This is a genomic window from Psychrobacter pacificensis, assembly GCF_018336615.1.
Classification (GTDB): domain Bacteria; phylum Pseudomonadota; class Gammaproteobacteria; order Pseudomonadales; family Moraxellaceae; genus Psychrobacter; species Psychrobacter pacificensis.
In genome coordinates this window covers 2,191,514-2,652,886 of the sequence record NZ_CP048752.1, presented here as the reverse complement: position 1 = coordinate 2,652,886, position 461,373 = coordinate 2,191,514, and the positions used below count along the sequence as shown (strand labels likewise).

Below are 461,373 nucleotides of genomic sequence, written 5' to 3'. Positions count from 1 at the left end.
AAAGCCCCAAAGCTATTAGTAGCTTTGGGGCTTTTATATTTCTGCTTCTATATATTAGCTTTCGCTATCGGTATCATCAGACGCAAGCTTCTCAGCTTGGGTCGGTTTTTTATGATCCGTTTTGGGCTTGCGACTGCGTGCCTTTGGCACCTTCGGCGTCGTCAGGTTAAACATGCCGGTCTGTGGCAGCAATTGCTCAGCCACATTCTCGATCATGTTTTTATAGCTGGCGATGGTGGTCTTAGATTTAGCTGCTTGACTGTCATCTTTGCTCGTTTCTTTAGCAGATTCTTCTACTTTAGATTCGGTTGTTTGCTCAGCCTCTTCTGCATCAGACTTTTCTACATCTGCCTGTGTTGCATCAGCTTCCGTCGTATTGACTCCTTGTGCTTCACTGGCTTGAGCTTCTACACGGTTAGCAGCTGATTGCGCTTGCTCGACTTCTAGCAATTTCTCACTATCAGCGCTGACATGGTCAGCCTGAGCTTGATTGGCCAGTGCTGTCGCTTCAACGTTATGTGCATCCACTTCGCTATTGTTTTGCTTAGTATTTACTAGCGATGCTTCATTGCTCGAAGTCTGCTTTGTAGGAACACTCAACACAGCTGGCTCTTGGTAGTCAGGATGCTGACCGCGTGGATCATTGCTGGCACGCTTGCCAATGGCACGTGGTTCAACGGCGGTTTTGCCTTGAGCTACTGCAAATTGACTGACTGCTTGAGTCATCGCTGCGAAGCGTGCCAAGTAATCGGCTGCTAATGGCTGGTAGCCATAGTTGCTAAAGTCAAAGCGCTGACTGGCCATATTGTTGCTATGGTTGTCATCGACAGCATTCTCAACGTTGGTGCTATTATCTGCAGATTGCGCTTGCTCGTTATACAAGGCAATTGTCTCGATAAAGCAGCTGATAACGCCATTTTCTGCTAAGCGAGTTTGCGCGTCTGGCAGCGTCGCACGAATAAACTCACCAACGGTGCCACGTATCGCTGCTGCACTTACAGTAGTAGCTTCGACCTGAGGTGTTGCTTTTGCTTGCTGAGCACGTACCACACGTGGGTCGTTGCTAGCTTGACCAAACTTCTCAGCAGTCACGTAACGTTCACCAAACAGTGATTCGTGTGTTAACTCAAGTGCTGAGTTACTCATGCCTTTATCATTGGCACCACTGTCATTAGCTGGAACTTTTTTAGCTTCTTCAGCTTCGCTGACAGTATCAGTGGTACCAGTATCAGTGCTCTCAGCTTTCTGATGCTCGGGTTTGGCTTTGGCCTGCTCTGCATCAGCAGTTTTTGTACTAACTGACTGACTGTCTACGTCGCCAGCAGAGGCTAGTTGGTCGCTAGAAGAGGTTGGTTGCGCTTGTTCTGACTGATTTTTATTATCAGTGCTCTGCTTACGATCAGGTGCATTGTTTTGCACCTTAGCGTTAGTAGTCGCCTCTTGGTTGTTTTGAGTCTGATTCTCAGACGTCTCTACCGTACCCTTTTTATTGTCACCTTTTTGGTCAGTATTTTTCTCACTGTTACTAGGCTTGTTGGCAGCTTGCTGAGTAGCGTGATCTTTTGTGCTCTCGTTCTTTGCCGTGCCGTTTGTTGAGCGTTGTTTATCGCTAGATTGAGGCTTAGCAGGCGTGGACTTGCTATCATCTAAAGATAAGTGTACAACTTCTGACGCCTTTAGCTTGGTCGGTGCTTCATTGACTTGTAGCACGACTTCATTAGGGTCCTGACTACGACGTATGTCAGATTGGTTTTTACCATTGGCATCGTCGCTATTTTTATCATTTTGCTGCTTGTTTTGCTTAACATCGTCAGCCGTTAGCGTCTCACCACGCTCTAGCTTTCCGCGTGAGCCACGTTGGCTATGCGATTTACGCTTAGCGCGGACTTGTTCATCGGCTTTTTGGCCAGTTACGTTGTCTGTGTCATGACGATCGTTTGCTTTTTGGTTATTGTCTTGACGATTGCTGTTGTCTTGACGGTTATTACGATTGCGATCGTTAGTACGTCTGTTTTCCTGTTGACGCTTGTCTTGCTGTTGTTGGCCTTGCGTGTCAGACGATTTCTCATCAGCGCCGCTATTGGTATGGTTAGTCGTCTCGTCAGTCGCTTCTTTTCTTTGACGCGGCTTTGAGTTTCTTGACTTACGCGGCTTACGTCTTCTTTTGTCTTCGTTATTGCTGTCATCAGTATCGCTGTCGTTAGTACGGCGTGTCTGTTGACGATTAGCGTTGCTATCTGATGGTTGGTTGTCGTTTTTCTGATGATTGTTTTGTTGAGTTGGCTGCTCACTATTTGAAGCGGCACTATTCAATGCATTGCTATCAACTTGGCCAAATGAGCCTAAGCTTTGTGCGCCAGTATTTACCAAGGCCTCGATCGCTTCAGCGGCATCGCGACTACTGACACTAGGTGTGGTGGTGGCTTGCGGTGCTTGCGAAAACAGATTTGATAACCAAGCGACTGCTTTTGGTTGAGCAGTGGCTTCCACATTTTGAGCTTGCGCTGCGACTGGCGCTACAACGTTTTTAGGTTGACTGGCTTGTGGTGCGCGCGCTGGCGCAGCGTCATTAGCATTTTTATGATTACGGCGATCATTGCTATGATTGACGGTATCGTTCTGCGTAGCTGTGCTCTGCTTGTTGTTATCATTTGACGGTTTACGAGGCTGGCGAGTGGGCTGCTGCTCAGGGCGCTCTTTTTCAGCCGTTTGCCAGTCGACATTGTAGCCAAGGTCACTGTGCTCTTGTTGCTGGGTATCAGTGATACGCTCGTAACTCGATGGAGCAAAGCCATCGCGGTTAAAGTGCAGCTTAAAGTTTGGTGACTCTAAATGGGCGTGCGGCAAAATCGTGATACGCGTGCCACTGTCTTGCTCAAGATAAACCAAGCTGTCACGCTTTTCATTTAGCAAAAATGCTGCGATGTCGGTTGGAACTTCCGCCTGTACTTCACCTTGGCGTTCTTTGAGCGCAATTTGTTCAATTTGACGCATAATAGAGAGCGACAATGAACGCAGGTCACGAATCATACCGTTACCATGGCAACGTGGGCAGATATAACCAGTTGATTCTTCTAATGATGGACGTAGACGCTGACGGCTCATTTCCATCAGACCAAATTTAGAGATATCACCAAACTGGACGCGAGCACGATCGTATTTGGTCGCATCAATTAGACGCTTTTCTACTTCCTTTTGATGCTTATTGTCATTCATGTCAATAAAGTCAATAACGATCAAACCACCCATATCACGCAAACGCAGCTGACGGGCAATCTCGTCGGCCGCTTCTAGGTTGGTATGATAAGCAGTCTCAGCAACGTCTGAACCTTTAGTCGACTTAGCTGAGTTGATGTCGATAGAGACCAAGGCTTCTGTTTGGTCGATGACGATTGAGCCACCTGATGGTAGGCGCACCTCACGCTGATAGGCCGTTTCGATTTGTTTTTCGATATTAAAGCGCGAAAACATTGGTTCATAATCGGTATATTTGCGTAGCTTTTCGGCTTGTTTTGGCATCACTGCATCAATAAAGCCTGCTGCTTCAATATAAGCGTTTTCGTTATCAATCCAAATCTCAGCGATATCATCACGCAAATAGTCGCGGACAGCACGGGTAACGACACCTGCTTCTTGATGGACGAGGCGTGGTGAAGGGTACTTTTGGTTTTGTTCTTGGATGGCCTGCCAGATATTAAGCAAATGGTTAAGGTCATGTTGCAAGTCTTCTTGCGTCTTGCCGATACCCGCGGTACGAATGATAACGCTCATGCCTTTTGGCAAATCAAGATTGCTCAGCATACGTTTCATGTCTTCGCGCAGCTTGCCTGAGATTTGACGTGAGATACCGCCGCCACGAGGGTTGTTTGGCATAAGTACCAGATAGCGACCAGCCAAAGAGACATACGTCGATAGGGCAGCGCCTTTGTTACCGCGCTCTTCTTTTTCGACTTGGACGATTAGCTCGTCGCCTTCTTTAATCAGTTTTTTGATGTTTTCATCACGTGGGTTACCGCTTAGGTATTCGGCAGAGATTTCACGAATCGGCAAAAAACCTTGGCGCTGAGAGCCGTATTCGACAAATACCGCTTCGAGCGATGGCTCAACACGGGTTACATGGCCTTTATAAATGTTAGATTTTTTTTGCTCGCGGGTACGATTTTCTAGGTCGAAATCGTATAGATGATTGCCTGTACATAAGGCGACACGAATCTCTTCGTTTTGAGTTGCGTTGATCAAAATGCGTTTCATATTTATATCCTATGAGTACGCATAACAACGATGAGACAGTCTTTAAAAGATAGTGGCAAGTATGGCTAATATGACATTAGCATTTGTAGATATCAGTGAACGGTCGAACGTAAATCGTGGGTTTCGTAAAGCACGTGGGCTTTTTCAATGGCTCTTTTACCTGAACTTATGAGCGGTGCTCACATTAATATAAATAAAATAGGGCGTAAGGCTATGATACTTATATTCTATTATCAATAAACTTGGTACATATATGAATATGTCAGCGAATAAAAACTCTCTTAATGTCAGTACGTTCTATTGGTAGTGATGTTGGCGCACGTTGTAAGCGTGGGCGACGGTCAGTTACGGGTCTAAAAAATACTGATATTAAAAAGGCATATTGCGGTAGCCATTCATCCTTCAAAGTCTAACAATAATATCGCGGTCGTGATTGCTACTATATATCGTAGCGTCATCAGTCAGCGGTTATCTATTCAGGCAAAGCGATTGGTTACTCTTTATTTATCGTTCTTTATATATCGTCAATAATATCTTGGGTGTCTCAAGGTTAGGTATCACAGCTTTGGTTATCAGCGGGGCGTACTTGGCAAACAGAGTAATGGACCAGCTTGTCAGCATGGTATCGTATTTACCTCTTTATCGTCATCTGTTTGACCACCAATACTCAGGCAGCTATCGAACTATTTTTCGATCCTAACGCTAACCGACCCATACTTGCTCAACTATGCTGTCATAAAGGACCATCAGATAAGTAATCATTAAATAATAAATAGTTATCAAAAAAAGTCGTTGTCATGCAGTTAGTGAGTCAATGTGGTGTTGTCATCCGTTAATAAATAGACTGATCGTCAAAGTTATTAACGCGATGGTATTTAGTGTCACTATTTGTTTTATGGTACCGAGTAAAATTCGATACAGTGTTTTAATTTATAGGGCTGTGTTTGGTAACGAATACCTTTAAATGCTAATGCCTCTAAACGACTGGCCCTACAATTAGATGAAACGTTTCATAGCAGCAGGGTAAATAGCATTGACCTCTTTACTAGCAATCAGTAAATACTGGAAAGTAATAAAACGGTGACCAGCTATCTGAAACAACAATGATTATTGCTGTCGCCTCTGCTTAATTGTCGCTCAACATGCTAAACTATAACAAATCTTTGTGTAAATACCTAACTAAAAATGACAAACTCAAAAATGACTGACGACGCTCCTACCCATGAAGCCCCTGCTATTTTCAATAGTAAAACCCGCCCACAAAGCGCTGACGATGAGATTAGCAACTTCGGCAAGGTAAACTACCTTGAAGTGACGCGACATCAACATGACCAGCGTTTGGATAACTTTTTGCTCAATCGTTTGAAGGGTTTGCCAAAATCGCACATCTATAAAATGATTCGCTCAGATGAAGTGCGCGTCAACAATAAACGCTGTAAGGCACATGATAGATTGCAGCGTGAAGACGTCGTGCGTATCGCACCTGTGGAGCTAGCAACGCGCGAAAAACCCATCATCAGTGCTGAGTTTGCTAAAAGCTTGCTCGCCCGCGTGGTCTATGAAGATGAAGGCTTGATCGTACTAAACAAGCCTTTTGGTATTGCAGTGCATGGCGGTAGTGGTTTGGACTTTGGGGTCATCGAAGCCATGCGTGAAGTGACGGGTAAAAAGTATCTAGAGCTGATTCACCGCATCGACAAAGATACCTCAGGGCTGTTGATGATCTCCAAAAAACGCTCAACACTCAAAGTATTGCAGCAGCACTTAGTAGATAAAACCATTCAAAAGCACTATCTATGCCTTGCCAAAGGACAGCCTGCGCTGAATGAGCAACGTATCAATGCACCATTATTGCGTTATACACTTGCTAGCGGCGAACGCCGTGTCAAGGTAGATAGCCAAGACCCGCAAGCGAAAGAAAGCCAAACAGACATCATCGTCCATGATCGCTTTATGATTAATAGTCAGCCAGTAAGCCTCATCGAAGCCAAGCCACTAACTGGCCGCACGCATCAAATCCGTGTGCATTTGGCTCATATTGGTCATGCTATCTTGGGTGATGATAAGTATAACGTGCATGATAAATCAGGCGTTCATCGTCTGTGCTTGCATGCGTGGCGCTTAGATATTCCGGGTTATGACGCTATTACCGCACCATTGCCAGACGACATGGCGGATTGGCTACCAGAGACAGCCAAGTTGCCTGAATAAGTCTAAATATAATCATTTTGGTCTAAAAATGTAGACCTTTATAGAAACATGAAAACGTCACGATACCTTATTTAATCAATAAGCCGCCGTGACGTTTTCGTATCTGCTACTTACTATTGCTATTCGTTAAGGTGAATCCATGACTGAAACATCGACACCTCACACTAAAACACCCAATCAATATACTCAGTCAGTAGATAAGCATGATTTGTCTGACAAAACGCTGATCATTTTTGATTGGGACGGTACGCTGATGGATTCTATCGGCTTAATTGTGGATTCTATGCATGTGGCTGGAGAGGCACATGGATTTAAGACGACTGATAAAGCGGTGAAAGACATCATTGGTCTGAGTTTAATGAATGGTATCGAGATTTTATATCCTTATGCAGATGAGTCGCAGACGCTCGCCATTCAGCAGACTTATGCAGAGTACTATATTGCTAATAGCCACTGCACGCCACTCTTTGAGCCGATAGAGGATATGTTGCAGACTCTGCAGAAGCAGGGCAAAAAGCTTGCTGTTGCAACTGGTAAAAAAAGAAAAGGGCTAGATCGTGTATTGGATGCCTCTGACAGTCGCGATTATTTTGTCATGACACGCTGTGCTGATGAGTCAGGCTCAAAGCCTGATCCGCAGATGTTAATCGATATTTTGGCGTATACACAAAAAGAGGTTTCTGATGCCGTGTTTATCGGAGACAGTATCTATGATATTCAAATGGCAACCAAGCTTGGCATGACCAGTATCGCGGTCAACTATGGCACAGCAACAAGTGCAGAGCTTGCCGCTCAGCAGCCGACATATCAGGTTGATACGCCGCAAGCATTGGCTAAGCTATTGTGTGCTTAAATAAAAGCCTTTTTAACTTACATAAAAAAAGGGTTTATCGTTAATATCGACAAACCCCTTTTTTGATGCCTGGCAAAGACAATATTTATTCAGCATCTTTTGGTGCGTCTGTCACTGAGTTAGCTGCCAGTTGTTCACTAGCATCATTAGCAGTATCATTTTGTGTCAGATTACTCTCAATGATTTTGTCATTATCCAGTTGATAATCGTACCATCTACCCATGACACCAGCCAGCTCATCCAGACCTTCTTTTCTCAAGGCTGAAAACAACTGGATAGTACAGTTTAAGCCGAGTTTTTTGAGTCTTTTACGGGTATTGAGTAGGGCGTTTTTAGAGGCACCATACTTAAGCTTATCCGCTTTAGTCAGCAAGATGTGTACGGGTAGGTCACCATCTTTTGCCCAATGCAGCATCTGCTCGTCAAAAAACTTGAGTGGGTGACGAATGTCCGTCATCAGCACTAGGCCAGCAAGACTTGAGCGCGATACTAAATACTCTTCTAGCTCGACCTGCCATTCTTTTTTCATCTCAAGTGGTACAGCGGCATAACCGTAACCTGGCAAATCAACCAGTCGTCTATCAGTGTTACCGATACTAAAAAAGTTAATCATCTGCGTACGTCCTGGCGTTTTGGACGAGCGTGCAAGCTGGCGCTGATTGGTCAAAGCGTTGATAGCTGAGGATTTACCAGCGTTCGAGCGTCCTGCAAAGGCAACTTCTAATCCCATATCAGGTGGGCAAAGCTTAAAGGTGGGCGCTGATGTCATAAATTCAGTCTGCTGAATTTTCTGACGAGCTTTGGTGTTGAACAGCGCATGTTCGGCAGCAACATCGGTAAACGGGGTATTCATAAATGGCTCATTAATCTTAAAAAATTAGATACGGGTATAAAATTCTGGTTAGCTGGTGGTTGGCTTAAGCCATGACTTCAATTTAGCAAATATGCAAAAAGTGGTAAGAGGCTCTGCTTCATCAGCGCTCATACCTTGTAAAGTTAGCGATTTGATATTATCCGCTATTCTATACTATTACCTGTCTTACTTATTGAAATAACTGCGATTAGCATCATATAAATAGTAGGATAACATTAAAGTTAATTGTTGATTAGAATAAGTTTTTAGTATTAACAAAGCTGAATATAATTTATCTATGTTTGCATGACATATATTGTTACAATGTTTAATAAAAGACATTTAGGACGTATTGAACATTCGACCATGGCACTGACAGCGACTATTTTTTAGGCGATTCGATGTTAAAAATAATAAGTTTAGTCACTCTAAGCGCTTATTTTTAACGATGAAGCGGCAAAAAAGAGTCCTGTCCCCTGCTTTTTATCGTTGGGGCTGATGCTAAAATTGCCCCATACTGCGTTACAAATCTTGCTAAGGCATCTGCATTATCGTCGCTTTGTGCCTTGTCTGGAACCATTTTAGCGATCAGCAGTGCCTATCTGCGAATGTTCAACACGCCCTAATAGAACGATTGATGTGACACGTGAAATCTCACGAGGAGGTGCTCTATGTTTTCAATCAATAGACTTCTTAGTAAGGGCTATCATGCTCTAACAGTTGGCAGTGCTGCCTTATTGCTAAGTGGCATCATGATCAGTAGCGCAGGTGCGGCTGATATTGCTACTACTTATGATAACTCATGTGCAGCCTGTCATGATAGTGGCGCACTAAATGCTATCAAAAAAGGCGATAGTGCCAAATGGCAGAAACTTATTGAGCAAAAGGGCATGCCGACACTCATTAAATCTGTCAAAAGTGGCATGATTCAAATGCCAGCAGGCGGTCTTTGTAACACCTGTAGCGATGATGACTACCGCAAGCTTATCGAGTATATGAGCAAATAGTCCATTTAGACATGAAGCTTGAAGCGATAAAATAGAGCGCTGGGTTTACAACCTGAATGCGCTTTTTATTTTTGCCCTATACTTTAGGCTATGCTCATCAGAAAACTGATGAATACTACGATTAAGTAGGCAAATGATACAAAGTCTTGCTATAATAATCGAAAATAAACCCTGATGTTAGTAAGTACTTTCAGACTGCTTGTGTCCAAGACCTCAAAATATATGCCACGCCTATGATTAAAGAGGCGACTATATTAGGTATCTTATCCGTGCAATCACTCTAAATAATGCTTACGCCGAGCTAGTAGGATTTGTATCAATGAAAAAGTTAATCGCTGCTGCCAGCTTATGCGTTGCAAGTTTCAGCGTACAAGCTGCTATTATTGTTCCTGAGTATGACGTCGATGCAGGTCAGAAAATTGCAGAAACCGTTTGTGCTGCTTGTCATGGTCTTAATGGGGTCAGTATTGTTCCTGCGCAGCCAAACCTTGGCGGCCAAAATGTAAAATATCTTTATAAACAGTTAGTTAACTTTAAAGCAGGCTATCGCAAAAACGGTATCATGCAGTCACAGGTTGCTAACTTGTCTCAGCAAGATCTAGCCAACGTGGCAGGTTACTACTCTAGCCAAGCGCCTTGGGGTGTTGGATACGGCAACCCTGCAACGAACCAAGAAGCCACCAAACTATTCTTGGGTGGCGATAAATCACGCGGTGTGATTGGTTGTGCTGGTTGTCATGGTCCGGATGGTGCAGGTAACCCTTGGGCAGCGTTTCCAAAATTAGGCGGACAGCATGCCCAATACATTGCCACTCAGCTAAAACTATTCCGTGCCGCTGGACGTGCTGATGATATCGATAGCGATGATCAAAAACGTGTCAATGATGCTGCGAAAGAAGGTGAGATGGGTATGATGCAAACCGTTGCATCGAAATTATCAGATCGTGACATTCGTATCTTGTCAGACTATGTGAGTGCTATTCACTAATTAAACGGCACTGATGATCACTATCTGATACGCACGTTGTAGATAGAATTATTGAGCACCTTGCACATATTGATCATGTCTGAACTACTAAACCCCGATTTCGGGGTTTTTTTATAACTGTTTGTCCCTTATATTGAAAAGACAGTGTACAGCTGAATTGCTTTACAGAGGTAACTCATTGCTCTGTATAATTATAAATTACCGTTATTCACTTTATACCATACTCAAAAATGCGATTAGCTGTATCGAACTCGTTTTGCTTGCTACTGTCGTTTTTGTGAATGGTATTAGATCGTTTGGATTGAGATTATGATGATCCGTTATGCTTCTTATTTTATCGCGGTATTGTTACCGTTGTTATTATTTCGCTGGTTTGCCCCTGCTTCAATCGGTGAGATCGATTTTTGGTTATTATGGCTGCTAGCAATGGTGTTGGTCGCGTTGCCAGTTGTTTATGCTGAGATAGCTTTGGCTTATCGTAGTGTCGAGGGACCTTTGGCCGGTATGCAAAAGCTCACTCGCGAATCAGATGCAAGCCCAATATGGCGAAGCTTTGGTTGGCTGGCTGCATTGGTTTCTATTGTGATTGCAGCATTGATCATATCAGGTGCCAGTACAGGGATATTAACCGCTTTGACTGAGCTTAATAGTACCCCTGATGTACCAAGTTTTGCGGTTGCCGCAGGGTTGATGGTTATTACTGTGCTATTAAGTCTGCTTGGCGTTGCGCCTTTGCCTATTGGCCTCGGATTGATGGTCGTTGGATTAATATTGGGCATCGCAAATGGTGTGCCTAATATTAGTTTTGCTATGACCGATATCAGCTTGGTTGAATGGGCGCGGGCAGTGGCGCTAGCATTGGTCAGTGTTGGTGCGGGTACAGGGTTGTACTGGTTCGGGCAAAACTTGGTCAGTAGGCAGACGGTCACTGCCGTGGAAGCAAGCAGCCAACAAGCACAAAGTAGGGCTGCTCGTGATTATCGTGCCACTAAATTGGTATTACCAATTTGGATTTTGCAGGTATTGGTAGGGGTTGTCGCGTTATTTATTAGTGGTATGTCGTTACCACCGATTGGACAACTACTCTATTGGGCTGGCGTACTATTCGTCGTTAGCTATTTGCTGCATTACAGTACTCAGCAGTTAGCGCATAAGTTTGGGCTGTTAGTTAGCTTGATAATAACTTTTGTTTTAGCATTGCTACTAGTGGTTGCGATTCCGACGACTTGGCTGGTAGGCATTCTAGTTATAGTGAGTAGCATAGCGGTACTACTATTATCGGTATTTGCAGGATGGCAGATGAAGATCAGTCATTTACGCAAATCATTGAACTTTAGCAGCGAAGCATTCTATAACTTATGGCGAGTCGCGATACGTCTTGTCGTACCGCTGGCATTGCTATTGGCGTTAATAGGTTGGGTAATACAGTGGTTGAGCTAACAGGTGATGTCAGTAAGCATAGTAATAGTAATGCACTGCAATCGGAGTTAATGACAGTCTATCTGGCGTATGCGGAAGATGAGCAGCGCCAGCATTATCTGGTGTTAAAGGTTAGCCAAGGTACGAGTCTGTATGAGGCACTAGGCAAAGCTGGCTGGCTTGAAAGGTTTGCAGCGCTGGCAAAATGGTGTGAGCAAGCAGTAAACGTTACAACGCCAACCGCTAAACGTTGGCATGTGGGCATCTATGCACAAAAACAGCCGCTGAATTATCTATTGCAGCCTTTTGACCGTATCGAGGTATATCGCAGTTTAAGCGCTGATCCAATGTCTCAGCGCAAAAATAAATCTCGCGGTTAAGTTATTATTAATTTTAACTGTTAGTCATTCGAGCTGATAAATCGTACGGATTACGATGCTGGCAAGCTCTCGATACCTTCGATGCGAGTGACCAAACCATTATCATCAAAGTAAACGACTAAGTGTTGGCTTGCATTTTTGACATCAGCAATGCCTTTACGGCGGCCTTCGGTGCCTGCTTGGTAATCGTAAATGTAATCCCAGCGCTTAGGTTCAAGGGTATCTCTAATCGCAGGACTGCCAAGGATATAAAGTACTTGGTTCTGATTCATCCCTACTTTTAGTTTTTGTGCTTGGGTTTGAGTAATCGCTGTGCCTTGAGGCAAATCAATCTTATAAACGCTCAATAGTGAGCAGCCAGACATAGCGACAGTAGCGCTCAGCATACTGGTGATAACAATGTTACGTAGTACGCTGGCATGGCTTAACGGACGAAAATTTAATGTCTTTATCATGGTAAGATGACTCATAAGAAATGAATTAGGCGCGGCCAAAGTTAGATGGTGCGAGTCTGACCGACAATCTTGGACAAATGATACGTCATTTACTTGCAATTGCCTACCACTTACGACATTATTTACCAAACACCACCTGAATGGTTTTATTATTTATATTTTAAATTCATAGGCTTGCACTGCGGTTATTCAGGGAATTATAAAGCAGTCCGTCACCTCATCAGCACTGTTTTGAGGGTGTTAAAACCACTTATATTTAATAAAGAATAATCAGCAACGATTATTTATCTCATATTTTTTAGTTTTTCATTTGCTAAGACTGTCACAGTCAGAAGGGATATTATGGCTTCTTTTACCAATCAAGATTTACGTAGAGCAGGATTGAAAGTTACGTTGCCTCGTATTAAGATTTTAGAGCTGCTAGAAAGCGCCGAGTTACACCACATGAGTGCAGAAGAAATATACAAGGCGCTCATCGAACAAGGTGAAGATGTTGGTCTTGCCACGGTCTATCGTGTACTCACCCAATTTGAGCAGGCGGGCATTGTAGAGCGTCATAACTTTGAAAATAACTTGTCAGTGTTTGAAATTACCCAAGAAGAGCATCACGATCACTTGGTTTGCGATGTTTGTGGCAAAATCATTGAATTCCATAATGAGATGATCGAGGAAGAGCAGCTGAAAGTCGCAGAAAAGCACGGCTTTAAACTATCGGGTCACTCGTTAGTCTTATATGGTATCTGTGCTGACCAAGCTTGCAGAGACAGTGCCAAGTAAAGACCTTGGTTATCAATCAAAGCTTTATTTTTATAAATGACTCTAAGATCTCTTATATTAAAAAGCCCTCATTATTGATAATGAGGGCTTTTTTGAGTTTAATTTTTCAGTATGTACTGACATCACTCTCAATGGCTTAACTGATGTCTAACGATAAACTATCGGCACCTTCATCCAAATTCGCTTTACCATTTCTACTACTAAGCTTGATTTTTAGGCGTAAATCGTTAGGAGAGTCAGCATGTAAAATGGCTTCTTTGTAAGTGATTTCTCCTTGTTCATACAAGTCAAAAAGCGCTTGATCAAAGGTTTGCATACCGCTGTCTCGAGAGCGTGTCATGACGTCTTTGATTTCATGCACCTCACCTTTACGGATATAGTCGCTAATTAACTGTGAGTTTAATAAAATCTCAATAGCAGCACGGCGTCCTTTGCCATCAGGGGTTGGAATGAGCTGCTGAGCGATAATGGCCTGCAAGTTCAGTGACAAATCCATAAATAGCTGATTATGACGACTGGTTTCAAAGAAATGAATAATACGGTCAATCGCTTGGTTGGCATTATTGGCATGCAAGGTTGCAAATACCAGATGCCCTGTCTCAGCGTACTGGATAGCGTAGCTCATGACCTCACGGTTACGAATCTCACCAATCAAGATGACATCTGGTGCTTGGCGCAGCGTATTTTTTAGTCCTGCTTCAAATGAATGAGTGTCGATACCGACTTCACGCTGAGTGATGATACAACCACGATGTTTATGGACAAACTCGATAGGGTCTTCTATGGTAATGATATGCCCATGAGAGTTTTGGTTACGATGTCCAATCATAGCCGCGAGCGTAGAGGATTTACCTGTGCCGGTCGCGCCGACCAGCAAGATAATGCCGCGCTTTTTCATGGCCAGTTCTTTGAGCGCTGGCGGCAAGCGTAGTTCCTCAACAGTTGGGATCTTATTCTCAATTTTCCGTAAAATCATTCCTGCCATATCGCGCTGTATGAATGCACTGACCCGAAAACGTGCTTGCTGTGCTTCATCAGATATAGCAAATTGACACTCGTTCGTCTCTTTAAATTCTTTTTGCTGGCTAGGGGTCATCACTCCTTTGACTAACATCATGGTCTGATCAGCGGTCAAAGGGGTTTTACCGACAGGTAAAATTTTTCCATTTACTTTCATGGAAGGCGCTACATCAGCAGTAATAAAAAGGTCAGAGCCATTTTTATTAATCATCAACTGCAATAATTTATCAATGTCCATATCGTACCTGCATTCGATGTAAGTCGATTAAAAGTTATTTAGAGTAGTGTATTAAAGGTCATTCATAGAGACCAATAACAATCTAGCACCATTCACGCTTTTTTGTGATTTGGCTGAGACTATAAAAATGCCTCAGGTTGCTTGGCATAAGGGCGAGCCACATCTTTACTGATGGTGCCTTTGCCAACCAAGTTTTTTAGCGTTTGATCGAGTGTAATCATGCCTTCGCCTGCACCCGTTTGGATGGCAGAATACATCTGAGCAATTTTGTTTTCACGTATTAAGTTACGGATAGCGGGTGTGCCTAGCATGATTTCATGAGCTGCCACACGTCCACCAGCTTGACGACGCAATAGGGTTTGTGAAATAACGGCTTGTAGTGACTCCGATAGCATGGCACGAATCATATCTTTTTCGGCGGCAGGGAATACGTCGATGACACGGTCAATCGTCTTAGCGGCTGAGCTAGTATGCAGAGTGCCGAATACTAAATGTCCTGTTTCGGCCGCAGTCAGTGCCAAACGAATGGTCTCAAGGTCACGTAACTCACCAACCAAGATGACATCTGGATCTTCTCGCAATGCTGAACGTAATGCAGGCTCAAAACCTAAGGTATCGCGGTGCACTTCACGCTGGTTAATCAGGCTTTTTTTCGATTCATGGACAAATTCAATCGGATCTTCAATTGTTAAAATATGCTCTTTACGACTTTCGTTAATATAATTAATCATGGCCGCTAGCGTCGTCGATTTACCCGAACCAGTTGGGCCGGTAACTAGCACCACGCCACGTTTGAAGTCTGAGACACGTTTGAACACGTCGCCCATCCCTAAGTCTTCCATGGTCAATACTTTAGAAGGGATGGTACGAAATACCGCGCCTGCGCCGCGATTTTGATTGAATGCATTGACTCGAAAACGTGCCAAGTTTGGAATCTCAAAAGAAAAATCTGTCTCAAAAAATTCTTCAAAATCAGCGCGCTGCTTGTCGTTCATAATGTCATAAATGAGCTGATGAACCACTTGGTGCGTCATCGCAGGCATATTGATGCGTGTCATCTCACCATCGGTACGAATCATCGCAGGCATGCCAGCTGAAATATGTAAATCCGATGCTTTATGTTTGACCGTAAAACGTAGCAAGTCTTCGATACTTAAGGTGTTTTTTTCAGCCATAATCCGATATTCCTATCAATTAGTCAGGGTAAGACAAAAGAGCATAAAGGCACGTGGTAAACTATCCATCAATCGCTTTGTTTAAGCGTAAAATATTGAAGAGTGAACCAGCATGCCGTCTTTACCACCGCTATCATATTCAGTAGCATATGTTAAAGCATGTAACAATATCATAACAAGACTGTGAGTATTTAACCATCTACTCCTTTAAGAAAATATGAAATTAGTCATTTTTCAGCTAATTTTATATATGGGCGATAAATAATTTTTTATTAAAAATATTTAAATTAAGCAATCTCAGCCATAAACTTTTTATAAAACATATTAAAAATTAAGTAAATTTTGAGAGCCTTATATATGACTGATATGAAAGAGACAAATCAAAGTGTTGATAATCAGACGCTTGTCGCTAATTGGCAGCAAGTCAAAGAGCAAATGACCCAAGCCTATGAACAGGCATCTGAGCGAGATAGTAGATCTGCCAATACTACCATTTTGCTAGCCGTGTCAAAAACCAAGCCTGCCAATATGATTGCTACTTTGGCGAATGAGGGACAGCAGCACTTTGGCGAAAACTATCTACAAGAAGCCATTGAAAAAATAAATACGCTAAAATCGAATCCTGCATGCGCGGATATCGTCTGGCATTATATCGGCAGTATTCAGCGTAATAAAACACGCGATATTGCCGAGCATTTTGATTGGGTGCAAACCCTTGAGCGCGATATCATTGCCAAACGTTTAAACGATCAACGCCCAGATGAGCTCCCAGCATTGAACGTATTAATTCAGGTAAATATTGATAACGAAGACAGCAAGTCAGGTTGCCTACCAGCAGAACTGCCAGCATTGATCATAGCGATTAAAGGCTATGAGCGCTTGCAACTGCGCGGGTTGATGATTATCCCTGCCAAAGCAGATACAAACGCTTTTGCACGGACCAAGGCATTGTTTGACGATATAAAAGCCAGCCATCCAGAGTTGAATGCTTGGGATACACTTAGTATGGGGATGAGTGGTGATATGGCAGAGGCGATAGACAACGGCTCTACCATGGTACGTGTTGGTACGGCTATCTTTGGTGCGCGAGACTAAATCATGTCCCTAATGCAAACGTTTATCACCATTCTGAAAATACGAACACGCCCTAGAATCCTGCGTACTAGGCCAATCGAATGAGTCACTAATTGACCGATCAAGTCGTCTCTTCTAATCTGGTCACTAGCATTTGCGTGATTTTTAGATTGTCTGTTGCAATGATTTCAAACCGATAATTGGCATACTCGATCGTATCAGTCTTCTTAGGAATTTTGCGCAGCATATACATCATAAAGCCACTGATGGTCTCATAGTTCTCACTGCGCGGTAAATCGACGATATCTAATGCACGAATGACATCTTCAATAGGGGTCATACCATCGATCAACCATGAGTTGTCTGTGCGCTGAACAATAGGCTGCTCCTCAAGCGTCACAAGCTCGCCCATCACAATGCTCATCACGTCTTTGAGTGTGATAACACCAACCACAAGCCCATATTCATTCACGATGACAGCGAAGTCTGCGCCAGTCGATTTGAACATCTCTAATACTTCAAACAAAGACAACGTATCAGGTACAAAGAGCGCAGGCTTTAGCAGAGATTTGTTTGTCAGGCTAACCTCTTGCTGATTTAAAACCAAGGCCAGAAAGCTACGAGACTCTACATAACCCACGATATGTTCTAGGTCGTCATCATGGCAGACCAAAAACTTATTGTGTGGCTGCTCAATCATGATATTTACGACTTCTTCGGTACTGGTTTTGGTATCAAAATAAACGATATTTTCGCGTGGGTTCATCACTGAGGTGACGGTACGCTCCTGCATATCAAAGATATTTTCTATCAGATGATGCTCTTGTTTTTTTAGCACGCCTGCTTCAGCGCCTGCATCCATGACGGCATAGATATCTTCTGGGGTCATATCGTCTTGGCGGATGGTTGAGATACCAAAGGATTTAAAAAGGATATTTGCAGCGCCATCGAACACCCAGATAATGGGTTTTAATATAAAAATCAAGAGAATCATTGGACGTACCAGTCGCACCGCTATCGCCTCAGCACTCGACATTGCCAAGCGTCTGGGCATGAGATCGGCAAGTAGTGAAAACAAGCTGGTGATGAGTACAAACGATATCACTGAAGCCACCGCTTCACTATTAAACATCTGCTCCAGATAAGGACTAATGGCTGACTCGCCTACAGCACCCGCCGAGATAGCAACCGCATTCAGTACTATCTGTACGACCGTGATAAAGCTCCCAGGATGATCCTGCATATTGAGGACGTCAAGTGCGCGAACATCGCCTTCTTTTGCCATGATTTGCAGTTTGATTTTGCGCCCTGCGGCAATCGCGATTTCAGCCGCAGAGACAAAGGTACTCAAGGCAAGTAGAAGGAGAAGAAAAACACTGGCAGTTAGCAAGCTCATGACATACTCGAAAAGAAGTAAAGCGGAATTGGGTCAAAAATAATCAGTAGTTAAAGGGAGAAAATCAGAAGGTGGACGGTAAATTTGTTCATGTATAAAAACCAAAAAAGCTGGGCAAGCACCCAGCTAATAGGAAAAATTCGACGTTTTGTCAAACGATCTGACTTGCACCTTTCAACTCATAAATTCGTAAATCATATAGGGCGTGTTGAACATTCGCAAATAGGCACTGCTGATCGCTAAAATGGTTCCAGACAAGGCACAAAGCGACGATAATGCAGATGCCTTAGCGAGATTTGTAACGCAGTATGGGGCAATTTTAGCATCAGCCCCAACGATAAAAGCAGGGGACAGGACTCTTTTTTGCCGCTTCATCGTTAAAAATAAGCGCTTAGAATGACTAAACTTATTATTTTTAACATCGAATCGCCTAAAAAATAGTCGCTGTCAGTGCCATGGTCGAATGTTCAACACGCCCTAAGCTGAAAGGCAAGTGCGATTTAGCCTTTAATTGACCACTTATTGACCAACGGATAGCGGCGTTCACGTCCAAAAGCTTTGTGGCTGATCTTTGTACCGATGGGCGATTGCAAGCGTTTATACTCGCTATTGTCTACCATTTTGATGACTTTTGCGACCATCTCAGCATCAAAGCCTTTATCGATAATTTCCTGATAGCCCATGTCTTCATCGATATAAGACATCAAGATACCGTCCAATACATCATAATCAGGCAAGCTGTCTTGATCTTTTTGATCTGGACGTAGCTCAGCAGATGGCGGACGAGTAATAACGCGCTCAGGGATGACAGGCGTGTCTTCTAGGCGATTGCGGTAGCTTGCTAACTTATACACTTGTGATTTATACACATCTTTTAGTACGTCAAAGCCGCCAGCCATATCGCCATACAATGTTGAGTAACCAACCGCTAATTCTGATTTGTTACCTGTCGTGATGACCAAATGACCAAACTTATTGGAGAGTGCCATCAACACAACGCCGCGTGCACGGGCTTGGATGTTCTCTTCGGTTGTATCCGCTGGTGACTTGTTAAATAGAGGCGCTAGTGTATGACGAATACCTTCGACGGCATCGAAAATAGGACACACGGTATAAGAGACATTTAAGCGACGTGCCTGAGCCTGTGCATCTTCTAGACTGATTTGAGAGGTATATTCATACGGCATCATGACGGCATAGACCTTGTCAGCGCCCAACGCATCGACCGCGATACAGAGCGTCAGTGCTGAATCAATACCACCTGATAGTCCAACAATAATGCCAGAGAATCCTGAGTGATTGACATAGTCGCGTAGACCGACGACCAATGCCTGATACATCTCTGACTCACGGCTTAGGGTCAACGGCGCTTTGGCTTGATTGTTAAATTTAGCCGTTTTGACATCTAAAGTGGCCAATAATAACTGATTCATGAAGCGCGGTGCTTCATGAGCCACGCTGCCATCGGCTTGCACAGCCATAGAGCCGCCATCAAATACAAGATCGTCTTGACCGCCAACTGCATTGACATAGACGATAGGCAAGTTGTTTTCACGGCTGCGCTTGGCAAGCATGGCTTTGCGGTTGTTTTGTTTTTCAATCTCAAAAGGTGAGGCGTTTAAGCTAACAATGAGGTCAGCACCTTGTTTTTTGAGTTCAGCAATCGGGTTTTTGTCCCATAAATCTTCACAAATGAGCAGGCCAATCGTAATGCCTTTATAGTCAAATAAGACTTGATTGCGACCTTTATCAAAATAACGGCGCTCATCAAATACACCATAGTTTGGCAACATCTGCTTGTGATAGAAGCCCTTTTGATGACCATTATGTAAGATAGCAGCGGAGTTAAAAGTACCGTGATGATCGACATGCGGATAGCCGACAATCATGACGATATCGTCGATATCACTCAAGGTAGATAAGGCGCTTTTGACACGGCCTGATAGGCTTGGGCGTAGCAATAAATCTTGCGGAGGATAGCCTAGTAGTGCCAGCTCTGGAAATACGATAACGTCAGCACCTTGTTCGCGTGCTTGTAATGCAAGCGTGCGCATTTTTTCAACGTTGGTTGCGATATCGCCTACCAAAAAATGTGACTGCGCTAAAGCAAAAGTGACCGTATCTTGTGGTTTGTTGGTCTTGCTGGCTTCATGTGAGGGGTTAAGATTGGGATTATCAGTGTCTTTTGACATTGTTATTGTTCCTATCGATATATTATTAAAATTTGGTGAGTCTGTATTGATTTAAAATAAAATCAAAGTAAGTCCGAAATTCATTCAAAACTGCGTGCTCGCTTATCAAGCTCGAATGTTGAGTTGATATGACAAGCCTAAATCCTACATAATCGCTTAGACAATGCTTAAAAGCATAATTGCTTATGCCTCCTATCCCAAATGATCGTGCCATCCTAAAATGAGATCTTATGATAGTCTAGAAGAAGACGATACAAGAGGGTCTGGAATCTGCTTTGATAGATGCGATGTTTATGCAACGACAAAAATAAAAGCGTACAAATGCACTTAACTATATTGAAAAGCTTAAAATAATTGCTTTAGTATAACATCAATTGTCGTGACAAATAGAACGCACCAGTGAATTCCCTGATAAGATTGCAGTTTAATAGCTGAATATAAAAGCAGCTGCGATGGCACTGTTTTTCACAGTAAATCCATGCATTATGCGCTAGTCATTCCGGTCATCATCTAGTAAGCTTGCATAGACAAAGTTGTAAGTAAAGATTACAACATAGCGTTATATAATTATCATAATCTATTGCATAATGGAGCGTAATAGCTGCGTTTTTCGCGATGTTATTTATCAGAGTGATAGTTTGTAAATACGCAGTATTGCCATGTGATTTAATGGGTTTGACACCGTTTTTTCTTTATATACTTATAATCTACCATCCTCGCTAATGGATACAGTTTATGGACAGCGTCTATAAGCTGATGTTTATCACACATTTATAAACTTGCCAGCAAAGTTATCGTTTGCTGTCCGCTCTTGGTTTATACGCTATGATTGAAAATTGGACAAAAGAATTTATTATCCAGCGCTTGCTTGCGATTACTTTGCTGGTTGCGCTGTTCGTATTATGCTTTAAAGTGGTGCAGTTTTTTATTGTACCGGCATTGTGGGCGGCAATTTTGGCGTATGTGACGTTCCCTATTTATGAGTTTTTTCACGAAAAAGTTAAACTGAGTCCAGATTTTAGCGCTGCCATTATGACCGTGAGCATCTCCTTGATAATAGGTGTGCCATTGGTTATTGGTGTGTTTATTTTGCAGCAAGAAGCGTTGAGCTTAATCAGTAATTTGGTCTATCGTATTAAAGTGGGCTATTTGGATGTGCCTGACTCATTTAAAGACTTGCCGATTATCGGTCAGCAAATCAAAGACGTACTGTGGCGAATCAATAAAAACCCAGAAGGCACGCTAGAAGCCTTCCGTCTTTGGGTTCAGTCGCACTTGTATTATGGCAAGGTCGCATTTGACGTGGTGTTCAGTGGTCTGGCCAAGCTGGGTATGGCGCTGATGACACTATTCTTTTTTTATCGTGATGGCACCAGTCTGGTTCGTCAGATTCGCCAAGCGCTGCGTAACATCATTGGCAATCGCATCGATGGTTATATTGACTCTGTAGGTACAACCACGCGTGCGGTGGTATACGGCATCGGGCTGACGGCATTGGCTCAGGCGCTATTGGCTGGTATCGGCTATTACTTCGCTGGTGCGCCAAGCCCTATCTTATTGACCATTGTCACGTTTATTATTGCGTTGATTCCTTTTGGTACGCCATTTGTTTGGGGCGGTGTGTCTGTCTGGCTCTTGAGCCAAGGACATACTGCAGAAGGGATTGGTCTGGCACTATGGGGCGTGTTTGTTATTAGCTGGGTGGATAATCTCATTCGACCTATTGTTATTAGCGGCGCAACCAAAATCCCATTTATTATTATTTTTATCGGTGTGTTGGGCGGTCTAACCGCATTTGGGTTTGTTGGATTGTTCATCGGCCCTGTGGTACTGGCTATCGGTCTTGCCGTATGGCGCGAGTGGATATCGCAGCATAAGAATGAGATATTTGCGCCGCAAGACGTCACGCTCTCTGACTCAAATGCCATAGCGCCAGTACATAATCCAGCACAAGACACAGTCAGTGGAAATGAGTCTACATAGAAAACCCTTATCGATAGAGAAAATTGCCAATGACAAACAATGATATTGCAGATGCTATGGACAATAAAATAAACCAGATGGCCAAAGGTATCACGATCGTTGCTGATAGCAATATCGCTAGCCTGAATGATTTTTTTAATGACGGTACATTAGGTCAGTTGTCTGGGCAAACAGTCAAAATTATACCGGTCGCTGGTCGTGATATTGACGCAAAGCTGCTGTCTGAAGTACAGCCAGATATTTTGTTAATACGCTCGGTCACGCAAGTCAATGAGGCGCTGTTGGCTGAAAATCACAGTGTGCAATTTGTTGGCTCAGCGACTATCGGTACAGATCATGTCGACCAAGACTATTTAGCGATGCGCGATATTACTTTTGCCAATGCCGCTGGTTGTAGCAAGCACTCGGTGGCTCAGTATGTACTGACGGCTATCTTGACTCTGCGTCCAAACTACTGGCAGCAGCCTGTGACACTTGGTATTATCGGCCTTGGCAATATTGGCAGTACGCTTGCTCAATATGCCAATGACTTGGGCTGGCAGGTGCTTGGATACGATCCATTATTACCAAGCTCTACTATTAATAATGCCAGCCTTGAGCAGGTGCTTTCTCAAAGTAACGCGGTGAGTTTGCATGTGCCTTTGACAAGTGAGAAAGTTGACAGTGATGCTAAAGGCAGTGACTATCCAACGCGTCATTTCATCAATGCAGAGACATTGGCCATGATGCCTGCTGATACCATATTGATTAATAGCGCGCGCGGCCCTGTGGTCAATGAAAATGATCTCAAGAACGATATTGCTCATACTGGGCGGCAAGTGGTTTTGGATGTGTTTGAGCATGAGCCAACGGTTGCTGATAGCCTACTAGCTAAGCTCACAATCGCCACACCGCATATCGCTGGCTATACATTAGAGGGCAAGCTACGTGGTACACAAATCATCTATGATGCCTTATGTGAGAAGCTAGCGATCATACCTGCCCAGTCGATGTCTAACCTGCTACCACTTAACTTGTTTTTGTGGTCTGAGTTAAAAGCACACCCAGACAGATTGTCAAAATTTTATGACATTATGCAAGATGATGCCTTGTTGCGAAGCAAAATATCTGATGAAAATCTTGACAAACAAGTGAATGGCGCAGATTTTGACGGTCTGAGGCGTGATTACCACTTGCGCCGTGAGTGGCAATCCTAATCTAGCAATTTAAAAATACTAGGGCGTGTTGAACATTCGCAAATAGGCACTGCTGATCGCTAAAATTGTTCCAGAGAAGGCACAAAGCGACGATAATGCAGATGCCTTAGCGAGATTTGTAACGCAGTATGGGGCAATTTTAGCATCAGCCCCAACGATAAAAGCAGGGGACAGGACTCTTTTTTGCCGCTTCATCGTTAAAAATAAGCGCTTAGAGTGACTAAACTTATTATTTTTAACATCGAATCGCCTAAAAAATAGTCGCTGTCAGTGCCATGGTCGAATGTTCAACACGCCCTATTCTTAAAAACATAAATAATCTACGTCATTGAGGCATTATTATTTATGAATCACGGTAGACAGTCATGAGCCAATCAAGCAGTACCTCTAGTCATCAACCTAACTACGTCCCAACCATGACATTAGCAATGGCACAGCAGCGTGCCAAGTTTATCGGTGATATTCGCCAGTTTTTTACCAGTCGTCAGGTACTTGAAGTGCAGACACCGCTTTTATCGCAAGCAGGGAACACCGACACTTTTTTGCAATCAGTGGCAGCACACGTAACCTATCAAGATCGTCCTCGTACCTATTATTTGCATACGTCTCCCGAGTTTGCGATGAAGCGTTTATTGGCTAGCTGGCAAGTGCCTATTTATCAAATTTGTCCTGTGTTTCGGGATAATGAGATAGGCGTGCGTCATAATATCGAATTTACGATGCTAGAGTGGTATCAGCCCAATTACAGCCTCGATGATATGGCAGGTGAGCTTAATGAGTTGCTTACGGCGCTTTATGGTCATCCAATGGTGATGAGCCATTATCGCTATGTCGATGCTTTTATGGATTTTGTTGGTATACATCCACTGACAGCGAGCCTATCTGCGCTCCAAGCGGTAGCAGAAGATAGAGGGTTGATAGGATTTGATTTTAATGATGCTGATGATAGCGAAGCAAATCGTCGCCAGAGCTGGTTAGACTTACTATTTAGTCATGCAGTAGAGCCAAATTTGGGACATGATTTGCCGACACTGATCATAGAATATCCACCTGCGACAGCTGCATTGGCAAAGACAGCGCTAGATAAAGAAGGCAATAAAATAGCGAAACGCTTTGAGCTTTATATCAATGGCATTGAGATTGCCAACGCTTATGATGAGCTGGCAGATGGTCCAGCATTGCGAGCACGTTTTGAGCAAGACAATCAATTACGTCATCGTCATGGGTTGCCGAAAATGCCCATTGATGAGCACTTAATTGCTGCATCTGATGATTTGATTCCTTGTAGTGGTATTGCGGTCGGTGTTGATCGATTGCTCATGGTGATAACGGGCGCAAAAACTTTAGAGGAAGTGATTGCTTTTCCGAGCGGTCAAGCATAACCAACAGATAGTTTTTATTCATAGCAGCAAGAAAAAAGGTCGTTACCGATTTACCAATTGAGTATTGGCGAATCGATAACGACCTTTTTTATAATCTGATTCAGTAATTTGACTTACGTAGTTGTAGGTGTAGTTATAGCTTGGCAGTCAGATCTATCTAAATAGTGTCGGTTTATACTGTAGCAATGGCTTCATTGATGTCGATATCACCATTGTGCAAGTTGAATACTTTTCCAATAGTATTATCGGCGGTTAGGACAGATGCCAGCGTCTTTGCGACATCTTCAATAGCATTTTCACCAGAGCTGGTATCATTGATAGTGATTTTGCCTGTACCGTCACGTTCTTTCAGTGCACCCGGCTGTACGATTGTATAGTCGAGTGAGCTATTATTCACGAGCCAATGATCAGCGTAATGCTTAGAGATATAGTAGTCTTTTAGATCTGCAATGTTAGGGTTGTTATCCCATTTCTCAGTCTCTAGCGAAAAGACAGAGCTAAGCATAATATAGCGTTTGATACCTTTGTCTTGCGCGGCTTGCATGGTCTTTACTGCACCATGTAAGTCGACTTCTAGTACATTTTTACCACCAGATCCTGCGACAAAATAGACAGCATCAATATCTTGATCCAGTTGTTTCTCGATAGACTCTTTGCTGGCGGTAATATCCAAATCTAGCTGAGTATAGTTGTCATTGTCAAACAGCTTTTTTTCTTGGCGAGTCGTACCAATGACTTGGTGTTCGTCAGCTAATAATTGCTTAACCAATTCACCACCGACACGACCACTGGCACCAATGACTAAAATCTTCATCATCATTCCTATTTTTATTTGAGTTCTGTTATTTAAGTGATTCAGTGAATGTGTTTATCTCAAAAATTGACTGTATCTTAACAAAGATAGGCAACACGCTTCGTTATAAAGCGTGCGGATTGGATAGGAGTTGGTTATAGAGTGTATACGGTTTGCAAGGAGGCATATGTCACTTAGAAGACATCATCTAATAAGTGGTAAGCAGGTCAGTGTCGGATGGGATGATAAAGCGTACTAACGAACTAAGCGATTAAGACCGTCGGCAAAAGCTTTTTTATCGCGGTCGCCGTAGGGTTTTTGACCACTCATCTCTTGCAGCTCTAGGACACCAGTACCGCGCATGGTGTCCATGAAGTCACGCATATTAAGCTTTTGCTTGATGTTATTTTTGTCATAGACCACGCCGCGTGTCGTCAGTACTAGACCGCCTTTGTCCAAAATATCATTGGCTAAAGGAATATCACTGGTGATCGCCAAGTCGCCTGCCTGTATTTGCTCGACGATATAATCATCAGCCTTGTCAAACCCTGATGGCACAACCGTCATGACGAGCAGAGGAGATTTGCGTAGTTTGATTGGTTGGTTGGCGACGAATATCGCCATCGTTTTGGTACGTTCAGCCGTTTTGATAATCAAATCTTTGGCGATTAATGGTACGGAGTCGGCATCCACCCAAATTTGCATTATTTTTTGGCCTTTTCTGTCTTTGGCGACAATTCTGCCAGACTGTCTGCTTCACCACTGTTATCTTCTAAGACGTCGTTTTTAGCTTTGGCATCTGCGGTATTAGAGTGAGTATCGATATTTCCATACTCTTTGTCCAAACCTACTTTATTTGGCAATACGGCAACCAGCTTTGCCATAGCGGATTCTAAGTCAGTCACGTCATTGGGCATCAAGGTAATATGAGCAATCTTGCGATCATCACGCTCAGCTTTATGATAGCTATGATAGTGAGCGCCATCGATATTTAGCACGGCACTGATATCAGGATATTGGCCGAGTACGTTGACCATAATCGCTGGATGGACGTTGTCCGTATCACCGAGTGGTAAGTTGACCACAGCACGGATATGGTTTTCAAACTGGCTAGTAACCGCGCCTTCGATGCTCCAGTGGCCAGAGTTGTGTACACGCGGGGCAATCTCATTGGCCAGTATCGTGGTATGACCGCGAGCATCTTTGGTGACAAACAATTCAAGTGCCATGACGCCCACATAGTCTAGATGGTTCATGATCTTTGTGATGGCGTCTGTTGCCTGCTGGAGCAGGTGGCTGGTACCGACCGCAGGAGCTTGAGTTTTTGCCAAAATACCGTGATGATGATGGTTTTCAACCAAATCATAACAGCGTACCTGACCATTTTGCGCTCTTGCGGCAATGATAGACACTTCACGATTAAAGTTAATGAAACCTTCAGCAATCAGTGGCGCAGGCGTTGGCGTGAGTAACCCTTTGCCACTAACGGCGTCTTTTAGCGCAAGCCAAGCTGCTTTAATGTCACTCTCTTGTTTGATAACAAACTGACCTTTGCCATCGTAGCCACCGCGGCTGGTTTTCAAAACGATAGGCAGGCCTAACGCTTCACAAGCTTGTTTTAACTCAGCTTCAGAATGAACAGCCATAAATGGTACGGTGGCAATATCGAGCGTATTGAACATCTGCTTTTCTTTTAGACGGTCTTGGGCGATATCAAGCGCAATCAGTGGTGGGAACATACCTTGCTTGCTGCCAGATTTTGACACGCTCGTTAATTGCTCGACCGTAGACGTTGGTGTGTTCTCGAACTCTAGGGTAAAGACATCAGCGGCTGCGATAAAGTCTGCTAATTGATCGCTATGAAACACGCGACCGTATAGGCTGGCAGGGCATTCTGGATTGTCTTCTAAAAACACGCATTGGTAACCGAGTGGCATCGCGGCTTCGGCAAGCATCATACCAAGCTGACCACCGCCTAAAATACCGATGGTACGAATGGTTTGGGTAACAGGATAAGCGTTTGCTGTAGTCATGAAAGGCTCTTTGAATAAAAGTGAATGAGGTCTGTGTTGTATTAAAATTTAAAACGCAATGGGTGAAAATAGGAAAAGGTGCACTATAGGCACCTTATATCTAGTATGACTTACTTAAAAATAAAAAGTGGTAGCTCTTGTTTTTAGGCGATCAATACAAAATACCATGCTAAAAAAGCTAGTCACTCTATATTTATTTAAGAATTAATAATACCGGGTGTTGGGCTAGCGAGAATGGTCTCGGTTTGCGTCTGACGCATCTCATCCAGCTTAGTAGCAATCGTTTCATCATGCAAGGCCAAGACTTGAATCGCAAGTAGGGCCGCGTTATAAGCGCCAGCGGTACCAATCGCCAATGTCCCAACAGCAACGCCTTTGGGCATTTGCACGATAGACAACAGACTGTCCCAACCACTTAGCATAGAGGATTTTACAGGGACGCCAAATACAGGTAGTGGTGTTTGGCTCGCACACATACCAGGCAGATGAGCAGCACCGCCTGCACCCGCGATAATCACTTGTAGACCATTGTCTTTTGCACTTTTGGCGTAATCAAATAGCCTGTCAGGTGTACGGTGAGCAGAAACCACTTCACACTCAAAGGCAACATCAAAGTCTGCTAGCAATTGTGCCGCGGCACTCATGGTCGCCCAATCAGATTGCGAACCCATAATAATGCCGACTTTTGGTTGACCAGCAGGGGAGGTGATGGGACCGTTCTGATTAGCCGCAGTATTGGTGGTGCTCATGATTGGATATCCTCAAAAAGACCATCATACAAAAATTTTGCTACACTCGTAAAGCCAAGTTTGACTTTTAATAATGATATGGTGTTAATAGCATTTATATCACGGGTTTATCTCTATTCTTTTCTTTTGTCGTGATAATGCTGCACAAAGCGAGAAGCTGTCAGTGGTAATGGCTGTTCGGTATCCAGCTGATAGCAAGTCAAGTAGCCACTATCTACCGCTGCCGAATAATCAGTACAGGCGACTTGTGGACTGAGTGGCTCAGGTGTACCAGTGAGCCAATAGTGACCGACAAATACAGGTTTATGTGTTTGAATCGCAAAGTCAATATTTTCAGCCAGTGCATCAGGCGGTATTTGTGCCAATGCGGAGGACGGTGCACGAGCGACCTCACGAAGCGTGCGCTGATTCAACGCATCAAGCCACCAACGCACCCGTACTCGTCTGCGTTCAGTGCCTTCTTTATCTACCATCACAATACCATCAGGCAAGCCCGTCTCGACCCCTTTTAGTACACGCTCTAAGGCATCAAAAGCGATAGTATCTTTTTTAGCGGTTGCGATTAGACCTTCAGAGGTTAGGCAGTTATTATCCGTCAGCAGGGGCTCTAGAACCGCCATGCTATCTACATCCCAGCAAGCATGGACGAAACAGGCATAATCTGTCTCAATCCACAGAGGTATCTCGTACAAGCGCTGCAACCAGTATTCGTGCTGCTCTGAGCCGAAAGGTATCTCTGCCAAGAATGCTTCATGTTGGCGTTGATGTACCGCATTATGTGAGCGCAGATACTGGCTAGAATCCTCAGGATCGAGCGTAGCATAAGCCAAGGCATTATATTCATGATTGCCCATCACCGCATCGGCCACGTCCGCGTCTAACATCGCAAAGACAATCTCTAATGTGGCCAGTTGCTGCGACCCACGGTCAATCAAATCGCCAATGAATAATGCCCTGTGACCTGCCGGTGGCACAAAATGCTGACCGTTATGCTCGTATCCTAATTGGTTTAACAAACCAACGAGCTTGTCTGCATAACCATGAATATCACCGATAATATCTATAATCATAATGAAATATTAAATCTCAAACGTAAAAGTAAGCAACTTGCTTAATTGTCCTGATTCAAAGAATTTCTATTTGAGAAAATAGTTTAAAAACCAGGCGACAATAAAGCATTTATAAAATGGGGTAGTACTTTAGGCTCTAAAATAATCGTAGCAATGACGCCAAATGCGCCGCCCCACATATGTGCCATATGATTGATTTTTGAGCCACCGCGTTTGTCCGCGTAAATACTATAAAATACATAAGCGACGGCAAACAGTATCGCAGGAATAGGAACAATGGCAAATAAGTAAATTCGCTCCCACGGTGCTAGCAAAATAAAGGCAAATAAGACTGCCGATACACCGCCTGATGCCCCAAGACTTAAGTAACTGGCATTGTCTTTATTTTTAAGGTAGCTTGGAATCATGGCAACAACAATAGCCAACACATAAAAAACCACAAAACCATAGCCGAACAAAAATGAACGATATAGCCCTTCAATAGCTCGGCCAAAAAAGTATAACGTAAACATGTTGAATAGCAGATGCATACTGTCGGCATGAATAAAGCCATGTGTGACAAAACGATCCCATTGTCCGTTATTTACAGCGGGTGGATAAAAGATAAGACGGTTGAGTAATTTCTTGTTTTGCCATGCTAATAAGCTGACAATAACAGTAATGATGATAATAAGGGTCGTATGGTTTAACAAAGGAAAATCCTTAGGCCGCGCCTGATAGGTGACAATGCAATAAATGGCAATGCGATAAATGACAATGTTCAAAGCCTAAGCGTTAGGGCTGAGTAAAAACAAATATGACCATTAATTAATATATTCATACTAAGTTAATATATTGATACTAAGTTCAAGTTGCTCGTAACGTAATTAGTTAATACTAACAGCAGTTATGCTGATACAAATATCTATTATGTGACAAAACGATGCATTTTTATGCTTTTATAGTGAGTAATGTAGCAGTGTATCATGTGAGATAAGTGAAACCGCTATATAGACGTCGATGCCGCTAAAGAACGCTTGACAGTTTCAGGGCAAGTAGCCGTATATACAACGAACAATAAGTGCTTAATTTTTGCGGATTCAAAAAGTCGAGAGAGGCAGTGATCCATGAGTATTATCGATCAATTAGAACAGACCGTCACCCCCGCTATATTGGGCGAGCATAATCGCAGTGATAGCGTGGCTTATATCAGCTTGCTTGAGCAGTTTTATGCCATTTTAGCCACGCGCTTAGCGGTGCCACAGGTCTACTCGCAACTACTTCGTAACGATCAGGTGATGGCTAATGACAGTATTGCCGAGCGGCCTTTATTTGAGCAGCTATGGCAAGACCAAGTGCTACAAAAAACGATTATCCAAGAGCTGTCAGCCGCGCATCATATTGATGAGTCGATCACTGCTCAATTGCTAATTAATGCAGCATCCTTAGCCTATCGTGAGCTAAAGGTTTTGGCCAATGGACAGTTTTTGCCAGCATTCTTGCAAGGAGAGCAGTCGACGCTGCGCCCATATTTACCTATATGGTCAGCGTCCGTTATCACTGCTACTCAAGGCGCTGGACACGAATCAATGTCAAACTTTGTCGCAGATGTCGCAGATAATGGTATCGCGCCATCAAGTGATAGCGTACCGAATAAACTTAGTGAGCCTGATCTAAGTACTGACGCAGTCGCTGCAACGACAGCTACTACAGCCGCTTATGTGGAAAACGCTAATATAAGCGCTACTGACGCATTAAATAACGATGAGCATTTTGATGACAGTAATGACGCTATCCATGCCAGTCCAGCAGCTCATCACTTGGCAGAAAATAGCAACGTTAAGCGAGAGCGCGTGCGCACTCGTAATCAGCGAAACGACCTACTGATGCGAGTATTTTTATTGATAGTAGCACTGGCTGCGATGGCACTGGCTGCTTGGGCATTACTAATAAAACCCAAAAGCGACCTACCAGTAGAACCGGTTGCTGTCGCGCCTGTGGTTACTCCAGCACCGCCACCAGCACCAACGATGACTCCCATCGATTTCATCGTTGGCGTAGATGATAGTGGCAACCTCTATACTTGTAGCGCGACGGTCGGTGATGCAGCGCTACAAAGCTCTTTACAACAGGCACTCAATACGAGCTTTGGCGAGCAGGCGAGTATATGTGAATTTACCATACAGAATGGAATAGCAACTACTATCGCAAACATGCCTGCGGAGATATTGCCCAATGTCCTGACCATGCTCAGATCGACACCGTTCGCCCGTCTACACTTACAAAACGATCGTCTGACAGTAGAGGCGCCGGATGACATGCTACTACAACAATTGGTCACAAACGTACGTAGTTTAGCACCAACCATGGCAGTCGATAGTACTGCGCCATTGCCACTGCCTAACAACAGTAATGGTGATACGACATATGGTATGGCTGGCACTAATGGCGTAAACAATCAACTCGGCGATGGAATAGGCGCTAATAACCAATACAGTAATGACGGCATGAGCAATGGTACTGGAGAATATCAAGCCGCTGATGATGACACAGGTGATCGCGTGATACCTGCGCCACTACCTAACAATAATGATGGATTTAATAATAATTCCAACAACGTACCTGCCAATGTTCCAAGTAATATTCCTAGCAGCGTCCCTTCTGGTAATAGACCGAGCAGACCGTTAGGCCCTATTTCTGAGTCAGAAGTAGATGACATGGCGAGCAGTGTCATCGTTGCTGAACCAGCACAAGTCAGGTAGTGAATCGTATAAAGTACATTCAAATCGACTCAGTTCGAATGTACTTTCAGAACTTTTAGAAATAGTTCAAAAGTTAAGCAAGGGAGCGGTATGAATTTGTCATACCGCTTTTTTGATTTTAACTGTTGCTTAGCGTACGTATTTAAGCTCTGAGCATCAAAAATGGTGCTACTTCACCAAAAACGCAGATTCGCGGAGCTGAGTATCAAATTCTCTTAATTTGTACTCAAGTGCCTGTCGGGTTATGAGTGTATAGTTACGCGCACCAATTAAAACATTACTTAACGTATCATTTGCACAACAACGTCTCGACTGTGAAAACACCTTTAACAATTCTATAATATCTAAAATCAATCATAGTGGCCTGATAAATCTGACTTGACAGAGTAAACAGCCGCCACGTTATTAGATGATTTTATGCTTTAGAGAATCGAACAATATAAATAAAAATTAAGGGGAGAGTTGTATTATGGATATTATCAGTCATTTGACACGCACAGTCAGTCCAGCCGTATTAGCAGACGATCATAGTCCTGCTAAGCAAAATCTACTTGAGCAATTTTATGCAATTTTTGCTGCTCGCCTCGCGAATAATGATACCTATAGCCGTTTTGCTAATGAGAATATCGCTCGTGATGATAGTGCTTTTTATGATCGTGTATGGACAGAAGGGGCCCACCGTGACCAAATCTCTCGTGAGCTCGCTAATGCACATGGTGTCGATGAGACAGCTTCTCGTGGTCTGATTGCTATGGCAGCGCCGCTTGCTTTTCACGAAATCAAAAGCTTGGCTGGTACTACCCCTGTACCGCAATTTCTCAATGACAATCTCAACAGTTATCAGCATCATATCCCTGCATGGGCGGGGACTGTCTTACCTGCGAGTGCCATTGCAGCCACTCCTGCTGCGGCGCCTATACCCGATACGGTCAGTACCGCGCCACTACAGAAAGAAAAAGAGCCACAAGGCAGCTTTATGAAAGCCCTATTACCGATTATCGGTTTGATTATTTTGGGTGCATTGGCTTGGGCTTTATTAAGAGGCTGTCAGGAGAACCCTGAGCCTGTTGCTACGCCGATGGCTACCGCGCAGCAAGACGAGCAAGTTAATGAGCAAGCAGTAGTAGCAACTGACATCGAGCCTGCCTCACTCCGTATCGCCACTGGCGAAAATGGTGAGCTATACGCTTGCCGCATGAGCGTAGGCAACGAGACGCTACAGACCAATGTAATGAATGCACTAACTGGCGCATTCGGCGATGAAGCCAATAAGTGCCGCGCTGATGTCGATGATAATTTTGCCATAGATATGCCAGCCGCTGCACAGCTTACTACGATATTGCCGATCGTCAAAAATGTACCGAATGCTAGCATGGTGATTAAAGGAGATACCATCACGGTCAATGCACCTGATGATGCGGTATTGGCCCAATTGGTAAGTGATCTACAAGCCGCTGCGCCTGCGATGACAGTCGAAGCTGAAGGTCCATTAGATCTGCAAGGTGAGATTGATGATAGTGTGGCGGCAGCAGATGCTGCAATGACCAATCTTGGAGAAAATCCAGACCCACGTGATGTGGCGCGTGCTCTGAGCCTTCAAGTTATCAACTTCCAAGTGGATGAAGCTGTCATCCCTGATGTCAATAAAGCCATTTTAGATCGTGCTGCAAAAATCATCAATGAAGTGCCTGATATGAACCTGATGATTATCGGTCATACAGATAGCCAAGCGTCTGATTCTTACAACATGGAATTGTCTCAAGAGCGTGCAAACGCGGTCAAAGAGTATCTAGTAGGTCAAGGTGTTGACGCGAGCAAACTTAGTACAAAAGGCATGGGCGAGTCAGACCCTATCGCAGATAACTCAACCGAGCAAGGTCGTTTCCGCAATCGCCGAATTGAGTTTGTGGTTAATGATGAGATGGTCGATTTAAATGATGGCATGATCATCAATAGCGACTCGCCTGATCCAGATTTGAATCCGCTAGACAGCAATAATGATGATCTGCTACCTGATGGTGATGATGCGACGCAAGGTACTGCGGTAGATCCAACGAATTAAGCAAAAATCATATAATTTGGTAGTAGTTAAGTCTAAAAAACCGCAGCTTAATGTGAACCGACCCCCGTAAGTTGTGTCCAACTTATGGGGGTCGGTTCATAACGATGCGGTTTTTTATTTGCCAAATTTTTCAACGGTTTCGTATGAATACAAGGCTACTTATAATCAGTAGGGTCTTTTGATTCATTGGCAGGTTTATCAGCTTGTGTATCAGACTCAACGTTAAAAAAGCTCTGAGTAACATTGTTCTTTGCTTGTTGCCAATAATCAAACTGCTGGCAAGTAGACTCAAGATCACCTTGCCACTTTGGTATATTGCCGCACATGGTTTTGATACGCTTCTGGTTAGGATAGGGTAGTTCTTGGGCCGCTGCCGCCGCTTCATGCGCGGCAACACGATCGTTACACACCAGTGCAATATCGCAGCCAGCTTCAATGGCAGCCTTTACGCGCGCGCTGACATCGCCAGCGGCCTTTGCCCCTGCCATTGATAAATCATCAGAAAAAAGCACACCATCGAACGCTAGCTGATCACGAATGATATCTTTTAGCCAAATTTTAGAAAATCCTGCGGGTTTGTTATCTACTTGCGAAAAAATCACATGCGCTGGCATCAAAGCATCAAGCAGTGACAGCGTTTGCGCAAAAGGTTGCATGTCACTATTGATGATCTCGTCCAAGCTACGTGTATCGATGGCCTCTGATACATGAGAGTCAGGAGCGATAGCGCCATGACCAGGGAAATGCTTGCCAGTGGTGGCCATGCCAGTCGCTTTCATACCGCGCATAAACTGCGTGGCTAGGGCAACGATTGCTTGTGGCTCCTGATGAAAGCTACGGTCACCGATAACTTGGCTGATACCATCTCTATCCAGCACGGGCGCAAAGCTCAAATCAATACCTACTGCCATCACTTCGGCTGCCATCAGATAGCCACAGTCGTATGCGCAGCTGAGCGCACGGCTTGGATCGTGATTGAATAACTCACCAAGCCTACCCATAGCAGGTAGCGGTGTGAACCCTTCACGCAGTCTTGCGACTCGTCCGCCTTCTTGATCGACACCGATTAATATATCGGGGTTGTGGTACCGGATATCGTCACATAATGCGCGTACTTGGGCCGCATCAGCGACGTTGCGTCCAAACAATATGACCCCGCCAATCTGTGCTTGTTTGATCAAGCTGACGTCTTCTGCGGTCAGTGCGGTATTATCGATATCAATCATTAAAACGCCGTACATTGCGTCATCCTTATTTTTTTGTGTATTGTTATATTATGGGGTTGACCGATCATCGATGTCCAATCGCTTAGCAGTCATTACTCATGGACTTTATTATGACAGTTATTATCAATTGAGCCTAATGTGGCAGATTATTGGCATCAAATCAATTTGTGGGTAGTCGGCGACTTAATGCTAATAGCCTTAAGTCGCTATGTGTGATAAAAGTGAGAGAAAGTTTGGTATGTGCAGGCGTTGCGTGTAAGATTGCTTATACAGTTTGAGACAGTTCAGTATTTATGCACATGATAATATTGATTTTTGACTATATATCAGGATTCGATAATAAGCGTCAGAATTTGTATTCAGAATCTATATATTATTTAGAATCTATATATAAAGGCGGCGGAATAATAAAGCCATAGCGTTGTAAGCTCATGGTAATAAGTAAGCCAAGGCAAAGTAAGACAGACATTGAGCAAAAACAGACGACAGTCATGGGCAATGATACATTCAGCAGTTTTTAATTTTTATAACACAAATAATATCACTAACTTCAAATAACTAGGTACATATGATGAAAAAACAACCAGCACAGTGGTTACTCAGTGCAGCGTCAGTGGGCATCGCCGGTATTATCCTGACACAAAGCTACGGTACTGCCGTAGCAGAAACCAATACGGAAAGTTTTGTTCAGACACCTGAGCAAAAGGTCACTACTCGCCAAGTTGCCGCTTTGCTGGATCGCAGTCATTACCTTAATCAGCCATTAGATAGTAAAACCGGTAGCGAAATCTTATCAATGTATATTGATAGTCTCGATCCAAACCATACGTTGTTTTTGCAATCTGATGTCGATGAGCTGAAGAAAAAGCACGCTGATGATTTTGGCACGCGCCTCAAGCAAGGCGACTTATCCGCAGGGGTAGAAGTCTTTGATCGTTATCGTAAACGCTCAAACGAATACTTTGCCATGGCAACCAAGATGCTCAAGAAAGATATTGATTTGACCGGTGATGACACCATCATTCTTGATCGTGAAAAGCTCGGACATTTCAAAACCAAAAAAGAGCAGCGTGACTATTGGGAACGTCAGCTAAAGTTTCAGCTGATGAGTATTACGCTGGGACAAGAAGACGAAAAAGCCAAAGAAAAAGTGTTTTTAAGCAATCCAGATATCACTCGTGGACAGGACTTGGTACGCAACGATGAACGTACGCCAAATGAGATTTTGCAAAATCGTTTGTCGCGTCAGCAAGAGCAGTTTAAGCGTCTCAAAGATGACGAAATCATGGAGACGATTCTAAACACCGCCATGCTGACCTATGATCCGCACAGTAACTACTATGCGCCGATTCAAGCAACTGAACTACAGATTCAGTCGAGTTTGCAGTTAGAAGGCATCGGTGTTTCTATCCGTCCTGATCGTAAAAACCCAGATTACACCCGTATCGTGACCTTAGTCGATGGTGGCCCAGCGGCCAAATCTGGCCAAATTAAGCCCAATGACTTGATTATCGGCATCGCAAAAGATGGCGAGACCATGACGGACGTGGTTGGCTGGTCGACTCGTGAGATTGTCGGCTTGATTCGCGGTAAGCGCGGTACATCGGTCACGCTCAAACTACGTCAACCTAATACGCCAGATGCCAGTGCCCGTACGGTCACCGTTGTGCGTGATGTTATCCAGCAAGAAGAATCAGGCGTGACGCAGCGTGTGGTCGAGGTGCAGCGTCCTAATATCGACAAAACACCAAAACGCATTGGTGTTCTTGAGATACCGAGCTTTTATCTGAACTATCGTGCCCGCCGTAATGGTGAGGACTACCGTAGTGTCAGTATCGATACCGAAAAAGCGTTAAAAGAATTGAACAAAGAAAATATCGATGGGCTCGTGGTGGATTTGCGCAACAACCCTGGTGGCTCGTTAGATGAAGTTGCCAAAATGCTAGGATTCTTTATTAAAAGCGGTCCATTGGTACAGATTCGTGATAACCGCGGCAATGTCCAAGTGTACCGCGATAATGATGGCGGCGAGCAGCTCTATGACGGCAAAATGGTCGTCCTAACCAACCTAGCATCGGCCTCAGCCAGTGAAATTTTTGCCGCTGCTATTCAGGATTATGGTCGTGGATTGGTGGTTGGTAGCACAACGACAGGTAAAGGCTCTGCGCAGATTCAACTGGATAGCTTGGCGTTAGGCTCTGCAACTTTAACTCAGCGTAAGTTCTACCGTATCACAGGTGGTAGTACGCAGAACAAAGGCGTGGTACCTGATGTTGAATTGGTCAATATCTATGATGATGCGACCTTTGGCGAACGCGCCCAGAAAAAAGCCTTGCCTTGGGATACCATCAGAACGGCGCCTTATAAGCCTGAAGGGAAGTTTACCAATGACACTTTAGCGACGCTCAATCAGCAGTCTAAAATTCGCCAAGAGAAAAATCCGCAGTTTGTGTATCTATCAACGCTGAATGATATTCGTAATATGGATGATGAGAAAAAACCAGTTCGTTTAGATATTAACAGCCGCCGAGCCAAAATGCAGCTGATTGAAAAGCGTTCGCTAGAAGCCGAAAACAGACGTCTGATCGCTACTGGTGAACGCCCCTATTCTAATTGGAATACGTATCAGGCCGCGATGGATGCAAAGTTTGAAGAGCGTAGCCGTATGAAAGCTGCTGAGCGTCCAGAGCTGCCAGAAGATGAAGCCTTTATTAATGAAGCGGCCTACCTAATGCTAAGTGCTGAACCCAAGACCTTACTCAGTCCTGAAGAGAAACTATAAGGGGTTATACGATAGCTAGTATTACCATGTAAGCATATGCTTACATGGATTGACGTTTAGACCACTTACTAGTGATAGGACAATCTGCGATTATAACTGTACGGCACGATTCATTGATACTAGGGATTGGTATCTTAAGGTCGCATCAGGGATAAGTGGTTTGCTGATTAGGGATGATAAGGCTGGATGCCTGTCAGTTATGAGATACCCCGGGATTAGGTATCACATAACGCTAACATGGATGGTTGGTAATAAAAGCCGCATGACGCTTGTCGTTATGCGGCTTTGTTATGTCTGGATCTAAGAATTATTTCTGGCGCTAGCTTACGCTTCTTTGATAGATTTGTGAGAATGGCTATTGAGCTTAAGGATGCTCACAGAAGCGCAATGAATGCTTCATTGTTAGAACGCTCTTTTTATCTACATCTAATCAATCAGCACTTATGACAGACATAAAAAAAGGCCAGTAGACAGTGCTACTGGCCTTTTTGATGAGAAGATAAGCTCAAATATAACCTATTCTCTAACCGTCTCACGATACTCTAGGAGAGATTAGTGCTCAACGCCACCTGCGCCATGTATATGGCCGTGGTTTAGTTCGTCTTCAGTTGCTGCACGTACTTCTTGAATTTCAACATCAAACGTCAAACGCTTCCCAGCCAATGGATGGTTGGCATCAACAGTTACTTCTTGGTCGTTTACGTCAGTGACTGTCACTAGCATCACTTGGCCACCAGCTTCTGACTGGAACTGCATACCAGGCTGGATATCATCAACGCCTTGGAAGTTTTCGCGTGGTACGCGCTGTACTGCTTGCTCTTGATACTCGCCATAGCCATCAGCAGGCTCAACCACTGCGTTGACTTTTTCGCCAGCAGATTTGCCTTCTAATTGTGATTCTAGGCCTGGGATGATGTTGCTGTGACCGTGTAGATAAGCAAGTGGCTGACCTTCTGGAGACTGGTCAAGGATATTGCCTTCGTCGTCTTTTAATGTGTAATTGAATTTGACGGCAGTGTCTTTTGCGATAGTAGTCATAAAATATCCTAAGTATATCTATGTAAAAAATTAAATACGGTTGCAATAAACCTAAAAAAGCCAATCAGCAAGCCAAATAGCCACAGTATTAGTCAATTATCATCAGTTTATTAAAGTAACTTTAGCAGTTAGCATCTTTAATTGAGATGGCGTATATAAGTTTCAAGGTAAAAAACATAAAAAATGCCAATTAATGCCACAATTTATCATAATAACTGCTATTTTCTATAGTTAATCGATAACTACTGGCCACTCAGGGTTTGGGAGTTGCGTTTTTTGGGAAGGACTCCTAACATAACAATAAAATAAGGATGAGAGATACTATGACTGCATTTGCCGATAATACTAATAACCAGCTAACGAGCGACGTTTCAATCAGCCATGATGATATCAATAATACGGCTGATATCAGCTACCAATTCGATTTTGCCCGTTTTTCTGAGCATTTGGTGGATGTGTCACTGTCCTTTACGGCAACAGTTAATACTCCTCAGCTCTGGCTACCAGCATGGATACCAGGCAGTTATCTGATGCGCGAGTTTGCTCGCAACATCACCGCTGTGCATTATCGAGTAACAGACAGCCAAATAAAAGAAGGTGACGAGTTTTCTGAAACTTATCGTGCACAAAAGGTAGATAAACATACGTGGCAACTCCCAACTATCACAGCAGGCCAAAGGGTAGTCGTCGAATACGAAGTCTACTGCTACGACCTATCGGTACGTACTGCCTATGTCGATCAGCAGCGTCTGTATGGTAATTTTACCTCACTTGCACTCGCGGTCGATGGGCAAGAGCAGATTCCAGTACAAGTCAGCTTGATTGTTCCGGAGTCGTTTTTGGTAGATAAAGAAGAAAGTCATGTAATCTTGGCATGTGGTTTGGCATCTACGCATCTGCGTGTTGATGGTCAGAGCGAAGATAAAAGGCACTGTTATCAATTACGGGCAGATAATTATCATGAGCTGATTGATTACCCTTTTGAGATTGCAGCACAGAATAAATTTGATTTTATTATTCATGACAGTCAGCATCAGACGCTTCATCACAGTTTTTATCTCTCAGGCAAGCATAGTGCCAATATGGGCAGGCTACAGCAAGACGTCACTCAGATTTGTCAGACTTATCTAGACTGGCTGGGGGATGCACCCTTTCATGATTACACCTTTATGACGTTTGCCAGTGGTCAGGATTACGGCGGACTTGAGCATATCAATTCTACTAGTCTGATTACCCCGCGCCGTGACTTACCAAATGCTGATGAGCCAAAAATACCGAGCACGGATTATCAGCGGTTTTTGGGCTTGTGCAGTCATGAGTACTTTCACTCGTGGTGGGTCAAAACCGTGCGCCCTGATGTCATGGTTGATGTTGATCTACGCCGTGAAGCGTTCACGCCGATGCTTTGGGTATTTGAAGGATTTACGTCTTATATCGATGATTTTATGCTGCAAGCATCTGGCGTGATCGATAAGTCAGACTATCTCAGGTTACTAGCGGAACAAATCAATCGCTACTATCAAACGCCTGGACGCGATAACCAAAGTGTCGCAGAGTCAAGCTTTGATGCGTGGATTAAGCTGTACCGTAGCGATGAAAATACGGGCAATGCTGGTATCAGTTACTACAATAAAGGCGCATTGGTGGCCTTGTGTCTGGATTTGATATTGCTAAAAAATACCAATAATCGCTATCGTCTATTCGATGTGGTCAAAGCGTTCTATACCCAAGCAAAGCAAAATGACAGCAAGCGTATCGGCATCAATAGCGCGGATATGGGCGACGTGATTGGGCAGTTTATGCCGATAGCGGAATGGGAGGATTTTGAACGCCGTTACGTCAACGGCGTAGAGGAACTGCCAATTGAGGCGCTGCTGCTCGCAAACGGTATCAAAATGCAGGTCAATACCAAAGAGACTGCGGATAAGCATGTCCCATGGGGTATGCGCTGCAATGAGACACCCGCTGGACTCAAAATCAATCGGGTGAACCGCGGTAGTGTGGCTGCCAAAGCAGGTATCTCAGCCCATGACATCATTATCGCGATTGATGGCATCAAGGCGGATAGTAAGCAGCTAGCATCGCTGAGTAATGCAGAGCATCCCGTTGAGTGTCATCTGTTTCGCCGCGATGAGCTGATGTGTGTGCAAGTGCAACCTGAGGCACTGCCACAAGCTAACGGGAATGACAGTGATATGCCTGAAAAAGAATTTCCTCATAAGGTCAGTCTGCGCTTAGTAAAAGGTGCTCCAGCGTTAGCAGAGCATAGCGATCCTAAGCAAGCAGAATCCGCTTGGGAGCCATGGCTGGATGTGATGAAGCGTCAGTCAGCATAGTGACATCGAGAGATATAAGTAAGCAAAGCAAAACCCCCTAATAAGCAAATATGGTTATTAGGGGGTTCAAGTAATAGCTGAAAGGTTTTTTGGTATGCTGAATGGCTAGCTACTCTTCCTTGGTTTTATTATCAGGGTCCTCACTGGCAGGCTTCTCGTTTGCAGTAGTGTCGCCGTTAGGCTCGTCAACCTCAGCATTATCGTTTTCAACATCGCTCGTCGCTTTAAGCGCGGCAATCCAGTTTTGCATGAGCTCAATCTCTACTTGCTGAGTATCGATGATATGCTGTGCCAATTGACGCATTTCTTCATCAGTACCGTATTCGAGCTCGATTTTTGCCATATCTACGGCGCCAATATGGTGTGGTAGCATGCCACGTGCAAATGCCATATCCGGCATAGGATCAGCAATACCCAATGTCATCTCACCATGCATGCTTTCCATACCCTTAGCGTAGGCCTGTTGCATAGCAGCGGTATTGGGCTTAGGTTTGGCTGTGTCAGGATGGCTGGCAAGCCATTTGTTTAGGATATCAATCTCAGCTTGCTGCGCCGTGATGATATCTTGAGCAAGCTGGCGCATGGCATCATCTGTACCGTACTTTAGCTGAATTTTTGCCATATCTATCGCGCCGCGATGATGCCCAAGCATGCCTTTGGCAAACGCGGTATCAGGATCGTTATAACCCATACCGATCATCATCTCATCATGCATACTGGTCATGGACTTTGTGTAGTCTTTGAGCATATCCGTCATCTGAGTGTCATCTGTGACGTTTTCGCTATCTACCGATGTATCGTGGCTTATATTCTCATGCTCAGCATGAGTCATGTCAGTCATTGGCGGGGTGGCTTCTTCTACAGGCGCTGATTGACTATCTGCTGCTGGCTGACACGCACCTAATAGCAGTGCAGTAGAAATGCTGGTGGCCAACAGAACAAAACGATGAGAAGCAATCATGATATATCCCTACTATAAGAAGACCAAATGATAAATAAATGAGGTCTATTTTACATAAATAATGACGTGCTGAATCTTAACAGATAAACCTTACCCATTCGAGACGCTATGTTTAACAAGAAGTAATATATTTACTTTAAATGAAAATATATGCCGGTATAGTCGAACCACTATTAAAGTGTTACAGCGTTAGACTCGTTTAGCCTACTACTGTAGTACTTGCACTCGTCTGCCTCGTACCACTTTTAATATTGATTGACTATAGCTAAGCGTTTAGACGTGACAAATTAATAGCTGATACCCAATTGCTGATAGTGCTCACTAGTTAAGTGAATGCGCACAAACTCGCCAACTGCTATGTCACCTAATTCAAACCCTGCCACCGACCAACGTATTAAACGTAGGCAGGGCAGACCAACATGCGCGGTCATTCGTCTGACTTGACGGTTTTTACCTTCATAAATTGTCAGCATCAACCATGAGTCCGGTACGCTTTTACGCTCACGTATCGGCGGATGACGTTGCCAGAGCGCCATCGGTAGCTCATCTTCACTGACGTGTTTAACCTCAGCAGGCAGAGTTTTGCCATCTTTGAGCGTCACGCCACGTTTGAGCTGATTGAGTTGCTCAGCAGTAGGAATGCCCTCAACCTGTACCAAATAAGTCTTACCTTGCTTACGTCCAGCATTGGCTTTTGGCGGATGGGTAATTGCTTTATTGACTCGGCCATCATCGGTCAGAATAAGTAATCCTTCGGACGTTGCATCAAGCCTACCAGCAACTCGCAAAGACTTATCAGTAAAGTACTGCGATAGGGTGGCGTGGTCATTGTTGCTATCGTCTCTGAACTGACTTTGCACCCCATAAGGCTTATTGAACAAGATGAGACTAGAAGTCGGCATAAAGTGATATTTCCTGAAGGTAAATGAGTGATTAGCAGTCTTGGCTTATGTTTGATCAAGCAAAGTCAGTACTAAAAAATAAGAACAGAGGTATTGTGTTTGATATACGCTGTGCGATGTATTTTGCTACAAAAGTAGGACAGCAACCACGCAAATTTACTGCTACTCTAAATCCATATTTTTATAGGGGTATTTATATTTTTGATAGTAATAAACCTATCACCTACAAGATAAAATGATTGTCCAGCTCTTTGTTCTATTACTATCAACAAAATAATCTATTATAACCCTTCAAAGATTATAAAGTTATAGATGCTGCATTTTATTAATAATTTATAAATTGTATATGTGATATTTCTTATTAATTTAGCCAATAACACTGAATTTAATAATAAGCAGTTTCTATGCACAGTTTTAGTTTGTATTTACATCAATGCATATATGTTTAATTTGAAGCTATTTTTTAGTATCGTTCAATCCAATGTCGCAAGTATCTCATACATCAGACTTTGTTTAGCTAATAAGCGTCTAGAGCGCGACCATTATAATAGAAAAGCTAGCATAACAACGTGTTCAGTTCGCTTGCGATGTATAACTTACCACTAAGGAGTTTTATCCATGTCATATGATAAGGTCATCGTACCAAGAGACGGCGAAAAAGTAACCGTGAATGCTGATTTGTCGCTAAATGTGCCCAATCATCCGATTATTCCGTTCATTGAAGGTGACGGTATTGGGGTGGATATCACACCTGTCATGATAAAGGTGGTCAATGCGGCGGTCGATAAAGCCTACCACAGTAAAAAATCAATTATCTGGATGGAAGCTTACTTGGGCGAAAAAGCGGCCAAAATATATGACGGTGAATATTTACCCAGTGAGACATTAGAGATTTTAAAAGACTACGTCATCAGTATCAAGGGACCGTTGACCACGCCGGTGGGTGGTGGCTTTAGTTCGTTGAATGTGGCTGTACGTCAAAATCTTGATCTGTATGTCTGTCAGCGACCAGTACGCTGGTTTAAAGGCGTGCCAAGCCCAGTACAGCATCCTGAGCTGACCAATATGGTGATCTTTCGTGAAAATACAGAAGATATCTATACAGGTATCGAGTGGAAGGCAGGCAGTGATGATGCCAAAAAAGTCATCAATTTCTTAAGAGAAGAGATGGGTGTGACCAGCATTCGCTTCCCTGAAGACTGCGGCATCGGTATCAAGCCTGTCTCAAAAGAAGGCTCGCAGCGCCTAGTTCGTAAAGCCATTCAGCATGCTATCGATAATGACTTGCCAAACGTGACCCTCGTGCATAAAGGCAATATTATGAAATTTACGGAAGGCGCGTTTAAAGATTGGGGGTATGAGCTGGCAGCAGAGCGTTTTGATGCTGAGCCATTAGATGGTGGTCCATGGATGACGATGAAAAATCCCAAAACGGGTAATGACATCATCATCAAAGATGTGATCGCTGATGCATTCTTGCAGCAGATTCTGATGCGTCCGGCAGATTACTCCGTAGTAGCAACACTCAACCTGAACGGTGACTATATCTCTGACGCGCTAGCGGCGGAAGTAGGCGGTATCGGTATTGCCCCAGGGGCCAACAAAGGCGGCGCAATCGCTGTTTATGAAGCGACGCACGGTACTGCGCCTAAGTATGCTGGTCAGAATAAAGTAAATCCAGGCTCATTGATATTGTCTGCGGAAATGATGCTGCGTGATATGGGTTGGTGTGAGGCGGCGGATCTCATCATCAGTGGTATCCAAGGCGCGATCGCCAATAAGACGGTTACTTATGACTTTGAGCGTTTGATGCCAGATGCTATCTTGCTCAGTACTTCTGAGTTTGGCAAAGCCATTATCAAGCACATGGATGCGTAATCGCATTAATGCCTAGAGCGTTAAACTCTATTATATTTATTCAAGGCCACTTACTGATGTAGGTGGTTTTTTTATGTGTTTGAAATGGATAGACATAGGCAAGTTGTTTATTATCATTTTGAGATAGGCACAAAAAAACACCTCAACGTTCTAAGACGGCTAAGGTGTTTTGTTTGCTAATACTTAAACTTACCTAATCGATCTGTGTATAAAAACCAGAGCGATTAGGATTAATGTTTCAAGATCAATTGCTTATTACTTATAGCGATGCCAAGACTTCGTTAAACAAAGCGCTTGGACGCATGGCTTTTTTCGCAAGCTCCTCATCAGCATAGTAGTAGCCTTTGATATCGACTGGCTTACCTTGAACGTCGTTAAGTTCTTTGACAATCGCGTCTTCGTTTTCTGCCAGCTTTTGCGCCAATGGCGTGAACTGTGCTTTTAACTCGCTATCTTGATCCTGCGCCGCCAGCTCTTCAGCCCAATATAGCGCTAGATAGAAGTGACTACCACGGTTATCAAGCTCACCAGTTTTACGTGATGGTGATTTGTCATTCAGCAGCAGTTTTTCGGTCGCGGTATCGAGCGTATCGGCTAATACTTGAGCTTTAGCATTGTTGTCGTTGCTTGCCAAATGCTCCAAAGAGACGTTCAAGGCCAAGAACTCACCAAGTGAATCCCAACGTAGATGGTTTTCTTCGGTGAGCTGCTCGACATGCTTTGGTGCAGAACCGCCAGCACCTGTCTCGAACAAGCCGCCGCCTTTCATGAGTGGCACAACCGATAGCATCTTAGCACTGGTACCAAGCTCTAGGATTGGGAATAAGTCAGTTAAGTAATCACGTAAGATGTTACCAGTCGCAGAGATCGTATCGAGGCCACGAGCGACACGCTCTAGGGTATAACGCATGGCGCGAACCTGAGACATGATTTCGATGTGTAAACCGTCAGTATCATGATCTTTTAGATACATTTTAACTTTTTTGATGAGCTCGTTCTCATGTGGACGGTATGGGTCGAGCCAGAAGATAACAGGCGTATTTGATTCACGGGCACGGCGTACAGCAAGCTTGACCCAATCTTGGATCGGGGCATCTTTGGTCTGACACATGCGCCAGATATCGCCTTTTTCAACGCGTTTTTCGAGCAAGACTTCATCGGTCTCAACGTCGACGATACGCGCAATACCAGCATCGCTAGATTCAAAGGTCTTGTCATGAGAGCCGTATTCTTCTGCTTTTTGTGCCATTAGGCCGACGTTTGGTACGGTACCCATGGTCGTTGGGTCAAAATTGCCATGCCATTTGCAGAAGTTAATCATTTCTTGATAAATACGAGCAAAGGTAGACTCTGGCATGACGGCTTTACAGTCATACATTTTGCCATCAGCGCCCCACATTTTACCGCCTGAACGAATCATCGCTGGCATAGAGGCATCCACGATCACATCACTTGGTGAATGGAAGTTGGTGATACCTTTGGCCGAATCAACCATGGCCAGACGTGGACGATGCTCCTGACAAGCATGTAGGTCGCGCTCAATTTCTTCACGCGTTGAGGTTGGCAAAGTAGCAATCTTATCGTATAAATCTGCCATACCGTTGTTGACGTTGATGCCAAGCTCATCAAAGAGTTCGCCGTGTTTTTCAAACGCATCTTTATAGTAAATGCGGACCGCATGACCAAACACGATGGGGTGTGAGACTTTCATCATGGTGGCTTTGACGTGTAGTGAGAACAAGATACCCGCTTCGCGGCAATCTTCCATTTCACGCTCATAGAATTCAAGCAAGGCTTTTTTGCTCATGACCATCAAATCGATAACTTCTTTGTCTAGTAGGTCGATTTTAGGTTTCAATACTTTTTTGGTGCCGTCGTCTAGCAATAGCTCCATGCGAACCGTGCGCGCCTTATCTAGGGTCATAGATTGCTCGCCATCATAGAAGTCGCCGCCATGCATGTGCGATACATGTGTGCTTGACCATTGTTTCCATTCACCCATTGAATGTGGATGCTTGCGTGCATAGTTTTTGACGGCTTTTGGTGCGCGGCGGTCTGAGTTACCTTCACGTAGTACAGGGTTTACGGCACTGCCTAAGCTCTTACCATAGCGCTTACGTAGCTCTTTTTCTTCATCCGTTTGTGGATCATCTGGAAAGTCAGGGATGGCATAGCCTTTACCTTGCAGCTCTTTGATGGCTGCTTTGAGCTGCTGTACAGAGGCACTGATATTTGGCAGTTTGATGATGTTGGTGTTGGGGTCTTGAGTCAGGCGACCAAGCTCAGCTAGGTTGTCAGGAACACGTTGATCTTCGGTCAAGTATTCAGGGAATTCAGCCAATATACGTGCCGCAACAGAGATGTCACTAGTTTCAACTTCGACCCCTGCGGTCTTAGTGAACGCTTCTACAATAGGTAAAAAAGATAGTGTCGCAAGCGCTGGGGCTTCGTCAGTTTTTGTATAAATAATTTTTGACATTTTATTTGAATCTTCCTTTAGTTGTCGTTAATAATAAAGCTCGAATATAATGTTGAATATGGGTCAATGATACTATGCAATGCTCAATGATATCGTTCGAACAAGTACGTCGTATGCAGCTGCTTAGCAATATTAAGTTAGAGATATTCAAGTTTGATAAAACATTTTCTTTTACTGATGTTCACTACAAGGGCGTTCTCAGATGGCACGTTGACTGCCCCGTAAACTGCCAGACAGCAAGTCGCTGACGGTATATTATAATAAACCCACTATAAATTCGAGAGGATGTCAATCACATACCATGAACTAAGTATACTGTTTTCGCTCATATCTTAGGGTTTCAAATTATACTAAGCTGGTAGTAACCTTATTCTAACAGTCATTTGTTGCGATATCATCTTTTCAATAATATGGACGGTGTTTTATTGACCTTTATATTATTCTTGAGAGGACATAAGGATAATCCTAAAAACCACCAATGTCACGATTGGTGGTTTTTTATTGCGTCTCAAAAAAACTTTGCAAATTGTGACAGCAAAACCGCAAAAATTTGCTAGGCTAGGTCATCAATAGATTGGTTATCGATAAATATATAGCGATTATAAGAGTGACGGTGAGTATGAGTTTAGAGTATGCGCTGATGAATGATACCAGCTGGCAGAGCCAGACCGATTGGCAAACGCCAGACACGCCTTTTATGTCATTTGCTTTTTGGCAGGCGCTTGCTGAGACAGGCGCGATTGGCGAGCGGGCAGGGTGGCTACCGATATTTATTTTGGTGCATCGTGTCAATGATGATACTAAGGATGCTGCTCTGCAACCAGTTGCGGTAATGCCAGTCTTTATAAAAGGCCATCAACGCGGTGAGTTCGTGTTCGATCATTCATGGGCAGAGGCGTATGCGCGCTATGGTCTCGACTATTATCCAAGATTGGTCACTAGTGTGCCGTATACGCCGATTACGGGTCAGCGGCTTTGGCTGGCAAAAGGGGAGAGGCTAAATGAAGAGATAATCAAAACAGCCATCGCAGGTGTCGATGATATCGCTCAGCAAGTCGGCGCCTCAAGCTGGCATGGGCTATTTGTGACTCCTAATCTAGCCTCTATTGCGACCACGTCTATGCCGACCGAAATTGATATAGAGCGTGCGCTAGCAGCACAAGAGCGCGGCGTAGAGTCCGCGCCGATTGCGATGCCGATATTCGAGCGTCAAGGCTGTCAGTTCTTATGGCAAAACAAAGACCTGCTCAATGACAGTCAGCCCTTTGCAGACTTTGATGCGTTTTTGATGACGCTAAAAGCTAAAAAGCGCAAAACTATCCGTGCGGAGCGTCGTAAAGTGGCTGAGCAAGGTATCATCTGCCAGCGAAAAATCGGCGATGCTATCAGCGATTCAGACTGGAAGGCTTTTTATCACTGTTACGTGATGACTTATGCGGTACGCGGACAGCAGCCTTATCTGACGATAGACTTTTTTATGGCATTGGCAGCGAGTATGTCTGAACATATTATGCTCGCGCAAGCACTCGATGCCAGTGGTGAGATTATTGCCAGTAGTTTGTTCTTGTATGACACACCTGATAGTAATAGCGACAACGACGACAGTGTTGATGGCGATGTTAATAATGATGTTGATAATAGTGCGACTTTGTACGGTCGATACTGGGGCGCGCTTGGTGAGTATGACAGCTTGCATTTTGAGCTGTGCTATTACCAAGGCATTGAGTTTGCCATCGAGCAAGGGCTAGCGTCCTTTGATCCGGGTACGCAAGGGGAGCATAAGCTGGTTCGTGGATTTATCCCAACGACCACGCACTCGCTTCACCGTATTTATGATCCGCGTTTTGTCCCTGCGATTGGCGATTTTTGTGCCAGAGATCGGATGCATATGGCACAATATCGCAAGCAAGCCCATGAGGCACTACCATTTAACGCGGACAATATGCCAGCCTTTGATACGCTTCATTGATATACACCACTAATATCCACTATTAATAATAGCCTGCAGGCCTTTACTTTACACATTTCATGATTAGCCGTTAACTATGCCCACAAACTCTATTGCTAGTATTGCTACCTCTCTGCCTCCTATTGAACTCGTATCGTGGCTCAATGCCGAAGGTTCGCTCACAGCCATGCTAGAAGAGAAGGCAGGGCAGCCGTTACGAGTGGAGCGCACCTTTGAAGGCTATCGGCTATTGACGCTGCAACAAAAGCGACAATTGGGTCTGCAAGGCTCAGCGCTGAATCGTCCACTGCTGGCGTGGATACGTGAAGTACTGCTATACGGCAATGACGAGCAGCCATGGGTCGGTGCGCAAAGCATCTTTCCGCTATCAAGCCTAAAAGGTAACGCGCGACGCTTGCAGCAGCTAAAAGGTACGCCCATCGGTTATGTGTTATTTAAACGTCGGCGCACAGTGCCAAACCAGCGATTTGTGCGACAGACGAGCGAGGGCTGGCAACGGCAAACGCGCTATGACTGGTATGGTCGCTTACTACTTATCAGCGAAACCTTTTTGCCGGCATTTTTGTCCAGTGATACTTAAAAACGTTTTATTCTTATATACACAAAGAAAAAACTAGGGTCAAAAATTTGCATTGAGTAAAACCTTTAGGGCGTGTTGAACATTCGCAAATAGGCACTGCTGATCGCTAAAATGGTTCCAGACAAGGCACAAAGCGACGATAATGCAGATGCCTTAGCGAGATTTGTAACGCAGTATGGGGCAATTTTAGCATCAGCCCCAACGATAAAAAGCAGGGGACAGGACTCTTTTTTGCCGCTTCATCGTTAAAAATAAGCACTTAGAATGACTAAACTTATTATTTTTAACATCGAATCGCCTAAAAAATAGTCGCTGTCAGTGCCATGGTCGAATGTTCAACACGCCCTATTTAATTGGCTATTTATCTGTGTTATATCGCCATTTAATTTGCTCATCTTCAGGCAGGCTTTTTTGCGCTCATCGCACAATTTTTCATGTTACACTTACGCTTTCGCAATGCTATCGATGCCGCTGTATATCGATTTTATTGACGGATCGGTCAAGTTAATGCAGGCCAACTGCCTGTGTTTATTCTTATGTTAATTTTTACTGATAGTCGCCATTTACAATCATGGTCGTACCATAAAACAGCTGGCAAAAGAGCAGCGTGCACAAGTACCTAGCATACTTTGAGCAACGTCGATGCAGTGTTCGTTTGATTGTGGGCAAGCTATCAGCTTCTTTTCAATGATACTTTTTCAATGACAGTCACTACTTAGGACATTATTATGTTTAAAGACATTTCTATCAAAGAGTTTGATCCGACCCTTGCTGAAGCGATGGCCGCAGAAAGCGTTCGTCAAGAAAATCACATCGAGTTGATTGCCTCTGAAAACTACTGCTCACAAGCAGTGATGGAAGCACAAGGCACTGATTTGACCAATAAATACGCTGAAGGCTATCCTGGTAAGCGTTATTATGGTGGCTGTGAGCATGTCGATGTCATTGAACAATTGGCCATTGACCGTGCAAAAGAGCTGTTCGGTGCTGAATACGTCAACGTCCAGCCACATTCAGGCAGCCAAGCAAACGCTGCCGTATTTTTAGCATTGCTAGAAGCCAATGACACGGTACTTGGCATGAGTCTAGACGCTGGTGGTCACTTAACGCATGGCGCGCACATCAACTTCTCAGGCCTGAACTACAACGCCGTACAGTATGGATTGGTCGATGGCACTGGCCTTATTGACTATGATCAAGTAGAAGCATTAGCGCGTGAGCACAAGCCAAAGATGATCATCGCAGGCTTCTCAGCGTATTCACAAGTCGTTGATTGGCAGCGTTTCCGTGACATCGCTGACGAGGTAGGCGCGTATCTATTGGTAGACATGGCACACGTTGCTGGTCTTGTTGCGGGCGGCGTCTATCCAAGCCCAATACCTTTTGCTGATGTGGCCACTACCACCACACACAAAACCCTACGTGGCCCGCGTTCAGGTATGATCTTGTCGCGTGATGAGAAACTTGCTAAAAAGCTAAACTCTGCCGTATTCCCAGGCAACCAAGGTGGCCCGCTCATGCACGTCATCGCGGCAAAAGCGGTTTGCTTTAAAGAAGCGCTGGAAGACAACTTCAAAACCTATCAGCAGCAAGTTGTGAAAAACGCACAAGCCATGGCAAAAGTCATTCAAGAGCGTGGCTATGAGATCATCTCTGGTGGTACTGAAAACCATCTCATGCTGATTAGCCTAGTGAAGCAAGAAATGACCGGTAAAGAAGCCGACAAATGGCTTGGTGATGCACATATCACGGTCAACAAAAACGCCGTACCAAATGATCCAAAATCACCATTTGTCACCTCTGGTATCCGTATCGGTACCCCAGCCATTACTACTCGCGGCTTCAACGAAGCGCAAGCGGGTGATTTGGCAGGCTGGATCTGTGACGTGCTAGACAGCCGCGGTGATGAAGCGGTTGCAGCTGAAGTACGCGGTAAAGTAGAAGCCATCTGCAAAGAGCTACCAGTGTACGAAAAAAACCAGTAAGTATTAACTGACTCTATTTGAGAGTTGTATAACAAAAAACCGCTTAGCGTTTGCTAGGCGGTTTTATTTTTAATCACAGTTAAGGAAGATACGATGTCTATTTCAACAACTATGTCATTTTGCTTTTGTAGTGTTCGCGAGGAAAATTTAACCAGCATACTTGTTGGTGATATGACACTGGATGAGCTAAGAGAAAATCGCGACAACCAATACTTAGATGTGAGACAAGCGTCTCTTGAACATTATACGGAAGAACTGGTTGAGTTATTGGGAGAGGGGCATTATGCCTTGTGCGATTTGTTGTTTTTGGCAAACAATAGCACCCCGCTGCATGAGCAGCATGACGGTTTATTATACAATGTGGCCGTCGTACCTGAGATCGTCAAAGCGTTTGCCGCGACAGACTTAAAAAAATTGGTACACGATATCGGCTACCACGAAGCAGAGAGTCAAGAAGGTTTGAATACATTTCGTGAGAATTTAAATCACGTTCACGAGTTATTTAAGTTTGCAGAAGAGAACAAGCTCAATGTGATTGGGTTTACGCTTTAGTGAGTCGATCATGTTGCTGCATGATGCCGCACCTAGACATATTTGAACCGAATGTCAGATAAATAAAAACCGCCCAACATTATTGCTGGGCGGTTTTATTCATTCAAATAATTGTGCGATAAGAGCATGCTCATGCAATAAGGGGCAAATTTAAACCCTACGAATATTTATAATCTCAGCCACCGAGTTGATTGAGTCCTAATGCCAGCACCAAACCAATAGCAGTGCTGATACCCGCCCAATGGTTGCCATCTTTAAATGCAGAAGGAAAAACTTCTGTCGCTAATGAAGCAATCACCGCCCCTGCGGCAAAACAGTCAATTGCACTAATTACTGCATCATCGACATCTTTGAGAAGCATTTTGCCAATAATAGCTGCTAATGATAATAAAATAGCTGCACCAATCCATAGCATGAGTATTTTTTTGTGACTGCTACCACCATCGCGCATTTGTTTGGCACCGCCTGCGGCTTCTGGGAGGTTTGATAATAAAATAGACCCTGCTAGTGCCGCGACTTGTAAAGCGTTACCACCAATCAGCGCGACGCCAAGCGCTAAGTTTTCTGGGATACCATCAAGCGTAATAGCAGCAAGCAAACCTGCCCCGCCTTTGTTTTGCATTTTTTCATCAATCAGATAGTCAATAGCCGTAAAGACCACTGCGCCTAACACGGTAAAGGCGACAGTCGTCCACAAACCACTCTCGCCAATCGCAGGTTGAATCATCTCAAGTACCACTGAGCTCATGAGCGCACCACCTGCCAGCGCAAGCAGATTGCCTTGTATCCAGTCAGGCATATAGCCGTATAGACCCCATAATGCACCAATAATGAGTGCGCCTGAAACCACAAGAATAATGGCAAATACCAACATAAAATGCCTCGATACTTTTAATAAGTTTTAATAATTCTGAGTAATGTCTATTGATACGATGAATGGCGGTGGGATCACATTGTATTTGATAATAATGCTATCACACGATGTGACTCATGCAATCTCTTCAAGATTAATCACGGCTTAAATACGTTCAGACGTAGTATTACATAAGTAGTATTACATAAACGGCAACTTGGTGAATATTTGCAATATCGTGGCATTGACGATATCGACAAAGAACGCACCAACCATTGGCACGATTAAGAAGGCTTTCGGCGAGGGGAGATAGCGATCCGTGACGGCTTGCATACTGGCAATCGCTGTCGGGGTAGCTCCCATACCAAAACCGCAATGCCCTGCTGAGAGTACTGCCGCGTCATAGTCTTTGTCCATGACTTTAAAGGTAATGAGGTAGACGTAGATAATCATGATGATGGTCTGTACGATCAATATGACCAATACAGGCCCTGCCAAATCCGTCAACTGCCACAGCTTCAATGACAGTAACGCCATTGCCAAAAACAGACTCAAAGACGCATTACCAAATACATCAATCGAGCGATCAAACATCTCAAAATTGAAGACCATCGTTAACACATTGCGTATGATGACGCCGCCTGCCAGTGCCCAGACAAACGTCGGTAGCTCAAACCATGCGTCCTCAGCCACGAGCGTCATCCCATCGGCAAAAGCCAATGCCCCTGCAAATAGCGCTAATGTCTCGATAGTAGAGGGTGCTGTGATAAAGCGCATGCTATCGGGTCTCTCAAAGATGTCTTTATTGCTTCCTGCAGTCTCCTCGTCATTTTTCCACCGCTAAGTGTCATTCTCAAAGGGCACAATAATCCACAGTTGCGGCTTACCAAAGTCACTATAAGCATCTTCTATAATGCTTTTAAAAATAGTGAAATCTTCGGTGTTTATCTTTTTTATTACCGTCAAATCAAGCACTAAGTGCTGCACATCGCTGTCTGTCAGACAGTCCCATGCACTGTCCCAATTGTGTGAAAAATAGCTGGGGAAGTGGCAGGCACGCGCCAGACTCGTCAATAGCGTGGTTTTGTCCAGTGTGTCACACGCAGGTATGGTAACAGCCTGAGTAGGAATGACGGCAGATAGCGCTGTACCGTTTTGGTTAATGGGGTCTTGACTGACATAGTGGATGGCTTGGCTCGTATCTTTCTGATTCATGGCTTTTTGACTAATATCCTTTGGTTTCATATTAGGGTACCTCAAGCTTTTGAAAACTGTCATAATGATCGACGGTTAAGTAATAAACAGTGGGCGGGCGACCACCTGTGACGATACGCCTTGCACCGCGATGGGAGACGCCAGGGGTGGGTACGGTGTATTCACGGTAATAGCCTTGCGATTGTGCTGGCAGTCTGCCTTCACGGTTATAAAACGTCGTGCCGTCCTTATTGGGATAAGGGTATGGCCCGCCTTGTTGAATCAGCGCAATCGTCTTATCGACTTGTGCATCGCCTGTGATGCTAGTGGTCGCTGTGTCAGTTGTGGCGACTTGACTGGTATTGTCAGACGTATACTGAGATAACGTCGAGCCTAAATCGCCAAAGAAGTAGACAGCGACAGCGATAATGGCAATGAGGCTAAATAGGGTACTGCCTAGGCTTCTCTTGTTGCGAGAGCTATTTTGACGAGTGTTTTGATGGTTGCGATTTGAGGGCCGGCTGTGATTATCTCGTTTGCTATTATTGGGCATCTGCCTTGGTGTATTTGGTGCAGTATCTGGTTCAATGCTGAGTACGGCTGACGTCACTTTGGTGGCACGCAATTGGTTTTTATCATTACGACTACTCGTGAAATAGACACGTCGACCAACCGCTATCGGCTCCGCCAAACTTACTTTGCTAATATGAAAAAACACGTCTTCATCTTGATCATCGACATCGATAAAGCCATAGCCTTTTTCGTGATTCCAATGTTTAATCTTGCCGCTTTGCATGGTGGCACCGCTCCTTATTGTTTAGATGTCCGTAATATAGATAGCTATGATTATCATAAAAAAACGCCAGCACAATGGCCGACGTTCTCAAACGCTCGATTCAATCATGAATACAGATTTAGTTATGCACGTACTTCACCATGACCATAGACGATCCATTTTTGCGAGGTCAGTCCTTCAAGACCCACTGGGCCACGCGCATGGATTTTGTCCGTTGAAATACCAATCTCAGCACCAAGACCATATTCAAAGCCATCAGCAAAACGGCTAGAAGCGTTAATCATCACGCTTGCTGAGTCCACTTCACGAATGAAGCGTTGCGACTTGGTATAGTTGTCCGTGATGATGACATCGGTATGATGGCTGCCATGTGTATTGATATGTTCAATCGCCTCATCGATACCGTCGACGACTTTTACCGCAAGAATAGGGGCAAGATATTCTGTATCCCAGTCCTCAGAGGTAGCAGCAGACAAGTGACCGTTTAAGGTGATCACATCGGCCAAGATACTCTCAGCACTTTCGTCAACACGCAGTTGCATGGCATCATCGGCCTCGATAATGGCAGTGGCAATCTTTGGTAATAAATCTTTGGCGATAGAGGCATCAATCAGCAGCGTCTCCATCGTGTTGCACGTACCATAACGATGGGTTTTGGCATTGACACTGACTTTGATGGCAATCTCAGGATCCGCATCGCTATCGATAAAGGTATGGCAGTTACCATCTAGATGCTTGATCACAGGGACGCGGGCGTCGTTGCTAATACGCTCAATCAGACCTTTGCCGCCACGCGGTACGATGACGTCCACATATTCAGTCATGGTGATCAGCTCACCAACGGCAGCTCGATCGGTCGTTTGCAATACTTGAACGCTGTGCTCAGAGAGATCCGTCTGACTGAGACCTTTTATGATGCATTTGGCAATCGCTTGATTGGATTCAAACGCTTCAGAGCCACCGCGTAAGATGATGGCGTTGCCTGATTTTAGTGCCAGTGAAGCAGCTTCTAAGGTTACGTTAGGACGCGATTCATAAATCATGCCAACGACGCCCAGTGGCACACGCATTTTGCCCAAATGAATCCCTGATGGCTGATAAGTCATATCCGTCACTTCGCCGATTGGATCAGGCAGGCTCGCCACGTCTTTTAGGCCTTGGAGCATAGCGTTGAATCGTGCTTCGTTTAATTCCAAGCGATCGAGCAGAGCGCTATCAAGCTCGTTTTTGTGACCGTTGTCCATATCGATTTTATTGGCTGCCAAAATATCTGGCTTGGCATTGACTAGCTCATCATGAATGGCCATGAGTGCTGAGTTTTTGTCGCCTGTGTTGGCTGCCGCGAGCGCACGAGAAGCGGCTCTGGCTTGCTTGCCAACAGACTGCATGTAGGTGGTAATATCCGTCGTATTTGCTTGACTCATCAATTATTCTCCTTATGTGATATCAGTTTTATATAAATAAAAGCGCCTAAAAAGGCGAAAATTTAGCAAAAAATCAGTTTTGAATGCCTATTTAGCGGTCCATAGGTCATTATGCTATTTAACATAGAGGAGATTGCGGCGATAGTAAAGATGATTTTGTGAACAGAACCCGCTTTACAAAGCATCAAAGTGACTTTACAAAGGGTTGCTTCAAATATTTTGTGAGCTGTGTTTACGTGCCTTTAACAGAACTGCGCTGTAAATACTAAGGTAGCTGCGATGTATCATCAGTATAGTAGGCACTAAGAAAACGGCACTATCAATAAATGACGCTGAATCATATGACAAGTAATGGAGAATAACGATGACGATTAAAAACACGACATACAAAAACTGGATGACGGTTGGCTTGGTTGCAGGGGTGCTTGCGCTCAGTGCTTGTAGCAAAGACGAGACACCAATGGAGACGCAAGCGGATACAAGCGTTGACGCTCAAACCAGCGTTGAAGAGAATGCAACCGCAACTGCGAGTAGCTCTGATGACATCGCCGTTGCTAGCGCCGATGACGGTATGGCTGTCAGTACAGGGGATGATGTGGCTGTGGCAACCGCAGATGATGCAGAAGTACTGGATGGCACCGAAGATTCAGAGCATGTATCGACGTACTAAGTTTTATGGCGCGCCAAACGCTATGATAGTGTGTTGGTCAATATAGCATTATCAGATAAAACAACGCCTGGCACGCGAAAGTGATAAAATAAAGCCCAGAGCGATAAATATGGTCTGGGCTTTTTTGTGCCAGTCAGTTATCCAGTACTGATTAACTGACTGGTTAAACACAAGATTTGCCTTTTTACTGTGTAATAAGAGACAATATGGCATTTTTCTCTTGGCCTGCTCAGGCGTAGCATTAGCATAATAATGCTATAGATACTTATACTATATATACGGCTCTTATTTATTTTTATTCGTGTTTTCACTCATATTTATTGGAAGTCTGCTGAACCATGCTTGATACTGCAAAAAAACCAACTCGGCCTATCGCCCTAGACTTACAAGACATCCATAAAAGTTATGGCTCATTAGAGGTGCTCAAGGGAGTGTCTTTGACGGCCTATGATGGTGATGTCATCTCTATTTTGGGCTCATCTGGCTCAGGTAAATCAACCTTGCTGCGCTGCATTAACTTGCTTGAAAATCCCAATCAAGGTCGTATCCTGATCGGCAATGAAGAGCTGATGCTAAAACCTGCTAGATCAGGTGAGCTGCAAGCGGCGGATGTTAAGCAGTTAGAGAGCTTGCGTGCTCGCGTTGGGTTCGTCTTCCAAAACTTTAATTTGTGGCCACATAAGACGATTTTGCAAAATATTATTGAGGGTCCAACGCAGGTTCTCAAGATCAAAAAAGCCCAAGCGATCAGTGATGCCGAAAAACTGCTCGACAAAGTCGGTTTGCTCGATAAAAAAGACGCTTATCCAGCGAACTTATCTGGTGGTCAGCGTCAGCGGGTTGCCATTGCGCGCGCGCTTGCCATGCAGCCGCAAGTGCTATTATTTGATGAGCCAACCTCGGCGCTAGACCCTGAGTTGGTCAATGAAGTACTTGCTGTCATGCGAGAGCTGGCAGAAGAGGGTCGCACTATGCTGATCGTCACTCATGAGATGCGCTTTGCCCGTGAAGTATCAAGCAAAGTGGTCTTCTTGCACCAAGGGGTGGTTGAAGAGATCGGCACACCTGAGCAAATCTTTGACAATCCTACCTCCGAGCGCGTCAAAGATTTTATGGCCTCGCATCGTCCGCACTAATCCTGTCCAAGCTATAAATCAGATGGTGGTAGCGCCCTACCGACTTTACCGCCATCGAATCCTATCAAATATAAAAATCACTATACCGTAACTATTGTTTATCCTTTATTGCCCAATAGTCACGGTGAGTATGCAAAACGTTTGTTTTTGATTTTTTACTCAGGTATTATCAAAAGGTTTATAGTCGGCCAATTTTAACGGCTGTCCATTATTCTGCTATCTATATTGCTTGTCTGTCAGGGACGTCAGAGAACAAAGTATCAGAACCCCATATCCATACCCATCAGAATTTAAGGAACATATGATGTCGAACGCTCGTCTATTGTGGTCATCGATGACCATCTCTGCTGCGCTCATGCTAAGCGCTTGTAGCCAACCTGCCGATGAAACTACCGAAGCCAGTGCCGATGCACCTGCCGCAGAAACGACTGGCAAAACCATCCGCATTGCAACCGAAGGCGCTTATCCTCCGTTTAACTATACCAATGCTGATGGCAGCTTGAGCGGTTTTGATGTCGATGTTGCCAATGCTTTGTGTGAGCAGATGCAAGCCAACTGTGAAATCGTAGCGCAGGATTGGGACGGTATTATCCCAGGTCTATTGGCACAAAAATATGATGCCGTTATCGCCGGTATGTCAATCACGGCTGAGCGCCAAGAAAAAGTCGATTTCAGCGAGCCGTATTTTGCCAATACGATGGTATGGCTCAGCAACACTGATGGCAGCTTTGATCCAATGGCGATCCAAAACGTCACGCTTGGCGGTCAGCGTTCTACCACGCCAGGCGCTTATCTACAAGATAACTACGAAGGCAAAGATGGCAATACCGTTCAGCTATATGACAACTACGACAATGCCTACTTGGATCTAAAGTCTGGTCGTAGCGATGCAGTATTGGCCGAAAAAGTCTCTGCCAAATCATGGCTCGCTGACAATAAAGAAGGTTTCGGTATCGTTGGTGATGAGATTGATAACGATGACAATATTGCTATTGCCGTGCGTAAAGGTGATGGACTCAAAGCGGAGTTTGATAAAGCATTGAGCGAAATCCGTAGCAACGGTGAGCTTGCCCGTCTTGAGCAGCAACACTTTGGTCAATAATGACTCACTAAAGATTGCTGCGAATACGCGCGCGCCACTGACAAGTACTGAGTAAGTGGCGCTCAATAAGGCATCAAGCAGCACGTAATAAGTGACGATATGGCTGGTAACTATATTAAGGAATAATAGGTATGACACTTTCAATAACATCACTAATGACCTCATCAATGAGCAAAAAAGCATTGTGGATTGCGCCATTCAGCGCCGCGATGCTAATGCTAGCAGGTTGTAACAACAGCTCAGCACCAGCAGAAAGCGCTGAAGCTGATACCGCGACTGAAGCACCTATGAACATCAAAATCGCGACAGAATCAAGCTACAAGCCTTTTAGCTACACAGATGCTGATGGCAAACTGATCGGCTACGAGATTGAGTTGGTTGACGCATTATGTGCACAAATGAAAGCAGAATGTGAAGTCATCTCTCAAGATTGGGATGGTTTGATTCCAGGGCTTAACGCACAGAAATTTGATGCCGCCATCGCTGGTATGTCAATCACCCCTGAACGTAAAGAAGTGGTCGACTTCAGTGACCCTTACTTCCATAGTGGTATCATCCTCATTGGTAAAAAAGGCGACGATATCAGCATCGATTCGCTCAAAGGTCAACCAATCGCTTCACAGCGCTCTACCGTGGCCTCACAGTATCTACAGGACGAGCACGCGGATGCTGATATCAAGCTATATGATACTCAAGACAATGCCTATTTAGATCTAACCTCAGGTCGTGTGCGCGGTATGATGTCTGATAAAGTCACTGGTATTGACTGGCTAAAAACAGACGCCGGCAAAGACTATGAAGTAAAAGGTGATGAGATCAGCAGCGACGATGATGCAATGGGTATTGCATTCCGTAAAGGCGATCCATTGGTTGCTAAATTTAATGCGGCATTGGCTGAGCTAAAAGACAACGGCACTTATGATCAAATCACTGGCAGTTACTTTGGTACCAGCTCGACCGCTGCGGCACAAAAAGCAGTCGTGACAGATGGCGTCGATGAAGTCATAGTCGTTGAAGAAGACGCACCAGCTGAAGCGGCAACGAACTAAGACGACGTCTTCTGCATAGACCGTTATTTTGAAAAGTGTTGTTTACCCAAGAAAACCCAAGGATGATCATGAGCAATCACTGTGTTCCAGTCCGTGCTACGACTGGCAAATCTATTATTAGCGCTATGACGAGCAGTCGTCTATCTGTGCCATTGCTCGCACTGGCGACTATTTTTACCATCGCTGGCTGTAGCAATAGCCAAGAGAATGCGGCCGATACCAGTTCTGATACGACCGAAATAAAGGCAACTAAGGATGACGTACTTCGTATTGGTACGGAAGGGGCGTATGCACCTTTTAACTATACCAATGCGGATGGGACACTGGGTGGTTTTGACGTTGAGATAGCCAATGCCATCTGTGCCGATATGCAGGTGACTTGTGAGATTATGGCGCAAGACTGGGACGGTATTATTCCTGGTCTAAAAGCCGGTAAGTATGATGCGATTGTCGCGGCGATGTCCGTTACGCCAGAGCGTGCAGAGCAGGTTAGCTTCACTGATCCATACTTTAGCAATACCCTGGTTTTTTTGGCCAAAAAAGACAGCAGTTTTGACCCTAGTAACCAAAGCGACATCGACGCTCACTCGATTGCCGCACAGCGCTCGACCATCTCATCACAGTGGCTTGAAGACACATATCCAAACGCTGACATGAAGCTTTATGATACGTTGAGCAATGCGTTTTTGGATCTAGGATCAAACCGCGTCGATGCGATGATCTCTGATAAGTTGCCTGCGATAGAGTGGCTGAGCTCTCCTGCTGGTAGTAAATATGCACTAAAAGGTGACGAGATTGATATCAATGATAACTTTGCGATAGCAGTACGCCCAGGCGATCCGCTACAAGCAAAGATCAATCAATCTTTAGCCAATATAAAGGCCAATGGTACGTATGACAAAATCAATCAACAGTATTTTGCTATACCAGAATCTGCGATGCAGACCTCAGATGCAGACACGCCTGAGCAGCCAGTCGCAGAGACCGCCGGTCAGTAATTTTACCAGCTGCACGCTACGGCTTTCATAAGAAAGGTTTATAGCCAATAACAGTTGATTGTTTCTTAATAAAAGGATATTACCATGATGGTGATGTCCTTTTTTATTATTCCATAAACGTATCGTATGGTCGTGGCATAGTCATCGTTATTCACTATTCGCTTTACTCAAATTTAGTCAGTTCGTTTCAAGCGTATTTGCCCAAGTATCTGTTTAAGTACGGTTTAGGCACAGCTTTTACGCGTCAGGATTAACATCACGGCGAGCGAATATGATAAAATCAGCGCTCATTTCTACTGTGTCAATTATCGCAGCGCCAACCGTATTGCTCTGACGTCATTTTTTTTGACGACGACCATCTGTATTAAGGTGGTATAAAATACGGTGATGGACTGCGTTCAGCTATTGATGCTGATTCTTTTAACTCATATTTTGCAAATTGCTAATATAAAGAGACTGAGTGGATAATCGTGTTTGACTTACAAGGATTTGGCGCGCTTTTATTAAGCGGCGCTACCGTCACCATACAGCTTGCCGTGACCAGTTTAATCATTGGTCTGGCCTTAGGCTTGCTCGGCGCAACCGCAAAGATGTCCAATATCTGGTTGTTGCGTAAGCTTGCGACTGTCTATACTGCGACGATGCGTGGTATTCCTGAGTTGCTATTGGTGCTCTTTATTTATTATGGCGGCTCAATCTTATTGATGAGCATCCTCAAAAAGTTCGGCTACAACGACTATGTCGAGATTAGCGCTTTTTGGGGCGGTGTTATGGCGCTGTCGATCGCGTTTGGGGCGTATGCGACTGAGATTTTTCGCATGTCGATTCAAGAGATTCCGATAGGGCAACGAGAAGCGTCGCAAGCGATTGGTATGCGTCCTTTTCAGACCTTTTATCGCATTACGTTGCCGCAAGTATGGCAGATTGCATTACCAGGTTTGGGCAATTTATTTTTGGTACTGCTCAAAGACACGGCGCTGGTGTCTGTGGTGGGTCTCAAAGACATCATGTATCAGTCGTCGCGTGCTGCGCAGTCAACACAGCAGCCGTTTACCTTTTATATGGCAGCCGCGATTATTTATTTGGGTCTGACCATGTTGATTACTGGCTTTATGATGTGGCTTGAGTGGCGCGCCAATCCAGCGGCACGCTATGCCAAAAAGATAAGCCGTCAATCCACTCACAGTCAATCGACCATAGGATAGAGGAGAGATACTATGGATTGGAATTGGCAGGTCATTTTTGATCATATACCTGATTTACTGGGCGGTGCGGTACTGACTATACAGCTGGTCGTGATCTCAGGTATTGTCGGATTGTTTTTTGGTTTGATTCTAGCGCTGCTGCGCTTGTCGAAGAGCTGGTTAGTACAGATATTGCCATTTCTTTATATTTTCTTTTTCCGCGGTACGCCGCTGCTGGTGCAGATATTCCTGATTTACTATGGTCTTGGTCAGTTCGGGGCGGTGCGTGAGTCGTTTTTATGGGAGCCGGTGCTCAGTCAAGCATACTGGTGTGCCATCATCGCCTTTACCCTAAATACCAGTGCATATCTGGCAGAGATTATACGCGGTGCGATTCAGACGATACCTGTCGGTGAGCTTGAGGCGGCCGATGCGCTTGGTATGTCAAAATGGCAGAAGCTGACACGTGTAACGTTGCCGCGTGCGTTTGGTATTGTGATCCCAGCCTACAGTAATGAAGTTATCTTTATGCTAAAGGGCAGTGCGCTCGCATCGACCATCGCGTTGATGGATATTACGGGGGTGGCTCGTACGATCAGTGCGCGTACCTATACGCTGATGGAGCTGTTCTTTGCCGCGGGTATCGTTTATCTTGTGCTGTCATGGGTTATCTTGTTTAGCTTTAGACTGTTTGAAAAACGTATGAACCGACACGCCAGCTATGTGCCACCAGATGTGATGACCAACACGATTCCATAGAGAGTCACTAGTCATGAATGGTCGCCAAGATGACAATAAAGGTGACAGTAGACAATATAGTAGGGATTGCTGAAAAATATTTATCATTTATAGGGAGAGTCTAGTATGAGCCAATCGCCACATATGTCATTAGCAAATGCCATCACCGCTGGGGTCAGTGAAGAACAAAGCATTGAGCAACACAATGAGCGTCTGCGTAGCTCTATTGGCAAAGTCGTCTGCGTGGGGCGTAACTATGCGGCGCATGCAGAAGAGCTTGGCAATGAGGTGCCATCATCACCCATATTGTTTATGAAGCCCGCCTCTTCTGTGGTATCTACTCGCCATGATGTGATCCGTCCCAATCCAGAGATATTTGGCGGGACGCATTACGAGGCTGAGCTATGTATTCAGCTGTCAGCTGACTTGTCGATGGCAACGATTGAGGAGGCACAGCAAGCGATTGGCGGGGTGACGTTGGGGCTGGATTTGACCTTGCGCGATTTGCAAAGCACCCTTAAAGAAAAAGGTCATCCATGGGAGCGTGCCAAGTGTTTTGATGGGGCATGCGTGCTTGCTGACTGGATCGACCCGCAAGCGTTTGGCAATCTTCAGAATGTCCATTATCAGCTCACCATCAATGATAAGCTGGCGCAAGACGGTGATAGTGCTTTGATGCTGTTCCCTGTCTATGAGCTGCTGGTCAATATCAGCCATGCTTTTAGCTTACAGGCAGGTGATGTGATTATGACTGGCACACCAAGCGGCGTGGGTGTACTACAAGCAGGCGATAAGCTCAAACTAACATTGGGTGCTCATGAATGGGTAACACAAGTGCAGTAAGCTTGCTAAATGAACCAGTACTAGTGGTCATAAATATCAAAAAGCCCTGAGCCATTGCTTGGGGCTTTTATTTTTTAGACTTTATATATTTTTTCAAAATTTTTTAATACTTATATCTCTCAATAATTGTTTGTACAGTTATTGTCATCAGTTTGTCATCTATCGTTCAGCGTGCTGTCATAAAGAGTCAGTAGACTTAAGCGGAATTCGTATTTTTGTGGCTGTAATGTGAAGCCGCGACCCACTCTCCGCCAATCTAGCCCAATAGCAAGGTGACTGATAATGACATTATTGAATAAAGAACTAGAGCTCGCTCACGAAATCGTTGAAGATTCAAACCCTACTAATAATACTGATTTTCAGACGGTTATTAATCGCCGTCTGAATCGCCGTAGTATTCTAAAAGGTGGTACAGGGTTGACGGCAGCAGCGTTTTTTGGCGCGCTACCTTTGGTTGGTTGTAGTGATGACGATGACAATATCAGTAGTCCTATTGTCGAAGATGGCAATGATGCTGCTATTCCTGCGCAGGGTGATTTGAAGCGTCCTGAAACCTTAAAGTTTAAGGCCGTAGCGCACTCAACTGCTGAAAAGATGACGGTGGCAGAAGGTTACAAGGCAGAGATGATACTGCCGCTTGGCACACCGCTGATGCCTGGCCTTGACGACTGGAAAGACAATCGTGAGCAGTCGGCAGAATCATTTGAATGGCGCATGGGCGATAACCATGATGGCATGTGGTTCTTTGGCAAAAACAGCAATGCGTACGATGCCAAAGCCTCAGAGAATGGCCTACTGGTTATGAATCACGAATACGTCAATAGTGAGGAGCTAAGTCCGTTTGGCTATTATGTCATCGAAGATAAAGATGCTGCGCCTTTATTCCAACGCCGCCGCCTTGCCAGCGATGTGCGCCGTGAAGTCAACTGCCATGGTGTGGCCGTGGTTGAGATGAAGCGCCGCGCAAATGGCATGGGCTATGAGATGGTGCCAAACTCCAAATACAATCGACGTATCACTAGTAGTACGACTGCGCAGTTGGCAGGCCCTGTGGCAGGTTCTGATTTGGTCAAAACCAAGTTTGACCCAACAGGTTTTCAGACGCGCGGCATTAATAATAACTGCGGTGCAGGTTTGTCACCTTGGGGCACTTACCTGACCACAGAAGAGAACTTCTTGGGTGTGTTTGCGCGCGGACAAGATGCCAGTCAGTTAAGCGCCAGTGATAACTATGGTCGCGAGCGTTACGGTGCACCAGAAAACTCTCCAGGCTCTAGATATCTATGGCACACGCCTGGCGCCAAAGACGCCATCATCACAGACGAGTTTTCACGTTGGGATATGACCGCTGTTGGTGCTAGTGCTGCTGATGATTATCGTAATGGTTTCAATACCTTTGGCTATATCACTGAGATTGATCCGTTTGACCAAAACTCTACACCGCAAAAACGTACCGCCATGGGCCGATTTGCCCATGAAAACTGTGCCTATGCACCTGTTGAACAAGGCAAGCCTGTTGTGTTTTATATGGGTGATGATGCGCGTGGTGAGTATATTTATAAGTTCGTCTCAAAAGCGATGTGGTCAAACAATGATATCGGTGGTGGCCTAAAAGCGGGTGATAAGTATCTCAACGAAGGCACACTATATGTTGCTATCTTTAATGAAGATGGCAGCGGCGAGTGGAAAGCACTTGTGCAAGGTCAAAATGGACTAGATGCCTTCAATAGTGCGTTACCATTTAATAGCCAAGATGAAGTGCTGGTCTATGCTCGCGCTGCTGGCGATGCCGCTGGCGCCACCAAGATGGATCGACCAGAATGGGTATCGGTCAGTCCTATGACGGGCGATGTCTATGTGACATTGACCAACAATAAATATCGCGGTGTGCGTGAGGACCAACCTTTATCAGCTGCTAACCCGCGTAGCTATCAAGTCAATGGCAAACCAAGTGGTAATGACAACGGTCATATCATTCGCTGGGCAGAGACGGGCGGCGATCATGCCGCAACCAGTTTTGAATGGGATATCTATCTGTTTGGTGCACCAAGTAACTTGTCCGCAGAGAATTTATCGCAGTTAAGTGCTAGCAATGATCTGTCTTCTCCTGATGGTTTGTATTTTGATCCACGTGGTGTGTTATGGATTCAAACGGACGATGGTGCGTATACCGACACTACCAGCTGTATGCTGCTTGCGGCATTACCGGGCAAAGTCAGCGATGGTACTACCATCACGACGTCAGCAGGACAGCAAACACGCATTGGCATGCCGGCTAGTAACGACAATATCAAACGCTTCTTTGTCGGCCCTGAAGGCTGCGAAGTCACCGGTATTACCATGACACCAGATTTCAAAACACTGTTTATCAATATTCAGCATCCAGGTAATACATGGGGTGCGGTCGCTGGCGGTAGTACTCCGCGCTCAGCAACAGTCATGATTACCAAAGAAGACGGCGATGTCATATTGGCGGAATCATTTGAGTCGGCAGCCAGCCCGGCATAGCTCGGTAAGCGCTAGATGACAAAATAGTAGAAATGGCAGAAAGGCGTATTTACTAAATAAAAATCCCAAGTTTCGGCTTGGGATTTTTTTCTTTTGATGCATATATTAGTTAATGCTTTAACAATAATAAAGATACCGTTTATCAGCCATACGTCTCTTTTGGTTACAAACGAACGCTAAAACTAAATCATTCGCTTCTATTTGCGACTGTTAAAGGATAGTATAGAAAAACTCCCTTTTCGCTAAACGTGCCAATACTATGAGCAGTCAAAATTTGTTTTATAACAACCGTGTTAGTGACAGTAGCGCTCAGAATGATAGCAGTTATACGCGTAATCGCCATGAGCTTGATGCGCATTTTTTCTCAGCTGATAGCGTGCCACGGCATGGTGATTTGTATGAGCAGATAGATCAACTCGAAGCCATCGATATGGATGAGCTGGTCAAATTATTGGCAGACACAGACGACAATGAGGAAACGATCAAAACCCCTGTCTCTTTGGCGGATTTTTTTGAAGGGTTGGCGCAGCTTGCGACCATGGGAGTGGTTGAGATGACTGAAATCGTCGAGTCCATTCATCGTGAAGTGATTCTACGTCCGTTAGGTCGATTCAACGACAAGCACCTAAATAAATGGCAGCGCGGTTTCACGGGGCGCACCTATGGCACGATACGTCATATCATGCTCATGGTCGGTAACAATCTGGCCTCGGTACTACGAATATACAAAAACTTCATCGTGCAAAAAACAGATCAGCCACTACCTGACTCACTAAAAAAGCTGGTCAATGTCATCAATGGTGTCATGGGTGATCATCTGGTCAACAATCAAAATGCCCTCGCAATTCCGATGATGTTATACACTAAAGATGGTAAGCCCCAAAGTGAGCGACTAGCAGGGCGTATTGTCATTTTGTGCCATGGCTTGTGCATGAGTCACTTAAGCTGGCAGTCGCAAGAAGGCAATGATCTGGGCGAGGCGATTCATATCAGCCAGCCCGATACCACCGTTCTGTACTTAGATTACAATACAGGTCGACGTATCTCACGCAGTGGTCGTAAATTCTCTCAATTACTACAGGACGTGGTCGATAATAACCCAAATATTACTCAGATAGATTTGGTGGGTCATAGCATGGGCGGCTTGGTGGCGCGCAGTGCGCTGTTTTATGGTGAGCAAGAGCGCCTAGATTGGATAAAGCGCGTGGGCAATCTCATCACCTTAGGTTCACCGCATCATGGGGCAGTGCTTGAGCGTATCGGTAATTATGTGCAAGACATCATCGCCAAGTTGCCATTTGCAGGCTCGCTTGCAAAGCTCGGTGACATGAGGAGTGCGGGTATCATTGATCTGCGTCATGGCAGTATTCGTGACGCTGACTGGAAAGCCTTAGAGGGACGCAGCGTATTACCACAAGACTTTCGTCATCCTGCGCGCCTGCCAAGTGGTATTAAAACTTACTTTGTCGCCAGTGCATTGATTGAGACACATTACGAATCTAAGATGACGGATTTGCTAGGAGACAGCTTGGTATCGGTCGCATCCGCGTTAGGTGAAGATGATGCTGAGCATGCGTTGTTTGTACCAGATGGTCATAAAGCGGTGTTTTATGGCGTCAATCATCTTAACTTAATCTATAGCAGGCGAGTGCGTGAGCAGGTCGTTGAATGGCTGCTCGATAATGGTCTAAGCGACTATGCTGGACGTCCGCGCATACATTCTTACCCTAGAAGTTTGGCTGTGGCGATGTAAGCTGATGTTATTTAGCATTAAATGTATTAGTAGTTTTAAAGGTAAGTATGGTTGATTTTCTTATTAAGCTTTAAGGAGTCACTTTTTATTTGCTCTAAAACCTCATTTAACTGGTCTATATTCTTTAGAAGCAAGTTACCTTGAATATTTTGCAGCCTTGTCTTTTCTTTATATGAATTTTTCTCACTTTCTGCAAGAAGATTTTTGATTTGCCCATTATTGTTGGTAGCTTGCAATAAAAAGGCTTCTCCCATAATATTGAGAGTTTTGTCTAAATTTTCTTTATTAGACTTCTTGCATAAGTCATCGTCAGCCCTTGTAACTCCGTCAATGGAAGTCAATGAACTGGTACTTTTGCAAGAGATCTATTATATAAATCAAATTCTGTTCTGTAATGTACAAGCCAAATTAGAAATTTTTCGGAAAGGTCTGGGCTTATGACCGTAATATTTTTTTAAATGCTTTTATCTATAGCCAAATATGTTGTTGATAACTCAGTATAAAGCCCTGACATTAAAAACCAATGACCTATCTTACTTTCTGTAGTCATTTCATTCCAGTTAGGAAATTTTGAGTGAGTTAGCTTTTCAAATGTAATAGTTAAGCTTAATAGTTCATCATAAACTGCTATTTTTCGATCAAATAACTTTTGATATGTTTGCTGTGATATTTGATGAAAATGCTCATTTTTAGTGAGTAGTTTTTCATGATCTTGTTCAAGTCGTTTTAAACGCTCATCAATAGCTGCTTGCTCTTTTCGTCCAATTCTTTCAAGGTAAATTTTACCGAGGTAGATTATAAGCCCACCTAAAACAGCATTGCCACCCAAGTTGATAATCAATTCTTGCCAAAAATTACTCATAGCAAATACCCATACTTTAAAGACTTAGTATAGAACAAAAACCCCTCAAGCATCACACTTGAGGGGTTTTTGACACAGATGCTTAGTGATAAAAAACTTACTCAGCAAATACCGCTGCCACATCATCTTTGTTGAATTTATAGACTTCACCGCAGAATCCGCAGTCCATCTCAAACGTACCGCCTTGCTCTTCGACGATATCTAACGCTTCTGCTTCGCCGATTTGCTCGATGGCCATCTCACATTTCTCGCGTGAGCACGTGCAACCAAACGTTAGGGGAACAGGCTCAGGGGCGACAACGTTTTCTTCGTGATACAAGCGATACAGAATCTCATTGGCATCCAATGTCGTCAGCTCTTCTGCCTTGACTGTGCGCGTCAACACGCTCAGACGTGTCCATAGATCATCGTCGATACCTGCATCTTGGTTTTGCTCAACCTCAAAGTTTTCTTCTGCAGTACGCGGTAACATCTGTACCAAGATACCACCCGCTTGCAAGCCATCAGATGCTAGGTTAATGAGCGTTGGAATCTGTGCTGATTGCTTTTGATAATGCGCCAAGCAATCTGCCAGATTGTCATGGCTACGCTCAACGATACCTTGGTACGCTTCGCCACCTTCAGGGTGAATATTAATGAACAATACCCCTTGTCCCATAGCACCCAGCTCAGCAAAGGCATCTTTGGCATGGATCATATTGTCCCAAGCCTGCAATTGCTCATCCGTCTCGCCTTTCCAGCTGGCAAGCGCACGGATGATACCGTCTTGATCGCATTCTGCCATCGCCCAATTCAGCAAGCTATCGCTGTCTGATGACTGCAATTGGATAGAGAGACGACCGTTAATTTTGACGGTACTGATAAGTAAACTCGCTGCCGTCAGCATCTCGCCCAATAAGCGTTTGATGGCTTCAGGGTAGGGCTTTTGCGCAATTGTACTGGCGTAACTGCGTGATAGGCGTACCACATCGCCGCGCACGGGCGAGTCTTCAATAAAAAAACGTTGGCGTATGTCGTTGTCGCTATGAGTGCCAGCAGTTTGGCTGTCCGTGTTAGGGACTTGAGTATCTTGTGTCATAAGTCATTTGTAGTATTAAGAAGTTGTTAGCTTTATGGGGACTATGGCCAATTTATCAATCGTAGCAACCACAATATTATGATCACAATGTTTTCTTGATTATATGTACCAATGAGGGACAAATCTAGGTATGGATGAGTCAGCTATCTGTCTATTTCTATAGTGATGCAGTAATCAGGAACCAGCGGCTTTTAGGTAAAAAATAAATATATTCCAAAATATCACATCCTTCAAAAAAAACTTACCATCTAACACAAATTTGTTGTACAGTAACATTGAGTTGCATTGTGACAAACAACAGCAACAACCGTAAGGATGCGGGGCAATGAGATCGGTCAATCAGACTCGTGTCTTCAAAGCACTCATTCAATCTTGTGATAAAAGCTTGTGATAAAAGGATGTATTCCATGACCCACTTATTTTCTAAACCGTTGACTTTGGCGGCCTTTATGGCATTGGGCTTAGCTGGCTGTAACAACAGTAGCCAGACCACAGCCGAAGCGCCAGCTGCAGATGATGCCACCACGACAGAAGCTGCTGCCACGGATACCAACGGCACGCTACAAAAAATCAAAGACTCTGGCACCATCGTCGTCGGTCACCGTGACTCCTCTATTCCATTTTCTTATATTGCTGATGATCCTAATCAGCCTATCGGCTATGCCCACGATTTAGAAATGAAAGTCGTTGAAGCCGTTAAGCAAAAGCTAAACATGCCAGATCTCAACGTCCGTTATAACTTAATCACCTCACAAACGCGTATCCCATTGGTACAAAACGGCACGGTGGATTTTGAGTGTGGCTCAACCACCAACAACGAAGAGCGCCAAAAACAGGTTGCCTTCTCTAATGGTTTCTTTGAGATTGGTACGCGTCTGTTGACCAACAAAGACTCTGGTATTCAGAATTTTGAAGACCTAAAAGGTAAAACCCTTGTCACCACGGCAGGTACGACCTCAGAGCGTTATATCCGTCAGTACAATGATGACAACAAAATGGATATGAACATCATCTCAGCAAAAGACCACGGCGAAGCCTTTTTGATGTTAGAAAACGGTCGTGCTGATGCCTTTATGATGGATGATGTGTTGCTCGCAGGCGAAAAAGCCAAAGCAAAAAATCCTGATGAATGGGTTATCGTTGGTGAGCCACAATCGTTTGAGATTTATGGCTGTATGATGCGTAAAGACGATCCTGAATTCAAAGCTGTGGTCAATGAAGCGTTAAATAATGTCTTTAGCTCAGGCGAAATCAATAGCATTTATGACAAATGGTTCTTGAACCCAGTCCCACCGAAAAACGTCAATCTAAACTTTGAGATGTCTGACAACTTAAAAGCGTTGATTGCCAATCCGCATGACGGTGCTCAGCCAAAAGCGGCGACCGCTCAATAAGCTCTTTGTCCCTCAATATGGCTTGTCTATAGGTCAGATATTATGTTTCTGACCTATAGGCTTATGAATCGCTGCTCGGAGAGACAACCATGAATTATAGCTGGAACTGGGGTGTGCTCTTTGAGCAAACTGGTATCGGTAACGAGCTTTATATCCATTGGATGATTACAGGTCTTGGCTGGCTGCTATTGATCGGCAGTATCGCATGGGCCATCGCCATGGTCGTCGGTACCATCTTAGGCATCATGCGCACGCTGCCGAGCAAGACGGCGCGAGCGATTGGTACGGCTTATGTGACATTCTTTCGTAATATTCCACTGCTGGTACAATTGTTCTTTTGGTTTTACATCGCACCCGGCTGGCTGACGCCAGCAATACAGGAGTGGTGGTATAAGGACTTGTCGCCGAATACCTCAGCAATGCTATCGGCAAGTATCGGTCTTGGCTTATTTACCGCTGCTCGTATCGTTGAGCAAGTTCGTACAGGGATTGAATCCCTACCTGATGGACAGACCAATGCCGCATATGCACTGGGTTTTAGTATTCCGCAAGTCTACAAAGAAGTGCTGCTACCACAAGCCTTTCGTATTATCTTGCCGCCGCTTAGCTCGGAGCTGACCAACTGCTTCAAAAACGCCTCTGTCGCCTCGCTCGTTGGGGTAATGGAACTGATCAGTCAAACCAAAACCATCAGTGAATACACGCAGAACAGTATTGAGATTTATACCTACGCGACGATTATTTACCTCGTTTTCAATTTATCATTGATTGCTCTGATGGGGCTTATCGAGCGTAAATTGCGTGTGCCTGGGCTTATTGCGGGAGGTCAGAAATGAGTATGATGACCGAATTGGCGACAGCCTATCCTGGTTTGATGGGCGGTATGATCACCACCTTAAAAGTGCTGTTCTTGGCAATTATTGGTGGTATCAGCCTAGGCACGATACTAGCGTTGATGCGCTTGTCTGGTATCAAAGCGCTTGAAGTACCTTCGAGGCTATACGTCAACTATTTCCGCTCAGTGCCGCTGCTATTGGTACTACTGTGGTTTTATTTTGCTGTACCGATGATTTATTTTTGGATAGCAGGTAAGTATCTACAAATCAATGCCGCTTTTGCCTCTTGTGTGGTGGCCTTCATGATGTTTGAGGCCGCTTACTTCTCAGAGGTGGTGCGTGCAGGTATTCAATCGATCGGTAGCGGACAGGTCAATGCTGCCAAAGCGCTTGGCATGACTTACGGGCAGACCATGCGTCTGGTTATCTTGCCGCAAGCCTTTCGCAAAATGCTGCCGCTGATTTTGCAGCAGTGTATTATCTTATTCCAAGATACGACACTGGTATTCGCCATTGGTTTGACGGATTTTTTCCGCGCCGCCTACGTCCGCGGTGAGCTCATGGGCTTACTCACCCCTTATATCTTAGGGGCGGGTGCTATCTACTTTGTGATTAGCTTAAGTGCGTCTATGGGCGTGCAGCAGCTACAAAAACGCTTGCGGTTTTAATAGATGTCTCGCTTAGGATTTTGAGCGTTAAAATTGTGGTTTGGTATTTTGATTTAATTTTTAAACGACGGTTATCGATAATAATGTGGTTAGGAGCCAGTGATGAGCAATGCTGATACATACATAAATTCCTTTGGTGGACTGGTGACTAACAATGGCCATGCGACGGATGAAATGGTCATTCAAATGTCCAATGTCAGCAAATGGTACGGCGACTTTCAAGTACTAACTGATTGTACTGCCCACGTGCATAAAGGGGACGTGGTCGTCGTTTGTGGCCCTTCAGGTAGTGGTAAATCGACGCTGATTAAGACCGTTAATGGACTTGAGCCTTTTCAAAAAGGTGAGATCATGGTCAACGGCATCTCTGTCGGTGATTCAAAGACAAATCTGCCTAAACTACGTAGCCGTGTCGGCATGGTGTTTCAGCATTTTGAATTGTTTCCGCATTTGACCATTATTGATAATTTAACGGTTGCCCAAATCAAAGTATTGGGGCGTAAAGAAAGTGAGGCGAAGCAAAAGGCCATGGCGTATCTAGACCGCGTTGGTCTGACGGTACAAGCGGCAAAATACCCAGCCGAGCTCTCTGGCGGTCAGCAGCAGCGTGTGGCGATTGCACGCGCGCTTGCCATGGATCCTGTGGCGATGCTCTTTGATGAGCCAACCTCAGCGCTCGATCCTGAGATGATTCAAGAGGTGCTTGACGTCATGGTCGAGCTGGCGCGTGAGGGCATGACCATGATGTGCGTGACCCATGAGATGGGTTTTGCCAGTCAGGTTGCCAACCGTATTATCTTTATGGATGAAGGGCATATCGTTGAGAACTGTAGTAAAGACGAATTCTTTGAAGGGGCGAAAAGTGATCGTGCGCAGATGTTCTTATCGAAGATTTTGAATCATTAATCACCTTGGCTGTATTGATGCTAGTGCTTCAAACATAAATGAAATCATCAATAAAGAGCGTCTATTAATAGGCGCTTTTTTATGGGCGTTAATCTAGCAATTTGGTTTATAGTCAATCAATATTAAAAGTGGTACAAGGCAGACGAGTGCAAGTACTACAGTAGTAGGCTAAACGGGTCTAACGCTGTAACGCTTTAATAGTGGTTCGACTATAGATGAATATGTGATTGGTTATACGGTTAGATAGGTGAGTGCATGTCTGTTTACTGATACAATGGCGCTCATACTTGTTGATAATTAGAATAATTCATAAACCATATTGGAGTTTTTATGAGCGTAGACAATCTATCCGTAGCATCGGCAACCTCATCAAAAAATGGGGTTGTCATCATTGGCGCAGGCTTGGCAGGCTGGCATGTGATTGATGCGATTCGTGCAAAAGATGCAGATATTCCGATTACCTTGATCACCTCCGATAGTGGCGATCGTTATCACAAGCCGATGCTGACCATGGCGATCAGCCAAAACAAGCGCGCATCAGACCTAGTACGAGCAACAGGTAGCGACGCAGCAAAAACCGCAGGCGTGACGTTGCTGGCTGACACACAGGTCACAGATATTGATACGGCAACCCAGCAGTTACAGCTTATCTCTGCTAATAGACCAGATCCCGCCCACACCGATTATGCGACGATCAATTATGGTAAGTTGGTGCTAGCGATGGGTGCGCATCCTATTTTCCCCAAAAGCTTGCCAGAAGATTTGGTCTGGCATGTCAATCATATCGAGCAGTTCGGTCAGCTACAAGAAAAGCTGGCAACCGGTAGCCAGCACGTCGCCATCGTTGGCGCTGGTATGGTCGGGACAGAAATCGCGGAAGACTTGCTAAAAGCAGGTCATCAAGTGACCTTGATTGATTTGAACGATGCGCCATTATCACAAATGCTACCAGCCAAAGCGACGGCACGTATTGCCAAAGCAATTGAGTCACAAGGTATTCAGTTTTTGGGCGGCTCTCAAGTCTCTGCTGTTACCCGCGTGAGTGGCAATGACGACAGCAGCGATAGCGAAAAGCTAAGAGTAGACTACGCACCGCTCGCCTCAGCCGAAGGCAGTACCGATGCAGAGCAACCTGAGCCATTGATCGTAGACCATGTGATTGCCAGTACAGGTCTGATCGTCGATGGGCAGCTGCCAGCAGCGGCGGGCGTTACGTTTGACCGTCGTACGGGTATTGTGGTTGATGAATCGACATTGCGCACCGACACCGCACACATCTATGCCATTGGTGATTGTATGTCTATCAATGGGGTTGCCTGTCGTTATGTGGCGCCATTACGCGCACAGGCTGCGACCATCGCTGATGATATCTTAGGGCACGAGCACAGCGGTTATGATCATAAACCACCGATGATTCGTCTAAAGAACAAAGCGATTTCGGTGATGGTAACGGGTGTGCCAAACGCGGCTGGTAATTGGCAAGTGAAGACGGAAAGCGATGATGAACTCATCATGGACTTGCTAGATGACACTGATGCAGTGAGCGCGACCGTGACAATCAAAGCGCCTGCCACTCCCAAAGCCTCCTGATAGACTTGTTTAAAAAGCAAGTTTAAAAGATCACGTTACTGGTTGAGCCAGCCCATTCCTTATGATGGGGCTGGCTTTTTTATGTCAAAAACCTGCCATGATTTTATGTTACTTTTTACTAAGCATGAATATCGAATATCCAATTAAATGATACATACCGTATTGATATTGTTGACATGCTTTCATTTATAGCGTTATAGTAGTTGAATGCTATATCAAACCGAATCAAGGAAGAAGGTTTGCTCGCCAGCGATTAATCAGCACTATCTATAAATACTATAAAAAGTAAAACGAAAGGACTCGTTATGACTCAAAACTCTAATTTCGATGAGACTCACGTTGATTTTGACGCTATTTTGGATAATATCCCTAGTATCAATATGGGCGCACGCTCAGCAAATGCGCCGCTCACCCAAAGCTATGATAAAGGTCCTGATGTACCGCTGATTGAAGCGACCATCGGTGACTTTTTTGATGCTATTGTGTCCAAATATCCTGAGCGCGAAGCGCTGGTCGTCTGTCATCAAAATATTCGCTGGACATATCGTGAGCTACAGCAGCAGGTCAATCAGCTATCCAGTAGCATGATTGAGATGGGGCTTGAGATTGGTGATCGCATCGGGATTTGGTCACACAACAATGCTGAATGGTTGCTGATGCAACTCGCCACCGCAAAAGTCGGCGTTATTCTTGTCAATATCAATCCTGCCTACCGTACCTTTGAGCTGCAATATGCCCTGAACAAACTCGGCTGCTCAGCACTGGTGCTTATGCGCCATTTTAAAACCAGTGACTATGCCAGCTTGATTCGTGAGCTCTGTCCTGAGATTTACCATAAAGATTATACCCAGCTTGATTTGGTTGAGATTCCAACGATTGAACGTATCATTTGGATTGATGAGCCAGACTCTGATGAGGTCTTTGGTTTTATGCAAAAGTTCTCTGCATGGATGGCGGAAGGCGACGCCAACGATCCACGCGTGGCCGAGCGTCAAGCCCAGCTCAAAAATACTGATGCCATCAACGTGCAGTTCACCAGTGGCACGACAGGCACACCAAAAGGCGCAACCTTAAGCCATCGCAATATTCTTAATAACGGCTACTTCATTGGTGAGGCCATGAATCTCACGGAAGCCGACAGACTGTGCATTCCAGTACCGTTGTATCATTGCTTTGGCATGGTGCTTGGTAACCTCGCGATTCTCACGCACGGTGGTTGTATTGTCTATCCAAACGATGGCTTTGAGCCGTTGACGGTATTAAAAGCGGTTGAAGAAGAGAAATGTACGGGTCTACATGGCGTACCGACGATGTTTATCGCGGAGCTTGATCATCCTGAGTTTGAAAACTTTGATTTATCCACTTTGCGTACAGGTATCATGGCAGGCTCTAGTTGTCCGATTGAGGTCATGCGCCGCGTCATCGACAAGATGCACATGAGTGAAGTCACCATTGCCTATGGTATGACAGAGACCAGTCCAGTCTCTTGCCAGACCAATGAGTACACCCCTCTTGAGAAGCAAGTCTCGACCGTAGGATTGGTACAGCCTGCACTTGAGGTAAAAGTGATCGACACCGAGACGGGCGAGATTGTGCCTATCGGAGAGACTGGCGAGCTACTCACGCGTGGTTATTCCGTGATGAAGGGCTATTGGGGTAGCCGTTTTAAAACGCGAGAAGCCATTCAAGATGGTTGGATGCACACGGGTGATTTGGCAACGATGGATGAAGACGGCTATGTGAAAATCGTCGGCCGGAGTAAAGACATGGTGATTCGCGGTGGTGAAAACATCTATCCGGTTGAGATCGAAAACTACCTTTATCGTCATCCCAAGATTCGCGATGTGCAAATCGTTGGCATACCCGACGAGCGTTATGGTGAAGTGCTCGCAGCATGGATTATTCCTAAAGAGCCGGGCTGCTTGACGGAAGAGGAAGTCCGTGAATTCTGCAGCGAGCACATCGCTCATTATAAAGTGCCTGCTTACTATCGCTTTGTCACTGAGTATCCAATGACCATCACGGGCAAGATTCAAAAGTATAAAATTATTGAGCAAATGAAAGAAGAGTTGGGTTTGTCGTAAGCTTATTTATCAGCTCTAAAACACTAAAGATGAACTATGTGGGTCATACTTAAAAAATAGCAGTTGGATCATTCATATAAAAGCTACTCGCATTTACGTATCTATGTATCAAAGAAAAGGGACATCATGAGCGCTATCATAACCAGTAAACTGAGTCCAAACTCAAGCGACTTTCAGCAAAACAGTGCGGCGATGCAAGCGATCGTCGATGATTTGTATGTACACTTGCGTAAAGTCGCCCAAGGTGGCTCAGAGCGCGCCCGTGCCAAGCATCTAGCACGTGGCAAGCTACTACCACGCGAGCGAGTCGAGCGTTTGCTTGATGTGGGTACGCCGTTTTTGGAAGTGGCACCGATGGCAGCGCATGACATGTATGGCGAAGAGATTCCAGCGGCTGGCGTGATTGCCGGTATTGGTCGTATTAATGGTATTGAGTGTATGATTGTCTGTAATGATGCCACGGTAAAAGGTGGCACCTACTACCCAATGACAGTCAAAAAGCATTTGCGCGCGCAAGAGATTGCGCAAGAAAATCATTTGCCGTGTGTTTATTTGGTTGATTCAGGTGGTGCTAATTTACCCAACCAAGATGATGTGTTCCCTGATAAAGAGCATTTTGGCCGTATCTTTTTTAACCAAGCCAACCTCAGTGCGGCAGGTATTCCGCAAATCGCGGTGGTCATGGGTAGCTGTACGGCTGGTGGTGCTTATGTGCCTGCCATGAGCGATGAATCTATTATTGTCAAAGAGCAAGGCACTATCTTTTTGGGTGGGCCTCCACTGGTCAAAGCAGCAACTGGCGAAGAGGTGAGTGCAGAGGATTTGGGCGGCGGTGATGTCCATACGCGGCTCTCAGGCGTGGTCGATCACTTAGCGCAAAACGACACGCATGCGTTATCCATCGCCCGTAATATCGTCAGTCATTTGAATCGCCCTGCCAAACACATTCCTAATCAAATTACGCCCAAGCCGCCACGTTATGACGCCAAAGAGCTGTACGGTGTCATTCCAACGGACAAGCGCAAGCCATTTGATATCAAAGAAATCATCGCCCGTATCGTTGATGACAGTGCATTTGATGAGTTCAAAGCACGTTTTGGCACGACATTAGTGTGTGGATTTGCGCATATCGAAGGGATGCCTGTGGGTATCATTGCTAATAACGGCATTCTATTCAGTGAGTCGGCGCAAAAAGGCACGCATTTCATCGAGCTGTGCTGTAAGCGCAAAATTCCATTGGTATTTTTGCAGAATATCACAGGCTTTATGGTTGGGCGTAAATACGAAAACGAAGGCATTGCCCGCCACGGTGCCAAGATGGTGATGGCAGTTGCCAATGCCAAAGTACCGAAATTCACCGTTATCGTTGGTGGCTCGTTTGGCGCGGGTAACTACGGTATGTGTGGCCGTGCTTACAGTCCGCGCTTTTTGTGGATGTGGCCAAATGCCCGTATCTCTGTCATGGGCGGTGAGCAAGCAGCGTCAGTACTGGCAACGGTCAAGCGTGATAACTTTGATCGCAAGGGTGAGGCGTGGAGTGAGGAAGATGAAGCGGCATTTAAAGCGCCAATTCGTGAAATGTATGAAGCGCAAGGTCATCCGTATTATGCCACCGCGCGCCTGTGGGACGATGGCGTGATTGATCCTGCTGATACCCGTCATATATTGGCATTGGGGCTGAGCGCTGCCTATAACGCACCGATTGAAGAGACGACGTTTGGTGTCTTTAGAATGTAAGCGCCAAGGTCTGCTCGTGATGAGAGAGTGGTGCGACAATCTTTTTAAATACGATTCTACCGCGACATCGGGTTTTGACATCTTACTTTCTTATATGAGCATTATGATGGATGACCCAAACGTTGGGCTAAGTATTTACATAGACATATAAATAGGAACATAGAGAAAGTTATGAAAGAAGCAAAATCAAAAAATAGTAATAATTATAAAAGTCTATTAGTCGATATAAAACAACACGTCGCTACCGTGACGTTGAATCGTCCCAAGATACGCAATGCCTTTAATGACGAGATGATCGCCGAGTTGACAGAGGCTTTTACCACCCTTGGTGTGGATGACGAGGTGCGTGTCATTGTACTCGCGGCAGCTGGCAAAGCGTTCTGTGCAGGCGCTGATCTTAATTGGATGCGCGCCATGGCAGATTATAGCTATGAAGAGAATCTAGCGGATGCGGATAAATTGGCGCAAATGCTCAAGACGATTTATGAATGTTCCAAGCCGACGATTGCGGCAATCCAAGGCGATGTCTATGCAGGCGGTATGGGTCTCGTTGCCGTCTGTGATGTGGCCATCGCCGTGAAAATTGCCAACTTTTGCCTGAGCGAAGTGCGTTTGGGCTTGGCACCTGCGACCATCAGTCCTTATGTCATCCGAGCGATGGGCGCTAGAGCTGCGCAGCGTTACTTCTTAAGTGCTGAGGTGTTTGATGCCAAAAAAGCACGTCAGCTTGGCTTTATTCACGAGCGCGTGAGCGAAGAATGGTTAGATGATGAGGTCACGACACTTTGTGCCAAAATGGTTAAAAACAGCCCCGATGCGGTCAAAACCTGCAAACAGCTATTACACGATGTTGCTGGCGCGCCCATCACTGATGAGCTGATTGCTGATACGGTAAAAGGTATCGCGGATATTCGCGCATCAACACAAGGAAAGGAGGGCGTGCAAGCATTTTTGCAAAAGCGTAAGCCTGACTGGCTGACAGCAGACTAACGATAAACGAATAGATAAACGGACAAATAGACAAGACGTCAAATAATAACGACAAGATACAGGGATAGTTATGTTTTCTAAAATTCTAATTGCCAACCGTGGTGAAATTGCTTGCCGAGTGGCCGCAACTGCCAAGCGTCTTGGCGTCAGTACCGTCGCTGTTTATTCTGATGCTGATCGCGAAGCCAAGCACGTGCCGGTTTGTGATGAAGCGATCTATCTAGGCGGTTCGGCACCGAAAGACAGCTATCTCAAAGGTGATGCCATTATTGCCATCGCCAAGCAAACAGGTGCTGAGGCCATCCACCCAGGCTATGGGTTTTTGAGTGAAAACGCCGATTTTGCACAGGCCTGCCAAGATGCTGGTTTGGTGTTTATCGGACCCTCTGCTGAGGCGATTCGCGCCATGGGCGGCAAATCTGAGTCCAAGCGCTTGATGGAGGCCGCTGGCGTGCCGCTGATACCCGGCTATCATGGTGACAATCAAGACGCCCAGTTTTTGCAGCAGCAAGCAGATGATATTGGTTATCCTGTCTTAATCAAAGCGAGTGCAGGCGGTGGCGGCAAAGGCATGCGTATCGTTGAGCAAAGCAGCGATTTTGTCGATCTATTAGACTCGTGCCGCCGTGAAGCAATTACCAGTTTTGGCAATGATCAAGTGTTGATCGAAAAATATGCGCTCAAACCACGCCATATCGAAATCCAAGTATTTGGCGATACGCATGGCAATTATGTGCATCTGTTTGAGCGTGATTGCTCCGTGCAGCGTCGCCATCAAAAAGTATTAGAAGAAGCGCCAGCACCGGGTGTCGATAGGGCCATGCGTGAAGCGATGGGTACGGCTGCAATTGAGGCGGCGCGTGCGGTTAATTATGTCGGCGCTGGCACGGTTGAGTTTATTGTGGAGCAGCGCGAAGGCACGATGAATTTTTATTTCATGGAGATGAACACGCGCTTGCAAGTTGAGCATCCAGTCAGCGAAGCCATTACTGGTGTGGATTTGGTCGAGTGGCAACTGTTGGTCGCTGCAGGTCAGCCATTGCCAAAATCGCAAGACGATTTGACGATCAATGGTCATGCGATCGAAGCGCGTATCTGTGCTGAAAACCCTGACAATAATTTTTTACCAGCGACAGGAACGTTGTTTACCTATCAGAAGCCTGAGCACAGCACCTTTGTCATTGATAAAAACGGCGCTGATGTGCGTATCGATGATGGCGTACGCGAGGGTGATGTCATCAGTCCCTTCTACGATTCTATGATTGCCAAGCTTATCGTCCATGCGCCCACACGCGAGCAAGCGTTGGCGAGACTAGATCGTGCATTGGCGCAGACGCGTATCGTCGGTTTACCAAATAATGTGGCATTTTTGCGTTATATCTTAAATACCGATTCATTTAGCACAGCCAATCTTGATACGGCATTGATAGAGCGCGAGCAGGACAAGCTGTTTGATCAGCATCCGCTTGGATTATCAACGCTTGTGGTGACGGCTATTACGCAGCAGCTTGCGAGCGAAGCCGTATTACAAAAGATCGACAACGACCCCTTTAGCAAGCCGACAGGGTTCCGTGCTTATAGCGATTACACTCGCTCATTTAGCCTCATTTATAATGAGCAGTCATATATTGCTTGTATCAGCAATTGGCACAATGCGAGTTGCTTTGATAATAAAAAAGGTAGCGAGAATCTCAGTAGCTTTGCGCTTGTCATTGGCAAAGAAATCGCGAATACGCAGGATGATAGCAATATCAATGTCGCCGCTCAGACTGAAACGGTTTATGAAGGGCAAGTCAGTTATGATAGCAGTGATGCGCACAATCATACCTTATGGTTAGAGGGTGCACGTATCAGTGCGCAGAGCTGGGTTAATAATGAGACAGTTTATGTGTTCACAGATAGCGGACGCGATGAGATTACCTTAATTGATGTGATGGCGCATGTGGGTGAAGACACAGCAGCAGTCGGCAGCTTAAAATCACCGATGCCAGGGCAAGTCGTTGCATTCAAAGTAGCTATTGGCGATACTGTGAAAAAAGGCGAACCACTTGCGGTCATTGAGGCCATGAAGATCGAACATACCATTACCGCACCAACTGATGGTGTGGTAGCAGAACTATTATTTGCAGCAGGTGATTTGGTCGCTGATGGTGATGAGCTACTGCGTATCGATAGTGAAAGCGAATAGAAAAGGACAATAAGCATGAGCCACTCGTATCCAAGCCATGTCACCATCGTCGATGTCAGTCCGCGTGATGGATTGCAAAACGAATCCATGACGGTACCGACCGCGGTTAAACAAGCCTTAATCAATGATTTAATTGACGCAGGGATTAAAAAACTGGAGGCGACCAGTTTTGTCTCGCCAAAGTGGGTGCCACAAATGGGCGATAACAGCGCATTGCTGGATGCGCTTGCGCCAACGCGGCAGAAGGACGTTTGTTACTCAGTACTCGTGCCCAATATGCGCGGCTTTGACAATGCGATTGCCTACCGTCCTGATGAAATTGTTATTTTTGGCTCAGCCAGCGAAACCTTTAGCCAAAAAAATATCAACTGCAGTATCGATGAGAGTATTGAGCGTTTCGCGCCCGTTGCCGCTGCGGCAAAAGCGCAAGGTATCAAAGTACGCGGCGTTATCTCTTGTACCGTTGGTTGTCCTTATGAAGGCGAGATTGACCCTAGCCAAGTCGCTTATGTCACCAAGCGGTTGATTGAGATTGGTTCAGAGCAGATTGGCATTGCTGATACCATTGGTGTGGGTACACCCCTCAAAGTGCAGCGCGCCCTACAAGCAGCCCTTGAGTATGCTGATATTGCCATGTTATCAGGTCATTTTCATGATACTTACGGTCAAGCCCTCAGCAATATCCTAGCGGCATTACAAATGGGTGTCGGCGAATTTGATACCTCAGTCGCAGGCCTCGGTGGCTGTCCGTATGCCAAAGGCGCAACGGGCAATGTCGCGACCGAAGATGTGGTATATATGCTGCATGGCATGGGTATTAGCACGGGTATCGATTTGGAAAAATTGGTCGTGGCAGGCGAGCGTATTAGTGGGTTTTTAAAGCGTCCAAATGGCTCAAATGTGGCACGGGCTTTGATTAATAAACGTCAGTCTTAAAAAATTATCGTAAAAATGAAATATAGTCGAACCACTATTAAAGTGTTACAGCGTTAGACTCGTTTAGCCTACTACTGTAGTACTTGCACTCGTCTGCCTTGTACCACTTTTAATATTGATTGACTATACTAAAAAACAAGGAATGGTTATGAGTTTACCTGGATTGAACTTTCAGCTTGGCGAAGATATTGACGCGCTACGTGATGTCGTACAGCAGTTTGCGGCAAACGAAATCGCCCCACGTGCAAGCGAGATCGATAGCAGTGATGAGTTCCCTATGGATCTGTGGCAAAAGATGGGCGATCTGGGTCTACATGGCATTACCGTCCCTGAAGCGTACGGCGGCTCGGACATGGGCTACGTCGCTCATATGGTCGCCATGGAAGAAATCAGCCGAGCGTCAGCATCGGTAGCGCTTAGCTATGGTGCCCACTCCAATCTCTGTATCAATCAAATCAAACGCAATGGCTCTGAGGCGCAAAAACAAAAATATTTGCCAAAACTCATCAGCGGCGAGTTCATCGGTGCATTAGCAATGAGTGAGACCGGTGCTGGTTCAGATGTCGTCAGCATGAAGCTCAAAGCCGAAAAAAAAGACGGCAATTACATCTTGAACGGTAGCAAAATGTGGATCACCAATGGCCCTGATGCGGATGTGATGGTGGTCTATGCCAAGACCAATCCTGAGATGGGTGCCAAAGGTATGACTGCCTTTATCGTAGAAAAAGGTATGGAAGGGTTTGGTACCGCGCAAAAGCTCGACAAGCTTGGCATGCGTGGTAGCCATACGGGTGAGATGACTTTTAACAATGTGACAGTACCAAGCGACAATATCTTGGGCGGTCTTAATGAAGGCGTTAAGGTACTCATGAGTGGCCTAGATTATGAGCGTGCCGTATTAGCCGCAGGTCCTATTGGCATCATGCAAGCAGTGATGGACAATGTCGTCCCTTATATCCATGAGCGCAAGCAGTTTGGTCAAGCAATTGGTGAGTTTCAATTAATCCAAGGCAAAGTGGCTGATATGTATACTATTTTGCAGGCAGGTCGTAGCTTCTTATACACCGTTGGTAAAAACCTCGATATGCTAGATGCGCACGGCGCAGGACACAGCCGAGAAGTGCGAAAAGACTGTGCTAGTGTGATTTTATGGTGCGCCGAAAAAGCCACATGGATGGCAGGTGAGGGCATTCAGATATTTGGCGGTAATGGGTATACCAACGAGTATCCACTCGGTCGCTACTGGCGCGATGCTAAGCTGTATGAGATTGGCGCAGGTACTAGCGAGATTCGTCGTATGCTGGTCGGTCGTGAGCTGTTTAATGAGACCAAATAAAAAAGGGTTAGGGCAGTATAGTCAGTCAATATTAAAAGTGGTACAAGGCAGACGAGTGCAAGTACTACAGTAGTAGGCTAAACGAGTCTAACGCTGTAACGCTTTAATAGTGGTTCGACTATAGCTAGCAAAGCTTCGACCTTATAAAAGAGAAAAGTATCTAATAAAAAAGCAGCACGCTTTAAACGTGCTGCTTTTTTTGTCAGTGTGACAGTATGATGTTGGCTTATCTATGACGGATTATGACTTATTACGATAATCAAAATACCGTGCCAGACCATTTAATAATAAATCATCGCGCAAGCGTACGGGGCGATTGACATGCTGCGAGATAGTGGCCGCATCGCCGCCTGTCATGATGACTTCAAAGTTTGGGTGACGACGGCTAATCTCATTAACCGCACCAACGATAGAGAGCAAGATACCGCGGTGCACCGCGTCTTGGGTGGTCATGCCTTGGCTAACACTATCAAATGTACCGTTAGAGATAGTGATTTGTTTGGTTCCAGAAAACAGAGACTCGCGTTGTAGGTAAATACTGGGGAAGATATAACCACCCAAATGCTCAGCGTGATCAATCAAGTCAATCGTCACCGCCGTACCGCAGCCGATCACGCATTGGCGTTTTTTCTTATCGACGGCTCCTAGCATCTGTAGCCAGCGATCACAGCCGAGCTGCTGGTCATTATAAGCACTTTTCATAAGCGCATGCGCGGCATCAACATGGACAAACTCAAATGGAATGTTCAAACGACTGAGCGTCTCTGATACTTGGGCATTGAGCGCATCGCCCAGTACGGATGAGATACCAATAAAGTCGGGTGCATAACGCTCAAAGCGGTCAGTCAGACCCATGAGTAATTCAGCGGGTGCTTGCAGATGCTGCTTGGCATCATGTGAGACTATCTGCCCGATATCGTCGGTCAGCCAGTATTTTAGGCGGGTATTGCCAAGATCAAGCCAGAGCATAAAAATCCCTTTATATAGCGCTCGTTAATGATGGTGCTCGTCAGTTTGTTAGTTAAGCCTAATAAATAACGTCAATACGTCCAGTAAAAAGCGTAGAAATCTTACCGTTATCTTGCTGTAATTGCAAACACCCATGAGTGTCGACACCGCAAGCGACTCCCGTCATGACTTTGTTCTCATTGTTATAGTCTTGGGTAACACGTAAACGCAGACCGGCTAGCGCATCCATCGCTGCAAACTGCTGCAAAAATCCATCTAAATAATAGGTATGCCCCGTTGGTTTTTCGATGGTCAAATGCTCAAATCGAGTCATCGCTGCCATCAGTGCTTTGCTCATCTGCTGATACAATGTTTGTAAGTCTGGCAGGCGAGTGGCTTGTGTTGCTGGCTGCAGCACTGCATAGATATCTTGTAAGCTGATCGCTTGATAACTCATCCCCTCAGACGTTTGCGCGGTGAGTGTTGGCGCAGCTTTTACATTCAACCCAATGCCTAGCACCACACCAACCAGCTTACCTGATTTGGTCACAGGTTCTATCAAGATGCCAGCGAGCTTTTGAAAGGGCAATGTGCGCTGAAGTGAGATGGCGCTGTCTAAAGCTGAACCATCGGGTGCAGAGTGCGCCAATTCAGAATGATGACTGGCTTGACTCTGATAAAACCCCAAATCATTTGCCCATTTCACACCAATTGGCGTCAGACCTTGCGCTTGTAGCTGTTCATTCAAGGTTTGGATAACAGGCATTTTTGCCAGCTCAAGGCCAATAATTAAAGACAATAAACCACTAACTGGCATATGCACCGGATGGTACAACGACAGGTAGACATTGCCGCGCGGCGACTGCCACGAGCGCCCATGTTGTCCACGTCCCGCGCTCTGCGTCTCTGCGGTCAAGACGTGTACGGTAGCAGCATCTAGCGTGCCATCTTGCAGCGCTGCGATCAGCTCGCTATTGGTCGAGGTGCTACTGGCAACGTGGCGGTGGTTAAGCTCGGATAAAGCGGGAGAAAAATTGGTGAGTGGTGACATAAGTTTAATCGATGTGGTTAAAGGAAACTTTGATATACTAAGCGGTTACCAAAGACAGAATAAAGGTCACGTTGAGATTTGGCAAATACAGTTAAGTGCGCTAAGAAACCAGTAAGTAGGCAATAAAATTAGGGCGTGTTGAACATTCGCAAATAGGCACTGCTGATCGCTAAAATTGTTCCAGACAAGGCACAAAGCGACGATAATGCAGATGCCTTAGCGAGATTTGTAACGCAGTATGGGGCAATTTTAGCATCAGCCCCAACGATAAAAAGCAGGGGACAGGACTCTTTTTTGCCGCTTCATCGTTAAAAATAAGCGCTTAGAGTGACTAAACTTATTATTTTTAACATCGACTCGCCTAAAAAATAGTCGCTGTCAGTGCCATGGTCGAATGTTCAACACGCCCTAGGCCAGTATTATAAAAGGTTTGTTCTATGATGTTATATGTGTGGTTTGTGATTGCAGGGGCGTTTGCAGGTGTCAGTGCAGGCTTGTTTGGCGTGGGCGGCGGCATGATTATCGTCCCCGCCCTGGTCTGGATTTTTACCGCGTATGACTTTTCGCCAGAGGTGGTGACACACCTAGCTATTGGTACGTCTCTTGCGACCATTGTTGTGACCTCGATCAGCTCACTGACGGCTCATAATAAACGCGGTGGTGTCTGCTGGGAAGTATGGCGCAAGATGGCGCTCGGCTTGGTTATGGGGAGTCTGGTCGGCGCTGGTATCGCAGATATGATTGATGGTCAGGCGCTACAAGCCATCATCGGTGTTGGCGCGCTATTGGTTGCGCTAAAAATGCTGTTCTTTTCTAACAAAGAGCAAGTGGGCAAACCGCTGCCACCTGCTGGGGTACAGTTTGGCGCTGGTACGGGCATTGGCATGGCGTCGTCTATCTTCGGTATTGGCGGTGGTAGTTTGACCGTACCGTTTTTGAACTGGGCGGGGCTGCCGATGAAGCAATCGGTCGGGACGTCAGCGGCGTGCGGTCTGCCTATTGCTCTGGCTGGCGCGGCTGGATTTGCCTGGTTTGGTCAAGATGTGGTCAATCTGCCTGAGGGCACCATCGGATTTGTCCATGTCATAGGGTTTTTGTGTATTTCGGTGGCGAGCTTTGCGATGGCAAAAGTGGGTGCCAAACTCGCTCATGTATTGCCTGCCTTGATGCTCAAGCGCGCGTTTGGAGTCCTACTGATATTTGCAGGAGGGCAGTTGTTATTAAGTGGACTGGGCGTGATTTAGTTTTGGTGTAGTGAATTAGTTACTAATAATAAATTGAGGGTTCAATATGGCTATTACCGAATTATTCCATAAAAGACAGAAAAGAATTCGAGGCGAATATCCTGACGTTTACCAGTACGAAGAATTGCCTAACAAATTAAAAGTACAAATTGTTCATATTTGGAACGAAACAATAGGTCAAGATCAATCTGGTATTAATTGGAGTCAATTAACCCTAAATCGTGAATACTTAAAAAATTGCTACAAAATATTATGCAAGGAAACTGGTGTTTTTAAGTTGAATGAAGATGATAGCAACGTAGAAGGGCTGATTATTTATTTTGAAAGTATTTATAAATATTTTTTGGAGGAAGAGTGTGCGGAAAAGGCATTAAGTGTAGTAGAACTGATGATGAAAACAATATCAAAATTCTCTAAAGAAAATAGACGTGAAGTCAACATAAATTTAGATGACACTATAAATGAATTAAATCATAGATTTCTTGAAAACGGTGTAGGTTATCAATATGAAAACGGTCAAATCGTTAGAGTGGACTCTGAGTTTATTCATGCTGAAGCGGTCAAACCCGCTTTACAGTTATTAAGTAACCCTACATACAGAGGTGCTCAAGAAGAGTTTTTAAACGCCCACGAACATTATCGTCATGGTCGTTACGATGCCGCTCTAACAGATTGTCTTAAAGCATTTGAAAGTACCATGAAAATCATACTAGATAAACATGATTGGGAATATGGCAAAAAAGATACTTCAAAGAGGCTTATTGATTGTTGTCTAGCTAATGAACTGATACCAAAATTTTGGACTGATCATTTTAATTCATTAGGTAATATGCTTATCTCAAGCATAGGTACACCTCGAAATAAACTTAGTGGTCATGGCAAAGGTAATGATGAGATAGAAGTTCCTGAACACCTTATTCAGTATGTGCTACACATGACAGCGTCTACGATTGTATTTTTAATCAAAGCAGAAGAAAGGTTAAATAGAATAAACCTAGTATGTAAACCATGAGACATTATTAGTATGAAAGCAGCAGAAAAATATCGCCGTGTCTTTGGCTCGGTGAGGCACTTGAAAGATCAGCTATCATGGACGACTGGTCTTACCAATATGGTAGAGTTTTTGGCGTGGGAGCCCAAGCAAATTCTTGGTATCACCAAAAAGCAATATGTACGCCAAATCATTGAGTGGGCTACCCAGCCTGAGCTAGCAGGCAAAAGTGTAGAAGAGATTGAACACGCCATTATCAAAAAGCTCAACGCAAAAATGCATGACACGGAGCAATTAGAAACCTATTCATCCCAAAGGGTCGGTATCTGTCATCCGAGAGAGGCCACCCGCCGTGTCATGTTTTTTTCTGAAGAGTATCTCAACAAAGAGTTCGATATCTTTTTAAGTTTATGTAGTGATGTCTACTTAGACTCATTTTATCAGCAATTCATCACCTTTGAGCCAAATGGGTCGTGGTCAACCCATGGCAACAGTGGATTGTTTGAGGCCAGCACAGAGCTAAAAGCAATGTATATGGACAATTTGGCCTACAACCATCAGGCGAATATGCTGGTAGCCAATGAATTGAAATTTAATGGTCGAAAAAACCCAGATCAGCTGCTCAAGTACTGCGTGATGTATGAGCATTTACTTGATAAAGGCTTTATTGATAAAGGGGCTAAGTTTTTGTTGTTGTTCATCGGCGGCAGTGAGCTAGAGCACAACAAGCAGCGCTTAGCCGACCGAGAGCTGGCGCTGTGTCACAAAAGACCCAAAAAATATCAGCATCTATTAAGACCAGAGCTGTTAGACATCGTCGATCATCTGCAAGTGGCCAGTATCACGTGGTCAGCATTGATTGCGTTCAATCAACGCTACTTAGGAGAAAACGAGGTCAGCCAAGTGGAGCAAAAACTATTACGAGGGTTTCATCAAAGCCTGAAGTCAAAATCGTTTATGCACTTAGACGTTTAACCCTAAAAACTTACAACAATTTCAGGTAGAATAGCCGCCTGTTTTCGCCATATCAACTGACTATTCATGCGCTTAAAATCCCTAAAGCTGGCAGGCTTCAAATCTTTTGCCAACCCAACGACCTTTACTTTTCGTCATGGTATCACCGCCATCGTCGGGCCAAACGGCTGCGGCAAATCCAATGTGATTGATGCCATACGCTGGGTGCTGGGTGAGACCTCTGCCAAGCAGCTGCGCGGCGGGGCGATGAGCGATGTCATCTTTGCTGGTACGCAAGACAAAGCGGCCAAGAGTGTGGCGAGTGTCGAGCTGACCTTTGAGCATACCCAAGATGAGCAGACAGGTATTCGCCATGAGCTTAACTTGTACCAAGAGCTGTCCGTTCGCCGTCAGGTCAATAAAGACGGCCGCTCAGATTACTTTATCAATGGTACGCGCTGTCGCCGCCGCGATGTGGTCGACGTGTTCTTGGGAACAGGGTTGGGCGCGCGCAGTTATGCGGTGATTGAACAAGGTATGATTGGGCGGATTGTTGAGTCAAGTCCTGTGCAACTGCGTGAGTTTATCGAAGAAGCGGCTGGGGTGTCGCGCTATCAGGCGCGCCGCGAAGAGACACAAAAAAAGCTTGAAAAGACAAGAGACAATCTGGCGCGTCTGCACGATATGCAAAGCGAGCTGCTCCGCCAACAAAAGACACTGTCCAAACAGGCAGCGAGCGCGCAGCGTCACGAAGAGATCTCACTAAGCTTGGCTGATATTGAGCAGCAGCTTGCCATTCAGCAGCTCTACCAAGCCAAGCAGCAGCATCAGCAGCGAAAAATCATACATGAGCGCAGTACGGCTGAAGTATCGACATTGCAAGCGGATTATGACACGCTAAAGGCACAGCAAGACAAGCTCACCGCCCGTATTAACCAAGAGCAATGGCTCAAAGATGATGCCCAAAGCGCGCATTACGAGCAGCAGCTGGGCTACCAAAACGCTGAGCATCAATTGAGTGATGCCACTGCACAGCTGGCAGCCATTGAGCAGCAACTGTCTCACTTGGCGCAGCAGCGTGAGCAATCACTCGCTGATATTGAGCGGCTTAACGCTGAACAAGCTGAGCAGCAGCAAGCACTAGAGACGTTACGCCCACAGCTCGCTGAGCTGAGCGACAAGCGTGATAACCACAAGCGTCATGAGCAGCCATTGCAGCGCGCGTGGCATGATGCGCAAAACCAGCTGTCGCGTCTACAAGACAAGGCACGCACGCTTGAGCAGCAGCAGGCGATTAATACCCAAGCACAAAAGCGTCACCAGCAAAGCGATGATAAGTGGCAACGCCGCGCGCAAAATTGGCAAAACCTCTGGCAGCAATTACAGCAGTCTATAGCCCCATCTGCCAGTGCTGTTAGTGCCAGTGCTGATGCAAGTCAGGCAGCAGACGAGCAAGACTTGCATCAGGTGCTAGAAGAGCAAGTCGCTAAGCTGAGCAAACAGCTACAGCAGATTGAGCGTCAGCAAGAAGGGGTGGATGAACGTCTGTCTGAGATACAGCCGCAAGCGCATCATTTGCAGCAGCGACTGAACACGCAGCAACGCGAGCTGAGCGATGATGAAAAACGTCATGCGTTACTGGCAGGTGAATACGACACTTTGCATCAGATATTGCATCCAAAACCTATATCAAACTCTCAAAACAAAGCAGCTGCAACAAATAACACCGATAGTGGCGCTGTAAATACGCAGCAATTAGCTATTACGACGCTGCGTGAACAGATTGAACTGAGTGCGACAGGGCAAGCGCACGCACAGCTACTCGATAGTGTTTTAGCGTTATGGCTAGACAGCCATGTATTAATTGCAAGCCGTGCTGACCATGTGAATGATGCGGATCAAAAAGCCAATAGTTTGAGTTTGTGGCAAGCACTTGAAGATGACATTACTGATTTACTGACTTATCAAACCATACAAAACACCTCAGCCAGTACAAAAGAAAAAACACTAGCAACGGGTCATAGCCTATGGTTGCCTGCGAAGCAAAATAAAACCAGAGACAGTGCCTTTATCAGCGACTTACCAGAGAGCTTAACTGATAAAGTGTTGCCATTATCACAGCTGATTGCGCAGCCTGCGCTTGCGCTATGGCAGCAGTGTTATCTATACACAGCGCAGTTTGAGTCTGCTAGTGAGCATGATATTAACGTGTTTGCCGATGTCTTAAAGTCATTACCGTCATCAGCGCTTCTGCTGACTGCTGATGGTTGGATCATTAGTTGTCAAGGCACGCTTAATTTGAGTAAGCTCGCTGGCGCGCAAGACGATCAAAGCGAGGGCAGCAGTCAGTTTCTCACCCAGCGTTTGGCGCAGCGCACGCGTTTGCAAACGCTAGAGGACCTGCTCGGTGAGCTAGAGTTGAGCATCGACAATCAGCAAAAATCTATCGCAAAAAATCAGCGCGATTATGATGCGTTGATAGTCAGTTTGGAAGAAACGCGTGCCCAAGCTGAGCAATTAACCCGTGATAAGCATAAATACCAGCAGCAACTGACGACCGAGCGCGCCAACGCCGAGCGCTTGCAAGCAGACAGCCAACGCCTAAATGCTGACAAAGCGGCGCTCGAGCAGGAAAAGCAAGAGCTTGCGCATGAGGCGCAGACACTTCTTAATGAGCAGCAGGATATCGAACGCGAGATCGCCACACTCACGCCGCAAATAGCAGAGGCACGAGCGACCAATCAGCAATTACAATCTGAGCGCAGCGAGCTACACCGCGCACGTCAAGCCGATGATGAGGCTTGGCAGGCACTGCAGCTACGTATTCAGAAGTACGAGATGCGCTTAGAGCATTGTGTGAGCAGTCTGGCGCGTGCAACCGAGCAATATGACAAGTCATTAGAGAATGAGCAGAGTCTACAGGCGCGCCATGATAAGCAGCAGAGCACATTACCAACGCTGCAAGCGGCACTGCAGCGCGCACAGACAATGCGTGATGAGCAGCAAGCGTTATTGAGTGAGCGTGATAGCGCGCTCACAGCGCTAAAGCAAGCATATGCTGAGCAGCAGACGGCATTTGATACGTTGCAAAATACCTTGCAGACGCAGCAAAGCGAACTTGCACAGCATGCAACTGAGTTAGCATTAAGTGCCGCGCGCTTGGAGGATGCAAGTAGACATACCCAAAGCGCTCTAGATGCTTATACTCAAGTGAGTGAGAAGTACAAAACGCAAGCAGAACAGCCTCAACAAACCATGAGTGTCTCAAACTTACTGGCAGACTTTATCGCTCATGATCGCCGTGTGCGCCCAGACAAAATCGCTGAGCTTGCGTCCGAACGCGCCAAGCTTGCGCAGCAATTAAGTAAGATTGGCGCTGTCAATCTTGCTGCTGTCGCGGAGTTGGCCGAGGTCAATGAGCGCTTGGAGCCACTTGCGCAGCAGACCACCGATATCGCCGCCAGTATGCAGACATTGACTGAAGCGATTGCTTCGATCGATGAGACGACCAAGACGCTATTTATGCAGACGCTCGATGCGGTCAATAATGAGCTGGCCAATTTGTTTGCTAAAGTCTTTGGCGGCGGGCAAGCCAGTCTGACACTGAACACAGACGAGATGCCAGCCAATACGCCAAAGTCGGAGCAATGGCGGACAGGGCTTACCTTGATGGCGCAGCCAAAGGGCAAGCGCAATAGCCGCCTAGCCGTACTCTCTGGCGGTGAAAAAACGCTGACCGCATTGAGCCTAATTTTTGCGATATTTAAGCAGCATCTGGCGCCGTTTTGTGTGCTTGATGAAGTTGATGCGCCACTCGATGATGCCAATGTTGCGCGTTTTACTAGCCTCATTCATGAGTTGGCAGATGACTTGCAGTTTATCTTTATCAGTCATAATAAACTGACGATGCAGATTGCCGATGAGCTAAAAGGCATCACCATGCCAAGCGCAGGTATTTCTACCCTAGTCAGTGTGTCGCTTGATGAAGCCGCGCGTTATGTAGAGAGCTAAGACCAAAAAAGCCAAAATTAAAAGCGCTATGAGAATCAAAGCGATGCAAATATAATCAATCCATCGGCATAAATACAAATAAGCTTGACCTCAGTCCAGCATACTGGTTATAAAGTACACAATGTGGTGACGACATGGGTCAGCCATGCTAGAATATTGCCATTTATGCTCGTTTGTGTATTCCCTTTTGTTATATATACTAGGATGTATTTATCATGACCGCTATTCAGTTTGTATTGATTGCCATTGCTGCGTTTATCGTGCTCGCAGGGCTGTTTATGGTCATTCGCAGTTTTAAGCGCCGTAATGGTGCTGAAGCTGCTGCGGTCAATTATGATAAAAACGGTATTCCCATCATACCGCGTCATGAGCGCAATATCGTTGATCAGCCAGACTTTGATGATACGGTTGCTGGCGAGACGAGCATTGGCCCTGACCGCACTTATCTGAATGCGGTCGTTGAAGAAGAGCCATTGACGCAGACTCATACTAACGTCGATCCCCAGCTGACTGCTGAGCGTGACACTATGGCGGATGAAGATCATGACGTCGTCGACAATGAGGACTATGCGCGCTGGCAAGAAGAGCAACGTCGCGCTGATAACGCTGAGTTTTTAGAGGCGGCTGAGCAGATGCATATCGAGCAAGAGCCTGATGCATTCTCTAGCCTCATGTCGGCAACAGATAGTTTGATGCCATCGATTGACACGGCAGAAGAGCCAAGCTTCGACAACAACAGCCCGATACTGGATCAGCATTTATCAGAATCAGGCGATGACGCGCAAAATGGCCCTTTGATCAATGCCAAAGACAACATCAACATCACTATCTTGCCGCACCAATATCGCGATCGTCCAACCGCGATTATCCGTGGTCATGATCTGCTAGCATTGATTGATAAATATGGTCTGCGCTATGGCGCGATGAATATGTTCCATCGCTATGAGCAAAAAGACGGCACGGGTATGCTGTGGTTTAGTATGATGGGTATCACCGACGATGGTATCGCGCCCTTTGATCCGCATAGTGTCGCGACCAACACGTATAACGGCATCGTTATGTTTTTATCATTGCCACATCCTCAAGCCGTGCGCAGCTTTGATAGCATGATGAGCATTGCTTATATGATGGCAAGCGATCTTGACGCGATTATGCTCGATGAAGAGAACCAACCAATCACGCCTGAATACAAGCAGCAGCTACGTAATCAAGTTCGTGACTATGAAGGCTAAAAGCTTAAAGGCGAATAGCTCGAAGGCTAAGTAAATCAACTGCTAAAAACAATTATAGAGTGTTAAAAAGGCAAATAGCGATTCACGTTATTTGCCTTTTTTAATGGGCTATAGTTTCTTAAAAGATCTAGAGCCGGTTCAAGATAATTTAGATACGAGGAAGGTGAGTGAAAGTACTACACATAGTAGACTGAGCGAGCCTGACACAGTAGCTGATTTATATAGGATTGGCTATATCCGAGTATCCTGCAAACTTGTTATCATATCGGCATCTTGAATGACAAAAAAGACCCCGACTATGACTGACGCCACCTCACCAAATAATTCTAAAAACCTATCTGCTCAAGTACAAAGTGCAACATCTAATATAGCCAGTTCGGCCAATGACGGCACAAATAATAATGCAGAAATTGTCTCGCAAATGCGCATGCTTATCGAGTCGATAAAAACGCACAACTACGCCTACTATGTGCTTGATAATCCAATCTTAGAAGACAGCGAATACGATCAATTGCGCCGCTCGCTGCTTGAGATTGAAGAAGCCTATCCAGATTTGGTTCAGCCAGATAGCCCAATCAATCAAGTCGGCGATATGCCGCTATCGGCCTTTACCCAAGTCACGCATGACATCCCGATGCTATCGCTGGGCAATGTCTTTGAATATGATGATTTGCGTGACTTTATGCGCCGTGTCAATGATCGTCTTAGCGACTCGCAGCAAAACCCTGAATACGAGATGGAGCTAAAGCTTGATGGATTGGCCGTTTCATTAAAATATGAGCATGGCAAATTTGTCCAAGCGGTCACGCGCGGTGATGGGCAGACGGGTGAGGACATTACCCAAAATGCCAAAACCATTCGCAATTTACCACTATGGATCGCCGATGCGGCTGATATCGAGTTGTTAGAAGTGCGCGGTGAAGTGCTGATGCCAAAGGCGGGGTTTGAGCGTCTGAATCGACTTAGCGAGGCGAGCGAAGGTAAAACCTTTGCCAATCCACGTAATGCCGCTGCTGGTAGCTTACGTCAGCTTGATCCCGTCATAGCCGCCAGTCGTCCACTCGCATTTTATGGCTATTCGGTCAATCAAGGACTGCCTGAAAGTATCGATACCCAGTCAGGGGCGCTGGCATGGCTTACCAAGCTTGGCTTCACCGTCAGCGCTGTAGAAGTGGTCGCCAATCCACGCGCCGCGCAGACTTATTATGAGTCAGTGATAGAAAGTCGTGCCGATTTGCCATTTGAGATTGATGGTATGGTGATTAAGGTGAATAGTCTTGCCTTGCAGCAGCAGCTCGGCTTCTTATCCCGTGAACCGCGCTGGGCGACGGCCTATAAATTCCCTGCCGAGACTGTGATGACGCGTCTCAACGATATCGAATGGCAAGTTGGCCGTACGGGTCAAATCACCCCAGTCGGTAAGCTCGAACCCGTCAAAGTCGGCGGTGTCACCGTCAGCAATGTCACCTTGCATAACTTTGGTGAGATCCAGCGCCTTGACGTGCGAGCAGGCGATATGGTCAGCGTCCACCGCGCAGGCGATGTGATACCCAAAGTCACCCGCGTTTGGGCAGACCAGCGCCCAGCGGATTCTGAACCTGTGACCCTACCTTCGACTTGTCCTGTCTGTGATTCGCCTGTCATCCTACCAGAAGATGAGGCATTGGCACGCTGCACAGGCGGACTGTATTGCCCAGCGCAGCAGACTGAGGCGCTGATTCACTTTGTTTCACGTCGTGCTATGGATATCGATGGGCTTGGTGAGCGCTGGCTGATTAGCTTTTTTGAGCACGGACTCATCAAGACCGTCGCCGATATCTATCAGCTGCACAAGCACACCAATGATTTGATTAACTTTGAAAAGCTGGGCGAAAAGTCGGTCAATAACATCCTTGCCGCCATTGAAGCGAGCAAACACACCACCCTTGCGCGCTTTATCTACGCGCTCGGCATTCGCGGCGTGGGCGAGAGCACCGCGCAAAACCTCGCGCAGCAGTTTGGCGAGCTTGCCCCCTTGATGCAGGCGGATATCGACGCGCTACTACAGACCCCCGACGTGGGCGCGATTACCGCCGAGCTGGTGCATGAGTTTTTCCGCGCCCCGCACAACATTGAGGTGATTGACGCGCTACAGGCAGCGGGTGTGCATTGGGACGCGGTCGAGGCGGTCTCGGCAGATGGCTTGCCGCTCGATGGGCAGACGTGGGTTATCACCGGAGCGCTTGCGAGCATGGCGCGTGATGAAGCCAAAGCCAAACTGCAAGCGCTCGGTGCAAAAGTATCAGGCAGCATCTCCGCAAAAACCACTGCGCTACTGGCAGGGGAAAAAGCAGGTTCGAAGCTGACGAAGGCAGAGAAGTTAGGCGTTAAAGTAGTGGGTGAAGATGAGTTTTTGGCGATGGTTGGAGGTTAAAAATAAAATCCAGTTTACTATTTTTAGATTATTAATTAATATGTTTATAAGATTTTTACTATGAAAAGCTTAATTTATTTTTAATTTATTCTAAATAAGGGTTTGAAATGAGTGACAGAAGCGCTATTCATACAATCAAAGGCTATTTTTATCAGTTTGATTACACTATTTTTCAAATCCTTAGTCAGGAAAACCCAAGCAATATACTAACTGTAGAAGAAATAGAAGATCTTGATATTGAGGAAGGAGGTGAGATAACTGCTATACAATGCAAATATTATGAGAATACTGAATATAACCACTCAGTTATCTCTAAACCTATTAGACTAATGTTTGATGATTTTATTAATAGAAAAAGGAATAATAGTAGGAAAATTAAGTATAAACTATACGGTCACTATAAATCTGGACAGGATAAACTGATACAAACAATTGATTTAGATCTTCTTAAGTCTGCATTTCTTACTTATAGGAAAGGTGAAGTTGAGCATAAACATTACGAGAAACTGCAAGCTACAGATAATGAGTTAGAGGAATTTATTTCTATTTTAGATATTGATGTCTATGCTACGGAGTATAGTAGTTAATTAGAAATAATATTTGAAAATATGGAGAGGATATTTAATTGCGAAAGATTTGAGGCTGAGAATTACTACTATAACAATGCTTTAAATGAAATAAAGAATTTATCTATACAGTCTAATGTTAATGATAGAAAGGTTTCAAAATCAGATTTTTTAAGAAATATCAATAAGAAGGAAATTATATTCAATAAATGGTTTGTTGAGATAAAAGGAAAAAATCAGCATCTAAAAAATTTAAAAAAGAATATATTTTCTGCTTTAAATGTTGAAAGCTTTAATAGGTTTTTCCTATTAGAGGTGGATATTAATAGTTATGACAGAGCGGATTTGATAGAGCTAATATTATTAATTTCCAAAAAATATAGTAAGTTAACTAAAAGAACGCCTGACAGGTTTTGTCCATTTATTTTTATAAAAAATATAGAAGAAAAAGAAATTATTGAAATAAAAAAATATTTAACAAGTGCTGGAAGAAAATTTATTGATGGGTATTACTTTCAAGGTGCAGATTTCTCACCAAGATTTATGTTACAGGCTATCAGCTATGAAAATCCAATAGAAATAAAATTTTTGAATAATATTGAAGACTTGAAAACGATATTAAAATTTAGTGATAAAATGGTATGTATTTATCAGTTTTATATAGATGAACCGTTTTTCTATAGTTAAGTCTAAATAAAAACGATACAGGATAATAAATTCATTTGATTAAACGCTATTTTTCTTGCTTGCTGTGACTACGTCTCCAGAGGCTGCGCAAAATAGCGTTTAATCTTATTGTATCGATTTTATAGTGAACCGACTATATTATGAAAATGATAATATGAAACATATTAGGATTGAACTAAAAGAGATTAAAGACATTAAGGAAGTAATCTGATGGATACAGTATGTATTGATATCAATGGAAGATTAAATGCTGAAGTTATTGCAGTATCTCCAGATAAGGTAAAAATTTCTGTAGATGATTTGAAAGAATTTAGTTTAGCTGATGAATCTCTTAAAGTTGGTTCTTATTTAAGAATATCCGATAATGAAAATGTGATGCTTATTGGTATAATCGAGAATTTCTCAATTGAAGTAAATGATGATGGTAAACGTAGTTATTTACTAGAAGCCCATCCGCTAGGTATCATCAAAGATGATTGCTTTATTCGGGGTGGAGATTCAATTGCTATTCCACCAAAAAAGGTTGAACCTGCTACTGTTGAAGATATTAAGAAAATATATGAAAGCTCTATTGTGAAGGAAAATGAGTTTTGTTTCTCTAAATTGTCTTCTAACGAAAGTATAAATGTGCCTGTGGATGGTAATAAATTTTTCAATAAACATATAGCTATCGTGGGATCAACAGGATCAGGAAAGTCTCATACAGTATCTACAATACTTCAAAAAGCTATTTCCCAAAAAGATGGAGATTTTGAGTTAAATAATTCTCAAGTGATTATTTTTGATATTCACTCTGAATATAGATCTGCATTTCCTGATGCAAATATCTTAGATATAGGAAGTCTGGTTCTACCTTACTGGATGCTTAATAGTGATGAGTTAGAAGATCTTTTCTTAGATACAGAAATTAATGATCATAATCAACGTAATGTTTTTAAACAGGCAGTTGTGAATAATAGAAAATTTCACTGTGATGATCCTTTAAAAAAGGATAAGATTCACTATGATTTCCCATCTTTTTTTAACTTAGATGAAGTGCTTAGTTATATTAGAAATAGGAATAATGAAAAAAGAGATAAAGATCATAGAATAATTTGGAGAACGTCTGATCAAGAAGAATTTGATTTTTCGGAATCTACAGAGTATAAGCTTTTTAGTGATGACATAGAGTGTATTACTACTACTGCTAGCGGTACTCTTAATGGTACGTTAATAAATTTTTTGAATAGGCTCAGTAGTAAGGTAAACGACAAAAGACTAGACTTTCTTTTAGGTCAAAAATCAAAAGAAATAAGCTTTGAGGATACTTTGAAGCAATTGATGGGTTGTTCTGGAGACAGTATTTCAAACGTAACTATTATTGATTTAAGCGGTGTCCCTTTTGAGGTGCTTAGTGTTACAGTATCTCTAATTTCTAGAATTATATTTGAGTATGGATATATTTATAAACGTCTGAGGTGTGATCGAAATCCTGATGAAACTATCAATAATGATATTCCAATTTTATTGGTTTATGAAGAAGCACATAAATATGTACCAAAAAGCGAGTTAATAAAATTCCGTGCATCGAAGCATTCAATTGAAAGGATTGCTAAAGAAGGTAGGAAATATGGTATTTCTTTGCTTCTAGCTAGCCAAAGACCTTCCGAGATATCTGAAACTATTTTCTCGCAATGTAATAACTTCATTGCAATGCGACTAACTAATCCTAATGATCAAAGCTATGTTAAAAAATTATTACCCGATACATTAGGTAGTTTAATAAATATGATGCCTGCTTTTAAAGCGGGCGAAGGATTATTGATAGGGGATTCAGTTGTACTTCCTTCAATTATTCAGATTAATAAATGTATAACCCCTCCTTCATCGAATGATATTCCATACTGGAAGCTATGGAAGGAAGAGTGGAGGGATTTAGATTTTGAAGCTATAAAGCAGGAATGGTATAAGTAAGTTATATTTCTAATAAAAGGCTCAAGCAGAATAGCAGCATGGGTTAACATCTATGCTGCTATTCTATGGAAATTACTATCCACACTATTCAACCATCTCAGCATGCGCCTTAGCATCCCCTTTTTTGCCATCAGGTTTGATTACGATAGGTAATATCAACCCTTTGGCAAAGTCGTCTGATAACACATAGTCATAGCGACTGGCAGCGACATTGGGTGTGGTATGAATGACCAGTGTCATCTCGTTACCATCGGTCAGCTCATGTGAGACATAGGTTTCGCTCAGCTGATCCAAGGCTTTGGATAGCGCTTCGTTACTTGCCATACTGATAGTGAGGTTGTGCTGCGCTGTCGCCGCGTCCACATCGAAGTACTCTGCATAGTCACGGACGTTTTGACTGTCGATTGCAAATGGATACTTATAGTTGGTGGGATCGGCAGGCTTTGTCCCGCTATCGACTAGCGACCAGTCTATCTGATCGGCTGCGGGTGTTGACGAGTCTGATGCGGTCGCCGCTGTTTTAGAGGCTTGGTTAGGGGTTTCGGTGTTATTATCGCAGCCTGTTAGCGTCCACATACTAGCAGCTGCCATTACCATCATCGTTATCAGACGCGTCGCCATCGGGTTATCCTTTTTATTATTGATCATCATTAATTGGTGCTAAAGGCTATTTTGACAGGTTTCGGTGTGCTTCTCTAGCAAAACAAACCAGCACTGATGATATTCATAATCATCAGAGAGAAGATGTGTATAAAGAACACGCATAAAAAACAGCCACTCTAGGGCGACTGTTTTACTTTTGATAGAGTGCTGCTTATCTTTGATTGATTAGAGTTGGCAGTTTACTTTATATTCTTGACCGCTTGCCCATTTCATTGCAAAGATTCCTTTGTCACCTTTCATGTGCCACGCATAGACCGCTTTTGGATTTGAGTCGTTGACATAGCTTGCGACGTCGCCTTTTACATCACCGTTTAAGACGAGCTTTTGCTCTGTCCATTTTACTTTAGGTAAGGTGGCATTGAGCATGACTTGTTTTTTGTTAATAGACTGTTTTGCCATGATGGTGCTGCCATCGGTACAGGTATATGGGGCTGCTGCCATGCGGTCATAAGCGGCAGTGACTTTTTCTGGCGCAGGGGTATCAGTCGTCTCTGGCGTGGTAGAGGCAGTCGTGGCACAAGCGCTCAGTAAGGCAAGCGCAGGTAGGGCAGTTGCAATTTTAGTGATGGTATTCATCATTTTCTCCAAAGTATTACTGGTGTCATTTACTTGTTCTTAATAATGCGTTTAGCATATGAGGCTTATAGTAGCGAAAACGAAGTATTGCCGTGTTAGAAATTGTTCATTACCTATTAGCTTCGTTACCCAATCAATGACAAATGTAACTTACCATCGCCAGCCTATTGAAAGATAAACGATAATCATTTGAATTTTTATTCATTAATAAGTCAGATAAAAAAGCACCTATCAACTGAGCGCTGGTAGGGGCTTTTTATGGATTTAACACGACCGACGTTTAGATCATATTTTAATGCTATTTCTTATCAAGCTATTTGGTTTTGCGCGGTGGCAGACCTGTATGCTGAGTTTGGAAATTGCCTTTACTGACTTTTTTCTTACTGTTTTTCCCGACCGTATTTTTGCTTGTGCCAGCACGGTTTGCAGCGTTGTTGTTTGACGAGTTGTTGCTACGCTTCACTGAGTCATTGCCTAGGCGACTGTTCTTTTTGCGTGCCGATTGGTAGCTGTCTTGCCCCGCGTCACGCCCTTCTAAGCTTGCGTTAAATGGCGGGATAAGACAAGCGCGGCTCTTGCCAATCAAGTCACTGCGCCCCATGGCTTTTAGCGCGTCACGTAGTAGCGCCCAGTTTTTTGGGTCGTGATAGCGCAAGAATGCCTTGTGCAATTTACGCTGTTTGCCCGATTTGACGATGGTCACATCGCCTTGCTCGCGGTTGATTTTGTGCAGCGGGTCTTTGTGCGTGTGATACATGGTCGTGGCGGTCGCCATCGGGCTTGGATAAAATGCCTGTACTTGGTCCGCGCGAAAGCCATTGCGTTTGAGCCACAGCGCAAGGTTCATCATATCTTCATCGGTGGTGCCAGGGTGCGCGGCGATAAAGTAAGGGATGAGGTACTGCTCTTTGCCCGCCTCGGCACTAAAGCGCTCGAACATGGCTTTGAACTCATCATACGTGCCCATGCCAGGCTTCATCATTTTTGACAATACGTTGTCTTCTGAGTGTTCAGGGGCGATTTTTAGATAGCCACCGACGTGGTGCGTGACCAGCTCTTTGACGTATTCAGGATCTTTAACCGCCAAATCATAACGCAGACCAGACGCGATAAGGATTTTTTTCACGCCTTTGATATCACGGGCTTTGCGATACAGTTTGGTCAAATTACTGTGATCGGTCAGCAGGTTTTCGCAGACATCAGGATAGACGCAAGACGGTTTACGGCAGTTTTTCTCAATCGTCTCGTCTTTACAGCTCAGACGATACATATTGGCCGTTGGCCCACCAAGATCAGAGATCACGCCAGTGTAGTTGGGTGCAGTATCACGAATCGCTTCGACTTCACGCAAGATTGAGTCTTCTGAACGGTTTTGGATGATACGGCCTTCGTGCTCGGTGATCGAGCAGAAGGTACAACCACCAAAACAGCCGCGCATGATATTGACCGAAAACTTGATCATGTCATAAGCAGGGATACGCGCATCGCCATAGCTTGGGTGCGGCAGACGGGCATAGGGCAGGTCAAACACATAATCCATCTCTTCTGTCGAGAGTGGAATCGGTGGTGGGTTCAGCCAGACATCGATAGAAGTATGCGAGTTACCTGCACCGCTACTATGACGCTGCACCAGCGCGCGAGCGTTACCCGGATTGGTCTCTAAATGTAAGATACGGTTGGCATGCGCATAAAGCACAGGGTCAGATTTGACATGCTCATAGTCAGGCAGACGAATCACCGTTTGCTCACGTGGGGGCATTTTGATTTTATGCTTGCGGGCGGTTTTTGGCTTATTAAACGCACTGTCAAAGCCGCGCATCTGTACCACTTGGGTATCAGTGTCCACTTGGTCGGCATTAATGATTTTGTCAGTGACGGGCTCAGCGACAAAACCTTGATACTGTGACGACATTGATGACGGCATGGCTTGCCCGACAGGCGAGTCCGATGGTTTGTTCTGCTCAATTGAGCAGCTATCAACGTCTTCGGTCATGACATACGGGTTGATGATCGGATCGACACGGCCAACGGTATCGACATCGTTACTAGCGACCTCAGTCATATCCGCTTGCCAATGACGACGCGTTGGGGTCAATAAATACGCTGTACCGCGTAGCTTACTCATTTGCTCAAAGCTATAGCCTTTTGACAGACCATGTACGACATCGACGATGGCGCGCTCAGCATTACCATAGAGTAAGACATCCGCACGCGCATCGAGCAAAATACTACGGCGCACTTTGTCTGACCAATAGTCATAATGCGCGATACGGCGTAAGCTGCCCTCAATACCGCCCAAGATAATAGGCACATCAGGATAGGCTTCACGGCAGCGCTGGCTATAGACGATAGCCGCGCGGTCAGGGCGCTTATTAGCCACGTTGCCAGGAGAGTAGGCATCATCACTACGGATTTTACGATCGGCGGTATAGCGGTTGATCATACTATCCATATTGCCAGCGGTCACGCCGTACGCATAGACAGGTTTGCCAAGCTCCATAAAGGCGTCTTTGCTCTTCCAATCAGGCTGCGCGATGATACCGACGCGAAAGCCTTGTGACTCAAGCAAGCGACCGATAATCGCCATACCAAAGCTTGGGTGATCGACATAGGCATCGCCTGAGACGATGATAACATCGCAAGCATCCCAGCCCAGATCGTCCATTTCTTTGCGGCTCATCGGCAGATAAGGCGCAGGCTCGTAGCAGCTCGCCCAGTGTTTGTCATAATCATAAAGTGGCTTGGTGCCTTGTTTAAAGGCAGTGCGGGCAATGGTATTGGCAGACATGGGCGGACCTGTTAATTAGAAAATGGCACTAAAAATACAACCTTTATTCATCATTGATAATAAAGGCTGATTTAAAAGCGCTCATTTTAACATGAATCACCTTCACTATGCGACCTATTCTATGAGTGGTGATTGCCGATAAGTTATTGATAGCGCGAGATAAACTGCTTATGCAAAGTAAGCGACTAGCCCAACCAAACAATGGTAAAAATGGTTTCAGCAGAACCGTCACATTGTCGCAAGCATGGTTGTTAAAGTGCAGTTATCAAAGTATGGGTTCGGTCAGCACTAATCATTTGTTTTCTCATGTTTGTTAGCCGTTCTGATTTTCATCCATAGCTTTTGGCATAGCTTTTGCTCCAACCCCGTTAGGGCTTATTTGTGTGCATTCATGAGTGAAAATGGTGCACCGATAAAAATTGAACGGATAGATAAGTGTTTGGAGATAAAATGAGAACATCATCTGTTGGGCTGAATGCGATAAAAGAGCTACTAAGAACATTACTGCACAAGATACTTATGCTGGGGACGCTATTGTTTGGCACGATCGCCAGTGCACAAGCGGCCGCGGCTGACACATTGACGGTGGCGCAGCTACTCGAATATCAAAACATCGCTTGGATTGTTTGGGGCGGGGTTTTGGTGTTCTTTATGCAGGCAGGTTTTGCGCTACTAGAGAGCGGCTCCGTGCGTGCCAAGAACGCCGTCAATGTGATGATGAAAAACTACACCGACATGTGTATCGGTGGTCTGGCGTTTTATTTGGTGGGTTTTGGGTTGATGATGGGTACTAATAATTCGGGGTTTGTCGGTACCGATCATTTTATGCCAGTCAATCTGTCCAATATGGACTGGGCACTGATGTTCTTTCAGATGATGTTTGCGGCGACAGCGGTGACCATCGCGAGTGGTGCCATGGCAGAGCGTGTCTCGTTTATCGGCTATGCAGTCGCCGCCTGTTTGATCTGTCTATTTATCTATCCTGTGTTTGCCAGCTGGGTCTGGGGTGGGTATTTCGGCGGGTCAGGCTGGCTAGCTGAGCTTGGTTTTATCGATTTTGCTGGGTCGACCGTGGTGCATTCTATCGGGGGCTGGTTGGCACTGGCAGGCATCTTAATCATTGGGCCAAGACTGGGGCGCTTTGCCCCTGATGGTACGCCAAGACTCATCGCAGGTCACAACATGACGCTATTGGCGCTTGGCGGGTTTATCTTATGGTTTGGTTGGTTCGGCTTCAATGCTGGATCGACATTATCTATCACTGGAAATATTGGCTTGATTGCCGTCAATACTTTTATCGCTGCGGTCAGTGCGGTGGTGAGCTACATGCTGATTGCTCGGACAATGAGCAAAGCCATTTTGCTCAGTGATAGTGTCAATGCCAGTTTGATTGGTCTGGTGTCTATCACGGCAGGCTGTGCCACAACAACGCCTGTTTTCGCCGTTGTCATCGGTGCCATCGCCTCTGTGGTCTATATTTTATCCACGCAAGCATTATTGAAGCTCAAAATAGACGATGTGGTATCAGCGGTGGCAGTGCATGGATTCGGCGGTGCATGGGGCACACTCGCGGCTGGATTGTTTTATACAGAGGATTTATTCAACCTATCACGAATTGGCGTACAAGCGCTAGGCGTGGGAGTAGCACTGGCATGGGGGCTAGGGCTTGGTCTTGTGATGTATAAGCTGATTGATATGAGCTTTGGGTTAAAGGCCAGCCGCTTACATGAGCAGCGTGGCCTTGATTATACCGAGCATGCCGAGCTCGGCTATCCTGAATTCCAAAAGCAGATGTTCGATGCGAAAAGCCTAACAGAGCGGCATTTATAGGAGAGAGCTGATGAATATTGATACTCAATCCGTCGACCAAACCGTGTCTGCGATGGCAGAGGTGCTGTCAGAGTATTTACATCCTGAAGAGGTGCGCCTGCTCAAGAGGCAGTGGCAACAGTACTCAACTGTCTCTGTCAAAATGATGCAGCAGTGTGTGTTGGATGCGACAAGGCGCTATCCTGAACTACAAGATCACAAATCTAAAATTCGTAAAGGCTTTTGGGCTACGTTGCAAGTGGATAGTCAGCAGACAGTGGAGTCTGACAGTCACAATGGCCATAACGAGACAATCAATGCACCCGTACCTATCTCTGAGTCCGTTCTCGCATTTTATACCGTGATTGAAGCGCTGCGCAGTCAGCTAACGGCAGCAGATAGTCGCAGCTTTTTTCATAGTATGCACCAAACTGTTTCGCAAGAACGCACCTTCAAAGGGCACCACATCAATATCAATCAATTTTTGGAAGGTAATCGTCCACCTGTACCGGACAATGAGCACCTGTTAAACAATCTGATGCAGCTTGCCTACGTGTGCTTGTGCGATATTACTGGTCCTGTAGAGGCAGATGAGATACTGTTTCAAGCGGCACAAACGGCCAAGCAAAGTTATCCAAAAGCCATTGTTGAAAAATTATTTTAACCTATCAAGTGAGCACGTTACGAGCAAGTACGGATATCGCCTCGTAACGTACCTTATGGTTTCAGGTGAGTCAGTGCGCTGTCTGATAGCTTTTAATTATCTAATAATTGAAGCGGGAAAGTCACCACATCAAATGCAAGGGCAAAGGGCAGCAGCACCAGTTTTTGTGCGCTATTTGGTCCATGACGGTTTGTGTTTTTTTGCTGCGTTTGAGTATAAAAGCTTACCGTATAAGGCTTGGTTAGAGCGCGATAATTTGACTGAATCAAGCTTAAATTACTCACTTGCGGATATATGGCACCTTTCACGGGGACATTAAAACAAAAACGCTGGGCACCAATACGTTGATCACTGGCTGAGGTACACTCTCGGGCATTATTTTGTAAAAAGAACTGATAATCTGAGCGTCCAAACTCGTCTTTTAGTTTGGCATAAGACAGCTTCATCTCCCCTTGGAAGTGTCCATCGTTATTGGGGACATAAAAATTCATGTCATTGTCAACGTGAATGTTTTTTTGTGTCAGATTGCTGAGCAAACTGGTCATCTCAGTCCCACCTTGGGTGAGTACGTAGCTGTTTTTTTCACCAACGATAACCATCGTTGCATTTGGCGTTTTTGGTAATGCTTGCGCCGGACGGCCAAAAGCGATCACTTGATCTTCTGACAATGTCTGCTTGGTCGTGATGATATGGTCATTACTTTCTAGCAATGAGCTGGTCGCACAGCCTGACATTGCAAGCATTGAAGCCAACATGGTTCCTGTTACCAAAGCTTTTGGGCGTATTTGGTTTAGAGTGCTGTACCTGCTGTTTATTTTATGAGGGTAGTCTGATTGAGAGGTCATGCTCAGGCTTCCTTGTCTACTACGGTGAATAAAAATTGCTAATATTATCCAACTTATGTTAATTTTCTACAAGTTTTGAATGCAGTTTAAACACCAATTATTAATAAAAAAGCTGATACCAACTCAACTAATACAGGTAGATGTATTTAGTCTAAGGTAATCTTGGTTCCACTCTTGGTAAAGTTCATCACAAACTGACTCTTAAAATTGCGTACATTGTTTTCGTAAGTCAGCAAGCTACGGGTGAACTGGTGGTAGTCGCTCATGTTTTTGGCATTGACCATCAGCATAAAATCAAAATCGCCAGATACTTCATAACAGCTCATCACCTGTGTTTGCGAATCCATCAAACGCTCAAACCGGCGCTGCATTGATGTGTTGGAGCGCTCCATTTCTATCATCACCACTGCGGTCAGACCGTAACCCACTTTATTAGGATTAACGATGGCGACTTGCTTGGTAATCACGCCGCTATCTATCAATGCTTGAATGCGACGCTGAGCAGTGGCAACAGACACATGCACTCGTTCTGCGACAGTTTTAAGCGGTAATGTCGCATCGTCTTGCAATAAATTCAAAATAGCTTTATCAGTGCTGTCTAGGATATGGCTCATGATAATGTACCCTCATTAATTATGATTATTAGGTTTTCGATTATAAATATTATCACTAATAATTTAAATTTAAGAAAATAGTTATTTATATGACATCATTTTGATAAATTTATCCATAAATACATTTTTATAGAGATAATATATCAAAGCACTCTAGTAAAATAGACCGTACCAATCAGAGCTGCTTTAAAAAAAGAGCGAGTAATTGTTTTTTTATCATCTACTAATAACTACGGTGCTTATCATGTCTATCTCAATGCTCTCCAATGTATTCGCTAATGCGCTAGCAACCACTACTTCACGTTTGCCATTGCCTGCGATTTGGACGACTGGTAACACGCAGCAGCGCACGCTGATGTTGGGAGTGTCATTTGCCATCTTATCCAATATTTTGTTTGGTGTGCTCTATGCGTATAGCAGCTTTCTGACGCCTTTGTCAGGCACACAAGTGTTTATCTGGCGTATGCTGTCAATGTGGGCGGTGTTGGTTGGCTACTTATTGATAAGTGGACGGCTAGGCATGCACATCGATAAATTGCGTGCTTTGCGCTCAGTCAAACAGTGGGCATGGTTACTACTACCTACGCCGATATTTTTGAGTCAGCTTTGGCTATTTATGTGGGCACCGGTCAATGGGCAAGGTGTACAAACCGCGATGGGCTATTTTTTGTTTCCACTCATGATGGTGGTGTTCGGTTGCCTGCTGTTCGGCGAAAAGCTCAGTCGTCTACAGTGGCTTGCGGTCGCATTTGCGGCGGTAGGGGTATGTAGTGAAATCATTCGTACGCAGAGTGTTTCTTGGGCGACATTGTGGGTGTGTGGTACTTATCCGATATATTATATCGTGCGTAGACTCCAAGGCATTGACGCCATCACTGGTATGCTGGTCGATCTGACCTTGTTTGCCCCATTTGCGCTTGGTTACTTGTACTTTTTTGCACCTAGCAATTTGGCAATGGTAGCAGGGTCTGGATTTTTGATCATGATGTTAGTTGGTCTTGGCGTTTTGAGCATCCTAGCAATGAAAACCAATATTGATGCCAGCCAAATGCTACCCGTCAATGTCTATGGCATGATGAGTTATATAGAACCTGCATTGCTATTTATATTGGCGGTGACGGTGCTCGGCAATCCGTTTGAATCAGCAATGATTTATAGCTATGGGTTGATCTGGTTGGGTATTGCTTGTTTGATTGCTCATGGGATAAAGCAGCTTCGCGCTCGTAAAAGTGTGCCATCATCAATCAAGGGGCAGGTCGCGTAAGCGGCTAGTATGGTAGTTAATGAGTATTGTCAGTCACGAGTGTTAACAGTTGATAAGTATAGTAGATTCAATTTAAAAATGTTATGGCGCTACTGGTATAAATTTTCCTTGCGTGCTGTATACACAGAGTCTGTGAAAAATTCATCCCAGTAGCGCTTTGGAACTTATGATATTTTTGTTTTGAACTGACTATATAAGCATTAATAAGGTACAAAAAAGGACGGCTCAATATTTACTGAGCCGTCCTTTTTTATAATGATTGTTCGACAATACTTGAATGAATATTAACCCAAGTGCTGCTTGAAACCACGCTGCTTATCACGTTCCCAGTCACGATCTTTTAACGTCTTACGTTTGTCATGCTGCTTTTTACCTAGTGCGAGGCCGATTTGGCATTTCACTAGCGAGTTTTTCCAGTAGCAAGACAGCGGTACGCAAGCGTAGCCTTTTTGATTGATTGCTCCAGACAGTTTTTCGATTTCACGACGATTGAGCAGCAGTTTACGGGTACGAATACTGTCTGGACTAACGTGCGTAGAGCTCGATAGTAATGGCTGAATGTGCGCACCAAATAAGAAAGCTTCGTTATTGCGAAATATGACGTACGCTTCAGTGATGGTCATTTTTCCTGCACGAATGGCTTTGACTTCCCAGCCTTGCAATGCCAGTCCCGCTTCAAAGGTTTCTTCGATAAAATATTCATGACGCGCCTTTTTATTGGCGCAAATCTGATTATCAGGTTTTTTTGATTTTTTTGACATAATTTCTCCATAAGGATTGCCTAAAAACACAGGCGCCTTATTTGACCAGTCCTACTAATTCCTCATCTTAACCCATTCAATGGTATTGAATTTTATTTGGATTATAAGTCAGATGAGTCGAACCGCCTATTGTATCAAAGCCTCTGGTGAAAAGGTAAATCGGCTGTTAGGACAAATGTAGCAGATAAGTATTAAGTTTGAGCAAAATTTGCTAGCATATGGCCTAATATTACCGATTATATTAGCCATGCTATGAGCCATTCTATTTCTCCTAATTCCTCAAAGCTACACACCAAAATTCTATATCCTGGTACGTTTGATCCCATTACCAATGGTCATGTGGATTTGGTGACACGCGCAACCAAGCTCTTTGATGAGGTTGTGATCGCGGTTGCCTCGGGGCATCATAAAAAACCTCTATTTAATTTTGAAGAGCGCGTTGCTTTAGTCGAGACCGTATTTGCCGATTTGCCGCAAGTCTCGGTGATTGGCTTTGAAGGGTTGCTCGTTGATTTTATGCGCGAAAAACACGCCACCGCCGTGCTGCGCGGGCTGCGAGCGATGTCCGATTTTGAGTACGAGTTTCAACTGGCCAATATGAACCGCGAGCTGGATGAAAACTTTGAAGCCGTATTTTTGACCCCCTCTCAGAACTATTCATTTATCTCATCTACGATGATTCGTGAAATTGCCAAACTCGGTGGCGATGTCAGTAAATTTGTCCCACCTTGTGTGTTGCAAGCTTTTGACAAAAAATTAAATAGTAACTAAAAGATGCTGCATCAAAAATACTCTGCTAGCACTTGCTAAAACAGTCAAGCGCAGCCAGATAGGGCTAATATGAGCAAAAATATAAGGAGCAGTTTATGGCGCTATTAATCACTGATGAGTGCATTAACTGTGATGTGTGTGAGCCTGCTTGCCCCAATGAGGCCATCTCAGAAGGCGATGATATTTATGTCATTGATCCAGATCTATGCACAGAATGTGTCGGACATTTTGACGAGCCACAATGCGTGGTGATTTGTCCCGTCGACTGTATCCCTCATGACCCCAATCATGTCGAGACAGAAAATGATTTATTAGCCAAATACAAGCGTATTACAGGTCAATAAAATCTTGATAAGCGATTGATGACGTTTGGGTTTACAACGTTTTAGGGACAATACGATGACCAAAAAAACCACGATCACCACAGCCATCCAAGCAACGAATGAGTTTGATCAACGGCACTTATGGCATCCATATGCCAGCCTACCACCCATCTATTCCAATATCGTTATCGATCGCGCTGAAGGGATTTATATCATTACTGAAGACGGCACGCGCTTAATTGATGGTATGTCGTCATGGTGGGCGAGCGTCCATGGCTACAATCATCCTAAGCTAAATGACGCACTGACTCAGCAGCTGGGGAAAATGGCGCATGTGATGTTTGGTGGCTTGACCCACCAGCCAGCGATAGACTTGGGCAAAAAGCTACTCGATATTGTGCCTTCTAGCCTTGACGCTATTTTTTATGCGGACAGTGGCAGTATCGCCGTAGAAGTGGCACTAAAAATGGCGCTGCAATATCAAGTGGCTGCCAAGCGCCCAAACAAGCAGCAGTTTGCGTCAACCCATTCAGGGTATTACGGAGATACTTGGCATGCCATGAGTGTCTGTGATCCTATCAATGGAATGCACAGTCTGTATGGCAAGCAATTACCGATGCAACATTTCGTTCCTGCGCCGCCACTTGGGTTTGATCGCGTATTGACAGTAGATGATCGTGAAACATTAGCTCAGTTTTTTGCAGAGTATGGCGCGCAGCTGGCAGGATTTATTATCGAGCCGATTATTCAGGGCGCAGGTGGTATGCGTTTTTATAGTCCTGAATATCTACAATTGCTGCGTCAACTGTGCGATAAGCATAATGTACTATTGATTGCCGATGAGATTGCTACTGGGTTTGGGCGTAGTGGCAAACTATTTGCGTGTGAACATGCTGGCATCAGCCCTGATATCATGACCATTGGCAAGGCGCTGACCGGCGGCTACATGACTTTTGCCGCAACACTATGTACCCGCAAAATTGCCGATACCATTCATAATAGTGACTGTCCAGCGCTGATGCATGGCCCGACTTTTATGGGTAATCCGCTCGCCTGTGCGGTCGCCTGTGCATCGATTGATTTGATCTTGTCTTATGATATCGAAACGCGTACTGCCAGTATGCAACGTACGATGGAGCAAGCCCTGACGCCAGCTGCGCAGCTGGCAGGTGTTGCCGAGGTACGTTGTTTGGGGGCAGTGGCAGTGATTGAGTTAGAAGACGCTGTTGATATGCCCATTTTTCAATCTTTATTGATTGATCATGGCATCTGGGTCAGACCCTTTGGGAAGCTGGTATACATCATGCCACCTTATGTGGTTACAAATGACGAGCTGACCACCTTATGCCAAGCGCTGCTAAAAGTAGTACGTAAATATTTAGAACATCGAGGTTAACCATGAGCGTGCTATTTGTATCCGGCATTGATACCGATATCGGCAAAACCTATGCCACGGGTCTACTTGCCAAAGCGTTGATGCAGCAGGGTGTGAACGTTATCACGCAAAAATTGGTGCAAACAGGCATCAGTAAACAAGCAGATGGCGAGCTAGGCATTGCGGATGATATTTTAAGTCACCGTCAATTGATGCAGATGCCATTACAGCCATGCGATCTGGACTTTACCACCTGTCCTTATCGCTATGAGAAGCCTGCGTCACCGCATCTGTCCGCAGCATTGGCCAATCAGCCTCTTAACATCAATGTGATTACTGATGCCACCAAAGCATTGCAAGCTGATTACGATGTGGTATTGCTTGAAGGGGCAGGCGGGCTACTGGTACCGATAAATGAGCAACTATTAACCTTGGATTATATTGCCAAGCAAGGCTATCCTATCGTCTTGGTCACCTCTGGCCGACTGGGTAGCATCAATCATACGTTACTAAGCTTAGAAGCCATAAAATCGCGCGGCTTAATGATCCATAGTGTGATTTACAATCATATCCATGATGATGCTGAGCAAACGGATGCTGAGATTGCAAATAGTACCATTGATTTTTTGCAGGCGTATTTGGCGCGCTATTATCCCAAAGCGCACTGGCTGGTCTTAGCCAAACAAGCAAATGAACATTCAGATGATGCTGACATAGCCTTGCCAACAGCGTTTATCTAAGTGTTTAAAATGCTTTTAAGGTCATTAAAGTCATTCTAAAAATAAGCTGAAAAGACATTCCCATACAGGCGTTAGTTTTGCTATACTAGCGCGCTTGGTAGACTAGGCGATCGCCGCTGTACACTGGCAACAGATGAGCAGGGGAGGAAAGTCCGGGCTACATAGGGCAGCGTGCCAGCTAACGGCTGGGCAGAGTAATCTGACGACCAGTGCAGCAGAGAGTAGACCGCCTTTGACTTAGTTGATTGTCGCAAGACACCAATGTCATCGGTAAGGGTGAAAGGGTGCGGTAAGAGCGCACCGCGTGAATGGCAACATCTCACGGCATGGTAAACTCCACGCGTAGCAAGACCAAATAGGCATCGGCATGGCGCGGCCCGCGTTCGATGCGGGTAGGTTGCTTGAGCGTATCAGCGATGATACGCCTAGAGGAATGATCGTCCACGACAGAACCCGGCTTATCGGTTTACCAAACCTTTTTTATCATTTGTTGTAGTAAGTAAGTGCAGTTAATTTGAATGACATTCATTTTTTTGCAAAAAATGCCCATTAGGGGTTGACGGCGGTCAGCAGCTTGGGCATAATGTGCAGCCTAAAACGGCGATGTAGCTCAGCTGGTTAGAGCGCACGACTCATAATCGTGAGGTCGAGAGTTCAAGTCTCTCCATCGCCACCATATATAGCAGTATTAAAAAGCCAATCTCTCTGGGATTGGCTTTTTTTTGCCTGAAATAATCTTTCATTTACAAGGTTTGTATGTGCTATTGCTTAGTCAAATACTCCTTGTTAGATGTCTGTCAGTCTCGCTTACTTGATAAATACTTTCTCTGCTACTAAAATCGCCTTACTTTGCAGTAGAAAACTGCTAGAATACTCTTTGGTATGTGCGTACAAAAGCGCAGCAGAGTTACCGTACTAAGTACTGGGCTTTAGGCGAGGTTATCCATTCTAAGGATTACGATCGACACAACAGCTGACCTGTAGCATACGTTTTAACGAAGCATACCTATCTTATCAAGTGTACTTGACCATATTTATCTCTTATCTTTATTCTATCACCTTTAATTTAGTAGGCGCTTTGTGACTGCATTAGCCAATATTCGTAACTTTTCAATCATTGCCCACATTGATCATGGTAAGTCGACCCTTGCCGATCGTTTTATTCAGATGTGCGGTGCCTTGCAAGATCGCGAGATGCAGGCGCAGGTGCTCGACTCGATGGATATTGAGCGTGAGCGCGGTATCACTATTAAAGCGCAGTCGGTCACGCTATATTATGACCATCCTAATGGTGAGCGCTATCAGCTTAACTTTATTGATACGCCAGGTCACGTTGATTTCTCGTATGAGGTGTCACGCTCATTGGCCGCTTGCGAAGGCGCGCTATTGGTGGTCGATGCCGCGCAAGGCGTAGAAGCACAGTCGGTTGCCAACTGTTATACCGCAGTCGATCAGGGCCTAGAAGTCATGGCTGTCCTTAACAAGATTGATCTACCGCAAGTGGAGCCTGAGCGCGTCATTCAAGAGATTGAAGATATTATCGGAATAGAAGCCATTGATGCCCCTCGTGTTTCAGCGAAATCTGGTCTGGGTGTCGATAAATTGTTGGAAGCGTTGGTTGAATTCATTCCAGCACCGACTGGCGACCGTGAAGCACCCTTACAAGCACTTATCATTGATTCATGGTTTGACAGTTATCTGGGTGTGGTCTCACTGGTTCGCGTACGTGAAGGGACGGTAAAAAAAGGCGATAAGATCTATATCAAATCAACGGGCGATGCTCATCCAGTAAGCTCTATCGGTGTATTCACGCCCAAACCTGTCGATACGGGTATCTTAGAAGCGGGTGAAGTAGGCTTTGTTATCGCTGGTATCAAAGATATTGCAGGCGCGCCAGTTGGCGATACGATTACACATGCCAGTACGCCTGATGTTGAACGTATCCCAGGTTTTAAACAGATCACGCCACAAGTATATGCAGGAATGTTCCCAGTCGATTCGAGTGATTTTGAAAAATTCCGTGAAGCGCTGCAGAAATTGCAAATCAACGATGCGTCATTATTTTTTGAGCCTGATACTTCAGACGCGTTAGGCTTTGGCTTTCGTTGTGGCTTCTTAGGCATGCTACACATGGAGATTATCCAAGAGCGCTTAGAGCGTGAGTATGACTTGGATTTGATCACCACTGCGCCTTCAGTTATCTATGAGATTGAAAAGAAAGGCGGCGAAGTCATCTATGTTGATAATCCATCAAGACTGCCTGAGCCCAACAATATCGAAGAGTTCCGTGAGCCAATTGCCCGCTGTCAGATTTTAGTACCGCAAGATTACTTGGGTAACGTCATGACACTGTGTATTGAGCGCCGCGGTGTACAGGTCGATATGCGCTTCATGGGTAAGCAGGTTCAGGTTATCTTTGATATTCCGATGGGTGAGGTGGTCATGGATTTCTTTGACCGTCTAAAATCAGTCTCGCGTGGTTTTGCATCACTGGACTATAATTTTGATCGTTATCAAGTGGACAAATTGGTCAAAGTCGACGTGCTAATCAACGGTGAAAAGGTGGATGCCTTGGCAATGATTGTACACCAAGACCAAGCGCGTTTCCGTGGTAATCAATTGGTGAGCAAGATGAAAGAGCTGATACCACGTCAAATGTTCGACGTGGCGATTCAAGCCGCAATTGGTAGTCAGATCATTGGTCGTAGTACGGTAAAAGCCATGCGTAAAGATGTCTTGGCCAAATGCTATGGCGGTGACGTATCGCGTAAGAAAAAGCTGTTGGCTAAGCAAAAAGCAGGTAAAAAACGTATGAAACAAGTGGGTAGTGTGGAGATTCCACAAGAAGCCTTCTTGGCTGTCTTGCAAGTTGATAGTTAATAGACAGTGCTATCTCAGATAGTTTTTGTACATAGCAGTAGTTGAATGTCGTCAGTTTTTTGATCAAAGCAACTAGACAAACAGCACGTTAATAGGCAATTTGGTATGGATTTTGATTTCAATTTAATTTTAGTGCCGTTGACCATAGGCTTAGGAATTGTCTGGTTGCTAGATAAGCTGGCACTCAAGCAGCGCAAAACTCGCGGTCGAGGTCAAGAGAGCCTGTTAGTGCGATGGGCCTATGATTTTTTTCCTGTGTTGGCCGTCGTATTGATCGTACGCTCGTTTTTGATTGAGCCTTTTAATATTCCATCATCCTCTATGGTGCCAACGTTATATACAGGTGATTTTATTGCGGTCAACAAGTATGCGTATGGCGTTCGTCTACCGCTAACGTATAATAAAGTTTTGGATACTGGCGAGCCTGAGCATGGCGATGTAGTGGTATTCCGTTATCCTGAAAACCCAAGCATCTACTATATCAAGCGCTTGATTGGGTTGCCTGGCGATACCGTCAGCTACAATCAAGGCACAATCTCTATTAATGATGTACCAGTGGAGACGACGCCTGTCGATTTTTCGGCCAATGCAGAATTGACGTCACAGCTTTATTTGCCAGGACAAGTTGGTCCAGGTCAGGTGCTCACAGAAGAGAGTGCTGCTGCGATGGGTCAGGAAGAAGAGGGCGCCGCACAATATTTCCAAGAGACACAGGGTAAAAACACACACCTTGTTCGCTACTTAAATGGTATGAACAGCTCACAGTATGCTCCCTTCCTACAACAACAATCACCAGAAGTTGTGAGTTCAGAAGGTACAGAGTGGCGCATTAAAGTGCCAGAGGGTCAGTATTTTGTCATGGGTGACAACCGTGATCGCAGTGCAGATGGTCGCTTTTGGGGATTTGTTCCTGATGAAAATTTAGCGGGTAAAGCGGTCTATATTTGGATGCATAAACCGCCAGGATTAAACTTACCAACTTTCGAGCGTAATGGTACCATTGATTAATACCATGAGTACTCTATTGATTGAGTTATCGATAATAGTTTTATGCTAATATCGTTACTATTCAATAAATAGCGTTTTACTATCTAAGTCATAGGTATAGAACGCTATTAAAAATAGTCATCTATCTGTAGAGGGATATCATAATGCAGCAGTTATCTGGTCTTGCCACGCAGCGCGGTGCTAGTGTGACAAACATCGTTCTCATTATTATGATGTTGGGGATCGCGGTTAAACTCCTAGTGGCCATTGTGCCTGCTCAAATTGGTGACTATCAGTTGACTAAGCTCTTGAGTGCAGAGCTTAAAGTAGCCAATGACAATAACGAGACAGCCAAGCAATTCGTTGAGCGTGTTAATAAACAGCTATCCATCAATGCTGACTATGACACCAAGGCAGAAGATGTATTCACTTTTACCAATAAAAAAACGGGCCAATTGGCCATTCATAAAGAATATGCAGTAACCAATACGTTCTTTAGCAATGTCGATATTGTGAATCGTTTCGAAGGAGACATCGATATGGCTACAGCAGAATAAATAATTATAAGATAGGACAGCGCTTTAGTGTCCTCAACAAAATCCAATATAGACTCTTATTAAACTGAATCTGTAAAACAGAAGGGATAATCACAAGCCACGCATGAAACCAACTTCGCAACATTCCCAAGCGGTTCTTACTCCTAAAAAAAATAGCACGTCTGTCGACACGCTTGTTGTTAGCTCAGAATTTACTCAGCGCTTAGCAGTCTTAACGCGCAAGTTAGGCTATGTATTTAATGATTTGAGCCTGCCAAAGCTTGCATTGACGCACCGCTCATTTGACAGCAAAAAAAATTATGAGCGTCTAGAGTTTTTAGGTGATGCGCTTTTGGGCATGATTGTGGGTGAGGCTTTATACCATCGTTATCCTAATCAAAACGAAGGGCGTCTAACCCGTATGCGTGCAACTTTGGTCCGCCAAGAATCATTGGTTATTATCGCGCAAAATCTAGAGCTATCTAACCATCTGATATTAGGCGTTGGTGAGCGTAAGGGTGGCGGCCGTAATCGTGCTTCTATATTGGCGGATGCGGTAGAGTCTTTGATTGGAGCCATCTATTTAGACAGTCAAGATATGGAAATTACTCGTCATTGCGTACTCTCTTGGTATGGAGACTTGATTGACAACGTCAATGACCAAAAAGCACTAAAAGATGCGAAGAGCCGTTTGCAAGAGTGGTTACAGTCTAAGCAATTTGATTTGCCAAGCTACGAGCTTATGGAAACACGTGGCAACGCTCCCCATCAAATTTTCGTAGTACGCTGTCACGTGAATATTCAGAACTGCCCTGATATTACTGAATCTGGTGAAAGTCGCCGCATCGCTGAGCAAAAAGCAGCAGAACTTATGATCAATCAGCTGCACAAACTTCCAGGATCCGCTAAAAAACGCTCTTAGCGAATATTTGCAGGTGATTACAGGCATATTTCTGAGTCAACAATGCCGCTTTTGCGTGATAAGACCTGAAGCGGCATAGACCTAATTTACCTTATATACTACTTATTTCAAATATTACCAGCTGATATCCAATAGTAACTACACCGACAAACTATTAAGTCATATTTGGCTGGATATAAACCCTATAGGATCAACTTATGAGCAATCACCCTGATGTGCCATCGAATAATGAAGATAGTACTCAAAATATGATTGAAAATACAGATGTCGATACGAATGCAGATAGCGTGGAAGATATCACACTAGAAAACGATCTGGCGATTGAAGCGTTTTTTGCACCAAGTGGTAGTGCCCAGTTGGCTGATGATTTTAGATCAGGCTATGTGGCCATCGTTGGACGCCCAAACGTCGGTAAGTCAACGTTGATGAACCACTTATTGGGTCAAAAGCTGTCTATTACCTCACGTAAGCCGCAAACAACTCGTCATCGTATTCATGGCATTTTGTCCAATCACGAGATGCAGGCGGTGTTTGTCGATACGCCAGGTATCCATCGCAATGAAGTACGTGCGATTAATGAGCGTATGAATAAAGCGGCAGTATCTGCTCTAGTAGATGTTGATCTGGTATTGTTCGTTGTTGACTCAGATCAATGGCGTGATGATGATCTATTGACGCTGCAAAAGCTTGGTGAGACCGATTTAACGATCGTACTGGTCATTAATAAATCAGATACTTTAAAAGATAAAGGCAGCGTATTGCCGCTTATTGAAACCTTTAATGAAAGTTTTGACTTTGCTGATATCGTGCCAGTATCGGCGCTCAAGAACCAAAACTTAGATCGTTTGCAAGAAGTGATTGCCTCACATTTACCAGTTGCTGCACCTATTTATGATACAGAGCAAATCACTGATCGTTCAGAGCGATTTTTAGCGAGCGAAATCATTCGTGAAAAAATCATACGTAGTGCTGGTGATGAAGTGCCATACGACTTGACTGTACAGATCGACGCGTTTAAAGATGAGCCTGCACACACTGATCCAAAGACAGGGCGTCCACGTAAAGCCTGTACTTTTATTGATGCAACTATCTATGTTGAGCGTAGTGGTCAAAAAGCCATTGTCATTGGTGATAAAGGCCAGCGCATCAAGCAAGTCGGTATGGATGCTCGTAAAGACATGGAGCAACTGTTTGACAAAAAGATTATGCTAACGCTATGGGTCAAAGTCAAACGCGGTTGGTCTGATGATGAGCGTGCGCTGACCAGTTTGGGGTATTAGTGGTATTCAAAGAGTAGTATGATAAGGAGCATGTCCATCTACTCAATGCTGAGGTAATAAACAATGCGTAACGAAGCGTTAGTCGGCTATCTATTACATCAGCGTCCTTATCAAGAAAAGCGTGCGTTGTATTATCTTTTTTCTCAGCAGCATGGTGTGATACATGGTGTTGGGAAAAAAGGTGCACCGTTATTTATGCCTTTACAGCTATTTGCCACTGGCAAACGCGACCTAAAGACATTCACTCAAATCCAGATTACTTCGCAAACCACTCTCCAAACAAGTAACGAGCAAAAAGAAGGTACCTCTGCCACACTATCTACTGTACCTTATAGTAATATCAATGGACAGCACCAATATGCGGCGTTGTACCTTAATGAGATACTGTGGCGATTGTTACCGACCGAAGATCCAATGCCGGTATTGTGGCAACATTATCAGGACAGTTTACAGCAGCTGAAGCAACCTTTAGATAACACTGAGCTTCGTTTATGTTTGCGCCAATTTGAGCAGCACCTATTCAATGAGTTAGGTTTCATCTTAACGCTAACGCATGATAACATCGAACATACTATCGAACCTAATTGTGTATATCGCTTTTTACCTGATGTGGGGTTACTGCCAATCATGCAGAATGCTATAGAGTCCGAGCATTTAGAGAGTAGTACCGGACAGACTATATTTAAGGGTATCGATATTATCGAGATGGCCTACCTAGGTATCACTAAAGCAACGCTGAATAATTGGTCAAAGCTACATCGGCATCTGATAGATCATCTACTTGATTATCAACCATTACAAAGTCGGCTGCTATGGCAACAGCAACAACGTTATCAATAAAGAGATTATCATTTTTAAATCTATTGAGTTTAGGCCATGGCTTGACTTGTGGGAATATCGATACTGTTGCCTAGGTCGATGGTGTTGATGAGTTAAATATAGAACACGCTATGATTTAGGATTATAGCAAGCTGTTGTTATGGTAAAAAATGCGATGTATTAAAATGCTTAAAGGTAATGTACTTGCTACTTTGTCCGCATTCAATTACCCATCACAATCGGTAGGGTGGTCTTGATTAAGCTTCTGACTGACTCGACCGTTTTGATTGAAAGAAATTTGGTACATTGCATCATTATAGGTAGATGTGGGGCAGTACTTGATATGGCCAAAATGCCCCCGAGGTTTGCCACTATCACCCCAAAATTTGATGTAATGGCGACCCGCTCCGACTCTGAGTTTCAGTGTACTATATTTTAAATTAAAATATTGATTGAGTACTAGAGTATCAGCATTTGTATCGAAGTTTTTGTTACCGTTTTTGTCTACGAATAATATAAGCATGTTGTCACTATTGCGGTCGCATTGTATACCGTCATTCGATAAACAAACCAATACATCTTGTCTAGTGATATAGCTTTCAGCTTTTGCCAAAGCGAGAGCGTTCTCTAATTGGGTTTTGACGCGTTTGGCTTCCATACGCGTTAATTGCGTCAATATGCTTGGCGTTGCAATCGCTACTATGATAGCAAGCACCGTTACAGTAACAATCAGCTCAACAAGAGTGAAGCCATTCCTACCTTTAGCGCTTAAAGCTTGCAAATGCATTGCAGAGCGTTTATTACATATAGTTAACTGGTGTAGTGGAGCGTACAACTGATTTATTCGAAATATTAGCCTATCATGACTAAGCATTCCCTTCATCAAAGTAGATAAAGGTAAAACCACTATCAGTAATCTGCGATAATTTGATGATGTTTTATAAAGCGATTTCATAGGTTGCTACATCCTATGGCTTCAGACTTTCCAAATAAAATAATCGCGCTTATCTGCAACATCTAGCTAATCCATTATGTAGAAAAAATACTTGATAAAGACTAGTATTTTGTTTTGTTGGCAGTATACAAAATTATTACTTTTCTATAAGTTATCTATAAGTTACTTCGGATATAAAATAATGTCGACTGTTGTAATATAAACAGAATATATGTCTATTGTCAAAAAATGTTTCAATTAGTGAATAATATGCATTAGGAATAGAGAAAAATTATCAATTGTAATAAAATATGTTCAAACGATAGGTGCTAGTTGATTTAGCATCTATCGTGAACTGACATACAAAAGATAAAAAGCGTAAGGTGTGTTAGTTCTAAGTAACTTAGAATGGCTATTGTGTTTTAGTTACAACATTATCGTGTAATAATGTGTAGCTCGTTAACGAAAAAAGTTGTAAACTGAATGGATAATCGCTAAGCTACTTCTTAATTGGTTTTGCTTTGTACCTAAAATGCGTAAAAGATGTCTAATTTAGAGCGTCTTGAAAATCGGTTTTGCTTAATGCATCACTAAAATTATCCTTTGGAGGAAGTCCATGAAACTGAATAAAATTGCTTTAGCACTGTTCGCTGTAACAGCTGCACCTCTAGCAGCTAATGCTGGTGTTACTATTAGCCCACTATTATTAGGTTATCACTACAGTGAAGGCGCTGATGATGATCAAGCTGAATTACTAGGCGACTATAGTGGTAGTGGTGATAGCTACTATAAAGAAGACGGTCTATATACTGGTGCCGCTTTAGGTATCGAACTTACTCCTTCTACTCAGTTCCAAGTAGAGTATGGTGTATCAGATACTGATGCTATCCGCCAAGACGGTTCTGATAACTTCGATGCAGAGCAGGAAATGATCTCTGGTAACTTCTTAGTTGGTACCGAAGAGTTCACTGGTTATACTGATAGCGCTCTTAAGCCATATGTGTTAGTTGGTGCTGGCCAATCTAAACTTGAGATTAAAGACTCTTCAGGTGACAAAGTTTCAGGCACTAAAGATACTATCGGTAACCTAGGTCTAGGTGCTATGTATCGTATCAACGATGCACTAAGCCTACGTGGTGAAGCTCGTGCGATTCATAACTTTGATAACAACTGGTGGGAAGGCATGGCCTTGGCCGGTCTAGAAGTTGTACTTGGTGGCCATCTAGCACCTACAGTAGCAGTACCACCAATGGAAGAGCCAATGGTTGACAACACTCCAGTAGTTGTTGTTGAAGCTGACCTTGATTCTGACGGTGATGGCGTACCTGATAGCATGGATGCATGCCCAGGCACTCCAATGAATGTGGTGGTTGATGAGCGCGGTTGCCCAGTACCAGTAGATATTACTGATGAGCTAAAAATGGAACTACGTGTATTCTTTGATAACGATAAATCAGCTATCAAAAACCAATACAAGCCAGAAATCGCTAAAGTAGCAGAAAAAATGCGTGAGTATCCAAACTCTACAGCTCGTGTAGAAGGTCATGCATCTAAAACTGGTCCTTCAGCACGTTATAACCAACGTCTATCTGAAGCTCGTGCCGTTGCTGTTAAATCTATGCTAACTAACGAATTCGGTATTGCTCCAAACCGTCTATCAACTGTTGGTTATGGTTATGACCAACCAATCGCATCAAACGATACTGAAGAAGGTCGTGCTATGAACCGTCGTGTTTATGCCATCATCACTGGTGACAAAACTATGACTGTTGAACAAACTAAAGATATGGTTGTTCAGTAAGTATTAGATAAATAATCGTATAGTTAGATATATGGTTACAAAAAAAGCCACCCAATCGGGTGGCTTTTTTTATTTATGTATTGATAAAAGTAAGTTATTTCATAAATTTATGAATCAATAATGTTATACTAGCCACCCAAACATTCTGTAAATTGACAGAATGTACATTAGCATAGCTATCTGTACGATGAATTTATCGGCATAGATATTTGATTATATTGAGATTTTCTGAGTGATAGCATTTATTGTGTATCATCTAAAATTCAATATTTATCTTATTGATGATAAAAGTTTATCCAGCGGCGCTTATTGCTACTGCATTTTTTTAAGACGACACGAGCATTTTATATGGCGAACGATATCAAACACCTGCGTAACATTGCAATTATTGCCCACGTTGACCACGGTAAAACAACTTTGGTTGATAAATTATTACATCAATCTGGTACTTTTGGCGATCGTGCAAATATTGCTGAACGTGCAATGGATTCAGGTGATATTGAGCAAGAACGTGGTATTACTATTTTGGCTAAAAATACAGCCATTCGTTGGACAGATCAGACTTCAGGAACTGAATACCGTATTAATATCGTTGATACCCCAGGTCACGCCGATTTCGGTGGTGAAGTTGAGCGTGTGATGTCAATGGTTGATTGCGTACTTTTGGTTGTTGATGCTGTCGATGGTCCGATGCCTCAGACTCGTTTTGTAACGCAAAAAGCATTTGAACAAGGTCTAAAGCCGATTGTTGTTATCAATAAAATTGACCGTCCTGGCTCACGCCCTGATTGGGTAATGGATCAAATTTTTGATTTGTTCGATAATCTAGGTGCAACTGATGAGCAGCTTGATTTTCCAGTGGTTTATGCATCAGCGTTAAATGGTATTGCAGGTTTGGAAGCAGATGATTTAGCTGATGACATGACGCCACTATTTAAAACTATTGTTGATGTTGTACAGGCGCCGCAAGTTGATGCAGACGCACCATTCCGTATGCAGATCTCAAGCCTTGATTACAACAGCTTCGTCGGTGTGATTGGTATTGGTCGTATCCAGCGTGGTAAGGTTAAAACCAATACACCAGTTACTGTCATTGATAAGCATGGTAAGACACGTAACGGCCGTATCTTAAAAATCATGGGCTACCATGGCCTTGATCGTATTGATGTTGAAGATGCACAGGCTGGTGATATCGTTTGTATCACAGGTATCGATGCGCTTAATATCTCAGATACGATTTGTGATCCAAATCATGTCGAAGCACTACCAGCATTGACTGTGGATGAGCCAACCGTTTCGATGAACTTCCAAGTGAATAACTCACCATTTGCAGGCCGTGATGGTAAGTTTGTGACTTCGCGTAATATCCGTGAGCGTCTAGAGCGTGAACTGATTCATAACGTTGCTCTGCGCGTGGAAGATACTGAATCTCCAGATAAATTTAAAGTCTCTGGTCGTGGTGAACTGCATTTGTCAGTATTGATCGAAAATATGCGCCGCGAAGGGTTTGAGATGGGTGTATCTGGCCCAGAAGTTATTGTCAAAGAAGTCGATGGCAAACTACAAGAACCGTATGAAAACGTTGTCTTCGATATCGAAGAAGAGCATCAGGGTGCTATCATGGAGCAGGTTGGTCTACGCAAAGGCGAGATGACCAATATGGAGCTTGATGGTAAAGGTCGTATGCGTATTGAAGCCACAGTACCAGCTCGTGGTTTGATCGGTTTCCGTTCTGAGTTTTTAACATTGACTTCAGGCAGTGGTATCATGACGTCAAGCTTCTCGCATTATGGTCCACAAAAGATCGGTGATGTGGGTGGTCGTTCGAACGGCGTATTGGTTTCTATGGCAAACGGTACTTGCCTAGGATTTGCACTGTTTAACCTACAAAAACGTGGTAAGTTATTTGCAGAGCCACAGCTTGAAGTTTATGAAGGTATGATCGTCGGTCTAAACTCGCGTAACGATGATATGACAGTGAACCCAACAACCGGTAAGCAGTTAACCAACGTACGTGCTAGTGGTACAGATGAAGCGTTGACGTTGACGCCAGCAGTTAAGTTTACGCTTGAGCAAGCGCTTGAATTCATTCAAGACGATGAGCTGGTTGAAGTAACACCAAAAGCAATACGTATCCGTAAACGCTATCTGACTGAAAGTGAGCGTAAGCGTCACAGCCGTAGTAAGAAAAATGCATAATATCGACAGTATAAACTACTCAATCTTTTAGAGCGTTGATTTTTAACACCAAAATTTAATGTCTTTTAGACATCGGAGTAGTTAAAGAATTAGCAGTATAGGGTGAGCTATAGTGGTTCACTTTACACTGCTTTTTTTGTTGTAATTTTGAAGAAATAAATACAAAATGAACATTAGTTTTGATGTGTTCAATGATTAACGTTAGAGTGAAGTATGATACTGATTATATAAAATATCTATACGCCTATAGATAATTCTTGAGGAGAATACAATGAGTATGGTTTCAGAATTTAAAGAATTTGCTCTAAAAGGCAATGTGATGGACTTAGCAGTTGGTGTTATCATTGGTGGGGCTTTTGCTACCATCACTAAATCATTGGTAGATGATATCATTATGCCAATTGTCGCTTTCATTGTAGGGGGCGAGATTAACTTTAAAAATATGCTTTTGGTATTGGGTGATGTGCCTAATGGGGTTGCTATGACCTATGATGCACTCAAAGAAGCTGGCGTTCCTGTATTAGCATATGGTAGCTTCATCACTGTACTCATTAATTTTCTAATTTTAGCTTTTATTATTTTTATGATGGTTAGAGTAGTAAATAAAATGCGTCGTACGGAAGCTGTAGAGGAAGCTATAGTAGAGCCATCAGAAGAAGTACAGTTACTGCGTGAAATCAGTGCTAAATTGAGTAATACTCATATTGTAAAATAATAACGTACGGTTTAGTGGTAATAAAAAAGGCTAACTTTACGTTAGCCTTTTTTATTGTCTATTCACAAAGTCATATTTTGTGATTTATGCTAAAAACGATCAAACACAGTAGTTTATGGCGTGACAACCACGTAATCGTTAGTATTAATCAAAATCTCTGATGGTTGGTCAACGACAATACGCACAGTATTATTGTCAATAACTTGTGATTTATAATAGTTATCTTCAGCAACTGTACAGCCTAAACATCTTCCCATAGCATCCCAAGGCTCAACAAATAATTTTTGCTGCGCTTGATCGGCATTTCCACCGATAAGAGAGAAGGGTAGGCTCACGATATAGGCGGCGGTACCAGCCACAGCATTGACCAGTTGTAATGGTTTACCAACAATCGTATCTACTACCATCGTCTCATAAGAAGGGCCAAAGTCAGTTTCGTCTATTTCTATGGCTGCAAAAGTAGGTTGCATACTAGCAGCCATTAACGCTAAGGAAGTAAAGACAGGAAACAACTTTTGCTTAACTGCGCGTTTGTTTGTGGCTTTAACCGTCATAACGATATCCTAAAATTTACAATTAGTATGATTAATGGCTGCTGCTGTCTCCATATAGGAATATCGCGGCAACGACAGGTAGGGTAAGTATTACAGAAGAATAAATAGTGCGCACTATTTTTGTAAGCGCTAGCACTATTAAAGCAAGATGTACGCCAATAAGCAACAAGAATACATGGGATATTCTTATGTGAGTAAAAAAATATATCAAACTAGATTGTATTTATTTTGAAAATAGTAGCAGATTTGTCTTTAGTTAAGGTAAGAAATCATATGACCACTAATTAAGCTTAAGCTAACGGCTGACAATTTGGACAATAAACGCTGGCTCTACCATTGAGCTTAACATTTTCTAGAATGGTATCGCATTTTAGGCAATGCTCTCCTTGCCGACCATAAACATTTAAGGTCTGCTGAAAATAACCCGTTTGACCACTCGCGACTGTAAAATCTCGTAGCGTTGAGCCACCAAGTTCAATGGCTTTTTTTAGAATGTCTTTAATATGATCAACCAAAACAACAAGTTGGTCAAATGAAAGTTGGTTCGCTGGGGTAGCGGGATGTATGCCTGATAGGTAGAGGCTTTCCGTCGCATAGATATTACCGACACCTACCACGACTTTTTGTTCCATAATGACAGATTTGATAGCTCGTGCGATGGACTGTGTTCGTTTGGTCGATGGTTTTTTGTTAGAGCCTGTATTGTTATGATCTTTATCGGATAAGTTATTACGTTGAATAACGTTATAAAGATATTCTGCGGTAAAATCTTCTGAGAGTGGCTCAGGGCCCAAGTGGTCCAGTAATTTGCTGCCGTAATCTTCATACCATAATACTGAGCCAAATCGTCTTGGATCGTAATAATGTAGCTGAGACTTTGCATTTTCAGAATCCCTAAATACTACTATTAGATGATCATGTTTACGTTTGTCAGTGCCATAACTGTGCTGCTGTAAACTACCTGACATGCCTAAATGAATCAAAAGCTTAAGTGGTGCTACCATGGCATCATTATCATTAAGCACTGTGGGCAAAAATTTAAGAACAAGATATTTTGCTCGGCGTTCAACGCTATCTAACGTGTAGTCAGCCAGACTACTTAAGTCATCTGGCATCGCCCAACGTAGCTTGGGTTCAAAGACCTTTATATCAATCACCTGTTGTCCTAATAATGGTGCAAGGCTAGTCTTGGTGGTTTCTACTTCTGGCAATTCGGGCATGATGTTTTATGACAACTCTATTTTTGAGTGAATAATTGGTAGCTTAGCATTTCAACTAAGCCACAGCGCGACGAGCATGTAAGACACCGTGCTGTTGCTCTAGTTTCGCCAGTAACTTAGATAGATGCGCTAGCCCTGAAACCTCGATATGAAATTTCAAAAAGGCGATATTGTCATCGTTACTAAGCGTTTCAACTTTGCGGATATTGACGTTCTCTTTATCAATAATCTGTGTCAAATCACGCAACAGGCCGCGTCTGTCATACGCCTCTACGTGGATATCGACAGGCTGGTAGCGACCAGATTGTACTTGCCAAGCTGCCTCTATTTTGCGCTCAGGATCACGCTCGACCAAACGCAAATACTCAGGGCAACCGCGGTTATGAACGCTGACACCTCGCGATAAGGTAATGTATCCGGCAATTGGCTCACCATGTACAGGATGGCAGCAGCCTGCTAAATTGATTTCAATATTATCCAGACCGTCGATACGGATTTTGTAGGCATCGAGCTTGCTCGCATCTCTAGTATCGACGTGCGGTGCAAAGTTCTCTGGTGGTATCTCGGGTTCTAGATGCAGCTGCCGAGAAATATGGCTGGTTAGCTGGTTGAGACCGATATCACCTGTGACGAGCCCCACGATAATATCATCGGTCGTATTGACGTGGAAATGCTGGATATAGTCATTTAAGTCAATGCTATTGGGATGCACGGATAGGCGCTCAAGCTCTTTGCTAAGCATCTGACGACCTATTTCAATATTCTTATCACGGTCTTGTTTGTTGAACCATTGACGCAGTTTTGAGCGTGCGCGATTGGTATGAATATAGCCCAGTGAGGCGACTAGCCAATCACGATTGGGCTCACGCGATGCCTTAGTGATGATCTCAACTTGTTCCCCTGTTTTTAGCTGATAAGTCAATGGCACATAGCGCTGATTAACTCGGGCTGCCTGTGCACGGTTACCAACTTGGGTATGCACATAATAGGCAAAATCGAGAACGGTTGCACCTTTTGGTAGCTCGGTGATGTCGCCGTCACGGCTGAAAATATAGATACGCTCGAGCTCATCAAAATCAACGAGTTGTTCTTCTTCGTCAAGCTCCATGTCATCTAGCTCTTCGCCTGTCATGACAGCTGAGCGCGGCTGGTTACGGGTCTCGTTGTTAATAGACAGTAGCTGACGTAGCGAGCTGATTCTTTGATTTAAGTAATTGTCTTTTTTATTCTTCAGGCCTTCTTTGTAATTGACATGTGCGCACATGCCAAGCTCCGCCTCAAAATGCATCTCCTGAGTACGAATCTGCACTTCAAGCGATTTGTTTTCGGCAATGACGGCAGTATGTAGTGAGCGGTAGCCGTTTGACTTTGGGTTGGTAATATAATCGTCAAATTGCTCAGGAATATAACGCCACAAACCATGTACCAAGCCTAAGACGTGATAACAGTCTGAAGGATTATTGACCAATACTCGTAATGCACGAATATCATACAGCTGATCGAACGATAAGCCTTTAAGCTTCATTTTGCGGTAAATAGAATAGATATGCTTGACACGTCCGGATACTTCGCCCTCAATACCAGCATTCGCTAATGCCTCATTGAGCTTGTCTTCTACACGCTGAATATAAGACTCGCGTTCGCTTCGCTTTTCGGACAGTAGCTTGGCAATCTCTTTGTACCTATCGGGCGCAAGGTAGCGAAACGCCAGATCCTCAAGCTCCCATTTAAGCTGCGCGATACCTAGGCGATGCGCTAATGGGGCGTAAATAGTCATGACCTCACGCGCGACACGAGTTTGACGCTCTGGCCTAGAAAACGTCAACTCACGCATGGCAAAGGTACGCTCTGCCAACTTAATGAGTACCACACGCACGTCGTTGGTGACAGAAATGAGCATGCTATAAATATTTGATAGCTGGTCACGCTGATTATTGACGAAATGATCTTCTAAGCGTTTATTGCTCTCAATAATCTCTGAGAGTTTCCCCATTGCTAAAGTGTCTTTAACAAGGGCTAGGATATCCGCACCAAAATTTTTCTCAACTTCAGCAAGACTAATGATAGATTTGCGGGCACTGCGATATAGCATGGCAGCAACAAGCGCATCTTCATCTTGATAGAGATAGGTCAATATGTCTGTCATGCCAATACCAGTGACGTAAGCACCTGAGCGCTCAGATTCGCTAGTATTCATGTGACTACGGATAAACTCACAAGCAGCACTCAGATGAGGTACAGACTCTTGACCGATACGCTTCGCCACATTGTCGAGCCAAGTGGGTACATCAATATTGGCTTGATCTAAATCAATGGATTCGAGCTCTTCATCTGAGAGCGTATAGGTGTTGTCCAGATACTCGTTTTCAAGCGCGGGGTCGAGGCCATCATAAGTATGTGCGGCTGATCGATCAAACGTAGTATGTAGCTTGTGAGTTGACAGCTGGTATTTGATATCGAGAGGAATCTGGGCGTAGCTGTTGGCAGATTGGTGAGAGCGTTGGCTCGCTACCAATCGCGCCGCCAGTGTGGCACTGTCGGCCTGCGTGGTTTGTCCATCCACCAACGGTAACCCCTCACGAATTTTTACCATAGCCGACTCCTCTTAGCTATTTTGAATTGATTATAACCTCATCTACTATGCACACACTCTGAATGAACGATTCATAAAGTGCCAGCTATAAACCAATACAACTGCTAAAAATCTGATTTTTAACAGCCATAAAATGCGCGTAAAATATATAAAGCTACGAGTACAAGTGCTGCTTATACGGCGATATACAGTATAAGAAGATTGTTTACTATTATCTCACTTTGAAAGGACAAATCAAGCGAGGCTCTGTAATGACTTTGGTTAATTATGTGAAATAGCCGTGAGTTATAGGCAAAATATTATCCAAGCTTGGATTCAGTGTTGCGGTCATAATACGGCTACTTAAGAGGCTATTACGAATCATAAGATACGTATAAAAATCAGCTGTCTACTTTTTCAAAACGAGCGATAGACTCGACGTGTCCAGTATGGCAGAACATATCCATGACACCCGCATGCGTCAAGCGATACCCTTGCTCTAGTAATGCTTTGGTATCGCGGGCGAGGGTTGCTGGATTACAAGAAACGTATACGATACGCTCAGCATTGAATTTTGGCAAATACTGCATAATCTCCCAAGCACCAGAGCGCGGGGGGTCGATGAGTAAGGCGTCAAAACCCTGATTGGCCCAAGGTTTGTCAGTGCAATCTTTTGTCAAATCTTGACTATAAAATTCAGTATTGCTGATACCGTTACGACGAGCATTGTCAGCCGCACGCTTGGTCATGGCCTCACTACCTTCGACACCCACCACAGAACCTGTTTCACCAACGAGACGTGCTAGCGGCAGGCTAAAATTACCCAAACCACTAAACAGATCCAGTACTCGCTCACCTGCTTTTAAATCTAATAAGTCGCAAGCCAGCTTAGTCATTTGGCGATTGACAGATAAATTGACTTGGGTAAAGTCAGTAGGAATAAATTCAAAGGTCAAATCATATTCTGGCAGTTGATAATACAAGCGACCAAACTGCTCGCTTAAATCATCTGCCTCTGTCAAAGCGATACGTTCAATACTATCAGCGCCTTTTGACTGTAGATATAGCTGCCAATTGCGCGCTGCAAAGAATGCTTTTAATTTGTCTATATCAGCCTCTGACAGCGGCTCTAAGTGACGCACGATTAGTGCAACAGGTTGATTGCCGTCAGGCAATTCTGGCAATTGCTCACCCATCGCAAGCTCAAGCTGAGCAATCTTGTCACGGCTCTCTAACGTGCTGATGAGCGTCTTTAAGTTCTCAATTTCAAAACCGATGCGTGGGTCTAAGATATGGCATTCATTGAGCTCTGCCAAAAAGTTACTTGAGCGCTCACGAAAGCCGACCAGCGCGGTTTCTTTTTTGACGACATAGCGCACGCCTAGACGAGCCTTGGTGCGATAGCCAAGACGATCACCTACGACAGGTGCCAGCCAGTTATCAGGTTCTACATTGGCTTGATGCATGAGCATCTCAGCAAGTACGGACTGCTTAAAATTTATTTGCCCATCTGGCTGCCAGTGTTGTAAGTTGCAGCCACCGCAAACACCAAAATGTGGGCAAGGCGGTACAGCACGCTCAGGATTTGGTTTAGCAGTAATACTGATTGCATCGCCTTCTTCAAAGCTGGCACGGCTATTGGTGATTTTTACCAGTGCGCTTTCACCCGGTAGAGCAAAGCTTACAAATATTTTTTTGCCATGCTTATCTTCAGCATGGCCATCATCAACCCCAAAACCATTGCCATAGATGGCTACGCCGCGACCATCATGTGACAAACCATCAATGTTAAATGGAATCGGCTCTGCATCTTTTAGACGACGGCGCGTTTTTGATGATGGCTTAGATTTTTTCTTGCTGGGTGGAATGGCAATCTTTTGGCTATCATTCGTTTGAGTAACACCGTTCTGCGGAGCAGAATTGGCTATTGAGGTTTTGGAGTCGGTGGGTTGCATAAACCTGCCTTAATAATAAATAACTATAAGAGGAGAATAACAAACTGCTAATAATACGGTTTCTATAATTTGGGTGCCGATGACCAGTCAGCAATAAACTCTTGATGTCTTGGGCTACCATCGGTTTGGGTATATTGTGCTAGATAGTCATAGCTCTGCTGTTGCCAAGCATCAAAGTCTGGTGAGGACAGCTTTCCTGTCAGACGTAGCCAACGAAGATAGATGAGCCAAGTGTTCATCACATCAGACTCACAATAGATGGAGAGTGTCTGCCAATCACCACTACTGACGAGCGCGCCCACCATGCTACCATCAACGTCAGTTTTGCCTGGTAATCCATATAAACTGGCGACCACATCCATGGCCTCGCGGCGACTGGCACCGTACTGACTAAATCTGTCCATCAAATCAAGATGACGCGTATGGAAACGATTGACATAATTGTCAAAGCGCATATTTTTGATACGTTCACCTTCTTCAAACAGCCATGGCGCTGATAAATCATACTGCATAGCGCGATATATCAGTACAGGTATGTCAAAACCTGAACCATTCCAACTGATGAGCTGTGGCAAGGTCTCAAGATCACTGAATGCCCGAAAAAACTTGGCAAGAATGTCTTTTTCGCTAAACTTATCCGCGGTCAATGAAAATAGCGATAACTTGCCATCTTTGATATATAAAGCGGAAATACAGACAATGCGCTGCAATGGCAAGCGCATAAAATCGTGTCCTGCCTCTTGCATGCGGATGGCTGTCAGTGCGCTTAAGGTGTCTTCATCATTCAGTGCAGCCAACTGCGGATAAATACGCCGTGCGCCATCGATATCGGCGACCGTCTCGATATCGAAAACTAGTATAGGGTCGGACGGTAGAGCTTGTGACATAAAGAATCCTGCATTTTTATAAGCTTACTATGCTGCGTTATCTGCATCATTATCGATATGACTGTCATCAACATTGTATAAACCTGTCGATAAATAACGGTCTCCACGATCACAGACGATAAAGGCAATGACGGCATTAGGGTTTGCTTTTGCCACTTGGGTCGCTGCCCATGCAGCTGCGCCCGAAGATACCCCAGCAAAAATACCTTCAGTTTTTGCCAGTTTGCGCATGTAGACTTCAGCGATACGCTGATCGACATCCATGATCTCATCGACCAAGTCTGCGTCAAAAATACCCGGCATATATGCCGCAGGCCAACGGCGAATACCAGCGATAGACGCGTCTTCATCAGGCTGCAAACCGATAATTTTGATGTCAGGATTTTGCTCTTTCAAATAACGTGAGACACCAGTGATGGTGCCAGTGGTACCCATTGAGCTAATAAAGTGGGTGATCTTACCGTCAGTTTGTGCCCACAACTCAGGCCCTGTGGTGAGATAATGCGCTTGGCTATTGTCAGGATTATTAAACTGATCCAGTACGATGCCTTTACCATCGGCTTGCATCTGCAATGCCAAATCACGTGCCGCTTCCATGCCTTCATCGACTTCAATCAACGTCGCGCCGTAAGCAATCATGGCATCTTTACGCTCTTGAGTAGAGTTGGTTGGCATCAGTAATGTCATTGGATAGCCGCGCATCGCCGCGACCATGGCTAATGCAATGCCAGTATTGCCGCTGGTGGCTTCAATCAATGTATCGCCGGGTTTGATATCACCGCGCTGCTCTGCTTGATAAATCATATTAAAAGCAGGGCGATCCTTTACAGAGCCTGCGGGATTATTGCCTTCTAATTTGGCTAATAATGTGGCGCCATTTTCGATATGCTCTTGTTCAGGTAGGCGCTGCAATTGAACCAGTGGCGTTTGACCAACACAATCGGCAAGCTTGGTGACTTGAGTGATAAAGTTAGCGTTTGACATGGCCGTTGCGGACATAAGAAATCCTTATTTATTTTCTAAAATATTTTTTGGGCGATAGGCTGTGATCGAATCACTATTTTTTATTGTCTGATCATCATTTGAGACAAGCGTTTTGTGTATTGGCTTATAGTGACAGATAAACCAAAACTTAACGGCAGTAGCGTACGCTCTCATTCATCATGAGGGTAAACCATCTATTGTGGCAAATAAAAAGTTGCGCCATTATATCATTTTGTTGCTAGCTGCGCTTATTGCATAAAAGAATAATACTTGATGAAAGCGCCTTTTACTGGCAATTTTTTTAGGGACAAAAGCAGGTTTTATGGTGCCGCAACCATGCCGTTTAGTAACGTATGTATATTTGTTAGGTTTGCTTAAAGCCATATTGGTCAAAGTTTGTGTTTCATTCACCTTGAATGGGTAAACGTGATTTATAGAATCCTGTTAAGATAATCTTGAGCCATAAAAGGCGTATCATTAAAAAACAAGCTAGCAAGCTTAAGCATTTTTTATGGTAGCGTAGAGACCGTAACAAAATTCACAGACAGCATTTTCGTAGAGAGTAGAGCGAGCATGGCATATAAAAAACGTTTCAATACCAGCAGTGCCTATGGGCAGCTGATCCTATTGGTGTTTTTACCCATCTGCGTGTTGGCGGCGGTAGGGGGTATTTTGGTATTTCACGAAACCATGCGTGCGAGCGATTCAGAGCAAGAGGCACTGGCTGAGGCGGTATTGATTCGTTATACACCAGTCATTGCAGAGCTGATTCCTGATTTGTTGGAGCAAGAACGTCAGCAAGCAAAAAGCAGCACAGATAAGGCATCACAGAGTGCGATGACAACGCTCGAAAGCATACAGGATAAACTCGGGCGTATGCAGTCTGAGCAGCATGTACAGCGTATTGCTGTTATCAATGAAGGCAATCAAGTATTGGCGACCGTAGGCTATGGTCTGAACGAGAAATGGCCGCTAATCAGTGACTCAGCAAAGTTTTTATCGCAAAAACCAACGCCTGTAGGCACGGCATATGGCAGCGTGTTGGGTGAGTTTGAGGGGCAGACGTTGTGGCTACTGGTCGATATGGACAACGAGCCACTTTATATCGCCCGTTATCGTATTGCGATGGCGCTGGTGATTACCGGTCTGTTTACCATTCTGATTTTATTACTCAGCTTAAATATTTACTCAAAGCGTTGGATTGCACCTATCTATGAGCTGCGTTTGCAATTACAACGTACCCATGTTGATAACTTATATCAGCCTGTACCAGTAGAGTCAGATGGTGAGCTTAATTTATTACAGCAAGATTTGGTCAAGACATTTCGTCGCCTCCATAGAAGTTTTCAGGAGCTCAAGGATCATGCCGAGCAAACCGAAGACGATCTGCGTTTGGCATTTGATGAGATGGAAATGCAAAACATCTCTATTCGAAATGCGCGTGATGCTGCCATCTCAACCAGCCAAGCCAAATCCGCATTTTTGGCCAACATCAGCCACGAGCTGCGCACGCCGTTGAACAGTATCGATGGCTTTATTAACTTATTAGCGCGTCACGGTGAGCTCAATCCTGAACAGGATTTATACGTACAGACTATCCGCAAATCCTCAGCTCACCTACTTGCCTTGGTCAATGATGTTTTGGATTTCTCTAAGATTGAGGCGGGCAAGTTGGTGCTTGATCGTCATGAGTTTGATTTGTATGACACCATTTATGATGTGGTTGATATGCTCTCTCCTGTCTCTGCGGAGAAAGGTCTACGTATGGCTGTCTTGTTCTATAACGACGTGCCCATGCGTATCAATGGCGATGCGCTGCGCCTCAAGCAGGTATTGACCAATATCGTGGGGAATGCCATCAAATTCACAGACAGTGGCGATGTGGTCGTACGGGTCAGCTTGGACGATCATCGTGATAACTATCTGATGATCAGTGTGCAAGACAGTGGTAAAGGCATTTCGCTTGCTGACCAAAAAATGCTGTTCCAAAGCTTTAGCCAAGGTGATCCGTCAATCACGCGCCAATATGGTGGTACGGGGTTGGGTCTGGTTATCTCCAAACAATTAACGCGTCTCATGGGCGGCGATATCGGCTTTCATGACAACGCTCAAGAGAACATCGCCAATCAAGGCGCGACGTTTTGGTTCCGTATGCCAGCCCATGTCGATGTGCTAGAGGCACCAACTGGTCAGACCATTGAGCTGCCAGTATTGGCACCGCTTGCAAGCGAGACTGATGAGTTCAACGTCTTGGTTTGGATCAGTCATACGGCCTCAATACAAGTGTTGAAGGCCAGCTTGCAGTACTTACCGATTAAGCTCACTCAAGCCAATTCATTGCCAGGGGTGCTTGAGTCGCTCAAAGAGCATGGCAACTTTTGGGATTGGGTCATCGTTGATGATGATACGCAAGACGATATGATGGCGTTACTCAAGCAAATCCGTCTCCATTATCAAGGCAAACTTGCTGTGTTTGGCTATCAAGTGGCGGCTGACCAAGCGCTGCTTAACCGCTATCAAGCCAATATCTTGTATGAGCCATTGGACAAAAGACAGCTATACGCAATGCTTGATACACAAAATCGCAGTATGCCAAAGAGCTTACAAGAGCCGCGCTGGAAAGGGATTACCGTGCTGGCAGTTGATGATCATCTACCAAATCTATTGGTGCTTGATGCGCTATTGAGCGAGCTTGGCATACAAGTCATTACAGCGAGTAGCGGCTTTGATGCCATAGAAATTATCAGTAAACAGCAAACCAAAAATGTCAAATCTGCTAAAAACGATAAGCAAAGTCTGTCGAATAAAACGCAACTCTCAAAAGCCGAGACACGTGATGAGGTCAATAAAAAATCCAGCACCTCCCTGTATGCTGAAGAGAGTGCAAATGACGATAAAACAGCTACTCAAGATAAAAATCATATCGATTTGATATTTATGGATATCCAAATGCCGCGCATGTCAGGTCATGAAGCAGCGAAGCAAATTCGGAGCATTGAAGCGGCTGATAGCCGTATTCCTATTATTGCTCTCACCGCACATGGCCTAGCGGATGAGCGCGACAAGCTGATCGCCAGCGGTATCAATGACTACGTTGGCAAACCAATTAGCCAACCTCAGTTATTGCAAGTACTCCAAAAGTGGCTAGGCCGAAAAAGCATCACACCGCAAATAACGGCATTGGCTGATACTGATTTGCAAGCTTCTAATTTGCAAAGCATCGATTTACAAAATACCGACTCCGAAAATATACACCTCACAGAACAATCGACGCCGCTCTCGGATCAAAAGACCGCCATTTATCCGATGGTCAAAGACAACGAACGCGTTCGTAATAGGACTGAAATCACAGAACCGCCAAAAGTCACTCGACCATTATCACTAAAAAAAATCCGTGATGACTACTTGCGTGACAGTCAGCCACGTGACGATTATAGACGAGAGACCACCCGTGAGAACCAGCCTCGCTATGAGAGCCTACGTTTACACAAGCAAGGGCAAGAATCATTATTGTATCCACCAAAAGAACCGACAGATAATTCTGCTGAAGACATAACAGCGAATATGGATAAAAGGCTATATGAGCAAACGGATCACAACCTCCATCAAAAAAACCTCAGTACAATGGATACGTCTGATATTTTAGACTGGCAAGATGCGCTTACTCGCTCAGCAAACAAACCTGATTTGGCAGCCAAGCTCATCATTATGATGCTCGATACGATTAACGAGGAAAAGCAAGCACTGACTCAAGCATGGGAAGCTCGTGATCGTAACTTGTTGGCACAAATTGCCCATCGCATATTGGGCGGCAGTCGTTATACAGGAGTGCCGCAGCTACGTCAGGCCAGCCAAGACTTGGAGGATAAGTGCTTATTGAATGTACAGCATACAACACCGGTACAATTTGCGATGATTGAGCCATATTATGAGGCACTACTTACCGCACTGAATAATTTACAAAACGTGGATTTATCGGCTTACCCTCAGCTCAACTATCATCGTTTGAGCGAAAATGACATGACGTGGAAAATGATTTAGAGCAGGTAATCGGACCGTTATTATGCGATGTAATAAGTGAATTGCATACGATACCGATCACTAGCAGCCAGATAATGTGCGAATATTAAAAGGCAGACGCTTGATACAGTATCGTAGCAGTCAGTTATTGCTAAGGTAGGATATGGATAAGCCTGCTAACATTATCGCTATCAGTCTATCTTTTACCCATTCATAAATAAGGATCGTTATGAGCGCCATTGCAACTTACCAATACGAAACGCTACAAGTGAGTGTCACTGATAATATACTCACTGTGACGCTAAATCGTCCGCACAAAAAAAACGCCATGAGCTTTCAAGTCATCGATGAGCTGATTATGGTGGCAGAGCGTATTAGCAAAGACAAAACGATACGCGCGGTTATTTTAAATGGTGCAGAAGGCACATTCTGTGCAGGTATTGATTTAGGGGATTTAAACCATCCAAAAAACCAAGTCTTTGCTATTTGGGAGCTGATTAAGCCTTGGCAAAGCTCATTCCAACGTGTCTGCTTGGTGTGGCGTGATCTACCAGTACCTGTCATCGCGGTACTAGAAGGCTACTGTATTGGCGCTGGGCTACAGCTAGCATTGGCATGTGATGTGCGTATTAGTCATCCGGATTGCCAGCTGTCTATTATGGAAGCCAAATGGGGTTTGGTACCGGACATGGGATTGACGCAATCGGCATTTGGGGTGGTACGAGAAGACGTTCTCAAAGAGCTGGCCATGACGGCGCGCATCATCAATGCCAATGATGGCAAAGAATTAGGATTAATCAGTCATTGTAGTGAGACGCCGCTTGAGCAAGCACGACAGCTGGCGGCTGAGTTTGCTGAGCGCTCTCCTGACGCTGTGCTAGCGAGCAAACGCGTAATTAATGCGATGTATGAGCAGCCTGCGACTACCTTATATAAAGAAAAAATCTGGCAGATTAAGATGATGCTTGGACGCAATCGCAAACTTGCTCTGAGAAAAGCAAAGCAAGCTAGCACGGTGTTTAGCAAACGTCAGTTCCGCTAACGTTCTTTAATTTTGGTAGATATTGTCTTAAGGATTTTATCTGAGACAATTTCGGCCTCAGTACTTAGATTAAAAGTACGACAGACATATTTTGATAAATTACGTTGATTGTTTTTAGTTGTTAAGGCTTGTTTCATTAGTCCCTTATGGCTATTGAAATCCGAGTGGACAGCACGATATAACACTGTCCGCTTGCACAGATTTAGATAAAGATGCACTATTGTCGTTAAAAATATCTATTTCATGTATCTTACAAGCGCTTAAGTAATCATCACTATATAAATGGTCTAACTATGTCTGCCCCAAAGTCCTCTCTACCAAATAAACCTATCGCCTCTGAACGAGTACGTTCTGCTGATCTGCCTGTTGCATGGATTATGATGCTAGGATTAATGGTTGCGGTAGGACCGTTATCCATTGATATGTATCTGCCTGCGCTACCATCAATGGCAGATGATTTTGGCGTATCTACGGCATTTATGGCCAACTCTGTGCCAGCGTATTTTTTGGGTTTGGTATTCGGGCAGTTATTTTATGGCCCTTTTAGTGATCGTGTTGGCCGTGTTAAGCCTTTATATATAGGTATGACACTATATGTGATTGCGTCCATTCTTTGTGCGACCACTGACAATGAATATGTATTATTTGTAGGGCGAACGATGCAGGCATTGGGCGCTTGTGTAGGGGCAGTGGTGACTCGCGCTGCTATTAGAGATCGCCTAACCGCCAAGCAGACCGCAAAAGCTTTTTCTATCATGATATTGGTGATGGGTCTGGCACCGATACTCGCGCCGTCGCTGGGCGCACTATTTTTACAGTTTTTTGATTGGCATTCCATTTTCTGGTTTTTGGCCGCTTTTGGTGCCCTAAATTTATTGCTTACTAAGTTTTTCTTTTTTGAGACATTGACCGAAGAAAATCGTAATGTGCGTCCTGCAAAAGAGGTGCTTAGCCAGTATTGGGACTTATTAAAAGATCCCAGCTTTAACTACCCTGCGATCGGTGGCGGGCTGTTGATGGGTGCGATGTTTGTCTATATCAGCTCAGCTTCTGAATTAATCATGGACACTTATAGCGTCTCGGCCACGCACTTTGGCTGGTTGTTTGGGATGAATGCGGCGGGCTTTGTGGGTTTGACTCAATTGAACCAATGGTTGACCAATCGCTTTCGTATCTTGAGCATATTACGCTTTGGGACGATGATGCAGGTGCTCTCTGCAGGCACGTTGTTTGTTGTCGGTATATTTTTGGGGACCGATGCTTGGTTGCCACTGGTGCTGGCGTGTATTTTCTTTTGTATTGCAGGCTTGGGATTGACCCAGCCAAACGCCTCAGCGATTGCGCTGGCTTTTCAAAAGCAGCGTGCGGGTATGGCAAGCGCGCTGCAAGGCTCGCTGATGTTTTCAGTGGGTATTTTTGGTGGTTTATTATTAAACTTATTCCCTCTCAATCCAGTGTTAAAAATCGGTATTGCACTTTTTGTACTGATGAGCTTGGGTGCGTTTTTAATCTGGCAGATAGACCGTAACCTAAATCTTGACGATGCAGAGTAAGTATAAGGTTTCATCGTAAATTAAGTACTCATAAAAAGCACCCATACGTTTAGAGCGTATGGGTGCTTTTTTATGTCTGCTATTAATTTGTATATAAGATTTTCTTTTTGATAAAGCTTTTTCTACAAGTTCTATAAATATTAATAAAATATATATTGTATAGATATATATGAATTATTATGTATATATAACTAATTGTATATAACTGTCAAACATTATTATTGCAATTGTAAAGTTAGGTAAGTATTATCTAACGTAACTTTCTGTAAGTAAATATTATAGGAATATTGCTTAACCTCTCTAGATTGTCATTCATTAAATTGCATAACCACATTAATTCTCAAGGATAGATTATGAAGCAGCTATACCGAATATTACCAGTCGTTTTAAGCGTAGGTATCTTTGGATGCAGCAACTCTAGTACACCAGAAAGTACTGCTGCTGAGAACACGCCTGCAGAAGGGCAGGAGGAGTTTGTCAGTAGCCTTCCAGATTCAGCGCCAGTTTTAAAAGTAGCAACCACAGGGACCATGCCTCCTTTCTCATTTCAAGATGATTACGGCAACATGCAGGGTATCGACATTGATTCTATTCGCGCGCTTGGCGAAGAAGAAGGGTTCAAAGTTGAGTTTTATAAAGAAACCTGGCAAAACATGTTCGATACAGTAGAGTCGGGTAGTCGCGATTTGGCGATTTCAGGCATCTCTTATAAAGATGAGCGTGATGCTAAGTACGGGTTGTCTCAGCCTTACTTCTTTAACCCTGCCGCCATCATGTATGCAAAACCAGAATTAAATATTAACAGCCTAGATGATTTGCAAGGCAAAAACATCTCTGCAATGGAAGGCTCTAAGCAGGTCGATCAAGCACAGCAAATGGGTAAGTACAACAACTTCTCGACCAGAACGACTGCCTTTTTATTGTATGAAGATTTAATGCAAGGCAAAGTAGATGCGATTTTGCATGATCTACCTATCTTGCAATATACGGCAAAAAACCATCCTGAGCAAAAAGTAACCATCGTTCCTTATGAAGGGCAAGATAATCCATCAGCACAGCAGGTTATTTTGATGGCAAAAGGTAATACTGAGCTCATTAACAAAATCAATGACGGTATTACCAAGCTAAAAGCGAAAGGTAAGTTTAAAGAGATTGAAGCTCGCTGGCTTGGTGAGACTACAAGTCCAACGGCTAGTGCTTCTGCCACCACTGAACAAGCAAACTAAGGGACGTTTGATATGGCTACAATAAATAATGGAGATAACAAACGTTATCGCGGCTTGATTATTTCGATTGCACTGTTTTTGTCTTTGATCGGAGCTTTGCTTGTATTTACTTTCTATACCTCAAGCTTGCTTGAAAGAAACACGGTATTGATTGATCAGACCAACCAAGTAGCAAACAGCGCACAGTCAGTAATTAAAGATCTGTTCGATTTGGATAGCAGTTACGGTGAAGATACCAGCTCGCCGCACATTCAGCGTGTATTGGAGCGTTTGGAACAGAATACAGCACTGATTAACAATACGTTGACGGCTATCGGAGAAGGCGGCACGATTACCGACGATGCTGACGGCAAAACGTACAAATTACCGAGCGTTAGCGGTAGTGCGCAAGAAAATGTACAAGCGGCAAACGAGCAATGGCAGCTACTTGAGCCTAGAATTGAAACTTACTTAAAAGATGCTGATAACGTACTGGTCGATTCATCAGATGATTTGACTCAGGCGGTAGAGCAGGCAAAAACCTCAAGTTTGCTAATGAACGAATCATTAGATGATTTGACCAACGAAGTGTTTGATGATGCAGAACGCCAAGCCAATACCATTCGTCTAATTCAGGCACTTGGGGTTGTTGCGATTTTTGCTTACTTCTTGATCTTCGTATTCTTCTTTGTACGCCGCTTACGTGAGACCGATGCTGAGGCATTTGCGGCTCGTCGTGAAACGCAAGAGATTATGGAAACGGTAAATACGGGCCTATTCCTACTGGACAAAGACTTAAATATTGGTCAGCAGCACTCGCGCGCCCTAAACAGTATCGTTGGTTCTGATAGGCTAGCAGGAGAAAACTTTACCAATGTCTTGCGTGGTCGTATTTCTGACAAAGATCTTAAGACCACTCAGCAGTTCATTGAGCAGCTTTATAATCCTCGAGTTAAAGAAAAATTGGTAGATTCTCTAAATCCTTTGCACAAAGTGATGCTACATAATAGCTCTGATGATAAAGGACTTAACAATCGCTTCTTAGACTTTAAATTCTCACGTGTTTATGAAGATAAAGACATTGCGCGTATTTTGGTTAACGTCAACGATGTGTCAGATGCCGTTTACTTAGAACAGCGTTTAGAAAAAGAACGCTCGCAAAACGATATGCAGATTGAGATGTTAACCACTATCTTGAATGTAAATCCAAAGATCATTAATGAGTTCATTAGCAACACCCAAGCGCATATCGAGCGTATGAACAACATCTTGAAAAACCCTGGTAGCTCACAATACGAGCTTGAAGGCAAACTAAATGCGATCTATCGTGAAATGCACAGCTTGAAAGGTGAGGCATCGGCACTAAAACTGCATAGCTTTACTAAAATTGCGTCAGAAGCAGAAGACAAATTGCATGCCTTGCAAAATCAAGGCCAGCTATCGGGTAATGATTTCTTACAGTTGGCAGTACACTTAGACGACTTACTAAGTCTATCAAATACCATTGCGACCTTGGGTGAACGTATTAACCGCTCAGCGCCGCCTAAAGCGGCAACAGCCAATACGCAAGCCCCGTTAAGCGATTCTGCTTTAAAAGACGGCGTGGCAAAAACAGCTGCGGTAAATAGTCAGCCAGCGAGTAGCATCAGCACTGATGGCGGTTTAGATATTGATCTAGACGATGAAAGCAATGATGATCGACTGTCTTTTTACAATGAGTTTGCAAAAGAGATCGCTGCCAGACAAGGCAAGCATGTACAGCTAAAAAGCACGACACTGGCGCAAACTCACATACCAGAGCATCTTGCCAAGCCAATTAAAGAAATCAGTATTCAGTTGCTACGTAACGCGGTTGTGCACGGTATCGAAACCCCAGGTGTTCGTCATTCGGCTGGTAAGCCTGAAGTCGGTACGATTGACTTAGAAGTACAAGATAACGGTTCAGACTTCATACTAGTAGTGCAAGATGATGGCCAAGGTATCGACTATGACAGCATCCGTAATAAGCTAAGCAAAGAAGGTCGCTTTAGTGAGGAAGAAGCAAGCCAGCTCAGTCAAGGCGATTTACTCAAGCAGTTATTTTCTTCTGGGTTCTCTACCAAAGAAAACGCAGATGAAGATGGTGGACGCGGCGTTGGACTGGATATCATCAAAGCGCAAGTAAAAGACTACAATGGTAAGCTGAACGTAAATAGTGAGCTGGGTCAAATGACACGGTTTGTCATTACGTTACCTAAAGCTTAATTAAAAACAGTAACGATATTGTCAGGGACGACAAGCATTTCATTAAAGGTAATAGACAAGTTATGCATAAATTAATGATTGTTGATGATTCAAATATTATCAGAAACCGTATTCAGCGCGCATACGATTCAGGAAAGTTTATGCTGGTTGCAACAGCGACTAGCGGCGTTCAAGCCATTGAAAAATTTAACATCCATCGTCCTAACGTGATCACCATGGACTTGACCATGCCACAAATGGATGGTCTTGAATGTATCGAAAAAATCATTGCGATTGATCCTGATGTGCGTATTTTGGTCGTGTCAGCGTTGTCTGATAAGGCCACTGGCATCGAAGCTTTATCACTAGGTGCCAGCGGTTTCTTGTGCAAGCCTTTCTCAGAAGAGGAGCTCGTGGAGTCTTTGTATGAGCTGATGCAAGACTAATACCATTCATCGATTAAAGCAGATGTCATTATGAAAGAACAAAAGCTACAGATTTTTTTGAGTATTATTAGTAACTATTTTAATCAGTTTGGTGGCGAAGAGCTAATTGCTGACACCCCTTACTTATTAGAAAACAAACAGCCAAAAGTCCACGATTATACAGGTGTTATTGGTATATCAGGTGGACAAAAAGGCGTGGTGTATTTTTCGGCAACTCGTCAATTACTGTCTTCAATATTGGATAGCATGGGTGAAGCTGATAAGAGTGAGGAAAACTACATCGATTTGGCTGGTGAAGTTGCCAACACGATTTCGGGTAATGCGCGTAAAGAGTTCGGCTCTGAGTTTCACATCTCTGTGCCGTTTGTGTTCAAAGGCGCACCGCAAAGTATTGTGTTGCCGAACGATGAACGTTCTTTTATCATTCCCATCACTTGGCGCTCACAAGTTGGCGAGATTGTGGTTTGTTTGCAGGACTAATGCTGCTGCCACGTAATACAGATGGATATTAATATATTATGTTTAAAGTAGAAAAGTTGGGTGTGTTTCTAAGCTCGATCAATGCTTTTTTTGCACAGATCGACGGCTCAGAAGTATCTATCGATACCCCTTATTTGAACAACAATAAAACGGCGATTGGTTTTGATTATAGTGGTGTCATTAAGATATCAGGGCCTCTTGAAGGCTGTGTCTATGTCAGTGCACCAAGCGTAATGTTGCGAGAAGTGATAAATGTGATGGGTGAGCCTGACTCTTCGATCACGATGATGAAAGACTTGTTGGGTGAAATGGCCAATACTATCTCTGGTAATGCCCGTACAGAATTTGGTTCTGAATTCATTATCTCTACGCCGCAGATTGTTGAAAGCGCACCAAGTGTGTCTTACTTACCTAGAGATCGCCAAAGCTATATCACGCCATTCACATGGCGCGGTTACAAGGCTGTGATTGGTATCTGTATTGCATAATCTAATATGAAACCATTCATATAAAGTCTAAAGCCAGAAATAAAAAAGCGATACGAATGTGTCGCTTTTTTTATTGCACTACCGATCTACTGTATCTGTAACGCATTGAGGCACTATGAATAAACTGCTGGAGACTTTAAGGTATTATGTGATAAAATACAGCGCAGCTATTTTTATAGTTTAGATATAATTAGTTTAAACGCACAATGGCTTATTTTTGAAACCAACCAATGACACACACATCATGGCAAAAAATTGCTGGGTGTTTGGCGACTTGATTAATTTGCGAACCATTAGGGCTTTAGTAATAAAGACTAGTCAGTAGCAGATGCGTGTCGCCAAATAGGCTGTTTTTGTGATGTGGAGGCATAACCCAACCAATAGGATATATTATCATGGCTACAAAGAATCCAACCAAAATCGAAATGCGCGACTTACTACAAGCTGGCGCTCACTTTGGTCACCAAACACGTTTTTGGAACCCAAAAATGGGTCCATACATCTTTGGCGCACGTAACAAAATCCATATCATCAACTTAGAGCACACCGTAAAAGCGTTCAACGAAGCGTTGACTTACGTAAACGGCCTAGCTGCTAAGAAAAACAAAGTATTGTTTGTTGGTACTAAACGTGCTGCAAGCGGTATCGTACGTGAGCAGGCAGCTCGTGCTGGTATGCCATACGTTGACCATCGCTGGTTAGGTGGTATGTTGACTAACTGGAAAACACTACGCCAGTCAATCAACCGTCTAAAAGAGCTAGAAAAGCAATCAGAAGACGGTACTTTTGCGAAGTTAACCAAGCGTGAAGCGCTAGAGCGTACCCGCGATATGGAAAAACTTGAGCGTTCACTAGGCGGTATCAAAGACATGGGCGGCCTACCTGATGCTATCTTTGTTGTAGACGTAGATCACGAAGCCATCGCTATTAAAGAAGCCAAAAACCTAGGTATCCCAGTTATCGGTATCGTTGATACCAACTCTAGCCCAGACAACGTTGACTACATCATCCCAGCTAACGATGATGCTATCCGTGCTGTGACTTTGTACGTAACTTCTATGGCTGATGCTATCATCGCTGGTAAAGAATACGCACAAACTCAAGCTGGCGGTAAAGCTGAGCAAGCACCTGCTACTGAAGAAGCACCAGCTGCAGAAGAAGCTGCAACTCCAGCAGAGTAAATAGCTGAGTTAAAAAGTTTAACTTTGTAAGGATATCTTGATAGTGTGGCTATCAGCATCCATATAATGTTATGAACAGCGTATAAGCTCATAATAGGCATGATGTAGTTTTACTCGTCATGCCTTGTTATTGAATAGAGCATTATTAATGAGGCCGTTATACATAACCGAGTAGCTAATGGGCGAGTATTATCGTTCGTACTGGCTATAGCGCTATGTTTTTAAGATGTTATCTTTTTGACATCATTGATGGCTATATTAGTGATGACTCAAAATGAGCGGTCTTGCTAGATTTAAAGCAACATTAAGATATCGAATAGACATTAATTCCTCTTATACATAACTATACTAAGGTGACTCTTATGACAGAAGTAAAAGTATCTGCCAAAATGGTAAAAGAACTGCGTGACCGTACTGGTCTTGGCATGATGGAATGTAAAAAAGCGTTAGAAGAATCAAACGGTGATGTTGAAGTTGCCATTGATAACCTACGTAAATCTGGTCAAGCAAAAGCAGCTAAAAAAGCGGGTAACATCGCAGCGGACGGCGCTATCATCATCGCTCAAGGCGAAAACAAAGCATTCTTGTTAGAAGTTAACTGCCAAACTGACTTCGTTGCAAAAGACGACAGCTTCACTGCTTTTGCAGAAAAAGTGGCTAACGTTGCACTAGAAAACAACGTCACTGATGTTGCTGCCATCTCTGAATTGCCTTATGGTGATGGTCAGACGGTTGAAGAAGCACGTGTATCTTTGGTACAAAAAATCGGTGAGAACATTCAGGTTCGCCGTGTTGAAGTACTTGAAGGCGCTAACATCGCTGCATACCGTCATGGTCTACGTATTGGTGTAGTGGTTTCTTATGAAGGTGGCGACGCTGACACTGGCAAAAATCTTGCCATGCACATTGCAGCGTTCAACCCTGTTGCTGTCGATGATGAAGACGTTGCTGCTGATGTATTGGCACGCGAAAAAGACATCATCGAAGCCAAAGCAAAAGAGTCTGGCAAGCCTGACAACATCGTTGAAAAAATGATCGAAGGTGGCCTGCGTAAGTACCTAGACGAAGTAACTTTGCTACGTCAGCCATACGTTATGGACAATGACAAAAAAGTTGGTGATGTCCTAAAAGCTGAAGGCGTAAAAGTACTTGGTTTCAAACGTCTAGAAGTTGGTGAAGGCATTGAGAAGAAGCAAGAAGACTTCGCTGCTGAAGTTGCTGCAACTCAGGCTGCTAACAAGTAAGCACCAAGTAAGAATTAAGTCATATTGGAAAATACTGTGAGTGCTGATTCAGCGCTCACAGTTTATCTTTATAACTGATGACCTATTAAGATATAAAGCGTCCAAGCACAAAAAAGCCCGTTAAGAAATTAACGGGCTTTTTTGTGTCTGGCTTTTTAGGTCGCCGGTCTATTTCATTTCTAGCTTAGCTCTGGCTTAGCGTAAAGCATCATAAGCTGAGTTAGCATAGCTGGCACTATTCACATTATTGCTAGTGCCGTAACTGACGTTGCGTAACCCACTGTTAATGGTGCTACTGACTTGATTGCTGGCACTCATACTGGCGCCAGATAGCCCAGCATCATTCTTATACAAGCTATGATAACGGCTCATGACTCTTTGCACATAGTTACGGGTTTCTTTAAAAGGAGGAATACCGCCGTATTTATCGACATTACCTTCACCTGCATTGTAGCCAGCTACTGCATGTTCGACATTGTTATTGAAACGGCGCATGAGCCAAGCGATATATTTGGCTGAGCCTTCAATATTGTCTGCAGGGTTCCAAGGGTTACTTACATTAAAGCGACGAGCCGTCGCTGGCATTAACTGCATGAGGCCTTGCGCACCGACAGGTGAGCGAGCATTGGGATTGAAAGCAGATTCGGTATGCATCATTGCTTTCATAAGGGCAGGATCTACGCCATGACGTTCAGCAGAGGCGCGAATGTAGCTGTCGTAAGCATTACGGCTACCACTCTTGCTAGCGGCACTGCTACCATAGCCATTGCTACTATTAATGCCGTCATACATTTTAGAGTCTTTATAATAAGTGACTTTAACTTTCTTAGTGAATTTATCAAAATTGCCACTAGGATTGACGTTGGTCAGTAGTACTTGTCCAGCTTTGTCTTTATAGATATACATATTGCCAGCGTTGGCAGCAGTAGAAAAAGTCGAGAGGGCAATCGCACTTAATAAAATAGGAGACAAACAGCGAGTAATCAAAGTAGCAGTATTTATCATAGTGTTATCACTTTTTATCGAATAATAGCAAATTGTTTTGCCTATAGACGCGTCATTTTACGCGCTTAAGCGTTCATCGGGGTTGCAGGATTTTATAGCTCGTCATCGATATAGCCACCTAGCAAATACCACGTTTAACAAGAACCACTTGCAATAGATACAAAAAATAATAGTTGCTTACTATAACATATAATAACTTTTTACCGCATTAGATTGACAAAATAAGTTGTAAAATCAAATTTTTATCGTTAAACAAACTTAAATAAATCAAAGTGCTATATTTTTGAAGATTGTTAAATATCTATTTATATTGGATTACAGGCAAGCACTTTTTTGATGCGTACCTTATTTTAATTCTCTAAAATGCAAAGGTGATGACAATAGTTGGATGAGCCAAATGTCATGTCTATTAGTCTCGTTACTGAGTAAGCAATAACAATAAAAATAATGATTGAAATGATGAAACAGTGCTCAGTCATCTGTTAAAGCGGTAAGCAAAGTCAGTCTAGATGCCTAACGCACTGATAAATACAGGCACCCAAATAGCAGTCACTAAACCGTTGACTGCCAGTCCAAATGCCGCATATCGTCCTGCCGTATGGCTGATTTGCCACGCTTCTACTGTACCAAATGCGTGAGCCGCCAGTCCAAGTGCAAGACCTTTAGCTCGATCATCATTGATACCGCGAAACAAAAAACGGGCGACAGCGCCGCCAATGAGACCTGAGACGATGATGATCAGGTTCGCCAGTGCTAATGGCGCATTGATTAAATCGGCAACACTCAGGCCAATGGGAGTAGTCACAGAACGGGTAGCAAAAGCAAGTATGCTGTCGTGACTCAATGAAAATAGATAAGCCAATGACATGGGCAGTAGGGCACCAATGACACTAGCAATAACAACGATCAAAGAGAGCTTTTTGACAGGCAGTCCTTTAAAGTTCATTGCGGCTAGTGGTACCGCCAAAAGTACTGTGACATATCCTAATAGATGATCGAATATAGGCTTTGCCGCGCTGTAGTAGTTGTCATAATCCCATTGCAATAAAAATAAGAAGACCAGTACCAAAACGAGCGCGGTAATTACCATCGGTAACCATGATAATTTACGCGCTAACATACGTGCAATGACGTGTGCCGCCAAGGTTAGAAGTACGGCTGCTAAGGTCGCCATAAATACGCTGTCAAAAGTCATAATATCTCTCCGCAGCTTACGGCTGTTCCTTTTGCTGATTAGTCGTGCCGCTGTCGGCATTGGCATCTTGACTCAACCAGCGATTGGCCAGTAGCGCGAGTCCCCACATCGGTATGAGCGTGCTTACTATCATTGTGACCATCACACCCAACAGCTCATCTCCTAGCGCGAATAGCAGTAAGCCTGCACCCGCTGAGACGGGCAGAAATGCAAAACCACTATCGACGAGGAGGGTGTTACTGGCTTGAGTGAGCCAGTTAGGCAACCCTTTGAGCAATCGCCATATCATCAAGATAACAAACATCGCCACCAAGCCGACAATATTGGCGGCTTTTGCGATACCTGCCAACTGACAAAGAACCACAGCCGTCTCTCGGACAACGATAACCATGGTCAACGTTAAAATTAACGAAATCCATAGCGGGAGATGGGAGGAGTGAGCAGGCTTCATAAGCAGTGTGGCCAAGTCAGATATAGGTGATGAGTTTATAAAAACGAGCGGGCGATGGTATTAATGATATAACGTGAAAAATAATATTATTAACGCTGATAATAGACAGTAGTGACATTTCAACTTTTGAGTGGCGAGTATTACCTATCAATATTTGTTGAATGTATAACCGTTGATTATATAGAGAATAAGCTTACTAATAAAGCTTGTAGACACATTCAAAAAAATAGACGATATCGATTGATACCGTCTATGCTATTTTAACCTACTGTATAAAAGATTGCTGTCTAACAGTATGAATCAAAGGTTTACTTATCTATTGACGTCAACAATCGTTTTTCAGCAGCGACTATTTTTCAGAATCAGCGGTTTGTGAATTGAGCGCATTAAATTCGTCAAATGCTCTTTCTTCTTCTGCTATCATCGTCGGCTCTTCAACTTCATGTTCGTCGGGCTGCTCAAATTCCTCAAGTACTGGCATCAGCAATGTTGCTTGTGCAAGCGGTAATACATCGGTGGGCTTGAGATTGGCTTGTCCGAGTAGTTGTCTTAGTCTATCGCTTGGCAAGCGAATCGTCAAGCACTCATGGCCGCTATCATCATAGCTTTCTTTTTCAATAACACCAAGCTCGTACAAGGTATTTTTTAACTGTCCTGCATGATAGGGTAGCGTCAAATCAAAAGTGGTCAATGTGCCAGTTAGTAGCTGCTGCACGGCTAATGACAACTCTTCTATGCCTAAGTTCTCTCTAGAAGACACATAGACACGATTAGGTTGACCTTCGCTAGCATAACCAATACGTGCAGGCTCGTCAGTCAAATCAATCTTATTATAAACATTGAGTACCGGCACATCGTTATCAATTTCAGCCAGTACCTCTTTGACCGCCTGAATTTGCTCATGCATATCTTCACTAGAAGAATCGATGACGTGTAATAATAAGTCCGCCTCTAGCGTCTCTTCTAGCGTTGCATGAAAGGATTCAACCAATTCATGCGGCAGATGACGAACGAAACCGACGGTATCAACCAATACCACACGACCAACGCCTTGCCAGTCTAAGCGGCGTAGCGTTGGATCTAGAGTTGCAAACAGTTTATCAGCCGCATATATATTTTCATCGACTAAGCGATTAAATAAAGTGGATTTGCCCGCATTGGTATAACCAACCAGTGAGATAGTCGGTACGTCTGATTTTTGGCGGCGTGCCCGGCCCTGAGCACGAGTCTGTCTGACCTTCTCAATTCTACTTTTGAGCTGCATGACGCGCACTTGTAGCAAGCGACGATCGGTCTCAAGCTGGGTTTCGCCGGGGCCACGTAAGCCAATACCCCCTTTTTGACGTTCCAAATGCGTCCAACCACGGACCAAACGTGTCGATAAATGGTTTAGCTGAGCCAGCTCTACTTGTAGCTTACCTTCGTAAGTACGAGCCCGCTGAGCGAAAATGTCTAAAATCAAACCAGTACGATCCAGTACACGGCATTTCACCAGCGCTTCGATGTTACGCTCTTGTGAAGGCGACAAGCTGTGGTTAAACAGTACAATATCCGCATCATGCTCGCGCACCAGTTCTGCAATTTCCTCCGCTTTACCGCTACCAACGAAATACTTGGCGTCAGGGCGTGCACGTGAGCCTGTGACCAGTGCCAAACGATCGGCACCTGCTGAATCCGCCAACAATTCAAACTCATTGAGATCATCAGGATCTTGAATTTGGCGAATATCTAAATGTACTAAAATGGCGCGCTCGCCACCTTCATGTCTTTCAAAATAATCCAAAGAGTATCACCTATTTAATAAAGTAAATATATCGCTATTATCAGTTCAGTATACTTTGATATAGCGTTCATATGATTGTCTATATGTGGTCTTATCACTTGATGTTAAAGGGTATGAGCACAATTAACGATGGTTTTATGTTACAGCGATGACTGGGATTAATTTTTTATAAATCTGCTTTATTGCCCGTTTGTATAAAAGTGAGCAGCCACTGAATGGATACCCTATCACTGAGCGTATGAACTTTGTTATACTGGGCTCGTTTTTTTGACTATTAAACACCCGTTATTTAATCATGAGGGCGAAGATGAGCCGAGCTAAATCAAGCTTTTCACTCAGACGACAGTTGGGGCGCGGTAAGCAAATTGCTGGCATGACCACCACCATCGCTGGTGGTATGCGTGCCGCTCAACGCATTGGGGCATTCAAGCAGCCACCGCGCGAAAAACTACCACGCTATATTCAAACGTTTTGTCGCAAGATGGCAGGCTCATTTGGGGTCAAGGTCGTTGAGGTGGAGCCTGTAGAGCAACATCACGGCTTGTGGGTGTCAAACCATGTGTCATGGATGGATATTCCTGTCGTTGGTACCGTGAGTCCAGCGTTTTTTTTATCCAAAGCTGAGATTGGTGAGTGGCCTGTGTTTGGCAAGCTCGCGCATGCGGCAGGCACACTTTTCATCGAGCGCGGCTCCGGTGATGCAGGCTCCGTATCCTCACAAATAGCTGATTTCTTAGCCAAAGGTTTTTCGGTGATTTTCTTCCCTGAGGCGACCACCACTAGTGGCAAAAAAATCAAGCGTATTCATGGGACATTGCTCCAGTCAGCGATAGATGCTGACGTGCCTATCAGACCCATTGTTATCGCTTATGTCGATAAAGATGGCACGCTTAGCGACGCGCTGCCATACTATGGCAAGATGACAATGAAGGACAGCATGAAAAAAGTGCTCGATAGCAAAGATGTCACTGCGTATGTATTGCCACTGGCGCCGCTAGATCCAAAAGGCTGTACCAAAAGTGAGCTGACTAATTTGTTGCAAGCACGTATGCAAGAAGGGTTGGCAGAACTGCATTCACGAGTACTTCGTGTACCCGTTGAAGATTGATTATTTATAGCTAAGCCAGTTTAGTTAATAAAAAGGCGCAAATCGCGAGTTATATGACTGCGATTTGCGCCTTTTTTGTGTCTATAATAAATGCAGGTGTAGCAATTTATAGACCGCTGATCTAGATCGAATTAAGGGGATGGATTGGGATGTTGTGTGTGTACCGCTTCAATCGCTTCCAATACATCTGCTGTTAGCTCCACATTGACACTATCAATGTTTGACTTGAGCTGTTCGGTTGTCGTCGCGCCAATGATATTGCTGGTGACAAAGTGACGTGAATTGACAAAAGCCAATGACATTTGCGCCATGTCCAGTCCAGCATCAGCGGCGATCTTTGCATATTGCTCGGTCGCTGATACCGCTTGCTCATTGGTATAACGGGCAAAGCGATCATACATCGTCAAGCGTGCGCCATCTGGACGCTTGCCATCGAGATATTTACCAGACAATACGCCAAAACCAAGTGGCGAGTAAGCAAGTAGCCCCACGTTTTCGCGATGGGCAATCTCAGCCATACCAACTTCGTATAAACGGTTTAATAGGCTATATGGGTTTTGCACCGTGATAGGCGCGATCAAGCCATTTTTGTCCGCTTCCCATAGATAGCGCATGAGTCCCCACGCCGTATCGTTTGATAAACCATAAGCACGAATGCGACCTTTTTTGATCTCATCATTTAAGGCCTGAATGGTCTCTAGAAAGGGTGTTAAGTCATCTACTGCCTGTGCTGCCATGTCCTCTGTATAGCCGCGCTGACCAAAAAAGTTTGTGTTACGCTCAGGCCAATGCAGCTGATAAATATCGATATAATCGCTTTGCAAGCGCTCAAGGTTGCTATCGATCGCGCTACTGATATGCTCAGCATTGAAGCGTGTTTGACCATCACGCAAAAAATCCATCGGTGATATTTTGCTGGCAAGGATGACTTTGTCACGCTGTTTGGTTTTATCAAACCAAGTACCCATGAATCGTTCGGTATCACCTTGTCTGTCTTTATCTGGTGGTGATGGATACATCTCTGCTGTATCCCAAAAGTTGACGCCCTCAGAGAGTGCCATATCCATCTGGGCGTGTGCCTCAGCCTCGGTGTTTTGCTGTCCCCAAGTCATCGTACCTAGACAGATCTTAGATACTTTTTCATCGAATTGCGGTAACGTTGTATATTGCATTCGATTGTCCTTTCTCGTTTTTTTATTGTGGATTGTGCGTTTGGACAACTACATAAGTTGTATACCAGTGACGCCAGGTGGTGTGACCTTAAAGATTTTTACTTTAAATAATACGTCTTGCCCAGCCAGCGGATGATTGAAGTCGACTTCGACTTGGTCATCATCAATGGCACTGATCGTACCGGGCAAGGTGTTTTTGCCTTTGTCTTCGAATTCAACCATCATACCGACTTCTGGATTGTCAGCGACGAGCGCAAATTGAGTACGGCTAAAATGTTGGATGTTTTCAGGATTCCACTCACCAAATGCTTGCTCTGGCTCAAGGTGAGCTGTGCGCGTGTCGCCTGCGCGTAGATTCATAAGTACCTGCTCAAACCCTGGCAACAAGCTTTCATCGCCGATAGTCAAAGATACGGGCGCATCACGACTAAACGTTGAGTCAATGACCGTGCCGTTTTCTAGTGATACTTCAAAGTGTAGGCTAACAAGGCTACCAAAGGTGATGCGCGTGTCTTCATTTGGATTAATAAATTGAGATTGAGTCATAATAAAAAACCATCGGTTGCTGGAATAAAAGAATAAAGAATCTGAATGCCGTATTATAGTGTAAGAAATGATAAGCCATCTGCGATTAGATGTAAGCGTCAATAATGTAACGCATATGGTGTACTATAACTGGCAATTCTAAAAGATATGAGGTGTCGGTGGTGAATAAACAACAAGGCACTGTCAAAAAATGGCAGGACGATAAAGGGTTTGGCTTTATTGAAACTCAAAACGGTGACTCTGTCTTTTTTCATGTGAGTGAATTTAAAGCACGCCGTCGTCCTGAGGTTGGCGAACAAGTGGTATTCACCATGGGACGAGACAATCAAGGGCGCTTGCGGGCAACAGAAGTACAAGAGCTGTACTTTGTACAACAAAAAATGGCACAAAAAAATCAGCAAATCCGTCAGCGCAACCAAAAAAGTAGCCATCAGGCAGAGTTTGAAGCAGGACAAAAGAAACGCTCGTTTCTTGGACTGGCTTTTTATGGTGTCTTAATTTTATTAGCAGCAACCGATAAATTAAGCTGGCTGGTGGTCGGCTGGTATGCTGCACTAGGGTTAGTCACTTATATAATGTATGCCAAAGACAAAGCTGCTGCCCAAAGTAGCGACTGGCGTACACCTGAGTTTACATTACACGTGCTGAGCGCGCTTGGCGGTTGGGTAGGGGCGTTATTGGCTCAGACGTATCTGCGGCACAAATCACAAAAGCCTGAGTTTCGAGTGACTTATTATTTGACCGTTGTTGTGAACATGGCAGGTTTGTTGTTTTTATTGGCAGGTGGTGGGTTAGAGACTGTGACTGATGTATTATCAGAGTTGCTATAAATGAGAACTAAGACATACATATGGATAATGTGATTATGAATACGTCAGGCTTCGTTGGTGGCACATTGGTGCATACCAATAGAGGATTAGTACCGATCAAAGATATTAAAGTCGGGGATATGGTTTTATCTAGAGATCAACACAACGCGGAAGGTGAGCTAGTCTATAAGCCAGTACTTCATACTATAGTCACAAAAGATATGCCTGTGTTTTTTGCTACCTTTACACCTGAGTCTGTAGACGACTTACCATTCGAACAACTAACTGATCATAACCTTTATGTGGATTTGTTATGTACCGCAAACCATCCGTTTTGGGAGAGAGATATAGGATGGAAAACTGCTGCAGAGTTGAGTAGAGGTAACATTACTGTTTTAAAAAATAACGAATCTGCATTCTTTGAAGGAGGTAGTGAAGAAGGGGGAATTGAAGTTGTATTCAAAACTGATAAAAATGCGGTTGGTTTTATTCCTAATTTTTATGATCAATCAAACAACGGACGATTTGTTGACTTAGAAACAGGGCGTACTTTATATTTTGGAAGTTATGCCCCAGTATTTGAAAAGCTTTTCGTGGAAGATTCGGGGTGGAAACAACGACTATTAGAGCAAACCCCAGTAGAGTTAAGAGACAATGCCGAGTTTTATAACTTCCGTACAGGCTTTTGGCAAGATGATGCAGGTATCGACTGGGCAGAGGGGGAAGGGCCAGTTACCACTACGGTATATAACATTGAGGTAGCAGATACTGATACTTACTTTGTCGGTGAGCAGGGGTTGTGGGTGAATGGTGATAATCCTGACAAGACATAATTTTGGCGAATGAATAATATGAATAAAGATTTTTCAGGTTTCACTGCCGGCACCTTAGTACATACAGAAACAGGACTAGTACCAATAGAACAACTAAAAATTGGCGATAAAGTACTTTCAAAAGCAGCTAATGGTTTAGGTGAACTGATATATAAAGCAGTAACGAATACTATGGTTACTGAAAGTGTATTGGTGAAGCTATTAGAATTATCGATTGCAATTGATTCTTCATTACCCATGAAAGAACAAATTGAACTTCAGAGGTTAGTCGATGATCAACCTTCAACTCGATTATTGATAACAGAGAATCATCCATTATGGGTATATGACAAGCAATGGATAAATGCTAAAGAGGTAAAATCTCAAGATATTTTAATTAACAAAGACTTGATTAAATATTCGGCTGAGTCTGGCAATAATTCCTATGACACTACATCATTAAGACAAATTTATAGAACGGATAGATCGAATATTGGTTTCGTACCAAAATTCGATGAAGACATTCCTGCTCAATATGGCAGTCTAATTGATTTAACAACAGGCGAGGAGCTTCAGAATAGTGTCACTTATCAAGCAGTGACAGACAAGTTATATGAGCATGATGAGGAGTGGAAACAACGTCTATTAGAACAAACGCCAGAAGCTGATCGAGAAGGTGCAGAGTTCTTTGGTTTTCGTCAAGGTGAATGGAAAGATCCTGATACTATAGATTGGGTAGAGGGCGAAGGTCCTCTTACTATGACGGTATATAACATTGAGGTAGCAGATACTCATACTTACTTTGTCGGTGAGCAGGGGTTGTGGGTGAATGGCAATAATCCTGACAAGACATAATTTTAGCGAATGAATAATAGACCTCTTGCAAAAGTCATAGGTTAAGCTCGGAATTAATGATACCAGCAAACAGCTTCATTCTAAGATCATAGCGCTGACGACGGTTGCGATATTTATGAGCCACGATTTTAAACAACTTGATTAAGCCTATTTTGTGCTCAACCACAATACGGAACTTTGCCAGATAGTGATTGGCCTGTTTGCATATCTCCAATAACTGACCACCACGAGGTTTCTTAAATGGTGTGAAAGTTTGGTTATGTAGCTTTGCTAACCCTTGATAACCACTGTCTGCTAGATAGTTAGTATTCTCAGGTAACCAATCAGGACAAGTATCTTTATACAGCTTAAAATCGTGGATTGACCCTTTACAGGTTTGCACATCAAGTATCAAGCCGGTTTGCCAATGGACGATAACCTGCGCTTTTAAGGTGTGTTGTTTTTTCTTGCCGCTGTAGTAGTCGCTTTGGTTTTTTTTGGACGCTCAATTGGGGTTTCGGTGGCATCGACGATGACGACTGACCAATTGATGTCCTCATCGACACGACTAGGCAGCTTTTTAGGCAATTCAAACTTGCCAGAGTCAATCAGTGTGTCTTCTACTTTACGAATGATACGGCTAGCAGAAGACTCATGAATACCAAAGTCCATACTGATATGATAAAGCGTGCGGTATTCACGCCAATAAGTCAGGGCTAGTAGTATCTGCTCCTTAAGACTGAGCACACTTGGTCTGCCTGATTTGGTCTTAGATGCTTCATGCTCTTGCATGGCATCAAGCATGTCATAAAAGGTGGCTTTATGAATACCAGTATAGCGTTTAAAACCAGCGTCACTTTGTTTGAGTAGCTTATCTATGTTTGGCATATCTATTATGTAAGTAGCGTTCAATAATATACGTTGTGTTTTACAACTACTTTTGCAAGAGGTCTAATATGGATAAAGATTTTTCAGGTTTCACTGCTGGCACTTTAGTACATACAGAAACAGGACTAGTACCAATAGAGCAACTAGAAATTGGAGATAAAGTGTTGTCTAAGGCAGCTGATGGTTTGGGTGATCTGGTTTACAAGAGGATAACTCGGACGACAACTAATGATGCATCAATTTTCATGATGTATTTTAATACTTATGTAAATCCACAATTGAATTTGGCAGATAGAGTTAATCTAAGACGTAAGTTAAAGAAACAACAGATATTGCCTGAACCTCTATTAATGACAGCAGATCATCCCTTTTGGACACAAAACAGAGGTTGGGTGAGAGCAGATAAATTGAACGCTCAAGATATCTTAGTGACTAAGGATAATACTTATTTTACAACTGATAGTGGAGGTGGGTATGACTATAGATATGAAGGCATAATACCTATGTATCATGCAAATAAAAAAGGATATGCTTATCAGGTAAGCTTTGGTGATGAAACAGGCGAACTCAAAGGATCATACGTTAATTTATTAACAGGAAGGTATGAACTTTATACGGATCCAGCACCAACATGGATAAATAAATTGTGGCAAGCTGACTCAGAATGGGAGCAACGCCTATTAGAACAAACACCTAAAGATAAAAGTGAACATGCTGAGTTCTTTGGTTTTCGTCAAGGTGAATGGAAAGATCCTGATACTATAGATTGGGCAGAAGGCGAAGGTCCTCTTACTATGACGGTGTATAACATCGAGGTCGAAGACACGCACACTTACTTTGTCGGTGAGGTTGGTATTTGGGTGCATGAATAGAGATTGTGCAGATAGGTCAAATTAACATATATATTCAATCGTCAAAAACAGACAAAAAAAGGTGGGTTACGACTGAGTAACCCACCTTTTTAATTTATCAATTAAATTAATATCTTTAGCTATAGACGGTTATGACCGTAGCATTTCACGCTTCCGTTCCAAAAACAGCATATCGATGACAATCAGTACAACCCCGAGAGAAATCCCAATATCTGCAATATTAAAAATCGGATAATGCCAAACATCAGCATAGTGCACATGGATAAAGTCAATCACATGACCATGTAGTAAGCGGTCGATCAAATTACCAAGCGCACCGCCTAGTACCATGGCAAGTCCAAGCGAGAGTAGCGTGGCTTTGCGAGGTGCTTTGAGTAAATAGATGATCAGAAACAGTGACATGAGTAATGCCAGTCCTGAAAAAAACCACTTCTGCCAACCGCCAGCATCTGCCAAAAAGCTAAATGCTGCGCCGTAATTATAAGCAAGTGTCCAGTTGAGAAATGGCTCAATCACGGGCACTGGATCATGAAAGGTCAGCTTGGTTTCTGCCAGCCACTTGGTCCACTGATCTATGACAATGATAATCAGCGCCAGTGCATACCACATAAAAGCACGAGTACCATTGGCCACCAGTTTTGGTGTCTTCTTTGTTGACTTGCTCAGGCGGCCTCTAGGCGTGGTTGAGCTACCTGTGGTCGCATGAGCAGGCTTGGGCGAATGATCAACCTCAACCTGCGAGTCATGCGGGCTTTCAGATGAATCCGTTGGGTTAGGCATAATGACGTACCTCGCCGTCACCACTGACGTTGGTCACGCAGCGCGCGCATAGTTCAGGGTGTGCGCTATCTGTGCCGATATCATCACGGATGTGCCAGCAGCGTACGCATTTAGTACCAGTGGCAGCGCTAACTTGTACCACTAAGTCGATAACTTCATCTGTACTCTCTGCGGTCGTATCGTCTGTCTGCTTGGACTCAGTAGGTGCTTCGCTCATTGGCTTTAGTTCTGCGTTGCTAGTGATGAGTACAAAACGAAGCTCTTCATCAAGCTTGGCTAGACTTTCATACATGGCACCGTCAGCGTATAGGCTCACATCGGCAGATAAGTTGGCATTGATGATTTTTTCACCACGTGCGGTTTCGATATGCTTGTTTACCATGTCTTTGGCGAACATAATACGCTGCCAGTCATCATTGCTGATAGCACTTAGCTCAAACGCTGGGAACTCGTACCACTCTTGGGTAAACACGTAGCCGCCTTTATCAGCCTCACGTTGGTTCAGTACTTCCCATGCCTCTTGCGCCGTGAATGATAAGATCGGTGTGATCCAGCGAATCAGCGCATGAGCAATATGGTAGATTGCCGTCTGGGCAGAGCGGCGCGGCTGACCGTCTTTTTGGGTGGTGTACTGACGGTCTTTGATGATGTCTAAATAAAAACTGCCCAAGTCTTGCGAGCAAAACGCGGTCACGTGCTGGGTGACTTGGTGAAAGTCCATCGCATCATAGGCACTGATGATTTGCGCTTGTACGGTTTGCGCGCGCTCAATGATGAATTTATCAAGACTGACCAGCTCGTCCATCGGTACACTGTCGGTTGCAGGATTTAAGTCATCAGTATTGGCCAGTAAGAAGCGCAAGGTGTTACGAATACGGCGATACATATCGATCGCGCCTTTAAACACCGTCTTACCTGCGCTCATCTCATAACGATAATCGCTAGACGCAATCCACAGACGCAACATGTCCGCGCCCGTTTTGTTGATCTCTTCTTGCGGCGTGATGATATTACCCAATGACTTACTCATCTTACGACCGTTTTCATCGACCACAAAACCATGGGTCAGTACTTGCTTAAACGGTGGGCGCTCATACATGGCCTCTGACGTCAGTAATGACGTTTGGAACCAGCCGCGATGTTGATCAGAACCTTCTAAATACATGTCAGCAGGATTGGTCAGCTCATCGCGTTGCTCAAGTACGGCGAAATGCGTCGTGCCTGAGTCAAACCACACGTCCAATGTGTCCGTTGCTTTGTCATAATCAGCCGCTTCGCTACCTAAGAAGTCCTCGCAGCTGGCGTCAAACCACGCTTCAACACCGCCCTCAGCGATTTTTTGCGCCGCAGTTTCCATCAGCTCAAGCGTATTTGGATGTAGCTCGCCTGTTTCTTTGTGCGTAAAGAACGTAATCGGCACGCCCCACGTACGCTGACGTGAGATACACCAGTCAGGGCGACCATTCATCATCGCTTCGATTCGGTTCTGCCCCCATGCAGGTGTCCAGTTGACCGATGGAATATCAGCAAGGGCGCGAGCACGTAGACCTTGGGTTTCCATATTGATAAACCACTGCGGGGTTGCACGGAAAATAATCGGTGACTTGTGACGCCAGCAATGTGGATAGCTGTGTTCAATTTTGGTATGGCTGATTAGATGGCCATTGTCATGTAGGGCAGCGATGATTTTTGGATTGGCTTTATATATGTGCTCGCCTGCAAATACTGCCGCGCTATCTAAATAAACGCCCGTACCACCTACTGGGTTTTCCACTGGTAAATTGTATTTTAGACCAACGATATAATCGTCGAGACCATGACCGGGTGCAGTATGTACCAAACCAGTACCACTATCGGTGGTCACATGATCGCCTAGGATAATCGGCACTTGGCGGTCTTCAATCAATGGATGCTGAGCGCTCAATCCTTCAAGCTCACTGCCTGATACAGTCGCGAGGACGCCTTTATTCTCAAGTTTGAGTTCACTTAGCGCAGTTTCAACAAGATCAGCTGCTAGTAGCAGGTTGCCTTTTTTGGTCGCAACCACGCTATAGTTATGCTCAGGATGGACTGAGATGGCTTGGTTAGCAGGCAGTGTCCACGGCGTAGTCGTCCAGATAACCGCAGCGATATTACTCGTGACTTCAGCTAATGCAGTCACTTTGTCCGTACCAAGCACATCAAAGCTGACATAGATCGCGTCAGAGACTTTGTCTTGATACTCTACTTCAGCTTCTGCGAGAGCTGAGCTACAGTCCAAGCACCAGTTAACTGGCTTCATACCACGAGTCACATGACCATTGTCATAGATTTTGGCAAGCGCGCGTACGATGTTGGCTTCCTGCGCAAAGTTCATAGTCAGATAAGGATTGTCCCAATCACCGAATACGCCTAGACGCTTGAAATCTGCCTTTTGTAGTTCAATCTGAGTGTTGGCGTATTCGCGGCATAGACCACGGAATTCGGTAGCAGACACTTTTTGACCGACTTTGCCGACTTTGGCTTCGACTTTTTGTTCGATTGGCAGACCATGACAATCCCAACCAGGGACATAAGGCGCATCAAATCCTGATAAGGTTTTTGATTTGACAATAATGTCTTTTAGTACTTTATTGACCGCGTGACCCAAGTGAATCTGACCGTTGGCGTATGGAGGGCCATCGTGCAAAATATACTTAGTCGCACCAGCACGCGCCTGACGAATTTTACCGTACACGTCATCTGCTTCCCAAGCAGCTAACCAATCTGGCTCGCGCTTGGCAAGGTTTGCGCGCATCGCAAATGGCGTATCCGCAAGGTTCAGCGTGTCTTTGTAATCTTGGCTTGGTGTGTCAGTGCTTTTATCAGTCATAGAAGGTATCTTTTTAAAAGGTAGGTTTGTGTGTCGGTTAAAACCGGCTACAAGGCTCGATGTTCAACGTATTTCAATATAGTGCTGAGGTTAATGCTGTGTCGATAATACTTAATTACTAATAATAGTAGGTATATTGCTCATCATAGTCGGTTTATCAACCGTCATGTCAATAAATACCCATTGTTGCTCATTAGTCCACAAATAGTTACGTCAATAATAAATGGTAACGAGACGATTGCAACATAAAATATGCTAGTAAAAATAATTCAAAAAAATATTTAGATCGGCAGCTATTATATGACAAAAAGAGTAGGGTAAAAAGAGCTGAGCAATTGCATCCTCATTTTGATCAATATCAACTGTTTATCTACGTTGCATGTCGTTGATGAAAGTATAACGATGACCTCTTCGCAAGATAATTTATTAAAAAATAAAGTCAGGTTCAGCCGCTAAAAAACCGATGCTAACCATAAGCGCAGTTTTAACGACCATAGTGGCTGAATACCTGTTAGCCCTTGTGTCATCTTGCCATTCTCTAATACCACATAGGATGGTGTGACTTGTCCTTGCCAATCCGCAAAGATATCACCTTCTTGGTCATTTATCGCGGTGAAGTCAAACTGATGCTGATCGAGGTAGCTGCGTAGCTCTTGATTTGAGCCTGACTGCACAGCGATAGTGATGACAGCATGATCGTTTGTCGCTGCTAGCCTATTTATCGTTGGCGATGTGACGCTACAGACCGAGCACCATGTCCCCCAAAAATATATCAGTGTTGGCTGCTGGCGACTCAGCTCGGCCAAATCCACCGGTTGCCCTTGATAGTCCATTAATTGCAATTGCGAATCGGCTGGCATGACAGGCTGTCGCCACCAGTTGACCACACTATAAATCACCAAAAATATCACCCCATAGAGCAGTGCTGTCTTAAGCACAGACAGGATGCGCTGTTTGGGTGTTTTTTTCGGTTTTTCGAGGGTTTTGTCGATGCCAATATCAGTCGTCATAGGGGCTGCTTTTATACTTTTATGTGTTGATAGATAAAAATAAACGGCTGATGATGCAGCCGTTTATTGGATTAAAAAGTCAGTGGGGAGTTATAGCAGATACGTTATTATGGCTTTTGCGCACGATTCTGCAATGGATCACCAGTAAGCACACTGCCTGAGTTTTCGCGGCGTTCTTCGTCACTTAATTTGCTTGCAGAAACTTTAGATTTACGTTTCCATTTTAAACTAAATAAGTCATCACGGCGGTCGATCAGGTTGTGCACTGAGCCTTCGTGACGCACGTGGGTAAGCTTATCTAAGTTGACATCAGAGAAGAAAATCATCTCGGTATTGGGCGTGGTCTCTGCCATGATGGCATCATGTGGGAATGCAAAATCTGACGGTGAGAAGATAGACGACTGTGCGTACTGAATATCCAAGCTTTCGACTTGTGGCAAGTTACCTACCGAGCCGCAGATCATGACATAGCATTCGTTTTCAATGGCACGTGCTTGAGCACAATGGCGTACACGCAAATAGCCGTTTTTGGTATCTGTCCAGAAAGGCACGAACAAAATATCCATATCATCAAGTGCTAACAGGCGTGCAAGTTCAGGGAACTCAACGTCATAGCAGACCAAAATACCAATACGCCCCGCATCGGTGTCAAAGACCTGTACTTTATCGCCACCTTCAATGACCCACGCGCTACGCTCATGCGGGGTGATATGAATTTTGCGTTGCTCTTCAACCGTACCATCACGGCGACACAGATAGCTGACATTGTACAAGGTATCGTCTTCGTCTAATAAAGGCATAGAGCCTGTAATGACATTGACGTTGTAACTGACGGCCAAATGCGAGATTTCATTTTTAAACCATTCGGTGTAATCGGCCAAAAAGCGAATGGCGATGTTTTGGTCAGTAGACTCGCACAAGCCCATCAGCGGCGCGTTAAAGAACTCAGGTAGACAAGCAAAGTCAGAGTTATAATCGGCCATCACATCGACAAAGAACTCAACTTGTTGTAGTAGCTCTTCAGGTGACTCGACCTCACGCATCTGCCACTGAATACCACCGATACGCACCTCAGATTTGCGCGTGTTGGGCTTATAGTCTTTTGGCTCATAATAGATATTTGACCACTCAAGCAAGGTGGCAAAGCCTTTAGATTGTTTGTCATCTGGTAGGTAAGCGGTCAAGATACGCTTGACGATAAACCCGTTTGACAACTGAAAAGACAATGCAGGGTCGTGAATTTCGCGGCTCTCAACAGCGTCAATATATTCGCCTGGGCTTAAGTCTTGGTGGTTATGGTAGTTAGGAATGCGGCCACCCGCCAAAATCGCGCGGAAGTTGAGCTGACGGCACAGCTCTTTTCGAGCATCATAAAGGCGACGACCGAGACGATAGCCACGATATTCAGGGTCGATCAATGCGTCTAGACCATAGATGGCATCGCCTTCAGGATTGTCTCTAATGATTTCTTTTTGCCCGATCAAATCATCATAGGTATGCGGGTTAGAAAATTTGGCATAATCAACACGCATGGACAGTACAATACCAATTAATTGATCATGGTCAAACAGCGCAATCTGCCCTTCAGGAAAGGCGTCTATGAGCGTATGAATGGTGTTTTTTGACCACGCGCCGCCTAGGTTGACGTAGACACGATCCATCAAGGCTTTTAACTGGGGGTAGTCTTTTTTCTTGATCTCAGCGATCGTGAGATGAAAGTCATCTGTTTTTTCGATTTTACTCATGATATTCCTATATTAAATCTCTACTAAATTTGAGTATGCGTAATGCAATGATCCTAAGCACTCGATTTTGTCAATTTTTATGAAAAAAAACCAATAAGAATATTCCAGTAGTCAGATATAGCCTTTACAATAATTATTACCCTATTTACAATGGGTTATAGCAATATTTTATGCCATGTTACTCAGTGTATTTGAGGTTTATTATGACTGATATAGAGGAATAAACCTTAGTAATCATTGCCTGCCGTATCACTTGGTTTTTTATTGGATTGTTAATAACGAAATACAGGGTTGTCCAATGCCTTTACAACGGCGACTGTTTTGCTATTTATTATCTAAATATAAAATCTAAGTAATATCTATCAGTATCATTCATTTTGCTTGCTATGATAGCAAGCTATATAAGTAATAATAGTCTCACGTAGTAATTATTTGCTACGTTTTTGTGAGTCTGCAGCTTTATCTACTTCAGGCATAGTATCGTCTTGCTTGTTTCATTTGGCCGGCGTTATCGGCTTTTAGGATTATTTTATTATGCCCTTAACTCGTAGTAATAGAATCAAGCAATGGGATGCAATACAAGAATCAGTACTGGTTCAATTGGTCTATGTCAGTACGCTAACGCTCAGTTCACGCCTAAATACCTCTATATTTGAGGATATAGAGGCCCATGCTCGCGATTATAATGAGCAGCATGGTATTACTGGTACATTATGTTATGGCAATGGTCAGTTTTTGCAGTGCATCGAAGGCGAAAAAAGACATGTCTTTGCGCTACAAGAACGTATCTTTGCTGATAGTCGTCACAAAAATATCGAAGTGCTTTTACTACAAGAGATTAATCATCGCAGCTTCTCAGACTGGCGCATGCGTCTGCTGTTTTTGGAGCGCTGGCTATGGTCGCCTGCCACCAAAGAGCAAGCTGCGCAGCTTTCACCATTTCTACCATTTGCGCCGCACGGTTGGTCACCTGATCGTACTGAGCAATTTTTGCAAATTATCAAAAATTTCGATACCCAGCCACATATCAAGGCAGCGGGCATTACTTACAATGCGCTAGGCAATATGTTCCGCCATATGGCGGCACCGCATCAAGCCTTTTTGATTGTCCAAGGGTTTCTTAGTATCTTGCTGGTAGTGGGGTTGATGTTGCTATACTGGTAAACCATGTACCTTTACAAACGATGATCTGATGAATAAAAAAAGACGCTAGCCTATGGGTTAGCGTCTTTTTTTTTGAGATAAATCGTTGGCCTACCAATCACATATCAAAAATCTTACCACGATTCATAATATTATTAGGGTCAAAAACTTTCTTGACCTCTCGCAAATAATCAATCTCCGTCTCGCTGCGGCTGTATTGCAGATACGGCTTCTTCGTCATACCCACCCCATGCTCAGCAGAGACCGACCCGCCATATTTTTGTACCGTCTCAAACACGTATTTATTGACAATTTGACACTCGGCAAAGAAATCATCCTTACTCATGTTCTCAGGCTTTAAGATATTCAAATGCAAATTACCATCACCGATATGACCAAACCAGCACACCTCAAAGTCAGGATAATTGCTACTGACAATCGCATCAATCTCAGCGATAAACTCCGGTACATAGCTGATGAGTACCGACACGTCGTTCTTATAAGGGGTAAAGGCTGAGATCGTCTCTGAGATGTACTCGCGCAGCTTCCACAGCTCAGCCGCCTGACTAAGACTTTGGCTCATCACCCCATCAACCACCCAGCCCTCTTCCATGCACTGCTCAAAGATGGCCATGGCTTTTTCCATGATTGGCTCATAGGGGGCTTCAAACTCTAATAAGGTATAAAACTTGGTACGTGATTCAAACGGCTCTTGTACTTGACCATGTGCCATGAGCTTATCAACCGCTACATCATCAAAGAATTCAAAGGCAGTCAAATCAATCTGGGCTTGAAAGGCAGAGAGCACATTCATGACGTCACTAAAGCTGTCCATACCCAGAACCATGACATTGAGGTCTTGTGGCTGACGCTCAAGTTTGATTTGCGCGTGAGTGACAAGACCAAGGGTTCCCTCAGCACCGATAAACAGTTGACGCAAGTCGTAACCCGTGGCGTTTTTGACCATACCGCGGTTGAGGTGCAAGATATCCCCTTTACCCGTAACGACCGTTAGTCCCATGATCCATTGACGGGTCATGCCATAGCGGATGACTTTGATGCCGCCCGCATTGGTACCGATGTTACCACCCATTTGACTAGAGCCTGCTGAGGCAAAGTCGACAGGATAGTAGAGATCTTTTGATTCGGCGAACTGTTGTAGCTGTTCGGTGACAACGCCTGCTTCAATCTCGACCATGCGGTCCGCTGGATAGAACTGTCCAATCTGGTTCATTTTATCCATGCTGACGACGATCTCGCCATTGGCAGCAACCGCGCCTGCTGAGAGTCCGGTACGACCACCACTAGGGGTAAGGACGACGTTATGCTCATTAGCCAGTAGGATGATGGCTTGGACTTGTTCGGTGGTCTTTGGGAAGACGATGGCGGCGGCGGCGGGGGCGAAGTGTTTGGTCCAGTCTTTGCCCCAGTGCTCTAAGCTCTCAGCGTCGGTCTTTATTTGGCTGAGGTCAAATTGATGAGTGTCAGTCAGCGTGCTTAGGATCGTTTGCACAGCGTTGGTATGGGCTTGGGAGGTGGACTGTTCGGTAGTTAGCGTCATGGTCAAATCTCAATATTAGCGTAAGCACGATGTTGGGACTGTTTATTATATAGCGAAATGACTATAAATTCAGTGAGGAGTCGGCTCGTGATGGCAATAAGTGGGTGATAGTTTCTAAATAAAAAATGAGACAAATAATAAAAAGTGGTTTGTTTGATTTCAAACCGAATGATTCACTATAGCATAAAAATTTTTCAGGCTTGATAATCAATAATTCATCTAATCTGCTAACATCGGCGTCAAATTTTGTGTAAGATATCTGGACTGTTTTCGTTTCATCCATCACAGATTATCCGACAGATAATCTTATAAAACAAATATAGGACAGTTCTCATATGGCGTTATCACTACAAAAAGACAAAATCCGGTTTTTATTGCTTGAAGGTCTACATGACAATGCCCTAAAAGTATTGGAGGGTGCTGGTTATCACAACATCGAGAATATCAGTCACGCGTTAGACAAAGAAGAGCTGATCGAAAAGATCAAAGATGCTCACTTTATCGGTATTCGTTCGCGTACTCAATTGACGCGCGATGTACTTGAGCATGCAAACAAACTTATCGGCATTGGGTGCTTTTGTATTGGTACCAACCAAGTCGATCTAGATGCCGCTCGTGACTTAGGTATTCCTGTCTTTAACGCGCCATTCTCGAACACCCGTTCGGTAGCTGAGCTGGTATTGGCTGAAGCGATTATGCTGTATCGCGGTATCCCTGAAAAGAACGCAACCGTACATCGCGGCGGCTGGGGTAAGTCTGCGACTAACTCACATGAAGTGCGCGGCAAGACTATCGGTATCGTCGGTTATGGTTCTATCGGCTCGCAGTTGTCTGTGCTCGCAGAAAGCTTTGGTATGAAAGTCATCTATCATGATGCTGTGACCAAATTGCCACTAGGTAATGCGGTACAAGTTGGTAGCCTAGAAGAGTTACTATCAATGGCTGATATCGTGACATTGCATGTGCCTGATGTGCCAAGCACGCGCTATATGATGAAAGCTGAGCAGTTCGCTCAGATGAAAGAAGGCAGCTACTTTATCAATGCGGCTCGCGGTACGTGTGTTGAGATTGATGATCTGGCGGATGCGCTTGAGTCTGGTAAAATTTTGGGCGCGGCTATCGATGTGTTCCCAAAAGAGCCAAAATCAGCTGACGAAGAGTTTGAATCACCACTACGTAAGTTTGATAATGTGATTTTGACGCCGCATATCGGTGGGTCAACACAAGAAGCGCAAGCTAATATCGGCCTTGAAGTCGCTGATAAGTTTGTTAGATACTCTGACCAAGGTGATACGGCGACGGCGGTGAACTTCCCAGAAGTTTCTATTCCGTTCAAAGAAAACTCGCATCGTCTGCTACACATTCATAGAAACGTGCCAGGCGTACTGTCTCAGATCAACCGTCTGTTTGCTGAAGCAGGTATCAACATCCTAGCACAGAGCCTGATGACAGAAGGCGATGTCGGTTATCTAGTCATGGACGTTGACTACAACGATTCGACTGCTGCACTCGATCAATTAAAAGATGTAGAAGAGACTATCCGCGTACGTATCTTATTCTAATATAGTCAATCTGCTTTTAAATTGGATTAACTATATCAGTGCTAATAGTTTTGATACGCATTGAAGATTTATCACAAAAAAAGAGAGGCTCTATTGATTAGAGCCTCTCTTTTTTACTTCTGTTTTATTGTACTAATGCTAGGTTTAATTGGCTTTAGCGTTGTTTACCGCTTCTGCTTGCAGACGCGCTTCAATCTTGGCCGCTTTGCGTTTTTCTATGACATCCATCACGTCACTACCGATATGGGCTTCACCGCGTTTTTTGGCCAGTTGCATTTGGTGCTCGCGCTCACGGAAACGCGCTTTTTGCTCATCTGTGGCTTTGTCAATACAATGCGGGCATGACTCGCCTTTGATATAGGCTGGGCTCTGCATGTCATCGCTAGTGATGGGCATACGGCAGGCAAAACACTGCTCATAATTACCTTTTTTTAAGTTGTGATTGACCGATACACGGTTGTCAAAGACAAAGCAATCACCTTGCCACATAGAGTCACTGGCTGGGATTTCTTCTAGGTATTTTAGGATACCACCTTCTAAATGGTAGACCTCTTCAAACCCTTGCTCTCGCAAATAGGCAGTTGACTTCTCGCAGCGGATACCACCTGTACAAAACATGGCCACTTTTTTATGCTTGGCTGGATCGAGCTCTTTTGATACGTATTCTGGAAACTCGCGGAAGGTTTCAGTGTTTGGATTGACGGCATTTTGGAACGTACCGATTTGCACTTCATAATCGTTACGTGTATCGATGAGAGTCACTTCAGGATCTGAGATCAGTGCATTCCATTCGCTAGGCTTTACATAGCGACCGACCGATTGTAGTGGGTCGATGTTTTCTACGCCCATGGTGACGATTTCTTTTTTGAGCTTTACCTTAGTGCGATAAAACGGCTGCGCATCGGTATAAGACTCTTTGAAAGTAAACGTACCAATCGCTTCGATATTGCGCAGATAGTCAAGGATGGTATCGATACCCTGACGCGTACCAGAAATCGTACCGTTAATGCCTTCGCTTGCCAGCAATAAAGTGCCTTTGACATCGTTATCTAGCATGGTATTCAAAATCGGCTCGCGATACTGCTCAAAGTCAGTAAAGCGTGTGAATTTATAAAGTGCGGCAACAACGATATTGTTAGTGAGGCTATCGTAGGCGGGGGCTGATTGATTGTCAGTTACCACGGTTTCTTTGATATTACTATCTTGAGTGGTGCTCATGTGTTTCTCCTGCTGGCTAGGTCGCAAACCTAGTGCGTTGGGTTTAAAGTATCTTTTCAATTTAAAGCATTAACAAAATTGTGGGATTGATGAATGCGCGCGTAGTGTAGCAAATTTTAGTAGCGGTTTAAAACTTAAAAATACAAAAGTATCAGTGTTATATATTTAAGCAAAGGCTATGTTGCGAGTTTCCTCTGGTTTAATCACGGTTTTGGAAAATTTGCTGGTACTGTTATCAATATAACTATCATCAAAATTAAGCTTTTGTATATCAGGTGTTTCAATAAACTCCAACCATTTATTTTTCATCCAATTCTCGACAGTATCTTTACCGAGAATTGCTATCAGGTTCGACAGTTGGGCGTGTGGTTGTGAGTAGTAATAAACGATGACTCTTAATGAATATTTTTGGTCTTGATTAAATGAAAAGATTTCATGAATATAATCGCTATCGGAAGAGTCTAAAGAGTGTCCCCAAATATAAATTTCAATAGGATGGTACTTTGTAAGACTTGGACTTTTCAACTTATTCTCTATCGCTACGATAGGAGATTTTGGTCTAAGAAATTGATAATCAGTATTGTTTACGAGTTTTTGATAATATTTGACAAAGCCGTAAGCTTTATTATCTATAAGTACTTGGTTTTGAAGTTCTGAAATACCTAAAACGATTTTATTGTTATTAGCCTTCCCATGTATAAAGCTGATATTAGAGTGATTGTATAAGCGATCGATAGTAGATGAATAGTTAAAGCTATAAATAGCATCCAAATCTTTTTCAAAGACTTCGGGCTTCTTTAAAGAATTTTTTATTTCTAGTCTATCAATAAAGGCAATATATTGAGAGAATATCTTAATAAAACACATTAAATCTTCCTCTAAGTGCTTTAACAAGCAAGAAGAACATATATTTACAGGTTGTCCTGAATAGTACTTTACAAAAGATTTATTAAAAATCATATGATTTCCATATTGTGTAAACCCTCTCTGCGCCACAGAAAAACTTTTAAGAAACTCATCGATGAAAGGGTATTTTCTAATAGTGTTTTTGTCGAATATTTTTTCATGCAGAGCTAAGGTATTGTGGCCCCTTGGTATATACAGATATTCTGCGTCATTTTCTAACTCACCTATAATATGACAGATAGCATCTAATGCTATTTCCATCTCATTTTCAAAGTCTATCCATGTATCGATACCACTATCAATATAGCTTTTAAAATATTGAAACCAACCATTTTTCTTCAAGTTATATTGAAGATCTTTAACTTCTTCTAGCAGTAAGGTAGCTTCTTCAGTTTTATAAAGCTTAGCAGTATTATCAAAAAAGTAATTTTCACTATTTATCAAATCCGTATACAAAGACTCAAAGGTCATTGATACACCTTTATTATAATTTTCCACATTACGCATTGCATGCATGAAGTGGTCATACTTTGTGGGAAGAAAATGAGCTAAATCAAACCCATTACCTAACATTAGAATTTTTCTTGTTCCACTCACAATATTGCCCTTATTATTGATATGGTTTCAAAATCATTGTTCTGATAATACCAAGTTTTAATATACTAAATTGTCTTTTATCGAAATATTAACTATTTTCTCTAGACAAAAAAAAGCCCAGTAAAATACTGAGCTTTATTATATTCACTGCGTAAAAAAATATTAGAGTTTACTTACTCTGGAACCAGCGATCCGCTTGGTTGCGTGCATTGGCGATGTCTGAGCTTGATAAGTTCAATGCCAACTGTCCAATCTTGCCGCGCGCTTTGTTACGGACTTTTTCGTCGAGCATGCCATCACGGGCAGCCAAGTCATACCATTTATAGGCATCTACCAGATTTTTTTGTTTTTCATCTAACAATGCAAGTGTATAGCTGGCACGGTTGTCGCCACGCATCGCGGCTTTCTCTAGCCAAAGACGCGCTTGCTGCAAGTTAGGTTGTACGCCTTCACCGCGTAAATACATGATAGCAAGGTTTAACTGAGCAGGAGCAACGCCTTGCTGAGCGGCTTTGGTGTACCACTGGATAGCTTGCTGGGTGTTTTGAGCAATACCTTCGCCTTTTTGCAAGCGCTTGGCTAGATAAAACTGAGCATGATCGTTACCTTGGGCAGCACGACTAGACAGCTCGCTCACAGGCATCAGCTCAAAGCGTGAAGTATCAAGCGGTACGTTTGATATTAACTCAGCATTGGCCAAACCAGCACAAGAAAATAAGGCAGTAAACAATGCGGCTTTTAATAATTTCATAGCAGCTCCAAAATTAGGCAGTTAATACGCAAGAAAATTGTACCGCTAAACATCGTCTCGCTAAAGACAGTTAGACGGCGATAACAATTAGGTGACATCTTGCGAGATGAATTACCTAATCATCAGCAATAGAGTTTTTAATTTTGTATCATCGATTTAACCCAACTAATTAGACAAACGGTCGTAATAGTGGGATAACTGACAACATTTTGCTAGCTTAACACCCAAACTTACGAAACTCAAATACTAATTACAAGATTTAATAGCTGCTTGTACCTGATTGTCCTCAGTAAAATCATAGAGTTACTATAAGACAATCATTAGTTAACAATTTGCTAAGATAAAAGGTTCAGCAATAACGGTCATTTTATCCTTTTGAGCAAAAATTAAATATCTGACATTACTTCGTTTTTTTCTTTGTCACTCGATAGATAGCGACATCTGCGAGTAGATTGGGTGCCTGTCTAATTAATGCCGTCATCAGTGGGGAATGACCTTTATCAGAGTCGCTTACCGCAAAGCGATTAACGATATGAATATCATGCTGCGCACACAGTTGCTCAAAGTCTTTAAACGTACATAGATGAATATTGGGGGTGTTGTACCATTCATAAGGCAGTGCCTCAGACACCGGCATCATCCCTTTAAGCCCTAAATGAAGACGGTTTTGCCAATGGGCAAAGTTAGGGAATGTGATGATCGCCTCTCGGGCGACGCGTAGCATATCGAGCAGCAGCACATCAGGCGCTTTTACCGCTTGTAGCGCGCGTGCCATGACCACGGTATCAAAGCTGTTATCGGCAAAGCGTGCCAAGCCATCGTTTAGGTCTTGCTCAACAATCGATAAGCCGTTGCCAATGGCTTCGTTGATTTTGTCTTTATCAATTTCAAGCCCGTATCCAGTGACGCCTAACTTCTGCTGTAAGTGCGCGAGCAGCTCGCCATTACCGCAGCCCAAATCAAGTACATGTGCTTGCGGTGCGATCCAGCGCTCTGCCAGTTGGTGATCCATTCTCATGAGCGCTCTCCTGTGGCTGGGCGGCTAGGGGTAATAAATGGCGCTGTCAAAAATCCTCTAACAGCACCCATGTAGCGAGGAATATCAAATAAAAAAGAGTCATGGCCATGCGGCGCATCAATATTAATATAGCTAACAGGTTTGCCAGTAGCCATCAGCGCATCGACAATTTCTTGCGAGCGTTCTGGGGCAAAGCGCCAATCGGTGGTGAATGACACAATCAAGTACTGGCATTGCGTATGGGCGAATGCCGCTTTGAGCGCAGAAAGCTCTTGCTGTCGATCAGACTCAATGTCTTCAATCGTCGCTACCGCATCTTCTAACTCGTTCTGCGCATTGGCTTTGCTAGACTCGACTGACGCCGCGATAGAATTTTCTAATGGGACGGCCGACTCTGTATTGTCTTTTGCTACCGTTGATGAGTAGTCACGTGTCGGGTCGAAATAATCTAATGCCTTGGTCATAAGTAGATAGGTATTGGCATCAAAGTTTTCACTAAAGCGCTCACCTTGATAGCGCAGATAGCTCTCAACCTGAAACTCGACATCGTAGCCATACATGAACTTGCCCGATTTTAAATCACGACCAAACTTGGCTTTCATCGCGTCATCAGTCAAATAAGTGATATGACCAACCATCCGTGCCAATATCAGGCCGCGACGAGGGTAGGTACCAGCTTGTATGTAGCGTCCATCCTTAAAATCAGGATCGGACAATATCGATTGGCGTGCGACTTCGTTAAAAGCAATATTTTGCGCAGATAGCTTCGGTGTACTCGCAATCACCACACAGCGTTTTAGCCTGTCTGGATAATCGACAGACCATTGCAGCGCTTGCATACCGCCCATCGAGCCGCCAACGATAGCATGCCATACGTCAATGCCCAGACGATCTGAGAGCATGGCTTGGGTTTTTACCCAGTCTTTAATCGTGATGAGCGGAAAGTCAGGGCCATAGACTTGTGGCTCATTGCTGTTATTTGCAGTGCTATCGCTTGAATCGATACTGTCATCCGAACTAATGCTATGGGGATTAATAGTTGTAGGCCCTGTTGAGCCAAAACAGCTACCGATATTGTTGACGCACACCACATAAAAGCGATTGGTATCGATGGCTTTGTTCGGACCAATCATATTGTCCCACCAGCCCGCTTTTTTGTCATCAACGCTATGAAACCCTGCCGCGTGATGGTTGCCCGATAACGCGTGACAAATCAAAATCGCATTTGATTTATCGCTATTGAGCGTACCGTAAGTCTCTACCATCAAGTCAAACGAGGGCAGAGTACGGTTACATTCCAAGGTCAACGGCTCGGCAAAATGGAATTTTTGTGGCGTAACCACACCCACAGATCCAGCAGCAGTATTGGCTGAGCTGTTTACGTGAGTTTGAGAATTAGGGGACTGGTCACTGGTATTATCAGAGCGTGCGTTCAAAGCTACCTCGCAAGACAACAATCATCAATAAAATAAAAGTAAAATGGCAAAATTTTAATGGGCTACTTTACTTACACCATTTTTATAAACTGGGCTTGCCTATTGTAGGGTGATGCGCGTAGGAGTACAACCGCCGAGCAGGTCTTTTAAACGCCGTTTTATCGCGTTAAATAATAAAGGGTAAATGATAGAAGGCTGGCGACTGCGTAGCAAATTGTACAAGTGCGCTTTTGCCATGCGTGATTCATGGATAAAATGCTACACTAATGCGGTGTTTGCACAAAGGTGTATGAGCAATCTGGTACCTTTATGATGACACGACTTCTAATAACTTACTGCTGATAAATAGTGCTGCTATGAAACCTGAATTGCCTCCACGTATTGCTGTCCTGTTAGTCAACCTTGGTACGCCAGATGAGCCGACGGCACCTGCCGTAAGACGTTATCTCAAACAGTTTTTGTCAGATCCGCGAGTGATCGAGATTCCCAAGTTTTTGTGGGCCATCATCTTAAATCTGTTTGTCCTACCAAGCCGTCCTAAGCGTGTCGCAAAGGCTTACGCGAGCATTTGGGAAGGGGATTCACCGATTCGTAAGATATTAAAAAGCCAAGTGGAGCTATTAGAGCCGCGTCTGGCCAATAGCGTAGCGCCATTTCGCGTCTCTGTGCATCCTGCGATGAGCTATGGTAATCCTGGATTGCCTGATGTGATGGATGCACTGCGCGCAGAAGGCGTGGATCACTTTGTCATTCTGCCTTTGTTCCCGCAATACTCAGCCTCTTCAGGCGGTGCGGTATATGATGCGCTGACGAAGTGGACACTTAAGCAGCGTAACTTGCCAAACTATACCATTGTCAAAGACTACTTTGCCCATCCGCTATACATTCAGGCGCTAGCCAATTCTATCCGCCGTTTCCAAGAGAAACATGGCAAGCCTGAGAAGTTAATGTTTAGCTTTCACGGTATTCCGCAGCCTTATGCAGATAAAGGCGACCCGTATCCTAAGCGTTGCAAATGTACCGCTGCACAAGTGGCACATGCACTTGGTTTAAAAGACGATGAATGGATTATTAGTTTTCAGTCACGCTTTGGTAAGCAAGAGTGGGTAAAGCCGTATACTGATGTGGTATTAGAAGATTGGGGCAAATCTGGTGTGCGCTCAGTACAAGTGATTAGCCCTGCATTCTCAGCGGATTGTCTTGAGACGCTAGAGGAGTTGGCCATTGAAAACCGCGATAATTTTTTGGAGGCAGGTGGGCAAGAGTATCACTATATTCCTGCGCTAAACCTCGATGAGACACACATTGAATTGCTCGAATCGTTGAGCTTGCCTCTTGTAAAAGGCTGGGCTGGCACACTTGATGGATGGGTTTAATCGGCTGAAAATATCTATTACTGTTAGTTAAATGATAAGTCATAAAAAAGCACGCTTAACGATATTAAACGTGCTTTTTCGCTCTAAAGGGCTATATTAGCCGCGGTGCTAATTTCTAAAAATCATCGTCATTGCTGCGTTCTGCGGCATCTCTATCAGCAATATCCATTGTATCTGGATAATCATTATCATCAAGATTGTCTTGAACCAAAATCTCATCGACACGTGATTCATCAAGGTTTTGACGATGCATAGGTGTTAATCCTTGCGTAGCAGCACTACCGACTTCTGAATTATCAAACCCTGCACTATTATCAATCACATCATCATTGTCGATAGTGTGCAGCATCGGATTGTCTAAATCGACCAACTGATTGTTTTGGTTATTGGTGCTGTCATTATTGTCGCGGCGATTGCCATCGATATGATCCATCTCTTCTGGTAGTGGATTCTTTGTGTTTTCCATCAGTCATTCCTTGTTGTAATTATTAGCAGTAAAGTCATTGTAAGGGCTTATAAAAGCGCTGCTTATAGCGACATTGATAATCTGTCCATAAGTTTGTACGGTTATTGGGATTTTCACTAGTAGTAAGGTGTGACAGGATGTTCAAAAAATGTAAGGCGATTGCCAAAATGCAAAACGGCTACTCATATTGAGCAGCCGTGAGTTTTTATAAAATTGCTTAAAAGATCTTTGTTGCTATGTCATTAGGGCGTGTTGAACATTCGACCATGGCACTGACAGCGACTATTTTTTAGGCGATTCGATGTTAAAAATAATAAGTTTAGTCACTCTAAGCGCTTATTTTTAACGATGAAGCGGTAAAAAAGAGTCCTATCCCCTGCTTTTTATCGTTAGGGCTGATGCTAAAATTGCCCCATACTGCGTTACAAATCTCGCTAAGGCATCTGCATTATCGTCGCTTTGTGCCTTGTCTGGAACCATTTTAGCGATCAGCAGTGCCTATTTGCGAATGTTCAACACGCCCTAATAGTATCGTTACTATGATTTTAATTATCAGCGTGTTTGAGCTCATAGTTTAATTTCTGCACAAGACATGATTCATAATCAGCCAGCTTAAATCGCCATAAATACGTCAAGGCAATACCATAGATGACAGTCTCAGCCAACTCTTCGACAACTTCACCAAATGTAGGCGGGAACATAATGGCGTTCTCGCCCATATATTGAATGATTGCCAGCGCGGTAACGATGAGGTAGAGCGAGACCGGCACATTCTTTAATACTGCCCATAGGTAGTGCCTCGAATAAGCTAATAGGCCAAGCGCGACGAGATAGATAACGGTCAGCACACTGTCTTCCCACCAATCATAAGAGTGATTTAAAAACGAGAAATCGCTCGGAACCAACAAATCTGGTAGATAGTTTAGCTCGCGACGAATGACGGTAAAAAATACAAGTGCGGCTGCCAACCAAAAGGCCTGAATGTGTTTGATATGACTTTTTATCATGTACTGTGTGCAACGCAGTAAACAGACAAATAGCAAGATCATACCAGGAATTTCAATAATGCCATCTGAACTCAAAATAACTGGCTCCTGCGTATCAAAAAAATGTGTCAAAAACAAAAAAGTGAGCCCGTAGGCTCACTCTAAACCAAAAAACATCTAACGAAATATGCATAATCTACTATGACGCTATTATAACCCAATATGGTAATAATAACGTCATAGAATATAACCAAGTAGTCATAAGTGGTTGTTTATATAGATGATACAGTGGGTTTCAAAACCCATCATAACCCATAATATCTTTAAGCTCGCTAGCGTTCTAAGTTGACCAAATCAATGATTAATGCGCCTCATCCCAGTTTTGACCGCTATCAGTCTCAACCAGTAACGGTACAGCAAAGTCGACATGCCAGCCTTTATCTACGGCCGTAGTCGTCAAGACATCTTGCATGGCATCGGTAATCAATTGGCTAACCGCGTCTACCTTATCGGCATCCACTTCAAACACCAGTTCATCATGGACTTGCAGCAGCATTTTGGCTTGATCTTTTGGCAATACCTTATCAACGGCAATCATGGCAAGCTTAATCAAATCAGCGGCAGATCCCTGTAGCGGCGCGTTGATTGCGGCACGCTCAGCGCCTTGCTTGACCATACGATTGCCATGATTGATATCAGGGGTATAGAGTTTACGGCCTAATATCGTCTCGACATAGCCTTGCTCGTACGCGCTAGCACGGGTGTTGATCATATAGTTTTTGACACCCGGATAGCGCTCAAAGTACATATCGATATAGTCTTGCGCTTCACCGCGGCTCATCTGTAATTGCTTGGCAAGTCCAAAGGCACTCATCCCGTATAGCAGACCAAAGTTAATGGCTTTGGCATTACGACGTTCAGTTGAGGTAACGTCCGTAACGTCCTTGCCAAGCACTTCAGCAGCAGTCGCAGCATGAATATCTAACCCTTCGTTAAAAGCGTGCGTCAAGTTCTTATCACCTGAGAAATGCGCCATGAGACGAAGTTCGATTTGTGAATAATCCGCGGCCAAGATCACGCGACCTTCTGGGGCGATAAAGGCTTGGCGAATCAGGCGGCCCGTCGCAGTACGAATGGGAATATTTTGTAAGTTAGGATCAGTTGATGACAGACGGCCAGTACTGGTCAGTGCTTGATGGTAACTGGTATGCACGCGGTCGGTCTCAGCATCTGCAACATTATCGAGTGCATCGGTATAGGTGCTTTTTAGCTTAGACAGCCCGCGATACTCTAAGGTGATATCGACTAATGGGTGATCGATTTTTGATAGAACCGCTTCACCAGTCGAGTATTGACCAGATTTGGTTTTTTTGCCACCCGGCACGCCAAGCTTGTCAAACAGCATCTCACCAAGCTGCTTCGGTGATCCTAAGTTAAACTCTTCGCCAGCCACTTCATAAGCACGTTTTTCTAGCGCGATGATTTCTTCATCAAAGCGTTTTGATAGCTCGTTTAAGAAAGAGCGTTTGATGAGAATGCCGTTTGCTTCCATTTGGCAAAGTATCTCTGCCGTTGGAATCTCTAGCTCGTGTAGCAATTTGGCATTATTGGCATCGTTAGCCAACTCAACGCTGAACACGTCAAATAACTGATAAGTAATATCAGCGTCTTCACAAGCATAGTCACTCGCAATATCGATAGCCACTTGGTCAAAGGTGACTTGCTTCGCGCCTTTGCCTGCGACTTCCTCAAAGCCAATCGTCTGCGTTTGCAGATAATGGCGTGCTAAATCGTCCATACCGTGTCGAGTCGCTGCCGCATTGATAACGTAGCTTGCCAGCATGGTATCCATCGCCCAGTTATTTGGCTGCTCATGTATCGCACCGACTAGGTCGATATCATAGTGAGCAAGGATATGCGCATCGTACTTTAGATGCTGTCCGATTTTACCGATATTTGGATTCTCTAACACAGGCTTTAAGCGCGCCAGTACGGTATCGCGGTCGAGTTGTCTCGCTGTTAGCTCATCACCTTCTAAGCGGTGGGTGAGCGGGATATAATAGGCCTCGTGAGCTTGTACAGCAAAAGACAGCCCGACGATTTGCGCGTCACGCCAATGAACGCTGGTAGTTTCGGTATCGATAACAAAGTGCTGAGCTGCTTCTAATAATTCGACCAAGCTATCAAACGCAGGCTCGTCGAGCACAGTATGCCACGCTTTATCTTGATGGTTACTGCCCGTCATATTATCAATATGGGTCGATTGCAGCGATTTGGCAACTTGCGCTTGTGACTCAGCGTCTGCTTGGCTATCAGCGACACTTTGCGCGCCATTCGCAGGATGGTTTGGATGATCAAGAGATGCCAGCTCATTTCTAAATTCAAGCTCGGTATATAGGGCGCGAAGCTCCTCTATATGCGCACAAGGATCGGTGTTGATTTTGAGATCATTCCAATCTTGGCCGATTTCCAAATTGGTGACGATGGTAGCAAGCTTTCTGTTAAAAGGAATATCATCGGCGTGTTCGATCAAACCTTTTGCGCCGCGGCCTTTGATAAAGCCAATGTGCTTGAGCATGTTGTCGATGTCACCATACTCAACCAACAAGTCTTTGGCGGTCTTTTTACCGATACCTGGCACGCCTTTGATCCCATCAGAGCTGTCGCCCATGAGCGTTAAGAAATCAATCATTTGGTTTGGGTTAATACCAAACTTATCGATTACCGCTGGTGTATCCGTGACTTTACCAGTAAAGCTGTCTTCTAAGATGACGCAATCATTAACCAACTGCATCATGTCTTTATCACCCGTTGAGATGACCACATGGTGACCTTGCTCGACGGCTCGATGGGCAAGTGTACCGATGATATCATCGGCCTCTGCACCCTCAATACGTAATAGCGGAATACCCAAGGCGCTGACCAAACGATGAATATAAGGAATTTGCTCTACCAGCTCTATGTCGATAGGCGGACGAGCGGCCTTATAGTCAGGCGACATATGATGGCGAAAAGTCGGTGACTTGGTATCGAAGCAGACGGCCATATGAGTAGGGTGATAACGACGCATGAGTTTGAGCAGCGCATTCAAGGTACCGCGTATCGCATTGGTGATTAGACCCTGCGAGTTTTGCATGGTCTTTGGGAGGGCATGATAGGTGCGAAACAGATAATACGAGCCGTCGACTAAGATAAAGGGCGGCTGATCTTTGTCTACATGACTGGTATCCATCAGTGCCACATTTGGCATATCGTCAAAATTCGGTAAGGCTTTAGGATCGAGTGCTTGATGGGAGTTGTGGTCGTTATCGGCGGTATTGTCAGCTATATTATCAGTCATAAAAGTCACTTATCAGCTATTAGATAAAAATATGCTCTTATTATAACGATAAAAACAGTGCGTGCCGAACTGCTTAACCGTTACGAGATGTTCTGGCGGTTTTATTTTTTCACCAAAATTTCAAACAAAAAAAGAACCCAGACCAGCTGAGTTCTTCTATAATTAACGTATTTTTAATTAACTACTTTCTTAATTAATTGTTGATAATGAGTCTCATAATACGTTACTTTACTTCTGAGGTGACTTCAACATCGATGTTGCCGCGTGTGGCTTTAGAATATGGGCACACTTGGTGCGCTTTCTCGACTAACTGTTGAAACTCGTCAGCTGACAATTCTGTATTTTCACCAATGACATGAATTTTAGCAGCCAGTTTATAGTCATGGCCTTCGCCTTGAAGCAAATCTACTTCAATTGAAGTGGTTGAATCAAACTTTGCTTTTTCCATTTGCTTAACAGCTGCAAGGGCGCCATCAAAGCAGGCACTGTATCCCATGGCAAATAGTTGTTCTGGGTTATTGCCCTCTTTTCCAGAGCCTGGTGGTACCATGTTTATAGTCAGGTCATTGTCACTTAAGCTTGCTGAACCTGCACGGCCGCCAGTAACAGTCGCTTTGGTTGAATATAAAGTTTTCATAACACATCCTTTGTTTTGGTTTTTAGATTTTCGTGGTAAAGCCAAATAACCAACCTAGGATAACAAATCATTAAAACAGCTCAGTAAGTCGGTAGTAAATCTTTACGACAAGTTTGTAAATATGACTTTCGGAGCTATCTACAGTAGCAATACCTGCTGGTGATAAAAAATCTAAATCATAAGGACATTGTTCGATGAATAGAGTGGTTGCGATATCTGGTGTTTTCTTCTGGACAATGCTTGCGCTCATAGGCTGTGAAGAAGATAACGGCACTTATGGCAATAATAGTAATCGTATTACGGTAACAAGCTTTGCTAATAGCTATGACAGTAAGGCCAACGATACTGCTATTGCACGCATCGATGAGACCTATCGCACAGGCGCACGCGAGATCAAAACCACCAATCTCATTAACAGTTATAGCAACCAGAGTCTCAATGATTTAGACAGAACCATATTGGCAGATAATTTCGAAGGTCGACTCGAAAACAAAGACATCGAAGTCAATGGTCGCACGGTCAAGCGTCCTATTTATGAAAAAAACAGTAATAACAAACTGGACTATCAAACCACCTATCAAACACTGAACTTGTCTGGATTGAGTGCCAATAGTTATAGCGCGGGCACGAGTATTGAAGAGCGCCGCGGTATTCTCACCGATTTGAGTAATTATGCCAATATTCCATCTAATATTGCTTTCCCTGAAGGCTCCGTTTGTTACATTCCAGTCGTGACAAGCGAGCGCTCATTTTTGGCTTTCAATGACAAAAATAAGACAGGCTATTCGTCATTGGAGAAATGGATCGAAGCTGCTAAACAACGCTTTAGTGACGACAGAGATCATAGAACCTCTCAGTTTGGTGTTGGTATAGCAAATAAGCAAAAAGCGGCGCAAGTGATGTTCTTTGAATACAAAAATCAACCTGCCTATGAATATAGTGGTGTTGAATATGGGAAGGATATTTATGAGGCAAATTATGTTGCCAAAGGTAGCACCGATCCAAATATAGATAGCCGCTTTGGCGTGGTAGATTGTACGCTTGTCAATGAGGTCGCAGGAGACTTCTTAGCGGAGCAAATCAAGCGCTATTATTAAAATCAAGCAAGCCCTACGCTGACGGTTAAAAATTTTGTTAACACGCTTTGTCTGACTGATAGAGCGTGTTTTTTGTGCGTGAACTCTGCACTATAACGCGAAATCGGCTACAATACGCTCATTATTGATTTTATTTATTTAGATTGACTTCTAAATGACACAACTGTTGAAGCTGAAAACTATGAGCGTAGATCCAAAAAAACTCAACAAAGAAGTGGCCAAGCGCCGCACCTTTGCCATTATCTCGCATCCCGATGCTGGTAAAACCACCATGACTGAAAAGCTGTTGTTATGGGGACAAGCGATTCAGGTCGTAGGCGAAGTCAAAGGCCGTAAGACCGATCGTCATGCCACCTCAGATTGGATGAGTATGGAGCAAGAGCGCGGTATCTCAATCACCACCTCTGTCATGCAGTTCCCGTACAAAGACCACATGGTCAACCTACTAGACACCCCAGGTCACGCCGACTTTAGTGAAGATACCTATCGTACGTTGACTGCCGTGGATAGCGCACTGATGATGGTCGATGGCGCAAAAGGTGTCGAAGAACGAACCATCAAGCTGATGGAAGTTTGTCGCATGCGCGATACGCCAATCATCTCTTTCGTCAACAAGCTCGATCGCCAGATTCGTGAGCCGCTTGAGCTACTGAGTGAAATCGAAGCGGTACTAAAGATTAAATGCGTGCCCGTCACGTGGCCGATTGGTATGGGACAGGATTTTGTTGGAGTGTATCACCTTGCAGAAGACAAAACCTACTTATACGAGAAAGGCAATGGCGGTAAGATGACCGTCTCTGAGACACGCGAAGGCTATGATTATCCTGATATACGCGAGCGTCTAGGTCAGCTGATGTTTGATGCTTTTGAGGAGTCACTCGAGCTGGTACAGATGGCGTTAGAAGAGTTCGATGTAGAGGCGTTTTTGGCAGGTGAGATGACGCCAGTTTTATTTGGCACGGCATTGGGTAACTTTGGTGTCAACATGGTACTCGATACCTTGGTCAAATACGCGCCGCCACCAAAAGCCCATCCAACGACTGAGCGTAAAGTATCAGCAACCGAGACCGATTTCACAGGTTTTGTTTTTAAGATCCAGGCAAATATGGATCCACGTCACCGTGACCGCATCGCCTTCTTGCGCGTGTGCTCTGGCAAGTACGAGAAGGGCATGAAAATGAAGCACGTGCGTCTGGGTAAAGACGTTCGTATTGCCGATGCCTTGACCTTTTTGGCAGGCGACCGTGAGGCGCTAGAAGAAGCCTATCCGGGCGATATCATTGGTTTACACAACCACGGAACGATCTCTATCGGCGATAGCTTCACTGAAGGCGAGGAGCTGAGCTTTACCGGTATTCCTCATTTTGCTCCTGAATTGTTCCGCCGCGTGGTACTAAAAGATCCGCTTAAATCAAAAGCCCTGCAAAAAGGACTACAGCAATTAAGTGAAGAGGGTGCCACGCAGGTATTTATGCCGCAAATCAATAATGATTTGGTCTTGGGCGCGGTTGGGGTGCTACAGTTTGAAGTGGTCGCGCATCGTCTCAAAGAAGAATACAAAGTGCAATGTACCTTTGAGCCAGTATCGATTGCCACTGTACGCTGGATTCACTGCGATGATGACGTGGCTTTGGCAAAGTTCAAGAAAAAAGCCCATGACCAGTTATCAATCGATGGTGGTGGTTATCTGACTTATCTTGCGCCATCACGGGTCAACTTACAATTGATGCAAGATCGTTATCCAGAGATCACCTTTAGCAGCACGCGTGAGCATTAAGATTATTTGTATCAAATATACCTGCATCGCTTATTGTTCAATGATTAAGACACGCTAGCCGTGTCTTTTTTATTGTCCGTTATTTATGCGGCAAATGAGTCAAGAGAGGTTTTGAGTGATTATAGTTAAGTCTAAATAAAAACGATACAGGATAATAAATTCATTTGATTAAACGCTATTTTTCTTGCTTGCTGTGACTACGTCTCCAGAGGCTGCGCAAAATAGCGTTTAATCTTATTGTATCGATTTTATAGTGAACCGACTATAGCAACACTTCAAAAACACAAACAGTGTTCCTACAATACAGCGTCATTGTTACGGTAGAATGTATTACAACATTTTATATTTATAAAAGAGGATGCATGAAAGCTATGGTTCAATCTCATCTTAATAGGTTCACGCTGACGCATATTTCTTTAGGCAGAGTAGGGCGTACACGGCGAATTGGTCTCTTAGCAAGCGGTTTACTGATGGGTGCCGCTAGTCTGTCCGCAAATGCAGGTAGCCTTATCAGCTCAGCAGAGTATCTCGATTATCAGTTACCAGAAAAAATTCAAAAGATGTGTACTGAGCGTGATAATTGCCCAGAAATTGAGATTAAATACCTTAAGACAAATCATGGTTGGATAGATAAGACAGTCAATGCACGTATTGATAATTTGGTGGTGAATAGCAAGCCAACTGAGTCAGCACCTATTAAGACGAAAAGCAGCCAGGAAGACGTAACTGCTGCGATTAATGACTTTGCGACATCGCAGTTTCAAGATATGCCTGAAGAGGTTTCGTGGGCTTATAGCTTGATGGTGACGCCTGATTACTTGGGTCACGTCAATAACTTTGAGCTGTTCGAAATCAACTCCTACGTCTTTACTGGCGGTGCTCACGGTATGCCTTATAGTGAGTACTTGACGTTTGATCTGACCACCAAAAAACAAGTCACTCTTGATGACATGCTGATCAAAGGCAAAAAGCCTCGTTTTGAAGCACTCGCGCATGATGCGTATAAAGCATGGGTGAAGACCGTCGCTGATGATGTCAGTAGCTATGAGAAAAGCTGGCCGTTTATGTTGAGCGACAATGTGACCTTGACAGAAACAGGGATTAACATTCGTTATCAGCACTATTCTATCGGTCCATACGCCTACGGTATGCCGGTATTGAGCATTCCGTATAGCCAGCTTGATAAGGTCATCAAGCCTCACTTTATACCAAAATAGAGCAAGCACATGACCACTAATTATGCTCTCTATCATAGAGTGGTCAGTGAATAAAAATTGACAGTAATTTGCTTAAAATCGTTTGAAAATTAATAGAAAAAATAAGGAGTAACAAGATGACGGATAATATAGATAGTGTGAGCACGGCAGCACAAGCCAGCACATGGCAATTAAATGCATTAACAGAGGCGCTGGGCGATCTGACACTGACAGTCGAGGATAGCTTGTCTGTTGGTCGCGGCGGTGACAATGATGTGGTACTCGGCAGCAAGCAAGTATCTCGCAATCATGCCATTCTAAGCATACTTGATGGTCAGTTATACGTAAAAGACTTAGACTCTTCTAACGGTACCTTTATCAATGATCAACGTATCGCGGGCAACGAATCAAACCTTCTACAGGCTGAGGATACGCTTGGTTTTGCAAGCTTTAGTTTTCAGGTGCAAGCGCCTGTCGCTGCTACAGCAGATGGGACACTAGAGCCAGTCATAACGGACGATACAGTAAGTAGTGTCAGTGATGAGACTGCCCCAGCAGAAACTACTGAGAATTTGCATGATGAATATATCATCGAAGAGCATATCGTCAGCGAACCAATCGTAAAGCAAACGAATATTGAAGAGATTTTACCCGCTGCAGAGGATGCACAGAGTCCATCTGTCGATACTACTTCAGACACCGCAGTAGATTCAGCAAGTGCGCCTGTAGTTGACAGAGCGGAAGTGGCTGAACCAGCGCCTCAAGAGCCAGTAGTTAAAGAGACAGGTATTGAGGATGTCTTGTCGGCTGCACAAAGTGCTACGCCTGCATCGATTGAAACAGCACCAGAAGAGTCAGAGCCTGTATCTGAAACGCCTGTATCTGAGACGTCTGTATCTGAGACGCCTGAGTCAACTGTAACGGAGTCAGAAGCTGTGACGACTGCAGAGCCGTTGACCCCAACAGTATCTACTTATGATGAACCAACAGTATCGCAGCCAACAGTAAGTGAAGAACCTGTAGTAAATGAAAAACCAGTAGTAAGTGAAGAGCACGACAAAACGACAAAGACTGAATTACAAGAAGAAGCCGATCCTGAGGTTTTAAAAGCCAAGCAAGCAGCGACCTCGCAATTTTCGGGTACGGCAAATTTAGGGCAGGCTCATGATCTTGGCACCCAAGGCAACAACGCGATGGATCAAGAAATCAGTAATCCAGCTCATACAGGACAAGTAGAGAAAAAATCTAGTGGTGGTTGGTTTATATGGGTATTTGCTGCCATTTTGATTATTGGCTTGGCATTATGGCTATTTAACATGGGCGTTATGTAGTGACATCGATCCGTAGGTTGAATACAAGCGTTTATCCATAGCTATCCTGATTGATAAGCAGTCCGTTACCTCAGTTAGTTTATGAAGGTTGAGGCCTTAACTTAACTGCTGTATGAATCGTCATTCAGACAAACTGCTTTTTATAGCGCTAACATTCAAATACGGTGTTGGCGCTATATTTTATGGTTCAGTCCACTGTTTTATTTTTTGCCATTCTGCTGCTAAGAGAGCGTTACTATGATGACTTTCCAAGAATATCAAGCGTTTAAAGATCGGGGTTTTAGTCATGCACCCTTAGTCAAAAAACGTTTGATGGATGCACAGACGCCAGTGTCTGTGTTTTCCAAAGTACGTGATTTAAACGGCTCTGCATATTTGTTTGAGTCTGTGGTAGGCGGTGAGCGCTGGGCAAGATACTCGATGATCGGCTTGGGTAGTGATCTTATTTTACAGTACGCTGATGGCAATATGACTACCAAGCGGAACGATCATATCGATACAGCAGCAGTAGAGAATCCTTTTGATTATATCCGTCAGCTGATGGCGCAGTATCAGATGCCGACTGCTGAAGATGTGCCCACCATGCCAAGTTTTAGCGGCGGCCTAGTCGGTTACTTTGGTTACGACATGGTACGTATCATTGAGCCTAGTGTGGGCCTATCTGACGCACCCAATCCGATGTCGATGCCAGATATGTGACTGATGCTTTCCATGAGTGTCATTGTTTTTGATAATTTAGAAAATACCTTATCGATCATCGTCTATGCTGACTGTCAAACCAAGGAGGGCTACAGCTTAGCTATCCGTGAGTTGGAAAAAATCGAAGAGAAGTTGGCAGAACCGTCCAATTTGTCCGCGCCAGTGATGCCCACACCAAAATTTATCTCGCAAACCGGTATGGAAAAGTACTGCAGCGACGTTAAGAAAATAAAAGACTATATCGCAGCAGGCGACGTCATGCAGGTGGTTCCAGCACAGCGGTTGACGGCAAATTACACAGGCGACTCTCTAGCCGTCTATCGTGCATTACGCTATCTAAATCCATCGCCGTATCTGTTTTTGGTGCATGGCTATACGCTTGATGATCACAAACGCTTTGATATCATTGGCGCCTCTCCTGAAATCCTGTCCCGTATCGAAAACGGTAAAGTCACCGTACGGCCACTAGCAGGGACGCGCAAGCGTGGTCAGAATGAAGCGGAGGATCTGGCACTTGAACAAGAGCTGCTCAATGATGAAAAAGAGACTGCCGAACACTTAATGCTTATTGATTTGGGTCGCAATGATATCGGCCGTGTTTGTGAATATGGCAGTGTCAAAGTTACAGACAAGATGTTTATTGAGCGCTACTCACAAGTCATGCACATCGCGTCCAATGTGGAGGGTATGATAAGGTCTGATAAAGACACGCTAGATGTATTTTGTGCCACGTTTCCAGCGGGTACACTATCAGGCGCGCCCAAGATTCGCGCGATGCAAATCATTGATGAGATAGAGCCAGTACGTCGGACAGTATTTGGTGGTTCAGTGGGCTATCTAGGTTGGAATGGCAATATGGATACCGCCATTGCTATTCGTACAGCAGTGATGCGCCGCGGTGAAATCCATATCCAAGCAGGCGCAGGTGTTGTTGCTGATTCTGTGCCAGAAGCGGAGTGGGATGAAACCAATAAAAAAGCATTGGCATTGATCAAAGCGGTAAAAATGGCCTGTAATGGACTACGCATTCGCTAGTTATATAGCCAGCTGTGCAGCGCATATAATCACAATAGATCAGAAGAGCAATTATGTTGTTATTTTTCTATCAAAAAAATAACAACGTAATCAGTAGCTTGAATATTATTATTAAAATAATAAAAAAAAAGATAAAAAAGGGCTTGCGCATCTCAAAATATTTGATAGAATAGCCACCACTTTAGAGAGAACAAGCCGACTTAGCTCAGTTGGTAGAGCAACTGACTTGTAATCAGTAGGTCGCCAGTTCGATCCCGGCAGTCGGCACCATCTCTTTTAAAGTAGCTTTTTATGAATTTGTCTTAAATGAGAGTCATTTTTGTTCAAAGCACCCTTAGGTGGGATTGGGGAGCGGTCAAACCCAACAGACTGTAAATCTGTCGCGAAAGCTTCGAAGGTTCGAATCCTTCTCCCACCACCATATTTTTTTAAAAGTTTGTTATAGCGCCAAGCATGCTCTATATAGTTTCTAACTCTCAACTAGAGTTATTAAGATTAGAGTAAATGCGGGTGTGGTATAATGGTAACACCTTAGCCTTCCAAGCTAATGACGCGGGTTCGATTCCCGCCACCCGCTCCATATATACACCATCGCAAAGCCTATTAATTATTCATCACGACATCAGTTATTACTACTGTATCGTGATATTTTTTTTAGTGCAGCTCAAAGGTTTACACTATACGCTCATATAGCTCAGCGGTAGAGCACTCCCTTGGTAAGGGAGAGGTCTCGAGTTCAATTCTCGATATGAGCTCCATTTATTATGTAAATCCTCTATGCTTGTTTTGCTATTTATATATAGCTTTGCGTCGATATCGAAAATATAAAATATTGAAACATATAAAATTAGTACGACAGGTAACGATTTAAAGGTGACACTGAGGTGTTGCCTTTTAGTGCTGTCAGCATATTAATAAATATTGCTTTTGATGATTCGATATCAACAGAATTAAAACTGGTAAACGAGTATGCAAACGTTTATACATTACTTTTTGCATTTTGGTTTCCCTCTCGTTATCGCAGTTGTATTTTTTAAGAAAGAGTGGAAAAAAGCATATCTGATATTGCTTGCGACTATGTTAGTTGATTTGGATCACTTAGTAGCAGACCCGATCTTTCAGGCTAATAGATGTAGCATTAATTTTCATCCGCTACATACGTATTATGCGATGCTGGTATATGTTGCTTTGCTCTTTTTTCGTAAGCCTTTTAACATCATTGGGATTGGATTGCTTTTTCATATGTTAACGGATTTTACGGATTGTTTGATGATGTCATCTAGCTGATATAATAGCTTTGCACATCGAGCCGTTAAACGGTTATAAGCAGTAGCATATTTAAGACCTCTTTAGATAATAGAAAAATAGGTTTCGAGCAAGAGATGTATGACTATTGAGGATAAGCCGGCGTATAATAACGGATACAAAAATTAGTTCGAAGTGCTGTTTGATAAGAAGCAGTGGTTCGTGCGGTTGATAGCTAGGTTTATGATGAGTTAGTTTTATTATGAGCCATTAAACAGCTTTTTATTGATCATTCACCAAAAAAAGAGGAAATACCCATGGCAAAGGCCAAGTTTGAACGTAGCAAGCCACACGTCAACGTCGGTACCATCGGACACGTTGACCATGGTAAAACCACCCTTACCGCTGCAATCGCAACCGTAGCTGCAATCACCTCTGGTGGCGAAGCAAAAGACTACGCGTCTATTGACTCAGCACCAGAAGAAAAAGCACGTGGTATCACCATCAACACCTCACACGTAGAATATGACACAGACACACGTCACTACGCACACGTAGACTGCCCAGGTCACGCCGATTATGTTAAAAACATGATCACAGGTGCCGCTCAGATGGACGGCGCAATTTTAGTTGTATCAGCAACTGACGGCCCAATGCCACAGACTCGTGAGCACATCTTGCTATCACGTCAGGTTGGCGTACCATACATCATCGTATTCATGAACAAATGTGACATGGTAGATGACGAAGAACTACTAGAACTAGTAGAAATGGAAGTTCGTGAACTATTGAACGACTATGACTTCCCAGGTGATGACACCCCAATCATCCACGGTTCTGCTACTGAAGCCCTAAAAGGCTCACAAGAAAAATACGGCCAACCAGCCGTTGTAGAACTACTAAACGTACTAGACACCTACATCCCAGAGCCAGAGCGTGACGTTGACAAAGCATTCCTAATGCCAATCGAAGACGTATTCTCAATCTCAGGTCGTGGTACCGTAGTAACTGGCCGTGTTGAATCTGGTATCGTAAAAGTTGGTGACGAAATCGAAATCGTTGGTATCCGTGACACTCAAAAAACCACCTGTACTGGTGTAGAGATGTTCCGTAAAATGCTTGACGAAGGTCGTGCTGGCGAAAACTGTGGCGTACTACTACGTGGTACTAAGCGTGAAGACGTACAACGTGGCCAAGTACTAGCGAAGCCAGGTTCAATCACGCCTCACACCAAATTTGACGCCGAAGTATACGTACTGTCAAAAGAAGAGGGTGGACGTCACACACCATTCCTAAACGGCTATCGTCCACAGTTCTACTTCCGTACCACTGACGTAACTGGCGCAATCCAATTACAAGACGGTACTGAAATGGTCATGCCTGGTGATAACGTTGAGATGGGCGTAGAGCTTATCCACCCAATCGCTATGGACAAAGGTCTACGCTTCGCAATTCGTGAAGGTGGCCGTACTGTAGGCGCTGGTGTTGTTGCTAACGTATTGAACTAAGACTTAAGTCTCAGTAATGAGATTATGAATTAGTCATAAAAAAGCCATCCTATCTAGGGTGGCTTTTTTTATGGGGTGTGAATGAGGAGAAGGGGTTAAATACTAGGGTTTTTCTCTCATTTGAAAAAATAAATCCCAAAGCTATAAATTACAAGGGCTGCTTCATATATAGTAGATTAAAGATTTGCTTATAGATAGCTATAACCCTTATTATATAATGGCAGGATTTTAAAAATAAAAACACAATAACTTAAATCGGAGTAAATAATGATTACCCATGTACCTGATGTGACTTTTAAAACTCGTGTTCGTGATGAATCTATCGGCGGAGACAACCCATTTAAATGGTATGACTTAACCACAGATGAGTTATTTGCCAATAAAAAAGTGGTGGCTTTCTCTCTACCAGGTGCCTTTACGCCAACGTGTTCGATCAGCCATCTACCTCGTTATGAAGCGCTTTACGATGAATTTAAAGCATTAGGCGTAGACGAAATCGTTTGCATTTCTGTCAATGATGCCTTTGTCATGTACCAATGGGGCCTGAAGCAAAACCGTGAAAACGTTTTCTTGCTTCCTGACGGCAATGGTGAGTTCACTCGTAAAATGGGCATGCTGGTTGATAAGAGCAATTTTGGCTTTGGTATGCGTTCATGGCGATATTCGATGTATGTCGATAATAAAGAAATCAAAAAAGTGTTTAAAGAAGCGGGTTTTGATGACAACTGTCCAACAGATCCATTTGAAGTATCAGATGCAGATACCATGTTAGAATATCTGAAAAGTAATGCTTAATCACAATTCTTAAGTGTGTTGACGTTTGACTGGTATCATCAGGCGTCGATAAATACTTGAATGCTGAAGCTCAAATACTGTTGAACTGCTTAATCCTTAAGTATAAGGGCTAAGCAGTTTTTTTATGTTTTCTACAAAAATTTTGGCAATATTAAAAGAAATACCTAAGATAGTGTTAAATATGAGGCGCGAAAGCGGGTATTTATGACATAAATAATGTCATTTCTGAGTAATTATAAAAATGACGATGAGATAGCGTTTATTGCATAAGAAAAATAAAGGGAGAAGCGGTGTTTATTATAAAGAAATTAGCAATCGATACATCAGAGCGGCAACAAGCGCTTCAAGCCGTTGCAAATATCGAAGCGCTCGTACAGCCGCACGACGCATGGACTGAGCAGACGTTGGCTGAGATGCTCGTGCAAGATAGTATGCATATGCTCATAGTTTATAAACAAGAAGATAAAGCCGATAATAATAAAGTCATTGGCTACTGCCTCTATCAAGTGATTTTTGAGCAAGCAGAGATTTTGCGTATTGGCACGCATCCTGATTATCAACGACAAGGCATTGCTTCACAAACTATTGATAAGTTGCATGAAGTATTGCAGAGTAATCAGGTGGAAAATTTGTTGTTAGAAGTACGAGCAGACAATCATGCTGCGATAGCGTTATATGAAAAGCAAGCATTTGCAGTCATTCATAGACGCAAAGGCTATTATAAGTCACCGAATCAGTCCGCAGTTGATGCGTTAATCATGCAACATGTCTATGGTGAGTGAAGAGAGTAAATTCTCATTAGGAGTTATAAGCGTGGTTTCTTTAAAGATAAATTATTTATCTCAACCAACGTTATCGTGTTTAACTTGATGGTATTTTCTTTTTACAGATATTAGTGTCTAATTGATAATTGCTGTCTGCTTTCATCCGTGCAAGAACATCTATACGCTCGCTCAATAACTCTACCATCACGCTTATATTGGCTTGCTGTTTCCTGACTTGTTCTAGCTTTTGCTGAGTCAGCATGAGCTGCAAATCAATATCCAATTGGCCATCATAGTAATCGTTTAAGCTGTTTTTGATTTCAGTAAGGGTGAAACCAATGGCTTGCGCGCTTTTGATTAGCTCAATACGCTCGACGCACTCGGGATGAAACTCAGTATATAAACGTGAGCCTGCTTGACGCTTACGCGACCTTAATAGGCCCAACTGTTCATAGTGACGCACGGTGTCTTTGGTTGTATTGGCTTTTGCTGCCAGCTCTCCGATTAGCAGAAATGAGGTATCAAGCGCCATAAAACTCTCTTAACTCTTTAGCTTTTGTAGATTTCATGATTGATGCTGCCAAGGATTTGCTGTATCGAGAAGGGATACGGCCAATGGTTTATGAAAATTATTGTGCCAATTGATGGAGCGACTGCTTATTAAGCGGTCTAATTGAGCAAGAAAGTCAGGACGCGGTAGAGTAGTGGCACCCAAGCTCATGAGATGATCATTAGGTAACTGGCAGTCGACAAGTGCAACATGACTTTGCTCACATAAGCGCATCAACCCCCAAAACGCGAGTTTTGACGCATTAGAGGCACGATGAAACATGGATTCACCAAAATAGATGCCGTTGATCTTTAGCCCATATAATCCACCAATGAGCTGACCTGTCTCGTCCCACACCTCAATGCTATGGGCAAATCCTTGCGCATGCAGTTTGGTATAAGCCTCAATCATCTCTTCATGAATCCAAGTGTGTTCGCGTTCGGGCAGGTCATTATTAAGACCATCGCTACGCGGCAGACTACAGGCATGTATGACGTCATCAAAAGCTTGATTGAGTGTTAGTTGCCAACGCGTGCGACTTGCTTGCTTGCGCAGTGACTTACTCGGTTGATAATCAGATGGGACGATCACACAACGCGGCTCAGGACACCACCAAGCGATAGGCTCATCTTCATTGAACCATGGAAACAGTCCTTGTGCATAAGCAGATATTAATGTATCGGGTGCAAGATCGCCACCCATCGCGACAATACCAATGCCCTCAGGATCGATAGAAATAGGATCAGGAAAGTCATAACGCCCAAGACTTTGTAAAGTCTCAGGCGTGATGTATTGATCATGATCGCCGTGCTGCGCAAAGTTATTCATTTAGTCTTCTTGATCAGCAGTCAGCGTTGACGCATAGGTATGGTCTTTCGCCGTTGTCTCACCGATAGCATCCAAATATTTCTCAGCATCCAGCGCTGCCATACAGCCAGTACCAGCAGAGGTAATGGCTTGACGATAGACATGATCAGCCACGTCACCTGCGGCAAACACCCCTTCGATACTGGTCTGCGTGGCATTACCATTCAAGCCACTATTGACGACCAGATAGCCATCTTTCATATCCAATTGACCTTTGAATAGGTCGGTATTAGGCTTATGACCGATGGCGACAAACATACCCATTGCATCCAGTTGTTTGGTGCTGCCATCAATCATTGATTCGATAACGACACCATTGACGCCCATGTCATCACCGACAACTTCTTTGACTTGATGGTTCCACTCAATTTTGACATTACCGTTTTTGGCTTTTTCAAACAGCTTGTCTTGTAGGATTTTTTCAGAGCGCAGGCTATCACGGCGATGCACTAAAGTGACTTCAGAAGCAATGTTAGAGAGGTATAAGGCTTCTTCAACGGCTGTATTACCACCGCCAATCACAGCAACTTTTTGATCTTTATAAAAGAAACCGTCACAAGTGGCACAAGCGGATACGCCAAGCCCTTTAAATTTGGTTTCTGATTCTAGACCTAGGTACTGAGCAGAGGCACCTGTTGAGATAATCAGGGCATCACAAGTATAGGTGCCGTTGTTACCTGACAGCTCAAAAGGTCGTACATTCAAGTTAACATCATTGATATGATCATAAACCAATTCTGTACCGAAACGCTCAGCATGTGCCTTCATACGCTCCATTAATGCAGGACCGGTCAAATCATGCGCATCGCCTGGCCAGTTATCGACTTCGGTGGTGGTGGTTAATTGGCCACCCACTTCAATACCCGTTACCATAACAGGTTTAAGGTTGGCGCGTGCCGCATAGACCGCAGCCGAATAACCGGCAGGACCTGAGCCTAAAATGATGAGCTTTTCGTGACGTGAAGCAGTAGTGTCAGTTGCCATAAGTGGTTCCTTTCTAAATATACGAACTAAATATACGAATGAAAAATATGAGTTATAAATCTAATAAAAAACGTCAAGCGTTGCTACTAATATGGTTTTTCTAATTGCTATGTGATAATAACATAAGGGTAGATAGCAAAAAGTGCAAGTTTGCTAAAACAAACACAGCTATCATTAGAATCAAAGCATGATAACCTTGAAATACTCGTGCTAGAAACAGCTGGTATTTTATAGCGTTTGTGCCACAGTATTGGCAGTATTCTGTTAGTAACTTTTGGATTATTCGCAGATTTTTTGCGCAAATCGTACATTGATTTACTTTCTTGCACGCTTTCTTTATAAGAGTGTCGCCACTGTACCTATGTATTTGTTATTATAAGAAGTTATGCCAAGTGTGATAGAGCTTAAGCGATGACTGCTATGCTCAGGCCTTTTGAGAGTTGAATCTCAACCAAACACTTTGCTAGGTACCTTTATATGTCAGCACTTTATGTCAGCATGATTAGACTTAGTCATGCACTGGCGACCATTTAGTATTAACAACAAGGCAGATTTTACGTGATATCAGCACCGCTTATTGAGTATTTAAAAAAGGGAATATTTACCCTCCTTGGGCTAATACTGGCTGTTTATTTGTTTGTTATTTTAATGACTTACACAGGCAATGATCCTAGCTGGTCGCATATCAGTAGTGATATGACGACTATTAACAATATGGGTGGCCAGACGGGCGCTTGGTTGTCCGACTTGCTCTATAGCTTTTTTGGCTATGGTGCATGGTGGTTTTTAGCGTTTGTGGTTTATGAGTCTATCCTTATTTGGTGGGACAATAAGCCGACGTTTTGGCTCATGCGACTGGTCGCTTATGTGTTTTTGCTGTTGAGCGCCAGTGCATTATTTGCACAACTGGTTGCCTTAATTCAGCAAGTAGCCAATCCTGCATCAACGGGACTTGAAGGCGTGGCTGGTGGTATCATCGGTCTTGAGTTGCAGCAACGTTTGGCACAGTTGCTATCGCAGTGGGGCAGTGTGGTTTTCTTGGCGGTGTTCGTTGTGATTACCGCGACCTTTGCCTTTAACATCCATTGGCTCTCTATATATCAGAAGATTACAGCACTATCTTGGCTTGGCTCAGGGTTAAAAAATAAAGAAGATGCTGCCGAGTTGGATGAGCAAAGTGAGGTGTCGCAAGACCGTGACAGTATCAAAGAGGGAAATCCCAATCAAACAGCCGAGTATGAGCAGCTGCCACTTGAGTTGCAATCAGCTGACGATGCGAATAGTGTTCACGCAGTAGATAATAGTGGCAGATTCAGCAATGTATTATCAGATTTTTTGTCGACGTCCGGATTGGCTGATAGTGTGAAAGCATCTATGGCGACAGCAAAAGCAGCAGCAACGTCTAGCGATGAGAAAAGTGAGTCACCATACGCGGTCGCAGCGACCGCTAATGCTACGGTTGGCAGTACAGTCAGTGATACCAACACATCAACGATACCAAACCCTATCGCAGCGCCTGTTCGCAAAGTCGAGCCAAGCTTTGCATGGAATGATGCAAATACGGTTGATAATTTGCTCGCGCGTGAACAGATGGCTTATAGCACTAACAGCATAGATAATTCTACTGTGCCTAACTATGCACAGAGTGAAGTCGTCACTGACGTGTCACTAGAAGAAGCAGTACAAACCTCTGTGGCAGCACCGATGGTAGAAACCGAAACTCAATCAGATTTATCTAATCAAGAGCTAGCTACTCAATCCTCAATGGATGAATCAACGAATGCTCAAGCTGTCAATCAGGCTATTACTGAGCCGGAAGACTCTCACCCAGATGATATAACGGAGAATGTCGATAAGTTGGCAGAAGCATGGTTGGCGGAGCATGGCAATATATCAGAACCTGTTGCAAAATCGTCGGTTGCTACTGCTGAGGAAACTAATGTCACTAATCAAATTCCGCAAGAAGAGCTATCAAGGCCTACGTCAGACGCCACTAATAGCATTCTAAGTGACGACTCTTATGGGCTCTCTGCTGCACAGTCCGAACTATTACAACGTAATGAGTCATCGCCTGTACCTGAGGTCACAGTGGCTCAGCCATCAGTAGAGGTGGCCGCATCAGTATCAGAAATTTCGGATATGACACCGACCAATACGCCGCCTGCCAATCCAAAAGCGGCGCCAACTGTGGAAGCGGTCAGTTCGGCCTCAAATACGCAGCCTGTAGCCCCAGCTAAACCTTCTGTCAGCTTTGCGGTACCAGAAGGTGATAGTAGCAACCATATCACTGACATGATGCCGGAGGAGGATAGTACTGACGATAGTGCACCCGTTATGCCGCATATCAGTGACGATGCGGCGTTCAGTCAAAAATCACGCTCGATGCAGACGGCTGCCTATCGCAGTAGCCTAACCCCTATTCCAGAAGTGTCTATATTGGACAAGCCTGATCCTGACCGTAAGCCTAGCTATACCGTTGCTGAGCTTGAACAATTATCTGAGCTGCTTGAGATCAAACTACAAGAGTTCAATGTAAAAGCCTCTGTAGTTAATGCCATACCAGGGCCTGTGGTGACTCGTTTTGAAGTGGAGCTGGCGGCTGGTGTCAAAGCCAGCAAAGTTACTGGTATTTCACGTGACTTGGCGCGCTCACTATCGATGGCCTCTTTGCGTGTGGTCGAGGTCATCCCTGGTAAGCCGTATATTGGTATCGAAGTGCCCAATAAAAAACGTGAAATGGTGCGCTTAATCGAGCTACTTAGTACCGAGATGTTCAAAGACCCTAAAGCACAAATCAGCATGGCGATGGGTAAAGACATTGGCGGTAACCCCATTATTACTGATCTGGCGCGTGCCCCGCATATGCTGGTCGCTGGTACCACAGGCTCTGGTAAATCGGTATTGGTCAACTCAATGCTATTATCGATGTTACTCAAGTACACACCCAATCAATTGCGACTCATCTTGATTGATCCAAAGCAGCTGGAGCTTGCCAACTATAATGACATTCCGCATCTGCTTACCCCAGTTGTTACTGACATGACCGAGGCCGCTAGCAGCTTGTCATGGTGTGTGGCCGAAATGGAGCGTCGCTATCAGCTAATGAGCTTACTCAAGGTTCGTAAGCTCAACGAGTTTAATAAAAAAGTCATCGCGGCAGAGAAATCAGGCAATCCAATGCTCGATCCGTTATGGCGACCAAATGATAGCGTGAGTATTAGCCAAGCGCCAAAGCTCAAAACGCTGCCCATGATTGTCATCGTCGCGGATGAGTTTGCCGATATGATTATGCAGGTGGGCAAGCAAGCCGAAGAGTTAATCACGCGCTTGGCACAAAAATCACGTGCGGCTGGTATTCACTTAATGCTAGCTACTCAGCGCCCATCAGTCGATGTCATTACGGGTTTGATTAAAGCCAATATCCCAGTACGGGCAGCACTACGTGTCAACTCAAAAGTCGATTCGCGTACGATTCTGGATAGTGGCGGTGCTGAGGACATGCTCGGTAACGGTGATATGTTGTTCTTGGGGCCAGGTCAGATTGAACCAGATCGTGTGCACGGTGCTTATGTCAGTGATGAAGAGGTCAACCGTGTCTGTGACGCATGGCGTGAGCGCGGTGCGCCCGATTATATTGACAACATGGCAGGAAATTTTGAGCTATCTAGTCCGGGCGGTGGTAGCACGGCTAATGCCTCTGGTGAAGATGATGATCTATATAATGACGCCGTCGCCTTTATTATGGAAACGCGTAAGGTCTCAGCTTCTAGTATCCAGCGTAAGTTCAGTATCGGATATAACCGTGCAGCGCGCATTGTCGACTCAATGGAAGACGCTGGACTGGTCAGCTCGATGGGCAAAAGTGGTAAGCGCGAACTGTTAATGTAGTGCTTAGTATTGAATGAATAATGAAAAAACGAGTCATGAAAATGGCTCGTTTTTTTTGTGAAAGAGATTCAAGATTAATTCACTCATAAGCGAATAAGCTACCAAAACTTTCAAATGACCAGTGAGTTTGTTTATCAACCATAAGTCGTGGTTTTTTATAATAAACTGACAGTTACTGATGAAATAGATATTTAAAAATTCTTACTACAATTACTCTCCAAGGAAGGTTGGTTATGTTTAAAGAATATACCCAGTACGATGCACTCGCCTTAGCGGCACTGGTTAACTCAGGTGAGGTCAGTGCAAAGGAGCTATTAGACGCCGCCGTTTATCAGGCCAATAAACTCAATCCCAAGCTAAATGCCATTATTCACCGCTTCGATGAGCGCGCTTACAACGCGGCGCAGGCAGGACTGCCTTCTGGCGTATTTACTGGCGTGCCGTATTTGCTAAAAGATTTATCATTTAGCTTCGCAGATGAACCCATTACAATGGGCAGCCGCAGCGTCAATATCCTCTCAGAAAAAGACAGCGAAATCGTCAAACGCATGAAAGCGACAGGCGTCAATACCTTTGGCAAAACCAATACGCCAGAGTTTGGCTTGATTATCACCACTGAGCCAAAAGCCCATGGCGCCACTCACAACCCGTTTAAAAAAGGCTATAGCTCTGGTGGCTCGTCAGGTGGTAGTGCCGCGGCAGTGGCGAGCGGTATCGTACCGATGGCAGGCGGCGGTGATGGTGGCGGTTCGATACGGTTTCCATCTGCCTGGTGCGGTGCGTTTGGCTTAAAACCAAGCCGTGGCCGCAATCCACTTGGCCCTAATCTTGGTGAAGGTTGGGATGGGGCAGTGGCCGATCATGTGATTACGCGCTCGGTACGTGATAGTGCCGCGATGCTCGATGCCACCAGTGGTGCAGAGATTGGCGCGCCTTATGTCATTGCGCCGCCAGACGGCACGTTTTTGCAGGCGGCGATGCGCGCGCCAAGGCCATTGAAAATCGCTTTGCAGCAGCAGCCATTGATTGCCAATACCGTAGTGGACAAAGAAGTATTTGCTGTACTGGAGCAAACCGCTAAGCAGCTAGAATCGATGGGGCATCAAGTGATACCCGCTGAGCCAAATATCAATATCGAGCAGTTTTGGCATGACTTTATCGTCGTGGTCTGCGCGCATACCGCCTTTACGATTGATAATATCGAGCGTGAGTTTGGGCCCGCCCATATCAAAAACCTAGAGCCGCAAACCTACAATATGGCGCTACTCGGACGTTCGCTATCAGCAGTGGATTTAGTTCATGCCAAGCATGGCTGGCATCACAGTCAGTATCAAACGGGGCTGTTATTAGAAACCTACGATATGATTTTGTCCCCGACGGTACCGACGCCTGCGGTCAAACACGGCGTGCTACCACCCAGCCGCATGGATGAGATGATGATGCGTAGCGCTGGGGTGCTCAATAAAGGGTTTGACATGGGTAAATATGCCTTTAAGTCAGGCATGATCGAAAAGCTAAGCGCGCCTGTGCTAGGAAAAATGGGCTTCACATTGTTGGGCAATGTCACAGGATTGCCAGCAATGTCAGTGCCAGTCGGCATGAGTAAAAAAGGCTTACCAATTGGCATGCAGCTGATTGGGCGTATGAATGATGAGGCGACGCTATTTAGTCTGGCAGGTGAGATGGAGCGTGCGGGTTTATTTACCAAACCTGCCTTTGAGAAGTAGGTTTGGTTTGTGTGCTTTAATTAGATAAGTAGGAAATAGTAAATAGAAGCTAATCAAAGCGGTAAATATCCATACCCAAACTATGATGGGCCATGCTCTGATGAACAACCGAGACGCGCTGACCGGCACCTAACGCAAAAAACAATGGCAGCAAATGCTCGTCACTTGGATGAATGTCTTTGTACTCTGGATATTGCTGCCAGTCGAGGGCAGTGGGTATGTCTATCTTGAGCTGCTGGAGCAACCACTGTTTAAAGGATTTGGCAGCTTGGTCAATGCTATCGGCATCCCAGCGCAGTGCTTGTAAGTTGTGTGTGATATTACCTGAGCCAATAACAAGAATTTTCTCATCACGCAGATGCGCGAGCTGCGCGCCCAATTGATAGCAAGCAACGCTATCGTAATGCTGCGGCAGTGACACTTGAACGATAGGCACATCTGCCTCTGGGTACAGGTGTCTGAGCGGTGCCCAAACGCCATGATCACAGGCACGTACAGGATTGACGCTACATGTGATACCGCGTGCGGTGAGCTGCTGAGCAAGTGTCTCAGCCAGCGCTGGTTGACCTGATGCAGGATACTGAAGATCGTAAAGCTCAGGCGCAAAACCCGAAAAATCATGCCACGTTTTTGGCTGCGGGTTACTGCTAATCTCGAGCTTTGCTGATTGCCAATGCGCCGACATAATGACGATGGCACGTGGATTAGGTAAGTTTTGCCCGATACGTGCCAATGCACTGGTCGTGGCAGATTGCTCAATCGCAAGCGTGGGTGCCCCGTGCGAGATAAACAACGCAGGTAGTTTGGATGCATTAGGCATTATAGCAGACGCACTTTCCCATGCCGCAGCAGAGGTAATAGGTGTCTGTACAGTGTCGTGATGATGATCACGCTGATGCGTAGTTTGAGAGGCTTTGGATGTCGCGCGTTTTGGATATGTCATGTTCCATTTATTAGGGCATGCGCCAGTTTTTCAATCTATTTTGGGATTGACGTTTTAAATCAAAAAAAAGCTTGGGGTTTGGTTAATTACCGCGATGATAAGGGTGGTTATTGTTGATACTCATCGCGCGGTATAGCTGCTCCATTAGTACCACGCGTACCAGCGGATGCGGCAATGTCAGTGCTGATAATGATAACTTTGCGTCGGCTTTTGCTAACACTGCTGGTGATACGCCATCTGCACCGCCGATGACCAACGCAATATCATCACCTTGCTGCATGCCATCAGCGAGTTTATCAGCCAATCCTTCCGTTGAAATCATCTTACCTTTGACGTCTAGTACCCATAATTGCTCACGGCTCGCGGCGTTGTGAGCGGCCAATATCGCTTGACCTTCTTGCTCACGGTACTGTGCTAGATTGGCATCTGATGGGTTTTTTGCCCGTTTTGCAGCGGCAATCTCTATAATCTCTGTGCTCAGCATGGGCTGAATACGCTTAAAATACTCATCAAAACCTGTTTGCACCCAGCTAGGCATCTTATTGCCAACGGTCAAAATTCTTACCTTCATAGTAGGTACCATTTTTTAAATTGAAAAATTTTTACATTCGAGCACTGAATCTGAGTATTGATAGCCATCAGTGCTCAAGTATCTAATCACTACATCAAAGGGGTAATGGTCTCTGACACGCTGTGATCTACATCCTGCTCATCATCACTCGTATCGGCTTGGCGTTGTTTTGGAATCACGCTGAGTTTGGCATCAGACTCGAAGACAATAGCTTCGATATCATCAAAATTATTGACCCCTTCAGCGCGCATCGCACATTCGATTTCTTGACGAGTCAGGCGCTCGGCACGCATCGCTTCTGGCAAAAACTGCCCTTGATAAAAAACAATACGTGGATCAGACAGAATAACACTGCTAAATTGTGGTGAGATAGAGGCGTATTTGGTTATCAAAAACTGTAAGAGATAGAGTACCAATATCGACGAAGCCCCTTCGATGAAAGGGATGTTTTTGAGCAAAATGGTACTAGCACCCAATGAGCCAATCATGACGGTCACGATCCAGTCAAAGTTATTGAGCTGTGACGTCGAGCGTTTACCAGAGGCTTTGGTCACCAACACAATCAACACGTAGACCATAACAGTCGTTAAAACAATGCGACCGAGCTTATCTATGTTGTCAAAAAAAACCGTTTCCATGATGTTTGCTCCTATTATAAAGTAAAACAAATAACCGCTAAAATTTGACTGCTCAAAGTTAGCCTAACGGATTTTACCTATGAGTAGGAGAAAACTTTGTATTACCTTGTAGGTGGTCGGTTATGCTCGTTGTAGATAGTTGGCTGTGTTCATACTGTTTTGGGAGCAGGGTTCAAGAAATGGTTGATGGCCCATAGGCTGATACGCGTACTGACCAAGGTGAATACCAGCATCAGCACCAATGAAGAAAGCAAGGGCAAAGGCCGCGCCATAGCCATCTCGAGTAATACCTCACGGCTAACCCCATCAAACAACCAAAACCATATGGCTAAAAAATAAAGGACCGTCAATAACCAAACCACCGCTACACCGCCAAACATGAGCCGGTTGATTTCATGTTTAGCCAAAGCGCGCTGCTGATGCTTGATGAATTTGCTGACCGCAATATAAGCACCGACGATGATAGAGACGACCATGACCAGTTGCGAATTAAGCGCAATCTTGGTCTGAATCATCATAAATATGGCGCTGGCAAGGATGTAACCAATGGCGAAAAACCCAATATATTGCGCCAGTTTAAGCTGACTTGACGCAAGCGTGCGAGGCTTACTGAGATTGGTTGTCTGACGTGACATAAGCTTGCCTTTATAAAGGTAAAAATAAAAGTTTTAAAAATGTATTCATAAACATAGCAGTCATAATTGCTGTGCAAATAATCATGCCACTTGCGTCAAAATATCTGCTGCTGCTTTACTACTGCTTACTAAGCATCGCTTTAGCAAAACCATTAGCGCTGAGCGGTCCAGTCAAGTACTGCATCTAATACAGGTCTTGCCGTATAAGGGTTGAGCGCTTGATCTGTATTAATCATACCCACAACGACATAGTCTTGACCTGATAATCCTTTGACATAGCCTGCCATTGAGGTGACGTTATTTAATGTGCCCGTTTTTATCCACGCTCGGCCAATCGCTGCTGAGTCAGGTAGTCGCTCACTATGAGCGGCAATGGTGCCACTGACTCCAGCGATACCTAACGAGTCTACATACGCATCAAAGTTTGGATGATTATAAGCGTAAGTCAACAGCTCGCTCAGATTGGCAGCGGTGATGGTGCAGTCGCGGCAGAGTCCCGAGCCATTGGTCAAATAAGGTGGCGGTGTGCTTAGGTTGGTTTGCCACCATTGGCTGATGTGTGTTAGCGCTGCAGGATAGTCAGTATGTATCGGCTGATACTGGTACAAGCTGGCGGCCTTTTGCGTGCTGTTTTTAGCAGGCATATTGGCGCGCTCAGTTGTGTCATAAGCGCCGATGGATAAGGCAACTTGCTCTGTCATGACATTGTTTGAAAAATGATTGATGTCATAAATTTGCTGCGTTAAGTCCAATGAAGGATAGCTGACCATAGGCAAAGGCGACATGGTAATAGCCGTGAGACCATGTACTAATTTTGAAGTATTTTTGGCATCGTAAGGGGTTTCTTGTGAGATCACTTGTCCGCTCAGTGTATTGCCAAGCGCTTGCCATTCAGCAGCAATGACGTGTGCGGCAAACGTTTTGGCATCAGGATACGCCACATAAAACACATGCTCACCGCAGCTTTTTGGCAGGCTGGCATTGAGTGCTAGCCGCTCCGCTTGCCACTGCGGCGATAGGCTGTAGCTTACCTGTCCGCAAGCCGCGTCGCGTGTGCGGATCTTATTAGGGAGTTGATAGTTAGCCAGTCGCGGCTTATAAGTCAAGCTTGCGTGGTCGTTGTCCAAAGGGTAGGTTTTGATACCGACGGTGCTAAAGTTCACCAAAAACCCATCTGGACTGGCGTTGTAAGGACGCAGTGGCGCATTGTCAAAGGCGGCAGGATCTTTGCTCACCGACTCAAAAATGCTGCTATCAACGATGATATCGCCATTGATATGGCGAATACCCGCCGCTTGCACTTGATAAAGGAGCTGCTTTAATCGCTCATGAGTCATCTTAGGGTCGCCGCTGCCTTGAATGATCAAGTCGCCCATCAAGGTATCACCGACTTGTATACCCGTATGATAAACCCGCGTGTGCCATACAAAACCTGCTCCCAATGTGTCAAGCGCGATAAAAGTGGGTACCAACTTCATGGTGCTGGCAGGCGTACGCGGTACATCAGGCTGATGATTCAATAGTGGTGAAAAGGAGATTTTTACCGAGGCATTATCCGTGCTCACTGCGCTATTGTCATCATTAGTAAGGGAGGGGTTCTCATCAGGTACAACCGTCGGTATGCTCTCTACACTCTGATACGTATAAGGATCATCAGTATACGTATGTATTTTTCGCTCATGCTGTTCAATCGTACGCTGTTCAATAGTGATTAGCGCGCTTTGTGAGTCAGTATGAGTGGTGATGTTGGTCGCTAGATTATCTGTCTTTGTCACGTTTTGGCTGCTATTGTTTTCATTAGCAGTCACAGCGTTATAGTTAGAGAGTCGCGTCGATTGGCGATCCGTATCACGGCTATCAATCACTTGCACAGACGCGGGCAGTCGACTGGCATTTTTGTCACCCACAGGCGTTACGATAAGACTGATATCAGATGCTGTCAGATTGGCACGTGACAATGCTGCTTCAATGGGGGCTGGTAGAGCCGCCTGTGCATAAGCAGGCGCTATGATCATCGCAGCGAATAGCGTGAGGGTAGGCAGACGTTTATTAGATAAGTGAGAGGGTAATACACGGCTACAGATTGCGGCAGTTTTGGCAGTAATGGGCGACTGATGGTCGCGCTTTGAACGGTATCGCATGAGCATCTTTCATCAGGTGGCAAAAACTGCTTATGGTAACATGAGTTGCTGTTTTCGCATATGCTCTCAGAAGCTCAATTTTATCGTCAATAATAAAGGCTAGCGTACATGCAAAAATGCCATCGCCGTCATTATTGCATCGTTATAAGCATCATGGACACCAAGCTCAGGAATACCATAATGCGCCAGAATATTAGTCAAATGCTGCGTTTGATTGGGAATACCTTGCGTACGGTCGCCCATACGTCGACTGTATAATTGACGCACATCGATGACTTTGTTGGGCAGGGTCGTGCCCATGTAGCGTTTGACCAAAGGATTCAAAAACGCCATGTCTAGCTGCGGGCAGAACCCGACGATGGGTCGGTTATCAATAAAAGGTAACAAGAGAGCCAGCATCTCGTCATAACTCATGCCATGCTCGACATCAGCAGTACGCAGACCATGAATGACAATTGTATCCCGATCTGGCATTACAGGCGGTCTGCAAACTAAGTGCATGCCATTACCCGTATCGATCGTATTGCCATTGATTTGTATCGCTGCCACGGATAGTAAATGGTGCTTTTTGGGGTTCAGGCCAGTCATTTCACAGTCAATCGCTACCCACTGCTCAGCCGACGGTATGGTGAACATTGATGCCAGCTCCGGACGCTGTAACTGCGTCTTTTGCCAAGCGCAAGATAACTGCTGTAACCAGCTCATGTTGATCATCCATTTATTTATTCTATTGCTATATTTATGCTATTTCTAACTGATAGTGTTGACGCAGCTGATTTTTAAAACTTTTTACCACGGCCAGACATTCTTTAAGCAGGTCGCGTTCTAGTGCGGTTAGTGTCGTTGGATCGACTTGCCTTGCCTGCTTGTCCTCGGTTGACAGTGCTACGGATAGCCGCTGCGCCATAAAAAACTCAAGCGCCTCCAATAATGTATCGGCGCGCTCTTGGGTCAGGGCATGAGACTGCACCAATGCCTTTAGGCGATCTTTACTGCTAGGCACATCGAGCACATCATTTTCTAATGCCAACGTACGAATACCATGAACCAATGGAAAGATCCCTGCTTTTTTTAGATCGATATCTGCTGATATAGATTTACCCCCTATCAAAGGTACAAACTTTTGCCACCACTGATTGACATCGCCAAACTGCAATGCTGCACGGGCAAATTGCCGGATAAACATTGGATCAGCGTGTCTGTGAGCCATTCTTAAATGCTGACGTACCTGTGTCAGTAGGGTTTCATCACCGCAGACGTATTCGCCATCCATTATGGCAGACAAGTAAATGTCATGCATGGGGTCAGTGTTCCTAAACCATGAGGCGATCTGCGCGGTAAACTGCCTGAGCGGTTGTCGCCACATGGAATTGGTCATCATGATATTGCCATCGCACAGTGGATAGCCAAGCGTTGCCAAGTGATTATTAAAGGTATCGGCAAACTGTGCCAAATCCGGATGCGTATAGCCATCACGAATGATCAGGGCGTTATCTTGATCGGTACGCATGATTTGCTCGCCGCGACCTTCTGAACCCATGACGATGAGACAAGTATTGCTTATCACTTCATCAGGCACGATCAGCTGCCAGAGCTTGGTAAATACTTGCGCATTCAACGTCTGCACCATGCGGCTGATATTACCGATTTTGACACCGTTTTGATGCTGCGCACGAATATAGCGACCGATAAGCTCGACTGCAGTATCTAGGCTTGGTAGATCGGTTGCTTGCTCGATTTGAATACTAATAAGCTGTGAGTGATGACCAATGTGGGCGAGCATATCGCTTTGTCCAAGCACGCCGACGACATCACCACTGCTATCAATGACCGGCAGCCTGTGAATGCGATAGCGAGTCATAGTGAGCAACGCATCGCCAATCTCGTCAGTGGCCTTGATCGTACGTAGGTTAAAATTGGTATAGCGCTGGCAAAGCGTAATAGCGGGATCTTGTCTGTCACTCACAGCACGGCAAATATCCGTATCGGTGAGAATGCCTAACAGCAGTTTTGGCTGCTCAGTGTCTCGTATATTTTCTACATAGTTCAGCGGTCGTACCAGTACGTGTTTTAGCCCAGCCTCGGTCATGATACGCGCAGCTTCGTACAAGCTATTATTGGCATCGACAATATGTACTGGCAATAAATGGACGTCGATGACAGGTTGCAGCATGATTTGCTGCACTTCTTGTTGATGGGTATAGCCAGCAGGGTTTAGGGCTTTGTTGCTACGGCGCTGTCGCAATGCCTTTAGTCTTTCGGGTAGCTTGTCTGATAGCATTTGGCGTACCAGATGATTTTGCGCGCTGATTTTATCGACAGTCGCACCATCGACTTGTAGCAGCAATGTCTCTTCACTGGCCCGAAACTGGTACGGCTGTATAGGCGTGTTTTTACTTTCTGGCACACCATTTTTTATGAGTGACTCAGGTAAGCGGCGACTATCAAACCAGTCATTATTGTTTGGCTCATCAGAATGGTTGCTGCCCAAATAAGAGGCGACAAATTCACCACCCAGTGATTGCTCAATTTGTCCTTTGATGACCACATATAGATACTGCAAGTCTGCTGCGGGTAGGATCTCATCTCTAGCAAGATAGCGGATCTTCGTGTTTTTTCTGATGCTTTGACGTTCAGCTAGACTCAGTACGTCAAAGGGCGGCTGGGTAAAGTCAAGATGGGGCATGGCATCATCCTTGATGGTATATTTTGCAGTAGAGACTTTACTATAGCACTATTCATGCAAAAAGCCTCTAATAACCCTATTTATATTGTGGTTATTAGAGGCTGCTTTATTAGCTTAAGATAAAAGCTTTTTGAGTGGCTGTTTATGCCGCCAGCAACTTTCGAATACGACTGATTGCTTCGCGGCTCTCCTCGACACTCGCGACCAAAGCAACACGGACATAGCCTTTTCCAGGATTATTCTCATTAACCTCGCGTGACAAGTAGCGTCCTGCCAATGCATGGATATTGGCCTGCTCGTATAATGCTTTGACAAATACTTCATCATCGCCATCGAACGGTTCAGGTACTTTTATCCAAAAATAAAATCCAGCTTCTGGCATGCGCAAATCTAGCAACTCGCCAAGCTCTGACATCCATAGCGCGAACTTTTTTTGATAAAGGGCGCGATTGTGTGCGACATGCTTTTCATCTTGCCACGCAGCGATAGAGGCAAGCTGATGCGGTATCGGCATCGCACAGCCTTGGTAAGTACGATATTGCAAATAAGACTGCAAAATCTTGGCATCGCCCGCCACAAACCCAGAGCGTAAACCAGGTAGGTTCGAGCGTTTGGATAACGAATGGAATACGATACAGTTTTTGAAATTACGGCGACCCAGATTCGCGCAAGCTTGCAGTAAGCCGATAGGGGCCGTATCAAAGTACAGCTCGCTATAGCACTCGTCGCTGGCAATGACAAAACCGTATTGGTCTGATAAACGAATGAGATATTCCCAATCCTCCATAGTCATAACCGAACCCGTTGGGTTATTCGGACTACAGACAAATACAAGCTGCGTCTGTGCCCAAACGTCTTTTGGCACCGCGCGATAATCCCCCTTAAAGTCATTGTCTAACGTACAGGGAACAAAATGGGGCGTCGCTTGTGCCAATATTGCTGCACCTTCATATATTTGATAGAACGGATTGGGCATAACAACCAAAGGCGAGGCATTAGAGGCTGAAGAGGACGTGCTTTCGTTATCAGCGGTATCATGATTTATGACGGCTTGTACAAAGCTAAAAATGGCCTCGCGAGTACCCATCACTGGCAAAACTTGGGTGTTGGCATCGACATGGCTAAGAAAAAAACGCTTCTCTAACCAGTGCGCAATCGTCTGACGTAACTCAAACATACCATTGGTGGTCGGATAACGACTTATTTTGTCCAAGTTTTCGCGTAGTACGTCCAGTACAAATGCTGGTGGCTCATGTTTTGGCTCACCAATACCCAGTTTGATTTCGCTGTAACCGTCGGCAGGTATGCTGTCAGCGAGTAAGGTTGCCATCTTGGCAAAGGGATAAGGATGTAGATGCTTTAAGTTGTGATTCATAAGTGTGATAACTATAATAGACAATTAATAATAAAGTTATAAAGAAAATTTACATTAGAGCAGTGTAATACCTCTTTTGCCTTTTTCTTCTCATAACGTGAATGCGAATTTATTGTGCTTGAACGGCTGACCTTATCATAGCCCATTCAGTCGTACTTACAAAGCGCATTGAACGCTCCGCGTCTGATAACTTATAACAATATAAAAGATGACTGTCAGTGCCAGAGACAGATCATTTTAAGGACAGTTTGATATGCCTAGTGCACTAAATCATAATAACTTCATCGCTAAAAATATCAATAATGACATTCCTGATGCAGGTGTGCACCCTATTAACGTATATGCGCTGCTAAAAGAACGTGAAGCGTGCTGGTGGCAGGCGAGGCGGCAATTGATTGAGCATCAAGAGAAGAAAATCTTTTGGTATGGCGAAAATAGTTTAATCATGTGGTTATTATGGCAGTTGGTTGGTTACGTGGTTGTCGCCATGGCGCTGATGCTGCTAAATAATATGTTGAATCTATCGTTATCTTTGTGGCAATACATTGCTTTATTTATCTTACAGACTATATTTTTTGTTGGTATTCTTGCAGCGAAAGGCCGTCTGGCGAATAAGTTGCAGGATGAGATAGACAATGATGAACTGATGCGTGAAGAGACGTTCAATGAAATGATTATTTTGGCAGAGGATAGTCTGTATCCTGACGTGCATGCCAAGTCGCCTATTTCTTTGAGGCAGCTGGGTGACTATCTTAATGGCGAGTTTCATTTATCAAGCTTGCATTGCTTATTACAAAAAGAAATCAAGGCTGGACGATTAATCATGGAGCAGCAGCTACTTGAAGTAGGTGTTTTGCCACCAGAGCTTGCTGATGTAGAGCTGATAGAACATGCTGACAATATAATATACAAGAGCACGCTGTAAAGCGCGCCCTTGTCACCAAAGATGTTGTCATTCAATTAATAGCTATAAACCACGTTGTTTTCTCTTTTGGTCGCTAGGCTGGCGAGCAGTGCTGATTTTAACGCATCAAGTCGTTCAGCAGATAAGGGCTTATCATTTTGGTCACTGATATAAAACATATCTTCTGCGCGCTCACCTAAGGTCGTAATACGAGCCGCATGAACCTCAATTTGCTCCTGCAAAAATATCTGTCCAACCCGAGCCAAGAGTCCTGGCTGATCCAGTGTCTCTAAGCTCATGATATGCTGGTCAGATGCCTCATTAAACTCAAAGTTAATCACCGTAGCCACTTCAAAATGCCTGAGCTGACGTGGCATACGTTTGTTGGTGAGCTTTAGTACTGTTGGATCTTTAAAGGCATTAATCAGGCGCTGTTTAAGCTCTTGCTGACTGTCTTCATCGACCAACAGCGTACCACTAGGATCTAGCAGCACATAAGAATCCAAGGCAAAGTCGCGGGTAGCCGTAATAATACGCGCATCTAATACATCAAGATTCATTTGATCGAACACCGCCATCGTAACGGCAAACAGATTCATCTGATCTTGGGTATAGACAAAAACCTGTACGGCATCCAGTGCCAGCTCGCGATGCTCACGCAAAACCACCAGTGGCGGACTATCCGCATTAGAAGCAAGCCCAATCGGTGGATGGTTTAAGATGGCTTCGGTGTGCCACAAGATGTCTTCTGCAATCTCTCGCAAAAAGTACTCATCGCCCAAATCGTCCCATAGTCGCAATACTTCATCGCGATTCATGTGCTGATTATTGACATTGTCTAGCATCGCGAGCGCCTGCGCACGTGTGGCACTGATCATATCTTGGCGATTGGTCGGCGCATCAATATCGGCGCGCAAAATGCGCCGTGTCTGCGAGTAGAGTTGTTTCATCAGCGTTGCCCGCCAGCTGTTCCAAAGCTGCGGGTTGGTTGCATTCATATCAGCAACGGTGAGTACGTACAAGTGATTCAAATGCGTCACATTACCGATAAGGTCTGCAAAGACAGTCACCACCTCAGGGTCTGAGATGTCTTTTTTCTGTGCGGTAATCGACATTAATAGATGGTAGCGAGTCAGCCAGCCAACCAAATTGGCGTCGGCTAAGCTCATGCCATGTGACAGACAAAACTCAATGGACTCTGTCTGACCAAGCTCACTATGGTCGCCGCCACGACCTTTGGCGATATCATGGAACATCGCGGCCAGTACCAAAATCTCTTTGCGCTCGATGCGCTGAAAAATAGTGCTGACCAGTGGAAACTCTTCAGAAAACATAGGATCGGTAAAGCGGTGCAAAATTCGAATCAAAAATAAAGTATGCGCGTCCACCGTATAGCGATGGAACAAATCATATTGCATCAGACCCGTGACTTGCGCAAAAGCAGGAATATAGTTGCCCAATACCCCATAGCGATTCATAGTGCGCAGACGATGGAACAGATAGTTTTGCTCTTTTAGATTAGATAAAAATAACGCTTTGTGAACAGGGTTGTCTCTATAGGTCTGGTCAATGCCGCGCGCCGCAATTTTGAGTGCACGCAAGGTATGGGTGCGAACTTTGTCGATACCATGCTGACCCATCAATAAAAACATCTCTAAAATAGACTCAGGATGCTGAGCAAAAACCCGATGGTGCGCTATAGCAATATGATCGCCGACACGGTTGAATCTTGCATTGATCGGCTGCTTTTTGGGGCGCTCATCATCAGGCAGGCTGGGCTCTATGATGGTCTCATAATAGTGGTTGGTCAGCATCTCAGACAGCGTTGATATTTGCATGGCACAGCGATAGTAATCACGCATAAAGCGTTCAACGGCCGCATTGGGCTGGTCATCTGGCTGGGTCTCGTAACCCATTAATTGAGCAATCTCACGCTGATAATCAAACAACAGCTTGTTTTCGTTACGTCCGGTCAGCACATGCAGATAATGCCGTATCTGCCATAGATAGCCTTCTGCAAAGCTTAACTCATCAAACTCTTTTTCGGTCAAAAAGTTTTGTTGTACCAAGTCATAGAGCTTGCCCACGCGAAAATAGCGTTTGGTCACCCAGCCGATGATATGAATGTCACGCAAACCACCTGGGGCCGTTTTGATATTGGGTTCAAGATTATACTCGGTGGCATTATGTTGTAGATAACGGGCCTTGGACTCTTCCATTTTTACATCAAAAAAGGCACGAGGAGACCACTGCTTGTTAACGATTTGGATGGGCATATCTCGCAGTGCTTCGTTGCCGATTAACAATCGAGCTTCGAGCTGGGCACTGGCTATCGTATGGTCAAGTGCAGCTTCTAACGCATCGTTGACGCTCCGCACAGATAGCGCAGGCTCCAGCCCGATATCCCACAGCAATGCGACCAATTTATCAATCTTACCACTGGCATCAGCGCCGATTTCGTCAGGAGATAACAGCAGGATATCAATATCTGAATAAAGCGACAGCTCACCGCGTCCATAACCACCTGTTGCAAACAATGCCAAATCCGTCTTATCTAGCTCAAACCATTTGAATAGCGCAATGAGTAAGCTATCAATCGCGCAGGCACGTGCTTCGACCAATTGACGAATATTGGTACCACGCTCAAGGGCACGGCTGATATCCTCATTGATTTGTGCCAACCATTCAGGAATGCCAAGTAGCGCTTTATCAGTTGTATTTTGCTCTGACAACAGCGAGTTATCTGTCGCCGTATCATTTGATAGTAGCGGTAGGGGCGTTAGATCAATAGAAGCGACATCACAAGTAAACATGAGTGTTATCCAATTAAGAGTTTGAAAATAGAGCGTTTGAGCTGCTGATAGCTGATAAAAGTCACCAATAGAATGTACTATAGTCAATCCTAAATAAAACAAATACATTATATATCAAGGTGGAACTGGTCTAAATTTTCCTTGCGTGCTGTGCCTACGCTGCTCGATGCTGCGAAAAATTTATCCCAGTCCCACTGTATCGTTTTTATACTGAATTCACTATAATAAATGTATCAATATAAATTGTTAACTCATCAGAGTATAAAGACAAAAAGCCAGTAAGCACAATACTCAATCTGTCCTAACTCGATACACGCTAACCATCGGCCAAAAAAAAGACCGCCTAGGCGATCTTTTATGGTCTTACTGTGTCAAAAAGCTCAAATCTTCTTCAGGGCGCGTGGTAAACACTTCACAGCCATTGTCGGTTACGACCATCGTATGCTCCCACTGAGCGGACAGTTTGCGGTCTTTGGTAATCGCTGTCCACTCATCTGGCAAAATCTTAGTCTGCCACGTGCCTTGGTTAATCATCGGCTCAATGGTAAAGGTCATGCCCGTTTTTAGCTCAAAGCCTGTGCCTTTTTTGCCGTAGTGCATGACTTGTGGCTCATGGTGGAATTCATCACTGATGCCATGACCACAAAACTCACGGACGATACTAAAGCGCTCAGGCTCGACCACTGCTTGAATCGCTGCACCAATATCACCAAGACGCGCGCCGTTTTTTACCACACTCATGCCAGCATATAGCGCGTCTTGTGCGACTTTGCAGATACGCTGCGCCATGATAGAGCCGTTACCGACGATCCACATTTTTGAGGTGTCGCCGTAGTAGCCGTCTTTGATCACGGTCACATCAATATTGATGATATCACCATCTTTGAGTAGCTTGCTTTCGGTTGGGATGCCGTGACAGACCACGTGGTTGACTGAGGTACAAATAGATTTAGGAAAGCCATTGTAGTTCAGCGGAGCAGGGATGGCTTTTTGCACGTTGACGATATAGTCATGAGCGATTTGGTTGAGGGCTTCGGTACTGACGCCAACTTTGACATGTTCGTCGAGCATGACAAGGACGTCGCTGGCAAGTTTGCCGGCCACACGCATTTTTTCTATGGCCTCTGGGGACTGGATAAGAGATTTTTTAGTCATCATCATCTGTCTTATAATTATGAGTTTAATGTGGATAGATTATACCATAAATGGATGAATGGCAGTTTTATGATAAGTGATATTAAATCTATCATTATTATTGACAATAGTTGCTTTACAGCCGCATTTAAGCCATTATGACCCTCCAGTCACGATAATATATTCATATTTTGAAAATTTAGTTGAATCTTGCAGAATATATAAGTAATGTAATTTTGCATGCTAAAGGGATTAGCTGCCATCTTTGCCGATACTATGAGGTAAAGATAATCACAATTAATGATAACAAGGATGTTGTTATGACGCTTTCCTCATCTATTCGCGCCGCGCTCACGCCAAGAGCATTTTTACCAATACTGGGTTCTATCAGTACTGGTGTACTGTTAATGACAATGCAAACCACCTCAGCGCAAGCGGCAGGCCAATACTATAATTGTGCCAACGCCAATGGCTGTACGCTAGTCGACAGCAAATACTTTACCTCTAATTATACCAAAACTCAGTATCCAGTGGTCATGGCGCATGGACTTTTCGGCTTTACCAAATTATTTGGCGTCATTGATTATTTCAACGGGATTCCTAGTGAGCTGATGAAAGGTGGATCAGAGGTGTACACCACCAAAACATCAGCGGTGAATAATAGTGAAGTCCGCGGCGAGCAGCTATTACAGCAAGTCAAAACCATCACTGCCATTTCAGGCGATCCAAAAGTCAATTTGTTTGGGCACAGTCAAGGCGGTATAGACATCCGCTATGTCGCTGGCGTTGCGCCAAAATACGTCGCCTCGGTCACCGCCGTATCAAGCCCAGAGCAAGGCTCAAAAACAGCCGATTTTGTCAAAAACGTCCTTGAACCAAACAATGACACAGGTGAGCCATCAAACGTTACGACACAGCTGGTATCAGGGGTGTTTAATTTGATTGGCGGCTTTACAGATGTGGGATCAGGCATCAGTTTTAAAGAGATACAAGCGCAAGATGGCTGGCAAGCACTCATGGCGCTATCAACCGATGGTGCGGCCAAATTCAATGCCAAATTCCCCGCAGCAATGCCAACAAGTTACTGTGGTCAGCCAACCAGTACCTCTGCAAACGGTATCAAATATTATTCATTTAGTGGCGTTGGGCAAGTCACAAGCGTCCTTGACCCTAGTGATTATCTGCTTGCAGTAACAGGCGTACCGTTTTTATCTGATGCCAATGATGGTCTGGTCTCTGTCTGCTCAAGCCGACTTGGGTATGTGATTCGTGACAACTACATCATGAACCATCTAGATTCAGCCGATCAGGTATTAGGTTTGACCGCATGGGGCGAGTCTGAGCCAAAATCTATCTATCGTACTCAGGTCAATCGCCTAAAAAACGCCAACCTTTAAGCTGACTTGTAAAAAGAACTCGTATCTATGTCGAATAATCGCCGTCCAGCCTATTTACCAATCGCTATCATCGCTGTGGTCATCATAGTCATCGCGGCGGCGGTGATTGTGTGGTTTAAACCAGATAATAAACCGATGGCGACTCAGCAGTCGCTATCTGCTTCACCCACTGATAGGTCTGAGAGTACACTGTCCACGGCGCAAAGCAATACTCAAGCTGAGGCACCATTTGCTCAAAGCGATGCTTTCTTTGTCACTGGGTTAGAGCGTTTGCCAGCCTCATTAAAGGGCACGCAAGTGGACGGCGAAATCATCATCGATGAAAACAAGCAGTTAGTCGTCACTGAAGGTCTGCGGCGTTTATTCGATTATTTTTTATCAGCAATAGGAGAGGAGGACGAAGCCGTTATTTTTGCGCGTGTCGAGAGTTATATTCGCCACCATACCCCAGAGCCAGCTGCCAGCCAAGCGGTCGCTATCTTTGGCAAATATGTGGCGTATCTCAAAGCGCTTCCTGAGATAGAAAAGCGTTATGGCAATCTGCAACTGCAAGCGACCAAAAATGGTGAGCTAGATTTGAATGCCATTGCTCAGCAAAAGCAGGATGTGGCGAGTTTACGTCAGCAGTATTTTGACAAAACCACCATCGAAGCCTTCTTTGGTGCTAGCAATAGTTATGATGACTATAGTATGGAGATGGTCAGAATCAATCAAAATGAGCAAATGAGTGAGGCACAAAAACAGGCTGCCAGACAAGATTATGTGAGCCGTCTACCAGATGGTGCGATCAAAACCAATATCATGCAGCAAGCCAATCTTAATGAGCTTATGGCTCGTACTGAACAGATGAAAGCGGCAGGTGCCAGCCCTGAAGCACTATACAATATGCGTCGAGAGCTAGTGGGCGCACCAGCGGCAGAGAGACTGGCACAAGTCGATCAAGAAGATGCTAATTTTGATCAGCGCTTCACTCAGTATCAAACGCAAAAACAGCGCTTACTAAATCAAAGTGCCAATCCAGCAGAGGCGCAAATTCAGATAGACCAACTTGAGCAGCAGTTGTTTGATGATACTGAGCGCAAGCGTTTATCCGGTTATGCAGCGTTGCAGGAAACCAAAATTCAGTAAGCATACTTCCTTAACATTAATTAACTTACAGCAATATAAGAGATGGGTATGCTAAAAGTTTGAATAAGCTATGATCATTGGGAGAAGTACGGCCTGATATTTATAGCTTTAGTAAAATGACAGTAATCTTTCAATTGAACCAACAGTCTATTAAAACGATTCTAGGAGCTTATATGAAAAACTTAACCAAAGCATTGATGACTGGTATTGTCATGGTAACGGTACTCGTCGGTTGCCAGTCGATGTCAAGTATGACAGCGCCTGCGACTGAAGAGCCAAACATTACTGGTACAGATGTGATCTAAAGCAGTTGCTAATACGTGTACTGAGACCTATATGTATTACTTAAGGTTTCGATAAACGATATCAGTCATCAGATGCGATAGTCGCACGATAAACACACTTCACTATTTAGTGGAGTGTTTTCATATCAGCTGTCATCTGCCAAGAGAAGGTTTAAATAAAACCTCATCAAGAAAAGTGACATTATCACTGGTAAATAGCGTCAATAGTAAATATCAGTAGTCAGTAGTCAGTAGTCAGTAGTCAGTAGTCAGTAGTCAGTAGTCAGTAGTCAGTAGTCAGTAGTCAGTAGTCAGTAGTATGTATGAGGCAAAAAATATCCGCTAAATACTTACTCAATTGATAATGACAGTCACTGGTGAGTCAAACAAAATATCGCTACTGTCTGAAACAGTGAATAAGACAATTACCATAATAAATCAAAATTCTGAATGCGCTTGTTGGGTCTTGTGTCAAGTGTGACCTTATGCTCGGCAAGGTTTTTGGATTCAATAAAAAAGGAATGTATATGAAAAATATGACTAAAGTGATGATGGTAGCTACCTTTTCAGTTAGTGCTCTTGCCGCTGGTTGCCAGACGACGGCTACCTTGCCTGCGCCAGTCAGTCAGCCCGTCACTGTAGAGGCATTACAAGCGCACAATTGGCAGTTGATTGATGCCAAACGTAGCAACGGTGAACAGGTGTCTCAGCTGTTCTTTGATCCAGCCAAGCCTTTAACGTTAAGCTTCATGAACGACAATGGTAGAAACTACGTGGCATTTATGAACACGTGCAACAATATGAGCGCGGGCTACAGTGTCGTCAATGGTGATGTGCAGATCAAAAACGGCATCAGCACAATGATGGCCTGTCCTGAGCCGCAAGCCAGTTTTGATAAAGCTGCATTAGCAACCGTACAAGGCAAATACAGCCTCAGTAAAAATGCCAAAAATGTCCCTGTCTTAACCATCAAAAATGATAACCAAGTGGCTTACTTTAAAGCTGTCTCTAAATAACTTGGTGATTGAGTAAAGCGATATAGACATTCTGGTTAGATTTGATAAGGTCTCACTAATATGTGGGGCTTTTTTTCGTCCAAAGCTTGTCGAATTTTGCGCTACACTAGCGTAAAGCTGCTGTTACACCTTAGCGATTTTATTGGATACTATTTTATGTTTAAAACTATTATGTCAAAACCAACCACGAATAACATCACGACAAAAGGGGCGACGACAATCGCTATATTGGCGGCTCTCACTGGCTGTCAGACGCTGCCTAGTGCTGAAATGAAAAAGCCGACCAGCACAGTGAATAGCAATCCACTGACCGCTGCTATGCCTGCTATTGATCGTCAAGGACACATTGCTTATGTGGAAGAGCAAGGGTCAGGGAGCGCAAAAGTATCGACACTCTATAGCATCCGTCCTGATGGCAGTGATCGTCAGCTCATCGATCAGATCACAGGCTATATCTATGCGCCAGCGTGGTCGGCTGATGGTCAACTGCTTGCTTATAGCAAACAAGCCCCGCGCGAGCATCCTAAAATATATATTTATGACCGTAGCAGCAAAACGCGCAATCTGGTCGTCAATGCTGAAGGCAGTAATATGTCAGCGTCATTTTCACCTGATGGTCAATATCTGCTCTATAGCTCTACGGTCGGCGGCAATGCTGATATTTATAAGATGCGCCTAAGTGATGGGAAAACTGAGCAATTAACGACACTACCGAGCACTGAGGTGCAGCCTAGCTATGCCGCTGACGGTAAAAGCTTCGTTTATACCAGTGACAAAGTCCGTGCTGGTCGTCCCCGTATTTATCGCTATCACTTCGCGACTGGTAAAGCCGTACCTGTACCGACAAATGGCTATGTCGCCAGTCCTCAGCTCAGTGTAGATGGTCAGCGCATGGCTTATCTAAATGGTCGTAAGGCGGCTGTCATGACGCTGACGACTGGGCACGTGCTCAATCTGGCAGAGACTGGTCTCGATGAGCCGGCTCGTCTATCTCCTTCTGGCAAGTATGCAGTCTATCCAACGCGTTTTTCAAAAGTCAGCGGGCAAGTAGGCGGTCAAAGTTTAGGACGTCAAAAAGGTGGCGATTTGGTGATTCATTCGCTCTTAGGGCACACAAGTTACGCCATTAATAGCCAAAATGGTGGCGTCGTACGCTCACCGATATGGGGTCCTTAATAGCCACAGCTATATATTATGTAATGAAATGTATATATAATCACCTATAAAGAAACATAAGTCGATTCTAAAAATAGAAATATAACGGCATCAAGTCGAGCAATCGTCATTCATGTCATACCAAACTATGTAACTGAGTGATTAAAAACCAAAAATGGTCCAGAGCACATCGCGCGTTTACGAGAAGCAGAGCGTAAGGCTCAGTTAGAAACTCAGATGAAGGTGCAGCTCGCCTCACAAAAAATCCTCGCCGATAGTGTGATCAATAACGCTAAAGTCGTCAGCGATAGCATCGATAATGGCTTTGAGAAAAGCGTGAGCCAATTGCTACAAATATATAAGCATGATCATAAAGCAGAAGGGGAGTACCTCAAGCAAAACCAAGACGTGCAAAAAGCCCTGATGGTGCAGCTGGTCGATGCCGTGGAGCAATTGGCACATAATATGGCGGATAACTTGTCTCGTAGCTTAGCCGAAAGCCTGATTAAAAATGATGACAGTAAAGCCGTAGAGAACGATGCGTCTGATATCCATGAGCAGACCACACTGATGGCCAATGCCCTCAAGCAGGCGCTAGCACCGCTAACGATGCGTATGGATGAGAAGCTGGCGATTGACAGCAGCACCGATCAATCTGGTAAGCTGATCGTCAACAGCCTCAATCGCCTAAATAAAATATTTGACGATTATGAGTAATCGGTAAGGGTCATCATGGCACATAAAAAAGTAAACCTACCGCAAAAAACTTGCCCCGTCTGCCAGCGCCCGTTTACGTGGCGTAAGAAGTGGGAGAAAGACTGGGAGCAAGTCATTTATTGTTCTGAGCGGTGTCGGCGGAGGAAGGGTAAGTAGTAATAATCTTGAATCATAATGAGCTTAATTCTGATAACATGATATCATTTAAGGTTACATGTTTTTAAGTGAGCGCTTGATGAAAAAAATGAATTTTATTGACCTATTCGCAGGTGCTGGCGGGTTGTCAGAAGGTTTTGTAAAAGCAGGGTTTGAGCCAATTGCTCATGTTGAAATGGATGCTCATGCCTGCAAAACACTTGAAACTAGAAATTACTATTACTCCTTGAAAAAAGCTAATAAATTACAGGTATATTACGACTATCTACTAGGCAATATTTCGCACAAAGATTTATCAGAAAGTGTATTGAATAGACTTGATAATGTCATTAATGCTTCAATTGGTGACGACAATACAAGCATCTTCAATCGTATTGATGAATTAACTAAAGGTAGAGAAGTCGATTTAATCATTGGTGGCCCGCCTTGCCAAGCTTATTCTGTAGTCGGTAGGCATCGTATTAATAAGCTAGAAGCAGACGATCCAAGAAACTTACTATATCGACAGTACGCTCGTTTCCTCAAGAAGTACAATCCTAAAGTATTTGTTTTCGAAAATGTTTTAGGAATATTAAGCGCAGAAGAAGGTAGGTATTTTAATAATATTAAAGTATATTTTAGGACATTAGGTTACGAGCTAGAGTCCAGAGTATTAAATACATCTGACTATGGTGTACTTCAGAACCGTAAGCGTGTAATTATTATTGGTTGGAAGAAGGGTAGTGATTTTTCTTATCCTGAACTTATAGCAGAATCAAACCCATATACTGTAGCCGATATCTTAGAAGATTTAGCGTATCTCAAGCCGGGCGATCAAAATAATATTACTAACTACGCTAGTGATACTAACGAATACCTTGAAAAATCAGCCATTCGTAATGGTGCGGATTTCGTTACTCAGCATGTGGCAAGAACACATAATGATAGAGATTTAGAAATTTATAAAATAGCTATTGATAAGTGGTTAAATAACAGAGAAAGGCTTAAGTATGGTGATTTACCAGAACGGTTAAAAACACACAAAAACCAAAATTCATTTGTCGATCGTTTCAAAGTAGTTGATATAAATAGTTATAGTCATACTGTACTTGCGCATATCGCCAAAGATGGTCATTACTATATATATCCTAGTACAGAGCAAGTCCGATCACTCTCAGTAAGGGAAGCAGCTCGTATTCAGTCTTTTCCTGATGATTATTATTTTGAAGGTGGTAGAAGTGCTGCTTTTAAACAGATCGGCAATGCTGTGCCACCCTTAATGGCTCTAAAAATAGCTGAAGAAATAAAGGGAAGTTTATGACAAAAGCGAAGTTAAAAGCTAGAAGCCATATTTTATCACTATTAGGTGATGAGTTAATTGGTAGTGATGCCTTAGCAGTTTTTGAACTGGTTAAAAACTCATACGATGCTGATGCTACAAATGTTGATATTATTTTTGAAGGTATTGGCACTGATAATCAGAGGTTGACTATAAGAGATAATGGTCATGGTATGACCAGTGAAGTAATTGATAAGGTTTGGTTGACGCTAGGGACTGACTTCAAAAGAGGGTCAAATCGCAAGGTAAGTAAAAAAGGTAGGGTATCCCTTGGCAATAAAGGCGTTGGACGTCTTGCAGTGCATAAAATAGCTTCAAACATAGACTTGAAAACTAAAGTACTAAATTCAAACCTAGTTCATCATCTTTCTTTTAACTGGCAAAATTTAATAGATAGTGAAGAGTACATACAAAATATTGAAGTTGAACTGAATTCTTATGAATACAATCAAAAAGAGTTTCCAGATGGGCAAGGTACAGAGATAATTCTGACAGACTTTAAAGATAAGAAATGGAATAAAACTAAAATTCGTGATTTTTACCGTAAGGTTAGTTCCATTAAGTCCCCTTTTGAAATTACTGAAAATAACGAGGATGAGTTTAATGTTTCAATTGATTTAGGTGATAAAAATGACTGGATAGCAGATATTCATGGACCTAAAGAAATACTAAAAAAAGCAGTTTATAAGTTTAACTTTGTCTTAGAGAAGTCCAGCGATAAAGAGATAGATATAGCAAAGTTTTCATGGAAATATATTTTTAATGAACAAGATGTTGCTGGTTCAAAATTTAGTAGTAGAACTGTTCTTAAGAATGAAGATACATTAGATGTCAAAGATTTACTAAACGAATACTATGATGACTCTGAAAAAGATAGTAAAAGAAAACTAACAAACGCTGATCTCGATGGTATTGGTAAAATTCAGGGTGAATTCTATGTATATAATTTAAATAGAAATATTGTCAGTTTGTTTTTTCAAAATGAAAAAACAGCTATTAAACAATTCATTAAGGACAATTATGGCGTAAGAATATATAGAGATGGAGTGAGAGTTTTTAACTATGGCGAAGTAGGTGACGATTGGCTAGGTTTGGACTATCAAAAGATTCAAAGAGCTGGTGACCACTTTTCTCGAAAGGTTACTATCGGTGCAATAAATTTACCACTTGAGGACACTAACGAGACTTTAATAGAGAAAACAAATAGAGAAGGTTTTACAGAAAATAAATACTTCGACATACTTAAGATAGCTATATTAGAAGTTTTTAGAAAGTTTGAAATAGAGGCAAGTAGCGATAAAGATCTGATACAGGAATATGTAGATGGATTCAAACCTGTTAAAAAAGCTGGACTGTCAGAAACTATTGACGAACTTAAAGATAAGTTAAAGGATAAAGGTATAGAAAAAGAGTTTGAACCCCTTGTCGGAAGAATCGAGCAAGACTATATTGTTATGAGAGATGTTATGGTTCAATCGGGAATGTCTGGCTTAAATCTAAGTATTGTATTTCATGAAGTAGACAGAGAGTTACGTGATATTGAGAAAAGATTAGAATATACAGACTCTAAATCGGAAATTAACGATGTTAGGATAAAGGTAAAAAGTCTAGTAAGTGTAATTGATACCTTCACACCTCTTTTGAAATCAACAAAAGAAAAAGAGTTCAAGGTTTCCGATTCAATCAAAAGAGCTTATCAAATCTATGAACGTCGATTTAGATCACACAATGTCTTATTCTCATCCCCTATTCTTACGGAGGAAGTGAGTGATTTCCAAATTAGGGGTAAAAGCAATCTAATATTGTCAGCTATAAATAATATTATTGATAATTCTATCTATTTTTTAGGTTATAACGATAAGAATACTCAAAAAGCAATTCATATTACAACTGATGTTGATAATTTTAATGGTAATGCTTTGATAATAACTGATAATGGTCCAGGTTTTACTTTAGATAGTGACATTGTAATACAGCCATTTATAACTTCTAAAGATAATAGTATGGGAATTGGTTTATATCTATCAAATATTGTACTTGAGTCAATGGGTGGACAGTTACTAATATTGGATAGTTCTGACTATGATATTCCAAAAACCTACAATGGTGCTTGTATTGCATTGGTTTTCCCAAAGAAATAGGATTGTACAATGAAAATAGAATTCTTTAAAGAGATTTTAATTGTTGATGATGAGCAGGGTGAAATAGATGATTTAGCTCATATTTTTAAGAATGATATGAATTGTGAGGTTAAAACCTACTTGTATGAACAAGATGAGATGAATCATACGAAACACAAAAATATTAGAATTGTCTTTTTTGATTTAAATATTACTGCAACAGCTATTGATATAAATACTATAGAGGATATAAACTACAAAACTAACTCTTCTTTAAGGAAAGTATTCAATGATTTAGTTCAAGCTATTATCGATGTAATACATATTCAGAATACTCCGTATGCCTTGATTTTTTGGACAAAGCATATTGAGGTTGTGAATGAGTTCAAGAAGTATATCCTTGAAAGAGAAATTGCTCTTCCTAACCCAGTTCATATTTCAGGTCTTGATAAAGTAAAATTTAAAAACGAATCTGATAAAAAATCTATGGTTGAAAGTGTAATAAAAGATACTATATTTTATAAATTAATGACATTCGAAAAAATATTACAAAATGAAGTCAAGAATTTTATGTTTAATATTTTAGATATTGCTAATGAAGATAGCATGAGTGTTTGGGATGAAGATAGTTATCATGTTAATCTACAGCTTTTCTTGCGTACTATAGCTAGTACCCATGCTGGTTTTAATCGTGCAAAAGCTAATCCATCAAAAAGCTTAACTGAAGCATTGGTTCCTATAATTATTGATAAATTTATTAAAAGTGCTAGTAGAGAGAATATTTGGGATGAATTGCTAGATTTTAGCAATATAAATAAAAAGGACTGTCATTTTACTGAAAATAACAATTTACCTAAATTGAATAGTTTATTTCATATAGATAAACACCCAAAGTCATTCGATACAAGAGGAGCTGTTTTTAGGATAGAGAATCCTAAAGTTTTTTTTAAGGAAAAATTTAACTACAAGAACCAAAAAAGAATTATTGCAGAAACTATAGTTGACTTTCCTAGGGCTTCTCGTGAAGAGATTCAATTTATACTAATAGAAGTAAGTTCTGCTTGTGACTACTCACAAAACAAGGAGCGGTTTAATAAATATATAGTCGGTCTCAAGCTTCCAAAAAAATGCTACGATTTATACATGGATAGTTTGCAAGTAAATCGTAATGTTTTGAAGCAATCTGTATTAGATTTAAAATCAAGCTTCTTCGATGAAGTAAATAATGAATATTTCAATATTTTCTTAAATAAAAATTTTGTATTAACACTTAATCATAATGAATTAGATGAGAATAATATAAAGCATTTGTTTAATTTTAAGAAAGAAATGATGGATTATATTGGAAATGCTTATGCAAATCATATTTCAAGGATAGGGACTTCTTTGTTTTAAAAAAACTCACCTAAAAATAGGTGAGTTTAGTAATCCTACAAATTCGGATTTAACCACTTCTCAGCCGTCTTTATATCCCAGTCTTTCCGCTTGGCATAATCCTCCAACTGATCTCGGCCGATTTTACCGACGTTGAAATACTCACTCTCAGGATGCGAATAATAAAAGCCACTGACCGAAGATGCTGGCCACATTGCATAGCTTTCAGTTAGCGTTGTACCGATAGCGCTGGTCGTACCAAGCCAATCAAACAATTTGCCTTTCTCCGTATGCTCAGGGCAAGCCGGATAGCCAGGCGCAGGGCGGATGCCAACGTATTTTTCTTTAATCAGCTCATCATTGGTGAGGGTCTCATCAGCCTGATAGCCCCAATACTCTTTACGAATGCGCTCGTGCAAGTGCTCGGCAAAGGCTTCGGCTAAGCGGTCAGATAGTGCTTGTACCATAATGGCGTTATAATCGTCGCCTGCCGCTTTGTACTGCTCAGCGAGGTCTTCTGTGCCGACGATGGAGACGGTAAAGCCGCCTAGATAATCAGTGTGCGTGTCCGACGGTGAGATAAAGTCGGCCAAGCTAAAGTTTGGCTTGCCGCTGGCTTTATCCGATTGTTGGCGCAGATGCTCAAAGGTATGCGTAGGTTGGCCACCATCTGTAGGCGATTTGTCATAAACGCTAATCGTATCTGCGCCAGTGCGTTTGGCTGGAGCAATTTTAAACACCCCTTTAGCGATGATTAACTTTTCATCAATCATTTTGTGTAGCAGCTCTTGGGCGTTTTTAAACAGATCACGCGCCGCTTCGCCAACCACCTCATCTTGCAAGATTTTTGGATACTTACCTGCCAGACCCCAAGAGATAAAGAACGGCGTCCAGTCGATATAAGGGAGCAGCTTATCGATAGGGTAGTCGTCCAATATCACCTGACCGAGCTGATTCGGTACAGGCGGTGTATAGTTGTCCCAATCGTATTGAAAACCACCCTCAACTGATTCAGCATAAGTCAGCTTCGCCGCTTTGGGTTGACGCTTCGCGAGACGCTCGCGCACTTTGATATACTCTTCGCGGGTCTCATCGATGAGGCCTTGACGGTGCTCTTTCGACAGCAGCTTAGTCACCACGCCGACCGAGCGCGAGGCGTCCGCCACATAAATGACTGCATCATTACTATATTGCGGCTCGACTTTGACCGCGGTATGCGCTTTAGAGGTCGTTGCACCGCCGATCATCAGTGGCAGGGTCATGCCGCGCTCTTGCATTTGCTTGGCGACATAGACCATCTCATCGAGGCTCGGGGTAATCAGTCCTGATAGGCCGATGATATCGACTTTCTCTTTGATAGCGGTATCGAGAATCGTCTCACACGGTACCATCACGCCCAGATCAAGGATGTCGTAGCCGTTACAGCCAAGTACCACGCCGACGATGTTTTTGCCGATATCATGCACATCGCCTTTGACGGTTGCCATCAGAACTTTACCTTTGACTTCGCCTTCGATTTTTTCCGCTTCGATATACGGGTTGAGCCACGCGACCGATTGTTTCATGACGCGCGCCGACTTGACCACTTGCGGCAAAAACATTTTACCCGAGCCAAATAAATCACCGACGATATTCATACCGTCCATGAGTGGCCCTTCGATAACTTCTAGCGGTTTGGGGTATTTCTCCCACGCTTCTTTTGTATCTTCTTCGATAAAGGTGGTGATACCTTTGACCAGTGCATGGGCAATGCGCTCTTCTACCGTGCCCTCGCGCCAGCTCATATCGACGGTGCTGTCTTTTTTCTTGCCGCCATCCTGGTAGTTTTCAGCAACCGTCATCAGACGCTCAGTCGCATCCTGACCAGTTTCGCCTTGATTGCGGTTGAGCATGACGTCCTCAATCGCCTCGCGCGCCTCGACAGGGATGTCGTCATAGACTTCAAGCATCGACGGGTTGACGATACCCATGGTCAGGCCATTTTTGATCGCGTGAAATAGGAACACAGAGTTGATCGCTTCACGAATCGGATTACCACGGAAACTAAACGAAACGTTGGACACGCCGCCTGATACCATCGCATTGGGCAGGTTGTCTGTGATCCAGCGCGTGGCATTGATAAAGTCCGCGCCGTAGTTGTTGTGCTCGATGATACCCGTGGCGACCGCAAAGATATTGGGGTCAAAAATAATGTCCTCGCTAGGGAAGCCTACTTCGTTGACCAATACATCGTAGCTGCGTTTAGATATCTCGATTTTGCGCTCGTAGGTATCGGCTTGACCGTCTTCATCGAATGCCATGACGATAATGGCAGCGCCGTAGCGCATGCATAATTTGGCGCGCTCAACGAACTCAGCATGACCTTCTTTTAGCGAGATGGAGTTGACGACAGATTTACCTTGCGTACGTTTGAGGCCTTCTTCGATGATGTCCCATTTGGACGAGTCAATCATGAGGGGCACACGGCTGATATCTGGCTCGCCTGAGACGAGGTTGACGAAGTGAATCATGGCTTGCTTCGAGTCGAGCATGCCTTCGTCCATATTGATATCGACGATCTGCGCACCGCCCTCGACTTGATCACGCGCGACATCGAGCGCCTCGGTATAGGCTTCGGTCTTAATTAGGCGCAAAAACTTCTTGGAGCCTGTGACGTTGGTACGCTCACCGACGTTGACGAACAAGCTATCAGGCGTGATATTAAATGGCTCAAGCCCTGAGAGTCGGCAGGCAGGCGCAATCTCTGGGATGGCTCGCGGCGGGTAGTTCGCCACCATATCTGCAATGTGGCGGATATGCTCAGGCGTTGTCCCACAGCAGCCACCAACGATATTTAGGATTCCTGCTTTGGCAAAACCTTCGAGTAGGGCGGCGGTCTCTTCAGCGGTTTCGTCATATTCACCAAACTCATTGGGCAGCCCCGCGTTTGGATGCGCAGAGACATAGGTATCAGCAATGTTCGATAGCGTTTGAATGTGCGGACGCAGCGCATCCGCGCCAAGCGCACAGTTAAAGCCAACGGACAATGGCTTGGCATGGCGGATCGAGTTATAAAACGCCTCGGCCGTTTGACCCGATAGCGTGCGACCTGACGCGTCGGTAATCGTACCCGAAATCATAATTGGCAGCTCAAAGCCAATATCGTCAAATACACCCGTGATCGCAAATATCGCCGCTTTAGCATTTAGCGTATCAAAGATTGTCTCAATCAAAATAAGATCGACGCCGCCTTCTATCAAGCACAAGGTTGCTTCACGGTAGTTTAGGACCAACTCATCAAAGGTAATATTACGAAAGGCAGGATCATTGACATCAGGTGATATCGAGCACGTGCGTGAGGTTGGCCCCACCACACCGGCGACAAAGCGCGGTTTCTCAGGCGTCTTGGCGGTAAATTCATCGGCCGCCTCGCGCGCAATCTTGGCTGCTGTCTTATTGAGCTCAGGCACCAAGTACTGCATGTCATAGTCAGCCATCGATAGCCGCGTACCGTTAAAGCTATTGGTCTCAATAATATCAGCGCCAGCGGCTAGGTGGTCATGATGGATATCGGTAATCATCTGCGGCTGCGTGAGCACGAGCAGATCGTTATTGCCGCGCACATCTTGGTCGATATCGGCAAAACGCTCACCACGATAATCTGACTCTTCTAGTTTATAGGTCTGAATCTGCGTACCCATTGCACCGTCCAACATCAAGATGCGTGAAGCCATCTGCTCAGTGATACGGGCGCGCGCGGTGAGCTGCTGTTCCTTATAAGGAAAGACAGCAGGTGGCGTCAAAATAAAGTCATCAGCGGATGATGCATCAGAAGTAGTATCAGATTGAGAAGAGGTCGGTGAGGTCATCGTTTGAGTCATAGGTGCGCTGCTTATATCGTCAATATTATAAAAGGAAGGAATAACAAACCAATAGAGTACAAAGTCTTATAAAGGAAAACATCAAATTTGAATTATTTTAGCATGAAAAATATAGCACACATGGATACTGTTCATTCTACTTTTACCATAGACAAGCAGATACCTATTCATTGAACTGCTGAGCATAGCATTAAATTCTGTTTCGTAAAGAATATGTGCACAAATGAATATCATTTCGTTTATGGATTACATAAAGCTTTGCTTATGCAAATGAAAGCCAACGCTTGTGCTTAAAAGTCCAACAGAGTTTACACCGGTACTACAAAAAGTTGCGTAAAGGCAGGTTGATAAAGGTTTTATACATGTTAATTTTATTTAATGACAATCATTCATTTGTTAAGTTTTTCTTATAAATAACTTATGGGCAAAAATTTATTATTGTTCTGTTGGTCTATCTAGATTTTGCTTATCAAGAAATAAGCGTTTGAATAGCACGAGCAACTGATATCAGAAGACAATATAACCTATAAGACAATAAGCGAATACATACTCAATCATTAAGGATAATGTTATGAAACTGACTAAAATTGCGACTATCGGCACGCTAGCTATCTCTATCGCTGGCTTAAGTGCTTGTAACAATATGATGCCAGCAAAAAGCGCAGATATGAAGCCGCCAATGCATAGCCAACAAATGGCAAAAATGAACGTGGTACAAGTTGCTCAAAGTAATTCTGATTTTTCAGTCTTAGTAGAAGCGGTACAAGCAGCAGGTCTAACGGGTATGCTGTCTGATCCTAACGCTCACTACACCATATTTGCCCCAACCAATGAGGCGTTTATGCAGGCAATGAAAGAGACTGGCATGACTAAAGCGCAACTGTTTGCTGATAAAGCAATGCTAAGAAAAGTACTAGGTTATCATGTCATCAGTGGCGACATGGCCATGTATGCCAAAGATGTCAAACCTGGTAATGTCATGACCGCAAGCAAAGACACGCTAATGGTGACGAATCAAGGTAAGTTGATGGACGAAAACGGTCGCACTGCCAATATCGTAAAAACAGATATCTCAGCGACCAATGGCGTTGTCCATGTCATCGATAGAGTGCTATTACCTAAATAAGCTTCATTAAAAAATAATTATTTTTTGTATTATGAAGATTTAGTGAGCAGCCATTATTTGATGAATTTTTCATTAGATAACGGCTGTTTTAGTATTTAATTGGCATGATTTAGATATAAATAACGCCTATTTTAATGAGTGAGCATGACCAATAAGCGCGATCCTTCATATATCGCAATAACCGATATACAAGTGAACAATGGTATATACGTGATTGATACAGTGCTACTACTTAAGTAAGTATCAATTAAAAATTAAACATTTAGAATTGAAACTATTGATATAGCGAATAATTACTTACAGCAAATTGTCTATAGCTAAAAAATGTCAATTATTGATATACGTATTAGCGTCAGCTATTCATGTAGTAAAGACAGTTATTCGCTAGACAAACCAGACATCCAATTATTAAAAAGGAATGACCCATGTTAAAGAAGAATTTATTATCGATCGCAGTAGTAACAGCAGCGATGTCATTAGCAGCATGTAACGATACTGAAACAGTCGCAGATCCAGCTGAGCCTGAAGTTACCACTGAAGAAGTGGTGGTTGAGCCAGTAGCAGAGACCGAAGCCGAGCCAATGGTTGAAGCCGAGCCAATGGCAGATGACATGAATATGGAAGCGACACAAACCATCGCAGAAATCGCTGCAAACAATGACAATCTCACTATTCTGACAGCGGCACTACAATCAGCGGGTCTTGACACCATGTTGATGGAAGACACCAAATACACTGTATTTGCACCAACTGATGATGCATTTGCCCCTGTATTAGAAAAATTAGGCGTGACCAAAGACGAGCTATTGGCTAATAAAGACTTATTAAAAACCGTATTGCCTTATCATGTTGTTCCAATGGAAGTGAAAGCAGCTGATATCCCTTATGGTACCGATATCGAAACGGCGAACGGCAAAACCATCTCAATCAACGAAGACAATGTTATTACTGATGCGGCTGGTAACACAGCCAACATCACAGGTACTGATATCATGGCAAGCAACGGCGTGATTCATACAATCGACACAGTATTGATGCCTGAGTAAGATTAATATTTAGTTAAGTTACTCTGAGACTTAAGAAGAGTAAAAGAGCCTAGCTATAATGCTGGGCTTTTTTGTGTCTATAAGATGGTGGCACGTAACAGCGGTATCTTAAAAATCTGTGTTATTTATTTGCAATAAAAAAGCCCGAGACCATTGCCTCGGGCTTTTAGGAAGACTGAATAAGATTGAGCAGTAGCTACGTTAGCGCATATTATCTCTATTACTTACGTAGTGGGTCTACATTCGTTCTTTTTTGGTCTGCTAGATGACGCTCTTCCCAATAAGGTGCGTTTTTGATACCGAATTTTGCAGGATCAAAACTGTAACGTGCCACACCAGCTTTACGTTGTGCTTCGTAGTCTTTAAGCATGGTAAGCGTTGGACGAGCCACGATAAAGATAACAAGGATACCAACAATGTTGAGCCAAGCCATAAGACCAACACCGATATCGCCGATGGCCCAGATATAACCAGCTGAGTTAAGACCCCCATAAGCAACCATCGCCATGATCAATACTTTAACGAGGAATAGACCAGTTTTGTTTGCGTTACGACCAAGGAAGCGTGTCAAGTAAGCGACGTTTACTTCAGCGATGTAGTAATACGCTAGGATAGTTGTAAAGGCAAAGAAGAATACAGCAATTGCGATAAACGCGTTACCAAATGTACCGTATACCGATTCCATTGCCATCTGCGTAAACGCAGGCGCATTGATTTCAGTCGTAGCGGCAACGTTCTGAACGATGAACTGACCATCTGGTAGTGTACCTTGAATGTTGTACATGCCAGTAGATAAGATCATGAATGCAGTCGCAGAACAAACCAACAATGTATCAACATATACTGAGAATGCCTGAACAAGACCTTGCTGTGATGGATGCTCAACTTCAGCAGCTGCGGCAGCGTGAGGACCTGTACCCTGACCGGCTTCGTTAGAGTAAATACCACGCTTAACACCCCAACCGATTGCTGCACCAAAACCTGCTTGTGCAGTGAATGCATCGCCAATGATCATGCCAAATACATCTGGAATCAAGCTGAAGTTGCTGAGCATGATGATTAAGGCGAGGACGATGTAACCAAGTGCCATAAATGGAACGGCAAACTCAGTAAAGGTTGCAATACGCTTAATACCACCGAAAATGATGACACCTAATACGACTAAGATAATGGCCAAGCCAACCAAGCGCATAGAGCCAACTTCTAGGCCTGCAACGTTCATGATCGTACCTTCGCCCATTAACTGTGCGAATGCACTGATAACACCGTTGGCCTGTACGCCAGGTAAGAACATACCGCATGATAAAATAGAAGCGATGGCGAAGAGGATGCCGTACCATTTTTGACCAAGCGCACGCTCAAAGTAATAAGCAGGGCCACCGCGATATTCGCCAGTTACCACATCTTTTTCTTTGTAAATCTGTGCAAGGGTAGACTCGACATAGGCAGTAGACGCGCCTAAGAACGCCACGATCCACATCCAAAATACAGCACCTGGACCACCGAAGCCGATAGCAGCAGCTACCCCAGCGATGTTACCCATACCCACACGTCCTGCGAGGGAAACGGCTAGTGCCTGAAATGACGAAATACCATCAGTACTGGACTTACCAGTGAATAGTAGTTTGATCATTTCACCGAATAGACGTACTTGTACGAAGCGCGTCATGATGGAATAGAACAGACCAGCGCCCAAGCACAGATAGATCAGTGCTGGGCTCCAGATAATTCCGTTTACCAAGTTAACTAAACCTTCCATATGTATATTCCTAGTACTGTCTCAAGGTGGCTCTGTATGCTAGGAGTAAATTAACTGGTTAACTTACTTATTTAAGTTAAGCAGTTAAATTAGCTGCATCGACTCATATCTATATTAGTTAAGTCTCATACGTGCTTAGCCACCAAGAATGGACTGTAGTTGTCTGTATTTATCCGCTTGGCTTCATCAGTGACATAGACTATTTTTATAGCGCTTGTCATTGATAGCATTAATATCAGCTGTGTGTTTGATTGTTCTACAGCCTCAACTACTGCGGTGTCCTATCATCACGTTATGAATGAGATGAGTTATAAGTCCGCGGATAAAACAGGCGGTTATATAATTAAATACTCTTCATGATAAGGGTATTTAATTTGCTATGAGCCGTCCCGATTGACTACACTGTTGGTAGGGCGAATTGATGGTATTAGTGGAGTATTCGTAAGTTGAATAATGTCTTCTTTACACATCGATCAACTCGCTAATACGTATCAAGCTATAAGTCCACTACCAAATGTATTCAAACCATACGGCTACGTAACTGCAATTTGCCATATTTTTGTCCTAATTACTAGAAATTTCTTTGTGTATGGACGGATAAGTTTTATTTTTGGACCATCGATTTATGCATCATTAGCCTTAATAAAGAAGCGAATTTATGAACTGGCAATTCATTTAATAAACTTTCGTCTATCTAAAAAGTAATAGCACTACATAAAGGTATAACCAAAAAAATGACACCCAGTTGTTGCGGTTGTGTTTTGGTAACGGTCAATTGTAAAAGCATCATGATAGCGTCATTATGAGCAGTATATCTTGTAGCTTATAAGACTGAGCAATATGCATGAGTGGTTTTTCATGTTGTGTCTGTAGATATAAAAGCTACAAGCACGTGCCTTTATATAAAATATAGAACGCATATGACCGTTAGATGATTTTGAAGGCATAAGCGCAAAAAAATTATTAAAAAACGTGTTACCAGATATTTGTTATTTATCATTATTAGGAGAAACAACGATGACGCGTAAATCTATTATGAAGCCGATGTTGCTAGCAGCACTATTGACGACCTCTACTGTCGGTTTGAGTGGTTGCGGTTATAACAATCTGCAGGCGCAAGACGAGCAAGTAACGGCTTCGTGGTCAGAAGTGGTCAACCAATATCAGCGCCGCAGCGATTTGGTACCAAACTTGGTCAAAGTCGTACAGCAGTATGCTGAACAAGAGCAAGAGGTGTTCACCCAAGTGGCACAAGCGCGCTCGCGTGCGGGCGGCATCACGGTGACGCCTGAAGTGCTCAATGACCCAGAAGCAATGGAGCGTTATGCTGCTGCGCAAGAGCAAATGACAGGCGCATTATCACGCCTGATGGCAGTGTCTGAGCGTTACCCTGAGCTAAAATCAGATGCGCTGTTCCAAGATCTGCAAGCGCAGCTAGAAGGGACTGAGAATCGCATCACGGTTGCTCGTAACCGCTATATCCAAGAAGTGCAAGGCTACAACACCACCGTGCGCCAGTTCCCAACCAATATCACCGCAAAAGTATTTGGCATGGATACCAAACCAAACTTTACCGTTGCTAATGAAGATGCCATCTCGACAGCGCCAAGTGTTGATTTTGGCGATTCTGCAAAAGCAGAGTAGGAAGTATTAGAAATATACAAAAATAGAGCGGTGTATGCCGCTCTATTTATTTAGCTGATGACTATTAGTTAATGTCTATTAATTTATAAAGATGTCATTTGAGGTGGTAGAGATTAGATGAATAATTCAAAAGCAATCTTATCAGCATTACTGTTTACACTGAGCGTCAGCGGTGCATCAGTGCTGCATGCTGCGCCTGGTGACGATGTTGGCACGGCTGTAGCGACAGATAGCCCCTCAAATCTGCAAAATCGTAGTGTTGAAGACTTGGTAGCCATTGCCAAAGCTGGTGAATCCAATGAAGCGATCAATGATGCGGTATTAAATAATGATGCCATCAATGGCGCGGTGCTTGGCAACGATGCCATTAACCAAAGCGCAGCAAATGATGAGGCAACCGCTAGTGCGCAAGCGCCAGCTCAGCCACCAGTAACCTCAAGTGCCCAGAGCGTTGATGCTGACAAACTCATACTCAACGAGCCAGTCGTTGATCAAGCCAATATCTTAAATCCGCAAGAAAAACAGCGTCTAGAGGCGCAGCTAAGAAATATTTATCAGCAGGGTTTGGCACAAGCAGCAGTGGTCATCGTACCAACAACCAATGGTTTGCCTATATTTGACTATGCTTTACAGGTTGCAGAAAAATGGCAATTGGGCGACAAAGATATTGACGATGGTCTGCTCATCGTCGTAGCAGTCAATGACCGTGACATGTATATCCTCACAGGCTATGGGTTAGAGGGTGTATTGCCAGATGCTGCGGTCAATCGTATTATCCGTGAGGACATCACACCATTATTTAAGCAAAACAACTATGGTGCTGGAATACTGGCTGGCGTGGATGCACTTAAGACACGCCTAACGGCTGATCCTGAGGTATTGGCACGTGCTGATGCCCAAGCTGCTGAGCGTAGTGCCGTGCAAGGCTCAGATGAGCTACCATCACCTATTTTCTTATTTATTATGGCGATGATATTTGGTAGCTTTATTACCAATATTTTGGGCCGAGTATTTGGTTCTATTATCACGGCAGGCGGCTTTTTCGCCGGTTCATTAGCGCTTGGCGGCGGCTTTTTTATGACATTGATCATGGCGATATTTATATGGATGTTCTTGATTTCCCGTGGCGGCGGTGGTGGCAAAGGCGGCGGCGGTAAAGGTGGGCGTAGAGGCGGCGGCATGATTTTCTTACCCGGTATGGGTGGGGGTAGTGGTGGCGGCTTTGGCGGTGGTGGTTTCGGTGGCGGCGGCTTTGGTGGTGGTGGCGGCGGTTTCGGCGGCGGCGGTGCTGGTGGCTCGTGGTAAGTGTCTATTTATTAAAAGCTCAGCTTAGTTATTAGAAGCTCAGATTAGTAAAGACTCAAATTAATAAAAGCCAAAAATAGAGTCCCAGTACATAGACCCAAATAACCATCAAAAATGACGTAATTGAGGAAAAATATAATGGCAGAAAACCATGCTTCAACTTCTAGCTTTGCTCGATGGTGGCGTCAGGTCTTGTTTGTCCCTTTGCTGCATAGCAAGTGGCTGACAGCAGAAGCCAAAGCACGCCTGACAGATGAGGTGACACGCGCTGAGCGTGGGCATCGCGGTGAGGTGTTTTTGATTGTAGAGAATCATTTACCGATTCAAGACGCTTATCATATGGATTGCCGCGAGCGAGCAATTGATCTGTTTAGTGAATATCGAGTTTGGGATACCGAAGAAAACACAGGCGTTCTCATCTATGTCAATATCTGCGAGCATCAGTTAGAGATTGTGGCGGATCGCGGTATCAGCACTCATGTAAGCCCAACTGTCTGGAGTGCTATGTGCGAAAAAGCCGTATCAGGTATCAGCAACAAGAAGACAGAAGAGAGCTTGGCCCAATTGTTGGATGAAGTGGGACAAGTGCTGCGCCAGTACTATCAGCTTGAGCACAATCCAGCAGGCAATGAGCTGTCTGATACCGTGGTATTTTTAAAATAGTAATACGGCATCTTGAAGCGCATTATTGATAGAGTCGAAGGTGACTGTTCTCGTCTCTAGGGTTTTGATGCTAAAATATCGCACGCAAAATGTTCGTACCGTTTAAAGACGGTACAAATATATAAATTGTCTACAGCTCGTCTCGATGACACCATTATTGGAATACTATGATTGATTTAATACAGAAACTACCAAAAGCGGAACTTCATTTACATATCGAAGGGTCATTAGAGCCTGAGCTGATGTTTAGACTGGCAAGAAAGAACAACGTAGACATTCCTTATAAAGATATAGAAGATGTACGCCGTGCTTATAATTTCACCAATTTGCAGAGCTTTTTAGACATTTATTATGCAGGGGCAAATGTCTTACTTACCCGCGACGATTTTTATGATTTGACGTGGGAATATATTCTTAAGTGTGTTGAAGACAATGTCATCCACACAGAAATATTCTTTGACCCGCAGACGCATACCGAACGCGGCGTGGCTTTTGAAGCGATCATCACAGGTATCAAAGAAGCATTAGCAGATGCCAAAGCAAAATATGGCATCACCTCTTGTATCATCATGTGTTTTTTACGCCATTTATCGCAAGAAGCAGCGTTTGAAACATTAGAGCAAGCAATGGCATTTAAAGATGACATCATCGGTGTCGGTCTGGACTCATCAGAGCTTGGTAACCCACCATCGAAGTTCAAAGAAGTCTTTCAAAAAGCCAAAGAAGCAGGCTTTAAACTGGTCGCTCATGCAGGCGAAGAAGCGGACTTTTCATATATCTACGAAGCGCTAGACTTATTGAATATCAACCGCATCGATCATGGTGTGCAGTCTATAAAAAGCCCAGAGCTGATGCAGAGACTCAAAGACGAGCAAATGCCACTAACCGTTTGCCCGAACTCAAATATCGAACTGCGAGTTTTTGATAATTACAAAGAGCATAATATCAAAGAGCTTTTGGATTATGGGCTTAATATCAGCGTCAATTCAGATGATCCTGCCTATTTCAAGGGCTATGTGAACCAAAATTTTATCAACTTATATGAGAATCTACCGATAACAGAAGAGGATATTATTACGTTAGTAAAAAACTCATTTAGATCGGCATTTATCAGCGACGAGCTAAAAGAAGATTACTTGGCGAAAGTGGACGCGGTATTGCAATAAGCTTTAGCGAGCTTATTTTTAGTAGTAAAGGCTTAACGGTTGATAGCAATCGTTAAGCCTTTTTTACGATGTGAAAGATAGATTTCTCAATGAAACAGTCGAATTACAATCTACTCTATCTGTTATAACATCAAGGCTATAAATCAGTGATCTCTTGTACGAGTAGCGGCAAGACTACGCCAGCTTTCTCTGCTAATGTGATATCAACAATTGTATCGGGTGTTGGGTCAGGGTTTATCTCGATAACTTGCGCACCATTTTGCTTGGCTAGCTGTGAGAGTCCGGCCGCAGGATAGACCAAGCTTGAGGTACCGATACTGATAAACACATCACAGTTAGCCGCAGCCTCTTCGGCAGTCTGCCATGCTTGTACAGGTAGTGCTTCGCCAAACCACACAATATCTGGTCTGATGTAACCGTCGCAATGCGGGCAAGTAATCAGCTTATCATCAAAACGTATCGTATCTTGCTTAATATAGGCGGCTCTTGATTGTTCTGGATAAGGTATCTCACACTGACCACAGCGATCACGCCACAGTTGACCGTGCAAATGAGTCACTGCGCTTCCAGCTTGCTTATGTAGGTCATCGACATTTTGCGTGATGAGTGTCACTGTTTGATCGGAGGTTTGCGCATGATACTGCCACTGAGCCAATGCATGATGGGCTGGGTTTGGTGCTTTATCAGCCACCAACTGCCTGCGCCACTGATACCACGACCATACAAGCTTTGGATCGCGAGCGAATGCTTCAGGAGTGGCCAAATCCTCGACGCCGTAGTTTTCCCACAAGCCCGTTTGCTTATCTCGGAACGTCGGAATACCACTTTCGGCTGAAATGCCTGCCCCTGTCAAAATGCAAATGCGCTCTTTCGATGCCAACAATGTTGCCGCAAGTTTTACTTCTGCTATTACCGCTGGTGATAATTCTGCTAACATGAGCCAACCTTTGTTAGTAATGGATATTTTTACTTATGATAGACGGAATTTGGTGGCTTGTCATATTAATCGCCATCATCGTAATTTTATGGTTGGTGGCAAAATCGCGCGGGGCAAAAGCAGGCGAAAAGCACGGTAGTGCCAAGTCAAAAAATACAGTACCGAATGATGCCCTGCAAAAAACATCCGCATTATTAAAGCAGTATTTTCCTGATTATCGAGTCACTCGTAAGGCAAATCACTTGCTCATCAGCCAACAAGGCAAAAAAATCGCGATGATTACCATTGATAAAAAAATTGCTGAAGGTAAGCGTCGTTTGGGTGAGGTGCCAGTGATTAATTATCATCGTGTGCCCAGCCGTGTTCAATTGACTGCAAATTTACAAGATGCGGAGTAGGCGGTGCTTGTATCAGTGGATAAAGAGCAAGTGGGTATTTTAAGAGAAAGTTTTTTTAGAGCTGGTCATTTAACAAGCTGGCCGTTTAAAAGAAGCGGCTCAATTAAATAGTCACGTGACGAATAACAAGTCAGAGGCTGCGAGTAAATTTAACAACACTTGATAGAGGCTACTAGGTCATGATAAACAATATCAAAAGACTTGAAGTTTTAATATTAAAGGGCTTTAGAGGTTTTAGGTAATGCTGAGGAAGGGTGAAATACGATGATTGGTGCGCTCGGCGGGAATCGAACCCACGACCCTCGGCTTCGGAAACCGATACTCTATCCAACTGAGCTACGAGCGCATATGATAACGATATGTCTGACTGTCACGCTTAGATGCGCATGATAACCAGCATAAGATACCTAGAAATAAAGACCGCTTAGTCTAACAAATAAAACGCATAAAGCCAATAAATGACAGTCGTGATTGAGGTTTTTTAAGAAAAAACAGCCAAGTCATTAAACAAGCATGGCAATTTACCTGCCTTTTCCCTTATAATGTTGGGGAGAATTCATATTTATAATCACCGATTGCAAGTGCGCTGGCACGCGGGATGGCTGTCTGCTATTGAGGACTTAGAGGTCGTCAAAGGAGGACAGACAGAATGTCCGAGCTGTGCTAGTCCTTGTATACGTAATAAGAGAACGTGACGAATGAGAAAAGTAGTTATGTTATCGGCAGCTGCCATTCTAGGAATCGCTAGTATCGCGGTGAGCCAAGCTGAAGATATTGTCGACACGCCTGTAACTGTGACTGACGTCGCAGAAGGCCAAGAAGTCGTAGAAGAGGCGCCTCAAACGCTAGGTGGTGAGCCCCAAGCTGCTGCAGACACAACAGATGGCGCTGCACCTGCTGATGGTGCCGCTCCAGCAGAAGGTGAAGAGACCGCCGCTGCAGCGCCTGCCGCTGACGAAGAGCCGATTCCGCAAGATACGCCGCAAGTACAAAAGCTGATTGCTTTGTATCCTAATCTGATTGCCCGTATTCAACCTGTTGCAACTGTATGTTTTGAAGACGATGAAGTGTGTGATGTAACAGCACGCTCATCTGGCCCATCTGCTGGCGACGGTCCTCGTGATGGTAAAGCAGTATACAATGCGGTATGCCATACTTGTCACGCCTCTGGTTTGTTAGGTTCACCTATCTTTGGTGATGCTGGCGCTTGGGGACCACGTATCGCGAAGGGTAAAGATACGCTATATACCCATGCTATCAATGGTTTCAATGCGATGCCTGCCAAAGGCGGCGCGGACATTCCTGATGAAGAAGTCCAAAACGCTGTAGACTATATGGTTGCAGAAGCCAGCTAATTTTTGCTAGCGGCTTTGCTGGCTCTTACAACAGTTATCGATAAAGCGCCTATTTCAGTAATGAGATAGGCGCTTTTTTATAATAAGTATTATTAATACGGTACTTCAAATATAAAGCAGTTGAAATTTGCGATTAGCAGCCTCATTTTATGAGATTGCACCGTGTCTTCTAGATAGTAGAGCGTGTTGAACATTTTTATATGGCCTCGGTCAGTATGATAATGACAGTCGAATGTTCAACACGGCCTATTATTCTAAAATCGTGTTTTATACAAATTGATAAAAAATAAGAGGTCTTCATGTCTGATGTACCAGCACTTTCTATCCAAGGCTTATCCAAAACCTATGACAATGGGTTTTCGGCGTTAAAAGGGGTTGATTTAACCGTACCACAAGGTGGGTTCTTTGCACTGCTTGGCCCAAACGGAGCAGGCAAGTCCACCATGATTGGCATTATCAGTTCACTATTTAAGCCAACAACGGGTAGTGTCCATATTTTTGGGACAGATTTATTAGAGAACCCTTCGATTGCCAAACAGTACCTTGGCGTAGTACCGCAAGAATTTAATTTCAACATGTTTGAGAAAGTCGAAGATATCTTGATTACGCAAGCAGGTTACTTTGGTATTCCAGCAAAAGAAGCCAGACCTCGCGCAAAAAGTCTGCTGACAGCACTGGGGCTATGGGACAAGCGTGATAGCAAATCGCGTGATTTATCTGGCGGTATGAAACGCCGTCTGATGATCGCGCGCGCCTTGATTCATAAACCAAAATTACTGATTCTCGATGAGCCAACAGCGGGTGTCGATATTGAGCTGCGCCGCTCGATGTGGGAGTTTATGCAGCAGATCAATATCGAAGAAAACACCACGATTATATTGACCACCCATTATCTCGAAGAAGCCGAGCAGTTGTGTAAACGTATTGCGATCTTGGATCACGGTGAGATTCGTATCAATACAGAAATGAAAGATTTATTGGCGCAGTTATCTGTAGAGACGTTTGTCTTTGATCTAGAGACGCCGCTCAATGAGCAATTGGCTCTGACCGGAGTGACAGACATCTCCCAGCCAGATAAGCAGACGCTAGAAGTCACCCTGACAGAAGGCGAGTCATTAAATGGTGTCTTTAATCAGTTGTCTGATAAAGGCATTAAAGTCGGCAGTATGCGAAATAAAGCCAACCGTCTAGAAGAGTTGTTTATGCGCTTGGTTGACAAAAATATTGAAAGTGCAAACAGCATGAAGGAGGCGGGATTATGAGTCAGGAACTAATCGATCATAATAAAACGATGTCACTGAGTAAAAAGTGGATTGCGTTTCGTACTATTTGGTTCAAAGAAGTGCGCCGTATTCTGCGTATTTGGCCGCAGACGCTATTACCGCCAGTGATTACGATGAGCTTGTACTTTGTCATTTTTGGTAAGATGATTGGCTCGCGCGTAGGTGAGATGGGTGGCGTGCCCTACATGCAGTTTATCGTACCAGGTTTGATCATGATGTCGATCATTACCAACAGTTACTCGAACGTGGTTTCGAGTTTCTTTAGTGCCAAGTTTACATCTAGTATTGAAGAGCTTTTGGTCTCGCCTGTGTCCAAACATGCAATTTTGATGGGTTATATCAGCGGTGGTATCTTCCGTGGACTGGCCATCGGTGTCATTGTTTCGATTGTCGCGCTATTCTTTACTGACCTTGGTATTGAGCATTTATTTGTCACTGTATTTACGGTACTTGGCACGTCTACCTTGTTTTCATTAGGCGGTTTTATCAATGCGGTGTTTGCGCGATCATTTGATGATATCTCAATCATTCCAAGCTTTGTATTGACGCCGCTGACCTATCTTGGCGGCGTGTTCTATTCGATGGAAAATTTATCACCATTTTGGCAAAACATCTCATTGCTTAACCCTATCGTCTATATGGTCAACTCTTTCCGTTACGGTATCTTGGGCTACTCTGATGTCAACGTTTGGTATTCGATGGCAGCGATTTTTGTATTTTGCGTGATATTTTATATCATCGCTTATCGTCTGCTTGATAACGGCTCACGCGTGCGCTTGTGATGGTCAGCGTGTGAAGCGATAGCGATGCCCAAAGCGCTGTCGGTTGAGCAGTTAGGGTTTAACGATTAAATAGTAGGAAAGTAAATGAGTATTCATGGCATTTTAGGTGAGCAAACCACCGATTATCCGACTGAGTATAGCCCAGAGACGCTATATCCTATTGCACGTAGTATGGGACGTGATGTGATTGGCTGGCACGCTGACAAACTAACGGTCGGCGTAGATTGGTGGCAGGCATTCGAGATCTCTTGGTTAAATCTACAAGGTATTTCGCAAGTGGCGATGGTGCGGTTTAGTATTCCTGCCAGCTCGCCCTTTATCGTCGAGTCAAAATCGCTCAAGCTATATTTGAACAGTATCAATTTTACTGAGTTCGCCAGTTGGAATGACGTTCAAGCGTTGATCGCTAAAGACCTGTCAGCCTGTTTGCAAGCGGAAGTACAGGTGGAGTTATTTACGCTGAATGATGCAGCAAGCCTGCTAATAGCCCAGCCAACAGGTATTTGTATTGATGACGCATTGGCAGGTAGCACGGGAAAAATCGCGTTAACTGAGCATCCTGATGCATCACTGTTGAGTAATGATGAAACAGAAGCGAGCAGTGAACGTGTGGCAAATAACAGCAATCAGCCTTATGTTTTTTATTCTAATCTGCTGCGTAGTAACTGTCCTGTGACCAATCAGCCAGATTGGGGCACACTAGCTGTGTCGATAACGACTGACAAGACTTTTAACAACGCAAATATGCTACGTTATATATTAAGTTTCCGTCAGCATAACGGCTTTCATGAGCAGTGTGTTGAGCAGATTTTTGCGGATTTGAGTCAGTATTATCAGCCAAGTGAGTTGATGGTACGCGCATGGTATACACGCCGCGGCGGTATCGATATCAATCCTTGCCGTGTCAGTGATATGGCACTATTGCCTGCGCCGAGTCGTTTGATTCGCCAGTAGTGATCATTCAATCATGATATGACAGACATAAAAAAAGCGCCTACTTATGAGGCGCTTTTTGTGTATTAACCAGTTTACTCGCAGCCCAATTTTGCCAGTAGCTCGTCACGGCTAAGCAACTCTTTTTCACCGTCACGACGATTGACATATTCGTATTTGTCTTCAGCGATGTTACGATCAGACACGACGATACGGTGTGGAATACCAATCAATTCTAAATCAGCAAACTTCACTCCTGGGCGTTCGTTACGATCGTCCAGTAGGATGTTGACACCTTTGGCCTTTAGCATCTCATAAAGCTCAGTGGCAGTCTGCATGACCGTCTCTTCTTTTGACTTCATCGGTACGATAGCCACTTCAAAAGGCGCAAGTGAGTCTTTTACATCAGGCGTTTGTGGCCATATGATACCGTTATCATCGTGATTTTGCTCGATGGCAGCAGCGATGATGCGGCTGACGCCGATACCATAGCAGCCCATCATCAAGGTTACAGGCTTGCCAGCTTCGCCTGAGACGCTGCAGCCAAGTGCTTGTGAGTACTTATCACCCAACTGGAAGATATGACCAACTTCGATACCGCGTTTAATTTGTAGGGTTCCCTGACCATCAGGTGAGGCGTCGCCTTCGAGTACGTTGCGGATATCAACGATGCGTGTTATGTGCGCGTCACGATCCCAATTGACTCCGGTTGCGTGTTTGTTGACTTCGTTGGCACCAGCGACAAAGTCAGAGAGAATAGCCGCTGCGCGATCGACGAACACAGGAATATCTAGATCGACACCGATATAGCCTTTGAGCAGTCCTGCGGCTTTTAGCTCCTCTTCACTCGCCATAGTCAGCGGCGTGTTTACTTCTTCGATTTTTTCCGCTTTGATGTCGTTGAGCGTATGATCGCCGCGCAGTACCAGCGCAACCAACTGCTCTTCGCCTTCTGGCGTATGACCTTTGACAATCAAGGTTTTCACGGTGGTGGCAAGTGGAATGTCTAAATGCTCAGCAACTGCTTCGCAGGTTGGCATATTAACGGTATCAACGTTGGTCAGTTCTTGGGTCGCAGGCTGACGCTCGCCTGTGCTAATGGCTTCAGCAAGCTCAATATTGGCCGCATAGTCAGAGATGGTGGAGAAGGCAATGTCATCTTCGCCGCTGTCTGCCAAAACATGAAACTCATGTGAGGCAAAGCCGCCGATAGAGCCTGAATCCGCTTGTACCGCGCGAAAGTCAAAACCCAAACGGCTAAAGATACGAGTATAGGCGTCGTACATATCTTGATAAGTCTCAGCAAGTGAGGCTTGATCGATATGGAACGAGTAAGCATCTTTCATGGTAAATTCGCGTGCGCGCATCACACCAAAGCGTGGACGAATCTCGTCACGGAATTTGCTTTGAATCTGAAAGAAAGTAATCGGTAGTTGCTTATAACTACGTAGCTCGCCTTTTGCCAGATTGGTGATGACTTCTTCATGCGTTGGGCCCAGCACAAAGTCACGATCATGACGGTCTTTGAAACGCAGTAGCTCAGGGCCGTAGTCTTCAAAGCGTCCGCTGGTCTGCCATAGCTCAGCAGGCTGCGTCATCGGCATCAGCAACTCTTGTGCGCCGATGTTTTGCATCTCTTCACGAACGATGCGCTCAACCTTTTGCAAAATACGCAGACCCATGGGCAACCAAATATACAATCCAGAAGCGATCTTGCGGATAAGACCAGCACGCACCATCAATTGGCTTGAGGCGATGTCGGCATCACTTGGGGTTTCTTTTAGTGTGGCAAATAAAAATTGACTGGCTTTCATAAATAAAGCGTAACCTTATCTTTGATAAAAAAATAAGAAATAGTAGGATGTTGAGCGTATGGCTAATCGTTTCATTGCCGCCGCAAGCTTACCTTTATCACTTAGCAATATTCTAGGGTATTTCCTAGTTACTCACATGCTGGTATAAAAAAGCACATCAGTAAGAACCCCTCTTATAAGAGTAAACAAGAGAGGCAAATTTGATTTAAGGTATGAATATGCCGAAATGCAATATATTCAGGGCAAGAGCCTGATAATGCTAAAAGACTGACATTTTATACATACAATCTGACTATGTTAGGTAAAGTTCGCCTAAGACGCAATGACTTTTTATCTTTTCAGACCGAACGTTATACAAAGGCTGAGATGAGACTCGAATAATTGAGTTATAGTCAATCCTAAATAAAACAGATACATTATATATCAAGGTGGAACTGGTCTAAATTTTCCTTGCGTGCTGTGCCTACGCTGCTCGATGCTGCGAAAAATTTATCCCAGTCCCACTGTGTCGTTTTTATACTGAATTCACTATATTTATAAGATTTTAAGATGAACACAATTTACGTATTATGTAGAAGATTGGTAGCCACTACTTGAATTAACTGCACAATAGTCGCATTTACAGGTTAAGTATTTGTTTTAATTATATAAAACCGTTGGTCATCTGAAAAACGATGCACTCTTATAACGATGCACCTTTATAAAGGTAACTTCTATGAGTAGTCCTGATATGAACAATACCAATGGCACCCACAAGCCAGCGAAGCAGCCTATTGCCATGATGTCTTGGGTAATATTACTCATTGGCTTAGCAGCCATCGTTTTTGCTATTTATAGCGCGCAAAAAATCACAGAAGAAGAACCGATAGAAACCATCACTCGAGAAGGCGTGGTCACGCAAATCCAGCAATTAAACAGACTCCATACCGTCGCGTTTAGTGTTGATACGGTGATTACGAGTGAGCGTCCAGGGAGTTGGATGAAGTTGTGGCAAGATGAACAAAAAGCGCTGTTCATTGCTCATGGCCGCGTCGAAGCAGGGGTTGATCTGAGTGCTTTGACGCCTGAGATGGTGCAGGTCATTCAGCCTACTCAGACTATAACTGATGCAGAGGATGAGCAAGCAGCGAATAATGCACCTGCCTCAGCCATGCCACAAATCAATATTACCTTACCACCTACAGAGATATTTTCAGTATATTTAGATGATATCGAGATTTATGACTGGCAGACAGGCGCTTTTGGCATGATGCAAGTTGATCCTAAGATATTGGCGCAAGCACAAACCATGGCAAAAAAAGAAGTGCTAGAGCGTGCCTGCCGAGGAGATGTCATGAATATGGCGCTGCAAAATGCTCAAACGCAATTGCAGCAGCTGTTTGCTTTAACGGGTGCTGTCGTGACGGTCAACACGCAGGGTGCAGGCGCATGTCAGTTGCCAGCAGTCACTAATAGCTAGTTTACTCTTTTTTAAATTCAGCAATGGCGAGCTTACGTGCTGATTTATGTTCGACCATCGGCACAGGGTAGTCGATATCAGCAAACTTGCCGCCCTTCGCCAGTGCTTTACGCATTTTATCCTCACTATGCAAAGTGCTCGCGGGGATGTCTTTTAGTTCTGGTAGCCACGTTTTGATAAATATCGCTTTTTTATCATGAGTGCTGCCTTGGCTAAAGGGGTTCATAATACGGAAGTAGGGTGCTGAGTCAGTACCTGTTGATGCGCTCCATTGCCAGCCGCCATTATTGGAGGCAAAATCCCCATCGATGAGCTGCTGCATAAAGTAGCGCTCACCCAAGCGCCAATCAATCAACAAGTCTTTGGTCAAAAACATTGCTGTGACCATGCGCAGTCGATTGTGCATAAATCCAGTAGCGTTTAGACAGCGCATCGCCGCATCAACGAGTGGTACGCCTGTTTTGCCCGTGCACCATGCTTGAAAATCCTCTTCATCGTATGACCAACTCACTTTGGTGTCAGTGTCCTCTTTATACGCTTTATGGCGAATCAGGTTTGGCTTATCGATCAGCACATGACGATAAAAATCTCGCCAAGCAAGCTCGCTTATCCAGCGGTCGATATCTTCATTATCGCCATCATTACCGTGTAGCTTTTCTTGTACTTTGCTGGCTTGTAAATAACAGAGCCGAGGGCTGATAGTGCCTATAGTGAGATAAGCGGATAGCTGACTGGTGGCATGCAGGTGCGGCACATCGCGGCTGACATCATAGTCATTGATATCATCAGCGACAAACTCATCTAAGCGCTGGCAAGCAGCAGACTCCCCTGCAGGATAGGCGTCCCTTGCGGCAGTGAGTTGGGCTTTTATATCGATATGCTGTAACGAGTCCTCTTTTTGCAGCGTCTTTTGATAATCACCAAGCATTTCTTCACTGAGGGCTTTGATATCGTCAGCTGTATAGGCACTATTTTTCGATGATTTTAGCTCGATTTTATCATCGCAGTCGACTGCTGGTGCGTCATGCATTTGAATGGTGCTAACGTCTAGCGTATGTCGCCATTTCTTATAAAACGGCGTGAAGACTTTATACATACTATCGCCGTCATTTGTCGTAATACTCAGCGGTGGCAAGATACATTGGTCATGCCAGCGGACAAACTCGATGTCGTCTTTTGCAAGCTGCTCACTCAATGCCTCATCACGATCAATCTCATTGCCTTCGTATTCATGGTTAGCCATGACGCAGCTGATGTCGTTGTCCTTGCATAAGCTCGTCAGAGACTCTATACAGTCAGAAAAGCTTGGACAGAGCTGTACTGTTAAAGTGATATTCAGTTGTGATTTCAAATCCTTTGCTAGTATAGGTAACGTACGGGCAATATGGTCGACTTGCACCAGAGAGGTGTCATGCTGTTGCCACTGCTCAGGTGTCAAAAAGAATATGGCGGATACCGATGCATTGTCTTCATTAGCCCGCTCGCACAGTGCTGCCAATGCAGTATTATCATGAATGCGCAAATCTCGACGAAACCACATCAAGTAATGCAACGGACTGTCGCTATCGCTACTGTCATTGTTTTTATTATTGCTACCATTGTTGTTAGTAGTCTTTGACATCAAAGTATCCCTATATGAATCAATCGCAATCATAAACAAAACTCGGCATAAAAGTATGCTAGGATAAGTTTTTGGATGCAATGGCTTTGCCGTTTGCGTAACAAATTCTCATCATATCTCACGATTTATCTTTAGTCTGACGCTATCTGATGCCGCTATAATCGATGTCAGATTTATGTATATAAAATCCAAGGTCACAAAATGCACGTTAAGTTTTGCGGATTTACTCAGCTTAGTGACATACAGACTGCGGCACAGTTAGGTGCAGACGCAGTCGGTTTGGTGTTTTATCCGCCAAGTCCGCGTGCGGTCACGATAGAGCAAGCACAGACATTGAGTGCTGCCGTGCCTGCTTTTGTGAGCGTGGTGGCGTTAGTGGTCAATATGCCTAAAGAAGAGCTAGTCAAATTAGCAAACGATGTACCTTTTGATATCCTTCAGTTTCACGGTGATGAAACGCCCGAACAATGCGAGCAGCTGGCAAGCCGTGTCAATAAACGCTGGATCAAAGCATTGCGTATCAATGTAGAGCAAGACACGCCCGATAGCGTTCGTGCTCAGGTTGCACAGTTTGCTGATGCAGGTGCCAGTAGTATTTTGCTGGATGCGTATCATCAAGCGGCATATGGCGGGACAGGGCAGCGCTTTGACTGGAGTCTCATTCCCCATGACAGCGCGTTACCCATTGTACTGGCTGGTGGTCTTGATGCGCAAAATGTCGCAGAGACATCAAATCTGCCCATCTACGGCGTTGATGTCAGTGGTGGTATCGAGGTTGATAAAGGCAAAAAAGATGCTGCTAAGATGCGTGCCTTTATGAAAGCGGTCAAGCGCGACCGATGGCAAAACGCTACGGTCACTGACGCCATTTAAGTTTGTTATCGTAGGTTATTTTCTATATATAATAGGCTTATTTGGTCGTTATTCCGATTTATCCGTTCCAATCTTATTTCATTTTTCTCTTTATATTTATTCTAAAAAATACCACTTATTACAGTAGGAATTACCATGAGTCATGTCGCGAACAAAGATTTATCTACTACAGCACAATCTATAAACACCTTTACCAATCCTGAAAACGTGCAAGATTTTAACCAATACCCTGATGCACGCGGCCATTTCGGTGTACATGGTGGACGCTTTGTCTCTGAGACGCTGATGGCCGCATTAGAAGAGCTTGAGACGCTTTATACCAAAGTCAAAGCAGATCCAGCGTTTTGGGAAGAGTATCATAACGATTTGGTCAATTATGTCGGTCGTCCAACGCCGCTGTATCACGCCAAACGCTTGAGTGATGAGATCGGCGGCGCGCAAATTTACTTTAAGCGTGAAGACCTGAACCATACTGGCGCGCACAAAGTAAACAACACCATTGGACAAGCATTGCTTGCCAAGATGTGTGGCAAAAAACGTATCATCGCCGAAACTGGCGCAGGACAGCATGGTGTCGCGACCGCAACGATTGCTGCGCGCTTGGGCCTAGAATGTATCGTCTATATGGGTGCTGACGATGTTGAACGTCAAAAAATGAACGTCTATCGTATGCGTTTGCTTGGTGCGACAGTGGTGCCAGTAACGTCTGGCTCACGCACGCTAAAAGACGCGATGAACGAGGCGATGCGTGATTGGGTGACCAATGTTGATAGCACGTATTATATTATTGGTACCGTTGCAGGGCCGCATCCTTATCCGCTATTGGTTCGTGATTTCCAAGCGATTATTGGAAAAGAAGCGCGCATTCAGCATTTAGAAAAAACAGGCAAAATGCCAGATGCGTTGGTTGCTTGTGTCGGTGGTGGCTCAAACGCGATTGGCTTGTTCTTTGATTTCCTCAATGATACCGACGTTAAGATGTATGGCGTCGAAGCCACGGGTGATGGTATCGAGTCAGGTCGTCATTCTGCACCATTGGCGGCTGGTCGTATCGGCGTGCTGCATGGTAACCGTACTTACCTCATGGCAGATGATGATGGTCAGATTCAAGAGACGCATTCTATCTCAGCCGGTCTTGATTACCCAGGTGTTGGTCCGGAGCATAGCTTCTTAAAAGACATGAAACGCGTTGAGTATGTCGGCTGTACTGACAAAGAGGCGCTAGAAGGTTTCCATGAAGCCACGCGCAAAGAAGGTATCATCCCTGCGCTTGAGACTTCTCATGCTATCGCTTATGCCTTAAAACTGGCGAAAACCATGACGCCTGATCAGACAATCATCGTTAATATGTCAGGTCGCGGTGACAAAGATTTGCATTCAGTAATGAAGGCAGAAGGGATTGAGATGTAGTAACAAGTCATTTGATGAATGATCAATTTATAAGTTGCTAAACTCTCCTTCATAAAGAAAATTGCCTAATGCCCTTTACCTAATATAGCTTGTTAGATAAAGGGTTAAGTAAGCCAGTTTATAATAATTAAGAGACCACTATGACCCGAATTGAAAGCACTTTTGAAACTTTAAAATCACAAAACAAAAAAGCCCTGATTCCTTATGTGATGGCAGGCGATCCTAATCCTGCAACGACCGTTGGTCTATTGCACGACTTAGTCAAGCACGGCGCAGATATGATTGAAGTGGGCTTACCGTTCTCTGATCCAATGGCAGATGGCCCAACCGTATCGCTAGCGGGTGAGCGTGCATTAGCTGCAGGTACCAGTACGCGTGATGCGCTCAAGATGGTGGCAGAGTTTCGCCAAACCGACACGCAAACGCCAATCATCTTGATGGGCTATCTTAATCCTGTAGAGATTATCGGCTATGACAATTTTGTCACGCTATGCGAGCAGTCAGGCGTTGATGGTTTATTGATGGTAGATTTGCCACCAGCCGAGGCGGGTAGCTTTACGCAGCATTTGACCGACCATTCAATGAATGAGATTTTTTTGCTGTCGCCGACCACTTTGCCTGAGCGCCGTGAGCAAGTATTGACCCATTGCGGTGGTTATATTTACTATGTATCGCTAAAAGGTGTGACGGGCTCAGCCACGCTAGATACTGACGATGTAGCAACTCAAGTGCAAGCAATCAAAGCAGAAACAGACTTGCCAGTATGCGTCGGCTTTGGTATCCGTGATGGCGCTTCTGCAAAAGCAATTGGTACTCATGCGGATGGTGTTATCGTGGGTAGTGCATTGGTACAGAATTTTGCAGATATTGATGCCAATGACACCGCGGCTGTGGCCAAGGCTCAGCAAAACATTATGGCAAAAATGGATGAGCTGCGTGCGGCATTAGACAGTCTGAGTGCTTAATATTCATTATCCTAGTATCGCTTTTATTAATCTAACAGCGGCAAGATGTTTTAAGTATCTCATTGAGGCAATTTGATAAAGGTAATAGCTGGTTTGAAGGGGTTATTTTGAGTAGTTGTCCTTGAATCGCGAAGTTAAATAATGGGAATCAATGACTCAAAAACGTTACTGAAAGATGACGTTAAATGACTTTGCTAAATTTAGTTTACGAGTGTAAACTAACATGACTATTATATGGCGTCTGATAGCCGTGATTTGTCAGTGACTAGTTTCAAAAAGCATCTGCCAAAAAGCATTTGCCAAAAAGTCTCAACAAGCACATCATCTATCAACAAGCACCTAACCAAATGATCGACACGTAAGATTGATACATTAGCGTGTCGCATAATTGCTCATGTTATGACTGGGTTTGACGCTTTGTTTAGACAACCATTAAACTCTCAATGACAAGCGAATGAGCCAACTTGTCAATAAGCCTTTTATGATGGCAAATAATATGACTGATACAGCAACAAAACTCGATAATAATACTGCTAAAGCCGAGCCAAACAGCAACGCGGATAGGCAGTCATGGTTTAACCGTCCTATACCAGGTATCAAGCAGCAATTAACTGCGCAATTGACCGCGGTAGAGACTGAACCGTCGACCAAATGTAGCAATTGTCATTCTGTGATTACCAACACCGCACTGATTTTTAACTGCTATGTGTGTCCGCACTGTGATCATCATTTACCGATGAGTGCTCGTGAGCGCTTAAATTGGTTGCTTGATCAAATAGACGGTGAGACAGGGCAAGAATTCACTGCCAAAGATCCGCTGAGCTTTGTGGATAGCAAGCCATATCCTGCGCGTATGAGCGAAGCACAAGAAAAAACGGGCGAGAGTGAAGCGCTGGTTGCCATGTACGGCAAGCTGCGTAACCTTGATATTGTCGCTTGTGCCTTTGATTTCCGTTTTATGGGCGGCTCGATGGGTTCAGTGGTTGGCGATCGTTTTGTACAAGCCGCTGAAAGAGCGCTTGAGCAAAAAGTACCGTTAGTGTGCTTTGCTGCTTCTGGCGGTGCGCGTATGCAAGAAGGTCTGTTATCATTGATGCAAATGGCACGCACGGCGGCAGCGATTGAACGTCTAAAAATCGCTGGTATTCCGTATATTGTGGTATTGACCAATCCTGTCTACGGCGGTGTGACTGCGTCATTGGCGATGCTGGGTGATATCCATCTGGCAGAACCAAAAGCGATGATTGGCTTCGCGGGTAAGCGTGTAATCGAGCAGACCGTGCGTGAGACGTTAGAAGAGCCGTTCCAGCGTGCAGAGTTCTTATTAGAGCATGGCGTCGTAGATGAAGTGGTGCATCGTCATCAACTGATTGATACGATCTATCGTTTGCTCGCAAAACTGTGCCACGTACCTAATGTAGATGCTTAATAAGATGTATGGCTCAGTATCATGAGTCAATTATTGAGTGCATAAACGCCTAGCCGCGTGCTAACATCTATTGCATATGCAAGACCCTCTAATAGCATTTATCGTCATTGCACGGTAAATGCTATTTTTGGTTTTAGCCAACACATATATTTCTATTTCTTATTAAATTTACTATAGGTTTTATCCATGTCTGATCTTGTAGCGTCCAACTCTAGTAGCCCTAACGACAACGTTGGTTTGGTCAGCTTGACCGAATGGCTAAATTATATGCAGCAAATACATGTGTCTGCGATAGATATGGGACTATCGCGTGTATTGCCTGTTGCCGAAGCGCTAGGAGTAGTAAAGTCAGCTAAAGATGACGCTTATGTCTTCACTGTGGCAGGCACCAATGGTAAAGGCTCTACGACCGCTGTTATCGCCGAAATGTGTAAAGCCGCAGGTTATAAGACGGCACTATATCAATCGCCGCACTTGAGCGTATTTAATGAGCGCGTGCGTATCAATGGCAAAATGGTCAGCGATGAGACGCTGATTGATGCTTTTAGCAAAGTCGAAGCAGCACGTTTAGAGTGCGATTTGACCTTGTCATTCTTTGAGATGACAACGCTGGCAGCATTACTCATATTTGCTGAGGCAGACTGTGATGTATGGGTGTTAGAAGTTGGATTAGGCGGACGGTTAGATGTGGTCAATATTATTGATCCTGATATGGCAGTGATTACTAATATTGGTATCGATCATGTCGACTGGCTCGGTGACAATGTTGAGGACATCGGTCGCGAGAAAGCAGGTATATTGCGACAAGGTATCTCTTTAGTTTATGGTGCTATTGAAATGCCATCTAGCGTGCAGCACGCTATCGATAATAAGCAAGCGACTTGTTATCAAATTGGGCAAGATTTTAGCTACCGCGATATTGACTCAATGATTTGGCAATACAGTAATGCGGCAGTTACCTTGCAACTACCACGCCCTGCGCTATCCTTGACCAATACTGCTAATGCACTATCGGCGGTACTTGCAAGCCCGTTGAAAGTCGATGTAAGTGCCATCGAGCAGGCATTGCAAACTGTCAAACTGGCAGGGCGCTTTGATTATCGTGAAAGCCATCATCGCCATTGGTTGTTTGATGTGGCGCACAACGAGCAAGGTGTGGAATTTTTATTAGCGCAGTTATTGCCATTTTGGCATCAGCATTTGAGTAAACACGGCAGCCAAGCTGATAGAGACCTTCCAAAAATCAAAATGTTGTTCTCTATGTTGGGTGATAAAGATATCGACAAAGTAGTACAGCGTCTGACTCAAGCAGGCTTGCCGATTAGTGATTGGTTCATTGCTGAGATTGATTATCCTCGTGCCGCGAGTAACGAGCAGCTACAAGGCGTCTTAACTCAATATGTGGATAGCGCCAACATATATCAATTCGATGGTTTGCATGCAGCGACGTATGCGGTAATAGCTGATAGTCAGCCACAAGATCTAATCGTCGTATGTGGTTCGTTTCATACGATTGGCGAAGCGCTTGCTGCACTCGCCGTATGATCATTTAAGTTAAAGTGGCGCCTGTTTAGTGTTAATCTTAGTACTTGCCTGATAGCAGACAGCACGAAAAATATGCTTTATAATCAAAATGATTTGCAAGACTGGCATAAATGGGTCGGCATAGATTTTGAACACTGATGGCAGTAACTGGCGGTACGAGGTATTTATTAGCGCAATTATCTATATTGCTGTAAGACAGTCCCTGCGCCGCTCAATCAACCTTATCACCAACTAAGAGACGTAAACGGATGAACTTTTCGAGACAAGCCTTATTGGGCATTGGGATGATTCTAGGCGGTAGCGTGATGTTATACGCCATGGTGCAGCAGATTGGCGAGAGCAACCAGCCACAGCCAACATCAGCGATGATAGAGAAACCAACGACCGAGCAAGAATCTCCGCAACCGCTAACGACTGACATTGAGACAGAAAAACGTATCCTTGCGCAAAAGCAAAAAGAACGTGCTGCTCGTGTTGCCGAGCAGGAGAGACGCGCACAGGAGTTTTTGACAGAACAAGAAGTGGCTGAAGCAGAAGCGTTGGCCAAAGCCCGTGCTGAAAGCCAGCAGTATGTCAAAAATATCGCGGCGACAAATGAACAGAGTGAGAGTTCAGAAGACGTAAAAGACACAGAAAAAAGTGTCAAAAGTAAGGAAGTGCAAGATGCTGAAAAATTGGTCAAGGCAGCCGATGATGCAGTGAATGAAGCCAAAGCAAAAAAGCAGGCGGAAGATGAGCAGCAACAAGCCAAAGCAAAACAAGAAAAAGCCGCTGCTGAAAAACTAGCAGAAAGTAAAAAAGAAGCAGAAGCGAAAAGACAAGCGGACGCTCAAGCTGCGGCCGAAAAAAAGAGAGAGGCAGCTGAAGCGGCTAAAAATGAACCACCAAAATCGCCCTCTGAGTATCAAGTCAAAAAAGGCGATGGGTTGATTAAGCTTGCAAGACAATACAACATGCCTGTCGAAGTCTTGGCTCAAGCAAATAACATTTCACCATCGACTTCATTACAGTTAGGTCAAAACATTACCATACCTTCGCGCAGTCAAGTGCAACGTCTGGAGCGAGAAGCGGCCGCCGCCAAAAAAGCGGCTGAGGCTAAGCGAGACGCTCAGCAAAAGCTTCGTGAGGCTCGTCAAAAAGTCAAAGAAACCGATGCGAAAGGCAGCTTTGGGGTGCAAGTAGCGCTCGCAGATAATCAGGCCAAAGCGGATCAACTAGCGAAAAAATTCAAAGAGGCTGGATATCAAGTGAAGACCAGTCCGACCAGTCGCGGTGTACGCGTCATTGTTGGTCCTGAACGTGGAAAGGTTGCCGCATTGGCACTAAAAGATAAGATCAATAGTGATTCTAACGTCAATACGACCGGTGCTTGGGTGCTTTATTGGCGTTAAATAAGACATCAGTGGGGTATCCCTTATCACGACCTACACGCTGATATATGGCTTAGCTGTCATCTTATCGATTTAGACCATGATTATTTTTAAACACGACAACCACTGTCGTGTTTTTTGTTTTATCGTTTGCCGATTGGCGCAAGCTTGGTTACGATGAGCACATTTTTATTACTCATTTTTGTATAACCTGTCAGCCTATAAAGGTTGCCCTGTGGTGATCAGCCGATCATTGACTCTTCAGAGTCTTGAACGCTAGCCGGTCACTGTTATATTGTATAAGGTAAAACCATGTCATTTGGCGCTATATTTTTAATCTTGGCCGTTGGGTTTTTAGGACTGATTACGTTACCAAAGCTATTGGCGAAACGTCCAGTCGCAGAGCCTGAGTCAAAGCCTGTGCGCGGTGATGAGCTGGCTATCTGGCCATTTGCCCCAATGCCAATCATGACCGACACTGAAGTGATATTTTTTAATAAATTAAAAAATGCGCTGCCAGAGTATCATATCTTTGTGCAAGTTCAGCTGTCACGAATCATTGAAGCCAATAGTGACGAGACATCCGAGCGCAGCTTTTGGTTTAATCGTATCTGTCGCCAGAGCGTTGATTATGTAATCGTGGATGTTGACGCTCAGACCACGCTAGTTGCCATCGAGCTTGATGACTGGACACATAGCAGCAAAGCGCGGCAAAAGGCTGATGATAAAAAAGACAAAGCCCTAGCTAGTGCAGGCATCGCCATCGTTCGTTTTCACGCTGAGCGTATGCCTAGTGCCGATATGCTGAGATACGAGCTAATGCAGGTGATTGAGAGTTATTAAATGGTTCACTAAGCTTCTTTGGTTGTTAAAATGAGACAGTTATTCAAACTATCTAGCTTAGACTATTCTTTTATTTGGCTTAACTGCCTTGGATAAATGACAATCAGTCGCTCACCTTCGAAGTACAATCCTGTTCTGAGGTTTGGCGTGTCAGGGTAGGTAAGGGGCGGCTGACACCGACCATAGCGGTCATAAAAGTCGCGCTTAGTGAACCATTCAATATAATGCGCGGCTCGCAATGAAGTGGTGTCAATCGTCGCAAGAGCGGCTTTATCTCTCTTATCACACCATTCATGTATCGGAAAGCTGGGTGTTAGCCAATGAGGCCAATCATAATCACCAAGGTTGGTTGTGTTAATCGGTAAAAAGAATCGCCCTTTGATTACACCATAGCGTTTGTCTATTTTGACCTGCCCGTGATCTTCCGTATCTACCCAGACGGCTCGAAACTGCTTGGTTTGCATGTGCGTCATCTTACGCTGTAGATTATCATTGGAGTTAATCCCTACCCAGTTCACAGGCTCAAAAGGTGCTGATCCCATAAAAAATTTAATGGCTAGTTCCCAATGCTCCACCAGCCTCTCTTCATGATTATACAAAATCAAATCAAGCTCACCGACAGTCTGCTTACCATTGTACAGCTGTACATTATTAGCTAGTGTCTCGTACGGATGCAGATTACGCGCAAACCCATCCTCTAACCAAAACGATAGTAGTCCCTCAAAGTGAAACCCCAATCGATTGGGACTAGGGCGTTTGAGTAAATAGCGAGTCAGCTCTTGATAGGTGGCAGTGGTGTCTAGCTCTGTTAATCGTTGCTCATACGCTTCAAACTGTGTCTGCCAAAATTGTGCACTATGCACAGCAACGGTATGTGTGCTCTGATGCGGTGCAAAGTCTAGCCACGTGGTCAAGACATTGGGACATGCCAGTACATAAGCCAAATCGCGCACGTAAGGCCGGCGGAAACGCTCCCAAGGTACATCATCTATGAGGCGATTATGTGTGGGTTTATTGATAGGCTCGGACATAGGATAAACCATCATTGTGGTGAGGCATTTACCCTAACGGCTCGCTCTATAAAAGTCTATAGGATACGAGTATCGGCGATGGCAGTGCTAAGCTTTTTGGCTTCAAAACATGATATTAATGTGATGGATATGAATACTGATATCAGTAAAATTTAGCACAAAAAAAAGCCAACCATTGAAAACAATGATTGGCTTTTTTCTTTACTGTTATGTTTGGTCGGAACGGCAGGAAGTAAAGTAAAGGCTGTATGCCTTTTAATATATAGGTTTTATTATTTTTAATATCAACGATACCAACAATAATACCAACAATCGTTTTTAATAATGCCCTTTTTTGGCTGTTTGCTGCTTCACTCAATATTATTTTGTAATTATTTTTACTGTTTACCGTTTCAACATTTCTCAACATGATAGGGCGGTGTCATTGTTCAGGACTTTGCAAGCGGTGACCGCAGCCATCTGCATATTTTTACGACCGCGAAATTAAAAGTTTAGGGGGTTGCTTTTTGTTTGCATGGGGTTGAATTAATCACTGCACGCGCTCGGTAATGGCACTTAAATGCGTGCGTTTTTAATGCGTTTTATTGCATCTGTACTATTTAGCCCGTTGGGAATTATTCCAATTTTTTGCTTCCTAAAAAATATTTGCTTCCACTCTTAGCCGTTTGCTGTCCTGACTTGGCGATGAATAGGAATAATAGAAAATTCGCTGTTTTGCTTCCTATTTTCCTTGCTTCCTCGCTTTTTGCTTCCATTTTGGGGCATCTGCTCATTAGGTTTTGAATATCAGGTTTTATTAGGTTTTGTGCAGCCCATAAAAAAGGCAAACGCATAACGTTCACCTCTCAGAATAACAATCATTAAACATTAAGCCTCTAAAAAAGGTTCGGCTTTAGGAGTCAGAGTGACTTGCAAGCCCATACCATCAATAATTTTTAGCATGGTGTCAAAGCGGGGCTTTTCGGACTGTAGGGTTTTATAAAGACTTTCACGTCTTATGCCTGTCTTTTCTGCCAGCTCATTCATGCCCTTTGCGCGTGCAACATCGTTTAATGCTTGGATAAAGTCACTAGGTGTGCCATCGCTCAATGCTTCATTCAAGTAAGCATTAATAAGGGTTTCATCTGTTAGGTACTCTGCTACGTCAAAACGGCTGATCTTAATATCGGTCATTGGGGGTGCTCCTTTTCTTGTTCCTTAACCTGCTGCCATAGGGTGCAAGCCTTATCAATGTCGCTTGCTTGGCTGTCTTTACTGCCTCCTATCAATAATAGATAGAGGGTATCGCCTTGCTTGGCATAATAGACACGGTAACCATTGCCTTTGAATATTCGCATCTCATAGATACCGTTTGTATTGGCTAATGGCTTATGGTCACCAAAATTGCCGCCTTGCGCTCGCTTGATACGTGCCAGTATGCCTACTTTGCCTAACGGGTCTTTGAGCTTGTGCAACCAGCGTCTAAATTGTTCGGTTTGGTTAATATCAATCATAGGGGTAAATTATAAGAATACTTATAATTAATTGTAAACTTTTGGATAATAGATAACAAGTTACGATTGTATGTGGCATATATAGAAGTGTAGGCAAAACAAAAAGGCAGACGTTTAACGCCTACCTTTTATTGTTTTGTCTTAATGTGATTGTGCGGACTTAACCCACCACGTTGATGTCATCAATCTGCTGCATCAGCTCATTGGTTAGGCTAAGCGCTGCGATGATATTCATATAGTGCTTGATATCGCTATGATCTAGCGTTCGACCTTGACGATCTTTAAGCCACTTTTGCGCGGGCTGATATCCACCGATATAGAACTCCCATGCGATTAGCGGTACATTGGTAAAATACTGAGTATCGTTAAGCCAAACTTTACCAATGCTGCTATCTACTTCGTCAGGCTCAAAGCCAACGCTGGTCTTAGTCATTTTACGAGTAACGGCATTATCACCTCCTACGGGATAACCTATACCAAGCGCTTTAGTTTGTGCGGCAAGCTTTGGTGATTCTAATAAGTGAATTCGACGTAACTCGCCACCGAGTGCCACCAACTGCCAAAAGATATCGACATCGCTAGGATAGGGCACGCGTGGGAAGTCGATTTTTAAGAACTCTTTATAAGTCTCACGATATGTCGGGCTGTGCAATACGGCATAGATATAATCGAGAATATCTATGGGGGCAAACGTGCCAGCAATTTCTTCTTTTTCATTGGTAAAGGTTAAGCCAATACCCTTGGCGATATCGGCCACAATTTCAGGATCGAGATTTGGTGTTCGTACTGGCGTTTCTTGATACTTAGAATCTGAATTTAGCAACTTCGACTGAGTTAAAGAATCTTGGTTGTAGAGGTATAAAGGCATAAAATAACCACTACCAAACCTTCCAGCAGTTCCTGTTAAATTAAAATCTCCTATCAAATTAGAAATGAAAATGTATCTCCAATTCGATACACACTGCCTAGATACAACTATAGTCAATTCCACCTAAAAGTGTTATAAATTAATTATCAAATCCAATTGTTATTATAAAGACCATGACTTACTCACTAGATTTTCGCAAACAGGTACTAAAAAGCTTAGACGAGGGTATGACCTTTGCCGAGGCGGCTGAGTCTTATAATCTGAGCCCAACCACCATACAGAACTGGAAGCGGCGTGTTCATAGTAAAACAACCAGGCAAACCAAGCCCTATAAAATACCAGATGATGTGCTACTTAATGATGTCAAAGAGTATCCCGATGATTACCAGTATGAGCGAGCTCGTCGTCTAAACTGTAGTAAAACAGGCATTCATCATGCCCTAAAGCGCCTAGGCATCAGTCAAAAAAAAGACTTTAGAACATCCAAAAGCCTGTCCAATCAAAAGAGCGGCGTATCAGAATAAGCTTGAGCACTTTAAGCAGCAAGGCTACCCCATTGTATATATGGACGAAAGCGGCTTTGAGGCTGAAACCATTCGCTCTCATGGTTATGCACCGATTGGTAAACCCTGTATCGATAGCTACAACTGGCAAGGTAAAAAGCGAACCAACGTTATCGGTGCTCTCTATGAAAAGATGCTGTTTGCACTAGATTACTTTAAGCACAACATTAACAGCAGCATATTCTACAACTGGTGCAAACAAACCCTAATCCCAAGTCTTAAAACCAAATGCGTGATTGTGATGGATAACGCTCGATTTCATAAGAAGAAGCGCATTCAAAAGCTACTGAATAGGCATGGTCATCGTATTCTATGGCTGCCACCGTACAGCCCTGATTTGAACCCTATTGAAAAGAAATGGGCACAAGTAAAGTTTCTACGCCAAGGCTGGTTGGAAAACGACTTATCCAAGTTGTTTTATGATGTTTGTCCTAACCATAACAATTTTATTTTGAACTGACTATAGTGCATAGTTTTCTTTAAGAAATAAGTGCTGCATTACTTCATTGACGGGACGTGCATATAAACCTCCTGAATTTCCAGTATATAAAGAATACCTTATATCAAAAGGCTTGTATGAAACTGGAATAATAGGAAGATGCTTATTTTTTGCCGCATCTTGCTTTGCCCATATATACTTCCAAGATTGAGCATCTTTCATTCTATTGTATTTTACACGCCATTCTTTCTCGTCTAGTGTAAGTATGTCTTCAATTTTATTTTTTTGTTCTATCTCATCAAACGAAATATTCAAGTTGTTATTAGCTGAAACAAAACCTATGGAGTTTATTTTAACTAACTCATCTACTTTAAATCCAGTTGAATAATTCTCTACTCCCATATTATTTCTTGGCTTAAAAAAGAAATAAGGCCTATCACTAAGTAACTCATCGAAACTTATTTTACCAATATGTTTTTTACTCAAAAAATTGTATTTAGCATCTCTCTTACCAAATAAATCATAGTGAAAGACCTTACCTAGCTCCCCTTGCTTTTTCTTTCCGGTTTTTATAAAAAAGTTGATAGACACACCTTGCATAATATCAAATACATTTTCATCTTTACTACCATCAGGTGCTGCTTCTTTTTTCTTAGTATTACCATGCAAATCAATGGTGAAAATTTTGTCATAAGTATTGAGCAGGTGCCAACGCATACCGCGGAAGGTTGGATTATCCAAAAATCCATGTGGATTAATAAAAGCTAAAATACCCTCACCGTTCTTTTCAATAAAATGTTGTCCATAGCGTATAAATTTTACGTAATCATCGTTTAACCAATGTTTACGTTCATTAAAATGCTCTCCATCTACATATTTATAATCCTCTATTAAATCAGATATCCACTTCCCATTGTTTTGAGATACACCACTATACGGCGGATTCCCAATCACTACCATCACGGGTGCATCACGCTTAATGGCGTTAGCCTCATTTGCCTCAGCAGACAGCCAGCCAGCAAATAGCGTTCCTGTATCGGGGTTATGTTCTTCTAGTGAGTTGGTCAGATAGACCTGCATACGTTTAGGCTTAATAGGCTCATAGCCTGTATCAGCAAGTAGCATATCAAGCTTTAAATGCGCCATTGCATAGCTTGCCATCAATAGCTCAAAACCATGTAAGCGTGGTAATAGGTCTTGCTCAACGTAGCTGCTCCAAATGCCGCCCATGTTTTCAAACTGACTGTGAAAGATATGCTGAATAATGGCTGCAAGGAATGTCCCTGTACCAGTCGCTGGATCAAGAATTTGCACCTTATGTACCAACTCTTTAACCATCTTATAGCCTGTCTTAGTACGACTATCAGGGGTTTGTGTCTGTTTTTCTATTTCTATCTTACTGGTATCTGCTATACCGTCTGCCAAATCAAACTCAGACTTCAAAATATCATCTACAGCGCGGACAATAAACTTAACCACTGGCTCAGGGGTGTACCATACACCGCGCTGCTTACGAAGTTTAGGGTTGTACTCTGCAAGGAAAGTCTCGTAGAAGTGAATGATAGGGTCTTGTGTTTGAGTAGTCTTACCGAAGTTTTTGAGGATAGCTGCTACATCGGTGGCGCGAAATACATCAGCAAGGTTATCTACCGTAGTCTTGATACGTGGGTCAATATCAATACCAGCCACATGAGAGAACAGCTTTCTTAAAAATGGATTGGTTTTAGGGATAAGCTCAGCTGCCTCTTGACGACTAAAAGTATCTAGGGTGTCATCATGCAAACGTGCGGCAAACATACCATAGGCGAGTGTTTGCGCGTAAATATCAGCAAAGTCTGCTGGGGTTAAGTCATGTATAAGTACGCCCTTAAAAGTCTCAAACTGGGCACGTAGGTCTGAATTATCGTCTGAATTTTCATCGCTGATTAGTGCCTGATAAAGCGTATGTTCAAGTAATCGCGCTTTACCCGCCATCAAGACTGCAAGACGTTGAGCAGATTTAATCGTTTGTCCGACATACACACAGAAATCACGCAGTAACTCCGCTAAACGATTGAACTCGCTATCATGTGGCTGTACTACGCCTTCAACTAACTCACCAACGCATATTTCATGGATAAGTTCACCACCAACATAAAACTCAAAGCGTAGATAGTCCGTAATAATCAGGTTGTCTAAGGCGGCTTTATATCTATCAAACTGTTCTTTATAAAGTTTAGAGCTTAAATCCTTGCCTACGTCTTTAGCTTCGATAAAGCCAATCGGAATCTCTTTTTTACTGATTAAAAAATCAGGGTTACCGCAGTCCGTTACTTGGCTTGGTTCATTGGTCACTATTACATCAGGTACTAAAGCATTAATTAAAAATTCTAGGTGTATGCGGAAAGTATGTTCTGAACTGTGACCTAACTTAATTCTTGAGGCTACTTTATTGACGTAATCGCTAACGTATTGATGATTGCTATCTGACATAGATATCCCTAAGTGGTATTGATGAATAAATGGGCTGGATTATAAAATTTAAAATAAGATATGAAAGTTGTGAGGGTTCGCCTTTAGGGTGAGGGTGCTATATCAATATAACGTCACTGTTTGGCATCTTAGCGATAATGCTTACCTCGCCACCTAACGCTCTAACATAGTTTTGCAAAGTCGATAGCTGAATGTCTTTACCGCTTTCTACCTTTGATATGCTGGCTTGTGACACACCCATAATGACGGCAAGCTCAGTCTGCTTTAGCTGTTTGCTTTTGCGTATTTTGGCAAGCTCAATAGACTGGCTTAATATTTTAGATTTATTATTGATCGCTTGTTGTCTATCGGCTGGCAAGTCTGCTACATAATCATTTAGTGCGCTAAAATGCGTCATATAGTGAATTCAGTATAAAAAAGATACAGTGGGACTGGGATAAATTTTTCGCAGCCTCTGTCTGCGTAGGCACAGCACGCAAGGAAGATTTAGACCAGTTCCACTTTGATATATAATGTATCTGTTTTATTTAGGATTGACTATAGATTAAACCTCGGTTTTTATATTCCCTCATAATACAACAATACAGTTATATTTTGTCGGGTTTTGAGCTATTGGCTTTAGCCTACTACTATAAAAATGAAAGTATCAGCCATAAAAAAAGGCAGACGCTAACGCCTACCTTATATTATTTTTGCCTGCATCTACTTTTTTGCTTGGGACACTTGGGACAACGGGACAGCGCCCGTACTTACTGGCTTTCAGCTGTCCCAGCCCTTTTTTAGCCTTTGGGACACTTGGGACAGATTAACAGATTGCGCTATTTTGTCCCAGCTGTCCCAATGGTGTTTTAACGCTTGGGACAGGCTCTAGCCCTTGCAGTGTATGGGTTGTCCCAGTTGTCCCAGCTGTCCCAGTGCTTTTTGTAGTTTCACAACTTAATATCTCACCTTTGACCGCATAAACACGCTGGCGGTTCTTTTTGAATGGTAAAGGCACTTTGCACGTTTTACGGTCACTCTCAGTCACATTTAAAAATCCTGCTTCATCTAATACTTGTAGGACTTTGCTTTTGTTAAATGGTGAACAGACTTCATCAAAGGTACTGGTAGAGAAATAATATTCCCCTGTGTCGTAATTGTGATAGCCAGCGCGGTTATTGGTTTTAGGTTCAAAGTCTTGGTACGTGTGAATGTGGCAAGGCTGAAAACGGCTTGATCCGTGCTGTTCAATAAATGCCTTAATATGCTCTATGATTTGGCGCTGCTCATGCTCACCATCACGCCCGTAGTTATCAAGCCAATTATCTAAGCAAATCATAACGGCTGTCGTTGCTTGTCCTACTTGCCAGCCCGTTATACCTGCCTGTGTTGCCAGTTCTCCAGCTGCGCTCACGATAGCGAACCGTTTAGCAACTCTATGCGCCTGTGCTGTCAGGTCGCTGTACTGACTCATGAAGTCATCTACAAGCTGCTTAGCGGTGGCGGTGGTCGCTGCCTTGTCACTGGTGATATGTTCTAGCCATGCAATGCCAGCTGATCCATAGTAAGCGTGTGATAGCTCTTTAATCCTATCGGCTTGTGCTTCGCTTGTTTCTGCCAGTACCAAACTATCAAAGGTTTTTAACCCTTTGCCAGCATCAGCATCAATATGCGCTACTCGAACCTCGATACCTACATTGGTTTTTTGTCCTGCTTGCGCCATGAAGTTTTGTAGCGACTCCTCACCATTAGACAAAAAGATAATGCGCCATGTTTTGGCTATACGATTGTGTCCCGTGGTGGTACTACGTCCTTTACCTTGACCATTAGCCAGCATATAAACGGTTTTGCCTACTATTTTGGGATCACATTCGCTGATCTCATCAAGTGGTAAAAAACTGTCGTTGTGCTCGCTTGCTGTGCCTTCTAGAGCGTTATCAGTGCTGCGCCATGTCTTAACGTACCTGTCAGGATTGCCCCATACACTAGCAGCCACCTTGAGCGATAATGACTTACCCATGCTTGATGATCCTAAAAGGTGAAAACCGCCCCCGTCATACTCTAATAGCTCCAGTAATTGACCTGCGAACGCGCAAGCAATAGAGAACACAAAACGGCTTTGCTCTGCTAGTGGCTTGCATAAGTTATCGCGCCACTGTGCTAGCTCTCCTTGCTGGGTTAGGGTGCTGTTGATACTGTTTGCAGACTGATAGACAATAAGCTGCTTACCATCGCTGCCTATGGCTCTGTCAGGTAATATATATTGCTTATCGTGCCAGCCTAACTTATCCACGCATAACGCCCGTTTGTGAATAGGGTATTTTTGAATATAGGTGTCTAAGTAGCTGCGCTGTTTGGGGTTGGTGGTAATGTTTAGTCCTTGACTGGCAAGCTCCTTGCGGTATTCCCTTGCATCACCTTGCAGTAGCGATAACGGCATTGACCACGTATGCAATACGCTGTCATCATCGCGCCATTGCAGTAACCGCCCCCATGTAGTGCTGCCTGTGTCCCGTGTCTTAGCGATAACTTCTATAGGTGAACAAACAAACGCCTTAGACTTAAAGGTAATGTTTGCTGGGTCATCATCGTTATACTTTACGAAAAACAATCCATCGTGATATAGCTCAAAACGCCCATCACTATAGATCATCGGTTCATTCAGCTGGGGATCATCGCGCCATTCAGGATAATAGGCAGTATCTTGTAAGTTGATTAGCTGGGTGTCATCAGCTGCTAGTATCGCTTTGTAGCTGTCATGCTGCAGCATAGTGACGATATGAGCCACAGTAACCAATGCTTGAGCCTTTACACCTGCTAATAGGTTTATTAAGCCCTTGTCATCAAGCGTCATAGGTACGGTAACAAGTGAACCGCTGCTCCAGTGCTGCACCATCTTTTTAAGGCATTGCTTTGTTTTGTGAGGGCTGACAATGATTGTTTTATCACTGCTCATCAGGTAGCTGTAAACATCAATACCGCTATCAAGGTCATTAAAAGCTATGACCTCATGGGCTTTGTTTGGCTCACCAATGACGATAGCGCCATAACCTGTAGGATCAATGACAATGGGCTTTGCTTTGCTGTTTGGTGTGTAGAATACCGCGCCTACAATATCGCCTTGTTTATCGGTCAATGCTAAGCCTATAGTGTTGGCTGTTGGTTCGGTTTTGCCAATTTGTTCACCATAATATATAGTAGTATTACCTGTAACGAATAGCAGCCGTTCAGGTTCTAGCATGTCATTAAGTTTGATTAAAAACGGATCGTTTGCCAGCTGTTCCTCTGTAGCTGGCTTGCAATCTTGTAAGAGAGTATGAGCGCCCATGTTGTCCGCATGGGCTTTTTCTTGGCTGTTTGTTGGTGTGGTGGTCATCTGTTCCCCCTTGCCTGCGTGTGGTTCGGCTTGCGCTCGGCTCTATATTTCTTGTAGTAGCTTTTGCGCTTGGCGTGCTTACGGCTCTGCTTTGGTGGGTAGGTTTTCATTCTGCACCTACCTTGCTATGGCCATTCATCACTAGGGATTCGTTGAGGGTGTCTAATTGCGTGTGCAGTATCTCTGCCCATGTGCAAGTAGCATCATGTGCTAAACGCGCTAATGCTTCGGCTGTATGAGCCTGTATCTTGTCATAGTGAATAAGTGCCAGTAACTGACCAACATCATGTAGAGCGCCAGCTGCACCGCTAATATCACAAGCAAGGTTTGATAAATCATGTGACGATATGATAATGACATCGGTATCGTTAGGACTAGTTAAGTCGATAACTTTACGCTGGTTAATTTGGGCAATAGACAAGCCGTCATCTAAGCCCTCAGGGGCTTGATTAGCTAGTGTTGTAGTGTTTGAAGTCGTGCTGATTGATTTACCCATGATGGATAACTCCTTGTAGTTTTTGAGTGTATGCCACGCTATACGGTAAAAGTATAGGGTGACGGGTCTTACTCTCGGTTCTACAAGAAACCGCCCCGCATATTCGCCTTACGGCTGTTTTATTTTGCAGCGTCAACCCGTCATAGTCGGTCGGTGAGGTGTTCACCTTAGATATGATGGTTTGCCCCCTTGTGGCGCATGTGTGCGCTTGTGAGGCTGTGCTAGATTGTATAGTAACAGCTTGAGAGGCTGCGCTATTATCAGGCACAAAAAAAGCCAAAATGTCACGGCTGGCTTGTCCGCTTGTAGATTTTGAGAGGCCTATATAGTAACCGCTGCTATCATCGGTTGCAATCTGTTTTGGTTGTACTTGCTGGCAAGCTACCAGTGAGAGTAGCAAGCCAATACCTGCCACCCATGCCATAAAGATAGTAAATCTTAGCAGTAAGCCACGTTTACCCGTCTGTTTGCGATTGTGCGCCCCGTGTTGGGCTTTTAGATTGGGTTTGGTATGGTTATCACTCATGATCTGTTACCTCCAGCTCAGGCAGTAAGATAAGCCCGTCCATCTGTTCGCTTAAAATGGTTGCCAGCTCACTATTAGCGAGTAGGGCAGACCTTACAGCGACTATTACGCCCTTACTGGTATCATCATCGGTACTGATCGCACTAAGCGCCATTGCTAGGCTCTCAGCATCGTTTGATAGGTCTTGTATGCGGTCATTAATGACAGACAGATAATAGCTATCTACTGCCACTAGGCGCGGTTCTAATATGTCGTTTGATTGGCTCACTTAGTTCACCTCACTGTTAGATAGTTCGCTTTCAAGCAAAGTCTGCTCATCAAGCCAATAGACAGAAAAACGCTTGTCATTGTGCGTAACTATTTCGCTTTGAATGGTTAGCCCTGCGGTTCTTAGGTCATGTATGCGCTGTGCTAGGCATGTGATTTGATAAAGGCGGTATGCGTCCCATGTGGTGATAGTTGCCCCTGTCATCAGGTGCTCTCTAACAGTGTCAATCTGTGTCTTAGGTGCTGGCTGGTCGGTCACTGGGGCGTTACTGGTGGCTGTGGTCATCATGGCTCTATATCTCGCTAGTGGTTGAGGTGTGAGAGTTAAGCCATTCGTGAACGTCTGCATAGCTCCATGCTGTCATAGTTGGTGATAGCTTTCTGCCAGCTGGGAAACGTCCATCTTTTGACCATTCAAACAAGGTGGTTTTGCTAAAAGGTAGGAACGGCAAAATGTCCTTAGCTCTGCCCATGCCAGTAGTAGGCAGTTGCATAGCTGGACTGTTTGCGCTGGTTGGTTCGGTGTCGTGAGGGGTGTTGTCAGTAAAAGGAATTACTGGGGTGTCTTGGGTTGGGTGTGTCATTGTGTATAGCTCCATGTAGTGTATTGAGCCGTAACGGACGCTACGGCTTACATGGTCTATGTTAGGGGGTAAGCATAGGTGTCAGAAAAGGGTGTCACCTCAATAAAATGGTGTCGGTAAGTGGTGTCACCTCCAAACGATAAAGGTTTGAAGCCAATTTTAAATTAGGGTGACACGTTGAGGTGTCATCTTATCAGTATGGGATAATAGGCAAGCAAATTGCTATTTAAAAAAACCACTCCAGTTATAGTTTTTCTGCTCTCTAGGTGTGGTAATAGCTGTAATTCTGTCTATAAACCTTTGGTCTTTAGGCAAATCTTTAAAATGCTTCAAGACTAGAGGAACTTTTGATGAATGAGATAGGTTTTGGTTTAAATCGTTATCTTCTAAATAAATATAGTTCCAGACATAGTGAGCAACTATTAGTTCAGGTGCTATATTCGCTTGACTAGAATCAATGAATGCTAGTTTATTATTTCTAAAGCTCAACTCTTTCTGCATCTTATAGAAGTCAAAACCTAAGTCAACATTTATATTATCAAGAGTCTTTATGCGACTTATAAAAACTTCAGCCAAATCCTTCAATCTCAAAAACATTTCCAAAGCTCTATTGTCCGCTAAGAATTTATAAAATTCATTCTGCCATTCTTCTGCTTCCTTATAGCTTGTAAATTTAATGTCGTAATCAATTTTATGCGACCATATCTTAAATGGTAAATGGCTTATATATGCGGCGAGTACATAAGGTATCTTTCCATGATTTTCTATATGCTTATAGGGGTATGGCGCATACTTTGGAGTAATATTAAAAGTGCCAAACTCAGCTATGAACTCAAATAAATATTGAGGTTCTTCGATAATATTAATAATAATATCAATTAAGTATGAAGAATGACCGTCTATATCTTCTTCTTCATCTGCAAGAAATAAATAATCATCGTAAGTGAAAGGTTTTGAGAGCCTACTTTTTGATCGTTCACTTTTAGAATTAATCAACGTTTCAATAAACTTTTTTAATATATAGTGAGCATCAAGATTAGTAATATTGCTTTCAGCTAAAATTGTTCTAATATTTAGATGGTCTCTAAACACAAAGTCATAGTATGTAAACTCAGTTTGATCGTCTGCGCTACGCCATATTGTAGCTATATCGGGATAGTCATTAACTGAAAGCTGAAGACTTTCATCAATATATAAAAAATGCTCGTAAACGCTGATAGCCGTGCTTGTGTCCATATTTCACACCCCTACACCCTTAAATTAAAGTAGGTGCAAGGCAGTGACAGCATAAGGGTGTGTAAATAGCTGTCGTTCGGGTAATTAGTCCTAGCCTTGCATAGTCGTTATGCCATGCCTTCGGTTTTGATGGCATTGGCAAGTGTATTAGTGACCCATTGGTTAAGGCTCATACCGTGGCTGGTGGCAATAGTTGTTACTTGCTCGTGTAGCTCACTTGGCACACGGGTTACAAACTTACCTGAAAAGGATTTGTAAGGCTCAATGCCTTGTTCTTGGCAAACGTCCAAAAAGGTTTGCAATGACTGCTTACCCTCATTTTCTAAATCGGCAATGCTGTCACCATAAAAGTCTGCCCCACCATTTAGCCCTACAAATTCTCCACGGAATAACCCTAGTTCAGGGTCATATTGAATAAGTGCTTTATGGTCATTAATCATCATAATGTTTTGCATGATTATTCCTCATTATTAGTTACGGGGGCGGTGTCTTTGGCTTCATCAATAGGGCTATACCCTAAACTATCTAGCCATTTACGAACGCTAGCGACTGCGCCCTTATCTGTTGTCGGTTGGGGGTGTGGTCGGTGATAAACTTGTACCTCACCATCTAACACTACAGCTATTCTTGATCCTGCCCGTTCGTTGACCTCTGCACCTAATGCTATAAATAAGGCTTCAATGTCTGCCCACTTTATATTTGCTGATATAGGCTTAGTAAAGATGATATTAAGTGTTTTTAGGTGCTTGCGCTGCATGTTATGTCCTTAGCTCTACGGTCATTATAGTATCATATAGTGATACTAACAACGGTTATTTAGCCTAGCTTTTGTTTCTGTCCTTTAAAGTCTGCACGGATCACATTATCTAGTTTGCCAGCATAGGCATCATCAATGAAGTTTGCCCACTGGTTCATCATGTCTATTCTGTACGGTAGGTGCTGTGCTCCGTTGTATGCCTTGCTGATCTTGTTTTCTTTTTCATGTGCTAGCTGTAGCTCTATTGCTTCGTGCATGTATTCCTGTTCATGTAGGGTAGTGCTGGCAAGTCCACGGAAGCCGTGCCCCGTCATACGTCCTTTATAACCCATGCGCCATAGGGCAGTGATAAAAGCGTTTGTACTGTATGGCTTACGGGTTGATGGATTAAAGAAAACGTACTGATCCGAAAAACCTAGCGCCTTGATCTGCTCCAGTATCGTCATGACTTGCGGTGCTAGTGGTACTAGGTGTGGTCTATCCATTTTCATCTTGTCGGCTGGTATGCGCCATATTTTGGCTTGGTAGTCTATTTCTGACCACTCCATAAGACGCAATTCTTGAGTACGTACAAACGTATAGCACATAAACCACAAGCCTAGCTTCACCAGTAGGTCACCCTCGTAGGCGTTAATATCTTGTAGTAGCTTTGGTAATTGCTGGCTGGTCACACGGCTGTGGTGCTTCACCTTATGCGGTTTTAATGCTTCGGTTAGGTCGGTGGCTGGGTTGAGGTTGGTTAAGCCCTCACGTATGGCTTGTTTGAATATCTGCCCTGTTTGACGCATTGCACGCCTTGCCATGTCACTAGCGCCCCTCGCTTCGATAGCTTTACCGATAGCCAAAACATCAGGCGCGGTTATGTCCTCTATGTTCATGTGACCAATGACGGGCTTAATATCGCGCTGGTACTGTGAGTAATCACGGCTATAGGTGGTAGGGGCTATGTGTGCTTTGCGGTCATCATGCCAACGCTGGGCTATGGTATCGAACGCCCTTGATCCGTCATTGTCGGCTTGTGTCTTTTTCTTATCGTCTTTTGGGTTGATACCATCAGCTATGAGTCTTTTGATCTCAATATTGCGCTTGCGTGCATCTTGTAGGCTCATGACTGGGTAAGTACCAATAGTGAGGGTTTGTTGCTTACCTTGCCAGCGGTACGCGCTGATCCATGACTTCACACCCGTATAACGAACCCATAATTGCAGCCCGTTACCGTCACTGTGTTTATCAGGTCGTTTTGTATCAATCGAGGTGGGGCTAGGTGATAGCTTGTTGATACTGGTATGGGTTAGGGGCATGGGTTTATCCTTTGTTGGTATTGTCCATGTTGGTACTGCTCAATACCAACAATAATACCAACATTCTATATGGAACGCCATACACCTATAAGACAGTGAAAACCCAAAAAACGCCCAAAATAAAGGGCATACGGTCTATGACGGTATGCCCTAATATTGTGTTTGGTCGGAACGGCAGGATTTGAACCTGCGACCACTACACCCCCAGTGTAGTGCGCTACCAGACTGCGCTACGCCCCGAATGACTGACTATTTTACGCAAAATTATGTATATTGCAAGGGCTATTTATATTAGTCAAAATCTACAATACCTTTCTGCCTAGCATAATCAGTCTAATTGCTACGCTGCTCGTGTTAACCTAACAATTCTTTTAGAATTTGGTTCACTTGCTGCGGGTTAGCACTACCACGACTGGCTTTCATGACTTGACCGACCAAACCGTTAAAGGCTTTTTCTTTACCGCCGCGATATTCTTCGACCATCGCTTCATTTTTTGCAATGACGTCTTCGACCATGGCTTTGATAGCGCCCGTGTCAGTTTCCTGCTTGAGACCTTTTTCTTTGATGATCTTATCTGCTGCGTCATCATCATTGCCACCTTCGCGCTCATATAGCGCACTAAAGACTTTCTTAGCCAGTTTGCCAGATAGCGTGTCATCTTTGATACGTTTTAGCATACCAGCCAACTGTTTGGCGCTGATAGGGGAGTGGGTGATGTCTTTGTCATCTTTGTTCAGTGCGCCGAGCAAGTCGCCCATGACCCAGTTGCCAGCCATTTTGGCATCTGCTTGCCCAACTTCTGCGACCACAGCTTCAAAATAATCAGCAATTTGACGACTACCAGTCAAGATACGAGCGTCATATTCTGACAGACCCAGCGCTTCTTCAAAGCGTGCACGGCGAGCGACGGGTAGCTCTGGCATGGCTGCTTTGATCGCGTCAACGGTATGCTGCTCAATTCGGACAGGTAGCAAGTCAGGATCAGGGAAGTAGCGATAGTCGTTGGCGTCTTCTTTGGTACGCATGGTGCGTGTTTCATCGCGCTCTGGATCATATAGCATCGTTGCTTGTACGACTTTGCCGCCATCTTCTAGGATGTCGATTTGACGTTCGATTTCACGATTGATAGCACGCTCGATAAAGCGGAACGAGTTTAGGTTTTTAAGCTCAGTACGGGTACCAAGCTCAGCGCCTGGCTTGCGCACAGAGACGTTACAGTCACAGCGGAATGAGCCTTCGGCCATTACTGCGTCTGAGATACCTAGCCAAGTGACTAGCTGATGGATGGCTTTGATGTAGGCAAGCGCTTCATTGGCAGAGCGCATGTCTGGCTCAGAGACGATTTCGATCAGCGGCGTACCCGCACGGTTCAAATCCACACCCGTCATACCATCGACTGCGTCATGGACAGATTTACCCGCATCTTCTTCTAGATGTGCGCGGGTAATACCCATACGTTTTGGATATTCGTTTTTCTCGCCTTCGTTGACCACGACATCGATATAGCCTTCACCCACGATAGGATTGGCCATCTGAGTGATTTGATAGCCTTTAGGCAAGTCAGGGTAAAAGTAGTTTTTACGATCAAATGTATTAAACAGACCCAGCTCAGCATTGACACCGATACCGAATTTTAGCGCGCGATCGACCACGCCAGCATTTAATACTGGCAATACACCAGGTAAGCCTAAGTCAACGATACTTGCTTGGCTGTTTGGCTCATGACCGAAGTCAGTTGGCGCACTTGAGAATATTTTACTTTCTGTATTCAACTGGCAGTGAATCTCGATACCGATGACCACTTCATAGCCATCGACAAGTAGCTCTTTACGCACGGCGTGCTCGCGGACGGCACTGTTATCAGTAGTAGCTGTACTCATTATACCGTCTCCTTTGCGATGGTAGAGTGTTGTAGATGATGGTCGGTATGCTGCTGGAACAAATGCGCAGTCGTAAGCAATTGACTCTCTTGCCAGTGTTTACCGATTAATTGCAAGCCAATAGGTAGGCCTTCTGTCGTCAAACCTACTGGCTGACTGAGCGCAGGTAGACCCGCTAGGTTGACCGCGATGGTATAGACATCACCTAAGTACATGGTCGCAGGGTCGAGGTCTTCTGCCAGCTTATAAGCTGCGGTCGGCGCGGTGGGACTGGCGATGACGTCACAATTGGCAAAAGCATCATCAAAGTCTTTGACAATTAAGCGGCGGATTTTTTGTGCTTTAGTATAGTAAGCATCGAAGTAGCCAGCAGATAGCGCATAAGTCCCCGTCAAAATACGGCGCTGTACTTCAGGGCCAAAGCCTTCAGAACGTGAGCGCGTGTATAGATCGATCAGATCCGTTGGGTTTTCACAGCGATAGCCAAAACGTACGCCATCGAAGCGTGATAGGTTCGAAGACGCTTCGGCAGGTGCTAGCATATAATAGGTGGCGAGCGTGATTTCAGGGTCAGTGATGTTTACTTCTACAATCGTTGCGCCCAGCTCTTCGTATTTCTTTAAAGCGGCACGTGCTGCTTGCTCGACTTCGCTATCAAGCCCTGTACTGAAATATTCTTTTGCCACACCAATACGCAAACCGTCAAATGGCTTATCACCAGCCGCAGCCTCTGCATCATTGATGTCTTGTACGTAGTTAGGCATATCGTATTTGATAGAAGTGGCATCGCGCGGATCGTGCCCAATCATTGGCTGTAGCAAATAAGCACAATCTTTAGCGCTGCGTCCCATGCTACCAGCTTGATCCAAGCTTGAGGCATAGGCAATCATACCAAAGCGTGACACACGGCCATAAGTCGGTTTGATACCGGTTAGGCCACAGAATGAAGCTGGCTGACGAATAGAGCCACCCGTGTCACTACCGGTAGCAACAGGGACAAAACCTGCGGCAACGGCAGCGGCACTACCACCTGATGAGCCACCAGGGACGCGCTCTAGGTTCCAAGGATTCTGTACGGTGCCGTAGTATGAGCTACTGTTGTCTGAGCCCATTGCAAACTCATCCATATTGAGCTTACCTAAGCTAATCATGCCAGCTTTGTCGATGTTAGAGACGATGGTTGCATCATATGGTGAGACAAAGTTATGCAGCATCTTAGAGCCACAAGTCGTTAATACCCCTTGGGTACAAAAGATGTCTTTGTGCGCCATCGGTACGCCAAGTAGTGGACGCTGATCGCCTTGTGCACGCATCTCGTCAGCGGCTTTTGCTTGTGCACGTGCTGTCTCAGAAGTATGCGTGATAAAACTATTGATCTTGCTGTCTAGCGCATCGATACGCTTGATGTAATGCTCGGTTAATTCTGCGCTGCTAAATTGTTTGTCTTGCAAGCCAGTAATTAGCTGCTCGGTACTTAATAAATGAAGTTCAGACATAAGGTGTCGTCCGTCAAAATGTGAATAGCATAAAATAAAATAGGATAATGGCAAATGCGTGGTTGTATTATTCAGCCACTATTATTCAATCACCTGAGGTACAAGGTATAAGCCCTCTTCAACGGCAGGCGCGACTGACTGATTGCGCTCGCGATTGATATCGTGTTTGGCTACGTCAGCACGTAACTCTTGGCAAGCCTCATGGATATTGGCTAGTGGTTTGATGTCTGTTGTATCAACGTTAGATAAGGTCTGCATCAATTTTAATACTTTACTGATATCGGCGGCATAGCTATCGGCCGTGCTTTCATCGACACCCAAGCGTGCAAGGTTGGCAACTTCTAGGATTTCTTCACGGCTGACAGTGTTGTCAGACGTTGCTGATTGCTGAGACATAGTTTCTCCAGTTAAGGACAGTTTTTGTTAGAGTAGGGATAAGGCAAATATATAAGCGCTCAAATGTAATTGGCTATAAAGTTGGCTTATTATAAAGCATCTGACCCAAGTTTACAGAGTATGAGGCTTGATTGATGCACAATATCAATCAACATCCGTATCAATCAAGGCAGAGTGCCGGCATAGCAATACGCAAATACTTGCAAAACTGACCGCATAATTCATGATTGATTTTCAATTGCTTCCCAATTAGGCTCTAAAATACGTTACAGTATGTACCTACTACTAAGCAAAACAATTATCTGCCTGTAGAGCCTTGTTAGTTATCACATTAAAAGCAGTTTCATTGAGTTGAATGATAGTCACTACTATTTCAAACTTTGTAACAACTTTTAGCGTCTTAGACAAAAATCCTTGCTTACTGATGCAAATACCTATGTTTTTTTTGAGCTAAATCGGTATAATTTAGCTCAGTTTTTCATTTCATCATTATTGCTTAGGTTTGACTGGTTGCGATGATTCACTTTCGCTCCCGTTAATGTCTAACGACGACCTGCTCAACACTGACGAGTAACACCTCAGTCAATCTCATTCGCCTCATTCGTAAGACGCTGGATATATTAGTCATGAACCTGTTTGGATTTTTATCAAATAATATCGCTATCGACCTCGGTACTGCGAACACCCTTATTTTTATTCCTAATAAAGGCGTCGTACTTGACGAGCCTACGGTGGTCGCATTACGAAGCAATCGTACTCAAAACCCGACCGTCGCTGCTGTGGGTATCGATGCCAAGCAAATGCTGGGTCGTACGCCTGCCAATATCACAGCGATTCGCCCGCTAAAAGACGGTGTGATTGCTGATTTTGAAGTGACGCAAAAAATGCTAAAACACTTCATCACTAAGGTAAAAGCCAAGCGTTTTATGGCACAGCCTAACGTGGTGGTTTGTGTACCATGTAAGTCTACCTTGGTTGAGCGTAAGGCGATTCGTGAGGCAGTATCATCAGCAGGCGCGAGCAAAGTATTATTGCTAGAAGAGCCAATGGCTGCGGCTATCGGTGCTGGCATGCCTGTTCATGAAGCCAGTGGTTCTATGGTCGTCGATATCGGTGGTGGCACCACTGAGATTGCTGTTATCGCGCTATCTGGTTGCGTCTATGCTGAATCTATCCGTATCGGTGGCGATATGTTTGATGAGGCGATTATTACACATGTGCGCCGTACGCATGGTTGTGTGATCGGTGAGACGACCGCTGAGCGCATCAAAAAAGAAGTTGGCTCTGCATTGAATGAAAATAGCCAGCTAGAAGTAGAGGTTCGTGGTCGTAGCATGGCAGAAGGCGTGCCGAAAACCTTTATCGTCAATTCAGAAGAAGTACAAAAAGCATTGACTGACCCACTAAGCGGTATTGTCAGTGCAGTCAAAGTCGCTCTTGAGCAGACACCGCCAGAGTTGTCATCAGACATCGCAGAGCGCGGTATCGTATTGACGGGTGGTGGCGCATTGCTACGCGATTTAGATAAGCTTATCTCACAAGAGACAGGCTTGCCAGTGACAGTAGCAGAAGACCCATTAACCTGCGTTAGCCGTGGTGGTGGTATCGCCCTTGATTTCATCAATAACAAAAGCTTGAATATGATTTTTGTCTAAATAGCTTTTGCTCATGAGCATGGTTTCCCTGTTAGGATATCTATAATGCCTCATGGCTTATGCATCAATCATTGATTTAGCCGATGCGATGACAAGTATATAAATTAAAGGTAGCCGACTGCGCTGCCTTTAATTGCATTAATCCATGCTAGAACCCAATATCACCGATAAACATTTATGCTCTAAATAAGTGCTATTGCTCATTTTAGAATTCTTAAATCAGACGACTTATGACTACAAGTATCTTTGCGCGCCAAGCCCTATCACTTCGTAAGACTGCCATTGTATTGATAGCAGCCTTAATACTGATGTGGTTTGATAGCAAAAACTCGGAATGGTTCAATCCAGTACGCAGTACCAGTCATGCTGCCATGCAGCCTATTTATGAGATGTCTTTATTACCGAGCTATGCCAAGCATTGGGCGAGTGGTAGTTTGCAGTCAAAAGAAGCGCTGCGCCGCGAAAACATGCAGCTAAAATCGCAACTCATTCATGCACATGCCAAACTGCAGCAGCAAGATTATATCTTGGCACAAAATGCGCGCTTGCAAGGGATTTTATCCACCACGAAGCCTGAGCAGTTTGATCTCAACTTAGCTCAAGTCATTGGTACAGATACCAACTTACTCAGACAGATTGTTGTGCTCAATAAAGGCAAGCAAGATGGTGTACAAGTGGGACAAACGGTTATCGATGAAGATGGTATTTTAGGACAGATCATTAACGTCTATCCTAATACGAGCCGTTTGTTATTGATTACAGATGACCAGCAGTCAGTGGCTGTCACTGTCAAACGTACTGGTCAGCGGGCTATTGTGACAGGCCAAGGTATCCCATCTGCACTGAGCCTAAACTATGTTTTTAAGACTTCAGACGTGCGCGTGGGTGATGAGTTGGTATCATCTGGTTTGGGTGGGCGAATTCCAGCGGGCTATCGTGTTGGCCGTATTGCTCACATCAAAGATGGGCAAGCGGATAACTTTAGAATCATTGAGGTCACGCCTTCTGCAAACTTTATTGACAACGCTTATGTCTTGATATTACAAGACAAGATGCTCACTAAGAGTCAGAGCAGTAGTCAATGAATTCTGATGTCATAACGTTTTAACCAATAATGCCAGCTGCCTTTTTTATCAAAATTTTGCCTATCGTACTATCTCATTATTACCCAATGCATCCTATAACAGCGGTCGCTACACAATCGAAGGTAAATACTCATGTCGTATCCTGATTCTGAGAATTCAACGGCACTGTTGATTGTGGTCATTGTTCTAAGCTTTATCATTGCTTCATCGCTCAATGTCTATCCGTTAAGCCCAAGTATGGCAACATTACGGCCCATGATTATGATTATGGTGCTGATATATTGGCTACTGTTCCAGCCGCGCTATGTGGGTATCTTTACCGCATTTACTATTGGGCTTATTGCAGATTTGCTGATGGACACCCATCTAGGACAGCAAGCCTTTGCCGCTGTCGTGGTGGCACTAGTGATCAAAATTACTAGTATCTATGTTAGACAACTAAATACCATCAGCGCATGGTTGATAGCCAGTTTAGGATTAATTGTTTTTCAGCTAAATTTATGGATGCTGCAGATGTTTATCCAAAATACCTTTATCGCAAAATCTGCTTTGTCGCTTATGATGAGTATCATCAGCTGGCCACTTGTCTTACTGGCTCTACGCAAGTTTGCGCGTTAATGATGTTTATTAACTTATATACAAAATATCTAAAAAATACATACCTCATAAATCTGTAAATGAAGAGAAGAGCGATGGATATCATTTTAGCATCTGGTTCGCCGCGCCGTCGAGAGCTACTAGCAAAAGCACAGTTAGATTTTAGAGTATTGAGTGTAGATATTGACGAAACGCCGCAAGATGATGAATTACCCAAAGACTATATTGAGCGTATGGTCGCTACCAAAGCCATGGCTGCCATAGAGCAACTAAACGGCACATTAGAAATCGATGAGAACGGTACCAACGAATTAATTATCATTTTGACCTCTGATACCATCGGAGTGTTACCAGATGGCAAGACAGTACTGGTCAAACCGACCGATCGTGAGCATGCTTATAGCATGTGGCAGCAGATGTCAGATAATATCCATGAAGTATGGACTGCCGTACAAGCCACCAAAATACAGCGGCTACCTAAAGGAACAGAACACAATGCATCAAAGCGCACTCAGGCATTTCAAATTATCGACCAGCAGCAAATTACTGAGCGTACAGCAGTAACCTTTATACCATTGACTACAGAGATGATGAGCAATTATTGGGACAGTGGAGAGCCTGCTGATAAAGCGGGTGGCTATGGTATTCAAGGTTTGGGTGCTGCTTGGGTCAGCCGTATCAACGGCAGTTACACCAATGTCGTTGGATTGCCACTGGCGCAAACGCTGGCCTTAATCAAAGACATGACAGAAGGCAGTGAGGATATCGTTGACCCGTTATAATTATATATGCACATAATGACACGGTAGGGCAATGGGCAAGAGCAAGGCGCATTTGTTACACTGTCAATCTAATAGACGATGACCGTCTGATAAGAAAGCTGAGAGATAAGAGAAAAAACTATGTCCGAAGAGCTGCTGATTAATATTAGTCCAATGGAATCCCGTGTTGCGGTTTTAGATAATGGCATCTTGGGTGAGATTTATATTGAGCGACATCACAAACTGGGTTTGGTCGGCAATATTTATCTGGGCACAGTCGTACGTGTCCTTCCAGGCATGCAGGCAGCCTTCGTTGATATCGGTCAATCGCGGACAGCGTTTTTACATGTTAATGATATGCAGCGTGAGCCTCGCCCAGTTGCAGAAGACAAAAGCAAAGCCGCTACAAATATCAAAAAAGATAATAGTGACAATAGCGCCATCTTAGAAACATCCACGGATAGCTTAGCAGTCACGCCACCTGTTGTCAGTGCTCAAAGTACGGAGGTCGTGCCTGTTTCTAAGACCTTGATTCAGCATCGATTACACGAAAGCCAGCGTATCTTGGTACAAGTCACCAAAGATCAATTAGGCAGTAAGGGTGCTCGCTTAACGACCAATATATCGTTGCCATCTCGCTATCTGGTTTATCTACCATCAAGCGATCATATCGGTATATCACAGCGTATTGATGGTGAAGAAGAGCGCACGCGTCTAAAAACTGAGCTTAGTAGCTTAATGCAAACGGTCAATCTAAAAGGTGGACTCATCGCTCGTACTGCCGCCGAGCGTGTTCCTGTAAACAAGCTAGAAGAGGATATTTATTACCTGTTGCAGCTGTGGCGTACCATCTGTGCTCGTCGCCAAGAGATCAATCATCACCAAAGCTCAGAGCTGATTTATCAAGAACTATCGCTACCACTGCGCTCTATTCGTGACTTGGTACATGCTGATACCGAAAAAGTCATCATCGATAATACGCAAGTTTATGAACAAGTCAGATACTTTGCCAAAGAGTTTGTACCGTTCATTTACGATAAAATCGTGCATTATACGGCAGAGCAGTCACTGTTTGACGTGCATCGGGTTGAAGATGATTTACGTGACGCATTGAAACGTCGTGTTGACTTGAAATCTGGTGGCTATCTGATTATTGACCAAACAGAAGCAATGACGACGATTGATGTTAATACAGGCTCTTTTGTAGGCGGTCGCTCATTAGAAGACACCGTTTATAAGACTAATCTAGAAGCCACACATGCCATCGCACGTCAGCTGCGCCTGCGTAATCTAGGCGGCATTATTATTCTAGATTTTATCGATATGCTAGAGCAGCAGCATAAGGATGATGTACTAGAGAGCTTACAGGCGCAGCTAACCCAAGACTATGCCAAAACCAAAATTACGCAGGTTAGTGAACTTGGCTTAGTGGAGATGACACGCAAGCGCACGCGTGAATCATTGGGTCAGCAGCTTTGTGAGCCGTGCTCAACTTGCCAAGGTCGTGGGTTCGTTAAAACCGCAGAGACCGTTTGTTTTGAGATTTTCCGTGAGATCATGCGCTGCGCCCGTACTTATAATTCTCCTAAGAAATTCACAGTAGTGGCTCATGCGGCAGTCATTGATTTATTGCTGACATCAGAGTCAGATACTGTAGCCGATCTAGAGTACCTACTGGGTCGAGTGATTACATTTGACGTAGAAAATCTATATACCCAAGAGCAGTATGATATTGTTTTGGACTGAGATTACTGAGCCTACTGCCAGAGACTTGTTACAAGTATCTTGACCAACAAAACAGTTTTCTGAAAATTGAGGTCTTTAATTACGCTAGATATTGCCCTTGCAATACCTAAAATACTCTGTATAATACACACCACTGAATTATATATGCGCAGCTGACTAAAAAAGCTGACGCTATGACAGCTGGAGCATCGTTTCTAGCACTATTTCATTATGCCTTTGCTGACATCCATTATAGGAGAGTTGGCGGGGCTTTAAACTATTTTGCTTTTGGCACGCTATAAGTTCGGATAAAGAACTCATTCTGGTTAAGAACAGAAGGCCGCTTTAAGTGAATATTTAACCAAACTGCTTTTGATCATAGTCTTGCAAACCAAGAATGACGAAAGCACATATTAGGAGCTTGCTGGCATGGCTAACCAGAGAATCCGTATCCGTCTTAAGTCTTTTGATCATCGTCTGATTGATCAATCTGCACAAGAGATTGTTGATACTGCAAAGCGCACCGGTGCGCAAGTTTGTGGTCCTGTACCGTTGCCGACTCGCATTGAGCGCTTCAACGTTCTAACCTCACCACACGTTAACAAAGACGCTCGTGACCAGTACGAAATCCGTACTCACAAGCGTATGGTTGATATCGTTCAGCCTACTGACAAAACTGTGGATGCGCTAATGAAATTAGATTTAGCGGCGGGTGTTGACGTCCAAATTGCTTTGGGTTAATGCACATTATACACCCAACCCATTAATATAAGATATAAAGAGGTCTAAAATGGCGATCGGTTTAGTCGGTAAAAAATGCGGCATGACCCGTGTCTTCACTGAAACAGGCGCATCTATTCCTGTAACAGTGGTTGAGGTCGATGCAAACCGCATTACTCAAGTAAAAAATACTGATGTAGATGGTTACCAAGCCATCCAAGTCACCACAGGTACCCGTCGTGACAGCCGCGTAACTGCTGCACAAAAAGGTCACTTCGCGAAAGCTGGCGTTAAAGCTGGTCGTGGTGTTTGGGAATTTCGTGTCAACGATAGCGATCTTGAAGGTCGTGAGGTTGGCGGTGAGATTCTAGCTGACTTGTTTGAACAAGGTCAGATGGTTGATGTGACAGGACAAAGCAAAGGTAAAGGCTTCCAAGGTCCAATCAAACGTCACAACTTTAGTATGCAAGATGCTACTCATGGTAACTCAGTGTCTCATCGTGCACATGGTTCAACTGGTCAAAACCAGTCACCAGGTAGAGTATTCAAAGGCAAAAAGATGGCGGGCCAGATGGGTAACAAGCGTGTTACTGTTCAAGGCCTAGAAGTGATTTCGGTTGATGCCGAAAAAGGGTTACTTGTCATCAAGGGTGCTATCCCAGGTGCCACCGGTGGCGATGTTATCGTACGTCCGTCAGTCAAAGCCTAAGCAAGGGGATTAACGTGGATTTAAAAACAGTTACAGGTGCAGCGGTTGAGCTTTCTGATACGGCTTTTGGTCGTGAATTCAATGAAGCATTAGTGCACCAAGTCGTCACCGCTTATCTAGCTGGTGCTCGCCAAGGTACACGCGCTCAAAAAACCCGTGCCGAAGTTTCTGGCGGTGGTATCAAGCCATGGCGCCAAAAAGGTACTGGTCGCGCTCGTGCGGGCTCTATTCGTAGCCCAATCTGGCGTTCAGGTGGTCGTGCATTCGCTGCAAAACCACAAGATTGGTCACAGAAAGTAAACCGCAAAATGTATCGCGGTGCGATGCAGTGCATCCTAGCAGAATTGATTCGTCAAGAGCGTCTGATTTTGGTAGAAGAGTTGAGCGTTTCTGGGCCGAAAACTAAAGAACTGATTGCAAAGCTAAATGAGCTTGATGCACCACGTGCATTGATCGTCACCAAAGAGGTTGACGAAAACTTATACTTAGCTGCTCGCAACATTCCGCACGTCAATGTACTTGGTACAAACGAAGTGGATCCAGTGAGCTTGATCGCATTTGATAAAGTGATCATGTCAGTTGAAGCTGCGAAACAATTTGAGGAAGCACTAGCATGAACAACGCAAGACTTTATCAGGTCTTAAGAGGGCCTGTATTCTCAGAAAAATCTCAAATGCTTGGCGACTCACTTGGTGTGCAGGTATTTAAAGTTGACTCTAACGCTACTAAGCTTGAAGTCAAAAAAGCAGTTGAGTTGATGTTTGAAGGTGTTGAAGTTACTAAAGTAAACACTTTGAATGTTAAAGGTAAGACAAAGCGTTTTGGTAAAAGTATCGGCCGTCGTAACGACTATAAAAAAGCCTATGTTACCTTAAAAGCTGGTCAAGATGTACAAATGGCTGATGCTGGTGAAGAAGTCGCAAACACGACTGCTTCTACTAGTGAAACAGCGAATAACGAATAAGGATTACACTCATGCCTATCGTAAGAGCAAAGCCAACATCACCAGGCCGTCGTTTTGTTGAAAAAGTGGTGCATCCACACCTTTATAAAGGTCGTCCTTATGCAGCGCTTCTAGAATCAAAAAGTAAGTCAGGTGGTCGTAACAATAATGGTCGTATTACTACTCGTCACATTGGCGGTGGTCATAAGCAACATTATCGCATTATCGACTTCAAACGTACTAAAGACAATATCCCAGCTGTGGTAGAGCGTATTGAATACGATCCTAACCGTACTGCACATATTGCACTACTTAAGTATGCTGATGGCGAACGTCGTTACATCATCGCTGCTAAAAAACAAGCAGTTGGCGATACAGTAATGTCAGGCGAAACATCTCCAATACGTCCAGGTAACTGCCTACCGCTAAAAAACATCCCATTGGGTACTGTGATTCATAATATCGAACTTAAAATCGGTAAAGGTGCACAGATGGCTCGTTCTGCGGGTGCTAGCGTTCAGTTATTAGGCCGTGACGGTATCTACGCTATTTTACGTCTACGTTCAGGCGAAACTCGCCGTGTACACGTAAACTGCCGTGCTGTTATTGGCGAAGTTTCTAACACTGAAAACAACTTGAAATCACTTGGTAAAGCTGGTGCTTCACGTTGGCGTGGTGTTCGTCCTTCAGTTCGTGGTGTCGCGATGAACCCGGTTGATCACCCACATGGTGGTGGTGAAGGTCGTAACAAAGGTCGCCATCCAACTAGCCCTTGGGGTCAGAAGTCTAAAGGACTTAAAACGCGTCATAATAAGCGTACTGACAACATGATCATCCGCCGCCGCGCCAAGAAGAAATAAAGGAAGAATTTCATGCCTCGTTCATTGAAAAAAGGTCCATTCATAGACGCGCACTTATTTGCTAAAGTTGAGAATGCATTAGACACCAACTCACGCAAGCCAATTAAAACTTGGTCGCGCCGCTCGATGATCCTACCGCAAATGGTTGGCCTGACTTTATCTGTCCACAACGGCCGTACTCACGTACCGGTTATCGTAAGTGAGCAGATGGTTGGTCATAAACTAGGTGAATTTGCCCCGACTCGTACGTATCGTGGTCATGGCATTGACAAAAAAGCTAAGAGATAAGGTGCTTACCATGGAAGTAACTGCAAAATTACGCGGTGCCGCCATATCGGCACAAAAAGTTAGACTCGTTGCTGATGAAGTTCGTGGCAAATCTATTGAGCGTGCTTTGGATATCCTAACGTATAGCAATAAAAAAGGCGCTATCTTTGTTAAGAAATGTCTTAACTCAGCCATCGCCAATGCCGAACATAATCACGGCCTAGATATTGACGACCTAAAAGTCGCTACTATCTATGTTGATGAAGGCATTACGCTAAAACGTATCCTACCACGTGCCAAAGGTCGCGCTGATCGTATCAGCAAGCGTACTTGTCACATCACTATAAAGGTAGGAGAATAAGTTATGGGTCAAAAAGTACATCCAATCGGAATTCGTCTTGGTGTTGTAAAAAAGCATAACGCAAACTGGTATGCTGATCCTAAACAATACTCAGAATACCTAATCAACGATATTCAAGTTCGTGAATATCTACGTAAAAAGCTAGATAACGCAATGATCAGCAACATCATGATCGAGCGTCCTACTGGCGCTGCTAAGATCACCATCGCCACTGCGCGCCCTGGTATCGTTATCGGTAAGAAAGGCGAAGATATCGAAAGACTTCAAAAAGAATTGACCAAAATTATGGGCGTACCTGCTCAGGTCAACATTGAAGAAATCACGTCACCTGATCTTGATGCACGTTTGGTAGCAGAGGGTATCGCAAGCCAGCTTGAGCGTCGTGTTATGTTCCGCCGTGCGATGAAACGCGCTGTACAGAACAGCATGCGTTCTGGTGCTAAAGGTATTAAAGTTGAGCTGTCTGGTCGTCTTGGCGGTGCTGAGATTGCTCGTAGCGAATGGTATCGTGAAGGCCGTGTGCCCTTGCATACACTTCGTGCTGATATTGACTATGCGTCAATTCGTGCAGAGACAACTTACGGCACCATCGGTGTTAAAGTTTGGATTTTCCGCGGAGAGATCCTTGACGGTATGAACAGTGTTTATAATCCCGTCAAAGAAGAGCAGACTCGTGCGCCAAAACGCCGTGGTCGCGGAAACGGAAACCGTCGAAACTCAGACAGAGGTTAAACTATGTTACAGCCAAAACGTACCAAGTTTCGTAAAATGCATAAAGGTCGTAACACTGGGCTAGCTCATCGTGGAAGCACCGTTGCATTCGGACAAATTGGTCTAAAATCATTGACGCGTGGTCGTATGACAGCCCGTCAAATCGAAGCAGCACGTCGTACCATCACTCGTAAAATCAAGCGTGGCGGTAAGATTTGGATTCGTGTATTCCCAGACAAGCCTATTACCAACAAACCATTAGAAGTACGTATGGGTAAAGGTAAAGGTCCAGTTGAGTACTGGGTATGCGAAATCAAGCCTGGTAAAGTGCTATATGAAATTGAAGGGGTATCTGAAGAGCTTGCTCGCGATGCATTAACGCTTGCTGCAGCAAAACTGCCCTTTAAAACTACCATTGTTAAGCGGACGATAATGTAATGAAGATCAGTGAATTACGTGATAAATCATTAGAAGAACTGACCCAGTTACTTGATGAAAAGCAGCTTGATGCTTTCCGTATTCGTATGGCTAAAGCAACTGGTCAGTTGGGTAATACCCATGAAGTCAGAGCAAATCGTCGTACGATTGCTCAGCTTCAGACTTTGATTAACGAGAAACAACGAGGCGACTCATGAGCGATAACAATCAAACAGCTACCAATGCTAGCGTATTGACAGGACGAGTTGTCAGCGACAAGATGGACAAGTCCATCACAGTTTTGATTGAGCGTCTGGTTCGTCATCCTTTGTATGGCAAACAGCTTCGTCGTTCTACTAAAATCAAAGCACATGATGAGAACAATGTTTGTCAACAAGGCGACCTTGTCCGTATCAAAGAAACGCGTCCAATCTCAAAAACTAAGTCTTGGACTTTAGTTGATGTGGTTGAAAAAGTAGAAAAAATCTAAGTAAATTGCATTAAAAGCCAGAAGCTGTTAAAATAGTCGCCTTTTTAAGGATGCTGATTGCGCCCGTCGCATATCACTCACATTAAGAGTAAGCTGCGGTTATTTATATTAAAATGCCGCCTTGCTCATTCTGTGCTAGCGGCAGCAACTGGTTTTTATTGCTCATACGTGTGGAGTAACGCTATGATTCAGGTTGAGTCAATGCTGGAAGTTGCAGACAATAGCGGTGCAAGGCGAGTTCAGTGCATTAAAGTACTGGGTGGTTCTCATCGTCGTTATGCATCAGTTGGCGACATTATTAAAGTAACGGTTAAAGAAGCCATTCCTCGTGGTCGTGTCAAAAAAGGCGACGTGATGAATGCAGTAGTTGTACGCACCAAAAAAGGCGTTCGTCGTCCAGATGGTTCTGTGTTACGTTTTGATGACAATGCTGCGGTATTGTTGAACCAAAACAAAGCGCCGATTGCAACTCGTATTTTTGGACCGGTAACTCGTGAACTACGTGGTGATCAGTTTATGAAGATTGTATCACTAGCACCAGAAGTATTGTGAGGTAATCCATGTCAAAATTACGTAAAGGCGATACAGTTATCGTGATTGCTGGGAAAGACAAAGGCAAGCAAGGTACTGTACAAGCTGTAAAAAACGATCGTATTAAAGTTGAAGGCGTTAATATTGTTACTAAACATCAGAAGCCAAATCAGGCGACTGGCGTTGAAGGTGGCATTCTTAAGCAAGAAGCTTTTATGCATATCTCAAATGTCGCAATCTTAAATGCGCAAACCCAAAAAGCAGACCGTATTACTTATCAGTTTGGCGAAGATGGCAAGAAACAACGCGTCTATCGTTCAAACGGTGAAGTAGTGGCGACTGCGTAAGACACTAAGGGTGTAATGGTAATGGCAAGATTAAAATCTTTATATAACGATAAATTAAAGCAGCAAATCAAAGAAGATCTTGGTTTGGACAATGTGATGCAAGTGCCTAAAATCACTAAAATCACACTTAACATGGGTGTAGGCGGCGCGTCTCAAGACAAGAAATTGCTTGAAGGTGCTGTAGCTGACATGACCGCGATTGCTGGTCAAAAACCTGTTGTCACCAAAGCGCGTAAATCAGTTGCTGGCTTTAAGATTCGTGAAGAATGGCCAATTGGCTGTAAAGTAACGCTACGCGGTGAGCAAATGTACGAATTTTTAGATCGTCTCGTTGCCATTGCAATTCCTCGTATTCGTGATTTCCGCGGTTTTTCACCTAAAGCCTTTGACGGACGTGGTAACTACTCATTGGGTATCAAAGAACAGATCGTATTCCCAGAAGTAGATTTTGACAAGATTGACCGTATCCGTGGTATGGATGTGACAATCACCACGTCAGCTCAATCTGATGAAGAAGGTCGTGCGTTGCTTAAAGCATTCGGCTTCCCATTTAAATAAGGTAAAGACGTTATGGCAAAGAAGAGCATGATTAACCGCGAATTAAAGCGCGAAAAAATGGTTGCTAAATATGCTGAAAAGCGTATCAAGCTAAAAGAAACTATCAGTGATATCAACGCATCAGACGAAGAGCGTATGGACGCGATGTTAGAGCTACAAGCTCTTCCACGCAACTCATCACCAGTACGTCTGCGTAATCGTTGTGCTATCACCGGTCGTCCTCACGGTTACTTCCGCAAGTTTGGCTTATCACGCAATATGCTGCGTGAGCGTGTCATGCAAGGCGATGTGCCTGGTGTTCGTAAAGCAAGCTGGTAAGGAGTAACTATATGAGTATGCAAGATACCGTTGGGGATATGCTAACCCGTATCCGTAACGCACAAATGGCTAACAAAGTATCGGTAGCAATGCCGAGCTCTAAATTACGTAAATCAATTGCTGATTTGCTAGTTAGCGAAGGTTATGTGGCGAGCGCTGTTGTTACTGAAGAAGAAAACAACAAAGCAACCCTTACTATTGAATTGAAATACTTCGAAGGCCGTGCGGTTATCGAAACTATTCAACGTTATAGCCGCCCTGGTCTACGCCAGTTCCGCGGTAAAGACGAAATCCCTACTGTTAAGCAAGGTATGGGTGTTGCTATCGTATCTACAAGCCAAGGTATCATGAGCGATCGTGCTGCACGCGCTGCTGGTATCGGTGGTGAAATCGTTGCATTTGTAGCGTAAGCTATACGACGATGAAGTCTATTTGATGGTGGTTAGGCTTCTATCGATTGAGTAATGTTTAATTATTTCAAATTGATAGGTGTCTAACACAGTCAACTATGCTAAACTAACACGCTTTTTAGCCTGTTAGTTTTTTCGCTAATAAAAGCAAGTTAAATTTTTTAAGGAATATTCCTATGTCTCGTGTGGCTAAAGCCCCAGTAACGCTGCCAAATGGCGTAAGCGTTACTTTGAACGATCGGCAGGTCGAAGTTAAAGGCAAGAACGGTACTATGTCTTTACACCTGCATGAATTGGTCGAGCTGAAACAGGAAGATGATGCTATCATTTTCTCACCTGCAGTCGATTCAAAAGAAGCTATGATGCACACTGGCACCATGCGCGCTCTTGTTAACAACTATGTTACTGGCGTAAATGAAGGCTTTGAAAAGCGTCTTCAATTGATTGGTGTTGGTTATCGCGCACAAGTTGCTGGTAACAAAGTAACCTTGAACGTTGGCTACTCTCATCCAGTAGAGTACACGCTACCTGAAGGTGTATCGGCTGAAACCCCAACGCAGACTGAAATTGTTTTGAAATCAAACAATAAACAGCAGCTTGGTCAAGCAGCGGCTAATATCCGTGGTTTCCGTCCACCTGAGCCTTATAAAGGTAAAGGTATTCGTTATAGTGACGAGCATGTGATTCGCAAAGAAGCTAAGAAAAAATAAGGTGAGTTGAAATGTTTGATAAAAAAGCAGCTCGTCTGCGTCGAGCTAAGAAAACACGTGCACATATCCGTCATCTAGGCGTTCATCGCTTAACGGTTAACCGCACGTCAAAACATATTTATGCCCAGATTATCTCTCCAAATGGTGGTGAAGTGATTGCTCAGGCATCTACCTTAGACAGCAGCTTGCGTTCAGGCGCGACTGGTAACGCTGATTCAGCAACGTCTGTAGGTCAAATGATCGCAGAACGTGCAAAAGCAGCTGGCATTACTAAAGTTGCCTTTGACCGTAGTGGTTTCAAATATCATGGTCGAGTTAAAGCTTTAGCAGAAGCTGCTCGCGAAAACGGATTGGAGTTTTAATCATGGCTAGAAATGATAAAAATGATAAAAATGAACAGACTGACGGTCTAGTAGAACGCTTAGTTACCGTTGATCGCGTTGCAAAAGTTGTTAAAGGTGGTCGTATTTTCTCTTTCACTGCGTTGACTGTAGTGGGTGACGGTAATGGTCGTGTTGGTTTTGGTCGTGGTAAAGCGCGTGAAGTGCCTGCTGCTATCCAAAAAGCACTAGAAGCTGCCAAACGTAATATGATTACTGTTGAGCTAAATGATGCAACTTTGTATCATCCGATCAAAGCAAGTCATGGTGCTAGTAAAGTCTACATGCAACCTGCATCTGAAGGTACTGGCGTAATCGCTGGTGGTGCAATGCGTGCTGTATTAGAAGTTGCTGGTGTCAAAGATGTTTTGACTAAATGTTATGGTTCTACCAATACTGCTAACGTTGTTCGTGCAACGTTTAACGGTTTACGTGATATGTCAACTCCAGAGAAGATGGCAGCTAAACGTGGTAAATCTGTAGACGAAATCTTGGGTTAACTTAGACTAGGTGAGTTACGATGAAAAAAATGAAAGTCACTCAATTTAAATCGGGTGCCCATCGCCTAAAGAGCCACAAAGCGAGCTTGAAAGGATTGGGTTTACGCCGTATTGGTCATAGTGTGGTCGTTGAAGATACTCCTTCAACCCGTGGTATGGTTAATCGCGTTAACTACATGGTAAAAGTGGAGGAAGCGTAATGGGTCTTAGATTAAATGAATTATCACCAGGTGTTGGCGCAAAGAAAACTGCCCAACGTCGTGGTCGTGGTATCGGTTCAGGTCTTGGTAAGACTGGTGGTCGTGGTGTAAAAGGTCAGAAATCTCGTTCAGGTTCTAGCGTTCGCTCAGGATTTGAAGGTGGTCAAATGCCTTTATATCGTCGTCTACCAAAATTTGGTTTTACCAGTAAACTGGCTATGAAGACTGCTGAAGTACGTCTTTCTGAACTGAATAAAATTGAAGGCGATGTAGTTAGTCTTGAAACACTTAAAGCTGCTAACCTTATCCGTCACGATATGAAACGTGCTCGTGTAATGCTATCAGGTGAAGTCACTAAAGCTTATACTTTTAAAGGTATCAAAGTGACTAAAGGCGCCAAGCAAGCAATCGAAGCTGCTGGTGGTAGCATCGAGGAGTAGTAACGTGTCAAAACAATCAATGTCATCGACTGGTATACCGCTCAATCCATTTGCCTTTATACGTAAGTATGATGAATTATGGACGCGTTTATTATTCTTAATCGGCGCATTGATTGTTTATCGTTTAGGGTCACATATTCCAGTACCGGGTATCAATCCGGTTAACTTGGCTGATCTGTTTTCGCGCAACGAAAATACCATTTTGAGCATGTTTAACATGTTCTCAGGTGGTGCACTAGAACGTATGTCCATCATGGCACTTGGCATCATGCCATATATTTCAGCATCTATTATCGTTCAGATGATGTCGGCGGTATTGCCATCGCTTGAAGCCCTCAAAAAAGAAGGCGAAGCGGGACGACGTAAGCTAAACAAGTACACCCGTCAAGGGACACTTGGATTAGCACTAGTACAGTCATTAGGAATGTGTGCTGGCCTTATCAGTCAGAATCTTACCTTATCTACTGGTTTGACTTTTTATATTCCAGCGGTTACCTCATTGGTAGCTGGCGCTATGTTCCTAATGTGGCTTGGTGAGCAAATTACAGAACGCGGCGTGGGTAATGGTATCTCAATGCTCATCTTTGCGAGTATTGTGGCTGGTACGCCAGGTATGATTTCGCAGTCTATCGAACAGGTCAATCAAGGGCAGATGAACTTGATTGTACTTTTTATCTTTGTATTGCTAGGCATCGCGGTGACTGCCGGTATCGTTTATATTGAACGAGCGCAGCGCCGTGTCCCAGTAAACTATGCGCAGAAGCAACAACAAGGTCGCAAAATTTATGCTCAGCAGCAGTCGCATTTGCCGCTTAAGCTAAATATGGCAGGGGTTATTCCCGCTATTTTTGCCAGCTCGTTATTGTTGTTTCCAGCAAGTTTAGGACAATGGGTTGGTCAATCGGCTGATCCTACTTTTACACAAAAGATATTACAAAATATGGCATTGGTGTTGTCTCCAGGGCAGCCGCTGTATTTGGTTCTGTTTGGCGCAATGATTATTTTCTTCTGTTACTTTTACACGGCATTGGTATTTAGTCCGCGTGAAGTTGCTGAAAACCTTAAACGTAGTGGTGCGTATATCCCAGGTATTCGCCCCGGACAACAAACTCAGCGTTACCTTGATCATGTATTAAACCGACTGACCTTTATTGGCGCGATGTATATGACGGTTATTTGTTTAATGCCAATGGTCGTGCAGTCATCGTTTGGTGTGCCGTTTCAACTTGGTGGTACGTCATTACTGATTATGGTGGTTGTGGTAATGGACTTCATTTCGCAAATCCAAGCGCATTTGATGACCCATCAATATCATGATCAGACGTTAATTCAATCGCCCACTCAACCTTAAATGAGCGGTACGATATCTCAAAGGAGTATGCTATGAAAGTTCAAGCATCAGTTAAGAAGATTTGTGGTAGCTGTAAAGTTGTGCGCCGTAAAGGCCGTGTACATGTTATTTGTACCGCAGAACCTCGCCACAAGCAACGTCAAGGTTAATATTTGATAGCATAAGTTTTTTAACTTTTGTTACTAATTAAATTAATACTTGAAAAATAACGGCGGATGGGATATCATCCGCCACTTGCCGTGTTTATGCAGAATGTCTTATAATGTTTTCGATCAATAGGCTTTTAACTAAGTCAAAAGAACGACTATCGTTATAAAGAATCTAGTATTAACAGCAACAAATCTGAAGAATAATGCCTTATTGATAAATAACGCTTATTTTTCTTTAATGGAGAGAAATCAATGGCTCGTATTGCCGGCGTAAACATTCCGGATAATAAGCATGCTGTTATTTCACTAACTTATATCTTTGGTATCGGTCGTACCACTGCTCAGAAAATCTTAGAAGCAGTTGGCATTGCCCCTACTACTAAAGTTAGCCAGTTAGATGATACACAGTTAGATGCTATCCGTGCACAAGTTGCAAATTACATGACTGAAGGTGATCTTCGTCGTGAAGTGTCGATGAATATCAAGCGCTTGGTTGATCTTGGTTGTTACCGTGGCATCCGCCATCGCCGTAACCTGCCAGTTAGAGGTCAGAACACCAAGAACAACGCTCGTACTCGTAAGGGTCCGACACGCCCTCTCAAAAGATAATTAACTTAGGAAGCTAAAAGATGGCTAAAGACACTCGTAGTCGCAAAAAAGTGACTCGTCGTTCAGTATCGGAGGGCGTTGCCCATATCCATGCGTCTTTTAATAACACCATTGTTACGATTACCGATCGTCAAGGTAATGCACTGGCTTGGGCCACTTCAGGTGGACAAGGCTTCCGTGGTTCACGTAAATCTACACCATTTGCAGCTCAGGTTGCAGCTGAAGTCGCTGGTAAAGCGGCTCAAGAATACGGTGTTAAGAATATCGACGTTTTGGTCAAAGGACCAGGACCGGGTCGTGAGTCTGCGGTAAGAGCACTTGGTGCATTGGGTTATAAAGTTAACAGCATCTCTGATGTGACCCCAATCCCACACAATGGTTGCCGTGCGCCGAAAAAGCGCCGCGTCTAATATTAAAGACGAAGCTTTTTATCATAAGAGCTTATAGGAGACATAACAATGGCCCGTTATATTGGACCAAAACTCAAATTATCACGTCGTGAAGGTACAGACTTAGGCCTTAAGTCTGGTGTTAAACCATATGACGTAAAAACGAAAAAAGCGGCTCGTCCACCTGGTCAACATGGTGTTAGCCGTAATAAGAGCTCAGAATACTCTCTACAGTTACGCGAAAAACAAAAAGTTAAGCGTATCTACGGTGTATTAGAGCGCCAGTTTGCCAACTACTATAAAGAAGCTGCTCGTAAGCGTGGCGCTACTGGTGAAAACCTGCTAGCAATGCTTGAGAGTCGCCTTGATAACGTCGTTTATCGCATGGGCTTTGGCTCAACTCGTGCTGAAGCACGTCAGCTCGTTAGCCATCGCACTGTGATGGTAAAAAAAGCTGGCCGCGATGAGTTTGTTCGTGTGAACATTCCATCAATTCAGTTGCAAGATGGTGATGTCGTCGCTATCCGTGAGAAGTCTCGCGAACAACTACGTATTAAAAACGCTATTGAACTAGCGACACAACGTGGTATTCCAGAATGGCTAGATGTTGACCACAGCAAGCTACAGGGCACGTTTAAACAAGCGCCTGATCGCATTGATCTACCTGCTGAAATCAACGAAAGCTTGATCGTTGAGCTATACTCTAAGTAAGTAACGTACTGCTCGATGTTATAACAATAGCATTGAGCAATTGACGTTAATTAAACCAGTTTAATAAATCGAGGTGACATCATGATGCTAAGTGCAACTGAGTTTCTAACGCCGAACGCCATTAACGTGGATACGGTTAATGAAACGATTGCGAAAGTCACGCTCGAACCGTTAGAACGCGGCTTTGGGCATACCTTAGGTAATGCCTTACGTCGCATCTTGTTATCTTCATTACCTGGTGCTGCAGTCATTGAAGCTGAGATTGATGGTGTTGACCATGAATACTCAACGCTTGAAGGACTACAAGAAGACGTGCTTGACTTGCTTTTGAACTTAAAAGGCTTGGCAATCACCCTTCATGACCAAAATGAAGTATTCTTGACCTTGGATAAACAAGGTCCAGGCACTATTACTGCTGCAGACATCACGTTGCCGCATAATGTCGACATTATCAATCCAGAATTGGTATTGGGTACATTAAGCGACCGTGGTCATCTTAAGATGCGTTTGCGTGTGGTAATGGGTCGTGGATATGAGCCAGCAAACCAGCGCCGTGAAGATGGCGACACTAAAGCGATTGGACGCTTAAAGCTTGATGCAAGTTTTAGTCCAGTACTGCGTGTTGCTTATCAGGTTGAGAACGCACGTGTAGAACAACGTACTGATCTTGATCGTCTTATCATCGAGCTTGAAACTAATGGCACTATAGATCCAGAAGAAGCAATTCGTAAAGCAGCCACTATTTTACAACAACAGATTTCTATCTTTGTTGACCTAGAAGCTGAAGAAGCGCCTGAGCCTGTGAAAGAAAAAGAAGAGGTTGATCCGGTGCTATTACGCCCTGTGGACGATCTTGAACTAACGGTTCGCTCAGCCAACTGCTTGAAAGCTGAAAACATTTACTATATCGGTGATTTGGTACAGCGTTCAGAGACTGAACTACTAAAAACCCCAAATCTTGGTAAGAAATCATTGACCGAAATCAAAGACGTATTAGCGTCTAAAGATTTAGAGCTCGGTATGCGCCTAGACAATTGGCCACCAGCTGACCTTCGTGTCGATGATCGCTTTTCTTATCGTAGCCGTTAAACTTTAAGGATTTTTGACTATGCGCCATCGTAAGAGTGGAGTCAAGCTGGGTCGTACCGGCAGTCATCGTAAGGCAATGTTTCAGAACATGACCAACTCATTATTTGAGCATGAACTGATCAAAACAACTTTACCAAAAGCAAAAGAATTGCGCCGTGTTGCTGAGCCATTAATCACTTTGGCTAAAGAAGACAGCGTTGCTAATCGCCGTTTGGCATTTAGCCGCATGCGTAGCAAAACTATGGTAGGCAAACTATTTGGCACGTTAGGTCCTCGTTACCAAACTCGTCCAGGTGGTTATTTGCGTATCGTAAAATGCGGTTACCGTGATGGTGACAATGCGCCAATGGCTTATGTAGAATTGGTTGATCGTGACTAATTTTATACGCTCATTGTATAATAAAAAAAGCTCCAATAATTTGGAGCTTTTTTTATGCCTTTTATTCTTAAAATTTTTTTATGGTACGAGTGAGCTGACGTCAGCAGCACCTTGTCTGATGATTTCGGACTGATTAGTGGTCATATCGACGATAGTAGTCAGTTTGGTGGTTTTGATACCAGCATTAATGAGACCATCTATTTGATTACCGAGTAACTCTTCAATCTCAAATGGATCATCCAATATCTCATCTCGATGCGGCAATATGAGTGAACTGGTCAATATAGGTTCATCCATCGCTGCTAGCAATGCTTGCGCAATAGGATTGCTTGGCACGCGAATACCAATGGTTTTTTTCTTAGGATGCGCCAACTTCTTAGGTACATCTTTGGTGGCGTTTAAGATAAAGGTAATCGGTGCCGGTGTATGGGCTTTTAGCTGTTTAAATTGCACATTGTCTACCGTGGCATAGTTGGCAATTTCACTTAAATCGCGACATAACAAGGTAAATTGATGCTTATCATCAAGCTCACGGATATGTTTTAATTTTTCTAGCGCGTCTTTAGCGCCTAAGCGGCAGCCAAACGCATAACTGGTATCGGTAGGATAGATAACTAATTGATCATTACGTAATAAATCCGCTGCTTGTTCGATAAGCCGCGGTTGTGGGTTGTCCGGATGAATGTAAAATACTTGCATGATTTTTCCTTATTTTTTAATTATTGGTTTTTAATTGAGACAATTTTTTCATTAATTAGATGTAGTTCAATCATTAGACATATTAAAAAAGTTATTTTAAAAATTAAGAAAATCTGTATTTTTAACATACTACTTTAGTTATCAGTATAGCTTAAAGCAAATATAAGTTTAGTGGCAAGGCGTTACCAACCGTAGAAAATCGTTAATAAGTAGGAACACTTAGTAATTTGAATTAAGCGTTGATTTCAGATGAAGGAGTACAAACGCTAATTAAAGCAGTCAGTAAAGTCTTAGCGTCACGCGGCAGAGTATAAGGTTTGGCTATATAGCTTTCTACTTGCTGATAGACATCATTAGCAAAGGTACTACTGCTAGTGTCGAAGTCGGCAAACAAGTTATCTTGTGAGACTTGGAAGTTTCGACCACACGCTAAGGTGAATAAACATTCTAATGCCTGTGGTTTGATCTCTACGCGCTCAAATGCTTGCTGCTGAGCTTCTGTCCTACCGTCTGGAGCATACCAGTAGCCAAAGTCAGGTAATTGTCTACGAGCGTCACCAGCCAGGCACCAATGACTCAGCTCGTGCAGGGCACTGGCAAAAAATCCATGAGCGAATTCAATTCTGGCAGGCTCATTGTCTTGAGCAGGGAAATACTCTGGCTCACCCTCACTACGAACCAATATCACTTGCTGGTTAGTAAATAAAGTATTAAATAGCTGTATGAGCCAATCAGTGGCTAATCGTTCGCTATCAATTATCAACCCTGCTGAGTAAGTATTGTCAGGCTGAGTAGTAGATAACTTTTGCCACTGACTTCTCCATTCTCTTAAATACTCATCTTCATCGAGGCACAGTCTATTGCTAAGAGCATTTTCAGTATGACGATCTAGTTGAGTAAGATATTGCAGCAACGAACTTGCTGTAGCAGGAGAAAGTAAATCAGAAAAATTAATTTTATTATCAGGTAGATTCATAGAGAAGACATTGACTTAATAAATATTAAAGACAAAAAATTTTAGGTAAAAAAGTAAGTAGTAAAAAAGCTTGAACATATTTGCTATCAAAAAATCTTAACATACTAGCGCTAGCAGAATATGGCACTTTCCGTTAGTATGGCAGGCAATATTATACACCGTTTTTATGAATGAGGCCGCGCATGTCAAGCACTCCAGAAACTAAACCGTCAGCACCTTACGCTGACAATAAAAAAGCGCCTGTATCTACTAGCATGCTTGAGCACATTTCTTTGGACAAATGGGCAGACACGGGTTTTGAGTGGTCAGGAGAAGTCGATCCAAACTCTTTTGAACGTCTTGCCACGACGTTGAGCGCCGAGCATGATCAGTCAAACACTCAGTTAAACGCTGAACTCTATCGCCGTAATAATGTTTTGCATTTGGCATTTACATTAAAAGGCGATATCTGGCTAACATGCCAACGCTGTTTACAACCAATTGCGATAGACTTATCTGATGATTATAATATTGCATTACTAGAGAATGATAGCCAAGTACGCTTGATTGATGAAGAGCAAGACTACTTGTTACTTGATGAAATCGTCACTGAGCAGTCTCCGGAGCGTCTACTACCATTTAAAAAACTGGTAGAAGATGAGATATTGCTCAAAACACCAATGGCGCCAAAGCATGATGATTGTGAGATGTCAGTTGAGCAGTTTGGCGAGATACCAGAAGAAGAAGAGAGTGAAAATCCATTCGCTGCTTTAGCCTCCTTAAAAGGTAAGCTATAAGAGCCAAATTTATTTATTCAAGTATTTGAGAAGCCTTTTATCTGCTTTGTACAGAAGAGTGCAAGGCAGGGCTTTATTAATCTAATAAACATGCGTATAATGTCCGGTTTATTGCATTCGAGCAACCTGTTGCGTGCTGATAGAAGCTGACTAGGCAAATTTTTCATAAATTTCAGACATAGTTAGCGCTTTATGTAAGTAACAATCTATTTAACTAATGATGCTTCAGACTTAGGTTGTTGTGATTATATAGCCTCTGTCAGTATCGACTAAAGCTGAATTTCAAGCTTATCCCTTTTAAGTATAGGAGCTATATCATGGCTGTTCAAAAAAGTCGTAAAAGCCGTTCTCGTCGTGACATGCGCCGTTCACATCACCGTATGGAAATTGCTGAACTAAGCGTAGATGCTACCACTGGTGAAAAACATCGTCGTCATCACATGACTAAAGATGGTTTCTACCGTGGTCGTCAGCTATTCAAAGTTAGTCAAGATGCCTAAGACATTGGCCCTATGATAGCTAGGTAAAATAGTGACGGTACTGGTGACTGTTGTTGTATTTACCTGGCTATCATTAGTCAATAAGCTTTGAGCTAAAAAAAGCCAAGTTATTTCGCTATCATATATTATGTGGCTGGATAACTTGGCTTTTTGTTATTTATGACTAAACTCATTGCTTAGATGACTTTTTATTTTTAGCAAATAGAAACGCGTACTCAATCGTTAGTGCTTTTGATTGGTACTGTATTTTCCTATCGTTGTTTGGTCTGCATCCGCTATGATAATAGTGTGTGTCAGTGTATAGTTTACTGACAATCCGTTTTCTTAGATAAATAATTGAACTAGCGGCTTTGTATCACATCTAATAATATAATACACCCCATTGTTTTAGGGATATTTCTAATCAGATAAGGGATATTGGTTATGGCTTCTGTACCCGATATGGTAAAAAAGCAACCCGCTCGTATCGCGGTCATTTTTCCTGGACAAGGATCTCAAGCAGTCGCGATGACGAGTGAGCTTGCTGAAATCTACCCAGAGATACGCGATACATTTACCGAAGCGAGTGAGGCGCTTGGTGAGGATTTGTGGGCAATCTGTCAGGATGAAGAAAAACTCAATCAAACCGAGTATACTCAGCCAGCGCTACTGACAGCTAGCATTGCCATTTGGCGTGTCTTACAACAAAAAATAGAAGAGACGCCTTGCTATTTAGCTGGTCACTCTCTGGGCGAGTACAGCGCCCTGTGTGCTGCCAATGTGATATCGCTTGGTGATGCCGTCACCCTAGTGCATAAACGCGGTCAGTTGATGCAAGAGGCCGTTGTAGGTGTCGATACTGCTATGGCTGCCGTGTTAGGACTAGAAGACAACCGAGTCGAAAATCTGTGTGAGCAAGCAACAGAGCATGTCGAGGGTGCCATTGTTGGCGCTGCTAACTTCAACAGCCCAGGACAGGTAGTGATCTCGGGTAACGCTGCTGGCGTTAACGCTGTAATCGACAAAGTCAAAAATACGGGCAAAAAATCTGTGCCCTTAAAAGTGAGTGTGCCATCTCATTGTGCATTAATGGAGCCTGCAAGTAATGCCTTAGCTGAGATATTAGCAGGTATTCAATTTGATCAAGCGACCATTCCTGTGATTCAAAATCGCTATGCGCGTGTTGAAACCAGTGCAGTAGGTATCAAACAAGCATTGACTGAACAGCTGAGTGAGCCAGTACTGTGGTCAAAAACCATGCAGGAACTGGCCGATAAGCAAATTAATCTATTAATCGAATGTGGCAGTGGCAACGTATTAAGCAATTTGGCTAAGCGTCAAGCGCAGCCAATCGCAAGCTATCCTACAGACAAGCCTGCCCGTCTAGAAAAACTATTAGAGGTGTTATCATGAGCCGTACGATTACATTAGTAACTGGCGCTAGTCGCGGTATCGGAAAGGCAGTCGCCAAACGCTTTGCTAAAGAAGGACATTTTGTTATTGGCACCGCGACCACTGAAAAAGGTGCTGAACTTATTGATGACTATCTTCATGATAGTGGTGGTATCGGTCGCGTCTTAGACGTACGTGATACTACTCAAATTGATAAATTGTTTGAAGAGATCGAAAGCGTCTATGGAGCGGTACAAGTATTGGTTAACAATGCAGGTATCACGCAAGACGGTCTGCTAATGCGTATGAAAGACGATGACTGGTCAAATGTCATCGATACGAATTTGACCTCAGTTTACCGCATGAGCAAACGCGCAGTACGCGGTATGATGAAAGCGCGCCGTGGTCGTATTATTAATATCACCTCTGTTGTTGCTCAAATGGGTAATGCAGGTCAATCTAACTATGCCGCGACTAAAGCTGGTGTAGAAGGTTTCAGTCGTACGCTTGCACGTGAAATCGGTTCACGCCAAGTGACTATCAATTGCGTGGCACCAGGTTTAATCGAGACTGATATGACAGATGAGCTCGACGAGCGCCTATTGAATTCTATGCTAGATGCCGTTCCTATCAGCCGTCTTGGTCAACCAGAAGACATCGCAGCAGCAGTACATTTCTTAGCCAGTGATGAAGCCAGCTATATCACCGGCGCGGTCATTCCGGTCAATGGTGGCATGTATATGTAGTCAATACACGGACGTTACATAGTTATAATAAAAAACTGTGTGAACGAGTGTAAACTATAATAAAGGATGCTATAATTACGAATACTTTTGAGTCAAAGCCCTGTATGATAACAGGGCTTTATTAGACAGACTGTGTAACAAGTCATAGAGTACTCAGACAGCGATGCTGATCTGGCAAATACATTTTATATATCATGCTATAGAGCTTAAATAAGGCACAATAGCAGTTTATTAAAAATAATAGATGATAATGGAGTAATCTATATGAGTAATGATATCGAGCTAAGAGTAAAATCAGCAGTTGCTGAGCAACTAGGTATGAACGTTGAAGACATCAATAATGATGCTTCATTCATGGAAGACCTAGGTGCGGACTCGTTGGACCTAGTTGAATTGGTGATGTCTTTTGAAAGTGATTTTGGTATCACTATTCCTGACGAAGACTCTGCAGAATTGACTACTGTTCAAAAAGCAATTGATTACGTACAAGCCCAGCTGTAATTTGCCATTTGTTTAGCAAATTTTATAATGCCGCTTATCTTAATAGATAGGCGGTTTTTTTATGAGGGTGATTTAATTGATCAGTTGCATTAACATAAGCTACGTCAATTAACATTACTCAACATACTCTTACTATTCACGTTTGGTTCGTTTGTCTATACTCATCATGGTAAACAGTACAAAGCACGGTGATGTTCAATAACACACCACCGAAAATAAATATGAATAATAAATAACAATATTTCAAGGAGCAGTTATATGGGTATGTTCAGTTTTGCAAAAGATATCGGTGATAAAATCTTTAATCGTGATGACGAGAAACACGATGCCAAATCAGAGACCAAGGCAGATGCCAATACACCGGTAAAAAGCAGCGAGCCTTCAGCTCAATCAGTTGCTAACATTCTGTTGCGTCGTATTCAGCAACAGAACCTAAATATCAGTAATTTAAAAATCAAATATAACGGCTCTACAGATACAGCAGAAATCAGCGGTAACGCGAAAACTCAAGCTGATCGTGAAAAAGCGATTATTGCTATTGGTAACGTACAAAATGTTGCTAAGGTCATTGATAATATCGATATCGAAGAAGATGCACCTGAGTCAACGATGTATACGGTAAAATCTGGCGATAGCTTATCTAAGATTGCGAAAGATGTTTACGGTGAGTCTGGCGATTATATGAAAATATTTGAAGCCAATAAGCCAATGTTATCTGATCCAGATAAAATCTATCCAGGTCAAGTGTTACGCATTCCTAAGCCATAACAAATTGATGATATAAGCAATAAATAATCTGTACAAAAAATCGATGATAAAAAAGCCTCTTTTATAAGAGGCTTTTTTTATGAACATCTATCAAAGCAAATAATGACTTGCTCCGTTATGATATACATCAACTCGTTGGCTTACTACTAGCGTCTAGTTTTCTGCCCTGTTCAGCTATTGCCCATTCAATGTGTTCATCAAGCATGGCGTTATGTAGCGTCAACTTAGACTTCAACTGCTCAATGACGTGTGGACTAGCATTAGCGTTACCCAAACCAATCGCGATATTACGTAAGAAATTGATATAGCCTGTGCGTCTGAGCGGGCTTCCTTGTGTGTTGTTCAAAAAATCCGCTTCTTGCCATTGCCATAATTCAAGCAAACTGCTGTTATCGAGACCATGCCTTGGTGCGAAGTCCTCAACGGCAGTCAGATTGGCATAACGATTCCATGGACAGATCAGCTGACAGTCATCGCAGCCAAACACCCGATTGCCAATCGCGCGTCGATACTTGGTATCAATAATACCATCGTGTTCAATCGTCAAATAAGAGATACAGGCAGAGGCATTGAGCTCATAAGGCGCTACAATCGCTTGGGTAGGGCATACATCAATGCAAGCGCTACAACTGCCACAATGCTCTTTAACAGGCTGGTCATCGGGCAGCTCTAAGCTTAAAAACAGCTCACCTAGCACAAAAAATGAGCCAGCTTGTTTGTTGATTAATAACGTATGCTTACCTGTCCAGCCCAGACCAACAGCATCGGCAATAGGCCGCTCAAAGATAGGCGCAGAATCACTAAAGGGTCTAAAAACAAACTCTTTATCTGAACCAATATCGAGATGTTGCCATTCAGGAAGCATGGCCTCGATATTCAGAGCCAATTGCTTTAAACGGCTACGCATTGTCTTATGATAATCACGACCTCTTGCATAACGCGCAATGATGCCTTGGTTGGGATGGTCGTTGTCTGTGACAGCACGCGGTGTTGGTGCCTGAGTGAGATAATCCATTCGCACACTGATAATGGTTTTTGCACCCTCTACCAACTGCTCAGGATGAGCGCGCAGATGATGGTTGTTGTGCATGAACTGCAATTGACCCTCATAGCCTTTATCCAGCCACTTCTGTAGCTGTTCGATTTGCTTAGTAAACAGTGGATGATGGACAGATAAAAACCCACAGTCAGCAAACCCTAATGTTTGCGCTTGCACTTTGATCCATTGTTTAACATCTGCTGTTGTTGCAAAGACTGTTGAGTTACTAACGGCAATCTTGTTTTTATCGGTAGGCATAGAGATAGGTGCTTATTGGCGATCTATTTTTAGAATGGTATTTTCTCACAATCAGTGGCAGTGTGAGCACCATTATGATAAGACAGTGAGCATAGAGCGCAAGTAGAAAAGAAAATAAACTCACATTCATATTGATACATAAGTAGACATGAGCTTTTGCTAAGCTGATACCAAAGTTTAGAAACTAGACTTTCAACACTATAAAAATATCAGAAAAACATGGCCGAGGATAATAAATGAAGAATTTTACCAATTTATCACCTATAAAAAATACAAAACCTATTGCGCTTTATAGTAGTGAGCAAATTTATGCCATGGAGCAAGCGTGGTTTGCTCAAGGATATGATAGTTTTGGCTTAATGCAGCAAGCAGCTTGGCAAATGGCACAGCAGATAGAATTGCTTTATGAACAAAAATGTCTCAATGCTAATCATTCTGCTAATACTAACGTTTATCATCGTATGGAGCGTTTGCGCCGAGTAAGTGTCTGGGTAGGTAAGGGTAATAATGGCGGGGACGGTTGGCTCATTGCTTATTACTTGCAGCAAGCTGGCTGGCAAGTAGAAGTGGTCACTGTCGGTTTTGATGTCAATGATTTTGATACTCGTACTCAGTCGGCCATCTCTAATAAGAAAGACCACAATAATGACCATATAACTGATGCTAACAAAGCGCGACAGATAGCAATATCTGCCAACTGTCATTATCAACACTTCGAAGAGATTCATAGCAGTCACAATGAGTCAGAGAAAATGGCTTTATTAGCTGACATTTATATTGATGCACTGTTTGGGATTGGGCTAGATCGTGCGCCAGAAGGTGTCTATAAAGAGGCTATTAGCGCTTTTAATCGTACTACTCAGCAACAAAACGCACTAGCAGTCGCCGTCGATATTCCAAGTGGATTGGTGGCGTCTACTGGTGCGGTATTTGATCGTATAGCAGTACAAGCTGATGTCACCTTATGCCTGATTGCGCGCAAATTTGGTTTACACACCAAAGATGGTGCGGATTATAGCGGAGACATAATCGATATACCGTTAATACCTTATCAAACAGCTAGACCTCACAAAATATCTGATAAAAATACCAAGCAAAATACTATTGAAGCATTTGAACCTGTTGCCATACTGCTGATGGCTGCACAGAGTATGAAGCCGCGCCGCCAAAACAGTTACAAAGGTAGCTACGGTCATGCGCTAATCATCGGTGGAAATCGCGTTGATGGCTCTCAAGGGATGGGCGGTGCTGCGATACTGTCTGCATCAAGCACCATGGCAACTGGCGCTGGTAAAATAACCGTTGCCTGTCATGAGGCTTTTCATGGTGCATTATTAACGTCACTGCCTGATGCGATGACTATCAATCTGCACGATACAGATAGCGTAAAGGCACTTATCAAACAAGCCAGTGTTGTCGCTATTGGTATGGGTTTGGGCCGTGACGAAAAAGCAAAAATGTTATTTATCGACTATATACAGGCTGCCATAGCTCATGAAAAATCAATAGTGATCGATGCAGATGGTCTTTATCATTTGGCCTCGCTGCAAATGGATAGCCATGAACTGGTAACAGAGCTTCGCGAACACAGCATCAATCATCGAGTTTGCTTGACACCGCATAGCGGCGAAGCGGCTAGATTGCTCGATCAAAAAATAAGCGAGGTAGAAAGTGATAGATTGCGAGCCATAAAACAATGCGCTGCAGTTTATGGTGGTGACTGGGTATTAAAGGGAGCAGGGTCGCTAGTTTTGGAGCAAAAATCAGGACGAGCGCGAGTATATGTCTGTGATGCGGGCAATGCTGGTATGGCAACTGCTGGCATGGGCGATATTCTATCTGGAGTGATTGCTGGATTATTAGCACAACAAGACTTAGCAGCAGAGTCGCGCAGTTTACCTCAGGCAGCGCTTATTCATGGATTTTCAGGGGACACACTGGTTAATCAAGGTAATGAATATCATCGTGACAATAAGCTATTGATTGGACAACGAGGGCTACAAGCGCAAGATATGCCAGCAGCCATTCGTCATGTTATGCAATTAATGATAGTTGAGTAGTCATCATTAGTATAAAGACTAGGTCGTAGCGCTGCTACAGTATTGGTCGATTGCCTGCTGTACGCGTTCACGTTTTAGCTCAATCTCACGGCCATCTAAGTACTGACGCTTGCCATTTGCATCCATCTCATAGATACGTCCGCCAACGTTTAGATTCGTTAAATTGTTACGTAGCGATTGGCAGCGCTGGGCATTGGCTTGCGCTTCTTGCTCTTTGATACGTGCTTCAAGTGCAGCTACGCGCTGTTCTTCTGCAGTTTGAGTATTATTGCTTTGGCTGGGGTCTGTTTTGCCAGCCATTTGTCCGGCGTTGTTTTGTCTACCGTCGCTACGAAACTCAATCAACTCAACGTTTTTACCATTTTGCGGTGCGTGCTGGCTATATTTAACTTCGCCATATGCGCCAATGGATTTATAAACTTGAATAGCCTGACTGGTATTCATGGATAGCATTAGCATACAGGTGGTACTCGTTAGCCATTTAGCAGCAGTCGCTATTTTAGACGCATATGCCATAGCAGCAATCCTTTTGTTTGATAAAAGCAAATTTGTATAAGGGTAAATATAACATTTGAGCACTTTATTGGCAGCACTAATGTATCGACTTCCAATTTTAGCAAATAATACTTATCAATGTGTATTATTTAATAACTAATAGTTTGGGATAGGCTTTAGAAGTTTTTCTTGACAATAGCGGGCAAACCATCGAATATAATAGAAGTTGATTGGTCAGTGAACGGCTTTTATGATATTGCCGTGGCACTTGAAAATGATTACTACGAGCTACTTATCGGTAGTTTATGCAGTGTTATTTTCTTTGTGATGATGATATAGCACACGTAGCATTGGCTACTCATAACTATACATTGTCTCCGGACTTATCTGTCTACAATGACTAAGATAAACTTATTATTTGAACTGTGCTAAATGTAATTCTGGCAATTGTGCAAAATACGATACAGTACTGGTTATAAAAAAGTACGCCAAAGCCTCTGTTATAAGTTTTAGTAACTTATGCATAGTATTTGGGTATAAATATCCTGTTATCTCTACGTCTTTGCACCCATGAATTTATTATCAGTACTTATTTATAGAAAGACTCAATAATAAGCTTCTTTCATAGGTGCGTCCGCATCTTGTCACTGTATATCGATAAACATCCATCACAAAACTGACCTTACATACATTGCTATGTTTGAGTAATTTGCTGTCTTAAAAAAACAACGTTACTTAAATATGATAGGCAAATATTCTTGATATGGACAAGGATTAGCGATCATTTTATGAGTTTTGAAGTAATACCTATATGGGGTTATCTCTTATCATAGAATACCGCAAATCCTCGCCGCAAAAAAAGGTGATGACAGTGACGCAAACCACGCAAAGTCCGAATATGACGGGACATACCCAAACGGGTAATGCCGCCAAAAATTTTGAAGAAAAACAACAACGTCTTGCAGAAGGCAGCGTTCAGCCTGTGATGCTATCGGGCGCTGAAATGCTGGTACAAGCGCTGACAGACGAAGGTGTCAAATATATCTTTGGTTATCCAGGCGGTGCCGTTCTACACATCTATGATGCGCTGTTTCAGCAAGAAGCCATTGAGCATATCTTGGTGCGTCATGAGCAGGCGGCAGGACACATGGCAGATGCTTATTCACGAGTTACTGGTGAGACGGGGGTTGTACTGGCAACCTCAGGACCTGGTGCAACCAATACGGTTACCGCTATTGCGACAGCTTTTATGGATTCAGTACCGATGGTCGTGATTTCAGGTCAGGTGCCAAGTAGCCTAATCGGTGAAGACGCTTTCCAAGAAACGGATATGGTGGGGGTATCACGTCCGATCGTTAAGCATAGCTTCCAAGTGCGCCATGCTAGCGAAATTCCGATGATTGTCAAAAAGGCATTTCACATTGCACAGTCTGGCCGACCAGGTCCTGTCGTTATTGATGTGCCAAAAGACATGACTGCGCCTAGTGAAAAGTTTGCCTATAAATATCCAGAAGAGGTATTTATACGCTCTTACCAGCCTTCGCTCAAAGGCCATAGTGGTCAGATCAAAAAAGCGGTCGAGACACTATTATCTGCCCAGCGTCCTGTCGTATATGCAGGTGGCGGCGTTATTTGGAGCAATGCTCACGAAGAGTTGACTGATCTGGCTCACCGTCTTAATTTACCAGTGACCAATACATTGATGGGTCTTGGTGCATTTCCTGGCTCTGATCGTCAGTTCCTAGGTATGCTTGGTATGCATGGTACTTATGAAGCCAACATGACTATGCATCATGCCGATGTTATTTTGGCAGTGGGTGCGCGTTTCGATGATCGCGTCACCAATAATGTCAAAAAATTCTGTCCGAACGCGACGATTATCCATATCGATATCGATCCTGCGTCGATTTCAAAGACCATCCTTGCGCATATTCCTATCGTTGGCGATGTAAAATCTGTCTTAACCGATATGCTAGAGATCGTTGGAGAAGATAAGCAATTAGAGCAACACGCATTGCTCGATTGGTGGTCACAAATTAATGAGTGGCGTAAGCGCCATGGTTTGCGTTATGACACCAGCACAGATAATGGCATTAAGCCACAAAGTGTCGTACAAGCTCTAGATAAAGTGACTAACAGTAACGCTATTATCACAAGTGACGTCGGTCAGCATCAGATGTTTGCAGCCCTTTACTATACTTATAATGAGCCTCGCCAATGGCTGAACTCAGGCGGCCTAGGTACGATGGGCGTTGGCTTGCCGTATGCCATGGCAGCCAAGCTTGCTAATCCAGAGCGTGATGTGGTGTGTATCACAGGCGAAGGCTCTATTCAGATGAATATCCAAGAGCTGTCAACTTGCTTGCAGTATGACTTGCCAGTTAAAATTCTAAATTTAAATAACGCACAGCTAGGTATGGTGAAGCAGTGGCAGGACATGCTGTATGAAGGTCGCCATGCACAGTCTTATATGAACTCCTTGCCAGATTTTGTCAAATTGGCTGAAAGCTATGGTCATGTTGGTATCAAGATTACTGACCCTGATACGATGGAAGAGCAGTTGGCTGAAGCGATGGCCATGAAGGACAAGTTGGTATTTATCGATGTTTATGTCGATCGTAATGAGCATGTATATCCGATGCAAATCGCTGGACAAGCCATGCGTGATATGTGGTTAACAAAAGGGGAGCGTACCTAATGCAACAACAACATCTGATTTCGGTATTGATGGAAAACGAAGCGGGTTCGTTGTCGCGTCTAGTCGGTTTGTTCTCACAACGTGGCTACAATATCGAAACGCTCAACGTCGCGCCTACTGATGACCCAAGCATTTCACGCTTGACCTTAACGACCATTACCTCACCAGAAAGAATTGAACAAATCACCAAACAATTGCATAAATTGATTGAAGTGGTTAAAGTGCATAATCTGACAGAGAACGTACACGTTGAGCGTGAATTGATGCTCATCAAAGTACGAGCAACTGGCAGCGTACGTGAAGAGGTGAAACGCAGCGCAGATATCTTCCGTGCGCAGATTGTCGATGTGAATGCCAACTTATATACGATTCAAATCGTTGGTGATAAAGCAAAGCTTGACGGTTTTATCGATGTGCTTGGACGTGACCGTATTATGGAAGTGGTTCGCTCGGGTGTGATTGGTATTGCCCGCGGTGAGAAAACCCTTAGCACCTAGAATTAATGCCCAAATATCCTATTTTATTGAAGAACTATTTATCTAAATCAACAAAGCGCTTATCTTAATCACTATCTTGATTACAGTATAAGCGTCTACTATCCATGGTAAGCCATGATTGAGGACAAGGACTCTATTTATGAACGTTTTTTATGACAAAGATTGTGATCTATCCATTATCCAAGGTAAAAAAGTGGCCATTATCGGTTATGGTTCACAAGGCCATGCGCACGCGCTTAACTTACAAGACTCAGACGTTGATGTAACGGTTGGTCTACGTGCCAACTCAGGCTCATGGAAAAAAGCTGAAAATGCGGGCCTAAAAGTTGCTGAAGTCGAAGAAGCGGTAAAAGCTGCTGACGTAATCATGATTTTGACACCTGATGAGTTCCAAAAAGAGCTTTACAACGATGTCATTGAGCCAAACATCAAAGAAGGCGCGACCCTTGCATTTGCCCACGGTTTTGCTATCCATTATAACCAAGTAGTGCCACGTAGCGACCTTGACGTGATCATGGTAGCACCAAAAGCACCAGGTCACACCGTACGTTCAGAGTTCACCAAAGGTGGCGGTATTCCTGACTTAATCGCCATCTACCAAGATGCTTCAGGTCAAGCTAAGCAATTAGCATTATCTTACGCTGCTGGCGTTGGTGGTGGTCGTTCAGGCATCATCGAAACCACATTTAAAGATGAGACTGAAACCGATCTATTCGGTGAGCAAGCGGTTCTTTGTGGCGGCGCGGTTGAATTGGTAAAAATGGGCTTTGAAACCCTTACTGAAGCAGGCTACGCGCCAGAAATGGCTTACTTTGAGTGTTTACATGAGCTCAAGCTTATCGTCGACTTAATGTATGAAGGCGGTATCGCTGACATGAACTATTCAATCAGTAACAACGCTGAATACGGCGAATATGTGACTGGTCCTGAAGTTATCAATGAGCAGTCTCGTGAAGCCATGCGTAACGCGCTAAAACGCATCCAGTCTGGTGAATACGCAAAAATGTTCATCTCTGAAGGTGCAACCAACTATCCATCAATGACAGCTCGTCGTCGTAACAATGCAGCGCATGAGATCGAAACCACAGGTGCCAAATTGCGCGCTATGATGCCTTGGATTGGTGGTAACAAAATTATCGATAAAGACAAAAACTAATTCGATACTACTTAAATAGAGTATTTGGTAGTTTATTAAGTAACCCGTGTTATCACCTGATAGCACGGGTTTTTTATATCCTACTTTTGACATATGGTTACACCGCTATATGTGTTGGTTGAAAACCAGTAAAAACTGCCCAATATAGGCAGGCATCTTCACATTAGCCAGTGGGCTTTTATTGTGCTTATTTATCTTTGATTGATCAAAGTAGATGAGTCCTCATTCATATTTTCTATAGATTACAGGTTGTATGTTGTGCAAATATCTTATCCAGACTGGCTAACGCCGCAATTCGTGTATATTACTCTTAGCGCTGTCGTAGCAGTTTTAATTTGGATAGAAGGAGAAATGCTTAAGAAAACCGATGGTAAACTGCCTAAATCTAAGTTTTTCCAAATCAGTTCAATCTTAGATACCATCTGGTTCTTTATCTCTGTTGTTGTCCTATACGTGATTGATTTGGCACCGCTCGCGATTGCTGTACCGGCCGCTTATGGCATTTACACGACCTTTGGTTGGGTCTATGGCACGCGATTGTTGAAGCGTCGAGGCGTTCCTGATTCTCCTAAAGACATGGTCATACCGGCCAAATATATTGCTTATAGTCAGTCGTTTTCGTTGATATTTTTTGGGCTATGTTTGCTTGTATTAAGTTCACCATGGTTACCGATATTGCAATAGGTAATGAATGATTTTTTAACCTATAAGGGTCTTTCTTGTCGTATTTAACGATGGCTTCGCAATTGTAGCCTAATATTCATATGTTAGAAATTTATTCAATATCAATATGATAACGGCAAAAATGCTAGCTATTTTGATGGGTTTTAATAGCTGGAATTTATTTACAAAAATCATCAATTTAGACTGTTACCTGTATAGAAAACTGTTATAATCAGATTGTACTCAAAGTATTTAGGTAAAAAATTCAGGTTTTCTCTTAGATTATTTGCAATTTTGAACCGTAGCGTTCAGCAAAAGATGCATGGGTATATATCAATTAATCGGTGATGGCACAAGTCTCGCCAACAGTTAAAGAGTCAGGAAAATTTATGTCAGATAAAGTTGAAGGCACTGTAAAGTGGTTTAATGAAGCTAAAGGTTTTGGTTTTATCGCTCAAGACAACGGCGGACAAGACGTATTCGCTCACTACAGCGCTATCCAAGGTAGCGGTTTCAAAACGCTAGCCGAAGGCCAAAAAGTGTCGTTCATCTTAGGTGAGGGCAAAAAAGGTCCACAAGCTGAGCAAATCGAAGCACTATAATCTCTTTGCTGTTTGGGCACACTGATGTTTAGTACGCTCGATGACAGTGAGAGTGACGATATACATAAAATTTTTGTTTATAAAAACAATAAAAATACTGTTTAGACTTTAAAAAAAAGCAACCTCTTATCAGGTTGCTTTTTTTATATCATTTTATCTGAAGTAGCGTTTGATTGATTTTCTTAATAATTATCAGTTCATAATAGGTACTGACTCAATAATAAATAAGGCTCTATTATGAAATGGGAAACTTGGTTTTCAATTGACTGGCAACAGCTGTTAGGCATTTCATTGTCTGCGGTGGGTTTCTATATAGGTTTAATGCTTTTTACCCGACTGATGGGTCTGCGCAGCTTTTCCAAACTATCAAGTCATGATTTTGCCATGACAGTTGGTATTGGTAGTATATTAGCGTCGACTATATTGGCGGATAAACCATCGTTACTGCAAGGACTGTTTGCGGTTGCGGTATTGTTTTTGATTCAAGGTGCTATCTCAATAGTGAGGCGCATGATTAAACCTCTAAAAGCGCTGATAGACAATCGTGCCATCATACTCATGGCACATGGCGAATACTTCTCAGATAACTTAAAAGAAGCGAATCTTACGACCAGCGATGTTCAAGAAGTGCTGCGCAAAAATGGCATCAAAGCCAAAACTGAAATATTTGCGGTCATTATGGAGACGACAGGAGACATGAGCGTCATCAAAAATAATGATGTAACTCCTGACTGGGCGTTGTTTGATGACATACGTGACAGTGAGTTGTTAATGAGCTCTAACAAAGACAGCGACATATAGCTGTTGGGTTCTTCGCGACTACTATTAGTTAAACCCTAGGAAATAAATAATAACAAAATATTAAATAAACATACCATTGAGAGTGCTATAAAGAGGAGGACTCTTAAGGCTATTGTCAAAGAAAAATCACTAGATCACGTGCTTATAACTATTTATTATAGAATAGTGACAAATTTATGACGCATTATTCACGGCGTTGTCTTGACCTTATCTGCAGGCTCACGCAAGATACATAGGTCTGATAAGAACGGTTGGCTTAGCTTTAGCAGATTTTATCCGTAAGAAGTGCAATGCTAATATAATTTCGAATATTGGCGTATTTTTCTTAATTAGTTATACATCTGTTGATATAGTAATAACCTTGAGTAGTATTTTGAACGACGACTTGAACCACAACGAAAATTTGGTTCTTAACTGATATTTTTTAATTCATAACATTAATAAACGAGGAACGTATGAAAGCATTAGTAGCGGTCAAGCGTGTCATTGATTATAACGTAAAAGTACGTGTAAAAGCCGATAACTCTGGCGTTGATCTATCAAACACCAAAATGTCGATTAACCCTTTTGACGAAATCGCAGTAGAAGAAGCCGTTCGTCTAAAAGAAGCTGGCGTCATTGATGAAATCATCGTCGCGTCTATCGGTCCAAAAGAGTCACAAGAGCAAATTCGTGCAGCCCTAGCATTGGGTGCTGATCGTGGTATTTTAGTCGTGAGTGACGAAAAACCGTATCCACTACAAGTTGCCAAGATTCTAAAAAATATCGCTGAAACAGAAAGCACAGATATTATCTTGTTGGGTAAACAAGCGATTGATGATGACAACAACCAAACGGGTCAGATGCTAGCGGCATTGATGGGTATCGGTCAGGGTACGTTTGCCTCAGAAGTGAAGGTTGAAGGCGACAAAGTCAACGTAACGCGTGAAATCGATGGCGGTCTACAAACAGTTGCCCTTGATTTGCCAGCAGTCATCACAACTGATCTACGTTTGAATGAGCCACGTTATGCGAAACTGCCTAACATCATGAAAGCGAAGAAAAAGCCGCTTGATGAGAAAACGCCAGCAGATTTCGGTGTCGATATGGCGTCTAAGCAAGAGATTATTAAGGTCGTGCCACCTGCTGAACGTAAAGCTGGTATTACAGTAGGGTCAGTTGATGAGTTGGTTGATAAGCTAAGAAACGAAGCAAAAGTCATTTAATTTTTCAATGATTAGATACTTCGCTACGGCATATCCTGTACAAAGCTAAGAATTTGACTGCTTTATTTATATTAAACGATAGTTGCTCAAAGGGCTTTGTACACAAACAACCGCATGAATAGATAATACGAATAAATAAAGGATTAAAACCATGGCAATTTTGGTATATGCAGAACATGACAATGCCAGTCTAAAAAAGGCAACTTTGAACACCATCGCTGCTGCTAAGCAAATCGGTGATGACATCCATGTATTAGTGGCAGGTAGTGGTGCTCAAGCAGCCGCTGATGAAGCAGCAAAAGCAGAAGGCGTGACGAAAGTACTATTAGCTGACAATGCAGCCTATGAGCATCAACTGGCGGGCAATGTAGCACTATTGGTTGCTGATGTGGCTGGTGATTACAGCCATATCCTAGCAGCTGCGACCACGACTGGTAAAAATTTTATGCCACGCGTTGCAGCGTTACTTGACGTCAGCATGCTGTCAGAAATCTCAGGCGTAGTAGATGCGCAAACGTTTGAGCGTCCAATTTATGCAGGCAATGCAACGGCAACCGTCAAAACCTCTGAAGATAAAGTTGTGCTAACCGTACGTACGACCGCGTTTGATCCAGTAGCAAGCGAAGGTGGTTCAGCGACTGTTGAAACGATCGATAATGTACAAGAAACTGGCAAAGCTAGCTTCGTGAACGAAGAAATGGCTAAGTCTGATCGTCCAGAGTTGACCTCAGCTGGTATCGTGGTTTCTGGTGGTCGTGCCTTGGCAAATGGTGAAAACTTCACCAAATATATTGAGCCATTGGCTGACAAACTAGGCGCTGCTGTTGGCGCATCACGTGCCGCTGTCGACGCAGGTTATGTACCAAACGATATGCAGGTTGGTCAAACCGGTAAAATCGTTGCACCGCAGCTATATATCGCCGCTGGTATCTCAGGTGCGATTCAGCATTTGGCTGGTATGAAAGATTCTAAAGTCATCGTTGCGATCAACAATGACCCAGAAGCGCCTATCGCTAGCGTTGCTGATTATTTCTTAGAAGCTGATCTATTTGAAGCACTGCCTGAGCTAACTAGCAAGGTTTAATGTTAATGTATAGTCACAGAACTACTAAACGGCTACGGCGTTGTATCCGTTTTAGACTTCTTTGACTATATTAGTAGTAGACAGATAACAAAAACCCACTATCAATCGGTAGTGGGTTTTTTTATTGCTTGATAGAGAAGATTTTAATTGTAGTTATAAATGGACGCTAAGAGTACTGTCTTTGGCGCAAGGTTTCGTACAGACATAAAGATCCTGCAATAGCAACATTCAAGCTTTCTTGGCCATTTGGCTGCGGTAAAGCGATAGGGGTGGCACATTGCATTAGCTCGTCACAAACGCCTTGACCTTCATGACCCATAATCCACGCCACAGGCGCAGATAAATCGTGATCGTAAATGATAGTATCTGTATGTGAGCTGGTCGCCAACAGTGGAGCTTTTACGTGATCTAAAATATCTTGCGTACTCAAGCCTTCATAAATAGTCAGTGCAAACTGTGCACCCATACCTGCTCGTAGCGTCTTGGGAGACCAAGCTTGCGCGGTAGCACTGGTACATAAGATGTTGCTAATACCAACGGCTGCTGCTGTACGCAGGAGTGTGCCGACATTTCCGCTGTCTTGTACATCGTTCAAGACTAAGCAATCTTCATCAATCACTGGCAAGCTAGGCGTTGGTACGTTAATGATAGCCATGATATCGATACCAGTACCTAAGCTACGAATACTCTCGTACAGTGAATTGGATAAAATAAGAATAGGCGTATAAGTCGGCAGACGAGTCAATATTTGCTGAACTTCAGGATGACTACGCGCTGACTCAGACAGTAGTATCTGGGCAAAAGGATAGTCGCTACGCAGCGCAGCATCTATCAGATGAACACCTTCTATGACGGTCTGACCATGCTTTTTGCGTTGACGTGCTTGTGCCAATAGGGCTTTTACAAGCTTGACGGTGGTGTTCTTATCTGAGGTAATCAGCTCGGTGGGATTTAATACCATAGTGGATCGCTTAGAGAAGAGTAGGAGGGTGAATAACCAGCATCGAGCTTATAATCTCGCTGTAGGCTGGTTATTTTTAGAAAGTACTTATATCAATTACTGCTCAGAATAATTGACGTGTAAGTCTCTAACATAATTGACTTCGTTTTTGCTACCGAGCACCACAGGAACACGCTGATGAATGTCAGTGGGCTCGATATCTAAGATGCGATTGACAGCGTCTGTCGCACCGCCACCCGCGCGTTCAATCAATAAGCTCATTGGATTGGCTTCATACATCAAGCGTAGTTTACCCGCTTTATGCGCGTATTTGGTATCAAACGGATAAGTGAAGAGACCACCGCGGCATAAGATACGATGGACGTCACCAACCATAGCGGCGACCCAACGCGTATTGAAATCGCGTCCACGTACGCCTGTCTCGCCAGCGATTAACTCATCGATGTACTGTTGCATCGGTGCGCGCCAGTAGCGATAATTTGAGCTATTGATCGCATATTCACTCGTATCGGCATCGATTTGCACGTTGTCTTCTATCAGCACATAGTCTTCAGTTTCTGGATCTAGGCTAAACATCACGACTTTATCTGCGATGGTCAACGCCAGTACCGTAGAGGTGCCATATAACAAGTACCCTGCTGCTAGCTGTTTGTTACCTGCCTGTAGATAGTCGCTGTTTTCACTGGTTTGACCTTGACGCTCGTACGGCAGAACAGAAAAAATCGTACCTACTGCCATATTGATATCAATATTTGATGAGCCATCCAGTGGGTCAAACAAAACCAATAGACTGCCATCGTCATTAGCAGGGGTGGCATCATCAAGCTCTTCTGATGCAACGCCGGCACAATGGGTATTCTTTGCCAATGCATCTAGCAGTAAGTCATTGGCCAGTATGTCTAGTTTTTTCTGATCTTCGCCTTGGACGTTTTGATTGCCAGCCTCGCCTAAAATATCCGCCAGAGCACCTTTTCTAAGTAGTTGTGAGATGGTTTTACCAACATTAGTGACCGTGGTAATTACATCGTTGAGTGCAGGACTAGAGGCATGTTGGTTTAGATAATCTGCTAAGGTCGTCATAAAGCTTCCTAATAGAGGGTATGGAAAGTAAAAAATGGATGGTCTTAGAGTCAGGTCATAGGCGGCATTTGGCACACCTTAAATGGTTGAGTTTTTAAATAGCTTATACGGTATCTTTGTCCTGACCACAAAATCGGCTACACTATATCTATTGTTATTCATTTATAGATTTGTCAGAATTATTCTCTATGAGAATATAGCATGTCTATTTACGCTTTCTGATTGTCTGCTGAGGCGGTTTTGGTCGAATTTGATTACGGTAAATTGTAGCAAATAAGCGTCAAAATGTCCTCGTCTCTGTGCCTATCGGTGCTAAATGATTGAACAAAGATGAATAAGCGATTACGACAGACTCATATAAACCCACAATAAAGACTCGTCATTATGTCAAATTCTCTCGATAGTAGCGCTACACAACCAGTCTCACCGACTGATTATGCAAAATTTGATCCCAATACAATTCATCAAAGACTCAATACCTCACTGAGTCGTCCGCAGCTCAACACCGATGGCAGTATCAGGCATTTCTTGGGTGTTGAAGGTCTTAATAAAGCACAGCTCAAAGCTATTATCGCAAAAGCAGAGACTTTCTTTGATGAAAACGGGCAGCTCATCAATCGTCCTGAGTTAGATGGCTATACGGTCATGAATTTGTTCTTTGAACCATCGACTCGTACCCGGACGACTTTTGAAGTAGCAGAAAAACGCTTGGGTGCTAATGTACTTAATATCGATATCGAACGCTCTAGTACCAAAAAAGGCGAGAGTCTACGCGATACCTTGTGGAATCTACAGGCGATGACCGCAGATATTTTTGTAGTTCGACATTCAGCATCAGGCGCTGCGCATTTTATGGCGACAGAAGTGACCCCTGATATTGCTATCATCAATGGGGGGGATGGCTGGCATGCGCATCCTACTCAGGGAATGCTCGACATGTTGACCATTCACCGTGAGGCACCGCGCCCGTTTGAAGAGCTGTCTATCGCAATCGTTGGTGATATTAAGCACTCACGCGTCGCCCGTTCTGATATTAGCGCCTTGCAAACCCTAGGTGTGACAGATATCCGTGTGTGTGCGCCGCGTACTTTACTGCCGAAAGGTATTGAGCGTTTTGGCGTAAAAGTATATGAAAATATGGATGAGTGTGTCACTGATTGTGATGTGATTATGGGATTAAGAATACAAAATGAGCGTATCGGTTCGCCGCTATTGGCATCGTCAAGTGAATACTATAAGCATTATGGGATCACGCCAGAGCGAGTAGCATTGGCCAAGCCTGATGCGCTAGTTATGCACCCAGGGCCAATGAACCGCGGTGTTGAGATTGCCTCTAGTGTGGCTGATGGCGCGCAATCGGTGATCTTAAAGCAGGTAAATAACGGTATTGCCATACGAATGGCGGTCTTGTCGCTTGCGATGGAAGGTCAACGTGCTCATCAAGCGGCTGGCAAGTAACAGCTTGCCGCGCGACTTATTCTCATTTATTTCATTTTATTGATACGGTAATAACGTTATGTCTACCATGCTTAATACGGATGCACCCATCTTTGACCATTTACCAAAAGCATTTAAAGATGCATTGCCGCAAACTGTAACAGAAAAATTGTCTACGCTTGATGCTGAACATGAGATGTGGTTACTACCACCATTAGTAGATCTATGCGCGCGCTTGCGTGAGCCGGGCCAACAGCAACACGGTACGCTGGCATCAGAAGGTAGGGCAGCTCGTGGTAACGGGTTTTTGCATGTAGTCACGCCACCTGACACCAATCCTATTTTAGAAAATGGCTCCCTCTTAAAGGGCTTGCGTGAGCGCGCCTTGAGTGATGGCGGTATTTACTTGCATATTTTGGGCGCATTGACCACAGGGTTAGAGGGCGAACGACCGTCTAATATTGCAGGGCTTAAAAAGGGCGGCTGTATCGCAGTATCCAATGCGCGTAGACCTTTTCGCAATGACTTAGTATTGCTAAGAACACTAGAGTACGCGGCGACTTTTGGTATGAAAGTATTCTTTTATCCTGATGAGCCAAGTCTGTCTGGAGATGGCGTGGCGCATGAGGGTTATGTCGCCTCTTATCATGGTTTACAAGGGATTCCTTGGATTGCGGAAACGGTTGCACTATCTAAGCAGCTGTTGATGGTTGAAGAGACGGGGATAGCCGCTCACTTCAGCCAGCTGTCTTGCAAGTCTTCGATTGAGCTGATGCGCTGGGCAAAAGATAAAGGCTTGCCTGTTACGTGTGATGTTGCGATGCATCAGCTGTATTTAACTGATGACAATCTTGAAGGCTTTAATGCTCAGGCATATGTCTTGCCACCGCTACGTAGTAATACCGACCAGCAGGCAATCCGCCGTGGCTTAAAAGATGGCACTATCGATGCCATCTGTAGTCATCACGAGCCACTGAACAGTACGGCGAAAAAAGCGCCATTTGCTGAGAGTACGCCAGGTATCTCGAATTTTGATACTTTTATGGCGCTGGCCTGTCAGCTGGTCAATGATGAGGTACTAACACTCTCAGAGCTGGTTGATAAAATCTGTCTTAATCCGGCAAAGATTGCGGGTATTCATGAGCAGTATGAAGCGATCGGCGGCGCGGTATTGGTTGACCCGAATCTTGAGTGGCAAGTGACTGCGCAATCTATGCTATCGAATGGTAAAAACACACCATTTTTTAATCAGCAGTTGCAAGGACGTGTTGTGGAGACGTTCTTTGGCTAATTTGCCCCGACAGGATGATAGTCTACCGCTATCCTCGAAGGATAAAGGGGGTGAAATGATTGACCCTCTAGAAAAAACGCACAGCACAGCCAGTGAGTCTATCAAAGCAGTGGCCATCTATGAAGTCGTCAAAGGTGTGGGGGCATTATTAGGTGCAGGTGCATTGTGGTCGTGGCATACCGATCTTGAGCATTGGCTGACGACCGCGACTGGCTCTTGGCGCCATACCTTTGGCCACCTACTTGCACCGCAAATCGACAGTGTAGTAAGTATTGCCCAACAGGCCAGCAAAAACTGGCCAGTGTTTTTATTGTTGATATTTGCTTATGCCAGTTTGCGCTTCCTAGAAGCCTATGGATTATGGCGCGATAAGACATGGGCGTATTGGTTTGGTGTGCTGGGCTATGGTGTCTTTATTCCTATAGAGGTTTATTATCTGATAACCAGTCCATTTGATTGGTTTAAACTGGTAATATTGGTTTCTAATCTGCTTATTATTATCGTGGTTTATCGTAATATGAAAAGAAAGGGTTTAATATAACCATTGAAACTGCTCAAAAAAGCCAGCCAAAGCTAGCCTAAGACATCATGTCTCAGGCTGGCTTTTTTATACGTGCTGTATTTGTGGTTTATGCCTCTGTTATTTCTTTATCCTTACGAATGCTCTTGGCGACTCTGCCAACACTGAGGCCCTGTACCAAGATAGAAAATATCACTACCGCATACGTGAGCGCCAGTAAAATGTCACGCTCTGCGCCCGTTGGTAGCTGCAGCACCAGTGCCACCGAGATGCCGCCGCGCAGTCCGCCCCATGTCAGTACTTTCCACGCTCCAGTTGGCAAGTCAAGCTGCCGCTGAAGGGTCTTTGTGGTCATACCGACAACGATAAAACGGGCAAGCAAGGCAATAACAATCGTCAAACCTGCAGCGATAAATAGATTGCCAGAATATGCAATCATCACCACCTCAAGTCCAATTAAGACAAATAAAATCGCATTGAGAATCTCATCGATCAGCTCCCAAAATAGATCGATATAGTGCCGTGTTTTATCACTCATCGCCAGTGCTCGTCCGCGATTACCGACCATCAGTCCCATCATGACCATGGCCAGTGGCCCTGAGAGATGCCAATGACTGGCCAGCGCATAGCCGCCGATCACCCCCGCCAGCGTCAATAGCACCTCTTCTTGATAACTGTCAATGCTCTTTAGCATATAGTACAAAATCGCCCCGAGCACCAGACCAAACACAATGCCGCCTCCTGCCTCAACGGCCAAGGTATGGGCCACATAGTTGGCTGTTGGGATATCGCCGCTGGATAAAATACCAAGTAGCAGGACAAAAATAACGACGCCGATACCATCATTAAACAACGACTCGCCTGCGATGACGGTCTCTAAGCTTTTTGGGGCGCCAGCGGATGATAAGATGCCCATCACCGCGATAGGGTCGGTCGGCGAGATTAAAGCGCCAAACAACAAACACCAAAGAAACGGCAAGCCAAATCCAAAGAAGGGCAACATAAGATAGAGCGCAGTGGCGATTAGCAAGGCTGAGACTAGGGTACCCACGCAGGCGAGAATACCAATGGGCAGTCGATAGCGTTTTAAGTCACTGATATTGACATGCAGCGCCCCTGCAAATAAAAGCATCGAGAGCATACCGTCCAATAGCACCTCGGTAAAATCTAGCTGCTCTAGTAAGCTCACTTCATAATCAATGAGCTGGTCGAACCCCAAAAACCCCAAAAAAATCGCACCGATAGATAGGACAATCGAGATGACCATGACTCCAATGGTCGTGGGCAGACCGATAAAGCGATGATTGACATAGGTCAGCAGGGCAGTAATCGATAAAAAGATAGCGCTGATTTCAAGTATGGTCAGGCTGGTTGCAGATGCCATAAAGCAGGTCTCTTATGAGTGATAAGTAGTAAAAGTAATCAGTACAAATTATTTAGTGTGCGCCTGTAGACTTTGGCGAATGCTGGCAGCAAAGTCACTGACATAGTAAAAGTGTTGGTGCTGCGAGTTTTTATCAATAATAAAGGCTTTGGCTTGCTGGCACATCGCGCTTAGGTCATCGATAAGCTCTTGGTAGCTTAGGTTTTCTTCTCCTGCGCGCTCAATTAGGTGTAGCTCATGCAGCAAGGTCTGCTGCTGTGCTTGATTGATACAGGCATAGTTGAGATTGACCATCGCTTGACACAGCGCCTTTAGGACCATGGCATCAGCTGCGGCATAGCGCCGAATCTCTCCAAGTGAGGTATTGATGAATTCTGATATTTTGGGCGTATAAGTCACCACGGTCAAGATAGCCACGCGCTGCTGCACCACCACTTGTTTTGGTCTAGCGGTATACGGCGGTTTGTCACGGTGCTCGGCAGGTACATAAAAATGATAGGGGCTAGGCGGCTGACGACGCATCATAATGCTCAGGCAACTGGTGAGCGATTGTACGCAGTTGACGGCTGTTTTTGGGTCATTGATACCAGGTGAGAGGGCGCGCACCGCAATCTCGGTCATCTGCCCCAGACTATAGGCAATATCATTGGAGTGTGCCAGTCGCTGCTCGATACGAATACAACCGGCAAAGCGCTGCCAAAACATACCATCAGGGGCACGTGGCACCACAGCCAACTGCGGCGTTGCGGTTTTTTGCCGATTATTGGGATGGTCTGTCGGACGTTGATAAAAATGCCCAATGACGTTTTTGTCAGTGACATAATCACCGAGGTTGCTCTGTAGATGCACCACGCCGCCATACTCTTGAGTCAGGGTGATTAAAGACTCCAAATAAATGTGCTGCAGGTAGCCCGATTGCGGCGGATAAATCGGCGTTGCCTGCCACTGGTGAAACTGCTCGACATCATGATGTTCAGCATCACGTTGATGCTGGATGTCGCATCGATCGCTGTACCAAGAATAAATATTATTAATCGCATCGTTGCTGGCATTTTGGATGACGTGAGACGCTTGAATGGCATGTACCATATGTTGTACAAAATACACCAGCAACAGCGCACAGATGATCGCCATGATAATCCCAAAGGTCACCGCCAGTTGCGGTACGCCAAAGGACACATCGTATTTGTGGATAGATTTTAAGACGAGTAGGCTATAGCTAAAGGTACCAATGAAAGCGCCAAGTACAAATTGATTGGGCGTATCTGTCAAAAAGTTGCGTAATAGCCGTGGGCCAAACTGGGAGGAGGCCATCGACAGCACGGCAATCGTAATTGAGAACGTCGTACCAGCAACGCCCAACACCGCACCAGCAATAGCGGTCATGATAGCGCGCGCCGCATCGTCATCACCTGTAAACGCAAAAGAGATCTCTCGGACCGTTTCACGATCAAAGTGCTGATCTATCGTCACCAGTACCGGCGCCAGTAAGATGCCGGCGATGACGCAAGCAGTCGGAATAAACCAATAAGAGCCGATCAACTCCTGCCACAAGTTTCTTAAACGATCGGGCAGGTCAGCCAATGTCTGTAACGACCAAAGCTGCGAAAACGCCTTCATTCTCTGCACTGAAAATAAGAGTAGTCGCTTAAAAAAGCCATTTTCAGGGTGTTTGTCCAATATTCGCGCTCCAAAAATGACTGACGAGATCTTATATAGTGAATCTATTTTAAAACAGGTATCGTCCTACAGGGATTCATTGTCCTTGCTTGCTGCGTCTACGCCCTATAGCCGGTTCAAAATAAAATGGTGATAAATTTAAGCGTAACGCTGGAGTAATCTTTTGACTATTTATTACCTTATCATATAAATAATAACGATGAAAAATTTAGTAAAAATAAGCCCCTATCATAGGAGCTTATTTTTATCATTATTATGTATTTTCAATTAGCTGATGAGACTATAGAACCAAGTGCTTATCGCGTTGCTTACTTTGGCTAGTGTAGAGGGTTGCTGATGATTACTATTGATGCTTGCCAACTGCATTTGCATGGTGTCTGTCGTCACTGCTTGTTTTTGCATACTCTCTATTATCAGCGGTAGATTTTTGCCAGCGCTAGATAATATCAAACTCGAGTTTTGCGTGAGCATCGTCCATCTTTGGTTGCCACCACCTGTACAGCTATAGCGAATGAGTCGAGCGCGATTATTACTCATATAGCCATTTTCTAAGTCAAAGCATTGATTGCCTTGCTTGATGGCATTGGCGGATACATCCATTTGCCAAACTTGCAAGCTTGCTTGATCATCACAAGGGGCTAGGTTAATGACATTGCCACCTTGCGGCATTAGGCACTGATCTAGTGCCATTTTATTGTGGATACGACCTTTGCTGTCTTGAATCCATTGCTCAGAGTCATCTCCTGTGCAAGCACTTGGTCCGCTGATAAAAGCATTGAGCTTACCATCTTTTAATGTTTCAACCTTAAGACAGTTGTTACCATTCATGAGTGGGCTGACATTTGCTAGAGGCTGATCATCTTGCAGTTCTAATTCGTTGACAAACTTATGAAAGGCAGTGATGACCTCCGGCCCGCCCTCGACTAAATCAGTGCGATACACATCGACCCAACGATTTAGGCGATGCATGGTCTGTTGTTGCTGCTCATAACGCTCGAGTACCTGAAAGGCAAGCGGGCTGAGTGCTTGACTGAGCGCATCACGATCATTTTTATAAGAGTGGTATATTAGCTCACCCTCGGCGTCCAAATTGATAGTCGGGTTGGCCGATTGATCGATAAGTTGCCGCGCTAATAGTGGTAATTCGATTTTTCTTAAGGCGCTAAAGCCATGCTCTTTACCAAAGGTAACGGCTGGCTTAATGGTATCGCTATAGGGACCAATAGCGGTTGATGATAATAATACCTGTGCTTCGTTGGCTTTTTTACAATACAAATCGACTTTATTAGGGTTTTCAGAAATCGCTAAATTGACGTGAAATTTATTGGCATTGCTATTGCCATTCATGCGATGAGGGGCAAGGGCAATGTTATTGACCATGTTGTTACTGTAAGTAACGGTCAGCCAGCAGCTAGCGACGTCAGCTGAACTACTCGCCGCCGGTAAGTCAAAGACGTTACCCCAGTTACCACGCGCTGCTGGATAGATAATACCCTTTTGGGTGACAGGGTCATAACCGCCTAAAATAGTATAAACAGGCACGCCTTGCAAACGCGGTCTTAAATAGTTGCCATCGGCGCTGTTGTACCAAACATTATTAGATCGTGGTACTTTTGGTTGTGCGATCTGCATTCTTTGACGCTCAGCATCCCACTTTTTATAGCCCGTCGGTGAGTCACTGGCAAACATATAACGATCAAATGCTGGCTGGATTTTGGTTTTTGTACTATAGCCGGTGTAATGAGTATAGCGCGAGATGTCACTGTTATTAGAGCCACCAGACATAGCGTCACGACCATAGCCGTATTGACCTAAGAAAGTAGGTGAGTCTTCAGTACCGGCACCGACGTCTTTTCGCCACCATTCAAAGTTACCACGCATTCTATTTCTAAGGGGCATGTAACCCCAACCACTATCGGCATGGTGCTCTGACCAGAATTTTTTATCACCAACTTTACCTGGATAATGCCCCAATCCATAATGATGGCCAATTTCATGACTAAACTCATTACCGACCGAGTCAATCAAAGTCAGCATACCATTGCCACCGCTTAAGCCATGGTTAAATGTACCGTTGGCGTATTTGCCACGGGCATGGTGCACATTGACATTTTGGGTGAGCTGCGGCTGCTCTTGGCTTGCCATCGATGCGCTAGTGACGCCCCAGTTGGCAAGGTTAATACCGACGCCAAAGGTTGATTTGCCTGTGTTTTCGCGCATATCACCGCTGTATACGCTGCCATCTGAGCTGCTACCTGAAGCCGTATCATAAATAGTACCGTTCGCTACCATCACCCGATCAAGCACGACGTCATCGTATTTAGCGACGGTCATCTTTGCTGCTGGAATGGTCTGGAAATAATCTGCGCCCGCCTTTTCTGGCTGTAGCAGCATATAATGACCATTGTTGTTTACAGTCACTGGGCTCAAAAGACCAAGACGAATATTGGTTAAGACCAGCTCACCTGGCGCCGCAAAGTCTATTTTATTCTCTAATAATTCACCGCTACGATTTTGTTCATCGACAATACGAATCTTAAGGCCGCTTTGTACTTCATCCCAGTTGAGTTTGGTTGACCAAGCGCGCTTACTATAGGCGACCCGTGGTCTATCATCGCTGTTGTTTTGGTCAGATGGTGGGATTTGGGTCGGGTCGTCTAAATTGACCCTGCGTAATAGCAGACCATCTTGATAAATCTCAGCAACCAGTTGATTGACTGCTCCCATCTCAAGCGTAGGCGTAACCAGTAATAACGCCTCTTTTTCTGCAGTTAGGCGTGGCATGTTTTTTGCTTCGTTGCCTTGAGGATCTACCGTATGATTCTGCCCAAACTGAATCATAGCTTGAAAAGAGCCAGTCAAGTCAGAACGGATCTCTCGTGTTTCACCGGCACCGTCATAGTCAAAGAAGCCTAATTGATAATAATCAGCACGGTCTTTTTGTGGTTCTGGATATTTGATCGGCGTGCTTGGTTCCAGCGGTGTTAATGGTTCGCTAGGCTTGATTGGCGTACTTGGCTCCAGCGGTGTCAGTGGCTCACTTATATCAGGTGGAACCACTACAGGCGGCTTATCAGATGATGCAGGCTGTGTATTATCATCACTACCTTCACCGCATGCAGATAGCATTATAGAGATGATGCCGATACTTATGGTTTTTAATGGAAATGGTGTGTTATGTGTCAAAAGAATACCCCAACAAAGGTGTTGCTGGGAATATAACAGCTATATTAATAAACTGTACTACATTTGTTTTCTTGTTTCCAATCAGCTTTCTTTTATCTACTTTAGCAAACTAATTTTTATTGCTAGAGCCGTGCTTAGGGTTGTCCGCTTCGGTGATGATTGTGCTTTTGTGTCCCCATCTGCTGGTTTGTGGAGACGGCGGCGTTTTTGGGTCTATAGGAATGATGATTTCATTATCATGTGCATCACACTCAACCTTACTGTCCTTGTCATAAGCGGCTGGATCAAAGTGCGGGGTCGCTGTTGTATCAGTTGACTGTCGAGCTAAGCTGTTAGGAACGGCTTGCGATGTTTTTCTAAATTCAGGTTTTTTAAATAAAGGGTGTGGGGTGTTTTTATTCGTCCCTTTATCATCAGGGTTTTTGCGCGGTTCGGCGTTGGTAAAGATAACATTCAACGGCAAGTCTAGCTGCTGCTTGGCATAGGCTTCCGTATGCTCAAATCGATCCACTAGAAGGCTGAGCCATGGCTTTTGCTCTTCTAGCCTCATCTCATCAAGCTCATCCTTAATAGGCAATGGATAAGGCAAGGTGCGATAAAAATCCCACAATGTCATCTTGCTCAAGTCTTTTTTGAGTACATAGTCCTCATCTTCGGTCATGGTGATGAGGTTACTGTCTTGGAGGTAGTTGATATAGGTGTACCATTTGGGTAGCTCTTTGCGTCCCAACACATTGCGCAGCGCTTGTTCGCTGACGGCCTCACCTTTTAAATGATGGGTATATACCAAGTTCAGCATGTCCAGCAAGCTAAGTAGGGGATGGCGCGGGTAGACTTCTTCGGTCTCAAAAATGGTTAAGGTATAGCTGATCTCAACGCCTAACAAAATCAAATTCCAAGACAGGTATATCCATAACAAAAAGATAGGCAAGGCGGCAAAAGCTCCGTAAATGGCCTCGTAGCTGGTAAAGTTTGCCATCACTGTGCCAAACAGATGCTTCATCAGCTCAAAGATAATCGTCACCAAGACCCCAGCGATGGCTGCATTTTTTGCGGGCACACGAGCTTTGGGAATAAACCAATACATCCCTATAAAGCCGGCCATGGTGATACCAACCGACACCACTTGTACCCAAAACCCCCAATCGATCCCGTAGCCTGCGATTTGGCGATTTAAAAAACTCAAGCTTTGTACCGTGCTTGAAGCGATAAACGCCGTACCCAGCACCATAGGCCCCAAGGTCACAATTGTCCAATAGCGCAGCAGACTCTTTATACCACCTGAGCGGCTCTCCACCCGCCAGATTTGATTAAAGGCACGCTCAATGGTGGTCAAGGTCATGATGGTGGTAAAAAATAGCACCATGGCGCCGATGATGGTAAGGTTCGATGATTTTTCGGCGAAGTCATTGATATACTCACTGACTTGCATGCTCGATTGCGGCAACAAGTTGCTATAAATGACCTCGTATATCTGCGCTCTGACGGATGCCAGTGCCGGTACAGAGGACAATATCATGAGCAAAACGGTTAATACAGGCACGATCGACAGCATAGTCGTGTAGGTTAGCGATGCTGCTTTTTGCTGACAGTTGTCTTCAAAAAAGTGCCGCGTCAAAAACCGTAAAAACTGGAACCAGCGCTGATGTAAAAATGGGAGTCTTTTGCTTAAGTTTTCCATAGTGACCATTTAGCAAGAAGTAGAGAGACAATAGTGTAACAAAGATGCGTCGTTATCATCTGCCGTTTAATTGTGTCAAAATGCACAGCGGCTCTTTGATAAGGCATCAGGTAGGCGTAGCTGGAGTAGGTGGTCGTAAAATAGTCGTCAGCTGGTTTGCATGTGGGTGAATGACTGGGGCATAATGAGCACATCATCGCATCGCCTATCGCGGGCGGTATCGTTATTGATCGATAAATAATGATATATAGATAATACTATCAATGATTTTATGAGGAAGGACGGTTAATGAGTCAGGCCAACCCTTACGTTTTGGTGCTTTATTATTCAAATTATGGCACGACAAAGACATTGGCATATGCTATCGCTCAAGGGATCGAAGATGCTGGCATGACCGCACGTATTCGTACTGTCCCGACGGTGGCACCTGAAACCACATTGAGCAAGCCTGCGATACCTGATGAAGGTGACTTGTATTGTACGATGGATGATCTAAAAGACTGTAGCGGTCTGGCACTGGGTAGCCCGACGCACTTTGGCAATATGGCCGCGCCCATGAAGTATTTTTGGGACAATACCGTCACGCTCTGGCTGGCGGGAAATCTACAAAACAAGCCTGCCTCGGTATTTACGGCGACAGGCTCTATGCATGGTGGCCAAGAGTCCACATTGCTCACGATGATGTTACCATTAATGCATCACGGGATGGTCATCGTGGGGGTACCGTATGCTGAACCTGCATTAAATCGGACGCATCGCGGCGGGACGCCTTATGGTGCCAGTCATGTCAGTGGTGCGGCGCATGATCAGCCAGTATCGGCAGACGAGCGTGACCTAGGTATTGCACAAGGTCGCCGCTTGGCAATCACCGCTACTGCTTTAGCACAAGCAAACTGGGGTCGCTAATCGAGTCTCATGTAACCGGTGTTATAGCTCAAGCTTGATACTTAAACACTCTTTGCACTCAAATACTGATGATTAATCGCTAATAGCGACATATCTATGCTATTCATTTAGGAAGTAAAAATCTCTAATGGCTACAAACCACTCTAACAGTAAGTCTCCTAAAGTTACCAAGCCTATCGCACCTATTGCGCAGCGCTTGATGATGACGTGGCTGATTTGGCTGGTTTATAGATTAATGGGACTGCCTATTTTTATCAGTATTTTTAATCCAAGCAGCCCTGATATTGTGGGCGGTATCGCCTGGCAAGCACTATGGCTTTTGCCAGCTTTTATACTGACGCCATGGATCGTGCGCGGGCGCTCGCCTTATGCGTTATTGGTCGGTAGTATGTTTACTCTAGTATATTTGGGCGCAAGTGGCGTGGTGCTGTTTACGCGCGCGTATGGCAGCAGCTGGGCGGAAATAGCGGTATATCTGATTGATTTTGTATTGTTGTTTGCCATCAACGTTTGGTTGTTTATTTTACTAAAACGCTTGCCGTCGATGAATAATGTTGTTAAAAAACCGCGTTCTCATTAGTAGGCTGTAATAATAGTCATTAATCTTAAGATATAAAAAAGCGGCGTTCCAAATAGGACGCCGCTTTTTTATTGCAGTATTACTTTTCAACGCTTCTGTTTACATACTTGGATTAGTTAACCTTAGTCAATTCCAAATCCATCTTCTTACCATCATTGATCTGACTAACTTTTATGGGCAAATAATCCAAGCTCGGCGCTAACCAAAAACTGGTTGAGCGGTCATTGTCGTCATGAATACGGTCAACACGGACAGTATCAAAGGTACCGGCTGGAACGGTAATTTTGGTGCTGCCAGATTTTTTAAATGGGGTCTTTTCGATTTTGTCTTTTTTTGCCATGTAGTAATTGCCAGTGAACTTACCATTTAACAGATCTTGACGAATTTGCACCTCAAGACTCAAATCATCAAAGGCTTGCTGCGGCATACTCAGCGTCGTGGTTTTGCCTTTATAGTTGCTGGTCACCTTTTTGCTATTTGGGTTAAAGTTTAGTTTGTGGGTACGACCCAATCCTAATAGCTTATAAGTGGTGCTGGCTTGGGTTGGAATGACATTATTACCATTGAGGGTAAACGTACTGTTTTGCGAGGCACTAGCTACCCCGGCGACGCGAGCCTTAACGTTGTATTTCCAAGTATTGCCGGATTTGTTTAACGTACGAGTCGCGGTTCCTTTGTATTTGTCTTCAACGGTAAAACTATAGTTGGCCGTTGTTGGCTGAACAGTCTTTGCGCTGGCAAGAGTGGGTGCGGTCATACTCAAGGCTCCAATGGTAGAAATACTGATACCTGTGATTAAGGCAGATAAAAACTTAGATGGACTGCGTTTCGTATTATTAGAAGCGTTGGGCAGTGATTTATTATGCATTGATAAAAAACTCATAGATACCTCTTAGTAGTTAATAAGATGCTGATATAGCAGCATCTATCGTCATTCTTATTATGTTCACAACGCTTATAATGGTCATACTCTGTTACATTTTCAAGAGTAAGAACCGACCGGCACGTGTGACGATTGTAGCGAATGTTGCTATGACATCTGATACGACCATCGAGGGTAACGTGCTGTAAAGCCAGCAATAGAGGGTAAATAAAACGTATGGCCTCTATTAAGCCTCATCTCTATCAAATTCCGTCAGAATAATCTTGTAAATTTTTGGGCTTTACACTTGAAGCCAACCTATCTTGCCCCCACTTTTTGTTACAAGCTCAAAGCGTATCTTTAGATTGCTATGATTGAATGGCGACTCTTATAGATACTGGTATTGAGACTATTAATTCAAATAAACCCTTTATTCAAACAACCAATTTTTGGAGTCATATCGATGAATATTCGTCCTTTACATGACCGTATCGTCGTCCGCCGCATAGAAGAAGAGACAAAAACTGCTGGTGGTATTTTATTGCCGGGTTCTGCTCAAGAGAAACCTTCACAAGGTGAAGTCATTGCAGTTGGTAATGGCCAAGTTCGTGACAATGGCGAAACTCGTGCGTTAGATGTAAAAGCTGGCGACAAAGTTTTGTTCGGTCAATATGCTGGTCAAACCGTGAAGGTTGACGGTGAAGAACTATTGATTATGAAAGAGTCTGATGTACTAGGTGTGCTAGAAGGCTAGTCCTCTTGAGTATCGTTTTATACTCAGCACATCTTGACCACAGGTTCTGATAACCGCTTTTGATAAGCAACTATCAAATCATTCAATTGTATTCTCATACTTATAATAATGGAGTAATTTACCATGGCAAAAGACGTAAAATTCGGCATAGATGCCCGTAAACAAATGATGGACGGCGTCAACGTTTTAGCAAATGCAGTACGTGTCACCCTAGGCCCTAAAGGCCGCAACGTGGTTATCGATAAGTCATTTGGCGCGCCAACCATCACTAAAGATGGTGTGTCAGTTGCCAAAGAAATCGAGCTTGAAAACAAATTTGAAAACATGGGTGCTCAGCTCGTTCGTGAAGTTGCTAGCCGCACAAACGATGTCGCTGGTGATGGTACAACGACTGCGACCGTATTGGCTCAGTCAATCTTGCAAGAAGGCATGAAGTCAGTGGCAGCTGGTATGAACCCAATGGATCTTAAGCGCGGTATCGATAAAGCCGTTCGCGCAGCCGTGCAAGAAATCCATAACCTATCAACGCCAGCCGATGATGAAAAAGCCATCGCGCAAGTCGGTTCTATCTCTGCAAACTCAGACACCAAAATCGGTGAATTGATTTCGCAAGCGATGCAAAAAGTGGGTAAGCAAGGCGTTATCACCGTTGAAGAAGGGTCAAGCTTCGAAGATACCCTAGAAGTTGTCGAAGGTATGCAGTTTGACCGTGGTTATATCAGCCCATACTTTGCTAATAAGCAAGACAGCTTGACTGCTGAATTTGAAAACCCATATATCCTATTGGTTGACAAAAAAATCAGCAATATCCGTGAGATCGTGCCATTACTTGAGCAAGTCATGCAGCAAAGCAAGCCATTGCTAATCATCGCTGAAGACGTAGAAAACGAAGCATTGGCAACCTTAGTTGTAAACAACATGCGTGGTGGCCTAAAAACTTGTGCCGTTAAAGCACCAGGTTTTGGCGATCGTCGTAAAGCCATGCTAGAAGACATCGCAACGCTAACGGGCGGAACGGTAATCTCTGAAGAGATTGGACTAAGCCTAGAGACGGCGACCCTTGACCAATTGGGTACTGCGAAAAAAGTCACTGTTGGTAAAGAAAACACCGTGATCGTTGATGGCGCTGGTAACAAAGCTGACATCGAAAATCGTGTTGAGTCTATCAACCGTCAGATCGCAGAGTCTACTTCTGATTACGATAAAGAAAAGCTACAAGAGCGCGTTGCAAAACTGGCAGGCGGCGTAGCAGTAATCAAAGTTGGCGCAGCGACCGAAACTGAAATGAAAGAGAAGAAAGACCGTGTTGACGATGCGCTACATGCCACTCGTGCAGCGGTTGAAGAAGGCGTTGTACCTGGCGGCGGCGTTGCATTAGTTCGTGCGATGAATGCATTGTCTGAGCTAAAAGGCGACAACGACGACCAAGACGCTGGTATTAACATCCTACGCCGCGCGATGGAAGCACCATTACGTCAAATCGTTACCAACGCTGGCGAAGAAGCATCAGTGGTGGTTAACGCAGTGAAAAACGGCACGGGCAACTACGGCTACAATGCTGCCTCTGGTGAGTACGGCGATATGCTTGAGATGGGTATCCTTGATCCAGCAAAAGTATCACGTTCAGCGCTAGAGAATGCAGCGTCAGTAGCAGGTCTCATGCTAACGACTGAAGCCATGATCACTGACATACCAGAAAAAGAAGACGCAATGGCAGGTATGGGCGCTGCTGGTGGAATGGGCGGTATGGGTGGAATGGGCGGTATGATGTAATTTTACTGTCGCTGCAAAGCGGTTTGTCTTTGTCAGACACGCTCAATGTACAATAAGTACTATTTCGCTTGTTTTCCTCGATAAACCGCTTTTCGCTGAAAGTATGAATAATATCACGTACCTGTGAAATCTAGTCCAAATAAACCCCCCGATAGGCTAAGCTTATCGGGGGTTTTTTTATGCAAGATAAGTATGTTTTGGCTAAAAGATTAGGCATCTGCCTCATCACGACGAAATGTCCACCTCTTATCATCAGACGCCTCGATACAGTAATAATAACCCGCCAAATCAAACTGCTTTAGCTGCTCAGCACTGGTCAGCTTATTGTCTGCTGCGTACTTGACCATCAGTCCGCGTGCTTTTTTGGCATAAAAGCTAATGACTTTATATTGACCATTTTTTTCGTCTTCGAACCGTGGCGTGATGATATCCGCCTTCAGTGCTTTCTTTTTCACCGCTTTAAAATACTCGTTCGACGCCAGATTGATCAAAACCTTGTCCTCACTATCTGCCATACGAGCATTGATAACGTCAGTTATTTCTTCTCCCCAAAACTCATAAAGATTATCACCGCGCGCGTTTTTTAGCTTTGTACCCATCTCTAAACGATAAGGCTGAATCAAGTCCAACGGTTTTAATACCCCATAAAGACCTGACAAAATACCCAGATGTTCATTGACATAGACAGCGGTTTCTTTATCCATGTGATACATATCAAGACCGGTATAAACATCACCGTCGAACAAGTAGCCCGCCGGCTTTGCTGCATTACCAGACTCATCATCAGTAAACGGCTTATCTTCGCTCCAATGCCATTGTTGATTGCGCGTGGCATTGAGTTGCGCAAGATCATCAGAGATGCTCATCAACTCTTGCAGATCAACGGGCTCTTTGGACTTCAATACTTTCATGAGTGACTGTGAGTGCGCGATCAGTTCAGGCTGACTATAGTAGTTGCCCAAGTTCACTGGTATAGCGTCTGTTTCATTCAAAGATTTGGCAGGAGAGAGTAAAAAATACATGGTGAGTCCTTATTATCGTGAGTCAATGACCGACCTGTTCAGATATCAAGCATTCTTATTATACGACAGCTGCGGGTTTAACTTGACTTGACCTTGAGTGTTTTATGTTTTTTTTAAGGGGATATGGCAATGCGTAAATGTCCATACAGTTAGCCTCTATTAAAGCGAGACCTTGTTATATAAGGGATAGAGGTTTTTTGAAAAAATAAAAAACTTTAATATAACAACAAAAGTTATGCAGATGGTATCAATACCTAACTTTTTATCTTACTTGTTGGTCATCATTAGACAATGAAAGTTGGCAGATTATGTCTCTATAATAAAAAGGCATGATGGTAAACAATACATCATTTATTAAATTGATAGTCTTTATTTATGATATTGGATAAGTCATGGTTAAGGATTTTTGTCCCCTATGCTTTTGAAAATGCGTTGAGGGTATTAAGGGTAAGTCATTCTATATAAGTAAGGAGACGATATGAAAATCGGTGTAATCAGTGCAGATATCGCGAGTGAAAGCCGTGTCGCACTAACCCCAGACGCAGTCAAAAAATTGCGCAAGCTTGGGTTTGAAGTCGTCATTCAGTCAGGTGCAGGCCAAGCAGCGTATTATGCTGATGCGTTGTATCAGGCGGCAGGAGCCGACATTGCCAGCAGCAGCGCCGAGGTGATTGCCCAGTCTCAAATTATTACCACCATTCACGACTTGCCCGCCGAAGTGGCAGAGCATTTGAGTGCAGGCCAAATCGTCGTCGGTATGCTAGACCCGTATCGCAACACTCAGCTTGACACTTATGCGGCCAAAGGTGCGACGGCTTTTGCAATGGAGTTATTACCGCGCACATTATCACGTGCGCAAAACATGGACGTATTGTCATCGCAGGCTAACCTTGCTGGTTATAAAGCGGTATTGCTCGCGGCTAACGAATACTCTCGTCCTTTTCCTATGTTTATGACATCTGCGGGTACAGTCAAGCCAGCCAAAGTGGTTATTTTGGGCGTAGGCGTGGCAGGTCTGCAAGCGATTGCAACGGCAAAGCGTCTAGGCGCGGTTGTAGAAGCGAGTGATTTGCGTCCTGCGGCAAAAGAGCAGGTCGAATCACTTGGTGGTAAATGGCTGGATGTGCCGATGAGTGATGACGAAGCACAAAAAGCCAAAGCAACGGGCGGCTATGCGTGGACGCCATCAGAACAATATATCAAAGACCAAGCTGCTGTGGTTGACAAGGCACTCAGCAATGCTGACATTGTCATTACCACAGCACAGATTCCTGGTCGTAATGCCCCGCGTCTCGTGCACGCGGCAACCCTTGCCAAAATGAAAGCAGGTTCTGTCCTGATCGATATGGCTGCTGGTACCGGTGGTAACGTCGAAGGCAGTGCGCCAAATGAGACCATCACCACAGAAAACGGCGTACGTATCGTTGGTGCCGCCAATATCCCATCTATGCTAGCCGCACAGTCGTCAGATCTATACGCCAATAACTTGGTTAACTTTATCACGACTTTGATTGCACCTGCTGGCGACGATGCAGCAGCAAACGACCTTTCGCTTAACTTAGATATGGAAGATGAGATTCAGGGTGCACTGGCAGTGACCCACGACAACCAAGTGCGCTTGGCCAAACGCTAGCCCTTGCTGGTCGCCATACATTTGCCAGACACGAATAAATTTTTAGGAGGATGAGATGATCGCCATCATTTTAGCGGCAGCGCCTGCCGGTGCAGCCATGAGTAGCACACCATTTGTCGCGATTTTTACCGTATTTGTACTCGCTATCTTTGTCGGATACTACGTCGTCTGGGGCGTGACCCCAGCGCTACATACGCCATTGATGGCGGTGACCAACGCCTTATCAAGTATCGTGATCGTCGGTGCGATGCTACAGACTGTCCATATCGACGGCTCGATGTTTACACCGACCAGTTTGCTTGGTGCTTTTGCGGTATTTTTGGCCAGTATCAATATCTTTGGTGGTTTTGCGGTGACTGAACGTATGCTCGCGATGTTCAAACCCAAAGTAAAAAAAGCCCCAGCAGCAAGCACTGATAATGGAGGCAACGCATGAATGATTTATCAGCGATGATTGCGGCGAATGCGGATTGGTTCTATCTGGTTGGTGCGATCCTTTTTGTTTTAACGTTACGCGGATTGTCGAGTCCAAAGACAGCGATTCGTGGCAACCGCTTTGGTATGGTAGCGATGGCGATTGCCGTCGTGACGACGTTCTTTTTAGCAGAAGGTCCTGTCCTTTGGCTCATTATTGGCGCGATGATTTTAGGTGCGCTGGTTGGTATGTGGAAGGCAAAAACCGTTGCCATGACGCAGATGCCAGAAACCGTAGCGTTGATGCATTCATTTGTCGGTTTGGCAGCGGTTGCGATTGCCCTTGCGACGGTATTACACACTGAGCAAGAACATGGCGCGGTTGCCCGTGTTGAGCTATTTATCGGTTGCTTTATCGGTGCGATTACTTTTTCTGCCTCTGTCTTTGCTTTTGGTAAGCTTGCGGCAAAAAGCTGGGCAAAAACAGTCACTGGCGGCTGGGTAAAACCTGTTCAAGCCTTGCTATTTATAGCGATGATTGGGTTTGGCGGCGTGTATTTTGTCACGGATTCCTTGCCTGCGTTTTATGCGATGACAGTGATTGCAGTGATTTTTGGCTGGATGTGGATTGCGCCTATCGGCGGCGGTGATATGCCAGTGGTCGTGTCGCTACTGAACTCATTTTCAGGTTGGGCGGCAGCAGGTATTGGCTTTACCCTTGGCAACTCGATGCTCATTATCGCAGGTTCGCTTGTTGGCTCCTCAGGTGCGATTTTATCTTATATCATGTGTAAAGCCATGAACCGCTCTCTACTAAACGTTTTGTTTGGCGGTATGGGCACGTCAGCGGCCGCTGCAGGCGGTGATGATGGCGCACCAAAAACATACAAATCAGGCTCAGCAGAAGACGCAGGGTTCCTTATGTCCAATGCCAGCAACGTGGTCATCGTACCAGGTTACGGTATGGCACAAGGCCGCGCGCAAAACGCGGTAAAAGAATTGTACGAGCTATTAAAAGACGAAGGTGTCAACGTTCGCTTTGCCATTCATCCTGTTGCTGGTCGTATGCCAGGGCACATGAACGTACTATTGGCAGAAGCCGACGTGCCTTATGATGATATTCTAGAGATGGATGAGATTAATTCCGACTTTGCCAGTACCGATGTGGTCTTGGTCATCGGTGCCAACGACGTCGTCAATCCGTCAGCAAAAGACGATCCGACATCTCCTATCTTTGGTATGCCCATTTTAGAAGCCAACAAAGCGCAAACGGTGATGGTCATCAAGCGTTCGATGAGCACCGGCTATGCAGGTCTTGATAACAGCCTCTTCTATATGGACAAAACCATGATGATCTTTGGTGATGCCAAGAAAATGGTCGAAGAGATGGTGCGTAGTATCAATGGTGGTGGTCACTAACATTTAAAATAGGATGTTAATAAAGGACTCTCGCCCGTAAGATTTTGAACAAGGAAAGTCACTGAGGTGGCTTTTTTTGCGTTAAAGTGATCAACGTTTCGGAAACAACGATAAAAAAATATCGTTGAGCCGTTCAACCTTCAGTCATAAACACAACAAAGTAAGAGTACTATTTATGAATATGTTACTGCGCTTTTTTATTATGGTCAGTTTGCTTAAGCAGCAGCTCAAGCATGAGCCCATGAGTGAGACGATTAGTCTTGAGACCTTGATCGCACCGACTGTCCGTAACTATCGGGTATTACCGCATGACATGGGGTTTCGCGATCATCTGCCCAATTATCGTTACTTGTCATTTATTGAGCTAAACGTGACACGCTGGGTGATGGCACGCTGTCATGAAAAAGGCATCAAGCCTCTGAACTGGGTCATTGCCATGCAAGAGATGGTTTATCTCAAACAAATCAAGTTTTTGGATAAAATGACGCTTAGCAGTGCGGTTGCAGGCTGGGATCACAAATATGTGTATTTTGAGCATCGATTTTTTGTCAAAAATCAGCTCATGGGCGTTGGTATGACCAAGTTTGTATTTACCGATGATACCGGTATGCGTACGCCAGAGGTGTTGGATATGACAGGGGAGCGGTTGACGGAAGTGATTAACACATGGAATAACCACCAAGTTGCTGTGAAATCTACCAAGTCAGCCTAAACCACATTGAAACCCAGTATTAAAAAATAGCGCCCTATAATAACTTGGCTATAATCATTTGCTAAATTTTGGTAGGATAGAGTCCATCAAATCGCCAATACTAAGGCGAGACTACTATTTCTAAAACGACTAAAAAAAGGTACCGTTATGACCCCACAAAAATTAAAATGGACAGACAGCTTAGATATCGCAATCGAGCTTTATGAAAAATTTCCAGAGACTGATCCGCAGTACATACGCTTTACCGATTTGCATCGCTGGGTGACGGAGCTTGAAGGCTTTGATGATGATCCGCAGCGCTCAAACGAAGGTATCTTAGAAGCCATTCAAATGAATTGGATCGATGAAGCCGACTAATCGACTCTATAACGTTGAGCAGTGTTATCAATAAAAATTCAATAAATCAAAAAGGCCGCATCATGACATCACAAACTAAAGAGCTGCCAGAAGCGATAGCGTGTCGCGGTATCAGTGTTCGCACCACCAATCACGCTGAGATTAGCCACGACACTGCCAAGCTTGGTAGATTGTGGCAGAAGTTTTACCAGAATTACGCAGGACAGTTGCCTGAAGGCGAAGATATTTACGGTATTTATCATAACTATGAGAGTGATGATTTAGCAGGCGCGTTTGATGTTGTCGCTAGCTGGAAAACAGCCAGTGAGAAGGATGAGCAATCAGGCAGTAAAATTGCGGCTAATATGAGCGATGTGGTCAGCGTCATAATCCCCGAAGGTAAGTATTTAGTATTCACCGAAGAGGGCAGAATGCCTAACACGGTCATGAATGCATGGGAGAAGGCTTGGGAGTACTTCCATGATCGTGATTGCGAGCATACTCGCACTTATAATGTCGATTTTGAGCATTATATTGGGGGTAATTTAGAATATGGGCAATTGGATCTTTATATTGGTATTGAGTGAGGCTATCATATCAACACTATAAGAAGTCTACTTTACTATAATAGACCTCTTGGATAAGTCATCGCTAGCCCTTGTAACTCCGTCAGTAAAAGTCAATGAACTGGTACTTTTGCAAGAGGTCTAATAATCTGCGCCGCGGCATCAATTGAGCTATCAGATGAGTGATTTTTAAGATGCTTAGGCGTGTAGCTTATGCGCGTATTGTTTAATAGGTAGCTACTCTACGATAGAAGCATTTATTCAGGTAAGTTGGATCAATGAGGCCGACGAAGCATTATTTATGCTTATTGATACAGTCATAAAAAATCCCCAGCTATATTTTTATTATAGCTGGGGATTTTTCCATTAGGAGTAATGTATCAAGGTTATCTATTCAATGCTAGTTAAAAAGCTTTAGTCACGCCAATGGTAAAGGTACGTGGTAGGTTTGGTCTAGCACCGTATGGCGTACGGCTCACAATAACTTGTTTGTCAGCGATGTTTTCAACCTTACCAAAGACCTTAGCATCATAACCGATAGGGTAGTGGGTAATAGCATCAAAAGTGAATAACGAGTCAGTCTCGCTACGCGGCTCATTAGTACGATTGCAGCCCACTGATTCACAAATGCCGCCAGCATATTTGGCAGTCAAGTAAGTATCCCAACCTGAATCCATCTCGATTCCGGCGCGTACACTGGCTTGATTTTTGGGCACTAGCGTTAAGCGATCGCCATCTAAAGTGTCTTTGTAGTCCTCGGCAAGCTCAGCTTGGGTGTAAGTATAAGTGGCATGCAGCGGAATACTGAATCCATCTCCATCAAAGCGAGTGCCAGCCATTAACTCAAGCCCTGCGATCACCGCAGAACCACTCTCTTTTTCGGTACCTGACGTTATGGCATCTGAGCCACTGCCGCAAGGCACGTTTTCTGTGCAGTTTCTGATTACAGAATCAAAGTCACTATAAAACCCAACGGCCTCAATATAATTGTTACCATCAATATAGCGCGTACCGATTTCATAGTTGATACTTTCTTCAGGATCCGTGTTGTCATCTTCGGACACTCCAGCACCTAATGGGCTGAAGCCTTTGTGGACCCCACCTATAAGCTGTACTTCATCATTGAGTTGATAGCTTGCGGATAAACCTGGCAAAAATATAGACTGAGTATTGCTCACGCGTGCTTGATTATCAGTATCAACACCGCGTGTCTCTTCAGTATCAATATACTCGTAACGCATGGCTAGGTTTAGAAGTAAGGGGTCAGTCACTTGCCACTTATCAGTTAGCCAAAGACTAGTTGCGTTGGCTCTTTCTTCGCGGTTATTACTGCCATTAGGGACTTTGGTGCTTTGATAAATTAAATTACCGTCTACCTGATTAAAAATATCGCTTGGCTGATAGCGCTCAACTTTGTCACGGTGATAGCGAGCACCTACATCAATATTGTGATCGCCATAGGCACTTAAAATGTCAGTATTGAAGTTCGTCTGAACACCGGTACTATAATAAGTGCGATCATTGGCTTTTAATTCGATACCTGCTAAATCCTCGGTACCATCTAGCTGCCCTTGGGTGATATTGCCTTCATAAAAATCATTGATTTTGTTATCATTGAGCTTATACCAGTTACGATGGGTTTTATTGTAATAAGCGGTAGTACGTAGCTCGCTATTATTATCCGTGATCCAGTTGTGCGTCAAGTTAAGTCCGGTATGTTCGTCTTGTATGTTATCAAGCGCAGACATCGGGTAGCGTCTGTTAGGATTTTTATTGAAGTCAGCATCTGTTAAACCTAAGTAAGTCTCATCACTAGATCTATCAGAATACTGTGCTTTGGCAAACAAACTATGCGCAGGATTGATCTGATAACGACCCTTTAGGACATAATCTTGATTGTCATAGTCGCCAATGTCTTTACCATCAATTTCTTTAAAGCCTTTGCCTCGTTGTTGCACAGTTTCAATTGAGCCTGCAAAGTCGCCTTCGCGTCCACCAGCATAAGCATGAACATCCACACCGCCACGGTCGTTGATTGAGGTCATCGCTTGACCGCCATTAGTGGCAGGAATAGGGGTTGATAAATAGTTAATAACGCCACCAGTCGTTTGCGGCCCATAACGTAGCAGCGGCGCGCCTTTTAGAATCTCAACACCTGACATACGCAGCGCTGTCGGATGATAGTAGGCGGCAGGGGCAGCATAAGGAGCGGGTGCGATAGGAATACCGTCCTCCATTAAATGCACTTTACTACTACGTCCACCGATACCAGCACGAATACTGATGTTAGGACGTAAGCCCAACCCATCTTCTTCAGAGACGTAAACCCCTGGCACGGTCTTTAAAACTTGGTTAATATCTGTAATGTACTCATTTTCTAACTGTTCGTTATCGACGTAATAACCAGAACCCGTCATCAAGGGCACATTGTCTTTACTACCGATAACAGTAATTTCGTCTAAGGTTACCGAGACTGCTGATTCTTCGAGATTACCTTGCTGGGTATCAACGCTTTGCGCATAAACTGCCTGCATGGACAAGGCTAAAGTGGACAATAAAAATATAGTAACAGACTTATAAGGATGAGACATCGCACGGGCTCCAAAACGAAAACATAAAAATTAATGCTGCATTTTTGTAAAAACGAATATTAACAATAATGATTATCGTTTGCAAGCAGTAAGCAACATTTATATATCCTATTTTTAATGGATCTACCCAAATTTTAGTGGTTATCATCTTAAGTGACTGTTAATACAGGTTATTTATTAGGCTACAATAATACTTAAAACAAATAAAGGCAGCGCTAAACATTTAAGCGCTGCCTTTATTGTTGCTGTTTTATTAACGTCATTGATACGGTAGAGCCTAATCAAGCAACAAATTCTTCAAAATTCCCTCATAAATCTGCGCTAACCTGCCCAAATCATCAACTTCAACCTTTTCATCGACCTGGTGAATGGTGGCGTTACGTACGCCTAATTCAACAACCTGCGCACCAGTCGGGGCAATAAAGCGTCCATCGGACGTACCGCCAGAGGTTGATAAGGTGGTGTCGACATCGGTGACTTTTTTGATGGCGTTTTGGCATGCCGAGACCAGTTTCCCTTCAGGGGTCAAAAACGGCTGACCAGATAACTTCCAATTGATGTCGTAACTGGCTTTATTCTCTGAAACTTGGCTATTAGCAAAGTGCTTATCAAAGATAGCGTGGGTTTTTGCCTTTAGCTCATCTTCAGTCGTCTCTGTCGAAAAGCGAAAGTTAAAGACAACGTTTAGCGTTTCAGGAATGACGTTGGTTGCACCTGTGCCGCCATTGATATTTGATATTTGCAAGGAAGTGGCAGGGAAGTAATCATTACCAGTATCCCATGCGGTAGATGTCAATTCAGCAAGGGCAGACATCGCTGCATGAATAGGATTACAGGCCAAATGTGGATAGGCAACATGACCTTGCTTACCTGTGACCGTCAGCTCTGCGCCTAGCGAGCCACGACGACCGTTTTTGATAATATCGCCTAACGTATCCGTGCTCGATGGTTCACCCACAAGACAATAAGTAATTTTTTCTTGACGAGCCTCTAAGGTTTCGATGACTTTGACCGTACCGTTGATTGATGGACCTTCTTCATCTGAAGTGAGCAAAAAAGCAATCGAACCATTGTGCTCAGGATGATTGGCAACGAAGCGTTCGGCGGCGATAGTAAAGGCAGCAATGCCTGTCTTCATATCGGCGGCACCGCGCGCCCATAGATAGCCATCAGCAATGGTTGGCGTAAATGGTGGATACGTCCAGTTTTTTTCATCACCCGTTGGTACCACGTCTGTATGACCGGCAAAGCAAATTACGGGATCCGTCGTGCCACGGCGTGCCCACAAGTTTTTAACTTCAGCATGTTCACCCTTTGCTTGTCTGTCACCATAGTACATAAACTCGCAGTCAAAGCCTGCTTGCTCCAAACGCTCTGACAATATGTCTTGGCAACCATCATCGTCTGGTGTCACTGAAGGACGTTCTAACAAGGCAATACTTAAGTCTAAGGTTGCTTGTTGGTGGGTGGGCTGTTGGTGAGAGTCTGACATGGGTTAGCCTTTTGTATAATAATGAAAATGTTAAATATAAATAGATAATGAGTAATAGGTGCTAAGCGTCTACTTCGACAAAGGGTACAAGACCGTCACGGCGCATCCACGTAGCAATAGAGTAACGCTGACGATGCGCGATTTGTACTTGATGCTGCAAATCACTGTCGAAAATGATCAATCTGTTGGCAACTGGCATCACTTCATGGTGCGTGCCATGCTTATCAACGACTTCTAGCGCGCCGCCGTCAGTCGCTTCCCAATCATCATTAAGATAAAACACCGCTGAGATCACCCGTTCATCGCGCCCAGCAGGATTGTCGCTGTGCCATTGATAGCCAAAGCCAATCGGATAACACGCATAATGCGCTTCGCTATGACGAATACCAGCGAATAAGCTACGATTAAACAGAGCGGCGAGGGCGTTAATGCTTTGTAGATAATAGTAGCCTGCAAAAAAGTTCTCGGTGATCCAGCGTATCCTATCACCGCGAATATCACTGATACGAATGCCAGCGGTTAGCGCCGCATCACGATAGTCAATAAAACCGCTTTCTGCTTGTAGCGCAAGTAATGCGGTCTTATTAAATACATTATCAATAGTGAGCCAGCCATCAGTGACAAATGTATCAAGCTGCTCATCCGTCAGTCTATTTTCCCAGTTGACTGCAAAATCAGACAGTTGCAGCATCTTCTGGGTAGGCGCGTTAGGGTCGTCGTTATGACTGTCTGGAGATAGTAACGGAGGATTGTCCTGTCCTATCGGATGATCAACGACCAACGCTGTCTTGTTCAGGTTGCTAATAATCTGCGTCATTTCATCTCATTCTTATCAATCAATGGTCAATATACCGCCATTCAATGCGTTTTTATCGAAAGCGCTTACTAAAACCACATTATCTTTTACTCCGCCTATGCTACCATAGATGCAATTTTTCTTATTTAAACTTTTGAGATTATGAACTATAAACACGCCTACCACGCTGGTAACTTTGCTGATGTGGTTAAACACATTTTATTGGTACAACTGCTCAATCAATTGGGGCAGAAAAACAAACCGTTTTATGTGCTTGACGCTTATGGCGGCCGCGGACTGTATTCACTAAGCAGTGAAGAAGCGCGCAAGACAGGGGAGGCCAAAGGCGGTATTCAGGCTTTTTTGAAAGCAGATACCGAAAAAGCACCAGCCGCTGTCAAAGATTACATGAAAGGTATTAAACAAGCCAAATTCACTTACGACAATAAAGTCTACCCGGGTTCGCCGTGGTGGATTGCTCATCATGTCGAAAAAACCGCCGATAAAAAACCTGATGCTGGCGTGCGCGCCGAAGCTTTTGAAGCCAAAGCGACTGAGTATGATGCACTGAACTATCAGCTATATAAGCTGCCAATTGGTATCCAGCATCGTGATGCTTTTGAAGGTATCACCGCTGTTATTCCCCCAAAAGAAAAGCGCGGTTTAATTTTCCTTGATCCTCCCTTTGAGCAAGAGCATAAAGACTTTACGCGCCTGATCGATTTATTAGTCTCGGCTTATAACAAATGGCCACAAGGTACTTATGCGCTGTGGTTCCCAATCAAAAATATCGAAGCGGTTGAGTTGTTTTATAAGAAGCTCAAGCGTACCGAGATTCGTCGTCAGCTGGTTTGTGAGCTGAATATTTATCCTAATGATGTGGCCGTCGGTCTGAACGGTACAGGTCTACTGGTTATCAATCCGCCATGGCAGTTTGATAACCATGCTCGCGAGATATTACGTTTCTTGCAGCCAGTACTAAAAGTAGAAGATGCGCCAGACTTAACACCTGACAGTGCGACCAATGTACGCTGGCTGGTTGGTGAATAGTGACGTCAGTAGATGATGTCAGTGAACAGCAATATTGGCCAATAAGGATATCAAGATGACGAATATGCAGCCACCTGAAGGCGAACCAAATAACATGTCACCAAAAGAGGGAGCGTTGCAGGATAATGCAGCGACCCAGCCTCCATACATGGATGAGCATGAGTTTAATATTCGTCTAGCGGACAATGACAATTATGATGGTTTGACCTTTGAGGTCGTCGAGGCGGAAGTCGCGGAAGGTAAGCGTGTGGTCAGTCGCGGTGTCTATTTAGCGCCTAATTTGATTACCACTTTGTCACTGCTATCAGGATTTTATTCAATTTTGGCAAGTACGCAAGGCGAGTTTTACAAGGCGGCTTTGGCTATCTTTTTATCAGGTATTCTAGATGGTGCCGACGGTCGCGTTGCCCGTATGCTGAATGCCCAAAGCCCGTTTGGTGAGCAATATGATTCATTAGCAGATATGCTCGCGTTTGGCGTTGCGCCTGCTATGTTGGTTTATAGCTTTGCCCTAGAGCCGCTGGGTCGTATTGGGATTGGCTGTGCCTTTGTCTTTACTGCCTGTGCTGCCTTTCGTCTTGCACGTTTCAATGTGCAGGTGGGCATTGTCGATAAAAAATACTTCGTTGGTTTGGCCAGTCCGCTTGCCGCCATTCTAGTAACCTCTGCTGTTATGGTGGCAGTTGATCATAACGAATGGATTGGTCAGTACGATACGGCGATCATGTTTTTGTTCGCAGCGTGGGTGGTCATTTGTGGTCTGCTTATGGTCAGTAATGTTAAGTACTACAGCTTTAAAGAGTTTGATAAAAAGAAAGTACCCTTTGTGGTGCTTATCATTGGCGTACTGGTCATGAGTATTGTGCTTTATGATATACCTGTTGGTATCTTGGCGATCGGTATCATTTATGCGTTATCTGGTATTGTGACTACGATCAAAGCAAAGATGTAAGTGTAAATATGAACGTTACTGAGATAAAAAAAGGGACTTGCCAATAGGTGAGTCCCTTTTTTTATACGTTATTTACTATAAAAACATGGTGTTATAGTCAATCCACTAAAAAAGCGTTACAGCGTTAACCTCGCTTGAAGTATGACGTATACATCTGCACTCGGTCGCCTTGTACCACTCTTAAATTGGATCAACTATATTGAAGAATATCCTACTATCAGATACGTTTTATCCTTGCATAATAGCCATTCATTATGTTTCTGAACGAAATGTACATCCAAACGAAGGGGGTGTCTTAGATAACTAGTGCAAACCCTATTTTGCGTAACCATTGTCAAATAAGTAAAATCATTGAAGTGCATAAACCATTGGAATATCTCTACAATTTGATGTTTGCCAAGGCAGTGAGCAAGACCCTCGAAATAATCCTTGACCCAGCCTCAAACCCGCGTATAATGCGTCCCAGTCGAAAGGGAAGTGATTTACTGATTTGAACGATGCAAATTGTTTGAATTAAATAGAAAATACTTCTTGACTAAATAAATAAAGGGTCTATAATACGCCCTCATCAGACGAGCTGGCAGTGAAAGATGTGTAGATTACACATTAATAACCCAGTTAACCTGGCGAAACAAATTACAAAAAGTCTTGACAATTCAAATCATTATGATAAGATAGTCGGCTCGCTAGATAGCTTAACCGGAGACGGAAAAGGCGAATAGCGTTAGTAATACCCTATATATCGATGACTGGACGACAGTGATTGAGACTATTTAAAAGCATAACTAAAGAACAACTTGTGTGGATTTTTGCTGATTCAGAATGCTAAAAAATAAAGTTGATCGACTATCTTTACGGTAGAAGACCAACTATAAAAATTATCATTTAAGACAGCAGAAAAACTCAAAGTTAATTCATTACGAACATAATTACGAGCGATTTTGCCAGATTAGATGAGCCAAGATTAGAAGTCGTCTTCCTATTTATAGGTAAAGGCTTCAGATAGATTAAACTGAAGAGTTTGATCATGGCTCAGATTGAACGCTGGCGGCAGGCTTAACACATGCAAGTCGAGCGGAAACGATGATAGCTTGCTATCAGGCGTCGAGCGGCGGACGGGTGAGTAATACTTAGGAATCTACCTAGTAGTGGGGGATAGCTCGGGGAAACTCGAATTAATACCGCATACGTCCTACGGGAGAAAGCAGGGGATCATTAGACCTTGCGCTATTAGATGAGCCTAAGTCGGATTAGCTAGATGGTGGGGTAAAGGCCTACCATGGCGACGATCTGTAGCTGGTCTGAGAGGATGATCAGCCACACCGGGACTGAGACACGGCCCGGACTCCTACGGGAGGCAGCAGTGGGGAATATTGGACAATGGGGGGAACCCTGATCCAGCCATGCCGCGTGTGTGAAGAAGGCCTTTTGGTTGTAAAGCACTTTAAGCAGTGAAGAAGACTCTTCGGTTAATACCCGGGGACGATGACATTAGCTGCAGAATAAGCACCGGCTAACTCTGTGCCAGCAGCCGCGGTAATACAGAGGGTGCAAGCGTTAATCGGAATTACTGGGCGTAAAGCGAGCGTAGGTGGCTTGATAAGTCAGATGTGAAATCCCCGGGCTTAACCTGGGAACTGCATCTGAAACTGTTAGGCTAGAGTAGGTGAGAGGGAAGTAGAATTTCAGGTGTAGCGGTGAAATGCGTAGAGATCTGAAGGAATACCGATGGCGAAGGCAGCTTCCTGGCATCATACTGACACTGAGGCTCGAAAGCGTGGGTAGCAAACAGGATTAGATACCCTGGTAGTCCACGCCGTAAACGATGTCTACTAGTCGTTGGGTCCCTTGAGGACTTAGTGACGCAGCTAACGCAATAAGTAGACCGCCTGGGGAGTACGGCCGCAAGGTTAAAACTCAAATGAATTGACGGGGGCCCGCACAAGCGGTGGAGCATGTGGTTTAATTCGATGCAACGCGAAGAACCTTACCTGGTCTTGACATACACAGAATCTTGTAGAGATACGAGAGTGCCTTCGGGAATTGTGATACAGGTGCTGCATGGCTGTCGTCAGCTCGTGTCGTGAGATGTTGGGTTAAGTCCCGCAACGAGCGCAACCCTTGTCCTTAGTTACCAGCACTTCGGGTGGGAACTCTAAGGATACTGCCAGTGACAAACTGGAGGAAGGCGGGGACGACGTCAAGTCATCATGGCCCTTACGACCAGGGCTACACACGTGCTACAATGGTAGGTACAGAGGGCAGCTACACAGCGATGTGATGCGAATCTCAAAAAGCCTATCGTAGTCCAGATTGGAGTCTGCAACTCGACTCCATGAAGTAGGAATCGCTAGTAATCGCGGATCAGAATGCCGCGGTGAATACGTTCCCGGGCCTTGTACACACCGCCCGTCACACCATGGGAGTTGATTGCACCAGAAGTGGTTAGCCTAACTTAGTGAGGGCGATCACCACGGTGTGGTTGATGACTGGGGTGAAGTCGTAACAAGGTAGCCGTAGGGGAACCTGCGGCTGGATCACCTCCTTATAGACAGCATTCGCTCAGCAAGAATTCACAACAAGTTGTTCTTTAGTTTAAGCTTACGTTTTAGGACGTATTAGGGTCTGTAGCTCAGCTGGTTAGAGCACCGTGTTGATAACGCGGGGGTCAGTGGTTCGAGTCCACTTAGACCCACCATTATTAATGTAGGTGAAAGAGCCCTAAGTAAATCCGCTTTAAGGGATTTCCTCTTGTGCTCGGATCGAAGCAGTGCTTCGATTGTATCCTCGCTCAGGGGCCATAGCTCAGTTGGTAGAGCGCCTGCCTTGCACGCAGGAGGTCAACGGTTCGACTCCGTTTGGCTCCACCACTACATACAGCTAAGCTTAGCGTGCTAAATAAAATAGGTATCAAATAGAAACAAGTGATTTGCACACGATTACTTCTTTCTGTTTTATACAGAAAACTATGACTCGACGAGAGCATAGGAACTATTTAAAAACATAGATATGAGTCTGGGTTAGGATGAGCGTATTCACGCGCCCATCTTAACCTTAATAACTCACCTCTTAACGACATTGTTTGTTATCCCAGGGGTGAGTTATTAAAAAAGTAAAGAGAACTGAATCAAGCGTATAAACATAGGTGATATCGTTATCATAATTAGATTGTATGACACATAGAAGTCGAAAGACTACTTGGGGTTGTATGGTCAAGTAATGAAGCGCACATGGTGGATGCCTTGGCAGTCAGAGGCGATGAAAGACGTGACAGCCTGCGATAAGCTTCGGGGAGGCGGCAATATCCTGTGATCCGGAGATTTCTGAATGGGGAAACCCACTTACCATAAGGTAGGTATCCTAATTTATTAGGAAGCGAACGAGGGGAAGTGAAACATCTCAGTACCCTTAGGAATAGACATCAATTGAGATTCCCCTAGTAGCGGCGAGCGAACGGGGAGAAGCCGATTAGTACTAATGTAGAAGAACAGCGTGGGAAAGCTGACCATAGTAGGTGATAGTCCTGTATTCGAAACATTAGCATTAACATATTAAGTAGAGCGGGGCACGAGAAATCCTGTTTGAAGATGGGGGGACCATCCTCCAAGGCTAAATACTCCTGACTGACCGATAGTGAACCAGTACCGTGAGGGAAAGGCGAAAAGAACCCCTGTGAGGGGAGTGAAATAGAACCTGAAACCGTGTGCGTACAAGCAGTGGGAGCCCACTTGTTGGGTGACCGCGTACCTTTTGTATAATGGGTCAGCGACTTATATTCTGTAGCAAGGTTAACCGTTTAGGGGAGCCGTAGGGAAACCGAGTCTTAATAGGGCGACTAGTTGCAGGGTATAGACCCGAAACCGAGTGATCTATCCATGAGCAGGTTGAAAGTGCCGTAACAGGCACCGGAGGACCGAACCCACTGTCGTTGAAAAGCCAGGGGATGACTTGTGGATAGGGGTGAAAGGCTAATCAAACTCGGTGATAGCTGGTTCTCCCCGAAAGCTATTTAGGTAGCGCCTCGGACGAACACCATTGGGGGTAGAGCACTGTTTCGGCTAGGGGGTCATACCGACTTACCAAACCGATGCAAACTCCGAATACCGATGAGTGATATCCGGAGACACACGGTGGGTGCTAACGTCCATCGTGGAGAGGGAAACAACCCAGACCGCCAGCTAAGGCCCCAAATTCCTAGTTAAGTGGGAAACGAGGTGGGAAGGCATAGACAGCTAGGAGGTTGGCTTAGAAGCAGCCATCCTTTAAAGAAAGCGTAATAGCTCACTAGTCGAGTCGGCCCGCGCGGAAGATGTAACGGGGCTCAAACTAGGAGCCAGAAGCTGCGGATTTGAATTTGTTTTCAAGTGGTAGGGGAGCGTTGTGTAAGCCTGTGAAGGTGTGTTGTAAAGCATGCTGGAGGTATCACAAGAGCGAATGCTGACGTGAGTAACGATAATGGGTGTGAAAAGCATCCACGCCGGAAGATCAAGGGTTCCAGTCCAACGTTAATCGGGGCTGGGTGAGTCGACCCCTAAGGCGAGGCCGAAAGGCGTAGTCGATGGGAAATCGGTTAATATTCCGATACTTGTTTATAATGCGATGGAGGGACGGAGAAGGTTATGTCAGCCTGGCGTTGGTTGTCCAGGTGAAAGGATGTAGGTTTATAGCTTAGGTAAATCCGGGCTATTCTATACCGAGATCTGATAGCAAGCTGTACATGTACAGCGAAGTGGCAAATACCATGCTTCCGGAAAAGCTTCTAAGCAATAGTTATAAACGAATCGTACCCTAAACCGACACAGGTGATCAGGTAGAGAATACCAAGGCGCTTGAGAGAACTCTGCTGAAGGAACTAGGCAAAATGGTACCGTAACTTCGGGAGAAGGTACGCTGTTGGTGGTGATAGGACTTGCTCCTTGAGCTGCTGGCAGTCGCAGATACCAGGCTGCTGCAACTGTTTATTAAAAACACAGCACTCTGCAAACACGAAAGTGGACGTATAGGGTGTGATGTCTGCCCGTGCTGGAAGGTTAATTGATGGGCTTAGCGTAAGCGAAGGTCTTGATCGAAGCCCCAGTAAACGGCGGCCGTAACTATAACGGTCCTAAGGTAGCGAAATTCCTTGTCGGGTAAGTTCCGACCTGCACGAATGACATAATGATGGCAGCGCTGTCTCCAGCAGAGACTCAGTGAAATCGAAATCGCAGTGAAGATGCTGTGTACCCGCGGCTAGACGGAAAGACCCCGTGAACCTTTACTACAGCTTTACATTGAACTTTGACCTGACTTGTGCAGGATAGGTGGGAGGCTTTGAAACCGAGACGCCAGTCTTGGTGGAGCCATCCTTGAAATACCACCACGGTCATGTTGGGGTTCTAACTCAGGTATCACAATACCGAGGACAATGTATGGTGGGTAGTTTGACTGGGGCGGTCTCCTCCTAAAGAGTAACGGAGGAGTACGAAGGTGCGCTCAGACCGGTCGGAAATCGGTCGAAGAGTATAAAGGCAAAAGCGCGCTTAACTGCGAGACCCACAAGTCGAGCAGGTACGAAAGTAGGTCTTAGTGATCCGGTGGTTCTGTATGGAAGGGCCATCGCTCAACGGATAAAAGGTACTCTGGGGATAACAGGCTGATACCGCCCAAGAGTTCATATCGACGGCGGTGTTTGGCACCTCGATGTCGGCTCATCTCATCCTAGGGCTGAAGCAGGTCCTAAGGGTATGGCTGTTCGCCATTTAAAGAGGTACGCGAGCTGGGTTTAGAACGTCGTGAGACAGTTCGGTCCCTATCTACCGTGGGCGTTGGAAATTTGAGAGGATCTGCTCCTAGTACGAGAGGACCAGAGTGGACGAACCACTGGTGTTCGGGTTGTCATGCCAATGGCATTGCCCGGTAGCTACGTTCGGATGGGATAACCGCTGAAAGCATCTAAGCGGGAAGCCCACCTCAAGATTAGATTTCCCTAAAGAGCCGTTCAAGACTAGGACGTTGATAGGCAGGGTGTGGAAGCACAGTGATGTGTGTAGCTAACCTGTACTAATTGCTCGTTTGGCTTGACCATACAACACCCAAGTGGTTTGTATCAAGTCTAATTAATCTATCTTGTATAGCTCAGGCTATAGAAACAGACAGAATATTTCGATATCACCGTTAACCTTGATTCAGTTAGGGTAAGGGTACTTATCAAAAGTCACACAAACAGACTCATATCTAACCCCCTTTGCTGACGACAATAGCGCGATGGCACCACCTGATCCCTTCCCGAACTCAGAAGTGAAACATCGTTGCGCCAATGGTAGTGTGGTTCGCCCATGTGAGAGTAGGTCATCGTCAGCTCCTTATTCCTAAAAAGCCCCTTGATACTAACGTATCAAGGGGCTTTTTTTATCTTAAACTTATCTGACTTCCCTAGAAAATCTCTTTATTTAAATGGTTTTATCTTTCGCTCGCATCAAAGCAGTTCTTCAACTCTTTCCTTGCCCAAATCATCACTAGCCTCTTATACCTAAAAGCCCCCGCTCACTTGATAGAGTGCTTTTTTATTGGCTTATTTATTGATAATAATTTATAACTATAGATGGTCAACTGAAAGTTTATTGAGATAATCTAATGATATTAGAAGAAACGGATAAATTGTATTTATATGACAGCTATGGAGATGCATATCTCATCGATAAAGAAAGCAGGGATATCTTGTTTACTGATAGTTTTTACGGTGGTCCATCTTGTGCTTTAATTGATCCAAATAACAAATATGCAATCGTAGCTGGTAAGCATTTAACTCTTTGGGACTGTTATGAGGGAAATAATAAGCTCACAAAATTTGAAACAGAACAGTTTTGCTGGATAGAAAGACGAAGGTTAATCAATGAAGATACTATTCAAATATTATTAGATCCATGGTTCCAATACAGTGCTATATGGGAATTAACAGTTTCTAATAAGTCCTTATTTAAAATTTCAGATTTTATCAAGTATAAAAACCTACCTTATACTGATAATATAGTTTGGTGATTCATTATAAAACCACTATTTGAACCTTATAGTGGATTGTATATTTCTGAATTTTAGCTTAGGAAAGAACCTATGACTACATCAACCGTCCAATACCAAGGCGACTTGCGCACCACCGCCATTCATTTGCAATCAAATAATGAAATCATCACCGATGCACCGACTGATAATCAAGGCAAGGGCGAGGCGTTTTCACCGACTGATTTGCTAGCCACCAGTTTGGCCAGTTGTATGTTGACCATTATTGGTATCAAAGCCCGTGACATGGAGATTGACCTCGCAGGCACCACAGCTGAAGTGACCAAAGTCATGGCCGCTGATCCAAGACGCGTGAGCGAGATCCATATCATCGTGACCTTTAATAAGGAGCTTGATGATAGAACGCAAACGATCTTTTATAACACCGCATTGACTTGTCCAGTCGCCAACAGCCTCCACCCTGATATCACGCAGAACTTAACGTTCCGTATTGCTCGTGGCCTTTAATGCTATGGCAAAAACGTTATTGATTGTCGCTCATGCGCCGTCACCCAATACTGAGAAGTTGGCGCAAGCGGCGTATGGTGGTGCCAATCATCCTGATCTAGATATCAATGTCATTTTGAAGTCGCCGCAGGACACGCAGCCTGAAGATGTGTTGGCTGCTGATGCTTTGCTATTAGGCACGACTGAAAATCTGGCATATATGGCAGGACTGACCAAAGACTTCTTTGATCGCTGTTATTATCCTGTGCTAGAAGAGAAGCAAGGCATGCCATTTGCACTATATATACGTGCAGGGCATGATGGTACGGGTACCAAGCTTGCAATAAAGACGATCACAACGGGGCTGCGTTGGTCGTGGATTCAAGAGGCACTGATACTACAAGGTGAGTGGCAAGACAGCTTTGCTGACCAAGTAAAAGAGCTTGCCATGACGTTAGCCGCTGGCGTTGAAGCGGGTATTTACTAGTAGCATATTTTGCCAATAATTCGCGAAAGATACTGCAAAGGTAACGGGCAGTCTGAGGAGAGTATCCATGCAAAACGATCATCTAAACAGCCAAGTGGATATCGACGCGTTGCCATTCTCTCAAGCGTGCGAGAACAATAAGCAGCCTATCCTAGAAGTATTGCAAAACGAGCTACAAGGCTTTAAGCACGTGCTAGAGATTGGCTCTGGAACGGGTCAGCATAGTGTTTACTTTGCTCCTCGTTTACCTAAGATACAGTGGCAAACCAGCGATGTCACGAGCAACCACCGTCATATAGCGGCTTGGTATCATGCTTATCCTGCGCCCAATCTATCTCTACCATTAGCGTTTGATTTGGCTTACGATTCTGTACCTATTAATAGTCAGTCAGTAAATAGCAATATAGCCAAGCCCTATGATGCGATATTTACGGCAAATACGCTACATATCATTAGCTGGGCTTTAGTTGAGCGGCTATTTTTACTGGCTGGTGATGCGTTACCTGTGGATGGTAAGCTGATTGTCTATGGCCCATTTAACGAACATGGTAACTATACCAGTGCAGGCAACCAGCGATTTGATGCGATGTTAAGGCAAGGTAATTCTGACAGTGGTATCCGTCATAAAGAAGACATTGTAAATTTAGCAAATATGCATCATCTAACGCTTAGCAGAACGTACGCGATGCCTGCCAATAATCAGCTGTTGGTCTTTCAGAAGTATTAAATGATTAGAACGTCAAAAAAAGACACCTCACCGATGATTCGTTGAGGTTTTTTTTTGCATTGCTTATATGGTGACTGATATTTTTATACGATTAGATTATTTATACTCATCTGCTAAGAAGTCTAAATAACGTTTCCAAGAGCGCTCATCGGCGCGTGCATCATATCTGTCACTGCCAAATACGCTAAAGGCATGGGGTGCGCCGCTATAGGTAATCATCTCGTGCGGTACGTTGGAGGCTTCCAAGGTCTTGCCTAGCGTTGCAAAGCTCTCTAGAGAGACAGACTGGTCAGCTGAGCCGTGGAATACCAATATCTCGCCAGTGGTCTTGTCATAACTTTGACCGGTCGGAGTATCAAAGGCTCCATGGAAGGGGACAAAGGCTTTTTGCGGGAAGCCTGAACGGGCTAACTCTAATGCAACCGTACCACCGAAACAGTATCCCATGGTCGTGCCGTTGCGCACATCATTACCCTCCAGTCGTCCAGCATTTAACGCACCTTGTAGTATGCGGCGCATTTTGTTGCGATCGTCATACAATTCGCCTGTTAAACGCTTATTTTCTTCGACAGAGGTCGGACGAATGCCTTGCCCAAACATGTCTGCTGCCAGTACGTTGTAACCTTCATTCGCTAGCATATCAGCGCGTTTGCGCTCATAGTCGGTTAGACCATCCCAGTCATGAATCAACAAGATAAAAGGAGCGTAGGGCTTATCGGCTTTGGCGTAATAGCCCTCGTACGCTTGGTTATCCACTGTATAAGTGACGTTCTTGGTCGTGATAGCGGCAGCGGTTTGGCTGATGGTCAATGCCAGGAGTCCCATTGATGCACCCGCCAATAATGAGCAGTAAGGTTTTTTGGACGAGAAATTTGAAGTTGGTAACATAGTCGATAGCCTTATAGTGATATAAAAAAGAGATAAATATATGGCTAAAAACCATGCCAATGTTATTTATCGATGATCTCTAGTACGCCATAAAGCATACCTTAAAGAATAACTAAATTACAAGATTGGATTGTTAACGTTTAGGCTGGCTCAAAAGCCGTCAAGCGGTTGAGTGACTGCGCACGTAAACTTTAACCAAACATCAACAACTTTCACTATATACGCAACTATAAGCGACTTAGTTTTTGGGTAAGATAAACCGTATGCCTTTTATTCCTTTATCTTTTTTAATAATTGGTCATGCAGCATCACAGACAGATAATCGACAGATGAAGTCAGTATTATCCCAAAGGATACAACACCTGTGTAAGCACATTTTTAATGGTCTTAGAAGAGACTATTTTACTCATTAGATAGGATGTTTTATGAATAATAATATCGATCATACCGACCCAGCCAAAGACATGAATACTGAACGCGGCAATGGGGGCGAAACCCATCAGCGCGCAGGTGATGACACCAAAGTATTGACTACCCAACAAGGCGTGGCTATCAGCGACAATCAAAACTCATTAAAAGCAGGCGCACGTGGTCCTACGCTATTAGAAGATTTTGTACTACGTGAAAAGATCAACCACTTTGACCATGAGCGTATTCCTGAGCGTATTGTCCATGCGCGTGGTAGTGCGGCGCATGGTTATTTTGAATTAACTGAATCGTTAGAAGAGTATACAACAGCTAAAATACTAACTGAGACCGGTAAGCAGACTCCTGTATTTACCCGCTTCTCAACAGTTGCTGGTAATAAAGGCTCAAAGGATACGCCCCGTGACGTACGCGGATTTGCAGTCAAGATGTACACAGAAGAAGGTAATTGGGATTTAGTCGGTAATAATATGCCTATCTTCTTTATTCAAGATGCTATTAAGTTTCCTGATCTCATTCATGCAGTCAAGCCGGAGCCGGATCGCGGGTTTCCGCAAGCGGCATCTGCCCACGATACCTTTTGGGACTTTGTCTCGCTAAGCCCAGAGACGATGCATAACCTGATTTGGCTGATGAGTGATCGTGCATTGCCGCGTAGCTTTAGCATGATGGAAGGTTTTGGTATTCATACCTACCGTTTGCTCAACAAAGAAGGTAAGAGTACTTTCTTCCGTTATCATTGGAAACCAGTAGCAGGTGTACAGTCGCTTATTTGGGATGAAGCGGTAAAAATATCTGGTGCTGACCCTGATTATAACCGCCGTGACATGTATGAAGCGATTGAAAATGGTATGTATTTTGAGTGGGAGCTTGGTGTACAGCTCTTTACCGAAGAAGAGGCCAATGAGTTTCCATTTGACCACTTAGATGCCACTAAGCTGATTCCAGAAGAGCTAGTGCCAGTTAAAATCATCGGTAAAATGGTACTGAACCGTAATCCAGATAATTTCTTTGCAGAAACTGAGCAGGTAGCCTTCTGTCCATCGCATATACCACCTGGTATCGACTTTAGTAACGATCCCTTATTACAAGGCCGTCTATTTAGTTATTTAGATACTCAGTTGTCACGATTGGGCTCACCAAACTTTGTTCAGATTCCTATCAATGCGCCAAAATGCCCGTTTGCCAACAACCAGCAAGACGGTCATATGCAAATGCAAGTGCCTAAGACTCGTGTGCTTTATGAGCCTCAAAGTCTAGATCTAGACCGTCCACGTGAAAGTCCTCAAAAAGGTTTTAACTCGTTTCATGAAAAACTGGACGATGGCGTAAAAGGTCGTATCCGTGCTGAGAGCTTCGCTGATCACTATAGTCAGCCACGTATGTTCTATCGTAGCCAAACCCCAGCTGAGCAGGCACATATTGCGACGGCCTACGCATTTGAGCTGGGCAAAGTAGATACTCCTCATGTACGTACCCGTATGCTCAGTCACCTTATCAATATTGATGAAGATCTAGCTAATCGTGTTGCCAATGCCTTAGGTATGGAGCTACCAGAAGCGGCAGAACCAGCAGCACCAGTACAAGATATGGACACCTCTAAGCCTCTGCAAACGATTGGTCGTACGCCTAAATCACTAAAAGGCCGTTTGGTTGGTATCTTAGTAGCTGAAGGATCAAACCATGAGCAAGTTAAGAATTTTGAAGATGCTATTAACGCTCAAGGCGGTATGGTCAAAATTGTTGCTCCTAGCAAAGAAGTCAAGCTTGACGACAATACGCGTATCCAAGCAGATGAGCGTGTTGCTGGTGCACCATCAGTATTCTTCGATGCGGTAGTGAGTATCATTATGCCGGATCAAGCTAAGAAACTGGCGGAGGATAGCTCAACGCTAGATTGGTTCACTGATGCTTATGTACACTGTAAAGCCATTGCTTATTGCGGTGCAACGGATGAGTTTATCTTAAGTAAACTTCCTGTAGAAAAAGATGAGTTTGTCACACCGCTCGCTAAGCTTGACAGCTTTGTAGAAAATGCAAAATCTCGTCTATGGGAGCGTGAGCCTAAGGTTCGTGACCTTGCATAGTAGATAGCGTAATTGATGGGATAAGCTTTAAATCTATAAAGTAAATGCTTAATGTAGAAGACCCAGCCTAAGCGCTGGGTTTTTTGCGTTTTTACTGGAAGTATAAACGTCGTCATTAATGATGTTACGCATTATGCGACTATTATCAACCGTATCTATAGTCACAAGCGTTCACTGAAAACGATTTGTTTTGTATTGATTATCGCTATACTAAAAATACAAAGACACTAGGATCAAATGATCAGGGATGATAAATGAGTTCGTGTGAGATTGTACGCTTAGAGGGGTATATCCAAAGTAGCTACCTTGCGGTATATCCAGATAAGATAATGCTACTAGACGGCTGCTGCCGTGCCGATGTGCCAATGGTACTTGGGTATATCAAAGATACTCTAAATAGGCCGATAACAGACCTAAAAGTGGTGGTGGTCACCCATATGCATCCGGATCATGCGGGCGGTGCGCGCAAGTTTCGCCAAGAGACTGGCTGCCGCATTATCTCTGCTGATAAGAAAAGTCAGTGGTACGGCGGTATTGGTGGACGAGCGATGCATTTTGTCGATATGAATCTTGCGTACTATGTGGCGCGGCGGCAAGGTCGCCCATTCAAAAGTCTGTACTATTCGGCAAGCCTAAAGCCAGACATCACCGTCACCGATGGTGATATTGTACCAAGGTTTGATGAGTGGCAAGTGTTAGAGACGCCAGGGCATACCGATCGTGATCTGTCTTTATTTCATTTGCCCAGTCGTCAGGTATATACGGCTGATCTCATCATCAAATTGCGCCATAAGTTTGTGGCGCCATTTCCTGTCTATGATCCCAAGGCTTATAAGCAATCGTTAAAAAAAATCAGAGATTTAAAACCATCAATGGTAATGATGGCACATGGTCGAGAGCGTGCAATGAGTGAGGTAGAGTTTGATGCGTTCATCGACCAAGCCCCCAAATACCCGCGCACCATCAAAGATACGATCAGACATAAACTGCTATGGCGTAAGAAAGGCAGCTTCCGACTTTTTAAACGGCGACATCATAAGTAGATATAAAATAAAGGATAGAAAGTGCAGCCGAAAAAAAGCCCAGTTACTATCATAGTAACTGGGCTTTTCAAATATGGTGGGCTGTCCGCGACTCGAACGCGGGACCAATTGATTAAAAGTCAACTGCTCTACCAACTGAGCTAACAGCCCTGAGAAGCGTATAAAAATGACACTGCAATTTTAGCTTCGCAAGAGAATATTCTTTAAATAGAATTTTCTAAAAGTTATGCTAACAATAAATGTATATTATTGCCAACAAGAGTAATTCATTTAAAAAAGAGCTTTTTAAACTTAACTTTATTAAACAACTACCGGATAGGGTAGAACGATGAATAAAGGTTAAACTAAAATATGGTGGGCTGTCCGCGACTCGAACGCGGGACCAATTGATTAAAAGTCAACTGCTCTACCAACTGAGCTAACAGCCCTAACGTTTAAAGTGTTTGTATCCCTAAACGTGAGAGCACATTATATATATAATTCTGACAATTACAACCCCACAGGATAAAAAAAGTGTAATTCTCTTATAAAATTGCCAATTTATTCCAGTTTCTTTAAATTTTTGCCATTATATCGATATTGACTGCTCTATTTTTGGCTAAAGCGAGTCAATACTCAATTATTAGTCTCGAGAAAGCGCCTCAACAGGATCTAGTTTGGCAGCATTACGTGCTGGCAAGAATCCAAATACTACGCCAATCAATGTCGAGCAAACAAATGCGGCAATAATAGAAGTCGGTGAGTAGATGACTTTGAAACTGTCACCGCCCACACTATTAATCAGCTCACCAATGGCAAATGCCATTCCAATACCAATCAGTCCCCCTAGGATACAGACTAGAACGGCCTCAATGAGAAATTGCTGCATGATGTCGCTTTGACGCGCACCTACTGCCATACGAACACCAATCTCATTAGTGCGCTCGGTGACAGAGACTAGCATGATGTTCATGACCCCAATACCACCAACAATCAACGAAATAACTGCAACTGATGAGATAAGTAGGGTCATCGTACCTGTCGTTGACTCAATGGTTTGACGGATAGAGTCTGAATTTCGTAGCTCAAAGTCATCTTTGCCATGGCGACTTTCTATCAAGTCAGAGATGGCCGTCTCTGCGGCACTAGAAGAGATACTATCATCTAACAACGCCACAAAGCGGTCGATATTGGTACTACCGGTGACGCGCGACATCACTGTCGTATAAGGCATATAGATAGTAGGCGTCGTTACACTGGGACCAAAGCCACCATCGCTCTCTTCAAGTACGCCAATCACGCGTCCAGGCACACTACCAACCAATATTACCTCGCCAACAGGGTTATCAATGTCTGAGAAAAAGGTCTGTTTAGCGTTGTCATCGATGATGATATCTTGACTACGTAATGTAATGCTTTTTGCATCAAACCCTTGGCCCAGTGCTAATGTCTCACCAGTGACGGTTAGATAGTCTTCACCAACGCCATTGACGGTAGCATCCTCCTGTATATTACGATAGCGGACACTAGAGCTGGCATTTACCTGAGGGCTGACGCTGATAATATAGGGCTGATTGCCGACCGCCTCTGCATCTTCTGGTGTCAAATTGTCATCATTATAGCGGCGTCTAGGATCGCCTCTAGGGTAGCCATCATTGACAGTAATGGTATTGGTACCTAACGAGCTGATATTGGCAAGGATTTGCTGCTGAGAGCCTTGTCCAAGACCTACGATAGATACGACTGCGGCAATACCGATAATAATGCCGAGCATCGTTAGTAGAGTACGCATCTTATGCGCGCGCATGGCAAGCAAAGACATTTTGAAAGCTTCAAGCAGTCGATCAATAAAACTACCAAAGGCACTTTTGCGATGCTCGCCAAGGATAGATTCTGGTTTTTTGTCTGTATGCTTATAATGCTCAGTTTGATAGTCAGCGATGACATGGCCATCTTTGAGCTCAATCACACGCTCTGCTTGTGCTGCTAGTTTTGGATCATGAGTGACCATGATAATGGTATGACCTTGTGCGCTGAGGTCATGCAAAATCGCCATGACATCTTCGCCAGACTTACTGTCTAGGGCACCAGTTGGCTCATCTGCTAAGATAACATCGCCACCATTCATCAGTGCACGAGCGACAGAAACACGCTGCTGCTGTCCACCTGAGAGCTGATTGGGACGATTGTTGACCTTATTGCCAAGGCCGAGGTCAGTTAGTAGCTTCTCAGCACGATTGGTGCGTGCCTCGGTATCCATGCCCGCATACACGGCAGGGACGGCGACGTTGTCTTTGGCACTGATATCACCAAGCAAATGATAGCGCTGAAAAATAAAACCAAAGTGCTCACGGCGCAGTTCTGCTAGCTGATCGGCATCAAGCTTACGGGCGGATTGACCATAAATCTTATAGTCACCAGCAGTGGCTTGATCTAGACAACCTAAGATATTCATCAAAGTGGACTTACCAGAGCCTGACTGTCCAATGATAGCGACCATCTCACCTTGGTGAATCGTCAGATTGATATCATGCAAGACGCGAATGGTTTGCTCACCAGCAGGGAACTCTCTGATAATGCCAGATAGTTCCATAATGGGCTTGCCTGATGCAGAGTGGTTAGCGGTATTGGTTTTTGCTGAGTTGTTTGAGCGATTAGCAGAAGTGTGTGACCCTAAGTTTTGAGCCGTGCTACTTTCAGAGCTATCTTCAGTCGACGGTTTAGGAGATTGAGATATAGTCATAGCAATGTCTTTAATAAAGGCTAATAAGCGTTATAGTGTTGTTATGAAAGGGCTGCTATGTTTAGCAAGCCTTTCTTACTCAACATAGTCAAAGCACAAGTTACATTCGAGGTCCACCAGGTACGCGGCCGCTATCTGATTTCTTACCGCTCTCTTCACTGATGATTACTTCTTCCCCTTCTTTCAAACCACTTAAGATTTGCGCATTTACTCGGTTATCAATACCGACTTCTACAGTACGCTCTTCTACGGTTCCGTCATCTTTTAATACACGTACAAACTTGCCCGTTGTTGATTTGCCTTTCTCTTTAGCTCGCTTTTCTTGTATCACTGTTGATGGTACTAATAGAGTGTTTTTGGCTTCGTTGACGATGATATATATCTGTGCCGTCATATCGATTCGGAACAAGCGGTCAGGGTTTGGTACTTCTACGTAGCCGATGTAATAGATAGCAGCGTCTGTCGAGCTGGTGCTACTGATCTGCTCTGGGGCAGGTTCGATAGCGGTTAATGTCGCATCATACTGTTTGTCTGGATTACCGATAATATTGAAATAAGCAGGCATACCAGCACTGACGTTAATGACATCAGCTTCTGAGATTTGCGCGTTGATACGTACGGTCGATAAATCTGCTAACGTCACCAATGTGGGCGCCGTTTGGTTAGCATTGACCGTAGTACCTTGCTCAGTCGTAATAGAAACGACTGTACCTGATATTGGTGCACGAATCGTGGTATAGCTTAGATCTTCTTCAGCAGTACTGACGTTAGTTCGTGATTTGCGTAATGCTGCTTGCTGACTGTTGATATTGGCTTCTGTGGTCGCAATCGCGGCTTTAGCTGTGTCGATAGCCGCACGTGCATTGGCAACGGCTGCTTTTGCAGTCTCGACACTGGTCGCCTGCGTGTCATATTCTTGTTGTGAGATAGCATCGATAGCGACTAAGTCTTGCAAACGGGCAAAATCAGACTGTGCTTGTTTGAGCTCAGATTGGCGGCTAGCAAGATCGGAATAGGCACTTTTTAGTGCTGCCTGTTTGCTGAGCGACTCTGCTTGCGCGCTTTGTAGCGCGGCTTCACTTTGCTCAAGGCTGGCTTGTTCGTTGCTCAGGTTGTTTTTTTGGGTCACTTGGTCAATCTGTGCGATCAAATCGCCTTGCTTGACTTCATCACCGACTTCAACGTACAGGCGTTTTACCTCGCCAGATACCTGCGCGCCGACATCAACGGTATTTAACGCTTTTACTTTACCAGACGCCATGACATTGTTTTCAATATCACCGACTTCAACGGTTGCGGTTAAATAGTTAGGTGTGGTTTCTTCTGGTTTTAAAAAAGTATAGGCCAAAGCCCCTAATGCTACGATAATTAAGGTGATGACACCCCATTTAATAGCAGATTTTCTGCTTATTTTGCGCATGACAACAATCCAATCACAATTAAATCAAGTGTAGATATAGTAGAGACTTCATGTGCGAAAGGGAATGATAATTAGTTTACGAAAGGTTAAGGCCTATGTAGCACAGATAACATGACAGAAAATAAGTGGCTGCTAATGGTGGGATATTAGAAAGAATATATTTAGCAATGGATAAGAAAGAGGTGTGTTTTAGAAAATCTTTTCAGTAGGATGACTTTGACAAAAAAGTAATAGAAAGGGGAAAAAATAGAAAGGCATGCCCAATCATTAGCGACTCGTCTATCGCATCGCAAACAAACGCTTACCAGCTAGCTCCAATGCTGCTTGCAATAACAGCTCCCATGCTGGTTGGCGAATAAGGCCTTTGATGGCTTGGTCACAGCGATAGAGCAGAGCAGGCCATTCGCTCGTTTGTTCTTTTGACTGACGGCGGCACGCTTGTTGGTATAACCCTTGCTTACTACGCCAAATGCCTAATGCTTGAGGGTCTTGACCATCCAGCAGTTGCATAATTTGACGCATGTCTTTGCTAATAGCCCAGAGTACTAAAGTAGTAGGCTCATCGGTCGATTTTAGCTGAAACATAATTTTGGCAACCTGCGTGCTATTACCTGCAAGCATCGCATCAGACAAATCAAACACGCTAAATTGCGCGTCGCTGACTAAGGCTGCTTGTAAGTCTGCAATATCCAATGCCACATTATTTACCGGCTGTGTAAAACTATTATAGTGCTCGTTATCTTCATTATTATCACTATTGCTAGTAGCTAATTGCGGTGCAAACAGATAAGACAGGCGCCATAGCGTTTGATAAGCACTGAGTAGGTGGTGCTCAGTGTGTGACATAAGAAGTTGCCACGCTTCTTGTGACAGTCGTAATCCAAACTTCTGCGCCTGTATTTGCAACAACTGCTGGCGCTGCTGCTCGTTGTATAAATTGCAATCAATGACAGTGCCGTATTGAGCAAAAGGGGCAAACCACTTGCTGCTCTGACTGCGTTTGTCTTGCTTAGGTGTTAGCCATAATACGCTATGACTGTGCGCACCTGTTTGCGCCTCAACAGCAAAGCGCTCAAGCCCAGCAATAACTGCTTTATCAGGTTTATGATTGCCAGTCACGATTACGGCACTCGCATCATCAAATAGAGACTGGCTGCCAAGCTCTGACAATACTTCTTGCCAACTCTTCACCGATATCAGCTCTATACGTTTGATGGCGTAGTTTTGCGCGCGCCAATGTGGACGCAGCGCATCAATCAGCCATTGACTGAGTAATGGCTCGTCACCATGCGCCAGCCACAAGCCAGCTACCGCAACCGAAGATTGCAGGAGTTTGGGATAAGCTTGTATAAAGGTATTTTGCATAGCGTGGTAGGACACAGGTTGGTAAACAGATGATAGCATTTGTAAAAATATGACGAGCGCTGTCGAACTTGCTTAGCTGACTAAGTTAGTGCGTACGCTCGTTGTTCTTCATACTTAAATGGCTGCAAATGATAGAGCTTAATAACAGTATTTGTTAAAAGTTACTTCTCAGGTACGACGACAACCGTTGGCGTTGCGCCTTTATTCATCAGTACAGACTGCTTGGCAGCAGGTGCAACTTTTGGTAGCGAAATCGCCACATATTGATCCGTGATACGGCGTGCCAAGCTGTCATACAGCCAATCACGAATTTGGTCGCCTTGCTGGTCATCAGTACTGACTGATGCTTCATTGTATTGATAGCTACGCTCGACTTGGATGGGATTGGTAAGCGTGACGGGCTTGCCATTCTCGATCGTCTGGTAGCTGACATCAGCAGAGAGTACCAAGCGAATCTCTGTCAATACACCCACCAACTCGTAACGTTTAAAACGCACGTTACTGATATCGATCGCTGCAATCGGTTTAGCACCAGCTTGTTGATTGCTGCGAATCACATCATCAACTGTCATATTGCCAATGACATCGACACCTAATTTGGTTAGGCGGCGTGTCAATGGCAATTTTAGAGGAAATGAGGTGCGATTGTCTTCGATAATGACGGCTGTTTTGTTGGCATTGAGCAGCATTGGCGAATCATAGCCGCGTAGCTGAAAACCGCAACCACTAAGCCCCGCCGTTGCACCCAATATCGCAAACATGGGTAATGCTGTAAGTATTGCGGTTGCAAGCTTCTTTGTACCAGATCTGTTTGTACCAAAGTGCAGTGCGCTTGGCGTTGGTTGTGATTGCCAAGCTTGATGCTTATATGACATAAACGCTATCCTCATATGATAAAAAGGCTTAGAGCACTAAGCCTAGGCGACTAGCCTGCAACCACGATATTAACCAGCTTGTTGGGTACGACGATTTCTTTTTTGATCTCGCCTGTGATGAACTTTGCCACACTTTCCATCGTGCGGGCTTGCTCTTTTAGTTGCTCAGGATCGCTGTTCGGTGCGACATCCATCTTACCACGCATCTTACCATTGACCTGAACGACCATTGTGATCATGTCCTGTACCAGCGCACTTTCATCAACAGTCGGGTAATCTAAGGTTAAAGTATCAAGGCCGAGCTGCTCAAGCAAATGCTCACCAACGTGCGGCGCATAGACAGACAGCATAATCAGCAGATTGGTCAACGCTTCGTGTTTAACGTGTAGCTCTTGCTCGCTACTGGCGTTAAAGGCAGTCAACTCGTTGGCAAGTTCCATCAGGCTTGATACTGGAGTGTTGAGTGCTAAACGATCACCCAAATCACTATCAATTTTGGCGATGGTTTCGTGCGTCTTACGGCGTAAGTTTTTGGCTTCTTTACTCAGACCCTCTGTGTTCAATGTCGCACCGTTCAGCGTATCAATACTGATATTAGCGGCCGTTAGCGCTTGCATGTGATCATTAGCGATGCGCCATACTTTTTTCACAAAGTTATAAGGGCCTTTTAGCGCGTCATCTGACCATTCAAGCGTCTGATCGGCAGGTGCAGTGAATAGCGTATATAAACGTACCGTGTCCGCACCGTATTTATCAATAGTCAACTGTGGATCGACACCGTTATTTTTTGATTTAGACATTTTTTCGATTTTGCCAATCGTGACTGGCTGACCATCCAGCTTTAAGGTCGCTTTGATCGGCTGTCCACGGTCGTTGTAGTCGATATCGATGTCTTCTGCAAAGTAGTAAGTGGTACTGCCATCCGCGTTGACACGGTAGAAGGTGCCAGCGAGTACCATACCTTGCGTCATTAGGTTGGCAAATGGCTCATCGCCTGTGACCAAGTTTTCATCTCGCATGAGCTTATGGAAGAAGCGCGCATACAACAGATGCATTACTGCATGCTCAACACCGCCCACGTATTGATCGACTGGCAGCCATTTATTGGCAGCAGACTTGTTGACCATGTTTTGTGTGTCAGTTGGGCTAGCAAAGCGGGCGTAATACCAGCTTGACTCTACAAAGGTGTCAAAGGTATCGGTCTCGCGCTCAGCAGGGTTACCACATTTAGGACAAGTGGTATTGACAAACTCTGGTATATTCTTGAGTGGATTACCACGACCATCAGGTACGACGTCGGTTGGCAACACAACGGGCAAATCTTGCTCTTCAACAGGTACCGTACCACAATGCTCACAGTTGATCATTGGGATAGGGCAGCCCCAATAGCGCTGGCGCGACACGCCCCAATCCCGCAGGCGGTATTGGATTTTTTTCTTGGCCAGCGATTTTGGCTCAAGTTTGGCAAGCATGGCATCAAACGCCTGCTCAAAATCTAAACCGTCAAACTCACCTGAATTGACCAGAGTGTTGCGCTCGGTATAAGCAAGATTGACTTCACTATCATTTGCCTTAGCATCCGCTTTTAAATCATCAAAATAGCCATCAGGGGTATTGATGACTTGCTTGATCGGTAGGTTGTACTTCACCGCAAATTCATAATCACGCTCATCGTGAGCAGGCACGGCCATCACTGCACCTGAGCCGTAGCTCATCAGCACGTAGTTGGCGACCCAAACTGGCACTTCTTCGCCAGTTAAAGGATGCGTCACAGTCAGACCTGTGTCCATACCGATTTTTTCGGCTTTGGCGAGATCGGCCTCAGCCACTGAACCTTTTTTGCAAAGGGCACAGAACTGGGCAATCATGTCGTCTTTTTCAGCAGCGTATTGGGCAAGTGGATGCTCTGCGGCAACGGCGACATAAGTCACGCCCATCAAAGTATCAGGACGAGTGGTGAATACATCTAAGGTGTTTTCTTCGCCAGCAATCTCATAAGGGAAATGTACTTCCATACCGGCACTACGACCAATCCAGTTGCGCTGCATGGTCAATACTTCAGAGGGCCAATGACCTTCTAGTTGATCCAAATCGTCGAGCAATTCATCGGCATAGTCAGTGATGTTGAAGTAATACATGGGGATGTCGCGTTTTTCGACTGCCGCACCACTACGCCAGCCTTTGCCATCAATGACTTGCTCGTTTGCTAAGACAGTATTGTCAACGGGATCCCAGTTGACCGTCGATAGCTTTTTGTACACTAGGCCTTTTTTGTACAACTGCAAGAATAGCCACTGCTCCCACTGATAGTATTCAGGGCTACAAGTGGCAAACTCGCGTGACCAATCAATAGACAGGCCAAGTAGTTTTAGCTGCGCGCGCATATTGTCGATGTTGGCAAACGTCCACGCAGCAGGTGGCGTTTGGTTGGCAATCGCGGCGTTCTCAGCTGGCAAGCCAAAACCATCCCAGCCCATTGGCTGCATGACCTCATACCCTTTTAGGCGGTAATAACGGCTTAAGACGTCAGAAATCGTATAGTTACGTACGTGGCCCATATGCAGCTTGCCGCTTGGGTAAGGGAACATCGACAGCATGTAACGACTTGGTTTGTCGCTTGGCTCATTGCTGACTTCAAAGCGCTTGTCAGTGGCCCATTTGGTCTGCTGCGCAGCTTCGATCGCTTGCGGGTTATAATGATGGTTGTCGGTTTGGTCTGCTGTCACGGCGTTGCTCATAGTCGGCTCGAAATTGGTTGATACTGATTTATTTAAGACGGATTTGTTTAATACTGATCAAAATAGGTGGAATTTGACAATGCCATAGCATAGCGTAATTTGGCAAAAATTGCGACGATATGATGCATTTGCTCATCAGGTTTGACGATTAAAAGTGAGGTATTTTTTATATCCAATCAGCCTCCGGTATAATAGAAACGTTCACCAGTATTTATGAGTAATGATAAGGAGTCATCATGACCATCACCATTTACGGTATCAAATCATGTAGCACGATGAAAAAGGCGTTCACTAAGCTAGACGAGCTGGGCGTTAGCTATGAGTTTCATGATTATAAAAAACAAGGTGTCGATAAAGATACAGTACAGCGCTGGGTGAATGCGTTAGGGATTGATAAAGTGCTCAATAAGCGCGGCACAACATGGCGCAAGCTGACCGATGAGCAAAAGCAAGCAGCTGACGCCAGTGTGGACAATGCCATTGAGCTATTGGTTGAAAACACCAGTATGATCAAACGTCCGATTGTAGAAGATCAATTAGCAGATAAAGATCAGCCGATACTGCTGTGCGGTTTTGATGAAGCGGAGTTTGAGCGTGTGTTTGGTTAAAAACGGGCATAAAGAGCCCGAGCTAATAATTAAATCTTAGCTCGGGCTTGATAACGCCAACAATAAACCAAATCACACTAAAGCCCCAAATAATGAGCACATAGAGGCGGACCTGCTCCGCCGTCCAATCAAGGGCAAACCAGTCAATCATAAAAAACGACTTCCAGCCCTCTATCCATTTTGCGCCGCCATAGCCTATAATCCAACAACAATAGACCGTTTCTAATATAAACAGCATAAACCACAGCGACAAGGACATGATTTACTCATTTCTATGATTGGCTCAAAGCGGCCTCTATCTCACGGCTAATCAGTGTACCAACCCCTTCGTTAGTGAAAATCTCCAGTAACGTGGCATGAGGCACACGGCCATCAACGATAACGGCACTTTTAACACCGCTACGTACCGCATCAAGCGCACACTGTATTTTGGGAATCATACCGCCTGAGATCGTCCCATCTTCGATTAAAGCATCGACTTTCTTGGGTGTCAGCCCAGTCACTACCTCGCCGTCACGGCCCAATACGCCTTTGATATTGGTCAATAGCATCAGTTTCTCTGCTTGTAAAAACTCAGCCACTTTACCAGCGACTAGGTCTGCATTGATATTATAAGTATTGCCTTCTTTATCGACACCAAGTGGTGCGATAACGGGAATAAAATCAGAGGAGATGAGCATATTGATGACGTCTTTATTGACACTGACTACGTCGCCCACAAATCCTAAATCTACGGGAACCGCGACACCATCGGTACCGATTTTTTCCATCATCAGTTTTTTGGCTTGAATCAAGTTGGCGTCTTTGCCTGTGAGGCCAATTGCGCGACCGCCATGCTTGTTAATCAAACTAACAATCGATTTGTTGACACTGCCGCCAAGCACCATCTCTACGATATCCATCGTGCTTTTGTCAGTTACACGCATCCCATCGATACGATCAGACTGACGCCCCAGCTCTTTTAACAAGTTATCAACTTGTGGGCCACCACCATGTACAACGACTGGATGTATACCGACCGTTTTTAGCAAGACGATATCGCGAGCAAATGAGCTTTCGAGTTCAGGATCGGTCATGGCATTGCCGCCATATTTCACCACGATGAGTTTATCAACAAAGCGCTGAATATAGGGCAGGGCAGTGGTTAATACTTCAGCGGTGTTTTTGGCGTCATCTAAATTAAGTGTCATTCCTAACTCCTAAAGGGCGGGTTTTTAATGGGTTGTTCTTTTTAGCATATTTAATCGATACAGGTTTAATGCCGTTATTCAGCAGGCATGGCGATAATCTGTGTTGCCAGCTCTGCATCAAATGGGCGACACAACGCGGCAAAGGTCGCTTGAATGTCTTTTAGATCATCCATGCTGTCACCAGCGAAGCGCGCAGTCAGGCTATTACTGGTATTTGATTGACGCAACACGCCAAATCCGTGCGCAAAATCCAAGCGGACACCATCAACGCAGCTAAGTCTAGTGCCTGCTGGCAATAAAGACTTGGCTTGTTCGACAGCTATATGGGGTCTGATAGTGGAGCAAGTACAGACTGGTGACGCACATAAAGCAGTTGGTAGATTGGCAGCGTCTAGTCGGTAATCAGAAATATCAAACGAATCAGCATGAGTCGTCACGCTTGCTAGCTGCTGCAAGTAGGTACAAACCCTCGTTAATTGCTCCATGATTGAGCAATCTGTCCTAGCAGTCTGCGGCACCGGCAAATAATGATCTGCTGTACTGACCATGGCGGGCAAGCGTTGGAGAATATCTGATAGTGCATTTTTATCATCTAAGATATTACGAGACTTGGCAAACCAATGCAGTAAGCGCAATGCAGCATATATGGCATCATCATAAGGGATAAAGCGGCCATCATTAAAAATAAAATGCCCTGATAGCTCACCTGCAAAGACAATTTGACTATCAGGATGCTGTACCTGTTGGCGCATAAAGCTGCTACCGGTTTTGCTAATCACTGGCATCGCGCCAAGATCCGCCAGTAGCTTTGGCAGATGATGCGCGCATTTAATATCAAATAGCACCTCAGACGCTAAGGAGCTGGTCAAAGAATCCGGACGTTCTGTAATGGCAATGCGTGCTAACAAGTAGAGTAGGTGATCAGGCATGACCACTTTGCCGTTATTATCAACGATCATCAAACGATCACCATCACCATCAAATGCTAAACCAATATCGGCACAATGAGAAGCAACAGCTTGCTGCAGCGCTGTCAGACGGTTGGGCTCGGCTGGATCAGGATTACCAAGAGGAAAACTGCCATCTGGCGTGTCATTGAGCACAATGACATGCTGGCAAAAACGGTCAAATAAGCGCTGAGTGATGTTGCCAGTGGCACCGTGCATACAATCAATAACCACAACCAAATCAAGCTTAGACGCTGTTTTTCGGTTGTTTGTAGGTGCTGTCTGATTATCCTGAGTCAACTGGCAAAAGACTTGCTCAATAGCCGCGATATAGACATCTGCTACTTGCTTGGCAGGCAGCTCTTTAAGCAAAGCTCTAGACAATTCAGTATTGCTGCTAATATTTATATAGTGTGAGTCTGGTTCTGAGTCTAAGGTTGCTTGCTCGACCTGATTTTTAGATAAGTAATGAGTATGAGAGATTAATTGTTGATAAAGGGCTTGTATCTCTAAGCTACTAGGAGATTTATGATTGACCAACCACTTGATACCCAATACGTCTTTGGCAGAGTGGCTGGCGGTTACAATAATGCCATGACCTTGATACTGCTTTGCCCAAAACGCCATCATGGGTGTGGTAACAAGACCGAGCTGGATAACGCATAAACCCTGTTGGGCTAATACAGTAGAGAGTGTACGTGCAATCGATTCGCTGCCATGACGCATGTCATAGCCGATCACCACGATAGTTTCGGCTACTGTACCCTCTTGAACGTTAATGGTGCTATCGGGAGAATAAGTAAAATCAGTAGCAGCATGGGCATTACTATTTTTTGTGAATTGGCTGCGTTGAGAGCCATAGAGCTGAGCAAAACGATGGCCCAGCGCTTGTACAAACTCATCGGTGAAATGCGTGTTTATACCACGGATGTCATAAGCACGAAATAAGGATTGCTGCGCCGCAAAAGATGGCATGGCTTACTCTCCTTATGAACGTGTTAAATAGGTAATTATGAATACAAAACGGGTAGCGTAACATTCTATTAATGTAAACAATTACTCTTAGTCGCTATCCCAATAATTATTTTAGCCACTAAACTGGCACTGCTAACCTGAAATTGCCACCTCAACGATCATTAATTGAGCGAATAATTACTGACGGCCTGAATGTCCAAATCCGCCTGCACCGCGTACGCTTTTGTCACTGAACTCTGTGACCACTTCAAACTCAGGACGGGCAACAGGCACCACGATATACTGTGCCATGCGCTCTGCAGGGTTCAGAGTAAAGTCTTCGTTACTGCGATTCCAAATACTGACCATCAGCTCACCTTGATAGTCGGCATCAATCAGCCCAACCAAGTTACCCAAGACGATGCCGTGCTTATGGCCAAGGCCTGAGCGCGGTAGAATCATGCCTGCATAGTTAGGGTCTTGAATATAAACAGCAAGGCCCGTACCTATCAAGTGGGTTTCGCCTGCTTTGATCGTTAAAGGCTCATCAATACAAGCGCGCAGATCGATACCAGCACTGCCATCGGTAGCGCGAGTCGGTAGAGAAAATGCTTCATCTTCAGTAATTTTAGGGTTGACTACTTTTACTTGTACAGCTTGCATAACGCACTCACTTAACGATTTAGAAGTTTTATAAATTAAGTCTATTTAACAATATTTTATAAACAACAATGATATATAAATAGCAATGCTGTGTTTTTATTGGATACTTTATTATTTAGCAATTCACTAGAGTATTAACACACTCGCCAAGCCTAAAAATGACATAAAACCAACAATATCCGTCACGGTGGTCAAAATCACCGAGGCAGACAAGGCTGGGTCAATGTTCATGCGCTTAAGTAACAGCGGTATACTAATTCCCGAGACATTCGCCGCCGTCATGTTGATCGCAATGGCAAAGCCAATGACAGCACTAATTTCGATGTCATGAAACCATAATTGGGCAATAAATGCCATGATGATCGCCCAAATGATACCGTTTATCGCGCCAACCCACAGCTCTTTATTAAGGAGCCAGACTCGGTTAGAACCACCGATTTGACCCATTGCCATCCCGCGGATAACGACGGTCAAGGTTTGCGAGCCTGCAATACCGCCCATGCTGGCGACCACAGGCATCAATATCGCCAGCGCCACCACTTGTGCCAAGACTTCCTCGAATTGTCCAATCACCGCGGCTGCCAAGAGCGCGGTACATAGATTGATACCCAGCCAAACACTACGGCTTTTGGCACTGGTCAAAATAGGCGCAAACAGCTCTTCGTCTTGACTGACACCAGCAAGATTTTTCATAGTGCTGTCGACATCATCTTGGATAATCTCCATGATGTCCTCGCCATTTAGCTGTCCAACCAGCTCGCCATAGCTATTTGTCACGGGGGCGAAACGAATGTCTTCTGAACGAAAAATCGCTGCAGCATCTTGGATATCTAGGCGATCATTGATGGTGATAGCCGTATCAATCAGTTCTGAGACCAGCGTATTTTGGTCATGTTTAATCAGATCTACCAGACTCAATAGCCCAAGTAATTGCTGGCTTTGATCGACAACAAGCAGTTCTTGGCTTTCGTCATCGAGCAGATCCTCGTTTTCGCGTAGCCAATCCTGTACATCCGCCAGACAGATATCATCCCGTATTTGGATAATATCGGGATCCATGTAGCTCCCAACTTCCCAGTCATCATACGTATCAAGTTTATTGACTTGGACGCGCGTTTCTTCATCGAGCGTTGCCATGACTGAGGTACGTACGCTCTCAGTGACAGTATCCAAAATCTCAGAGATGTCTTGGGCATCAAGATCTTGGGTAAATAGCGAGATTTCTTGAGAAGAAATATTCTCTAATAATGGCTGGCGGGTATCGTACTCGAGCTCAGCAAGTACCTCACCTTTAATGCTCTCTGGTACTTGCTCCCAGATGAGTAGGCGGTTTTGAGCCGGGAAGGACTCTAGTAGGCTTGCAATCTCATACTCAGACTGCTTTTCTAAAAACTCTGTAATCGCCTCATATGCTTTATCAGCAACCAAATCCTGCAAATACAGCAGTTTATATTCGGCACTATATTCAGCCGGATTATAATCTCCTGGTAGCACTGATGGTCGTTCCTGATCGGGCATCGAGGTAGGCATAAGGATTCCAATATCTTTTATAAAATGTTAATAATAGCAAATGGTAAAACGTCGGGTTAGCGTTTGCCGAGTCAGTTCTTTTTGGCATCAGCACTGTCAATATTGATGTTAGCGCTTACCCAATAAAGCGCGAATATTGGCTAAATACTCATCAGCGACCGCTTCTGGGTCTTTGATGGCTTTTTTCTTTTTGGCCTTGGCGGGCCAGTCAACATGATCTTCTGGCAGCTCGTCCAAAAATCTGGACTCTGAGGTCACGCGCATCTGACCACCGGCACGGCGCTGGGCCGCAAGCGTCAAAGTCAGCTCACGACGCGCGCGGGTGATGCCTACGTACATCAGACGACGCTCTTCTTCGATCGTCTCACTCATGATAGAGTTGCGATGCGGTAGCATCTCTTCCTCAAGCCCCATGATATAGACAAAGTCAAACTCTAGACCTTTTGCAGCATGCAAGGTCATTAGATTGACTTTGTTGGTGTTCTCTTCTTCTTGCTGCTGCTCAAGCATGTCTAGCAAGACCAGCTTACGAATGATGGTATCAATCGTGCGGTCTTCGTCTTCTTCCGCGCGATTAATGAGCGATTGGATACTGGTATAGAGCATATCGATATTATCAATACGGTTTTTTTCTTGCTGCGGGGTTTTGGCATCGCTACGGACAAAATCTATATAACCCGTCTCATCAATCATTTGGCGTACGATTGGCACAGGATCAGGGTGTTGATCGAGCTCACGTGTATAGTGCTCGATGAACTCGCCAAACTCTTTGATCGTGCCATACGCTTTTGACGGCAACACATGAGCCAAGCCGGCATGAGTACAAGAAGCCAGTAGCGAGATACTATGCTCTTGAGCAAATAAGCCAAGCTTTTCTAGCGTGGCAGGTCCCATACCACGCTTGGGTGTATTGATAATACGCAAAAACGCGCTGTCATCTTCAGGGTTCAAAATCAGGCGTAGATAGCCCATGATGTCTTTGATTTCACTACGCGCAAAGAACGACTGACCGCCCGATAACTTATAGGGTACTTGTAGCTGGCGCAATTGTGCCTCAAGCATTCGTGCCTGAAAGTTACTGCGGTAGAGTACTGCATACTGCTCCCACTCATTACCAAAACGCAATTTGTGCGTGACGATTTCTTTGGCGACGCGCTCAGATTCATCGTCATCATTACGGCAGTTGATAATCCGAATTTTTTCGCCTTGACCTTTATCTGACCACAGTTTTTTTTCAAATAAATGCTCGTTGTTCAGAATAACGGCATTGGCTGAGGTCAAAATACGGGTGGTTGAACGATAATTTTGCTCAAGCATGACGATTTTTAGTTTTGGGAAATCTTCTTTTAGCAGTGCCATGTTTTCAGGCTTCGCCCCACGCCACGCATAGATAGATTGGTCATCATCACCCACCACGGTAAAACGACCTTGCGGACCAACCAAATGCTTAATCATTTCATACTGGGCGGTATTGGTATCTTGATACTCATCGACCAATAGATAACGAATACGGTTTTGCCATTTGTCTCGCAGCTCTCTATTTTCACGCAAGATTTTGGTCGGCAGTACAATCAAGTCGTCAAAATCGACGGCATTATACGCACGCAAGTTACGCTCATAAAGAGCGTACAAGGTCGCAAAAATCATGTCTTCTGGATCGTCTAACGTCTCCATCGCCTTGTCAGGCTCAATCAAATCGTTTTTCCAATCAGAGATCATCTTGATGGCTTTACCAACCAGCTCACGACTTTCAGCGCCACTTAAGTTGTCGCGCATCATCAGCTCCATCAAGAGGCGCTTACTATCATCGCTGTCCATGATAGAGAAGTTGCCTTTTAGCGGCGTATGCATCAGCTCATAGCGCAAAAACTGCAGGCCAAATTGGTGAAAGGTCGATACAGTCAAGCCGCGCGTTTTTTCGCTTGGGAGCAGTTTGCTCACACGGGCTTTCATTTCACGTGCCGCCTTATTAGTAAAGGTTACCGCTGTGATGCGCTCGGCTGGCATGTCGCACTCTTGAATCAGATACGCAATTTTACGCGTGATCACCGAGGTCTTACCGGAGCCAGCACCTGCGAGCACAAGTAGTGGGCCGGATACGTAGAGCATGGCTTCTTGTTGTTTGGGATTGAGTTGACTCATAACGTGACCTGTAAGACAAAAGCAAAAAGAGGGTAGCGCTGATATAGCACAATTGATATCTTAATAATGTTTGTTATAAGGATAATAGAATTTAAGGTTTGATGATGACATATCGTAAAATTAGGTGGGTCATTATAAAGCAAAAACGGTCACTTTGGGGGAGGAGTTGGGTGATGAAAATAGGGTATGAGCGCACTTGATTTTTGGTAAATAGCGTGACAGCTTTTGCGCATCGAACAAAGCATGGATTTGGGGTTAATATAAGGTAACGTCTATATCATAATTTTTGGTAAAAAAAACACATTTTGTTTCATAGAAAATGACCGTCGAATACAGTTAAAAACTAGCTTTTAGGCACTGATATGCGTATAGTACATAAATAATTTATGCCAGTTGTCACGTCATTATTAACCACGTGTAATGAGCTATTAAATCAATTAAGTACGCAGTCAGATATGATATTGATTTAATACGTTGATCTTACGTTGTTAGAAGATGCGTTGGGCGACCAGCCTTTATCCGCGTGCATACCGGAATCTCTACCGTTGGTCAGGTCTGACATCGTCGTTAATAAGCTTGATAATTGGTTATTACCAGCAAAATACCTAACATGTGACTCAATGACAGTTACTTAAACACAGTGTCAGTGAATGACAACTGCTTTGTGTTTTCGTCTGCGTTATACCTGTCGTGAGGCGGCCTTAATGGGTCAGTGCCTGCGCTGTGTCTAACACTCGATTGGGTGAGGAGCACGTATTATCATGTCTGCTTTTAATTGGTCAGCAGTTGCTTTTATCTTAGCCGCCATTGGGCTAGTTGTCTTTATGCTGGTGGTACCGCGTTTACTTGGCGGCCGCTCTCAAGGCTTACAAAAAGAAGAGATATTTGAAGCGGGTGTTGTCGGATCTGGCAACGCCCGTATTCGTTTGTCTGCTAAATTCTATTTGGTCGCGATTTTCTTTGTGATTTTCGATTTAGAGGCGCTGTATCTCTACGCGTATTCTGTGTCAGTACGAGAGGCCGGCTGGCTTGGTTTTGCCGCTGCTGCTACCTTTATCACTATTCTGATTATCGGTTTGATTTATGAGCTGAGCTTGGGTGCGATGAACTGGGCACCTGCTGACAAGCTGCGTAAAAAGGCACGCTTATATGCCGTGCCTGCTGGCTTTAACTTAGCAGATATCACCAAGTTTGATGGTGCTCATGAGCTGATGGTCGATCCTACTGGTAAAGTACCCGCACAATCATCCGGTCAAATCAATGTCTCAAACAATATCGAAGCCAATCGCCGTCATCTACAAAACATCGATCATATTAATACCACAGGTAATGTGACGTCTGTGGACTTTGCGACGTCTGCACAAAACGACAAGCCTGCGCACTAGTGAGTGCTGCTGGCTTTCGCTGATCGCATTTTGTTGCAACGATTGCTTGTGATTGGCCCCTTATTAATAACGAAATTTTTGGCGACAGCGTATACAAGATGAGTATGACGCCAAGCCTAATATAAAGGTTGTATGTTATGAAATACACATTAACAAAAGCCAACCCTGATGCAGATACCTACCCTGCACAGACCCGCCAAACGGTCAATGATCCTATCGAAGATGAAGTCAATAAAAACGTCTTTATGGGTCGTCTCGAAGACCTCGTTCATTCGACAGCAAACTGGGGGCGCAAGCACTCGCTCTGGCCATTTAACTTTGGTACGTCTTGCTGTTATGTTGAATACGCCACTACCTTAACCGCCGTTCATGATTTGTCACGCTTTGGGGCCGAAGTTATCCGTGCCTCACCCCGTCAGGCAGATGTGATGATCGTTGCTGGTACATGTTTTGTCAAAATGGCCCCTGTTATTCAGCGTCTTTATGAGCAAATGCTTGAGCCAAAATGGGTCATCTCTATGGGTGCTTGTGCCAACTCGGGCGGCATGTATGATATCTACTCGGTCGTACAAGGGGTGGATAAAGTGATCCCTGTTGATGTGTATGTGCCAGGCTGTCCGCCGCGTCCAGAAGCATTGATTCAAGGCTTGATGTTGCTACAAGAATCTATCACCAAAGAGCGTCGTCCGCTGGGCATCCATGTCAATGAGCAGGGTATCTATCAACCGCAAATGACGCCTGAGCGTGACCGTAAACAAGCAGATCGTATCGCTGTAAAAAACTTGCGTAGCCCAGACAGCATCTAAGTTTAGACAGCATCTAAATTTAGATAGCATGTAGATTTAGCAACCTCAATATTTTATGCGCTCATCATGGTTTGGTTATGACTGACATAGCCTCACTGTGATTGACATCGCTCAGTTATGATTAATGAAGGAATACATCATTCATGGTCACGGTAGTCGAAAACACAGATCCTAAGATCAAGCCCGTCCCAGCCGTCATTACAGAGCTGGAGCAAAAGTATGCTGGTAAATTTGTCGTACAGCACACTGTGGATGAGATTCCAACAGTCTGGGTGGCGCGTGCAGATTTATTAGACGTGCTTTTATTTTTGCGCAAACTGCCCAAGCCCTACGTCATGCTATTTGACTTGTCAGCGATAGATGAGCGCTTGCGTCAGCATCGTGCGGGTTTGCCTGACAGTGACTTTACGGTGTTTTATCACCTGATGTCGCTTGAGCGCAATAGTGATATACGTGTCAAGGTCGCACTGAGCGAAGATGACCTCAATGTCCCAAGCGCGACCAATATTTGGCCAAATGCCAACTGGTATGAGCGCGAAGTGTGGGACATGTTCGGTATTGTCTTTACAGGTCATCCGCATTTGACCCGTATTTTATTGCCAAAATACTGGGAAGGTCATCCACTGCGTAAAGAATATCATGCGCGTGCGACTGAATTTACCCCGTATTTCTTGAATACCGCCAAGCAGCAATACGAGCAAGAAAACCTACGTTTTGTCCCAGAAGAGTGGGGCATGAAGCGCTCAGGTCGTGATGAAGACTTTATGTTCTTGAACATCGGTCCTAACCACCCCTCCGCTCACGGTGCGTTTCGTTTGGTACTACAGTTGGATGGCGAGGAAGTCGTCGACTGTATCCCTGATATTGGCTATCACCATCGCGGCGCAGAAAAGATGGCTGAGCGTCAAACATGGCACTCATTTATTCCTTATACCGACCGTATCGATTATTTAGGCGGTGTGATGAATGAGCTGCCTTATATCATGTCAGTCGAAAAGCTCGCTGGGATTACCGTCCCACCTCGCGCCGAGACTATCCGTGTGATGATGAGCGAGTTTTTCCGTATTACCAACAATTTGCTATACGTCGGTACATTCATTCAGGATGCAGGTGGTATGACCCCTGTATTTTATATGTTTACCGATCGCCAAAAAGCCTATGACGTCATCGAAGCCGTGACAGGCTACCGTATGCATCCGGCTTGGTTCCGTATCGGTGGTACGGCGGCTGATCTGCCACGTGGCTGGCAGCGTTTGGTGCGTGAGTTCTTAGATTGGATGCCTAAGCGCCTGGACGAGTATGTCAAAGCAGCACTACAAAACAGCGTGCTCAAAGGTCGTACCCAAGGCGTCGCTCAGTACAATGCCAAGCAAGCATTGGCTTGGGGCGTGACGGGCGCTGGTCTGCGCGCGACAGGCGTGGATTTCGATATGCGTAAAGCGCGTCCTTACATGGGCTATGAGAATTACGATTTTGCAGTGCCAGTTGGTTACAACGGTGACGCTTATGATCGCTGTATGGTCAAAGTTGAGGAGATGCGTCAGTCATTACGTATCATTCGTCAATGTATGGACAACATGCCACAAGGCCCTTATAAGGCAGATCATCCACTGGCCGTACCACCGCCGAAAGACCGTACACTGAACGATATCGAAACGCTGATTAACCACTTTATCTCCGTATCATGGGGTCCTGTAATGCCAGCGGGTGAGTGTACGACGATTGTCGAGGCGACCAAAGGTCTGAACAGTTATTATATTACCTCAGACAAAGCCACAATGAGCTATCGTACGCGTATCCGTACGCCAACGTTTGCTCATATACAGCAGATGCCATCGGTCATTAATGGCTCACTGGTTTCTGATGCCATTATGTATTTGGCATCGATTGATATTGTGATGGCGGACTGCGATCGTTAAGATTTTGATCTTTAAGGTTAAACCGCTGCTTAAAAAGTATTTGTTCATCAATATATTATTGCCTGATGGCACACCAAAATGCTGTCGCTTGTCGATATAACCACGGTTTTAAGTAGACTGATATTGGCTTGTGATAGAGCAGGATGAGTGAGGAAAGACAGAAGATTATGAAAATTGTTTCCGACAAAATGCCAAAAGTAGATGTGGAAAGCATCCTCACCACTGAGGAAATCGCTGCCATTCATGAATATATGCATCACTATCCCCATGCGCGCGCCGCCTCGCTAGATGCGCTAAAAATTGTGCAAAAGCGCAATGGCTGGGTCGATGATGCGCAAGCAAACGCTATTGCCAACATCCTAGACATCCCGATGTCAGACATGGATGGGGTCGCCACTTTCTTTAACCGTATTTATCGCCAGCCTGTCGGTCGCCATGTGATTCTCATCTGTGACTCCGTGGCTTGTTATTTGACAGGTTATGAAGCGCTGTCAGCTGAGATCAGATCACAGCTGGGTATTGAGTATGGTCAGACAACTGCTGATGGACGTTTTACGCTATTGCCAATTTGCTGCTTGGGCAACTGTGATAAGGGGCCAGCGGTACTAATTGATGAAGACACTTACGGCCCTGTCCAGCCCTCCGAGGTCGCGCAATTATTGGAGCTATACGCATGAGTTTAACGATTTCAGAGCAGATTGCTCGTCGCGGTCAAGGCCAAGCGCCAAGCCAGCTAAATGCACAGCGTGTTCCAATTTATGGCGATAAAGCGACAGCCACTAGCGAAACCAAGCCATTGACTTGGCGTTTGGCGCATCATGATGCGGTGCTTGATTTAGCCACTTATGAGTCTCTAAAAGGCTTCACTGGTCTAAAAGAAGCGCTATCTAAATCGCCAAAAGACGTCGGCAATATGATTAAAGCCGCCAATGTCCGAGGTCGCGGTGGTGCAGGTTTTAACGCGGGTCTAAAGTGGTCGTTTATGTCGCCGCCGGACGGTTTGCCGCGTTATCTTATCTGTAATGCTGATGAAATGGAGCCGGGTACTTTTAAAGACCGTCTATTAATGGAGCGTTTACCGTTTCAGTTGATTGAAGGTATGCTTATTACCGCGCATGCGATTGGTGCCACTGACGGTTATATCTTTATCCGCGGTGAGTATATCTTGGCCGCTGAACGTTTGGTCGCTGCTATCGAAGAATGTTTGGCCAACAATCTCATGGGCGACAATATTTTAGGCTCAGATTTTAGTTTTAATCTGCATGTGCATACTGGCGCTGGACGTTATATTTGCGGTGAAGAAACCGCATTGATTAACAGCTTAGAAGGTCGCCGTGCTAACCCACGTACCAAACCCCCTTTCCCGCAAATCTCTGGTGCATGGGGCAGACCAACGGTTGTCAATAACGTTGAGACCTTATGCAATATGCCAGCCATCTTGAATCACGGCGTAGAGTGGTATCAATCACTATCCGAGATTAAAGGTAAAAGTAAAACGCCAGGCACCAAATTATTTGGCTGTTCAGGCTTGGTCAATGATCCAGGTCTCTGGGAGTTACCCTTTGGTTATACGGCTCGCGAAATCATTGAAGATTTAGCCGGTGGTATGAAAGATGGTAAAACGCTGAAGGCTTGGTTACCGGGCGGCGCCTCGACGGACTTTTTAACCGCCGATCATTTGGATGTGGTCGTAGATTTTGACACCATTCAAGAAGCGGGTAGCCGTATGGGTACTGGGCTTATCATGGTCGTCGATGAGTCGCAAGATATGGTGCCGTTACTTCGTAACCTTGAGATTTTCTTTCAACGCGAGTCGTGCGGCTGGTGTACACCGTGTCGTGATGGCTTACCGTGGGGCGTCAAATTGCTGACCGCTATCAATAACGGTGAGGGACAAGTGGGCGATGTCGAAAAACTAGAGGGCCTGACGCGTGATTTATGGATTGGCAAGACGTTTTGTGCCCATGCACCAGGTGCGATGGAACCCCTCATGAGTGCGATTAAATATTTCCGTCCAGAGTTTGATCAAAAAATCGCGCAGGCGGTTGGTGTCGATGTGATTGATGCGGCAGCCAACCAACAGCCAGCAGTGAAATAAGGAGAGCGGCATGGCAGTCATACATATTGATGGAACCACTGTCGAAGTAGATAGCGCAGACAACTTACTACAAGCCTGCTTATCACTCGGCATTGATGTGCCGTATTTTTGTTATCATCCAGCCCTAGGCTCAGTAGGCTCGTGCCGTCAGTGCGCGGTCAAGCAATTCCAGAATAAAGACGATATGGAAGCAGGTCGTGGTCGTCTCGTCATGTCATGTATGGTCGCCCCTGGCGATGACATGTACATCTCTGTGACTGACGATGAAGCCAAAGCATTCCGCAAGTCGATGGTTGAGCTACTCATGACCAACCATCCACATGACTGTCCAACCTGTGAAGAGGGTGGACATTGTCATTTGCAAGACATGACTTATATGTCAGGTCATAGCCGTCGTCGCTATCGCTTTACCAAACGCACGCATCAAAACCAAGAGCTTGGTCCATTCATCGCGCATGAAATGAACCGCTGTATCGCTTGCTATCGTTGTGTACGTTTTTACAAAGACTACGCAGGCGGCGAAGATTTGGGTGTTTATGGCTCAAACAACCGCGTGTATTTTGGCCGTGATAAAGATGGGCAGTTTGAAAGCGAATTTTCAGGCAACTTAACCGAAGTGTGTCCAACTGGGGTATTCACTGACAAAACGCATTCTGATCGCTACAACCGTAAATGGGACATGCAGTATGCGCCAAGCATCTGTCATGGTTGCTCAGCGGGCTGTAATACCTCACCGGGCGAGCGTTATGGTGAATTGCGCCGTATCGAAAACCGCTACAACGGCGACGTAAACCGCTATTTCTTATGTGACCGTGGCCGCTTTGGTTATGGTTATGTCAACCGCGCTGATCGTCCAACCCAAGCGCTTGAACGTATCAATGATAAGCATGTCAAAATCAATATTGACTACGCACTTGATGAAACTATCAAACGTATCAAAGAGAAAAAAGTTATCGGGATTGGCTCACCACGTGCCAGTTTAGAGACCAACTTTGCGCTAAAAAATCTGGTCGGCTTTGATAATTTCTCAACCGGTCTGAACCATCAGCAGCAAGCACTGGTCAATAAGTGCATCGAAGTGCTTAGCACTGAAGGCATTTATAACCCTAGCATGACTGATATCGAGACGCATGATGCAGTGCTCGTATTAGGTGAAGATATCACGCAAACGTCATCACGTGTCGCGCTGTCAGTACGTCAAGCCGCAAAAAATGAAGGTTTGAAAATGGCAGCGGCGCTGCAAACGCAACCTTGGCTTGCTGAACCCGTCAAACGTATCGCTCAAGATGCGCTAAGCCCAGTCTATGTCATCGATGTAACCCAAACCAAGCTAGAAGACATCAGTAAAGTGAGCGTAGTGGCGACCCCTGAAGACATCACTAAACTTGGCTTCAAGGTCGCTGATGAGATTGCGAGCTTCGCTGATGACTTAGCAGACATAGCAGATCCACAAGCAGCTGAACAAAATGCTGATGCTAGTACTGAGACTGATGGTATGCAAGCGTTGGCTCAGCAAATCGCTTATGATTTGATTCAAGCTGATAAGCCGTTAGTTGTCTCAGGTAGCAGCTTGTCTTCTACCGCATTGATAGAAGCGGCGGCGCAGATCACCCAAGCGTTGACCCAAAAACGTGCAGCAATCAAAGCGACTGAGCAGCAGCAAGTTGAGGCACATAATGCCAAAGTACAGGCAGCGCAAGCGAAAGCGGCTAATGACCAACCTGAAGAAGACCAAGATTTATCTGCTAAGCCAAACAAACCGGAAACGGGCGTAAATACAGAAGCGCAGGATAATGTCGAACGCGCACCTGCTGAAAACCTTGAGTTAAAAGAAGTGAACGCACAGTATCAGGCACAAGCAGGTATCTATCTAACGGTTCCTGATGCCAATAGCATGGGCGTTTGTATGCTTGGCGGTCAGTCAGTTGAAGAGCTGCTAGCCACTGATTACGATGTGGTTGTGGTTGCAGAAAACCAGCTAACAGATGCGATTGATGCCAATAAATTGACACAGCTACTGACTGATAAAACGGTCATTGCGTTAGATCATCAGCTGCTTGATTGGCATAAGGACGTCGATATCGTACTGCCAGCGGCTAGCTTTGCAGAAGCGGATGGCACATTGATATCAGCTGAAGGTCGTGCGCAGCGTTTCTTCCAAGTTTATGACAACGAATACTACCATCCGATGAGCAGTATTAAAGAAGGCTGGCGCTGGATACATGCTGTGCATAGCAGTATTGAAGGTCGTGATGTCGACTGGACGCAGCTAGATGATGTGATCAATGCATTGATTGCCACCCATCCTAAGCTTGCAGGTATCAAAGGCGCTGCGCCTGAAGCGGACTACCGTATGACTGGTCTGAAAATCGCGCGTCAACCGCGCCGTTACTCAGGTCGTACTGCTATGCGTGCGCCAATCTCAGTGCATGAGCCGATGCAGCCAAAAGATTTGGACACTGGTTTGACCTTCTCAATGGAAGGTTATAGCGGTAAAGAAGCACCAAGCTCGATGATTCCTTTTGCCAATGCGGCAGGTTGGAACTCCCCGCAGGCATGGAACAAATACCAAGACAAAGTCGGCGGACATCTGAAAAATGGTGATCCAGGGGTGCGTTTGTTCGATCAGCTAGAGCGTCTAGCCACTCGTCAATATGTGGCGCCAGAAGCCATGTCTTCGAATACAACTGACTTACAACAAGGCCAAGCGAAGCTAGTACCGATTCATAACATCTATGCCAGCTCAATGATGGCATCACGTAGCCCAATCGTCGCAGAGCAGCTGCCAGTTGCAGCATGGCGTATCGGTATAGATGATGCCAAAGACTGGAATATTGCTGCTGGTGATTACTTGGCGATTGAAATTGACAAGCAACAAATCACCTTGCCAGTACAGCTGGTTGGTTATTTGGCAGAAGGCTGTATCGGTTACCCAGTCGGGCAGGTGAGTATTATTCACCCATCAATGCCAGCGTCGGTACGGAAAGTAGACGCACCAGTAACGATGATGGGTAGCATGGCTAACGATATGATGAACAATAACGACGCAGCGCAAATGAACGCAGCGCCGACCACCACACAGGAGGTGTAATATGCAAGTTACCCGTATTATCCCTGATGTGCCAAGCTTTTTGGCGGGTAGCATGAGCTTTGATACTTGGTCTATTCTGTTTTTGGTGGGTCAATCGCTAGTCATCTTTTTGGTCGTGGTATTGGTTGCCGCAATGATGATTGTCTATGAGCGCCGCATGCTGGCATTATGGCAAGATCGTTATGGTCCAAACCGCGTAGGGCCTTTTGGTTCGTTGCAGTTAGTCGCTGACATGCTCAAAATCTTCTTTAAAGAAGACTGGACACCAAACTTTACTGATAAGTTTATGTTCACCTTGGCACCTGCGGTCGCGATGTTCACGGCACTGGCTTCATTTGCCATTATTCCTATCTCGCCAACACTTGGCGTGGTTGATTGGGATATTGGTATTTTGTTTTTCTTTGCCATGGCGGGTATTGCTGTTTACGCCGTGATGTTCGGTGGTTGGGCATCTGCCAATAAATTCTCGCTACTCGGTGGTTTGCGCTCAGCTGCACAGACGATCAGTTACGAAGTGTTTTTAGGTTTGTCGTTGATGGGCGTTGTTGCACTAACAGGTTCATTTAACTTACGCGCTATTGTTGAGTCACAAGTCGACGGCTGGTATATCATTCCGCAGTTTTTTGGATTTTTAACCTTTGTGGTCGCGGGTGTGGCGGTTACGCACAGACATCCATTTGACCAACCAGAAGCAGAGCAAGAACTGGCTGAAGGCTATCATGTCGAATATTCGGGCATGAAGTTTGGTATGTTCTTCATTGGTGAGTATGTCAACGTTGTCTTGATTTCTGCCTTGATGACTTGCTTGTTCTTTGGCGGTTGGCTTGCGCCGTTCAATTTAGATATCCCATTTATTCCACCAGCTTTTTGGTTCATGATTAAAACGCTATTCTTTATGACCATGTTTATTTTGGCTCGAGGCTCACTCATGCGTCCGCGTTATGATCAGGTGATGAACTTTGGCTGGAAAGTATGTCTGCCAGTAACGCTGATTAATCTATTAATCACTGCTGCGGTCATTTTGATCTTTTCCCCAACGTTATAGTCATTACTAGCCATCACTGATGAACTAGGGTAAAGCTGATAAGGATAATAATCCCATGTTTACTACCATAAAAAAGACCGTCATTGGTATATTTACCATTGTCCGCAGCATGTGGATGGTCAATAGTCATGCACTCAGACCGCGTGACACCATCCTTTATCCTGAAGAGCCGGTACCTGTGCCGCCGCGTTTTCGTGGACGTATTGTCCTTACGCGTGATCCTGATGGAGACGAGCGCTGTGTCGCTTGTAACTTGTGTGCGGTGGCATGTCCGGTAGGGTGTATCTCATTACAAAAAGCCGAGCGTGAAGATGGACGCTGGTATCCAGAGTTTTTTAGAATTAACTTCTCACGCTGTATCTTTTGTGGATTGTGTGAAGAAGCCTGTCCAACGACAGCGATTCAAATGACCCCAGATTTTGAGCTGGGTGAATATAAGCGCCAAGATTTGGTCTATGAAAAAGAGCATTTGCTCATTTCAGGACCAGGTAAATACCCTGATTATAACTATTATCGTGTGACAGGTATGGCGGTAGCAGATAAACCAAAAGGTGCAGCACAAAATGAGTCTGCACCGATTGATCTAAGGAGCTTGCTACCATGATGAATATTTTGAACCATCCTGAACTGGCTGGGTTTTATTCACTGGCGGCAGTGGCAATATTTGCCAGTCTGCGCGTCGTGACTCAGGCCAATCCAGTGCATGCTATCTTATCGATGATTGTATCGTTGCTGGCAATTGCTGGGATATTCTTTGTATTAGGAGCGCCGTTTGCAGGTGCGCTAGAGATTGTTGTTTATGCTGGTGCCATTATGGTGCTATTTGTTTTCGTTATCATGATGCTGAACTTGGGCATGAGTAATGACGAGCGCGAAGAGCGTTGGCTCGATGCTGGTACTTGGGCGATACCGACAGGATTGACGATAATCATTGCCGTTGTGCTCTATGCAATGATTGGTATGGGTCATGATGAAGCCGTTATGATGGGTGGCACGACTATCTCTGCCAAAGCAGTCGGTACGGTGCTATTTACCAAATATATCATGCTGGTTGAAATTGCAGCTTTGTTACTACTAGCGGCTTTGGTGGCGGCATATCATTTGGGTAAAGAGTCGATTGATGAAGAGATCGTCGATCATGCGAGTCAAGACTTTCAGCCAAGTGTAGGCAGTATCAAACAATACGATAATGACAGTGCGCTTACACAGCATGATGGCGTAGAAATGGCTAAGCCCTACGAATATAAAGATGTTGACCCGCATGACTATGTTGGTATGAAGATAGGCATGAACACAGGTGCGAACAAAGTGACGCGCAAGGAGGCAGACTAATGGTACTAGCAGCAAGCGTGGCACAAGAGGTGTCAAACGTGCCGTTTGCCCACGAGGTGGCAGGCTTAGTACAGCCAGTTGCTGAGGCGCAAAATGTACTGGGTATGATACCCATGAGCCATGGGCTGATTTTGGCAGGTATTTTATTTGCCATCGGTCTGTGCGGCGTCATGGTACGACGTAACTTCTTATTTATGCTCATGAGTCTTGAGATCATGATGAATGCGGCAGCACTAGCATTTGTCGTGGCAGGTAGTCGCTGGGTCGATCCAGACGGGCAGATTATGTTTATCTTTATTTTGACCTTGGCCGCGGCTGAAGCGTCGATTGGTCTGGCAATATTATTGCGTTTTTATCATCAGCGTGGGCATCTCGATGTCGATAGCGCCAATGAGATGAAAGGATGATGTCATGAGTTTATTACCATTAACCTTTATATTCCCGCTCATTGGCTTTTTGATTTTAGCCTTTATGCGCGACAAATTATCAGAGACGGTCGCAGCGATTGTCGGCGTGGGTAGCATGCTGTTATCAGCATTATGTACGCTAGTCGTTAGCTATACCTTTTTGACCACCAATCCAGCTGGAACGGTAATTGAAGTTCCGCTATGGACATGGTTCCAAGTTGGCGACTTTGCGCCGCATTTTGGCTTGAGCTTTGATGGTCTTGCATTGACTATGACAGGCATCATTACTGGGATTGGCTTTTTGATTCATCTGTTTGCCTCTTGGTATATGAAAGGCGACACTGGCTTTGCCCGTTTCTTTAGCTATATGAACTTGTTTGTGGCCAGCATGCTGTTACTGGTACTCGCAGATGATTTGTTCTTGCTATATCTTGGCTGGGAAGGCGTGGGTATCTGTTCGTACTTATTGATTGGTTATTATTACCATGACAGAGCCAACGGTCGCGCCGCGATGAAAGCCTTTACCGTCACGCGTGTTGGTGATGTGTTCTTAGCCTTCGGTTTGTTCTTATTATTCCGCGAATTCGGTACGCTTAATATTCAAGAGATTATTACGCGCGCGCCAGAAGTGTTCGATATCAATAATCCAACGATGATACTTACCACGATGATGTTGGTCGGCGGCGCAATGGGTAAATCAGCGCAGTTGCCACTACACACATGGCTTGCTGATGCGATGGCAGGTCCAACACCCGTATCGGCATTGATTCACGCGGCAACAATGGTAACGGCTGGCGTTTATCTGATTGCCCGCTTGCATCCATTGTTTGAGTTGACCCCAGGCATCTTATTATATTGGGTTGGTGGCGTCGGGGCATTGACGCTGGTCGTTGCTGGATTCTGTGCGCTCGCACAAACAGACATTAAACGTATCCTTGCGTATTCAACCATGAGTCAAATTGGCTATATGTTCTTAGCGCTTGGCGTGGGTGCGTGGCAAGGGGCAATCTTCCATTTGATGACCCATGCTTTCTTTAAAGCATTATTATTCTTGTCATCAGGTGCGGTTATTCTTGCGGTACATCATGAGCAAGATATCTTTAAAATGGGCGGTCTGCGTAAAAAGATACCATTGGTATTTTGGTGTTATATCATTGGTGGCGGTGCGCTCGCTGCGATACCTTGGGTTACCGTTGGTTTTTATTCTAAAGAAGCGATTCTTTGGGAAACTTATGCCACAGGTCACTTAGTACTATTCTATATGGGTGTGTTCGGCGCATTCTTAACCGCAATCTATACGTTCCGTATGATTTGGATCATCTTCTTCGGTGAAGAAAAAACCCATGCGCACAAGCTATCAGGGGTGTCGTACTGGTTACCTTTGACGGTATTACTTGTATTGTCTACCGCTGTTGGTGCATGGATTACACCGCCACTACAAGGTGTATTGCCAGAGAGCGTGGGTCACTTATTAGAAGTCGCGGGTCAAGACCATGCTAAGCACACCGCAGAGTATATCGCGATGGGTGCGATGGTGGCCGGTTTGATATTGGCAGCACTATTATATGTCGTCAATAAAGGTCGCATGCTCATGAGCTTTAAGCGCTCACGTATTGGCGGGGCGCTATATCATTGGTGCTATCACGGTCTAGGTTTTGATGCGCTATACGATATAATTTTTGTAAAACCCTTTTTGTTCATCGGCCGCTTATTAAAAGCCGACCCTATCGATAAAACGTGGCTATTCTTGCCTAAGCTGGCTTCGGCAGGTAATAAAGTATTGTCTGCGACGCAAACAGGGTCTCTTCGAGGTTATGCCACAAGCTTTGGCTTGGGTATGGCTGTATTGCTGGTGCTGGTAATGATAACGGTGGTGTAAAGATGATGGAGTTACAACAAACGTGGATGCTGCCAGCATTAATCGCAATTCCTTTTATTGCAGGATTGCTATGCTGGTTGGTGGAGCGATTTAATAAACGTCTGCCGCGCTGGATTGCCTTGATCGGTATGATGTTGACCTTTGCTTTGTCATTAGTACTTTGGCAGCAGGGTGATTTTAGCGGTATGAGTAAGCAGGTCATCGCGCCAGATGCTGCCGTGCCTTGGGTCGCTGAATTTAGTATGCCGTGGATACCGAGCTTTGGTATTAGCTTTCACTTGGCGCTAGATGGTTTGTCACTGATGATGGTAGTCTTAACAGGCTTGCTTGGTGTGGCAGCTGTTGCCTGTTCGTGGAATGAGATTCAGCGCCGCGTTGGCTTTTTCCACCTAAACTTGCTATGGAGTTTGGGCGGCGTTATCGGGGTTTTCTTAGCGATTGATCTGTTCTTATTCTTCTTCTTTTGGGAGATGATGCTGGTTCCTATCTATTTCTTGATCGCGCTTTGGGGTCATGATGTGGTTGGCAAAACCAAAGAATACGCCGCAACCAAATTCTTTATCTATACCCAAGCGTCTGGGCTTATCATGCTCATCGGTATTTTGGTATTGGTCATTATCAGCTACGCCCAAACTGGGGTGGTCAGCTTTAACTATAATGACTTGCTCGGTACGTCACTTGGCGGCTGGGAATATCCCATCATGCTGTGCTTCTTCATTGGTTTTGCGGTGAAGTTGCCTATTGTACCTTTTCATGGCTGGTTGCCAGATGCGCATGCGCAAGCACCAACGGCAGGTTCGGTGGATTTGGCAGGTGTGCTCATTAAAACTGCTGCCTATGGTTTGATTCGTTTTGTGTTGCCATTATTTCCAGCCGCGTCACAAGAGTTTGCACCGATTGCCATTACCTTAGGTACAATTGGTATCTTCTACGGTGCTTGGCTCGCGTTTATGCAGACCGACATGAAGCGTCTATTGGCATATACCAGTGTCTCGCACATGGGCTTTGTGGTACTAGCAATCTATGCTGGAACATTACTCAGCTTACAAGGTCTGATGATTCAGATGCTTGCGCACGGGCTTAGCTCAGCTGCACTATTTATCATGGCAGGGCAGCTATATGAGCGTCTGCATACACGTGATTTGACCTTGATGGGTGGTATGTGGGGACAGTTCCGTTACTACGCACCGATCTTGATGTTCTTCTGTGCGGCGCTGCTGGGTATTCCAGGTACAGGTAACTTCATTGGCGAGTTCATGATTTTGTTTGGCTCCTTTGCTCAGTATCCTGTGTTTGTGGTATTTGCGACATTCAGCTTGGTGCTCGCAGGTCTATACTCACTTATTTTGATTCATCGCGCGTTATTTGGTGAAAACAACATCGCTGCATTGGCAGAGCGAGAGACTAAGTCACATGGTTTGCCTGCACGTCGATTAAAAGATTTGGGCAAGCGCGAGCTGTCATTACTATTGATGTTAGCGGCTGGTTTGGTATGGCTCGGTTTATATCCACAGCCGTTCCTTGATACCTCAAGTCACGCGATGCAGTGGATCAACAATGCATATATATATAGTCAAGTGACACAGGTAGATGCGTCGCAACTGCTTGATGTAATGGAGGCACGTTAAGTCATGAATGAGATTACAATGAATGATTTGATAGGGCTTGTGCCTTACGCGCCGATTATCGCCGTAGTGATTACGGTACTCGTGGTGATGATTGCCATCACTATCAAGCGCTCGCATATGGTTACTGGTACAATCACCGTAGTCGGTTTGAATATTGCTCTGGTTACGTTACTTGGGCAAATGACGGGCTTTATTGAAAGCGGTGCTATTGCGCCAAATGCTGAGCAGTTATTTGTGATTGATAACTTTGCTCAGTTCAATATGGTGATAGTTCTAGTTTGTGCCTTGGCGTGTTGTACGCTATCCTATGCGTATCTGGCCGATCTAAAAGACAATAAAGAAGAGCTATACTTGCTCATGCTGTTATCGACCATTGGTGCATTACTCATGGTAAGCGCGCAGCATATGGCGTCATTCTTTATGAGTCTTGAGATGCTGTCAGTACCATTATATGGTTTGCTCGCTTATACTTATATGCGTAACCGCTCGCTTGAGTCAGGACTAAAATATCTAGTATTGTCGGCGACAGCGTCAGCGACTTTACTCATGGGTATGGCCTTTATCTATGCAGAAGTAGGCTCGTTGGCATTTAAGCCAATCAGCATGGTATTGGGCAATATTTTTGAATCGCCACTACTGATATTGGGTGCGGCGATGATGATGTTTGGTATCGCCTTTAAACTCTCGGCTGCGCCCTTTCATATGTGGACGCCAGATGTTTATGAAGGCGCGCCTGTCCCTATTGCGACCTTTTTGGCGTCTGTCTCAAAAGTTGCCATGATGGCGCTGGCGGTTCGATTCTTAATCGATACCTCTTTATTGGCATTGCCATCGGTGCAAATGTTATTAATGGTGATGGCAACCTTGTCTATCTTGGTAGGTAACTTGTTGGCTGTGCGTCAGACCAGCCTCAAACGTCTATTGGGTTATTCATCCATTGCGCATATGGGTTATGTGATGATCGTTATCGTTAGTATTGGCGCTGCTGCTGATAGCATTTCTAGTATGTATATGGCGGTGTATGCCTTTACGTCTATCGGTGCCTTTGGTGTGGTGACATTGATGTCGAGTCCATATCGCCTATCTGGTGAGGCTGATGAGCTGACACATTATCAAGGGCTATTCTGGCGTCGTCCAGTATTGACGGCCGTGATGACAATCATGATGCTGTCGCTGGCTGGTATTCCATTGACCGCAGGCTTTATCACCAAGCTATTTGCGATATTGGCTGCTGTACAAGGAACCAACTGGTTCTTAGCAGCGATGATTATCCTAGGTAGTGCGATTGGTCTATTCTACTACTTGCGCGTGTTACTCACACTGTTCAAGCGTCCTAAGCAGTTCATCGAGTTTGACGTGTCCGGACAATGGGGTATTCGTACCGGCGGTATTATGGTTATTGCGGTGACGGCCATTATCCTGTTCTTTGGTATTTTGCCAAATAGTATGATCGAATGGGCAAGCTTGGCTCGTATTTGGTAGATTCAATGATTTATGCGATAAGATAAGCCATTTGTTGCTTATCTGTTGTTACGGTTAAAAAACCAAGATGCGCCCGCTTTATGATAAGCTTGGCGCATCTTTTTTTGCTTAATTTTTGTCTTTGGCAAACTTATCTTATAAAAATACCATTTAATAAAATATGAGTGATGAACAGTTATGAGTGATAATATTCAAACGGTAACGGTGCTCAGCAAAACCACATGGACGCCAAATTTATTTAGCTTTACCGTCAGCCGTCCTGATAGTTTTAAGTTTACTGCCGGACAGTTTGTGCGCTTGGGTGTCAATCCGAGTCAATTAAAATATTACCAACAGGTTGAGGCAAGTGATGAAGTCTCTAATGAAGCATTGAATGAAGATATCTTTCGAGCGTATTCGATTGTGTCTTCGCCATTCGATGAGGTGCTAGAGTTTTTCTCCATTGTGATTCCTGATGGTGCCTTTACTTCACAGCTGCAACATCTACAAGTGGGCGATGAGTTACTGCTTAATACCATGCCATTTGGATTCTTAACGTTAGCGCGTTATCAAAAACCATTGCCAAAGGATTTGTGGCTGCTCGCGACAGGGACTGGTCTTGCACCGTTTTTGTCGATGCTACAAGACCTAAAGACATGGGAAGATTACGAGCATATCGTGCTAGCCTATAGCGCACGCTCGACGGATGAGCTTGCGTACGTTGAGCAAATCGAGCGCTTGCAAGACGATTTTGGCTCGCTGGTTGATAATCCTGCAAAGCTGATTTTCATTCCTATCGTCACCCGAGAGACTGTCGACGGCGCGTTATCAGAGCGTCTGCCAAAGCTGTTATTAGAAGGCACGTTGCAAGCGCGTGCGGGTATCGATTTGGATGTCGATACGACGCATGTCATGCTATGTGGTAACCCAGATATGGTGGATGATACCAAAGAGGCGTTAAAGACATTGGGTCTGGTGATGAATCGCCGCGGTGAGGGTAATATCGCTGTTGAGAACTATTGGTAGGGGCAGCTAACGATTGTCTCATTTAATAAAAAACGCTGCATCTATCAGGCCAATAACCTGTGAGATGTAGCGTTTTTTTGGAGACATCGTTTATGGATCGTTATTCTTGGCTGGGTTCGGTGGCATCGTCTACAGGGTTGATAGGGCCTTGCATCAATTGCGGCTCATCATCGTCGCTAATGATATCTTCGTTATTGCTTGAGGCCAATAAGTCACGATAGTTAATCTGCGCCTTCAAAACCATTTGCTCTTCTTCAAGCTTTCCATAGTTGACCTGTACTTTATACAACGTACTCATGATCTTTTTGTTGTTTTTTAGCCAGCGGTTAATATCGAGGTAAATCACTTCATCTTTTGGGCGAGCAATATTGACGTAGGAGAGAATAAAGCCCAATGGGTCTTTTTTGAGGACGCTATGATAAAACCAAATAGCAAGCTTGATCCCTTGGCGCTTAACAAAAGACTCGCAGCGTAGATTTAATATATCGGTATACGTCTGCTGACCAAACACAAAACGTTGGACATTACGATCGAGCTGCACATGTATCAAACTAAAATTACTGGCCACTTCAGCGTAAATACCGCCAGCATTAACCGTGCAGTATAAGCGAAACCAATCATCATGCATTTCAACGCGCAGCTCTAGTATGGCTTTTACATTATCCGTTACAAAGCTTTGTAGCGCCTCGTTGACGTATTTTTGTGCGACTGGTAGGGATATCTCATCTTCGAGTTTGTCTGTTGTTTTATGATAGATGTCTTTAACCGATTGAGCGATACGCTCCCAACCACTATCAAGTGACTCGTCAAAACGATAGCCGATGTTCTCAAAGAACTCGTCAAAACTGTCTGAATTATTCACGTTATCAAAGTCGCTCAAACTTATTATCCTTATAATTATAGGGCTTAGCATTACCATTCTAAAACAGTATATAACAAATACCGTGGCTTCAAAATGGACACATGCGTTTTATGACAATTCATTTGATATCATAAAGACGATACCTGTTTTATAACATTTTTAGTGATAGGGATTTGTTTTAAGTAGATGAAAGGTTGTAAACACTGACTGATTAGCGCCATCTCTCGACACTATCGGTTGGGCTAGCGACATAGTTTTATGTCATGTTATGATAGCGCCGACATATATTGTGCATATCACTACATGCTCATTCATAAACCATACGCCTTACCTATCAGCTGAGACCCATTGTGGCCTATATCAAAGACTCACAGAGCTACCATTTTTCGGCGCAGCCTCCCAAGCGTGATGTGAGCTTACCTGTAGCGATTGTCATTGCGGTCGCCATACACGTATTGATTATTTTTGGCATCAGCTTTTCGATGGGTAAAGACCCGGCTGCTATGATGCAGGATGTAGCAAAGGCGCTCACCGATAATATGAAGCCAAACGAAGACGCGCATTTTATTGCCAACGCCTCACAAGAAGGCGGCGGTACCATAGAGGAGCGACTGAGACAAGAAAATGACCAAGTGAGTCCATTGTCTGCTGAGCAAATGAGCGAGACACAAGACGTCATCAATCTACAGCGCCAAGTGCGACAGCAGCGCTACCAAGAGAGCTATCTGCGCACCACGTTAAGCTGGCGTCAGGCGAGCGTAGAGTCGGATAATGATAGCAAACAAGCACAAGATGACATCATGGCACAAGAAGCGCGTCTGCGTAAGCAAATCGCTACTTTAGAAGCGCAATTGTCTCAACGTCAGCAAGTCTATGCGACCAAATCCAAAGTGGTCACTATGGATAGTAACTCGACCACGCGCGGGGCAGCAGCTGACTATATCAATACTTTCCGTGAGCATGTCGAGCGTGTCGGCAATCTGCATTATCCTGTGCAAGCACGGGCGCAAGGCATTACGGGTGAAGTGCGGCTCATGGTCATCATTAGTAATAATGGCAATATCAAAGCCATTCGTCTGCTAGAAAGCTCAAATTCGACGATACTGGATGAGGCCGCAAAACAGTCAGTACGACAAGCGGCCCCCTTTGGACAATTTACCAAAGAGATGAGTGATATTGTCGAGTTACGACTGATACGTACTTATCGCTATAGCGACGAAGTGGATGTCACCTACTAACGCCACAAAACGAAAATTACAAAACTAAAGCGATAAAAAATCAGTGACACGATAAATAAACATAGAATATCAACGAATACGTCATAATATTTGACGACAATAATTAAGATTAATCGGCAATTAAGATTAATCGACACCCAAATTTATAACACACCGCTATCGAGTAAAGAGTTAGTATGGAATTTTTAGGTTTTACAGTAGATGTTGCGACGCTCACCAGCAATGCATTAGAGATAGTCATCAAGGTGGCTTTGGCAATACTTATATTTATCGTTGGACGTTGGCTTGCCAAAAAAGCCGTCGACTTTTTTGGTCGTCTCATGGCGCGTAGTCATTTAGATGAAACCGTGACGGGCTTTTTAAGCCGTCTGTTGTATGGCGTGCTATTGGTTGTCGTAGTCTTAGCCGCACTTAGCAAAGTTGGCGTACAGACCACCTCGGTCGTTGCTATCTTGGGCGGTGCCGCGGTTGCAGTTGGTTTGTCACTAAAGGATCAGCTATCAAATTTTGCCGCTGGCATTATGATCGTGACTTTTCGCCCATTTGTACGCGGTGATTATGTGCAGATCAGCAGCTATACGGGTACAGTGACAGAGATTACCTTGGTCAACACGCATCTAACGACCATTAACAATCATGACATCATTATTCCTAACAGCGACATCACAACCTCAGCGGTGGTCAACTATACAGCACTACCCAATCGCCGCGTCGATATCACCGTGGGCATTGGCTATGATGCAGATATCAAAACGGCCAAAGATCTGATGCTGAGCCTCGCCAGAAATAACCCGTTGTCTTTCACCGATCCTGAGCCTATTGTACGAGTGACCAATCTTGGTGACAATTCAGTTGATTTGACATTGAACGTGTGGACAACCAATGCTGACTGGTGGACCATGCAGTGCCAGTTGCTTGAGCAGTTCAAACACGCATTGGATGATGAGAATATTGAGATTCCATTCCCGCAGCGCAGTATCCATGTCAAAGGCTTGGATCAAATGATCAATCAAATGGGTCAAGCACAAAAGCTGCCGACCACTAAAGATTGATTAAGACCGAATCAAAGATAAGGGTTTGGTAGGTTTAGGCCTGCCAAAATCTCAATCTCAAAGCGCTCCATCTCATCTTGCTCGGCCTCTCCGAGCTCATGATCAAAACCCAGTAGGTGCAGCACGCCATGTATCAGTAAATGACTGATGTGCTGTGCCACGGTTTTGTCTTGCTCTTGTGCCTCACGTACCATGACCTCATGACAGATAATAAGCTCACCAAGAGACAGTGTTGGCATTAGTCCGATGATGGCGACAGGCAACTCACTTGGATAAGACAAAATATTGGTCGCATAGTCCTTACCGCGTGCCTCTAAATTGAGGGCTTGGCCTTCGATTTCATCTGTAATATATATATCCAAGGTTTTAGGTTTTTCTTGCCACAGCTCAGAACCGATATCTGCAAAGTAGGGTAGTGTCAGACCTTCATTGATGCGCGCGTTCATATAATCTAAAGTTGCCATCATGACAGATAATAGATACTTACGATCATAAAACGTATCAAGCGTCTCATCATCGATACTATCGGCTGCATTAATATCCAGTGCTACCAAGCTGTCATCATCATTAGTGGTACTATGATCTTGGTGGCTATTATTACTGTCAAATTGGTTCATATCGGTGTCCTGTTTTATTATAAATGGGCGTGTTTAGTTGGCTATACTCAATCTAGACCATGCCTCACCCAAGTAATGCTAAACCTAAGCAATCTCTGCCAAGAAAAAACCGGACTACTTTAGTAATCCGGTTTTTCTATGCAATATAAATCTTTATAGTAAATTGTTCTAGCGTTATTATAGTTGATCCAATTTAAGAGCGGTACAAGGCAACCGAGTGCAGATGTATATGTCATACTTCAAGCGAAGTTAACGCTATAACGCTTTTATAGTGGATTGACTATATTATAGTTTGGCAGCAGCATTAGCCACAGCTTGTCTACGTTCTTGTTCTTTGATACGTTCAAACTTACGTTTTTCTTCTAGAGCCATTTGCTCTTCATCGTACACGTCATACGCTTCAACGATTTGTTGTACCAACTGATGGCGTACCACGTCTTTTGAATCAAATTTGGTGATATGAATCTCTTCGATGTCTTTTAAGATCTCCATCGCTTGCGCGAGACCTGACTTATGACCGCGCGGCAAATCGACCTGCGTGATGTCGCCAGTAATCACAGCCCGTGAGCCAAAGCCCAAACGTGTCAAAAACATTTTCATCTGTTCAGGCGTGGTGTTCTGTGCTTCATCCAAAATGACAAAGGAGTTATTGAGCGTACGACCACGCATATACGCAAGCGGGGCGATTTCGATGATTTGTTTTTCGATCATCTTGCCAACTTTCTCAAAACCTATCATCTCATAGAGCGCGTCATACAATGGACGCAAGTAAGGGTCAATTTTTTGCGTCAAATCACCAGGCAAGAAGCCTAGTTTTTCGCCAGCTTCTACAGCTGGACGCACGAGCAAGATACGCTCAATCTCGTTACGTTCTAGCATATCGACTGCACAAGCGACCGCAAGATAGGTTTTACCAGTACCAGCAGGGCCAATACCGAACGACACATCAGAGCTTAAGACGTTTTTTACATAGCGCTGCTGGTTGCCACCGCGCGGTATGATGCGACCTTTGCGCGTACGCAGACTGACGGGCGTAAACTCATTGGCCTCATCTGATTCTGCATCCTCGATATCATCATCCTGCTCATCGTCGTCCATATCCTCATCACGCGAGATGCTAGATTGGATAATCAGATGCAGCTCTTCTGCGCTGATATCCTTGGTGTTTTGGGCTTCATCGACCATCTTGTAGATGATGCGCTCACCGCGCTCGACAGCGGTCACATCGCCACTTAAGCAAAAATCGCCTTGGCGTTGCATGATTTTGATATCGAGGCGTTCTTGGATGTATTTCATGTGATTGTTATATTCACCAAGCACGGTTTTGAGCTGTGCTGGCGTTAGGGATTCAAACTTTATACGGCGGCTCATGGTATCAGTCAAGCGATTATCCTTGTATTGTATGCCCGGCGCTGTGATTTCATTTTGATAGCGTCACGGGTTTCAGAGATAAAGTAGTTAGTAGCGTTATATGGGTGTTGAGTAGTTATAGTAGATACTAAAAATGACGGTAATATTATTGTTGGTTTTGTAGAAGATAATAAATAAAAGTCTTGCCTTCATTATGGTAGAGAATTTTTAAAATTCAAGCGCTACATTGAGCAGATAGCGTTGTTTTTGTATGTCGATTGCAATCAACACACTACTCTAAATCGAGCCAATGGAATGTCTATTAAGTTCATTTATCGGTTAGATAACATCATCAGTGAAAAGTAACGCTCGCATTGAGAGATGAATAAGTTAAGTTTTTACTGATTTTACCGATATAAACCTTGCTTGCGATGAGGATGGACGAACGATTTGTCTACGGTTAGAGCACAGCAGGATAGGCAATTTGTGGTAATCTATGAGCGATATTACAGCGTTTTACGATTGAGCAAAAAGCAGCCTTTATCAGATAAAGGCTATCTAATAAAACGGCTATCAATCACTAAAGATCTCTATACCCAAAAATTATAATAGGAACAACAACGATGCAAGAGACAGGTTCACCTTTATCCAATTCTAAAAGCCTACCTGAAAAAAGAGAAGAAATCACCGACCAACAGGTGCTTATCGTTGGCGGCGGTCATGTCGGTTTGTCTTTTGCCTTACTACTGGCGCATCACGGTATTGCGAGCACGTTATTAGAAAAAAATCGCTATCCCACTATTAGTCCGTCCGATGATCGTACGCGCCGTCATTACCTAGACAGTCGTAACACAGCGCTATCGCGGCGTACAGTACAGATCTATCAAGAGATTGGTCTATGGGACGAGCTACAAAGCCATGCGTGCCGAATTGATAGCGTGCAAATTAGTGAGCAAGGTAGCTTTGGGCGCGCACAGCTCAATAAAACCGAAGAGAAGGTTGAGTCCTTTGGGCAGGTAATGGAAAATGCGTGGCTAGGGCGAAAGCTCTTATTAGCCGCGCAGCAGTCGCCACTCGTGACTTTGATTGACAATGCCAGCGTTAATACCGTTGCCCAACAAGTGGATGGCGTGACGCTGAGCTTTAGCAACGATGACGAAGCAGAAAACGAGCAACAGCTGCAAGCCAGCGTATTGGTTGCCTGTGATGGACGTGACTCTACGGTACGTCAATTGTTAGATATCGGCACCACAACCTATGACTATCAGCAAACCGCTATTGTTGGTGTGGTAGAGACCGATAGACCGCATGAGCATGTAGCGATTGAGCGTTTTAGCCCAGCAGGGCCACTGGCGGTGCTACCGCTGACGGACCCAGAAGGTGATGGCAATGACACCTATCAACAAGGCTATAGACGCTCTGTGGTTTGGGTCTGTCCAACAGGTGAAGAAACCAAATATCTAGAAGACGACGCGCATTTCTTGCAGACGCTACAGCAAGCGTTTGGACAACGCGCGGGCAAGTTTGTCGCTGCTGGTCGCCGCGGCGCGTATCCGTTATCGCGTGTGCTAGCAGATAAGCAGGTCGAGGGTCGCTGCGTTATCATGGGCAATGCCGCTCACACCCTGCACCCTGTCGCGGGTCAAGGGTTTAATCTGTGTATGCGAGATGCGCATGTATTGGCGCAAATGATGAGCTCACAAGTGCTCAAAGGCGAAGACATCGGTAATGCACAATTACTAAAGCGCTATGAGAAAGCGCGTCAAACGGATCAAAAGCGGGTGATTCGATTCTGTGATGCCGTGGTACATGGCTTCACGCATCCTAATCCCGCCATTAAGCTGGCACGAAATATGGCATTACTGGCCTTTGATAAATTGCCAAATATCAAGCCATTGGTGGCAACCTACGCGATGGGTTTAAAGTCATAGCGCTATAGTTAATCCTCTTTAAAAGAGTGACAGCGTTAACCTCGCTTGCAGTATTGCCTATACATCTGCACTCGGTTGCCTTGTCTCTCTTGTAAACTGAATCAACTATATGTAATTGAGATTGATAATAAGCATTCTAATATTGAGCAATATTGAGAGACACCTTATGAAAAACAATCATACGCTGATTATCGGTGGCGGTATCGTTGGCGCGACGCTCGCGCTAAAGCTGGCACAAAATAAAATGCCAGTGACCTTGGTTGATGCCCGTCCTGCGCGTGACGAGTCAGCGTGGCAAGCGGTGCTAAGCAAACGTGACGCGCGTGTCTATGCGCTCAGTTTGGCGAGTATTAATTTGCTTACAGAGGTTGGCGCGTGGCAACACATTACCGCATCCAAACGTAAAGCCGACTATTCCCAAATGCAGGTATGGCAGTTGAACGGCATGGGCGAGCTATTGTTTGGTGATAGTGGTGACCAAAACGCTGCGCCTGAGATACTCGGTAGTATGGTGGAGCCTGCCGTTATTGAACATGCATTATGGCAGCGTTTGCATGAAGCGGATGTCAGCGACTATCTGACGGTTATCGCTGGGCATAAAGTGGTCAATATGGACTGGCTAGGTGCACAGCAAGGTTACCGTGTGACCTTGGATGATGGGACAGCGATTGATGCGCGTCTGTTGGTTGGTGCTGATGGTCGCGGCTCATTTGTCCGTCAGCAAGCAGGGATTGGGCTCGATACGCTCGATTATAATCAAACAGCGATTTGCTGTGCGATTCAAACAGAGAAACCACATCAAGCGACTGCTCGTCAAGCCATGTTGCCAACGGGGACGCTAGCGCTCTTGCCGCTAGCGGATATTATTGATGACGATAAGGTAAATCCACAACATTGGCAATCTATCGTATGGACCTTGCCGCCCAATCAGGCATTGGCATTGATAGAGGAAGACGACCGTTTTATCGCGGATAAACTCGCAGCGGCGAGTCATTACGAGCTGGGCGCTATAAAGCAGATTGAGTCCATCGCCAGTTTTCCTTTAGCAGCACAACAAGCAAAAAACTACGTCGCTGATAACTTGGTACTCATCGGTGATGCCGCCCATGGCGTGCATCCGCTAGCAGGCCAAGGGTTGAACCTCGGTATGCTCGATGTAAAAGTATTGTGTGAGCAGTTGATGCATGACTTTACCCGTAGTGGCGGCACGCTGTGGGGCAGTAATCAAACGCTGCGTCATTATGAGCGCTCGCGTCGTCCGCATAATAGCCTGATGATGCACAGCTTTTCGGCACTGAACTGGTTATTTGCAGGGTCGCTTGCACAAACTCGTCCTATTCAGCAACTGCGTAGCGAAGGCATGTACCGCGTTGGCAAAATTAAGCCGTTGATGCGCTTGTTTGCAAAGCAGGCGAGTGGAATTTAGGGACAATAGCTTAAGGATGAGTAGCTTATGAATATTAAATCATTGAATATAGTGACGGTTGCTATAAGCACTTTATTGTTAATAGGCTGTCAAACCACAACCAGTGCGCCACCTAGCGATATACCTCAGATTGATAATATTGTTACTTTGATACCGGATATTCCTGATTCAGATGGCGATGGCGTACTTGATGATATAGACGAGTGTCCTGAAACGCCACCTAGCGTAGTGGTTGATGCTAAAGGCTGTCTTATAGAGGTCTATACCAGTGGGCTTGAAATGGAATTTAACGGCTTTTTCCCGCCAATGAGCAGTCAATTACCTGCTATTTATAATGAAGATTTTATAACTATGGTAAAAAGTCTCAATGAGTATCCAAAAGCTAATGTTTTTATTTTTGGTCATGTAGCAGCAAATGAAATTAATCAAGACTCTTTAGCGCGCAATCGGGCGCTTATCGTCAAGAATACTTTAGCATCGCAGCATGGAATTGATGCTAAGCGTATGCGTACTTATGATTGCTCAAATAATATTTTTGTTGAAAATACAGATAATATAGATCGTAACTTTAAAGCGCTTAATAATGAAAGTATTGAGTCAAAACACAGCCGAGTAACCTTAAAGGCCAGCAGTTCAGTACAGGACTTAACGAATCTTGAATATGACTATTATATAGAAATATATGGTGAGTACGCTAAGTACTGTGAGCTCTTCGAATAATAACGACTGATTTTCATCAACCTTTAAAAGTTAACCTTATCCCAACGCCGAAAAAAATACCATCAGCACGGGTGAGACAATATTAATCAAAAAGCCAAAGCTAATCGCTAGTGGCACGACTTTTAGACCACCTGACTGTTGAATGATAGGCAAGGTAAAGTCTAAGCTGGTCGCACCGCCAAGCCCGACAGCAGCCGAAGGATATTTGCGCATAAATACAGGAATGAATAGCAGCGCAAAGAACTCCCGTATCAAGTCATTAAACAGCGCGACACTGCCCCAAATCGCACCGTAAGCATCGGTCATGACAATCGCGGATAGCGAATACCAACCAAACCCCGACGCCATAGCCAAGCCTTTTGTCCACGATACATCGCTAAACATCAGCGCAAAGACCAGCCCGCCTACCAATATCGAGAGGGTAAAGATAATACTCATCTCCACCCCGCGCTTATTGAGCAACACTTCTTTTAGGGTGATGCCTGAGCCTTTAAGGCCAATACCGACCAACAAGATCAAAATCATCAGCATGACCGTCATAGAGTTTTCAGGTGGCATATAATCAGCAGGCAAGAAGTAGCCAATCACCATCCCAATCACCACGCAGACGACCTGTAATAGGCTACCTCGAATACTGACACGATGCTCTTTAGATTTGACGCTTGGTTTTTTGGCATGCCATGGTCGTACGCGGTCAAATACCATCAGTGCAAACAATCCTGTGCCTATTGTCAATATGGATAAGACAGTCACGTACAGGGCAATTTCGCCAACTTGATTACCCAGCCCTTCTACCTGTGATAGCTCAATACCGATCAGTGCCAAGATAAGATAGACTAAATAAGACAAGCCTGTATCGGCAAGTTTGGTCATGGTTGGGTTAGAGGGAATGGCAAAGCCAATAAACATTGGCATCAAGACCAAAACGAGGGTAATTAGGCTTTGCATGGTGGTCAGCTCGCAGCGATTTTAACAAGACATTTTAGGAAGCTTGCGATTGTACCATAACCCTGAGCGAATACTAAAAACCCACTAGGTAGCCTGCATTGATTGATATTTTGTGAGCTGATAGGACTTGCGGCAAGTTAATCAATCTCTGCTATTGGCTGACTTTTTCTAGGACGTTGATGTGCACACTGCTCCGTCAAGCAATCAACGTTTTCCACATATTGTTTAGCGTTTTCGATATATATATAGATTGAGCAGAGGAGATATGTTGCTGATATGGCTCACGCTGCGGCCCAACCACACTTGCCCGAGGAGTAGCCGCTAGATTTGGATAATCATGGCGATAATGTCCGCCGCGACTCTCCATACGCTGATAAGCAGACTGAATAATTAAAGTCGCTAAAGCAAGCTGTCTGGTTAATTGAAAGCATGCAAGTTCGCTAGCAGTAGTAGGGCTGCGTCTATTACTTGCGTCGGATTGATCAGACTCAGCATCTGTGAACCAGTCTTGCCACTTTTGTATTTGGGTTAATGCTTGTTCTAATTGTCCCGCGCTACGGGTGATACCCATGTTAGTGGTCATGAGTACTTTTAGTTCTGTGGCTATGGTTGCGACATCAGTTTTTGCCAGATTAGTGTCAACAACATCGAGTGTTTTATTGCCATGACCATATTGTTGTGCAACAAGCCCAGAGATAGGCAAGACCACAAGCTGCGTATTTGTAAGAATTGGCGCTGACCAAAACTCAATCGCTGATTGAGCTGCCTCATAATAAATGTCACCATTTATCTCTTCTAAGTCTTCTAAACGTTCTAAATACTGAGGCAAATGGTCTGCGATATTACGACCAACCACCACGCACTCCAACAGCGAGTTACTTGCTAAGCGGTTCGCCCCATGTAGCCCTGTATAAGCGACTTCACCAGCCGCATAAAGTCCTGGTACATCCGTCAATCCATTGGCATCAGTCACCACACCGCCACAGCTATAATGCGCCGTCGGGGCAACTGGAATAGGATCTGTCGTGATATCAATCCCGAGCGTTAATAGCGTTTGGTAAATCTGCGGGAAATGCGCTTTTACAAAGTCAGCAGGCAAGTGACTGACATTAAGATACACGTAGCCAAGCCCATTGTTATCGATCTGCGCGGCTATCGCCCGAGCGACGATATCTCGTGGTGCCAATTCAGCACGTGCGTCCACGTCCAACATAAAGCGGACACCCGTCTTTGGACAATATAACCGTCCCCCTTCACCGCGCAGTGCCTCAGATATCAAAAAGCTGCTGTCATCTAGCGCTAAGCCTGTTGGGTGAAACTGAATGAACTCCAAGTTTGCCAAGCGGCAGCCTGCTTGCCATGCCATCATCACGCCATCACCGACGCAGACGTTAGGCGCGCTGGCACGCTTGAATAATTGACCCAAGCCGCCACTAGCCAGTACCACTGCACGACTATGAAAGGTGAGCGGGCGCCCATTGATATGATCAAAGATAAGCGCCCCTCGGCAGCAATGTTTAGCATCGCTATTATCTGTAAAAAAAGGCTTGTCGCTCGCTATAGGCAGTGTCAGTAACTCAAGCGCTTCATGATAAGGCAAAATAGTGATATTGGTAGCAGCTTGCGCTTTGATGGTTAATGCGTCCATCACGTGTCGACCCGTCGCATCATCTGCATGGGCGACGCGTCTACAGCCGTGACCGCCTTCTTTTGTTAAATGCAAGTCACTGGTCTGTAACTGAGAAAATTCCTGTGCGCTTGTATTATCCAAAGCGTTAGGTGAGTTCTGCGTAAAAGGGACACCTTGCGCGCATAGCCACTGAACCGCTTGCTGTCCTGCACCCAAGATACGGGCAGTATTATCGGGTGTGCAAAGCCCGGCACCAGCCACTAAGGTATCAGCGACATGATCATTTACAGAATCCTCTTTGTCTAAGCTTGCGGCAATGCCGCCTTGGGCATAGTGACTTGAGCAAACCTCAAGTGCCGCTTTACTCAAAACCGTGATATTCAGTGACTTCGGTAGCGATAACGCTGTACTCAAGCCTGCCAGTCCAGCGCCAATGATAAGGACGTCAGTTTTGACAATATGGCTCATGTGACTACTCCTATAGTTATCAGGAATACAGTTATCAGGGATGGTGGTACGGGTTTGATTGGCTGAGTGCGGCTGACTCATGCTAGGCTGCCCCAACATTGGCAAACAATGCACGGTCTTGGATGATATCGCCACTGGCCGCCACACGTTGCTTTTGTGATTCAGCAAAATCAAGCATACGTTGTAAGGGTTTTCTAGCGGCGGCGGCAAGCTCAGGCGTCATTAGTACCTCACCGCTGTTATTGGTCAAGCATTGCTCGATACCTTTTAGGCCATTCATCGCCATCCAAGGACAAAAGGCACAGCTCTTACAACTTGCGCTTTCACCAGCGGTAGGTGCTGCCAAAAAGCGTTTGTTCGGTGAGCGTTTTTGCATTTCATGCAATATGCCTAGGTCAGTTGCAACGATAAAGGTGTCAGCATCCATCTCATACGTTGATTGCAACAGTTTACTGGTTGAGCCAACAACATCAGCGAGTGCCACCACGCTATCGGGCGACTCAGGATGTACCAAGACCTTGGCTTCTGGGTACTCGGCTTTTAATTGCAGCAACTCAGTGGCTTTAAACTCATTATGCACGAGGCAAGACCCTTGCCAAAGCAGCATATCTGCACCTGTCTCACGAGCGATGTATTTGCCCAAATGACGGTCAGGCCCCCAGATGATCGGCTCACCTTGCGCATGCAAATGACGGACGATATCGATACCGACCGATGATGTCACAACCCAGTCAGCGCGGGCTTTTACCGCGGCGCTGGTATTGGCATAAACGACCACGGTACGTTCAGGGTGGGCATCACAAAATGCGGAAAACTCATCAGCAGGACAACCCAAATCGAGCGAACATTCCGCCTCCAAATCTGGCATAAGCACGGTTTTTTCCATACTTAAAATCTTTGCTGACTCGCCCATAAAGCGTACACCAGCGACGACTAGGGTCTGGGCGCTATGGGCTTGTCCAAACCGAGCCATCTCAAGCGAGTCACCGACGCAGCCACCTGTCGCGAGGGCTAAGTCTTGGATAAAAGGATCGACATAGTAGTGTGCAACGAGTACCGCGTTATTGTCTTTTAAGAGTTTTTTGATGTTTTCTTCAACCACGAGTCTTTCAGCACGAGGCAAGTCTGCTGGCATTTTTGCTCTGGCATATTCGATGTTCATCTGAGTGGCGATGCGATTGTCGGTACTCATGATGGGTGCGTCGTAAGGATAACTTTTCATAATGGCAACCTCTGTTGGCGCTATAGTGATAAATGGTGTGCTAAAACAAGATGTTTGGTTAAATAAAATTAATCCGTTGTTTTAATTATGCTCATTTTGAGTATAAATACAAGTGTTTTTTATAGGTTTACTGATTTATTTCCTCTGTTGTCATCATTTATTCTTGGTTATGTGATAGAGGTTCTCTAGCATGTCTCTGCACCATCTTTGATAGTAGCAGGACCATTTTGATGTTGTCTGATTACAACGCCAGACTATGATATTTCAAGATTCACGTTATACTGTTTTAGATTTGAGGCGTACTATCACTATCAGCCTTGAGAACCCTTTTATGCCATTTTAAAGAGACAGGATAATCCCCAAAACTATGACGTTGTCTTATTCACATGCGCACCAGCAAGGTAGCGGCACAACAGAAGTGGTCGCTGTATTGGTCGCGATTACCGATCATATCGCTCGTGTCCTAACCGTTGACCAAGGCAAACTGTTGCCAAATGGGCCGCTTATGCCATTACATCGCTCGCTACAGGCAGGCGTGCGTCAATGGGTAGAAGAGCAGACGCAGCAGCCGCTCGGATATTTGGAGCAGCTATATACCTTTGTTGATACCAACAGACGTAATGTTGATGGTCATGCATTGGTGTACGTCAGCTACCTTGGTTTGGTACAAGAAACTCAAATGCAGGCATTGCAAAGCCAAGCGCTATGGCGAAACTGGTATGATTATTTCCCGTGGGAAAATCATTTGGATGGTATGCCTAGTATCATTATGGACTTTATCGTTCCTATGCTATTGGAGTGGGCAGATACCGCCGAAGACTCTATTGCCCGGCAGCGCAGGCGTCAACGTATTGGTTTGTGCTGGGGACTTAGCGAAGAGTTTTTGACAGATAGCGAGTTCATAGAAACTGAACCAGTTGGCGATAAGGCTGATGAAAGCAGAGAATGGATCGCAGAGCATGTGCTGCTGCGCTACGAGATGCTGTATGAAGCAGGACTGATACCAGAAGCGCCCAATTATCCGCCTAATTACCAAACGGTTCAATTGCCAAGCGACTGGTCTCAGCGTATCGGCATACCGATGTATTACGATCATCGCCGCGTGATTGCCACCGCTATCTCCAGACTACGCGCCAAGATTGAGTATCGACCGCTTATTTTTGGGTTGATGCCAGATGTGTTTACTTTATCCCAATTGCAGCAAAGTGTTGAGGCCTTATCAGGCATACGCTTGCACAAACAAAACTTTCGCCGTTTGCTGGAATCTCAGAATCTTGTGATGGAGACAGGAGAGAGTAGTAGTGCTCAGCGTGGTCGCCCCGCCAAACTCTATCGTTTTCGCCATGATATCGAGCTACAAAGCTTATTGATGGACAGCAAACTTCCTAAGCGTAAATAATTGCTACTAACAAATACAGCTAGGTCAATTTCATATAGAAATCGACTTGCTCAATAAAAACTTTTTCACCTTCCCTTGCAGGAGCGTCAACTTTACGCTATATTTATGCTCATTTTGAGTTTAAATATTTGGACGTTTTTATTCATATTACGCCTACATAAGGGTCAAACATGACAATTGAAAAAGAGCCAGTATTGGATGACGTATTGCTTAAACCTTTGGTAGAAGATGCGCTAGCGGAAGATTTGGGCAGGCGTGGTGATGTCACCTCGCAAGCCACTATCCCAGCAGATATGCAAGCCCAGCTACAAATTAAGGCACGACAATCAGGTGTGATATGCGGTATGGATTTGGCGCGGTTGTCTTTTGCCTTAGTTGATGCAAGCATTGAGTTTGTGGCTCAAGTGCAGGATGGCGAAACAGTCGCCGCTGGTGCCGTATTGGCTACTGTAAAAGGTAATGCACGCCATCTGCTAACAGCAGAACGTACAGCATTAAACTTCATGACGCATCTTAGCGGTATTGCGACTGCGACCCGCCAGATTGTCGATAGCGTGGCGCAATATCCAGCGCAGATTACTTGTACGCGTAAGACTATTCCAGGTCTGCGTATTGTACAAAAATACGCGGTACGCTGCGGTGGCGGTCGCAATCACCGTTTGGGACTGGATGATGCGATTTTAATCAAAGACAATCATATCGCTATTGCCGGTGATATAAAGACGGCTATCGAGCAAGCGCAACACTTTGCTGGGCATCTGATTCCGATTGAGGTTGAAGTCGATACACTAGAGCAATTAGAGCAGGCGCTAGAGGCGGGTGTGAGTTTGGTATTGCTAGACAATATGTCGCCAGAAATCTTATCGCAAGCGGTTGCTATGTGTAAAGGTCGCGCAAAGACTGAAGCATCCGGTGGTATTACGCCTGAAACGGTACGAGCCGCCGCCAGTACAGGGGTTGATTTTATCGCGATGGGCTACCTAACGCACAGTACTACCGCTTTGGATATTGGCTTAGATTTTAGTGCATAGGCCATCAATTATTTCAGCTTTATCTGAGTCATAGCTTTTATATTCGCTAGATTTTTCGCCAAGATGACATAGAAGGGTAACCGAGCAAAGTTAATGATTTAACTCGCTTATCTGCCTATGTTACAATGCTATTATGAATTGCCTATTGGGTCATCGTCGCACTCGCACGATGGCCTTATCTTTTTGCACCAGTGGTATCAATAGACAAGCGAGCGCTCAGTGAATACTGAAATTATCAAGATAATCCTAGCCTTTATGGTATTGATCAATCCATTTAGCGCATTGACGTTGTTCTTGGATTTGACTCGCGGCTATTCGATGAGAAATCGACGTAAGGTGGCGCGCGTTGCCTGTCTGACCATTTTTATTACCATTAGTTTTTTTACGGTGGCGGGTGAGACCTTACTAAAAGCACTAGGTATTTCTATTGGCTCGTTTCAGCTGGCTGGTGGTATATTGGTGTTCTTGATTTCACTGAATATGATGAACGGTGAAGGCAACCCTGTTAAGCCTGATCAAGAGAACTTCGATGTCGACCACGTGCAAGATGCACTGCCGACGATGGCATCCGCAGTGGTCCCCATTGCGATACCGATGATGATTGGACCAGGTGGTATTTCTACCGTTATTATTTATTCATCGCAAGTCTCAGGCATTTTGCAGGTATCTGCCATCATCATTGCTGGTCTCTTCATTAGTTTATTTTGCTACTTGGCATTGATGGCTGCTGGTCGTATCAGCCGCTTGCTCGGTGATACCGGTCTTAACATCATGAGCCGGATCATGGGTATGCTATTAGCAGCCGTGTCTATCGAGATTATTGTTAGCGGTCTGCGCACACTGTTTCCTGCTTTAATCTAAGCTATTTATTCTGTGTCTAATATTGAGCACTTAAAATCCTCTTAATTTATCTAGATTTAATGCCTAATGTTGTGTTTAGCTTTGGTATAAATGCCAAGCCAGATATAACATCAGCAGTCCTACCAACGCATCCAGTATGTTCCAAGCTTTTGGCTTTTCAAATAACGGCCTGAGCAGGCGTGCACCGTAACCGAGCGCAAAAAAGAAAAAGAATGACGCGCTAATTGCCCCAATGGCAAAGGTAAGTTTGCTAGCAGCGCCTGTTGAAACCATCCCAACGAGCACCAATGTATCTAAGTAGACGTGCGGATTGAGCCACGTAAAGCCAAAGCAGAGTAGTAGCGCTTTTTTTAAGCTGGTCACTACTTGCCCATCAACGTTCAAAGCGTGTGATACACGGATACTGGCATACAAACTTTGTAAGCCATAACCCAACAAAAATAAAACGCCTGCTATTTTTGCAATATCGATCACATGCGGATAGCGTGCGGTGACCGCACCAAATCCACCAACGCCCGCTGATATCAAGAGCGCGTCGCTCACCGCGCAAAACAGGCAAACAAAAAATATGTGCTCACGTTTGAGACCTTGTTTGAGTACAAAGGCATTTTGTGAGCCAATGGCGATGATGAGCGATAACCCAAGCAAAAAACCAGAGATATAATCGGGAGCATTCATAACAAGGCGCTTAGCATTTAGGAAGTGAGCGGAGAGAGTAGGAATGTTGACACTTTGCGTACTGGCAGGTCAGCAAAAACCTGTTAAGATACGCTATTGAATGAACGTATGCAATATGAGCACAGATTGCAGGTATCGAACGAGGGGCAGAGCAAGTTATGGTCGTTAGTTTGACAAGAATGCTAAAGTCATTTGGGCAAGCGCAAGATGACCTACCAACGCTAGCTGCCAAAAATGCGCGGGAGATGGGTGTTAACCATAATTTAAATGACAATAGTGATAATGTCGATATCCATCATAATAATGACGGTACTCAATCAAATCACGAGCGTGCTACATTAACGCCACCTGAGCGAGTAGACCGTATACGTGATGCATTGGCGCAGGTAAATGATATTCACTCATCAACCCCGCTGACTGATCGCTATTTGTCCAATCGCGCCCAAATGCAACCGACCAATAGACCGCCTTTTGACCCCGATACCTTGTGGTATCTCAAACATGGACGTTGTCCGATTATGACTGAGCTTGTTGATGTGGTCGATGAGGCCACCCTAAATGCGATGCCTATCGAAGCCGTTGCGATATTAGATCGTATCAATGGCAAGCTAAAACGCTATCGTGAGTGGAGTAGTGAGCTAAACGAGCAACAGCAGCAGCAACATAATGAGCGACAATTTGTCATTGATAAGCTCGTGTCCGAGAGCATCCCTGAAGCGCTACATCATTATGAGCAGTTGCAGCGCTTTAGTCCGCATCGCACCAAAAACAATATGGTACAGGGAAAAATGACCGCAGGTGATATGTTGACCGATTTATTTTTAGAAATTGATTATGAGCTTGATGAGCTATTGGATGAGCTGCATCAAACCGTTTTAAATCGTCTTGCCTCAACCCATCGTTACGTCAAGAGCCGCACGCAAAGCTAGCGTATTTTATAAAATAAAAGATTATCCAAAAACATAACAGACTCAATGTATAACAATATAAGGCTTTAACAGAGCCTTATTTTTTTGTTTAATAAAAGCAGTGCTAAGCAATAAAGTTGATGACACTAAAACCGCCTAGCTGAAAATACTGATTAAAATAACAAGAAATTTGCCAAACTATTCTGTCAAATAATAAGGAAAACCCGATGACCCAAGTGACTGCTATGTTAGTGATGTTTGTATTATACGGAGTGCTGCCGGCCGCTGGGTTATATCTGGGGTATCGTGGTATTAAGAAAGTTACCGCGCCCAAAATGCTGGAATATACTGCCATGCCGCAACTAGGCTATATACCAGAGAAAAGCCTACCCGTTGAAGTCAAAACAGCACTTGAGCAAATCAATCGAAAAGGCAAAAAACTCCGCTTGATTTATGGCGATACCAATAATGACGGTAAAATTGATGATAAAGACACCATCAATGAAACCTATATCATGATCCAAAATCTGATGGACCGACATGTACCACAAGCAGTGGCCGATTATCGGCGCTTGTATGATCTAGATGTGACAGATGGGGCGCGTGCCGATACCACCAAAATCAAACATTCAGACGTCACTGGTAAACAAGCATTGTTAGAAGTGCTTAAGACGATCAATACCCAGTTTGACGATTTACTCAATGCCTCATACCATCAAGATGGGCAAAAACTGCTCGCGACCAATCGCTATCTGCAAGCGCGTTTTGATCATCCAAATATGGATTCAACAATGCAGCCGCTGAGTAATCTCAGTAAGAAAACAGAGGCTATTGAGTCACCTACTTTGAGTAGCGCGAATGTGAAAAATCCAGTAGCAGAAGATATTAAACGCTAAATGCTAAATGCTAAGTGCTAAGTGCCAACGATAAGTAGTCATACATAGAATTGAGTGATGAGTAGCGAGCAGTTATGAGTATATTAATAGGCATCGGTATTGTAACGACCGTCACGACTTTTTATCTAGGTAGAAAAGGCTGGCATGCATTGCACAAAGCGGTCGGTATTACCCCAGGTGTGCTTATATATCAAGATGATCATGCGCCATTGTCACTGGCTACGTTAAGTTGGGAACAGCTTAACTTGAATAAAAAGCACTTAAAAAGCTTGTCAGATCAGCAGCTACGGCAATTAAAGCGTATCGATAACAAAGTGAGTAGCTATCAAGCTTATCAGGCAGCATTACAAGCTCAACATAAAACACCTGCTATAACAGAAGCGCAGTTTGTTTTGAATAAAATGTTGCAAACTCGGCTACCCGAAATGCTAGCCACTCACTACCAATTAACAAATATAAATGTCACTAATGAGAATAGTGAAAAGAGGTTAGAGGCTAGTGAGTTATTGCAAAGTGTTTTAGATAACATCGAACAGCGTTTGGATAGACTACTGGCACAAATGGACGAGGAGCAGCTAAAAGAGCTGCGAGTCATGAAGCATTATATTAATAGCCACGACAGCTGAGCCGTTATTTTTATACTGAGTAACTGTGAGGCCTGTAAAAAAGACATAAAAAAAGCGGTCAATGATGCATAGTCATTGACCGCTTTTTTATGTTTATTCTAAATCTATCAAAAACTTAGAATAATGTTAAATAAACTGAATTAGCGCTTATCATTGCGGTCACGACTATTACGCGTGCCGCGGTTGGCAGGGCTAGCACTGCTTTTAGGCTTCGCGCTGCTGTTGCGATTGTCATTACGAGTGTCCGTGCGACGCGCTTTAAGCGGCTTGTTTCTGATGCGCTCTTGCTTTTTTTTAGCCGCACCATGTAGACCTGTGCCATAACGTGGGCGTAAGCTCACCAAATCGGTCAATGTATTGATCTCTTTTTTATCGAGTTCTAAGAAACGACCTGTACGTAACTCTTTTGGCAAGGCAATCGTACCGTAACGTGTACGCAATAGGCGGCTAACTTTCAGACCTTGTGACTCAAACAAGCGGCGTACTTCACGGTTACGACCTTCTTTGAGCTGAACGTGATACCACTTATTAACCCCTTCACCGCCGCCTTCTTTGATGTCGTCAAACTGCGCCATGCCGTCTTCTAACATGACACCAGCAGTCAAGTTGCGGGCGATATCAGGAGTGACTTCACCCAACACACGAACGGCATATTCACGCGTCACTTCGCTAGAGGGATGCATCAGGCGATGCGCCATCTCACCATCATTGGTAAATAGTAGTAAGCCAGTTGAATTGATATCCAAACGTCCAACCATGACCCAACGATCATGAGTGAGCTTTGGCAAGCGCTCAAACACAGTCGGACGACCTTCTGGATCTTTGGCTGAGCAGACTTCGCCTTCTGGCTTGTAATAAGCGATCACTCGGCGACGCTTTTCATTTTCGGCGGTATATTTGATCTGACGACCATCCACACGTATTTCATCGCCTGGCATGACACGGTCACCAATCGTTGCTGGACCGTTATTAACAGATACGCGACCTGCTTTAATCACTTCTTCCATTTGGCGACGTGAACCAAGGCCCATACGGGCGAGTGCTTTGTGCAATTTTTCGTCTTTCATCTTAATGTCCTTGAGTCGGTGGGTTTACATTTCTCAATGTATAATGATTCACAATTGTTTATACTAGATTATAAATGATAATAGGTAAGAAAATGCATTGTTTGCTGTGAGCAGCATTATACTAGTAAAAGACTGCTTATACTGTATTTTTTGACTTATTTCTTTGACCTATACACCTTGCAACTGTACTCAAGCCAATTTGAACAAAATCTTGCATATTTTTACTAAGAATGTTTAACAGCTTTTAGGTAGTCGTACATATGCAGTAACATAGCAGTGTAAGAATTTAGTATAAATTCAATCAATTATTAATATACATAATATATTTAATTGTAATTGATAAAAAGAATTTATATGCTACATGGAGTAATTAGTTTAAAAATAGCTTTTTGTATCAATCAATAAGAACATTACTGTATAACAGATAACTTATGTTATGATGCCGATTATTTTTGTGGAAGATGTAAAAAAAATAACATCGATACAAATTTATTAATACAAAACTGTTTTTAGTCGTTTTATGTGATTGCAGTAATAGAAGAGGCTTTTTGATATGAGACAGACAACTAAGTTGTTGAGTGCAGCGTGTTTGTTAGCTAGTAGTATGCTCTATGGATGTGCTACTACAACCATCAATTCTGGGCTTCAAGCTGGTCAGTTACCGCCCAGTGGATCTTTTATTGCAGAGAATGGCATAGAATTTAATGTTCAGCCCTTAAATTTAGCAACATTACCACCGAAAAAAACGATCACACCAAGTAGTGATTTAATACGTTTGATTAATACGTCTGGTCAAGTGGACTATCGTATTGCTAAAGGAGATATTTTAGGTATTACGTTGGTAGGTTATCCTGATATAGCGCCTCCTTTGACCAATAGTAGTAACGCATCCAATCCATATGCATCTGGTTTTCCTATAGATCAGCAAGGGTTTATCCAGTTCCCACTTATTGGTCGTATAAAAGCTAGCGGTATGAGTGTGCCACAATTTACAGCGAACTTACAAAGTCGTCTTCAGCGTTATCTCAAGTATCCAGATCCGCAAGTGAAAATCATTAATTATCGTGGTAACAAGTTTTTTATCGATGGCGAAGTGAAGCAGCCCGGTGAGTTCCCTATTGCTGATGTGCCCGTTTCTCTATATGGGGCAATTTCTATGGCAGGTGGTGCAACGACTACAGGTGATTCGAACAATGTTGTGCTGAACCGTAAAGGCACAAGCTATAATATAGGGCTACAGTCGTTACGACAGATGGGTGCTTCTGCCAACCAAATTTATTTGCAAGATGGTGACTCTATCCATGTCAATAGCCAAGAACGTAATAAGGTATATGTGTTGGGAGAGTTTGGACAAGTGGAGCCAGTACCCATCTTAGAGCAAGGCATCAGCTTGGCACAAGTTTTAGGGGAGTCCAAAGGTCTCAATCCTAATACTGCAAATGCGGCCAAGATATACGTCGTTCGTGACAATCTCAATACAAGAGCAACTGATATTTATTATGTAGATATGCAAACGGTTACTAGCTTTGCACTTGCTAATCGTTTTGAGATGTATCCTAATGATATTGTCTATGTTGACCCGACTGGTCTTACACGCTGGAATCGTGTTATTAGCGCCTTACTACCTTCCACTACAGCGTTTAGATCTCTTTCAACTCTATAGGTAATGATAATCATGGCGTTTAATAATATTTTGGTCGTTTGTGTTGGTAACATTTGCCGCAGCCCGATGGCAGAAGCGTTACTAAAAAAGCGTTATCCTAACAAAGTAATTGACTCTGCAGGCGTTGGCGCTTTAATTGGCCATCCTGCAGATTCATCTGCCCTCAAAATTATGTCTGAACAGCAGATAGATATTACAGACCATATAGCCAAACAAATCGACGAAAAATTAGTAAAAAAGGCTGATCTTATTTTTACCATGTCAGATAGTCAGACTAAATGGATTGAGGAACGTTGGCCATTTTGCCGTGGTAAAACCTTTAAGCTTGGTCACTGGCAAAATAAAGATATTGCTGACCCATACAAACATGAAATGAGCGCTTTTGAGACAGCATATCAAGATATTGTTGATGGTCTCGATCAGTGGGCCGATAAAATTAGCTAAGTAATGCTTATCCGATGAACAAGCTGAAGTGGTAGACCTATAGTTATGAGTACAGATTCGAAAAATTTATCAAACCCTGTTTCGAAAGAAGATAATGATGACATTGATCTTATGGCGCTGCTGTTTGCCATTTTGCGTGGTTGGAAAATCATCGTATTTTTTGCTGTGTTAGGCCTGATAATTGGGGTTTTGTATAGTAGATATGTCAACCCTACCTTTAAGTCAGATGCACTTATTCAAATTGAAGAGAACTCCAAAGGAGTTGCAGCACTAGGGGCTGATATTTCTGAGTTAGTTGGGTCGGAAGTTAGTAAAGCCCAAGCAGAGGCAGAGCTGATAAGGTCACGTATGATTTTAGAGCCTGTTGTCAGTTTATTGCATTTACGTATTCGCCTATCTGACCCTAATATTGGAACTTTAGATAGAATAAAAAGTGATAGTACTGCGACTCAAATAAATAAACCTGAAGGTGTGTCGCTTAAAACTAAAGATGGTGAAGTAGAAATTAGTCAGTTTAATGTATCTCAAGAGTATTTAAATCAATCATTTAGCTTGATGCGCTCAGAGACTGGATTTGTCTTAAGTAACGGCTTTGAAGATTTTAAAGGTGAGATCGGCCAGCCCCAGCAGTTTAGAGGCACAGATGGTCAAATTCAAATCACAGTAAATAATTTACCTGCCGATGGTTATTCAATCAATCTTACTAAGCAGTCTCTTCAAATGACGACAGAGCGGTTAAATAGTGCTTTATCTGTGGTTGAAAAAGGCAAGCAAACAGGTATTATTCAGCTGTCTATGACCGGAGACAATCAGCAACAAACCAGTTTGATCCTAAAACAAATCGTTTTGTCTTATATTGATCAAAATCAGTCTCGTGGCTCTGAAGAAACCACTAAAACCATCAGCTTTATGGAAACTCAAATCCCGACCCTAAAGAAAAGATTGGAGGATTCTGAAGCAATATTCAATGAATTCCGTAAAAAGTACGGTACTATTGATGTGGCGAAAGAAGCCGAATTGCTCTTAACCGAAAGCTCACAAATCGAGCTACAGCTCAATGAGCTAAAATTGAAAAAAGCGGATCTCACTACTTATTATACGGAAGAGCATCCATTAGTCATTCAAATTAATGATCAACTTGCGGTACTTAATGCTAGAAGACAAGAAATAGATGACACTATTGCAGGATTGCCTGAGATACAAAGAGAGTTTTTACAACTATCAGCTGATACGACGATCAACAGAGAGATCTATCTCACGCTACTCAAAAACTATGAACAGTTAAAGATCGTCAAAGCTGGTCAAATTGGTTTCGCTCGTATCATTGATTTACCAATCAGTACCCACCGAGCGATCGCGCCAAAGAAACTACAAATTATCATATTGGCGATGTTGTTAGGGGCGATGCTTGGAACAATGCTCGTACTCCTGAAAAACATGCTTAGAAATGTGGTTAAAGACCCTGAACGTATCGAAGCAAAAACGGGTGTACCTGTGGTCGCAACGATTCCTCGTTCACCTCTACTGACCAGATTACGTAAAGATAAGAAAGTGCCTAATCGTTTGCTGGCCTATGCTGATAGTAACAGCTTGAGTTATGAAGCCATCAAAAGCCTAAGAACGAGCCTGATGTTCGGTATGACGAAACCAGAGCAAGGGGGCCAAAGGGCGAAAGTTATACTTATCACTGGTGAGAGCCCTGGCGTTGGTAAATCATTTATCTCGGCCAATCTAACGGAAGTTTTTGCTCAGTTAGACAAGAAGGTGCTGATTATGGACGCAGATATGCGCTTGGGTGAGCTGCATAAAATATTTGGTATGACCCAATATAACGGTTTGGCCGACTATCTATCGCAAGATAAATTATCACAAAATATGACTGATTTTGCGCAGAATAACGCTCAAGTCCCAGAAACTATCACCACCCAAAAGATCAGTAATCTAGCGAGCTTTATCCATCCGACCAATATAGATAATATTGATTTTATGCCAAGAGGTGAGCATCCACGCAATCCTGCATCGCTGTTGTCTGATAGCAGGCTCAATAACCTAATGACAGAGTTAAGCTCACACTATGACTATATCATTATTGATTCACCGCCGATCCTCGCAGCTTCCGATGCAATGATACTGGCGCAATATGCTAATAAAGTATTGATGGTAACTAGATACGATAACTCAATTGAGGGACAGCTGGTCTATGCGGTCAATCAAATGAATAAAGCGAATATAGAGGTAGATGGAATTATCTTAAATGACGTACAGCAGGGTATCATGAGCAAATACAGCTATCATTATAGTTATGCCTATGGTAACAACCAGTAGTATGCTATTAACTAACTTAGTTCTTAAAAACGATGTGGTATGAATAGACAATCCATATGGTTGAAAAGTCTTTACATAGTGTCAAACGTAAGCCGAAGCTTATAGGTGGAAATGTGTTGCAATCTATCGCTCAGTACCTGTTGTCGCTGCCAAGATATATCAAGCGTCTGATTTTGATTAGCGCAGACTTTATAATGGCTATTGCTTGTTTGCTGTTGTCACTATTACTGCGTTATGGTTACGTCGAGCTTCATGTTAGTTGGTGGGCATTGGGTCTCTATGCATTGATACCTGTAGTCAGTCTGTATTTCATAGGGTTCTATCATAGTGTATCTAGAGGGTTCCTTGACACAGTCATGAGCGGTGTGTTGCAACTATTCGTTGTATTAATCGTGTTCTATGAGCTGATTATTTATTTTGATCTATTGCCACAGATACCTCGATCGACCCCTATTTTGTTTTTGTTTTTTCTTTATATCTGGCTTTGGAACAGTCGCTTGACAATCAAAGAGCTATTGAAAGGATGGCAAGGTAAGCGTTTTGATAGTGGGCTTATAGATTATGATAATATTTTGATTTATGGTGCAGGTGAAGCAGGGCAGGAGTTGCTGAAAGGTTTGAGCAACTCACATAAATATAGTGTGGTTGCTTTTGTTGATGACGATCGTCAGCTAACAGGTGCCCATATAATGGGGAAAAAGATTTACCATACTGATAACTTATTGGATATCGTAAATACCCTTGATATTGCCCAAGTGTTTTTGGCAGTACCCTCTATTAGCCGTGCCCGCAAACGCAAAATTATTGAGAAGCTTTCACATATCTCTATTAAGATAAAAGAGCTACCCAGTCTACAAGAATTGGCTGACGAAAAAGTCACTGTTAGCCATATGCGCAAGATCGATATATTAGACGTATTAGATCGCCAAACTGTAGACCCAGACGAAGAGTTGCTGAAGAAAAATATCGCTCATAAATCTGTCTTGGTAACTGGAGCGGGTGGCTCTATCGGTAGTGAGTTGTGCCGTCAAATCATCAAAAATAAACCAACTTGTCTGGTGTTATACGAGCTATCAGAGTTTGCCCTTTATAGTATTCACCAAGAGCTTTTGGCAAAACAGGCTAGTAGTAATGAATATCAGGACATTCAAATCGTATCCATTATTGGTAATGTGACTGATGAGCATAACCTTATGAGGATATTTCAGACTTATCATGTACAAACAGTCTACCATGCAGCAGCATATAAACATGTGCCTATGGTCGAGCACAATCCGTTTCAAGGGGTTATTAATAATAGTCGCGGTACTTACCATTGTGCGCGTGCTGCTATTCAAACAGATGTAGAAACTTTTGTTTTGATATCTACTGACAAAGCTGTTAGACCTACTAATGTGATGGGTGCCACAAAGCGTTTAGCTGAGCTTGTGTGTCAGGCATTAAGTTATGAAGCCAATTCAATCAAGCCAGGTAGCAAAACCTGTATTAGTATGGTTAGATTCGGCAATGTGCTAGGCTCATCAGGATCTGTAGTACCTGTTTTTACCAAGCAGATTGAGCAGGGGCTTCCGATTACTGTCACCCATCCTGATGTCACGCGCTATTTTATGACTATCCCAGAGGCTGCTAATCTAGTAATACAGGCAGGTGCCATGGCGCAAGGAGGTGAGGTTTTTGTTCTTAACATGGGAGAGCCAGTAAAGATTGTCGATCTGGCTCAGCGTATGATTCACCTAAGTGGGCATGAGGTCAAAGACGATAAGCATCCTAATGGTGATATCGAAATTGTCTTTACAGGTCTTCGTTCCGGTGAAAAACTGTATGAAGAGCTCATAATCGGTGATGACAATGTTGAAGAAACTGCTCACCCACTTATCATGCAAGCGATGGAACACAGGTTTGCGCTAGCAGAGGTAGAACAAGTGCTGATGGAGCTATCAGGAAAGTCACAACAACATGACGTCACATGGTTAAAAGCGCAGTTTAAATATTTTGTAGAGGGTTACAAAGAAGATAAGACAGTAAATCTTTAATTTAAGAAAACATTCATTGATAAGGTTGGTTGATAGATACTATGTTAAATATTGATAATATTAAAATTGCCGTCATCGGTCTCGGCTATGTGGGTCTGCCATTAGCGGTCGAGTTTGGTAAGCATCGCCCCGTTATTGGTTTTGATATTAATGAAAAGCGAGTACAAGAACTAAAAGATGGTTTGGATATTACTCTTGAGGTAAGTAGTGATGAGCTTAAAATGGCAACTTCATTAAAGTTCACTACTGAATTAGACAATATCGCTGATTATAACTTTTATATCATTACTGTACCAACACCTATAGATGATAATAATGCTCCTGATCTCACGCCTTTAGAAAGTGCCTCTACTGCAGTTGGTAAAGTAATTAAGGCAGGAGATATTGTTGTTTATGAATCGACTGTCTATCCAGGTGCGACAGAAGAAGTCTGCATTCCCATTATAGAGAAAGTCTCAGGACTAAAGTTTAATCAAGATTTCTATGTTGGTTATAGTCCTGAGCGTATTAATCCAGGCGATAAGATTAATACTTTGACTAAAATCACTAAAATAACTTCGGGGTCGACAGCAGAAGCTGCTGACCTGATCGATAGCTTATATGCTTCAATTATCACTGCTGGTACTTATCGTGCTAAGTCAATAAAAGTGGCAGAAGCAGCAAAAGTTATCGAAAATACACAGCGTGACTTGAATATTGCTATCGTTAATGAGTTCGCCAAGATATTTAATATCATCGGAATAGATACGCAGGCTGTACTTGATGCTGCAGGTAGCAAGTGGAACTTTCTAAAGTTTAAGCCAGGTCTTGTTGGCGGTCATTGTATCAGTGTCGATCCTTATTATTTGACGCATAAAGCGCAAGAGGTTGGTTATCGACCTGAAGTTATCCTTGCCGGCAGACGTATCAATGATGGTATGGGCCAGTATGTTGCTACGCAGATGGTAAAAAAGCTAGCACGCAATAAAATACATATCGATGAAGCAAAAGTACTGGTACTTGGATTTACTTTTAAAGGTGACTGTCCTGATATCCGTAATACTAAGATTATCGATATTATCAAAGAATTAAAAAGCTTTAATATTAATGTTGATGTTTACGATGATTGGGCTGATAAGCAAGAAGCATTAGATCATTACAATATTGAGCTTATTGATACGCTACATCAAAATTACTACGATGGGGTAGTTGTTGCTGTTGATCATAGTGATTATAAAGCAATGGGTATTGGTGAAATAAGAGCTTTAGCAAAATCAAATCACGTTGTCTATGACGTCAAGCATGTTTTCGAAGAAGAAGAAACAGATATTCGTCTCTAATAATATTAAGGATAAACTAATGAAAAATTTTGCACTAATCGGTGCTGCTGGCTATATTGCTCCTCGTCACATGAAAGCAATCAAAGAGACAGGCAATGAGCTCGCTGTTGCTTATGACATTAATGACTCAGTCGGTATTATCGATAGTATCTCCCCTAGTAGCGAATTCTTCACCGAGTTTGAGCGTTTTAGCGACCATTGTTATAAACTAAAACGTGACAATAGTAAGAAGATTGACATTGTTTCGATTTGCTCACCAAACTACTTACATCATTCACATATCGCAGCAAGTCTCCGAATGGGTGCCGATGTTATTTGTGAAAAACCTTTAGTACCGACTGAAAGTGTTCTTAATGAGCTCATTGAAGTTGAAAAAGAAACAGGTCACAAGGTTTATAATATTCTTCAATTGCGTCACCACGATGCTATTTTAAAGTTGAAAGATAAAATTGCTGCTGCTAATCGTGAAGAAAAATATGAAGTCGAATTAACTTATATTACATCACGCGGCAAGTGGTATCTTGAGAGTTGGAAAGGTGACCTAAATAAATCATTCGGTATCGCAACCAATATCGGTGTACATTTTTTTGATATGTTGCACTTTATATTCGGTGATTTAGTAGAAAGTGAGGTTTACTATACTGGTGAAACCAAAGCGGGTGGTTACCTAGAGTATGACAAAGCGCGCGTGCGTTGGTTCTTATCTATTGATGCCAATGACCTGCCTGAAAGCGTTAAGGGTAAGCAGCCGACTTATCGTTCTATTGATATAGAAGGTGAAGAGATTGAGTTTTCTGGTGGATTCACAGACTTACATACGATCTCTTATCAAGAAATACTTGCAGGACGTGGTTATGGTTTAGAGGATGCAAGATTTGGCGTCAAAACTGTAGAGTACATTCGTCATGCGAAAGACGTAGTTACAGACGAATCTAAGTTACATCCTTATTTAAGTAAATTTTTATTAGGATAGTAATATGAATAATAATGTGCAAATCCATCCTTCAGCAGTTATTCATACAGACGTTATCATTGAAGATGATGTTTATATAGGTCCCAATTGTATTATCGGCTATCCACCCGAAGATAAAGCTGTATTTCCCAAAACGCCGTATACTGTTCATATAGGTTCAGGTACAAAAATTACTGGAAATGTAACCATTGATGCAGGAACTATTAGAAACACATACATTGGAAAAGATTGTTTTTTGATGAAAGGGGCTTATGTAGCGCATGATGTCGTCATTGAAAATAAAGTCACTTTATCTAGCCATGTTATGCTTGGAGGTCATGTAAAAGTGATGGAAGGCGCTAATTTAGGTATGGGCTGTATTGTTCACCAGCGTCAAAAAATTTGGCATTATTGCATGATAGGTATGGGTGCCATTGTCACTAAAAAACTAGTTATTGAGCCTTTTTCTATATACGTTGGAAATCCAGCAAAGAAAATAGGAACGAATGACAGAGGTCTTGAAAAAAGTGGACTTGATGAAAAAGCAATGACTGCTATACAAGAAGAATTCAACGCAAGCAGGTTATGATTATGCAATTTATAGACTTAGCGGCCCAACAGGCACGTATTAAAGAAAAAATTGATGCTGGTATTCAAAAAGTACTGAGCCACGGTAAGTATATTCTTGGTCCTGAGGTCAGCGAGCTTGAAGAAAAGCTAGTAGAGTATACGGGTGCTAAATATTGTATTACTTGTGCCAATGGTACTGATGCATTACAGATTGCACAAATGGCATTTGGAATAGCTCCTGGTGATGAGGTGATCACGCCAGGGTTTACTTATATTGCGACAGCGGAGACAGTTGCTGTACTAGGCGCTACGCCTATTTATGTGGATATCGATCCACAGACTTACAACTTAGATGTTGATCAGCTTGAAGCTGCTATTACACCACGTACAAAAGCCATTATTGGCGTTAGCCTCTATGGTCAGTGTGCAGACTTTGATGCTATCAATGCTATCGCAGCAAAGTATAATATTCCAGTGATTGAAGATGCTGCTCAAAGCTTTGGTGCTAGCTATAAAGGTAAAAAGTCCTGTAATATAACGACGGTTGCCTGTACCAGCTTTTTCCCTAGCAAGCCACTAGGCTGCTACGGCGACGGTGGTGCTATCTTTACTAATGATGAGGCACTAGCGACCGTAATGCGACAAATTGCGCGTCATGGTCAAGATCGTCGTTATCATCATATCCGAGTCGGTGTTAATAGTCGTTTAGATACCTTACAAGCAGCGATACTACTGCCTAAGCTTGAAATCCTAGATGATGAGATGCAAGCACGTCAGCGTGTGGCAGAGACTTACAATCAGCTCTTTACTGAAGTGGGTATTACGACAATACCCTTTATCGAGGCACATAATCAGAGTGCGTGGGCGCAATACACTATCCAAGTGGATAGTCGTGACCAGATACAGGCTAAGCTAAAAGAGCAGGGCATCCCGACAGCGGTACATTACCCTATACCTTTAAATAAACAGCCTGCCGTTGCAGACGCCAATGCAGTATTGCCAGTAGGTAATACGGTCGCTGAGCGAGTAATGAGTTTGCCTATGCATCCTTATTTAATGCTTGAATCACAAGAGAAGATTGTAAGATCTTTAGGTTAGTGCTACATGATGAAAAGCTTTCTTGAAAAAATTAACAGTAGGCTTGATGCTCAAGGGGGCTTTTTAAAATCAGTATCACTATTAGCAGGTGGAACAGCTTTCGCCCATGTTATTACTATTCTAATACTGCCATTTGTGACACGTCTTTACAGCCCAGAATACTTTTCTAAACTAGCTGTGTACAGCGGCTTATTAGGAATTTTTTCAGTAATAGCTTGTTTAAGGTATGAAGTGGCTATTCCTTTACCTAAAAATGATAAGATCGCAGAAAGCCTACTGATAATTTCAATATTTAGTAGTATTACTTTTTCGCTGATATTAGCGAGTGTACTTTTATTGTTTCCTTCATACATAAAGCAAATAATAGGTAATGGATATTTCTCACAAATAACTTGGATATTACCTCTAGGGGTGTTAGCTGCAAGTCTATACTCTGCTTTTAAATTTTGGTCTACTAGAATAAAAGACTTTAAATCTATAGCTCAGACCAAAATTCAACAATCGACGTCATCTGGTGTAGCCCAGTTGCTGCTAGGTTGGTTAGGTTATACCTCTATTGGTTTGCTAATAGGCCAGTTGTTATATAGTAGTGCAGGAGTATTTAGTTTAATAAGAAGAAAGAGTCGTCTAAGAAAAGTAAATTATGCTCAGCTAAAGACAACTTTCAAAGAGTACATCCAGTACCCCAAATATTCAGTTGGTGAGGCTTTATTCAATACAGCTGGCGTGCATTTACCCATTTTAATCATAGCTGCTGTAGCGGCACCGAAAGAAGCAGGATATTTGCTTCTAGCTTCCAAAATCATGGTTATACCCATGGTTTTAATAGGAGCTTCAGTTTCTCAAGTATACTATGCCCATGCTAATGAAGCTAAATTCGAAGGTAAACTTGCAGAATTTACGTACGACACGATGCGTAAGTTAGCATTAATTGGAAGCGCTCCGTTATTATTCATAGGTATATTAGCACCCGTTGTGTTCCCGTTAGTATTTGGTTCTGAATGGGAGCGTGCTGGAGTATTGGTTGCTTGGATGACACCTTGGTTTATCATACAGTTCATCGTATCGCCTGTATCGATGGCCTTACATGTCAGTAGCAACCAACGTTTAGCAGTAATACTACAGTTTTTAGGTTTGATTCTGAAAGTAGCGATAGTATGGCTCGTATATAAATTTAGCAAAGATTATATATCAGAGGCCTACGCAATCAGTGGCTTTTTATTTTACTTAATATATATATATTTCTTAGTCAGAAGTTTAAAAGTAAGTAAAGTATATAAGATATTCGCAAATAAAAATATGATTACTTCAGTCGTTTTATCTTTAATCTTAGCGATAATTATTATTAAGGCAGTGCATGTACTCACATAAAAAAACCTTGTTTTTTGTAGTTTGGATAATATTTATAAGCTTTATATTTAATAAATATGCTTATGATATTTTTGAGCTCAATACTAAATTTCGTATTCTTTTGAAAGAAGGTAAACTAAATCATAGAGTGTTTGATGAAAAAGGACTGCCTATATCTTATTCTGCGCGTATAGGGGAGTTTCAATCACCATTTTATGTGGTTCATTATGCGATTATTTATTCAGAAAATATGGGTTATGAAAATAAAGCCAATAATAAAGTATGGAGAGAAGACCCGTCATTAAATTACTGGAACGTTTATCCAGACTTAAGCAATATCAAGAAAAATGAATCAAATTTTAAAAATAGTGTAGATTGGCTAGTTGAAAATGTTGATTATAGCCTAAATGGTAATGCGCATTATTTATATAATTTTGACTGGCCTTATCAAGGCTTTAATAATGAAGGGCTAGAAAGTGGTTGGTGGTCTGGATTAGCTGATGCTTATGCCATTATTCCGTTATTACGTGCTTATGAGATGTATGGTGATGAAAAGTACTATGAAGTAGCTAGTGATCTGTATAAATCTTCGCTAACAAATTATGAGGAATATGGAAGTCTAACATATCTGAATGGAGATCCATGGATCGAAGAGTATATGGATCAGAATATAACTGAGCAAGATAAGCTTCCTTATGTACTAAACGGTATGATTTATTCTACATTTGGTATTAATGCATTTGAATCTTTAGATACAGAAAATAATAAGAATATATCGCCAGAACTATTTAAATCTATAGCTAGCAACATTGAAAAATATGATCATAACGGTTGGTCACATTACGACTTATATAAGAATAGTAATAATATAAAATATCACCTAGTACATACTGCACTCCTAAAATATTTGATTGAAGAAGAAAGAATTGATAGGTTTGATAAGTCAGTTAATAAGTTATCTGAAAAATGGTCGCAGACTTCTCAAAATGCAGGTTATAACTACATATTATATGGTAATAGAGTTTTATCGTATTATCATTACTTGTTTTTATATCTGTTTGTTGTCATTGCCCCATTCATACTTATTTTGCTAAATAATTTGAGAAGAAATTATGCATATAAGTAAGGCACGCTATGTGTATATAATCCTTATAGTTATTTATGTTTTTCAAGTTAATTTGCTAGCTGATAATTTATGCTTATTGTTTTTTAACATACCTGGTTACGGATGTAATGTTGGATATGATAGCATTTACATTTATTTATTTCCAATAATACTATTTTTATCATTCTTTATTCCTATTAATAATAAAGAGCCATCAAGCGTTATATTGAATATATTGTTCTTGTTTTGTTTTATTCCTGCAATTATTTACTTTCCAAAGGAAATTCATGGTGAGAGTGGAAGTATTTTCTTATATTCTTTATACATGGCCGCGTCATTTTTTACTTTATTACTCTCTTCTGAAGTAAAAATAAATATAAAGAAAATAAATGTAAAACCATATCAGACAGAATTAATTCTGATTTCTATAGCAATAATCTTTATACTTTTAATAATTAATGCACATGGTTTAAAGTTAGAAGCACCTAGCATTACTGATGTATATGCTGTACGTACTGAATATAAAGAGAATGCCTCATCTTTAAGTGGTTATGCTGTAATACTAGGTGGATATATAATTTCACCATTGATTATTCTTCTATATCTTAATTCTAAAAGAATACTTATGCTTATTGGTGTTCCTTTGGTATTGTTTTTAACATATATTATTTTTTCTTCTTCTGGAATTAAATCCATCGCCCTTTCAATTTTTGTAATAGTAGGGTTTTATTATTTATTTAAAAAGATTTATAATTTTGGTTATTATCTTTTAGTTTTTATTAATATTTTTATTTTTATAAATTATTTGATTTATACTTTTATCACCAATAATAATATAATGTATATTCATTGGCTTAGGAGAGTGGTTACATCTCCAGGTTCCACAGGTGCAAAGTTCTTTGATTATTTCGTCGTATTAGGTAATGAACCTACACCGAAAGCTCCTAGTCTTATAGCAAATTATTACTTTTCTACAAACGGCTCAGCAAATACAGGGTTTTTTTTAGAAGGAGTAGGTCGTTTTGGTTTATATGGACTATTGATTAATACATTCTTGCTTTCACTATTTTTGATTCTACTTAATGCCATTTCCAAAAAAATAGATAAAAATCTTTTAGCGTGCTTACTAGTTATGGTCTCATATGCGATGTGTAATAGTTCTTTTCTAACCGTTATTATTTCTTATGGATTGTTTTTATTGACTATAATAAGCTATCTACTAATGAGCTATCCAATGAAAGAGTCTGACTTATGATTTACAAATGCTGCCATTTAACCTCAGTTCACTCTAGATTTGATATAAGAATATATCAAAAAGAGTGTAGGTCATTAACTCAAAAATATGATGTGTTCCTAATAGTAGCTGATGGTCTTGGTGATGAAATTAAAGATGGTGTATCGATTATTGATGTTGGTAAATTTAAGGGTAGAAAAAACAGAATGTTAAATGCCCCTAAAGCATTATTCAAAAAAGCAATTGAATTAGATGCTGATTTATATCATCTGCATGATCCTGAACTGTTACCAATAGCATTAAAACTTAGGCGTGTGGGAAAAGTTGTAGTTTTTGATGCTCACGAAGACTTTCCTAAGCAAGTCTTATCAAAGCATTATCTAAATACACACGTTGCAAAACTCATATCTATCTCGATAAAATATTATGAGAATTATGTCTGCTCCAAGCTTGATGCCGTAGTGACAGCTACACCTAGTATCCGAGATAAGTTTGCAAAGCATACTAAAAAAGTAGTAGACATTAATAACTATCCTTTGCTGGGTGAGTTACAGTCAATTAATAAGGATTGGGCAAATATAGTTGAAGAGATTGCCTATGTTGGAGGGATTTCTAAAATAAGAGGGATTCAGGAGGCGGTCGAGGCGTTAAGTTTAACCAAAACGAAAACAAAATTAAATTTAGTGGGTCGTTTTTCTGATCAGCAAACATACAGTTTGGCTCAAGCTAGCTCTGGTTGGCAATATGTCGATGAGCTAGGACAGTTAGATAGAGAACAAGTTAAAAGAATTTTGGAAAGATCAATCGCAGGCTTAGTTACTTTCTTGCCTGTTCCAAACCATATAGATGCTCAACCAAATAAAATGTTTGAGTATATGAGTGCTGGTATACCAGTTATTGGGTCTAACTATCCTCTTTGGGTCAATATCATAGAAGGTAATGATTGTGGTATTTGCGTAGATCCAGAAAATCCAACAGCAATTGCACAAGCAATTGATAAATTAGTATCAAATAAAGACTTAGCGGAAGCGATGGGCAAAAATGGCATCAAAGCAGTTAATGAAAAATATAACTGGGCTATCGAAGAGAAAAAACTATTCAAATTGTATGACGAGTTATTAGGAACTAAATTATGAAAATTCTAACAGTAATCGGTGCACGTCCCCAGTTTATCAAAGCCAGTGTGGTATCTAAGGCGATTCAGAATAGCTCGATATTAGATGAAAAGATTATCCATACCGGTCAGCATTTTGATGCCAATATGTCGAACATCTTTTTCGATCAATTGGGCATACCTAAACCTCATTATCAGCTCGATATTAATAGTGGTAGTCATGGCTCTATGACAGGGCGCATGTTAGAGCAGATTGAAGAAATTTGTCTGGCGGAGCAGCCAGACAGATTGATGGTTTATGGTGATACCAACTCAACGTTAGCGGGTGCCTTGGCGGCTGCAAAATTACATATTCCTGTCGCTCATATCGAAGCTGGATTGCGTAGTTTCAATATGCAAATGCCAGAAGAGATCAATCGTATTTTGACAGATCAGGTCAGTGATATATTATTTTGCCCAACAGATACGGCGGTAAGTAACCTGAAAAATGAAGGTTTTGATAAAAAGCCTGTTCAGGTGCTAAACGTAGGCGATGTCATGCAAGATTCGTCTTTATTCTTCTCTGAGCGTGCCGTTAAAGGATCATCATTGGTGGATGTGCCTAATGAAGGATTTATAGTAGCCACTCTGCATCGCGCCGAGAATACAGATGATACAACCCGCCTAAAATCTATCATAGATGCTTTGAATTATATTCATGAAAATATACGGCCTGTCATCCTCCCATTGCACCCTCGTACCCAAAAAGTAGTCAAGTCGCTTGGTCTAGAGCTCAAAATGTTGGTATTAGAGCCGGTAGGTTATCTTGAGATGATTTGGTTGCTTAAGCACTGTGATGCCGTAGTTTCAGATAGCGGTGGCGTGCAAAAAGAAGCATTTTTCTTTAAAAAGCCATGTGTGACGATGCGTGACCAGACAGAATGGGTTGAGTTGGTAGAACAGGGCGTCAATGTGTTGGCTGGTGCTGATACGCAAAAGATTATTCAATGTACTGAAGCTATGTTAGGTAAAACTATTGAAGATCCATTAAGTTTGTATGGCGGCGGACATGCCTCTCAAAATATTGTTAATATATTAGAAAAGGCTTAGTCAATAATGAGTAAGAGTAAATCCATTTGGATTATCAATCAATACACCTCAACGCCAGAGACTGCGCAGGGTGGACGTCATTATTATTTTGCTAAATCATTAGCACGTCTTGGTTATAACGTTCATTTAATAGGGGCGAGTTACACGCATTTTCTAAAAGAGCCTATATACGTCGCAGATGATTTTAAAATAGAAGAAGTACAAGAGAACTTTAGTTTCGTGTGGGTAAAGGTTGCTCAATACCCTGAAGCCCACAGCAAAAAAAGAATAGCGAACTGGTTTACTTTCGCTTGGAAACTGCCTAAATTACAAGATGTTTTAACAAAGCCTGATGTGATTCTTTATTCATCTCCCTCTTTAGTTGGCTATTTAGGCGCAGAGAAATTAGCAAAGAAACTAAATGTGCCTCTCGCTTTTGAAGTACGAGATATTTGGCCTTTGACATTGTGTGAGCTTGGAGGTTATTCAGTCAAGCATCCTTTTATTGTGTTACTACAGGCTATTGAAAAACGCGCATATAAAAACTCTGATTTCGTCATTTCGAATTTGAAGAATTCTTATGAGCATATGCAATCGCTTGGTATGAATACTAATAAGTTTACTTGGATACCGAATGGTTTTCTAAAAGAAGAAGTTGAGAATGCTGAACCTTTAGAGGCCCGTACCATAGAGCAATTACCTAAAGATAAGTTTGTGATTGGCTATGCAGGTACTTTTGGTGTCGCTAATGCATTAGACTCATTAATTAGTGCTGCCAGTGAATTAACGCAGTATTCTGATATTGCATTTGCATTGGTTGGACAAGGAAAATTAAAAGCTGAATTACAAAGACAAGTTACTAAGCTGGGTCTAACAAATATATATTTCGTAGACGCTATTCCAAAACCTCAAGTGCAAAGCGTGTTGCAGACATTTGACGTGTGCTACATAGGTTTAACAAAGGATCCTTTGTTTAGATTTGGCGTATCTCCTAATAAATTGTTTGACTATTTGTATTCGGGTAAGCCTATCATATATGCTATTGATTCAGGGCTTTATACGCCAGTGGCAGATGCACAAGCAGGCATACAAATAGAGCCAGAAAATGCACAGCAAATAGTAAAAGCAATACTTGAAATGTACAATATGACACCTGAGCAACGTATTGAGATGGGTAGAAATGGTCATGCGGAAGCTGTTAACTCATACGAGTATGGTAGCTTAACTAAAAAGTTAACTTTTACATTATTTGGTGAATGATTTGATAAAACGACTGTTTGATATTGCAGCAGCGTCCAGCGCGCTCGTGGTCCTAGCCCCTGTCTATGCGGTGACCGCTTATAAAGTAAAAAAGAATCTAGGCTCGCCTGTCTTGTTTCGTCAAGTACGTCCAGGTTTGGATGGTAAGCCGTTTGAGATGCTGAAATTTCGCTCTATGAAAGATGCTGTGGATGCTGAAGGCAATGTACTGCCTGATAGCGAGCGCCTAACAGATTTTGGTAAGCGTCTGCGTGACAGCAGTTTAGATGAGCTGCCAGAGCTGTGGAACGTGATTAAAGGCGATATGAGCTTGGTTGGCCCGCGTCCCTTACTGATGGAGTATCTGCCGTTATATAATGAGGAGCAAAAACGCCGTCATCAAGTGCGTCCAGGTATTACAGGCTACGCACAGGTCAATGGGCGCAATGCGATTGGTTGGGATGAAAAGTTTGCGCTTGACACTTGGTATGTAGACAATCAATCGCTGTGGTTGGATATCAAAATCTTGATTAAAACGGTCAAAAAAGTCGTTATCAAGGACGGTATCAGCGCTGAAGGTGAAGCCACGATGCCGAAATTTACTGGCAGCAGTATAGTCGAGCCGAGCCATGCATAAGGTATATGCGGTCTATGGCGCATCGGGATGTGGTCGTAGCTTAATGCCCATTGCCAAAATGACAGTGATGCGCACTGATAGCGCCGCAGATTTGGTATTTATTGATGATGGTTTGGATCAGCCTGCCACGGTTAATGGCTATCTTGCGATGAACTATCAAGACTTTATCGCGTTAGGTGGCGAAAAAGCGGTTTTAATCGCTATCGCCAACAGTAAAGTGCGTGAGACAATCACCAATAAGCTGACGGCTGATGGTATAGCGCTTTGGTCTGTACAGGCGGACACGACACTGATTATGGACGCCGTGACAGTGGGTAATGGGGCGGCGCTCAGTCCTTTTGTGACGATTGGCGCTAATGTACAGGTTGGTAAGTGCTTTCATGCCAATTTATACAGCTATGTCGAGCACGACTGCGTCATCGGCGACTATGTCACTTTTGCCCCGCGGGTCAGCTGCAATGGCAATATTCATATTCACGACCATGCCTATATCGGCACGGGGGCAGTCATCAAACAAGGCACACCTGATAAACCCTTGATCATTGGTAAAGGCGCTATAGTCGGCATGGGTGCTGTGGTGACTAAAGACGTACCTGCCGGAGCCGTAGTAGTAGGTAATCCAGCACGACCTTTGAGTAAATAATTTGCTAAAACTAGCACACTATAAATCTTATGACTTATTATAAAAAATTGAGAACCTTATGCTAAACACTCCTTTCTCACCATGGCCCAGCTTTACTCAAGAAGAGGCGAACAAGGTCAGTGCTGTTTTATTGTCTAATAAAGTTAACTACTGGACAGGGCAAGAAGGGCGCGAATTTGAAAAAGAATTTGCAGCGTGGGCAGACAGCCAATACGCAGTAGCCGTTGCTAATGGCACACTGGCATTGGATGTGGCATTAAAAGCGCTGGATATAGGTGCAGGTGACGAAGTGATTGTCACGCCGCGCACTTTTATCGCCAGTATCTCTTGTGTGGTCAATGCAGGGGCGACCCCTGTGTTTGCCGATGTCGAGGCGGACACGGGCAATATCTCCCCTGAGACCATCAAAGCCGTATTGACCGATAAGACCAAAGCCGTCATTTGCGTGCATTTGGCTGGCTGGCCGTGCGATATGGATGGTATCATGGCATTGGCAGACGCGCATAATTTATACGTCATCGAAGATTGCGCGCAGGCACATGGCGCAACCTACAAAGGACGCAGTGTCGGCAGTATCGGTCACGTAGGCGCATGGAGCTTTTGCCAAGACAAAATCATGACCACAGGCGGTGAAGGCGGCATGGTCACCACCAATGATGAAAACTTGTGGCGCAAAATGTGGGCGTATAAAGACCATGGCAAAAGCTACGCCGCTGTCTATGAAACCGAGCACCCACCTGGCTATCGCTGGCTGCATGAAAGCTTTGGTACCAACTGGCGTATGCCTGAGATGCAATCAGCAATCGGGCGTATTCAGTTGACGCGAATGAGCGATTGGACACAAAAGCGCACGCAAAACGCACAGGCAATTTTGGATGCCTGCGCACGTTGGGCAGAAAAAGGCTATTTGTCTGTACCCCGCCTAGAAAACAGCGCCGATTTTGCTGATGCCAAACACGCTTACTATAAGCTTTATGTTTATGTAAAGCCTGAAAATCTCCCTGAAGGCTGGACACGAGATGCTATTATTGCAGCGATTAATGAGCAAGGCGTGCCGTGCTTTTCAGGCTCGGCGTCGGAAGTGTATTTAGAAAAAGCCTTTGATGATACAGGTCTGCGTCCAGAAATCAGGCTGCCAATAGCCAAACAATTGGGTGAAACCAGTTTGATGTTTTTGGTGCATCCGACCTTGACAGAGGCAGAGATTACGCAAACGGTTCAGGCTTTAGACAAAGTTCTTGCCCGTATCGATGCGGATGCTAAATAAATAATGATTCATTAAAACTTATCTATTCTGGATAAGTACACTTTATAAAGAGTAGATAATTATGTCTAAACAAAGAAAGTACAAGCAGCTGAGTGTGTTAGTAGGGCTGGGTATGATATCCATGCTGGCCTCAGCACAGAATTTGTATATGAATGATATGAAGCTCAAGTCAGAGCTAGAATGGTTAAATGCGCAAGGCGTCACTCACATTAGTACCAGTACATGGCCTTTAACTGCTAATGAAATTACAAAAGCAATCACCACGGCTCAGGTGAGTACTGACGCGCAGCAAAAAGTACTACAGTCAGTCCGTGCCACACTTGCTAAAAACCCCAACTCCTTGGTGAAGGCTGAAGTAGACGCTTATGTACAGACCGATCGTCAGCAGTTGCCGCAAACTTTTGCTGATGATCATTTAGCAGGGCAAGAGGTTTCAGCAGCGCTCAGTTTGAGTGAAGAAAATTGGGAAATGAAACTTCAAGCCAATCTAAAAAACGACAGTTTGCTCGAAGACAGTAATGACTTGAGTTTTGAAGGCTCATATATTGCTGGCTCTGCTGCCAATCAATGGTTGATTGCCGGTCAGATCCCGACATGGTGGGGCCCTGGTACTGACGGCAGTTTGATTCGTGGCGATGCCAGTCGTCCTGTTGCAGGTATCACCATGCAACGTGATGAGCAAAATGCACCAACATCGCCTTATCTTTCATGGGTTGGTCCATGGCAGTATCAATTATTTGCAGGTCAACTTGAAGATTATGATGCCGTACCAGATGCTAAGCTATTTGGTGCTCGTCTGACGGCCAGTCCTTTACCATGGCTAGAAGTTGGTGCGTCTCGAACCTTTATGTGGGGCGGGGAAGGTCGTCCAGAGAGTTTTAGCTCCTTTGGTGATGCTATTTTAGGCACTAAAGATAATGGTGACAATGGTTCGACGATTGGTGAAGACCCTGCTAACCAATTAGGTGGTTTTGATGCTAAGGTGCAGCTTGCCCCACTGATCAATATTCCTGCGAGTATCTACGGTCAATATATTGGTGAAGATGAAGCGGGCGGCTTGCCTGCTAAAAACATGTATTTGGCGGGTGCAGACTACGCTTCTGAAGCTTATGGTATGCCATATCAATTGTATACAGAGTATGCAGACACACGTACTAGTGGTAAAGTCCGAGGCGTATCCTATGACCATAGTACATATACGGATGGGTACTACCAGCAAGGCTATCCACTCGGGTATTCTTTGGGCGGCGATGCAGAGAGCATATCAGTAGGTGGCAAGCTATGGCTAGATAGTCGAAACTTTGTTAATACAAAACTGCAATATGCTAAGGTTAATCAGTCAGGAGAGTTGGATCGTCGCACTGGAAAGTCTGATAACCAAGCATTTCCAATGAAAGATAAACTGACCGCTATTGACATATCATGGGCGCATCAGTTGAATCCAAAAACTTTAGTGACATCTCGCTTATGGGGCGTAGACTCTGATACTCAGTCAAGTGATATTGGAGCAGGCGTTGGGCTAGAGTTTCAGACTTATTAGCCCAAGCCTATAGCGGCTAATAAATAACGTGAATACATGAGAGTTAAATGGTCTGCTAGATGATAGGAGGCCATTTTTTTATTGTATCCCAATACACGCTAGGATTTTGCAGCGTACACAGGTACAATATTATTATCAGTCAAAGGTTGACGAAGCAAAAGACAGGCATGCAAAGTACTTGCACGCGCTGTCTTTATTTTTTTATATCGTATCCTCTATTGGAGTTACTATGTCTATTGCCCAAGAGTCCGCCACCGTTTTGGACGGCAAAGCACTTGCCAAACAAATAGAACAGGATCTACGCACGCGCGTGGATGCGATCAAAGATAAAACGGGGCGCACCCCAAGCTTAGCGACGATATTGGTTGGTGATGATCCAGCCTCTGCCACTTATGTCCGTATGAAAGGCAACGCTTGCAAGCGTGTTGGCATGGACTCTATACGTGTTGAGATGCCGAGTGCCACGACCACTGAGCAGCTCATGGCAAAGATAGATGAGCTAAACAGCAATCCAGACGTACACGGCATTTTGCTACAGCATCCAGTCCCTGAGCATATCGATGAGCGTGCTTGCTTTGAGCAAATTGACTTGGCAAAAGACGTCGATGGCGTGACGTGTCTTGGCTTTGGTCGTATGGCGATGCAGCAGCCCGCTTATGGCTCTTGCACGCCGCAGGGCATTATGCACCTATTAGAGCATTACAATATTGAGCTTTCGGGTAAAGAGGCGGTCGTAGTCGGCCGTAGCGCCATTTTGGGTAAACCAATGGCGATGATGCTATTGAATGCGAACTGTACGGTGACTATCTGTCATTCAAGAACGCAAGACTTAGAGTCTCATATTAAGCGCGCCGATATTGTAGTTGGTGCTGTAGGTGTGCCTGAGCTGATCAAAGCCGCTTGGATCAAAAAAGGTGCGGTAGTTGTTGATGCTGGTTTTCATCCAACGGATAACGGCGGTGTTGGCGATATCGAAATGCAAGGCATGGAAAACATTGCTAGCGCGTATACACCTGTGCCAGGCGGTGTCGGCCCGATGACGATTAATACTCTCATTCGCCAGACGGTAGAAGCCGCTGAAAAATCAGCAGGCTTGGATATTAGCTAAAAAATAGCCATGTGAGTGCTGATTGCCGATAGATAAAGGGGCCTGATTGATAGAGTCAGGCAAATCAACCACCTCTTCGTTGATAGGATCTAAAAATGGCTAAAAAAGACGTAGGTATTCATGAGCGACTACAAGGTATTGGTAGAGAGTTTGTCGATGTCTGTCATTACGTTATTTTATTTTTAATCAGTGTGGTGGTGGTCTGGACGGCAGGTAAAGAGTTTATCTATATTGTCCAAAAAGGCTCAGCGGATCTAAAAGATATTTTGATGCTGTTCATTTATCTTGAGCTACTCGCTATGATAGGGATTTATTTTAAAACCCATCGATTGCCCGTACAGTTTTTGATATTTATCGCCATCACCGCATTGTCGCGACACCTGGTCGTTGATGTGCAGGCAGTGTCAGATTATTTTCATCTATGGCTATTGGCAACGATCTCTGTGGCAATCATGCTATTGAGTGGTGCTATTGTCATATTGACTTGGACGGCAAAAACATTTGGTCGCCCAGAAGACAATCTTGATAAGCAGTATGCAAATTTAACGGTCAAGGCTATGCTGCCTGATAATGCGCAAGCACCAGACAGCCATACCAAGCACCGCCGCGAATAATGATTGACGATCAGCATAAAAAAGGGCTACCAGTGGTAGCCCTTTTTTGTGTATGAATGAGTTATCACAGCCATTTGAGTCGCTTAAAGTTGTAATACAAGAAGCTACAAAGAGCGATGATGATTATCATAATAATGAAGTAAGCGTGTTTCCAATGCAGCTCGGGCATAAAATCAAAGTTCATACCGTAAATACCAGCGATAGCGGTTGGGACGGCAAGGATACCCGCCCAGGCGGCAAGTTTACGAACGACTTCGTTCTGTCCCATATTGACCATGGCCATATAAGTGTTCATGACCACACTTAGCATCTCATTTAGACCGTTAATGGCATCCAATGAGTGCAAAAGGTGATCATTGACATCACGGAAATATGGCTTGGCTGCTTGAGAAAACCCTGAGACTATCTCGCTCTTTTTATGATTGATAAAAAAGCTACAGATATCTTGCACAGGTAAGATAATGGCACGCATATGTACCAGCTGTGATTTGAGCTGGTACAGATTTTTTAATGTGCCTTTATCAAATTCATAGGTGAAAACATAACGCTCTTGCTCACGCAAATATCGTCCCAATCGATCGGTGATCGGCATATAGTTATCAACGATAAAATCGAGGATGGCATGGAGTACAAATATGGGCCCCATGCGTAGCTTTTCTGGGCGACGATGACAGTGCTCGCGTACAGGCGCATAGGAGTTTGACGGACCATTACGAATCGTAATCAGGTAGTTTTTGCCCATAAATATCGCAGTCGTACCATAACGAATGACATTGTCTTCGAGCTTGGCGGTACGTATCACGACAAAGACCATATCGTTGTCGTAGTTCTCTACCTTGGCACGCTGGTGATCGGCAAACGCATCTTCAACCGCCAACTCATGCAGATCAAAAGCGTCTTTGACTTTTACCATGGTTTCTAGGCTTGGGTCGTAAAGACCGAGCCAAATAAACTGACCGTTATTACTCAGCGCACGGCTCACATCGGTAAGTGCCACTTTATCTAGATTTTCGCCTGTTTTTCGCGAATACGCATAGCAATTAACCACCTCATCTTTACTTGATGAATCAATATCTTCATAACGCTCAGAGTCAGGATCGTAGACCGTCATGGTCTCGATGGTATCCTGAGTCGTGGCTTCAGCATCGCCGTAGATATAGCTGTCATCGTCATCTAGGTAGAGATGCCTGTCATTCATATTGGCATAAATGTGGCTCATATTAGAGTCAGGTGCAATGTGAGCCGTTTTTTTGATTAATTGGTTGTTGTCGTTTTCCACACACCCTCCTGTCATATAATAAACAGCTGCAAGAATCAAAACTTGTCTTAAGCAAAGCCATTATCATTTGATCGCACTATCTATGAACAACCTTTTACAATGCATAGCTTTTTAGCGTGTCGATATCTACCAATGCCAATAGGCTCTCGTGGCAAGCTTCTAGTTTTATCTGCGGGGCAATGTCAAAATCTAGTGCTTCGACCCAACGCAGGGCGCAGATACACCAGTAATCACCAGGTTTGAGACCGGCAAAGTTATATTCAGGTAGCGGGGTGATAAGGTCATTGCCACGACTGGCTGAGAAGTTTAAAAACTCGCTGGTCATCTTGGCACAGACGGTATGTTGACCAACATCATGGTTGCCCGTATGACAAAAGCCATTGCGATAATAGCCAGTGATAGGGTCGAAGCAACAGCTGGCAAGCGCTGTGCCTAAGACATTGGTTTGGTTGATGGCAGGGTTTGGGTGGTAATCAGATGACATAAGGCTTCCGAGATAAAAATATGTGTTAGTGTACCATGAGTCGGTATTGATGACGCTGCCGTAATCATGCTCATCAGTGTATGTATAACAAAAAATAAACGCTATTGTGGTCAGTCAACGCCGAGCTGAATATATGAGTGTCAACGGCTACCTCTACCGTACTAATGAGAAGCGCTTAGACGGTAATTAGATGCGGATTGTGGCTAATTGTCACTAGGCGAACCTTGAGTGCTATGCTAAACTAAAGCATAAAGTGCCTTGATTATTTGTCGCAATTTTTTAGCGCATAAAGATACTCGTCTTATCATTCCAAATTATACTTATTACTCACCCTCTTAAAGTTACCTGGTTTGTTTATAAATAATTGGGTCAATGATGTTGCGCGTTAAAAATAAAAACACTCGGCGTCAATACTTGGTAAAACAACCTTTGAGTACCGCCTCAGTACCGCGTTTTTGGTAAGCGATACGCCAAACAAGGATTTATTGTGTCTGTTAGTTCTGATTCTGCAAAATCTGCCCAGCAAAACCCTCCAAATGAAACGACTCAGTCTGCAAAAAGCAGCGCTGCCTCTAATAGCATGCCGTACTTGAGTAACTTTGGCAGCGATGTTGCCAATAGCTGGCTGTTGCCTGATGGGGTGGTCGATGTCCTGTTTGAAGATGCCCATAAGCAAGAAGTGCTTAGACATCAACTGATTGAGCAGCTTATCACTCATGGTTATCAGCTGGTTTGTCCGCCGATGATTGAGTTTACTGAATCTTTGCTGAGTGATGCATCAGAAGATCTGAAACGTCAAACCTTTAAGATTATCGATCAGTTGACGGGCCGTCTAATGGGCGTGCGTGCTGATATTACTCCGCAGATCTTGCGTATTGATGCGCATCATGGCGGTACGGGGATCGCTCGTTATTGCTATGTCGGTGATGTGATTCATACCCTGCCATCAGGATTGTTTGGCTCACGCACACCATTGCAGCTAGGTGCTGAGATATTTGGCTGTGCATCACTGGCAGCAGATATTGAGTTGATCGATGTGTTGTTTACCATGGTAAATAAACTCAATATAAGTGCAGCGCTCCATATCGATTTGGGTCATGTAGCGATATTTAAGCGTTTAGCCGAATTGGCTGAGTTGCCAGACAGCGCCACTGAGCAATTGATGTACTTGTACGCCAATAAAAACCTACCAGAACTAAAGCGCGTCTGCCGAGACTTGCCGATGGGCGATGATTTTTATGTGTTGGCACGCTTTGGTCACGATATTGCAAACTTATTATCTAAATTGTCAGACGCAGCTCAGCAAGACGATCAAATCGCGGCCGCTGTCGATGAGTTACAACGCCTCAAATCTTATTTAGAAAATCACTGGCAGTGCCCAGTCAGTATCGATGTGACAGAGTTATCAGGCTACCACTATCATACAGGTATCGTGTTCAACGGTTATATTAATAGTGAAACGCAGCCGCTAGTACGCGGCGGACGTTTTGACGGTATGCAAAGTCAGACGCAAACACTTCGTGCTGCCACAGGCTTTAGTATGGATGTTAGTCGCTTGCTGGCGCATACGCAGCTTGATGCACCAACCACAGTACTAGTTGATTTTGCTGCTATAAACAATGCCAATGAAGATGAGATGCAGACACTCTTACAACAAGTTGAGAGTCTACGTCAGCAAGGCTATCGCGTTACCATGCCATTAGACGCACAGGACAGCCCAAATGATGTGACGCATCGCTTAAGTTTTGCTGACAATCAGTGGCAGCTACAAACGGTTTAATGAGTCATTTGTGAAACACACGCGCATCAAGCACCAGTTATTAAAACGCTATGTTGTTCGTTAGATAAAAAGATACAGTCGATAAAATCATTTTAGTTTTTCAACTGTTATTGCACACACCTCAATACATAAAGGTAAGGATTGATCATGGGTAAGAATGTTGTAGTCTTGGGTAGCCAATGGGGCGACGAAGGTAAGGGTAAAATCGTTGATTTACTTACCGAAAAAGCCTCAGCAGTAGCTCGCTTCCAAGGCGGTCATAATGCTGGTCACACGTTGGTTGTCGATGGCAAAACCACGGTCTTGCATTTGATTCCATCAGGTATCTTGCGTGAAGGCGTTACTTGCTTTATCGGTAATGGCGTGGTGTTAGCGCCTGATGCATTGCTCAAAGAGATGAAAGAGCTAGAGGCCAACAATGTACCAGTACGTGAGCGTCTACGTATCTCTCCCAACTGCCCACTTATCATGCCTTATCACGTGGCCCTTGACCAAGCTCGTGAAGCCAAGCGCGGTAGCGGCAAAATTGGTACAACAGGTCGCGGTATCGGCCCTGCCTACGAAGACAAAGTCGCACGCCGTGCTATCAAGCTTGCTGACTTGTTCCGTGAAGATCTAGAAGAAAAACTACGTAACTTAATCGAATACCACAACTTCCAGCTGACTGAGTATTATAAAGTTGACGCGATTGATTTTGATGAGACGTACAAGCTTTGCCAAGAGTGGCGCGATGAGATTAATGGCATGGTTACTGATGTCACCGAAGACCTTAACCAATTGCGTCTGGCTGGCAAAAACCTAATGTTTGAAGGTGCGCAAGGCACACTACTTGACATCGATCATGGTACTTATCCGTTTGTGACCAGCTCAAGCGTAACCGCTGGTGGTGTGTCAACGGGGACAGGTATCGGTCCATTGTACTTAGATTATGTATTGGGCATCACCAAGGCTTATACCACGCGTGTTGGTAGTGGTCCGTTCCCAACTGAATTGTTCGATGATGTTGGTGCTCACTTAGCCAAAGTCGGTCACGAGTTTGGTGCGACGACTGGTCGTGCACGTCGCTGTGGCTGGTTTGATGCTGAGGCATTACGCCGTGCAGTGGTACTGAACTCTATGTCAGGTATTTGCTTGACCAAGCTTGACGTACTAGATGGTCTTGAAGAATTGCTCATTGGTGTGGGCTACAACCTGCCTGAGACTGAGTGTGCCGGCGCACATGATGCTGAATTCTATGAGTCAGTAACGCCTAAGTACGAAACCATGCAAGGCTGGAGTGAGTCAACCGTCGGTATCACTAACTATGATGAGCTTCCAGAAAACGCGAAAAAATACATCAAGCGTATCGAAGATTTGATCGGTTGCCCAGTTGATATCATCTCAACGGGTCCTGATCGTGAAGAGACTATCGTGTTGCGTGATCCATACGATGCGTAGTTTTTAGCGCTACTGTGATGCAGTAGGCTGTAGTATCAATAACAAAACCTCAGTGCTAAGCATTGGGGTTTTTGCTTTTGTTATAACTGATAGCATTATCAACGACTAATAGATAATGAATTTTCTTCTATACAAGTTATAGTCATAAATTACCCCTATCATTTATAGTCTTAATCATTATAATAGGCAGCAATCCTATGTTGGCGTTCAGGTTTTTGATTTGATGAATCATGAGTTAGTCAAATCAGTCCAAATCCAACATTGCGGCCAAAGACAAAACAAGGTACTAACCATTTCATTTTTTATTGAATTTATCATTTATTAGGAGCTTTTCATGGCTAACGAACGTACTTTATCTATCATCAAACCTGACGCAGTTGCTGGCAACCACATCGGCGCTATCTATAGCCGCTTTGAAGACGCGGGTCTAAAAATCGTTGCCGCTAAAATGCTACAACTTGATGATGAAAAAGCAGGTGGTTTCTACGCTGAGCACGCTGAGCGTCCATTCTACAATGATCTAAAATCGTTCATGATGTCAGGTCCAGTATTGGTATCAGTACTAGAAGGCGAAAACGCGATCGCTAAACATCGTGAAATCATGGGCGCGACCAACCCAAAAGAAGCCGCTGAAGGCACTATCCGTGCTGACTTCGCGAGCAGCATCGATGAAAACGCGGTACATGGCTCAGATTCAGCTGAATCAGCAGCACGTGAAATCAGCTACTTCTTCAGCGATGATGAAGTTTGTGCACGTAAGCGTTAATAACAATAGTTATTAATAGCAGCGATTATTAGCATATTGATTGTTAATAATTGCTTTTGCAAGACGGCTTATATCTTATGGGTATAGGCCGTTTTCGCTATAAATCGTTTTCGCTATTTGCCAATGGGTAACTTCGATTATAATAGCGCACTCTATATTGAAATTGTCCGACGTTTCCCTCATTATTATTTTTAACTAGCGTTATCAATCCTTTATCAGCATGTTTTTACTCAATATACCAAAACTGCGCTCATAACGGATTGCTCATGCATTCCTGCCATACGTATGTACGGCAACGCTCATCTCAATAATTGCCGCGCTTATTTAAGCGTATGCAAAAAGGTTACCTATTATGTCAACTGTTCAAGCACCAATCCAGCACGTACCTACCAAGCTTACTGATAGTATTAAGCTAGTAGACGAGGCGTATGCCAAAACCAATCTGTTGGGCATGACACAAGCACAGCTGTCTGATTACTTCAAAAGTATCGGTGAAAAGCCATTTCGTGCGACTCAAGTCATCAAATGGATTTATCAGCATGGGGTGACGGACTTTGAGAAGATGACCAACTTAAGTAAATCACTGCGCGATAAATTGTCGCTCAATGCTTGTGTGGTCCCGCCCAAGGTTATTCATCGTCAATACAGCGATGATGGCACGCGTAAATGGGTGTTTGAAGTGACAGGCGGCTCATTAGTCGAGACCGTATTGATTCCGGCTGATGATAGTAAACTAAACGGTCGCAAAACGTTATGTGTGTCTTCGCAAGTTGGCTGCGCACTCGATTGTAGTTTCTGTAGTACGGGCAAGCAAGGGTTTGAGCGTGATTTGAGTGCCGCTGAGATTATTGGACAGCTGTGGGTGGCTAATGCTTCATATATGACGGACGAAGATGAAAGCTTAGAAAACGTGGATCATAGCCTATGGGAAAATAATGTCACCAATGTTGTCATGATGGGAATGGGCGAGCCGCTATTGAACTATAAGCCGGTGGTTGGCTCGATGGAGATCATGCTCAGCGATCATGCTTACGGACTATCGAAGCGCCGTGTGACCTTATCAACGTCAGGTGTCGTCCCCAAAATGTATCAGCTTGCCAAAGACATCGATGTGGCACTAGCCATCTCGCTACACGCGCCAAACGATGAGCTGCGTAATGAGCTAGTACCTATTAATAAAAAATATCCGTTAGATGAGCTGATTGCCGCTGCAAAAAACTACGTCTATGACGTCAATCCGCGTCATAAAAAGCACGTCACGATTGAGTATGTGATGCTGGATGGCGTCAATGATAGCAATGAGCATGCTCATCAGTTGGTCGCGCTATTAGAAGGGCTACCAAGTAAGATAAATCTTATTCCGTTCAATCCGTTCCCGCATGCGCCGTACGATAAGTCAAGCAACAACCGCATTCACGCGTTTAGTAATATACTGAGTGAAGCGGGCTTTGTTTGCACCATTCGTCAAACACGCGGTGATGATATTGATGCCGCCTGCGGTCAGTTGGTTGGACAAGTAGCTGACCGTACCAGACGTTCAGCAGCATGGCAGCAGAGCATCAAAGATCGTGAAAGCGTTTCATAATCTACTTGTACGACACGCTAATTGTCTGCTTGGCATAAAAGCTTAGCTGTCTTTTATCTGTCGCAACGGTAATGAAAATGTATCAATAACGACAAAGATTGAAGAACATAGCAATTAATCACAACTAAATTGTACTTATAGGGGCTAAATCTATTAAACTGATGCCTCGAAGATCGAATGCATTGAACCACAGTTTTATGATGGCGGCTATGATGACTTCTAAAAATTCTTATCAGTTGGTAGAGCAAAAACCATTTTTCAACCTTTATAAAAAGGCAGGTGTGGTGACGAACCGAATCACTGCACCGAAGTGCGCATTACTGGCTGCCGCACTCGCAGGATTATTGTTAAGTGGCTGTCAGAGTACACCAAACAATGACTTGTCAGGCATCGCGCCTTATCAGACATCCACGAGGCCCAGCGGTGACCGCAACTTAGATCAGCAAGAAATTGCTCGTGTACGTACCTCACTTGCTGCACAATATATCCGCAAAAATGAGCTCGATACGGCGCAGCGGCAACTCGAAAAAGCCTTTGCTGCTGATAGCCGTTACGCGCCAGCCTATGATATGATGGGCGTTTTGTTGCAGCAAGAAGGCAGCCGCATTAATCTTGCAAAAGCCGATCAATACTTTAAAAAAGCCATCGCGCTGGATAAAGACTTTGTGCAAGCACACAATAATTACGGTGTTTATTTATCACAGATGAAGCGCTATCGTGAGGCGGCAGAGCAGTTTGAGATTGCAGGCGCCTCATTAGGTTACGAAGGCCGTATCGGTGCGTTAGAGAATTTAGGGCGTACCTACCTTCAGTTGGGTGACAATAGTGCCGCTGCTAAAGCGTTTTTGCGGGCCCTAGATGGCAATCGCAATAGTATTATTGCTCATATCGAGCTGGTAGATTTATTGCTTGAGCAGCAGCGAGTACCGCAGGCTCAGCGCTTGTATGACGAGACCTTGATATTGGTACAAGGGCAGGGCATCAGTCCTAGATTGCTCCTACAAGGTATCAAACTTGCGGCAGCACAAAACAACATTACAACTCGCCAGCAATTGGCACAGCAGCTTTTGTCCGCTTATCCATTGAGCGACGAAGCGAAACAACTTAAGATTTGGCTTAACAATCCAGAGGCACCATGGAAATGATCACCCCATCATCAAACACTCAATCTAACGCTCAGGGATCATTTGGTGCCACGTTGCAGCAAGCCCGTAAAACGAAGCAAGTCAGTTTAGAAGAGGCAGCCGCCGAGTTATTTATCTTAAAACGTCATCTAGAAGCACTAGAGAGCGAAAACTTTGCTGAATTACCGCAAGCGGCATTTGCTCGTGGCTTCGCTATTAATTATGCCAAATACTTGGGTCTAGACTCAGCCAAAATCGCGAGTAGCTTTGATGCCGCTTACCCCAGTGAACTCAAAGCCAAATCGGTCAATAATACTGATACACCATTGCAACCAATGGGCACGCTGCAACGCGATACACACAATCGTATTCGTTTTAATCCGCTATTGATCATCGGTGTGATTGGACTCATTATCTTGGCAGTATTTTTATTCCGTATGGTGAGTAATGCGAGTAAAGAAAATAGCCAAGAGCCTGTCTCTACTGTTGAAGATGTATCTGCTATTGAGCAAGCGCAAGGGGCTGCGATTAGCAATGATGCAAGTGATATCGGTGCGTCTGGCTCTGCGTTGAATTTAGGTGCTGCCAGTGCAGATACGGCTTTTTTAAACGTGAAGTTGACCGATGATGCTGTGGTTAGCATCACGGATGCATCGGGTAATAGTCTCATCAGTGGTTCACAGACGGCAGGTGACTATGACCTAACAGGCGTGCCACCATTTAGTGTACAAATTGATAATATCGATAATGTTAGCTTGATGCTCAATCAAGAAACGGTTGCTTTAGATACTTATGCAACGGATAAGCAAGCTACCTTTGAGCTAGTACCTTAGTCATCATTGGCCTCTTATCGAGCATGATTACTAGCGTTTAATAAAACTACTATACGTCTAAGCTCATTTATATATACAAGCCTGTGGTTTTTCTATTTTTGATTTAAGGATTTATCTATGTCAATGCCATCGCCTATTAACCGCCGTTTGACCAAAAAAATCTATGTCGGCGATGTTGCGATTGGTGGTGATGCGCCAATTAGCGTACAGAGCATGACCAACACTGACACTTGCGATGTGGCGGCAACCGTCGCCCAAATCGAGCGCTGCGTAGAAGCCGGCGCTGATTTGATGCGCGTATCAACGCCGACGATGGATACCGTCAAAGCCTTTGGCGAGATTCGCAAACTGGTGAGCGTACCTTTGGTTGCAGACGTGCATTTTGATCATAAGATTGCCTTAGCAGTGGCTGAAGCCGGCGCTGACTGTTTGCGTATCAATCCTGGTAACATCGGTAGCGATGCCAAGGTGCGTGAAGTGGTTGCTTGTGCTAAGTATCACAATATTCCTATTCGTATCGGCGTCAATGCAGGCTCTTTAGAAAAAGACATTCAGCGTAAGTATACTGAGCCGACTGGGGAGGCGATGCTTGAGTCAGCAATGCGTCATATCGACATTTTAGAGCGTCTTAATTTTGACCAATACAAAGTATCTGTCAAAGCCAGTAATGTGTTTTTGACATTGGATGCGTATCGCCTGCTATCAGCGCAGATTGATAACCCACTGCATTTAGGTGTCACTGAAGCAGGTGTCTACCGTACTGGTGCTGTCAAATCTGCCATTGCGCTTGGTGGTCTGTTATTAGACGGTATCGGCGATACGATTCGTATCTCCTTAGCGGCTGAGCCTGAAGAAGAAATCAAAATTGGCTTTGATATTTTAAAATCGCTCAACATACGTTCGAACGGTGTTAATTTTATCGCTTGCCCAAGCTGCTCGCGTCAAGAGTTTGACGTGATTAAAGTGATGACGGCGCTAGAATCACGTTTGGAAGACATCCGTGAACCAATGGATTTATCCGTGATTGGCTGTAAAGTGAATGGTCCAGGCGAAGCAAAAGAAGCAGATATCGGTATCGTTGGTGCCGCACCAAGATCACTGGTATACCGTATGGGTCAAAAAAGTCATCTTATCGATACCGACAATGTAGTCGATGAAATAGAAAGTATGGTTCGCGCCCATGCAGAAGATTTGGCGAAAAAACGCGAGAACGAGATTATTCGCGTAAAATAAGTCGCAATGCAAGTATCTGCTTTTTGCTGTGTAAACAAAGGGTAGGCAGCACATTTTTTATTTTAATACGTAGATAACAATAATAGACATAACTGTTAAATTTTAAGGACATGACCGTATCATGATTAAAGCTATTAAAGGGTTTAATGATATTTTGCCTGACCAATCAGCAAAGTGGCTGCATCTAGAATCGATATTGGCTGATGTACTTGGTAGATATGGTTATGAGCATATTCGCTTGCCTATCGTTGAGCAAACTGATCTATTCGCACGTGCGATTGGCGGTGCGACAGATATCGTTGAAAAAGAGATGTACAGCTTCACTGATAAATCTGAGCCACCGACGCCTTTGACCTTGCGTCCTGAGGGCACAGCAGGGGCAGTACGTGCCGTTATCGAGCATAACTTATTGCGTGGGGACACGCCGAAGCTTTGGTACGTTGGTCCAATGTTCCGCTATGAGCGTCCGCAAAAAGGCCGCTATCGTCAGTTTCATCAGCTAGGTGTCGAAAGCTTTGGTAGTGCGCTACCAGACGCTGATGCTGAGCTGATTGCAATGACGCATCTGATGTGGCAAGAACTGGGCCTAAAAGATGAGATGCACTTACAGTTAAACAGCCTAGGTGAGCTTGATGAACGCCATGCCTATCGCGAAGCGCTGGTTGCCTATTTGACGGACAAAAAAGATCAATTAGACGAAGACAGCAAACGTCGCTTGACGACCAACCCATTACGTATCTTAGATAGTAAAGAGGCAAGTACGCAGGCAGTATTAGCAGACGCACCAAAGCTTGCTGACTTCTTGGGTACAGAGAGTGTGGCGCATTTTGAACAAGTTCAAGCTTATCTGACTGCGCTTGGTATCGATTTTGAGATCAATCCACATCTGGTGCGGGGTCTTGATTATTATAATAAAACGGTCTTTGAGTGGGTAACGGACAAGCTTGGCAGTCAAGCGACGGTATGCGCCGGTGGTCGTTATGACGGTCTGGTTGGACAATTAAAGTCCATAGGTACAAACGATGATAAGTCAGATAAAAAACCTGTAAAATCTGAACCGGCTATTGGTTTTGCGATGGGGCTCGAGCGCTTATTGCTACTGATGGAAGCCGTGGCACCGATTGCTGACAAACCCGCTTGTGATATCTTTGTCGTGGCGCATCCTGACGTTTATAGTGCAGGTATCAGCTACGCACAAAACCTACGTTATAGTCGTCCAGATGTACGCGTGAAGATGGCAAGTGCAACCAGTCTAAAAGCGCAAATGAAAAAGGCAGATAAGTCAGGCGCAGCATTGACAGTCATCATCGCACAGCAAGAGCTGGATGATAATACCATCAGTATCAAAGACATGCAGACGGGTGAGCAGCAGACTGTCACACAAGATTGGCTATCGAGTAAAGATAACTTTTCTCGTAAATAATCGTCTTGCAACGCCGCAGTTTTGATTTTGGCATCAGCAATTTAATGTACATTTTATCAGGTAAATATATATGGCTCTGACCCCCAATTCGCCGAATGCAGACAACTCCATGCAAGCGTTAAAGCAGTATGGTAGTTATATTGTCACTGCGATTTTGTTGGCACTGGCTGCTTATTTTGGCTGGACATACTGGCAGAACAACCATGCGCGAGTAGATACTGTCGCCGCTGATCAATATGCCGATATCCAACGACTGAATGAAGAAGTCAGCTTGGCTTCGCAAAATCCAGATCTAGAAGCCGACGCGCAAGAGTCGCTGGTACAGAGCCGCACACAGTTAGACAAAGATATTGATGCTTTAGTCAGTACGCATGGTGAGTCAGTTTATGCATGGCAAGCGCTGATGATAAAAGCTCGCCAACAGGTCGATAATGATGATTTTACGGCGGCAGCTGAGACATTTAAGCAAGCACTCGCCATTGATTTGGATGATGCCGGTCTAAAGGCAATCACTCAGCTGCGTTATGCCAAGACGTTACTGGCGACAGGCGATGCAGATGCGGCCTTGTCAGAAGCCAACAACGATATGCCAAGCTCGTTTGAAGCCAGTCAGCAAGAGCTGCTAGGTGATATCTACTTGGCACAAGACAACAAAGAATCAGCGATTAAGTCTTACAATAATGCTTGGGAGCTATTACGTAGCCGCCAAGAAACGCGTGCAGTATTGGCCTTAAAGATGGAAAGCTTGGGTATCACTCCTGAGCCAATTGCTGGGCCCACCAGTCTTATCCAAGAATCAGCGACTCCTGAGCAGCCATTAGTGGTTGAAAACTCAGAAAATACGAGCGTTGAAGCTGCTCAGTAAATAACTAAGTTCAGTAGGTCACTAAGCTCAGTAAATAACTAAGTTCAGTAAATCACTAAGCTAGTATTGAGCAGTAGCAATCGATTAAATGCTTTTTGATATGACGTCATAATGACTAATGTGCTGTTGGCCAATGTACCAATTAATAATAATTCATTTGTAGTGAGAACATATAATGACTCAATCTATTCGCTCTAGCAAAATGTTAAAAACTACGTTAAGTAGTCAGACTATCAAGAAGACAGTCATGCATGTGGCAGTACTTGCCGTAATGAGCACTGCAGTGATTGGGTGTAACCGCGGCATCAAGCCAGTGGTTAATGACCCAGTAAAATTGGTACAGATTGCGCAACCGATCAACGTGCTCCAGCCAGTATTTAGCACCGATGTAGGTAACAAAAAAGCCAGTAAGAAAGACCCTCTAGATTTGCAAGTTGGTTATGCTAATGGGCAAATCGTTACGGCATCACGCGGTGGTGATCTGATAGGGTTTAATCAGGCAGGCGAGCGCTTATGGTCGGTTAACGTCGGTGATCAGATCACAGGCGGCGTGGCGTTGGATGCGCTGAGTCAGACAGCGGTTGTGAGTACTCGCAATGGTCAAGTAATGGCGTTTGATACTATGACTGGCGCAAAACGCTGGCAGCAGCAGTTGTCAGGGTCGGTTTTATCCCCAGCGCTTATCAGTAATAATCGTGTGGTATTATCAGCGAATGATGGCTTCTTGCATGGCTTATCACTACAGACTGGTGAATCAGTGTGGCAGTTTGCGACGCAAGTACCAGCGATCAGCGTGCGCGGTAGTGCGGCACCAACTTTGCTAGATAATGAAACGGCGTTGTTGGCGACTGCTGATGGTCGTTTGCATGCAGTCACCGTTGATAATGGCTTACCAAAGTGGTCAAGACGTGTTGGCATTGGGTCTGGAAGCAGCGAAGTTGAGCGCATGAGCGATGTCGATGGCAAGCCTATCGTGGATAAAAACCAGCTGTTTGCGATTAGTTATAGTGGTCAGCTATTAGGTATTGATTTGGCCTCACGTCAAGTGATGTTCGTCAATGAGCTTGCTAGTTTAAAAGCACTTGCCGTCAACCCTCAGCAAGTGATTGCGACTAGCCTAGATGGTAAAGTGGTTGCCTATGATCGCAATAGCGGCGAGACATTGTGGGAAAGTGAGGCACTGGCTTATCGTGACCTAACCAACCCTGTCATGATTGGCAATTATATTGCAGTCGGTGATTTTGACGGTGTGGTACATTTATTTGACCCTGCTACTGGCAATATTGTTAGCCGCGTGCAGACAAAAGGGACGTTGACGAACTTGCAAGTACAAGGCAATCGCCTGATGACTCAAAGCACGTCAGGACAAGTTGCTATCTGGCAGCTAACGCGCTGATAAAACAGTACACTGGTTTTTATCTACAAAACACAAACGCTGCTTAGTCAGCGTTTAGTGCCTTGTGTAAATCGCTTGTTTAAGTACAGGCTTTCGCGTACTCTATGCGACCGATGTGCTAACCATATATACTATATATAATTTAGTCGTCCCAATTATTTTTTAGCCAAAAAATAGCTAGCTACTATTTTTGCTATTGTTTTATCATTCATTTTAATTTGCGGTTAAGTGCAGCTCTATTCGTTACTATTGTTATATCAGTGGTCGTAAGAATAATTGTACTGTCCGTCATTGTGCCTTTCACTGAGAGTAACCCATGAGTATCAAGCCTGTGGTCGCCTTAATTGGTCGTCCAAACGTCGGTAAATCCACCTTATTCAATCAGTTCACAAAAAGTCGGCAGGCATTGGTTGCTGATTTGTCGGGATTGACTCGTGACCGTCAATACGGTGATGCAACTTATGAAGATAAGTCATTCATCGTTGTGGATACTGGTGGTATTGGTGAAGCAGATGACGGCAGCGGTAATATCGATGACTATATGTCTGAGCAGTCGCATACCGCGATTCACGAAGCAGATATCATTGTATTTGTCGTTGATGCTCGTGCTGGTATGATTGGTGCTGATGCTGAGATTGGCAAGTTTTTGCATACTCTGGGTAAGCCTGTCTACGTGGTTGCAAACAAGGTTGATGGTGTCCACGATGCAGCGCCAGCAGAGTTTTACGCGCTAGGATTGGGCGAGCCGTATCCGATGGCAGCCAGTCATGGTCGCGGTGTGGGCAACTTGCTTGAAGTCTTAACGGCTGATATGCCTGAGCAAGAGAATATAGTTGAGCCAAACGGTTTGAAGCTTGCGATTATCGGTCGTCCAAACGTTGGTAAATCAACACTGGTTAACCGTCTGTTGGGCGAAGATCGCGTAGTGGTATTTGATATGCCTGGTACGACGCGTGATAGTATTTATATCCCTTATCAGCGTGAGGGCAGAGACTACGTATTGATTGATACGGCTGGTGTACGTCGCCGCGGTAAAATCGATGAAAAAGTGGAAAAATTCTCTGTTATCAAAACCTTGCAAGCGATTGAAGATTCAAACGTGACCGTCATTGTCATTGATGCGCATGAAGGTATTGTTGACCAAGATTTGCATATGATTGGCTATGCACTTGATGCTGGTCGTGCTCTAGTCGTAGCAATCAACAAATGGGATGGTTTGACACCAGATCAAAGAGACTATATTAAGCTTGAGATGGATCGTCGTTTTAACTTTATCCCATATGTAAAAGTACATTTGATATCAGCACTACATGGGACTGGTGTGGGTAATTTATATCCATCTATCTTGCGTGCTTACAAGTCTTCAATGTTTGAAGTCTCGACCAATCGCTTGACGCAAATCTTGCAAGATGCTGTCACTGCCAATCCGCCACCAACTATTGCTGGTCGCCGTATTAAGCTACGTTATGCACATATCGGTGGTCACAACCCACCTGTTATCGTAATCCATGGCAATCAAACCAGCGCGCTTCCTAAGAGCTATCAGCGTTACTTAGAGAACCAGTTCCGTCAAGTATTTAAGCTTGAAGGTACGCCGCTCAATGTTATCTTTAAACAAAATGACAACCCATACGCCAATAAGAGCGACACGCCAACCAAGGCAAAAACACAGCAATTGCGTCAGCGTGAGCGCAATCGTGCGAAGAAATTCACTACCAAAGATAAAAAGTCTCGTTAATCACATGATTTGCTATGACTTATTTTATCGTGCAGCTCAGCACGGTAAAATAAAAAAGCACTATAATCATATAGTGCTTTTTTTGGCAGTTCAGTATACTCGTTAATTACCTCAATCTTTCGCTTATCACATCTCTCAAATACCTGTAATATAAGTAAAAATTTTCTTGACTCAGTAGAGTGATATGAACAATCGTTCGTCTCAAACCATTTCTATGCTCATTTGGCGCTCTGTTGGACAGGCCGTAATTTTGGCTCTGCTGGCAGGCTTTGTATTGCCTTTTATTTATGGTTTGGTGCATCACTACCAAGAAAAACATCAGCATATACAGCAATTAGCCTCGTTACTAACAACCAGTGCATCGACACCAGATGGTGCTGACATCGTCGCTGAGCAAGTGAATATTTTATTAGAAAATGAGCCGAGCATTCAGAGTATTGTGTTTTATTCCACATCCCAGCCTATCAACGATATCAGCCAATCACTAGATGACTGGAAAAATGCTTTATTTGCCGATACGGTCAGCTTCAACTATCCTGTCGTTAGTAAGTACGAAGATTTTGTGAGTGTCAGACCCAATAAACCCACATCTAATCAGCAGCTAGCGACAGATCTGTCTGAGAGTATGAGCACATCATCAGTTACGGATGAATCGATCGGTAGCACGAATAGGAATAACACGCTGATTGGCTATATCAACATCACCATGGATGTGAAAGTACTGCGTTCATATTGGTTTCGTAGCATTATTCCGTTGTGGCTGACCACGTTACTATTGACTATTATTTCAGGTGTATATATCTTCCGAAAGCTGAATTGGCCGGTCAAAGATATCGAAGCGTTAAATGGTGTCTGCGGTATTATCATCAAAAACGCAGAGCTAGAGCAGCTACCTATTATTCCGCAGCGCTTTAACTTTCAAGAGCTGACACAAATAAAAAAGGCCTTGGCTATCTTGTTTGATCGACTGCAAGAGGCCAAGCAAGGATATGATACGCTTGCTGCCTTTGAGCAGCAACTACATAACAAAGATGTCTCGCTTGATGTGCAGTTGCATAATTTTCAAAGCATGATTACCCATGAACTAAAAACATCGCTCAATGCTATCGTGGGCGGGCTACAGTTATTGGACTATGAAACCTTAACTAGAGAGCAAAAAGACGCTGTCGAAATCATTAGCAACGGCAGTGATAAATTGGTGCTATCACTGGATCATATTATTCAATTAAATCAGATACAAAAAGGACAAATAAAAATTCATAACAATGAATTTAATCCGCTACAGTTGATATCTGATCTTTTGATAAAGTTTGAACCTATAGCCAATCAACAAGGCTTAGCGTTAACCAGTAATATTCATCATGTAGATTACAGTCTTTATGGCGACTCAGCAAAAATTCAACAAATATTATCCATACTAGTCAGTAATGCCATTAAATTTACTCCTACTGGACAGGTAGTGATCACGTCACAACTGACGCATTTTGATAAAAGTAATCGTTGGAAAATCAGTGTCAAAGATACGGGCATCGGTATTGATAGCAATCATATTGATGATATTTTCAATCCTTTCTTTCAGGTGGATTCGTCACAAACGCGCCAGTATGAAGGCTCAGGTGTGGGCTTGCCTGTGGTTAAGCAATTGGTGCAGCTCATGGGGGCGACCATCGAAGTTGATAGTACCTTGGGATCAGGGACGCAGTTTACGTTGACGTTAGTAATGCCAAACCAACAACAATCTCGCCAGCAGCGGCTCTTAAATGGGCTAACGATTATTTATTATTATGATCAAGAGACGGGTGCGTTATTGAATGAGCTAGAGTATCTGGGCGCTACGGTGATCTGTCACCAGGACGTACAGCAAGTCATGAATGAGATAAGGGCACAGAAAGTCGATATGGTGATGTTCGCTGAGGATGTACTCGCGGACAAAGCTGAACTATTAGCAAAACTTATTCGCCAACATGAAAACGAAGAAAGCGTGCAACGTGCGTTATTGATATATTGGTATCCCCAACATCAAGCGCGTTATGTCGATAATTTCGAGTATGGTTTAAAAGCAGCTGGCATCGATTACTGTCATAGTACGACTTATGAGCACAAGGCTTTGAGTGACTTGTTAAAACGTTGGCTAGTATGGATCTAAAACACTATAAAAAAATACGTTTGACTTCTTAAAATCGCCTAGCCCGTTAGATGTAATTTCCTGATAAAAAGCACAAACAAGCCAGGATTTTTTTACAACAAATAAAAAAGACGCCCAATTTTAAGGCGTCTTTTTTATTATGTGATTTTCTTATAATGAGAGTCTTTGCTCTAGCTCTCTATTTATAAAAATAGAGCAGTTCTTAGAACAGATTCTGCGCCCAGCGTACGATATGTTGCCAAGTACGGCTCAAGAATCCTGACTGTGCGACATCATTAGTGGCAATAATAGGGACAGATGCGACAGCTTTACCATCAATAACGGCCATCATCTTGCCGATTTCTTGACCTTTCTTAATCGGCGCTTCTAGGCTGTCAGGAATATCAACCACGGTCGTGATTTTATTCTTCTGCGTTTTACTGGTTAGGATTTTTAAGTTATCACCCGTTGCCAGCTCTACCTCATCGGCTTCTCCGAACCATACTGGAACTTTGCTAACGAACTGACCAGCAGGTGCTTTGGTCACTGTGGTG

391 protein-coding genes, 11 tRNA genes, 3 rRNA genes, 1 other RNA gene and 4 pseudogenes (1 of these 410 running past the window's edge) are annotated in these 461,373 nt (G+C 44.0%); 265 read left to right on the top strand and 145 right to left on the bottom strand.

The window, feature by feature from the left end; genetic code table 11:
* Positions 1-54: 54 nt before the first annotated feature.
* The gene (locus tag GYK50_RS11210) at positions 55-4,251 is read right to left on the bottom strand and encodes an Rne/Rng family ribonuclease (RefSeq protein WP_212563952.1); all 4,197 of its coding nucleotides are present in this window, start codon (positions 4,249-4,251) and stop codon (positions 55-57) included.
* Between the two features lie 1,200 nt (positions 4,252-5,451).
* Between GYK50_RS11210 and GYK50_RS11205 the strand changes: the two genes are divergently transcribed.
* Positions 5,452-6,462 (top strand): RluA family pseudouridine synthase, encoded by a 1,011-nt coding sequence (locus GYK50_RS11205; protein WP_212563951.1) that lies wholly within the window; start codon positions 5,452-5,454, stop codon positions 6,460-6,462.
* Between the two features lie 139 nt (positions 6,463-6,601).
* Positions 6,602-7,315, top strand: a complete 714-nt coding sequence (locus GYK50_RS11200; RefSeq protein ID WP_212563950.1) for an HAD family hydrolase — start codon at positions 6,602-6,604, stop codon at positions 7,313-7,315.
* Positions 7,316-7,400: 85 nt separating this feature from the next.
* Here the strand turns inward: GYK50_RS11200 and yihA are convergent, their stop codons facing one another.
* On the bottom strand, positions 7,401-8,168 hold the full coding sequence (yihA, locus tag GYK50_RS11195; RefSeq protein ID WP_286707907.1) for a ribosome biogenesis GTP-binding protein YihA/YsxC: 768 nt from the start codon (positions 8,166-8,168) through the stop codon (positions 7,401-7,403).
* 671 nt (positions 8,169-8,839) lie between these two features.
* Between yihA and GYK50_RS11190 the strand changes: the two genes are divergently transcribed.
* The 4 genes from GYK50_RS11190 (at position 8,840) to GYK50_RS11175 (ending at position 11,962) form a co-directional block, all read left to right on the top strand.
* On the top strand, positions 8,840-9,175 hold the full coding sequence (locus tag GYK50_RS11190; RefSeq protein ID WP_058024226.1) for a c-type cytochrome: 336 nt from the start codon (positions 8,840-8,842) through the stop codon (positions 9,173-9,175).
* Between the two features lie 319 nt (positions 9,176-9,494).
* A complete protein-coding gene (locus GYK50_RS11185; protein WP_212563949.1) occupies positions 9,495-10,163 on the top strand; it encodes a c-type cytochrome in 669 nt (222 codons plus the stop codon).
* Between the two features lie 309 nt (positions 10,164-10,472).
* Positions 10,473-11,603, top strand: coding sequence for a hypothetical protein (locus GYK50_RS11180; protein WP_093067566.1), 1,131 nt, complete (start codon positions 10,473-10,475; stop codon positions 11,601-11,603).
* On the top strand, positions 11,579-11,962 hold the full coding sequence (locus tag GYK50_RS11175; protein ID WP_286708507.1) for an RnfH family protein: 384 nt from the start codon (positions 11,579-11,581) through the stop codon (positions 11,960-11,962). The genes GYK50_RS11180 and GYK50_RS11175 overlap by 25 nt, the downstream gene beginning before the upstream one ends.
* 50 nt (positions 11,963-12,012) lie before the next feature.
* Here GYK50_RS11175 and GYK50_RS11170 read toward each other — a convergent pair whose 3' ends face one another.
* Positions 12,013-12,432: an outer membrane protein assembly factor BamE gene (locus GYK50_RS11170; protein WP_058024230.1), complete on the bottom strand. Its 420-nt coding sequence runs from the start codon at positions 12,430-12,432 to the stop codon at positions 12,013-12,015.
* Between the two features lie 327 nt (positions 12,433-12,759).
* On the opposite strand from GYK50_RS11170, the gene fur reads away from it, so the two are divergent.
* Complete coding sequence (gene fur, locus GYK50_RS11165) at positions 12,760-13,194, top strand: ferric iron uptake transcriptional regulator (RefSeq protein WP_058024231.1); 435 nt, start codon at positions 12,760-12,762, stop codon at positions 13,192-13,194.
* Between the two features lie 136 nt (positions 13,195-13,330).
* Here fur and GYK50_RS11160 read toward each other — a convergent pair whose 3' ends face one another.
* Together GYK50_RS11160 and GYK50_RS11155 are read right to left on the bottom strand one after the other, a co-directional pair.
* Entirely contained in the window at positions 13,331-14,452 is a 1,122-nt protein-coding gene (locus GYK50_RS11160; RefSeq protein WP_212563948.1) for a PilT/PilU family type 4a pilus ATPase, read from the bottom strand.
* A gap of 119 nt (positions 14,453-14,571) precedes the next feature.
* Complete coding sequence (locus GYK50_RS11155) at positions 14,572-15,627, bottom strand: type IV pilus twitching motility protein PilT (protein WP_093067571.1); 1,056 nt, start codon at positions 15,625-15,627, stop codon at positions 14,572-14,574.
* A 366-nt stretch (positions 15,628-15,993) separates the two neighbouring features.
* Between GYK50_RS11155 and GYK50_RS11150 the strand changes: the two genes are divergently transcribed.
* Complete coding sequence (locus GYK50_RS11150; protein ID WP_071003702.1) at positions 15,994-16,722, top strand: YggS family pyridoxal phosphate-dependent enzyme; 729 nt, start codon at positions 15,994-15,996, stop codon at positions 16,720-16,722.
* Positions 16,723-16,822: 100 nt separating this feature from the next.
* On the opposite strand, the gene paeA is transcribed toward GYK50_RS11150, so the two are convergent.
* A complete protein-coding gene (paeA, locus tag GYK50_RS11145) occupies positions 16,823-18,097 on the bottom strand; it encodes a polyamine export protein PaeA (protein ID WP_186475165.1) in 1,275 nt (424 codons plus the stop codon).
* Between the two features lie 500 nt (positions 18,098-18,597).
* A complete protein-coding gene (locus tag GYK50_RS11140; RefSeq protein ID WP_212563947.1) occupies positions 18,598-20,289 on the bottom strand; it encodes an NAD+ synthase in 1,692 nt (563 codons plus the stop codon).
* 825 nt (positions 20,290-21,114) lie between these two features.
* On the opposite strand from GYK50_RS11140, the gene GYK50_RS11135 reads away from it, so the two are divergent.
* From GYK50_RS11135 to epmA, 3 genes are all read left to right on the top strand, one after another.
* A complete protein-coding gene (locus tag GYK50_RS11135; protein ID WP_058024236.1) occupies positions 21,115-22,272 on the top strand; it encodes an AI-2E family transporter in 1,158 nt (385 codons plus the stop codon).
* Positions 22,273-22,349: 77 nt separating this feature from the next.
* A complete protein-coding gene (locus GYK50_RS11130; RefSeq protein ID WP_340050341.1) occupies positions 22,350-23,468 on the top strand; it encodes a 4-phosphoerythronate dehydrogenase in 1,119 nt (372 codons plus the stop codon).
* Positions 23,469-23,833: 365 nt separating this feature from the next.
* Complete coding sequence (gene epmA / locus GYK50_RS11125; RefSeq protein WP_212563946.1) at positions 23,834-24,850, top strand: EF-P lysine aminoacylase EpmA; 1,017 nt, start codon at positions 23,834-23,836, stop codon at positions 24,848-24,850.
* 172 nt (positions 24,851-25,022) lie between these two features.
* Here epmA and GYK50_RS11120 read toward each other — a convergent pair whose 3' ends face one another.
* The 6 genes from GYK50_RS11120 to GYK50_RS11095 form a co-directional block, all read right to left on the bottom strand.
* Complete coding sequence (locus GYK50_RS11120; protein ID WP_212563945.1) at positions 25,023-25,664, bottom strand: SDR family oxidoreductase; 642 nt, start codon at positions 25,662-25,664, stop codon at positions 25,023-25,025.
* Between the two features lie 234 nt (positions 25,665-25,898).
* The gene (locus tag GYK50_RS11115; protein ID WP_093067583.1) at positions 25,899-26,348 is read right to left on the bottom strand and encodes a YaiI/YqxD family protein; all 450 of its coding nucleotides are present in this window, start codon (positions 26,346-26,348) and stop codon (positions 25,899-25,901) included.
* On the bottom strand, positions 26,348-27,676 hold the full coding sequence (locus GYK50_RS11110; RefSeq protein WP_212563944.1) for a 5-(carboxyamino)imidazole ribonucleotide synthase: 1,329 nt from the start codon (positions 27,674-27,676) through the stop codon (positions 26,348-26,350). Before GYK50_RS11110 ends, GYK50_RS11115 begins: the two co-directional genes overlap by 1 nt.
* A gap of 197 nt (positions 27,677-27,873) precedes the next feature.
* The gene (purE, locus tag GYK50_RS11105; protein ID WP_058024241.1) at positions 27,874-28,425 is read right to left on the bottom strand and encodes a 5-(carboxyamino)imidazole ribonucleotide mutase; all 552 of its coding nucleotides are present in this window, start codon (positions 28,423-28,425) and stop codon (positions 27,874-27,876) included.
* Between the two features lie 113 nt (positions 28,426-28,538).
* Positions 28,539-29,495 carry a metallophosphoesterase gene (locus GYK50_RS11100; RefSeq protein ID WP_212563943.1) on the bottom strand — a complete coding sequence of 319 codons (957 nt, stop codon included), beginning with the start codon at positions 29,493-29,495 and terminating at the stop codon, positions 28,539-28,541.
* An 83-nt stretch (positions 29,496-29,578) separates the two neighbouring features.
* Complete coding sequence (locus GYK50_RS11095) at positions 29,579-30,187, bottom strand: rhomboid family intramembrane serine protease (protein WP_071002359.1); 609 nt, start codon at positions 30,185-30,187, stop codon at positions 29,579-29,581.
* A 414-nt stretch (positions 30,188-30,601) separates the two neighbouring features.
* On the opposite strand from GYK50_RS11095, the gene GYK50_RS11090 reads away from it, so the two are divergent.
* Positions 30,602-32,236, top strand: a complete 1,635-nt coding sequence (locus tag GYK50_RS11090) for a hypothetical protein (protein WP_212563942.1) — start codon at positions 30,602-30,604, stop codon at positions 32,234-32,236.
* A 469-nt stretch (positions 32,237-32,705) separates the two neighbouring features.
* Positions 32,706-34,298, top strand: a complete 1,593-nt coding sequence (locus GYK50_RS11085) for an OmpA family protein (protein ID WP_212563941.1) — start codon at positions 32,706-32,708, stop codon at positions 34,296-34,298.
* A 155-nt stretch (positions 34,299-34,453) separates the two neighbouring features.
* Here the strand turns inward: GYK50_RS11085 and nagZ are convergent, their stop codons facing one another.
* On the bottom strand, positions 34,454-35,539 hold the full coding sequence (nagZ, locus tag GYK50_RS11080; RefSeq protein ID WP_212563940.1) for a beta-N-acetylhexosaminidase: 1,086 nt from the start codon (positions 35,537-35,539) through the stop codon (positions 34,454-34,456).
* A gap of 556 nt (positions 35,540-36,095) precedes the next feature.
* Here nagZ and GYK50_RS11075 point away from each other — a divergent pair.
* Entirely contained in the window at positions 36,096-38,306 is a 2,211-nt protein-coding gene (locus GYK50_RS11075) for a carboxy terminal-processing peptidase (protein ID WP_212563939.1), read from the top strand.
* Between the two features lie 552 nt (positions 38,307-38,858).
* Here GYK50_RS11075 and GYK50_RS11070 read toward each other — a convergent pair.
* Positions 38,859-39,344: an FKBP-type peptidyl-prolyl cis-trans isomerase gene (locus GYK50_RS11070; RefSeq protein ID WP_058024248.1), complete on the bottom strand. Its 486-nt coding sequence runs from the start codon at positions 39,342-39,344 to the stop codon at positions 38,859-38,861.
* 323 nt (positions 39,345-39,667) lie between these two features.
* On the opposite strand from GYK50_RS11070, the gene GYK50_RS11065 reads away from it, so the two are divergent.
* Positions 39,668-41,680, top strand: a complete 2,013-nt coding sequence (locus GYK50_RS11065) for a M61 family metallopeptidase (RefSeq protein ID WP_212563938.1) — start codon at positions 39,668-39,670, stop codon at positions 41,678-41,680.
* 109 nt (positions 41,681-41,789) lie between these two features.
* On the opposite strand, the gene copM is transcribed toward GYK50_RS11065, so the two are convergent.
* Positions 41,790-42,641: a CopM family metallochaperone gene (copM, locus tag GYK50_RS11060; RefSeq protein ID WP_212563937.1), complete on the bottom strand. Its 852-nt coding sequence runs from the start codon at positions 42,639-42,641 to the stop codon at positions 41,790-41,792.
* 287 nt (positions 42,642-42,928) lie between these two features.
* Entirely contained in the window at positions 42,929-43,543 is a 615-nt protein-coding gene (locus tag GYK50_RS11055; protein ID WP_212563936.1) for a pseudouridine synthase, read from the bottom strand.
* A gap of 618 nt (positions 43,544-44,161) precedes the next feature.
* On the opposite strand from GYK50_RS11055, the gene icd reads away from it, so the two are divergent.
* On the top strand, positions 44,162-45,421 hold the full coding sequence (gene icd, locus GYK50_RS11050; RefSeq protein WP_212563935.1) for an NADP-dependent isocitrate dehydrogenase: 1,260 nt from the start codon (positions 44,162-44,164) through the stop codon (positions 45,419-45,421).
* A gap of 259 nt (positions 45,422-45,680) precedes the next feature.
* On the opposite strand, the gene GYK50_RS11045 is transcribed toward icd, so the two are convergent.
* On the bottom strand, positions 45,681-47,900 hold the full coding sequence (locus GYK50_RS11045; RefSeq protein ID WP_212563934.1) for an NADP-dependent isocitrate dehydrogenase: 2,220 nt from the start codon (positions 47,898-47,900) through the stop codon (positions 45,681-45,683).
* 619 nt (positions 47,901-48,519) lie between these two features.
* On the opposite strand from GYK50_RS11045, the gene GYK50_RS11040 reads away from it, so the two are divergent.
* The 4 genes from GYK50_RS11040 to GYK50_RS11025 all read left to right on the top strand — a co-directional run bounded on the left by GYK50_RS11040 (position 48,520) and on the right by GYK50_RS11025 (position 52,986).
* Positions 48,520-49,869, top strand: coding sequence for a GNAT family N-acetyltransferase (locus tag GYK50_RS11040; RefSeq protein WP_212563933.1), 1,350 nt, complete (start codon positions 48,520-48,522; stop codon positions 49,867-49,869).
* Between the two features lie 76 nt (positions 49,870-49,945).
* Positions 49,946-50,449: a chorismate--pyruvate lyase family protein gene (locus GYK50_RS11035; protein ID WP_212563932.1), complete on the top strand. Its 504-nt coding sequence runs from the start codon at positions 49,946-49,948 to the stop codon at positions 50,447-50,449.
* A gap of 728 nt (positions 50,450-51,177) precedes the next feature.
* On the top strand, positions 51,178-52,434 hold the full coding sequence (glyA, locus tag GYK50_RS11030) for a serine hydroxymethyltransferase (protein ID WP_071002345.1): 1,257 nt from the start codon (positions 51,178-51,180) through the stop codon (positions 52,432-52,434).
* Between the two features lie 93 nt (positions 52,435-52,527).
* Positions 52,528-52,986 carry a hypothetical protein gene (locus tag GYK50_RS11025; protein WP_071002344.1) on the top strand — a complete coding sequence of 153 codons (459 nt, stop codon included), beginning with the start codon at positions 52,528-52,530 and terminating at the stop codon, positions 52,984-52,986.
* Positions 52,987-53,161: 175 nt separating this feature from the next.
* Here the strand turns inward: GYK50_RS11025 and GYK50_RS11020 are convergent, their stop codons facing one another.
* The 5 genes and pseudogenes from GYK50_RS11020 to GYK50_RS11000 form a co-directional block, all read right to left on the bottom strand.
* Positions 53,162-53,860: a ZIP family metal transporter gene (locus tag GYK50_RS11020; protein WP_212563931.1), complete on the bottom strand. Its 699-nt coding sequence runs from the start codon at positions 53,858-53,860 to the stop codon at positions 53,162-53,164.
* 180 nt (positions 53,861-54,040) lie between these two features.
* Positions 54,041-54,664: pseudogene (locus tag GYK50_RS11015) on the bottom strand (sodium/glutamate symporter); the annotation flags it as partial.
* Positions 54,665-54,679: 15 nt separating this feature from the next.
* Entirely contained in the window at positions 54,680-55,084 is a 405-nt protein-coding gene (locus GYK50_RS11010; protein WP_286707818.1) for a barstar family protein, read from the bottom strand.
* 1 nt (position 55,085) lies between these two features.
* Positions 55,086-55,829 carry a ribonuclease domain-containing protein gene (locus GYK50_RS11005; protein ID WP_071002342.1) on the bottom strand — a complete coding sequence of 248 codons (744 nt, stop codon included), beginning with the start codon at positions 55,827-55,829 and terminating at the stop codon, positions 55,086-55,088.
* A gap of 122 nt (positions 55,830-55,951) precedes the next feature.
* The gene (locus GYK50_RS11000) at positions 55,952-57,253 is read right to left on the bottom strand and encodes a glutamate-5-semialdehyde dehydrogenase (RefSeq protein WP_071002341.1); all 1,302 of its coding nucleotides are present in this window, start codon (positions 57,251-57,253) and stop codon (positions 55,952-55,954) included.
* A gap of 364 nt (positions 57,254-57,617) precedes the next feature.
* Between GYK50_RS11000 and GYK50_RS10995 the strand changes: the two genes are divergently transcribed.
* The 10 genes from GYK50_RS10995 to GYK50_RS10950 all read left to right on the top strand — a co-directional run bounded on the left by GYK50_RS10995 (position 57,618) and on the right by GYK50_RS10950 (position 69,234).
* Positions 57,618-57,923 (top strand): hypothetical protein, encoded by a 306-nt coding sequence (locus GYK50_RS10995; RefSeq protein ID WP_071002340.1) that lies wholly within the window; start codon positions 57,618-57,620, stop codon positions 57,921-57,923.
* Positions 57,924-58,261: 338 nt separating this feature from the next.
* On the top strand, positions 58,262-59,059 hold the full coding sequence (locus GYK50_RS10990; RefSeq protein WP_093067639.1) for an ABC transporter ATP-binding protein: 798 nt from the start codon (positions 58,262-58,264) through the stop codon (positions 59,057-59,059).
* A 301-nt stretch (positions 59,060-59,360) separates the two neighbouring features.
* The gene (locus GYK50_RS10985) at positions 59,361-60,161 is read left to right on the top strand and encodes a transporter substrate-binding domain-containing protein (protein WP_340050339.1); all 801 of its coding nucleotides are present in this window, start codon (positions 59,361-59,363) and stop codon (positions 60,159-60,161) included.
* A gap of 155 nt (positions 60,162-60,316) precedes the next feature.
* Positions 60,317-61,210, top strand: coding sequence for a transporter substrate-binding domain-containing protein (locus GYK50_RS10980; RefSeq protein WP_379542920.1), 894 nt, complete (start codon positions 60,317-60,319; stop codon positions 61,208-61,210).
* Positions 61,211-61,278: 68 nt separating this feature from the next.
* A complete protein-coding gene (locus GYK50_RS10975) occupies positions 61,279-62,208 on the top strand; it encodes an ABC transporter substrate-binding protein (RefSeq protein WP_227674171.1) in 930 nt (309 codons plus the stop codon).
* 470 nt (positions 62,209-62,678) lie between these two features.
* Positions 62,679-63,413: an ABC transporter permease gene (locus GYK50_RS10970; RefSeq protein WP_071002335.1), complete on the top strand. Its 735-nt coding sequence runs from the start codon at positions 62,679-62,681 to the stop codon at positions 63,411-63,413.
* 12 nt (positions 63,414-63,425) lie between these two features.
* A complete protein-coding gene (locus GYK50_RS10965; protein WP_093067651.1) occupies positions 63,426-64,151 on the top strand; it encodes an ABC transporter permease in 726 nt (241 codons plus the stop codon).
* A 192-nt stretch (positions 64,152-64,343) separates the two neighbouring features.
* A complete protein-coding gene (locus tag GYK50_RS10960; RefSeq protein WP_379542919.1) occupies positions 64,344-64,973 on the top strand; it encodes a fumarylacetoacetate hydrolase family protein in 630 nt (209 codons plus the stop codon).
* A gap of 282 nt (positions 64,974-65,255) precedes the next feature.
* On the top strand, positions 65,256-67,481 hold the full coding sequence (locus tag GYK50_RS10955; RefSeq protein WP_212563929.1) for a PhoX family protein: 2,226 nt from the start codon (positions 65,256-65,258) through the stop codon (positions 67,479-67,481).
* Between the two features lie 259 nt (positions 67,482-67,740).
* On the top strand, positions 67,741-69,234 hold the full coding sequence (locus GYK50_RS10950) for an alpha/beta fold hydrolase (RefSeq protein WP_212563928.1): 1,494 nt from the start codon (positions 67,741-67,743) through the stop codon (positions 69,232-69,234).
* 35 nt (positions 69,235-69,269) lie between these two features.
* Here the strand turns inward: GYK50_RS10950 and GYK50_RS10945 are convergent, their stop codons facing one another.
* The 3 genes from GYK50_RS10945 to hslO all read right to left on the bottom strand — a co-directional run bounded on the left by GYK50_RS10945 (position 69,270) and on the right by hslO (position 71,174).
* The gene (locus GYK50_RS10945) at positions 69,270-69,575 is read right to left on the bottom strand and encodes a hypothetical protein (protein ID WP_093067664.1); all 306 of its coding nucleotides are present in this window, start codon (positions 69,573-69,575) and stop codon (positions 69,270-69,272) included.
* A 113-nt stretch (positions 69,576-69,688) separates the two neighbouring features.
* Entirely contained in the window at positions 69,689-70,096 is a 408-nt protein-coding gene (locus GYK50_RS10940) for a hypothetical protein (protein ID WP_093067668.1), read from the bottom strand.
* Positions 70,097-70,193: 97 nt separating this feature from the next.
* The gene (hslO, locus tag GYK50_RS10935) at positions 70,194-71,174 is read right to left on the bottom strand and encodes an Hsp33 family molecular chaperone HslO (RefSeq protein WP_212563927.1); all 981 of its coding nucleotides are present in this window, start codon (positions 71,172-71,174) and stop codon (positions 70,194-70,196) included.
* A gap of 407 nt (positions 71,175-71,581) precedes the next feature.
* Between hslO and GYK50_RS10930 the strand changes: the two genes are divergently transcribed.
* From GYK50_RS10930 to GYK50_RS10880, 11 genes are all read left to right on the top strand, one after another.
* A complete protein-coding gene (locus GYK50_RS10930; protein WP_212563926.1) occupies positions 71,582-72,568 on the top strand; it encodes a glutamate/aspartate ABC transporter substrate-binding protein in 987 nt (328 codons plus the stop codon).
* 89 nt (positions 72,569-72,657) lie between these two features.
* Positions 72,658-73,404 (top strand): amino acid ABC transporter permease, encoded by a 747-nt coding sequence (locus tag GYK50_RS10925; protein WP_071002328.1) that lies wholly within the window; start codon positions 72,658-72,660, stop codon positions 73,402-73,404.
* Positions 73,401-74,072 carry an ABC transporter permease subunit gene (locus GYK50_RS10920; protein ID WP_071002327.1) on the top strand — a complete coding sequence of 224 codons (672 nt, stop codon included), beginning with the start codon at positions 73,401-73,403 and terminating at the stop codon, positions 74,070-74,072. Before GYK50_RS10925 ends, GYK50_RS10920 begins: the two co-directional genes overlap by 4 nt.
* 174 nt (positions 74,073-74,246) lie before the next feature.
* Positions 74,247-74,978 carry an amino acid ABC transporter ATP-binding protein gene (locus tag GYK50_RS10915; RefSeq protein ID WP_071003697.1) on the top strand — a complete coding sequence of 244 codons (732 nt, stop codon included), beginning with the start codon at positions 74,247-74,249 and terminating at the stop codon, positions 74,976-74,978.
* A 330-nt stretch (positions 74,979-75,308) separates the two neighbouring features.
* Positions 75,309-76,568, top strand: a complete 1,260-nt coding sequence (locus GYK50_RS10910) for an FAD-dependent oxidoreductase (protein ID WP_212563925.1) — start codon at positions 75,309-75,311, stop codon at positions 76,566-76,568.
* A gap of 305 nt (positions 76,569-76,873) precedes the next feature.
* A complete protein-coding gene (locus GYK50_RS10905; RefSeq protein ID WP_071002325.1) occupies positions 76,874-78,652 on the top strand; it encodes an AMP-binding protein in 1,779 nt (592 codons plus the stop codon).
* 126 nt (positions 78,653-78,778) lie between these two features.
* Entirely contained in the window at positions 78,779-80,389 is a 1,611-nt protein-coding gene (locus GYK50_RS10900) for a carboxyl transferase domain-containing protein (RefSeq protein ID WP_093067677.1), read from the top strand.
* Positions 80,390-80,560: 171 nt separating this feature from the next.
* Complete coding sequence (locus GYK50_RS10895; RefSeq protein ID WP_093067680.1) at positions 80,561-81,379, top strand: enoyl-CoA hydratase/isomerase family protein; 819 nt, start codon at positions 80,561-80,563, stop codon at positions 81,377-81,379.
* 70 nt (positions 81,380-81,449) lie between these two features.
* Entirely contained in the window at positions 81,450-83,567 is a 2,118-nt protein-coding gene (locus tag GYK50_RS10890) for an acetyl/propionyl/methylcrotonyl-CoA carboxylase subunit alpha (RefSeq protein WP_093067683.1), read from the top strand.
* 15 nt (positions 83,568-83,582) lie between these two features.
* On the top strand, positions 83,583-84,503 hold the full coding sequence (locus tag GYK50_RS10885; RefSeq protein WP_212563924.1) for a hydroxymethylglutaryl-CoA lyase: 921 nt from the start codon (positions 83,583-83,585) through the stop codon (positions 84,501-84,503).
* Between the two features lie 148 nt (positions 84,504-84,651).
* The gene (locus GYK50_RS10880) at positions 84,652-85,839 is read left to right on the top strand and encodes an isovaleryl-CoA dehydrogenase (RefSeq protein WP_212563923.1); all 1,188 of its coding nucleotides are present in this window, start codon (positions 84,652-84,654) and stop codon (positions 85,837-85,839) included.
* Positions 85,840-86,079: 240 nt separating this feature from the next.
* Here the strand turns inward: GYK50_RS10880 and GYK50_RS10875 are convergent, their stop codons facing one another.
* On the bottom strand, positions 86,080-86,808 hold the full coding sequence (locus GYK50_RS10875; protein WP_212563922.1) for a pantothenate kinase: 729 nt from the start codon (positions 86,806-86,808) through the stop codon (positions 86,080-86,082).
* Between the two features lie 58 nt (positions 86,809-86,866).
* A complete protein-coding gene (locus GYK50_RS10870) occupies positions 86,867-87,838 on the bottom strand; it encodes a biotin--[acetyl-CoA-carboxylase] ligase (RefSeq protein WP_212563921.1) in 972 nt (323 codons plus the stop codon).
* Positions 87,839-88,278: 440 nt separating this feature from the next.
* On the opposite strand from GYK50_RS10870, the gene GYK50_RS10865 reads away from it, so the two are divergent.
* From GYK50_RS10865 to herA, 9 genes are all read left to right on the top strand, one after another.
* Positions 88,279-89,082 (top strand): sulfite exporter TauE/SafE family protein, encoded by an 804-nt coding sequence (locus GYK50_RS10865; protein ID WP_212564557.1) that lies wholly within the window; start codon positions 88,279-88,281, stop codon positions 89,080-89,082.
* 46 nt (positions 89,083-89,128) lie between these two features.
* Positions 89,129-90,094 (top strand): STM4504/CBY_0614 family protein, encoded by a 966-nt coding sequence (locus GYK50_RS10860; protein ID WP_212563920.1) that lies wholly within the window; start codon positions 89,129-89,131, stop codon positions 90,092-90,094.
* A 12-nt stretch (positions 90,095-90,106) separates the two neighbouring features.
* Complete coding sequence (locus tag GYK50_RS10855) at positions 90,107-91,048, top strand: hypothetical protein (protein ID WP_212563919.1); 942 nt, start codon at positions 90,107-90,109, stop codon at positions 91,046-91,048.
* Between the two features lie 66 nt (positions 91,049-91,114).
* Complete coding sequence (locus GYK50_RS10850; protein WP_212563918.1) at positions 91,115-95,038, top strand: AAA family ATPase; 3,924 nt, start codon at positions 91,115-91,117, stop codon at positions 95,036-95,038.
* 215 nt (positions 95,039-95,253) lie between these two features.
* Positions 95,254-96,270, top strand: coding sequence for a cell division protein ZipA (locus GYK50_RS10845; protein WP_212563917.1), 1,017 nt, complete (start codon positions 95,254-95,256; stop codon positions 96,268-96,270).
* Positions 96,271-96,568: 298 nt separating this feature from the next.
* A complete protein-coding gene (gene ligA, locus GYK50_RS10840) occupies positions 96,569-98,683 on the top strand; it encodes an NAD-dependent DNA ligase LigA (protein ID WP_212563916.1) in 2,115 nt (704 codons plus the stop codon).
* A gap of 107 nt (positions 98,684-98,790) precedes the next feature.
* On the top strand, positions 98,791-99,270 hold the full coding sequence (locus GYK50_RS10835) for a hypothetical protein (protein ID WP_212563915.1): 480 nt from the start codon (positions 98,791-98,793) through the stop codon (positions 99,268-99,270).
* A 21-nt stretch (positions 99,271-99,291) separates the two neighbouring features.
* Positions 99,292-99,936, top strand: a complete 645-nt coding sequence (locus GYK50_RS10830; RefSeq protein WP_212563914.1) for a hypothetical protein — start codon at positions 99,292-99,294, stop codon at positions 99,934-99,936.
* Between the two features lie 210 nt (positions 99,937-100,146).
* Positions 100,147-101,889, top strand: coding sequence for an anti-phage-associated helicase HerA (gene herA, locus GYK50_RS10825; RefSeq protein ID WP_212563913.1), 1,743 nt, complete (start codon positions 100,147-100,149; stop codon positions 101,887-101,889).
* A gap of 84 nt (positions 101,890-101,973) precedes the next feature.
* On the opposite strand, the gene GYK50_RS10820 is transcribed toward herA, so the two are convergent.
* The 3 genes from GYK50_RS10820 to GYK50_RS10810 form a co-directional block, all read right to left on the bottom strand.
* Positions 101,974-102,540, bottom strand: a complete 567-nt coding sequence (locus tag GYK50_RS10820) for a hypothetical protein (RefSeq protein WP_286707826.1) — start codon at positions 102,538-102,540, stop codon at positions 101,974-101,976.
* Positions 102,541-102,717: 177 nt separating this feature from the next.
* On the bottom strand, positions 102,718-103,128 hold the full coding sequence (locus GYK50_RS10815; RefSeq protein WP_212563912.1) for a hypothetical protein: 411 nt from the start codon (positions 103,126-103,128) through the stop codon (positions 102,718-102,720).
* 313 nt (positions 103,129-103,441) lie between these two features.
* A complete protein-coding gene (locus tag GYK50_RS10810; RefSeq protein WP_212563911.1) occupies positions 103,442-105,916 on the bottom strand; it encodes a YgiQ family radical SAM protein in 2,475 nt (824 codons plus the stop codon).
* 519 nt (positions 105,917-106,435) lie between these two features.
* On the opposite strand from GYK50_RS10810, the gene GYK50_RS10805 reads away from it, so the two are divergent.
* Both GYK50_RS10805 and GYK50_RS10800 read left to right on the top strand, forming a co-directional pair.
* Complete coding sequence (locus GYK50_RS10805) at positions 106,436-107,746, top strand: ammonium transporter (RefSeq protein WP_414706358.1); 1,311 nt, start codon at positions 106,436-106,438, stop codon at positions 107,744-107,746.
* A gap of 10 nt (positions 107,747-107,756) precedes the next feature.
* Positions 107,757-108,389: a hypothetical protein gene (locus GYK50_RS10800; RefSeq protein WP_212563910.1), complete on the top strand. Its 633-nt coding sequence runs from the start codon at positions 107,757-107,759 to the stop codon at positions 108,387-108,389.
* 92 nt (positions 108,390-108,481) lie between these two features.
* Here GYK50_RS10800 and GYK50_RS10795 read toward each other — a convergent pair whose 3' ends face one another.
* Positions 108,482-109,144: a YidX family protein gene (locus GYK50_RS10795; protein ID WP_212563909.1), complete on the bottom strand. Its 663-nt coding sequence runs from the start codon at positions 109,142-109,144 to the stop codon at positions 108,482-108,484.
* Between the two features lie 236 nt (positions 109,145-109,380).
* On the bottom strand, positions 109,381-109,848 hold the full coding sequence (locus tag GYK50_RS10790) for an Lrp/AsnC family transcriptional regulator (protein ID WP_071002305.1): 468 nt from the start codon (positions 109,846-109,848) through the stop codon (positions 109,381-109,383).
* A 244-nt stretch (positions 109,849-110,092) separates the two neighbouring features.
* Between GYK50_RS10790 and rarD the strand changes: the two genes are divergently transcribed.
* Positions 110,093-111,112 carry an EamA family transporter RarD gene (gene rarD / locus GYK50_RS10785; RefSeq protein WP_286707827.1) on the top strand — a complete coding sequence of 340 codons (1,020 nt, stop codon included), beginning with the start codon at positions 110,093-110,095 and terminating at the stop codon, positions 111,110-111,112.
* Between the two features lie 284 nt (positions 111,113-111,396).
* On the opposite strand, the gene smpB is transcribed toward rarD, so the two are convergent.
* Positions 111,397-111,873, bottom strand: coding sequence for an SsrA-binding protein SmpB (gene smpB / locus GYK50_RS10780; protein WP_093067726.1), 477 nt, complete (start codon positions 111,871-111,873; stop codon positions 111,397-111,399).
* A 252-nt stretch (positions 111,874-112,125) separates the two neighbouring features.
* Here smpB and coaD point away from each other — a divergent pair, with 252 nt between their 5' ends.
* Positions 112,126-112,644 (top strand): pantetheine-phosphate adenylyltransferase, encoded by a 519-nt coding sequence (coaD, locus tag GYK50_RS10775; protein ID WP_058024491.1) that lies wholly within the window; start codon positions 112,126-112,128, stop codon positions 112,642-112,644.
* 44 nt (positions 112,645-112,688) lie between these two features.
* On the opposite strand, the pseudogene GYK50_RS12925 reads toward coaD, so the two are convergent.
* Positions 112,689-112,739, bottom strand: a pseudogene (locus tag GYK50_RS12925) (hypothetical protein); the annotation flags it as partial.
* On the opposite strand from GYK50_RS12925, the gene GYK50_RS10770 reads away from it, so the two are divergent.
* From GYK50_RS10770 to recO, 11 genes are all read left to right on the top strand, one after another.
* Complete coding sequence (locus tag GYK50_RS10770) at positions 112,740-112,988, top strand: YfhL family 4Fe-4S dicluster ferredoxin (RefSeq protein ID WP_058024492.1); 249 nt, start codon at positions 112,740-112,742, stop codon at positions 112,986-112,988.
* A 55-nt stretch (positions 112,989-113,043) separates the two neighbouring features.
* Positions 113,044-114,363 carry an adenosylmethionine--8-amino-7-oxononanoate transaminase gene (gene bioA / locus GYK50_RS10765; protein WP_420070457.1) on the top strand — a complete coding sequence of 440 codons (1,320 nt, stop codon included), beginning with the start codon at positions 113,044-113,046 and terminating at the stop codon, positions 114,361-114,363.
* A 2-nt stretch (positions 114,364-114,365) separates the two neighbouring features.
* The gene (bioD, locus tag GYK50_RS10760; protein ID WP_212563908.1) at positions 114,366-115,082 is read left to right on the top strand and encodes a dethiobiotin synthase; all 717 of its coding nucleotides are present in this window, start codon (positions 114,366-114,368) and stop codon (positions 115,080-115,082) included.
* A 94-nt stretch (positions 115,083-115,176) separates the two neighbouring features.
* Positions 115,177-115,559, top strand: an RNA gene (gene rnpB, locus GYK50_RS10755) — RNase P RNA component class A.
* A gap of 122 nt (positions 115,560-115,681) precedes the next feature.
* A tRNA-Met gene (locus tag GYK50_RS10750) sits at positions 115,682-115,758 on the top strand.
* 404 nt (positions 115,759-116,162) lie between these two features.
* On the top strand, positions 116,163-117,962 hold the full coding sequence (gene lepA / locus GYK50_RS10745) for a translation elongation factor 4 (RefSeq protein WP_212563907.1): 1,800 nt from the start codon (positions 116,163-116,165) through the stop codon (positions 117,960-117,962).
* 105 nt (positions 117,963-118,067) lie between these two features.
* Positions 118,068-118,970, top strand: coding sequence for a signal peptidase I (gene lepB / locus GYK50_RS10740; protein WP_212563906.1), 903 nt, complete (start codon positions 118,068-118,070; stop codon positions 118,968-118,970).
* Between the two features lie 143 nt (positions 118,971-119,113).
* On the top strand, positions 119,114-119,506 hold the full coding sequence (locus GYK50_RS10735) for a DUF4845 domain-containing protein (RefSeq protein WP_223334848.1): 393 nt from the start codon (positions 119,114-119,116) through the stop codon (positions 119,504-119,506).
* 103 nt (positions 119,507-119,609) lie between these two features.
* Positions 119,610-120,407: a ribonuclease III gene (gene rnc / locus GYK50_RS10730; RefSeq protein ID WP_212563905.1), complete on the top strand. Its 798-nt coding sequence runs from the start codon at positions 119,610-119,612 to the stop codon at positions 120,405-120,407.
* Between the two features lie 248 nt (positions 120,408-120,655).
* Positions 120,656-121,687: a GTPase Era gene (era, locus tag GYK50_RS10725; RefSeq protein ID WP_212564552.1), complete on the top strand. Its 1,032-nt coding sequence runs from the start codon at positions 120,656-120,658 to the stop codon at positions 121,685-121,687.
* Positions 121,688-121,750: 63 nt separating this feature from the next.
* The gene (gene recO, locus GYK50_RS10720; RefSeq protein WP_212563904.1) at positions 121,751-122,527 is read left to right on the top strand and encodes a DNA repair protein RecO; all 777 of its coding nucleotides are present in this window, start codon (positions 121,751-121,753) and stop codon (positions 122,525-122,527) included.
* Between the two features lie 205 nt (positions 122,528-122,732).
* Here the strand turns inward: recO and GYK50_RS10715 are convergent, their stop codons facing one another.
* On the bottom strand, positions 122,733-123,461 hold the full coding sequence (locus GYK50_RS10715) for a GspH/FimT family pseudopilin (protein ID WP_286708164.1): 729 nt from the start codon (positions 123,459-123,461) through the stop codon (positions 122,733-122,735).
* Positions 123,462-124,056: 595 nt separating this feature from the next.
* Between GYK50_RS10715 and GYK50_RS10710 the strand changes: the two genes are divergently transcribed.
* From GYK50_RS10710 to mscL, 3 genes are all read left to right on the top strand, one after another.
* On the top strand, positions 124,057-125,241 hold the full coding sequence (locus tag GYK50_RS10710) for an OmpA family protein (RefSeq protein ID WP_186475117.1): 1,185 nt from the start codon (positions 124,057-124,059) through the stop codon (positions 125,239-125,241).
* A gap of 348 nt (positions 125,242-125,589) precedes the next feature.
* On the top strand, positions 125,590-127,440 hold the full coding sequence (typA, locus tag GYK50_RS10705) for a translational GTPase TypA (protein ID WP_212563903.1): 1,851 nt from the start codon (positions 125,590-125,592) through the stop codon (positions 127,438-127,440).
* Between the two features lie 271 nt (positions 127,441-127,711).
* Positions 127,712-128,155, top strand: coding sequence for a large conductance mechanosensitive channel protein MscL (mscL, locus tag GYK50_RS10700; protein WP_093067752.1), 444 nt, complete (start codon positions 127,712-127,714; stop codon positions 128,153-128,155).
* Between the two features lie 113 nt (positions 128,156-128,268).
* Here mscL and GYK50_RS10695 read toward each other — a convergent pair whose 3' ends face one another.
* The 6 genes from GYK50_RS10695 to cysM all read right to left on the bottom strand — a co-directional run bounded on the left by GYK50_RS10695 (position 128,269) and on the right by cysM (position 136,327).
* Positions 128,269-128,709 (bottom strand): hypothetical protein, encoded by a 441-nt coding sequence (locus GYK50_RS10695; RefSeq protein ID WP_093067758.1) that lies wholly within the window; start codon positions 128,707-128,709, stop codon positions 128,269-128,271.
* Positions 128,710-128,999: 290 nt separating this feature from the next.
* The gene (gene mutM, locus GYK50_RS10690; RefSeq protein ID WP_093067761.1) at positions 129,000-129,929 is read right to left on the bottom strand and encodes a bifunctional DNA-formamidopyrimidine glycosylase/DNA-(apurinic or apyrimidinic site) lyase; all 930 of its coding nucleotides are present in this window, start codon (positions 129,927-129,929) and stop codon (positions 129,000-129,002) included.
* Positions 129,930-129,984: 55 nt separating this feature from the next.
* Entirely contained in the window at positions 129,985-132,522 is a 2,538-nt protein-coding gene (locus GYK50_RS10685) for a RelA/SpoT family protein (protein WP_212563902.1), read from the bottom strand.
* A 380-nt stretch (positions 132,523-132,902) separates the two neighbouring features.
* The gene (gene rlmD / locus GYK50_RS10680) at positions 132,903-134,456 is read right to left on the bottom strand and encodes a 23S rRNA (uracil(1939)-C(5))-methyltransferase RlmD (RefSeq protein WP_212563901.1); all 1,554 of its coding nucleotides are present in this window, start codon (positions 134,454-134,456) and stop codon (positions 132,903-132,905) included.
* Positions 134,457-134,518: 62 nt separating this feature from the next.
* Positions 134,519-135,343 (bottom strand): 3'-5' exonuclease, encoded by an 825-nt coding sequence (locus GYK50_RS10675; RefSeq protein WP_212563900.1) that lies wholly within the window; start codon positions 135,341-135,343, stop codon positions 134,519-134,521.
* 27 nt (positions 135,344-135,370) lie between these two features.
* Complete coding sequence (gene cysM / locus GYK50_RS10670; protein WP_212564551.1) at positions 135,371-136,327, bottom strand: cysteine synthase CysM; 957 nt, start codon at positions 136,325-136,327, stop codon at positions 135,371-135,373.
* A gap of 573 nt (positions 136,328-136,900) precedes the next feature.
* Here cysM and GYK50_RS10665 point away from each other — a divergent pair.
* From GYK50_RS10665 to tsf, 10 genes are all read left to right on the top strand, one after another.
* The gene (locus tag GYK50_RS10665) at positions 136,901-140,368 is read left to right on the top strand and encodes an ATP-binding protein (protein ID WP_212563899.1); all 3,468 of its coding nucleotides are present in this window, start codon (positions 136,901-136,903) and stop codon (positions 140,366-140,368) included.
* A 208-nt stretch (positions 140,369-140,576) separates the two neighbouring features.
* Positions 140,577-141,389: a crotonase/enoyl-CoA hydratase family protein gene (locus tag GYK50_RS10660; protein ID WP_212563898.1), complete on the top strand. Its 813-nt coding sequence runs from the start codon at positions 140,577-140,579 to the stop codon at positions 141,387-141,389.
* Between the two features lie 293 nt (positions 141,390-141,682).
* A complete protein-coding gene (locus GYK50_RS10655) occupies positions 141,683-142,942 on the top strand; it encodes a multidrug effflux MFS transporter (protein WP_212563897.1) in 1,260 nt (419 codons plus the stop codon).
* A gap of 353 nt (positions 142,943-143,295) precedes the next feature.
* On the top strand, positions 143,296-144,168 hold the full coding sequence (locus tag GYK50_RS10650) for a substrate-binding periplasmic protein (protein WP_093067785.1): 873 nt from the start codon (positions 143,296-143,298) through the stop codon (positions 144,166-144,168).
* A gap of 12 nt (positions 144,169-144,180) precedes the next feature.
* A complete protein-coding gene (locus GYK50_RS10645; RefSeq protein ID WP_212563896.1) occupies positions 144,181-146,391 on the top strand; it encodes an ATP-binding protein in 2,211 nt (736 codons plus the stop codon).
* Positions 146,392-146,453: 62 nt separating this feature from the next.
* Positions 146,454-146,816 (top strand): response regulator, encoded by a 363-nt coding sequence (locus tag GYK50_RS10640; RefSeq protein WP_058025789.1) that lies wholly within the window; start codon positions 146,454-146,456, stop codon positions 146,814-146,816.
* A 30-nt stretch (positions 146,817-146,846) separates the two neighbouring features.
* Positions 146,847-147,296, top strand: a complete 450-nt coding sequence (locus GYK50_RS10635) for a chemotaxis protein CheX (protein ID WP_212563895.1) — start codon at positions 146,847-146,849, stop codon at positions 147,294-147,296.
* Between the two features lie 38 nt (positions 147,297-147,334).
* Positions 147,335-147,784, top strand: a complete 450-nt coding sequence (locus GYK50_RS10630; protein ID WP_093067793.1) for a chemotaxis protein CheX — start codon at positions 147,335-147,337, stop codon at positions 147,782-147,784.
* Positions 147,785-148,179: 395 nt separating this feature from the next.
* Positions 148,180-148,965, top strand: coding sequence for a 30S ribosomal protein S2 (gene rpsB / locus GYK50_RS10625; protein WP_186475105.1), 786 nt, complete (start codon positions 148,180-148,182; stop codon positions 148,963-148,965).
* 362 nt (positions 148,966-149,327) lie between these two features.
* Positions 149,328-150,209, top strand: coding sequence for a translation elongation factor Ts (gene tsf, locus GYK50_RS10620; RefSeq protein WP_071002284.1), 882 nt, complete (start codon positions 149,328-149,330; stop codon positions 150,207-150,209).
* 195 nt (positions 150,210-150,404) lie between these two features.
* Here tsf and GYK50_RS10615 read toward each other — a convergent pair whose 3' ends face one another.
* From GYK50_RS10615 to hflX, 4 genes are all read right to left on the bottom strand, one after another.
* The gene (locus GYK50_RS10615) at positions 150,405-151,214 is read right to left on the bottom strand and encodes a lytic transglycosylase domain-containing protein (protein ID WP_212563894.1); all 810 of its coding nucleotides are present in this window, start codon (positions 151,212-151,214) and stop codon (positions 150,405-150,407) included.
* A gap of 505 nt (positions 151,215-151,719) precedes the next feature.
* Complete coding sequence (locus GYK50_RS10610) at positions 151,720-152,409, bottom strand: LrgB family protein (protein WP_212563893.1); 690 nt, start codon at positions 152,407-152,409, stop codon at positions 151,720-151,722.
* 16 nt (positions 152,410-152,425) lie between these two features.
* Positions 152,426-152,860, bottom strand: a complete 435-nt coding sequence (locus GYK50_RS10605) for a CidA/LrgA family protein (protein ID WP_212563892.1) — start codon at positions 152,858-152,860, stop codon at positions 152,426-152,428.
* Between the two features lie 349 nt (positions 152,861-153,209).
* Entirely contained in the window at positions 153,210-154,643 is a 1,434-nt protein-coding gene (gene hflX / locus GYK50_RS10600) for a ribosome rescue GTPase HflX (RefSeq protein ID WP_212563891.1), read from the bottom strand.
* A 307-nt stretch (positions 154,644-154,950) separates the two neighbouring features.
* Between hflX and GYK50_RS10595 the strand changes: the two genes are divergently transcribed.
* Positions 154,951-155,751 (top strand): lysophospholipid acyltransferase family protein, encoded by an 801-nt coding sequence (locus GYK50_RS10595; RefSeq protein WP_093067814.1) that lies wholly within the window; start codon positions 154,951-154,953, stop codon positions 155,749-155,751.
* 131 nt (positions 155,752-155,882) lie between these two features.
* Here the strand turns inward: GYK50_RS10595 and GYK50_RS10590 are convergent, their stop codons facing one another.
* Complete coding sequence (locus tag GYK50_RS10590; protein ID WP_093067818.1) at positions 155,883-156,923, bottom strand: aldo/keto reductase; 1,041 nt, start codon at positions 156,921-156,923, stop codon at positions 155,883-155,885.
* A gap of 48 nt (positions 156,924-156,971) precedes the next feature.
* Positions 156,972-157,469: an FKBP-type peptidyl-prolyl cis-trans isomerase gene (locus GYK50_RS10585; RefSeq protein WP_186475099.1), complete on the bottom strand. Its 498-nt coding sequence runs from the start codon at positions 157,467-157,469 to the stop codon at positions 156,972-156,974.
* 161 nt (positions 157,470-157,630) lie between these two features.
* Here GYK50_RS10585 and GYK50_RS10580 point away from each other — a divergent pair, with 161 nt between their 5' ends.
* The 3 genes from GYK50_RS10580 to GYK50_RS10570 are packed head-to-tail and all read left to right on the top strand — an operon-like array spanning position 157,631 to position 159,945.
* Positions 157,631-158,299: a DUF1294 domain-containing protein gene (locus tag GYK50_RS10580; protein WP_286708163.1), complete on the top strand. Its 669-nt coding sequence runs from the start codon at positions 157,631-157,633 to the stop codon at positions 158,297-158,299.
* Positions 158,300-158,319: 20 nt separating this feature from the next.
* Positions 158,320-159,111: a Hint domain-containing protein gene (locus GYK50_RS10575; protein ID WP_093067827.1), complete on the top strand. Its 792-nt coding sequence runs from the start codon at positions 158,320-158,322 to the stop codon at positions 159,109-159,111.
* An 18-nt stretch (positions 159,112-159,129) separates the two neighbouring features.
* Positions 159,130-159,945, top strand: coding sequence for a Hint domain-containing protein (locus GYK50_RS10570; RefSeq protein ID WP_093067831.1), 816 nt, complete (start codon positions 159,130-159,132; stop codon positions 159,943-159,945).
* 34 nt (positions 159,946-159,979) lie between these two features.
* Here GYK50_RS10570 and GYK50_RS10565 read toward each other — a convergent pair.
* Together GYK50_RS10565 and GYK50_RS10560 are read right to left on the bottom strand one after the other, a co-directional pair.
* Positions 159,980-160,363 (bottom strand): annotated as a pseudogene (locus tag GYK50_RS10565) (transposase family protein); the annotation flags it as partial.
* An 8-nt stretch (positions 160,364-160,371) separates the two neighbouring features.
* On the bottom strand, positions 160,372-160,812 hold the full coding sequence (locus tag GYK50_RS10560) for a transposase family protein (protein ID WP_105243994.1): 441 nt from the start codon (positions 160,810-160,812) through the stop codon (positions 160,372-160,374).
* A 68-nt stretch (positions 160,813-160,880) separates the two neighbouring features.
* Here GYK50_RS10560 and GYK50_RS10555 point away from each other — a divergent pair, with 68 nt between their 5' ends.
* Complete coding sequence (locus GYK50_RS10555) at positions 160,881-161,684, top strand: hypothetical protein (protein ID WP_093067837.1); 804 nt, start codon at positions 160,881-160,883, stop codon at positions 161,682-161,684.
* 129 nt (positions 161,685-161,813) lie between these two features.
* On the opposite strand, the gene lspA is transcribed toward GYK50_RS10555, so the two are convergent.
* From lspA to GYK50_RS10535, 4 genes are all read right to left on the bottom strand, one after another.
* Complete coding sequence (gene lspA / locus GYK50_RS10550; RefSeq protein ID WP_212563889.1) at positions 161,814-162,464, bottom strand: signal peptidase II; 651 nt, start codon at positions 162,462-162,464, stop codon at positions 161,814-161,816.
* A complete protein-coding gene (gene ileS, locus GYK50_RS10545) occupies positions 162,457-165,315 on the bottom strand; it encodes an isoleucine--tRNA ligase (protein ID WP_212563888.1) in 2,859 nt (952 codons plus the stop codon). Before ileS ends, lspA begins: the two co-directional genes overlap by 8 nt.
* A 452-nt stretch (positions 165,316-165,767) precedes the next feature.
* Positions 165,768-166,325 carry a protein disulfide oxidoreductase gene (locus GYK50_RS10540; protein ID WP_186475093.1) on the bottom strand — a complete coding sequence of 186 codons (558 nt, stop codon included), beginning with the start codon at positions 166,323-166,325 and terminating at the stop codon, positions 165,768-165,770.
* A 107-nt stretch (positions 166,326-166,432) separates the two neighbouring features.
* On the bottom strand, positions 166,433-168,070 hold the full coding sequence (locus GYK50_RS10535) for a carbon-nitrogen hydrolase family protein (RefSeq protein ID WP_212563887.1): 1,638 nt from the start codon (positions 168,068-168,070) through the stop codon (positions 166,433-166,435).
* A gap of 534 nt (positions 168,071-168,604) precedes the next feature.
* Between GYK50_RS10535 and GYK50_RS10530 the strand changes: the two genes are divergently transcribed.
* Positions 168,605-169,234 carry a BLUF domain-containing protein gene (locus GYK50_RS10530; protein WP_212563886.1) on the top strand — a complete coding sequence of 210 codons (630 nt, stop codon included), beginning with the start codon at positions 168,605-168,607 and terminating at the stop codon, positions 169,232-169,234.
* 97 nt (positions 169,235-169,331) lie between these two features.
* Here the strand turns inward: GYK50_RS10530 and GYK50_RS10525 are convergent, their stop codons facing one another.
* Positions 169,332-170,774, bottom strand: a complete 1,443-nt coding sequence (locus tag GYK50_RS10525; RefSeq protein ID WP_212563885.1) for an FAD-binding oxidoreductase — start codon at positions 170,772-170,774, stop codon at positions 169,332-169,334.
* 335 nt (positions 170,775-171,109) lie between these two features.
* Between GYK50_RS10525 and serA the strand changes: the two genes are divergently transcribed.
* Positions 171,110-172,336: a phosphoglycerate dehydrogenase gene (serA, locus tag GYK50_RS10520; RefSeq protein WP_071002270.1), complete on the top strand. Its 1,227-nt coding sequence runs from the start codon at positions 171,110-171,112 to the stop codon at positions 172,334-172,336.
* Positions 172,337-172,480: 144 nt separating this feature from the next.
* Here the strand turns inward: serA and trhO are convergent, their stop codons facing one another.
* The 5 genes from trhO to metX form a co-directional block, all read right to left on the bottom strand.
* Positions 172,481-173,554, bottom strand: a complete 1,074-nt coding sequence (trhO, locus tag GYK50_RS10515) for an oxygen-dependent tRNA uridine(34) hydroxylase TrhO (protein WP_212563884.1) — start codon at positions 173,552-173,554, stop codon at positions 172,481-172,483.
* A 165-nt stretch (positions 173,555-173,719) separates the two neighbouring features.
* Entirely contained in the window at positions 173,720-175,057 is a 1,338-nt protein-coding gene (locus GYK50_RS10510) for an AbiH family protein (protein ID WP_212563883.1), read from the bottom strand.
* A 169-nt stretch (positions 175,058-175,226) separates the two neighbouring features.
* Positions 175,227-175,808 carry a tetratricopeptide repeat protein gene (locus GYK50_RS10505; protein WP_058025769.1) on the bottom strand — a complete coding sequence of 194 codons (582 nt, stop codon included), beginning with the start codon at positions 175,806-175,808 and terminating at the stop codon, positions 175,227-175,229.
* Between the two features lie 400 nt (positions 175,809-176,208).
* A complete protein-coding gene (gene metW, locus GYK50_RS10500) occupies positions 176,209-176,826 on the bottom strand; it encodes a methionine biosynthesis protein MetW (RefSeq protein ID WP_212563882.1) in 618 nt (205 codons plus the stop codon).
* Positions 176,823-178,175, bottom strand: coding sequence for a homoserine O-acetyltransferase MetX (gene metX / locus GYK50_RS10495; protein WP_420070490.1), 1,353 nt, complete (start codon positions 178,173-178,175; stop codon positions 176,823-176,825). The genes metW and metX overlap by 4 nt, the downstream gene beginning before the upstream one ends.
* A 443-nt stretch (positions 178,176-178,618) precedes the next feature.
* On the opposite strand from metX, the gene hemH reads away from it, so the two are divergent.
* Entirely contained in the window at positions 178,619-179,638 is a 1,020-nt protein-coding gene (gene hemH / locus GYK50_RS10490) for a ferrochelatase (RefSeq protein ID WP_212563880.1), read from the top strand.
* Between the two features lie 115 nt (positions 179,639-179,753).
* On the opposite strand, the gene GYK50_RS10485 is transcribed toward hemH, so the two are convergent.
* The 4 genes from GYK50_RS10485 to GYK50_RS10470 form a co-directional block, all read right to left on the bottom strand.
* On the bottom strand, positions 179,754-180,104 hold the full coding sequence (locus tag GYK50_RS10485; protein ID WP_212563879.1) for a hypothetical protein: 351 nt from the start codon (positions 180,102-180,104) through the stop codon (positions 179,754-179,756).
* 545 nt (positions 180,105-180,649) lie between these two features.
* Positions 180,650-181,111 (bottom strand): hypothetical protein, encoded by a 462-nt coding sequence (locus tag GYK50_RS10480; RefSeq protein WP_340050346.1) that lies wholly within the window; start codon positions 181,109-181,111, stop codon positions 180,650-180,652.
* A 340-nt stretch (positions 181,112-181,451) separates the two neighbouring features.
* A complete protein-coding gene (gene polA / locus GYK50_RS10475; protein ID WP_212563877.1) occupies positions 181,452-184,430 on the bottom strand; it encodes a DNA polymerase I in 2,979 nt (992 codons plus the stop codon).
* Positions 184,431-184,653: 223 nt separating this feature from the next.
* Positions 184,654-185,067 carry an organic hydroperoxide resistance protein gene (locus GYK50_RS10470; RefSeq protein WP_071002265.1) on the bottom strand — a complete coding sequence of 138 codons (414 nt, stop codon included), beginning with the start codon at positions 185,065-185,067 and terminating at the stop codon, positions 184,654-184,656.
* Between the two features lie 194 nt (positions 185,068-185,261).
* Here GYK50_RS10470 and GYK50_RS10465 point away from each other — a divergent pair, with 194 nt between their 5' ends.
* The 13 genes and pseudogenes from GYK50_RS10465 (at position 185,262) to rimI (ending at position 196,532) form a co-directional block, all read left to right on the top strand.
* Positions 185,262-186,164: a hypothetical protein gene (locus tag GYK50_RS10465; protein ID WP_212563876.1), complete on the top strand. Its 903-nt coding sequence runs from the start codon at positions 185,262-185,264 to the stop codon at positions 186,162-186,164.
* A gap of 181 nt (positions 186,165-186,345) precedes the next feature.
* Positions 186,346-187,941, top strand: a complete 1,596-nt coding sequence (locus tag GYK50_RS10460; RefSeq protein ID WP_071003680.1) for a peptide chain release factor 3 — start codon at positions 186,346-186,348, stop codon at positions 187,939-187,941.
* Between the two features lie 362 nt (positions 187,942-188,303).
* Positions 188,304-189,158 (top strand): DUF3298 and DUF4163 domain-containing protein, encoded by an 855-nt coding sequence (locus tag GYK50_RS10455; protein WP_083328872.1) that lies wholly within the window; start codon positions 188,304-188,306, stop codon positions 189,156-189,158.
* 116 nt (positions 189,159-189,274) lie between these two features.
* Positions 189,275-190,468 carry an FHA domain-containing protein gene (locus GYK50_RS10450; protein WP_212563875.1) on the top strand — a complete coding sequence of 398 codons (1,194 nt, stop codon included), beginning with the start codon at positions 189,275-189,277 and terminating at the stop codon, positions 190,466-190,468.
* Positions 190,469-190,705: 237 nt separating this feature from the next.
* A pseudogene (gene trpE / locus GYK50_RS10445) lies at positions 190,706-192,202 on the top strand (anthranilate synthase component I).
* 194 nt (positions 192,203-192,396) lie between these two features.
* A tRNA-Thr gene (locus tag GYK50_RS10440) sits at positions 192,397-192,472 on the top strand.
* A 67-nt stretch (positions 192,473-192,539) separates the two neighbouring features.
* Positions 192,540-192,623: transfer RNA gene (locus tag GYK50_RS10435), tRNA-Tyr, on the top strand.
* An 85-nt stretch (positions 192,624-192,708) separates the two neighbouring features.
* Positions 192,709-192,782, top strand: a tRNA-Gly gene (locus tag GYK50_RS10430).
* A gap of 103 nt (positions 192,783-192,885) precedes the next feature.
* Positions 192,886-192,960, top strand: a tRNA-Thr gene (locus GYK50_RS10425).
* A gap of 211 nt (positions 192,961-193,171) precedes the next feature.
* Positions 193,172-193,489 carry a DUF6122 family protein gene (locus GYK50_RS12920; protein WP_071002261.1) on the top strand — a complete coding sequence of 106 codons (318 nt, stop codon included), beginning with the start codon at positions 193,172-193,174 and terminating at the stop codon, positions 193,487-193,489.
* A 275-nt stretch (positions 193,490-193,764) separates the two neighbouring features.
* The gene (gene tuf, locus GYK50_RS10420; protein ID WP_071002260.1) at positions 193,765-194,955 is read left to right on the top strand and encodes an elongation factor Tu; all 1,191 of its coding nucleotides are present in this window, start codon (positions 193,765-193,767) and stop codon (positions 194,953-194,955) included.
* 267 nt (positions 194,956-195,222) lie between these two features.
* A complete protein-coding gene (locus tag GYK50_RS10415) occupies positions 195,223-195,750 on the top strand; it encodes a peroxiredoxin (RefSeq protein ID WP_212563874.1) in 528 nt (175 codons plus the stop codon).
* A 290-nt stretch (positions 195,751-196,040) separates the two neighbouring features.
* Complete coding sequence (rimI, locus tag GYK50_RS10410) at positions 196,041-196,532, top strand: ribosomal protein S18-alanine N-acetyltransferase (RefSeq protein WP_212563873.1); 492 nt, start codon at positions 196,041-196,043, stop codon at positions 196,530-196,532.
* Positions 196,533-196,611: 79 nt separating this feature from the next.
* Here rimI and GYK50_RS10405 read toward each other — a convergent pair whose 3' ends face one another.
* Genes GYK50_RS10405 through trxB form a run of 3 tightly spaced genes read right to left on the bottom strand, consistent with a single transcriptional unit; the run spans position 196,612 to position 198,915 of the window.
* Complete coding sequence (locus GYK50_RS10405; protein ID WP_058023725.1) at positions 196,612-197,046, bottom strand: MerR family transcriptional regulator; 435 nt, start codon at positions 197,044-197,046, stop codon at positions 196,612-196,614.
* A 33-nt stretch (positions 197,047-197,079) separates the two neighbouring features.
* Positions 197,080-197,892: a leucyl/phenylalanyl-tRNA--protein transferase gene (aat, locus tag GYK50_RS10400; protein WP_212563872.1), complete on the bottom strand. Its 813-nt coding sequence runs from the start codon at positions 197,890-197,892 to the stop codon at positions 197,080-197,082.
* Positions 197,893-198,915 (bottom strand): thioredoxin-disulfide reductase, encoded by a 1,023-nt coding sequence (trxB, locus tag GYK50_RS10395; protein ID WP_071002256.1) that lies wholly within the window; start codon positions 198,913-198,915, stop codon positions 197,893-197,895.
* 558 nt (positions 198,916-199,473) lie between these two features.
* Here trxB and GYK50_RS10390 point away from each other — a divergent pair.
* Entirely contained in the window at positions 199,474-202,803 is a 3,330-nt protein-coding gene (locus GYK50_RS10390) for a DNA translocase FtsK (protein WP_212563871.1), read from the top strand.
* A gap of 233 nt (positions 202,804-203,036) precedes the next feature.
* Complete coding sequence (locus GYK50_RS10385; protein WP_212563870.1) at positions 203,037-204,530, top strand: amidase; 1,494 nt, start codon at positions 203,037-203,039, stop codon at positions 204,528-204,530.
* A gap of 49 nt (positions 204,531-204,579) precedes the next feature.
* On the opposite strand, the gene GYK50_RS10380 is transcribed toward GYK50_RS10385, so the two are convergent.
* The 8 genes from GYK50_RS10380 to dapC form a co-directional block, all read right to left on the bottom strand.
* Positions 204,580-205,473 (bottom strand): DODA-type extradiol aromatic ring-opening family dioxygenase, encoded by an 894-nt coding sequence (locus GYK50_RS10380; RefSeq protein ID WP_212563869.1) that lies wholly within the window; start codon positions 205,471-205,473, stop codon positions 204,580-204,582.
* Between the two features lie 82 nt (positions 205,474-205,555).
* On the bottom strand, positions 205,556-206,044 hold the full coding sequence (rlmH, locus tag GYK50_RS10375) for a 23S rRNA (pseudouridine(1915)-N(3))-methyltransferase RlmH (protein WP_212563868.1): 489 nt from the start codon (positions 206,042-206,044) through the stop codon (positions 205,556-205,558).
* A gap of 89 nt (positions 206,045-206,133) precedes the next feature.
* Positions 206,134-206,682, bottom strand: coding sequence for a DUF421 domain-containing protein (locus GYK50_RS10370; protein WP_212563867.1), 549 nt, complete (start codon positions 206,680-206,682; stop codon positions 206,134-206,136).
* A gap of 149 nt (positions 206,683-206,831) precedes the next feature.
* Positions 206,832-207,317, bottom strand: a complete 486-nt coding sequence (locus GYK50_RS10365; RefSeq protein ID WP_212563866.1) for an ABZJ_00895 family protein — start codon at positions 207,315-207,317, stop codon at positions 206,832-206,834.
* 152 nt (positions 207,318-207,469) lie between these two features.
* A complete protein-coding gene (gene dacB / locus GYK50_RS10360; RefSeq protein WP_212563865.1) occupies positions 207,470-209,458 on the bottom strand; it encodes a D-alanyl-D-alanine carboxypeptidase/D-alanyl-D-alanine endopeptidase in 1,989 nt (662 codons plus the stop codon).
* A 99-nt stretch (positions 209,459-209,557) separates the two neighbouring features.
* Positions 209,558-210,163: a 3'-5' exonuclease gene (locus tag GYK50_RS10355; protein WP_212563864.1), complete on the bottom strand. Its 606-nt coding sequence runs from the start codon at positions 210,161-210,163 to the stop codon at positions 209,558-209,560.
* Between the two features lie 34 nt (positions 210,164-210,197).
* A complete protein-coding gene (locus GYK50_RS10350) occupies positions 210,198-212,144 on the bottom strand; it encodes a DUF294 nucleotidyltransferase-like domain-containing protein (RefSeq protein WP_212563863.1) in 1,947 nt (648 codons plus the stop codon).
* Between the two features lie 142 nt (positions 212,145-212,286).
* Positions 212,287-213,519 carry a succinyldiaminopimelate transaminase gene (gene dapC / locus GYK50_RS10345; RefSeq protein WP_212563862.1) on the bottom strand — a complete coding sequence of 411 codons (1,233 nt, stop codon included), beginning with the start codon at positions 213,517-213,519 and terminating at the stop codon, positions 212,287-212,289.
* 253 nt (positions 213,520-213,772) lie between these two features.
* On the opposite strand from dapC, the gene GYK50_RS10340 reads away from it, so the two are divergent.
* Positions 213,773-214,444, top strand: a complete 672-nt coding sequence (locus GYK50_RS10340; protein WP_212563861.1) for a hypothetical protein — start codon at positions 213,773-213,775, stop codon at positions 214,442-214,444.
* Positions 214,445-214,479: 35 nt separating this feature from the next.
* Here the strand turns inward: GYK50_RS10340 and glnD are convergent, their stop codons facing one another.
* Both glnD and map read right to left on the bottom strand, forming a co-directional pair.
* Complete coding sequence (gene glnD, locus GYK50_RS10335) at positions 214,480-217,236, bottom strand: [protein-PII] uridylyltransferase (RefSeq protein ID WP_212563860.1); 2,757 nt, start codon at positions 217,234-217,236, stop codon at positions 214,480-214,482.
* A gap of 363 nt (positions 217,237-217,599) precedes the next feature.
* Positions 217,600-218,391 carry a type I methionyl aminopeptidase gene (gene map / locus GYK50_RS10330; protein WP_379542917.1) on the bottom strand — a complete coding sequence of 264 codons (792 nt, stop codon included), beginning with the start codon at positions 218,389-218,391 and terminating at the stop codon, positions 217,600-217,602.
* A 299-nt stretch (positions 218,392-218,690) separates the two neighbouring features.
* Here map and GYK50_RS10325 point away from each other — a divergent pair, with 299 nt between their 5' ends.
* The 10 genes from GYK50_RS10325 to GYK50_RS10285 all read left to right on the top strand — a co-directional run bounded on the left by GYK50_RS10325 (position 218,691) and on the right by GYK50_RS10285 (position 229,056).
* Positions 218,691-219,767, top strand: a complete 1,077-nt coding sequence (locus GYK50_RS10325; protein WP_071002245.1) for an esterase/lipase family protein — start codon at positions 218,691-218,693, stop codon at positions 219,765-219,767.
* A gap of 27 nt (positions 219,768-219,794) precedes the next feature.
* A complete protein-coding gene (locus GYK50_RS10320; RefSeq protein ID WP_212563859.1) occupies positions 219,795-220,895 on the top strand; it encodes a lipase secretion chaperone in 1,101 nt (366 codons plus the stop codon).
* A 173-nt stretch (positions 220,896-221,068) separates the two neighbouring features.
* A complete protein-coding gene (locus tag GYK50_RS12915; RefSeq protein WP_257785223.1) occupies positions 221,069-221,200 on the top strand; it encodes a hypothetical protein in 132 nt (43 codons plus the stop codon).
* 506 nt (positions 221,201-221,706) lie between these two features.
* On the top strand, positions 221,707-222,195 hold the full coding sequence (locus GYK50_RS10315) for an META domain-containing protein (RefSeq protein WP_212563858.1): 489 nt from the start codon (positions 221,707-221,709) through the stop codon (positions 222,193-222,195).
* 156 nt (positions 222,196-222,351) lie between these two features.
* Entirely contained in the window at positions 222,352-223,371 is a 1,020-nt protein-coding gene (locus tag GYK50_RS10310) for a PD40 domain-containing protein (protein WP_212563857.1), read from the top strand.
* A gap of 216 nt (positions 223,372-223,587) precedes the next feature.
* Positions 223,588-224,067, top strand: a complete 480-nt coding sequence (locus GYK50_RS10305) for a hypothetical protein (RefSeq protein WP_212563856.1) — start codon at positions 223,588-223,590, stop codon at positions 224,065-224,067.
* Between the two features lie 15 nt (positions 224,068-224,082).
* Positions 224,083-224,223 (top strand): DUF2256 domain-containing protein, encoded by a 141-nt coding sequence (locus GYK50_RS10300; RefSeq protein ID WP_212563855.1) that lies wholly within the window; start codon positions 224,083-224,085, stop codon positions 224,221-224,223.
* A 79-nt stretch (positions 224,224-224,302) separates the two neighbouring features.
* Entirely contained in the window at positions 224,303-225,523 is a 1,221-nt protein-coding gene (locus GYK50_RS10295) for a DNA cytosine methyltransferase (protein WP_340050148.1), read from the top strand.
* Positions 225,520-227,682 (top strand): ATP-binding protein, encoded by a 2,163-nt coding sequence (locus tag GYK50_RS10290; protein ID WP_212563854.1) that lies wholly within the window; start codon positions 225,520-225,522, stop codon positions 227,680-227,682. Before GYK50_RS10295 ends, GYK50_RS10290 begins: the two co-directional genes overlap by 4 nt.
* 9 nt (positions 227,683-227,691) lie before the next feature.
* Complete coding sequence (locus GYK50_RS10285) at positions 227,692-229,056, top strand: hypothetical protein (protein ID WP_212563853.1); 1,365 nt, start codon at positions 227,692-227,694, stop codon at positions 229,054-229,056.
* Between the two features lie 35 nt (positions 229,057-229,091).
* Here the strand turns inward: GYK50_RS10285 and metH are convergent, their stop codons facing one another.
* Positions 229,092-232,895 (bottom strand): methionine synthase, encoded by a 3,804-nt coding sequence (gene metH, locus GYK50_RS10280; RefSeq protein ID WP_212563852.1) that lies wholly within the window; start codon positions 232,893-232,895, stop codon positions 229,092-229,094.
* A 571-nt stretch (positions 232,896-233,466) separates the two neighbouring features.
* Here metH and GYK50_RS10275 point away from each other — a divergent pair.
* Together GYK50_RS10275 and GYK50_RS10270 are read left to right on the top strand one after the other, a co-directional pair.
* Complete coding sequence (locus tag GYK50_RS10275; protein ID WP_093069500.1) at positions 233,467-234,021, top strand: fasciclin domain-containing protein; 555 nt, start codon at positions 233,467-233,469, stop codon at positions 234,019-234,021.
* Between the two features lie 425 nt (positions 234,022-234,446).
* Positions 234,447-235,067 (top strand): fasciclin domain-containing protein, encoded by a 621-nt coding sequence (locus GYK50_RS10270; RefSeq protein ID WP_212563851.1) that lies wholly within the window; start codon positions 234,447-234,449, stop codon positions 235,065-235,067.
* 220 nt (positions 235,068-235,287) lie between these two features.
* On the opposite strand, the gene GYK50_RS10265 is transcribed toward GYK50_RS10270, so the two are convergent.
* Positions 235,288-236,826 (bottom strand): alanine/glycine:cation symporter family protein, encoded by a 1,539-nt coding sequence (locus tag GYK50_RS10265; RefSeq protein WP_071002236.1) that lies wholly within the window; start codon positions 236,824-236,826, stop codon positions 235,288-235,290.
* Positions 236,827-237,843: 1,017 nt separating this feature from the next.
* Between GYK50_RS10265 and GYK50_RS10260 the strand changes: the two genes are divergently transcribed.
* The 4 genes from GYK50_RS10260 to GYK50_RS10245 all read left to right on the top strand — a co-directional run bounded on the left by GYK50_RS10260 (position 237,844) and on the right by GYK50_RS10245 (position 241,604).
* The gene (locus tag GYK50_RS10260) at positions 237,844-238,470 is read left to right on the top strand and encodes a LemA family protein (RefSeq protein ID WP_093069506.1); all 627 of its coding nucleotides are present in this window, start codon (positions 237,844-237,846) and stop codon (positions 238,468-238,470) included.
* A gap of 117 nt (positions 238,471-238,587) precedes the next feature.
* A complete protein-coding gene (locus tag GYK50_RS10255) occupies positions 238,588-239,775 on the top strand; it encodes a TPM domain-containing protein (protein WP_071002234.1) in 1,188 nt (395 codons plus the stop codon).
* Positions 239,776-239,913: 138 nt separating this feature from the next.
* Positions 239,914-240,438 (top strand): TPM domain-containing protein, encoded by a 525-nt coding sequence (locus GYK50_RS10250; RefSeq protein ID WP_212563850.1) that lies wholly within the window; start codon positions 239,914-239,916, stop codon positions 240,436-240,438.
* 167 nt (positions 240,439-240,605) lie between these two features.
* On the top strand, positions 240,606-241,604 hold the full coding sequence (locus tag GYK50_RS10245; protein ID WP_212563849.1) for an adenosine deaminase: 999 nt from the start codon (positions 240,606-240,608) through the stop codon (positions 241,602-241,604).
* Between the two features lie 136 nt (positions 241,605-241,740).
* Here GYK50_RS10245 and GYK50_RS10240 read toward each other — a convergent pair whose 3' ends face one another.
* The gene (locus GYK50_RS10240) at positions 241,741-242,541 is read right to left on the bottom strand and encodes an NAD-dependent deacylase (RefSeq protein ID WP_212563848.1); all 801 of its coding nucleotides are present in this window, start codon (positions 242,539-242,541) and stop codon (positions 241,741-241,743) included.
* A gap of 35 nt (positions 242,542-242,576) precedes the next feature.
* On the opposite strand from GYK50_RS10240, the gene GYK50_RS10235 reads away from it, so the two are divergent.
* Positions 242,577-242,939 carry a hypothetical protein gene (locus GYK50_RS10235; RefSeq protein WP_212563847.1) on the top strand — a complete coding sequence of 121 codons (363 nt, stop codon included), beginning with the start codon at positions 242,577-242,579 and terminating at the stop codon, positions 242,937-242,939.
* A gap of 269 nt (positions 242,940-243,208) precedes the next feature.
* On the opposite strand, the gene GYK50_RS10230 is transcribed toward GYK50_RS10235, so the two are convergent.
* Positions 243,209-243,285 (bottom strand) — tRNA-Arg (locus GYK50_RS10230).
* A 352-nt stretch (positions 243,286-243,637) separates the two neighbouring features.
* Between GYK50_RS10230 and GYK50_RS10225 the strand changes: the two genes are divergently transcribed.
* From GYK50_RS10225 to queF, 4 genes are all read left to right on the top strand, one after another.
* Positions 243,638-244,294, top strand: coding sequence for a c-type cytochrome (locus GYK50_RS10225; protein ID WP_186475051.1), 657 nt, complete (start codon positions 243,638-243,640; stop codon positions 244,292-244,294).
* Between the two features lie 299 nt (positions 244,295-244,593).
* Positions 244,594-245,556: an ABC transporter ATP-binding protein gene (locus GYK50_RS10220; RefSeq protein WP_212563846.1), complete on the top strand. Its 963-nt coding sequence runs from the start codon at positions 244,594-244,596 to the stop codon at positions 245,554-245,556.
* A 29-nt stretch (positions 245,557-245,585) separates the two neighbouring features.
* A complete protein-coding gene (locus GYK50_RS10215) occupies positions 245,586-246,359 on the top strand; it encodes an ABC transporter permease (protein ID WP_093069637.1) in 774 nt (257 codons plus the stop codon).
* A gap of 84 nt (positions 246,360-246,443) precedes the next feature.
* The gene (gene queF / locus GYK50_RS10210) at positions 246,444-247,313 is read left to right on the top strand and encodes an NADPH-dependent 7-cyano-7-deazaguanine reductase QueF (protein ID WP_212563845.1); all 870 of its coding nucleotides are present in this window, start codon (positions 246,444-246,446) and stop codon (positions 247,311-247,313) included.
* 74 nt (positions 247,314-247,387) lie between these two features.
* On the opposite strand, the gene GYK50_RS10205 is transcribed toward queF, so the two are convergent.
* A complete protein-coding gene (locus GYK50_RS10205; protein WP_071002226.1) occupies positions 247,388-249,106 on the bottom strand; it encodes a proline--tRNA ligase in 1,719 nt (572 codons plus the stop codon).
* Positions 249,107-249,821: 715 nt separating this feature from the next.
* On the opposite strand from GYK50_RS10205, the gene GYK50_RS10200 reads away from it, so the two are divergent.
* Positions 249,822-250,565 (top strand): DUF4230 domain-containing protein, encoded by a 744-nt coding sequence (locus tag GYK50_RS10200; protein WP_083328867.1) that lies wholly within the window; start codon positions 249,822-249,824, stop codon positions 250,563-250,565.
* Between the two features lies 1 nt (position 250,566).
* Here the strand turns inward: GYK50_RS10200 and GYK50_RS10195 are convergent, their stop codons facing one another.
* Positions 250,567-252,186 carry a cryptochrome/photolyase family protein gene (locus GYK50_RS10195; protein WP_212563844.1) on the bottom strand — a complete coding sequence of 540 codons (1,620 nt, stop codon included), beginning with the start codon at positions 252,184-252,186 and terminating at the stop codon, positions 250,567-250,569.
* A 201-nt stretch (positions 252,187-252,387) separates the two neighbouring features.
* Between GYK50_RS10195 and GYK50_RS10190 the strand changes: the two genes are divergently transcribed.
* The 7 genes from GYK50_RS10190 to GYK50_RS10160 all read left to right on the top strand — a co-directional run bounded on the left by GYK50_RS10190 (position 252,388) and on the right by GYK50_RS10160 (position 260,621).
* On the top strand, positions 252,388-253,059 hold the full coding sequence (locus GYK50_RS10190) for a phosphoribosylanthranilate isomerase (protein ID WP_093069531.1): 672 nt from the start codon (positions 252,388-252,390) through the stop codon (positions 253,057-253,059).
* Between the two features lie 135 nt (positions 253,060-253,194).
* A complete protein-coding gene (gene trpB / locus GYK50_RS10185) occupies positions 253,195-254,469 on the top strand; it encodes a tryptophan synthase subunit beta (protein ID WP_348653273.1) in 1,275 nt (424 codons plus the stop codon).
* Between the two features lie 140 nt (positions 254,470-254,609).
* Entirely contained in the window at positions 254,610-255,434 is an 825-nt protein-coding gene (gene trpA / locus GYK50_RS10180) for a tryptophan synthase subunit alpha (RefSeq protein ID WP_212563843.1), read from the top strand.
* Between the two features lie 484 nt (positions 255,435-255,918).
* On the top strand, positions 255,919-256,863 hold the full coding sequence (gene accD / locus GYK50_RS10175) for an acetyl-CoA carboxylase, carboxyltransferase subunit beta (protein WP_212564548.1): 945 nt from the start codon (positions 255,919-255,921) through the stop codon (positions 256,861-256,863).
* Between the two features lie 186 nt (positions 256,864-257,049).
* Positions 257,050-258,408, top strand: a complete 1,359-nt coding sequence (locus tag GYK50_RS10170) for a bifunctional folylpolyglutamate synthase/dihydrofolate synthase (RefSeq protein ID WP_212563842.1) — start codon at positions 257,050-257,052, stop codon at positions 258,406-258,408.
* Positions 258,409-258,656: 248 nt separating this feature from the next.
* Positions 258,657-259,799, top strand: coding sequence for a LysM peptidoglycan-binding domain-containing protein (locus GYK50_RS10165; protein WP_212563841.1), 1,143 nt, complete (start codon positions 258,657-258,659; stop codon positions 259,797-259,799).
* A gap of 291 nt (positions 259,800-260,090) precedes the next feature.
* The gene (locus GYK50_RS10160; RefSeq protein WP_212563840.1) at positions 260,091-260,621 is read left to right on the top strand and encodes a DUF2726 domain-containing protein; all 531 of its coding nucleotides are present in this window, start codon (positions 260,091-260,093) and stop codon (positions 260,619-260,621) included.
* Positions 260,622-260,683: 62 nt separating this feature from the next.
* Here GYK50_RS10160 and GYK50_RS10155 read toward each other — a convergent pair whose 3' ends face one another.
* From GYK50_RS10155 to GYK50_RS10130, 6 genes are all read right to left on the bottom strand, one after another.
* On the bottom strand, positions 260,684-261,652 hold the full coding sequence (locus tag GYK50_RS10155) for a DUF1853 family protein (protein WP_186475042.1): 969 nt from the start codon (positions 261,650-261,652) through the stop codon (positions 260,684-260,686).
* Positions 261,653-261,794: 142 nt separating this feature from the next.
* Positions 261,795-262,061 (bottom strand): hypothetical protein, encoded by a 267-nt coding sequence (locus GYK50_RS10150; protein WP_212563839.1) that lies wholly within the window; start codon positions 262,059-262,061, stop codon positions 261,795-261,797.
* A gap of 205 nt (positions 262,062-262,266) precedes the next feature.
* Positions 262,267-262,485, bottom strand: a complete 219-nt coding sequence (locus GYK50_RS10145; RefSeq protein ID WP_212563838.1) for a hypothetical protein — start codon at positions 262,483-262,485, stop codon at positions 262,267-262,269.
* Between the two features lie 34 nt (positions 262,486-262,519).
* Positions 262,520-262,825, bottom strand: a complete 306-nt coding sequence (locus tag GYK50_RS10140; protein ID WP_201592207.1) for an addiction module antidote protein — start codon at positions 262,823-262,825, stop codon at positions 262,520-262,522.
* On the bottom strand, positions 262,822-263,145 hold the full coding sequence (locus GYK50_RS10135) for a type II toxin-antitoxin system RelE/ParE family toxin (RefSeq protein WP_212563837.1): 324 nt from the start codon (positions 263,143-263,145) through the stop codon (positions 262,822-262,824). Before GYK50_RS10135 ends, GYK50_RS10140 begins: the two co-directional genes overlap by 4 nt.
* 160 nt (positions 263,146-263,305) lie before the next feature.
* Positions 263,306-264,136, bottom strand: a complete 831-nt coding sequence (locus GYK50_RS10130) for a type ISP restriction/modification enzyme (protein WP_212563836.1) — start codon at positions 264,134-264,136, stop codon at positions 263,306-263,308.
* A gap of 50 nt (positions 264,137-264,186) precedes the next feature.
* Here GYK50_RS10130 and GYK50_RS10125 point away from each other — a divergent pair, with 50 nt between their 5' ends.
* Positions 264,187-264,537 carry an IS630 transposase-related protein gene (locus GYK50_RS10125; RefSeq protein ID WP_186474644.1) on the top strand — a complete coding sequence of 117 codons (351 nt, stop codon included), beginning with the start codon at positions 264,187-264,189 and terminating at the stop codon, positions 264,535-264,537.
* On the top strand, positions 264,512-265,036 hold the full coding sequence (locus tag GYK50_RS10120) for an IS630 family transposase (RefSeq protein ID WP_186475459.1): 525 nt from the start codon (positions 264,512-264,514) through the stop codon (positions 265,034-265,036). The genes GYK50_RS10125 and GYK50_RS10120 overlap by 26 nt, the downstream gene beginning before the upstream one ends.
* On the opposite strand, the gene GYK50_RS10115 is transcribed toward GYK50_RS10120, so the two are convergent.
* The 16 genes from GYK50_RS10115 to gatC all read right to left on the bottom strand — a co-directional run bounded on the left by GYK50_RS10115 (position 265,037) and on the right by gatC (position 279,782).
* On the bottom strand, positions 265,037-267,487 hold the full coding sequence (locus tag GYK50_RS10115) for an N-6 DNA methylase (protein ID WP_212563835.1): 2,451 nt from the start codon (positions 267,485-267,487) through the stop codon (positions 265,037-265,039).
* Positions 267,488-267,584: 97 nt separating this feature from the next.
* Positions 267,585-267,884: a helix-turn-helix domain-containing protein gene (locus tag GYK50_RS10110; protein ID WP_071002215.1), complete on the bottom strand. Its 300-nt coding sequence runs from the start codon at positions 267,882-267,884 to the stop codon at positions 267,585-267,587.
* 408 nt (positions 267,885-268,292) lie between these two features.
* Positions 268,293-270,842, bottom strand: a complete 2,550-nt coding sequence (locus tag GYK50_RS10105; RefSeq protein ID WP_212563834.1) for a DUF927 domain-containing protein — start codon at positions 270,840-270,842, stop codon at positions 268,293-268,295.
* 106 nt (positions 270,843-270,948) lie between these two features.
* Complete coding sequence (locus GYK50_RS10100; protein ID WP_071002213.1) at positions 270,949-271,338, bottom strand: hypothetical protein; 390 nt, start codon at positions 271,336-271,338, stop codon at positions 270,949-270,951.
* Positions 271,331-271,864, bottom strand: a complete 534-nt coding sequence (locus GYK50_RS10095) for a hypothetical protein (protein ID WP_212563833.1) — start codon at positions 271,862-271,864, stop codon at positions 271,331-271,333. Before GYK50_RS10095 ends, GYK50_RS10100 begins: the two co-directional genes overlap by 8 nt.
* A complete protein-coding gene (locus GYK50_RS10090) occupies positions 271,857-272,132 on the bottom strand; it encodes a hypothetical protein (protein ID WP_071002211.1) in 276 nt (91 codons plus the stop codon). The genes GYK50_RS10095 and GYK50_RS10090 overlap by 8 nt, the downstream gene beginning before the upstream one ends.
* Positions 272,133-272,420 (bottom strand): helix-turn-helix domain-containing protein, encoded by a 288-nt coding sequence (locus GYK50_RS10085; RefSeq protein ID WP_197496749.1) that lies wholly within the window; start codon positions 272,418-272,420, stop codon positions 272,133-272,135.
* Between the two features lie 4 nt (positions 272,421-272,424).
* On the bottom strand, positions 272,425-272,715 hold the full coding sequence (locus tag GYK50_RS10080) for a helix-turn-helix transcriptional regulator (RefSeq protein ID WP_227517191.1): 291 nt from the start codon (positions 272,713-272,715) through the stop codon (positions 272,425-272,427).
* 222 nt (positions 272,716-272,937) lie between these two features.
* Positions 272,938-273,951, bottom strand: coding sequence for a hypothetical protein (locus GYK50_RS10075; RefSeq protein WP_212563832.1), 1,014 nt, complete (start codon positions 273,949-273,951; stop codon positions 272,938-272,940).
* Between the two features lie 107 nt (positions 273,952-274,058).
* The gene (locus GYK50_RS10070; protein WP_071003129.1) at positions 274,059-274,406 is read right to left on the bottom strand and encodes a type II toxin-antitoxin system HicB family antitoxin; all 348 of its coding nucleotides are present in this window, start codon (positions 274,404-274,406) and stop codon (positions 274,059-274,061) included.
* 2 nt (positions 274,407-274,408) lie between these two features.
* Positions 274,409-274,708 carry a type II toxin-antitoxin system HicA family toxin gene (locus tag GYK50_RS10065; protein ID WP_071003130.1) on the bottom strand — a complete coding sequence of 100 codons (300 nt, stop codon included), beginning with the start codon at positions 274,706-274,708 and terminating at the stop codon, positions 274,409-274,411.
* Between the two features lie 59 nt (positions 274,709-274,767).
* Positions 274,768-276,009, bottom strand: coding sequence for a tyrosine-type recombinase/integrase (locus tag GYK50_RS10060; RefSeq protein ID WP_071003131.1), 1,242 nt, complete (start codon positions 276,007-276,009; stop codon positions 274,768-274,770).
* 163 nt (positions 276,010-276,172) lie between these two features.
* Positions 276,173-276,249 (bottom strand) — tRNA-Pro (locus tag GYK50_RS10055).
* Positions 276,250-276,363: 114 nt separating this feature from the next.
* Positions 276,364-277,890, bottom strand: coding sequence for an Asp-tRNA(Asn)/Glu-tRNA(Gln) amidotransferase subunit GatB (gene gatB, locus GYK50_RS10050; protein WP_212563831.1), 1,527 nt, complete (start codon positions 277,888-277,890; stop codon positions 276,364-276,366).
* Positions 277,890-279,386, bottom strand: coding sequence for an Asp-tRNA(Asn)/Glu-tRNA(Gln) amidotransferase subunit GatA (gatA, locus tag GYK50_RS10045; protein ID WP_058024006.1), 1,497 nt, complete (start codon positions 279,384-279,386; stop codon positions 277,890-277,892). Before gatA ends, gatB begins: the two co-directional genes overlap by 1 nt.
* Positions 279,387-279,467: 81 nt before the next feature.
* Positions 279,468-279,782: an Asp-tRNA(Asn)/Glu-tRNA(Gln) amidotransferase subunit GatC gene (gatC, locus tag GYK50_RS10040; protein ID WP_212563830.1), complete on the bottom strand. Its 315-nt coding sequence runs from the start codon at positions 279,780-279,782 to the stop codon at positions 279,468-279,470.
* A gap of 617 nt (positions 279,783-280,399) precedes the next feature.
* On the opposite strand from gatC, the gene GYK50_RS10035 reads away from it, so the two are divergent.
* The 33 genes from GYK50_RS10035 to rplQ all read left to right on the top strand — a co-directional run bounded on the left by GYK50_RS10035 (position 280,400) and on the right by rplQ (position 300,154).
* Complete coding sequence (locus tag GYK50_RS10035) at positions 280,400-281,437, top strand: rod shape-determining protein (protein WP_071003137.1); 1,038 nt, start codon at positions 280,400-280,402, stop codon at positions 281,435-281,437.
* A gap of 230 nt (positions 281,438-281,667) precedes the next feature.
* On the top strand, positions 281,668-282,522 hold the full coding sequence (gene mreC / locus GYK50_RS10030; RefSeq protein ID WP_212563829.1) for a rod shape-determining protein MreC: 855 nt from the start codon (positions 281,668-281,670) through the stop codon (positions 282,520-282,522).
* A gap of 132 nt (positions 282,523-282,654) precedes the next feature.
* A complete protein-coding gene (mreD, locus tag GYK50_RS10025; protein WP_058024002.1) occupies positions 282,655-283,140 on the top strand; it encodes a rod shape-determining protein MreD in 486 nt (161 codons plus the stop codon).
* Positions 283,141-283,214: 74 nt separating this feature from the next.
* Positions 283,215-283,901, top strand: coding sequence for a Maf family protein (locus tag GYK50_RS10020; protein WP_212563828.1), 687 nt, complete (start codon positions 283,215-283,217; stop codon positions 283,899-283,901).
* A 120-nt stretch (positions 283,902-284,021) separates the two neighbouring features.
* On the top strand, positions 284,022-285,626 hold the full coding sequence (locus GYK50_RS10015) for an Rne/Rng family ribonuclease (RefSeq protein WP_093069559.1): 1,605 nt from the start codon (positions 284,022-284,024) through the stop codon (positions 285,624-285,626).
* A gap of 408 nt (positions 285,627-286,034) precedes the next feature.
* On the top strand, positions 286,035-286,346 hold the full coding sequence (gene rpsJ / locus GYK50_RS10010; RefSeq protein WP_010196670.1) for a 30S ribosomal protein S10: 312 nt from the start codon (positions 286,035-286,037) through the stop codon (positions 286,344-286,346).
* Positions 286,347-286,395: 49 nt separating this feature from the next.
* Complete coding sequence (rplC, locus tag GYK50_RS10005) at positions 286,396-287,034, top strand: 50S ribosomal protein L3 (protein WP_071003147.1); 639 nt, start codon at positions 286,396-286,398, stop codon at positions 287,032-287,034.
* A gap of 14 nt (positions 287,035-287,048) precedes the next feature.
* Positions 287,049-287,651, top strand: coding sequence for a 50S ribosomal protein L4 (rplD, locus tag GYK50_RS10000; protein WP_058025577.1), 603 nt, complete (start codon positions 287,049-287,051; stop codon positions 287,649-287,651).
* Positions 287,648-287,998: a 50S ribosomal protein L23 gene (gene rplW, locus GYK50_RS09995; RefSeq protein ID WP_071003149.1), complete on the top strand. Its 351-nt coding sequence runs from the start codon at positions 287,648-287,650 to the stop codon at positions 287,996-287,998. Before rplD ends, rplW begins: the two co-directional genes overlap by 4 nt.
* 11 nt (positions 287,999-288,009) lie before the next feature.
* On the top strand, positions 288,010-288,837 hold the full coding sequence (gene rplB, locus GYK50_RS09990; RefSeq protein WP_058025575.1) for a 50S ribosomal protein L2: 828 nt from the start codon (positions 288,010-288,012) through the stop codon (positions 288,835-288,837).
* 12 nt (positions 288,838-288,849) lie between these two features.
* A complete protein-coding gene (gene rpsS, locus GYK50_RS09985) occupies positions 288,850-289,125 on the top strand; it encodes a 30S ribosomal protein S19 (RefSeq protein ID WP_010196682.1) in 276 nt (91 codons plus the stop codon).
* A gap of 10 nt (positions 289,126-289,135) precedes the next feature.
* Entirely contained in the window at positions 289,136-289,465 is a 330-nt protein-coding gene (gene rplV / locus GYK50_RS09980; protein ID WP_058025574.1) for a 50S ribosomal protein L22, read from the top strand.
* Positions 289,466-289,468: 3 nt separating this feature from the next.
* Complete coding sequence (gene rpsC, locus GYK50_RS09975) at positions 289,469-290,197, top strand: 30S ribosomal protein S3 (RefSeq protein ID WP_058025573.1); 729 nt, start codon at positions 289,469-289,471, stop codon at positions 290,195-290,197.
* A 3-nt stretch (positions 290,198-290,200) separates the two neighbouring features.
* Entirely contained in the window at positions 290,201-290,614 is a 414-nt protein-coding gene (gene rplP, locus GYK50_RS09970) for a 50S ribosomal protein L16 (protein WP_025644399.1), read from the top strand.
* Entirely contained in the window at positions 290,614-290,811 is a 198-nt protein-coding gene (gene rpmC, locus GYK50_RS09965; RefSeq protein WP_025644397.1) for a 50S ribosomal protein L29, read from the top strand. Before rplP ends, rpmC begins: the two co-directional genes overlap by 1 nt.
* Positions 290,808-291,083 carry a 30S ribosomal protein S17 gene (gene rpsQ / locus GYK50_RS09960; RefSeq protein WP_021813375.1) on the top strand — a complete coding sequence of 92 codons (276 nt, stop codon included), beginning with the start codon at positions 290,808-290,810 and terminating at the stop codon, positions 291,081-291,083. The genes rpmC and rpsQ overlap by 4 nt, the downstream gene beginning before the upstream one ends.
* A 183-nt stretch (positions 291,084-291,266) precedes the next feature.
* On the top strand, positions 291,267-291,635 hold the full coding sequence (gene rplN / locus GYK50_RS09955) for a 50S ribosomal protein L14 (RefSeq protein ID WP_010196702.1): 369 nt from the start codon (positions 291,267-291,269) through the stop codon (positions 291,633-291,635).
* A gap of 8 nt (positions 291,636-291,643) precedes the next feature.
* A complete protein-coding gene (rplX, locus tag GYK50_RS09950) occupies positions 291,644-291,961 on the top strand; it encodes a 50S ribosomal protein L24 (RefSeq protein WP_058025572.1) in 318 nt (105 codons plus the stop codon).
* Between the two features lie 21 nt (positions 291,962-291,982).
* Complete coding sequence (gene rplE, locus GYK50_RS09945; protein ID WP_057758706.1) at positions 291,983-292,519, top strand: 50S ribosomal protein L5; 537 nt, start codon at positions 291,983-291,985, stop codon at positions 292,517-292,519.
* A 12-nt stretch (positions 292,520-292,531) separates the two neighbouring features.
* Positions 292,532-292,837, top strand: coding sequence for a 30S ribosomal protein S14 (rpsN, locus tag GYK50_RS09940; RefSeq protein ID WP_058025571.1), 306 nt, complete (start codon positions 292,532-292,534; stop codon positions 292,835-292,837).
* Positions 292,838-292,848: 11 nt separating this feature from the next.
* The gene (gene rpsH, locus GYK50_RS09935) at positions 292,849-293,247 is read left to right on the top strand and encodes a 30S ribosomal protein S8 (protein WP_058025570.1); all 399 of its coding nucleotides are present in this window, start codon (positions 292,849-292,851) and stop codon (positions 293,245-293,247) included.
* 176 nt (positions 293,248-293,423) lie between these two features.
* Positions 293,424-293,957, top strand: coding sequence for a 50S ribosomal protein L6 (rplF, locus tag GYK50_RS09930; protein WP_058025569.1), 534 nt, complete (start codon positions 293,424-293,426; stop codon positions 293,955-293,957).
* An 11-nt stretch (positions 293,958-293,968) separates the two neighbouring features.
* Positions 293,969-294,319 carry a 50S ribosomal protein L18 gene (gene rplR / locus GYK50_RS09925; RefSeq protein ID WP_058025568.1) on the top strand — a complete coding sequence of 117 codons (351 nt, stop codon included), beginning with the start codon at positions 293,969-293,971 and terminating at the stop codon, positions 294,317-294,319.
* 2 nt (positions 294,320-294,321) lie between these two features.
* Complete coding sequence (rpsE, locus tag GYK50_RS09920; protein ID WP_075106935.1) at positions 294,322-294,837, top strand: 30S ribosomal protein S5; 516 nt, start codon at positions 294,322-294,324, stop codon at positions 294,835-294,837.
* Positions 294,838-294,857: 20 nt separating this feature from the next.
* Positions 294,858-295,037, top strand: a complete 180-nt coding sequence (gene rpmD, locus GYK50_RS09915; protein ID WP_071003155.1) for a 50S ribosomal protein L30 — start codon at positions 294,858-294,860, stop codon at positions 295,035-295,037.
* A complete protein-coding gene (gene rplO, locus GYK50_RS09910) occupies positions 295,037-295,477 on the top strand; it encodes a 50S ribosomal protein L15 (RefSeq protein ID WP_058025566.1) in 441 nt (146 codons plus the stop codon). Before rpmD ends, rplO begins: the two co-directional genes overlap by 1 nt.
* A gap of 19 nt (positions 295,478-295,496) precedes the next feature.
* Entirely contained in the window at positions 295,497-296,828 is a 1,332-nt protein-coding gene (secY, locus tag GYK50_RS09905) for a preprotein translocase subunit SecY (RefSeq protein WP_180952577.1), read from the top strand.
* A 32-nt stretch (positions 296,829-296,860) separates the two neighbouring features.
* On the top strand, positions 296,861-296,977 hold the full coding sequence (rpmJ, locus tag GYK50_RS09900; RefSeq protein ID WP_011279805.1) for a 50S ribosomal protein L36: 117 nt from the start codon (positions 296,861-296,863) through the stop codon (positions 296,975-296,977).
* A gap of 252 nt (positions 296,978-297,229) precedes the next feature.
* Positions 297,230-297,586 (top strand): 30S ribosomal protein S13, encoded by a 357-nt coding sequence (gene rpsM / locus GYK50_RS09895; protein ID WP_058025564.1) that lies wholly within the window; start codon positions 297,230-297,232, stop codon positions 297,584-297,586.
* Between the two features lie 20 nt (positions 297,587-297,606).
* Positions 297,607-297,996 carry a 30S ribosomal protein S11 gene (gene rpsK / locus GYK50_RS09890; protein ID WP_058368279.1) on the top strand — a complete coding sequence of 130 codons (390 nt, stop codon included), beginning with the start codon at positions 297,607-297,609 and terminating at the stop codon, positions 297,994-297,996.
* A gap of 48 nt (positions 297,997-298,044) precedes the next feature.
* Positions 298,045-298,686, top strand: coding sequence for a 30S ribosomal protein S4 (rpsD, locus tag GYK50_RS09885; protein WP_068408447.1), 642 nt, complete (start codon positions 298,045-298,047; stop codon positions 298,684-298,686).
* Positions 298,687-298,767: 81 nt separating this feature from the next.
* The gene (locus tag GYK50_RS09880; RefSeq protein ID WP_068408445.1) at positions 298,768-299,775 is read left to right on the top strand and encodes a DNA-directed RNA polymerase subunit alpha; all 1,008 of its coding nucleotides are present in this window, start codon (positions 298,768-298,770) and stop codon (positions 299,773-299,775) included.
* A gap of 19 nt (positions 299,776-299,794) precedes the next feature.
* Entirely contained in the window at positions 299,795-300,154 is a 360-nt protein-coding gene (gene rplQ, locus GYK50_RS09875) for a 50S ribosomal protein L17 (RefSeq protein ID WP_068408443.1), read from the top strand.
* A 78-nt stretch (positions 300,155-300,232) separates the two neighbouring features.
* On the opposite strand, the gene GYK50_RS09870 is transcribed toward rplQ, so the two are convergent.
* On the bottom strand, positions 300,233-300,853 hold the full coding sequence (locus tag GYK50_RS09870) for an L-threonylcarbamoyladenylate synthase (RefSeq protein ID WP_212563827.1): 621 nt from the start codon (positions 300,851-300,853) through the stop codon (positions 300,233-300,235).
* A gap of 232 nt (positions 300,854-301,085) precedes the next feature.
* On the bottom strand, positions 301,086-301,829 hold the full coding sequence (locus tag GYK50_RS09865) for an elongation factor P hydroxylase (RefSeq protein WP_093069567.1): 744 nt from the start codon (positions 301,827-301,829) through the stop codon (positions 301,086-301,088).
* A 182-nt stretch (positions 301,830-302,011) separates the two neighbouring features.
* On the opposite strand from GYK50_RS09865, the gene GYK50_RS09860 reads away from it, so the two are divergent.
* The 6 genes from GYK50_RS09860 (at position 302,012) to lysM (ending at position 306,491) form a co-directional block, all read left to right on the top strand.
* Positions 302,012-302,605: a YceD family protein gene (locus tag GYK50_RS09860; protein ID WP_212563826.1), complete on the top strand. Its 594-nt coding sequence runs from the start codon at positions 302,012-302,014 to the stop codon at positions 302,603-302,605.
* A gap of 317 nt (positions 302,606-302,922) precedes the next feature.
* Entirely contained in the window at positions 302,923-303,105 is a 183-nt protein-coding gene (gene rpmF / locus GYK50_RS09855) for a 50S ribosomal protein L32 (RefSeq protein WP_057758809.1), read from the top strand.
* 423 nt (positions 303,106-303,528) lie between these two features.
* Positions 303,529-304,497, top strand: coding sequence for an ACP S-malonyltransferase (gene fabD / locus GYK50_RS09850; protein ID WP_071003166.1), 969 nt, complete (start codon positions 303,529-303,531; stop codon positions 304,495-304,497).
* Positions 304,494-305,222: a 3-oxoacyl-ACP reductase FabG gene (gene fabG, locus GYK50_RS09845; protein ID WP_058025367.1), complete on the top strand. Its 729-nt coding sequence runs from the start codon at positions 304,494-304,496 to the stop codon at positions 305,220-305,222. The genes fabD and fabG overlap by 4 nt, the downstream gene beginning before the upstream one ends.
* Positions 305,223-305,486: 264 nt before the next feature.
* Positions 305,487-305,723, top strand: a complete 237-nt coding sequence (gene acpP, locus GYK50_RS09840) for an acyl carrier protein (RefSeq protein WP_071003168.1) — start codon at positions 305,487-305,489, stop codon at positions 305,721-305,723.
* Positions 305,724-305,981: 258 nt separating this feature from the next.
* Positions 305,982-306,491: a peptidoglycan-binding protein LysM gene (gene lysM / locus GYK50_RS09835; protein ID WP_058025369.1), complete on the top strand. Its 510-nt coding sequence runs from the start codon at positions 305,982-305,984 to the stop codon at positions 306,489-306,491.
* Between the two features lie 127 nt (positions 306,492-306,618).
* On the opposite strand, the gene queG is transcribed toward lysM, so the two are convergent.
* The gene (gene queG, locus GYK50_RS09830) at positions 306,619-307,788 is read right to left on the bottom strand and encodes a tRNA epoxyqueuosine(34) reductase QueG (protein ID WP_212563825.1); all 1,170 of its coding nucleotides are present in this window, start codon (positions 307,786-307,788) and stop codon (positions 306,619-306,621) included.
* Between the two features lie 236 nt (positions 307,789-308,024).
* Here queG and GYK50_RS09825 point away from each other — a divergent pair, with 236 nt between their 5' ends.
* Positions 308,025-309,848 (top strand): NAD(P)H-hydrate dehydratase, encoded by a 1,824-nt coding sequence (locus tag GYK50_RS09825; protein ID WP_212563824.1) that lies wholly within the window; start codon positions 308,025-308,027, stop codon positions 309,846-309,848.
* Positions 309,849-309,866: 18 nt separating this feature from the next.
* Here the strand turns inward: GYK50_RS09825 and GYK50_RS09820 are convergent, their stop codons facing one another.
* A complete protein-coding gene (locus GYK50_RS09820; protein WP_093069580.1) occupies positions 309,867-310,364 on the bottom strand; it encodes a DUF4124 domain-containing protein in 498 nt (165 codons plus the stop codon).
* 844 nt (positions 310,365-311,208) lie between these two features.
* Between GYK50_RS09820 and GYK50_RS09815 the strand changes: the two genes are divergently transcribed.
* From GYK50_RS09815 to GYK50_RS09780, 8 genes are all read left to right on the top strand, one after another.
* Complete coding sequence (locus GYK50_RS09815; protein WP_212564547.1) at positions 311,209-313,041, top strand: acetolactate synthase 3 large subunit; 1,833 nt, start codon at positions 311,209-311,211, stop codon at positions 313,039-313,041.
* Positions 313,041-313,538 carry an acetolactate synthase small subunit gene (ilvN, locus tag GYK50_RS09810; protein ID WP_071003178.1) on the top strand — a complete coding sequence of 166 codons (498 nt, stop codon included), beginning with the start codon at positions 313,041-313,043 and terminating at the stop codon, positions 313,536-313,538. The genes GYK50_RS09815 and ilvN overlap by 1 nt, the downstream gene beginning before the upstream one ends.
* Before the next feature lie 139 nt (positions 313,539-313,677).
* Positions 313,678-314,694 (top strand): ketol-acid reductoisomerase, encoded by a 1,017-nt coding sequence (ilvC, locus tag GYK50_RS09805; RefSeq protein ID WP_058025375.1) that lies wholly within the window; start codon positions 313,678-313,680, stop codon positions 314,692-314,694.
* Between the two features lie 351 nt (positions 314,695-315,045).
* A complete protein-coding gene (locus GYK50_RS09800) occupies positions 315,046-315,378 on the top strand; it encodes a hypothetical protein (RefSeq protein ID WP_286708087.1) in 333 nt (110 codons plus the stop codon).
* Between the two features lie 368 nt (positions 315,379-315,746).
* Positions 315,747-315,959 (top strand): cold-shock protein, encoded by a 213-nt coding sequence (locus GYK50_RS09795; RefSeq protein ID WP_071003179.1) that lies wholly within the window; start codon positions 315,747-315,749, stop codon positions 315,957-315,959.
* 237 nt (positions 315,960-316,196) lie between these two features.
* Complete coding sequence (locus GYK50_RS09790; protein ID WP_212563822.1) at positions 316,197-316,760, top strand: DUF421 domain-containing protein; 564 nt, start codon at positions 316,197-316,199, stop codon at positions 316,758-316,760.
* A gap of 455 nt (positions 316,761-317,215) precedes the next feature.
* Positions 317,216-317,965, top strand: a complete 750-nt coding sequence (locus tag GYK50_RS09785; protein WP_212563821.1) for an electron transfer flavoprotein subunit beta/FixA family protein — start codon at positions 317,216-317,218, stop codon at positions 317,963-317,965.
* Positions 317,966-318,116: 151 nt separating this feature from the next.
* Complete coding sequence (locus GYK50_RS09780) at positions 318,117-319,049, top strand: electron transfer flavoprotein subunit alpha/FixB family protein (protein ID WP_212563820.1); 933 nt, start codon at positions 318,117-318,119, stop codon at positions 319,047-319,049.
* Positions 319,050-319,215: 166 nt separating this feature from the next.
* Here the strand turns inward: GYK50_RS09780 and GYK50_RS09775 are convergent, their stop codons facing one another.
* Positions 319,216-320,010 (bottom strand): TrmH family RNA methyltransferase, encoded by a 795-nt coding sequence (locus tag GYK50_RS09775; protein WP_212563819.1) that lies wholly within the window; start codon positions 320,008-320,010, stop codon positions 319,216-319,218.
* A 96-nt stretch (positions 320,011-320,106) separates the two neighbouring features.
* Positions 320,107-321,090, bottom strand: a complete 984-nt coding sequence (locus GYK50_RS09770; protein WP_093069590.1) for a class 1 fructose-bisphosphatase — start codon at positions 321,088-321,090, stop codon at positions 320,107-320,109.
* A gap of 384 nt (positions 321,091-321,474) precedes the next feature.
* Between GYK50_RS09770 and GYK50_RS09765 the strand changes: the two genes are divergently transcribed.
* Genes GYK50_RS09765 through GYK50_RS09755 form a run of 3 tightly spaced genes read left to right on the top strand, consistent with a single transcriptional unit; the run spans position 321,475 to position 324,359 of the window.
* Positions 321,475-322,548: an aspartate carbamoyltransferase catalytic subunit gene (locus GYK50_RS09765; protein ID WP_071003207.1), complete on the top strand. Its 1,074-nt coding sequence runs from the start codon at positions 321,475-321,477 to the stop codon at positions 322,546-322,548.
* A gap of 58 nt (positions 322,549-322,606) precedes the next feature.
* Positions 322,607-323,818 carry a dihydroorotase gene (locus GYK50_RS09760; protein WP_212563818.1) on the top strand — a complete coding sequence of 404 codons (1,212 nt, stop codon included), beginning with the start codon at positions 322,607-322,609 and terminating at the stop codon, positions 323,816-323,818.
* Positions 323,819-323,873: 55 nt separating this feature from the next.
* Positions 323,874-324,359: a DUF2127 domain-containing protein gene (locus GYK50_RS09755; protein WP_227674297.1), complete on the top strand. Its 486-nt coding sequence runs from the start codon at positions 323,874-323,876 to the stop codon at positions 324,357-324,359.
* 88 nt (positions 324,360-324,447) lie between these two features.
* On the opposite strand, the gene GYK50_RS09750 is transcribed toward GYK50_RS09755, so the two are convergent.
* From GYK50_RS09750 to GYK50_RS09735, 4 genes are all read right to left on the bottom strand, one after another.
* On the bottom strand, positions 324,448-325,722 hold the full coding sequence (locus GYK50_RS09750; RefSeq protein ID WP_093069596.1) for a cation:proton antiporter: 1,275 nt from the start codon (positions 325,720-325,722) through the stop codon (positions 324,448-324,450).
* A gap of 48 nt (positions 325,723-325,770) precedes the next feature.
* Complete coding sequence (locus GYK50_RS09745) at positions 325,771-327,342, bottom strand: DUF2254 domain-containing protein (protein ID WP_212563817.1); 1,572 nt, start codon at positions 327,340-327,342, stop codon at positions 325,771-325,773.
* Positions 327,343-327,669: 327 nt separating this feature from the next.
* The gene (locus GYK50_RS09740) at positions 327,670-330,531 is read right to left on the bottom strand and encodes a M66 family metalloprotease (protein WP_093069602.1); all 2,862 of its coding nucleotides are present in this window, start codon (positions 330,529-330,531) and stop codon (positions 327,670-327,672) included.
* A gap of 166 nt (positions 330,532-330,697) precedes the next feature.
* Positions 330,698-332,269, bottom strand: coding sequence for a YihY/virulence factor BrkB family protein (locus GYK50_RS09735; RefSeq protein WP_212563816.1), 1,572 nt, complete (start codon positions 332,267-332,269; stop codon positions 330,698-330,700).
* A gap of 288 nt (positions 332,270-332,557) precedes the next feature.
* On the opposite strand from GYK50_RS09735, the gene wrbA reads away from it, so the two are divergent.
* Together wrbA and GYK50_RS09725 are read left to right on the top strand one after the other, a co-directional pair.
* Complete coding sequence (wrbA, locus tag GYK50_RS09730) at positions 332,558-333,175, top strand: NAD(P)H:quinone oxidoreductase (protein WP_075106955.1); 618 nt, start codon at positions 332,558-332,560, stop codon at positions 333,173-333,175.
* Between the two features lie 127 nt (positions 333,176-333,302).
* Positions 333,303-333,755, top strand: a complete 453-nt coding sequence (locus GYK50_RS09725) for a hypothetical protein (RefSeq protein WP_212563815.1) — start codon at positions 333,303-333,305, stop codon at positions 333,753-333,755.
* A 112-nt stretch (positions 333,756-333,867) separates the two neighbouring features.
* Here GYK50_RS09725 and GYK50_RS09720 read toward each other — a convergent pair whose 3' ends face one another.
* On the bottom strand, positions 333,868-334,623 hold the full coding sequence (locus GYK50_RS09720) for a DUF3108 domain-containing protein (protein WP_227674299.1): 756 nt from the start codon (positions 334,621-334,623) through the stop codon (positions 333,868-333,870).
* A 457-nt stretch (positions 334,624-335,080) separates the two neighbouring features.
* Between GYK50_RS09720 and groES the strand changes: the two genes are divergently transcribed.
* Both groES and groL read left to right on the top strand, forming a co-directional pair.
* Positions 335,081-335,371: a co-chaperone GroES gene (gene groES, locus GYK50_RS09715; RefSeq protein WP_058024926.1), complete on the top strand. Its 291-nt coding sequence runs from the start codon at positions 335,081-335,083 to the stop codon at positions 335,369-335,371.
* A 123-nt stretch (positions 335,372-335,494) separates the two neighbouring features.
* Complete coding sequence (gene groL / locus GYK50_RS09710; RefSeq protein ID WP_212563814.1) at positions 335,495-337,144, top strand: chaperonin GroEL; 1,650 nt, start codon at positions 335,495-335,497, stop codon at positions 337,142-337,144.
* Positions 337,145-337,353: 209 nt separating this feature from the next.
* On the opposite strand, the gene yaaA is transcribed toward groL, so the two are convergent.
* Positions 337,354-338,166, bottom strand: a complete 813-nt coding sequence (yaaA, locus tag GYK50_RS09705) for a peroxide stress protein YaaA (protein WP_212563813.1) — start codon at positions 338,164-338,166, stop codon at positions 337,354-337,356.
* Positions 338,167-338,644: 478 nt separating this feature from the next.
* Between yaaA and GYK50_RS09700 the strand changes: the two genes are divergently transcribed.
* The 6 genes from GYK50_RS09700 to GYK50_RS09675 all read left to right on the top strand — a co-directional run bounded on the left by GYK50_RS09700 (position 338,645) and on the right by GYK50_RS09675 (position 343,267).
* Positions 338,645-339,799, top strand: a complete 1,155-nt coding sequence (locus GYK50_RS09700; protein ID WP_186475004.1) for an NAD(P) transhydrogenase subunit alpha — start codon at positions 338,645-338,647, stop codon at positions 339,797-339,799.
* Between the two features lie 97 nt (positions 339,800-339,896).
* The gene (locus GYK50_RS09695) at positions 339,897-340,235 is read left to right on the top strand and encodes a proton-translocating transhydrogenase family protein (RefSeq protein WP_212564546.1); all 339 of its coding nucleotides are present in this window, start codon (positions 339,897-339,899) and stop codon (positions 340,233-340,235) included.
* On the top strand, positions 340,232-341,632 hold the full coding sequence (locus tag GYK50_RS09690) for an NAD(P)(+) transhydrogenase (Re/Si-specific) subunit beta (protein WP_414706365.1): 1,401 nt from the start codon (positions 340,232-340,234) through the stop codon (positions 341,630-341,632). Before GYK50_RS09695 ends, GYK50_RS09690 begins: the two co-directional genes overlap by 4 nt.
* A gap of 175 nt (positions 341,633-341,807) precedes the next feature.
* Positions 341,808-342,344: an acyl-CoA thioesterase gene (locus GYK50_RS09685; RefSeq protein ID WP_186475002.1), complete on the top strand. Its 537-nt coding sequence runs from the start codon at positions 341,808-341,810 to the stop codon at positions 342,342-342,344.
* A 147-nt stretch (positions 342,345-342,491) separates the two neighbouring features.
* On the top strand, positions 342,492-342,701 hold the full coding sequence (iscX, locus tag GYK50_RS09680; RefSeq protein ID WP_011279849.1) for a Fe-S cluster assembly protein IscX: 210 nt from the start codon (positions 342,492-342,494) through the stop codon (positions 342,699-342,701).
* Between the two features lie 62 nt (positions 342,702-342,763).
* Positions 342,764-343,267, top strand: coding sequence for a GyrI-like domain-containing protein (locus GYK50_RS09675; protein ID WP_186475001.1), 504 nt, complete (start codon positions 342,764-342,766; stop codon positions 343,265-343,267).
* Positions 343,268-343,650: 383 nt separating this feature from the next.
* Here the strand turns inward: GYK50_RS09675 and GYK50_RS09670 are convergent, their stop codons facing one another.
* The 3 genes from GYK50_RS09670 to GYK50_RS09660 form a co-directional block, all read right to left on the bottom strand.
* On the bottom strand, positions 343,651-345,837 hold the full coding sequence (locus tag GYK50_RS09670) for a TonB-dependent receptor family protein (RefSeq protein ID WP_071003240.1): 2,187 nt from the start codon (positions 345,835-345,837) through the stop codon (positions 343,651-343,653).
* Between the two features lie 277 nt (positions 345,838-346,114).
* Positions 346,115-347,329, bottom strand: coding sequence for a succinyl-diaminopimelate desuccinylase (gene dapE, locus GYK50_RS09665; protein ID WP_212563812.1), 1,215 nt, complete (start codon positions 347,327-347,329; stop codon positions 346,115-346,117).
* A gap of 61 nt (positions 347,330-347,390) precedes the next feature.
* Positions 347,391-348,146: a 2OG-Fe(II) oxygenase gene (locus GYK50_RS09660; protein WP_212563811.1), complete on the bottom strand. Its 756-nt coding sequence runs from the start codon at positions 348,144-348,146 to the stop codon at positions 347,391-347,393.
* A 141-nt stretch (positions 348,147-348,287) separates the two neighbouring features.
* Between GYK50_RS09660 and GYK50_RS09655 the strand changes: the two genes are divergently transcribed.
* The 11 genes from GYK50_RS09655 (at position 348,288) to GYK50_RS09605 (ending at position 358,823) form a co-directional block, all read left to right on the top strand.
* The gene (locus GYK50_RS09655) at positions 348,288-349,175 is read left to right on the top strand and encodes a 23S rRNA (adenine(2030)-N(6))-methyltransferase RlmJ (protein ID WP_212563810.1); all 888 of its coding nucleotides are present in this window, start codon (positions 348,288-348,290) and stop codon (positions 349,173-349,175) included.
* Positions 349,176-349,323: 148 nt separating this feature from the next.
* Positions 349,324-350,127 carry a CDP-diacylglycerol--serine O-phosphatidyltransferase gene (pssA, locus tag GYK50_RS09650; protein WP_212564545.1) on the top strand — a complete coding sequence of 268 codons (804 nt, stop codon included), beginning with the start codon at positions 349,324-349,326 and terminating at the stop codon, positions 350,125-350,127.
* Between the two features lie 1,009 nt (positions 350,128-351,136).
* Positions 351,137-352,675 (top strand): 16S ribosomal RNA (locus GYK50_RS09645).
* Between the two features lie 73 nt (positions 352,676-352,748).
* A tRNA-Ile gene (locus tag GYK50_RS09640) sits at positions 352,749-352,825 on the top strand.
* 96 nt (positions 352,826-352,921) lie between these two features.
* A tRNA-Ala gene (locus GYK50_RS09635) sits at positions 352,922-352,997 on the top strand.
* A 340-nt stretch (positions 352,998-353,337) separates the two neighbouring features.
* Positions 353,338-356,191, top strand: a 23S ribosomal RNA gene (locus GYK50_RS09630).
* A gap of 161 nt (positions 356,192-356,352) precedes the next feature.
* Positions 356,353-356,466: ribosomal RNA gene (rrf, locus tag GYK50_RS09625) — 5S ribosomal RNA — on the top strand.
* Together the 16S, 23S and 5S rRNA genes with 2 tRNA genes alongside form the textbook arrangement of a ribosomal RNA operon.
* A gap of 273 nt (positions 356,467-356,739) precedes the next feature.
* Positions 356,740-357,144: a hypothetical protein gene (locus GYK50_RS09620; RefSeq protein ID WP_212563809.1), complete on the top strand. Its 405-nt coding sequence runs from the start codon at positions 356,740-356,742 to the stop codon at positions 357,142-357,144.
* 72 nt (positions 357,145-357,216) lie between these two features.
* Positions 357,217-357,630: an OsmC family protein gene (locus GYK50_RS09615; RefSeq protein ID WP_212563808.1), complete on the top strand. Its 414-nt coding sequence runs from the start codon at positions 357,217-357,219 to the stop codon at positions 357,628-357,630.
* A gap of 4 nt (positions 357,631-357,634) precedes the next feature.
* A complete protein-coding gene (locus GYK50_RS09610) occupies positions 357,635-358,096 on the top strand; it encodes a flavodoxin family protein (RefSeq protein ID WP_071003252.1) in 462 nt (153 codons plus the stop codon).
* 67 nt (positions 358,097-358,163) lie between these two features.
* Positions 358,164-358,823, top strand: coding sequence for a DUF938 domain-containing protein (locus tag GYK50_RS09605; RefSeq protein ID WP_212563807.1), 660 nt, complete (start codon positions 358,164-358,166; stop codon positions 358,821-358,823).
* A 96-nt stretch (positions 358,824-358,919) separates the two neighbouring features.
* On the opposite strand, the gene GYK50_RS09600 is transcribed toward GYK50_RS09605, so the two are convergent.
* On the bottom strand, positions 358,920-359,711 hold the full coding sequence (locus GYK50_RS09600) for a dienelactone hydrolase family protein (RefSeq protein ID WP_212563806.1): 792 nt from the start codon (positions 359,709-359,711) through the stop codon (positions 358,920-358,922).
* A 425-nt stretch (positions 359,712-360,136) separates the two neighbouring features.
* Here GYK50_RS09600 and GYK50_RS09595 point away from each other — a divergent pair, with 425 nt between their 5' ends.
* A complete protein-coding gene (locus GYK50_RS09595) occupies positions 360,137-362,224 on the top strand; it encodes a catalase (RefSeq protein ID WP_212563805.1) in 2,088 nt (695 codons plus the stop codon).
* Positions 362,225-362,478: 254 nt separating this feature from the next.
* Positions 362,479-363,267, top strand: coding sequence for an MBL fold metallo-hydrolase (locus GYK50_RS09590; protein WP_212563804.1), 789 nt, complete (start codon positions 362,479-362,481; stop codon positions 363,265-363,267).
* 74 nt (positions 363,268-363,341) lie between these two features.
* On the opposite strand, the gene GYK50_RS09585 is transcribed toward GYK50_RS09590, so the two are convergent.
* From GYK50_RS09585 to leuS, 7 genes are all read right to left on the bottom strand, one after another.
* Positions 363,342-363,417: transfer RNA gene (locus tag GYK50_RS09585), tRNA-Lys, on the bottom strand.
* 202 nt (positions 363,418-363,619) lie between these two features.
* A tRNA-Lys gene (locus tag GYK50_RS09580) sits at positions 363,620-363,695 on the bottom strand.
* A gap of 194 nt (positions 363,696-363,889) precedes the next feature.
* Positions 363,890-365,839, bottom strand: coding sequence for a MacB family efflux pump subunit (locus GYK50_RS09575; protein WP_284719809.1), 1,950 nt, complete (start codon positions 365,837-365,839; stop codon positions 363,890-363,892).
* Between the two features lie 250 nt (positions 365,840-366,089).
* The gene (locus tag GYK50_RS09570; protein WP_212563802.1) at positions 366,090-367,409 is read right to left on the bottom strand and encodes an efflux RND transporter periplasmic adaptor subunit; all 1,320 of its coding nucleotides are present in this window, start codon (positions 367,407-367,409) and stop codon (positions 366,090-366,092) included.
* Between the two features lie 279 nt (positions 367,410-367,688).
* The gene (holA, locus tag GYK50_RS09565) at positions 367,689-368,774 is read right to left on the bottom strand and encodes a DNA polymerase III subunit delta (RefSeq protein ID WP_212563801.1); all 1,086 of its coding nucleotides are present in this window, start codon (positions 368,772-368,774) and stop codon (positions 367,689-367,691) included.
* A gap of 161 nt (positions 368,775-368,935) precedes the next feature.
* Positions 368,936-369,649 carry an LPS-assembly lipoprotein LptE gene (locus tag GYK50_RS09560; protein WP_286708278.1) on the bottom strand — a complete coding sequence of 238 codons (714 nt, stop codon included), beginning with the start codon at positions 369,647-369,649 and terminating at the stop codon, positions 368,936-368,938.
* Between the two features lie 50 nt (positions 369,650-369,699).
* A complete protein-coding gene (leuS, locus tag GYK50_RS09555) occupies positions 369,700-372,387 on the bottom strand; it encodes a leucine--tRNA ligase (RefSeq protein ID WP_212563800.1) in 2,688 nt (895 codons plus the stop codon).
* A 236-nt stretch (positions 372,388-372,623) separates the two neighbouring features.
* On the opposite strand from leuS, the gene GYK50_RS09550 reads away from it, so the two are divergent.
* Positions 372,624-372,995 (top strand): arsenate reductase, encoded by a 372-nt coding sequence (locus GYK50_RS09550; RefSeq protein ID WP_212563799.1) that lies wholly within the window; start codon positions 372,624-372,626, stop codon positions 372,993-372,995.
* A 22-nt stretch (positions 372,996-373,017) separates the two neighbouring features.
* Here the strand turns inward: GYK50_RS09550 and GYK50_RS09545 are convergent, their stop codons facing one another.
* From GYK50_RS09545 to GYK50_RS09520, 6 genes are all read right to left on the bottom strand, one after another.
* Positions 373,018-373,254 (bottom strand): hypothetical protein, encoded by a 237-nt coding sequence (locus tag GYK50_RS09545; RefSeq protein WP_212563798.1) that lies wholly within the window; start codon positions 373,252-373,254, stop codon positions 373,018-373,020.
* A gap of 13 nt (positions 373,255-373,267) precedes the next feature.
* The gene (gene argB, locus GYK50_RS09540) at positions 373,268-374,185 is read right to left on the bottom strand and encodes an acetylglutamate kinase (RefSeq protein WP_212563797.1); all 918 of its coding nucleotides are present in this window, start codon (positions 374,183-374,185) and stop codon (positions 373,268-373,270) included.
* A gap of 74 nt (positions 374,186-374,259) precedes the next feature.
* Positions 374,260-376,107 (bottom strand): phosphohexomutase domain-containing protein, encoded by a 1,848-nt coding sequence (locus GYK50_RS09535; RefSeq protein WP_212563796.1) that lies wholly within the window; start codon positions 376,105-376,107, stop codon positions 374,260-374,262.
* A 177-nt stretch (positions 376,108-376,284) separates the two neighbouring features.
* Entirely contained in the window at positions 376,285-376,749 is a 465-nt protein-coding gene (gene dut / locus GYK50_RS09530; protein ID WP_212563795.1) for a dUTP diphosphatase, read from the bottom strand.
* 126 nt (positions 376,750-376,875) lie between these two features.
* Positions 376,876-378,267 (bottom strand): magnesium transporter, encoded by a 1,392-nt coding sequence (gene mgtE / locus GYK50_RS09525; RefSeq protein ID WP_212564543.1) that lies wholly within the window; start codon positions 378,265-378,267, stop codon positions 376,876-376,878.
* Positions 378,268-378,387: 120 nt separating this feature from the next.
* Positions 378,388-380,421 (bottom strand): UvrD-helicase domain-containing protein, encoded by a 2,034-nt coding sequence (locus GYK50_RS09520; protein WP_071003273.1) that lies wholly within the window; start codon positions 380,419-380,421, stop codon positions 378,388-378,390.
* Between the two features lie 761 nt (positions 380,422-381,182).
* Here GYK50_RS09520 and ndhC point away from each other — a divergent pair.
* The 14 genes from ndhC to GYK50_RS09450 all read left to right on the top strand — a co-directional run bounded on the left by ndhC (position 381,183) and on the right by GYK50_RS09450 (position 398,498).
* Positions 381,183-381,806: an NADH-quinone oxidoreductase subunit A gene (gene ndhC, locus GYK50_RS09515; RefSeq protein ID WP_212563794.1), complete on the top strand. Its 624-nt coding sequence runs from the start codon at positions 381,183-381,185 to the stop codon at positions 381,804-381,806.
* Between the two features lie 137 nt (positions 381,807-381,943).
* Entirely contained in the window at positions 381,944-382,612 is a 669-nt protein-coding gene (locus tag GYK50_RS09510) for a NuoB/complex I 20 kDa subunit family protein (RefSeq protein WP_058024548.1), read from the top strand.
* A gap of 143 nt (positions 382,613-382,755) precedes the next feature.
* Positions 382,756-384,531 carry an NADH-quinone oxidoreductase subunit C/D gene (nuoC, locus tag GYK50_RS09505; RefSeq protein ID WP_186474912.1) on the top strand — a complete coding sequence of 592 codons (1,776 nt, stop codon included), beginning with the start codon at positions 382,756-382,758 and terminating at the stop codon, positions 384,529-384,531.
* Between the two features lie 167 nt (positions 384,532-384,698).
* Positions 384,699-385,208, top strand: a complete 510-nt coding sequence (nuoE, locus tag GYK50_RS09500; protein WP_093070707.1) for an NADH-quinone oxidoreductase subunit NuoE — start codon at positions 384,699-384,701, stop codon at positions 385,206-385,208.
* Positions 385,205-386,629: an NADH-quinone oxidoreductase subunit NuoF gene (gene nuoF / locus GYK50_RS09495; protein ID WP_212563793.1), complete on the top strand. Its 1,425-nt coding sequence runs from the start codon at positions 385,205-385,207 to the stop codon at positions 386,627-386,629. The genes nuoE and nuoF overlap by 4 nt, the downstream gene beginning before the upstream one ends.
* 10 nt (positions 386,630-386,639) lie before the next feature.
* Positions 386,640-389,720, top strand: a complete 3,081-nt coding sequence (gene nuoG, locus GYK50_RS09490; protein ID WP_212563792.1) for an NADH-quinone oxidoreductase subunit NuoG — start codon at positions 386,640-386,642, stop codon at positions 389,718-389,720.
* Positions 389,721-389,772: 52 nt separating this feature from the next.
* Complete coding sequence (nuoH, locus tag GYK50_RS09485; RefSeq protein ID WP_200960330.1) at positions 389,773-390,765, top strand: NADH-quinone oxidoreductase subunit NuoH; 993 nt, start codon at positions 389,773-389,775, stop codon at positions 390,763-390,765.
* 55 nt (positions 390,766-390,820) lie between these two features.
* Positions 390,821-391,369: an NADH-quinone oxidoreductase subunit NuoI gene (gene nuoI / locus GYK50_RS09480; protein WP_010198902.1), complete on the top strand. Its 549-nt coding sequence runs from the start codon at positions 390,821-390,823 to the stop codon at positions 391,367-391,369.
* Positions 391,366-392,097 carry an NADH-quinone oxidoreductase subunit J gene (gene nuoJ / locus GYK50_RS09475; protein WP_212563791.1) on the top strand — a complete coding sequence of 244 codons (732 nt, stop codon included), beginning with the start codon at positions 391,366-391,368 and terminating at the stop codon, positions 392,095-392,097. The genes nuoI and nuoJ overlap by 4 nt, the downstream gene beginning before the upstream one ends.
* A 98-nt stretch (positions 392,098-392,195) precedes the next feature.
* Positions 392,196-392,504, top strand: a complete 309-nt coding sequence (gene nuoK, locus GYK50_RS09470; protein ID WP_025653102.1) for an NADH-quinone oxidoreductase subunit NuoK — start codon at positions 392,196-392,198, stop codon at positions 392,502-392,504.
* A 4-nt stretch (positions 392,505-392,508) separates the two neighbouring features.
* Complete coding sequence (gene nuoL, locus GYK50_RS09465; protein ID WP_212563790.1) at positions 392,509-394,383, top strand: NADH-quinone oxidoreductase subunit L; 1,875 nt, start codon at positions 392,509-392,511, stop codon at positions 394,381-394,383.
* Between the two features lie 5 nt (positions 394,384-394,388).
* Positions 394,389-396,011, top strand: coding sequence for an NADH-quinone oxidoreductase subunit M (gene nuoM / locus GYK50_RS09460; RefSeq protein ID WP_212564542.1), 1,623 nt, complete (start codon positions 394,389-394,391; stop codon positions 396,009-396,011).
* A 3-nt stretch (positions 396,012-396,014) separates the two neighbouring features.
* Positions 396,015-397,493: an NADH-quinone oxidoreductase subunit NuoN gene (gene nuoN, locus GYK50_RS09455; RefSeq protein ID WP_071003293.1), complete on the top strand. Its 1,479-nt coding sequence runs from the start codon at positions 396,015-396,017 to the stop codon at positions 397,491-397,493.
* A gap of 177 nt (positions 397,494-397,670) precedes the next feature.
* The gene (locus GYK50_RS09450; protein WP_212563789.1) at positions 397,671-398,498 is read left to right on the top strand and encodes a ferredoxin--NADP reductase; all 828 of its coding nucleotides are present in this window, start codon (positions 397,671-397,673) and stop codon (positions 398,496-398,498) included.
* A 100-nt stretch (positions 398,499-398,598) separates the two neighbouring features.
* Here the strand turns inward: GYK50_RS09450 and GYK50_RS09445 are convergent, their stop codons facing one another.
* Positions 398,599-399,378 (bottom strand): hypothetical protein, encoded by a 780-nt coding sequence (locus GYK50_RS09445; RefSeq protein WP_313906971.1) that lies wholly within the window; start codon positions 399,376-399,378, stop codon positions 398,599-398,601.
* Between the two features lie 332 nt (positions 399,379-399,710).
* On the opposite strand from GYK50_RS09445, the gene GYK50_RS09440 reads away from it, so the two are divergent.
* Positions 399,711-400,598: an energy transducer TonB gene (locus GYK50_RS09440; RefSeq protein ID WP_212563787.1), complete on the top strand. Its 888-nt coding sequence runs from the start codon at positions 399,711-399,713 to the stop codon at positions 400,596-400,598.
* A 176-nt stretch (positions 400,599-400,774) separates the two neighbouring features.
* Positions 400,775-401,650 carry a mechanosensitive ion channel family protein gene (locus tag GYK50_RS09435; RefSeq protein ID WP_212563786.1) on the top strand — a complete coding sequence of 292 codons (876 nt, stop codon included), beginning with the start codon at positions 400,775-400,777 and terminating at the stop codon, positions 401,648-401,650.
* A gap of 11 nt (positions 401,651-401,661) precedes the next feature.
* On the opposite strand, the gene ybeY is transcribed toward GYK50_RS09435, so the two are convergent.
* Both ybeY and GYK50_RS09425 read right to left on the bottom strand, forming a co-directional pair.
* Positions 401,662-402,267, bottom strand: a complete 606-nt coding sequence (gene ybeY, locus GYK50_RS09430; protein ID WP_186474905.1) for an rRNA maturation RNase YbeY — start codon at positions 402,265-402,267, stop codon at positions 401,662-401,664.
* A gap of 285 nt (positions 402,268-402,552) precedes the next feature.
* Positions 402,553-403,638 (bottom strand): PhoH family protein, encoded by a 1,086-nt coding sequence (locus GYK50_RS09425; RefSeq protein WP_058024365.1) that lies wholly within the window; start codon positions 403,636-403,638, stop codon positions 402,553-402,555.
* A 602-nt stretch (positions 403,639-404,240) separates the two neighbouring features.
* Here GYK50_RS09425 and GYK50_RS09420 point away from each other — a divergent pair.
* The 3 genes from GYK50_RS09420 to GYK50_RS09410 all read left to right on the top strand — a co-directional run bounded on the left by GYK50_RS09420 (position 404,241) and on the right by GYK50_RS09410 (position 407,694).
* Positions 404,241-405,548: a UbiH/UbiF/VisC/COQ6 family ubiquinone biosynthesis hydroxylase gene (locus GYK50_RS09420; protein WP_212563785.1), complete on the top strand. Its 1,308-nt coding sequence runs from the start codon at positions 404,241-404,243 to the stop codon at positions 405,546-405,548.
* A gap of 166 nt (positions 405,549-405,714) precedes the next feature.
* Positions 405,715-406,974 (top strand): FAD-dependent oxidoreductase, encoded by a 1,260-nt coding sequence (locus tag GYK50_RS09415; protein WP_212563784.1) that lies wholly within the window; start codon positions 405,715-405,717, stop codon positions 406,972-406,974.
* A gap of 27 nt (positions 406,975-407,001) precedes the next feature.
* Positions 407,002-407,694 (top strand): OmpA family protein, encoded by a 693-nt coding sequence (locus GYK50_RS09410; RefSeq protein ID WP_093070684.1) that lies wholly within the window; start codon positions 407,002-407,004, stop codon positions 407,692-407,694.
* A 36-nt stretch (positions 407,695-407,730) separates the two neighbouring features.
* Here GYK50_RS09410 and GYK50_RS09405 read toward each other — a convergent pair whose 3' ends face one another.
* The 3 genes from GYK50_RS09405 to nadA form a co-directional block, all read right to left on the bottom strand.
* Positions 407,731-408,642 carry a LysO family transporter gene (locus GYK50_RS09405; protein ID WP_212563783.1) on the bottom strand — a complete coding sequence of 304 codons (912 nt, stop codon included), beginning with the start codon at positions 408,640-408,642 and terminating at the stop codon, positions 407,731-407,733.
* A gap of 196 nt (positions 408,643-408,838) precedes the next feature.
* Positions 408,839-410,821, bottom strand: coding sequence for an L-aspartate oxidase (nadB, locus tag GYK50_RS09400; protein ID WP_420070456.1), 1,983 nt, complete (start codon positions 410,819-410,821; stop codon positions 408,839-408,841).
* A gap of 1 nt (position 410,822) precedes the next feature.
* Positions 410,823-411,962, bottom strand: coding sequence for a quinolinate synthase NadA (nadA, locus tag GYK50_RS09395; protein WP_212563782.1), 1,140 nt, complete (start codon positions 411,960-411,962; stop codon positions 410,823-410,825).
* 367 nt (positions 411,963-412,329) lie between these two features.
* Between nadA and GYK50_RS09390 the strand changes: the two genes are divergently transcribed.
* The 3 genes from GYK50_RS09390 to GYK50_RS09380 all read left to right on the top strand — a co-directional run bounded on the left by GYK50_RS09390 (position 412,330) and on the right by GYK50_RS09380 (position 415,253).
* Entirely contained in the window at positions 412,330-413,361 is a 1,032-nt protein-coding gene (locus GYK50_RS09390; RefSeq protein WP_212563781.1) for an NUDIX hydrolase, read from the top strand.
* A 170-nt stretch (positions 413,362-413,531) separates the two neighbouring features.
* Positions 413,532-414,392 carry a carboxylating nicotinate-nucleotide diphosphorylase gene (gene nadC, locus GYK50_RS09385; protein WP_093070670.1) on the top strand — a complete coding sequence of 287 codons (861 nt, stop codon included), beginning with the start codon at positions 413,532-413,534 and terminating at the stop codon, positions 414,390-414,392.
* A gap of 219 nt (positions 414,393-414,611) precedes the next feature.
* Positions 414,612-415,253, top strand: coding sequence for a MarC family protein (locus tag GYK50_RS09380; protein WP_083328953.1), 642 nt, complete (start codon positions 414,612-414,614; stop codon positions 415,251-415,253).
* Positions 415,254-415,328: 75 nt separating this feature from the next.
* On the opposite strand, the gene GYK50_RS09375 is transcribed toward GYK50_RS09380, so the two are convergent.
* Complete coding sequence (locus GYK50_RS09375; RefSeq protein ID WP_186474895.1) at positions 415,329-415,931, bottom strand: LysE/ArgO family amino acid transporter; 603 nt, start codon at positions 415,929-415,931, stop codon at positions 415,329-415,331.
* Positions 415,932-416,110: 179 nt separating this feature from the next.
* Here GYK50_RS09375 and GYK50_RS09370 point away from each other — a divergent pair, with 179 nt between their 5' ends.
* The 3 genes from GYK50_RS09370 to GYK50_RS09360 all read left to right on the top strand — a co-directional run bounded on the left by GYK50_RS09370 (position 416,111) and on the right by GYK50_RS09360 (position 418,361).
* Positions 416,111-416,860 (top strand): hypothetical protein, encoded by a 750-nt coding sequence (locus GYK50_RS09370; RefSeq protein ID WP_212563780.1) that lies wholly within the window; start codon positions 416,111-416,113, stop codon positions 416,858-416,860.
* 206 nt (positions 416,861-417,066) lie between these two features.
* The gene (locus GYK50_RS09365; RefSeq protein ID WP_212563779.1) at positions 417,067-417,735 is read left to right on the top strand and encodes a hypothetical protein; all 669 of its coding nucleotides are present in this window, start codon (positions 417,067-417,069) and stop codon (positions 417,733-417,735) included.
* A gap of 74 nt (positions 417,736-417,809) precedes the next feature.
* Positions 417,810-418,361 (top strand): hypothetical protein, encoded by a 552-nt coding sequence (locus GYK50_RS09360; protein WP_212563778.1) that lies wholly within the window; start codon positions 417,810-417,812, stop codon positions 418,359-418,361.
* A 140-nt stretch (positions 418,362-418,501) separates the two neighbouring features.
* Here GYK50_RS09360 and rluB read toward each other — a convergent pair whose 3' ends face one another.
* Positions 418,502-419,428 (bottom strand): 23S rRNA pseudouridine(2605) synthase RluB, encoded by a 927-nt coding sequence (gene rluB / locus GYK50_RS09355; RefSeq protein ID WP_212563777.1) that lies wholly within the window; start codon positions 419,426-419,428, stop codon positions 418,502-418,504.
* A 553-nt stretch (positions 419,429-419,981) separates the two neighbouring features.
* Between rluB and GYK50_RS09350 the strand changes: the two genes are divergently transcribed.
* From GYK50_RS09350 to GYK50_RS09255, 20 genes are all read left to right on the top strand, one after another.
* Complete coding sequence (locus GYK50_RS09350) at positions 419,982-421,091, top strand: polysaccharide biosynthesis/export family protein (RefSeq protein WP_212563776.1); 1,110 nt, start codon at positions 419,982-419,984, stop codon at positions 421,089-421,091.
* Between the two features lie 12 nt (positions 421,092-421,103).
* Positions 421,104-421,535 (top strand): low molecular weight protein-tyrosine-phosphatase, encoded by a 432-nt coding sequence (locus tag GYK50_RS09345; protein WP_212563775.1) that lies wholly within the window; start codon positions 421,104-421,106, stop codon positions 421,533-421,535.
* Positions 421,536-421,580: 45 nt separating this feature from the next.
* Positions 421,581-423,860 carry a GNVR domain-containing protein gene (locus GYK50_RS09340; protein WP_212563774.1) on the top strand — a complete coding sequence of 760 codons (2,280 nt, stop codon included), beginning with the start codon at positions 421,581-421,583 and terminating at the stop codon, positions 423,858-423,860.
* Between the two features lie 113 nt (positions 423,861-423,973).
* Positions 423,974-425,893, top strand: coding sequence for a polysaccharide biosynthesis protein (locus GYK50_RS09335; RefSeq protein WP_420070455.1), 1,920 nt, complete (start codon positions 423,974-423,976; stop codon positions 425,891-425,893).
* A gap of 41 nt (positions 425,894-425,934) precedes the next feature.
* Positions 425,935-427,212 (top strand): Vi polysaccharide biosynthesis UDP-N-acetylglucosamine C-6 dehydrogenase TviB, encoded by a 1,278-nt coding sequence (gene tviB / locus GYK50_RS09330; protein WP_212563772.1) that lies wholly within the window; start codon positions 425,935-425,937, stop codon positions 427,210-427,212.
* Positions 427,213-427,231: 19 nt separating this feature from the next.
* On the top strand, positions 427,232-428,185 hold the full coding sequence (locus tag GYK50_RS09325) for a Gfo/Idh/MocA family oxidoreductase (RefSeq protein WP_212563771.1): 954 nt from the start codon (positions 427,232-427,234) through the stop codon (positions 428,183-428,185).
* Positions 428,186-428,189: 4 nt separating this feature from the next.
* The gene (locus tag GYK50_RS09320; protein WP_212564540.1) at positions 428,190-428,753 is read left to right on the top strand and encodes a hypothetical protein; all 564 of its coding nucleotides are present in this window, start codon (positions 428,190-428,192) and stop codon (positions 428,751-428,753) included.
* Positions 428,753-429,832 carry a DegT/DnrJ/EryC1/StrS family aminotransferase gene (locus GYK50_RS09315; RefSeq protein WP_212564539.1) on the top strand — a complete coding sequence of 360 codons (1,080 nt, stop codon included), beginning with the start codon at positions 428,753-428,755 and terminating at the stop codon, positions 429,830-429,832. Before GYK50_RS09320 ends, GYK50_RS09315 begins: the two co-directional genes overlap by 1 nt.
* 6 nt (positions 429,833-429,838) lie before the next feature.
* Positions 429,839-431,203 (top strand): lipopolysaccharide biosynthesis protein, encoded by a 1,365-nt coding sequence (locus GYK50_RS09310; protein WP_212563770.1) that lies wholly within the window; start codon positions 429,839-429,841, stop codon positions 431,201-431,203.
* Positions 431,190-432,308, top strand: coding sequence for a D-glucuronyl C5-epimerase family protein (locus GYK50_RS09305; RefSeq protein WP_212563769.1), 1,119 nt, complete (start codon positions 431,190-431,192; stop codon positions 432,306-432,308). The genes GYK50_RS09310 and GYK50_RS09305 overlap by 14 nt, the downstream gene beginning before the upstream one ends.
* On the top strand, positions 432,295-433,542 hold the full coding sequence (locus GYK50_RS09300; protein ID WP_212563768.1) for a hypothetical protein: 1,248 nt from the start codon (positions 432,295-432,297) through the stop codon (positions 433,540-433,542). Before GYK50_RS09305 ends, GYK50_RS09300 begins: the two co-directional genes overlap by 14 nt.
* Positions 433,539-434,657, top strand: coding sequence for a glycosyltransferase family 4 protein (locus tag GYK50_RS09295; RefSeq protein WP_212563767.1), 1,119 nt, complete (start codon positions 433,539-433,541; stop codon positions 434,655-434,657). Before GYK50_RS09300 ends, GYK50_RS09295 begins: the two co-directional genes overlap by 4 nt.
* Positions 434,654-435,724: a non-hydrolyzing UDP-N-acetylglucosamine 2-epimerase gene (gene wecB / locus GYK50_RS09290; protein WP_212563766.1), complete on the top strand. Its 1,071-nt coding sequence runs from the start codon at positions 434,654-434,656 to the stop codon at positions 435,722-435,724. Before GYK50_RS09295 ends, wecB begins: the two co-directional genes overlap by 4 nt.
* 6 nt (positions 435,725-435,730) lie before the next feature.
* Positions 435,731-436,963, top strand: coding sequence for a glycosyltransferase family 4 protein (locus GYK50_RS09285; protein ID WP_212563765.1), 1,233 nt, complete (start codon positions 435,731-435,733; stop codon positions 436,961-436,963).
* Position 436,964: 1 nt separating this feature from the next.
* Complete coding sequence (locus GYK50_RS09280; RefSeq protein ID WP_420070454.1) at positions 436,965-437,579, top strand: sugar transferase; 615 nt, start codon at positions 436,965-436,967, stop codon at positions 437,577-437,579.
* Positions 437,572-438,222: a NeuD/PglB/VioB family sugar acetyltransferase gene (locus GYK50_RS09275; RefSeq protein WP_212563763.1), complete on the top strand. Its 651-nt coding sequence runs from the start codon at positions 437,572-437,574 to the stop codon at positions 438,220-438,222. The genes GYK50_RS09280 and GYK50_RS09275 overlap by 8 nt, the downstream gene beginning before the upstream one ends.
* Before the next feature lie 58 nt (positions 438,223-438,280).
* Positions 438,281-439,489, top strand: coding sequence for a DegT/DnrJ/EryC1/StrS family aminotransferase (locus tag GYK50_RS09270; protein ID WP_212563762.1), 1,209 nt, complete (start codon positions 438,281-438,283; stop codon positions 439,487-439,489).
* Between the two features lie 61 nt (positions 439,490-439,550).
* Positions 439,551-441,029, top strand: coding sequence for a capsule assembly Wzi family protein (locus tag GYK50_RS09265; RefSeq protein WP_212563761.1), 1,479 nt, complete (start codon positions 439,551-439,553; stop codon positions 441,027-441,029).
* Positions 441,030-441,258: 229 nt separating this feature from the next.
* Positions 441,259-442,137 carry a bifunctional methylenetetrahydrofolate dehydrogenase/methenyltetrahydrofolate cyclohydrolase FolD gene (gene folD, locus GYK50_RS09260; RefSeq protein ID WP_212563760.1) on the top strand — a complete coding sequence of 293 codons (879 nt, stop codon included), beginning with the start codon at positions 441,259-441,261 and terminating at the stop codon, positions 442,135-442,137.
* A gap of 95 nt (positions 442,138-442,232) precedes the next feature.
* The gene (locus GYK50_RS09255; RefSeq protein WP_071003358.1) at positions 442,233-442,751 is read left to right on the top strand and encodes a phosphate-starvation-inducible protein PsiE; all 519 of its coding nucleotides are present in this window, start codon (positions 442,233-442,235) and stop codon (positions 442,749-442,751) included.
* Positions 442,752-442,815: 64 nt separating this feature from the next.
* On the opposite strand, the gene corA is transcribed toward GYK50_RS09255, so the two are convergent.
* Both corA and GYK50_RS09245 read right to left on the bottom strand, forming a co-directional pair.
* Complete coding sequence (gene corA / locus GYK50_RS09250) at positions 442,816-443,970, bottom strand: magnesium/cobalt transporter CorA (protein ID WP_379542909.1); 1,155 nt, start codon at positions 443,968-443,970, stop codon at positions 442,816-442,818.
* Between the two features lie 154 nt (positions 443,971-444,124).
* Positions 444,125-444,514: a DUF2237 family protein gene (locus GYK50_RS09245; RefSeq protein ID WP_058024362.1), complete on the bottom strand. Its 390-nt coding sequence runs from the start codon at positions 444,512-444,514 to the stop codon at positions 444,125-444,127.
* A 487-nt stretch (positions 444,515-445,001) separates the two neighbouring features.
* Here GYK50_RS09245 and GYK50_RS09240 point away from each other — a divergent pair, with 487 nt between their 5' ends.
* The 12 genes from GYK50_RS09240 to GYK50_RS09185 all read left to right on the top strand — a co-directional run bounded on the left by GYK50_RS09240 (position 445,002) and on the right by GYK50_RS09185 (position 460,840).
* Positions 445,002-446,294 carry an ATP phosphoribosyltransferase regulatory subunit gene (locus GYK50_RS09240; RefSeq protein ID WP_212563759.1) on the top strand — a complete coding sequence of 431 codons (1,293 nt, stop codon included), beginning with the start codon at positions 445,002-445,004 and terminating at the stop codon, positions 446,292-446,294.
* A 147-nt stretch (positions 446,295-446,441) separates the two neighbouring features.
* A complete protein-coding gene (locus GYK50_RS09235; RefSeq protein ID WP_212563758.1) occupies positions 446,442-447,731 on the top strand; it encodes an adenylosuccinate synthase in 1,290 nt (429 codons plus the stop codon).
* Positions 447,732-448,065: 334 nt separating this feature from the next.
* Positions 448,066-448,497 (top strand): nucleoside-diphosphate kinase, encoded by a 432-nt coding sequence (gene ndk / locus GYK50_RS09230; protein WP_212563757.1) that lies wholly within the window; start codon positions 448,066-448,068, stop codon positions 448,495-448,497.
* A 352-nt stretch (positions 448,498-448,849) separates the two neighbouring features.
* A complete protein-coding gene (gene rlmN, locus GYK50_RS09225) occupies positions 448,850-450,082 on the top strand; it encodes a dual-specificity RNA methyltransferase RlmN (RefSeq protein WP_212563756.1) in 1,233 nt (410 codons plus the stop codon).
* Between the two features lie 209 nt (positions 450,083-450,291).
* Positions 450,292-451,227, top strand: coding sequence for a type IV pilus biogenesis/stability protein PilW (gene pilW, locus GYK50_RS09220; RefSeq protein ID WP_420070453.1), 936 nt, complete (start codon positions 450,292-450,294; stop codon positions 451,225-451,227).
* A complete protein-coding gene (locus GYK50_RS09215; RefSeq protein ID WP_320157875.1) occupies positions 451,218-452,039 on the top strand; it encodes a helix-turn-helix domain-containing protein in 822 nt (273 codons plus the stop codon). The genes pilW and GYK50_RS09215 overlap by 10 nt, the downstream gene beginning before the upstream one ends.
* 117 nt (positions 452,040-452,156) lie before the next feature.
* The gene (gene ispG, locus GYK50_RS09210; protein ID WP_071003372.1) at positions 452,157-453,272 is read left to right on the top strand and encodes a flavodoxin-dependent (E)-4-hydroxy-3-methylbut-2-enyl-diphosphate synthase; all 1,116 of its coding nucleotides are present in this window, start codon (positions 452,157-452,159) and stop codon (positions 453,270-453,272) included.
* Between the two features lie 121 nt (positions 453,273-453,393).
* Entirely contained in the window at positions 453,394-454,695 is a 1,302-nt protein-coding gene (hisS, locus tag GYK50_RS09205) for a histidine--tRNA ligase (RefSeq protein ID WP_212563755.1), read from the top strand.
* A gap of 70 nt (positions 454,696-454,765) precedes the next feature.
* On the top strand, positions 454,766-455,560 hold the full coding sequence (locus GYK50_RS09200; protein WP_212563754.1) for a YfgM family protein: 795 nt from the start codon (positions 454,766-454,768) through the stop codon (positions 455,558-455,560).
* A 175-nt stretch (positions 455,561-455,735) separates the two neighbouring features.
* The gene (bamB, locus tag GYK50_RS09195) at positions 455,736-456,956 is read left to right on the top strand and encodes an outer membrane protein assembly factor BamB (RefSeq protein ID WP_212563753.1); all 1,221 of its coding nucleotides are present in this window, start codon (positions 455,736-455,738) and stop codon (positions 456,954-456,956) included.
* Positions 456,957-457,272: 316 nt separating this feature from the next.
* Positions 457,273-458,694: a ribosome biogenesis GTPase Der gene (gene der, locus GYK50_RS09190; RefSeq protein ID WP_071003380.1), complete on the top strand. Its 1,422-nt coding sequence runs from the start codon at positions 457,273-457,275 to the stop codon at positions 458,692-458,694.
* A gap of 184 nt (positions 458,695-458,878) precedes the next feature.
* Positions 458,879-460,840, top strand: a complete 1,962-nt coding sequence (locus GYK50_RS09185) for a sensor histidine kinase (RefSeq protein ID WP_212563752.1) — start codon at positions 458,879-458,881, stop codon at positions 460,838-460,840.
* Positions 460,841-461,042: 202 nt separating this feature from the next.
* On the opposite strand, the gene GYK50_RS09180 is transcribed toward GYK50_RS09185, so the two are convergent.
* On the bottom strand, positions 461,043-461,373 hold the final stretch of the coding sequence (locus GYK50_RS09180; RefSeq protein ID WP_212563751.1) for a D-alanyl-D-alanine carboxypeptidase family protein. 836 nt of this gene lie beyond the right edge of the window; only the last 331 of its 1,167 coding nucleotides appear in the window; its start codon lies off the right edge, out of view; its stop codon occupies positions 461,043-461,045.

Excerpts from the sequence above, each read along its gene's own strand:
- GYK50_RS11210 (WP_212563952.1), bottom strand. The coding sequence starts at position 4,251 with ATGAAACGCATTTTGATCAACGCAACTCAAAACGAAGAGATTCGTGTC.
- GYK50_RS11205 (WP_212563951.1), top strand. The coding sequence starts at position 5,452 with ATGACTGACGACGCTCCTACCCATGAAGCCCCTGCTATTTTCAATAGT.
- GYK50_RS11200 (WP_212563950.1), top strand. The coding sequence starts at position 6,602 with ATGACTGAAACATCGACACCTCACACTAAAACACCCAATCAATATACT.
- yihA (WP_286707907.1), bottom strand. The coding sequence starts at position 8,168 with ATGAATACCCCGTTTACCGATGTTGCTGCCGAACATGCGCTGTTCAAC.
- GYK50_RS11190 (WP_058024226.1), top strand. The coding sequence starts at position 8,840 with ATGTTTTCAATCAATAGACTTCTTAGTAAGGGCTATCATGCTCTAACA.
- GYK50_RS11185 (WP_212563949.1), top strand. The coding sequence starts at position 9,495 with ATGAAAAAGTTAATCGCTGCTGCCAGCTTATGCGTTGCAAGTTTCAGC.
- GYK50_RS11180 (WP_093067566.1), top strand. The coding sequence starts at position 10,473 with ATGATGATCCGTTATGCTTCTTATTTTATCGCGGTATTGTTACCGTTG.
- GYK50_RS11170 (WP_058024230.1), bottom strand. The coding sequence starts at position 12,432 with ATGAGTCATCTTACCATGATAAAGACATTAAATTTTCGTCCGTTAAGC.
- fur (WP_058024231.1), top strand. The coding sequence starts at position 12,760 with ATGGCTTCTTTTACCAATCAAGATTTACGTAGAGCAGGATTGAAAGTT.
- GYK50_RS11160 (WP_212563948.1), bottom strand. The coding sequence starts at position 14,452 with ATGGACATTGATAAATTATTGCAGTTGATGATTAATAAAAATGGCTCT.
- GYK50_RS11155 (WP_093067571.1), bottom strand. The coding sequence starts at position 15,627 with ATGGCTGAAAAAAACACCTTAAGTATCGAAGACTTGCTACGTTTTACG.
- GYK50_RS11150 (WP_071003702.1), top strand. The coding sequence starts at position 15,994 with ATGAAAGAGACAAATCAAAGTGTTGATAATCAGACGCTTGTCGCTAAT.
- paeA (WP_186475165.1), bottom strand. The coding sequence starts at position 18,097 with ATGAGCTTGCTAACTGCCAGTGTTTTTCTTCTCCTTCTACTTGCCTTG.
- GYK50_RS11140 (WP_212563947.1), bottom strand. The coding sequence starts at position 20,289 with ATGTCAAAAGACACTGATAATCCCAATCTTAACCCCTCACATGAAGCC.
- GYK50_RS11135 (WP_058024236.1), top strand. The coding sequence starts at position 21,115 with ATGATTGAAAATTGGACAAAAGAATTTATTATCCAGCGCTTGCTTGCG.
- GYK50_RS11130 (WP_340050341.1), top strand. The coding sequence starts at position 22,350 with ATGGCCAAAGGTATCACGATCGTTGCTGATAGCAATATCGCTAGCCTG.
- epmA (WP_212563946.1), top strand. The coding sequence starts at position 23,834 with ATGAGCCAATCAAGCAGTACCTCTAGTCATCAACCTAACTACGTCCCA.
- GYK50_RS11120 (WP_212563945.1), bottom strand. The coding sequence starts at position 25,664 with ATGAAGATTTTAGTCATTGGTGCCAGTGGTCGTGTCGGTGGTGAATTG.
- GYK50_RS11115 (WP_093067583.1), bottom strand. The coding sequence starts at position 26,348 with ATGCAAATTTGGGTGGATGCCGACTCCGTACCATTAATCGCCAAAGAT.
- GYK50_RS11110 (WP_212563944.1), bottom strand. The coding sequence starts at position 27,676 with ATGACTACAGCAAACGCTTATCCTGTTACCCAAACCATTCGTACCATC.
- purE (WP_058024241.1), bottom strand. The coding sequence starts at position 28,425 with ATGAGCACCACCAATACTGCGGCTAATCAGAACGGTCCCATCACCTCC.
- GYK50_RS11100 (WP_212563943.1), bottom strand. The coding sequence starts at position 29,495 with ATGATTATAGATATTATCGGTGATATTCATGGTTATGCAGACAAGCTC.
- GYK50_RS11090 (WP_212563942.1), top strand. The coding sequence starts at position 30,602 with ATGAGTATTATCGATCAATTAGAACAGACCGTCACCCCCGCTATATTG.
- GYK50_RS11085 (WP_212563941.1), top strand. The coding sequence starts at position 32,706 with ATGGATATTATCAGTCATTTGACACGCACAGTCAGTCCAGCCGTATTA.
- nagZ (WP_212563940.1), bottom strand. The coding sequence starts at position 35,539 with ATGTACGGCGTTTTAATGATTGATATCGATAATACCGCACTGACCGCA.
- GYK50_RS11075 (WP_212563939.1), top strand. The coding sequence starts at position 36,096 with ATGAAAAAACAACCAGCACAGTGGTTACTCAGTGCAGCGTCAGTGGGC.
- GYK50_RS11070 (WP_058024248.1), bottom strand. The coding sequence starts at position 39,344 with ATGACTACTATCGCAAAAGACACTGCCGTCAAATTCAATTACACATTA.
- GYK50_RS11065 (WP_212563938.1), top strand. The coding sequence starts at position 39,668 with ATGACTGCATTTGCCGATAATACTAATAACCAGCTAACGAGCGACGTT.
- copM (WP_212563937.1), bottom strand. The coding sequence starts at position 42,641 with ATGATTGCTTCTCATCGTTTTGTTCTGTTGGCCACCAGCATTTCTACT.
- GYK50_RS11055 (WP_212563936.1), bottom strand. The coding sequence starts at position 43,543 with ATGCCGACTTCTAGTCTCATCTTGTTCAATAAGCCTTATGGGGTGCAA.
- icd (WP_212563935.1), top strand. The coding sequence starts at position 44,162 with ATGTCATATGATAAGGTCATCGTACCAAGAGACGGCGAAAAAGTAACC.
- GYK50_RS11045 (WP_212563934.1), bottom strand. The coding sequence starts at position 47,900 with ATGTCAAAAATTATTTATACAAAAACTGACGAAGCCCCAGCGCTTGCG.
- GYK50_RS11040 (WP_212563933.1), top strand. The coding sequence starts at position 48,520 with ATGAGTTTAGAGTATGCGCTGATGAATGATACCAGCTGGCAGAGCCAG.
- GYK50_RS11035 (WP_212563932.1), top strand. The coding sequence starts at position 49,946 with ATGCCCACAAACTCTATTGCTAGTATTGCTACCTCTCTGCCTCCTATT.
- glyA (WP_071002345.1), top strand. The coding sequence starts at position 51,178 with ATGTTTAAAGACATTTCTATCAAAGAGTTTGATCCGACCCTTGCTGAA.
- GYK50_RS11025 (WP_071002344.1), top strand. The coding sequence starts at position 52,528 with ATGTCTATTTCAACAACTATGTCATTTTGCTTTTGTAGTGTTCGCGAG.
- GYK50_RS11020 (WP_212563931.1), bottom strand. The coding sequence starts at position 53,860 with ATGTTGGTATTTGCCATTATTCTTGTGGTTTCAGGCGCACTCATTATT.
- GYK50_RS11010 (WP_286707818.1), bottom strand. The coding sequence starts at position 55,084 with ATGAAACCAAAGGATATTAGTCAAAAAGCCATGAATCAGAAAGATACG.
- GYK50_RS11005 (WP_071002342.1), bottom strand. The coding sequence starts at position 55,829 with ATGCAAAGCGGCAAGATTAAACATTGGAATCACGAAAAAGGCTATGGC.
- GYK50_RS11000 (WP_071002341.1), bottom strand. The coding sequence starts at position 57,253 with ATGAGTCAAGCAAATACGACGGATATTACCACCTACATGCAGTCTGTT.
- GYK50_RS10995 (WP_071002340.1), top strand. The coding sequence starts at position 57,618 with ATGACGATTAAAAACACGACATACAAAAACTGGATGACGGTTGGCTTG.
- GYK50_RS10990 (WP_093067639.1), top strand. The coding sequence starts at position 58,262 with ATGCTTGATACTGCAAAAAAACCAACTCGGCCTATCGCCCTAGACTTA.
- GYK50_RS10985 (WP_340050339.1), top strand. The coding sequence starts at position 59,361 with ATGATGTCGAACGCTCGTCTATTGTGGTCATCGATGACCATCTCTGCT.
- GYK50_RS10980 (WP_379542920.1), top strand. The coding sequence starts at position 60,317 with ATGACCTCATCAATGAGCAAAAAAGCATTGTGGATTGCGCCATTCAGC.
- GYK50_RS10975 (WP_227674171.1), top strand. The coding sequence starts at position 61,279 with ATGAGCAATCACTGTGTTCCAGTCCGTGCTACGACTGGCAAATCTATT.
- GYK50_RS10965 (WP_093067651.1), top strand. The coding sequence starts at position 63,426 with ATGGATTGGAATTGGCAGGTCATTTTTGATCATATACCTGATTTACTG.
- GYK50_RS10955 (WP_212563929.1), top strand. The coding sequence starts at position 65,256 with ATGACATTATTGAATAAAGAACTAGAGCTCGCTCACGAAATCGTTGAA.
- GYK50_RS10950 (WP_212563928.1), top strand. The coding sequence starts at position 67,741 with ATGAGCAGTCAAAATTTGTTTTATAACAACCGTGTTAGTGACAGTAGC.
- GYK50_RS10940 (WP_093067668.1), bottom strand. The coding sequence starts at position 70,096 with ATGAGTAATTTTTGGCAAGAATTGATTATCAACTTGGGTGGCAATGCT.
- hslO (WP_212563927.1), bottom strand. The coding sequence starts at position 71,174 with ATGACACAAGATACTCAAGTCCCTAACACGGACAGCCAAACTGCTGGC.
- GYK50_RS10930 (WP_212563926.1), top strand. The coding sequence starts at position 71,582 with ATGACCCACTTATTTTCTAAACCGTTGACTTTGGCGGCCTTTATGGCA.
- GYK50_RS10925 (WP_071002328.1), top strand. The coding sequence starts at position 72,658 with ATGAATTATAGCTGGAACTGGGGTGTGCTCTTTGAGCAAACTGGTATC.
- GYK50_RS10920 (WP_071002327.1), top strand. The coding sequence starts at position 73,401 with ATGAGTATGATGACCGAATTGGCGACAGCCTATCCTGGTTTGATGGGC.
- GYK50_RS10915 (WP_071003697.1), top strand. The coding sequence starts at position 74,247 with ATGGTCATTCAAATGTCCAATGTCAGCAAATGGTACGGCGACTTTCAA.
- GYK50_RS10910 (WP_212563925.1), top strand. The coding sequence starts at position 75,309 with ATGAGCGTAGACAATCTATCCGTAGCATCGGCAACCTCATCAAAAAAT.
- GYK50_RS10905 (WP_071002325.1), top strand. The coding sequence starts at position 76,874 with ATGACTCAAAACTCTAATTTCGATGAGACTCACGTTGATTTTGACGCT.
- GYK50_RS10900 (WP_093067677.1), top strand. The coding sequence starts at position 78,779 with ATGAGCGCTATCATAACCAGTAAACTGAGTCCAAACTCAAGCGACTTT.
- GYK50_RS10895 (WP_093067680.1), top strand. The coding sequence starts at position 80,561 with ATGAAAGAAGCAAAATCAAAAAATAGTAATAATTATAAAAGTCTATTA.
- GYK50_RS10890 (WP_093067683.1), top strand. The coding sequence starts at position 81,450 with ATGTTTTCTAAAATTCTAATTGCCAACCGTGGTGAAATTGCTTGCCGA.
- GYK50_RS10885 (WP_212563924.1), top strand. The coding sequence starts at position 83,583 with ATGAGCCACTCGTATCCAAGCCATGTCACCATCGTCGATGTCAGTCCG.
- GYK50_RS10880 (WP_212563923.1), top strand. The coding sequence starts at position 84,652 with ATGAGTTTACCTGGATTGAACTTTCAGCTTGGCGAAGATATTGACGCG.
- GYK50_RS10875 (WP_212563922.1), bottom strand. The coding sequence starts at position 86,808 with ATGCTCTGGCTTGATCTTGGCAATACCCGCCTAAAATACTGGCTGACC.
- GYK50_RS10870 (WP_212563921.1), bottom strand. The coding sequence starts at position 87,838 with ATGTCACCACTCACCAATTTTTCTCCCGCTTTATCCGAGCTTAACCAC.
- GYK50_RS10865 (WP_212564557.1), top strand. The coding sequence starts at position 88,279 with ATGTTATATGTGTGGTTTGTGATTGCAGGGGCGTTTGCAGGTGTCAGT.
- GYK50_RS10860 (WP_212563920.1), top strand. The coding sequence starts at position 89,129 with ATGGCTATTACCGAATTATTCCATAAAAGACAGAAAAGAATTCGAGGC.
- GYK50_RS10855 (WP_212563919.1), top strand. The coding sequence starts at position 90,107 with ATGAAAGCAGCAGAAAAATATCGCCGTGTCTTTGGCTCGGTGAGGCAC.
- GYK50_RS10850 (WP_212563918.1), top strand. The coding sequence starts at position 91,115 with ATGCGCTTAAAATCCCTAAAGCTGGCAGGCTTCAAATCTTTTGCCAAC.
- GYK50_RS10845 (WP_212563917.1), top strand. The coding sequence starts at position 95,254 with ATGACCGCTATTCAGTTTGTATTGATTGCCATTGCTGCGTTTATCGTG.
- ligA (WP_212563916.1), top strand. The coding sequence starts at position 96,569 with ATGACTGACGCCACCTCACCAAATAATTCTAAAAACCTATCTGCTCAA.
- GYK50_RS10835 (WP_212563915.1), top strand. The coding sequence starts at position 98,791 with ATGAGTGACAGAAGCGCTATTCATACAATCAAAGGCTATTTTTATCAG.
- GYK50_RS10830 (WP_212563914.1), top strand. The coding sequence starts at position 99,292 with ATGGAGAGGATATTTAATTGCGAAAGATTTGAGGCTGAGAATTACTAC.
- herA (WP_212563913.1), top strand. The coding sequence starts at position 100,147 with ATGGATACAGTATGTATTGATATCAATGGAAGATTAAATGCTGAAGTT.
- GYK50_RS10820 (WP_286707826.1), bottom strand. The coding sequence starts at position 102,540 with ATGATGATCAATAATAAAAAGGATAACCCGATGGCGACGCGTCTGATA.
- GYK50_RS10815 (WP_212563912.1), bottom strand. The coding sequence starts at position 103,128 with ATGAATACCATCACTAAAATTGCAACTGCCCTACCTGCGCTTGCCTTA.
- GYK50_RS10810 (WP_212563911.1), bottom strand. The coding sequence starts at position 105,916 with ATGTCTGCCAATACCATTGCCCGCACTGCCTTTAAACAAGGCACCAAG.
- GYK50_RS10805 (WP_414706358.1), top strand. The coding sequence starts at position 106,436 with ATGCTGGGGACGCTATTGTTTGGCACGATCGCCAGTGCACAAGCGGCC.
- GYK50_RS10800 (WP_212563910.1), top strand. The coding sequence starts at position 107,757 with ATGAATATTGATACTCAATCCGTCGACCAAACCGTGTCTGCGATGGCA.
- GYK50_RS10795 (WP_212563909.1), bottom strand. The coding sequence starts at position 109,144 with ATGTTGGCTTCAATGCTTGCAATGTCAGGCTGTGCGACCAGCTCATTG.
- GYK50_RS10790 (WP_071002305.1), bottom strand. The coding sequence starts at position 109,848 with ATGAGCCATATCCTAGACAGCACTGATAAAGCTATTTTGAATTTATTG.
- rarD (WP_286707827.1), top strand. The coding sequence starts at position 110,093 with ATGTCTATCTCAATGCTCTCCAATGTATTCGCTAATGCGCTAGCAACC.
- smpB (WP_093067726.1), bottom strand. The coding sequence starts at position 111,873 with ATGTCAAAAAAATCAAAAAAACCTGATAATCAGATTTGCGCCAATAAA.
- coaD (WP_058024491.1), top strand. The coding sequence starts at position 112,126 with ATGAGCCATTCTATTTCTCCTAATTCCTCAAAGCTACACACCAAAATT.
- GYK50_RS10770 (WP_058024492.1), top strand. The coding sequence starts at position 112,740 with ATGGCGCTATTAATCACTGATGAGTGCATTAACTGTGATGTGTGTGAG.
- bioA (WP_420070457.1), top strand. The coding sequence starts at position 113,044 with ATGACCAAAAAAACCACGATCACCACAGCCATCCAAGCAACGAATGAG.
- bioD (WP_212563908.1), top strand. The coding sequence starts at position 114,366 with ATGAGCGTGCTATTTGTATCCGGCATTGATACCGATATCGGCAAAACC.
- lepB (WP_212563906.1), top strand. The coding sequence starts at position 118,068 with ATGGATTTTGATTTCAATTTAATTTTAGTGCCGTTGACCATAGGCTTA.
- GYK50_RS10735 (WP_223334848.1), top strand. The coding sequence starts at position 119,114 with ATGCAGCAGTTATCTGGTCTTGCCACGCAGCGCGGTGCTAGTGTGACA.
- rnc (WP_212563905.1), top strand. The coding sequence starts at position 119,610 with ATGAAACCAACTTCGCAACATTCCCAAGCGGTTCTTACTCCTAAAAAA.
- era (WP_212564552.1), top strand. The coding sequence starts at position 120,656 with ATGATTGAAAATACAGATGTCGATACGAATGCAGATAGCGTGGAAGAT.
- recO (WP_212563904.1), top strand. The coding sequence starts at position 121,751 with ATGCGTAACGAAGCGTTAGTCGGCTATCTATTACATCAGCGTCCTTAT.
- GYK50_RS10715 (WP_286708164.1), bottom strand. The coding sequence starts at position 123,461 with ATGAAATCGCTTTATAAAACATCATCAAATTATCGCAGATTACTGATA.
- GYK50_RS10710 (WP_186475117.1), top strand. The coding sequence starts at position 124,057 with ATGAAACTGAATAAAATTGCTTTAGCACTGTTCGCTGTAACAGCTGCA.
- typA (WP_212563903.1), top strand. The coding sequence starts at position 125,590 with ATGGCGAACGATATCAAACACCTGCGTAACATTGCAATTATTGCCCAC.
- mscL (WP_093067752.1), top strand. The coding sequence starts at position 127,712 with ATGAGTATGGTTTCAGAATTTAAAGAATTTGCTCTAAAAGGCAATGTG.
- GYK50_RS10695 (WP_093067758.1), bottom strand. The coding sequence starts at position 128,709 with ATGACGGTTAAAGCCACAAACAAACGCGCAGTTAAGCAAAAGTTGTTT.
- mutM (WP_093067761.1), bottom strand. The coding sequence starts at position 129,929 with ATGCCCGAATTGCCAGAAGTAGAAACCACCAAGACTAGCCTTGCACCA.
- GYK50_RS10685 (WP_212563902.1), bottom strand. The coding sequence starts at position 132,522 with ATGGTAAAAATTCGTGAGGGGTTACCGTTGGTGGATGGACAAACCACG.
- rlmD (WP_212563901.1), bottom strand. The coding sequence starts at position 134,456 with ATGCAACCCACCGACTCCAAAACCTCAATAGCCAATTCTGCTCCGCAG.
- GYK50_RS10675 (WP_212563900.1), bottom strand. The coding sequence starts at position 135,343 with ATGTCACAAGCTCTACCGTCCGACCCTATACTAGTTTTCGATATCGAG.
- cysM (WP_212564551.1), bottom strand. The coding sequence starts at position 136,327 with ATGTCAAACGCTAACTTTATCACTCAAGTCACCAAGCTTGCCGATTGT.
- GYK50_RS10665 (WP_212563899.1), top strand. The coding sequence starts at position 136,901 with ATGGCATATAAAAAACGTTTCAATACCAGCAGTGCCTATGGGCAGCTG.
- GYK50_RS10660 (WP_212563898.1), top strand. The coding sequence starts at position 140,577 with ATGAGCGCCATTGCAACTTACCAATACGAAACGCTACAAGTGAGTGTC.
- GYK50_RS10655 (WP_212563897.1), top strand. The coding sequence starts at position 141,683 with ATGTCTGCCCCAAAGTCCTCTCTACCAAATAAACCTATCGCCTCTGAA.
- GYK50_RS10650 (WP_093067785.1), top strand. The coding sequence starts at position 143,296 with ATGAAGCAGCTATACCGAATATTACCAGTCGTTTTAAGCGTAGGTATC.
- GYK50_RS10645 (WP_212563896.1), top strand. The coding sequence starts at position 144,181 with ATGGCTACAATAAATAATGGAGATAACAAACGTTATCGCGGCTTGATT.
- GYK50_RS10640 (WP_058025789.1), top strand. The coding sequence starts at position 146,454 with ATGCATAAATTAATGATTGTTGATGATTCAAATATTATCAGAAACCGT.
- GYK50_RS10635 (WP_212563895.1), top strand. The coding sequence starts at position 146,847 with ATGAAAGAACAAAAGCTACAGATTTTTTTGAGTATTATTAGTAACTAT.
- GYK50_RS10630 (WP_093067793.1), top strand. The coding sequence starts at position 147,335 with ATGTTTAAAGTAGAAAAGTTGGGTGTGTTTCTAAGCTCGATCAATGCT.
- rpsB (WP_186475105.1), top strand. The coding sequence starts at position 148,180 with ATGGCTACAAAGAATCCAACCAAAATCGAAATGCGCGACTTACTACAA.
- tsf (WP_071002284.1), top strand. The coding sequence starts at position 149,328 with ATGACAGAAGTAAAAGTATCTGCCAAAATGGTAAAAGAACTGCGTGAC.
- GYK50_RS10615 (WP_212563894.1), bottom strand. The coding sequence starts at position 151,214 with ATGATAAATACTGCTACTTTGATTACTCGCTGTTTGTCTCCTATTTTA.
- GYK50_RS10610 (WP_212563893.1), bottom strand. The coding sequence starts at position 152,409 with ATGACTTTTGACAGCGTATTTATGGCGACCTTAGCAGCCGTACTTCTA.
- GYK50_RS10605 (WP_212563892.1), bottom strand. The coding sequence starts at position 152,860 with ATGAAGCCTGCTCACTCCTCCCATCTCCCGCTATGGATTTCGTTAATT.
- GYK50_RS10595 (WP_093067814.1), top strand. The coding sequence starts at position 154,951 with ATGAGCCGAGCTAAATCAAGCTTTTCACTCAGACGACAGTTGGGGCGC.
- GYK50_RS10590 (WP_093067818.1), bottom strand. The coding sequence starts at position 156,923 with ATGCAATATACAACGTTACCGCAATTCGATGAAAAAGTATCTAAGATC.
- GYK50_RS10585 (WP_186475099.1), bottom strand. The coding sequence starts at position 157,469 with ATGACTCAATCTCAATTTATTAATCCAAATGAAGACACGCGCATCACC.
- GYK50_RS10575 (WP_093067827.1), top strand. The coding sequence starts at position 158,320 with ATGGATAATGTGATTATGAATACGTCAGGCTTCGTTGGTGGCACATTG.
- GYK50_RS10570 (WP_093067831.1), top strand. The coding sequence starts at position 159,130 with ATGAATAAAGATTTTTCAGGTTTCACTGCCGGCACCTTAGTACATACA.
- GYK50_RS10560 (WP_105243994.1), bottom strand. The coding sequence starts at position 160,812 with ATGCCAAACATAGATAAGCTACTCAAACAAAGTGACGCTGGTTTTAAA.
- GYK50_RS10555 (WP_093067837.1), top strand. The coding sequence starts at position 160,881 with ATGGATAAAGATTTTTCAGGTTTCACTGCTGGCACTTTAGTACATACA.
- lspA (WP_212563889.1), bottom strand. The coding sequence starts at position 162,464 with ATGCCTAACCCAACGGATTCATCTGAAAGCCCGCATGACTCGCAGGTT.
- ileS (WP_212563888.1), bottom strand. The coding sequence starts at position 165,315 with ATGACTGATAAAAGCACTGACACACCAAGCCAAGATTACAAAGACACG.
- GYK50_RS10540 (WP_186475093.1), bottom strand. The coding sequence starts at position 166,325 with ATGACGACTGATATTGGCATCGACAAAACCCTCGAAAAACCGAAAAAA.
- GYK50_RS10535 (WP_212563887.1), bottom strand. The coding sequence starts at position 168,070 with ATGAGTAAAATCGAAAAAACAGATGACTTTCATCTCACGATCGCTGAG.
- GYK50_RS10530 (WP_212563886.1), top strand. The coding sequence starts at position 168,605 with ATGCCCTTAACTCGTAGTAATAGAATCAAGCAATGGGATGCAATACAA.
- GYK50_RS10525 (WP_212563885.1), bottom strand. The coding sequence starts at position 170,774 with ATGACGCTAACTACCGAACAGTCCACCTCCCAAGCCCATACCAACGCT.
- serA (WP_071002270.1), top strand. The coding sequence starts at position 171,110 with ATGGCGTTATCACTACAAAAAGACAAAATCCGGTTTTTATTGCTTGAA.
- trhO (WP_212563884.1), bottom strand. The coding sequence starts at position 173,554 with ATGAGCACCACTCAAGATAGTAATATCAAAGAAACCGTGGTAACTGAC.
- GYK50_RS10505 (WP_058025769.1), bottom strand. The coding sequence starts at position 175,808 with ATGAAATTATTAAAAGCCGCATTGTTTACTGCCTTATTTTCTTGTGCT.
- metW (WP_212563882.1), bottom strand. The coding sequence starts at position 176,826 with ATGAGAATGGATCACCAACTGGCAGAGCGCTGGATCGCACCGCAAGCA.
- hemH (WP_212563880.1), top strand. The coding sequence starts at position 178,619 with ATGAAACCTGAATTGCCTCCACGTATTGCTGTCCTGTTAGTCAACCTT.
- GYK50_RS10485 (WP_212563879.1), bottom strand. The coding sequence starts at position 180,104 with ATGGAAAACACAAAGAATCCACTACCAGAAGAGATGGATCATATCGAT.
- GYK50_RS10480 (WP_340050346.1), bottom strand. The coding sequence starts at position 181,111 with ATGATAAAAAGTCATATCAAACACATTCAGGCCTTTTGGTTGGCAGCC.
- polA (WP_212563877.1), bottom strand. The coding sequence starts at position 184,430 with ATGACTGATAATATAGCTGACAATACCGCCGATAACGACCACAACTCC.
- GYK50_RS10470 (WP_071002265.1), bottom strand. The coding sequence starts at position 185,067 with ATGAAAACTTTATATTCAACCAAAGCGACTGTTACTGGCGGCCGTGCA.
- GYK50_RS10465 (WP_212563876.1), top strand. The coding sequence starts at position 185,262 with ATGAATAGAGTGGTTGCGATATCTGGTGTTTTCTTCTGGACAATGCTT.
- GYK50_RS10460 (WP_071003680.1), top strand. The coding sequence starts at position 186,346 with ATGAGCGTAGATCCAAAAAAACTCAACAAAGAAGTGGCCAAGCGCCGC.
- GYK50_RS10455 (WP_083328872.1), top strand. The coding sequence starts at position 188,304 with ATGAAAGCTATGGTTCAATCTCATCTTAATAGGTTCACGCTGACGCAT.
- GYK50_RS10450 (WP_212563875.1), top strand. The coding sequence starts at position 189,275 with ATGACGGATAATATAGATAGTGTGAGCACGGCAGCACAAGCCAGCACA.
- GYK50_RS12920 (WP_071002261.1), top strand. The coding sequence starts at position 193,172 with ATGCAAACGTTTATACATTACTTTTTGCATTTTGGTTTCCCTCTCGTT.
- tuf (WP_071002260.1), top strand. The coding sequence starts at position 193,765 with ATGGCAAAGGCCAAGTTTGAACGTAGCAAGCCACACGTCAACGTCGGT.
- GYK50_RS10415 (WP_212563874.1), top strand. The coding sequence starts at position 195,223 with ATGATTACCCATGTACCTGATGTGACTTTTAAAACTCGTGTTCGTGAT.
- GYK50_RS10405 (WP_058023725.1), bottom strand. The coding sequence starts at position 197,046 with ATGGCGCTTGATACCTCATTTCTGCTAATCGGAGAGCTGGCAGCAAAA.
- aat (WP_212563872.1), bottom strand. The coding sequence starts at position 197,892 with ATGAATAACTTTGCGCAGCACGGCGATCATGATCAATACATCACGCCT.
- trxB (WP_071002256.1), bottom strand. The coding sequence starts at position 198,915 with ATGGCAACTGACACTACTGCTTCACGTCACGAAAAGCTCATCATTTTA.
- GYK50_RS10385 (WP_212563870.1), top strand. The coding sequence starts at position 203,037 with ATGTTTAAAGAATATACCCAGTACGATGCACTCGCCTTAGCGGCACTG.
- GYK50_RS10380 (WP_212563869.1), bottom strand. The coding sequence starts at position 205,473 with ATGACATATCCAAAACGCGCGACATCCAAAGCCTCTCAAACTACGCAT.
- rlmH (WP_212563868.1), bottom strand. The coding sequence starts at position 206,044 with ATGAAGGTAAGAATTTTGACCGTTGGCAATAAGATGCCTAGCTGGGTG.
- GYK50_RS10370 (WP_212563867.1), bottom strand. The coding sequence starts at position 206,682 with ATGGAAACGGTTTTTTTTGACAACATAGATAAGCTCGGTCGCATTGTT.
- GYK50_RS10365 (WP_212563866.1), bottom strand. The coding sequence starts at position 207,317 with ATGTCACGTCAGACAACCAATCTCAGTAAGCCTCGCACGCTTGCGTCA.
- dacB (WP_212563865.1), bottom strand. The coding sequence starts at position 209,458 with ATGCGATACCGTTCAAAGCGCGACCATCAGTCGCCCATTACTGCCAAA.
- GYK50_RS10355 (WP_212563864.1), bottom strand. The coding sequence starts at position 210,163 with ATGAGCTGGTTACAGCAGTTATCTTGCGCTTGGCAAAAGACGCAGTTA.
- GYK50_RS10350 (WP_212563863.1), bottom strand. The coding sequence starts at position 212,144 with ATGCCCCATCTTGACTTTACCCAGCCGCCCTTTGACGTACTGAGTCTA.
- dapC (WP_212563862.1), bottom strand. The coding sequence starts at position 213,519 with ATGAATCACAACTTAAAGCATCTACATCCTTATCCCTTTGCCAAGATG.
- GYK50_RS10340 (WP_212563861.1), top strand. The coding sequence starts at position 213,773 with ATGCCTAGTGCACTAAATCATAATAACTTCATCGCTAAAAATATCAAT.
- glnD (WP_212563860.1), bottom strand. The coding sequence starts at position 217,236 with ATGTTTACTTGTGATGTCGCTTCTATTGATCTAACGCCCCTACCGCTA.
- map (WP_379542917.1), bottom strand. The coding sequence starts at position 218,391 with ATGACTAAAAAATCTCTTATCCAGTCCCCAGAGGCCATAGAAAAAATG.
- GYK50_RS10325 (WP_071002245.1), top strand. The coding sequence starts at position 218,691 with ATGACGCTTTCCTCATCTATTCGCGCCGCGCTCACGCCAAGAGCATTT.
- GYK50_RS10320 (WP_212563859.1), top strand. The coding sequence starts at position 219,795 with ATGTCGAATAATCGCCGTCCAGCCTATTTACCAATCGCTATCATCGCT.
- GYK50_RS12915 (WP_257785223.1), top strand. The coding sequence starts at position 221,069 with ATGAAAAACTTAACCAAAGCATTGATGACTGGTATTGTCATGGTAACG.
- GYK50_RS10315 (WP_212563858.1), top strand. The coding sequence starts at position 221,707 with ATGAAAAATATGACTAAAGTGATGATGGTAGCTACCTTTTCAGTTAGT.
- GYK50_RS10310 (WP_212563857.1), top strand. The coding sequence starts at position 222,352 with ATGTTTAAAACTATTATGTCAAAACCAACCACGAATAACATCACGACA.
- GYK50_RS10305 (WP_212563856.1), top strand. The coding sequence starts at position 223,588 with ATGAAGGTGCAGCTCGCCTCACAAAAAATCCTCGCCGATAGTGTGATC.
- GYK50_RS10300 (WP_212563855.1), top strand. The coding sequence starts at position 224,083 with ATGGCACATAAAAAAGTAAACCTACCGCAAAAAACTTGCCCCGTCTGC.
- GYK50_RS10295 (WP_340050148.1), top strand. The coding sequence starts at position 224,303 with ATGAAAAAAATGAATTTTATTGACCTATTCGCAGGTGCTGGCGGGTTG.
- GYK50_RS10290 (WP_212563854.1), top strand. The coding sequence starts at position 225,520 with ATGACAAAAGCGAAGTTAAAAGCTAGAAGCCATATTTTATCACTATTA.
- GYK50_RS10285 (WP_212563853.1), top strand. The coding sequence starts at position 227,692 with ATGAAAATAGAATTCTTTAAAGAGATTTTAATTGTTGATGATGAGCAG.
- metH (WP_212563852.1), bottom strand. The coding sequence starts at position 232,895 with ATGACTCAAACGATGACCTCACCGACCTCTTCTCAATCTGATACTACT.
- GYK50_RS10275 (WP_093069500.1), top strand. The coding sequence starts at position 233,467 with ATGAAACTGACTAAAATTGCGACTATCGGCACGCTAGCTATCTCTATC.
- GYK50_RS10270 (WP_212563851.1), top strand. The coding sequence starts at position 234,447 with ATGTTAAAGAAGAATTTATTATCGATCGCAGTAGTAACAGCAGCGATG.
- GYK50_RS10265 (WP_071002236.1), bottom strand. The coding sequence starts at position 236,826 with ATGGAAGGTTTAGTTAACTTGGTAAACGGAATTATCTGGAGCCCAGCA.
- GYK50_RS10260 (WP_093069506.1), top strand. The coding sequence starts at position 237,844 with ATGACGCGTAAATCTATTATGAAGCCGATGTTGCTAGCAGCACTATTG.
- GYK50_RS10255 (WP_071002234.1), top strand. The coding sequence starts at position 238,588 with ATGAATAATTCAAAAGCAATCTTATCAGCATTACTGTTTACACTGAGC.
- GYK50_RS10250 (WP_212563850.1), top strand. The coding sequence starts at position 239,914 with ATGGCAGAAAACCATGCTTCAACTTCTAGCTTTGCTCGATGGTGGCGT.
- GYK50_RS10245 (WP_212563849.1), top strand. The coding sequence starts at position 240,606 with ATGATTGATTTAATACAGAAACTACCAAAAGCGGAACTTCATTTACAT.
- GYK50_RS10240 (WP_212563848.1), bottom strand. The coding sequence starts at position 242,541 with ATGTTAGCAGAATTATCACCAGCGGTAATAGCAGAAGTAAAACTTGCG.
- GYK50_RS10235 (WP_212563847.1), top strand. The coding sequence starts at position 242,577 with ATGATAGACGGAATTTGGTGGCTTGTCATATTAATCGCCATCATCGTA.
- GYK50_RS10225 (WP_186475051.1), top strand. The coding sequence starts at position 243,638 with ATGAGAAAAGTAGTTATGTTATCGGCAGCTGCCATTCTAGGAATCGCT.
- GYK50_RS10220 (WP_212563846.1), top strand. The coding sequence starts at position 244,594 with ATGTCTGATGTACCAGCACTTTCTATCCAAGGCTTATCCAAAACCTAT.
- GYK50_RS10215 (WP_093069637.1), top strand. The coding sequence starts at position 245,586 with ATGTCACTGAGTAAAAAGTGGATTGCGTTTCGTACTATTTGGTTCAAA.
- queF (WP_212563845.1), top strand. The coding sequence starts at position 246,444 with ATGAGTATTCATGGCATTTTAGGTGAGCAAACCACCGATTATCCGACT.
- GYK50_RS10205 (WP_071002226.1), bottom strand. The coding sequence starts at position 249,106 with ATGAAAGCCAGTCAATTTTTATTTGCCACACTAAAAGAAACCCCAAGT.
- GYK50_RS10200 (WP_083328867.1), top strand. The coding sequence starts at position 249,822 with ATGAGTAGTCCTGATATGAACAATACCAATGGCACCCACAAGCCAGCG.
- GYK50_RS10195 (WP_212563844.1), bottom strand. The coding sequence starts at position 252,186 with ATGTCAAAGACTACTAACAACAATGGTAGCAATAATAAAAACAATGAC.
- GYK50_RS10190 (WP_093069531.1), top strand. The coding sequence starts at position 252,388 with ATGCACGTTAAGTTTTGCGGATTTACTCAGCTTAGTGACATACAGACT.
- trpB (WP_348653273.1), top strand. The coding sequence starts at position 253,195 with ATGAGTCATGTCGCGAACAAAGATTTATCTACTACAGCACAATCTATA.
- trpA (WP_212563843.1), top strand. The coding sequence starts at position 254,610 with ATGACCCGAATTGAAAGCACTTTTGAAACTTTAAAATCACAAAACAAA.
- accD (WP_212564548.1), top strand. The coding sequence starts at position 255,919 with ATGGCAAATAATATGACTGATACAGCAACAAAACTCGATAATAATACT.
- GYK50_RS10170 (WP_212563842.1), top strand. The coding sequence starts at position 257,050 with ATGTCTGATCTTGTAGCGTCCAACTCTAGTAGCCCTAACGACAACGTT.
- GYK50_RS10165 (WP_212563841.1), top strand. The coding sequence starts at position 258,657 with ATGAACTTTTCGAGACAAGCCTTATTGGGCATTGGGATGATTCTAGGC.
- GYK50_RS10160 (WP_212563840.1), top strand. The coding sequence starts at position 260,091 with ATGTCATTTGGCGCTATATTTTTAATCTTGGCCGTTGGGTTTTTAGGA.
- GYK50_RS10155 (WP_186475042.1), bottom strand. The coding sequence starts at position 261,652 with ATGTCCGAGCCTATCAATAAACCCACACATAATCGCCTCATAGATGAT.
- GYK50_RS10150 (WP_212563839.1), bottom strand. The coding sequence starts at position 262,061 with ATGTTGAGAAATGTTGAAACGGTAAACAGTAAAAATAATTACAAAATA.
- GYK50_RS10145 (WP_212563838.1), bottom strand. The coding sequence starts at position 262,485 with ATGCGTTTGCCTTTTTTATGGGCTGCACAAAACCTAATAAAACCTGAT.
- GYK50_RS10140 (WP_201592207.1), bottom strand. The coding sequence starts at position 262,825 with ATGACCGATATTAAGATCAGCCGTTTTGACGTAGCAGAGTACCTAACA.
- GYK50_RS10135 (WP_212563837.1), bottom strand. The coding sequence starts at position 263,145 with ATGATTGATATTAACCAAACCGAACAATTTAGACGCTGGTTGCACAAG.
- GYK50_RS10125 (WP_186474644.1), top strand. The coding sequence starts at position 264,187 with ATGACTTACTCACTAGATTTTCGCAAACAGGTACTAAAAAGCTTAGAC.
- GYK50_RS10115 (WP_212563835.1), bottom strand. The coding sequence starts at position 267,487 with ATGTCAGATAGCAATCATCAATACGTTAGCGATTACGTCAATAAAGTA.
- GYK50_RS10110 (WP_071002215.1), bottom strand. The coding sequence starts at position 267,884 with ATGACGCATTTTAGCGCACTAAATGATTATGTAGCAGACTTGCCAGCC.
- GYK50_RS10105 (WP_212563834.1), bottom strand. The coding sequence starts at position 270,842 with ATGACCACCACACCAACAAACAGCCAAGAAAAAGCCCATGCGGACAAC.
- GYK50_RS10100 (WP_071002213.1), bottom strand. The coding sequence starts at position 271,338 with ATGGGTAAATCAATCAGCACGACTTCAAACACTACAACACTAGCTAAT.
- GYK50_RS10095 (WP_212563833.1), bottom strand. The coding sequence starts at position 271,864 with ATGAGTGATAACCATACCAAACCCAATCTAAAAGCCCAACACGGGGCG.
- GYK50_RS10085 (WP_197496749.1), bottom strand. The coding sequence starts at position 272,420 with ATGATGACCACAGCCACCAGTAACGCCCCAGTGACCGACCAGCCAGCA.
- GYK50_RS10080 (WP_227517191.1), bottom strand. The coding sequence starts at position 272,715 with ATGACACACCCAACCCAAGACACCCCAGTAATTCCTTTTACTGACAAC.
- GYK50_RS10075 (WP_212563832.1), bottom strand. The coding sequence starts at position 273,951 with ATGGACACAAGCACGGCTATCAGCGTTTACGAGCATTTTTTATATATT.
- GYK50_RS10070 (WP_071003129.1), bottom strand. The coding sequence starts at position 274,406 with ATGCAAAACATTATGATGATTAATGACCATAAAGCACTTATTCAATAT.
- GYK50_RS10065 (WP_071003130.1), bottom strand. The coding sequence starts at position 274,708 with ATGCAGCGCAAGCACCTAAAAACACTTAATATCATCTTTACTAAGCCT.
- GYK50_RS10060 (WP_071003131.1), bottom strand. The coding sequence starts at position 276,009 with ATGCCCCTAACCCATACCAGTATCAACAAGCTATCACCTAGCCCCACC.
- gatB (WP_212563831.1), bottom strand. The coding sequence starts at position 277,890 with ATGAGTACAGCTACTACTGATAACAGTGCCGTCCGCGAGCACGCCGTG.
- gatA (WP_058024006.1), bottom strand. The coding sequence starts at position 279,386 with ATGTCTGAACTTCATTTATTAAGTACCGAGCAGCTAATTACTGGCTTG.
- gatC (WP_212563830.1), bottom strand. The coding sequence starts at position 279,782 with ATGTCTCAGCAATCAGCAACGTCTGACAACACTGTCAGCCGTGAAGAA.
- mreC (WP_212563829.1), top strand. The coding sequence starts at position 281,668 with ATGACTACAAGTATCTTTGCGCGCCAAGCCCTATCACTTCGTAAGACT.
- mreD (WP_058024002.1), top strand. The coding sequence starts at position 282,655 with ATGTCGTATCCTGATTCTGAGAATTCAACGGCACTGTTGATTGTGGTC.
- GYK50_RS10020 (WP_212563828.1), top strand. The coding sequence starts at position 283,215 with ATGGATATCATTTTAGCATCTGGTTCGCCGCGCCGTCGAGAGCTACTA.
- GYK50_RS10015 (WP_093069559.1), top strand. The coding sequence starts at position 284,022 with ATGTCCGAAGAGCTGCTGATTAATATTAGTCCAATGGAATCCCGTGTT.
- rpsJ (WP_010196670.1), top strand. The coding sequence starts at position 286,035 with ATGGCTAACCAGAGAATCCGTATCCGTCTTAAGTCTTTTGATCATCGT.
- rplC (WP_071003147.1), top strand. The coding sequence starts at position 286,396 with ATGGCGATCGGTTTAGTCGGTAAAAAATGCGGCATGACCCGTGTCTTC.
- rplW (WP_071003149.1), top strand. The coding sequence starts at position 287,648 with ATGAACAACGCAAGACTTTATCAGGTCTTAAGAGGGCCTGTATTCTCA.
- rplB (WP_058025575.1), top strand. The coding sequence starts at position 288,010 with ATGCCTATCGTAAGAGCAAAGCCAACATCACCAGGCCGTCGTTTTGTT.
- rpsS (WP_010196682.1), top strand. The coding sequence starts at position 288,850 with ATGCCTCGTTCATTGAAAAAAGGTCCATTCATAGACGCGCACTTATTT.
- rplV (WP_058025574.1), top strand. The coding sequence starts at position 289,136 with ATGGAAGTAACTGCAAAATTACGCGGTGCCGCCATATCGGCACAAAAA.
- rpsC (WP_058025573.1), top strand. The coding sequence starts at position 289,469 with ATGGGTCAAAAAGTACATCCAATCGGAATTCGTCTTGGTGTTGTAAAA.
- rplP (WP_025644399.1), top strand. The coding sequence starts at position 290,201 with ATGTTACAGCCAAAACGTACCAAGTTTCGTAAAATGCATAAAGGTCGT.
- rpmC (WP_025644397.1), top strand. The coding sequence starts at position 290,614 with ATGAAGATCAGTGAATTACGTGATAAATCATTAGAAGAACTGACCCAG.
- rpsQ (WP_021813375.1), top strand. The coding sequence starts at position 290,808 with ATGAGCGATAACAATCAAACAGCTACCAATGCTAGCGTATTGACAGGA.
- rplN (WP_010196702.1), top strand. The coding sequence starts at position 291,267 with ATGATTCAGGTTGAGTCAATGCTGGAAGTTGCAGACAATAGCGGTGCA.
- rplX (WP_058025572.1), top strand. The coding sequence starts at position 291,644 with ATGTCAAAATTACGTAAAGGCGATACAGTTATCGTGATTGCTGGGAAA.
- rplE (WP_057758706.1), top strand. The coding sequence starts at position 291,983 with ATGGCAAGATTAAAATCTTTATATAACGATAAATTAAAGCAGCAAATC.
- rpsN (WP_058025571.1), top strand. The coding sequence starts at position 292,532 with ATGGCAAAGAAGAGCATGATTAACCGCGAATTAAAGCGCGAAAAAATG.
- rpsH (WP_058025570.1), top strand. The coding sequence starts at position 292,849 with ATGAGTATGCAAGATACCGTTGGGGATATGCTAACCCGTATCCGTAAC.
- rplF (WP_058025569.1), top strand. The coding sequence starts at position 293,424 with ATGTCTCGTGTGGCTAAAGCCCCAGTAACGCTGCCAAATGGCGTAAGC.
- rplR (WP_058025568.1), top strand. The coding sequence starts at position 293,969 with ATGTTTGATAAAAAAGCAGCTCGTCTGCGTCGAGCTAAGAAAACACGT.
- rpsE (WP_075106935.1), top strand. The coding sequence starts at position 294,322 with ATGGCTAGAAATGATAAAAATGATAAAAATGAACAGACTGACGGTCTA.
- rpmD (WP_071003155.1), top strand. The coding sequence starts at position 294,858 with ATGAAAAAAATGAAAGTCACTCAATTTAAATCGGGTGCCCATCGCCTA.
- rplO (WP_058025566.1), top strand. The coding sequence starts at position 295,037 with ATGGGTCTTAGATTAAATGAATTATCACCAGGTGTTGGCGCAAAGAAA.
- secY (WP_180952577.1), top strand. The coding sequence starts at position 295,497 with ATGTCATCGACTGGTATACCGCTCAATCCATTTGCCTTTATACGTAAG.
- rpmJ (WP_011279805.1), top strand. The coding sequence starts at position 296,861 with ATGAAAGTTCAAGCATCAGTTAAGAAGATTTGTGGTAGCTGTAAAGTT.
- rpsM (WP_058025564.1), top strand. The coding sequence starts at position 297,230 with ATGGCTCGTATTGCCGGCGTAAACATTCCGGATAATAAGCATGCTGTT.
- rpsK (WP_058368279.1), top strand. The coding sequence starts at position 297,607 with ATGGCTAAAGACACTCGTAGTCGCAAAAAAGTGACTCGTCGTTCAGTA.
- rpsD (WP_068408447.1), top strand. The coding sequence starts at position 298,045 with ATGGCCCGTTATATTGGACCAAAACTCAAATTATCACGTCGTGAAGGT.
- GYK50_RS09880 (WP_068408445.1), top strand. The coding sequence starts at position 298,768 with ATGATGCTAAGTGCAACTGAGTTTCTAACGCCGAACGCCATTAACGTG.
- rplQ (WP_068408443.1), top strand. The coding sequence starts at position 299,795 with ATGCGCCATCGTAAGAGTGGAGTCAAGCTGGGTCGTACCGGCAGTCAT.
- GYK50_RS09870 (WP_212563827.1), bottom strand. The coding sequence starts at position 300,853 with ATGCAAGTATTTTACATTCATCCGGACAACCCACAACCGCGGCTTATC.
- GYK50_RS09865 (WP_093069567.1), bottom strand. The coding sequence starts at position 301,829 with ATGAATCTACCTGATAATAAAATTAATTTTTCTGATTTACTTTCTCCT.
- GYK50_RS09860 (WP_212563826.1), top strand. The coding sequence starts at position 302,012 with ATGTCAAGCACTCCAGAAACTAAACCGTCAGCACCTTACGCTGACAAT.
- rpmF (WP_057758809.1), top strand. The coding sequence starts at position 302,923 with ATGGCTGTTCAAAAAAGTCGTAAAAGCCGTTCTCGTCGTGACATGCGC.
- fabD (WP_071003166.1), top strand. The coding sequence starts at position 303,529 with ATGGCTTCTGTACCCGATATGGTAAAAAAGCAACCCGCTCGTATCGCG.
- fabG (WP_058025367.1), top strand. The coding sequence starts at position 304,494 with ATGAGCCGTACGATTACATTAGTAACTGGCGCTAGTCGCGGTATCGGA.
- acpP (WP_071003168.1), top strand. The coding sequence starts at position 305,487 with ATGAGTAATGATATCGAGCTAAGAGTAAAATCAGCAGTTGCTGAGCAA.
- lysM (WP_058025369.1), top strand. The coding sequence starts at position 305,982 with ATGGGTATGTTCAGTTTTGCAAAAGATATCGGTGATAAAATCTTTAAT.
- queG (WP_212563825.1), bottom strand. The coding sequence starts at position 307,788 with ATGCCTACCGATAAAAACAAGATTGCCGTTAGTAACTCAACAGTCTTT.
- GYK50_RS09825 (WP_212563824.1), top strand. The coding sequence starts at position 308,025 with ATGAAGAATTTTACCAATTTATCACCTATAAAAAATACAAAACCTATT.
- GYK50_RS09820 (WP_093069580.1), bottom strand. The coding sequence starts at position 310,364 with ATGGCATATGCGTCTAAAATAGCGACTGCTGCTAAATGGCTAACGAGT.
- GYK50_RS09815 (WP_212564547.1), top strand. The coding sequence starts at position 311,209 with ATGACAGTGACGCAAACCACGCAAAGTCCGAATATGACGGGACATACC.
- ilvN (WP_071003178.1), top strand. The coding sequence starts at position 313,041 with ATGCAACAACAACATCTGATTTCGGTATTGATGGAAAACGAAGCGGGT.
- ilvC (WP_058025375.1), top strand. The coding sequence starts at position 313,678 with ATGAACGTTTTTTATGACAAAGATTGTGATCTATCCATTATCCAAGGT.
- GYK50_RS09800 (WP_286708087.1), top strand. The coding sequence starts at position 315,046 with ATGCTTAAGAAAACCGATGGTAAACTGCCTAAATCTAAGTTTTTCCAA.
- GYK50_RS09795 (WP_071003179.1), top strand. The coding sequence starts at position 315,747 with ATGTCAGATAAAGTTGAAGGCACTGTAAAGTGGTTTAATGAAGCTAAA.
- GYK50_RS09790 (WP_212563822.1), top strand. The coding sequence starts at position 316,197 with ATGAAATGGGAAACTTGGTTTTCAATTGACTGGCAACAGCTGTTAGGC.
- GYK50_RS09785 (WP_212563821.1), top strand. The coding sequence starts at position 317,216 with ATGAAAGCATTAGTAGCGGTCAAGCGTGTCATTGATTATAACGTAAAA.
- GYK50_RS09780 (WP_212563820.1), top strand. The coding sequence starts at position 318,117 with ATGGCAATTTTGGTATATGCAGAACATGACAATGCCAGTCTAAAAAAG.
- GYK50_RS09775 (WP_212563819.1), bottom strand. The coding sequence starts at position 320,010 with ATGGTATTAAATCCCACCGAGCTGATTACCTCAGATAAGAACACCACC.
- GYK50_RS09770 (WP_093069590.1), bottom strand. The coding sequence starts at position 321,090 with ATGACGACCTTAGCAGATTATCTAAACCAACATGCCTCTAGTCCTGCA.
- GYK50_RS09765 (WP_071003207.1), top strand. The coding sequence starts at position 321,475 with ATGTCAAATTCTCTCGATAGTAGCGCTACACAACCAGTCTCACCGACT.
- GYK50_RS09760 (WP_212563818.1), top strand. The coding sequence starts at position 322,607 with ATGTCTACCATGCTTAATACGGATGCACCCATCTTTGACCATTTACCA.
- GYK50_RS09755 (WP_227674297.1), top strand. The coding sequence starts at position 323,874 with ATGATTGACCCTCTAGAAAAAACGCACAGCACAGCCAGTGAGTCTATC.
- GYK50_RS09750 (WP_093069596.1), bottom strand. The coding sequence starts at position 325,722 with ATGGCATCTGCAACCAGCCTGACCATACTTGAAATCAGCGCTATCTTT.
- GYK50_RS09745 (WP_212563817.1), bottom strand. The coding sequence starts at position 327,342 with ATGAAGGCGTTTTCGCAGCTTTGGTCGTTACAGACATTGGCTGACCTG.
- GYK50_RS09740 (WP_093069602.1), bottom strand. The coding sequence starts at position 330,531 with ATGCTATCTGCATGCGGTGAAGGTAGTGATGATAATACACAGCCTGCA.
- GYK50_RS09735 (WP_212563816.1), bottom strand. The coding sequence starts at position 332,269 with ATGGAAAACTTAAGCAAAAGACTCCCATTTTTACATCAGCGCTGGTTC.
- wrbA (WP_075106955.1), top strand. The coding sequence starts at position 332,558 with ATGAGTCAGGCCAACCCTTACGTTTTGGTGCTTTATTATTCAAATTAT.
- GYK50_RS09725 (WP_212563815.1), top strand. The coding sequence starts at position 333,303 with ATGGCTACAAACCACTCTAACAGTAAGTCTCCTAAAGTTACCAAGCCT.
- GYK50_RS09720 (WP_227674299.1), bottom strand. The coding sequence starts at position 334,623 with ATGCATAATAAATCACTGCCCAACGCTTCTAATAATACGAAACGCAGT.
- groES (WP_058024926.1), top strand. The coding sequence starts at position 335,081 with ATGAATATTCGTCCTTTACATGACCGTATCGTCGTCCGCCGCATAGAA.
- groL (WP_212563814.1), top strand. The coding sequence starts at position 335,495 with ATGGCAAAAGACGTAAAATTCGGCATAGATGCCCGTAAACAAATGATG.
- yaaA (WP_212563813.1), bottom strand. The coding sequence starts at position 338,166 with ATGTATTTTTTACTCTCTCCTGCCAAATCTTTGAATGAAACAGACGCT.
- GYK50_RS09700 (WP_186475004.1), top strand. The coding sequence starts at position 338,645 with ATGAAAATCGGTGTAATCAGTGCAGATATCGCGAGTGAAAGCCGTGTC.
- GYK50_RS09695 (WP_212564546.1), top strand. The coding sequence starts at position 339,897 with ATGAGTAGCACACCATTTGTCGCGATTTTTACCGTATTTGTACTCGCT.
- GYK50_RS09690 (WP_414706365.1), top strand. The coding sequence starts at position 340,232 with ATGAATGATTTATCAGCGATGATTGCGGCGAATGCGGATTGGTTCTAT.
- GYK50_RS09685 (WP_186475002.1), top strand. The coding sequence starts at position 341,808 with ATGAATATGTTACTGCGCTTTTTTATTATGGTCAGTTTGCTTAAGCAG.
- iscX (WP_011279849.1), top strand. The coding sequence starts at position 342,492 with ATGACCCCACAAAAATTAAAATGGACAGACAGCTTAGATATCGCAATC.
- GYK50_RS09675 (WP_186475001.1), top strand. The coding sequence starts at position 342,764 with ATGACATCACAAACTAAAGAGCTGCCAGAAGCGATAGCGTGTCGCGGT.
- GYK50_RS09670 (WP_071003240.1), bottom strand. The coding sequence starts at position 345,837 with ATGTCTCATCCTTATAAGTCTGTTACTATATTTTTATTGTCCACTTTA.
- dapE (WP_212563812.1), bottom strand. The coding sequence starts at position 347,329 with ATGTCAGACTCTCACCAACAGCCCACCCACCAACAAGCAACCTTAGAC.
- GYK50_RS09660 (WP_212563811.1), bottom strand. The coding sequence starts at position 348,146 with ATGACGCAGATTATTAGCAACCTGAACAAGACAGCGTTGGTCGTTGAT.
- GYK50_RS09655 (WP_212563810.1), top strand. The coding sequence starts at position 348,288 with ATGAACTATAAACACGCCTACCACGCTGGTAACTTTGCTGATGTGGTT.
- pssA (WP_212564545.1), top strand. The coding sequence starts at position 349,324 with ATGGATGAGCATGAGTTTAATATTCGTCTAGCGGACAATGACAATTAT.
- GYK50_RS09620 (WP_212563809.1), top strand. The coding sequence starts at position 356,740 with ATGATATTAGAAGAAACGGATAAATTGTATTTATATGACAGCTATGGA.
- GYK50_RS09615 (WP_212563808.1), top strand. The coding sequence starts at position 357,217 with ATGACTACATCAACCGTCCAATACCAAGGCGACTTGCGCACCACCGCC.
- GYK50_RS09610 (WP_071003252.1), top strand. The coding sequence starts at position 357,635 with ATGGCAAAAACGTTATTGATTGTCGCTCATGCGCCGTCACCCAATACT.
- GYK50_RS09605 (WP_212563807.1), top strand. The coding sequence starts at position 358,164 with ATGCAAAACGATCATCTAAACAGCCAAGTGGATATCGACGCGTTGCCA.
- GYK50_RS09600 (WP_212563806.1), bottom strand. The coding sequence starts at position 359,711 with ATGTTACCAACTTCAAATTTCTCGTCCAAAAAACCTTACTGCTCATTA.
- GYK50_RS09595 (WP_212563805.1), top strand. The coding sequence starts at position 360,137 with ATGAATAATAATATCGATCATACCGACCCAGCCAAAGACATGAATACT.
- GYK50_RS09590 (WP_212563804.1), top strand. The coding sequence starts at position 362,479 with ATGAGTTCGTGTGAGATTGTACGCTTAGAGGGGTATATCCAAAGTAGC.
- GYK50_RS09575 (WP_284719809.1), bottom strand. The coding sequence starts at position 365,839 with ATGGAACTATCTGGCATTATCAGAGAGTTCCCTGCTGGTGAGCAAACC.
- GYK50_RS09570 (WP_212563802.1), bottom strand. The coding sequence starts at position 367,409 with ATGCGCAAAATAAGCAGAAAATCTGCTATTAAATGGGGTGTCATCACC.
- holA (WP_212563801.1), bottom strand. The coding sequence starts at position 368,774 with ATGCAAAATACCTTTATACAAGCTTATCCCAAACTCCTGCAATCTTCG.
- GYK50_RS09560 (WP_286708278.1), bottom strand. The coding sequence starts at position 369,649 with ATGTCATATAAGCATCAAGCTTGGCAATCACAACCAACGCCAAGCGCA.
- leuS (WP_212563800.1), bottom strand. The coding sequence starts at position 372,387 with ATGAGCAACGCCGTGACAGCAGACCAAACCGACAACCATCATTATAAC.
- GYK50_RS09550 (WP_212563799.1), top strand. The coding sequence starts at position 372,624 with ATGACCATCACCATTTACGGTATCAAATCATGTAGCACGATGAAAAAG.
- GYK50_RS09545 (WP_212563798.1), bottom strand. The coding sequence starts at position 373,254 with ATGTCCTTGTCGCTGTGGTTTATGCTGTTTATATTAGAAACGGTCTAT.
- argB (WP_212563797.1), bottom strand. The coding sequence starts at position 374,185 with ATGACACTTAATTTAGATGACGCCAAAAACACCGCTGAAGTATTAACC.
- GYK50_RS09535 (WP_212563796.1), bottom strand. The coding sequence starts at position 376,107 with ATGCCATCTTTTGCGGCGCAGCAATCCTTATTTCGTGCTTATGACATC.
- dut (WP_212563795.1), bottom strand. The coding sequence starts at position 376,749 with ATGCAAGCTGTACAAGTAAAAGTAGTCAACCCTAAAATTACTGAAGAT.
- mgtE (WP_212564543.1), bottom strand. The coding sequence starts at position 378,267 with ATGCCCGATCAGGAACGACCATCAGTGCTACCAGGAGATTATAATCCG.
- GYK50_RS09520 (WP_071003273.1), bottom strand. The coding sequence starts at position 380,421 with ATGAGTCAACTCAATCCCAAACAACAAGAAGCCATGCTCTACGTATCC.
- ndhC (WP_212563794.1), top strand. The coding sequence starts at position 381,183 with ATGTCTGCTTTTAATTGGTCAGCAGTTGCTTTTATCTTAGCCGCCATT.
- GYK50_RS09510 (WP_058024548.1), top strand. The coding sequence starts at position 381,944 with ATGAAATACACATTAACAAAAGCCAACCCTGATGCAGATACCTACCCT.
- nuoC (WP_186474912.1), top strand. The coding sequence starts at position 382,756 with ATGGTCACGGTAGTCGAAAACACAGATCCTAAGATCAAGCCCGTCCCA.
- nuoE (WP_093070707.1), top strand. The coding sequence starts at position 384,699 with ATGAAAATTGTTTCCGACAAAATGCCAAAAGTAGATGTGGAAAGCATC.
- nuoF (WP_212563793.1), top strand. The coding sequence starts at position 385,205 with ATGAGTTTAACGATTTCAGAGCAGATTGCTCGTCGCGGTCAAGGCCAA.
- nuoG (WP_212563792.1), top strand. The coding sequence starts at position 386,640 with ATGGCAGTCATACATATTGATGGAACCACTGTCGAAGTAGATAGCGCA.
- nuoH (WP_200960330.1), top strand. The coding sequence starts at position 389,773 with ATGAGCTTTGATACTTGGTCTATTCTGTTTTTGGTGGGTCAATCGCTA.
- nuoI (WP_010198902.1), top strand. The coding sequence starts at position 390,821 with ATGTTTACTACCATAAAAAAGACCGTCATTGGTATATTTACCATTGTC.
- nuoJ (WP_212563791.1), top strand. The coding sequence starts at position 391,366 with ATGATGAATATTTTGAACCATCCTGAACTGGCTGGGTTTTATTCACTG.
- nuoL (WP_212563790.1), top strand. The coding sequence starts at position 392,509 with ATGAGTTTATTACCATTAACCTTTATATTCCCGCTCATTGGCTTTTTG.
- nuoM (WP_212564542.1), top strand. The coding sequence starts at position 394,389 with ATGGAGTTACAACAAACGTGGATGCTGCCAGCATTAATCGCAATTCCT.
- nuoN (WP_071003293.1), top strand. The coding sequence starts at position 396,015 with ATGAATGAGATTACAATGAATGATTTGATAGGGCTTGTGCCTTACGCG.
- GYK50_RS09450 (WP_212563789.1), top strand. The coding sequence starts at position 397,671 with ATGAGTGATAATATTCAAACGGTAACGGTGCTCAGCAAAACCACATGG.
- GYK50_RS09435 (WP_212563786.1), top strand. The coding sequence starts at position 400,775 with ATGGAATTTTTAGGTTTTACAGTAGATGTTGCGACGCTCACCAGCAAT.
- ybeY (WP_186474905.1), bottom strand. The coding sequence starts at position 402,267 with ATGAACCAATTTGACAGTAATAATAGCCACCAAGATCATAGTACCACT.
- GYK50_RS09425 (WP_058024365.1), bottom strand. The coding sequence starts at position 403,638 with ATGAGCCGCCGTATAAAGTTTGAATCCCTAACGCCAGCACAGCTCAAA.
- GYK50_RS09420 (WP_212563785.1), top strand. The coding sequence starts at position 404,241 with ATGCAAGAGACAGGTTCACCTTTATCCAATTCTAAAAGCCTACCTGAA.
- GYK50_RS09415 (WP_212563784.1), top strand. The coding sequence starts at position 405,715 with ATGAAAAACAATCATACGCTGATTATCGGTGGCGGTATCGTTGGCGCG.
- GYK50_RS09410 (WP_093070684.1), top strand. The coding sequence starts at position 407,002 with ATGAATATTAAATCATTGAATATAGTGACGGTTGCTATAAGCACTTTA.
- GYK50_RS09405 (WP_212563783.1), bottom strand. The coding sequence starts at position 408,642 with ATGCAAAGCCTAATTACCCTCGTTTTGGTCTTGATGCCAATGTTTATT.
- nadB (WP_420070456.1), bottom strand. The coding sequence starts at position 410,821 with ATGAGTCAGCCGCACTCAGCCAATCAAACCCGTACCACCATCCCTGAT.
- nadA (WP_212563782.1), bottom strand. The coding sequence starts at position 411,962 with ATGAAAAGTTATCCTTACGACGCACCCATCATGAGTACCGACAATCGC.
- GYK50_RS09390 (WP_212563781.1), top strand. The coding sequence starts at position 412,330 with ATGACGTTGTCTTATTCACATGCGCACCAGCAAGGTAGCGGCACAACA.
- nadC (WP_093070670.1), top strand. The coding sequence starts at position 413,532 with ATGACAATTGAAAAAGAGCCAGTATTGGATGACGTATTGCTTAAACCT.
- GYK50_RS09375 (WP_186474895.1), bottom strand. The coding sequence starts at position 415,931 with ATGAATGCTCCCGATTATATCTCTGGTTTTTTGCTTGGGTTATCGCTC.
- GYK50_RS09370 (WP_212563780.1), top strand. The coding sequence starts at position 416,111 with ATGCTAAAGTCATTTGGGCAAGCGCAAGATGACCTACCAACGCTAGCT.
- GYK50_RS09365 (WP_212563779.1), top strand. The coding sequence starts at position 417,067 with ATGACCCAAGTGACTGCTATGTTAGTGATGTTTGTATTATACGGAGTG.
- GYK50_RS09360 (WP_212563778.1), top strand. The coding sequence starts at position 417,810 with ATGAGTATATTAATAGGCATCGGTATTGTAACGACCGTCACGACTTTT.
- rluB (WP_212563777.1), bottom strand. The coding sequence starts at position 419,428 with ATGAAAGACGAAAAATTGCACAAAGCACTCGCCCGTATGGGCCTTGGT.
- GYK50_RS09350 (WP_212563776.1), top strand. The coding sequence starts at position 419,982 with ATGAGACAGACAACTAAGTTGTTGAGTGCAGCGTGTTTGTTAGCTAGT.
- GYK50_RS09345 (WP_212563775.1), top strand. The coding sequence starts at position 421,104 with ATGGCGTTTAATAATATTTTGGTCGTTTGTGTTGGTAACATTTGCCGC.
- GYK50_RS09340 (WP_212563774.1), top strand. The coding sequence starts at position 421,581 with ATGAGTACAGATTCGAAAAATTTATCAAACCCTGTTTCGAAAGAAGAT.
- tviB (WP_212563772.1), top strand. The coding sequence starts at position 425,935 with ATGTTAAATATTGATAATATTAAAATTGCCGTCATCGGTCTCGGCTAT.
- GYK50_RS09325 (WP_212563771.1), top strand. The coding sequence starts at position 427,232 with ATGAAAAATTTTGCACTAATCGGTGCTGCTGGCTATATTGCTCCTCGT.
- GYK50_RS09320 (WP_212564540.1), top strand. The coding sequence starts at position 428,190 with ATGAATAATAATGTGCAAATCCATCCTTCAGCAGTTATTCATACAGAC.
- GYK50_RS09310 (WP_212563770.1), top strand. The coding sequence starts at position 429,839 with ATGATGAAAAGCTTTCTTGAAAAAATTAACAGTAGGCTTGATGCTCAA.
- GYK50_RS09305 (WP_212563769.1), top strand. The coding sequence starts at position 431,190 with ATGTACTCACATAAAAAAACCTTGTTTTTTGTAGTTTGGATAATATTT.
- GYK50_RS09300 (WP_212563768.1), top strand. The coding sequence starts at position 432,295 with ATGCATATAAGTAAGGCACGCTATGTGTATATAATCCTTATAGTTATT.
- GYK50_RS09295 (WP_212563767.1), top strand. The coding sequence starts at position 433,539 with ATGATTTACAAATGCTGCCATTTAACCTCAGTTCACTCTAGATTTGAT.
- wecB (WP_212563766.1), top strand. The coding sequence starts at position 434,654 with ATGAAAATTCTAACAGTAATCGGTGCACGTCCCCAGTTTATCAAAGCC.
- GYK50_RS09285 (WP_212563765.1), top strand. The coding sequence starts at position 435,731 with ATGAGTAAGAGTAAATCCATTTGGATTATCAATCAATACACCTCAACG.
- GYK50_RS09275 (WP_212563763.1), top strand. The coding sequence starts at position 437,572 with ATGCATAAGGTATATGCGGTCTATGGCGCATCGGGATGTGGTCGTAGC.
- GYK50_RS09270 (WP_212563762.1), top strand. The coding sequence starts at position 438,281 with ATGCTAAACACTCCTTTCTCACCATGGCCCAGCTTTACTCAAGAAGAG.
- GYK50_RS09265 (WP_212563761.1), top strand. The coding sequence starts at position 439,551 with ATGTCTAAACAAAGAAAGTACAAGCAGCTGAGTGTGTTAGTAGGGCTG.
- folD (WP_212563760.1), top strand. The coding sequence starts at position 441,259 with ATGTCTATTGCCCAAGAGTCCGCCACCGTTTTGGACGGCAAAGCACTT.
- GYK50_RS09255 (WP_071003358.1), top strand. The coding sequence starts at position 442,233 with ATGGCTAAAAAAGACGTAGGTATTCATGAGCGACTACAAGGTATTGGT.
- corA (WP_379542909.1), bottom strand. The coding sequence starts at position 443,970 with ATGAGCCACATTTATGCCAATATGAATGACAGGCATCTCTACCTAGAT.
- GYK50_RS09245 (WP_058024362.1), bottom strand. The coding sequence starts at position 444,514 with ATGTCATCTGATTACCACCCAAACCCTGCCATCAACCAAACCAATGTC.
- GYK50_RS09235 (WP_212563758.1), top strand. The coding sequence starts at position 446,442 with ATGGGTAAGAATGTTGTAGTCTTGGGTAGCCAATGGGGCGACGAAGGT.
- ndk (WP_212563757.1), top strand. The coding sequence starts at position 448,066 with ATGGCTAACGAACGTACTTTATCTATCATCAAACCTGACGCAGTTGCT.
- rlmN (WP_212563756.1), top strand. The coding sequence starts at position 448,850 with ATGTCAACTGTTCAAGCACCAATCCAGCACGTACCTACCAAGCTTACT.
- pilW (WP_420070453.1), top strand. The coding sequence starts at position 450,292 with ATGATGACTTCTAAAAATTCTTATCAGTTGGTAGAGCAAAAACCATTT.
- GYK50_RS09215 (WP_320157875.1), top strand. The coding sequence starts at position 451,218 with ATGGAAATGATCACCCCATCATCAAACACTCAATCTAACGCTCAGGGA.
- ispG (WP_071003372.1), top strand. The coding sequence starts at position 452,157 with ATGTCAATGCCATCGCCTATTAACCGCCGTTTGACCAAAAAAATCTAT.
- hisS (WP_212563755.1), top strand. The coding sequence starts at position 453,394 with ATGATTAAAGCTATTAAAGGGTTTAATGATATTTTGCCTGACCAATCA.
- GYK50_RS09200 (WP_212563754.1), top strand. The coding sequence starts at position 454,766 with ATGGCTCTGACCCCCAATTCGCCGAATGCAGACAACTCCATGCAAGCG.
- bamB (WP_212563753.1), top strand. The coding sequence starts at position 455,736 with ATGACTCAATCTATTCGCTCTAGCAAAATGTTAAAAACTACGTTAAGT.
- der (WP_071003380.1), top strand. The coding sequence starts at position 457,273 with ATGAGTATCAAGCCTGTGGTCGCCTTAATTGGTCGTCCAAACGTCGGT.
- GYK50_RS09185 (WP_212563752.1), top strand. The coding sequence starts at position 458,879 with ATGAACAATCGTTCGTCTCAAACCATTTCTATGCTCATTTGGCGCTCT.